This window comes from Streptomyces sp. NPDC050548, assembly GCF_044457385.1.
In the GTDB taxonomy this organism is placed as follows: domain Bacteria; phylum Actinomycetota; class Actinomycetes; order Streptomycetales; family Streptomycetaceae; genus Streptomyces.
Map to the genome: position 1 here is coordinate 115,344 of NZ_JBITGV010000006.1, position 377,529 is coordinate 492,872.

Annotated in this window: 349 protein-coding genes, 6 tRNA genes and 10 pseudogenes (1 of these 365 cut by a window edge); 185 read left to right on the top strand and 180 right to left on the bottom strand. The window is 70.0% G+C overall.

Features of this window, described 5'->3' with window-relative positions; genetic code table 11:
* Positions 1-534, top strand: the 3' portion of a protein-coding gene (locus ACIBJH_RS18455) for a S16 family serine protease (RefSeq protein ID WP_399117891.1). It extends 261 nt beyond the left edge of the window; only the last 534 of its 795 coding nucleotides appear in the window; its start codon lies off the left edge, out of view; it ends in the stop codon at positions 532-534.
* On the opposite strand, the gene ACIBJH_RS18460 is transcribed toward ACIBJH_RS18455, so the two are convergent.
* The 7 genes from ACIBJH_RS18460 to ACIBJH_RS18490 form a co-directional block, all read right to left on the bottom strand.
* Positions 531-716: a hypothetical protein gene (locus ACIBJH_RS18460; protein WP_399117892.1), complete on the bottom strand. Its 186-nt coding sequence runs from the start codon at positions 714-716 to the stop codon at positions 531-533. The genes ACIBJH_RS18455 and ACIBJH_RS18460 overlap by 4 nt on opposite strands.
* An 11-nt stretch (positions 717-727) precedes the next feature.
* Positions 728-1,312: an ArsR/SmtB family transcription factor gene (locus ACIBJH_RS18465; RefSeq protein ID WP_399117893.1), complete on the bottom strand. Its 585-nt coding sequence runs from the start codon at positions 1,310-1,312 to the stop codon at positions 728-730.
* An 81-nt stretch (positions 1,313-1,393) separates the two neighbouring features.
* Entirely contained in the window at positions 1,394-2,356 is a 963-nt protein-coding gene (locus ACIBJH_RS18470; RefSeq protein ID WP_399117894.1) for a glycine betaine ABC transporter substrate-binding protein, read from the bottom strand.
* A complete protein-coding gene (locus ACIBJH_RS18475; protein WP_399117895.1) occupies positions 2,353-3,162 on the bottom strand; it encodes an ABC transporter permease in 810 nt (269 codons plus the stop codon). The genes ACIBJH_RS18470 and ACIBJH_RS18475 overlap by 4 nt, the downstream gene beginning before the upstream one ends.
* Positions 3,159-4,403 (bottom strand): betaine/proline/choline family ABC transporter ATP-binding protein, encoded by a 1,245-nt coding sequence (locus tag ACIBJH_RS18480; protein WP_399117896.1) that lies wholly within the window; start codon positions 4,401-4,403, stop codon positions 3,159-3,161. Before ACIBJH_RS18480 ends, ACIBJH_RS18475 begins: the two co-directional genes overlap by 4 nt.
* The gene (locus ACIBJH_RS18485) at positions 4,396-5,043 is read right to left on the bottom strand and encodes an ABC transporter permease (RefSeq protein WP_399117897.1); all 648 of its coding nucleotides are present in this window, start codon (positions 5,041-5,043) and stop codon (positions 4,396-4,398) included. The genes ACIBJH_RS18480 and ACIBJH_RS18485 overlap by 8 nt, the downstream gene beginning before the upstream one ends.
* Before the next feature lie 12 nt (positions 5,044-5,055).
* Positions 5,056-5,547, bottom strand: coding sequence for an Lrp/AsnC family transcriptional regulator (locus tag ACIBJH_RS18490; RefSeq protein ID WP_399117898.1), 492 nt, complete (start codon positions 5,545-5,547; stop codon positions 5,056-5,058).
* 125 nt (positions 5,548-5,672) lie between these two features.
* On the opposite strand from ACIBJH_RS18490, the gene hppD reads away from it, so the two are divergent.
* Complete coding sequence (gene hppD / locus ACIBJH_RS18495) at positions 5,673-6,818, top strand: 4-hydroxyphenylpyruvate dioxygenase (RefSeq protein ID WP_381253709.1); 1,146 nt, start codon at positions 5,673-5,675, stop codon at positions 6,816-6,818.
* A 32-nt stretch (positions 6,819-6,850) separates the two neighbouring features.
* Positions 6,851-7,717 carry a Teichoic acid biosynthesis protein C (Precursor) gene (locus ACIBJH_RS18500; RefSeq protein WP_399117899.1) on the top strand — a complete coding sequence of 289 codons (867 nt, stop codon included), beginning with the start codon at positions 6,851-6,853 and terminating at the stop codon, positions 7,715-7,717.
* 23 nt (positions 7,718-7,740) lie between these two features.
* On the opposite strand, the gene ACIBJH_RS18505 is transcribed toward ACIBJH_RS18500, so the two are convergent.
* Complete coding sequence (locus ACIBJH_RS18505; protein ID WP_399117900.1) at positions 7,741-9,222, bottom strand: tetratricopeptide repeat protein; 1,482 nt, start codon at positions 9,220-9,222, stop codon at positions 7,741-7,743.
* A gap of 92 nt (positions 9,223-9,314) precedes the next feature.
* On the opposite strand from ACIBJH_RS18505, the gene ACIBJH_RS18510 reads away from it, so the two are divergent.
* Positions 9,315-10,721 carry an FAD-binding oxidoreductase gene (locus ACIBJH_RS18510; RefSeq protein WP_399118197.1) on the top strand — a complete coding sequence of 469 codons (1,407 nt, stop codon included), beginning with the start codon at positions 9,315-9,317 and terminating at the stop codon, positions 10,719-10,721.
* A 19-nt stretch (positions 10,722-10,740) separates the two neighbouring features.
* Here ACIBJH_RS18510 and ACIBJH_RS18515 read toward each other — a convergent pair whose 3' ends face one another.
* A complete protein-coding gene (locus ACIBJH_RS18515) occupies positions 10,741-11,214 on the bottom strand; it encodes an SsgA family sporulation/cell division regulator (protein WP_399117901.1) in 474 nt (157 codons plus the stop codon).
* 265 nt (positions 11,215-11,479) lie between these two features.
* Between ACIBJH_RS18515 and ACIBJH_RS18520 the strand changes: the two genes are divergently transcribed.
* A complete protein-coding gene (locus ACIBJH_RS18520) occupies positions 11,480-13,495 on the top strand; it encodes an RDD family protein (protein ID WP_399117902.1) in 2,016 nt (671 codons plus the stop codon).
* Positions 13,496-13,584: 89 nt separating this feature from the next.
* Positions 13,585-14,223: an RDD family protein gene (locus ACIBJH_RS18525; protein ID WP_399117903.1), complete on the top strand. Its 639-nt coding sequence runs from the start codon at positions 13,585-13,587 to the stop codon at positions 14,221-14,223.
* Positions 14,224-14,346: 123 nt separating this feature from the next.
* On the opposite strand, the gene ACIBJH_RS18530 is transcribed toward ACIBJH_RS18525, so the two are convergent.
* Positions 14,347-14,676 (bottom strand): hypothetical protein, encoded by a 330-nt coding sequence (locus ACIBJH_RS18530; RefSeq protein ID WP_399117904.1) that lies wholly within the window; start codon positions 14,674-14,676, stop codon positions 14,347-14,349.
* 435 nt (positions 14,677-15,111) lie between these two features.
* On the opposite strand from ACIBJH_RS18530, the gene ACIBJH_RS18535 reads away from it, so the two are divergent.
* On the top strand, positions 15,112-17,454 hold the full coding sequence (locus tag ACIBJH_RS18535) for an immune inhibitor A domain-containing protein (RefSeq protein ID WP_399117905.1): 2,343 nt from the start codon (positions 15,112-15,114) through the stop codon (positions 17,452-17,454).
* 147 nt (positions 17,455-17,601) lie between these two features.
* Complete coding sequence (locus ACIBJH_RS18540; protein WP_399117906.1) at positions 17,602-17,949, top strand: hypothetical protein; 348 nt, start codon at positions 17,602-17,604, stop codon at positions 17,947-17,949.
* A 141-nt stretch (positions 17,950-18,090) separates the two neighbouring features.
* Here the strand turns inward: ACIBJH_RS18540 and ACIBJH_RS18545 are convergent, their stop codons facing one another.
* The gene (locus ACIBJH_RS18545) at positions 18,091-18,675 is read right to left on the bottom strand and encodes an isochorismatase family protein (protein WP_019065926.1); all 585 of its coding nucleotides are present in this window, start codon (positions 18,673-18,675) and stop codon (positions 18,091-18,093) included.
* Positions 18,676-18,804: 129 nt separating this feature from the next.
* The gene (locus tag ACIBJH_RS18550; protein ID WP_399117907.1) at positions 18,805-20,151 is read right to left on the bottom strand and encodes a nicotinate phosphoribosyltransferase; all 1,347 of its coding nucleotides are present in this window, start codon (positions 20,149-20,151) and stop codon (positions 18,805-18,807) included.
* 160 nt (positions 20,152-20,311) lie between these two features.
* Here ACIBJH_RS18550 and clpS point away from each other — a divergent pair, with 160 nt between their 5' ends.
* The 8 genes from clpS (at position 20,312) to ACIBJH_RS18590 (ending at position 26,330) form a co-directional block, all read left to right on the top strand.
* A complete protein-coding gene (clpS, locus tag ACIBJH_RS18555; protein WP_043679478.1) occupies positions 20,312-20,629 on the top strand; it encodes an ATP-dependent Clp protease adapter ClpS in 318 nt (105 codons plus the stop codon).
* 12 nt (positions 20,630-20,641) lie between these two features.
* Positions 20,642-21,247, top strand: a complete 606-nt coding sequence (locus ACIBJH_RS18560) for a DUF2017 domain-containing protein (RefSeq protein WP_399117908.1) — start codon at positions 20,642-20,644, stop codon at positions 21,245-21,247.
* Between the two features lie 540 nt (positions 21,248-21,787).
* Entirely contained in the window at positions 21,788-23,212 is a 1,425-nt protein-coding gene (locus ACIBJH_RS18565; RefSeq protein WP_399117909.1) for an amino acid permease, read from the top strand.
* A gap of 76 nt (positions 23,213-23,288) precedes the next feature.
* Complete coding sequence (locus ACIBJH_RS18570) at positions 23,289-23,717, top strand: Mov34/MPN/PAD-1 family protein (protein ID WP_399117910.1); 429 nt, start codon at positions 23,289-23,291, stop codon at positions 23,715-23,717.
* A gap of 47 nt (positions 23,718-23,764) precedes the next feature.
* Entirely contained in the window at positions 23,765-24,808 is a 1,044-nt protein-coding gene (locus ACIBJH_RS18575) for a LacI family DNA-binding transcriptional regulator (RefSeq protein WP_399117911.1), read from the top strand.
* 88 nt (positions 24,809-24,896) lie between these two features.
* Positions 24,897-24,992 (top strand): putative leader peptide, encoded by a 96-nt coding sequence (locus ACIBJH_RS18580; protein ID WP_374192797.1) that lies wholly within the window; start codon positions 24,897-24,899, stop codon positions 24,990-24,992.
* Between the two features lie 102 nt (positions 24,993-25,094).
* Positions 25,095-25,373, top strand: a complete 279-nt coding sequence (locus ACIBJH_RS18585) for a MoaD/ThiS family protein (protein WP_019065920.1) — start codon at positions 25,095-25,097, stop codon at positions 25,371-25,373.
* Between the two features lie 6 nt (positions 25,374-25,379).
* Positions 25,380-26,330: a PLP-dependent cysteine synthase family protein gene (locus tag ACIBJH_RS18590; RefSeq protein WP_399117912.1), complete on the top strand. Its 951-nt coding sequence runs from the start codon at positions 25,380-25,382 to the stop codon at positions 26,328-26,330.
* Positions 26,331-26,930: 600 nt separating this feature from the next.
* On the opposite strand, the gene ACIBJH_RS18595 is transcribed toward ACIBJH_RS18590, so the two are convergent.
* Positions 26,931-27,356, bottom strand: coding sequence for a type II toxin-antitoxin system PemK/MazF family toxin (locus ACIBJH_RS18595; protein ID WP_399117913.1), 426 nt, complete (start codon positions 27,354-27,356; stop codon positions 26,931-26,933).
* Positions 27,357-27,568: 212 nt separating this feature from the next.
* Between ACIBJH_RS18595 and ACIBJH_RS18600 the strand changes: the two genes are divergently transcribed.
* Complete coding sequence (locus ACIBJH_RS18600; protein WP_200715496.1) at positions 27,569-28,321, top strand: MBL fold metallo-hydrolase; 753 nt, start codon at positions 27,569-27,571, stop codon at positions 28,319-28,321.
* A 99-nt stretch (positions 28,322-28,420) separates the two neighbouring features.
* On the opposite strand, the gene ACIBJH_RS18605 is transcribed toward ACIBJH_RS18600, so the two are convergent.
* Positions 28,421-29,119, bottom strand: a complete 699-nt coding sequence (locus ACIBJH_RS18605) for an SDR family NAD(P)-dependent oxidoreductase (RefSeq protein ID WP_399117914.1) — start codon at positions 29,117-29,119, stop codon at positions 28,421-28,423.
* 221 nt (positions 29,120-29,340) lie between these two features.
* Between ACIBJH_RS18605 and ACIBJH_RS18610 the strand changes: the two genes are divergently transcribed.
* Positions 29,341-30,273, top strand: coding sequence for an NADP-dependent oxidoreductase (locus ACIBJH_RS18610; protein ID WP_399117915.1), 933 nt, complete (start codon positions 29,341-29,343; stop codon positions 30,271-30,273).
* A 72-nt stretch (positions 30,274-30,345) separates the two neighbouring features.
* On the opposite strand, the gene ACIBJH_RS18615 is transcribed toward ACIBJH_RS18610, so the two are convergent.
* A complete protein-coding gene (locus ACIBJH_RS18615; RefSeq protein WP_399117916.1) occupies positions 30,346-31,596 on the bottom strand; it encodes a PTS transporter subunit EIIC in 1,251 nt (416 codons plus the stop codon).
* Positions 31,597-31,944: 348 nt separating this feature from the next.
* Here ACIBJH_RS18615 and ACIBJH_RS18620 point away from each other — a divergent pair, with 348 nt between their 5' ends.
* The 3 genes from ACIBJH_RS18620 to ACIBJH_RS18630 are packed head-to-tail and all read left to right on the top strand — an operon-like array spanning position 31,945 to position 35,525.
* Entirely contained in the window at positions 31,945-32,133 is a 189-nt protein-coding gene (locus ACIBJH_RS18620; RefSeq protein ID WP_399117917.1) for a hypothetical protein, read from the top strand.
* 44 nt (positions 32,134-32,177) lie between these two features.
* Complete coding sequence (locus ACIBJH_RS18625) at positions 32,178-34,319, top strand: peptidase domain-containing ABC transporter (RefSeq protein WP_399117918.1); 2,142 nt, start codon at positions 32,178-32,180, stop codon at positions 34,317-34,319.
* A gap of 24 nt (positions 34,320-34,343) precedes the next feature.
* The gene (locus tag ACIBJH_RS18630; RefSeq protein WP_399117919.1) at positions 34,344-35,525 is read left to right on the top strand and encodes a glycosyltransferase; all 1,182 of its coding nucleotides are present in this window, start codon (positions 34,344-34,346) and stop codon (positions 35,523-35,525) included.
* A 2-nt stretch (positions 35,526-35,527) separates the two neighbouring features.
* On the opposite strand, the gene ACIBJH_RS18635 is transcribed toward ACIBJH_RS18630, so the two are convergent.
* On the bottom strand, positions 35,528-36,820 hold the full coding sequence (locus ACIBJH_RS18635) for a PTS transporter subunit EIIC (protein WP_399117920.1): 1,293 nt from the start codon (positions 36,818-36,820) through the stop codon (positions 35,528-35,530).
* 15 nt (positions 36,821-36,835) lie between these two features.
* Between ACIBJH_RS18635 and ACIBJH_RS18640 the strand changes: the two genes are divergently transcribed.
* The 4 genes from ACIBJH_RS18640 to rdgB all read left to right on the top strand — a co-directional run bounded on the left by ACIBJH_RS18640 (position 36,836) and on the right by rdgB (position 39,210).
* Positions 36,836-37,195, top strand: coding sequence for a PTS glucose/sucrose transporter subunit IIB (locus ACIBJH_RS18640; RefSeq protein WP_281176105.1), 360 nt, complete (start codon positions 36,836-36,838; stop codon positions 37,193-37,195).
* Positions 37,196-37,273: 78 nt separating this feature from the next.
* On the top strand, positions 37,274-38,011 hold the full coding sequence (gene rph, locus ACIBJH_RS18645; RefSeq protein ID WP_019065907.1) for a ribonuclease PH: 738 nt from the start codon (positions 37,274-37,276) through the stop codon (positions 38,009-38,011).
* 146 nt (positions 38,012-38,157) lie between these two features.
* Positions 38,158-38,565: a hypothetical protein gene (locus ACIBJH_RS18650; RefSeq protein WP_399117921.1), complete on the top strand. Its 408-nt coding sequence runs from the start codon at positions 38,158-38,160 to the stop codon at positions 38,563-38,565.
* Positions 38,566-38,607: 42 nt separating this feature from the next.
* Entirely contained in the window at positions 38,608-39,210 is a 603-nt protein-coding gene (gene rdgB / locus ACIBJH_RS18655; RefSeq protein WP_399117922.1) for an RdgB/HAM1 family non-canonical purine NTP pyrophosphatase, read from the top strand.
* A 41-nt stretch (positions 39,211-39,251) separates the two neighbouring features.
* On the opposite strand, the gene ACIBJH_RS18660 is transcribed toward rdgB, so the two are convergent.
* Both ACIBJH_RS18660 and ACIBJH_RS18665 read right to left on the bottom strand, forming a co-directional pair.
* Positions 39,252-39,334, bottom strand: a tRNA-Leu gene (locus tag ACIBJH_RS18660).
* A 52-nt stretch (positions 39,335-39,386) separates the two neighbouring features.
* Positions 39,387-40,382 carry an HNH endonuclease gene (locus ACIBJH_RS18665; RefSeq protein WP_399117923.1) on the bottom strand — a complete coding sequence of 332 codons (996 nt, stop codon included), beginning with the start codon at positions 40,380-40,382 and terminating at the stop codon, positions 39,387-39,389.
* A 154-nt stretch (positions 40,383-40,536) separates the two neighbouring features.
* Between ACIBJH_RS18665 and ACIBJH_RS18670 the strand changes: the two genes are divergently transcribed.
* Positions 40,537-41,079 carry a GNAT family N-acetyltransferase gene (locus tag ACIBJH_RS18670; protein ID WP_399117924.1) on the top strand — a complete coding sequence of 181 codons (543 nt, stop codon included), beginning with the start codon at positions 40,537-40,539 and terminating at the stop codon, positions 41,077-41,079.
* On the opposite strand, the gene bcp is transcribed toward ACIBJH_RS18670, so the two are convergent.
* Positions 41,076-41,543 carry a thioredoxin-dependent thiol peroxidase gene (bcp, locus tag ACIBJH_RS18675; protein ID WP_019065902.1) on the bottom strand — a complete coding sequence of 156 codons (468 nt, stop codon included), beginning with the start codon at positions 41,541-41,543 and terminating at the stop codon, positions 41,076-41,078. The two genes, ACIBJH_RS18670 and bcp, sit on opposite strands and share 4 nt — an antisense overlap.
* A gap of 94 nt (positions 41,544-41,637) precedes the next feature.
* Between bcp and ACIBJH_RS18680 the strand changes: the two genes are divergently transcribed.
* Entirely contained in the window at positions 41,638-41,985 is a 348-nt protein-coding gene (locus ACIBJH_RS18680) for a DUF3618 domain-containing protein (protein WP_399117925.1), read from the top strand.
* 80 nt (positions 41,986-42,065) lie between these two features.
* Entirely contained in the window at positions 42,066-42,422 is a 357-nt protein-coding gene (locus tag ACIBJH_RS18685) for a co-chaperone GroES (protein ID WP_026178110.1), read from the top strand.
* 62 nt (positions 42,423-42,484) lie between these two features.
* Here the strand turns inward: ACIBJH_RS18685 and ACIBJH_RS18690 are convergent, their stop codons facing one another.
* Positions 42,485-44,902, bottom strand: coding sequence for a transglycosylase domain-containing protein (locus tag ACIBJH_RS18690; protein ID WP_399117926.1), 2,418 nt, complete (start codon positions 44,900-44,902; stop codon positions 42,485-42,487).
* 242 nt (positions 44,903-45,144) lie between these two features.
* On the opposite strand from ACIBJH_RS18690, the gene ACIBJH_RS18695 reads away from it, so the two are divergent.
* The 4 genes from ACIBJH_RS18695 (at position 45,145) to ACIBJH_RS18710 (ending at position 48,683) form a co-directional block, all read left to right on the top strand.
* Entirely contained in the window at positions 45,145-45,945 is an 801-nt protein-coding gene (locus ACIBJH_RS18695; protein WP_399117927.1) for an ABC transporter permease, read from the top strand.
* Between the two features lie 79 nt (positions 45,946-46,024).
* Complete coding sequence (locus ACIBJH_RS18700; protein ID WP_399118198.1) at positions 46,025-46,789, top strand: ABC transporter permease; 765 nt, start codon at positions 46,025-46,027, stop codon at positions 46,787-46,789.
* 5 nt (positions 46,790-46,794) lie between these two features.
* Positions 46,795-47,769 carry an ATP-binding cassette domain-containing protein gene (locus ACIBJH_RS18705; RefSeq protein WP_399117928.1) on the top strand — a complete coding sequence of 325 codons (975 nt, stop codon included), beginning with the start codon at positions 46,795-46,797 and terminating at the stop codon, positions 47,767-47,769.
* A 53-nt stretch (positions 47,770-47,822) separates the two neighbouring features.
* On the top strand, positions 47,823-48,683 hold the full coding sequence (locus tag ACIBJH_RS18710; protein WP_399117929.1) for a DUF1707 domain-containing protein: 861 nt from the start codon (positions 47,823-47,825) through the stop codon (positions 48,681-48,683).
* Between the two features lie 29 nt (positions 48,684-48,712).
* On the opposite strand, the gene ACIBJH_RS18715 is transcribed toward ACIBJH_RS18710, so the two are convergent.
* A complete protein-coding gene (locus ACIBJH_RS18715; protein WP_399117930.1) occupies positions 48,713-50,062 on the bottom strand; it encodes an SGNH/GDSL hydrolase family protein in 1,350 nt (449 codons plus the stop codon).
* A 105-nt stretch (positions 50,063-50,167) separates the two neighbouring features.
* Between ACIBJH_RS18715 and ACIBJH_RS18720 the strand changes: the two genes are divergently transcribed.
* The 6 genes from ACIBJH_RS18720 to ACIBJH_RS18745 all read left to right on the top strand — a co-directional run bounded on the left by ACIBJH_RS18720 (position 50,168) and on the right by ACIBJH_RS18745 (position 57,291).
* On the top strand, positions 50,168-51,517 hold the full coding sequence (locus tag ACIBJH_RS18720) for a DUF445 domain-containing protein (protein WP_399117931.1): 1,350 nt from the start codon (positions 50,168-50,170) through the stop codon (positions 51,515-51,517).
* Between the two features lie 111 nt (positions 51,518-51,628).
* Positions 51,629-52,051, top strand: coding sequence for a hypothetical protein (locus ACIBJH_RS18725; protein ID WP_399117932.1), 423 nt, complete (start codon positions 51,629-51,631; stop codon positions 52,049-52,051).
* Between the two features lie 357 nt (positions 52,052-52,408).
* A complete protein-coding gene (locus ACIBJH_RS18730; protein ID WP_399117933.1) occupies positions 52,409-53,686 on the top strand; it encodes a DUF3500 domain-containing protein in 1,278 nt (425 codons plus the stop codon).
* Positions 53,683-55,068 (top strand): HupE/UreJ family protein, encoded by a 1,386-nt coding sequence (locus ACIBJH_RS18735; protein ID WP_399117934.1) that lies wholly within the window; start codon positions 53,683-53,685, stop codon positions 55,066-55,068. Before ACIBJH_RS18730 ends, ACIBJH_RS18735 begins: the two co-directional genes overlap by 4 nt.
* Before the next feature lie 93 nt (positions 55,069-55,161).
* Positions 55,162-55,761 (top strand): TetR/AcrR family transcriptional regulator, encoded by a 600-nt coding sequence (locus tag ACIBJH_RS18740; protein ID WP_399117935.1) that lies wholly within the window; start codon positions 55,162-55,164, stop codon positions 55,759-55,761.
* A 72-nt stretch (positions 55,762-55,833) separates the two neighbouring features.
* Positions 55,834-57,291 (top strand): alpha/beta hydrolase domain-containing protein, encoded by a 1,458-nt coding sequence (locus ACIBJH_RS18745; RefSeq protein ID WP_399117936.1) that lies wholly within the window; start codon positions 55,834-55,836, stop codon positions 57,289-57,291.
* Positions 57,292-57,312: 21 nt separating this feature from the next.
* On the opposite strand, the pseudogene ACIBJH_RS18750 reads toward ACIBJH_RS18745, so the two are convergent.
* A pseudogene (locus tag ACIBJH_RS18750) lies at positions 57,313-58,254 on the bottom strand (hydrolase); the annotation flags it as partial.
* A gap of 276 nt (positions 58,255-58,530) precedes the next feature.
* Complete coding sequence (locus ACIBJH_RS18755; protein WP_399117937.1) at positions 58,531-59,379, bottom strand: hypothetical protein; 849 nt, start codon at positions 59,377-59,379, stop codon at positions 58,531-58,533.
* Positions 59,380-59,726: 347 nt separating this feature from the next.
* Here ACIBJH_RS18755 and ACIBJH_RS18760 point away from each other — a divergent pair, with 347 nt between their 5' ends.
* Positions 59,727-60,329: a nitroreductase family protein gene (locus ACIBJH_RS18760; protein WP_399117938.1), complete on the top strand. Its 603-nt coding sequence runs from the start codon at positions 59,727-59,729 to the stop codon at positions 60,327-60,329.
* 20 nt (positions 60,330-60,349) lie between these two features.
* Here the strand turns inward: ACIBJH_RS18760 and ACIBJH_RS18765 are convergent, their stop codons facing one another.
* Positions 60,350-60,565, bottom strand: a complete 216-nt coding sequence (locus ACIBJH_RS18765; RefSeq protein ID WP_399117939.1) for a DUF397 domain-containing protein — start codon at positions 60,563-60,565, stop codon at positions 60,350-60,352.
* The gene (locus ACIBJH_RS18770) at positions 60,566-61,411 is read right to left on the bottom strand and encodes a helix-turn-helix domain-containing protein (RefSeq protein ID WP_399117940.1); all 846 of its coding nucleotides are present in this window, start codon (positions 61,409-61,411) and stop codon (positions 60,566-60,568) included.
* A gap of 216 nt (positions 61,412-61,627) precedes the next feature.
* On the opposite strand from ACIBJH_RS18770, the gene ACIBJH_RS18775 reads away from it, so the two are divergent.
* On the top strand, positions 61,628-62,260 hold the full coding sequence (locus ACIBJH_RS18775) for an ATP-binding protein (protein ID WP_399117941.1): 633 nt from the start codon (positions 61,628-61,630) through the stop codon (positions 62,258-62,260).
* Between the two features lie 11 nt (positions 62,261-62,271).
* On the opposite strand, the gene ACIBJH_RS18780 is transcribed toward ACIBJH_RS18775, so the two are convergent.
* Positions 62,272-63,006: an HNH endonuclease gene (locus ACIBJH_RS18780; RefSeq protein ID WP_399117942.1), complete on the bottom strand. Its 735-nt coding sequence runs from the start codon at positions 63,004-63,006 to the stop codon at positions 62,272-62,274.
* Positions 63,007-63,167: 161 nt separating this feature from the next.
* On the opposite strand from ACIBJH_RS18780, the gene ACIBJH_RS18785 reads away from it, so the two are divergent.
* Positions 63,168-64,400: a DNA cytosine methyltransferase gene (locus ACIBJH_RS18785; RefSeq protein WP_399117943.1), complete on the top strand. Its 1,233-nt coding sequence runs from the start codon at positions 63,168-63,170 to the stop codon at positions 64,398-64,400.
* Here the strand turns inward: ACIBJH_RS18785 and ACIBJH_RS18790 are convergent, their stop codons facing one another.
* From ACIBJH_RS18790 to ACIBJH_RS18815, 6 genes are all read right to left on the bottom strand, one after another.
* Positions 64,401-64,874, bottom strand: a complete 474-nt coding sequence (locus tag ACIBJH_RS18790) for a very short patch repair endonuclease (protein ID WP_399117944.1) — start codon at positions 64,872-64,874, stop codon at positions 64,401-64,403.
* Between the two features lie 21 nt (positions 64,875-64,895).
* Complete coding sequence (locus ACIBJH_RS18795; RefSeq protein ID WP_399117945.1) at positions 64,896-65,870, bottom strand: hypothetical protein; 975 nt, start codon at positions 65,868-65,870, stop codon at positions 64,896-64,898.
* A gap of 50 nt (positions 65,871-65,920) precedes the next feature.
* A complete protein-coding gene (locus tag ACIBJH_RS18800; RefSeq protein WP_399117946.1) occupies positions 65,921-66,889 on the bottom strand; it encodes a NaeI family type II restriction endonuclease in 969 nt (322 codons plus the stop codon).
* Between the two features lie 155 nt (positions 66,890-67,044).
* Positions 67,045-68,061 (bottom strand): SEC-C metal-binding domain-containing protein, encoded by a 1,017-nt coding sequence (locus ACIBJH_RS18805; RefSeq protein WP_399117947.1) that lies wholly within the window; start codon positions 68,059-68,061, stop codon positions 67,045-67,047.
* Positions 68,062-68,226: 165 nt separating this feature from the next.
* The gene (locus ACIBJH_RS18810; RefSeq protein WP_399117948.1) at positions 68,227-69,423 is read right to left on the bottom strand and encodes an MFS transporter; all 1,197 of its coding nucleotides are present in this window, start codon (positions 69,421-69,423) and stop codon (positions 68,227-68,229) included.
* 35 nt (positions 69,424-69,458) lie between these two features.
* Positions 69,459-70,934, bottom strand: coding sequence for a beta-1,6-galactanase (locus ACIBJH_RS18815; RefSeq protein WP_399117949.1), 1,476 nt, complete (start codon positions 70,932-70,934; stop codon positions 69,459-69,461).
* Positions 70,935-71,184: 250 nt separating this feature from the next.
* Here ACIBJH_RS18815 and ACIBJH_RS18820 point away from each other — a divergent pair, with 250 nt between their 5' ends.
* The 3 genes from ACIBJH_RS18820 to ACIBJH_RS18830 all read left to right on the top strand — a co-directional run bounded on the left by ACIBJH_RS18820 (position 71,185) and on the right by ACIBJH_RS18830 (position 73,922).
* Positions 71,185-71,976, top strand: coding sequence for a class E sortase (locus ACIBJH_RS18820; protein ID WP_399117950.1), 792 nt, complete (start codon positions 71,185-71,187; stop codon positions 71,974-71,976).
* Positions 71,977-72,207: 231 nt separating this feature from the next.
* Entirely contained in the window at positions 72,208-72,819 is a 612-nt protein-coding gene (locus tag ACIBJH_RS18825; protein ID WP_399117951.1) for an RNA polymerase sigma factor, read from the top strand.
* Positions 72,816-73,922, top strand: a complete 1,107-nt coding sequence (locus tag ACIBJH_RS18830) for a CU044_5270 family protein (protein WP_399117952.1) — start codon at positions 72,816-72,818, stop codon at positions 73,920-73,922. The genes ACIBJH_RS18825 and ACIBJH_RS18830 overlap by 4 nt, the downstream gene beginning before the upstream one ends.
* A gap of 25 nt (positions 73,923-73,947) precedes the next feature.
* On the opposite strand, the gene ACIBJH_RS18835 is transcribed toward ACIBJH_RS18830, so the two are convergent.
* Positions 73,948-75,357: an MFS transporter gene (locus tag ACIBJH_RS18835; RefSeq protein WP_399117953.1), complete on the bottom strand. Its 1,410-nt coding sequence runs from the start codon at positions 75,355-75,357 to the stop codon at positions 73,948-73,950.
* A 68-nt stretch (positions 75,358-75,425) separates the two neighbouring features.
* On the opposite strand from ACIBJH_RS18835, the gene ACIBJH_RS18840 reads away from it, so the two are divergent.
* Both ACIBJH_RS18840 and ACIBJH_RS18845 read left to right on the top strand, forming a co-directional pair.
* Positions 75,426-75,962 carry a winged helix-turn-helix transcriptional regulator gene (locus ACIBJH_RS18840; RefSeq protein WP_399117954.1) on the top strand — a complete coding sequence of 179 codons (537 nt, stop codon included), beginning with the start codon at positions 75,426-75,428 and terminating at the stop codon, positions 75,960-75,962.
* Between the two features lie 130 nt (positions 75,963-76,092).
* Complete coding sequence (locus ACIBJH_RS18845; protein ID WP_399117955.1) at positions 76,093-76,950, top strand: fumarylacetoacetate hydrolase family protein; 858 nt, start codon at positions 76,093-76,095, stop codon at positions 76,948-76,950.
* Positions 76,951-76,960: 10 nt separating this feature from the next.
* On the opposite strand, the gene ACIBJH_RS18850 is transcribed toward ACIBJH_RS18845, so the two are convergent.
* The 3 genes from ACIBJH_RS18850 to ACIBJH_RS18860 form a co-directional block, all read right to left on the bottom strand.
* The gene (locus ACIBJH_RS18850; protein WP_399117956.1) at positions 76,961-77,827 is read right to left on the bottom strand and encodes an LLM class F420-dependent oxidoreductase; all 867 of its coding nucleotides are present in this window, start codon (positions 77,825-77,827) and stop codon (positions 76,961-76,963) included.
* 70 nt (positions 77,828-77,897) lie between these two features.
* Positions 77,898-78,404 (bottom strand): heme-degrading domain-containing protein, encoded by a 507-nt coding sequence (locus ACIBJH_RS18855; protein WP_399117957.1) that lies wholly within the window; start codon positions 78,402-78,404, stop codon positions 77,898-77,900.
* Positions 78,401-79,486, bottom strand: coding sequence for a Gfo/Idh/MocA family oxidoreductase (locus ACIBJH_RS18860; RefSeq protein ID WP_399117958.1), 1,086 nt, complete (start codon positions 79,484-79,486; stop codon positions 78,401-78,403). Before ACIBJH_RS18860 ends, ACIBJH_RS18855 begins: the two co-directional genes overlap by 4 nt.
* Before the next feature lie 56 nt (positions 79,487-79,542).
* Between ACIBJH_RS18860 and ACIBJH_RS18865 the strand changes: the two genes are divergently transcribed.
* From ACIBJH_RS18865 to ACIBJH_RS18880, 4 genes and pseudogenes are all read left to right on the top strand, one after another.
* Positions 79,543-80,742, top strand: coding sequence for an ROK family protein (locus ACIBJH_RS18865; RefSeq protein ID WP_399117959.1), 1,200 nt, complete (start codon positions 79,543-79,545; stop codon positions 80,740-80,742).
* A 186-nt stretch (positions 80,743-80,928) separates the two neighbouring features.
* Entirely contained in the window at positions 80,929-81,699 is a 771-nt protein-coding gene (locus ACIBJH_RS18870) for a hypothetical protein (protein WP_399117960.1), read from the top strand.
* A gap of 68 nt (positions 81,700-81,767) precedes the next feature.
* Positions 81,768-82,361: pseudogene (locus ACIBJH_RS18875) on the top strand (FAD-dependent oxidoreductase); the annotation flags it as partial.
* A 7-nt stretch (positions 82,362-82,368) separates the two neighbouring features.
* Positions 82,369-83,109, top strand: a complete 741-nt coding sequence (locus tag ACIBJH_RS18880; RefSeq protein WP_399117961.1) for a phosphonatase-like hydrolase — start codon at positions 82,369-82,371, stop codon at positions 83,107-83,109.
* Here ACIBJH_RS18880 and ACIBJH_RS18885 read toward each other — a convergent pair.
* Positions 83,055-83,834 carry an HAD-IIA family hydrolase gene (locus ACIBJH_RS18885; RefSeq protein ID WP_399117962.1) on the bottom strand — a complete coding sequence of 260 codons (780 nt, stop codon included), beginning with the start codon at positions 83,832-83,834 and terminating at the stop codon, positions 83,055-83,057. The genes ACIBJH_RS18880 and ACIBJH_RS18885 overlap by 55 nt on opposite strands.
* A gap of 114 nt (positions 83,835-83,948) precedes the next feature.
* Between ACIBJH_RS18885 and ACIBJH_RS18890 the strand changes: the two genes are divergently transcribed.
* Complete coding sequence (locus tag ACIBJH_RS18890) at positions 83,949-84,494, top strand: hypothetical protein (protein WP_399117963.1); 546 nt, start codon at positions 83,949-83,951, stop codon at positions 84,492-84,494.
* Positions 84,495-84,500: 6 nt separating this feature from the next.
* Positions 84,501-85,184, top strand: a complete 684-nt coding sequence (locus ACIBJH_RS18895; RefSeq protein ID WP_399117964.1) for a class F sortase — start codon at positions 84,501-84,503, stop codon at positions 85,182-85,184.
* Between the two features lie 264 nt (positions 85,185-85,448).
* On the opposite strand, the gene ACIBJH_RS18900 is transcribed toward ACIBJH_RS18895, so the two are convergent.
* Complete coding sequence (locus tag ACIBJH_RS18900; protein WP_399117965.1) at positions 85,449-86,198, bottom strand: ANTAR domain-containing protein; 750 nt, start codon at positions 86,196-86,198, stop codon at positions 85,449-85,451.
* Between the two features lie 154 nt (positions 86,199-86,352).
* Here ACIBJH_RS18900 and ACIBJH_RS18905 point away from each other — a divergent pair, with 154 nt between their 5' ends.
* Positions 86,353-87,381: a glycoside hydrolase family 6 protein gene (locus ACIBJH_RS18905; protein ID WP_399117966.1), complete on the top strand. Its 1,029-nt coding sequence runs from the start codon at positions 86,353-86,355 to the stop codon at positions 87,379-87,381.
* A gap of 57 nt (positions 87,382-87,438) precedes the next feature.
* Here ACIBJH_RS18905 and ACIBJH_RS18910 read toward each other — a convergent pair whose 3' ends face one another.
* From ACIBJH_RS18910 to ACIBJH_RS18925, 4 genes are all read right to left on the bottom strand, one after another.
* A complete protein-coding gene (locus tag ACIBJH_RS18910) occupies positions 87,439-89,373 on the bottom strand; it encodes a galactose oxidase-like domain-containing protein (RefSeq protein ID WP_399117967.1) in 1,935 nt (644 codons plus the stop codon).
* The gene (locus ACIBJH_RS18915; protein ID WP_399117968.1) at positions 89,370-91,274 is read right to left on the bottom strand and encodes a glycosyltransferase family 2 protein; all 1,905 of its coding nucleotides are present in this window, start codon (positions 91,272-91,274) and stop codon (positions 89,370-89,372) included. Before ACIBJH_RS18915 ends, ACIBJH_RS18910 begins: the two co-directional genes overlap by 4 nt.
* A gap of 315 nt (positions 91,275-91,589) precedes the next feature.
* Positions 91,590-92,303 carry a FadR/GntR family transcriptional regulator gene (locus ACIBJH_RS18920; RefSeq protein ID WP_399117969.1) on the bottom strand — a complete coding sequence of 238 codons (714 nt, stop codon included), beginning with the start codon at positions 92,301-92,303 and terminating at the stop codon, positions 91,590-91,592.
* A gap of 87 nt (positions 92,304-92,390) precedes the next feature.
* Positions 92,391-92,464: transfer RNA gene (locus ACIBJH_RS18925), tRNA-Lys, on the bottom strand.
* A gap of 177 nt (positions 92,465-92,641) precedes the next feature.
* Here ACIBJH_RS18925 and ACIBJH_RS18930 point away from each other — a divergent pair.
* The 5 genes from ACIBJH_RS18930 (at position 92,642) to ACIBJH_RS18950 (ending at position 98,156) form a co-directional block, all read left to right on the top strand.
* Complete coding sequence (locus ACIBJH_RS18930) at positions 92,642-94,018, top strand: peptidoglycan-binding protein (protein ID WP_399117970.1); 1,377 nt, start codon at positions 92,642-92,644, stop codon at positions 94,016-94,018.
* Between the two features lie 56 nt (positions 94,019-94,074).
* A complete protein-coding gene (locus ACIBJH_RS18935; protein ID WP_399117971.1) occupies positions 94,075-95,211 on the top strand; it encodes an SPFH domain-containing protein in 1,137 nt (378 codons plus the stop codon).
* 97 nt (positions 95,212-95,308) lie between these two features.
* The gene (locus ACIBJH_RS18940; protein ID WP_201049362.1) at positions 95,309-95,914 is read left to right on the top strand and encodes a lytic polysaccharide monooxygenase; all 606 of its coding nucleotides are present in this window, start codon (positions 95,309-95,311) and stop codon (positions 95,912-95,914) included.
* A gap of 76 nt (positions 95,915-95,990) precedes the next feature.
* Positions 95,991-96,458, top strand: a complete 468-nt coding sequence (locus tag ACIBJH_RS18945; RefSeq protein WP_399117972.1) for a DUF3592 domain-containing protein — start codon at positions 95,991-95,993, stop codon at positions 96,456-96,458.
* Between the two features lie 39 nt (positions 96,459-96,497).
* The gene (locus ACIBJH_RS18950; RefSeq protein ID WP_399117973.1) at positions 96,498-98,156 is read left to right on the top strand and encodes a long-chain-fatty-acid--CoA ligase; all 1,659 of its coding nucleotides are present in this window, start codon (positions 96,498-96,500) and stop codon (positions 98,154-98,156) included.
* Here ACIBJH_RS18950 and ACIBJH_RS18955 read toward each other — a convergent pair.
* The 9 genes from ACIBJH_RS18955 to ACIBJH_RS18995 form a co-directional block, all read right to left on the bottom strand.
* Positions 98,122-98,195: transfer RNA gene (locus ACIBJH_RS18955), tRNA-Lys, on the bottom strand. The genes ACIBJH_RS18950 and ACIBJH_RS18955 overlap by 35 nt on opposite strands.
* 98 nt (positions 98,196-98,293) lie before the next feature.
* Positions 98,294-99,052 (bottom strand): IclR family transcriptional regulator, encoded by a 759-nt coding sequence (locus ACIBJH_RS18960; protein ID WP_399117974.1) that lies wholly within the window; start codon positions 99,050-99,052, stop codon positions 98,294-98,296.
* Positions 99,053-99,272: 220 nt separating this feature from the next.
* Positions 99,273-100,049, bottom strand: a complete 777-nt coding sequence (gene ehuA / locus ACIBJH_RS18965; protein WP_399117975.1) for an ectoine/hydroxyectoine ABC transporter ATP-binding protein EhuA — start codon at positions 100,047-100,049, stop codon at positions 99,273-99,275.
* A 10-nt stretch (positions 100,050-100,059) separates the two neighbouring features.
* Entirely contained in the window at positions 100,060-100,710 is a 651-nt protein-coding gene (gene ehuD, locus ACIBJH_RS18970; RefSeq protein WP_399117976.1) for an ectoine/hydroxyectoine ABC transporter permease subunit EhuD, read from the bottom strand.
* The gene (ehuC, locus tag ACIBJH_RS18975; RefSeq protein ID WP_019065827.1) at positions 100,707-101,426 is read right to left on the bottom strand and encodes an ectoine/hydroxyectoine ABC transporter permease subunit EhuC; all 720 of its coding nucleotides are present in this window, start codon (positions 101,424-101,426) and stop codon (positions 100,707-100,709) included. The genes ehuD and ehuC overlap by 4 nt, the downstream gene beginning before the upstream one ends.
* Positions 101,423-102,340, bottom strand: a complete 918-nt coding sequence (gene ehuB, locus ACIBJH_RS18980) for an ectoine/hydroxyectoine ABC transporter substrate-binding protein EhuB (RefSeq protein ID WP_399117977.1) — start codon at positions 102,338-102,340, stop codon at positions 101,423-101,425. The genes ehuC and ehuB overlap by 4 nt, the downstream gene beginning before the upstream one ends.
* Before the next feature lie 29 nt (positions 102,341-102,369).
* The gene (locus ACIBJH_RS18985) at positions 102,370-103,752 is read right to left on the bottom strand and encodes an amidase (protein WP_399117978.1); all 1,383 of its coding nucleotides are present in this window, start codon (positions 103,750-103,752) and stop codon (positions 102,370-102,372) included.
* A gap of 22 nt (positions 103,753-103,774) precedes the next feature.
* Positions 103,775-104,737, bottom strand: coding sequence for a D-2-hydroxyacid dehydrogenase (locus ACIBJH_RS18990; protein ID WP_399117979.1), 963 nt, complete (start codon positions 104,735-104,737; stop codon positions 103,775-103,777).
* A gap of 130 nt (positions 104,738-104,867) precedes the next feature.
* Positions 104,868-105,287 carry a MarR family transcriptional regulator gene (locus ACIBJH_RS18995; RefSeq protein WP_399117980.1) on the bottom strand — a complete coding sequence of 140 codons (420 nt, stop codon included), beginning with the start codon at positions 105,285-105,287 and terminating at the stop codon, positions 104,868-104,870.
* 71 nt (positions 105,288-105,358) lie between these two features.
* On the opposite strand from ACIBJH_RS18995, the gene ACIBJH_RS19000 reads away from it, so the two are divergent.
* Together ACIBJH_RS19000 and ACIBJH_RS19005 are read left to right on the top strand one after the other, a co-directional pair.
* Positions 105,359-106,819, top strand: a complete 1,461-nt coding sequence (locus tag ACIBJH_RS19000; RefSeq protein ID WP_399117981.1) for a DHA2 family efflux MFS transporter permease subunit — start codon at positions 105,359-105,361, stop codon at positions 106,817-106,819.
* A gap of 42 nt (positions 106,820-106,861) precedes the next feature.
* Positions 106,862-107,983, top strand: coding sequence for an LLM class flavin-dependent oxidoreductase (locus ACIBJH_RS19005; protein WP_399117982.1), 1,122 nt, complete (start codon positions 106,862-106,864; stop codon positions 107,981-107,983).
* Here the strand turns inward: ACIBJH_RS19005 and ACIBJH_RS19010 are convergent.
* Positions 107,971-109,800, bottom strand: coding sequence for a putative bifunctional diguanylate cyclase/phosphodiesterase (locus ACIBJH_RS19010; protein ID WP_399117983.1), 1,830 nt, complete (start codon positions 109,798-109,800; stop codon positions 107,971-107,973). The genes ACIBJH_RS19005 and ACIBJH_RS19010 overlap by 13 nt on opposite strands.
* Positions 109,801-110,175: 375 nt before the next feature.
* Between ACIBJH_RS19010 and ACIBJH_RS19015 the strand changes: the two genes are divergently transcribed.
* Positions 110,176-111,492, top strand: a complete 1,317-nt coding sequence (locus ACIBJH_RS19015) for a M6 family metalloprotease domain-containing protein (RefSeq protein ID WP_399117984.1) — start codon at positions 110,176-110,178, stop codon at positions 111,490-111,492.
* 51 nt (positions 111,493-111,543) lie between these two features.
* Here the strand turns inward: ACIBJH_RS19015 and ACIBJH_RS19020 are convergent.
* The 7 genes from ACIBJH_RS19020 to ACIBJH_RS19050 form a co-directional block, all read right to left on the bottom strand.
* Positions 111,544-111,617: transfer RNA gene (locus tag ACIBJH_RS19020), tRNA-Lys, on the bottom strand.
* Complete coding sequence (locus tag ACIBJH_RS19025) at positions 111,608-112,222, bottom strand: bifunctional DNA primase/polymerase (RefSeq protein WP_399117985.1); 615 nt, start codon at positions 112,220-112,222, stop codon at positions 111,608-111,610. Before ACIBJH_RS19025 ends, ACIBJH_RS19020 begins: the two co-directional genes overlap by 10 nt.
* A gap of 136 nt (positions 112,223-112,358) precedes the next feature.
* The gene (locus tag ACIBJH_RS19030) at positions 112,359-112,730 is read right to left on the bottom strand and encodes a hypothetical protein (protein WP_359607811.1); all 372 of its coding nucleotides are present in this window, start codon (positions 112,728-112,730) and stop codon (positions 112,359-112,361) included.
* Between the two features lie 464 nt (positions 112,731-113,194).
* Positions 113,195-114,535, bottom strand: a complete 1,341-nt coding sequence (locus ACIBJH_RS19035; RefSeq protein ID WP_399117986.1) for an AAA domain-containing protein — start codon at positions 114,533-114,535, stop codon at positions 113,195-113,197.
* Complete coding sequence (locus tag ACIBJH_RS19040) at positions 114,532-116,130, bottom strand: hypothetical protein (protein WP_399117987.1); 1,599 nt, start codon at positions 116,128-116,130, stop codon at positions 114,532-114,534. Before ACIBJH_RS19040 ends, ACIBJH_RS19035 begins: the two co-directional genes overlap by 4 nt.
* The gene (locus ACIBJH_RS19045) at positions 116,121-117,266 is read right to left on the bottom strand and encodes a hypothetical protein (protein WP_399117988.1); all 1,146 of its coding nucleotides are present in this window, start codon (positions 117,264-117,266) and stop codon (positions 116,121-116,123) included. Before ACIBJH_RS19045 ends, ACIBJH_RS19040 begins: the two co-directional genes overlap by 10 nt.
* Positions 117,217-118,194, bottom strand: a complete 978-nt coding sequence (locus ACIBJH_RS19050) for a phosphatase PAP2 family protein (protein WP_399117989.1) — start codon at positions 118,192-118,194, stop codon at positions 117,217-117,219. Before ACIBJH_RS19050 ends, ACIBJH_RS19045 begins: the two co-directional genes overlap by 50 nt.
* Before the next feature lie 207 nt (positions 118,195-118,401).
* Here ACIBJH_RS19050 and ACIBJH_RS19055 point away from each other — a divergent pair, with 207 nt between their 5' ends.
* Complete coding sequence (locus ACIBJH_RS19055; RefSeq protein ID WP_399117990.1) at positions 118,402-118,998, top strand: histidine phosphatase family protein; 597 nt, start codon at positions 118,402-118,404, stop codon at positions 118,996-118,998.
* An 87-nt stretch (positions 118,999-119,085) separates the two neighbouring features.
* Here ACIBJH_RS19055 and ACIBJH_RS19060 read toward each other — a convergent pair whose 3' ends face one another.
* Positions 119,086-120,567 (bottom strand): hypothetical protein, encoded by a 1,482-nt coding sequence (locus tag ACIBJH_RS19060; RefSeq protein WP_399117991.1) that lies wholly within the window; start codon positions 120,565-120,567, stop codon positions 119,086-119,088.
* A gap of 272 nt (positions 120,568-120,839) precedes the next feature.
* Between ACIBJH_RS19060 and ACIBJH_RS19065 the strand changes: the two genes are divergently transcribed.
* Positions 120,840-121,274: a hypothetical protein gene (locus tag ACIBJH_RS19065; RefSeq protein ID WP_399117992.1), complete on the top strand. Its 435-nt coding sequence runs from the start codon at positions 120,840-120,842 to the stop codon at positions 121,272-121,274.
* Between the two features lie 57 nt (positions 121,275-121,331).
* The gene (locus ACIBJH_RS19070) at positions 121,332-122,204 is read left to right on the top strand and encodes a spermidine synthase (protein WP_399117993.1); all 873 of its coding nucleotides are present in this window, start codon (positions 121,332-121,334) and stop codon (positions 122,202-122,204) included.
* Between the two features lie 24 nt (positions 122,205-122,228).
* Here ACIBJH_RS19070 and ACIBJH_RS19075 read toward each other — a convergent pair whose 3' ends face one another.
* A complete protein-coding gene (locus tag ACIBJH_RS19075) occupies positions 122,229-122,777 on the bottom strand; it encodes a hypothetical protein (RefSeq protein ID WP_399117994.1) in 549 nt (182 codons plus the stop codon).
* 111 nt (positions 122,778-122,888) lie between these two features.
* On the opposite strand from ACIBJH_RS19075, the gene ACIBJH_RS19080 reads away from it, so the two are divergent.
* The 8 genes from ACIBJH_RS19080 to ACIBJH_RS19115 all read left to right on the top strand — a co-directional run bounded on the left by ACIBJH_RS19080 (position 122,889) and on the right by ACIBJH_RS19115 (position 133,344).
* Complete coding sequence (locus ACIBJH_RS19080; RefSeq protein ID WP_200712477.1) at positions 122,889-123,593, top strand: response regulator transcription factor; 705 nt, start codon at positions 122,889-122,891, stop codon at positions 123,591-123,593.
* Positions 123,590-124,993: an ATP-binding protein gene (locus ACIBJH_RS19085; RefSeq protein ID WP_399117995.1), complete on the top strand. Its 1,404-nt coding sequence runs from the start codon at positions 123,590-123,592 to the stop codon at positions 124,991-124,993. The genes ACIBJH_RS19080 and ACIBJH_RS19085 overlap by 4 nt, the downstream gene beginning before the upstream one ends.
* Before the next feature lie 107 nt (positions 124,994-125,100).
* A complete protein-coding gene (locus ACIBJH_RS19090) occupies positions 125,101-126,561 on the top strand; it encodes a cellulose binding domain-containing protein (protein ID WP_399117996.1) in 1,461 nt (486 codons plus the stop codon).
* A gap of 265 nt (positions 126,562-126,826) precedes the next feature.
* Complete coding sequence (locus ACIBJH_RS19095) at positions 126,827-128,125, top strand: ABC transporter substrate-binding protein (protein ID WP_399117997.1); 1,299 nt, start codon at positions 126,827-126,829, stop codon at positions 128,123-128,125.
* Positions 128,122-129,102, top strand: coding sequence for a carbohydrate ABC transporter permease (locus ACIBJH_RS19100; protein WP_399117998.1), 981 nt, complete (start codon positions 128,122-128,124; stop codon positions 129,100-129,102). The genes ACIBJH_RS19095 and ACIBJH_RS19100 overlap by 4 nt, the downstream gene beginning before the upstream one ends.
* Positions 129,099-129,992 (top strand): carbohydrate ABC transporter permease, encoded by an 894-nt coding sequence (locus ACIBJH_RS19105; protein WP_399117999.1) that lies wholly within the window; start codon positions 129,099-129,101, stop codon positions 129,990-129,992. Before ACIBJH_RS19100 ends, ACIBJH_RS19105 begins: the two co-directional genes overlap by 4 nt.
* A 41-nt stretch (positions 129,993-130,033) precedes the next feature.
* Complete coding sequence (locus tag ACIBJH_RS19110) at positions 130,034-131,347, top strand: glycoside hydrolase family 36 protein (protein WP_399118000.1); 1,314 nt, start codon at positions 130,034-130,036, stop codon at positions 131,345-131,347.
* Positions 131,347-133,344 carry a beta-galactosidase gene (locus tag ACIBJH_RS19115; RefSeq protein WP_399118001.1) on the top strand — a complete coding sequence of 666 codons (1,998 nt, stop codon included), beginning with the start codon at positions 131,347-131,349 and terminating at the stop codon, positions 133,342-133,344. The genes ACIBJH_RS19110 and ACIBJH_RS19115 overlap by 1 nt, the downstream gene beginning before the upstream one ends.
* Positions 133,345-133,408: 64 nt before the next feature.
* Here ACIBJH_RS19115 and ACIBJH_RS19120 read toward each other — a convergent pair whose 3' ends face one another.
* The gene (locus ACIBJH_RS19120; RefSeq protein WP_399118002.1) at positions 133,409-134,098 is read right to left on the bottom strand and encodes a hypothetical protein; all 690 of its coding nucleotides are present in this window, start codon (positions 134,096-134,098) and stop codon (positions 133,409-133,411) included.
* A 369-nt stretch (positions 134,099-134,467) separates the two neighbouring features.
* Between ACIBJH_RS19120 and ACIBJH_RS19125 the strand changes: the two genes are divergently transcribed.
* The 4 genes from ACIBJH_RS19125 to ACIBJH_RS19140 are packed head-to-tail and all read left to right on the top strand — an operon-like array spanning position 134,468 to position 136,998.
* Positions 134,468-135,898 (top strand): hypothetical protein, encoded by a 1,431-nt coding sequence (locus ACIBJH_RS19125; protein ID WP_399118003.1) that lies wholly within the window; start codon positions 134,468-134,470, stop codon positions 135,896-135,898.
* Positions 135,895-136,155, top strand: coding sequence for a hypothetical protein (locus tag ACIBJH_RS19130; RefSeq protein ID WP_399118004.1), 261 nt, complete (start codon positions 135,895-135,897; stop codon positions 136,153-136,155). Before ACIBJH_RS19125 ends, ACIBJH_RS19130 begins: the two co-directional genes overlap by 4 nt.
* A complete protein-coding gene (locus ACIBJH_RS19135) occupies positions 136,152-136,565 on the top strand; it encodes a hypothetical protein (protein ID WP_399118005.1) in 414 nt (137 codons plus the stop codon). The genes ACIBJH_RS19130 and ACIBJH_RS19135 overlap by 4 nt, the downstream gene beginning before the upstream one ends.
* 43 nt (positions 136,566-136,608) lie before the next feature.
* A complete protein-coding gene (locus ACIBJH_RS19140; protein WP_399118006.1) occupies positions 136,609-136,998 on the top strand; it encodes a hypothetical protein in 390 nt (129 codons plus the stop codon).
* Here ACIBJH_RS19140 and ACIBJH_RS19145 read toward each other — a convergent pair whose 3' ends face one another.
* The 3 genes from ACIBJH_RS19145 to ACIBJH_RS19155 form a co-directional block, all read right to left on the bottom strand.
* Entirely contained in the window at positions 136,999-137,469 is a 471-nt protein-coding gene (locus ACIBJH_RS19145) for a DUF5959 family protein (RefSeq protein WP_399118007.1), read from the bottom strand.
* Positions 137,470-137,535: 66 nt separating this feature from the next.
* Positions 137,536-138,084 carry a transposase gene (locus ACIBJH_RS19150; RefSeq protein WP_399118008.1) on the bottom strand — a complete coding sequence of 183 codons (549 nt, stop codon included), beginning with the start codon at positions 138,082-138,084 and terminating at the stop codon, positions 137,536-137,538.
* Positions 138,081-138,620, bottom strand: a complete 540-nt coding sequence (locus ACIBJH_RS19155; protein ID WP_399118009.1) for a winged helix-turn-helix domain-containing protein — start codon at positions 138,618-138,620, stop codon at positions 138,081-138,083. The genes ACIBJH_RS19150 and ACIBJH_RS19155 overlap by 4 nt, the downstream gene beginning before the upstream one ends.
* A 119-nt stretch (positions 138,621-138,739) precedes the next feature.
* On the opposite strand from ACIBJH_RS19155, the gene ACIBJH_RS19160 reads away from it, so the two are divergent.
* From ACIBJH_RS19160 to ACIBJH_RS19175, 4 genes and pseudogenes are all read left to right on the top strand, one after another.
* Positions 138,740-139,357 (top strand): hypothetical protein, encoded by a 618-nt coding sequence (locus ACIBJH_RS19160; protein WP_399118010.1) that lies wholly within the window; start codon positions 138,740-138,742, stop codon positions 139,355-139,357.
* 21 nt (positions 139,358-139,378) lie between these two features.
* The gene (locus ACIBJH_RS19165; RefSeq protein WP_399118011.1) at positions 139,379-139,696 is read left to right on the top strand and encodes a hypothetical protein; all 318 of its coding nucleotides are present in this window, start codon (positions 139,379-139,381) and stop codon (positions 139,694-139,696) included.
* Positions 139,697-139,717: 21 nt separating this feature from the next.
* Positions 139,718-139,945, top strand: a pseudogene (locus tag ACIBJH_RS19170) (transcriptional regulator); the annotation flags it as partial.
* Between the two features lie 23 nt (positions 139,946-139,968).
* Positions 139,969-140,223, top strand: a complete 255-nt coding sequence (locus tag ACIBJH_RS19175) for a hypothetical protein (protein WP_399118012.1) — start codon at positions 139,969-139,971, stop codon at positions 140,221-140,223.
* Positions 140,224-140,269: 46 nt separating this feature from the next.
* On the opposite strand, the gene hutH is transcribed toward ACIBJH_RS19175, so the two are convergent.
* The 3 genes from hutH to ACIBJH_RS19190 are packed head-to-tail and all read right to left on the bottom strand — an operon-like array spanning position 140,270 to position 142,955.
* A complete protein-coding gene (gene hutH, locus ACIBJH_RS19180) occupies positions 140,270-141,808 on the bottom strand; it encodes a histidine ammonia-lyase (RefSeq protein WP_399118199.1) in 1,539 nt (512 codons plus the stop codon).
* Between the two features lie 50 nt (positions 141,809-141,858).
* The gene (locus ACIBJH_RS19185; RefSeq protein ID WP_399118013.1) at positions 141,859-142,062 is read right to left on the bottom strand and encodes a DUF397 domain-containing protein; all 204 of its coding nucleotides are present in this window, start codon (positions 142,060-142,062) and stop codon (positions 141,859-141,861) included.
* A gap of 11 nt (positions 142,063-142,073) precedes the next feature.
* On the bottom strand, positions 142,074-142,955 hold the full coding sequence (locus ACIBJH_RS19190; protein WP_399118014.1) for a helix-turn-helix domain-containing protein: 882 nt from the start codon (positions 142,953-142,955) through the stop codon (positions 142,074-142,076).
* Positions 142,956-143,187: 232 nt separating this feature from the next.
* Between ACIBJH_RS19190 and ACIBJH_RS19195 the strand changes: the two genes are divergently transcribed.
* Complete coding sequence (locus tag ACIBJH_RS19195; RefSeq protein ID WP_399118015.1) at positions 143,188-143,604, top strand: ATP-binding protein; 417 nt, start codon at positions 143,188-143,190, stop codon at positions 143,602-143,604.
* A 93-nt stretch (positions 143,605-143,697) separates the two neighbouring features.
* On the opposite strand, the gene ACIBJH_RS19200 is transcribed toward ACIBJH_RS19195, so the two are convergent.
* The 4 genes from ACIBJH_RS19200 to ACIBJH_RS19215 all read right to left on the bottom strand — a co-directional run bounded on the left by ACIBJH_RS19200 (position 143,698) and on the right by ACIBJH_RS19215 (position 148,480).
* Positions 143,698-145,125, bottom strand: coding sequence for a GH1 family beta-glucosidase (locus ACIBJH_RS19200; protein ID WP_399118016.1), 1,428 nt, complete (start codon positions 145,123-145,125; stop codon positions 143,698-143,700).
* Between the two features lie 96 nt (positions 145,126-145,221).
* Positions 145,222-146,136: a carbohydrate ABC transporter permease gene (locus ACIBJH_RS19205; protein WP_399118017.1), complete on the bottom strand. Its 915-nt coding sequence runs from the start codon at positions 146,134-146,136 to the stop codon at positions 145,222-145,224.
* A complete protein-coding gene (locus tag ACIBJH_RS19210) occupies positions 146,133-147,161 on the bottom strand; it encodes a carbohydrate ABC transporter permease (protein ID WP_399118018.1) in 1,029 nt (342 codons plus the stop codon). Before ACIBJH_RS19210 ends, ACIBJH_RS19205 begins: the two co-directional genes overlap by 4 nt.
* Positions 147,158-148,480 carry an ABC transporter substrate-binding protein gene (locus ACIBJH_RS19215; protein WP_399118019.1) on the bottom strand — a complete coding sequence of 441 codons (1,323 nt, stop codon included), beginning with the start codon at positions 148,478-148,480 and terminating at the stop codon, positions 147,158-147,160. The genes ACIBJH_RS19210 and ACIBJH_RS19215 overlap by 4 nt, the downstream gene beginning before the upstream one ends.
* A gap of 330 nt (positions 148,481-148,810) precedes the next feature.
* Between ACIBJH_RS19215 and ACIBJH_RS19220 the strand changes: the two genes are divergently transcribed.
* Positions 148,811-149,866, top strand: a complete 1,056-nt coding sequence (locus ACIBJH_RS19220) for a LacI family DNA-binding transcriptional regulator (protein WP_399118020.1) — start codon at positions 148,811-148,813, stop codon at positions 149,864-149,866.
* Between the two features lie 30 nt (positions 149,867-149,896).
* Positions 149,897-150,673 (top strand): serine/threonine protein kinase, encoded by a 777-nt coding sequence (locus ACIBJH_RS19225; protein WP_399118021.1) that lies wholly within the window; start codon positions 149,897-149,899, stop codon positions 150,671-150,673.
* A 252-nt stretch (positions 150,674-150,925) separates the two neighbouring features.
* Here the strand turns inward: ACIBJH_RS19225 and ACIBJH_RS19230 are convergent.
* The 4 genes from ACIBJH_RS19230 to ACIBJH_RS19245 all read right to left on the bottom strand — a co-directional run bounded on the left by ACIBJH_RS19230 (position 150,926) and on the right by ACIBJH_RS19245 (position 153,766).
* Positions 150,926-150,998 (bottom strand) — tRNA-His (locus ACIBJH_RS19230).
* An 81-nt stretch (positions 150,999-151,079) separates the two neighbouring features.
* Positions 151,080-151,682, bottom strand: a complete 603-nt coding sequence (orn, locus tag ACIBJH_RS19235) for an oligoribonuclease (protein WP_262057976.1) — start codon at positions 151,680-151,682, stop codon at positions 151,080-151,082.
* Positions 151,683-151,805: 123 nt separating this feature from the next.
* Positions 151,806-153,068 carry a helix-turn-helix domain-containing protein gene (locus ACIBJH_RS19240; RefSeq protein ID WP_399118022.1) on the bottom strand — a complete coding sequence of 421 codons (1,263 nt, stop codon included), beginning with the start codon at positions 153,066-153,068 and terminating at the stop codon, positions 151,806-151,808.
* A 377-nt stretch (positions 153,069-153,445) separates the two neighbouring features.
* Entirely contained in the window at positions 153,446-153,766 is a 321-nt protein-coding gene (locus ACIBJH_RS19245; protein WP_399118023.1) for a hypothetical protein, read from the bottom strand.
* Positions 153,767-154,079: 313 nt separating this feature from the next.
* Between ACIBJH_RS19245 and ACIBJH_RS19250 the strand changes: the two genes are divergently transcribed.
* Together ACIBJH_RS19250 and ACIBJH_RS19255 are read left to right on the top strand one after the other, a co-directional pair.
* Positions 154,080-154,607 carry a universal stress protein gene (locus ACIBJH_RS19250; RefSeq protein WP_019065779.1) on the top strand — a complete coding sequence of 176 codons (528 nt, stop codon included), beginning with the start codon at positions 154,080-154,082 and terminating at the stop codon, positions 154,605-154,607.
* Between the two features lie 117 nt (positions 154,608-154,724).
* The gene (locus tag ACIBJH_RS19255) at positions 154,725-155,297 is read left to right on the top strand and encodes a GPR1/FUN34/YaaH family transporter (protein ID WP_399118024.1); all 573 of its coding nucleotides are present in this window, start codon (positions 154,725-154,727) and stop codon (positions 155,295-155,297) included.
* A 125-nt stretch (positions 155,298-155,422) separates the two neighbouring features.
* Here ACIBJH_RS19255 and glmS read toward each other — a convergent pair whose 3' ends face one another.
* Both glmS and ACIBJH_RS19265 read right to left on the bottom strand, forming a co-directional pair.
* A complete protein-coding gene (glmS, locus tag ACIBJH_RS19260) occupies positions 155,423-157,240 on the bottom strand; it encodes a glutamine--fructose-6-phosphate transaminase (isomerizing) (protein ID WP_399118025.1) in 1,818 nt (605 codons plus the stop codon).
* A 12-nt stretch (positions 157,241-157,252) separates the two neighbouring features.
* On the bottom strand, positions 157,253-157,510 hold the full coding sequence (locus ACIBJH_RS19265; RefSeq protein WP_019065776.1) for a hypothetical protein: 258 nt from the start codon (positions 157,508-157,510) through the stop codon (positions 157,253-157,255).
* Between the two features lie 165 nt (positions 157,511-157,675).
* Between ACIBJH_RS19265 and ACIBJH_RS19270 the strand changes: the two genes are divergently transcribed.
* On the top strand, positions 157,676-159,256 hold the full coding sequence (locus tag ACIBJH_RS19270) for a purple acid phosphatase family protein (RefSeq protein ID WP_399118026.1): 1,581 nt from the start codon (positions 157,676-157,678) through the stop codon (positions 159,254-159,256).
* A gap of 60 nt (positions 159,257-159,316) precedes the next feature.
* On the opposite strand, the gene ACIBJH_RS19275 is transcribed toward ACIBJH_RS19270, so the two are convergent.
* The gene (locus ACIBJH_RS19275) at positions 159,317-160,198 is read right to left on the bottom strand and encodes a DUF4429 domain-containing protein (RefSeq protein WP_399118027.1); all 882 of its coding nucleotides are present in this window, start codon (positions 160,196-160,198) and stop codon (positions 159,317-159,319) included.
* A gap of 97 nt (positions 160,199-160,295) precedes the next feature.
* On the opposite strand from ACIBJH_RS19275, the pseudogene ACIBJH_RS19280 reads away from it, so the two are divergent.
* Positions 160,296-161,884, top strand: a pseudogene (locus ACIBJH_RS19280) (beta-N-acetylhexosaminidase).
* Between the two features lie 65 nt (positions 161,885-161,949).
* Here ACIBJH_RS19280 and ACIBJH_RS19285 read toward each other — a convergent pair.
* Complete coding sequence (locus tag ACIBJH_RS19285) at positions 161,950-163,728, bottom strand: IucA/IucC family protein (RefSeq protein ID WP_399118028.1); 1,779 nt, start codon at positions 163,726-163,728, stop codon at positions 161,950-161,952.
* Positions 163,725-164,285, bottom strand: coding sequence for a GNAT family N-acetyltransferase (locus tag ACIBJH_RS19290; RefSeq protein ID WP_399118029.1), 561 nt, complete (start codon positions 164,283-164,285; stop codon positions 163,725-163,727). Before ACIBJH_RS19290 ends, ACIBJH_RS19285 begins: the two co-directional genes overlap by 4 nt.
* Positions 164,286-164,353: 68 nt before the next feature.
* Here ACIBJH_RS19290 and ACIBJH_RS19295 point away from each other — a divergent pair.
* Positions 164,354-165,533, top strand: a pseudogene (locus ACIBJH_RS19295) (RNA-guided endonuclease InsQ/TnpB family protein); the annotation flags it as partial.
* A 51-nt stretch (positions 165,534-165,584) separates the two neighbouring features.
* Here ACIBJH_RS19295 and ACIBJH_RS19300 read toward each other — a convergent pair.
* The 4 genes from ACIBJH_RS19300 to ACIBJH_RS19315 all read right to left on the bottom strand — a co-directional run bounded on the left by ACIBJH_RS19300 (position 165,585) and on the right by ACIBJH_RS19315 (position 170,369).
* Entirely contained in the window at positions 165,585-166,868 is a 1,284-nt protein-coding gene (locus ACIBJH_RS19300) for a lysine N(6)-hydroxylase/L-ornithine N(5)-oxygenase family protein (protein WP_399118030.1), read from the bottom strand.
* Positions 166,852-168,294, bottom strand: a complete 1,443-nt coding sequence (gene desA, locus ACIBJH_RS19305; RefSeq protein WP_399118031.1) for a lysine decarboxylase DesA — start codon at positions 168,292-168,294, stop codon at positions 166,852-166,854. The genes ACIBJH_RS19300 and desA overlap by 17 nt, the downstream gene beginning before the upstream one ends.
* Positions 168,295-168,394: 100 nt before the next feature.
* Positions 168,395-169,216: a siderophore-interacting protein gene (locus ACIBJH_RS19310; RefSeq protein ID WP_399118032.1), complete on the bottom strand. Its 822-nt coding sequence runs from the start codon at positions 169,214-169,216 to the stop codon at positions 168,395-168,397.
* A gap of 103 nt (positions 169,217-169,319) precedes the next feature.
* The gene (locus ACIBJH_RS19315) at positions 169,320-170,369 is read right to left on the bottom strand and encodes an ABC transporter substrate-binding protein (RefSeq protein ID WP_399118033.1); all 1,050 of its coding nucleotides are present in this window, start codon (positions 170,367-170,369) and stop codon (positions 169,320-169,322) included.
* A 243-nt stretch (positions 170,370-170,612) separates the two neighbouring features.
* On the opposite strand from ACIBJH_RS19315, the gene ACIBJH_RS19320 reads away from it, so the two are divergent.
* Positions 170,613-171,713 carry a polyprenyl synthetase family protein gene (locus ACIBJH_RS19320; RefSeq protein WP_399118034.1) on the top strand — a complete coding sequence of 367 codons (1,101 nt, stop codon included), beginning with the start codon at positions 170,613-170,615 and terminating at the stop codon, positions 171,711-171,713.
* Positions 171,710-172,345: a biliverdin-producing heme oxygenase gene (locus tag ACIBJH_RS19325; RefSeq protein WP_399118035.1), complete on the top strand. Its 636-nt coding sequence runs from the start codon at positions 171,710-171,712 to the stop codon at positions 172,343-172,345. Before ACIBJH_RS19320 ends, ACIBJH_RS19325 begins: the two co-directional genes overlap by 4 nt.
* Before the next feature lie 6 nt (positions 172,346-172,351).
* On the opposite strand, the gene ACIBJH_RS19330 is transcribed toward ACIBJH_RS19325, so the two are convergent.
* The 4 genes from ACIBJH_RS19330 to ACIBJH_RS19345 are packed head-to-tail and all read right to left on the bottom strand — an operon-like array spanning position 172,352 to position 178,042.
* Positions 172,352-173,512, bottom strand: a complete 1,161-nt coding sequence (locus ACIBJH_RS19330) for an acyl-CoA dehydrogenase family protein (protein WP_399118036.1) — start codon at positions 173,510-173,512, stop codon at positions 172,352-172,354.
* Positions 173,513-173,517: 5 nt separating this feature from the next.
* Positions 173,518-174,456 (bottom strand): hydroxymethylglutaryl-CoA lyase, encoded by a 939-nt coding sequence (locus tag ACIBJH_RS19335; RefSeq protein WP_399118200.1) that lies wholly within the window; start codon positions 174,454-174,456, stop codon positions 173,518-173,520.
* Between the two features lie 8 nt (positions 174,457-174,464).
* Entirely contained in the window at positions 174,465-176,393 is a 1,929-nt protein-coding gene (locus ACIBJH_RS19340; protein ID WP_399118201.1) for a biotin carboxylase N-terminal domain-containing protein, read from the bottom strand.
* Positions 176,394-176,425: 32 nt separating this feature from the next.
* A complete protein-coding gene (locus ACIBJH_RS19345; protein WP_399118037.1) occupies positions 176,426-178,042 on the bottom strand; it encodes a carboxyl transferase domain-containing protein in 1,617 nt (538 codons plus the stop codon).
* A gap of 106 nt (positions 178,043-178,148) precedes the next feature.
* Here ACIBJH_RS19345 and ACIBJH_RS19350 point away from each other — a divergent pair, with 106 nt between their 5' ends.
* From ACIBJH_RS19350 to ACIBJH_RS19370, 5 genes are all read left to right on the top strand, one after another.
* Complete coding sequence (locus ACIBJH_RS19350) at positions 178,149-178,763, top strand: TetR/AcrR family transcriptional regulator (RefSeq protein WP_399118038.1); 615 nt, start codon at positions 178,149-178,151, stop codon at positions 178,761-178,763.
* A 130-nt stretch (positions 178,764-178,893) separates the two neighbouring features.
* Positions 178,894-181,722 (top strand): toll/interleukin-1 receptor domain-containing protein, encoded by a 2,829-nt coding sequence (locus ACIBJH_RS19355; RefSeq protein ID WP_399118039.1) that lies wholly within the window; start codon positions 178,894-178,896, stop codon positions 181,720-181,722.
* A gap of 191 nt (positions 181,723-181,913) precedes the next feature.
* Complete coding sequence (locus ACIBJH_RS19360) at positions 181,914-183,071, top strand: acyl-CoA dehydrogenase family protein (protein ID WP_399118040.1); 1,158 nt, start codon at positions 181,914-181,916, stop codon at positions 183,069-183,071.
* A gap of 36 nt (positions 183,072-183,107) precedes the next feature.
* A complete protein-coding gene (locus tag ACIBJH_RS19365; protein WP_399118041.1) occupies positions 183,108-183,980 on the top strand; it encodes an acyl-CoA thioesterase in 873 nt (290 codons plus the stop codon).
* A 4-nt stretch (positions 183,981-183,984) separates the two neighbouring features.
* Complete coding sequence (locus ACIBJH_RS19370) at positions 183,985-184,974, top strand: cation diffusion facilitator family transporter (protein ID WP_399118042.1); 990 nt, start codon at positions 183,985-183,987, stop codon at positions 184,972-184,974.
* A gap of 39 nt (positions 184,975-185,013) precedes the next feature.
* Here ACIBJH_RS19370 and ACIBJH_RS19375 read toward each other — a convergent pair whose 3' ends face one another.
* A complete protein-coding gene (locus ACIBJH_RS19375; RefSeq protein ID WP_399118043.1) occupies positions 185,014-185,802 on the bottom strand; it encodes a phosphatase in 789 nt (262 codons plus the stop codon).
* 90 nt (positions 185,803-185,892) lie between these two features.
* On the bottom strand, positions 185,893-187,404 hold the full coding sequence (locus tag ACIBJH_RS19380; RefSeq protein ID WP_399118044.1) for a PucR family transcriptional regulator ligand-binding domain-containing protein: 1,512 nt from the start codon (positions 187,402-187,404) through the stop codon (positions 185,893-185,895).
* A gap of 102 nt (positions 187,405-187,506) precedes the next feature.
* Here ACIBJH_RS19380 and ACIBJH_RS19385 point away from each other — a divergent pair, with 102 nt between their 5' ends.
* The 3 genes from ACIBJH_RS19385 to ACIBJH_RS19395 all read left to right on the top strand — a co-directional run bounded on the left by ACIBJH_RS19385 (position 187,507) and on the right by ACIBJH_RS19395 (position 191,684).
* The gene (locus tag ACIBJH_RS19385; protein WP_399118045.1) at positions 187,507-188,970 is read left to right on the top strand and encodes a sodium:solute symporter; all 1,464 of its coding nucleotides are present in this window, start codon (positions 187,507-187,509) and stop codon (positions 188,968-188,970) included.
* A gap of 63 nt (positions 188,971-189,033) precedes the next feature.
* A complete protein-coding gene (speB, locus tag ACIBJH_RS19390) occupies positions 189,034-190,002 on the top strand; it encodes an agmatinase (RefSeq protein WP_399118046.1) in 969 nt (322 codons plus the stop codon).
* Positions 189,999-191,684, top strand: a complete 1,686-nt coding sequence (locus ACIBJH_RS19395) for a thiamine pyrophosphate-binding protein (protein WP_399118047.1) — start codon at positions 189,999-190,001, stop codon at positions 191,682-191,684. The genes speB and ACIBJH_RS19395 overlap by 4 nt, the downstream gene beginning before the upstream one ends.
* A gap of 61 nt (positions 191,685-191,745) precedes the next feature.
* Here ACIBJH_RS19395 and ACIBJH_RS19400 read toward each other — a convergent pair whose 3' ends face one another.
* Complete coding sequence (locus ACIBJH_RS19400; RefSeq protein WP_399118048.1) at positions 191,746-192,528, bottom strand: VOC family protein; 783 nt, start codon at positions 192,526-192,528, stop codon at positions 191,746-191,748.
* 182 nt (positions 192,529-192,710) lie between these two features.
* On the opposite strand from ACIBJH_RS19400, the gene ACIBJH_RS19405 reads away from it, so the two are divergent.
* A complete protein-coding gene (locus tag ACIBJH_RS19405) occupies positions 192,711-193,334 on the top strand; it encodes an O-methyltransferase (RefSeq protein WP_399118049.1) in 624 nt (207 codons plus the stop codon).
* 90 nt (positions 193,335-193,424) lie between these two features.
* Positions 193,425-194,003 (top strand): HXXEE domain-containing protein, encoded by a 579-nt coding sequence (locus ACIBJH_RS19410; protein ID WP_399118050.1) that lies wholly within the window; start codon positions 193,425-193,427, stop codon positions 194,001-194,003.
* Positions 194,004-194,084: 81 nt separating this feature from the next.
* Here ACIBJH_RS19410 and ACIBJH_RS19415 read toward each other — a convergent pair whose 3' ends face one another.
* From ACIBJH_RS19415 to ACIBJH_RS19430, 4 genes and pseudogenes are all read right to left on the bottom strand, one after another.
* On the bottom strand, positions 194,085-194,537 hold the full coding sequence (locus ACIBJH_RS19415) for a type II toxin-antitoxin system VapC family toxin (RefSeq protein ID WP_399118051.1): 453 nt from the start codon (positions 194,535-194,537) through the stop codon (positions 194,085-194,087).
* Complete coding sequence (locus ACIBJH_RS19420; RefSeq protein WP_399118052.1) at positions 194,534-194,833, bottom strand: hypothetical protein; 300 nt, start codon at positions 194,831-194,833, stop codon at positions 194,534-194,536. Before ACIBJH_RS19420 ends, ACIBJH_RS19415 begins: the two co-directional genes overlap by 4 nt.
* A gap of 80 nt (positions 194,834-194,913) precedes the next feature.
* Positions 194,914-195,165: pseudogene (locus tag ACIBJH_RS19425) on the bottom strand (ATP-binding protein); the annotation flags it as partial.
* 12 nt (positions 195,166-195,177) lie between these two features.
* A complete protein-coding gene (locus ACIBJH_RS19430; protein ID WP_399118053.1) occupies positions 195,178-195,351 on the bottom strand; it encodes a hypothetical protein in 174 nt (57 codons plus the stop codon).
* Positions 195,352-195,529: 178 nt separating this feature from the next.
* Between ACIBJH_RS19430 and ACIBJH_RS19435 the strand changes: the two genes are divergently transcribed.
* Positions 195,530-196,315 carry a GntR family transcriptional regulator gene (locus ACIBJH_RS19435; protein WP_399118054.1) on the top strand — a complete coding sequence of 262 codons (786 nt, stop codon included), beginning with the start codon at positions 195,530-195,532 and terminating at the stop codon, positions 196,313-196,315.
* Positions 196,316-196,581: 266 nt separating this feature from the next.
* On the opposite strand, the gene ACIBJH_RS19440 is transcribed toward ACIBJH_RS19435, so the two are convergent.
* Together ACIBJH_RS19440 and ACIBJH_RS19445 are read right to left on the bottom strand one after the other, a co-directional pair.
* Positions 196,582-197,373 carry an endonuclease I family protein gene (locus tag ACIBJH_RS19440; RefSeq protein ID WP_399118055.1) on the bottom strand — a complete coding sequence of 264 codons (792 nt, stop codon included), beginning with the start codon at positions 197,371-197,373 and terminating at the stop codon, positions 196,582-196,584.
* Positions 197,374-197,607: 234 nt separating this feature from the next.
* Positions 197,608-199,893, bottom strand: a complete 2,286-nt coding sequence (locus ACIBJH_RS19445) for an ArnT family glycosyltransferase (RefSeq protein ID WP_399118056.1) — start codon at positions 199,891-199,893, stop codon at positions 197,608-197,610.
* A 145-nt stretch (positions 199,894-200,038) separates the two neighbouring features.
* Here ACIBJH_RS19445 and ACIBJH_RS19450 point away from each other — a divergent pair, with 145 nt between their 5' ends.
* The 5 genes from ACIBJH_RS19450 (at position 200,039) to ACIBJH_RS19470 (ending at position 207,795) form a co-directional block, all read left to right on the top strand.
* A complete protein-coding gene (locus ACIBJH_RS19450; RefSeq protein ID WP_399118057.1) occupies positions 200,039-200,884 on the top strand; it encodes a serine hydrolase in 846 nt (281 codons plus the stop codon).
* 46 nt (positions 200,885-200,930) lie between these two features.
* Positions 200,931-201,965: an esterase-like activity of phytase family protein gene (locus tag ACIBJH_RS19455; RefSeq protein ID WP_399118058.1), complete on the top strand. Its 1,035-nt coding sequence runs from the start codon at positions 200,931-200,933 to the stop codon at positions 201,963-201,965.
* A gap of 94 nt (positions 201,966-202,059) precedes the next feature.
* A complete protein-coding gene (locus ACIBJH_RS19460; RefSeq protein WP_399118059.1) occupies positions 202,060-205,794 on the top strand; it encodes an ABC transporter ATP-binding protein in 3,735 nt (1,244 codons plus the stop codon).
* 96 nt (positions 205,795-205,890) lie between these two features.
* Positions 205,891-206,283 carry a hypothetical protein gene (locus ACIBJH_RS19465; protein WP_399118060.1) on the top strand — a complete coding sequence of 131 codons (393 nt, stop codon included), beginning with the start codon at positions 205,891-205,893 and terminating at the stop codon, positions 206,281-206,283.
* Positions 206,284-206,379: 96 nt separating this feature from the next.
* Positions 206,380-207,795 (top strand): S28 family serine protease, encoded by a 1,416-nt coding sequence (locus ACIBJH_RS19470; RefSeq protein WP_399118061.1) that lies wholly within the window; start codon positions 206,380-206,382, stop codon positions 207,793-207,795.
* 25 nt (positions 207,796-207,820) lie between these two features.
* Here the strand turns inward: ACIBJH_RS19470 and ACIBJH_RS19475 are convergent, their stop codons facing one another.
* Positions 207,821-208,447, bottom strand: a complete 627-nt coding sequence (locus ACIBJH_RS19475) for a hypothetical protein (protein ID WP_399118062.1) — start codon at positions 208,445-208,447, stop codon at positions 207,821-207,823.
* Between the two features lie 112 nt (positions 208,448-208,559).
* Positions 208,560-210,344, bottom strand: coding sequence for a glycoside hydrolase family 3 protein (locus tag ACIBJH_RS19480; protein ID WP_399118063.1), 1,785 nt, complete (start codon positions 210,342-210,344; stop codon positions 208,560-208,562).
* Between the two features lie 381 nt (positions 210,345-210,725).
* On the opposite strand from ACIBJH_RS19480, the gene aroA reads away from it, so the two are divergent.
* The 3 genes from aroA to ACIBJH_RS19495 are packed head-to-tail and all read left to right on the top strand — an operon-like array spanning position 210,726 to position 213,161.
* Positions 210,726-211,967, top strand: coding sequence for a 3-phosphoshikimate 1-carboxyvinyltransferase (gene aroA, locus ACIBJH_RS19485; protein ID WP_399118064.1), 1,242 nt, complete (start codon positions 210,726-210,728; stop codon positions 211,965-211,967).
* A 10-nt stretch (positions 211,968-211,977) separates the two neighbouring features.
* Positions 211,978-212,595, top strand: coding sequence for a GNAT family N-acetyltransferase (locus ACIBJH_RS19490; protein WP_399118065.1), 618 nt, complete (start codon positions 211,978-211,980; stop codon positions 212,593-212,595).
* A complete protein-coding gene (locus ACIBJH_RS19495) occupies positions 212,592-213,161 on the top strand; it encodes an RBBP9/YdeN family alpha/beta hydrolase (protein WP_399118066.1) in 570 nt (189 codons plus the stop codon). Before ACIBJH_RS19490 ends, ACIBJH_RS19495 begins: the two co-directional genes overlap by 4 nt.
* 29 nt (positions 213,162-213,190) lie before the next feature.
* Here the strand turns inward: ACIBJH_RS19495 and ACIBJH_RS19500 are convergent, their stop codons facing one another.
* The 4 genes from ACIBJH_RS19500 to ACIBJH_RS19515 form a co-directional block, all read right to left on the bottom strand.
* Positions 213,191-213,991: a sugar phosphate isomerase/epimerase family protein gene (locus tag ACIBJH_RS19500; protein WP_399118067.1), complete on the bottom strand. Its 801-nt coding sequence runs from the start codon at positions 213,989-213,991 to the stop codon at positions 213,191-213,193.
* Between the two features lie 17 nt (positions 213,992-214,008).
* The gene (locus tag ACIBJH_RS19505; RefSeq protein ID WP_399118068.1) at positions 214,009-214,941 is read right to left on the bottom strand and encodes a GNAT family N-acetyltransferase; all 933 of its coding nucleotides are present in this window, start codon (positions 214,939-214,941) and stop codon (positions 214,009-214,011) included.
* Positions 214,942-215,032: 91 nt separating this feature from the next.
* Positions 215,033-215,848 carry a DUF4253 domain-containing protein gene (locus ACIBJH_RS19510; protein ID WP_399118069.1) on the bottom strand — a complete coding sequence of 272 codons (816 nt, stop codon included), beginning with the start codon at positions 215,846-215,848 and terminating at the stop codon, positions 215,033-215,035.
* A gap of 141 nt (positions 215,849-215,989) precedes the next feature.
* Positions 215,990-217,036: a LacI family DNA-binding transcriptional regulator gene (locus ACIBJH_RS19515; protein WP_262058020.1), complete on the bottom strand. Its 1,047-nt coding sequence runs from the start codon at positions 217,034-217,036 to the stop codon at positions 215,990-215,992.
* A 239-nt stretch (positions 217,037-217,275) separates the two neighbouring features.
* Between ACIBJH_RS19515 and ACIBJH_RS19520 the strand changes: the two genes are divergently transcribed.
* Genes ACIBJH_RS19520 through ACIBJH_RS19530 form a run of 3 tightly spaced genes read left to right on the top strand, consistent with a single transcriptional unit; the run spans position 217,276 to position 220,417 of the window.
* Positions 217,276-218,433 (top strand): Gfo/Idh/MocA family protein, encoded by a 1,158-nt coding sequence (locus ACIBJH_RS19520; protein WP_399118070.1) that lies wholly within the window; start codon positions 217,276-217,278, stop codon positions 218,431-218,433.
* Positions 218,430-219,581 (top strand): dihydrodipicolinate synthase family protein, encoded by a 1,152-nt coding sequence (locus tag ACIBJH_RS19525; protein WP_399118071.1) that lies wholly within the window; start codon positions 218,430-218,432, stop codon positions 219,579-219,581. Before ACIBJH_RS19520 ends, ACIBJH_RS19525 begins: the two co-directional genes overlap by 4 nt.
* 35 nt (positions 219,582-219,616) lie before the next feature.
* Positions 219,617-220,417, top strand: a complete 801-nt coding sequence (locus ACIBJH_RS19530; protein WP_399118202.1) for a sugar phosphate isomerase/epimerase family protein — start codon at positions 219,617-219,619, stop codon at positions 220,415-220,417.
* Here ACIBJH_RS19530 and ACIBJH_RS19535 read toward each other — a convergent pair.
* A complete protein-coding gene (locus tag ACIBJH_RS19535) occupies positions 220,335-220,823 on the bottom strand; it encodes an SRPBCC family protein (RefSeq protein WP_399118072.1) in 489 nt (162 codons plus the stop codon). The two genes, ACIBJH_RS19530 and ACIBJH_RS19535, sit on opposite strands and share 83 nt — an antisense overlap.
* Positions 220,824-220,856: 33 nt before the next feature.
* Positions 220,857-221,867 (bottom strand): aldo/keto reductase, encoded by a 1,011-nt coding sequence (locus tag ACIBJH_RS19540; protein ID WP_399118073.1) that lies wholly within the window; start codon positions 221,865-221,867, stop codon positions 220,857-220,859.
* Between the two features lie 163 nt (positions 221,868-222,030).
* Here ACIBJH_RS19540 and ACIBJH_RS19545 point away from each other — a divergent pair, with 163 nt between their 5' ends.
* Both ACIBJH_RS19545 and ACIBJH_RS19550 read left to right on the top strand, forming a co-directional pair.
* Positions 222,031-222,930: a LysR substrate-binding domain-containing protein gene (locus tag ACIBJH_RS19545; RefSeq protein WP_399118074.1), complete on the top strand. Its 900-nt coding sequence runs from the start codon at positions 222,031-222,033 to the stop codon at positions 222,928-222,930.
* Positions 222,931-223,285: 355 nt separating this feature from the next.
* Positions 223,286-223,642 (top strand): hypothetical protein, encoded by a 357-nt coding sequence (locus tag ACIBJH_RS19550; RefSeq protein WP_093626988.1) that lies wholly within the window; start codon positions 223,286-223,288, stop codon positions 223,640-223,642.
* 108 nt (positions 223,643-223,750) lie between these two features.
* Here ACIBJH_RS19550 and ACIBJH_RS19555 read toward each other — a convergent pair whose 3' ends face one another.
* From ACIBJH_RS19555 to ACIBJH_RS19580, 6 genes are all read right to left on the bottom strand, one after another.
* Positions 223,751-224,128: a DUF937 domain-containing protein gene (locus ACIBJH_RS19555; protein ID WP_399118075.1), complete on the bottom strand. Its 378-nt coding sequence runs from the start codon at positions 224,126-224,128 to the stop codon at positions 223,751-223,753.
* A gap of 252 nt (positions 224,129-224,380) precedes the next feature.
* A complete protein-coding gene (rbsD, locus tag ACIBJH_RS19560) occupies positions 224,381-224,770 on the bottom strand; it encodes a D-ribose pyranase (protein ID WP_362969950.1) in 390 nt (129 codons plus the stop codon).
* Positions 224,767-225,669 (bottom strand): ribokinase, encoded by a 903-nt coding sequence (locus tag ACIBJH_RS19565; protein WP_399118076.1) that lies wholly within the window; start codon positions 225,667-225,669, stop codon positions 224,767-224,769. The genes rbsD and ACIBJH_RS19565 overlap by 4 nt, the downstream gene beginning before the upstream one ends.
* Positions 225,670-225,716: 47 nt before the next feature.
* Complete coding sequence (locus ACIBJH_RS19570; RefSeq protein ID WP_399118077.1) at positions 225,717-227,669, bottom strand: substrate-binding domain-containing protein; 1,953 nt, start codon at positions 227,667-227,669, stop codon at positions 225,717-225,719.
* Complete coding sequence (locus ACIBJH_RS19575; RefSeq protein ID WP_399118078.1) at positions 227,659-229,197, bottom strand: sugar ABC transporter ATP-binding protein; 1,539 nt, start codon at positions 229,195-229,197, stop codon at positions 227,659-227,661. The genes ACIBJH_RS19570 and ACIBJH_RS19575 overlap by 11 nt, the downstream gene beginning before the upstream one ends.
* On the bottom strand, positions 229,194-230,231 hold the full coding sequence (locus tag ACIBJH_RS19580) for a LacI family DNA-binding transcriptional regulator (protein ID WP_399118079.1): 1,038 nt from the start codon (positions 230,229-230,231) through the stop codon (positions 229,194-229,196). The genes ACIBJH_RS19575 and ACIBJH_RS19580 overlap by 4 nt, the downstream gene beginning before the upstream one ends.
* Positions 230,232-230,556: 325 nt before the next feature.
* Between ACIBJH_RS19580 and ACIBJH_RS19585 the strand changes: the two genes are divergently transcribed.
* Complete coding sequence (locus ACIBJH_RS19585) at positions 230,557-231,657, top strand: ABC transporter substrate-binding protein (protein WP_399118080.1); 1,101 nt, start codon at positions 230,557-230,559, stop codon at positions 231,655-231,657.
* A gap of 81 nt (positions 231,658-231,738) precedes the next feature.
* Here the strand turns inward: ACIBJH_RS19585 and ACIBJH_RS19590 are convergent, their stop codons facing one another.
* Positions 231,739-232,158: an ATP-binding protein gene (locus ACIBJH_RS19590; RefSeq protein ID WP_399118081.1), complete on the bottom strand. Its 420-nt coding sequence runs from the start codon at positions 232,156-232,158 to the stop codon at positions 231,739-231,741.
* Between the two features lie 235 nt (positions 232,159-232,393).
* Here ACIBJH_RS19590 and ACIBJH_RS19595 point away from each other — a divergent pair, with 235 nt between their 5' ends.
* From ACIBJH_RS19595 to ACIBJH_RS19605, 3 genes are read left to right on the top strand one after another with little or no spacing between them, the layout of a single operon-like run.
* A complete protein-coding gene (locus tag ACIBJH_RS19595) occupies positions 232,394-233,245 on the top strand; it encodes a helix-turn-helix domain-containing protein (protein ID WP_399118082.1) in 852 nt (283 codons plus the stop codon).
* An 8-nt stretch (positions 233,246-233,253) separates the two neighbouring features.
* Positions 233,254-233,442, top strand: a complete 189-nt coding sequence (locus tag ACIBJH_RS19600) for a DUF397 domain-containing protein (RefSeq protein WP_399118083.1) — start codon at positions 233,254-233,256, stop codon at positions 233,440-233,442.
* 8 nt (positions 233,443-233,450) lie between these two features.
* Positions 233,451-233,645, top strand: a complete 195-nt coding sequence (locus ACIBJH_RS19605; protein WP_399118084.1) for a DUF397 domain-containing protein — start codon at positions 233,451-233,453, stop codon at positions 233,643-233,645.
* A 22-nt stretch (positions 233,646-233,667) separates the two neighbouring features.
* On the opposite strand, the gene ACIBJH_RS19610 is transcribed toward ACIBJH_RS19605, so the two are convergent.
* A complete protein-coding gene (locus tag ACIBJH_RS19610) occupies positions 233,668-234,516 on the bottom strand; it encodes a helix-turn-helix domain-containing protein (RefSeq protein ID WP_399118203.1) in 849 nt (282 codons plus the stop codon).
* 14 nt (positions 234,517-234,530) lie between these two features.
* Positions 234,531-235,045 (bottom strand): annotated as a pseudogene (locus ACIBJH_RS19615) (DUF6879 family protein).
* Positions 235,046-235,387: 342 nt separating this feature from the next.
* On the opposite strand from ACIBJH_RS19615, the gene ACIBJH_RS19620 reads away from it, so the two are divergent.
* From ACIBJH_RS19620 to ACIBJH_RS19635, 4 genes are all read left to right on the top strand, one after another.
* Entirely contained in the window at positions 235,388-236,134 is a 747-nt protein-coding gene (locus tag ACIBJH_RS19620) for an ATP-grasp ribosomal peptide maturase (RefSeq protein WP_399118085.1), read from the top strand.
* Entirely contained in the window at positions 236,118-237,284 is a 1,167-nt protein-coding gene (gene tgmC / locus ACIBJH_RS19625) for an ATP-grasp peptide maturase system methyltransferase (protein WP_399118086.1), read from the top strand. Before ACIBJH_RS19620 ends, tgmC begins: the two co-directional genes overlap by 17 nt.
* 55 nt (positions 237,285-237,339) lie before the next feature.
* Complete coding sequence (locus ACIBJH_RS19630) at positions 237,340-239,634, top strand: ATP-dependent RecD-like DNA helicase (protein WP_399118087.1); 2,295 nt, start codon at positions 237,340-237,342, stop codon at positions 239,632-239,634.
* Between the two features lie 180 nt (positions 239,635-239,814).
* A complete protein-coding gene (locus ACIBJH_RS19635) occupies positions 239,815-241,104 on the top strand; it encodes a citrate synthase (RefSeq protein WP_262058043.1) in 1,290 nt (429 codons plus the stop codon).
* Positions 241,105-241,841: 737 nt separating this feature from the next.
* Here the strand turns inward: ACIBJH_RS19635 and ACIBJH_RS19640 are convergent.
* From ACIBJH_RS19640 to ACIBJH_RS19655, 4 genes are all read right to left on the bottom strand, one after another.
* Positions 241,842-244,106, bottom strand: a complete 2,265-nt coding sequence (locus ACIBJH_RS19640; protein WP_399118088.1) for a heavy metal translocating P-type ATPase — start codon at positions 244,104-244,106, stop codon at positions 241,842-241,844.
* 98 nt (positions 244,107-244,204) lie between these two features.
* The gene (locus ACIBJH_RS19645; RefSeq protein ID WP_019065713.1) at positions 244,205-244,444 is read right to left on the bottom strand and encodes a heavy-metal-associated domain-containing protein; all 240 of its coding nucleotides are present in this window, start codon (positions 244,442-244,444) and stop codon (positions 244,205-244,207) included.
* Between the two features lie 83 nt (positions 244,445-244,527).
* Positions 244,528-245,478, bottom strand: a complete 951-nt coding sequence (locus ACIBJH_RS19650; protein WP_399118089.1) for a PrsW family intramembrane metalloprotease — start codon at positions 245,476-245,478, stop codon at positions 244,528-244,530.
* 183 nt (positions 245,479-245,661) lie between these two features.
* A complete protein-coding gene (locus tag ACIBJH_RS19655; protein WP_399118204.1) occupies positions 245,662-246,333 on the bottom strand; it encodes a TetR family transcriptional regulator in 672 nt (223 codons plus the stop codon).
* On the opposite strand from ACIBJH_RS19655, the pseudogene ACIBJH_RS19660 reads away from it, so the two are divergent.
* Both ACIBJH_RS19660 and ACIBJH_RS19665 read left to right on the top strand, forming a co-directional pair.
* Positions 246,277-248,229 (top strand): annotated as a pseudogene (locus tag ACIBJH_RS19660) (MMPL family transporter); the annotation flags it as partial. The gene ACIBJH_RS19655 and the pseudogene ACIBJH_RS19660 overlap by 57 nt on opposite strands.
* Positions 248,198-249,241 carry a zinc-dependent alcohol dehydrogenase family protein gene (locus tag ACIBJH_RS19665; protein WP_399118090.1) on the top strand — a complete coding sequence of 348 codons (1,044 nt, stop codon included), beginning with the start codon at positions 248,198-248,200 and terminating at the stop codon, positions 249,239-249,241. The pseudogene ACIBJH_RS19660 and the gene ACIBJH_RS19665, both read left to right, overlap by 32 nt.
* Here ACIBJH_RS19665 and ACIBJH_RS19670 read toward each other — a convergent pair.
* Positions 249,222-249,785, bottom strand: coding sequence for a GNAT family N-acetyltransferase (locus tag ACIBJH_RS19670; RefSeq protein ID WP_399118091.1), 564 nt, complete (start codon positions 249,783-249,785; stop codon positions 249,222-249,224). The genes ACIBJH_RS19665 and ACIBJH_RS19670 overlap by 20 nt on opposite strands.
* A 122-nt stretch (positions 249,786-249,907) precedes the next feature.
* Complete coding sequence (locus tag ACIBJH_RS19675) at positions 249,908-250,108, bottom strand: AlpA family transcriptional regulator (RefSeq protein ID WP_200711938.1); 201 nt, start codon at positions 250,106-250,108, stop codon at positions 249,908-249,910.
* Positions 250,109-250,484: 376 nt separating this feature from the next.
* On the opposite strand from ACIBJH_RS19675, the gene iolC reads away from it, so the two are divergent.
* The 10 genes and pseudogenes from iolC (at position 250,485) to ACIBJH_RS19725 (ending at position 265,719) form a co-directional block, all read left to right on the top strand.
* Entirely contained in the window at positions 250,485-251,450 is a 966-nt protein-coding gene (gene iolC, locus ACIBJH_RS19680; protein ID WP_399118205.1) for a 5-dehydro-2-deoxygluconokinase, read from the top strand.
* Positions 251,451-251,662: 212 nt separating this feature from the next.
* Positions 251,663-252,532, top strand: coding sequence for a deoxyribose-phosphate aldolase (locus ACIBJH_RS19685; RefSeq protein ID WP_399118206.1), 870 nt, complete (start codon positions 251,663-251,665; stop codon positions 252,530-252,532).
* A gap of 145 nt (positions 252,533-252,677) precedes the next feature.
* Positions 252,678-252,773, top strand: a pseudogene (locus tag ACIBJH_RS19690) (5-deoxy-glucuronate isomerase); the annotation flags it as partial.
* Between the two features lie 137 nt (positions 252,774-252,910).
* Positions 252,911-254,827: a 3D-(3,5/4)-trihydroxycyclohexane-1,2-dione acylhydrolase (decyclizing) gene (gene iolD / locus ACIBJH_RS19695; protein ID WP_399118092.1), complete on the top strand. Its 1,917-nt coding sequence runs from the start codon at positions 252,911-252,913 to the stop codon at positions 254,825-254,827.
* Positions 254,828-254,841: 14 nt separating this feature from the next.
* Positions 254,842-256,344 carry a CoA-acylating methylmalonate-semialdehyde dehydrogenase gene (mmsA, locus tag ACIBJH_RS19700; protein ID WP_399118093.1) on the top strand — a complete coding sequence of 501 codons (1,503 nt, stop codon included), beginning with the start codon at positions 254,842-254,844 and terminating at the stop codon, positions 256,342-256,344.
* 207 nt (positions 256,345-256,551) lie between these two features.
* Positions 256,552-257,964 carry an APC family permease gene (locus tag ACIBJH_RS19705; RefSeq protein ID WP_399118094.1) on the top strand — a complete coding sequence of 471 codons (1,413 nt, stop codon included), beginning with the start codon at positions 256,552-256,554 and terminating at the stop codon, positions 257,962-257,964.
* A gap of 189 nt (positions 257,965-258,153) precedes the next feature.
* Entirely contained in the window at positions 258,154-261,060 is a 2,907-nt protein-coding gene (locus tag ACIBJH_RS19710; protein WP_399118095.1) for an alpha/beta fold hydrolase, read from the top strand.
* Positions 261,057-261,920, top strand: coding sequence for an ABC transporter permease (locus ACIBJH_RS19715; RefSeq protein WP_399118096.1), 864 nt, complete (start codon positions 261,057-261,059; stop codon positions 261,918-261,920). The genes ACIBJH_RS19710 and ACIBJH_RS19715 overlap by 4 nt, the downstream gene beginning before the upstream one ends.
* 147 nt (positions 261,921-262,067) lie before the next feature.
* A complete protein-coding gene (locus tag ACIBJH_RS19720; protein WP_399118097.1) occupies positions 262,068-263,669 on the top strand; it encodes a von Willebrand factor type A domain-containing protein in 1,602 nt (533 codons plus the stop codon).
* A gap of 118 nt (positions 263,670-263,787) precedes the next feature.
* Complete coding sequence (locus ACIBJH_RS19725; RefSeq protein WP_399118098.1) at positions 263,788-265,719, top strand: AMP-dependent synthetase/ligase; 1,932 nt, start codon at positions 263,788-263,790, stop codon at positions 265,717-265,719.
* Between the two features lie 68 nt (positions 265,720-265,787).
* Here the strand turns inward: ACIBJH_RS19725 and ACIBJH_RS19730 are convergent, their stop codons facing one another.
* A complete protein-coding gene (locus ACIBJH_RS19730) occupies positions 265,788-266,198 on the bottom strand; it encodes a rodlin (protein ID WP_399118099.1) in 411 nt (136 codons plus the stop codon).
* Between the two features lie 223 nt (positions 266,199-266,421).
* A complete protein-coding gene (locus ACIBJH_RS19735) occupies positions 266,422-266,835 on the bottom strand; it encodes a rodlin (RefSeq protein ID WP_200711929.1) in 414 nt (137 codons plus the stop codon).
* A 190-nt stretch (positions 266,836-267,025) separates the two neighbouring features.
* On the opposite strand from ACIBJH_RS19735, the gene ACIBJH_RS19740 reads away from it, so the two are divergent.
* The 3 genes from ACIBJH_RS19740 (at position 267,026) to ACIBJH_RS19750 (ending at position 269,200) form a co-directional block, all read left to right on the top strand.
* A complete protein-coding gene (locus tag ACIBJH_RS19740; RefSeq protein WP_399118100.1) occupies positions 267,026-267,442 on the top strand; it encodes a rodlin in 417 nt (138 codons plus the stop codon).
* Between the two features lie 301 nt (positions 267,443-267,743).
* On the top strand, positions 267,744-267,971 hold the full coding sequence (gene chpD, locus ACIBJH_RS19745) for a chaplin ChpD (RefSeq protein ID WP_026178071.1): 228 nt from the start codon (positions 267,744-267,746) through the stop codon (positions 267,969-267,971).
* A gap of 107 nt (positions 267,972-268,078) precedes the next feature.
* Positions 268,079-269,200, top strand: coding sequence for a chaplin family protein (locus ACIBJH_RS19750; protein ID WP_399118101.1), 1,122 nt, complete (start codon positions 268,079-268,081; stop codon positions 269,198-269,200).
* Positions 269,201-269,254: 54 nt separating this feature from the next.
* Here ACIBJH_RS19750 and ACIBJH_RS19755 read toward each other — a convergent pair whose 3' ends face one another.
* Complete coding sequence (locus ACIBJH_RS19755; protein WP_399118102.1) at positions 269,255-270,511, bottom strand: NAD(P)-binding domain-containing protein; 1,257 nt, start codon at positions 270,509-270,511, stop codon at positions 269,255-269,257.
* Positions 270,511-271,818 carry an ATP-grasp domain-containing protein gene (locus tag ACIBJH_RS19760; RefSeq protein ID WP_399118103.1) on the bottom strand — a complete coding sequence of 436 codons (1,308 nt, stop codon included), beginning with the start codon at positions 271,816-271,818 and terminating at the stop codon, positions 270,511-270,513. The genes ACIBJH_RS19755 and ACIBJH_RS19760 overlap by 1 nt, the downstream gene beginning before the upstream one ends.
* Before the next feature lie 140 nt (positions 271,819-271,958).
* Here ACIBJH_RS19760 and ACIBJH_RS19765 point away from each other — a divergent pair, with 140 nt between their 5' ends.
* Positions 271,959-273,293: a glycoside hydrolase family 26 protein gene (locus ACIBJH_RS19765; RefSeq protein WP_399118104.1), complete on the top strand. Its 1,335-nt coding sequence runs from the start codon at positions 271,959-271,961 to the stop codon at positions 273,291-273,293.
* Positions 273,294-273,315: 22 nt separating this feature from the next.
* Here the strand turns inward: ACIBJH_RS19765 and ACIBJH_RS19770 are convergent, their stop codons facing one another.
* From ACIBJH_RS19770 to ACIBJH_RS19810, 9 genes are read right to left on the bottom strand one after another with little or no spacing between them, the layout of a single operon-like run.
* On the bottom strand, positions 273,316-274,419 hold the full coding sequence (locus tag ACIBJH_RS19770) for a GNAT family N-acetyltransferase (protein ID WP_399118105.1): 1,104 nt from the start codon (positions 274,417-274,419) through the stop codon (positions 273,316-273,318).
* Positions 274,416-275,048 (bottom strand): lipopolysaccharide biosynthesis protein, encoded by a 633-nt coding sequence (locus tag ACIBJH_RS19775; RefSeq protein WP_399118106.1) that lies wholly within the window; start codon positions 275,046-275,048, stop codon positions 274,416-274,418. The genes ACIBJH_RS19770 and ACIBJH_RS19775 overlap by 4 nt, the downstream gene beginning before the upstream one ends.
* Positions 275,045-276,196 (bottom strand): glycosyltransferase, encoded by a 1,152-nt coding sequence (locus ACIBJH_RS19780; protein ID WP_399118107.1) that lies wholly within the window; start codon positions 276,194-276,196, stop codon positions 275,045-275,047. Before ACIBJH_RS19780 ends, ACIBJH_RS19775 begins: the two co-directional genes overlap by 4 nt.
* On the bottom strand, positions 276,193-276,951 hold the full coding sequence (locus ACIBJH_RS19785; RefSeq protein ID WP_399118108.1) for a polysaccharide deacetylase family protein: 759 nt from the start codon (positions 276,949-276,951) through the stop codon (positions 276,193-276,195). The genes ACIBJH_RS19780 and ACIBJH_RS19785 overlap by 4 nt, the downstream gene beginning before the upstream one ends.
* Positions 276,935-278,629 carry a murein biosynthesis integral membrane protein MurJ gene (murJ, locus tag ACIBJH_RS19790; RefSeq protein WP_399118109.1) on the bottom strand — a complete coding sequence of 565 codons (1,695 nt, stop codon included), beginning with the start codon at positions 278,627-278,629 and terminating at the stop codon, positions 276,935-276,937. The genes ACIBJH_RS19785 and murJ overlap by 17 nt, the downstream gene beginning before the upstream one ends.
* Positions 278,626-279,963, bottom strand: coding sequence for an O-antigen ligase family protein (locus tag ACIBJH_RS19795; protein ID WP_399118110.1), 1,338 nt, complete (start codon positions 279,961-279,963; stop codon positions 278,626-278,628). The genes murJ and ACIBJH_RS19795 overlap by 4 nt, the downstream gene beginning before the upstream one ends.
* Before the next feature lie 3 nt (positions 279,964-279,966).
* Positions 279,967-281,388: a sugar transferase gene (locus ACIBJH_RS19800; RefSeq protein ID WP_399118111.1), complete on the bottom strand. Its 1,422-nt coding sequence runs from the start codon at positions 281,386-281,388 to the stop codon at positions 279,967-279,969.
* The gene (locus ACIBJH_RS19805; RefSeq protein WP_399118112.1) at positions 281,385-282,560 is read right to left on the bottom strand and encodes a glycosyltransferase; all 1,176 of its coding nucleotides are present in this window, start codon (positions 282,558-282,560) and stop codon (positions 281,385-281,387) included. Before ACIBJH_RS19805 ends, ACIBJH_RS19800 begins: the two co-directional genes overlap by 4 nt.
* Positions 282,561-282,614: 54 nt before the next feature.
* On the bottom strand, positions 282,615-283,697 hold the full coding sequence (locus ACIBJH_RS19810) for a DUF3344 domain-containing protein (RefSeq protein ID WP_399118113.1): 1,083 nt from the start codon (positions 283,695-283,697) through the stop codon (positions 282,615-282,617).
* A gap of 254 nt (positions 283,698-283,951) precedes the next feature.
* Between ACIBJH_RS19810 and chpG the strand changes: the two genes are divergently transcribed.
* The 7 genes from chpG to ACIBJH_RS19845 all read left to right on the top strand — a co-directional run bounded on the left by chpG (position 283,952) and on the right by ACIBJH_RS19845 (position 288,574).
* Complete coding sequence (gene chpG, locus ACIBJH_RS19815; protein WP_019065678.1) at positions 283,952-284,191, top strand: chaplin ChpG; 240 nt, start codon at positions 283,952-283,954, stop codon at positions 284,189-284,191.
* Positions 284,192-284,463: 272 nt separating this feature from the next.
* Positions 284,464-285,279, top strand: a complete 816-nt coding sequence (locus ACIBJH_RS19820; protein ID WP_399118114.1) for a hypothetical protein — start codon at positions 284,464-284,466, stop codon at positions 285,277-285,279.
* A gap of 215 nt (positions 285,280-285,494) precedes the next feature.
* Complete coding sequence (locus tag ACIBJH_RS19825; RefSeq protein WP_019065677.1) at positions 285,495-285,785, top strand: hypothetical protein; 291 nt, start codon at positions 285,495-285,497, stop codon at positions 285,783-285,785.
* A gap of 126 nt (positions 285,786-285,911) precedes the next feature.
* Positions 285,912-286,409 carry a DUF5949 family protein gene (locus ACIBJH_RS19830; RefSeq protein WP_019065676.1) on the top strand — a complete coding sequence of 166 codons (498 nt, stop codon included), beginning with the start codon at positions 285,912-285,914 and terminating at the stop codon, positions 286,407-286,409.
* 188 nt (positions 286,410-286,597) lie between these two features.
* Positions 286,598-287,116, top strand: coding sequence for a hypothetical protein (locus ACIBJH_RS19835; RefSeq protein ID WP_399118115.1), 519 nt, complete (start codon positions 286,598-286,600; stop codon positions 287,114-287,116).
* Between the two features lie 164 nt (positions 287,117-287,280).
* The gene (locus ACIBJH_RS19840; RefSeq protein WP_399118116.1) at positions 287,281-287,724 is read left to right on the top strand and encodes a tyrosinase family oxidase copper chaperone; all 444 of its coding nucleotides are present in this window, start codon (positions 287,281-287,283) and stop codon (positions 287,722-287,724) included.
* Positions 287,708-288,574 (top strand): tyrosinase family protein, encoded by an 867-nt coding sequence (locus ACIBJH_RS19845; RefSeq protein ID WP_399118117.1) that lies wholly within the window; start codon positions 287,708-287,710, stop codon positions 288,572-288,574. The genes ACIBJH_RS19840 and ACIBJH_RS19845 overlap by 17 nt, the downstream gene beginning before the upstream one ends.
* 80 nt (positions 288,575-288,654) lie before the next feature.
* Here ACIBJH_RS19845 and ACIBJH_RS19850 read toward each other — a convergent pair whose 3' ends face one another.
* Positions 288,655-288,957 carry a chaplin gene (locus tag ACIBJH_RS19850; protein WP_399118118.1) on the bottom strand — a complete coding sequence of 101 codons (303 nt, stop codon included), beginning with the start codon at positions 288,955-288,957 and terminating at the stop codon, positions 288,655-288,657.
* A gap of 195 nt (positions 288,958-289,152) precedes the next feature.
* On the opposite strand from ACIBJH_RS19850, the gene ACIBJH_RS19855 reads away from it, so the two are divergent.
* Positions 289,153-289,692, top strand: coding sequence for a DUF2087 domain-containing protein (locus ACIBJH_RS19855; RefSeq protein ID WP_399118119.1), 540 nt, complete (start codon positions 289,153-289,155; stop codon positions 289,690-289,692).
* 1 nt (position 289,693) lies between these two features.
* On the opposite strand, the gene ACIBJH_RS19860 is transcribed toward ACIBJH_RS19855, so the two are convergent.
* The 4 genes from ACIBJH_RS19860 to ACIBJH_RS19875 all read right to left on the bottom strand — a co-directional run bounded on the left by ACIBJH_RS19860 (position 289,694) and on the right by ACIBJH_RS19875 (position 293,302).
* The gene (locus ACIBJH_RS19860) at positions 289,694-290,653 is read right to left on the bottom strand and encodes a D-2-hydroxyacid dehydrogenase family protein (RefSeq protein WP_399118120.1); all 960 of its coding nucleotides are present in this window, start codon (positions 290,651-290,653) and stop codon (positions 289,694-289,696) included.
* 9 nt (positions 290,654-290,662) lie between these two features.
* Positions 290,663-292,195, bottom strand: coding sequence for an APC family permease (locus tag ACIBJH_RS19865; protein WP_399118121.1), 1,533 nt, complete (start codon positions 292,193-292,195; stop codon positions 290,663-290,665).
* Positions 292,196-292,373: 178 nt separating this feature from the next.
* Positions 292,374-293,183: an SAM-dependent methyltransferase gene (locus ACIBJH_RS19870; protein ID WP_399118122.1), complete on the bottom strand. Its 810-nt coding sequence runs from the start codon at positions 293,181-293,183 to the stop codon at positions 292,374-292,376.
* A 46-nt stretch (positions 293,184-293,229) separates the two neighbouring features.
* A tRNA-Arg gene (locus ACIBJH_RS19875) sits at positions 293,230-293,302 on the bottom strand.
* A 323-nt stretch (positions 293,303-293,625) separates the two neighbouring features.
* On the opposite strand from ACIBJH_RS19875, the gene ACIBJH_RS19880 reads away from it, so the two are divergent.
* From ACIBJH_RS19880 to ACIBJH_RS19910, 7 genes are all read left to right on the top strand, one after another.
* Positions 293,626-295,233, top strand: a complete 1,608-nt coding sequence (locus ACIBJH_RS19880) for a dynamin family protein (protein ID WP_399118123.1) — start codon at positions 293,626-293,628, stop codon at positions 295,231-295,233.
* A gap of 3 nt (positions 295,234-295,236) precedes the next feature.
* Positions 295,237-297,222 carry a GTPase gene (locus ACIBJH_RS19885; RefSeq protein WP_399118124.1) on the top strand — a complete coding sequence of 662 codons (1,986 nt, stop codon included), beginning with the start codon at positions 295,237-295,239 and terminating at the stop codon, positions 297,220-297,222.
* A gap of 203 nt (positions 297,223-297,425) precedes the next feature.
* A complete protein-coding gene (locus ACIBJH_RS19890; RefSeq protein WP_399118125.1) occupies positions 297,426-297,908 on the top strand; it encodes a single-stranded DNA-binding protein in 483 nt (160 codons plus the stop codon).
* Positions 297,909-298,196: 288 nt separating this feature from the next.
* Complete coding sequence (locus ACIBJH_RS19895) at positions 298,197-299,615, top strand: Cys-Gln thioester bond-forming surface protein (protein ID WP_399118126.1); 1,419 nt, start codon at positions 298,197-298,199, stop codon at positions 299,613-299,615.
* A gap of 130 nt (positions 299,616-299,745) precedes the next feature.
* A complete protein-coding gene (ettA, locus tag ACIBJH_RS19900; protein ID WP_399118127.1) occupies positions 299,746-301,410 on the top strand; it encodes an energy-dependent translational throttle protein EttA in 1,665 nt (554 codons plus the stop codon).
* Positions 301,411-301,415: 5 nt separating this feature from the next.
* A complete protein-coding gene (locus tag ACIBJH_RS19905; protein ID WP_399118128.1) occupies positions 301,416-301,829 on the top strand; it encodes an acyl-CoA thioesterase in 414 nt (137 codons plus the stop codon).
* Positions 301,826-302,494: a hypothetical protein gene (locus tag ACIBJH_RS19910; protein WP_399118129.1), complete on the top strand. Its 669-nt coding sequence runs from the start codon at positions 301,826-301,828 to the stop codon at positions 302,492-302,494. The genes ACIBJH_RS19905 and ACIBJH_RS19910 overlap by 4 nt, the downstream gene beginning before the upstream one ends.
* Positions 302,495-302,529: 35 nt before the next feature.
* Here the strand turns inward: ACIBJH_RS19910 and ACIBJH_RS19915 are convergent, their stop codons facing one another.
* Positions 302,530-302,934: a globin gene (locus tag ACIBJH_RS19915; RefSeq protein WP_317888034.1), complete on the bottom strand. Its 405-nt coding sequence runs from the start codon at positions 302,932-302,934 to the stop codon at positions 302,530-302,532.
* Between the two features lie 96 nt (positions 302,935-303,030).
* On the opposite strand from ACIBJH_RS19915, the gene ACIBJH_RS19920 reads away from it, so the two are divergent.
* Complete coding sequence (locus ACIBJH_RS19920; RefSeq protein WP_399118130.1) at positions 303,031-304,650, top strand: recombinase family protein; 1,620 nt, start codon at positions 303,031-303,033, stop codon at positions 304,648-304,650.
* A gap of 50 nt (positions 304,651-304,700) precedes the next feature.
* Here ACIBJH_RS19920 and ACIBJH_RS19925 read toward each other — a convergent pair whose 3' ends face one another.
* The 4 genes from ACIBJH_RS19925 to ACIBJH_RS19940 all read right to left on the bottom strand — a co-directional run bounded on the left by ACIBJH_RS19925 (position 304,701) and on the right by ACIBJH_RS19940 (position 306,248).
* Positions 304,701-305,126 (bottom strand): hypothetical protein, encoded by a 426-nt coding sequence (locus ACIBJH_RS19925; protein ID WP_399118131.1) that lies wholly within the window; start codon positions 305,124-305,126, stop codon positions 304,701-304,703.
* On the bottom strand, positions 305,123-305,494 hold the full coding sequence (locus ACIBJH_RS19930; protein ID WP_399118132.1) for a hypothetical protein: 372 nt from the start codon (positions 305,492-305,494) through the stop codon (positions 305,123-305,125). The genes ACIBJH_RS19925 and ACIBJH_RS19930 overlap by 4 nt, the downstream gene beginning before the upstream one ends.
* Before the next feature lie 329 nt (positions 305,495-305,823).
* Entirely contained in the window at positions 305,824-306,045 is a 222-nt protein-coding gene (locus ACIBJH_RS19935; RefSeq protein WP_399118133.1) for a hypothetical protein, read from the bottom strand.
* Positions 306,042-306,248 (bottom strand): hypothetical protein, encoded by a 207-nt coding sequence (locus ACIBJH_RS19940; RefSeq protein ID WP_399118134.1) that lies wholly within the window; start codon positions 306,246-306,248, stop codon positions 306,042-306,044. The genes ACIBJH_RS19935 and ACIBJH_RS19940 overlap by 4 nt, the downstream gene beginning before the upstream one ends.
* A 171-nt stretch (positions 306,249-306,419) precedes the next feature.
* Between ACIBJH_RS19940 and ACIBJH_RS19945 the strand changes: the two genes are divergently transcribed.
* The 3 genes from ACIBJH_RS19945 (at position 306,420) to ACIBJH_RS19955 (ending at position 308,678) form a co-directional block, all read left to right on the top strand.
* On the top strand, positions 306,420-307,175 hold the full coding sequence (locus tag ACIBJH_RS19945) for a DUF6879 family protein (RefSeq protein WP_399118135.1): 756 nt from the start codon (positions 306,420-306,422) through the stop codon (positions 307,173-307,175).
* A 15-nt stretch (positions 307,176-307,190) separates the two neighbouring features.
* A complete protein-coding gene (locus ACIBJH_RS19950; protein ID WP_399118136.1) occupies positions 307,191-308,039 on the top strand; it encodes a helix-turn-helix domain-containing protein in 849 nt (282 codons plus the stop codon).
* Between the two features lie 414 nt (positions 308,040-308,453).
* On the top strand, positions 308,454-308,678 hold the full coding sequence (locus ACIBJH_RS19955; RefSeq protein ID WP_399118137.1) for a hypothetical protein: 225 nt from the start codon (positions 308,454-308,456) through the stop codon (positions 308,676-308,678).
* Between the two features lie 28 nt (positions 308,679-308,706).
* On the opposite strand, the gene ACIBJH_RS19960 is transcribed toward ACIBJH_RS19955, so the two are convergent.
* From ACIBJH_RS19960 to ACIBJH_RS19970, 3 genes are all read right to left on the bottom strand, one after another.
* The gene (locus tag ACIBJH_RS19960) at positions 308,707-308,913 is read right to left on the bottom strand and encodes a hypothetical protein (protein ID WP_399118138.1); all 207 of its coding nucleotides are present in this window, start codon (positions 308,911-308,913) and stop codon (positions 308,707-308,709) included.
* Entirely contained in the window at positions 308,910-309,257 is a 348-nt protein-coding gene (locus ACIBJH_RS19965) for a hypothetical protein (protein WP_399118139.1), read from the bottom strand. The genes ACIBJH_RS19960 and ACIBJH_RS19965 overlap by 4 nt, the downstream gene beginning before the upstream one ends.
* 174 nt (positions 309,258-309,431) lie before the next feature.
* A complete protein-coding gene (locus ACIBJH_RS19970; RefSeq protein WP_399118140.1) occupies positions 309,432-310,307 on the bottom strand; it encodes a hypothetical protein in 876 nt (291 codons plus the stop codon).
* A gap of 315 nt (positions 310,308-310,622) precedes the next feature.
* Between ACIBJH_RS19970 and ACIBJH_RS19975 the strand changes: the two genes are divergently transcribed.
* The 3 genes from ACIBJH_RS19975 to ACIBJH_RS19985 all read left to right on the top strand — a co-directional run bounded on the left by ACIBJH_RS19975 (position 310,623) and on the right by ACIBJH_RS19985 (position 312,453).
* The gene (locus ACIBJH_RS19975; RefSeq protein WP_399118141.1) at positions 310,623-310,808 is read left to right on the top strand and encodes a hypothetical protein; all 186 of its coding nucleotides are present in this window, start codon (positions 310,623-310,625) and stop codon (positions 310,806-310,808) included.
* A gap of 132 nt (positions 310,809-310,940) precedes the next feature.
* Positions 310,941-311,312: a hypothetical protein gene (locus ACIBJH_RS19980; protein WP_399118142.1), complete on the top strand. Its 372-nt coding sequence runs from the start codon at positions 310,941-310,943 to the stop codon at positions 311,310-311,312.
* A 175-nt stretch (positions 311,313-311,487) separates the two neighbouring features.
* Positions 311,488-312,453, top strand: a complete 966-nt coding sequence (locus ACIBJH_RS19985; RefSeq protein WP_399118143.1) for a methyltransferase domain-containing protein — start codon at positions 311,488-311,490, stop codon at positions 312,451-312,453.
* 6 nt (positions 312,454-312,459) lie between these two features.
* Here the strand turns inward: ACIBJH_RS19985 and ACIBJH_RS19990 are convergent, their stop codons facing one another.
* The 14 genes from ACIBJH_RS19990 to ACIBJH_RS20055 all read right to left on the bottom strand — a co-directional run bounded on the left by ACIBJH_RS19990 (position 312,460) and on the right by ACIBJH_RS20055 (position 331,737).
* The gene (locus ACIBJH_RS19990; protein WP_399118144.1) at positions 312,460-314,433 is read right to left on the bottom strand and encodes an FHA domain-containing protein; all 1,974 of its coding nucleotides are present in this window, start codon (positions 314,431-314,433) and stop codon (positions 312,460-312,462) included.
* A gap of 41 nt (positions 314,434-314,474) precedes the next feature.
* The gene (locus ACIBJH_RS19995; RefSeq protein ID WP_399118145.1) at positions 314,475-315,821 is read right to left on the bottom strand and encodes a VWA domain-containing protein; all 1,347 of its coding nucleotides are present in this window, start codon (positions 315,819-315,821) and stop codon (positions 314,475-314,477) included.
* A gap of 98 nt (positions 315,822-315,919) precedes the next feature.
* Complete coding sequence (locus ACIBJH_RS20000; protein ID WP_399118146.1) at positions 315,920-317,263, bottom strand: PP2C family serine/threonine-protein phosphatase; 1,344 nt, start codon at positions 317,261-317,263, stop codon at positions 315,920-315,922.
* The gene (locus ACIBJH_RS20005) at positions 317,264-319,804 is read right to left on the bottom strand and encodes a tetratricopeptide repeat protein (protein WP_399118147.1); all 2,541 of its coding nucleotides are present in this window, start codon (positions 319,802-319,804) and stop codon (positions 317,264-317,266) included.
* 26 nt (positions 319,805-319,830) lie between these two features.
* Positions 319,831-321,162 (bottom strand): hypothetical protein, encoded by a 1,332-nt coding sequence (locus tag ACIBJH_RS20010; RefSeq protein WP_399118148.1) that lies wholly within the window; start codon positions 321,160-321,162, stop codon positions 319,831-319,833.
* A 69-nt stretch (positions 321,163-321,231) separates the two neighbouring features.
* Positions 321,232-322,290, bottom strand: coding sequence for a glutamate ABC transporter substrate-binding protein (locus tag ACIBJH_RS20015; RefSeq protein WP_399118149.1), 1,059 nt, complete (start codon positions 322,288-322,290; stop codon positions 321,232-321,234).
* A gap of 14 nt (positions 322,291-322,304) precedes the next feature.
* The gene (locus ACIBJH_RS20020; protein WP_399118150.1) at positions 322,305-323,750 is read right to left on the bottom strand and encodes a hypothetical protein; all 1,446 of its coding nucleotides are present in this window, start codon (positions 323,748-323,750) and stop codon (positions 322,305-322,307) included.
* Positions 323,751-323,935: 185 nt separating this feature from the next.
* The gene (locus ACIBJH_RS20025) at positions 323,936-324,907 is read right to left on the bottom strand and encodes an N-acetylglucosamine kinase (RefSeq protein ID WP_399118151.1); all 972 of its coding nucleotides are present in this window, start codon (positions 324,905-324,907) and stop codon (positions 323,936-323,938) included.
* Positions 324,898-326,163 carry a 6-phospho-beta-glucosidase gene (locus ACIBJH_RS20030; protein WP_399118152.1) on the bottom strand — a complete coding sequence of 422 codons (1,266 nt, stop codon included), beginning with the start codon at positions 326,161-326,163 and terminating at the stop codon, positions 324,898-324,900. Before ACIBJH_RS20030 ends, ACIBJH_RS20025 begins: the two co-directional genes overlap by 10 nt.
* A gap of 6 nt (positions 326,164-326,169) precedes the next feature.
* Entirely contained in the window at positions 326,170-327,063 is an 894-nt protein-coding gene (locus ACIBJH_RS20035; protein WP_393042026.1) for a carbohydrate ABC transporter permease, read from the bottom strand.
* A gap of 2 nt (positions 327,064-327,065) precedes the next feature.
* Positions 327,066-328,007: a carbohydrate ABC transporter permease gene (locus tag ACIBJH_RS20040; RefSeq protein ID WP_200715072.1), complete on the bottom strand. Its 942-nt coding sequence runs from the start codon at positions 328,005-328,007 to the stop codon at positions 327,066-327,068.
* Between the two features lie 7 nt (positions 328,008-328,014).
* Complete coding sequence (locus ACIBJH_RS20045) at positions 328,015-329,352, bottom strand: ABC transporter substrate-binding protein (protein WP_399118153.1); 1,338 nt, start codon at positions 329,350-329,352, stop codon at positions 328,015-328,017.
* A 135-nt stretch (positions 329,353-329,487) separates the two neighbouring features.
* A complete protein-coding gene (locus ACIBJH_RS20050) occupies positions 329,488-330,714 on the bottom strand; it encodes an ROK family transcriptional regulator (RefSeq protein WP_399118154.1) in 1,227 nt (408 codons plus the stop codon).
* A 189-nt stretch (positions 330,715-330,903) separates the two neighbouring features.
* Positions 330,904-331,737, bottom strand: coding sequence for a hypothetical protein (locus ACIBJH_RS20055; protein ID WP_399118155.1), 834 nt, complete (start codon positions 331,735-331,737; stop codon positions 330,904-330,906).
* Positions 331,738-332,094: 357 nt separating this feature from the next.
* Between ACIBJH_RS20055 and ACIBJH_RS20060 the strand changes: the two genes are divergently transcribed.
* Entirely contained in the window at positions 332,095-332,670 is a 576-nt protein-coding gene (locus ACIBJH_RS20060) for a hypothetical protein (RefSeq protein WP_399118156.1), read from the top strand.
* Positions 332,667-333,023, top strand: a complete 357-nt coding sequence (locus ACIBJH_RS20065) for a hypothetical protein (protein ID WP_399118157.1) — start codon at positions 332,667-332,669, stop codon at positions 333,021-333,023. The genes ACIBJH_RS20060 and ACIBJH_RS20065 overlap by 4 nt, the downstream gene beginning before the upstream one ends.
* Before the next feature lie 69 nt (positions 333,024-333,092).
* Here the strand turns inward: ACIBJH_RS20065 and ACIBJH_RS20070 are convergent, their stop codons facing one another.
* Complete coding sequence (locus ACIBJH_RS20070) at positions 333,093-333,266, bottom strand: DUF397 domain-containing protein (RefSeq protein ID WP_399118158.1); 174 nt, start codon at positions 333,264-333,266, stop codon at positions 333,093-333,095.
* A gap of 135 nt (positions 333,267-333,401) precedes the next feature.
* On the opposite strand from ACIBJH_RS20070, the gene ACIBJH_RS20075 reads away from it, so the two are divergent.
* Positions 333,402-333,725, top strand: coding sequence for a hypothetical protein (locus ACIBJH_RS20075; protein ID WP_399118159.1), 324 nt, complete (start codon positions 333,402-333,404; stop codon positions 333,723-333,725).
* Positions 333,726-333,749: 24 nt separating this feature from the next.
* Here ACIBJH_RS20075 and ACIBJH_RS20080 read toward each other — a convergent pair whose 3' ends face one another.
* Both ACIBJH_RS20080 and ACIBJH_RS20085 read right to left on the bottom strand, forming a co-directional pair.
* Positions 333,750-334,376 (bottom strand): Uma2 family endonuclease, encoded by a 627-nt coding sequence (locus ACIBJH_RS20080; RefSeq protein ID WP_399118160.1) that lies wholly within the window; start codon positions 334,374-334,376, stop codon positions 333,750-333,752.
* A gap of 194 nt (positions 334,377-334,570) precedes the next feature.
* On the bottom strand, positions 334,571-335,668 hold the full coding sequence (locus ACIBJH_RS20085) for a mechanosensitive ion channel family protein (RefSeq protein ID WP_399118161.1): 1,098 nt from the start codon (positions 335,666-335,668) through the stop codon (positions 334,571-334,573).
* Positions 335,669-335,991: 323 nt separating this feature from the next.
* Here ACIBJH_RS20085 and ACIBJH_RS20090 point away from each other — a divergent pair, with 323 nt between their 5' ends.
* The gene (locus tag ACIBJH_RS20090) at positions 335,992-336,528 is read left to right on the top strand and encodes an HNH endonuclease (RefSeq protein WP_019065631.1); all 537 of its coding nucleotides are present in this window, start codon (positions 335,992-335,994) and stop codon (positions 336,526-336,528) included.
* A 115-nt stretch (positions 336,529-336,643) separates the two neighbouring features.
* Here ACIBJH_RS20090 and ACIBJH_RS20095 read toward each other — a convergent pair whose 3' ends face one another.
* The 3 genes from ACIBJH_RS20095 to ACIBJH_RS20105 are packed head-to-tail and all read right to left on the bottom strand — an operon-like array spanning position 336,644 to position 339,230.
* A complete protein-coding gene (locus ACIBJH_RS20095; protein ID WP_399118162.1) occupies positions 336,644-338,005 on the bottom strand; it encodes an ABC transporter permease in 1,362 nt (453 codons plus the stop codon).
* A complete protein-coding gene (locus tag ACIBJH_RS20100) occupies positions 338,002-338,700 on the bottom strand; it encodes an ABC transporter ATP-binding protein (RefSeq protein ID WP_399118163.1) in 699 nt (232 codons plus the stop codon). The genes ACIBJH_RS20095 and ACIBJH_RS20100 overlap by 4 nt, the downstream gene beginning before the upstream one ends.
* Positions 338,697-339,230 (bottom strand): PadR family transcriptional regulator, encoded by a 534-nt coding sequence (locus ACIBJH_RS20105; protein ID WP_026178060.1) that lies wholly within the window; start codon positions 339,228-339,230, stop codon positions 338,697-338,699. The genes ACIBJH_RS20100 and ACIBJH_RS20105 overlap by 4 nt, the downstream gene beginning before the upstream one ends.
* 195 nt (positions 339,231-339,425) lie before the next feature.
* Here ACIBJH_RS20105 and ACIBJH_RS20110 point away from each other — a divergent pair, with 195 nt between their 5' ends.
* The 3 genes from ACIBJH_RS20110 to ACIBJH_RS20120 all read left to right on the top strand — a co-directional run bounded on the left by ACIBJH_RS20110 (position 339,426) and on the right by ACIBJH_RS20120 (position 342,107).
* Positions 339,426-339,680, top strand: coding sequence for a hypothetical protein (locus ACIBJH_RS20110; RefSeq protein ID WP_399118164.1), 255 nt, complete (start codon positions 339,426-339,428; stop codon positions 339,678-339,680).
* The gene (malQ, locus tag ACIBJH_RS20115; RefSeq protein WP_399118165.1) at positions 339,681-341,777 is read left to right on the top strand and encodes a 4-alpha-glucanotransferase; all 2,097 of its coding nucleotides are present in this window, start codon (positions 339,681-339,683) and stop codon (positions 341,775-341,777) included.
* Positions 341,778-341,843: 66 nt separating this feature from the next.
* Positions 341,844-342,107 (top strand): hypothetical protein, encoded by a 264-nt coding sequence (locus ACIBJH_RS20120; RefSeq protein ID WP_399118166.1) that lies wholly within the window; start codon positions 341,844-341,846, stop codon positions 342,105-342,107.
* Positions 342,108-342,181: 74 nt separating this feature from the next.
* On the opposite strand, the gene ACIBJH_RS20125 is transcribed toward ACIBJH_RS20120, so the two are convergent.
* Positions 342,182-343,387, bottom strand: a complete 1,206-nt coding sequence (locus tag ACIBJH_RS20125; RefSeq protein WP_399118167.1) for an acyl-CoA dehydrogenase family protein — start codon at positions 343,385-343,387, stop codon at positions 342,182-342,184.
* Positions 343,388-343,538: 151 nt separating this feature from the next.
* Between ACIBJH_RS20125 and ACIBJH_RS20130 the strand changes: the two genes are divergently transcribed.
* On the top strand, positions 343,539-344,522 hold the full coding sequence (locus tag ACIBJH_RS20130; RefSeq protein WP_399118168.1) for a helix-turn-helix domain-containing protein: 984 nt from the start codon (positions 343,539-343,541) through the stop codon (positions 344,520-344,522).
* Positions 344,523-344,546: 24 nt separating this feature from the next.
* Here the strand turns inward: ACIBJH_RS20130 and ACIBJH_RS20135 are convergent, their stop codons facing one another.
* Entirely contained in the window at positions 344,547-345,071 is a 525-nt protein-coding gene (locus ACIBJH_RS20135) for a MarR family winged helix-turn-helix transcriptional regulator (RefSeq protein ID WP_399118169.1), read from the bottom strand.
* A 106-nt stretch (positions 345,072-345,177) separates the two neighbouring features.
* Here ACIBJH_RS20135 and ACIBJH_RS20140 point away from each other — a divergent pair, with 106 nt between their 5' ends.
* The 3 genes from ACIBJH_RS20140 to ACIBJH_RS20150 all read left to right on the top strand — a co-directional run bounded on the left by ACIBJH_RS20140 (position 345,178) and on the right by ACIBJH_RS20150 (position 348,243).
* Positions 345,178-346,245 carry an EamA family transporter gene (locus tag ACIBJH_RS20140; protein ID WP_399118170.1) on the top strand — a complete coding sequence of 356 codons (1,068 nt, stop codon included), beginning with the start codon at positions 345,178-345,180 and terminating at the stop codon, positions 346,243-346,245.
* Positions 346,242-347,390, top strand: a complete 1,149-nt coding sequence (locus tag ACIBJH_RS20145) for a sigma-70 family RNA polymerase sigma factor (protein ID WP_399118207.1) — start codon at positions 346,242-346,244, stop codon at positions 347,388-347,390. The genes ACIBJH_RS20140 and ACIBJH_RS20145 overlap by 4 nt, the downstream gene beginning before the upstream one ends.
* Positions 347,391-347,469: 79 nt before the next feature.
* A complete protein-coding gene (locus ACIBJH_RS20150) occupies positions 347,470-348,243 on the top strand; it encodes an SDR family NAD(P)-dependent oxidoreductase (RefSeq protein ID WP_399118171.1) in 774 nt (257 codons plus the stop codon).
* 60 nt (positions 348,244-348,303) lie between these two features.
* Here ACIBJH_RS20150 and pepN (ACIBJH_RS20155) read toward each other — a convergent pair whose 3' ends face one another.
* On the bottom strand, positions 348,304-350,877 hold the full coding sequence (pepN, locus tag ACIBJH_RS20155) for an aminopeptidase N (protein WP_399118172.1): 2,574 nt from the start codon (positions 350,875-350,877) through the stop codon (positions 348,304-348,306).
* Between the two features lie 112 nt (positions 350,878-350,989).
* On the opposite strand from pepN (ACIBJH_RS20155), the gene ACIBJH_RS20160 reads away from it, so the two are divergent.
* The gene (locus ACIBJH_RS20160) at positions 350,990-351,484 is read left to right on the top strand and encodes a DUF1203 domain-containing protein (protein ID WP_399118173.1); all 495 of its coding nucleotides are present in this window, start codon (positions 350,990-350,992) and stop codon (positions 351,482-351,484) included.
* 69 nt (positions 351,485-351,553) lie between these two features.
* On the opposite strand, the gene ACIBJH_RS20165 is transcribed toward ACIBJH_RS20160, so the two are convergent.
* Positions 351,554-352,570 (bottom strand): aspartate-semialdehyde dehydrogenase, encoded by a 1,017-nt coding sequence (locus ACIBJH_RS20165; RefSeq protein ID WP_399118174.1) that lies wholly within the window; start codon positions 352,568-352,570, stop codon positions 351,554-351,556.
* A 188-nt stretch (positions 352,571-352,758) separates the two neighbouring features.
* Here ACIBJH_RS20165 and ACIBJH_RS20170 point away from each other — a divergent pair, with 188 nt between their 5' ends.
* Entirely contained in the window at positions 352,759-353,280 is a 522-nt protein-coding gene (locus tag ACIBJH_RS20170; protein ID WP_399118208.1) for a sigma-70 family RNA polymerase sigma factor, read from the top strand.
* 1 nt (position 353,281) lies between these two features.
* Positions 353,282-354,037 (top strand): hypothetical protein, encoded by a 756-nt coding sequence (locus tag ACIBJH_RS20175; RefSeq protein ID WP_399118175.1) that lies wholly within the window; start codon positions 353,282-353,284, stop codon positions 354,035-354,037.
* Between the two features lie 55 nt (positions 354,038-354,092).
* On the opposite strand, the gene ACIBJH_RS20180 is transcribed toward ACIBJH_RS20175, so the two are convergent.
* Together ACIBJH_RS20180 and ACIBJH_RS20185 are read right to left on the bottom strand one after the other, a co-directional pair.
* The gene (locus tag ACIBJH_RS20180) at positions 354,093-357,395 is read right to left on the bottom strand and encodes a S8 family serine peptidase (RefSeq protein WP_399118176.1); all 3,303 of its coding nucleotides are present in this window, start codon (positions 357,393-357,395) and stop codon (positions 354,093-354,095) included.
* Between the two features lie 129 nt (positions 357,396-357,524).
* The gene (locus ACIBJH_RS20185) at positions 357,525-358,067 is read right to left on the bottom strand and encodes a CGNR zinc finger domain-containing protein (protein WP_399118177.1); all 543 of its coding nucleotides are present in this window, start codon (positions 358,065-358,067) and stop codon (positions 357,525-357,527) included.
* A 106-nt stretch (positions 358,068-358,173) separates the two neighbouring features.
* Here ACIBJH_RS20185 and ACIBJH_RS20190 point away from each other — a divergent pair, with 106 nt between their 5' ends.
* From ACIBJH_RS20190 to ACIBJH_RS20215, 6 genes and pseudogenes are all read left to right on the top strand, one after another.
* Positions 358,174-358,623, top strand: a complete 450-nt coding sequence (locus ACIBJH_RS20190) for a VOC family protein (RefSeq protein ID WP_399118178.1) — start codon at positions 358,174-358,176, stop codon at positions 358,621-358,623.
* A gap of 11 nt (positions 358,624-358,634) precedes the next feature.
* Positions 358,635-359,525, top strand: a complete 891-nt coding sequence (locus tag ACIBJH_RS20195; protein WP_399118179.1) for a pyridoxamine 5'-phosphate oxidase family protein — start codon at positions 358,635-358,637, stop codon at positions 359,523-359,525.
* Between the two features lie 102 nt (positions 359,526-359,627).
* Complete coding sequence (locus ACIBJH_RS20200) at positions 359,628-360,086, top strand: NUDIX hydrolase (protein ID WP_399118180.1); 459 nt, start codon at positions 359,628-359,630, stop codon at positions 360,084-360,086.
* 252 nt (positions 360,087-360,338) lie between these two features.
* A complete protein-coding gene (locus ACIBJH_RS20205; protein WP_399118181.1) occupies positions 360,339-362,114 on the top strand; it encodes a TIGR03767 family metallophosphoesterase in 1,776 nt (591 codons plus the stop codon).
* Positions 362,115-362,214: 100 nt separating this feature from the next.
* Positions 362,215-363,363: a serine hydrolase domain-containing protein gene (locus ACIBJH_RS20210; RefSeq protein WP_399118182.1), complete on the top strand. Its 1,149-nt coding sequence runs from the start codon at positions 362,215-362,217 to the stop codon at positions 363,361-363,363.
* Positions 363,364-363,420: 57 nt separating this feature from the next.
* A pseudogene (locus ACIBJH_RS20215) lies at positions 363,421-364,211 on the top strand (aldo/keto reductase); the annotation flags it as partial.
* A 121-nt stretch (positions 364,212-364,332) separates the two neighbouring features.
* Here ACIBJH_RS20215 and ACIBJH_RS20220 read toward each other — a convergent pair.
* Positions 364,333-364,542, bottom strand: a complete 210-nt coding sequence (locus ACIBJH_RS20220) for a DUF397 domain-containing protein (protein ID WP_399118183.1) — start codon at positions 364,540-364,542, stop codon at positions 364,333-364,335.
* 4 nt (positions 364,543-364,546) lie between these two features.
* Complete coding sequence (locus tag ACIBJH_RS20225) at positions 364,547-365,428, bottom strand: helix-turn-helix domain-containing protein (protein WP_399118184.1); 882 nt, start codon at positions 365,426-365,428, stop codon at positions 364,547-364,549.
* Between the two features lie 201 nt (positions 365,429-365,629).
* Here ACIBJH_RS20225 and ACIBJH_RS20230 point away from each other — a divergent pair, with 201 nt between their 5' ends.
* Positions 365,630-366,025 (top strand): ATP-binding protein, encoded by a 396-nt coding sequence (locus tag ACIBJH_RS20230; protein ID WP_399118185.1) that lies wholly within the window; start codon positions 365,630-365,632, stop codon positions 366,023-366,025.
* A 154-nt stretch (positions 366,026-366,179) separates the two neighbouring features.
* Entirely contained in the window at positions 366,180-367,385 is a 1,206-nt protein-coding gene (locus ACIBJH_RS20235) for a glycosyltransferase (RefSeq protein WP_399118209.1), read from the top strand.
* Between the two features lie 76 nt (positions 367,386-367,461).
* Here ACIBJH_RS20235 and ACIBJH_RS20240 read toward each other — a convergent pair whose 3' ends face one another.
* A complete protein-coding gene (locus tag ACIBJH_RS20240; protein WP_399118186.1) occupies positions 367,462-368,511 on the bottom strand; it encodes a hypothetical protein in 1,050 nt (349 codons plus the stop codon).
* A 238-nt stretch (positions 368,512-368,749) separates the two neighbouring features.
* The gene (gene pepN, locus ACIBJH_RS20245) at positions 368,750-371,347 is read right to left on the bottom strand and encodes an aminopeptidase N (RefSeq protein ID WP_399118187.1); all 2,598 of its coding nucleotides are present in this window, start codon (positions 371,345-371,347) and stop codon (positions 368,750-368,752) included.
* A 150-nt stretch (positions 371,348-371,497) separates the two neighbouring features.
* Here pepN (ACIBJH_RS20245) and ACIBJH_RS20250 point away from each other — a divergent pair, with 150 nt between their 5' ends.
* Positions 371,498-372,148 (top strand): DsbA family protein, encoded by a 651-nt coding sequence (locus ACIBJH_RS20250; RefSeq protein ID WP_200715928.1) that lies wholly within the window; start codon positions 371,498-371,500, stop codon positions 372,146-372,148.
* A gap of 35 nt (positions 372,149-372,183) precedes the next feature.
* On the opposite strand, the gene ACIBJH_RS20255 is transcribed toward ACIBJH_RS20250, so the two are convergent.
* The 3 genes from ACIBJH_RS20255 to ACIBJH_RS20265 all read right to left on the bottom strand — a co-directional run bounded on the left by ACIBJH_RS20255 (position 372,184) and on the right by ACIBJH_RS20265 (position 375,190).
* Positions 372,184-372,417 (bottom strand): hypothetical protein, encoded by a 234-nt coding sequence (locus ACIBJH_RS20255; RefSeq protein WP_399118188.1) that lies wholly within the window; start codon positions 372,415-372,417, stop codon positions 372,184-372,186.
* A 68-nt stretch (positions 372,418-372,485) separates the two neighbouring features.
* The gene (locus ACIBJH_RS20260; protein WP_399118189.1) at positions 372,486-373,907 is read right to left on the bottom strand and encodes an FGGY family carbohydrate kinase; all 1,422 of its coding nucleotides are present in this window, start codon (positions 373,905-373,907) and stop codon (positions 372,486-372,488) included.
* Between the two features lie 239 nt (positions 373,908-374,146).
* Complete coding sequence (locus ACIBJH_RS20265) at positions 374,147-375,190, bottom strand: 2-hydroxyacid dehydrogenase (RefSeq protein WP_399118190.1); 1,044 nt, start codon at positions 375,188-375,190, stop codon at positions 374,147-374,149.
* A gap of 70 nt (positions 375,191-375,260) precedes the next feature.
* On the opposite strand from ACIBJH_RS20265, the gene ACIBJH_RS20270 reads away from it, so the two are divergent.
* Both ACIBJH_RS20270 and ACIBJH_RS20275 read left to right on the top strand, forming a co-directional pair.
* Positions 375,261-376,706 (top strand): FGGY-family carbohydrate kinase, encoded by a 1,446-nt coding sequence (locus ACIBJH_RS20270; RefSeq protein ID WP_399118191.1) that lies wholly within the window; start codon positions 375,261-375,263, stop codon positions 376,704-376,706.
* Entirely contained in the window at positions 376,703-377,311 is a 609-nt protein-coding gene (locus ACIBJH_RS20275; protein WP_399118192.1) for a histidine phosphatase family protein, read from the top strand. Before ACIBJH_RS20270 ends, ACIBJH_RS20275 begins: the two co-directional genes overlap by 4 nt.
* Positions 377,312-377,529: the final 218 nt, after the last annotated feature.

The following is a 377,529-nucleotide window of genomic DNA, read 5'->3' on the forward strand; positions in this document are numbered from 1 at the left end:
ATCGACAGCTGGTTCCGCACCGACCGTGCGGTCATGCCCCGTGACTCGGTCTACCCGAGCGGCAACAGCGTCAAGGAGATCGAGCAGCACAACAGCCAGCAGATGCAGGAGTCGCAGGACGACGCGACCACGGCCGCGCTGAACTACCTGAACCTCAGCGACAAGAAGGTGAAGGTCACGCTCACGCTCGCCGACGTGGGCGGCCCCAGCGCGGGTCTGCTGTTCACCCTGGGGATCATCGACAAGCTGAAGGGCGACGGCAACGGCGGCGACCTCACGGGCGGTCGCACCATCGCCGGTACGGGGACGATCGGCACCGACGGCGCGGTCGGCGCGGTCGGGGGAGTGGCCCTCAAGACCCAGGCCGCGCGCCGCGACGGAGCGACGGTGTTCCTGGTGCCGAAGGCCGAGTGCGCGGACGCCAAGTCCGAACTGCCCAAGGGACTACGGCTGGTTGCGGTGACCACGCTGAAGGGTGCGGTCAGTGCGCTGGAGGCGTTGGAGACGGGGAAGGGTTCCGTGCCGGGCTGTTAGGCGACGGCCGGCTTCGGGTTGTTCGGCGTGGCGGCGAGCCGCAGACCCAGTTCTACGAGGGTCCAGCCGAGGCGGGTGCGGAGTTCCCGCGGGGGCTTGGCGGCGAGGGCGAGGTGGTGGGCGTCGGCCTGGGTGCGGAGGTCGGCGATGTGCTGCTGCGCGAGTTGGGCGTGCGGATGCATGGCTGTGCCTCTCAGCCCGTCTTGATGGGGAACAGGTGGGTGTGGACGCGCACTTGCTCGGATTCGGGGGCGTTCTGGTCGGGGGCGCGGCCCCGGTAGTCGTCGATCAGGGCGTGCATCCTGCCGATGAGTTCGGTGGCCAGCTCGGGTGTGAGCCGTAGCGTCATGTCGCTCATGTCGGAGGAGTGGGACCAGGCCTGGGGCCACTGGCCGCGGGTGCCGAGCCAGGCCGCCAGCTCGCGGCCGTGCCGTGCGGCGGCCTCCTGTATGAACACCTCCGCCAGTCCCCGGACCTCGGAACTCGCGTCCTCGAAGTCCGCGCTGTCGTAGCGGATGCTCTCGTCCACCGCCTGCCACCAGCGTTCCCGGCCCTTGCCGCGCTCGGGAGCGTCCTCGACGAAGCCGTGTTCGGCGAGCTGGCGCAGGTGGTAGCTCGTCGCGCCGCTGGACTCGCCCAGCCGCTCGGCCAGTTGGGACGCGGTCGCCGGACCGTGCCGCCGCAGTGCGTCCAGCAGCTGCATCCTCAGCGGATGGGCCAGACCGCGCAACGAGCGGGCGTCGAGGCGGCGTTGTTTCCGTTCTTCGTGCTCCTGCATGACTACAAAGATAGCCTTGCAAAGAACGCGTTGCAACCTCTTCTTTGCAACTCTGTCTCCGTAAGTCCCCGCCCCCCAGCGCTACTTCACCAACCCCTCCGCCTTCATCCAGTCCAACGCCACCTGATGCGGATCCTCCCCGTCGACATCCACCCTCGCGTTCAACGCCTGCGCCACCGTGTTGTTCAGCTTCTTCGTGACCGGGGCGAGGACCTCCGCGATCGCCGGCCACTTCTTCAGGGCCTTGGTGTTGATCTCGGGCGCCGCGTTGTAGTTGGGGAAGAACTTCTTGTCGTCGGCCATCACCGCGAGGTTCATCGACTTGATGCGGCCGTCGGTGGTGAAGACCTCGCCGTACGTACAACTCCCCTTCTTCACCTGGGTGTAGATGATCCCGGTGTCCATCTGGGTGATGTTCTTCGCCGGGATGCTCATGCCGTACGCCTTCTGCATGCCGGGCAGTCCGTCCGCGCGGTTGGCGAACTCGCTCTCCACGCACACCGTCACCGCGCCCGGGTCCTTCTTCGCCAGCGCGGCCACGTCCGACAGCGTCTTCGTGCCGTACTTCTTGAAGTTGGCCTGGTTCATGGCGAGCGCGTACGTGTTGTTGAGGGCGGAGGGAGGCAGCCAGGTCAGGCCGTTCTTCAGGTCCGCGTCCCGTACCGCCTGCCACTGTTTCATCGGGTCGGTGATCGGCTTGCTGTTGCCGAGATACGTGATCCACGCGGTGCCGGTGTACTCGTACATCCCGTCCGCGTCACCGGACTTGACGGCCTCCCGCGCTCCGATCGAACCCTGGATGCCGGTCCGGTCGAGGACGTCCGCGCCGGCCGCCTCGAAGGCGATGCCCATCATCGCGCCGAGGATCAGCTGCTCGGTGAACTCCTTCGACGTGACGGTGAGATGGGCGCCCTTGAGGGGCTCGCCCTTGCCGACCGTCCCGGGGCTGACGTCGTCGACCATGGGGGAGCCGCTGGTCAGTCCGCAGCCGGAGACGACGACGAGCGCGCCGACCGTCACCAGACCCAGACAGGTGCGTTTCATGTGCCCGCCTCCAATCCCCTTGGCCGCAGCAGCAGTTCGGCCAGGGAGGCCAGCCAGTCCACCAGCAGGGCGAGACTGACCGTGAGGATCGAGCCGAGGACCAGGACGGGCATCCGTTGCGTGGTGATACCGGTGGTGATCAGGACACCCAGGCCGCCGCCTCCGCCGAAGGTCGCCAGGGTCGCCGTGCCGACGTTCAGGACGAGGGCCGTTCGGACGCCGGCCAGGATGAGGGGGACCGCGAGGGGCAGCTCCACCCGTCTCAGGACGCCGAGTTGGGACATGCCGATACCCCGGGCCGCCTCCAGCAAAGTCGGGTCGTTGGCCTTCAGGCCGGCGATGGTGTTGGACAGGACCGGGAGGACGGCGTAGGCGATGATGCCGATCAGGGCCGCCTTCTCGCCGGTGCCCAGCCAGATCACCAGCAGGGCCAACAGGCCGATCGCCGGGGTCGCCTGGCCCATGTTGGCGAAGGTCATCGCGATCGGGGCGGCCTTCCGGAAGGCTCTGCGGGTCAGCAGGATGCCCAGCGGGATCGCGATGATCAGCACGAAGAACGTGGAGATCACGGTGAGTTGGACATGCTGCCAAAGGGCCTTGCTCACCTGCCCGTTGGACAGCGCGTTCTCCGAGATGGCGTCCAGGTGCGCCTGGTCGAACCACAGCCAGGTCGCCAGCAGGACCGCCACCAGGAACGCGGGCAGGATCGTCAGCTTCTGCCAAGTGATGCGGCGTTTCGGGGGAGTCGGGGGCGCCGGGGCCGCCGTCTCCTCCTCTGCTTCTTCCAGTTCGGGAGTGGTGCTCACGCCTTCTCCTCCCCTCCGGCGCCCTCCTGCTCGGCGTGCGTCTGGAGGGCCCGGGCCTCCTCCAGCTCGTGCTGCGCCTCCATCGCCTCCAGCCGGTCGGCCTCCAGGAGTTCGTGCACGGAGTTCATCAGCGTCTCCATGTCGACGACACCGATGTACTCACCGCGCCGCCCGGTGACCGCGACCCGCCCCGCGTTGTCCGTCAGCACGGCCTCCAGCGCGTCCCGGAGCGTCGCGTCCCGCGTCACCGTGTCGCTGACCAGCGTGCCCGCCCGGGCCAGTGAGCCCTTGGCGCGCATCATGTCGCCGCGCCGCAGCCACTTGTAGGGCCGGCCGCGCTTGTCGAGCAGCAGGATCTCGTTGGTGCCGCTGTCCCGGAGCTTGTTGAAGATGGTCTGGAGCGGGTCGTCGACCGTCACCGTCGGATAGTCGGTGATCTCCACGTCCCGTACGCGGGTGAGGTTGAGCCGTTTCAGGGCCGCTCCGGCGCCGACGAACCCGGACACGAAGTCGTCCGCCGGGTTGGTGAGGATCGCCTCCGGGGTGTCGAACTGCGCGATGTGCGAGCGTTCGCGCAGCACCGCGATCCGGTCGCCCAGTTTGATGGCCTCGTCGAAGTCGTGGGTGACGAAGACGATCGTCTTGTGCAGTTCGTGCTGAAGCCTGATCAACTCGTCCTGGAGATGGTCACGGGTGATCGGATCGACCGCGCCGAACGGTTCGTCCATCAGCAGCACCGGCGGATCCGCCGCCAACGCCCTTGCCACGCCCACGCGTTGCTGCTGTCCGCCGGAGAGCTGGCGCGGGTAACGGCCCTGGAACTCACCCGCGTCGAGACCGACCAGGTCGAGCATCTCCTCCACCCGGTCCCTGATCCGGGACTTCGACCAGCCGATCATCCTCGGGACGAGTGCGATGTTCTGGGCGACCGTCATGTGCGGGAAGAGCCCGCTGGACTGGATCGCGTAGCCGACCTTGCGGCGCAGCTTCACCGGGTCGATGTCGGTGACGTCCTCGCCGTTGATGCGGATCCGGCCGCCGGTCGGCTCGATCAGCCGGTTGATCATCTTGAGCGTGGTGGACTTGCCGCAGCCGGAGGGCCCGACGAAGACGACCAGCTCGCCCGCCTTGATCTCCATGTTGACGCTGTCGACCGCGGGCTGCGGGCTACCGGCATACCTCTTGGTCAGGTTCTCCAGCTCGATGGAGGCACCGGACGTGGTCGTGGACGGCTCAGGCACGGATCCCCCTGGGAATGGTCAGCCGTCCCAGCAGGACGTACGCGGCGTCGAACAGCAGCGCCAGGACGATGATCCCGAGCGTGCCCGCGAGCACCTGGTTGAGGGCGTTCTTGCTGCCGAGGGAGGCGAGGCCGCGGAAGATCTCGTTGCCGAGGCCGGGCCCGGAGGCGTAGGCCGCGATGGCCGCGATGCCCATCAGCATCTGGGTGGAGACCCGGATACCGGTGAGGATCGGCGGCCAGGCCAGCGGCAGTTCGACCCGCGCGAGCCGCGTCAGCCGGGACATCCCGATGCCCTTCGCCGCGTCCACCAGGGACGGGTCGACCCCGCGCAGCCCCACGATCGCGTTCCGCACGATCGGCAGCAGGCCGTACAGGGTCAGCGCGATCACCGTGGGCGGGACGCCGAGCCCCACGATCGGAATGAGCAGACCGATCATGGCGAGCGAGGGAATGGTCAGAATGGTCGAGGTGGCGGTGGTGGCCAGATTGCCCGCCCACTCGCTCCTGTACGTCACGACCCCGATCACCACGCCGATCAGCGTGGCCACGACCATGCACTGGAAGACCGCGCTGGCGTGTTGGTAGGCGTCGGTGAGCAGCTGCTGGTGCCGGTTGCCCACGTACTCCCAGAAGCTCACATGCCCACACCCCTACGTCGGCCAGGTCGTCCCTTCCGGGTCCGCCGCCGCCTGTTTCACCAGCGGGATGATCCGCAGTGGAACGGGGTTCTCCATCACGATCGCGGTGGCGGCCCGGACAATGCCATCAAAACCGACAACCCGGTCGATGACCCGCTGGAGATCGGCGTTCGAGCGGGCCACCAGCCGGCACAGCATGTCCCCGCTGCCGGTGGTGGTGTGCAGTTCGAGGACCTCCGGGACGGTCGCCAAGTGCGCCCGCACGTCCGTGCCTTGTCCCTGCCGGATCTCCAGCGTCGCGAACGCCGTGACCGGATAGCCGAGCGCCGCCGGATCGACCTGCGGCCCGAACCCGCGGATGACTCCATTCGACTGAAGCCGGTCCAGCCGCGCCTGCGCCGTCCCCCGGGCGACCCCCAGCCGCCGGGACATCTCCAGCACCCCGATGCGCGGCTCCTCGGCCAGCAGCGCGATGATCCGGCCGTCGAGCTGATCGATCCCCATGCCGGCGCCTCCCACGATGGTCATCATGTACAGAAAGTCCGCCGAAACGGTCGTAACACTGAACAAGCTGCCCAGCAGAAACGCAAACTATTGCGCACCTTGCCGGTGAGGGGGAGCCTGCGCTCATGACCCAGACCACTCACCACACTCCCGACACCGCCCGGCAGGCCGACCCCTTCCCGGTCAAGGGAATGGACGCGGTCGTCTTCGCCGTGGGCAACGCCAAGCAGGCGGCGCACTACTACTCCACGGCCTTCGGCATGACCCTGGCCGCCTACTCCGGACCGGAGAACGGCAGCCGCGAGACCGCCTCGTACGTCCTCACCAACGGCTCCGCCCGCTTCGTCTTCACCTCCGTGATCAAGCCCGCCACCCCCTGGGGCGAGTTCCTCACCCGCCATGTGGCCGAGCACGGCGACGGCGTCGTCGACCTCGCCATCGAGGTCCCGGACGCGCGCGCCGCGCACGCCTACGCCGTCGGGCACGGCGCCCGCTCGCTCGCCGAGCCGTACGAGCTGAAGGACGAGCACGGGACGGTCGTCCTGGCCGCGATCGCGACCTACGGCGAGACCCGCCACACGCTGGTCGAGCGCGTCGACTACGACGGCCCGTACCTCCCCGGCTTCGCCCCCGCCGACCCACTCGTCGAGGCGCCCGCCCACCGTACGTTCCAGGCCATCGACCACTGTGTCGGCAACGTCGAACTGGGCCACATGAACGAGTGGGTCGGCTTCTACAACAAGGTCATGGGCTTCACGAACATGAAGGAGTTCGTGGGCGACGACATCGCGACCGAGTACAGCGCGCTGATGTCGAAGGTCGTGGCCGACGGCACCCTGAAGGTCAAGTTCCCGATCAACGAACCGGCCGTCGCCAAGAAGAAGTCCCAGATCGACGAGTATCTGGAGTTCTACGGCGGCGCGGGCGTCCAGCACATCGCGCTCAACACCAACGACATCGTGCGGACGGTACGGACGATGCGCGCGGCCGGGGTCAAGTTCCTCGACACCCCCGACTCGTACTACGACACCCTCGGCGAGTGGGTCGGCGACACCCGCGTCCCCGTCGAGACCCTGCGCGAGCTGAAGATCCTCGCCGACCGCGACGAGGACGGGTACCTTCTCCAGATCTTCACCAAGCCGGTCCAGGACCGTCCTACGGTGTTCTTCGAACTCATCGAGCGGCACGGCTCGATGGGCTTCGGGAAGGGCAACTTCAAGGCCCTGTTCGAGGCGATCGAGCGGGAGCAGGAAAAGCGGGGCAACCTGTAACTCACGGGTCCCGCGAGGGACTTGGGAGGACCGTGGCCGACGCGCCCATCGACCTGACCGCACCGGCGGTGCGCTGGCTGTGGAACAAGGGCACCCTGCACGAACCCACGGTCCTCCAGTCGTTCGCCCTGGACGAGGTCCACCAGCGCCTGTACGTCCTCCAGTTGAGACAGGGCGGCGCCGAGGCGGGCAACCTCTGCCTCAACCAGCTCGACTACAAAGGCACTTCGCTCGGCCACATGCACCTCCAGGGCTTCGGGCACGGCGTCAGCATGGGCGTGCAGAACACCCCCGAGGGGGACGTCTGGATCTGGACCGAGGCCGCCGCGAAGGCCGGTTCGGGTGGCGCCTACGGCCAGGCCGTCACCCGCTTCCACTTCGCGAACGGCGCGGTCCGTACCGCCGCCGACGTGGCGATCCGCAAGCCGATCGCGAACTCCACGAACAACCAGCCCACGGTCTGCATGTCCTCGAACCGCATCGCCATCCGCTACCGCATCGCCAACAAACCCCGTTACCGCATATGGGACTTGGGCGCCTTCGTGGCCCGCGACTACGCCACACCGCTCGCCGACATCGCCCAGACCGGCGCCCACCCGGACCCGGCGATCCCGTTCCAGGGCTACGCCCTCGACGGCGACCACCTCTACCAACTCGCGGGCACCGCCTACGACTCCACCACCAACCCGCCCGCGAAACACGGCAACACCTACGTCTCCTGCCTCGACATCCGCACCGGCGAACTCCTCCAGCAGTCCCGCACGGAGGCCGGCTACACCCTCACCTACCGCGAACCGGAGGGCCTCGCCGTCCGCACGAAACCCGGCACCCGCCTGTGCGTGGGCTTCGCGTCCGGGGAGGCCGGGGCACGACGCTTCTCCCTCTGCCACAAGCCGTAGGCGAGGCCCCCGACCTCAAGACCTCAACCCGTCTTCTCCTGCGGCTCCTTGTCCTGCGGTTCCTTGTCCGTAGGCAGGGGCTCGGCCGGTGGCTCGCCCAGCGCGGCCAGCGCGGCCTGCGCCTGCGGCACCCGCAGCGGCGAGAAGTACGGGTTGATCTGCAACGCCTCCTGGAGATGCCGGCGCCCGGACGCGGGCTTGTCCAACCCCTGCTCGATCATGCCCCGGTGGAACGCGTACAGCGCGTCCCGCACCCCGCCCCCGTGCACCTTGTCCGTCGCCGTCGACGCGAACTTCAGCGCCTCCGCGTCCTGTCCGGCCCGATGCAGCGCCCACCCCAGCGCGTCCGCCACCGCGATCCCCGGCTGCCTGGCCCACTCGCCCCGCAGCCGCCGTACGGCATCCCGCGCGTCCCCGTGGTCCGATTCGAACACGCCGAGCACCAGCTCGTCGTCGACGCCGCCCGCGGTGTCCCGGGTCACCAGGGTCCGCAGGGTGTCGTACTGCACGCGGGCCGCCTGGGTGAGGCCCAGCGACTCGTACAACTCGCCCAGTTCCAGGGCGTATTGAGGGGTCGGCTGCTTGGCGAGGGCGACCTGGTAGGCGTTCAGGGCCTCCGAGGTGCGGCCCAGTGCCGCCAGTGCCCGGCCCTCACCGGCGAGCGCCTCCCGCTGGTCGGGATCGATCCGTACGGCCGCCTCGAAGTGCCGTAGCGCCACCTCCCGGTCCCCGCGTTCCCAGGCCAGCTCCCCGGCCCGCTGCCACCAGGCCGCCTGTTCGGCGGGCGCGGTCGCCCTGGCCGCCGCGTCGGCGAGCTGGGCGGCGGCGTCCTCGCGCCAGCCCCGGTCGCGGTAGACGTCGGCGGCGCGCGCCATCACGGCGGGTCCGGAGTGCAGTTCCTGGAGCTTTTCGAGGGTCCGCCGGGTCGCCTTGTAGTCGCCGAGGCCGGTGTACGCGTCGATCAGCAGCGGATACGTCGTCCAGCGCTTCGGCGCCAGTTTCACCGCGGCCTCGCCCCAGGTCTTGGCCGCCCGGAAGTCCCGCCGTTCGTTGGCGAGCGCCGCCAGGCCGTCCATCGCCACGGCGCTCGCGTCGTTGCCCTTCGCGCGGACCTTCAGCGAGGTGTGGAGGGCGTCGTCGGCCTTCGGGTAGTACAGGGCGTCTCCGGTCCGCCGTCCCTGCTCCACGTAGGCCACTCCGAGCACCGCCCACGAGCGCGCGTCCCGTGGATTGGCCCGCACCCGGGCCTCGCGGTCGCCGATCAGCGCGGCGAGGTCGGGCAGCGCGGCCGGTACCCCCGCGGTGACCGCGGTCAGCGCCTGCGTCTTGGGGCCCGGAGCGGGCGGCGGCACCCGGCGCGGTTCCTCGGGCAGCAGCCACAGCAGGCCGCCGACCATGGCACACCCGGCGACCGAGGCGATCAGCACCCGCCGCAGAACGGGGGAGCGGCGCTTGCGAGGCTCCGCCACCAGGGACGTACCCGGGCTCCGCTGTTCGTTCTCCATGGCGCTCACTCTGCGTCAGTACGACGACCACACCCTGGCAGCCGAAGCCGCGCGTGGACGGGGTTCACACCGATGGCCGCGAGTGCGACGCTGTGATCATGAGCCGTATCGAAGCGCCTCGCGACCACGACACCGGATCCCTTCTCGACCGCCTGCTGACCGGGCTGCCCGCCGAGGCCGTCCTCACCGACCCGGACGTCACGGTCTCGTACGCCAACGACATGGCGAGCTTCTGCCCGTCCGGCACCCCGGCCGTCGTCGTGCTGCCGCGCACGGTCGAACACGTCCAGCACGTGATGCGCGTCGCCACCGAACTGCGCGTCCCGGTCGTCCCGCAGGGCGCCCGCACCGGCCTGTCGGGCGCGGCGAACGCCTCCGAGGGCTGCATCGTGCTGTCCCTCGTCAAGATGGACCGCATCCTGGAGATCAGCCCGGTCGACCGCATCGCGGTCGTCGAGCCGGGCGTCATCAACGCGACCCTCTCCCGCGCGGTCAACGAACACGGCCTGTACTACCCGCCCGACCCCTCCAGCTGGGAGATGTGCACCATCGGCGGCAACATCGGCACCGCCTCGGGCGGGCTGTGCTGCGTGAAGTACGGGGTGACGGCCGAGTACGTCCTCGGCCTGGACGTCGTCCTCGCCGACGGACGGCTGATGAGCACGGGCCGTCGTACGGCCAAGGGGGTCGCCGGGTACGACCTGACCCGTCTGTTCGTCGGCTCGGAGGGCTCACTCGGGATCGTGGTCAAGGCGGTCCTGGCGCTGAAGCCGCAGCCGCCCCAACAGCTGGTCCTGGCGGCCGAGTTCGGGTCCGCGGCCGCCGCGTGCGACGCCGTGTGCCGGATCATGGAGGGCGGGCACGTGCCGTCCCTCCTCGAACTGATGGACCGTACGACCGTCAAGGCCGTGAACGACCTCGCGCACATGGGACTGCCGGAGAGCACCGAGGCGCTGCTCCTCGCCGCCTTCGACACGCTCGACCCCGCCGCCGACCTGGCCGCCGTAGGAGCCCTCTGCGAGGCCGCCGGAGCCACCCAGGTGGTGCCCGCCGAGGACGCGGCCGAGTCCGAACTCCTGCTCCAGGCGCGGCGGTTGTCGCTCACCGCGCTCGAAGCGGTCAAGGGCACGACGATGATCGACGACGTGTGCGTGCCCCGGTCGCGGCTCGGCGAGATGCTCGAAGGGGTGGAACGGGTCGGTGAGAAGTACCAGTTGACGATCGGCGTCTGCGCGCACGCGGGCGACGGCAACACCCACCCCACCGTCTGCTTCGACGCGCAGGACCCCGACGAGTCCCGGCGGGCCCGCGAGTCCTTCGACGAGATCATGGCCCTCGGCCTGGAGCTCGGCGGCACCATCACCGGCGAACACGGCGTCGGCGTCCTGAAGAAGGAGTGGCTGGCCCGCGAGATCGGGCCGGTGGGCGTGGAGATGCAGCGGGCGGTCAAGGCGACCTTCGACCCGCTGGGGATCCTCAACCCCGGCAAACTCTTCTGACCCCGTTCCTCGCTACGGCTCACTCCCCGTCCCGCGACTCGTCCGACGGCCACGGGTCGCGCAGCCACAGGTCGTCGGCCGGGGTCGGTGCGAGCAGCTCGGCCAGGCCGTCGTCGATGCCGAGCTGCTCCGCCTCAGAGCCCGGGGGCACCACCCGCAGGGTCCGCTCCAGCCACGCCGACACCTGGGCCGCCGGGGCCTCCAGGAGGGCGTCCCCGTCGGGTGAACTCAGCGCCATCAGGACGACGCTGCGCCCCTCCACCTTCGTCGGCCACACCCGCACGTCCCCGTGCCCGCACGGCCGGAACACCCCCTCGACGAGCAGTTCGCGGGCGAACGTCCAGTGCACGGGGTGCTCGGAGGTGATGTGGAAGGAGATGTGGACGGCGTACGGGTCGTCGGTGCGGTAGCTGAGCCGGGCCGGAACGGGAATGCTCCGTTCCGGCGACAGGATCAGCCTCAGCTCCAACTCCCGCTCTACGACTGTGTGCATGACGTGTGTCCTCTCGTGCTCGCGGGTCCCGCGGTGGGCCCGTACGAGTGGAGAGGGCGTGCGGCCGTAAGCATTACGCGACTTCGGGAAACTTTTTTTTGCGCGAGGCTTCGCGAAGGCGTCACGGGGCTTCGGGGCGTGTGGACTCCGTGCACGAGCTTGCCCGGAAAGGGGTGGGTCCGACCGGACGGGCAGTGGCGGTCGCACGGGTCTGATAGATGTGGACACCCCCATTTGACCTCCGAGCAGATACGGGACGACGGACATGAGCGCCCCAACCCCGGCACCCGGTGACGACAGGCCCCGCGAGGGGTACTACCCGGACCCGTCCATTCCTGGATACGTCCGGTACTGGAACGGCGCGGCCTGGGTGCCCGGCACCAGCCGCCCGGCGCCGTCGGACGGGCTGGCGCCCGGCGCGGGCCCGTCCGTCGAGGAGACCGGCCCGCACTTCTTCGACGAGGACCCCGAACCGGCGTCGGCCTGGGGCGCGGACCGCGCCCACCAGAGCGGTTTCGGCGGCGCCCGGGACCACCACGTCTCCTGGGGCACCCCGGACCCGAGGGTCCCCGCCCAACCGGACGAACCGTCCACCCCCGGCACCTTCGTCTTCAACCGCCAGACCCCGGCCCCGGACCTCCCCGACGAGGGCACGACGACTTTCCGCCGCCAGGGCCCGCGCACCCCGCAACAGGGCGGGGCGCCGGGGGCGCAGGGCGGGGGCACGGGGGCCGCGGGCGGCGCGTCGGCGGGGGCAGGGGCTCCGGGCGACTTCGGCGCGCGGGGCTCCGCCGGGACCGGCTCGGGGGCGGGTGGGTTCGGCGCACAGAGGCCGGGCGGCTCCGGATCGGGAGCCGGCGCGGCGGCAGGCGGTTTCGGCCCGCAGGGCTCGGCCGGTTCGGGCGCGGGGGCCTTCGGCGCACCGGGCTCCGCCTCGGCCGGGGACGACGGTGCCCGGGGCTCTGCTGGCTCCGCCGCCGGGGGGTACGGCCCGCAGGGTTCGGCGGGGGCCGGCCCGGGTGCCGGTGGGTTCGGTGCGCAGGGTTCGGGCGGCTCCGGATCGGCAGCTGGTGGGTCCGGCGCACAGGGCTCGGCGGGCTCCGGCCCGCAGGGATCAGGTGGCTCTGATGCGGGCGCCGGAGGCTACAGATCGCAGGGGCCGGCCGGTTCGGCCGGCGGAGGCTACGGGCCCGTCGGGACCGGCTCCGCCGACGGGGACTACGGCGCCCGGGGCTCCGCCGGGACCGGTTCCGGCCCAGGCGGTTTCGGTGCGGCGCCCGCCTCCGATGGGCGGCGACCCGGCGGAAATCCGCCCGCGACCGGTGGGCAGGGGCCCGGCGGCAGTTCGCCCGCCGCGGGCCAGGGACCGGGCGGAAATCCGCCGGTCACCGATCCCTCCGGCCCCGGCTTCGGTGCCGGAAAGGCAGCCGCCGCGCGTGCCGCCGCGGCCCAGGCCGGCCGGGCAGGCACCGGCACGGGAACGCCCGTATCCCAGGCGCAAGAGGGCTGGGCAGACTCCGCTGCGGGGGCGCCCGCGGCCCAGGGCCAGGCTCAAGCCCAGGCCGGCCGGCCAGGCACCGGTACCGAGGCGCCCGCCGCCCCCGGCGTTCCCCAGCAGTCCGGCCCGGTGCAGTCCCAGGCGGGCTCCGGAGGCACGCCCATGGCCTCCGGTGCCGGTGGTGGGCAGCCCTCCTGGGCGCAGCAGGTGCACCGGCTGGCGGGGGACGAGGACGGGCCCGTGGCGCCCTGGAAGCCGCCCGTGGACGACGTGTTCCAGGCGGCGGCCCGGCGGCAGGCGGCGGCCCGCCCCGCGGGGCTCGGCAAGCGGCTGGTGGCCCGGCTCGTCGACACCCTCGTGCTCGGCGCGGTCACCGCGGCCGCGGCCGTACCGCTCGGCACCAAGGCCGTCGACCACATCAACGAGAAGATCGACGCGGCCAAGCTCTCCGGCCGCGCCGAGACGGTCTGGCTGCTGGACGGCACCACGTCCGCCTACCTCGGCATCGTCCTCGCCGTACTCCTCCTCTTCGGCGTCCTCTACGAGGCGCTGCCCACCGCCAAGTGGGGCCGCACCCTCGGCAAGAAGCTCTGCGGTCTTGAGGTGCGCGGCATCGAGAGCCACGAGCCGCCCGGCGTCGGCGGGGCGTTGCGCCGCTGGCTGGTCTACAGCGTCCCGGGTGTGCTCGGCATCGGGATCGTCGGCGTCGTCTGGTGCCTCTTCGACCGGCCCTGGCGCCAGTGCTGGCACGACAAGGCCGCACATACGTTCGTAGCGGGATAGCGCGGTACGGCATCCGGGGTACCAGAATCCGTACCCCGGACGGCCGCTCGCCGGATGCGGAGCCGTGGTGTTCGCGGTCGACTCGGGCCATGAGTACCGAACCGCCTCCGGGCTCCGGCGGGCAGCCGCCGGAAGACGACCCGTTCAGGAAGCAGCCCCCTCCTGGCCAGGGATCGGGCTCACCGTACGACCCGCCGTCGTACGGCGGTCAGCCGCCGCCCTTCGGCAGCGAACCGCCACCCTACGGCGGCGGCTCCTACCCCACCGACCCCCTCGCCGGCATGCCCCCGCTCGCCGACAGCGGCCGGCGCACGCTCGCCCGGATCATCGACATGATCCTCGTCGGCATCGTCGTCTGGCTGCTCACCTGGGCCTTCGGCGTGCACGAGTACAAAATCAACTCCGACCACGTGTCGTACGCCAAGTCGCTCGGACAGTCCCTCACCGCGGCCGTGCTGTACATGGGCTACGACACCGTGATGCTCGCCAAGTCGGGCCAGACGCTGGGCAAGAAGTGGCTGGGCCTGCGGGTGGCCAACCTCGACAACGGGTCGACGCCCTCCGTGCAGACGAACCTGATCCGCGCGGCGGTGCTGTGGATCCCGTTCGCGTTCTGCTGCGCCTGCATCTGGACGGCGATCAGCGGCGGTTGGAGCTTCTTCGACAAGCCGTACAAGCAGGGCCTGCACGACAAGGCGGCCAAGACCGTGGTGGTCAGCACGCGTTGAGGCGGCCGGGTACAACACCCGGGCGTACACAAGCGATCGGCGGGTCCGTCGTCAACGGACCCGCCGATTCGCGTGGTTGAGCCTGTGCTTGAGCTTGTGCCTGCCCTTGGGGCTGTGCTTGTTCTAGGGAGTGCTCCGCTCCCGTACCGGCTCCGCCGACGAGACGGCGGCGGCGGACACGGTCTCCCGCCGCACCGGCACGCGCCTGCGCTGCGGAACGACCGCCGGGGCGGGCGCGGTGGTGGCCGCCGTGCGGGCCGGGGCCGGGGCCGTGGCACGGGGCTTGGGCTGTGGCACCGTCAGGGAGACGAGCAGCCCGAGGGCGAGCGCCGCGAAGGCGACGACCGCGATCCCCAGACCCGAACTCGTCTGTGACAGCAGCAGCATGGCGAGCGTCGAGAAGATCACGGTGAACGAACCGTAGGCGAGCTGTGCGGCGGTCGGACGAGGCATGGCAATCGAGTCCTCGTTAGGCGATGGAGGGGAGCTGTGAAAGGGGGGTGCGACAAGGATGTCGGCCTGGCTTTCCGCCGGGTTCCGGGCGATCCGCCAATCGACTCTATTCGCCTGCATGCCCGAGCGGAACGTGCAGTAAGCATGACCTAACACACAGCTCCGGAGCATGGGGGGCGCACGGAGTCATACCGTCCACCAAGTGGACGGATGCACGCGCCCGTTGAGCGATGCACAAGTTGCCTGTGCGTGTCCGTAAAGCGGACCCCGGCTTCGCATAGTGCACTTGTCCTGCTCAAGTCAAGGTCTGTCTTTTCTCGTAAACCTCTAGTCAAATAACGTCACTTGACTATCACGCGTACACCGCGCGCGGACCTTCCATGACTTCCAGGACCCCCCCTTCCGCGCGGTCGGGTACGCAGGGGAGGACATCAAGTGACCAGCAGACCCTGGACGTTCAGAGCGGCCGCGATCGGTGTCGCCCTCGCGGCGGCCACCGCCACGTTCTCGACGTTCGCCGTGGCGGAGGCCAACACCTCGGCCGAGTCCGCCGCCGTGGACCGGCACGACCCCGCGCCGGTCGCGCAGAAGGAGCACGACCTCGACGGCCCGCTGAGCAAGACGCAGGACGCCCAGCGCCAGGAGGCCCTCAACGAGGTCATAGCCGGCAAGGCGTCCGTCAAGGACCGCAACGGCTCGAAGGTCGTCCAGCTCAAGAGCAAGGGCGGCAAGAGCAAGTACGTCGAACTGAGCCGGGAGAAGACCGACAAGATCTTCACGATCCTGGTCGAGTTCGGCGACCAGGTCGACACCCGCTACGGCGGCACCGTGGGCCCGCTGCACAACCAGATAGCCGCGCCGGACCGCACGAAGGACAACTCCACGGCCTGGCAGGCGGATTACAACCAGGCGCACTTCCAGGACCTGTACTTCGGCACCGGCAAGAACACCGAGTCGCTCAAGAAGTACTACGAGAAGCAGTCCTCGGGCCGCTACTCGGTCGACGGCGAGGTCACCGACTGGGTCAAGGTCCCCTACAACGAGGCCCGTTACGGCTCCAACAAGGCCTCCACCGGCGCCTGGTACGCGGTGCAGGACGGCGTCAACGCCTGGGTCGCCCAGCGCGAGGCCGCCGGCGACACGGCCGCCGAGATCAAGACGGAGCTGGCCCAGTTCGACCAGTGGGACCGCTACGACTACGACGGCGACGGCAACTTCAACGAGCCCGACGGCTACATCGACCACTTCCAGATCGTGCACGCCGGCGAGGACGAGTCCGCCGGCGGCGGCGCGCAGGGCGAGGACGCGATCTGGGCCCACCGCTGGTACGCCTTCGGCACCGACGCCGGCTCCACCGGGCCGGACACCAACAAGCTCGGCGGCACCCAGGTCGGCGACACCGGCGTCTGGGTCGGCGACTACACCATCCAGCCGGAGAACGGCGGACTCGGCGTCTACGCCCACGAGTACGGCCACGACCTCGGCCTGCCCGACGAGTACGACACCGCGGGCGGCGAGAACTCCACCGGCTTCTGGACGCTGATGTCGTCCGGCTCCTGGCTCGGCACGGGCAAGGAGGCCATCGGCGACCTGCCCGGCGACATGAACGCCTGGGACAAGCTCCAACTGGGCTGGCTGGACTACGACGTGGCCAAGGCCGGCGTCAAGTCCAAGCACACGCTGGGCGTCGCGGAGTACAACACCAAGAACGCGCAGGCACTGGTGGTGCAGTTGCCCGAGAAGGCGGTCACCACCGAGGTGGTCACCCCGGCGCAGGGCACCACGCAGTGGTGGAGCGGCAGCGGCAACAGCCTGAGCAACACCCTTTCCCGCACAGTGGACTTGACCGGCAAGTCGTCGGCCGCGCTCACGCTGGACGGCTGGTACGACGCCGAGCAGGACTACGACTACCTCTACACCGAGGTGTCGAAGGACGGCGGCGCGACCTGGACCCCGATCGACGGCACCCTGGCCGACGGCTCCGCCATCCCGCGTGACGGCAGCGGCAACCCCGCCCTCACCGGCACGGCCGCCGCGTACCAGAAGCTGACGTACCCGCTGGACGCCTACGCGGGCCAGAAGATCGACGTGCGCTTCCGCTACCAGACGGACAGCGGCGTGGCCCAGAAGGGCTTCGCGGCCGACGAGATCACGGTGACCGCCGACGGCGCCACCCTCTTCTCCGACAACGCCGAGTCCGCGGACGCGGCCTGGACGGCGAAGGGCTTCTCGCGCATCGGCTCGTCCTTCACGGACGACTACGCGCAGTACTACATCGCCGAGAACCGTCAATACGTGTCGTACGACAAGGTGTTGAAGGTCGGCCCGTACAACTTCGGCTTCTCGACGACCCGTCCGGACTGGGTGGAGCACTACGCCTACCAGAACGGCCTGTTGATCTGGAAGTGGGACACCTCGCAGGCGGACGACAACACCAGTGAGCACGCCGGTGAGGGTCTGATCCTGCCGATCGACTCCCACCCGACGCAGCTGAAGTGGACCGACGGCACGCTGATGCGCAACCGCATCCAGGCCTACGACTCGCCGTTCAGCCTGTACCGCACGGACTCGGTCACGCTGCACAAGGCCGACGTCGCCACCAAGATCAAGTCGCAGCCGGGCGTCCCCGTCTTCGACGACGGCAAGTCGACCTACTACGACACGTCGAACCCGACGGCCGGTGTCAAGATCACTGACACCAACACCCGGATCAAGATCGTCAAGGAGCCGCTGAACGGCTCGACGGTCACGCTCCAGGTCGGCCCCTCGGCGAAGTAGTCGGTAAAACCGCAGGTCAGAAGCGTATCGGCGGCGACCCCCTGGCGGGTCGCCGCCGATACGTGTTTAGGTGCGTCCTGTGCCCGTCTTATTGACACCGACATCTACACCGACATCGACACCGACTCGCACGGGGGTGTGACCGCATTGTCCGCAGGAGGTTTCTGCAAGCTGCCCACAGGCAGCGTGGTGGTGGCGTTGAACCTGCCAAGACCCACCGCCCAGGGCGACGGCTGCGTACGCGTGCTCGTCCACGCCCGCAACCGCGCCCGGGCCCTGACCCGGCTCCGCAACCTCGGCATGCGGGCGGTCTACCTGCGCGGCAACGCGGAACCACCGACCCCGGACGAGATCACCGCGGTCCTGCACCACCCCGACGGCCTGATATGGCGCACGGCCCCTGACAACGCTGTCGCGGTCCCCGGCGCGGAGCTGCCGCACGAGCTGTGGCACCCGATCAGGGCACTGCTGCGGAGGCCTCCGGCGGCTGCGTGAGGGGTTGTGCGTTGGCTGCGGGCCCGGTGGGGGCCGAGCGCGCAGTTCCCCGCGCCCCTAAAAGCGACTGTGCTGGTCCGACGTTTAGGGGCGCGGGGAACTGCGCGACCAGCCCCCACCGGCTTGCAGCCGAAGAACGACTCAGACGACCGGTTTCCCAGTCAACTCAACGCCGGCCGCACGAAGCTCCTCCAACGCCCGGTCGGTGGTCTCCTTCGCCACCCCGGCCGTCAGATCAAGCAACACCTGCGTACGAAACCCCTCCCGCACCGAGTCCAACGCGGTCGCCTTCACGCAGTGGTCGGTAGCGATCCCGACGACATCCACCTCGTCGATCTCCCGCGCCCGCAACCAGTCCCCGAGCCCGACCCCGTTCTCGTCCCGCCCCTCGAACCCGCTGTACGCCGCCGCGTACGCCCCCTTGTCGAAGACGGCGTCGATCGCGCCGGAGGCGACCGCGGGCGCGAAGTTCGGATGGAACCCGACCCCCTCCGTGCCCGCGACGCAGTGCGCGGGCCAGGAGTGGGCGTAGTCGGGGTTGTCGGCGAAGTGGCCGCCGGGTGCGATGTGGTGGTCGCGGGTGGCCACGACATGCCGGTAGCCGGCGGGCGCCTGCCCGATCAGCTCGGTCACGGCGGCGGCCACGTCGGCACCACCGGCCACCGCGAGACTGCCCCCCTCGCAGAAGTCGTTCTGCACGTCAACGACGATCAAGGCGCGGCGCATGGTGGTGTCCTTCGCGGAGAGTGAGATTCGAGCCTAGAGACTTCGGCGCCACCGCGGGAGGGCGCACTCCTGATTTTCGTACTGGTCTTAACTCGCGAGACGTAAGTGGCGGAACTTGAGTGGCGGGTCTTAACTACCCGAGCGCAGTTGGACGTACTCCGTGGGAATGACGGCTTCCCCGCGAGACAGCTGGGTCGCCGACAGGGGCAGGTTGGCCCGCGCCGCCGCATGCCGGTCCCGTACGACGTCCAGCGGTTCGCGGGCCACGACCTCGCCGCCCTTGACCAGCTCGACGAGCAGCTGCCGTTCGGCCAGTTCGGCGGGGACCGGCCCCGTGCCGATCACCTCGGCCTCGGCGATCCCGTCGCCGTCCAGCCGCCGCGCGGCCCACTTGCGCCCGCCGATGGACGTCTTGCCGCCGCTGGACTTCTTCGCGACCGGTACCAGCGGCGCCTTCGGGTCGGCGGACTCGGCGCGGGCGACCAGCTTGTAGACCATGGAGCAGGTCGGGTGCCCGGAGCCGGTCACCAGCTGGGTGCCGACGCCGTACGCGTCCACGGGCGCCGCGGCCAGTGAGGCGATGGCGTACTCGTCGAGGTCGGAGGTCACGATGATCTTCGTGTTGACGGCGCCCAGCTCGTCCAGCTGCTGCCGCACCCGGTGCGCGACGAGCAGCAGGTCGCCGGAGTCGATGCGGACGGCGCCCAGTTCGGGCCCGGCGACCTCGACCGCCGTACGGACCGCCTCGGTGACGTCGTACGTGTCGACGAGCAGGGTGGTGTTGCGGCCGAGCGAGTCCACCTGGGCCTGGAACGCGTCGCGTTCGTTGTCGTGGAGCAGCGTGAAGGCGTGGGCCGAGGTGCCGACCGTCGGGATGCCGTAGCGGAAACCGGCCGCGAGGTCGGACGTGGTGGCGAAACCGCCGACGTAGGCGGCGCGGGAGGCGGCTACGGCGGCTAGTTCGTGGGTGCGGCGGGCGCCCATCTCGATCAGCGGGCGGTCCCCGGCGGCGGAGGCCATGCGGGAGGCGGCTGCGGCGATCGCGGAGTCGTGGTTGAGGATGGAGAGGATCACGGTCTCCAGCAGCACGCACTCGGCGAAGGAGCCCTCGACGCGGATGATCGGCGAGCCGGGGAAGTAGACCTCGCCCTCCGGGTAGCCCCAGACGTCACCGCTGAAGCGGTAGGAGGCGAGCCATTCGAGGGTCTCCTCGTTGACGACGTTCCGCTCGCGCAGGAAGCCGAGGACGTCCGCGTCGAAGCGGAAGTTCTCCACCGCGTCCAGGACGCGTCCGGTGCCCGCGACGACGCCGTAGCGGCGGCCCTCGGGCAGCCTCCGGGTGAAGCACTCGAAGACCGAACGCCGGTCGGCCGTACCCGCTTTGAGGGCGGCCTGCAGCATCGTCAGCTCGTAGTGGTCGGTGAAGAGCGCCGTCGAGGGAACGTCCACCGGCAGCCCAAGGTCCGCTACGTCCACTGAACTCTCCTGGTCGTGATTTTCCGGGTCCCCCGAGGTCCGCCGGGGGTCCGGGGGTTGTCCCCCGGTGTGTGCCGCATGGCAACGGATGGTACTCCCATCTCGTCACTCTGACGATTTATGGGGTCCATTTGTGCGGGCACCCCCTTCTGGTGGCAGCATGGGCGCTGTGACGTCACCCGCACCCCTGGAGATCGAACGCACCGAGTCGGCGGAGGAGGTCTTCGCCGTACCCGAGCCGGACGTCCCCTGGGTCACGATCGTGCACAACGACCCGGTCAACCTCATGAGCTACGTGACGTACGTCTTCCAGACGTACTTCGGCTACTCCAAGGACAAGGCCACCAAACTCATGATGGACGTCCACCACAAGGGCCGCGCGGTCGTCTCCAGCGGCAGCCGCGAGGAGATGGAACGCGACGTGCAGGCCATGCACGGCTACGGTCTGTGGGCCACCCTCCAGCAGGACCGGAAGTAGCGACTCAGCCCGATGCCAGGACACTTCGAACCGCTGCGCGGCGGCGGTGCCGCCGTCGCCCTCGACGACGTCGAGATCTCCATCATCCGGTCACTGGCCGTCCAGCTCCTGGAGCTGATCGGCCCGGGCCCGGGCGAGGACGCCCCCGACGACCCCCTCGCCGAACTCTTCGCCGAGGGCCCGAGCGAACCGCCCTCCGACCCCGTGCTGCGGCGCCTGTTCCCGGACGCGTACACCGACCCGGAGCAGGCCCCCGACTCCCCGCAGGACGCGGAGGAACGGATGGCGCACTCCGCCGAGTTCCGCCGCTTCACCGAGAACGACCTCCGCGCCGGCAAGCGCGAGAACGCCCTCGCGGTGATCCGCACCCTCGACTCGCTCACCCCCGGCGGCGACGGCGGCGCGGTCCTCAAACTGACCGCCGACGAGTCCCGCCAGTGGCTCGGCTCCCTCAACGACCTCCGCCTGGCGATCGGTTCACGCCTCGACATCATCGACGAGGACGACACCGACGACCTCTACCGCCTCCCGGACGAGGACCCCCGCAAACCGATGGTCATGGCGTACCTGTGGCTGGGCGGCCTCCAGGAAACCTTGGTCACGACCCTGCTCCGCTGACCGGCTACAGCGCCCCATAGGGGCGCGGGACGCCATCGATATGCGGCTCCGCCGCGTGGGCGCGACCAGCCACGATGGCGCCGCAGCGACCCGACGACCCCCACCGCCCCTTTCGGCCACCCCGTCCGCGCGCGTCCGCATCCGTTCGCTCAGCGGCCCCGGCGAAGACGATCGCGGCTCGCCGGCGCCCCATAGGGGCGCGAGGGACTGCGCGATCAGCCACCACGCCGCCGCAGCGACCCGACGACCCCCACCCCGCCACTCCCAGCGAAGCGCTCCGTTCGCTCAGCGGACCCTCAAATCCAAATAACGATCACATCACCGCGACGGCCAGGAATGCTGGCCGTCGCTCCTTTTTGTCCGCTTCTTCCTGTGGTGTGTGCCACAAGTGTCCCCGTCGATCACGATTGCGACCGTGATAAATCTTCACGACCGCCCGGCGGACGCCACCCATGTCCCGCCGGGTTCGCCATGCGGCCGACGGATCTCGGCCGGGCAGCTCCAGTCCATGGGGGGATTCGGAGAAAGGCGCACCACAACATGACCTCCGCTCAGGTCGAGACGGACAAGACCCCCGAGGAGGGGTACGAGCGCGGGCTCGGCAGCCGTCAGGTCCAGATGATCGCGATCGGCGGCGCCGTCGGCGTCGGGCTGTTCCTGGGAGCCGGGGCGAACATCGCCAAGGCCGGACCCAGCCTCATCTTCATGTACGCCCTGGCCGGCGTGATCATCTTCTTCATCATGCGGGCCCTGGGTGAACTGCTCCTGTACCGCCCGGTCTCGGGCTCCTTCGCGGAGTACTCCCGCGAGTTCCTCGGCCCGTTCTTCGGCTACTTCACCGCCTGGACGTACTGGCTGATGTGGGTGGTCACCGGCATGGCCGAACTCACGGCCGCCGCCATCTACGTCAACTACTGGTTCCCCGCCGTCTCCCAGTGGGTGACCGCGCTCGCCTTCCTGGTGATCCTCTTCGTGGCCAACCTGATCTCCGTGAAGCTCTTCGGCGAGATCGAGTTCTGGTTCTCGATGGTCAAGGTCACCGCCCTGATCGGCATGATCGTGATCGGCCTCGGCGTGCTCACCTTCGGCTTCAGCAGCGCCGGCGACACCGCGTCCGTCGCCAACCTCTGGCAGTTCGACGGCTTCTTCCCCAAGGGCATCGGCTCCTCCCTGATGACCCTCCAGGGCGTGATGTTCGCCTACCTCGCCGTCGAGCTGGTCGGCGTCACCGCGGGCGAGTCCGAGAACCCGGAGAAGACCCTCCCCAAGGCGATCAACACCCTCCCGTGGCGCATCGCCCTCTTCTACGTCGGCGCCCTCACCGTCATCCTCTGCGTCGTGAAGTGGACCGAATTCGCCCCGGGCGTCAGCCCGTTCGTCGAGGCGTTCGCGAAGATCGGCATCCCGGCGGGCGCGGGCATCGTCAACTTCGTGGTCCTCACCGCCGCCCTGTCCTCCTGCAACTCGGGCATGTACTCCACGGGCCGCATGCTCCGCACCCTGGCCGACAACGGCGAGGCCCCGAAGGTCTTCAGCAAGCTGTCCGCGTCCAAGACCCCGGCGACCGGTATCACGATCTCCGTCGCCTTCATGGGCATCGGCGTGGTCCTCAACTACGTCGTCCCGGAGAAGGCCTTCGGCTACGTCACCTCGGTGGCCACCGCCGCCGGCATCTGGACCTGGCTGATGATCCTGATCAGCCACGTCCTCTACCGCCGCGCGGTCGACGCGGGCCGCCTCCCGGCCTCGCCCTTCCCGGCCCCGGGCGGCGCGAAGTTCTCGTACGTCGCCATCGCGTTCCTGCTCTTCGTCACGGGCCTGATCGCCTACGACCCCGACTCCCGCGTCTGCCTCTACGTCATGGCGGGCTGGACCCTCGCCCTGATCGGCGGCTGGATCGCCCTCAAGGTCCGCAACCCGCAGGTCACCGAGCGCCGCGAGCCGCAGTTCGAGAAGATCGGCTGACCGGACGGTCCCGGCATATGGGCGGCCTCGTACCACCACTCGGTACAAGGTCGCCCTTCTGCTTATCCTGACGACCATGTCGACCCTGACCATCACCCAGGCCCTCTTCGACCAGATCGTCTCCCACGCGCGCGCGGACCACCCCGACGAGGCGTGCGGAGTCGTCGCGGGCCCGGCGGGCACGGACCGCCCCGAGCGGTTCATCCCGATGCTGAACGCGGCCCGCTCGCCCACGTTCTACGAGTTCGACTCGCAGGACCTGCTGAAGCTCTACCGCGAGATGGACGACCGCGACGAGGAGCCGGTGATCATCTACCACTCCCACACCGCGACCGAGGCCTACCCCTCCCGCACCGACCTCTCCTACGCCAACGAGCCCGGCGCCCACTACGTCCTCGTCTCCACCGCCGACACCGACGACGCCGGCCCCTTCCAGTTCCGCTCCTACCGGATCGTGGAGGGCGAGATCACGGAGGAGGACGTCAAGGTCGTCGAGGCGTACTGAGAGGCATACTGACCGCGTACGCAACAGCCCAACTCGCCGTATCGGAGATGGTGTTGACGCAGCGGTCGAACGCGCGGCGCCCCACGCTGGAGGATGTCGCCCGCTGGTCGGGGGTCTCCAAGTCCACGGTGTCGCGGGTGGTCAACGGTGAGCCCAAGGTGAGTCCGGAGGTCGCGGTCCGGGTCCGGGAGGCGATCTCCGCGCTGGGCTACGTGCCCAACCAGGCGGGCCGGCAGCTGGTCACCCGGCGCACCGGCGCCGTCGCGGTCGTCGCCGCCCAGCCCGAGGACCGGCTCTTCCTCGACCCGTTCTTCGACTGTCTGCTGCGCGGCATCCGCTCCGAACTCGCCCGGCACGGCGCCCAGGCCGTCCTGCTGTTCGTCGACGAACCCGACGACTACGCGCGCGTGGCCGACTATCTCGGCGGCGGCCATGTCGACGGCGCGATCCTGTTCTCGCTGCGCCCCGGCGACCGGATGCCCGAGATGGTCGACCGGCTCGCCCTGCCCGCCGTCTTCGGCGGCCGTCCCCTCCTGTGCGACGGCGACCCCGTGCGCGGCCAGGCCTACGTCGACGGTGACAACCGCGGCGGCGCCCGCCAGGCCGTCCGGCACCTGCTGGCGCTGGGCCGCGAGCGCATCGCCACCGTCACCGGCCCCTACGACCAGGAGAACTCCGCCGCGGAACGGCTCGCCGGCTACCGGGACGTCCTCCCGGACACCGCGCCCCACCTGGTCGAACGCGCCGACTACACCCGGCAGGGCGGCGCCGACGCGATGGCCGCGCTGCTGGAGCGCCACCCCGACCTGGACGCCGTCTTCGTCGCCTCCGACCTCATGGCCTCCGGCGCCCTCCAGACCCTGCGCGAACGCGGGCGCCGGGTCCCCGAGGACGTGGCCGTGGTCGGCTTCGACGACCTCGTCTCCATCTCCGAGTCGACCGATCCGCCGCTGACCACCGTCCACCAGGACGTCGCCGAGATGGGCCGGCTGCTGGCCCGGCTGCTGTTCGACCGCACCGAACCGCACCCGGGCGAGGACCTGCCGTCGGCGATCGTGCCCACCCGGCTGGTGGTACGGCAGTCCGCCTGAGCTGCCCCGTCTCACCCCCCGACCGAATTTCGTCCGAAATGTGAGATCACATACCGAAGCCCGGACGGGGAATCGATACGATGAGCCCATGGTTCTTCTCGACGTGAGCGACAAGGCGCCGGGCACGCTGCTCGTGGCGCGGCTGCACGTCGACCTGTGCAGGCTTGACAGCGCCATCTGTTGACCCCGCGCAGTCGCCGTACGGCCATGCGCCGTGGGCGCTCATGCCCGTGCCGCGCGCCCACCGAGACCAGACCCCTTCCGCTTCCGACAGGAGCCCCTTGCCATGGCCATCGAGGTCCGCATCCCCACCATCCTCCGCACCTACACCGGCGGCGAGAAGGCCGTCGAGGGTGCCGGTGAGAACCTCGCCGCGCTCTTCGCCGACCTCGAAACCCGGCACGCGGGCATCCAGGCCCGGATCGTCGACGGCGGCGAACTGCGCCGCTTCGTCAACGTCTATCTGAACGACGAGGACGTCCGCTTCCTCGACGGCATCAACACCAAGCTGACCGACGGCGACAGCGTCACGATCCTGCCGGCCGTGGCCGGCGGCATGGCCTGATCGTCGATGCGTTACGACTCCCCGCTGGCCGCGGTGGGCAACACCCCTCTGGTGCGCCTGCCGCGGCTCTCGCCGTCCACCGACGTCCGCATCTGGGCCAAGCTGGAGGACCGCAACCCGACCGGCTCGGTCAAGGACCGCCCGGCCCTGCACATGATCGAACAGGCGGAGAAGGACGGCCGCCTCACCCCCGGCTGCACCATCCTGGAGCCGACCTCCGGCAACACCGGCATCTCCCTGGCCATGGCGGCGAAGCTCAAGGGCTACCGCATGGTCTGCGTGATGCCCGAGAACACCTCGCAGGAACGCCGTGACCTGCTCGGCATGTGGGGCGCCGAGATCATCCCCAGCCCCGCGGCCGGCGGCTCCAACACCGCCGTACGCGTGGCGAAGGAACTGTCCGCGGAACACCCCGACTGGGTCATGCTCTACCAGTACGGCAACCCGGACAACGCGGGCGCCCACTACGCCACGACGGGCCCGGAGATCCTCACCGACCTCCCCTCCATCACTCACTTCGTCGCGGGCCTGGGCACGACCGGCACCCTCATGGGCGTCGGCCGCTACCTCCGCGAGCACAAGCCGGACGTCAAGATCGTCGCCGCGGAGCCGCGCTACGACGACCTCGTCTACGGCCTCCGCAACCTCGACGAGGGCTTCGTCCCCGAGCTGTACGACGCCTCCGTCCTCACCACCCGCTTCTCGGTCGGCTCCGCCGACGCGGTCACCCGCACCCGCGAACTCCTCCAGCAGGAGGGCATCTTCGCGGGCGTCTCCACCGGCGCGGCCCTGCACGCGGCGATCGGCGTGGGCAAGAAGGCCGTAGCGGCGGGGGAGACGGCAGACATCGCGTTCGTGGTCGCGGACGGCGGCTGGAAGTACCTGTCGACGGGCGTGTACACGGCGGCGACGACGGAGGAAGCGATCAAGACCCTCCAGGGTCAACTCTGGGCCTGATCCGAGCGCCCCGGGCGGTCACTCCCCGGGGCCCCGGGAGATGACCGTCTCGCGGGCCCAGTCGTCCTTGATCCTCGCGTCGTCGACGCGGTCGAGCACCGCGAAGCCGTAGAGCGGACCGCCATCCGCACCTGGCCCGGGTCGTACGGCTCGGTCGCCGGGCGCGTGGCCGGATCCAGCTCCGCATAGCGCTCCCGCGCCCCCCGGAGCACCGCTTCCCCCTTGCCGGTGACGACGGGCAGCTGTCGCGGCACGGCCGGGCCGGCCCGCACCCAGGCCTGGTCGAGCAGCCTTGCCTCCGTCGATTTCACAAGGTGCGAGGAGTTCGGCGCCCGCAGCTCCCACAAGTACTCGCCCTCGCTCCGGCCGGGGGAGAAGGCGGGGTTGCCTACCTGCAACGGTCGCGTCGCGTCCCACAGTTCGCGCTCGAACTCGTCGGCGTCCGAGGGCGGTGCGTCACGGGAGATCCAGCGCCCCTGCCCGGGGGTGCCACCGGTCCGACGACGGCGCCGCGTACCTTGTCGTCGAGCAACCGGTGTCCGACTCCTTGGGCGCCGCCCCAATTGCCATGGATCCAGGGGTCGTTGCGCTCGTCAGTGGCTACCGGGCGAGGTGCCGAACCTGGTCCCACAGGACCGGGTCCGCGACCCCCACCCGCCGCCGGAAATCGGCCACCGGCACGGACCGCAGCTCGGCGGTCTCCAGATAGCTCGCCCGCCCCTGCGCGTCGCCCACCGCGCCCGGGGGCAGTGCGATCACCCCGCCGCGCTCGTCGTGGTACTTGCTGGTGATCTTCGCGACCGTCGCGGTCCGCCCGCGCACCGCGAGCACCAGACACGGCCGGTCCTTCGCCGCCCCCGGCTGATCCTCGTAGGGGACGTTGGCCCACCAGATCTCGGCGGGCCGCGGCCGGTCCCCCCGCACCGACCGGGACGGCCGGCGCCCGCGCCCCCACCCGTCGACCAGCGTGGCGACCAGCGCCAGCAACATCACCGCCGCGAGCGCGAGCCACCAGAACCTGTCCATGGGACGACGTTACCGGCGCGCAATCCCCGCCGCGCGCCCCTCGCACACCCCACACGCCCCGGTTCCAGCCGAACCGGTGACACCACAGGTGAGTTCCCCCACAACAGCCCTTGGCGGAGGAGCGACCGGCCCTTTTGCGCCTTACGCTCGACGGACCGCACGACCCCCGTCCCCCAACTCCAGAAGTTACCGCCAGCGGAGGTTTCTGCTTTATGAAGCTCACCGTCGTCGGCTGCTCGGGGTCGTTCCCGTCCGCGGAATCGGCCTGTTCGAGCTACCTCGTAGAGGCCGACGGCTTCCGGCTGCTCCTCGACATGGGCAACGGCGCCCTTGGCGAGCTGCAGCGCCACTGCGGTCTCTACGACCTCGACGCGATCTTCCTCAGCCATCTGCACGCCGACCACTGCATCGACATGTGCGCGTACTTCGTCGCGCGCTACTACCGCCACGACGGCGGCCGTTGCGACCCCATCCCGGTCTACGGCCCCGAGGGCACCGAGCACCGCCTCACCACGGCCTACGCCGACACCCCCACCGCCTCCTCGATGAGCGAGGTCTTCGACTTCCACACGGTGAAGCCCTCCACGTTCGACGTCGGCCCCTTCACCGTGCACACCGAGCGGGTCCGCCACCCCGTCGAGGCCTACGCCATCCGCGTCGAGCACGGCGGCCGGTCCCTCACCTACTCCGGTGACACGGGCGTCAGCGAGTCCCTGGACGAACTCGCCCGGGACACCGACCTGTTCCTGTGCGAGGCCGCGTTCACCCACGGCAAGGAGAACATCCCCGACCTCCACCTCAACGGCCGCGAGGCGGGCGAGACGGCGACCAGGGCGGGAGCCCGGCGCCTGGTCCTGACCCACATCCCCCCGTGGACCGACCCCCAGGCCAACCTGGCCGACGCCCGCGAGGTCTTCGCCGGCCCGGTGGAACTGGCGGCGCCGAGGGCGTCGTACGACATCTGACCGCGCGTCCGTGAAGGCCCCCGCAGCCCGCCCTTCTCCCGGCTGCCGGGGGCCTTCGGCATTCCGCCCCGCGGCCCGATGCCCGGGCCCTCGTTCCGCTCAGCGCAGCAGGCTGCCGCCGTCCACCGTCAGGACCTGGCCGGTCAGCGCCTCGGCGGCGTCGCCCGCCAGGAAGCCCACGGTCGCGGCGACGTCGTCGGGGACGAGGGGGCGGGGGAGTGCCTGGGTGGCCAGGGCCGCTTCGAAGGCCTCGTCCGGCTGGTAGGCGGTCGCCGGGGTGCGGGTGAGCCCGGGGGCGACGGACGTCACGGCGATCCCGTCCTTGCCGAGCGCGGCGGCCAGGGTGCGCCCGAACGCGGTGAGCGCCCCCTTGCTGGTGATGTAGCCGAGCAGGTCGGGGGTCGGCGGCCGCCACACGGTGTCGGAGGTGATGAGCACGATCCGGCCGAATCCGCGCTCCCGCATCCCGGGTACGAAGGCCTGGGCCAGCAGCAGGACCGACTCGACGTTGACGGCCTGGATCCGCCGCCAGTCGGCGAGGCCGGCGGTCTCCCACTCCAGCGGATCGGCCGCGGCGGCCGAGTGCACGAGCACGTCGACCCGGCCGTACCGCTCCAGGATCTCGGCGGCGGCCCGCCGTACGTCCGCCTCCGAGGCGAGATCGCACACGACGTCACCGGTCCGGTCCAGGACGACGACCCGGTGTCCGAGCCGGGCGAGTTCACGGGCGATCGCACCGCCGATCGCGCCGGCTCCGCCGGTCACCACCGCGACCCGTGCCGTCGGGACATCAGCCATGGTTCTCATCTCCTGCGTCAGAGCGTCGAGGTGTTGAAGGTTACTCATTGCTCGGGCAAGCAAATTGTGCGCCGGTCGACGGCTGCACGGCAAGTCGATGCTGCGGCACGCACGCCTCCGTGAGCCGAACTGCTTGCCTGGGCAACTAAACAAGCCTACTGTTGCTCACGCAAGCAATTACAAGCCTCGTGCGCCTGACCCACACCAGGAAAGAGACTGTGATGAAAGCGATTCAGCAGTACGACTTCGGTGGTCCCGAGGTGCTCACCGTGACCGACATCCCCGAACCCGAGCCGCGCGCCGGACGGGTCCGGGTCCGGGTGACGGGGACCTCCGTGAACCCGGCCGACCTCGCGGCCCGCGCCGGCTGGCTGCGCCAGGTGCTGCCCGACCTGGCACCGCCGTTCATCCTCGGCGCGGACCTCGCGGGCACGGTCGTCGACGGCGACGGGCCGTTCGCCCCCGGCACCCGGGTCGCCGGGCTCGCGCCCTGGTTCGTGAACCAGGAGGGCACCTACGCGGAGGTCGTCTCCATCGACCCCGCCCATCTCGCGGAGATCCCGGACGGCGTCGACGACATCACCGCCGCGGCCGTTCCGATCACCGCCGAGACCGCCTGGCAGTCCCTCGACCTGGGCGGACTCGAAGCCGGGCAGACCGTCCTGGTCACCGGGGCGAGCGGCGCCATCGGGATGTGGGCGGTCCAGCACGCGGCCGGCCGCGGCGCCAAGGTCGTCGCCGTCGCGTCGAACGGTGACGAGAAGTACGTCGAGGGCCTCGGCGCCGACATCGTCCTCGGCCGGGCGGGCGACGCCGGTGAACTCGCCGCCGCGGTACGGAAGTCGGTGCCCGGCGGCGTCGACCTCGTCGTGGACCCCGCCGGTATCGGCGGCGACCTGATCCACGCGGTGCGCGACGGCGGTGTCTTCGTCGTCATCGCGGTCGTGCCCGCCCCCGAGGCGGAGCGCGGTGTCGACGTACGCCGGGTCAGCGCGCAGTCCGACGGCGTGCTGCTCGCCCAGATCCTCGCCGACCTCGCCGACGGGAAGAAGAAGGCCCGCGTCGGCCTGACCCTGCCGCTGACCGAGGCGGCGGAGGCGCACCGGAAGAGCGAGGAGAGGTCGGTGCGCGGGAAGATCGTCCTCACGGTGTGAGTGGGCGGGCGACTTACGACGATGCCCGGCCCGGAGTGGACTCCGGGCCGGGCATCGGGTGTTGGTACGGGCTCACGCCGTGGTGAGGTCCTCGATCTCCTCCTCGGGCTCACGGCCCGGGGTGGGGAGGTTCCACCTGATGATCGCGAAGCGGAAGACCGTGTAGTAGATCGCCGCGAAGACCAGGCCGATCGGGATGATCAGCCAGGGCTTGGTGGCCAGGTTCCAGTTGAGGAAGTAGTCGATCGCACCGGCCGAGAAGCTGAAGCCGTGGTGCACGCCCAGGCCCCAGGTGACCGCCATCGAGAGGGCGGTCAGCACCGCGTGGATGGCGTACAGGACCGGCGCGATGAACATGAACGAGAACTCGATCGGCTCGGTGATGCCGGTGACGAACGAGGTCAGCGCGAGCGACAGCATCATGCCGCCGACGACCTTGCGGCGCTCGGGGCGGGCGCAGTGCGTGATCGCCAGCGCGGCGGCCGGGAGGGCGAACATCATGATCGGGAAGAAGCCCGTCATGAACTGGCCGGCGGTCGGGTCGCCGTGGAAGAAGCGCGGCAGGTCGCCGTGCCAGACGGCACCGGAGGAGTCCTTGTAGGTGCCGATCTCCTGCCAGGCCACGGTGTTGACGAACTGGTGCATGCCCACCGGAAGCAGCGCGCGGTTGATCGCGCCGAAGATGGCCGCGCCGACGGCGCCCAGGCCGGTCATCCACTGGCCGAAGTCGGTGATGACGTTGCCGATGGGCTCCCAGACCAGACCGAAGAAGACGCCTACGGCGGTGCCGATGAAGGCCATCAGGATCGGCACCAGGCGACGGCCGTTGAAGAAGCCGAGCCAGTCGGGGAGCTTGGTGCGGTGGAACCGCTGCCAGGTGACCGCGGCTATCAGACCCATGATGATGCCGCCGAGCACCTTGGGGTCGTTGTAGGTCGCGGCGACGTCGACGCCCTTGGTGACCTTCGCGTCGGTGATCGGGAACGCGGTCAGCACGTTCTTGTAGACGAGGAAGCCGACCAGGGCCGCCAACGCCGTGGAGCCGTCCGACTTCTTGGCGAAGCCGATGGCGATGCCCACGCAGAACAGCAGCGGCAGGTTGCTGAAGACGGCGTCGCCCGCGGTGGCGAACACGGAGGCGACCTTGTCCCAGCCGAGGCCGTCCTTGCCGAACACGTCGGGCTGTCCGAGCCGGAGCAGGATGCCCGCCGCCGGCAGTACGGCGATCGGCAGCTGCAGGCTGCGACCGACCTTCTGCAGGCCCTGGAACAGGCCGGATCCCCACTTTTTCGCGGGAACCGCCGATGCGGTGGCGGTGGTCATAACGTCCTCCATCGGGTGGCGTGGTCTACACCACTCAGTGGTGTAGACCTGTTGTAGCACGATGAAGGCGAGATAAGGAACCCGCGATTTTCGCTACGGAATCGCTACGGGGAGTGCCGGGACGGTGCCGGTGGAGTGCCGGCGGAAGCGGCCCCCGTGATGCGAACGAGCCGCCCGGGGTTCCCATTTCGGTTCGCGAAAGCCATGTGATCTTCATCCTCCCGCGTTCGGTGCACAGGCCCTTGAAAGGCTCCGTGCGCCGATGGTTGTCTAGACCTGTCGCCGGGTGAAACGGCGTCAAACGACCAATAGGGGAGAAGAATTATGAGCCTTGCCAATCTTCGCGAAATGGGTGTTTCCCTCCTCGGGGACGAAGAGGCCGCCCAGGTCGTCGGCGGGACCATGTCCAAGGCGCAGTGCCAGGTCCTCTACAACGAGATCACCACCGGCGCGATCTCCGTGTTCGGCAGCGCCGACGTCTCGAACTACATCGCCCTCTACCGCAGCCAGTGCAAGGGCAAGGGCCCGAAGCTCTAGGACACCGCCTGGACCCCGACCGACCTGCGCGGAGAGACATCGGTATGAAGTGGCAGCGTTACCACGCCCACCAGGAGGGGGAGACCGACTGCGGACCGGCCTGCGTCCGCATCCTCCTCAAGCGGCACGGCATCCTGGTCGACACCGCCACCCTGCGCGAGTCCGTGGGACTCGGCGAATCCGGTGCCTCTCTGCTCAGGCTGCGGGACGTGCTCGCCGGATACGGCGTGGACTCCCTGCTCCTGCGGCCCACGGCCGACGAGGTCCTCGCGGTGCTCGGCAGCGCGGGGCCCTCGATCGCCGTACTGCACGACGAGGGCATCCGGCACTTCGTCGTCGTCCACGAGGTGCGCCCCGACGGGACGTTGCTCATCAGCGACCCCGCCCGCTACCGGCCCGCGCCGCTCATGCTCGACGAACTCCTCGGGCGGTTCGGCGGCCAACTGCTGGTGACGGACGTCCCGTCGGGCCGCGGAGTGGGCCTGCGCCACCTGCTGAACGACGTCCGCTCCCAGAGCCTGCTCTGGAGGATCGCGAGGCAGCACCGCGCGCGACTCCTGGCCGCCGCACTGCTGACCGCCGCCAGCACCTTCCTGCTGATCGCCGCGTCGACCTTCTTCTTCCGGGTCGCCATCGACACCTACCTGCCACGCGGAGACGTCGGCGGCCTCACCGTCGCGGCCGCGACCGCCGTCCTCGTCATCCTCGGCGGCGCACTCCTGCAGTACGTCCGCGGCCGTGTCGTCATCACCCTCGGCAGGTCCCTGCAACGCGACCTCACCCGTGCCTACACCCGCAAACTGATGCGCCTGCCGCTCTCCTTCTACGCCACCCGCCGCACCGGAGACCTGGTCAGCCGCTTCGGAGACGTCCAGGCCATCCAGGCACTGCTGGCCACCCTGACCGTCGGAGCCGCGATCGACCTGTGCATGGTCCTCTTCTCCGGCGCCTACCTGGCCTACGGCGCCCCCCTGCTGTTCCTGTTCCTCCTGCTGTCGGCCGCCGTCGACGTCTCCACCTCCTGGGCGCTCTACCCCGCGGTCCGCGAACAGGCCGAGGAGGCACTGCAACGCGACTCCTCCCTCAAGGCCGAGGCCTACAACCTGCTGCGCGGCCACCTCGACCTCGCCGCGCACGGCAAGCGCGGCTACGCCACCCGGCGCCTCGACCACGCCCTGGACCGGCTGGTCACCACCGAGGTCGGACTGGGCCGGCTCGACAACCTCAGCGGCGCGGTCAAGACCGCCAACCAGGGCGCCTTCGTCATCGGCGTCGCCTGGCTCGGCACCCTCCAGGTCAACGAAGGCTCCCTGGCGATGGGCCAGTTGATGGCCTTCCTCACGGTCTCCGGCTACTTCCTCGGCTCGGCCGAGAACCTCGCGCTCCTCCAGGTGCGGGTCCAGCGCGCCAGTGCCGCGCTCGGCCGCTACCGCGACATCATGTCCCAGCGCGAGGACCCACACGCGGAGCCCGAACACTCCGACGCCTCACACCTCGACACCGAACACCCCGACGCCCAACACCACGACACCACGAGCGAGACCTCCGCCGCGCCCCAACTCCGCGTCGACAGGCTCTCGTTCGGCTACTCCGACACCCGCGCACCCGTCCTCCACGACCTCACCTTCACCCTGCCCGCACAGGGCCGCACCCTGGTGCGCGGCCCCAACGGCGCCGGCAAGAGCACCCTGCTCAAGGTGCTGGCCGGACTCCACCCCGGCTACACCGGCAGCGTCACCGTCGACGGCACCGAAGTGCGGGACCTGGACGAGGCACGACGCGCACGACACGTCCTGTACGTCTCCGAGGAACCACTGCTCGTCGCCGCCACCGTCCGGGAGAACCTGACCCTCGGCGCACCGCACCCGCAGGAGGCCGTCGAACGCGCCTGCCGTATCGCCTGCTTCGACGACGTCGTGAACCAACTCGCCGACGGATACGACGAGTTCCTCAAGGAGGACGGCGGGCGGCTCTCCCGCGGACAGACCCAGCGCCTCGCGGTGGCCCGCGCCGTTCTGCACGCCCCCGGCATCTACCTCTTCGACGAGACCTTCAGCGGAATCGACGAGGACACCTTCCGGCGCGTCTGGAAGAACCTGCGCGACACCCCCGGCACCAAGCTGCTCGTCTCCCACCGGGACGTCCCCGAGGGCGACTTCGACACCACCGTCACCGTCGGCGGCTGACGGCACCGAACGATGCGGAAACCCATGACCACCCTCACTCCCGCCGCGAGCGTCATCACCGCGGTCGTCCTCACCCGCGACGAGGAAGCCGGCATCGCGGCCACCGTCGGCGCCCTCGCCCCCGCCGCGGACCGACTGCTCCTCATCGACGCAGGCTCCACCGACGACACCGTCACCACCGCACGCGCCGCCGCCGCTGCCGCCGCACTTCCGTTCCGCGCGGTGCACCGGCCCTGGCGCGACGACTTCGCCGCCCAGCGCAATCACGCCTTCGCCGAAGTGACCGAGGGATGGCTGCTGTTCGTCGACGCCGACGAACATCTCAGGGCCGGCCACGCGGCACTCCTGCGGCAGGCCGTGCACGAGGCCGACCGGACACCGGCCGCCCGCGACCTCGTCCTCTCCCCGCGCATCGTCGACGCGGAGAACGGCGACAGCTACGACCGCACCCGGCGGATCCTGCGCGCCGACACCCGGCTGCGCTTCCGCGGCCGTATCCACGAACAGCCCTTCCACCCCGACGGCAGCGCCCCCGAGTCCACCGGCCTGGACGCGGAACTCGTCCACCACGGCTACCTCCCGGAGGTCGTCGCCGCCCGCGGCAAACGAGCGCGGGACGGAGCGCTCATCGCCCGCTGCCGCCAGGAGGAACCGGCCAACCCCACCTGGGTCTTCTACGCGGGCCGGGAGATCCTGGCCGCCCGCGTCACCGACCGGGCAGCGGTGACGCGGGCCTACGCCGATCTCCGGGACGCCGTCGCCCGGTACGCCGAGGAGGGGCTCACGGACTACGAGCGACAGCGCGAGCAGGAGGCGTACGGACTGCTCGCCGAACTCGCGCTCAGAACCGGCGACCGCACCCGGATCGACGAGTGCCTGACCCTCCTGCGCCGGGCCGGCCGAACCGGCGAAGCGGCCTACTACGGAACCCTCGTCGAGAGCGGACTCCTCCTGGCCCGCCTCTCCGCCCTGGTCGACGGCCTCGACGAGGCGGCACGCTCGGCCGGACCGGTACGGCCCGGACTGGCCGGCAGCCACGCCGAACTGCGCGCCCTGCTCACCCTCGCGTGCGGACGGTACGACGAGGTCCCCGACGCCTACCGCACCGCGGTGAGCTGCGGGGCGGGAGACCAGGTGCGCGAAGCGTTCGCGGGCCTGCGCGCCCTCCTGGACGACGCCGCCACGGCGGACACCGGGCCTCGCTGACCTCAGGCCTTCGTGACGTCCTCGTGCTCGTCCTCCGGCTCCCGCCCCGGAGTCTTCAGATCGAACTTGGTGATCGCGAACCGGAAGACGACGTAGTACACCGCCGCGAAGCACAGCCCGATCGGAATGATCGCCCACGGTCTCGTCGCCAGATTCCAGTTGATCGCGTAGTCGATCAGCCCCGCCGAGAAGCTGAACCCGTCGTGCACCCCGAGCCCCCAGGTCACCGCCATCGACACACCCGTCAACACCGCGTGGACGGCGTAGAGGAGGGGCGCGATGAACAGGAACGAGTACTCGATGGGCTCGGTGATACCGGTCACGAAGGAGGTGAGCGCGACCGACAGCATCAGCCCGCCCACCTCTTTACGGCGACTCGGCTTCGCGCAGTGTGCGATCGCGAGCGCCGCCGCCGGCAGCGCGAACATCATGATCGGGAAGAAGCCCGAGGTGAACTGCCCCGCGTTCGGGTCACCCGCCAGGAACATGTTGATGTCACCGTGCACCACCGACCCGTCCGGCTTGGTGTAACTCCCGAACTGGAACCAGATGGGCACGTTCAGGAACTGATGCAGCCCCACGACCAGCAGCGCCCGGTTGGCCAGACCGAACACCCCGGAACCCAGCGCACCCCGGGCGCTCAGCCAGTCGCTGAAGTGCTCCAGAGCCGTGCCGATCGGCGGCCAGATCCACAGCGCCACCGCCGCGACCGCGATCGCCACGAACGACATGATGATCGGCACCAGCCGCCGCCCGTTGAAGAAGCCCAGCCAGTCCACCAGCTTCGTACGGTGGTACCGCGCCCAGAAGAACGCCGTCAGCAGCCCCAGCACGATCCCGCCGAACACCCCGGGATTCTGGTACGTGAACGCCGCGACCGAGTTGTCCGCGGCCTGGCACCCGATCCCGGGCACCACGGTCGTCCCGCCCGTGCAGTCCTTGGGGAACTGACGCAACACGTTGTAGTACACGAGGAAACCGACAACCCCGGCCAGCGCCGTCGACCCGTCCGACTTCTTCGCCATCCCGATCGCGACACCCACACAGAACAGCATCGGCAATCCGAGCTGCCCGTCCAGCAGCGCGCCGCCCGCACCCGCCATCACCTTCGAGACATTGGTCCACCCCAGCCCGTCGGCCCCGAACACGTCCGGCTGCCCGAGCCGGTTGAGGATGCCGGCGGCCGGCAGTACGGCGATGGGGAGTTGGAGACTGCGGCCCATCTTCTGCAACCCCTGGAACGCCTTGTTCCAGGAGACGCGCCCGGGACCGGCGGCGGCACTGTCGGCACTCATGGACGCCCCTCGGTAATGTGGTGTAGACCAGTTGGCGACGTGATCGTCACCATCATTCGGCACGCACGACATGACCGCTCGCGAAGCTGGGCCAACTGTGGGTTACTGCGACAAAGCGGTTCGGATCAGGGAGAGAACACCATGGCCACCAAGGCTGAGAAGATCGTTGCCGGGCTGGGCGGCATCGACAACATCGAAGAGGTCGAGGGCTGCATCACCCGCCTGCGCACCGAGGTCAAGGACCCGAGCTTGGTCGACGAAGCCGCCCTCAAGGCCGCCGGCGCCCACGGCGTCGTCAAGATGGGCACCGCCATCCAGGTCGTCATCGGCACCGACGCCGACCCGATCGCGGCGGACATCGAAGACCTGATGTAAGTCCCGCAAGCGCACCTCCGAGGGGCTCTTCCCGATCCGGGAGGGGCCCCTTCCGCGTCTACCACTAGGCTCTTCGCCATGTCTCGAATCGACGGCCGAACCCCCGAACAGCTCCGCCCCGTCACCATCGAACGCGGCTGGAGCAAGCACGCCGAGGGCTCCGTCCTCGTCTCCTTCGGCGACACCAAGGTCTTCTGCACCGCCTCCGTCACCGAAGGCGTCCCCCGCTGGCGCAAGGGCAGCGGCGAGGGCTGGGTCACCGCGGAGTACTCCATGCTGCCCCGCGCCACCAACACCCGCGGCGACCGCGAATCCGTCCGCGGCAAGATCGGCGGACGCACCCACGAGATCAGCCGCCTCATCGGCCGCTCGCTGCGCGCCGTCATCGACTACAAGGCCCTCGGCGAGAACACCATCGTCCTCGACTGCGACGTCCTCCAGGCCGACGGCGGCACCCGTACGGCCGCCATCACCGGCGCGTACGTCGCGCTCGCGGACGCCGTCACCTGGGCCCAGGGCAAGAAGCTGATCAAGGCCGGCCGCCAGCCGCTCACCGGCACGGTCTCGGCGGTCTCGGTCGGCATCGTCGGCGGAGTCCCGCTCCTGGACCTCTGCTACGAGGAGGACGTCCGCGCCGAGACCGACATGAACGTCGTCTGCACCGGCGACGGCCGCTTCGTCGAGGTCCAGGGCACCGCCGAGGCCGAGCCCTTCGCGCGCGACGAACTCAACGCCCTCCTCGACCTCGCGGTCGCCGGCTGCGGCGAGCTGACCGCCGTACAGCGCAAAGCACTTGAGGCCGCGCTGGAGAAGTAAGAGGCTGGGCGGGGCAAGTAAAGGACGTACAAAGCGAGGCGGGCCGCGGGGGCAACCCGGCGGCCCGCCCCCGCGTCCCTACGCATACGGAACGGAAACGGGGAGTGGCCACAGAAGCCCACCCCCCACGGGGAGGAAACCGAACCATGGCCGCCGCAAGCCGACGCAGTCGTCGACGCCGTATCGCCACAGCCGCCACCCTCGCGGTGATCGGCCTGACCGCCGGACTCGCCACCGGCTGCGACGCCGTCGACAAGGCCATCGACTGCGTCCAGACCGCCGACACCATCGCCGACAGCGTCACCGGCCTCCAACAGGCGGTGGAGAACGCGGCCAACGACCCCACCCAGACCGACCAGTCCCTCAACTCCATCGAGAAGGACCTCGACAAGATCGGCGACAAGACCGACAACGCCGACGTCAACAAGGCGGTGGACAGCCTGGAGAAGGCCGTCGACAACGTCCGCACGGCGGTCAAGAACGGCGACAACACGCCGGACATCAGCCCGGTGACGGACGCGGCGGGCGAACTGACGAAGGTCTGCACGTCGTAGACGTCTCATAGGCGGGCGGCGGGGGTTGGGATACTGAACGCCATGACACGCCTGATCCTCGCCACCCGCAACGCCGGGAAAATCACCGAACTCAGGACGATCCTCGCCGACGCGGGACTGCTCCATGAACTGATCGGCGCCGAGTCCTACCCCGACATCCCCGACGTCAAGGAAACAGGCGTCACCTTCGCCGAGAACGCGCTCCTGAAGGCCCACGCCCTGGCCCAGGCAACGGGCCTCCCCGCGGTAGCCGACGACTCCGGCCTCTGCGTGGACGTCCTGAACGGCGCCCCCGGCATCTTCTCCGCCCGCTGGGCCGGCCGCCACGGCGACGACAAGGCCAACCTGAACCTGCTGCTGGCCCAGCTCTCGGACATCGCGGAAGAACACCGGGGCGCCCACTTCGCCTGCGCGGCAGCCCTCGCGCTACCGGACGGCACGGAACGGGTGGTCGAGGGTCGGCTGAGGGGCGTGCTACGCCACACTCCGACCGGCACGAACGGCTTCGGCTACGACCCGATCCTCCAGCCGGACGGGGACACGCGAACCTGCGCGGAACTCACGGCGGAGGAGAAGAACGCGATCTCTCATCGGGGGAAGGCGTTTCGGGGGTTGGTGCCGGTGGTGCGGGAGTTGTTGGGCTGACGTACGGGAGGGGCCGCCCAATAGGACGGCCCCTCTATACGTGCGGCCTGAGGGATTCGAACCCTCACGGGATTTCTCCCATCGCGCCCTAAACGCGAGGCGTCTGCCGTTCCGCCAAGGCCGCCCATATCGGTCATTGCGCTCGACCGGTAGGCCCAGTGTACGGGGAGATCAGGTCACCCGGCGAGGGGTATCGACCCTTTCCGGCGGCACCACGTTTCCGTCAGTGCATGGCAGTTGGGGCACAGGTATCGCAGATTCTCGCGACGGTTGTCGCGCCAGTCCCCGTTGACATGGTCGATCTGCAAAGTGATCGGCTGCCCCAGCCACTCCCCTTTGTTACCACAGGTCTCACATGCGTAGGGTGCTCCGATCTCGCTCAGTGCACGGTGGAGCTGCGTCCTGTTGGCTCGCCCGGCGTGATGGGGGAGCACAACGAGAACGCGGTGGGCGGTGGGTGCAGGCGCGGGACGTTCCGGCCGCCCCCATGCCTTGCGTGTGAAGTGGCTGGTGTCGAGACCGAGTCGAGCCGCCGCCCGCCGGACCCGCCGGTGATTGGTGTCGTTGACGTCCAGATCGAGACCGCGCATCACATCGGCGTAGCTGGTGGAGTGTTGTACGAGCTCACGGAGTCTGCCCTCGGGAATCGGTACGCGTCGGTGCGAGAAGTGTTCCGTGTCGATGTGCCGGGCGCGCAGCATGCGGTGCAGGGTCGCGCGTGAACGGCTGTCGTCAGGTACGCCCAGGGCGCGAGCCACGCCGCGGACACTGGTCGCCGTTTCGGCAGCCGCTTTGAGTTCTTCAGCGGTGAAGGGCAGGTCCAGGTCGGGCCGGTCTATGCCGGGGAAGTGACTGATGTCGATGCCGGCTGAGTGAATGCGGCGACGAATGTGCGACAACGTTCCCGTCGCCGGGGTGGCGCCAAGTTTCAGCGCTACTTCGCGCAGCGACGAGGACGAGGCGGCGGCTTCGGCGATGGCCGAGTCCGGGTATTTGCGCCATGGGCTGCGCTTGGCGAAGTGGCTCGTGTCGATCCCGTGCCCCGCCACCTTCTCCTGCAGCACACGCCGTTGCCCTCCGCTCGCCTTGAGTCCGAGCCGCCGCATCAGGTCAGTCCAGTTGCGGGCCTCGGCGACGACCAGTGCGAGCTGTTCCTTGCCGTACACGCACATCCCCCTCTCCGTTGTCGACCACGCGTTCGCGGTCTCGAACGGAGTAACGAGAGGCTTATCGGACAGTCACGCCTGAAACGTAAAGCGGTTGGTAGACTGTGGGTCGCTGAAGCCTTCCAGGAACGGACCCTTGTCCACCCGGGAGGCTTTTTTCATGACCAGGACCTCATCCACGACAGTGGACATACGACCCGCCACCCCCGCCGACCGCCCCGCCATCGAGCGGCTCTGGCTGATGTTCCGGCACGACCTGTCCGAGTTCGACACCGCGGCGGAGCCCCAACTGCCCAACCCCGACGGCTCGTTCCGCAGCGAGCGGGTGGACGCGGCGTTCGGTGGGGGTGGGGAGGACTGGGCGCCGTATCTCTTCCTCAGGGGGGAGCGGCCCGTCGGGTTCGCGTTCGTGCGGGGGCTCAGTGGGCCCACTCGGGTGCTCAACAGCTTCTTCGTGGTGCGGGGAGTCCGGCGCGGCGGGGTGGGGCTGCGGGCCGTCCGGGAGGTTGTCGCGCGGCACCCGGGCGACTGGGAGATCGCGTTTCAGGACGCCAATCCGGGGGCCGTGGCGTTCTGGCGGCGGGTTGCCGAGGACCTCGCCCCGGGGGAGTGGACCGAGGAGCGCAGGCCGGTGCCGGGGCGGGCCGACCTGCCTCCCGATGTGTGGATCTCGTTCGGGTACGAAGAGGTACTGGAGGTCTAGATGCCCAGGTCCTTGATGATCTTCGCCACGTGGCCCGTCGCGCGGACGTTGTACAGCGCGTGTTCCACCTTGCCGGACTCGTCCACGATGATCGTGGAGCGGATCACGCCCATGTAGGTCTTGCCGTAGTTCTTCTTCTCGCCGAAGGCCGCGTAGGCGTCGAGGACCTGCTTGTCGGGGTCTGCGAGGAGGGTGACCTTGAGGTTCTCCTTCTCGCGGAACTTGGCGAGCTTCTCCGGCTTGTCGGGGGAGATGCCGATGACGTCGTACCCGGCGCCGGCCAGCACTTCCAGGTTGTCCGTGAAGTCGCAGGCCTGCTTGGTGCAGCCGGGCGTCAGGGCGGCCGGGTAGAAGTAGACGATGACCTTGCGGCCCTTGTGGTCGGCGAGGGACACCTCGTTGCCGTCGGCGTCGGGGAGCGTGAAGGCGGGGGCAACGTCCCCGGGCTGGAGTCGTTCACTCATCGCGCTAGCGTAACCGGGGGTGCTGACAGTGCACTCCGCGCGAGAGCTGACAGACTGTCCGGCACAAGTACCAGCAGACTTCGGAGGCCGTACGGTGGCGGACACGTCGAACACGCCGGACACCAGAACCCCGGCGCAGATCGAGGCGGACATCAAGCGTCGCCGCGATGTCCTGGCCGACACGCTCGACGAGATCGGGGTGCGGGTGCACCCGAAGACCATCGTGGGCGACGCGAAGGCGAAGGTCGCGTCCAGCATCGATCACACCCTCGGGAAGGCGTACGTCGGCGTCAACCGGGTCGTGAGTGACGTCAAGGGGCAGTTCGTGGACGACGAGGGCGCGCCGAGGGTGGAGCGGATCGTTCCGGTCGCTCTCGTCGCCGTCGGGGTCGTGGGCCTGCTCGTCCTGGGGTCCCGGCGCGGCAGGGGCCGTAAGGGCTGAGGTGGCAAGGGTCGTAGCGGCTGATTTCGCGGGGCACCCGGCGGCGTACCGACGGGTCGGAGACAGGTAGGTTCGTGGGTGTGAGCGCCAAGAGAGACGAGCAGAGCACCCAGCACGACAAGCTGCCCATCCGGATGCTGCACGACCGTGTGCTCGTGCGGCAGGACAAGAGCGAGGGCGAGCGGCGTTCGGGCGGCGGGATCCTGATTCCGGCGACGGCCGCGGTCGGGCGGCGGCTGGCCTGGGCCGATGTCGTCGCGGTGGGTCAGAACGTACGGACCGTCGAGCCCGGCGACCGGGTCCTCTACGACCCCGAGGACCGCGCCGAGGTCGAGGTGCGCGGGATCGCCTACGTCCTCATGCGCGAGCGCGACCTGCACGCGGTCGCCGCCGACCGGTTCGAGGGGTCCGAGGATTCGACCGGGCTGTATCTGTAGGGACAAGGCCTGAGGGGCTGGTGACCATGGTCACCAGCCCCTCAGGGCTTTGAAGGAGCCGCTCACTCCTTCTTGCGTGCCGTGCTCTGCGGCCCCGCCGTCGTCCCTCCGGTGGTCGTGCCGTCGGTGGTGCCGTCGGTTGTGGTTCCCGTGGTGCCGCCGGTCGTCGTCGTGCCGTCGGTGGTCGTGCCCGTGGTGCCGCTGGTCGTGGTCGTACCGCCGTCCGTGGTGGTTCCCGTCGTGCCGCCGGTTGTCGTGGTGCCGCCGTCGGTAGTGGTCGTGCCTCCGGTGGTGCCGCCGTCGGTCGTTCCGCCGTCGGTGGTGCCGCCCTGGGTCTGGCCCTGGTCGGTCTGGCCGCCGGTGGTGGTCGTGCCGCCGTTGTCCTGGCCGTCGGTCGTGGACGGCTGGGAGGGCTGGATGCTCGGGGGTGCGACCGTCTCGGCGCCGTCCTGGAGCTGGAGGTCGAAGTCGCTCGCCTCGGTGCCCTTCAGAGCCGTCTTGGTGAACTGGGCCCAGATCTCGGCGGGCGCCCCGCCGCCGTTGACGCGGGGGAGGCCCATCGCGCCGTAGAGGGGCTCGTGGGCGGCGGTGGTCGGGTTCTGGCCCATGACGGAGACGACGGTGGCGAGGTCGGGGGTGTAGCCCGCGAACCAGGCCGCCGTGTCCTTCTCGGCCGTGCCGGTCTTGCCGGCGGCCGGGCGGTCGGCGCCCTGTGCGGCGGTGGCGGTGCCGTTGTCGACGACGCTCTCCAGGACGTTGGTCGTGGTGTCGGCGGACTCGCGGCTCACCGCGCGGGTGGTCTTCTGCGCGGGCAGCTTGACCTGGTCGGTGCCGTCCTTGGTGATCTTCGAGATCATCGTGTACGTGTGCCGCTGGCCGTGGTTGGCGAGGGTGGCGTAGGCCTCCGCCATGTCGAGGACGCTCGCGGTGGAGGGGCCGAGCGCGATGGACGGGGTGGCGGTGAGGTCGGGGGTGTCGGCGGGGATGCCGAGGTCGATCGCGGTCTGCTTGATCTTGGCGGGGCCGACGTCCACGGCCATCTGCGCGTACACCGAGTTGACGGACTTGTCGGTGGCGGTACGGACGGTGATGTCGCCGTAGGAGACGCCGTCCTCGTTCTCGGGTGCGTAGGAGCCGCCGCTCCAGCCTTCCACGGGGCGTTTGTCGGTGCCGTCGTAGTAGGTGTTGGGGGTGATGGTCTGGCCGTCCTGGGTCTGCGAGCCGTTCTGGATCGCGGAGGCGAGGACGAACGGCTTGAAGGTGGAGCCGACTTGGAAGTCGCCGCGGGTGGCGCCGTTCGTGTACTGCTTGACGTAGTCGATGCCGCCGTACATCGCGACGATGTTGCCGGTCTTGGGGTCGACCGAAGCGCCGCCCGCGCGCACGTAGTTGTCGACCTTGCGGCTCTTCTTGTCGAGCTTGGACATGAGTTGGTCGTTGACGGCCTTCACGAAGGCGTCCTGCTTGCTCTTCTGGAGCGTGGTGGTGATGCGGTAGCCGCCGGCTTCGAGAGTGTCCGCGTCGATGATCTTGTTGGTGGCGAGGTAGTCCTTGATCGCGGTGACGATGTAACCCCGCTGCCCGGACATGCTCGTTGACGCCGTGGCCTCCTTCGGCATCGGGAACTTCATGCCGGTGCGCGCGGACTGGGTGAGCCAGCCCTTCTTGACCATGCCGTCGAGGACGTAGTTCCAACGGGCCACCGCCGCGGCCTTGTTCTCCGGGTGCGCCACGACGTCGTACTCGCTCGGCGCGTTCAGCAGCGCGGCGAGATAGGCGCCACGGCCGGCGTCGAGGTCGACGGCGTCCTTGCCGTAGTAGGCCTGGGCGGCGGCCTGGATGCCGTAGGCGTTGCGGCCGAAGTAGCTGGTGTTGAGGTAGCCCTCCAGGATCTGGGACTTGGACTCCTCGCGGTCCAGCTTGATCGAGATGAAGAACTCCTTCACCTTTCGGGTGACGGTCTGTTCCTGGCCCAGGTAGTAGTTCTTGACGTACTGCTGGGTGATCGTGGAGCCGGACTGGGTGCCCTTGCCGGTGGCGGTGTTCCACGCGGCGCGGACCATCGCCTTGGGGTCGACGGCGGACTCGGAGAAGAAGTCCCGGTCCTCGGCGGCCAGTACGGCGTGCTGGGCGTTGGCGGAGACCTGGTCGAGTCCGACGTTCTCGCGGTTGACCTCGCCGTCGCGGGCGAGTTGGGTGCCGTCCGCGTAGAGGTACACGTTGGACTGCTTGGTGGCGAGCGCGTTGGCGGGCGGGATCTTGACCAGCGAGTAGCCGAGGTAGAACGCGCCGATCAGCAGCGCCACCAGCACGACGATCCCGCCGAGCGTCATCCGCCAGGTCGGGATGATCCGCCGCCATCCGGTGCGCTTGGGCCGCTTCGGCTTCTTGCCCCCAGGGGCCTCGGGTGCGGCAGCCGCTTCCGGCTCTCTCGGTGCCCAGCCCTGCTCGGGCTGTCGCGGCTGCGGCTGGTCGCTCATGTCGTGCACGGACTCCTGTTTCGCGTCGTACGGTCCCGTACGGCCCCGCATGTTCCCATACGGTCGCGTATGTTCCTGTACGGCCTTGTGCGCTTCTGCGCCCCCAGACGAAGACTCTCGCACCATGCGTTCCGTTCCCGCCCATCGGCACGCACTTGCCCGGAAAATGCGTGGCGTGCGTCACCACCTGCGGACTAGGCTCCTGCGCTTCGGTGTCAAGAGGCGTGGGAGGTTGATTTCCGGTGGGTGCTGGGCGGTTGTACGCGGCCGTCGCGGCGGGGGGTTTCAGGCGGTACGCGACGTATCGGGCGGCGACGCTCGCCGGGGTGTTCACCAACACCGTCTTCGGCGTGGTCCTCGTGTACACATACCTGGCGCTGTGGGACGAGCGCCCGCATCTCGGGGGCTACGACCAGGCGCAGGCGGTGACCTATGTGTGGCTGGGGCAGTGTCTGTACGCGACGCTGGCGATCCAGGGCGGCGGGTTCGAGAAGGACCTGATGGAGCGCATCCGTACGGGTGACATCGCCGTCGACCTGTACCGGCCGGCCGATCTCCAACTGTGGTGGCTGGCAAGCGACTTCGGGCGGGCCATGTTCCAGATGCTGGGGCGCGGGGTGATCCCGTTCGCCGTCGGCGCGCTGTTCTTCAAGATGGCGCTGCCCACGGACGTCGGCTCCTGGGCGGCCCTGCTGGTGGCGCTGCTCCTGGCGGTGCTCGTCAGTTTCGGCATCCGCTATCTGGCCGCGCTGAGTACGTTCTGGCTGCTGGACGGCACCGGCGTCAACCAGGCCATGATGATCCTGGGGATCTTCTGCTCGGGCATGGTGCTCCCGCTGAACGCCTTCCCGGGCGCGCTCGGCGAGGTCGTACGGGCGCTGCCGTGGGCGGCGCAGATCCAGATGCCGGCGGACGTGCTGATGGGGAAGACCGACCCGCTGTCCGCGTACGCCTTCCAGGCGGCCTGGGCGGTGGCGCTGCTCGCGACGGGGCGGCTGTTGCAGTCGGCGGCTACGCGGAGGGTGGTGGTGCAGGGTGGTTGAGACCGTCCGACTGCGGGACGAAACCGGGGAGTTGCCCCGCTGGCGCGAGGGGCTGCGCGCCTACCGGCTGATCGCCGGGATGTGGATCCGGTCGAGCATGACCTACCGCGCCTCCTTCGTCATCACGGTCGTCGGCAACCTGCTGGTGACCGGTCTGGACTTCGCCACGATCCTGCTGATGTTCTCGCGGGTCGACTCGCTGGGCGGCTGGTCGCTGCCCGAAGTCGCCTTCCTGTACGGCCTGTCGGCGACCGCGTTCGGGATCTCCGACCTGGTCCTCGGCTCGATGGACGTGCTCGGCACCCGCATCCGCGACGGCTCCTTCGACACGCTCCTGGTGCGTCCCGCGCCGGTGCTGGCGCAGATCGGCGCGGACCATTTCGCGCTGCGCCGGCTGGGCCGGATCACCCAGGGCAGCCTGGTGCTGGGCTACGCGCTGTTCGCCGTCGACGTCAACTGGACTGTCGGGAAGCTGCTGTTGGTGCCGGTGATGCTGGTCTGCGGGGCGATGATCTTCGGGGCGCTGTTCGTGGCGGGCGCGGCCTTCCAGATCGTGGCGCAGGACGCGGCCGAGGTGCAGAACGCGTTCACGTACGGCGGCAACACCCTGCTGTCGTATCCGCCGGTGGTGTTCGGCAAGGACTTCGTGCGGGGCGTGACCTTCATGCTGCCGCTCGCCTTCGTCAACTGGGTGCCCGCCTCCTATGTGTTGGGGCGGCCGTACCCGCTGGATCTGCCGCCGGGCGCGGAGTTCGCCTCGCCGCTGGTGGCGTTCGTCTGCTGCGCGCTGGCCGGGCTGGCCTGGCGGGCGGGGCTCAAGTCGTACCGAAGCACGGGAAGTTGAGGACTGTGGACGAGCACTTCATTCAACTCGACCGCGTCGAGAAGGTCTTCGACGTGCGCAAGAAGACCGGGTTCATGAAACGGGAGCGGCGCCAGGTGCGGGCCGTCGACTCGATCTCCTTCGCCGTGGCGCGCGGCGAGATGGTCGGCTACATCGGGCCGAACGGCGCCGGGAAGTCGACCACCATCAAGATGCTGACCGGCATCCTCACCCCGTCCGGGGGTCGGCTGCGGGTGGCCGGCATCGACCCCTCCCGTGAGCGCACCCGGCTCGCGCATCGCATCGGCGTGGTGTTCGGCCAGCGGACCACACTCTGGTGGGACCTTCCGCTGATCGACTCGTACAAGCTGATGCACCGCATGTACCGCATCCCGGACGCCCGTTACGCCGAGAACCTCGCCCGCTGCGTCGAACTCCTCGAACTGGGCGCCCTGTTGGACGTCCCCGTGCGGCAGCTCTCGCTCGGCCAGCGGATGCGCGGCGACATCGCGGCGGCCCTGCTGCACGACCCCGAGGTGCTCTACCTCGACGAGCCGACCATCGGCCTCGACGTCATCTCCAAGGCCAAAGTGCGGGAGTTCCTAAGGGAGTTGAACTCCGACCGGGGCACCACGGTCCTGCTCACCACCCATGACCTCCAGGACATCGAGCAGCTGTGCTCGCGCGTGATGGTCATCGACCACGGCCGGCTCATGTACGACGGTCCGCTCACCGGGCTGCACGAGGCGGGGGAGAGCGAGCGGACCCTTGTGGTGGACCTGGAGCGGGAGTTGCCGCCGATCGAGGTGCCGGACGCGCGGACGGTGAAGGTGGAGGGCCCGCGGCAGTGGCTGACGTTCCCGGCCTCTGCGTCGGCGGCCCCGCTGGTGGCGCGGATCGCGGCGGAGTACCCGATGGTGGACCTGTCGGTGCGGGAACCGGACATCGAGGCGGTCATCGCCAAGATGTACGCGGAACAGGCGGAGAAGGCGGTCTCGTAGTCCGTCGTAGTCCCTCGTAGCCCTCCGTCGACCGGTCTCGTAGGCTGCCCTGTATGACCGACGACGCAGTCCCGGAGCTCCGCGCATCCGACGCCGACCGTGAGCGAGTCGCCGAGGTCCTGCGCGACGCCGTCGCCGAGGGCCGGCTCGACATGGAGGAGTTCGAGGAGCGTCTTGAGGCGACGTACAAGGCGCGGACGTACGCCGAACTGACCCCCATCACGGCCGACCTGCCGGCCCCCGGGGTCGCCCCGCCGCCGGTGAACATGGTCAAGGAGCCGGTGGAGAGCGGGAGTTGGGCCTCACGGATCGTCGGCGGCGAAGGGTCCTCGACCGGTGCCGTGGCCATCATGTCCGGATTCCAGCGCAAGGGACGCTGGACGGTCCCCAAGCGCTTCACCACCTTCTCCTTCTGGGGCGGCGGCGAGATCGACCTGCGCGAGGCGAACTTCGCGGACCGCGAGGTCGAGATCAACTGCATCGCGATCATGGGTGGCGCGCAGATCACCGTGCCGCCGGGCATCGAGGTCGTCGTGCGCGGCATCGGCATCATGGGCGCCTTCGACCACAGCCAGGAGGGCGTGCCGGGCGAGCCCGGCGCCCCGCGCGTGATCATCAAGGGCTTCGCCTTCTGGGGCGGGGTCGGTGTGGAACGCAAGCTGCCGCGGGCCGAGCGCCAGCGGCTCAAGGAGGAGCGGCGCCGGCAGAAGCTGGAGGGCGGTTCGTCGACGAAGGAGCTCTACGGCTCCCACCGCGACGCCCTGTCCGGCGGTCTGCACGACGCCCACCGCGAGGCCATGGAGGAGCACCGCGAGGCGATGCGCCGCCGGCACGAGGAACGGCGCGAACGGCACGAGGAGCGCCGCGAGCGGCACCGGGAGCGGCGGGAGCGCAGGCACCGCGACTGGGACTGACGGGGGCTGATGGGGACTGGTCCGCCGGTTCACAACCGGGCGGGGACCGCGCCCTTGAGGCCGGCCAGGTCGATGGTGTCGGCCATCCTGCGGTAGCCCCGGTCGCCGGGGTGGAGATGATCGCCCGAGTCGTACTCGGAGGCGTACCGGCGCGGGTCGTACGGGTCGCGCAGCGCCTTGTCGAAGTCGACGACGGCGTCGTACACCGTGCCGCTCCTGATCTCCGCGTTGACCCGCTGCCGTACGGCGTTCCGGGCCGACGTGTACCGGGGGTAGCCGCCGAAGGGCATCAGGGTCGCGCCGACGACCTTGACGCCGTGGGCGTGGGCCTGGCGGACCAGGGCGCGCAGCCCGGCCAGGATCGCGTCGGAGCCGGCGTCGTGCAGGGTGTCGTTGACGCCGAGGTCGACGATGACGACCTTGACGTTCGGGCGGTCGAGCACATCACGGGCGAAGCGGGTCAGGCCGTCCTGGTTCTCGGCGGGCCGGCCGGCCTCGCCGGCGAGTATCTGGTTGCCGCTGATGCCCTCGTTGACGACGCTGTAGCGCGGCACGTCCTTGCGTCCGTCCGCCACGGCCGCGCTCAGCCGCCGCGAAAGGGCGTCCGGCCAGCGGCGGTTGGCGCTCCGGGTCGAGGTGGACCCGTCGGTTATCGAGTCGCCGAACGCGACGACCGTGCCGGTCGCGTCGCGACTCAGCACGTCCAGCGCGGTCAAGTAGCGCCACACCGGGGTCCGTTGGGTGTACGGCGCGCCGCTCGGGTTCTCGACACGGTCACCGTCGGCCAGGTACGAGGTCTGCCGGGCGTACGGGTGGAAGGTGACCGGGCCGGAACCGGCGGGGGCGTAGGTGGTGACCAACACGTCGGCGCCCTGCGGGACTTGGAGGCGTACGGCGTCGCTCAGGGCCTGCTGCCCGGCCGGGACGGTGACGGAGGTGGCGCCGCCGAAGGTCAGCCGGCGCATGGTGCCGGGGGCCGCGGCGGAGCTGTTGTGGCCGGCCGCGAGGGCGATCGAGGCGTGGGTGAGAGTCAGCGGGGAGCGGCCGTAGAGGTTGGAGAGGGTGATCCGGGCGCTCGTCCCGGCGGCGCTCGTGTGGACGATGTTGCGCACCGAGCGGCCCGCCATGCCCGCCGCCCCGGTGCCGGGCTCGCCGCCCACCGGGGCGGCCGACCAGGCGCCGACCCAGGTGCCGGTCGAGGCGGGGGCGGCGGAGTGGGCCCCGGCGGAGTTCGTCCCGTCGCCGCGGGTTCCGTCACCGGCGGAGACACCGACGTAGATGCCGACGGAAAGGACCACGATCAGGGTGATGATCGCGGACAGCAGGGCACGCTGCTTCGTGGGGGACACCTCCACACCCCTGTCACGACGCTTGGTCACGCGGTGCGGTCTCCTCGGGTGAGTGGCAGGGCCCTGCCATTCTGCACTTTCGGGTGACGTCGGGAACTCCTGTTCTGTCCCGGGAGTCGGTCAGGAAGGGACAATATGCACGGTACCGGCGAACGGGTGGAGCGGATGGAGCGGGTGGAACGTACAGAAGCGGGCACCGAGAGTCACGGTTCCCGCCGCACGATGACCACGTTCAGCGCGGCCGACGAGGAGAAGCAGCGCGGCGTACGCCGGATGAAGCTGACGGCGCTGGCCCTGCTGCTCTTCGTGGCCGTCGTGTACGTCCTGGCCAAGTGGGCGTCGCACTCGGGCGCGGGCCCCTGGGCGGGCTATGTCGCCGCGGCGGCCGAGGCCGGCATGGTCGGCGCGATGGCCGACTGGTTCGCGGTCACCGCCCTCTTCCGCCACCCGCTCGGCCTGCCCATCCCGCACACCGCGATCATCCCCACCAAGAAGGACCAACTGGGCGTCTCCCTGGGCGAGTTCGTCGGCGAGAACTTCCTCTCCGAGGAGGTCGTACGACAGCGGCTGCGCGCCGTCGGCATCGGCAGCAGACTCGGCGCCTGGCTGGCCGTACCGGACCACGCCGACCGGGTGACGGCGGAACTGTCGGCCGCCCTCCGCGGAGCCCTCACGGTGCTCCGGGACTCCGACGTCCAGGCGGTCGTCGGCGAGGCGATCACCCGCCGTGCCGACGCCCAGGAGATCGCGCCCGGCATCGGAAAGATGCTGGAGAAGATCGTCGCCGACGGCGGCCACAAGCGGGCCGTCGACCTGATCGTCACCCGCGCGCACGACTGGCTCGTCCTGCACGACGAGCAGGTCATGGACGCCGTCGAGGGCGGAGCGCCCGGCTGGACCCCGAGATTCGTCGACAAGCGGATCGGCGAGCGCGTCTACAAGGAGCTGCTCCGCTTCGTCACCGAGATGCGCGACATGCCCTCCCACCCGGCCCGCGGCGCCCTGGACCGCTTCCTCGGTGACTTCGCCGCCGACCTCCAGTCCGACACGGACACCCGCGCCCGGGTGGAGCGCCTCAAGGGCGAGGTCCTCGGCCGCGGCGAGGTCCAGGACCTGATCGCCAGCGCCTGGACGTCCGTACGCTCGATGATCGTGTCGGCCGCCGAGGACGAACGCAGTGAGCTACGGCTGCGGGTGCGGGCCTCCCTGCTGTCGCTCGGCGCGCGGATGGCGGTCGAGCCGAAGCTCCAGGCAAAGGTCGACGGCTGGCTGGAGGGCGCGGCGGTGTACGTCGTCACCACCTACCGCAAGGAGATCACCTCCCTGATCACGGACACGGTGGCGAGCTGGGACGCGGAGCACACGACCCGCAAGATCGAGGCGAACATCGGCCGCGACCTGCAGTTCATCCGGATCAACGGCACGGTGGTGGGGTCGTTGGCGGGACTGCTGATCTATACGGTGTCGCGGCTGGTGGGGGTGTAGGAGCCGGAGACCCCTGCCATGGCCGGATCCGAGGTCGCCGAACGCGAGTTCGCCGGATCTGAGTACGCGTACTCTGTTGCGCCGCCGCCGCACCGGGGAACCCTCGTACGTATGACCGAGAAGCTGCTGAGCCCCCTGCGGACGTGCCCCTGGCCGGAACGCTGGCTGACCCGCACCCTCGGCGCCGCCCTCGCGTCGGCGGCGTACTTCGTCTGCGTCGCCTGGACGGGGGCGTCCGTTCCCGGCGTGCTGGTCCTCGCGGTGCTCCTGCTGCTCCTGGCGGGCTACTTCGGCCGCCGCGACGAGCCGGCCTGGCCGGTCCTGCTGGTGGCGGTGCCCCCGGCCGGCCTGATGTACGTCACCCACCCGCGGAGCTACACCAACTGGCCCGACGAGGCCGAATGGCCCCAGCAGTGGGCGTTCGCGGCGCTCGTGATCGGCGCGGGCGTACTGGTGGCATCGTCGGTGGGCCGACGTTTCCGCCCGTGCGACGAGGACTCCACGGAGGGCGTGCTGTCGGCCCACGGCTGCTGAACTGCCGTAGCGGACACGCTGCTTGGTGACAACGGGGCAGGGTCACGCCTGCCGGTCGGCGACCGCGACCCCGGCCCGCTGCCGCCAGTGGGAACGCTCGGGACCTTGGCCATGATGTGCCTCTCCAGTAGCGGAAAACCCTATTCGCGCGGCAGGCATAACCTGTCAAATGCATAAGTGAATTCTCTGAATTCACGCCGCGTTTCTATGAAACCTGAAACTTATTTTATCCACGTGACGATCCATTGAGATTTCGGTAAGAGCGCCGATAATGTTGTCAACAATCGCGCGAACGGCCGGTCGGCGCTCCGCTGACGAGCGGAATCCCTGGAATTTCTGGAATCGAAGGAGTCGTTCGTGAGCAGAGACAGAACCCGTCTGGTACGCACCAGACGGACCTGGCGCGGAATAGCCGGAGCCGTCACGGCAATCGTGCTGGTCGGCGGCGGTTTCGCCGTGGCGAATGCCTCGACGGACACCGGAACCACGAAATCGGCGGCAGGCGTCAAGCGCCCGGTCGACAAGAAGGCCACCGGCACCGCGGCCGTGGTCAGCGCGGCCAACGAGTTCCTGAACACGCTGGACGCCGACCAGCAGGCCGCCACCCTGCTCGACCTCACGCAGGCCAACGCCACCGCGTGGTCGAACCTCCCGTGCGGCTCGACCTGCCGCCCCGGCATCCAGCTCGGTTCCCTGACGGACACTCAACTCGCCGCCGCCATGAAGGTGTTGAAGCTCGCCACCGGCACCGGCAAGAACACCGGGTACGACCAGATCACCCAGATCATCAAGGCCGACGACGTGCTCAACTCGGCCCAGAGCACCAGCTCCGCGGGCCCGGCACCGTCGGACACCGCGTCGAGCACGGCCTCCGCGGACCCGTCCGCGACGGCGGCCCCCACCTCGACGGTCACCGACGCGCCGACCGACGTCCCGACCGGCACCCCGCCCTCCGGCGGCACCGGCGGCGGCGCGTTCGGCTACGGCAGCGGCGTCTACTTCCTCGCCTTCCTCGGCACCCCCTCCGCGACCGGTACCTGGCAACTGCACTTCGGCGGCCACCACTTGGCCCTCAACCTCACCTACAAGAACGGCAAGGTGGCAGGCGCCAGCCCGTTCTTCGTCGGCGTGGAGCCCACCACCTGGACCGACGACGACGGCACCACGTACTCACCGCTCGCGACCATGCGCGACGGCCTCCTCGCCCTCACCGGCAGCCTCAGCACGGAGCAACTGGCCACCGCCAAACTCTCCGCGTCCTTCAGCGACGTACTCCTCGGTCCGGGCCAGGACGGCCAGTTCCCGGAGACGAAGGAGGGCATCAAGGTCAGCACGCTCTCCCCGAAGCAGAAGCAGCTCGTCCTCAAGGCCATCCACCCCTGGATCGCCAACGTGGACGACGCCACCGCGAAGAAGCTCATGAAGACGTACGAGCACGAGCTGAACCAGACCTACGTCGCCTACTCCGGCACCACCGCCCTCGACACCCAGGGCGACTACGTGCGCATCGACGGCCCCGGCGTCTGGGTCGAGTTCGTCTGCCAGAACGGTGTCGTGTACCGGGACCAGATCCACTACCACACCGTGTACCGCGACCACACCCGCGACTACGGCAGCGAGTTCACCTTCTCATGACCCGACCGCGAACTTGGCTGACCACAGCGCTACTTCGCCTGGTGGCCGGGATCGCGATCGCGGTACCGGCGACGCTCCTCCTCGGAGCGTCGCCGGCCGCCGCGCACCCGATGCCGCACTCGGTGGTCCAGCTCGACGTGTACAAGGACTCCGTTACCGCCCAACTGGCCCTGCCGGTGGGCGACTTCGCGACGGCAAGCGGCATCGACCTCACCACCGTCAAGTCGACGGCCCTCCCCGCCAGGTCGACGGCGATCCGGACGTACCTCGCCGCCCACATCCACCCGGCCACCCTCAAGGGCGAGGCATGGCAGGTCACCATCGGCGCCCTGAGCCTCAGCCGCACCGAGCAGACCTCCACCGGCCCCTACCGCGAGCTGGTCGCGAAGGCGGTACTCACCCCGCCCGCCGGCGCCGACGTACGGCACTTCACCTTCGACTACGACGTGATCGTGCACCAAGTAGTCACCCACATAACACTCGTGACCGTACGTCAGGACTGGGCGGCCGGCCGCGTCACCGGCGACGGCGCCACCCAGGTGGGCACGATCCGCCTCGACGTCCGCCACATGAAGGTCCCGCCGCTGACGGTAGACCTGGGCAAGGGCAGCGCGTGGCGAGGCTTCGTGGCCATGCTCCAACTCGGCGCCAACCACATCCTCACCGGCACCGACCACCTCCTGTTCCTGCTCATCCTGCTGCTGCCCGCACCGCTGTTGACGGCAGGCGGACGCTGGAACGGCGGCCTGGCAGGCCCCCGTACGGCACTCACGCGCATAGCCCGCATCACCCTCGCGTTCACCGTCGGCCACTCGGTCGCGCTGGCCGCCTCCGCCCTGACCCGTCTCCAGATCCCCGGCCGACCGGTCGAGGCATTCATTGCGGCGAGCATCCTCGTGGGCGCGGTCCACGCGATCCGCCCGCTGTTCCCCGGCAGGGAAGCCCTCGTGGCGGGCGTCTTCGGCCTCGGCCACGGCATGGCGTTCTCCTTCGTCCTCGCCGAAATGCACCTGTCCACAGCCCAGTTGGCAAGCAGCCTCCTCGCCTTCAACCTGGGCATCGAACTGGTCCAACTCCTCCTGGTCTGCCTGGCGTTGCCGTCGCTGCTGGTACTGGCGCGACTGCGGATACAGCCCACCCTGCGAGTGACCGGCGCGCTGATCACGGCCACGGCGGCCATCGGCTGGCTGGCGGACCGCCTCGGCCTGCCCAACCCGGTGGCGAGGGCGGCGGACAGCGCGGGATCGCATACGACGGGGATGCTGACGGTGCTCGCGGTGGCTGCCGTCGCAGCGGTGACGGCCTTCGGCTGGACGCTGATCGTCCGCCAACGCGAGCGCGGGCTACGGGAGTTGGAGACGGCGACGGAGCCCGCCATATAGACCGCATAGGGAGGAGCGGAGGTTCGGTCCGCTCGAAAAGTTTGCCGTCCCGGCATCTTTTCCCTTCCGGCAAGTCGGAGTACGGTCCGGGGCGTGACGGCGGAGACCGGCCTACGGGAGCGCAAGAAGGCGCGGACGCGCACCGCGTTGGCGAGCGCGGCGATGCGGCTGGCCTTGGAACGCGGGGTGGAGAACGTCACCGCCGACGCGATAGCCGAGGCCGCGGACGTGTCGCCGCGCACCTTCCGCAACTACTTCTCCGGCAAGGAGGAGGCGATCGTCGCCGAACTGGTCGACGGCATGGGCTACATCGCCGACGGACTGCGCAACCGCCCACCCGGCGAACCGCTGTGGGAGTCGCTGCGACACGCGCTGACGTTCTCGGTGTTCCTGCCGCCGGAGCAGTTGGAGCAACTGGCCGTCAAAGTACGGATGGTGATGGCCAGCCGGTCCCTGCTGGGCTCGCAGCTGGCGATCTTCGAACGGCTCGGCGAGCAGCTCACCGAGGTCATCGCCGAGCGCACCGGAACGGACGCGAGCCGCGATCTGTACCCGCGACTGACGGGTGTCGTAGCGGCGAACGCCCTGCGCCTGGCGGTCTTCATGTGGCTGGAGAGCGATGGCGAGTCGGACCTCGCCGAGCTGACGGCCGACGCGCTCGCACGACTGCGGGAGGGACTTCCCGAGCCGTAGAGACATCAACTCAAGGAGGTACCACAGATGAGTACGAGACAACGGCCGCCTGCCCGAAGTCGCCTGCGTTCGATGCTGGTTGTCGCGGCAAACGTCGGTCTGCTCTTAGGACTCTCAGGGATCCTGGCGCCAACTTCCCAGGCCGCGACCGCGGTTGGTGCGGCGACGGTCACCGGCCCGGTCACCGGCGGCAAGGGTGCCGTAGTACTGCAGGGCACGACCTTCGACCTCGCGAGCGTGGGATACACGCAGTCGGAGTTCTTCCTCTCCGGCACGGCCACCTCCTACACGCCGACCGCGCCGCTGGGCTCGGACGGCCGTTGGAGCGTGACGCCCGCGAGCACCGCGCCGTACACAACTAGGTTTGTCATGAACAGGCCATCCAACCCGGCCCGTTTCAACGGGACGGTCGTGGTCGAGTGGCTCAACGTCTCCGCCGGCCTGGACGTGGCCCCGGAGTGGATCTACACCCACAACGAACTGATCCGCGAGGGCTACGCCTGGATCGGCGTCTCCGCCCAGGCCGCCGGCGTGACCGCCACCAAGGCCGCCGACCCGGTCCGCTACGCGCCCCTGTCCCACCCCGGAGACAGCTACTCCTACGACATCTTCTCCCAGGCCGGACAGGCCGTACGGGACTCCGCGGCCACGATCCTCGGCGGCCTCCGCCCGCGCGCGGTGCTGGCCGAGGGCGAGTCCCAGTCGGCGTTCCGCCTCACGACGTACATCGACGCGGTCCAGCCCCTGGCGCACGCGTACGACGGATTCCTCGTCCACAGCAGGGCCGGATTCGCGGCAGCGCTCTCGCAGGCACCCCAGGCCGACGTACCCACTCCCGCGGTCGTCCAGTTCCGCACCGACACGACGGTGCCGGTGCTCACCGTGCAGACGGAGACCGACCTGATGCTCCTGGGCTATCTGACGGCCCGTCAACCGGACACCGCACGCCTGCGGTTCTGGGAGGTCGCCGGCACCGCGCACGCCGACGACTACGTCGCCAACGTCGGCGCCGCGGACACCGGTGACGGAACCGTCAGCGTGCGGGAGTTGGGGACCATGCTCGACCCGCCGACCGGCACCCCCGGCTTCTCCTGCGCCGCCCCGATCAACACCGGCCAGGCGCACTACGTCATGGACGCCGCCCAACACGCCCTGCGCAGCTGGGTCTTGACCGGAATCCCACCGGCCAAGACCTCGCCGCTGCAGGTGGCCACCAGTAGCGACGGCACACCGGCGTTCGTCCTGGACGCCAACGGCAACGCCACGGGCGGAGTCCGAACCCCCGCCGTGGACGCGCCGGTCGCCGCACTGTCGGGCCTGGGCCAGACGGGCTCGGCCCAGTTCTGCTTCCTCTTCGGTACGACAACTCCCCTGACCAGCACGAGACTTGCCGCCCTGTACCCCACGCACGCGGAGTTCGTGAGGCAGTGGGCGACCCGTACGGCGGCTGCGGTGGCGGCCGGAACGATCAGGCCGGCCGACGCGGCGGACCTCGTCGAGGCGGCGGTGAGGTCCGACATCGGGGGGTGAGGGGTGTGGGTTGGCCTACGAGGAGAGCCACTCCGTGGCGTTGAGGGCGAGGGCGGCGTTGGTGGCGCCGGTGTCGTTCCAGCCGTCGTAGAGCGTGTTGCCGGACTGCCCGGTGCCGTCGTCGACCGGCGAACTGTCGCCCCAGAAGGCCACCTTGCCGCTCCCGAAGGTGCTGGTCGCGAAGAAGGCGCCGGTGTTGCCGGAGTAACCGCTGCGGTACAGCAGCCCCTTGGCGGCGGAGTTGTCGGCGGGCTTGATCGTGGCGGTCGTACCGTTGGCGATCAGACTCTTGGTGACGGTGCCGAAGGAGCCGTGCAGCACGGGGTTGGTGCTGTCGCTGATGGCGGCAGGGTAGCCGGAACTGATGTTCAGCGAGTCGATGGAGAACCCGAACGGGTCAGTGGAGTCAACGCTGTTGTTGGTCATCAGGTCGTTGAGGATCTGGACCGCGTCGTACCCGTCGCTGTTCCGGTCGGACCCGGTGTGGTCGGAGATCATGAACAGCCCGCCACCGGCCTTCACGAAGTTCATGATGGCGGTCTTCTCCGCGGTCGTGAACTTGATGTTGGGCTCGGGGAGGACCAGCGTGTCGAAGTTCGAGAGGTCGTTCGCCGACGATCCCCCGTAAGTCAGCGCGCTGGTGGCGGTCTTGAGGCTGTAGTCGCCGGTCTTCTGCAACGCGATGCCCCACGACGACAGTGCCCCCGTCCAGTCCTTGTCGGAGGAGGGAGAGGAGTCCTGGGCGAGCGGATCGGGCTTGCTCGTGGAGATGATCCAGTCGGCGTTGCCGGCCTCCTCGGCATGCCCGTCGTCGAACAGCACGCGGTGCGTGGTGGCCGAGGTGGCCGCGACGGCGGGGGTGACGGCGGCGGCCTGGACGACGGCGCCGGTGGCGAGCAGACCGAGGACGGTGAGAGCGGTGGTGAGCCTACGACGTGACGTGAACTTGCCAAGACTGGGCATCCGGTGAACCTCCGTGAAGTGGGGGGATTCCATGAGTGGGGGGTGGAATGAAGTGGAGTGAACAGGGGGTGCGGGTGCTGCGGATGGCGCTGACTGTGCGGTGAACTGCCGTGAACTGCGGTGAACTGCGGTGAACTGCGGTGAATCTTCGCGCGTAGAACGGTAGTTGAGTGATCACCGATCAACACAAGGGAGGACGGTACACACGGGACCGGGACCGGCGGGAGGGTCTCCCGCCGGTTCACGTAGATCTCTTACTCGGGCGAGTCGAGCCGCTTACCGGACGTCGACGAAGTCGCCGGGCGCGGTCGCCGCGGCGGTGGTGGAGGTACCGGCGAAGACGTACCGGTAGTACCCGTCGACCGTGGCCTTGGTGGTGGTCTTCAGGACACCGGTGCTGTTGGTCTTGATCGTCTTGAGGGTGGTGTAGGTGCTGCTGCCCTTCTTGCGGAACTGCAGCTTCGCGGGCTGGGACACGTACCCCGCGTACTTGCCCGTCGCCCAGTTCGCGCGGGCGAGCTTGCCCGTGACGGTGATGGTCTTCCCCTTCTTGACCGGCTCGGGAGTGGCGTCGGCGGTCAGCGTGGACGCCTTCTTGATCGAGGCGGTGGCGACGTCGTCGTTGTAACTGGCGTTCGCGTACAGATCCCAGGCCCCCAGGAACAACTTCCAGGTCCCGGCCACGCCGTTGTCCTTCATGTCGGTCGCGGGATGGATATTGAAAACGGCCTTGCAGGTGTACGTCCCCTGGGTGGCCGTCTCCGTGCAGTCGGGGTCGTCGTCCGTCCCCAGCCCACCGGTGATCCCGTCCGTGGTCGAACTGTCCGTCCCCTGCCACAGAAAGGCCTCGGTGAGGGCGACGCCGCTCGGGTCCGTGGCGGTATACGTGACGGTGACGGACTTCGTACCGCTGGTACCGAGGACGATGTCCTTGCCGCCGTTGACGACAGCGTGCGAGAACTTGGTGTTGCCCAGGGAGTCTCTGGGCTGAACGGCCGCCGAGGCAAAGGACTTCAGCTCCGCCGAGGCCCCTCTACGCTCGGCCGCTTGAGCGGCAACCGGCAGCGCGAGCGCGGACAGAACGACAGCACCGGAGACAACGCCGGCCGCAACGCGTATACGCATGAAACCCCCACAGGAACCCGAGAGGCCCGCCCAAGTCTCGCCTTGGCCGGGCCAGTTGATCTCGGCATCATATGGACTCAGTTCGGAAATGGTGAAGATCTCTTGTGCAATAAGTGCGTAAGGGGACAGTGGGGATTGGGGAGTTGGTATCGACCTGAGGGGGGCCGGGCTGGGCGGGGTGCGGGGGCGGCACCCGTCTGGTCGTAGCTCGCCCACGACCCGCAGGTAGGCCTGTGTCTGACTGTCGGTCGAGCCGCTGCCTGCCGCAGTGCCCCTGGGTGTGCGGCGCGAGATTGGCAGATCAACAACTCCCGGTGACCGGTTGGTTCGTGACAGGATCTGCCGCCATGGAATTCTCCGAGGTGGTCCGTCGCAGGCGCATGATCCGTCACTACACCAACAAGCCGCTGACCCCGGAGGTGACTGAGCGCATCCTCGCCTCCGCGCTACGAGCCCCCTCGGCCGGCTTCTCCCAGGGCTGGGCGTTCCTCGCCCTGACCGAGCCCGCCGACCGTGCCCGCTTCTGGCCGTTCGTTCCCACCCGGGTTGAGAAGACCCCGACCATGCAGGACGCCCCGCTGGTCGTCGTACCACTGGCCCACAAGGCTGCCTACCTTGAGCGCTACGCCGAACCCGACAAGGGCTGGGAGGACCGTGCCGAGGCACGCTGGCCTGCGCCGTACTGGTACATCGACACGGGCATGGCCTCCCTGCTGATGCTCCTGACCGCGGTCGACGAAGGGCTGGGTGCTTGCTTCTTCGGCATCATGCCGGAGCATCTGCAGCCGTTCCGGGCGGAGTTCGGGGTTCCGGAGGAGTACGACCCGATCGGGGGGATCACGGTGGGGTACCGGGCTGAGGATGTTCCTGAGCAGGGGGCCCGAGTCGCGGAACGGCGGCGAGCCGCTGAGGACGTTATTCACCGGGGGCAGTGGGGGCGGCATGCCTGAGAGTGAATGGCCAGGTCGCTTCAGCGCCCTCCCATCTCTTCCTGCCCCAACTCGCCTATCAGGCAATGCCAGGCGCGGGCTCGGATCGCGAGGACAGGGCCACCAACGTCTTTGGAGTCCCGCACAAGCACCCCAGCCGGGGTGAAGGCTGCCTCTACGCACTCGGTGGCATTGGCGCCGCTGTACGACGACTTGAACCAGACGGGTTCGGACACAGGCTGCGGGCCGACAGACATTCACAGCTCCTTGCGGGCGCGATGGATCATCGTGGAGGAAGCTCCCATGTCCAACGCTTGTGCACGCAGATACTCGAACGCAAGTCTGTATCGGTTCAGTTCCTCGTCCTTCTCCAGGAAGAGGGAGCCCGTATGGAAGTCGACGTAGACCACGTCGAGGGTCAGCTCGGTGCCGCCGATGATGACGAAGCTGCCGAGCGCGGCGCCGTGGGCCCCTTGCGAGAAGGGCAGCACCTGAAGCGTGATGTGAGGCGACTCGTTGGCTTCCAGCAGCCGGTCGAGCTGCTCTCTCATGATCTGCGGCGATCCGACGACGCGGCGGATCACCGACTCATCGAGGATCGCCCAGAGCCGCGGGGGCTTCGGGCGGGTGAGAATCTCCTGCCGTTTCATGCGAATGTCGACCAGCCGCTCGATGTCGGTGGTCTCCAGGGGTACTTCGTTGGCCTTCTGTAGTGCGGTGCTGTAGGCGCGCGTCTGCAAGAGGCCGGGAACATAGACACAGGCGAAGTGATTCTCGTGCACTGCCTCGTCTTCGAGCGTGAGCAGCAGGTTCATGCTCTCCGGGATGGAGTCAGCGAACGAGTTCCACCAGCCCTGCTGCTTGGCGTCCTTCGCGAGCGCGACAACGGCCTTGCGCTCGGCCTCAGTTGCTCCGTACTCGCGGCACAGCGCATCAACGACGAGCCATTTCACGGGTCCTGCTTGGGTCTCATACCTGCTGACCGTCGCCTTGGATACGCCGACGAGTGCACCCGCTTCTTCCAGGGTCATTCCCCTGCGGGCGCGCAACTTGCGCATCATCGCGCCTAGTTGGCGGCGGCGGGTGGTGGTCCGTTCGGACATTCGGCTCCTTCGCCATGTGCCGGTGGTGGGCCCGGAGATCCCCATCAGGCTAGGCAGCAGGGGAGCGGACCCACCATCAGATTCACTCGATGGATTCTCGTGAGAAGTTACACAGTGAGAGTTCTCTGTGTCATGCTCGCTCGCAGACCGCTACGCAGTGCAGCCGTACGGACACGGCGGGAGCAGCACGAGCGTGGCTGGGAGGGAGGAGTAGCCATGCCTGGCTACGAAGTTGGTGAACCCCGACTCCGCTGTGTTCTGCCTTTCGAGGCGGCGCCGGCTGAAGTGCGACTGCTCCGGAGAGCCGCCGTCCGCCAGCTGAGCCGGTGGGGCATGCCTGTCGCTGCTGACGAAGCAGAACTGCTGGTCACTGAGCTGGCAACGAACGTCGTCAAGCATGTCGGCGAAGGCGCATCGGCGACCCTGATCCTTGAGTGGAGGGACGAACGGCTACGACTTGAGGTCCACGACAGGAGCAGTTCGGTGCCCTCGTTGAAGTCGGCGGGCTGCGACGACGAATGCGGCCGTGGCCTGCACCTGCTCGCGGCCCTGGCGATGGACTGGGGCACGGTTCTGACGGCAGCGGGCAAGGCGGTCTGGTGCGAGATCCCGTTCAACTCGGGGCGTTCGTGCCGACGCGTTGAGCGAGCTGTCGAGACACTGGAGGGCTATCGGGCGGGCGGTGAGAGTGCTGCTCTGCAGGGGAAGGGGCAGGGGATTGGCCTTGAGGAGTCGGCGATCGAGCTGATCGCTGACCTGCTTCACTGGTCCGCCGCGTGCGGCCATGATCCGGACGACTTCCTCGACCGTGCCCAGATGCACTACGAAGCAGAACTGGACGCAGCCTAGTGGGCGGCTGCCTAAAGGTTCTTCCGTATCTGCTCGCGAAGGGCAGTCGGCGTGCGCCAGGATTCTCCGGGACGGCTCCTGTGGCACATGCGGTGGCAATTGGCACACAGGCACGCGAGGTCGTCGAGCTTGGTCTCCCGTGTTCCGGAGATGTGGAGGGGAGTGACGTGGTGCACCTCAATGTAGCCCTCGCCCAGCGCTCCGTAGACGCGGCCGAAATCGAAATCGCATGCCTCGCACTGGAGCCGCCGACCGCGACGCAGTGTCTGCTTGAGCTTCAGCGCGCGGAGCTTCGGGTCTCGCTCACGAGCGAGTGCGCGACGGACGAGGAGCCTTCCCTCGATGGCCGTGGCGCCGGACTCGTCGACCTCGTCGGGCTGGGGAGGGATGAGCTGCAGTTCGCCCGAGCCCATGCCGACCTCAATGGCTTCCGCGGCCTGGAGCATCTCAGCTTCGCGGTCACAGAAGGCCTCGACCATGAGCTCGGTGCGCCGTCCGCCACGAGTGGCCTTGCCCGAGTACAGCTTGTGGTTCGTTGCGAAGTCCGAGGTCTTGCGGCTGACGCTGTCAGGCGACCTGAAGCCGGGAAGGGCGAGTGCTTCCGGACTGTGGATGGGCAGCGCGCGGAGGAGTTCCGACAGCTCCTGCACCTCACGATCGTTGGTCCGCAGTTCGCGCCAGCCGTTCTTCACGACGAGCGCACCGGCCAGCACAAGTTCGTCCTCAGTCCAGGGGGGCGTCTGCATGAGCAATATCGTACGAGCGTTCGGCGTGCCGGAGGGTGCGTTCAGCGAACCGCGGGGCGTGTTGCACACTTGGTGCCGTCTCGTTGTCAGTGGGGTCTGTCACCCTCAGTGATGGTGGATCGCAAGATGTGTCTGCCGCTGCACGACTGTAAGGAGGGGACATGACCCGCACGAACGAACCCAAGGGCTCCGTGGAGCAGGCCGACGAGCCCAATGAGCCCGAGTTCACCTCAATCGAGATCTGCGCTGGAGCGGGCGGACAAGCCATCGGGCTGCACCAGGCTGGTTTCGGCCACCTCGCCCTTGTGGAGATCGACCCGCATGCGGCTGCCACGCTGGAGAAGAACGTCGCATCTCACCCGAAGTGGGTCTGGGAGAAGGAGAACTGTGACGTCCTGCCTCCGACGGATGTGAACGACTTCAAGCAGGACAAGCACCTGGCCAAAAGCGCGGAGGTGCTTCATCGCCGCGGACTTGATCTCTTGGCGGGCGGCGTCCCATGCCCTCCGTTCTCGCATGCTGGCAAGCAACTCGGCAAGGACGACGAGCGTGACCTGTTTCCTCGGATGCTGGCCCTCGTCAAGGAGTTGAACCCTCGGGCCGTCATGATCGAGAACGTGCGCGGAATCATGGACCCTAAGTTCGACGACTACCGCGGCTTGATCCAGGCGAAGCTCCAGAGCGGCTGGTATCGGGGTGATGATGGCCAAATGGTCTGGGATGACGGGATGGGCTACACGGTAGGTGAGTGGGACATTCTGGAGGCTAGCGACTTCGGAGTCCCGCAGCTTCGCCCCCGCGCCATCCTGGTTGCCTTCCGCAATGACATCCTGAAGGACGTCAAATACGAGTGGCCTGCCGCAACTCACCAGGATCACGTCAGCGTCGCTGAGGCGCTGGAAGGTTCAATGCGCGCCCGCTACGAGCCGTATTTCACCGGCGCCCAGGCAGAAGTGGCTCGCAAGAAGTTCGACGACTGGCTCGATGCCGCGCAGAAGCGCCACAGGGTGCTTGCAGAGAAGGGCGGCGGCATCGCCCCCACCCTGGTCGGCGGATCCAAGAAGCACGGGGGAGCGGACCTTGGCCCCAGCCGTGCCAAGGCCGCGTGGGGTCAACTCGGGGTCGATGGCTTGGGAGTTGCCAATGATCCCGACACCTGCAGGGAGAAGGGCACCCAAAAGCGTGACCTCTTTGGCGAGAACGGGCCCATGCTCACGGTGCAGCAGGCTGCGATCATCCAGGGCTTCCCGCCTGAGTGGCAGTTCTCCGGTGGCAAGACGGCGCAGTACAGGCAGGTAGGCAATGCCTTCCCGCCTCCCGTGGCCAGGGCGGTTGGCAAATCGATCGCTGACGTCCTGCGAGCTGCCCGTGAGCGCGACGACAAGAAGGCGTGATCACTCCTTCTGCTTTGGCTTCGGAGTTGTTCGAGGGCGGCGCTTCGCGACCTCCGCAGCGATCCGGGCGGCACACTCTGCCGAAGCCTCGTGCTCCCAGAACCGGAGCACCGTCCACCCTGCCTCTTTGAGGTGCTGGTTGGTGTCACGGTCTCGGGCCATGTTCCGGGCGACTTTGTCTGACCAGTAGCCGGGATTCGTCTTCGGGGGAACGTAGTGCTCCGGGCAGCCATGCCAGTAACAGCCGTCGATGAAGACAGCGACCTTCGCCGGACGGAAGACCATGTCTGCCGTCCGACGAAGGTCGGGTAGCGGCCTGGCCGCTACCCGATAGCGAAGCCCTTGGGCGTGGACAAGCCGTCGGATCAGACGCTCAGGTGTGGTGTCCCGGCTGCGAATGGCCTGCATGTTCCGGCGGCGCGCTGCAGACGACGCCCATGAACCGCTTGGTGGCTCCCATGGCTCTCCGGACACTGAACGATTTCCTTATCTCGGCTACAGAATGGTGCCGCTGTTCTTAAGGTCTTTCACCAGGGCATCCAGGCCGTTCAGCCCGAGTGCACGTGCTCTGGACATCCCTTCCTGCTTCAGTGCAGCCAAGTCCGGCCATTGAGCCAGTGGTGAACTTCCAGCCGGGAGTTCGTTAACTGCCATCCAGGATCCGACCCAGTCAGGGCAGACGTGATAGGTGCGATCCTCGATACTCTCTCGCGCTACGCCCGCGGCGCGGGGGAATTCCGCAGTTGCCATGGCATAGGGGACATCGGGTCGGTAACGAGTGAGTGGCACCATCTGGGCGGCCTCTGTGCCGCGGTCGGAACGCCATGTCCACTTCGAGGACAGAGCCGCAACGAGCCGTCCCCCGCTGTCGATGATGAGAATGTCGCTCTTGCGGTCTCCCACGTCCCGGCGCATGTGCAGTCCTCGGATGTGAGTCAGAGGAACCTCATGCCGAACTTGCCAGCCTTCCGGAAGGCTGCACTGGAGGAAGTGGATCAGCAGATCACGGAAGAGGGTGCCTCTTGAGTTCCTGTCCAGTGCAACAGGCCTGTCGACGTTAACGTTTCGCTCAGTTACGGCCTGCATCCAGAGGGCCAGGACGGCGAGTTCGCCGGCGATGCGTCGTCGTTGTCTGTGGCCCGTGGCGGTGTCGGGCACTTTGTCGTCCAGCCGATGCGTGCGTACGGCAGGTGCCCAACGGACGGGTCCATGCGCGGAGCCGCCGTCAGTCAGGAAAGTTCCATCGGAGTCGTAAACGGAAAAGCCGGATTCTGTCAACCAGGCCGGATTCCATCCCAGTTCAAGACGTTCGCAGGCTGCTGCCAGATCCTCGTTCTTCTCTATCTCAATCTGAGCCTGGGAAGCGCAGTTTGACTCGTTCCAGCACAACCCCAAGAATACTGCGCTAAGCGCCGCAGGGTCTCCGAGATACTGTTCGACGAGCGCCTTCTTGGCAGGTTGGAGCGGCATGAACTTCTTTCAGTCTTCGACCGTGATGGGCAGTTCGATGGAATGCCGAGCTATGCAACTGCAGTGTGTGATGGCAAGTCTGGGGCTGTTTCCACTGGATCACCTTGCGTTGCGACAGTCCAGTCCCGGTCGGCCAGAGTTACCCGTGGCTGATCGCGATGATGTTCACGTACCTGGGCTACCCGCACGCTCACGAACTCTCCTTCGCGGGGTGACACGATACCGAGTTGCTCCGCTACGGCGCGGTGACTGTCGTAGTCACCCATGATGAGAATTCCTTCGGGCTGGAGTGCTGAACGAGAACCGCCATTACCCCGGACCCTCTTCATGTAGTCCTTCTGCTGAGCCACGGTGCGCACTACATTGCGTCCTATGCGGCGTTGCTGGGCACGCCGGAAGAGCTCGTTGAGGCGCTGCTGTCCGGACTTTGATGCAAAGACTGCATCGCGGTCTTGTGGACCCATGTGCAGCAAGACATTTTCCGGGAGTTCGGCGTCGCGCCAGAGCCAGAGGATTTTGTTGCGGTGTTCGGCTTTCACGGTGAGCTTGGCGTCGCGGTTGCTGCCTTGGTTCAGCCACTCGCCGCGTACGCGGAAGAAGCCTGCACTCCATCGGCTCGTGTAGTCATCTGCCCAGACGAGCAAGCAGAGATGCCCCATGGCCTCCGGAGGGATCATCCAACCACCGAATCGCTGGGAGTATTTGCAGTCGACCTCGATTCCGGCGATCTGGTAGTCCATGACCTCACCGTCCGCGAACCTGAACTCGCGTTGCAGGTTGATCTCGACCAGTGTCCCGGCGTGAGTCCGCTCGGTTTTGAGGAGGTCCGCCCAGTCGTAGCGCCCAGTGATCTCGCCGTTAAGGAGCTGATCGATAGTGTCCCGTAGGACCGTGGCGAACCGTTCTCCGAATGGATCTTGGGCCGCCAATTCGGCATGAACGACACGGAGTTCAGAATCATGCTTCAGCTCTTCAACTAACGCGAGATTCTTTCCAGCGTTGAAATCGATAGGCAGCAAGAGATCTCCCTTGAAGCGAACTAACTTCAGTATTGGGTATGTTGAGGAAACCCAGTATCTGCGGGGAGCTGGGTTTGAAATGGCGGCTCGTTCACGCGTCAGGCTTTGCCTTCAAGCACATCAGCTCGATGTCGTTCAACGGCAGGCCTGCGTTTTCACTGGCCCTCGCCGTGACACTCCCCATATCCCCGCCCCGACCCACACCAACAAGAAGCCCCCCGCTGCGGCGGCCAAACCACAGCCCGCCCCCGCGACGCCAGCGTCGTCGCATACTGCGGCAGCAAGTCAACGTCCCCCGGCGAAGCCCCCTCCGACGCCGCGAACGCCTCATAAGAAGGCACCGTCCCCGTCACGATCCCGAGGTTCGGCGTGCCGCTCGCCGCCAGCTCCCTCAGCGACGCCTCTATCGTCGCCAGGTGCTCCTCATGGGACGGGTACTCCTCGGCCAGTGAGGCATACGCCCCCACCAGTTCCGCCAACTCGCCCTCCGGCCAGTGCAGTACGGCCACCGGGAACGGGCGGGACAGCGCCTCCCGGAACGCACCCAGTTCCGCTCGTAGCCGCGAGATCTCGGCCTCAAGTTCCGCCGGGTTGTCCGAGCCCAGCGACCACACCCTCTTCGGGTCGTGCAGCTCGTCCAAGGAGACGGACGACGAGTGCAAGGAATCCGCCAGCGTGTCCCACTCGTCGTGGGACGCGCCCAGCATCCGCCGTACCCGGTGGCGGCCGAACAGCAACGGGTGGGTGGAGTACGGGGGTTCAGGGACGTCGGTCAGCAACAACGTCACGCCCTCCGTGAACGTCTCCTGCGCCGCCTCCAGCTCGTCGTGGGACTCCAGGGACTCCGCGACGATCACCCAGGGCGCGGGATCGCGCGGGGACGCTGCCCGGACGCCGTCGATGATCGCCCTGGCCTCGGCCTCGTGGCCGTACTCCCAGAGGTTCGAGGCCTTGAGGGCTCGTACCAGGTGGGGGGTCTCCAGGTCGTCCGGCGACGACAGCAGGCGGTCGTAGAGCGTGGTGGCGGCGGGGCGGTCGCCGGCCAGTTCCAGGTGGGCCGCGGCCTGGAGGAGCAGGGCCTCGGCGTCCTCGGGGTAGCGGGCGGCCGTCCGCTCCAGGCGGGCCGCTTCGGCGGAGTGGTCGACGTTCTCGGCGGGCGTGTCGGGGCGCATGAACGACACGGTACTGCCGATGCCGGCGCAGATGGAGGCAAGGGGAGAGATATCCGCAGGTCGGCCAGTGAGCGAGACGTGGGACAGGTGAGGGACAGGTGTGAGACGGACGTGGGGAGGCCGGGCCACCGGGAACGCCGGGTGGCTCCCGGGCTTCCAGCAGGTTTACGACCGCTGCGCCACCGTGTCCTCTGTCGGCGCCGTGGCCCCTGCTGCCCCTGCCGCCCTCGCCGCCCAAGCCGCCCACCCCATGACCCCCACCCCCACCCCCACAACCCCCGCCCCCACGAACAACGGCCCCGTATACCCCCACCCCGCACTGATCACCAGGCCCCCCAGCCACGCCCCCACCGCGTTCCCCACGTTCGACGCGGAGACGTTCGCGCTGGCGGCCAGGGGTACGCCGCCCGCCGCGTCCGTCACCCGCGTGATCATCCCCGGGACCGTCGCGAACCCGAACACGCCCAACAAGAAGACCAGGATCACCGACGCCGGGCGGCTGCTCGCCAGCAGGCCGAAGGCCGTCAGCGTCGCCGCCAACCCGATCAGCGAGACGATCAGCGTCACGTCCCTGTTGTGGTCCGCGCCCCGGCCGCCCGCGATATTGCCTACGACCAAGCCCGTGCCGTAGACCACCAGGAGCCAGGCGACATCCGTCGTCGAGAATCCCGTGACCTCGGTGAACGTGTACGCGAGGTAGCTGAACGCGCCGAACATGCCGCCGTAGCCGAGGGCTGTGGCCGTCAGGGTCAGCCATACCTGGGTCGAGCGGAAGGATCGGAGTTGGGCCCTCAGGCCGCCTGCCCCTCCGCTCACCCGTCCCGCCCAGCCCGGTACCAGCACCGCGATCGCCGCCAGTGCCACCGCCCCCGTCGCCGTGATCGCCCAGAACGTCGCCCGCCAGCCCCACCGTTCGCCGACGAGGGCGCCGAAGGGGACGCCGAGTACGTTCGCCACCGTCAGGCCGGCGAACATCATCGCGACCGCCCGCGACGCCCGTTCGGGTGGGACCAGGCGGCGGGCGACGAGGGAGCCGATGCCGAAGAACGTGCCGTGGCAGAGGGCGGCCACCACGCGGCCCAGGAGCATGGTCGGGTAGTTCGGGGCGATCGCGCAGAGCAGGTTGCCTGCGACGAACAGGGCCACCAGACCGACCAGGACAGGTTTGCGCGGTAGTCCTGCCGTCGCCGCCGTCACCCCTATCGCGCCCACCGCTACCGTCAGCGCGTAGCCGGAGATCAGCCAACCCGCCGCGGCCGTCGACACGTTCAGACTGCGGCTGACCTGCGGCAGCAGCCCGGCGATCACGAACTCGGTCAGACCGATTCCGAAACCGCCGAGCGCCAGCGCCAGTAGGCCCAACTGCCCACCGCCGTACCGGAGTTCGGGTTGTGCGGTCAGATCACCACCCCGTCGATCTGCAAGGTCTGCACCGCCCCGGCCGCGAACGTCGCGCTCACCGTCTTGCCGCTGAGGTAGGTGTCCGAGTGGGAGGTGTACAAGTCGCCTCCGCCGCCCGTCACCGTGTTCCAGCGGGGGACCAGGCCGCTCGTACCGCCCGCCACCGTCGTGAACTTGGAGAGGTCGAAGGTCAAAGTCGTCGACGACGAGCCTGTGTTCGCCGCCACTATCACCAACCGCTTCGCCGACGCGTCGTAGCCCGCCGCCGCGTAGCTCACGCCCGTGTCCAGGATCGTCATGCCGGGGCGGATGTGGCGGCTGAACTGGGCCATCACGTAGTACTTCGTCTGCACCGCGCCGGCCGTGAGCGTGCTCTGGTCGTACGCGATCATCGCCCAGCCGGACGACGGGTCCATGACCTGCCAGTACGTCCATGCCGTGGGATGCAGCCAGCGGAAGTCGTAGAGCAGGTTGCTCGCCATCGTCAGGCCTGTGGAGTCGCTGTCGCCCGTCTCGGAGTTCCAGAGAGCCTTGCCCGACGTTGTCACCACGTCCGTGTAGAGCAGGTCTCTACGGCCGCCCGAGCCCTGGTAGCCGTGGACGTTGACGCGGTTCACGTACCCCTTCGTCGTCGAGCTGAAGGCGCTCCACGTCGTCCGTGCCAGGTCGTAACTCGTCTCGTCGGACGCCGAGATCTTCGTGCCTGTCAGGCCGCGGCTGTCCAACTCGCTTCTGACATACGGCAGTACGGCCGCCTGGACCGTCGAGTCCATGTGGCAGCCCTCCTGTGTGCCGGTCGCCGTCCACCAGCTCGACGAGGGCTCGTTGAAGGCCTCGACCGTCGCGAAGTTCACTCCCCAGTTGTTCTTCGCGTAGAGGGCGACGGACGCGAGGTGGGAGGCGTGCTGGCGGTAGTTCCAGGTCTGGAGGTTGTTGCCGCCGCCCGAGGCGCCCGACGGGTTGTGGTTCGAACACATCCACCACATGGGGGAGTTGGCGAAGAGCTCGGTGGTCGCCCCTCGTGCCGTCGCCTTCACCAGCATCGCGCGCTGGGTCGCGTCCGCCGTCCACTTCCATGCCGAGGACGTGGGGTCCTCGTTGTTCCAGTCCTGCCAGTAGCCCTCGATCTGCTTGAACGCGGGGATGTTGGCGGAGGCGACCATCGACTCGCCGTTCACCGTGTTCCAGCTGCACGCGCCGAGGTTGTAGCGGGCGATGTTCAGGCCCAGGCCGGGGAGCGAAGTGCCGTTGTACGTCGTCGACTTGGTGGTGAAGAAGATGTCGGCGAAGTCGTCCCGGGCGCCGAAGACGTTCGCCCACCAGGCGAGCGAGGTGCCCCAGCCCTCCCAAGTGCCGTACTTCGTCGCCGGGTTGACCGCGATCGTCGCGTCGGCGCGTGCGGTACCGGTCGCCAGGGCGGTGCCGAGGAGGCCACCGCCCGCCGCGGCCAGCAGGGTTCTGCGTCGGATCATTTCTTCTCCCGATTCGCTCAACCGCCGGTCGTCCTACCGGCGTCGGCCATCCCCCCGGCTCGTGCCACCAGGAAGCATCGGGTGTGGTGCGTGGGGTTGTCGAGGGTTGTGACACCCCTTTCTAAAACCCGTGTACGAAGGATCGAACGGGCGCCTCCGCCGACAGCAGGAGCCCAACAGGAGCCCAACAGGAGTCCAACAGGAGTCATGGGTCTGGTGAGTTGGAGAACCCGCCCTTATCGTGCCGCCCATGCGGGTCCCCGTCGTGCAGCAGCACAGCCGTCGACGCCGTGCGCTGCGCCGACGCGCCCTGTGGACCGGCGGCGAGTTGCTCGTCACCGCCGGGGTCGTCCTGCTCCTTCTCGTCGTCCAGCAGTTGTGGTGGACCAACCGGGAGGCCCGCCGGGGCGCGGAGCATCAAGTGCAGGCGCTGGAACGGCAATGGGCGACGGAGGCAGGTCCGGGGTCGGGGTCGGGGGCGGGGGACGGATCGACGTCGGCCGGCACGGATGCCGCCGACGGCAGTTCTTCGGACCGGACCACCGGCACCACCACCGGATCCGGATCGTCCGCGACCACCCCTCGCCGCTCCCAGGCCTACGCCGTCCTCACCATCCCCCGCCTCCACCTCCGCGTCCCGATCGCCGAAGGCGTCAGCAAGCGGAATGTGCTCAACAAGGGGTACGTCGGCCATTACCCCGGCACCCAACAGCCGGGCCAGGAAGGGAACTTCGCGCTCGCCGGGCATCGCAACACCCACGGCGAACCCTTCCGGTATCTCCCGAGACTGCGGCTCAAGGACACCGTCCAGGTCGAGACCGGCACGGCCGTCTACACCTACACGGTCGACAAGATCCTGCCGCAGACCTCCGCCGCCGACTCCGGCGTCATCCGGCCGATCCCGCGCTCGACCGTCAAGCCGTCCTACGGCTACAGCACGCCCGGCCACTACATCACCCTCACCACCTGCACCCCGGAGTTCACGTCCCGGTACCGCATGGCGGTGTGGGGCACGCTCACGTCCACGCGACCGCGCACGTGACACTGGGGGCCGTGAACCCGATCCCGGTCAGTCGGCAAGTACAGGGTGAACGCCGTCCCTTTCCTCCGACGACACGGACCGTCCATGACCGATTCCGATGCACTGTGCCGTTCCTCTCCAAGCGGTGACCCAAGCAGTGACACACGCAGCGACCCAAGCAGTGGCCCAAGCAGTGACCCAAGAAGCGACCCAAGAAGCGACCCAAGAAGCGACCCCGGACCGGCGGACGCCGTGCTCGTCGCCGCCTCGCTCGACGAACCCGAGCGTTTCGCCGTGCTGTTCGACCGGCACGCGCCCACCATCCACCAGTACGTCGCCCGGCGCCTCGGCCGGGACGCGGCCGACGACGTCACCGCCGAGACCTTTCTGACGGCCTTCCGGATCAGGGCCCGTTACGACAGCGGGCGGGCCGGTGTCCGCCCCTGGCTGCACGGCATCGCGGCCAAGCTGATCAGCCGGCACCGCCGTGAGGAGGTCAGGGCGCTGAAGCTGCTGGCCCGTACCGGTCACGATCCGGTGGCCGAGACCTGGACCGACTCCGCCGACGACCGGGTCACCGCGCAGGCCGCCTCCCGGCCGCTGGCCAAGGCGCTGGCCGCGCTCTCGGAGGGGGACCGGCACGCGCTGCTGCTGTTCGCCTGGGCCGACTTCACCTACCAGGAGATCGCCGAGGCCCTCGACATCCCCGTCGGCACCGTCCGCTCCCGGCTCAACCGGGCCCGCCGGAAACTCCGCGCGACGACGGCGCCGTACAGCCCGTTCGACGGGCCCGGCGAAGCCGCCCGACCGCTCGAAGCCCTCGCACCGCACGCACCGCACGCACCGGAAGGTGATCCCGCATGAACGAGCCCGCCGACGCACGTGCCCTGCGTGTCGACATCCCCCTGCGCGCGGACGTGCCGCTGCCCGACAGCGACCGTCTCGCGCCCCAACGGGCCCTGCTCACCGAGGCGTTCCGGCAGGAGGCGGCCGGCGCCGAACGGCCCGCCCCGGTCTCGCTGCCCCGCCGCAGGTTCGTCCTGATGACCGCCGCGGCGGCCACGGGGCTCGTCGTGACGGGCGGGCTCGTGGCGACCCTCTCCGACGACGACGCCGCGGGTACCGCCCGCGCCACCACCACTACCCCCGCCGGCCGCCGGCTGCTCTCCGCGCAGGCCTCCGCCGACACCCTCGAACTGGCCGCCGCCACCGTGGAGAAGCTCGGCGCGACCGAGCCCGGTCCGAAGCAGTGGGTCTACGAGAAGACCACGTCCTTCGACGAGGGGACGCCCCGGAGCGCGGAGCACTGGACCCGCTGGGACGGCACGGGCGCCGCCCAACTGCCCGGAGTCCCGGGCGTGGGGGACACGTCGGACTTCGACCCGAACAAGGTCCAGGTCCGGTACTTCCCCAACCAGGAGGAGAAGTGGAAGAAGGAGGGCTACGACGACCGGTCCCAGCGCCAGTTCTACCGCTTCCTGGCGACACTCCCGAGCGATCCCGACCGCATGATGGCCGCCATCCGCAAGGAGCACGCGCTCGGTGACATCAAGGGGGAGACCACGGCGCAGCGCGACTGGCGGGAGATCGACGTCCTCTACCGTTCCGTGCTGATCCCGCCGAACGCGCAGGCGGGCCTGTTCCGGGCGCTCGCGAAGATCCCGGGTGCCCGGGTGGAGAAGGGGATCGAGGACCCCATCGGGCGGGCGGCGATCGGGGTGACCGTGACGTACGCCAAGGCCACCGGCTCGGGCTGGCAGGGCAAGCAGGAGCTGTTCTTCGACCCGGAGACGTACGTGTACCTGGGGGAGTCCAGGCACGCCGCGCCGGTCGAGATCCCCGAGTGGGCCAAGGATGCTCAGGGCCCGTACGCCTCGGCCTCGCCCGCGCCCGGCACGGATCCCGACGTGATGATCACGGCCCGGGCCGCGTGGGGCGTCGTGGACAAGCCGGGGGAGCGGCCCTGATGAGCCACGCACCCTCGGCGGGGGCTCACACCCGCTCCCGCAACCCGACCACACTCCCCGCCGCCAGTACCGCGAGTCCCGCCGACACCACCATCGCGATGTCCGCGCCGCGCGCGAGACCGCTGCCCGCCGATGTGGCGATCGCGATCGTCAGCGCGACGCCCGCGCACGAGCCGATGTAGCGGAAGGTCTGCTGGGCGCCGGAGCCCATCGCGGCCCGGGCGGCCGGTACGGATTCCACGGACAGCAGCGGCAGCGCGGCGTTCAGCAGGCCGCTGCCCACCCCGGCGATCACCAGGCCCGGCAGCAACCGGGTCCAGGAACCGGAGTCGAGCGCGCCGAGCATGGTCAGGACGCCGGCCGCGTGGAGCAGGAATCCCAGGGCGAGTTGGTGCCGGGAGGAGACGCGGCCGGCGAGACGGCGGGCCTGGAGGGCGACCGTGAAGGACAGGCCGGACCAGAGGAGGAACAGCCAGGCCGTGTCGATCGCCGACAGCCCCAGCGTCTGTTGCAACAGCGCCGGCAGGAAGCTGAACAGGCCGATCACCGCGAAGCCCGTGAACAGTCCGCCCGCCGAGGAGGCCAGGAAGGGGCGGTGGCGCAGCAGGCTCAGGTCGATCATCGGGGTCGTACCCCGGCGTTCGACGAGGGCGAAGACGCCGACGAGCAGTACGGCCGCCAGCAAGAGCAGGCCCACCGGGGCGCGCAGCCAGCCGTCGCGGCCGAGGGTGAGTGCGGCCACGAGGGCGACCAGGGCCAGGCCGAAGGTGACGGCTCCGGCCAGGTCGGGGCGGCCGCCTCGGGGCGCGCGGGACTCGGAGAGGGTACGGACGCCCAGCGCGGCCACGATCAGGGCGGCGGCGCCGAGGGCGACGTAGGCGAGGCGCCAGTCGGGCAGTGCGCCCGTCACCAGGGGGCCGACCGCTATGCCGCCGCTGACGAACGCGCCCCACACGCCGGTCGCGTGCAGCCGGCCGCGCGGGGTCGGGAAGGCGTGCACGATCAGGCCCAGGCTGCTGGCGAGCAGTGCCGCGCTGGAGGCGCCCTGGGCGATGCGGGTCAGGGTGAACAGCAGGGTCGAGGAGGTGAGTGCGGAGAGCGCGGTGGTGATGCCGAGCGCGAAGGTGCCGGCGAGGAAGATGCGGCGGCGGCCGTAGTCGTCGGCGAGGCTGCCGGCGACCAGGAGCAGCGCGGCGAGGCCGAGCGGGGTGCCGTTCAGCAGCCAGGCCTGGGCGGAGAGCGGGGTGTGCAGGGCGGCGGCGATGTCGGGGAGCGTGACCATCGGCGCGGTGTACGTCATGAGCGCTACGGCGGTGGCCGCGCTGGTCAGGGCGAGGGTGGCGCGGGGGCGGGGCGGGCCGGCCTCGGTGACCTCGGGCTTTTCGGAAACCGGAGCGGAAACCCGGGAGAGGGTTCGTTCACTGAACCTAGTCATGAGGAGTACCGTAGCACTGTGGGTTCGTTCATTGAACCTTGAGTCGGAAAATGGCTAAGGTGGTCGGCATGGCACTGGGCAAGGACTACGCGACGCAGGAGTGCTCGATCGCCCGGGCACTGGAGGTGGTCGGCGAGCGCTGGACGCTGCTCGTCATCCGCGACGCCCTCTACGGCGTCCGGCGCTACAACGACTTCCTCGCCCACCTCGGCATCCCGCGCGCGGTTCTCGCCGCCCGCCTCCAGGCGCTCACCGCCGAGGGCATCCTCGAAAAACGCCGCTATCAGGAGTCGCCCCCGCGCGACGAGTACGTCCCCACGGACCGCGCGCTCGCCCTCTGGCCGACGGTGCGCTCGCTCGGCCGCTGGGGCCGCGAGCAGTTCGACGAACCCCAGCTGCGCTACTTCCGGCACGCCGACTGCGGCACCGAACTCGGCCTGTACGGCGAGTGCCCGCGCTGCGCGGTCATCGTCCCCGTCCCCGACGTCCTCGTGGACCCGGGCCCCGGCCTCGACCCGAACCCGACGGACCACATCAGCCGCGCCCTCCTCAAGCCGCGCCGACTGCTCCAGCCGTTCGAGTCCGACCCGACAGCGGGGCGGTAGGGGGCGGTGTTCACGGTCCAGTCCGTGAACCGGGTATTGCGGACTGGACCTTGAGATCGGAGGATCGACCAGTCATCCGATGGCTGCACCCATCGGTCGACGGTCCGCGCGATCGATGGAGATGGTGAAGATGAAGCTGCTGCGAGTCGGTACTGCGGGGGCGGAGCGGCCCGCGCTGCTCGACGCCGAGGGGGTCCTGCGGGACCTGTCCGGCATCGTCCCGGACATCGACGGACCGCTGCTCGCCGACAGTGCCGCGCTCGGCCGGATCCGGGCGGCGGCCGACGCGGGGGCGCTGCCCGTGCTGGACGCCGACGGGCTGCGGGTCGGGCCGCCGCTGGCGCGGATCGGCAAGGTCGTGTGCATCGGGCTGAACTACCACGACCACGCCCGCGAGACCGGCGCCGAGCCGCCCGCCGAGCCGGTCGTCTTCTTCAAGGCGGCGGACACGGTCGTCGGGCCCTACGACACCGTGCTCGTCCCGCGCAAGTCGGTGAAGACCGACTGGGAGGTCGAACTCGCCGTCGTCATCGGCCGTACCGCCCGCTACCTGGACTCCCACGAGGAGGCGCTCGCGCATGTCGCGGGGTACGCGGTCGCGCACGACGTGTCCGAGCGGGAGTTCCAGATCGAGCGGGGCGGGACCTGGGACAAGGGGAAGAACTGCGAGACGTTCAACCCGTTGGGCCCGTGGCTGGTGACGGCGGACGAGGTGGCGGATCCGCAGGCGCTCTCGCTGAAGTTGTGGGTCAACGGTGAGCTGAAGCAGGACGGGACGACCGCCGAGCAGATCTTCCCGGTCGCCGAAGTGGTGCGGTACGTCAGCCAGTTCATGACCTTGTACCCCGGGGATGTCATCAACACCGGTACGCCGGCGGGGGTCGCGCTGGGGCAGCCGGAGCCGAAGCCGTTCCTGCGGGCCGGGGATGTGGTGGAGCTGGAGATCTCGGGCCTGGGCAGGCAGCGGCAGGAGTTCAAGGACGCCTAGGCGTCCTCACTCACGCCAGTAGAGAAGCCAGCCTGCGCCAGGCCTCACGCGGGAGGGACTCGCGTGAGGCTCCGTCGACCACCTGGAGCGCCACGTGGTCCGCGCCCGCGTCGAGGAAGGCGTCGATCCTGGCCCGGACCGACGCCTCGTCGCCCCACGCGAACACCGCGTCGACCAGGCGGTCGCTGCCGCCGTCCGTGATGTCGTCCTCGGCGAAGCCGTTGCGCAGGAAGTTGCCGGTGTAGTTCGGGAGCGCGAGGTAGGGGGCGAGGGCCTCGCGGGCCAGGGTGCGGGCGCGGGTCGGGTCCGTCTCCAGGACCACCTTCAACTCCGGGGCCAGCAGCGGGGTTTCGCCCAGGATCTCGCGGGAGAGTGCCGTGTGCTCCGGGGTGACCAGGTAGGGGATCGAGCCGGCCGCGTGGTCCCGGGCCAGTTCGATCGTCCTCGGGCCGAGCGCGGCGAGGAGACGGCGGTCGGCGGGTACGCCTGCCGTGTCCAGGGCGTCCAGATAGGTGACCATGGCCGAGTACGGGCGGCGGTACTCGGCCGTGTTCTTGGCGTGGGCCACCCCGAGGCCGAGCAGGAAGCGGCCGGGGTGGGCCGCCTCCAGCTCCGCGAAGCTCGCCGCGCTCTCGGCCGCCGGGTACTGCCAGATGCTCTGGATGCTCGTCCCGAAGACGATCCGTGACGTCGCCTCGATGAGCGGTACGGCGTTGCGGGCGGCGCTGCTGCCGCCCAACCAGACCGCGCCGTAACCGAGTTGCTCCAGCTCGGCCGCGGCCTCCGCCAACTCGCCCTGCCGGGACGGCTCTTCGGAACGCAGCCCCACGCTCCAGATGCCGTACCGGCCGACCGTTTCCTTCAGGGTGCTGCTCATCGGTTTCCGTTCCCTTCGGTGTCGGACGTGTCGGAGAGTCCCAACCGGAGGGAGCCACCGGTTCATTCCGTCACTCGCCCAGGAACTGCTCCAGCGCCGCCACCACGAACCGGTGGTCCTGCAGTTGCGGGAGGCCGCTCACCGTCACCGTGCCGATGACGCCCACGCCCTCGACCCTGATCGGGAACGAGCCGCCGTGGGCCGCGTACTCATCGGGGTCGAGGCGGGAGGAGTCCTCGAAGGTGCTGCCCTTGGCGCGGAAGCGGGTGCCGACCAGGTAGGAGGCGGCGCCGAAGCGCTCGACCACCCTGCGCTTGCGGTCGATCCACGCGTCGTTGTCGGGGGTCGAGCCCGGCAGGGCCGCGTGGAAGAGCTGCTGGCCGGCGCGGCGGATGTCGATGGCGACCGGGGCCTGGCTCTCCTGGGCGAGTTCCACGAGGAGGGAGCCGAGCCGCCAGGCGTCGTCGTGGGTGAAGTGCTGGAACACCAACCGGCGTTCCTGCGCTTCGAGTTCCTCGACCGTCGGGGTGATCTCGGGGGCGATCCGCTGGGTGATCGCGGGCTTGTGCTGGGTCACAGGGTCACCGTCACTCCGTCGCGGGCGCTGCGGCGCGCGGCTTCCAGTACGTCGAGGGCGGCAGCCGCCTCCAGGGCGGTCACCGGGTTGGGGGCGCCGTCGCGGAGGGCGGCGGCGACGGCCGCGTAGTACGCGGGGTAGTCACCGGGGAGGGTGGGTTCGGGGCGGCCACCGCCGGTGAGGGGGGATTCGCCCGAGCCGACACGGCCGTAGAGCGACTCGGGCTCCTGGCCCCAGCCGTCCGTCGCGCCAGGGCGCCTGCCGTCCCGCAGGTCCGCCTCCTGGGGGTCGAGGCCGTACTTGACGTAGCCCGCCTTGGAGCCCAGCACGCGGAAGCGCGGGCCGAGTTGGGCGGTGGTCGCGGAGACGTAGAGGTGTGAGCGGACGCCGTTCGCGTGGGTCAGCGCGATGAACGTGTCGTCGTCCGTCTCCGCGCCCGGCCTGCGGATGTCCGACTCCGCGTACACGGAGGTCACGGGTCCGAAGAGCGTGAGTGCCTGGTCGACGACGTGGCTGCCGAGGTCGTAGAGGAGACCTCCGATCTCTGCCGGGTCGCCGGACTCGCGCCAGCCGCCCTTGGGCTGCGGGCGCCAGCGCTCGAAACGGGACTCGAAGCGCCATACGTCGCCCAGCTCGCCCTCGGCCAGGAGCTTGCGGAGGGTCAGGAAGTCGTTGTCCCAGCGGCGGTTCTGGAAGACGGAGAGGAGGAGGCCGTGCTGCTCGGCGAGGGCTGCGAGTTCGCGGGCCTCGGCTGCCGTGCCGGCGATCGGCTTGTCCACGACGACCGGCAGGCCGGCCTTCAGGGCCGCCGTCGCGAGCGCCACGTGCGTCTTGTTCGGCGACGCGATGACGATGAGGTCCAACTCGGCGGCGCGGTCCAGGAGTTCGTCCGGGGACGCGGCGATGCGGACGTCGGGGAACTCGGCGCGGGCCTGGTCCTGCCGCTCCGGGTTCGAGGTGACGACCGTGTCCAGGGCGAGGCCCTCGGTGGCGGCGATCAGCGGGGCGTGGAAGACGGAGCCCGCGAGGCCGTAGCCGACGAGGCCGACGCGGAGGGGTGTGCGAGTGGTGCGTCCAGTCATGCCCTCCACTTTCGCAACGCTGTTGCCAAAGTGCAAGTGGTGGGGAGAATGGGGGAGTGAACAGTGCGCGGAGCGGGAGTGGAACCGGGTCGACGGGCGGACCGGGTGCGGTGGGTGCGAATCTGCTCGCCGTGCGCAGTCACAACACCGCGCTGGTGCTCGACCTGCTGCGGACCGCCGGTCCGGACGGGATCAGCCGTCTCGAACTCGCCGACAGCACCGGGCTCACCCCCCAGGCCGTCAGCAAGATCACGGCCCGGCTGCGGGAGCCCGGCCTTGTCACGGAGGCCGGGCGCCGGGCCTCCACCGGTGGCAAACCGCGCACGGTGCTGCGCCTGGTCCCGGAGGCCGGCCACGCGGTCGGTGTGCACCTGGACCGGGACGAACTGCGGGTCGTCCTCGTCGATCTCACCGGGACGGTGGTCGGGGAGCGCGGCGCTCCGCTGGATCTGGGGGCGGGTGCCGCGGTGGTCGTGGAGGGGGTGGCCCGGGAGGTCGAGGCGCTGGTGAGGGAGGCGGGGGACGGCGGCCCCGCGCGCCTCGCGTCCGCCCCGCCCGCGCGCCTCGGGCCTGCCGCGCTCGCCGCCCGCGGTCACCTGCTCGGCGTCGGCGTGGCCCTGCCCGGTCCTCTCGATCACCTCCACGGTGTGCTGCATCGCGTCACCGGATTCCCCGAGTGGGACGGGTTTCCGCTGCGGGACGCGCTCGGGGCGCGGCTCGGGGCGCCGGTCGTCGTCGACAAGGACACGAACGCCGCCGCGCTCGGGCTGGCCGTCGCCGGGGAGGGCGGGGCCTTCGCCTATCTGCATCTCGGTACGGGGCTCGGCGCCGGGCTGGTGATCGGCGGGGGTGTGCACCGGGGGGCGCGGACCGGGGCCGGGGAGTTCGGGCACCAGGTCATCCAGCTGGACGGGCCGCCCTGCGACTGCGGGAACCGGGGCTGTATCGAGGTCCTGTGCCTGGCCGCCGTAGCGCGCGGCGATGTGACCGAGGCGGCGCGGGTGCTGGGCGCGGGGGCCGCGAACCTCGTGGGACTGCTCGACATCGACCTCGTGCTGCTGGGCGGCCGTACCGTAGCCGCCGACCCGGAGCCCTTCGTGCGCGGAGTCGCCGCCGTCCTCGATGAGCGCGCCCGGCGCGAGGGCGCGGGCGAGGCCGCCGTACCGGTGCGGGTCGCCTCCGGCGGGGCGCGGGGTGTCGCGGAGGGGGCGGCGCAGCTGCTGCTCGGACCGTTGTTCGGGCGGGCGGACGGGTAGGCCCTCCGGCTGTCCGGCGGGGGAGGTGCTCTGAAAAAGTGTGTCACTTTCCCCGCGAACTGTGACACTTTCTCGGGACAGGGGTCCCGCCGCGCCCGATCGAGGCACAAATCCGCGCCCGTTCGAGGCACACCGACGGCCGCGTCACCCTCCATCGGCCCCCGTCTCCGGCACGCTCATGTGCTTATGCGACTGCCCCTGAGACCGCGCACCCCACTGCGCACACCCCTGTCCCTCTGCCTCGCCGCAGCCGCCCCCCTCCTCGTCACCGCCCCACCGGCCCACGCGGCCGACACCACCCCCGGCTGCGCCGCCACCGGCGCCCGCGCCTTCCCCCTCACCACCCGCATCCACGACGGCCCCGACACCTACGAGGCCGGCGGCGGCTACGGCACCTGGTACCTCGACCTCACCAACACCACCGCCCGCCGCTGCACCGCGATCCACCCGGTCGTCGTCCTCGTCGACCAGCGGCGCGCCCTGAAGCCCGCCCAGCCCAGACTCGACTTCTACGACGGCACCGGCCCGCGCCCGCACCCCGTCCGCTTCGCCCCGACCGACGAGGCCGAACTCGTCGGCGCCTTCGACGACGGCTTCCCGGGCTTCACCGTCGACCCCGGCAAGACCCTCACCGTCAAGGTGCGCCTCGCGCTCACCCCGGACACCGGACCGAACGAGATCACCGCCAACGCGGCCGTCGTACAACGCCATGCCGACGATGGCGACTGGATCGGCCAGTCGAACGACTACCGCTTCGACGTCGAAGCGGCAGCCCCGGGAGTCGGCACACCCACCGCCCCCACTGCGCCCCCCGCCACGACCCCACCCGCCGAGGACCTCTCCTTCACCGACGAACTGGCCCGCACCGGAATCGGCACCGCCCACCTCGTCCTCGCCGCCACCTCCGTCCTCCTCGTCACCACCGGCGCCCTGCTGCTGGCCCGGAGGCGCCGATAAACGCGGAACGCCGTTTCTGCGACCATCTCCGCGTGGACTACCCGAACGACCAGGCCCCCGGCGCCCCCGTGCGCGACGACCACGGCGACGTGCACCCCGCCGACGCGGTGATCCTGTGCACGGGCGCCTGGCTCGGCGGACTCGTCCGCTAACTCGCCGGACCCCAACTCCCCGTCCGCCGCGTCCGGTTGCAGATGATGCAGACCGACCCGCTCGGCGAACCCCTCCCCACCTCGGTCGCCGACGCGGACAGCTTCCGCTACTACCCCGCCTACCGCGGCCCCGCCCTCGACCAACTCAACGACAGGCAACCGCAGTTGCCCACCGCGGCCGCGCACGCCATGCAACTCCTCATGGTGCAGCGCGCGGACGGCGGACTGACCATCGGCGACACCCACGAGTACGAGCACCCCTTCGCCTTCGACACCGTCGAGGACCCCTACGACCACCTCGCCGAGGTCGTCGAGTCACTGCTGGGCCGCCCCCTCCCGAAGATCCGCCGCCGCTGGGCCGGCGTGTACGCCCAGTGCACCGACCCCGCCCGGGTCGTCCACCGCCAACAGGTGCGCGACGGCGTGTGGTTGGTCACCGGCCCCGGCGGACGCGGCATGCCCTGCTCCCCGGCGATCGCCGAGACCACCGCGAACGAACTGAATTGGTGAGCGACCGATGAACCAGCACATCCGCCTCGTCGTCCTGGACATGGCCGGCACCACCGTCGCCGACGACGGCCTCGTCGAGCAGGCCTTCACCGCCGCCGCCCGGCACCTGGGCGCGGAACCCGCCACGATGCTGGACCACGTCCGCGCCACCATGGGCGAGTCCAAGATCTCCGTCTTCCGCCACCTGTTCGGCGACGAAGCGAAGGCCCAACAGGCCAACAGGGCCTTCGAGTCGGCCTACGCCGACCTCGTCCACGACGGCCGGGTCACCTACCTCCCCGGCGCCCGCGAGACCATCGAGACCCTCAAGTCCCAAGGCCGCACAGTGGTGTTGACGACCGGCTTCGCCCGCCCCACCCAGGACGCGATCCTGGCCGCCCTCGGCTGGCAGGACCTCGCGCATCTCATCCTGTGCCCCGCCGACGCCGGGGGCCGGGGACGCCCGTACCCGGACATGGTCCTCACCGCGTTCCTGCGGACGGCCGCCGCGGACGCCGTAGGACAGATGGCGGTGGTCGGCGACACCTCGTACGACATGCTCAGCGGCGTCCGCGCCGGGGCGGGTGTGGTCGCCGGTGTGCTCACGGGGGCACACCGGCGGGACGCGCTGAGCGGCGCGGGCGCGACCCACGTCCTCGGCTCGGTCGCCGAACTGCCCGCGCTGCTCGCGGAGTTGACGCCTCAGCCTCAGCCTCAGACCAGGTCGACGATGTCCGCGATGGAGTCCACGACCCGCGTCGGGCGGTAGGGGTAACGGTCGAGGTCGGCCCTGGTCGTCAGACCGGTCAGCACCAGGAAGGTCGTCATCCCGGCCTCAAGACCGGCCAGCACATCGGTGTCCATCCGGTCGCCGATCATGGCGCTGGTCTCCGAGTGCGCGCCGATGGTGTTCAGCGCGCTGCGCATCATCAGGGGGTTCGGCTTGCCGACGAAGTAAGGCTCCTTGCCGGTGGCCTTGGTGATCAGCGCGGCCACCGAGCCGGTCGCGGGGAGCGCGCCCTCGGGGGAGGGGCCGGTGTTGTCGGGGTTGGTGGCGATGAACCGGGCCCCGTCGTTGATCAGCCGGATCGCCTTGGTCAGCGCCTCGAAGGAGTAGGTCCGGGTCTCGCCCAGGATCACGAAGTCGGGGTCCGAGTCGGTCAGCACATAACCGGCGTCGTGCAGCGCCGTCGTCAGGCCGGCCTCGCCGATGACGTAGGCGGTGCCGCCGGGGTGCTGGTTGTCCAGGAAGGCGGCGGTGGCCAGGGCCGAGGTCCAGATGTTCTCCACCGGCACTTCGAGCCCGATCCGGTTCAGCCGGGCGTGCAGGTCACGCGCGGTGTAGATCGAGTTGTTGGTGAGGACCAGGAACGGACGCCCGGTCTCCCGCAGCTTCTTGATGAACGCGTCGGCGCCCGGAACCGGGACGCCCTCGTGCATCAACACCCCGTCCATGTCGGTGAGCCACGATTCGATGGGCTTGCGCTCTGTCATGGTGACCATGCTATGCACTCCGGATGTCACCTCCCCCATACGGAGCAATCGGGCCCCGCCAGGGATGCGCGACCGGGTGACCAGGAGGAGTCTCCAGTTATCTGGAGGTTCACGATGGGCTCACTGAAGGTCACTCTCTGTGCGGGCGCGGCGGTCCTCGCGGCGCTCACCCCGACGGCGCACGCGGCGGACGGAGGCACGGTCTCGGTGACCCCCGCGTCCCCCGCCCCCGGCGCCGACGTGGCGCTCAAGATCAGCGGCTGCTCCGGTACGACGGGCTCGGCGGCGTCGGACGCGTTCGTCGCCGACGCGAAACTCGTCGGCACGGCCGGCACCCTCGCCGGCGAGACCCGGGTCCGCTCCTCGCTGGAACCGGGCAGCTACGACGTGAAGATCACCTGCGGCAGCGTGACGGTGAAGGGCGCGATCAAGGTCGTAGGAAATGAATCAGGATCCCCCTCCTCCCAGCCCCCCGCCTCACCCGTCGCCCCTGTCCACGCGGGCGGTGGCGGCACCGCGCATCTCGCCGCCGCGGACGCCCGCGCGGCCGGTCCCGGCACCGTGCACGCGGTGGTCGGGCTGCTGCTGGCCGGTGCCGCCGCGACGGCCGTGGCGCTGCGCAGCGTCCGCCGGAGTCGTAGGCCCAGCCGGACGGACTGACCGGCCATGTTCGATCACGACCGGCCCGCCGAGCACGAGCACTCCACCGGCACCGGACGGCTGCTGACCGGCGTGGCCTGGGCCGTGCTGCTGCTCGGGCTGTGGCTGTGGGGCCAGGACCTGACCGACATACGGCAGGGCATATCCGCGCCGACCACCGGCGACGTGGCCGCGGTCGGACGGCCACCCGAGGCCGAACTGCCGCCCGCCGCGAAGCCGTTGGGCAACGCGCTGCCGCAGCGCATCGACATCCCCGACCTCGCCGTACAGGCACCGGTCGTGAACCGCGGCCTCGACGCGCAGGGCGCGATCGACCCACCGCCGTTCGACCAGGCGGGCGTGGTCGGCTGGTACGAGAACGGAGTTCGGCCGGGGGCCGCCGGCACCGCGCTGATGGTCGGGCACGTCGACACCGAGACCCGGCCCGCCGTCTTCTACAAGCTCAGCACGCTGCGCCCGGGCCGCACCATCCGCGTCGTCCGCGACGACGGCAAGGTCGCCGACTTCACCGTCGACGACGTACGCGTGCTGACCCGCGCCCACTTCGACGCCCAACAGGCCTACGGCACAAGGCAGTCGGGCCGCGCCGAGCTGCGCCTCATCACCTGCGGCGGCACCTTCGACCGCGCCGACCGCAGCTACACGGCGAACGTCATCGTGTCCGCGTACCTCACCGGAACCGGTTCCTGAACCGCACCTGGCCCGGCCGACGACCCGCTCCCCCCGAAGCCGCCGACCGGGCTGGTCCTCGACCGCGCGTGCCCGGGCTGCGGGAGTAACCCGGCGAACTGCGCGGGAGGCATGGGAAAACACCGCGGTGGAGGGTATGAACCGGCCGGGGACCGGGGCCGTTGGAGTCGACTGTAGAACGAATGAGCGCCCGGGCCTAGAGGGCGAATGACGCCATGTCCCGACGCGGTAGCTCCCTGTCATATGCACAGGTGATTCAGGGTTCTACGGAGCCCTCAACTCGGCGTCGTCCACGCCCCGTTCGATCACCGACCGCGCGACCCGGTCCAGCGGCAGCCGACGCCGCCGCGCGTACCGGCGCAACTCGACGAACGCCTCGTCGGTGCCGACCTGCCAGCGCTCCGCGAGCATCCCCTTGGCCTGCTCGATCCGCACCCGGCTCGACAGCGCCTCCTGCAACTGCCCGGCCAGAGACCGGTATTGGGCGTGCGCGCGTTGGTTCTGCAGCCCCAGCCCAGCCGCGTCGGCCAGGGCCTGCGCCACCACCAACTCCCAACGGCCGCCGTCCGGGCCGCCGTTGGGCAGCGTCGCCACGAACACATTGAGCGCGCCGAGCAGCGTGTCCCGCCGCCGCACCGGCACCGCGAAGGTCGCCACGATCCCGTGCCGCAGCGCCCGCTCGGTGAACTCCGGCCACCGGGCGGCGGCATGGGCCACCCCGATCGACACCGGAGCCACGGCACGCCCGGAGCCGTAACTCTCCAGACAGGGCCCGCCACCGTGCTGGGCCGCCAGCAGATCGAGCGCCACCGCCTCCCGATGACTGCTCCCGGCCAGCGACACCGCCTCCCCGCCGTCGATCAGCATCACCCCGGCCGTCCACGCGGACAGCAACTCCACGCAGTGGTCGGACAGTCGGCGCAGATAGTCACCGGTCTCGAAGGTCTCGGTCAGCGTGTCGGCCGCCTCCACCAGCGCCGCGGCGAGCCGCCCCTCCCCGTTCATCCGGTGCATGCCGGCCACCTTCCCCCTGTGCCCTAGGGCCGGGCGCCTACCCAACGCAGCCGTGCTGTAACAACCGGCCGACAACATCCCGGGCGTTCTCGTGGGCGGCACGCCACGTATGTCACGATTGAGCCTTGGATCGGTACAGCCAAGGGGGAGTTGGATGTACGGCAGCCAGGGGACCCCGGTCCCCTTCGGCACACGGGCGTCGGCGCTGGTCCTGGGGGCGGCACTGCTCCTCGCGGGCTGTTCCTCGGGGGGCGGGGACAAGAAACCAGACGCGGGAGCGAAGATCACCCAACAGCCCGGCGGCGCCGACCCGATCTGGGTCAACCCCGACACCAACGCGGCCCGGCAGCTCGCCGCCTACACCAAGGCGGGCAAGACCGGCGACGCCGCACAGATCCGGAAGATCGCCGAACAGCCGACCGGGGAGTGGATCGGCCCGGAGAACCCGAAGGCGGAGGCGCAGGGCTTCACCGAGGCCGCCGACAAGGCCGGCCGCACCGCGCTCCTCGTTCTCTACAACATCCCGCACCGCGACTGCGGCCAGTACTCCCAGGGCGGCGCGGGCGACGGCGACGCCTACCGCGCCTGGATCGACGCGGTGGCCCAGGGCATCGCCGACCGCTCCGCCACGGTCATCCTCGAACCCGACGCCCTGCTCCACCTCGTGGACGGCTGCACACCCGCCCAGTTCCAGGACGAGCGCTACGACCTCCTGAACTACGCCATCACCAAACTCAAGTCCCTCAAGCACACAAAGGTCTACCTCGACGCCGGAAACGCAGGCTGGGGCCACCCCGACGAGATCTACCAGCCCCTCCAACGAGCGGGCATCACCAAGGCCGACGGCTTCGCGGTGAACGTCTCCAACTTCTACTCCACGGAAGACTCCATCGCGTACGGCAAACAACTCTCGGCCAAGGTGGACGCCAAACACTTCGTCATCGACACCAGCCGAAACGGCAACGGACCGTATACGGCAGGAGACGAGGACGAGAACTGGTGCAACCCCCCGGGCAGGTCCCTCGGCGAAACCCCGACCACGAAGACGGCCGACCCGTTGGTGGACGCGTACCTCTGGATCAAACGCCCGGGTGAGTCGGACGGCGAGTGCAAGGGCGGCCCCAAGGCAGGCGAATGGTGGCCGACCTACGCCCTGAAACTGGCGCAAGCCTCAACCCCCTAAGGGGCGCGGGGAACTGCGCGCCCAGCCCCCACGCACCCGCACCCAACCGACAACCTTCTACGGCACCTTGACCCACACTGCCTTACTGGGCGTCCCCAGATCGTCATCCACAAACAGCATGTACCACCCCGACTGCACCAGATTCTTGTCCTTGGGCACAGTCACCGTGATCTTGTTCCCGGCCGTCTTGAAGTCCAGCGCAATGGACCGCTGATCCACATCCGTCACATGCGTGGACGCACTCGGCCGAATCAACCGCACCTTCTTGATCGAAGAAGCATGCTGCGAGGTGAACGTCCCCGACGCGCCCCGCGCAATGCTCTCCGGCCCCCCGGAAACATCCGGCCGTGAATCCCGGTACAGATACGGCGGCGTATAGATCTCGATCCGCTGCTCGAAAACCCCCGGCTTCGTGTTCGCCTTGTCCGCGTACAACGAGTTGGACCCGAAGAACATCACCCGCCCGTCCGGCAGCAGGATCGACCCGGAGTGGTAGTTCCGCCCCACCAGTGGATCGGCGACCTTCTCGAACGTGTTCGTGTCGGGGTGGTACAGCCGAGCCTGAAGGATGTTGGAGTCGCTCCGCCCCCGATAGTCCTCCGACCCGCCCGACACCAGCACGGTGTCGTCCGGCAGGATCGACGTCTGCGCGTACCGCGTGCCCTTCTCCAGCGAGGGCCCGTCCACGAACTTCGGATCGGCGTCCTTCAGATCGACCAGCCGCGTCTTGTTGGTCGACAGCTTCGACTCACCGACACCGCCGCCCCCGATCACCATGTACTTCTCGTCCTGCGCGGGAGCGAGCAGCACGGTCGCCGAGGTCTCCATCATGTTCGGATCGCTCAGCCCGGGAATCTTCGTGAACTGATTCGTGCCGACATCCCAAATGCCGGGATCGCGCCCCACGTTGTCCGGCCCGTACCCCGCGTTGGACCCCGAGTAGAACAGCTTCCCGTTCTCCATCAGGAACAGCGCCGGATACGTCGGGAACTGCCGCTTCGTCTTCGTGTACGTCCACGTCTTCGTCGCCGGATCGAAGATCTCGTTCTTCCCCGGCACCAACTGCCCGATGTCGTCGAGCCCGGAGACACTGAGCACCTTGCCGTCCGACAGCGTCGTCAGGGTCGGATACCAGCGTGCCTCGTTCATCGGATCGACCTTGATGTACTTCTCGGCGACCGGATCGAACTCGTACGCGTTCTTGATTCCCTCGAAGTCCCGCTTGTCGAGCCCGAACTTGTTCCCGATGCCGTACGTGTTGCGTTCGTCGGCGCCGGTCAGCCCCTGGATGCGGTAGTTGTCCTGGGTGCCGGTCTCGTACTGCGTGCCCTCCTTGGGTGCCTCGACGACGACCCGGGCGTAACCGGGGTTGTTCCGCAGGAACTTGCCGGTCTTCTTGTCGAACACCTTGATCGCGCGCGGGACGATGACGGAGTCCGTGGAGCGGAAGGACTTGCCGTTCGCCTTGCCGGTGAACCTGGTCCCCTGGGGCAGGGTCATCGGCTTGTCGGGGTTCTCGTTGTAGAGAATCATCACGCCCCCGGCCTTTTTCACATCCCCCTTCAGCTTCTCGTACTTCTGGGTGCCGCCCGCGATCAGCAGGTTGCCGTTGGCGAGTTGGGTGTGCCCGGTGCAGAACAGGTCGGCCGGAGTGGGCACTTTCTTGATGGTGCCCTTGACCGGATCCCAGATCCGGGTGTCGAACTTCTTCGCGTTGAAGTTGTCCTGGTTGTTGCCCGACCCGGCGATGAGCAGCACCTTGCCGGTGCGCAACAGCGCCGCGTGAATGGTGTCCTGCCGGTACTTCTTCGGGAACTGGATGATGTCCCAGTGCCCGTTGTCGGCTTTGTACTCGGGCTTGTTGATGACGTACTGGTGGTATCTCTCGGTGCCGAATCTGTACAGCCAGGGCCCGTTCATCCCGGCCAGGGCGATGACGACCACCGTGCTGATCGCGAGTCGACGGGCACGGCGCCGGCCGGCTTCCTTCATTCCTTACGTCCCCCTGTCGCACCGAGCGCGATCTGCAGGGTCTGCTCGCTGTTGCCCGCCGCCGCCCAACTGGGCTTCTGCTGAGGGACGGTGGGGGTGGGGGCGACGGGAGGCTGCTTCTTCTCCTGGCGCAGCATGTACCGCCAGGCCAGGATCGGCGACGCGGTGATCAGCAGGGCGAACGTGGCCCAGGTGATCATCGCGGGGTGGGAGTGCCCGTTCTCGAACCCGGCCATCAGCGAGCCGCCGAAGATCAGGATGAAGAACCAGTGCACCCGGAACGTCCCGAACAGCGTGTCGGGGCTGGCCGAGTCACCCTTGGGCGTCACGACGAACTTGCTCTTCCTCCGAAGTACGGCGTCGAAGAGCGAGCGGGCGTAGATCGGCGCCGACAGCGCGGACATCACCATGCCGGCGACCCCGCCCGACCCCTCCGGTTCGTGCGGGGAGACGTTGTGCCGCCGGTTCCAGATGTACAGGCCGATCTGCAGCGCGGACGCGTTGCCGTAGAGCATCAGCCACATCGTCGGGTCGATGTTCACACCCGAGGCGCCCAGGCCCAGGAACAGCGCGCAACTCAGCGCCGCCAGTATCCAGTTGAGGGCCGACATCGGGTAGAAGATGATCATCATGGTGTAGTTGAAGAGCTTGCCCGGAGGCATCGAGAAGAAGCCCTTCCAGTACTGCTTCAGGATCGTCTCGTACGTGCCTCGCGACCACCGCAGCTGCTGCGTGAAGAAGTCCGTCCAGGCACTGGGCCCTTCACCGACCGCGAGGACGTCCGGCGTGTAGACCGACTTCCACTTCTTCCCGGTCGCCGGATTCTTGGCCCGATGCATTTCGAATCCCGTTGCCATGTCCTCGGTGATCGAGTCGTACAGCCCGCCGATCTGCTGAAGTGCCTTGATCCGTACGGCGTTCGACGTGCCGACGAACATCGGCGAGCCGTAGCGGTTGCCGGCCCGCTGGATCAGGGCGTGGAAGAGGAACTGCTGCGACTCGGCGGCCTTGGTGACCGGGGTGTCGTAATTGCCGTACACCTGGGGGCCGATGACGAAGCCGACGTCCGGGTCGCGGAAGAAGCCGAGCATCCGCTCCAGGTAGTTGGGCAGCGGGACGTGGTCGGTGTCGACGGAGGCGAAGTAGTCGTACTCGTCGCCGTGCGCCTCCAGCCAGGCGTTGTAGTTGCCGTGCTTGGTCTTCGCGCGGTTGGGTCCCTTGGGCCGGTTCCACTTCTCGACTCCCTTGCGGGAGAAGTGATGCACGCCGAGCCGCCCGCACACCGCCTTGACCTCGGGGTCGTCGCCCTCGTCGAGCAGCCACACGTGCAGCAGCCCCCGGTGGCGCAGCCGTACGGCCGCCTCCAAGGTCTTGGTGACCATCTCCAGGGGCTCCTTGCCGGGCACGAACGTCGTGATGAACGCGACTCTCGTGCCGGTCTGAGGCACCACCGGGATCGGGTCGCGGGCGACCAGCGTGGCGTGCGCGTTGGACAGCACGTTCATGCAGCGGAAGAACTCGATCAGACCGATCGCGACCAGCATCACGATGTCCAGCGCGGGCAGGAAGTCGTAGGCGGGATAGTCGCGTTGGGTCCAGTGCTTGGGCTGCAGCAGCCAGCCCAGCAGGACCAGGGACAGCAACGGCGCCGCGCCCAGCATGAGCGCGGCGCGGACGCGGTGCGTCTCCTGCGACAGCAGCGACCGGTACTGGACCTTGTACGGCCGGTCCGGGGCGGGCTGGGTGAGGGGTCCCGCAAGGCGGCTGTAGTGCTCGTAGTCGTATCTCGGAAGCGTCTTCCTGATCCGGCGGAAGCTGCCGGTCCGGTGTCCCGGGACTCTGAGTTCGGTGGTTTGTGACGGGTCGAAGCCCTGCCGGGCGCCCGTCGGCGTCGACGTCATGAGTCATCCCCCCACACGCGAGAACGCGCGTGTCTGTTTGTCGCGGCCGCCCGTCAGGGTCCCCCTCGACCCGCGACGGGCGTGTCAGTGGTGGCCACAGTCACCACACAGTCCACTCACAAAGACATGCGACTGCGACCGTCCGGTTGCGCGATGCCCCCTCCGACATCTGTTCCCCGGCGGGGCCCCTCCTCCCCGCGAAACCGCGCAACCGGTTCCTTACCCCCTCAACTGCCGTGTACCGACAGCATCTTCAAAACCAGGGTTCTACGGTGTTCATCTTGATCGCAAGACACGAAACGCGGTGTTTACCGGTCATACGCGTTCATTGGGGTGCGTGTGGGGATCGGGTGGAGTCGTTGTGGACAGCCTTGTGCGCACGTTGTCGAAGTGCTCCCTTATGGCTTGCTCGGCGCGCTTCGCGTCCCCGGACCGGACCGCGTCGAGGATCTCCCGGTGCTGGCGGCAGGTGACCTCGGGGTCCTGCGGGCCGGCTGCGAGATCGGCGCGGACGCGGTGGAAGGCGTCCCAGAAGGCCTCCAGGACCTCGCTCAGCAGCGCGTTGTCCAGCCCCCGGTAGAGAGTGGCGTGAAAGGCGCGGTCGGTGGCCGCGAGGCCGACCCCCTCGGCCGCCTCCCGCTCCATCCGCCCTACCAGCGCGTCGAGTTCGACGAGATCCCGCTCCGGCAGCCGCCCCGCGAGCCGGGCGACGAGCCCCGACTCGACCGCCTCCCGCAGTTCGAGCAGCTGGAGCAGGCTGTCCTCGCCCCGGTAGTGCCCGACGACGGTACGGAACGCGAGACCCTCGACCATCGGCGCGAGCGACATCGGGCCGACGTACGTCCCGAACCCGTGCCGGATCTCGACGATCCCCATCGCCTGGAGGGCCTTGAGCGCCTCGCGCACCGAGTTCCGGCTCGCGCCGAGGAACACCATCAGCTCGGGCTCGGTCGGCAGCGGCGCCCCCGAGGGCAGCCGACGGTCGAGGATGAGCTTCTTGATCCGCTCCTGAAGGTCACGGGCTGCCATGGCGAGAGGGTATCCGGCCAAACGGGGTGAGGCCCGTGTTCCGCCCATGCAAAAGGCCCCCCGCAGTGCGGAGGGCCTCGCTGTCTGTGCGCCGCCAGGGACTCGAACCCCGGACCCGCTGATTAAGAGTCAGCTGCTCTAACCAACTGAGCTAGCGGCGCCTGCTGACCTGCACAACTCTACCGGACGCCCGGGGGTGCTCCCGACCACCCCCTCAGCCCCTCGGCGGGCCCTTGTACATCATTCGGACCGTCAACATGCGAGTCCGGAAGACAGTTGAGAAACTGGCGGACGTGCACGAGCGCGGAATTTTCCACCTGGAGTGTGAGGGGCATCGCATGGAGACTCCGGTATTCGAGGAATTCGATCCCGCGAGCGATTGTGATTGCCCGGAATGCGTTCACCGGCGGCGCGCCCTGCCGCATTCCCCGACCGTCCGAACCGGCGGCCGGCCCACCGCCCAACGAGTCCTGGTGGTGGCCGCCGCCGCGTCCGCGACCCTAGCCGCCGGGCACGCCGTACCGGCCCTCGCCGCCCCCCACACCTCGCCCCGCTCCGGCGTCCCCGCAGGTGACACGGGTGACGAGCCCGCCACCCCGCAGGGCACCAAGGCCCCGCTGCACGGCCCGAGCGGAAAACCGGCGAAGCCGGCCGGTGTCCTCAAGGCGCCCGCGACCACCCGCGCGGAGATCATCAACCGGGCCAAGACCTGGATCACGGCCGAGGTGCCGTACAGCATGAACGAATACTGGTCCGACGGTTACCGGCAGGACTGCTCGGGGTTCGTCTCGATGGCCTGGGGGCTGCCGGGGAACGAATGGACCGGCAGCCTCGACCAGTACGGGACGCGTATTTCCAAGGAGGAACTGCAGCCCGGCGACATTCTGCTGTTCCACAATCCGGAGAATCCCGAGAAGGGCTCCCACGTCGTCATCTTCGGCGGCTGGACCGACTACACGCACACCTACTACATCGCCCTGGAGGAGACCCCCTCGCACGCCCGGCGCCAGTCCACGCCGTACGCGTACTGGAGCCACTCCGCCAACTACGTCCCCTACCGCTACAAGGGCCTGACGATGAGCGCGGCGGAGGTCAACCCGAAGCCCGCGGCGCCTTCGAAGCCCGCGGTGCCCCCGGTGACCCCGGCCGGTGCGGTCACGCCGAAGACGGCGTACCCGGGAGCGGCGTTTTTCGGTCCCGGCGCCAACAACAAGTACGTCACCCAGCTCGGCACGATGCTCGTCGCCCGGGGTGCCGGCGCCTACTACACCGCGGGTCCCGGCCCGGTCTGGTCGGACGCGGACCTGCTGGCCACCCACGCGTTCCAGAAGGCCCAGGGCTGGACCGGCGCGGACGCGGACGGCCTGCCGGGACCGCTGACCTGGGAACTGCTGATCACCGGCAAGGGCAGGAACATCGGCGGCGCGGTCGTCGGAGCGGCGGGCCCGCCCGCTGCCCCGGCCGCCTCGCACGGCGTCCCCGGCTACCCCGGCCGGGGCATGTTCCGCCCGGGCGCGACCAACAAGTACGTCACCGAACTCGGAAAGCAGCTGGTCAAGAAGGGCTTCGGCAGGTACTACACGACGGGCCCGGGACCGCGCTGGGGCGAACCGGACCGGCGCAACGTCGAGGCCTTCCAACGCGCCCAGGGCTGGCGCGGCGGCGCGGCGGACGGCTACCCGGGGCCGGAGACCTGGCGCCGCCTTTTCTCGTAAGTCCAAAAGACCCAAGAACTGTCATGGCGTATCTGGCGCGGAGGCTGGAGGCACGCATGAGTACGACGACCACTTCACAGACGCCCGAGAACGAGGAACCCGTGGGACCGCCCGAGGGGCAGACCCGACCCGCGCGGCTCATCCAGAACGAGTCGACCACCGAGATCCCCGTCCACCTGCTGTTCCGCGACGACCCCGACCCGGTGTCGCTGCCGCTCAGACCCGCCGTCGTAGGGCGCAGGCAGGGCACCGGCGAACAGCCGCGCTTCCGCCGTCCCCTCCCGGCCAAGCCGCGCCCGGCCCCGGAGGTCGACCCCGAACTGGTGGAGCGGCCTGCCCGGGTGCTGCCCGGCACGGCGGGTGTGCTCGCCGGTTCCTGCGGGCTCGCCGGCTGTCTCGCCGCCTCGTGGTGGGCGGGCGTCCTGCCCCCGCTCGCGGCCGACGCGCTACGGCTGCCGGTCCACGCCGGTGCCGGGCTCGGTCCCGCGCAGTGGGCCGCGTACGCCGGTGCGGGCGCGCTCGGGCTGTTCGGCTTCGGCGGTCTGGCCCGGGGCCGTACCGGAGGGGCCTGGGTGCTCGGCCTGTTCGGGCGGTACCGGGGGACCGTCCGGCGCACCGGGCTGATGTGGGTCAACCCGCTGCTGCTGCGCCGCCGGGTCGACGTACGGCTGCGGCACTGGCGCAGCGAGCCGATGCCGGCCGCCGACGCGAACGGGGTCGCGCTGCGGGTCGCCGTACTTGTGGTGTGGCGGGTGCGGGACACCGCGCGGGCCACGCTCGGGGTCGAGGACCACGAGACATATCTGCGCGAGTGCGTGGAGGCGGCACTGACCCGGGTGCCGGTGGAGCCGCCGGGCGGTGGCGCGAAGGGCGCGGCCGAGCCGGCCGTCGACGCGCTGACCCGGCTGGTCGCGGCGGACGCGGGGCCGGTCGGGATCGAGGTGTTCTCGGTGCAGCCGCTGCGCGTCGAGTACGCCCCGGAGGTGGCCGCGGCGATGACCCGGCGCCGTATCGCCACGCTGGACGCGCAGCAGCGGGCGACGATGCTCACCTCGGTGGTCGACTCGGTGGAGGACACCGTCACCCGGCTGACCATGCGCGGCCTGGTGGAGCTGGACGACTACGAACGCAAGGCGCTGGTCAAGGACTTGACGGTCGCCTTCTGTTCGGGACGCGGGGAAGCCGCGCCGTGAGTGGTATGGACACGGTCAAGTAAGGGCAATAATCTGGGACTTGGTCTAGACCTGCACGGCTCACGGAACTCCCCACACGTTCTCCAGGAGCGGCAGCATGCGCAAAAAGACCAAGTGGTACGCGGGCGTGCTCGGGCTCACCACGGCCGGGGCCATCGTGCTCTCGTCCGGGGCCGCGAGCAGCCACGGCTACACCGACCTCCCCATCAGCAGGCAGAAGCTCTGTGCCAACGGCACGGTGACGAACTGCGGTGACATCCAGTACGAGCCGCAGAGCGTCGAAGGCCCCAAGGGCTTCCCGGCCGCCGGTCCCGCCGACGGCCAGATCTGCAACGGCGGCATCAGCCGCTTCGCCCAACTCAGCGCGCCGAAGGCCCCGTCCGGCGCCGCCTGGCCGACGACAAAGGTGACGGGTGGTCAGTCGTACACCTTCCGCTGGCAGTTCACGGCCATGCACGCCACCACGGACTTCAAGTACTACGTCACCAAGGCGGGTTGGAACCAGAACCACAACCTGGCCCGCTCGGACCTCAACACCACGCCGTTCCTCACCGTCCCCTACAACGGCCAGCGCCCGCCGGCCACCCTCTCGCACAGCGGCACCCTCCCGTCCGGCCTGACCGGCCACCACGTGATCGTGGCGGTGTGGACGATCGCGGACACGGCAAACGCGTTCTACGCCTGCTCGGACGTCACTTTCTGAGCATTGCTTGAGACAGTCCGGTGTTCCCCGGGGGTAGGTTCCCTCCATCAAGCGGTACCTGACCTCGGGGGACACCATGGAAGCGCTGTTCTACGTCGTGCCTCTGCTCATGATCGCCTTCGCGTTGGCCGGCATGGTCGCCGTGGTCCGCCGTTCGCGGCGGGTCAGCAGCGCCTGGAACAGCGGGCTCACGGCCGAGGGCCGCTGTCTGCGGACGTACACGACGACCAGCGGCGGTGCCGGGGACACCATGGTGTCGACCTCGCTGCACCACGTCTACGAGTTCACGACCCGCGACGGCCGGACCGTCCGCTTCGAGGAGGCGAACGGGCCGGGGACCGTCCTGGAGGGCGACATCGTCACCGTCCACTACGCGGCCGACCACCCGGAGCGGGCCACGGCCCACGCTCCGGCCCGGGGGAAGCTCGCGGCGGAGATGGGCTGCGTGCTGGTGTTCCTCGGTGTGTTCATCGCCTTCTGCATCGGATTCATCGTGGTGACCCACGAGATGGCCAGGGCGGCGGACTTCTTCATGGGTTCATAGACTCCACATCTGACGGTACGTCAACTACCGTGCGCCCTCATGGAGTCCAGGAGGCGTACCGTCGCGGAACTCGTACAGGCACGGTGGGACGACCACCGCCCGGGACTGTGGTGCGAGGAGCGGGTGCTCACCCACCACGAGATGGCGGCCGGCGCCGCGGCCAGGGCGGCGCTCCTCACCGACCTCCTGCCACCCGGCACCGCACCCCATGTCGGAGTGCTGCTCGACAACACCCCCGAATATCCCCTGTGGTTGAGCGCGGCGGCCCTCGCGGGCGCGGCCGTCGCCGGCATCAACCCCACCCGCCGCGGCCCCGAACTGGCCCGCGACATCCTGCACACGGAATGCCGGATCCTGGTCACCGGGCGCGCACACCTTCCGTTGATCGGGAATCTCCAACTCCCCGATGTACAGCTTCTGGTGACGGACACTCAGGCCTACGACGACCTCCTCGCGCCGTACGCGAACACCAAACCGGACGCCTTCTCCCGGGCCACCCCCGACGACCGCGTCCTGCTCTACTTCACCTCCGGTTCCACCGGCGCCCCGAAGGCCGCGATCTGCACCCAGGGCCGCCTGGCCGCCGCCGGAGCCTCGTTGGTCGACAGCTTCGGGGTCCGCCCGGACGACGTGCACTACATCTGCATGCCGATGTTCCACGGCAACGCGGTGATCGCCGACTGGGCACCGGCACTGGCGGCCGGGGCGGGCGTGGCACTGCGCCGCCGCTTCTCGGCGTCCCGGTTCCTGGACGACGTACGGGCGTACGGGGCCACGTACTTCACCTATGTCGGCCGCGCGGTGCAGTACATCCTGGCCACGGAAGAACGCCCCGACGACCGGGACAACCCGCTGCGGATGGGCTTCGGCACCGAGGCCGGTGCGGTGGACGCGGCGGCGTTCGAGCGGCGGTTCGGGGTGCGGCTGGTGGAGGGGTACGGGTCCTCGGAGGGCGGGGCGGCGGTGCAGTGGTCGCCGGGAACACCGTCCGGGGCGGTCGGACGGGCGGCGCCCGGGCTCGCCGTACTCGATCCGCAGACGCGGGCGGAGTGCCCGCCCGCGGTCTTCGACGCGGCCGGGCGGCTGCTCAACGGGGAGGAGGCGATAGGGGAGTTGGTGAACCGCGCGCCCAACCCCTTCGAGGGCTACTGGCGCAACCCGGAGGCCGACGCGGAACGGCGCCGGGAGGGCTGGTACTGGACCGGCGACCTCTTCTACCGGGACACCGACGGCTACCTCTACTTCGCCGGCCGCACCGACGACCGCCTCCGCGTCGACAGCGAGAACCTGGCCGCCGCGATGATCGAGAACATCCTCGCCCGCTACGAGGGCGCCGACGCCGTGGCGGTGTACGCGGTACCGGACCCGGTGACCGGCGACCAGGTCATGGCCACGGTCGCCGGTCACTTCGACCCCCTCGCCTTCGCCGAATTCCTGCTCGCCCAGCCGGACTTGGGGACAAAGATGGCACCCCGCTTCGTACGGGTGGTACGGCGGATGCCGGTCACGGCGACCAACAAGATCCACCGCGCGGGGCTGCGGCGGGAGGGGATCCGGTGCGCCGATCCGGTGTGGTGGCGGCCACCGGGGGAGGGGGCCTATCGACGGCTGACTCCGGAGGATGCCGAAGGGCCCCTCGTCGGAACGAGAGGCCCTTCACCTGTGCGCCGCCAGGGACTCGAACCCCGGACCCGCTGATTAAGAGTCAGCTGCTCTAACCAACTGAGCTAGCGGCGCATGACTCACGCCTTCCGCTGGATCTGAGTCTCGCGGAGGGCGACGAGAAAATACTACCTGGTCCGGAGGGGTGCTCCGGACCAGGTCCGGGTCAGCTGCTAGATCGCGAGGGACAGCAGGACCGGACCCGCTTCGCGGTTCAGGGTGTCCGCCGCCTGGCGGAGGCGGTGGGCGTGTTCGACCGGGAGGGACAGGGCCAGGCAGCCCACCGAGGAGCCGGCCGTGATCGGGACGGCCGCGCAGACCGTGCCCACCGCGTACTCCTGGAGGTCGAGGTGGGGGACGGTCGGCGGCTGGGTCTCCAGGCGGGAGAGGAGCAGCTTGTCGCTGGTGATGGTGCGCGAGGTGAGGCGGGCCATCTTGTGGCGGGAGAGATGGTCGCGGCGGCCGTTGTGGTCGAGCTGGCCCAGGAGGCTCTTGCCGAGTGCGGTGGCGTGCGCGGAGAAGCGGAAGTCGACCCACTCGTTGACCGCCGGGGTGGTGGGTCCGGCCGCGTACTGGGTGATCGTGATCTCGCCGTCGACGTACCGGCTGACGTAGACCGCCGCGCCCAGGGAGTCGCGCAGCCGGTCCAGGGTTCGCTGGATCTGCGCGCGCACCGCATGGTCGCGGCCGGCCGCGGAGCCGAGCCGGCCCAGGGCCTCGCCGGTGACGTACGCGCCGTCGGTGAGCTGCTCGACGTAGCCCTCGCGGCGCAGGGTCCGCAGCAGTATGGTCAGGCGCTCGACGCCGAGGCCGGTGCGGCGGGCCAGTTCGGTGTCGGTGACGCCGGTGGTGTGTCCCGCGACGGTCTCCAGGATGCGCAGTGCGTCCTGTACCGAGTGGTAGGGAGCGGTCGGCTCGTGCATCAGCGCCACGGTGTTTCTCCCTGCGCTCGCTTTTTGGGCCGTGATACCGGACAGCGAATCCTCTCCACGATAGCTGTCAAACGGCCGATGTGGAGCGGCTGTTGGCGAGATTGTGGCCCTGCTCATGCCCTCCCAACTGGGACGCGGGACCATTGGCATATGCCTACGACATGCCACGTGGCGTAGACCTTGGGTGTTCGGTTGTTCACTTGGCGTAGTTGAACAAACGTCAAAGAATCGCGCCGAGAAATTCCCGGGTCCGCCGGTGTTCCGGATCGCCGAAGATCCGCTCCGGCGGGCCCGATTCGATGACCTTGCCCGCGTCGAACATCAGGACCTGGTCCGAGATGTCCCGGGCGAAATTCATCTCGTGGGTCACACAGAGCATGGTGATGTCCGTGGTGCGGGCGATGTCCCGGAGCACGTCGAGCACGCCCGCGACCAGCTCCGGGTCCAGCGCGGAGGTCACCTCGTCGAGCAGCAGCACCTGCGGGCGCATCGCCAGCGCCCGCGCGATCGCGACGCGCTGCTGCTGGCCGCCGGACAGCCGGGTCGGGCGGGCGCCGGCCTTGTCGGCGAGGCCGACCAGGTCCAGCAGCTCCAGTGCGCGCGCTTCCGCTTCGTCCTTGGGCATGCCCAGCACGGTGACCGGTGCCTCGGTGATGTTGCGCAGAACGGTCATGTTCGGGAACAGATTGAACTGCTGGAAGACCATCCCGATCTTCTTGCGGATCTCGCGGACCCGCTTCTCGGGCGCGGGGAAGAGCTGTTCCCCGTCGACGGTGATCGTCCCCTCGTCCGGCTTCGTCAGGGTCATCAGCAGCCGCAGGATCGTCGTCTTGCCCGATCCGGAGGGCCCGATGAGCGTGACGTGCTTGCCGGACTCGACGGAGAAGTCGAGGTCGTCGAGGACGGTGTTGGACCCGAAGCGCTTGGTGACGTGGTCGAGGCGGATCAGCTCGCTGCCGTCGACCGGCGGGTTGGCGTGGGCGTCGGGATCGTTCATGAGGGGCGTGTCAGCGGACAAGGCGTCGCTCCAGGGCTCGGATCAGCAGGGAGGCGGGATAGGAGATGAGGACGAAGGCCACCCCGATCACGGTGATGGGCTCGGTGAACTGGAAGTGCTGCTGGGAGAAGAGCCGGGCCTGTCCCAGCAGTTCCAGCACGGTGATCGCCATCAGGATCGGGGTGTCCTTGAGCATCGCGATCACGTAGTTGCCCAGCGCCGGGACCACGCGGCGGATCGCCTGCGGCAGGATCACGGCCGTCCAGGTCCGCCGCACCGGCAGGTTCAACGCGGTCGCGGCCTCCCACTGGCCGACGGGCACCGCCTCGATGCCGGCGCGGTAGACCTGCATCGTGTACGTCGAGTAGTGCAGTCCGATCGCGAGGACACCGGTGGTCAGCGCGGAGAAGGTCAGCCCCCACTCCGGCAGCACGTAGAAGAGGAAGAACAGCTGCACCAGGAGCGGGGTGTCCCGCACGAACTCGGTGACGATCCCAACGGGCCAGCGCACCCAGCGAGTTGGCGCCCGCATCAGCAGCGCCCACACCAGCCCGAGCCCGAACGAGATCAGCGACCCGAGGAGCAGGGCCTGAAGACTGACGGCCAGACCGTCCCAGAAGTACGGCATGAAGTCGCGTACGGCGTTCCAGTCCCAGTTCATGCGACCCGGCCTCCGACCCCTGTGGTCTGGGCGCGCTTCAGTTCACGCGCGGTCTTCTCGTTGCCGGGCGCCTTGCCGATCCCGGCCTTCAGCCGCTTCTCCAGGCCGCGCATCAGCCGGGTGAGCGTGAAGGCGATCACGAAGTAGATCAGCAGGATGTACGTGTAGATCTCCGCGCTCTGCTGCAGCGCGAGCCGCACCAGGTTGGCGCTGAAGGTGAGATCGCCCATGCCCATGACGGACACCAGGGCGGTGCCCTTGAGCAGTTCGATCAGCAGGTTGCAGAAGGGCGGGATCATCTCCGGCACCGCCTGCGGCAGCAGGATCAGCCGCATCCGCTGCCAGGGCGTGAAGCTCAGCGCGACCCCGCCCTCCTGCTGCGCCGGGTCGACCGCGCCGAGCGCGCCGCGCACGATCTCCGAGCCGTACGCGCCGTAGGTCAGCCCGAGTGCGAGGGTGCCCGCCCACAGCGGGACGAGCTGCCAGCCGAAGGCGACCGGCAGGACGAAGAACACCCAGAAGATCATGACGAGGGCGGAGGTGCCGCGGAACACCTCGGTGTAGAAACCGGCGAGGAAGCGGACGATCCACAGCCGGTGGGTGCGGGCGACGCCGACGACGAACGACACGGCCGTCGCCAACAGCGCGCTGAGGACGAGGAGTTGGACCGTGGTCCAGATCCCCTTGAGGACGAGTTCCCAGAGTCCTGAGGTCATGCGCCGCAGAGCTCCTTCGCGGTGAGGTCCGTCATCTCGGCCCTGGTGAACCCGAAGGGCCGCAGGATGCGGAACAGCTCCCCGCTCTTCTTGAGCCTGTGCAGCTCGACGTTGAAGGCGTCGCGCAGTTTCGTCTCGGTCGGCCGGAACGCGAACGCGCCCCCGTCGATCCGCGGTTTCCCGTCGACGAGCGGTGCGAAGGGCCGCGTCGACTCCGCCTTCGCCGACTTCTCCACGACCGCGCGGGTGGTGAGCGCCGTACCGGCGAAGACGTCGACTCGCCCCGCTTCTACGGCGTTCAGCCCGGCGACCTGGTCCGGCACGATCAGGATGTCGCCCTGCTTGTACCCGGCGTCGACGGCGTGCTGGATCTGCGCGTACCCGGTGCCGGTGGCGAACCTCGCCTTCTTCGCGACGACGTCCTTGTAGTCGTACAGCCCCTTCGGATTGCCCTTGCGGACGACGAAGGAGTCGAGCACCTGGTAGTCCGGGTCGGCGAAGATGACCTGCTCACAGCGTTCCGGGGTCACATACATCCCGGCGGCCACGACGTCGAACTGCTGCGAGTTCAGCCCCGGGATGAGCGAGCCGAACTCGGTGGGCACGGGCTGCACCCTGCCGACGCCGAGCCGCTTGAAGATTGCTTTCGCCAACTGCGGTGCCTCACCGGTCAGTCGGCCGTCCTTGTCGATGTACCCGAACGGGATCTCACCCGCTATGCCCAGCCGTACGACGCCCTGCGCCTTCAGCCGGTCGAGCAGATCGCCGCCGTTGCCGGTCGACGCGGTGGCCACGCGGCTGCAGCCGGCCGCGCCCAGCGCGCCGGCCGCCGCCACCCCGGCGAGCAGTGCCCGACGGGTGTGGCCCGGCGGGTGACCGGGTGTGTGTCTGTCGTTCCCATGTGGTGGAGCCATGGGCGCGCGGCTACCCGATCGCAAACGGGTTATGCGCCCCGGATTCCGAACAGCGCGTGCGCCGCCCGCAGCACCAGGTCGTCCCGGTGCCGGGCCGCCACGATCTGCATCCCGATCGGCAGCCCGTCCCCGTCGCTGCCCACGGGGACGGTGGCGGCGGGCTGCTGGGTCATGTTGAAGGGGTATGTGAACGGGGTCCAGCCGGTCCAGCGGCGGTGCCCGGAGCCCTTCGGGACCTCGACTCCCGCCTCGAACGCGGTGATGGGGAGGGTGGGCGTGACGAGGAGGTCGTAGCGCTCGTGGAACAGGCCCATGCGGCGGCCGAGTTCCGCGCGGACGTCCACTGCCGCCAGGTGGTCCAGCGCGGAGATGCCCGCCCCTGCGGCGCAGATCTCCCGCAGTCCGGGGTCGAGCAACTTCCGTTGCCGCGGGGCGAGTTTCTGGGTCCCGCGGGCCGCCCCGCTGAACCACAGGGTGTGGAAGGCGTCGACCGGGTCCGTGAGGTCGGGGTCGGTCTCCTCGACGTACGCGCCGAGTGCGGCCAGCCGCTCCACGCCCCGCCGTACCGCCGCCGCGACCGCCGGACGCACCGCGACCTGGCCGCCGAGGGAGGGGGAGTACGCGATCCGCAGGCGCTGTATGCCGTGCGCGAGCGCCTCCGTGAAGGATCCCGGCGGGCGGTCCAGGCACGACCAGTCGCGGGCGTCCGGGACGCCGATCACGTCCAGCAGCAGCGCCGCGTCCGCCGCGTCCCTGGTCATCGGGCCGACGTGCGACAGCGTGCCGAACGCGCTCGCCGGATACAGCGGCACCCTGCCGTACGTCGGCTTCAGTCCGAAGATCCCGCAGAAGGACGCGGGGATACGGACGCTGCCGCCGCCGTCCGTGCCCAGTGACAGCGGGCCCGCGCCGAGGGCAACGGCCGCCGCGCTGCCGCCACTTGAACCGCCGGCCGTGCGGGAGGGGTCGTGCGGGTTGCGGGTGACGCCCGACAGCGGGGAGTCCGTCACTCCCTTCCAGCCGAATTCCGGCGTCGTCGTCTTCCCGATGAACACGGCGCCGTGTTCGCGGAGCCGGGCCACCGAGGGCGCGTCCTCGTCCCAACTGCCCTGCTCCGCAACGGTCCTGGAGCCGCGCAGGGTCGGGGCGCCGCGCTGCAGCAGGATGTCCTTCACCGTGACCGGCACCCCGTCCACCAGCCCGGACGGCTCGCCGCGCCGCCAGCGCTCCGCCGACTCGGCCGCCCGCGCCAACGCGCCCTCCGCGTCCAGTCGTACGAACGCGTTCACGGCGGGCTGGATCTCCTCGGCCCGCTCCAGGGTCGCGCGGGTCGCCTCCACGGGGCTGAACTCCCCTCTGCGGTAGCCGTCCAGGAGTTCCACGGCGGTCAGCTCGGTGAGTTCGGTCGTCATCCGGCCCTCCAGAGTGGGGAGTTCAGTGACCCGGTACGTACCCGCGCTTCTTGTCGACCACGTTCCGCAGCGGCTTGCCGGCCGCCCAGCGCTCGTACAACTCCACGAACTGCGCGCCGAGTTCGTCCAGTCGGCCGACGGTGTCGCCGCTCATGTGGGGGGAGACGATCAGCCCCGGAACCTGCCACAACGGGCTGTCGGAGGTGAGGGGTTCGGTCTCGAAGACGTCCAGTGCGGCGCCCGCGATCCAGTGCTTGGTGAGCGCCTCCGCGAGCGCGTCCTCCACGACGAGCTGTCCGCGTCCCACGTTGATGAAACGGGCCGAGGGCTGCATACAGCCGAACCGGCGGGCGTCGAACATGCCCCGCGTCTCGTCGGTGAGCGGGGCCGCCGAGATCACCCAGTCGGCGCGGGCCATCAGGCGGTCGAGTTCGCCGGGGCCGTGGATCCCGGTGCGCGGGGTGCGGCCCACGAGTGCGGTCGTCACGCCAAGTGCCTTGAGAACGCGGACGATCGCCCGCCCGATCGGCCCGGAGCCCACCACGCAGGCCCGGGTCCCGGCCACCCGCTGTGCCTCGCGGTGCCGCCAGGTCCGCGCGCGCTGGAGGTCCAGTGTCCTCGGCAGGTCCTTGGCCATCGCGAGGACGAGGGCGGCGACGTACTCGGCGATCGGATCGTCGAAGATCCCGCGTGCGTTCGTCACCACCGTGTCGGAGTCGGCGAGTTCGGGGCACATCAGATGGTCCACGCCCGCGCTGGCGGTGTGCACCCAGCCCGGTCTCGGGCCCTCACCCGGCCAGGCAGAGCGCACCGCCCGGGAGGTGAAGTCCCACACCAACAGGACGTCGGCGGACGGCAGTTGCTCCGCGAGTGTCGACGCGTCGGCGTGCTGCACCCGCACGCGGCCGGTGAGCTTTCCGAGGCGGGGGAGCGGGTCGGCGTCCAGGACGAGAAGGGTGGGCAGGGCGGCGGGAGTTGCGGTCATGCGGAGCCGTTTCTCGCGGAGGACAACCGGGGCGCGGCTGTCTGACATGCGCGGATCGCCCACGCTCGCACTCGAACCCACCTTCGTCAACACGGACGCCCGTACGGACCGCCGTACGGGACTCGGGTGTTCAGTCGGTCGGCTTCAGCAGCGCGTTCAGCCGTTCAAGGAGGGCCAGCGCCTCGCCGGGGTCGGCGGTGGCGGCGGCGAGCGCCGGGGCGATCGGGGCCTCGCGGACCGCCGCCATGCGCGGGGACGGCTCGGGGCTGGTGTGCAGCAGGGTGCGGCGGCCGTCCGCCGGGTCGGGCTCGGTGACCAGCGCGTCGGCGGAGCGCAGCCGGGCCACGCAGTTGGAGACCTGGCTCTGTACGAGTCCGGTGCGCCGGGCGACCTCGGTGACCGTGGTGCCGGGGTGGTCCCTGATGTCGGCGGCGACGATCAGGACCGTACGCGTACTGGTGGGGTGGTCGCCGATGCCCTCGGCCGGGATGGCGGACTCCGCGATCTTCTGAAGGCGGACGCCCAGCAGGAACAGATCGTCGACGTTCATGACCACAGGTATATCAGAAAGAGATGCATCTCATCTTGATGCATCTAGATCTGATGTATATGTTTCTCGTCATGACACGGATGACACGGACGACAGGCACGACGACGACAGGCACGACGACGACAGGCACGACGACGACAGGCACGCCGAAGCTGCGCGGAAACCCCTGGGCCGTCCTGGCCACGCTCTCCCTCGGGTTCTTCATGACCCTCCTCGACATGACCATCGTCAACATCGCGATCCCCGACGTGATGCGCTCCCTGCACGCGGGCCTCGACCAGGTGATGTGGATGGTCAGCGGCTACACCCTCGTCCTCGCCGCCCTCCTGGTGACCTCGGCCCGGCTCGGTGACATGAAGGGCCAGCGCACCCTGTTCGCCGCCGGAACCGCCCTGTTCACCCTGGCCAGCGCGGCCTGCGGCCTGGCCGCCGGGCCTACGACGCTCATCGCGGCCCGGGTCGTACAAGGGCTCGGCGCGGCCCTGCTCACCCCGCAGACCATGGCGCTGATCGTCGCCACCTTCCCCGCCGCCCGGCGCGGTACCGCCCTCGGGATCTGGGGCTCGGTCGCCGGCGTGGCCACCCTCTCCGGCCCCACTCTCGGCGGCCTGATCGTCAGCACGGTCGGCTGGCGCTGGGTGTTCTTCGTCAACATCCCCGTCGGCCTGCTGGTCCTCGTGCTGACCTTCCGCTGGGTGCCCGACCTGCGCACCGGCCGCGCCCACCGCCTCGACCTCCCCGGCGTCCTGCTCTCCGGCACCGCGCTGACCGGGCTCACCTTCGCCCTGATGGAAGGCGACCGTTACTCCTGGAACCCCGGGATCTGGACCCTCGCCGCCTGCTCCCTGGCCCTCGGCGCCCTCTTCCTCCGTCATCAGGCCCGCCGCCAGGACGCCGAACCCCTCATCCCCTTCGCCCTGTTCACCGACCGCGGCTTCACCGTCATGACCACCTTGATGGGCGCGATCGGCGCCGCCCTGATCGGCGCGGTCCTCCCGCTGAGCCTCTTCCTCCAGCAGCAGCTCGGCCTCAGCGCGATCCACGCCGGCCTCGCCCTGGCCCCGTCCCCACTGGTCTCCCTGCTCGTCTCGCCGTACGCGGGCCGCCTCAGCGACCGGATCGGCGGCCGTCGCGTCCTGCTCGCCGGGCTCCTGTCCTTCGCCACCGGCCTCACCGCGGCCCTCCTCCTGGCGAACCCCGGCGCCCACGCCCTGACCCTCACCTTGCCCCTGATGCTCATGGGCCTCGGCACCGGCTGCATGATCGCCCCGCTGTCGACCGAGGCCATGCGGGGTGTCCCGCCCCACCTGGCCGGAGCGGCCTCGGGCGTCAACAACACGGTCCGGCAACTGGGTTCGGTCCTGGGGGCGGCGGCCACGGCGGCCCTGATGACGGTCGGTTCGTCACCCCTGGCCGGTCTCCATCTGGCGATGGCGCTCCCAGTGGTCCTGCTCGCGGTCGCGGCCGGAGTTCTCCTGGTGCCGCGCAGGGGGCACGCCCCGGGGAATAAAGCGGAGACAGCCTCCTGTTAGTCCGACCAGACACCGCACAGCTCACAACAGGAGGCACCCACCGTGGCGGCAGACGACGAGGTCCGGAGCGCGACCGACGAGATCCGGGGTACGGCGCGGGGCACCGCCCCCGTCCCCCTCTCCGTACTGGACCTGGTGACCGTGGGCGCCGGCCGCACCGCCACCGACGCGCTCCGTACCAGCGTGCGCATCGCGAAGCTCGCCGAGGCCCGCGGCTTCCACCGCTACTGGGTCGCCGAGCACCACTCGATGCCGGGTGTCGCCTCCTCCTCGCCCGCCGTGATCCTGGCCCACCTCGCCGCCCACACGGACCGCATCCGCCTCGGCTCGGGCGGTGTCATGCTCCCGAACCACGCCCCGCTCGTCATCGCGGAACAGTTCGGCACCCTGGAGGCGCTCGCCCCCAACCGCGTCGACCTCGGCCTCGGCCGCGCCCCCGGCACCGACGGCGCCACCGCCGCCGCCCTCCGCCGCACCGAGCGCCTCAACGAGGGCGCCGACGACTTCCCCGAGCAACTCGCCGAACTCACCCGCTTCCTGGACGACGACTTCCCGAGCGGCCACCCCTACGCCCGTATCCACGCGGTCCCCGGCCCGATCCAGGCCACCTCGCCCGGCGGCGTGCAGTCCCCGCACCGCCCCCCGATCTGGCTGCTCGGCTCCTCCGGCTTCAGCGCCCGGCTGGCCGGCATGCTCGGCCTGCCCTTCGCCTTCGCCCACCACTTCTCGGCGCAGAACACGGTCCCGGCCCTCGACCTCTACCGCGAGTCGTTCCGGCCGAGCGCGGTGCTGGACGCGCCGTACGCCCTGATCGGTGTCTCCGCCCTCGCCACCGACGACGAGAAGGAGGCCCGCCGCCAGGTGCTGGCCGCCGCCCTCAACATGGTCCGGCTGCGCACCGGCCGCCCGGGACTCGTGCCCACCCCTGAGGAGGCCGAGGCGTACGAATTCAGCCCCATGGAGCGGGAGTTCATCACCTCCTGGAACGCCAACGTCATCCACGGCACGGTCGACGAGGTCCGCTCCGGCCTCGACGACCTCCAGAAGCGCACGGGCGCCGACGAGTTGATGCTCACGTCCCACGCCCACAACGCCGACCTGCGGCTGCGCTCGTACGAACTGATCGCCGACGCCTACGAGTTGACGGTCGGTCAGGACGCCTGATTACAGGCCTTCGTGCCCAGCAACTCGGAGATACGATCCGGCGCCACCGGGCGGGAGTAGAGCCACCCCTGCCCGGTGTCGCAGCCGATCCTGCGCAGCCGGGACGCCTGTGACAAGGTCTCCACGCACTCGGCGGTCACCGACAGGCCCAGCCGGTGGGCGAGTTGGATCATCGCCTCGACGATGACCTCGTCGGCCGGGTTCGGCGGGACGCCCTCCCCCTCGTACTGGAAGCCCCGCACGAAGGAGCCGTCCAGCTTCAGGACGGAGACGGGCAGTCGGCTCAGGTACGCCAGGTTCGAGTAGCCCGTGCCGAAGTCGTCGATGGCGATGTGCACGCCCATGTCGCTCAGCGCCTGGAGGGCCTGGAGCGGTCGGCCCGCCGAGCCCATCACCGCCGACTCGGTCAGCTCCAACTGCAGCAGATGCGGGGCGAGTCCGGTCTCGGCCAGGACCTCCGCCACATCCGCGACCAGGTCCGAGTCCCACACCTGCCGTACGGCCACATTGACGCTCACGAAGATCGGCGGCTCGTCCGGGTGGTCGAGCTGCCAGCGGCGGGCCTGGCGGCAGGCGGTGACCAGGACCCAGCGGCCGAGCTGCACGATCGAGCCGTCCTCCTCGGCCAGTCCGATGAACCGATTCGGCGTCAGCATGCCGAACTGCGGGTGGTTCCAGCGCACCAACGCCTCGACCCCGCGCAGCCGTCCGTTCTCCATGCCCACCAACGGCTGGTACTCCAGGGTGAATTCACCCCGCTCGATCGCCGGACGGAGGGTGGAGGCCAGCGCCTGGCGGGTCATGCGGTGCGCGTTGCGCTCCGGATCGAACAGCGTCCAGCGGGACTTGCCGTCCGCCTTCGCCCAGTACAGCGTGGTGTCGGCGGCCTGCATCAGACCGGTGGCCGTCGTACCGGCCGCCTGCCGCTCCACCACGCCGATCGACGCCGACAGCGACAGCCGCTGCCCGGACAGGTTGAACGGCGCCTGCAGCGCCTTGAGCACCGACTCGGCGAGATCGGCCAGTTGGTCGGTGCCGGTCGAGTCCTCGACGAGCAGCGCGAACTCGTCCCCGCCCAGCCGGGCCACCAGCGGAGCGGTGGCCCGGGCAAGGCCCGCCTCGTCCGCGCACCGCGTCAGCCGCTCCGCCACGGCGGCCAGCAGCCGGTCGCCGACCCGGTGGCCGAGGGTGTCGTTGACCGCCTTGAAGCCGTCCAGGTCCAGATAGCACAGGCCGATCCGCCCGGTGCCGCCCTGCTCGTACGACTCCGCGTCCAGCGCGGCCGAGAGCCGCTCGAAGAACAGGGTGCGGTTGGGCAGCCGGGTCACCGGGTCGTGCATCTCCAAGTGCCGTAGCCGCGCCTGGAGTTCACGGCGGTCGCTGATGTCGGTGAGTGACAGCAGCACCCCGTGCTCGGCGGCCGGCAGCGGCGCCGCGGTCACCTGCACCCACAGGGAGTGCCCGTCGGGGTGCTTCACCCGGCGGGTGCGGCTCAACTTGGCCTGCCGGCCGCGCAGCACCTCGCGGTAGGCGTGCCAGGTGCGGGCGTCCGACCTCAGATCCACCAGATCGGCCGCGACCAGCCCGGCAAGGGCCGCACCGCCCTTGCCGAGCAGCGCGCCGAACGTGTCGTTGGCGCTCACCACCAGCCCGTCGCGGTCCACGACGGCCATGGCGAGGGGGGACGCGGAGAAGGCGGACCCGAGCCGACCGTCGGCGGGAAGACTCATACGAGGCGATGCCTCGCCCTTACTCTCTGTTACGGCCGGCCGGATGAGGTCTGCCGCGGGTGCCGGCCCTTCGGACGTTCCGCTCACCGCTCGCTCCCGCAGTGCACTCGATCTTCGGATGGGTCTCGTCGGGATGGCCGACCGGGTAGGGGGCCGCCGTGCCGTGTCCGTGCAGGAAAGTGTGCCGATCATAGAGGGTGGCCCCCGGCCCTTCCAGCCACTCTCCAGTGTCCCGGAACAACGGCCCGTTCCGGCAGATCGATTCCGCCCGCACCTGGACGGGTTCGCCAAATGGCCGACCACATGTGACGTTCCGTGAGTGTTTCCGGATGTCGGCCCGGGCGTGTCTCAGCCGTCCCAGGCGTCCCTCTCACTCATCTGGTGCAGATAAACGAGGCATACCCCAACAAACCATCACAGGCTGGGTGTCGGTGTCCCGCGAACCGCTCCCGGAGGTCCAACGTGCCGTGTCAGCTCCCCCTCAAGGGGCTCTCCCGTACGGCGCTCAAGGGGCTCGGCCAGTGGCGGACGCGCCCCCGGCTGCGCAGCACCGCGGCCGTGTTCACCACGATGTCCGCGCTCGCCGCGACCTCCATCATGTCCAGCCAGTCGGTCGCCGAGCCCTTCTCGTCCACCCCCTGTGCCCTCAAGCGCACCGACGCCCACCACTCCGAGGGCCTGGACACCTGGAACGCCGCCTACCCGCGCCCGGTCCGCCCGCTCGACGCGGTGATGATCTTCCTCTCGTTCCCCGACGCGACCCCGCGCACCACCCCCGCCGAACTGGCCGCCGACCACTTCCCGGCCACCACCCGCTTCTACGAACGCGCCTCCTACGGCAGATTCACGCTCCGCCCGCACCCACTGCGGACGTGGATCCGCATGCCGAAGCCGTCGACGTCGTACGCCATACAACGCGACTGGAACCCGGTGAACCGCGCCGCGTACCTCCGCGACGCACTCGCCGCCGCCGACCCCGAGGTCGACTTCTCCCGCTACGACGTCGTCTACTTCGTGGCCGATCCGGACGCGCCCGGGGTGGACTCGGACGCGACGAAGGTCGTCAACCTGGACACCCCGCTGCGGGCCGACGGCACGGACATCCGGCGGGTCGTCACGGTGTTCGAGAAGCACCCGCCGGACCGGCTCGTCCTCGCCCACGAGACGGGCCATGTCTTCGACCTGCCCGACCTCTACCACCGGCCGGTGGACGGCAAGGGCGACTGGGACACGTATGTCGGCGACTGGGATCTGATGGGCAGTCAATTCGGCCTGGCCCCCGACCTGTTCGCCTGGCACAAGTGGAAGCTGGGCTGGCTGGATCCGCGCCAGGTGGTGTGCGTACGAGGGGCCGGGCCGACCCGGCTGACCCTGGAACCGCTCGCCGCCGAGCCGCCGACGGCCGGCAACGCCGGATCGCCCGCGTTCGGACTCGGCCTCGGCGTCAAGCTGGCCGTGGTGCGCACCGGCACCGACAGCGCGCTGGCCTTCGAGGCCCGCAGCCCCGTCGGCAACGACAGCACGGCCTGCAAACAGGGCATCCTCGTCTACCGGGTACGCGACGGCGCGGCCTCCGGAAACGGCCCGATCGAGGTCGTCGACGCCCACCCCCGCACCGAGGCCTGCTGGGAGACCTCGGTCTACCCACCCCTCGCCGACGCCCCGGTCGCCCTCGGCGAGACCTTCACCGTGCCCGGCGACGACGTACGGGTGGCGGTGGAAGGGCGGACGGACTCGGGGGCGTGGACGGTGAGCATCACGCCGGGGGACAGCCCCTGAATGCCGGGTACGTCAAAGGGCCCCTCGCTCTCGCGAGGGGCCCTTCACAGGTGCGCCGCCAGGGACTCGAACCCCGGACCCGCTGATTAAGAGTCAGCTGCTCTAACCAACTGAGCTAGCGGCGCCTGCTGACGTCGTAGACCTTAGCATCCTGATCCCGGGGAGGAAAAATCGATATGCGCACGGTCGCGCGGGCGGCGCGCACGGCCGCCCAGAGCAGGATTTCCGCGCCGGGGAGCCAGGGCCGACGCGTGTCGGGAGCGACCAGCCAGCGAGAGTCGAACGGCGCCGGATCGGCCGCGCCGACCAGCGCCGGGACGGTCACCGCGTCGCCCTTGCCGTGGCACAGCAGCGGCGGGACGGACTCCGTACGGCCACGCTCCGCGGCATCCGTGCCCCACTCCTCCCAGCCCAGCAGCGAGGGCAGCCGCTGAGCCGTCCCGGGGGTGGCGAACAGGAGCATCCGGCCCCGGTACGTCGCGACCGGCCCGGAGCCGGGGCCCTCGTCCCATAAGCGGTCGACCATACGGCGGCCGAAGATCGCCGGAGCGGTCACCACGTCGAAGGCGGAGCCGCAGGGCAGGACGACCGGGGCGTCCGGCCGCTCCCGCCACAGGGCGAGCGTGCTCCGCGGATACGTTCCTGCCGAGGCGAGCCAGGCGGCACCGTCCGGGGTCACGTCCGAGATGTCGAAGCGGTCGGCGAAGGGGTCGTCCGGTGTGCGGCTCATGGCGAACAGATCTACCGGCCGTGAGCGCGCGCTCTCCGAGAGTTGTCCGAAATCGGGACAGGAGGGGGCGGGAGGGAGTATCTTGCCCGCCGGGCATATGCCAAGAGCGCTCTTGCCCGTGCTCTTGCCCCACAGGTCACACCGGGTCGACGGCCCCGCTGTCCCGCCCCTCGGTGCCGCGCAGCAGATCCCGCCCGAACTCGACCATCTTCTTCGCGTAGTCCTCGGTCCACCCGGCCCGCTCGGCGATGTCCGCCGGCGTCAGCCGGTCGAACCGGCGCGGGTCGGCGAGCTGAGCCGCCGCGATCGCCTGGAACTCCACCGCGCGGTCCGTCGCGGCGCGGAACGCGTGCGTCAGCTCCGTCGCCCGCGCCAGCAGCGCGCGGGGATCGTCCATCGACTCCAGGTCGAAGAAGTGCTCCGGATCCTCGGCCGCCTGCGCGGGCTCGAAGAGCAGGGGCGCGGGGCGTAGCCGCGATTCGTTGCGACGCGGCGTGTGCTCCGCCATGTCTTCTCCTCCTCGTACGTCATGGATGACCCGCCTCACGAGCCGGACCACCGTCCATTGTCTCCCGACCGCGCAAGAGGCCCCGGGCATACCACCGAGGCACGGGATCCGGCGCCTGAAAGGGGCTTCCCAGCCGTCAGGGTCTCCACACCACCCGGTGCTCCGCGAGATGCGCCAGCACGGCGTGGTTCGCCTCCCACCCGTCCGGGCTGTGTCCATTGGCCGCCTCCGGCGGCGTGCCGGACTCCGTCCGGCGGGCAGGCGTCCGGGCGCCCGCCGGCCCGGCGCCGGAACGCCGGTTCACGGTCTCCACACCACCCGGTGCTCCGCGAGATGCGCCAGCACGGCGTGGTTCGCCTCCCACCCGTCCGGGCTGTGTCCATTGGCCGCCTCCGGCGGCGTGCCGGACTCCGTCCGGCGGGCAGGCGTCCGGGCGCCCGCCGGCCCGGCGCCGGAACGCCGGTTCACGGTCTCCACACCACCCGGTGCTCCGCGAGATGCGCCAGCACCGCGTGATTCGCCTCCCACCCGTCCGGGAACTTCACCGTGACCCCCAGCTGCACCGGCTCCGTCGACGGGTGGTCGTCCAGGAGTTCGCTCACCCCGGCCCGGCAGACCACGATGCAGGCGTGCCGGTGGCGGGAGGCGAGGACGCACAGGCGGCCCGTCTCCAGGTGGAAGGCGGTGGCGTCGGGGCGGCCGGAGAGGGGATGGAGGACGACCGTGACGTCGAACTCCCGGCCCTGGAGCCGGTTCGCCGTGTCCACGGTGACGTCCGTGACGCCCAGTTCCGTCAGCGCCGCGCGGACCGCCGCCGCCTGGTCCCGGTGCGCGGTGCCGACCGCGATCCGGTCGGCGGTCAGGGGGGTGGGGTCGGGCGCGCGCTCCGACGTGGCCGCGCCGCCCCGGTCCAGCAGCCGTCGTACGACCGTCGCCACCGTGCGCACCGCCTCCGGGTCTGTGCGGGGGGTGTGGCGGGCCGGGAGTTCCAGCAGGCCCCAGCCCGACTGGGCGGCCTCGTCGATCACCCGGTCCGGGCCCGAACCGTCCGACGGGACACCGAAGTTGAGCCGCCGGTCGCCGTGGTCCGTGCCGCTGCGGAAACGGGTGTACGGGTAGAACGCGTTCGAGACCAGGGGTGCCGCCGAGGCCGGGAGGCGCCAGGACACCGGCAGGCGGTGCTGCGGCAGTTCGGGGTTGTGCGCGAGCAGGGTCGTCACCGCCGAGGCCGAGGGGTCGTACGACAGGCCCGCCCACTGCTCCGCGCCGACGATCGCGAACGGGTCCAACTGCCCCGGGTCGCCCACGAACAGCGCCCGCTCGAACAGCCCGGCCACGGCCAGCAACGAGTCCGAGCGCATCTGGTACGCCTCGTCGACGATCGCGTGCCGCCACGGCTCGTCCACCTTGACGTGCGCCCACTTGGCCGCCGTCGAGATGACCACCGGGAGCCCGGCAAGCTCACCCGCCTTCGCCGACTTCCGCACGTTCGGCAGCTCGTCCAGCGCCTTGTCGTACGGGTCCGCGTCACTGCTGTGGAGGCGGCCCACGGGCAGCTCGCCGTTCTGCTCGGCGAGCCGCACGACGAGGTCGTCGACCTGGGCGTTGGTCTGCGCGACCACCATCAACGGGCGCCCCGCGTCGGCCAGTTCGAGCGCCGCGCGGACGACGAGCGTGGACTTTCCGGCGCCGGGCGGGGAATCGACGACCACTCCGCGCGCCGTGCCGTGCAGGGTGTCGCGCAGGATCGCGTCGGTGGCCCGGCCGGCCTCGGCACCGGGGTCGAAAGCCGTGTGCGCGCTCACAGGACGTCCTCCTCGGTCACCGGGTCCGCCGACTCCTGTACGGCGATCTCCTCGCCGGGCGGGCCGCCGTGCGTCCACGGTGTGTCCTCCTGGTCGGGCAGTTTCGCCCCGCCCCGCTGCTCGTGCTCGAAGAGCGTGAAGCAGATCCGGTCGCCCTTCTCCGGCACGGAACCGACGTCCGGCTCCTTGCCCCGGCCCATCTTGTCGACGACCCGGAGGACGACGAGGGCGCCGTCCTCCTCGTGGCCCACGAACTCCGCCGACTGCGGCTTGCCGCCCAGCGACCGGAACACCTTCACCCGCTCTCCGAGATGCGGCCGGTCGTCCGTCCGCACGGTCACCAGCGGGCGCGGACGGGGACTCCTTCCCTCGCTGTACGCCATCACCACATCCGTGACCTCGCCCGCGAAGGCCTCCCCGGCGAGCCGCCGCCCGGCCATCATCAGCGGGTCGTCCAGGGCCTCCTGGGCGTCCAGCCGGGCCTGTTCGCGCTCGCGCGTGGCGAGCTTGTTGGCCGCGGTCACCGCGTCGTCGCGGCGCGGCTGCGGGGGCTCACCGGCGGTGATCCGGTCGCGGTGGCCCGTGAACGACCAGCGGTCGCGCGTCCACCGGTCGACGGTGTGCGCGCCCTCCGGCAACGCCCGCAGCAGGTCAAGCCCGCGCCACACCGCGTCCCAGGTGGGCCGGGTGCGGCTCTCGACGAGGCCCCTGATCTCCCGCTCGGCGGCGGTGAGTTCACCGAGCCGGTCGTCGGCCTCCAGGCCGTCCTCGGCGGCGGCGAGGGCCGTACGCGCGCGGTCGTAGCGCTCGATGGCCGGGGCGAGCAGCTTGTTGTCGAACGCCGGGTCCGTGGCCGGACCGGCCGGCGGGCACACCAACTGGCCCTGCGCGTCCCGCCGCAGCTCCGCTTCGAGCGCGGCCTCGGCACCGGAGACGCCGTCCGGCGGGTCGATCCAGGCGAGCAGCGCGCCCAGGTGCTGGTCCTCCAGGCTGGACTGACCGGTGGCCCAGTGCCGGCCGAGCACCTCGGTGAGCGCGAGCAGCAGCGCGGAGCCGGGCACCCGGGCCCGCTCCCCGTAGTGGGTCAGCCAGCGCCCGAGCAACGGCACGTGCGGGGGCGCGGGATGCGGGGTCTCCGGGTCCTGCTCGGCCGTACGGCGAAAGCGCATCGAGCGCCCGAGCAGCCGGACCAGCTCGATGCCCGGGCGGCTCGGCACGATCAACTGCGGGGCGTCCGCGCACAGTTCGACCTCGACCTTGACCCGCTTGCCGGTCTCCGGATCGGTCTCGTTGCGCTCGGCGGCCTCCACGTCCTCGGCGAACGTGTCGATGTACGGCAGGACCACGTCCGCGAGTTCGGCCAGGAACGTGAACCTGAGGTCACGGTCGCGCGGCTGCGGTACGACGAGGAGCCGCGGCGCGTCCCGGTCCGTGCCGACGAGCGCACCGAGGGGCGCGCCGGCCTCACCGGCGGTGGTGAGCGGCACGAGGACCAGCGGGTGCTCGGAGAGGTGCCGGTGGCGGACGGTCGCGGTGGGCTGGGCCCGGCCGGAACTCACGGCCTCCAGGCGGGCGAGGGTGGTGATCAGCGACATACGGCACCCTCCGGGGCAGGCGCCGACACGCCCGCCAGCGCCTCGGCCCGCAACTCGGCCGCTCTGCGCAGCGCCGCCACCGCCGGGTCGTCCGGGTCGCCGGACTCGCCGTGGGCCGCCGCCAGGACCTCGCCGATCGTGGTCAGGTCGCCCAACTCGGCACGCAGGGAACGCCCCAGAGCGGTGACCGCGCCGGACGCGCGGGAGCGGTCGCGGCAGTGGAAGGCCAGCTCACAGGCGGCCAGGCACTCGGGGGCGTAGGCCGCCGGGACCGACTCGACGGCGGCCGTGAGCTCGGCGGCCGGGCGGTCGGGGGCGAAACAGGTGCCCTCGGGGAGGGTGTCGGCGATGTCCTCGATGCGGGTGAGCCGGGCCAGTTGGCGTCCCGTGACCGCGCGCTGCTTGCGGACGTCGACGGCGGACGCGGTGGGCAGGTTGGAGAAGTCCTTCGGGCAGACGAGCAGCACGCGCGTGTGCACCCGGGGGACCGGAGAGAGGCGGGCGGCGACCTCCTCCAGGGCCAGCACGTACACCGCCGACTGGCGGGCCGCCGCGCCGACCTTCGCCGGGTCCGCCGAACCGTCCAGCATCGGGAAGGACTTGATCTCCACGACCGTCCAACTGCCGTCCGGGTGCACGACCACCGCGTCCGGCTCCAGGAACGCGGGGGAGCCCGCCACGTCCAGGGCGAGCATCGGGTGGTCCAGGAGAGTCCAGGCGGCGGCCTCGGTCGCCTCGCGCAGCGCCAGCGCCGTACGCGCCGCACGCCCCTCGGGGCCGACCGCCGACAGCTCGGGCACATGCGCGCGGGTCGGCGGTTCGGCGCCCGCGTCCAACTTCTCGTGCACCAGCCGCAGCAGCTCCGCGCCGCCGTCCGCCTTCACCCGGGCCTCGAACGCGTTGCCCCGCATGAAGGCGAACTGGGACTGCCCGAAGGCGGACGGCGAGCCGAGCGCGTCGGCCAGCACCGCCTTGTTCACCCCAGCGCCGTCCAGGATGGCCCGCCGCTCGCAGCCCGGGTTCGCGGCCAGGGCCGCCAGGGCGCGCGCGTCCAGCGCCTTGGCCGGGACGTCCGGGCCGCGCAGCTCAGCGAGCCGGTGCCGGAGCGCCGTCCCCCGCGTCCGTGGGAGAGGCACCCGGCTCGGCTCCGGTACCGAGCTGCGACTCGCGCTGCCGTGGAATTCGTTCACCCGGGGAAGTCTGGCATCCACCACTGACAATTGAGGTTTCTGTGCCGAGAGAGGCGCCCGGAGCGGCGTCACGGGAGCTGGCCGCGACGAGTGAGCCGCGCCCCGCGAACCGCGCCCTGATCCGGTCCGCGCCCTTCATGACCTGCGGCGCCAGCAGGAACCCGAGCCCCATCACGACCACACCCGCGACCGCGTCGAGGAGGTAGTGGTTCGCGGTGCCCATGACCACGATCGCCGTCAGCAGCGGATAGGCGACACCGAGGACCTTGGTGAGCCGCGTGCCGCCGTAACGCCACAGCATCACTCCGCACCACAGCGCCCAGCCGCAGTGCAGGCTCGGCATCGCCGCGTACTGGTTGGTCATCCCGCCCAGGCCGCGCGGCGCGCTCGCCTCGCCGCCCCACCAGCCGTACGAGCTGTACTTGGCCATCGTGTCGACGAAGCCGTAGTCCGGGGAGAGGAGCCGGGGCGGGCAGGTCGGGAGCAGGGTGAAGCCGATCAGGCCGATGAACGTGGATGTCATCAGCCAGGTACGGGCCGCCCGGTAGACCTGTGCACGTGACCGGAACAGCCAGATCAGGATCGCGGGCGTGACCAGATAGTGCAGCGACGCGTACCAGAAGTCGGCCGGGATGCCGAGCCAGGCCTCGCGCGTGAAGAGCCGGTTGAGCGGGTGCTCGGCGTTGATGTGCAGGAACTTCTCGATACGCAGGATCGCCAGCCCGTGGTCCACGGCGCTGGCCGTGTCGCCCCTGGCCAGCAGGCGGCCCGCCGAGTACGAGGCGTACACCATGAGGATCAGCGGCAGCTCGGTCCACCAGCGCAGCCGGCTTCGCCGGTCCGCCTCGATGCCTGGTGTCTCGGTCTGCGGCATCCGATCGCCCTCCCCCTTCTCTCCTGGTGCGGTGCCCGGTACTCCGGCTCGCCGGTGTTCGGTCGGGACACTTTACGGCGTATGCGGGCGCCCCGTTTCGGGTGCCCCGGACCTCAAAGACGCAGAGATCGCCCCCCGGGTTGCCCTTCTCCAGGGTGCGCGATGATGGAATGACCCGCCTCTGGTCATCTCCCGGAAAGGTCCCCCATGGCACCGCGCATCCTGCTGGCCCGGCACGGACAGACGGCATGGTCGCTGTCCGGGAAGCACACCGGCAGGACCGACGTCCCGCTCCTCGAAGAGGGCCGACGCGGCGCCAAGGTGCTCGGCGAGCGACTGCACCGTTCCCCGCTGGACGGCCTCCCCGGGGTGGAAGTCCGCACCAGTCCACTGGCACGCGCGCGTGAGACCTGCGAACTCGCCGGCTTCGGCGACCGCGCCACCGAGTGGGACACCCTCATGGAGTGGGACTACGGCGCCTACGAGGGCCTCACCCCGCAGGAGATAGCGGCCCTGCGCCCGGGCTGGCTGATCTGGCGCGACGGCGTCCCTGAAGGGGAGACCATCGCGGAAGTGACCGCCCGCGCGGACGAGGTCGTCTCCTGGGCCCGCGCCGAGGACCGCGACGTCCTGGTCTTCGCCCACGGCCACATCCTCCGCTCGATCGGCGCCCGCTGGCTGGGCCTCCCGATCGACTTCGCGTCCCGGATACGCCTCAACCCGACGTCGTTGTCGGTACTGGGCTGGGCATACGGCGAACCGGCGATAGAGAGCTGGAACGACCTAGGACATCTAGCCGCGTAAGAGCAGGCTTTTAGGGGCGCGGGGCTGTCTCGATTTGCGGCTCCGCCGCGTGGGCGCGCCCAGCCCCCACCGGCCGCAGGTAAAAAACTACGCAGCCGTCCGAGGCAGACTGGAGTGCCTCTCCAAAAACGTAGAAACCCCCGAAGCCCGCCGATGAGGCAACAACACCCGCGCAGTCCCCGCCAACATCGTCTGAATCCGCGACGACTGCACCAGGTCCAACAGATCAAGCACCCGCATCCCCGCGGTCGCCGCCTCGTCGGGCCGCCCCCCGCGCGCGAGATCGTCGGCCAGCTCCGCCGTGTACAGCGCGATGTTCCGCGTGAAGTGCGGATCCTGAAGCTGGGCGGCACGCCGAGCGTGCCGTGAAGCCCGCGGCCAGTCGCCCAGCGTCGACCAGCACTGCGCCTCAAGACCCTCCAGTTCGGCCTCTCCGTAGAAGCTCATCCACTCGGGGTCGGCGTCCGAGTGGCCCCGCTCGTAGAGGGCCTGCGCACGGGCCAGCGCCTGTTCGCAGCCCGTGCGGTCGGCGAGCCCCGCCCAGCCGCCCGCCTCGCGCAACGCGAGCAGGGACATGAGCCGGGCGGAGCCCACCGCGCGGGCGACGCGCTGCGCGGCCTGTGCGGCGCGTACCGCCTCGCGCGGGCGTCCGGCGTCCCGCGCGAGGAACGCCGTATTGCAGAAGGCGTGTGCCTCAAGGCCCGCGTCGCCGGTCATGCGGGCGGTGGCGAGGGCTTCCGCGTAGTGCGAGCGGGCGTCGTCGAAGCGGCCGGAGTCGTGGGCCAGCCAGCCCACCGAGATGGCGAGTTCACCGGCTCCGGAGTGCAGTCGCTCGGCGACGGACTGCCGGGTGGTGCCCGCGTCGAGCAGGGCGTAGGCGGCGCGCAGCGGGGCCGCCGCGCGCCGGTAGAGGCCGTCGGCGCCGTGCCGGTCGTCGAGCAGCCGGATTCTGCGGACGGCCTCTTCCAGGGCGCCCGCCTCGCTCGTACCGGGACGGCGGACGGAACGTTCCGCTGCCACGGCGTCCAGGGTGAGCCCCAGCGGGCCCAGCGTGCCGGCGGCCACCGTGACGGTGCCGCCCCTCATGAATGCGCGACGCAGCACGTCGCTCTCCTCGTGGTTCTCGTGGTTCTCGTGGTTCTCGTGCGTGTCGTACGGGTCCGGTGTGTCATACGGCTCGTACGCCCCCTGCGTCTCATCCGCCCCACCCGTCTCACCCGGGGTGCAGCCCGGGCTCGTGAGGTGTGCGGGGGGCGTGTCCTCGGCGGTTCGCGCCCCGCGTCCGCGCACGGACGAGCGGGGCGCGAAGCCGAGGTCGGCGAGCGTGCGGCCGGGGAACATGTGCAGGAACACCCGTTCGTACGCGTAGTTGGGGCAACGGATCTCACCGGCCTCGACGCGGCCGACGTAGCGCGCGTCGCAGCTGACCCGCTCGCCGATCTCGCGGGCGGATCGGCGTACGGCCGCGGCGAACTCCGCCGGTGAGCGCTGTCCGCGCAGCCGCCGGAAGGCGAGATTGGGTCTCGGTGGTTGGGGGAACTGGGGCAGGGGCACCGTTGACGACGCCATGGCCGGGTCCTCTCGTGCGAACCGTCGAACCATGCCGGATTCAGGGTGACTTGTGTGAGTGACGCCCTGTTTCCAGCGGGCAAGAACGTACCTGCTGTGCACGACCCGCCACGCAGGGTTTGGCTACAAACCGGATATCTCATCCGGGATCTGCCATGAACTGCCATCCTTTGCGGCGGACTTGTGCCGTAGCCGTTGACGCTTCGACGCGTTGAACTCCATGGATCCGGGAGCCACCCGACTCCCGACCCGCTCGTCCAAGGAGGGGTTCCGTGGTGGAGACCGGGATGGAGACCAGTCAGAGCGTCGATCCTCGAATGCCGAGCGCGGAGTGCAGTGCGCCGCCTTTCGCGGACTCCGCCTGCGATCTGGTGACCGTGCCGACGCGGCAGGGACTGGAGGCCGTCGACATCCTGCGGCGCGGCGCCGGCGACGGGGTCGGCCCCGTGCTGCACGACGACGGCGGCGACACCCTCGGCTTCCTGGTCCCGCCGGGCACGGCGGCGGCCTGGGACGTCCCGGGCAGCACCTGCACGGAGACCAACGGCCGGGGCCTGAGCCTCGCCCCCGACCCCGAACCCCCGGTCGAAGGCTCCGACTGGCTGCTGCCCCCCGGCGACGCCGACCTCGCGACCGACCCGGCGGTCCTGCGGGCCGCGCTGGACGAGGCGGCCCGGTTGATCGAGGCGGCGGACGGCTGTCGCTGAGCGACCAGCACTGAAGCCGGACGCGCCGGACCACCCCCGCCCCCCGATAATGGGCCAATGGGAAAGTCCAGGAACACCCGGCGAGGTGGTGCCGGCTCCGCCGAAGCCGTCGTCGAGGCCGTCGACGGCGGGCTCGCCGAGCTGATACCCGACCGGGACCGCGCACGGGCCTGGACCCTGCTGATCGACGGGGCACCGCAGTCCTACGTCGACCTCGACGACCCGGCGTATCTCTCCTTCGAGTACCAGCGTCGCCTCGGCCACGTCATCGACCTCACCGCCCCGGTAGGCAAGCCGATCCAGGCCGTGCACCTCGGCGGCGGCGCCCTCACGCTCGCCCGGTACGTCGCCGCCACCCGCCCCCGATCCACCCAGCAGGTCGTCGAGTTCGACGCGGCCCTCGTCCAACTGGTCCGCCGCGAGCTGCCGTTGGACCCCAACGCGCGGATCAGGGTGCGTTCCGCGGACGCCCGCGCGGGACTCGCGAAACTGCCCGAGGGCTGGGCGGACCTCGTCGTCGCGGACGTCTTCAGCGGGGCCAGGACACCCGCCCACCTCACCTCCACCGAGTTCCTCGACGAGGTGCGCCGCGCGCTACGGCCGGGCGGGATCTACGCCGCCAATCTCGCCGACGGCCCCCCGCTCGCCCATCTCCGCGGTCAAATCGCCACCGTGGCCGCCCGGTTCACGGAACTCGCGCTGATCGCCGACCCGACCGTGCTGCGCGGCAAACGGTTCGGCAACGCCGTCCTCGTCGCCTCCGACCACCCGCTGCCGCTCGCCGAACTCACCCGGCGCGCCGCCTCCGACCCGCACCCCGGCCGGCTCCAACACGGCCGCGAACTCACCGACTTCACGGGCGGCGCCGTACCGGTGACGGACGCCGTGGCGGTCGCCTCACCGGCGCCGCCGCCGTCAGTGTTCCGCTAGCCGGCTCAACTCACCTGAAGAACCTCAGTAGTTCCCCACATCCACCCGCGGCGCCCCGTCGTGCCACGTGCAGATCACCGACACCTTGCCCGTGCCCTTGGTGAACTCCACCCGGAGCCACGAGTCCGTCTTCCACACCTGCATCGACCAGCCCGTACCCGGCGTCGCCGACACGAGCGTCACATAGGCCGGCGCGTAGTCGAGTTCGAGCACGACCCGCCCGCCGTCGGTGTCGTAGCTCTTGACCTGGCCGGAGGTGGAGACGGAGGAGGAGGGGGACGGGCTCGCGGTCGCCGTCTCCGTGGGGGTCGGACTCGGGCTGCGGGTCGGTGTCGGGGTGCTCGACGGGCTCGGGTCCGACTCGGCCCGTACCGTCGGCTCGGCGGGCGGTGTCGCCTCCTGCGCGGTCGCGCCGACGGCCGCGATGGGCAGGGCGCGCGGGGGGTCGTAGGCCGTGCCCGTCATGACCGTGTGGACGCCCCACCAGGTCAGCGTGACCGCCGCGCCGGTGGCGAGCAACCAGGCCAGCACGTGCGTGAATCCGTTGACGAGTCCTCTGGGCATCGCGGCCATACTGCCTCACGCGCCCCACGAGTGTCCCGGCGATGGCCATCGCTTTGTCCACAGGGGGGAGTTGTCCACAGGCCCGGATACGGTTCGCCCGCATGGGCTACGGTGCGGCGCATGGCAAGTGTGCTCGTGGTCGAGGACGACCAGTTCGTACGCTCGGCCCTCATCCGGCATCTGACCGATGCCGCGCACACGGTGCGCAGTGTCGGTACGGCACTTGAGGCGCTGCGCGAGGTCGCCCATTTCCGTTTCGACGTGGTCATCCTGGACCTCGGACTGCCCGACCTGGACGGGTCCGAGGCGCTGAAGATGCTGCGCGGAATCACCGACGTACCGGTGATCATCGCCACCGCCCGGGACGACGAGAGCGAGATCGTCCGGCTGCTCAACGCGGGCGCGGACGACTACCTCACCAAGCCCTTCTCGGTCGACCATCTGTCCGCCCGCATGTCCGCCGTTCTACGACGCTCCCGTGCCACCACCGGTGAGGCGCCCCCGTCCTCGGTCCTCCGCGTCGGCGGACTGACCGTCGACCCGCTGCGCCGCCAGGCCGACCTGGACGGCGTCCGACTCGACCTCACCCGCCGCGAGTTCGACCTCCTCGCCTTCCTGGCCGGCCGGCCAGGTGTGGTCGTCCCGCGCAAGGAACTCCTCGCCGAGGTGTGGCAGCAGTCCTACGGCGACGACCAGACGATCGACGTCCATCTGTCCTGGCTGCGCCGGAAGTTGGGGGAGACGGCGGCCCGGCCGCGCTATCTGCACACCCTGCGGGGTGTCGGCGTGAAGCTGGAGCCACCGGGAGCGGAGTCGCCGCGATGAGGTGGGCACTGGTCAGGGTCTGTCTGGCGATCGCGGCCATGGTCGTCGTCGCCTTCGCGGTGCCGCTCGGCCTGGTCATCAAGGAGATGGCCCGCGACCGCGCCTTCTCGAACGCCGAGCGGGAGGCCGCCGCCGTCGCCCCCGCGCTGTCCATCACCACCGACCGGGACCAGCTGGAGAAGGTCGTCGCCTCGGCGGGCACGGACTCCGGGATGGCGATCCACATACCGGCGGGGGAGGGCAAGGCCGCCCTCGACCTCGGGCGGCAGCGCGCCGCGGAGAAGGACATCGCGACCGTACGGAAGCTGGGCCGCGCCTCCACCACCGAGGTGCCCGGCGGCTCCGTCCTGCTCCAGCCGGTCGCGCTCAGCTCCGGCGAGATATCCGTCGTCGAGGTCTTCGTCCCGGAGTCGGAGGTCAGCAACGGCGTCGGTACGGCCTGGGCGGTGCTCGCCGGGGTCGGCATCGCGCTGATCGTCGGTTCCGTCGCGGTCGCCGACCGGCTGGGCGTACGGATGGTGCAGCCCGCGCAGCGCCTGGTCGAGGGCGCGCACGAACTGGGGGAGGGGAAGCTGGGGGCGCGGGTGCCCGAGGAGGGGCCGACCGAACTGCGGCTGGCGGCGGTCGCGTTCAACTCCATGGCCGACCAGGTCGTACAACTGCTGGCGAACGAAAGGGAATTGGCGGCCGATCTGTCGCACCGTCTGCGCACCCCCCTCACCGTGCTGCGGCTCAACGCGGCCTCGCTCGGGGACGGTCCGGCCGCCGAGCAGACGCGGACCGCCGTCGCGCAGCTGGAGCGGGAGGTCGACACGATCATCCGGACCGCGCGCGAGGCCAAGCCGCAGACCGTGGCGGCCGGGCCCGGCGCCGGGTGCGACGCGGCCGAGGTGGTGCGCGAGCGGATGCGGTTCTGGTCCGCGCTCGCCGAGGACGAGGGCCGCAAGGTGCGGGTGGCCGGGGTGGAGCGGCCGGTGCGGATACCCGTGGCCCGCGCCGACCTGGTCGCCGCCCTCGACGCCCTCCTGGGCAATGTGTTCCGGCACACGCCCGAGGGCACGGCCTTCGCGGTCGACGTGCACAACAGCGAGGACGCGGTGATCATGCTCGTCTCCGACGCGGGCTCCGGCATACGCGACCCCGAGGCGGCGATGGCCCGCGGGCGCGGCTCCGGCAGCGACGGGTCGACCGGGCTCGGCCTGGACATCGTGCGCAGGCTCGCCGAGTCGACCGGCGGAGACGTCCGGATCGGCTCCTCGATGCTCGGCGGCACGGAGGTGCGGATCTGGATCCAGCTGGACGGGCGGGAGCCGGAGCGCAAGGGGCATCGAGGGGCCGTACGACGGCGTCGGCCCGGCAGATTGGTCTCTACCTTTAACCGGTCCCGATCCCTCCCTTAAGCGCGCCCTAAGATCGCCGACCCCCGTCCGGATCAGGCACTTTGCCCGATTCCGGATCGCTAGCGTGCTGCCGCACCCCACCCCCGTACGGCGAAGGCAGGCACGCGATGAGCACCCACCGGCGCAGGATCAGCAAGAGAAACAAGGTGATCGGCGGCGCGGTCGCCGCGGCGGTGGTCGGCGGCGGCGCGATCCTGCTGACCGGCGTGGCCCAGGCGGCGAGTGTCGGCGCGGCCTACACCAGGACCAGCGAGTGGTCGACGGGGTACACCGCGCAGTACGTCGTCACCAACACCACCGGTGCCAGGAAGGCGGACTGGACGCTGGAGTTCGACCTGCCGTCCGGTTCGAAGCTCAGCTCGCTGTGGAACGCAGAGTCGAGTGTCAGCGGGCAGCACGTCACGGTGAAGCCGCCGAAGTGGGACGCGGACGGACTCGCGGCCGGCGAGTCGGTCACGGTCGGCTTCGTGGTCAACGGCACGGGCCAGCCCACGAGTTGCCTCATCGACAACGCCAAGTGCTCGGCCGACGGCACCGCGACCCCCGAGCCGACCGGCCGCCCGACGGGGACCCCCACGCCGACGCCCACACCCACGCCCACCCTCACCACAAAGCCGACGCCCACCCCCACTCCCACGCCGACCCCCTCCCAGAGCAGCGGTACCGGCACCACGGCCGCCGGAGACTTCGCCCCCTACGTCGACACCTCCCTCTACCCGGCCTTCGACCTCCTCGGGAACGTCACCGCGACCGGCGTGAAGAACTACAACCTCGCCTTCGTCCTGGACGGCGGCGGCTGCACCCCGAAGTGGGGCGGGGTGACGGACCTCGCGAGCGACGGCGTGGCCTCCCAGATCGGCGCGCTGCGCGCCAAGGGCGGCGACGTGCGGGTCTCCTTCGGCGGCGCGGCCGGCTCCGAGCTGGCGACGACGTGCGGTTCGGCGAGCGCGCTGGCGAGCGCCTACGGCAAGGTCGTGGACACGTACGGCCTCACCAAGGTCGACTTCGACATCGAGGGCGCCGCGCTGCCCAACACGGCGGCGAACACGATCCGCGCCCAGGCGATAGCGAAGCTCCAGCAGCAGCACCCGAACCTGGACGTCTCCTTCACCCTCCCGGTGATGCCCGAGGGGCTCACCCAGGACGGTGTGAACCTGCTCTCCAACGCCAAGTCCAACGGCGTGAAAATCGGCACGGTCAACATCATGGCGATGGATTACGGACCGGCTTACAGCGGAGATATGGGAACGTACTCAGAGCAAGCGGCTACAGCGACTCAGGCCCAAGTCAAGAGTGTTCTCGGGCTGTCTGAGAGCGCATCTTGGAAAGCGGTTTCTGTCACTCCGATGATCGGTGTGAATGACGTGTCATCGGAGGTCTTCAAGGTCGACGACGCGACCCAGCTCGTCGCTTTCGCCAAGGCGAAGGGGCTCGGCGGCATCTCGATGTGGTCCGCGGCCCGCGACAAGCAGTGCGCCGGCGGGACCAAGCCCACCGCCGACGCGACCTGCAGTTCGATCGCGCAGGCCCCGTCCGCGTTCTCCAAGGCCTTCTCCGCCTTGCAGTAGTCGCCCCATGTGCCCCAGGGGCCCCTCGCGGCTCCCGTGGCCCCAGTCACCCCGCAGCGGACGTATGGCCACTCGGCCGTACGTCCGCTTCTCTTGCTCGTGCGTGTCGATTACGTTTCGACAAATGAAGGCGGCGGGTGTTGACGCATGACCAGACATGGGACTGTTATTACGCCACCGTGTTTGGTCGCGTTGGTTTCTGGTCGGTTACGACGACCTGGGGCGTGGCGCATTCCGGCCGAACCCTGTCCGTCAGGAGCCGTTCATGCCCGACTTCTCCCTCCCCGCCGCGAGCCGCCGTGCCGTCCTGCGCGGCATAGGCGGCGCCGCCGTCCTCGGAGCCGGTATACCCCTGCTGAGCGCCTGTGGCAGCAGCGACAGCTCGTCCGACACCAAGAGCGTCAGCGTCGGATCCAACGACTCGGACGCCGTGCCGAAGAAGGCGTACGCGAGCGTCTACTCGGCCTTCCAGAAGCAGTCGGGCCTCACCGTCAAGGTCAACACGAAGGACCACAACACCTTCCAGGAGCAGATCAACTCCTACCTCCAGGGCACGCCGGACGACGTGTTCAAGTGGTTCGCCGGGTACCGCATGCAGTTCTTCGCGGCCAAGAAGCTCGCCACCCCGATCGACGACGTCTGGGCGAAGATCGGGGACAACTTCCCCGACGCCATGAAGAAGCTCAGCAAGGGCGAGGACGGCAAGTACTACTTCGTGCCGATGACCACGTACCCGTGGGCGATCTTCTACCGCAAGAGCGTCTTCGCGGCGAAGGGCTACACCGTCCCCACCACCTGGGACCAGCTGGTCGCCCTCTGCAAGAAGATGAAGAGCGACGGCCTGGTCCCGATCGCCTTCGGCGACAAGGACGCCTGGCCGGCGATGGGCACCTTCGACCAGATCAACTTCCGCCTCAACGGCTACGACTTCCACAAGGCGCTGATGGCGGGCACCGAGTCGTGGACCGACCCCAAGGTCAAGGCGGTCTTCGACCACTGGGCCGAGCTGCTCCCGTACCACCAGGAGGGCTTCATGGGCCGCACCTGGCAGGACGCGGCCCAGGGCATCGTGTCGAAGAAGTCCGGCATGTACCTGCTGGGCACCTTCGTGGCGCAGCAGTTCACCGTCAAGGCCGACCTCGACGACCTCGACTTCTTCGCCTTCCCGGAGATCAACTCCGCGTACGGCCAGGACACCGTCGAGGCGCCCACCGACGGCCTCATGGTCAGCAAGGCCCCGAAGAACCACGCCGGTGTCGTGAAGCTCCTGGAGTACCTGGGCACCCCGGCCGCCGAGGAGCTCTACCTCAAGACCGACCCGAGCGTGGTCGCCGCCTCCAGCAAGGCCTCCACCGCCGCGTACTCGCCGCTGCAGAAGAAGGCGTTCGACATGATCGGCGCCGCCAAGAGCCTCACCCAGTTCATGGACCGTGACTCCCGTCCGGACTTCACCTCGACGGTGATGCAGCCCGGTCTGCAGAAGTTCCTCCAGAACCCCAAGGGCGTCGACAGTCTGCTGTCCTCGATCGAGCGCCAGAAGAAGACGATCTTCGCCTCCTCATGATCTCCGAGACGACTACGACGAGCCCGGAGGCGGACGCCGTTCCGCCTCCGGGCCCCGCGCCTGCCGACAAGCGGGTCCCGCAGGGCGCCAAGCGCCTGCTGACCCGCCGTGACCGCATCACGCTCGCCTTCATGGCGGGCGTGCCGACGGTCCTGCACGTGGCCCTGGTCTGGGTCACCGCCCTCGCCTCGATCGCCCTGGCCTTCACCAGCTGGGACGGCATCGGCTTCGACTCGATCAAGTGGGTCGGGCTGGACAACTTCAAGCAGTTGTTCACCGACAACCCGCAGTTCTGGCCCGCCCTTGAGCACAACGTCATCTGGTTCGTCGTGCTCATCCTGCTGCCGACGCCCTTCGGCCTGTTCCTGGCCGTGCAGCTGGACAAGAACATCCGCTTCAGCCGCATCTACCAGACCGCGTTCTTCCTGCCGGTCGTCATGTCCCTGGCGGTCACCGGCTTTGTCTGGCAGCTGATCTACAACCCCGACACCGGCCTGATCAACAGCCTCATCGGGGCCAACAAGCCCGGCCACTACATCGACTGGATCGGCGACCCCAAGCTCAACCTGTGGGCCGTCCTGATCGCCGCGTCCTGGCGGCACGCCGGCTACATGATGATCCTGTACCTGGCCGGCCTCAAGGGCGTCGACCCGTCCCTGCGGGAGGCCTCCGCGCTGGACGGCGCGAACGAGTGGCAGACGTTCAAGAACGTCATCTTCCCGACGCTGCGCCCCACCAACACGGTCGTCCTGGTCGTCACCATCATCGAGTCGCTGCGCGCCTTCGACCTGGTCTACGTCTTCAACAAGGGCGCCCAGGGCACCGAGCTGCTGTCGATCCTGATCACCAACAACATCATCGGCGAGTCCAGCCGGATCGGATACGGGTCGGCGATCGCCGTCGTCCTGCTGGTCATCTCCCTCGCGGTCATCATTCCGTACCTGATCGCGACCTTCCGGAAGGAGCGGCGCGCATGACCACCCCCACCGCCGCGCTCGGCGTGAAGCAGCGCACCCCGCTCCGCCCCGCCCGGGTCCTGCTGCACACGTTCCTCGTCGTCACCTCGCTGGCCTGGCTCGCCCCGCTCCTGTGGGCGGTCTACGCGGCCCTGCGCCCGTACTCGGAGACCAGCAACAAGGGCTACGTGTCCTGGCCGGACACGCTGAACTTCGACAACTTCAAGAACGCGTTCCAGCAGTCCGACATGACGCACTACTTCGTCAACACAGTGATCATCGCGGTCCCGGCCGTACTGCTCACGCTGCTGCTGGCGTCGATGGTCGCGTTCTACGTCAGCCGCTTCGACTTCCGGTGGAACATCGCCCTGCTGCTGGTGTTCACGGCCGGCAACCTGCTGCCCCAGCAGGTCATCATCACCCCGCTGTACCGCCTGTACCTGCTGATCGACCTGCCCGGCATCACGATGAGCGGCAAGCTCTACGACTCCGCGCTGGGCCTGGTCCTCATCCACGTGGCGTTCCAGTCCGGCTTCTGCGCCTTCGTGCTCAGCAACTACATGCGGATGCTGCCGACCGAGCTGACCGAGGCGGCCCTGGTGGACGGCGCGTCCGTGTGGCGCCAGTACTGGCAGATCGTGCTGCCGCTGTGCAAGCCGGCGATGGCGGCCCTGGGCACCCTGCTCTCCATCTGGATCTACAACGACTTCTTCTGGGCGATCGTGCTGATCTCGACCGGCGAGAACATGCCGATCACCTCCGCCCTGAACAACCTCTCCGGCCAGTACTTCACCGACCCCAACCTGGTCGCGGCCGGCGCCCTGCTCACCGCGATCCCGACCCTGATCGTGTACTTCGCGCTCCAGCGCCAGTTCGTCAGCGGTCTCACGCTGGGCGCCAACAAGGGCTGATCCCACTTCAGTTCGGCCCTTCCTGTGGAAAGAGAACCACCGTGCACGACCACCCCTTCACCGCGCTCGTCTCCGTCCCCGTGAATCCGCGCACCGCCCGGGTCCACGAGGAGGGCTGGCAGTCCTGGAGCCCGAGCGGCGCCTACCCCCTCGGCGCCAGGCCGTACCGGCCGGCCAACGCCAACTGGGCGACGGTCTGCTACCGCCCAGGCGCCACCGTCCCGGCCGATGTCTTCCAGGGCGAGGGTCTGCTCGCCCTCGACCCCGGCGACGGCTCACCGGCCCGCCTGTGGGCGGCGGTCGACCCCACCGGATCGGTCCCGTCGATCCGGCTGTCGGTACGGGGCGGGGTGGCGGAGATCGCCGCCGACGGCCCGGTGAAGGAGTGGACGGGCACCACCGTCCAGTCCGTGCTGGCGGACTGGGCCGACAGCCTGGCCCTGCCGTCCCCCCGCCCCGCGCCCACGGTCTGGTGCTCCTGGTACGAGTACTTCACCGCCGTCACCGAGGAGGACATCCACGAGAACCTCCGCGCGATGGACACCCTCGACCTCCCGATCGACGTGGTCCAGATCGACGACGGCTACCAGAAGGCCCTGGGCGACTGGCTGACCCTCTCCGGCCGCTTCCGCTCACGGGCCGGCATCGCCGACACGATCCGCGGGCGTGGCCGCAGGGCGGGCATCTGGACGGCCCCCTTCCTGGCCGACCCGGCGAGCGACCTGGCCGCCGAGCACCCCGAGTGGCTGGTGCGCGACCCGGCCGGCGGCTTCGCCCACGCCGGCCGCAACTGGGGCCACGACCTCTGCGTCCTGGACCCCACCCACCCCGGCGCGGCGGCCTACCTGACCGAGGTCTACGCCACCCTCCGCACCGAGGGCTACGACTACTTCAAGGCCGACTTCCTCTACGCCGGCGCCCTGGACGGCGTACGCCACAAGGAAGTCGACGCCATCGAGGCCTACCGGGCCGGGATCGCCCTGATCCGCGAGGCGATCGGCCCGGACGCCTACCTGCTGGGCTGCGGAGCGCCGATCCTCCCCTCCATCGGCCTGTTCGACGCGATGCGGGTCAGCCCCGACACGGCACCGCACCGCCGCCCCGAGGCCGACGACCACTCCCAACCCGGCCAGGACTCCGCCGAGTTCACGGGATTCGCCCGCCAGTGGCAGCACGGCCGCCTCTGGACCAACGACCCCGACTGCCTCCTGGCCCGCCCGGCCGTCGAGACCCGCGAACGCTGGGCGGCCCATGTGGAGGCCACCGGCGGCCTGATGGCGTCGAGCGACCGCCTGCTGTCGCTCGACCAGTGGGGCGTGGCGACAACTCGCCGCCTGCTGACAGGAGTTGCGTGATGACCATTTCCTACGGCGGCGACTACAACCCCGAGCAGTGGCCCGAGGAGGTCTGGGCCGAGGACATGCGCCTGATGCGCGAGGCCGGGGTGACCATGGTCAGCATCGGCATCTTCTCGTGGGCATTGCTGGAACCGGCCGAGGGCGTCTACGACTTCACCCTCCTCGACAAGGTCCTGGACCTGCTCCGACAGAACGGCATCCAGGCCGACTTGGCGACCCCGACGGCGGCACCCCCGGCCTGGTTCTTCCGCGCCCACCCGGAGGCACTGCCGGTGGACCGGGACGGCCGGAGACTGTCGTACGGCAGCCGCCAGACGTTCTGTCCCTCCAGCCCCGCGTACCGTACGGCGGCCCTGCGCATCGCGGGCGAACTGGCGCGCCGCTACGCCGACCACCCGGCGGTCGCGATGTGGCACATCCACAACGAGTACGGCTGCCACAACCCGGCCTGCTACTGCGACGAGAGCGCCGAGGCGTTCCGGGTGTGGCTGCGCGCGAAGTACGGCGACAGCCTGCCGGCGCTCAACGACGCCTGGGGCACGGCCTTCTGGAGCCAGTGGTACTACGACTGGGCGGAGATCCTGCCCCCGCGCGCGACGGGCGCGGTCCCCAACCCCACCCACCAGCTGGACTGGCGCCGCTTCTGCAGCGACGCGCTCCTGTCCCTGTACAAGGCGGAACGGGACGTACTGCGGGAGGCGGCCCCGGCGATCCCCGCCACCACCAACTTCATGGTGATGTTCAACTTCGACGCGCTGGACTACTGGCGCTGGGCCCCGGAGTTGGACGTCGTCTCGAACGACCACTACCTCCGCTCCACGGACCCCGAGTCGGAGATCGACATCGCGATGAGCGGCGACCTGGTCCGCTCGCTGGCGGGCGGCCGTCCCTGGCTGCTGATGGAGCACTCCACGGGCGCGGTGAACTGGCAGCCGGTCAACAGGGCCAAGAACCCCGGTGAGTTGAGACGCAACGCGCTCGCCCATGTCGCACACGGCGCGGACGGCATCGCCTACTTCCAGTGGCGGGCGGCGAAGGCGGGCGCCGAACAGTGGCACTCGGCGATGCTGCCGCACGCGGGCACGGACAGCCGGATCTGGCAGGACGTGGTCCAACTGGGCGCGGACCTACGGGCGTTGGCGGAGGTGCAGGGCAGCACAGGCACGGCGTCGGTCGCGATGGTCTGGGACTGGAACGCCCGCTGGGCCCTGGAACTCCCGTCCCAGCCCAGCGAGGAGGTCCGCTACCTGGACCAAGTCCGCTCCTGGTACGAGCCGTTGTGGCGCGCGGGCATCGCGGTGGACTTCGTCCGCCCCGACGCGGACCTGTCGCCGTACCGCCTGGTCCTGGCCCCCAGCCTGTACCTGGTGAACGACGCCGACGCGGCCAACCTCTCCGACTTCGCGTCGTCCGGCGGCACGCTGGCGGTGGGCTTCCACAGCGGGGCCGTGGACGAGAACTGCCATGTGCGGCTGGGGGGTTACCCCGGGGCGTTCCGGGAGACGCTGGGCGTGCGGACGGACGAGCTGTTCCCACTACTACCCGGGGAGTCGCTCGCGCTGAGCAGCGGCGGCGGTACGGCGTCCCTGTGGTCGGAGCGGGTCGCCCTGGCGGGCGCCGAGGCGGTCACGTCGTATGCGGAAGGCCCGCTGACCGGTATCCCGGCGGTGACGCGGAACGCGTACGGCGAGGGCACGGCCTGGTACGTGGCCACCCGCCCCGACCCGACGACCCTCGCCGGACTCCTGGACCTCATCCGCAGAGAGGCGGGCGTGAAGCCGGTGCGGGTGACGCCGGAGAGCGTGGAGGCGGTGCTGCGGCGCGGGACGGACGCGGACTATCTGTTCCTCATCGACCACGGGAGACAGGGAGCCGAGGTCCCGGTCGCGGCCGACGCGGTCGAACTCCTCACCGGCAAGCCCGTGTCGGGCGGATCGGTGAGCGTGCCGCCGGGCGGGGCGGCGGTGGTACGGGAGCCGCGTCGGGCCGGCTGACCCGGAGGGTGGCGCGGGGGCTCGCAACGGTCGGGTGGCGCGGGGCTGGGAACGGTCGGGTGGCTCAGAACGGCCCCGGCCCGCCGAAGCCCCCGAACCCACCCGGTCCACCAGGCCCGCCACCGAACATCCCACCGTGCGGCCCGTGATGGTGGAAACCGTCGAAGAGCGCGTCCGCGAGCAGCATGCCGCCGACTCCCGCGGCGCCCGCGACGAGGGCGGTCTTCCACCACGGGGTGGTGTACCAACCCCCGGGCATGGAACGGCCGTTGACGACCCCGCCGGGGTAGTAGTACGGCGTGTTCGCACCGGGTCGGGGCGAGGCCGTGTACGTCTGCCCGCCGACCGTGACCTGTCCGCCGGCACCCTGCGCGGGCAATTCGGGTCCCGGGTCGAGCCCCAGGGCGCCACGGGCGGTCCGGACGTGATGCAGGCCTTCGACGGCGGTCTGCGTCACCAGCCCGTACTGCATGGGGGAGTAGGCGACGGCGAGCTGCCCCTCGGCGGCACGGTGTCGCTCGGCCGCGTCGGCGAGGGCCTGCCGGGCGGCGCGGTTGCCACCCGCGTCCAGCGTGGACAGACTCCCGCCGAGCCGCTCCACCCAGCGGGTGGCCTCGGCGCCCGCGTCGGCGTCGTAGACCTGTTGAGCGCTCCCGGTTCCGTACCCCGAACTCCCGCCGCCCGCCTGCCGTTTGCCGTAGGCGACCGCGCCGCCGACGATCAGGGCCAGCAGCACCAACACGATGAAAAACATGACGTCCTCCCGTCCGCGCCGGGATCGGATCACCCCGTACGAGAGTGATCAGACGCCCCCGGGCTGAGAGGCCGCTGCGCGGGATCTGAGGGGTGGCTGTGAGTCGTGGTGGGGCGGGGAGATGTTCCCCTGCTTGCCTGAAGGTGAACGAACCAACCCTTTGCCCGAGTGTGGTTCGTTTATTGCCCTACCTTGAAAGATTCCATGTACATCGATTGAAGTGGCCCTGCCAGTCTTCTCGATCGTCAAGTGTTCGTGATCGGTGTGTCAAAACCACGGGGGTGGGTTGTGGGGGAATCCGGGGGCAGACGTGTGCGGTCGGTGCGCACGGCGTGGCTGGCCGCAGTCGTTCTGTTGATTCAACCGGTCGTGGCGGCTGCGATGCAGCCGGCGGTGGCCGACGTCCAGGCCGCGGGTTCCAGCGCCGCGACGCCACTCTCCGCCGAGGCGGCTGCCTCGCAGAAGGCCGCGGCGGACGGTTCTCCGGTGGAGGTCACCGACGACCGCACGGAGTACGAGACGACGTACGCCAATCCCGACGGCACGACGTTCACCAGGGACCAGTCGACCGTGCCGGTGCGGGCGCGGCAGAGCGACGGGTCGTGGACGGCGCCCGACCCGACCCTCGTGGTACGGGCCGACGGGACGGTCGGTCCGAAGGCGGCCGTGGTGGATCTGGCGTTCTCCGGTGGCGGCGCCGGCTCGGGGCTCGTGGACATCACCAGGGGCGGCAAGTCGCTGCGGCTGGGGTGGCCGGGCACGCTGCCCAAGCCCACGCTGGACGGCGTGAACGCGGTCTACGCCGACGTACTCCCGGGCGTGGACCTGCGCATGACGGCGACGACCGAGGGCTTCCGCGAACTGCTCGTCGTGAAGACCCTCGAAGCCGCCGCCAACGCGGAGCTGAAGAAGATCTCCTTCTCCCTCCGGGCCGACGGGCTGACGGTCGCGCCGACGAGCGGTGGCGGGATGACCGCCGTGGACGAGGACGCGCATCCGGTGTTCACGGCCCCTCCCGCGCTGATGTGGGACTCCCGGGGCGACGGCACCACCGCGGGGACGGCGACCCAGTTGGAGCGGTCGGCCGCGATGACGACGACCGCCACCCCGTCCCCGTCGGCCACCACGGACCCTTCCACCGGCACGAAGGGCGACGGAACGGCGGGACCGGGCGACGGCGACGCGTCGGCGGTGCTGCCCGTGCAGGTCAGTTGGGACGCGCTGGCAGTGGTGCCGGACGCGACTCTGCTGGGCAACACCGACAGCGGCGCGTTCCCCGTCTACATCGACCCCAGCGTCGGCCTGGACCAGACGGCCCACACCTATCTGCGCTCGGACGGTGTCTCCGACTTCAACTGGAGCAACGGCAGCGACAACGAGGGCAAGGGCACGGGGCACTGCTCCTCGTGGAACGGGTACTACTGCGGTCCCGGCTACACCGAGCGGCTGTACTTCCAGTTCTCGCCGAGCGGTCTGGCGGGCAAGAAGGTGCTGTCCGCGACGTTCAGGGCCACCGAGAGCTGGTCGTTCACGTGCGATGCGCGCTGGGTCGATCTGGAGCGCACCAGCAACATCTCGTCGTCCACCACTTGGGCCACTCGCCCCAACAACCTGGGGACGATGGCGACCGCCGACGTCTCGGCGGGCCGGAGCTCGCTGTGCGATCCCTCGCAGCCGCCGGCTCCGATCGAGTTCACCGGTTCGAGCCTCACCACGACGGTGGGGAACTTCGCGGCGGGCAAGTTCTCCCGGCTGACGCTGTTGGTGAAGGCCCGGGACGAGACGGACACCAGCAGTTGACCACAGAAGGCTCGACGAAACTCCTAAAGGGAGGTCCGTTCAAGACCACCTTCTATAAGAGTGCCTCGGACGGTACCTGGTGGACTCCGGACGTGACAGGTCACGGTAAATCGGCGTTCAAGGTCTATCGGGAGACCAGTAAGGGTCTCGAATGGATTTCGGATGCCGATGAATACGGCGACTACATGCCGGACAAGTGGAAGGGCGATACGGGGAAATTTATACCGAACAGCAAATTGCGAGGCGTCAAGGGATGATTGAGACCGCCGACGAGTTCGTACGGCTGCGCAACAGCTCAGATCCACAGGAATGCCGCAGGGCGGCAGTTGAGGAGATGCCTGCGCAGGTATGGATGGAGGTCGTCGATCGATATCCGGAAGAACGGGTGGCAGTTGTCCAGAACAAGACGGTGCCGTTGGCTGTTCTGGAAATGCTGATCGACGACTCTGATGCTCGTGTCCGTTTCATGGTGGCCATGAAGCGGAAACTTTCACCGGACCTTCTTGAGCGCCTGGCTCACGATGTGGACGAATCGATCAGAATGAGGGTTGCGCAGCACAGGAATACGTCGAGGGAGACATTGGAATCCCTTCGGCACGACCCCTGGAGCGAAGTTCGCGTGGCTGTGGACGACCGACTGGGCGGCGCTGGTAGCGATCTCCATTGAGATGAGTCGATCGGCCTGAAGAGCCCCACCGAGTTGTGTTTCGGTGGGGCTCTGCAACGATTTGACGGCAGCGTCAGCGGACGACGGCTGTGGTGGATGGGTCGTCGGGGAGGTTGGCGACCCTGCCGAGTGCGACGTTGAGAGTGTCGACAACCCCGCCCCCCTCTCCGACCCCACCGGGCTCGAAATCGGCTCCAGGACCGGCTGTCAGTACGACCTGTCCGACTGTTCCGAGAAAGTCCAGAAGGATGTGGGGTACGACCGCAGCACCGGCAAGGCCGACCCGTCCAAGGGCACCGCTGCCACCAGCAGTGACGGAAAGACCAGCAGCGGCGGCAACGGCGCAAAGAGCGGTGACTCCACTGGGTGTGGATCCTGGGGATTCCTGGCTACTGAACTTGAATGCGTGATGTCGGCGGCTTGGATCAGGTGATCACCGCATCCGGTTGGGGCTCCACTCGTAGGCTCCCGGGGCCGTCTCGATGACTTCGCGGGGCCAGGCCAGCCGGACCTGTTCCAGGCGCCCGCGGTGCTCAGCGATCCAGTCTCCCTGGGGCCGCGTTCCCAGAGCCGTCGTAAGGCGGTCCGGGTCGCTCACCTGGATCGACAGCCAGCCGTCTTCGTGCATCTGGATGTCGAGGCTCAGGCCGCGGTCTCCGCCGATGCTGGCTGTCTGGCCGGGACGCAGATTGGACAGCTGCTGCTCCCAGGAGTCCAGGTCATGCGGGAAGAGGTAAAGGTCGAGCCGGGCGTCGACGAAACTCGCGGAGGCGAGCACGTCCGCGTGCAGGATGTCGTGGCCGGTCAGCACGCCCGGCTGAAACCGTCCCGTGACGCGCACGATGCAGCCGTCCCCATCCGGATCGGCGAGGTGGATAAGGTCCATCGAAGCGGGCTCCGTCATGAAGTTGCTCGCTTTCGTGCGCTGGTGTGGGCTGCATCGTCTCCTATCGCCGGTCGAGCGACACCGTCAGGACCCGGCCTGAGGATCGAGGGCCCAAGGGGCCAGGCCGGTGCCGGCGAGACAGCCGTCGACCAGGTCCGGGCGGTACTGGATCTGCTTGAGCCTGCGCTTGACGGCCTGGGTGATCTGGCCAAGGTCGGCTGCGGCGAGGTTTCCGATGTCGCGCTTCACCAGCGACCAGATGCCCTCCTGCGGATTCAAGTCCGGTGAGTAACTGGGAAGCTGCAAGACGGTGAGCCAGTCCGCGTGGTCCGCGATGAACTCGCGCAGTGGCTCGACCAGGTGCATGCGCAGGTTGTCCCACACGAGCACGATCGGGCCGCCGAGCTGGATGTGCGCTCTGACCAGCAGGTCGCGCAGGTCGCGCCAGCCGATGCCCTTCGGCTCGCCCTTGCGGCCCCGGTACTCGCGGACCGAGTAGAACATCCTCGACCGCTTCCCCGGCTTGTAGCAGGTCAGCCCGGCCATGGACACCCGGCCCGAGCCCCGGCCACGGACCCGGACCACAGGCGTTGAGCCCTTGCGACCCCAGCTTCTCGCGCGCGGCGGCGTCATCGACTGCCCGGCTTCGTCCTCGAAGACGATCCAGCCGTCACACGCCGCCGCGGTGCTCTTACCCGCGGCCAGGTCTCCCTCTTCCAGACCTCGACCGCCGCCTCGTCGCGCTCGATCGCCCGCCGGGCGGGCTGCTGCCAGGACCAGCCGTGCCGCTTCAGCAACAGCCACGTGCCTTCCACCGTGTAGCTCACATGGAACAGCCGGCCGATCAACGTCTTGATCCGGGCAAGCGTCCACCGCTGGTCGGTCCAGCCGTGGACCAGCGGCCCGCGTTCCAGCTCCCGTTCCAGCCTCGCGATCTGCGCTTCACCGAGTCTCGGCCGCCCCGGCGACCCCTTCGACAGGAGCCCCGCCTCGCCGCGCTCGCGCCACTGGCGGCGCCACCGCTCCACCGACCGCTCGCTGACCCGCAGCACGGCAGCGATCTCCCTGTTCTTCTGCCCGCTCTCGAAGCGTTCCACGGCCTGCAGCCGCACCCGCTCCCTCGCGGCCCTCCCGGCGTCGGTCAACCCGCCGCCCTGCGCGTACCTCACGGTCCAGGGCTACCGGAGCGGGCCGGCCGCTGTCAGGCGAACGGCTCCGACATCACCCAATCAAGTTCAGTAGTGTCTGCTCAGGCGTTGGAGAAACATTCTATGGCCTGGTCAGCAACGTGCCCCACATTGCGGAGTACGCCGGCTGGATCTTCGATTCTGACTGCCGAGGTGGTGGCGGCCCCGGAGAACCCGGCTGCGACTACGGCACCCAGTTCGACAATTGGGTTGCGGGCTACGGGTACGACACTTCCAGCGACGCCTACCAGGTCCCCACCGCTCTTGCGGCAATTTTCGGAACCCGCGAGGGTGGGCTGCCGAAGCCTGGGCCCAGGGGATTCCCGATGGGCTTTGCCAATGTGGGAGAATTCGAAAAATTCGGAGGTCAAATTAACTCAGGGCTTCGGGATGCTGGAATAGAGGGAGCAACTGCAGTCTTCCAAGGGAGTTCAGTAACCGGAAAGAGCTTCAGGACCGGGAAGCCGTTCGGTCCGCACAGTGACTTCGATGTGGCTCTGACCGGAGAAGGGCTCTTGGGGCGAGCAAAAGAAGCCGGTATCCCGCTCAGGTCCGGCGGTACACGCACAGGCCCGCTGAAGGGATCCGATTTGGAGAAGATGGGACTTGGTGGCCTTAGGGGAAGTCTCTCGAAGACAGCCAATCGGGAGGTCAACTTCATGATCTACGGCTCGGTCAAGGATGCAACATCACGTGCTCCGAGTATCATCGTGCGGTAAGAAATATTGAGAGGAAGAGCAGTGGCTGCACGGTTTACTTTGTTCGGAATCAAGGGGCTCAAGGTTCCTGATGTGGCCCAGTTGGTCGCCGAGGCGCTGAGTGTGCAGTTGGCTCGGAGAGAAAGCTCGTACAAGGGGGGAGAATACTTCTTTCACCGTGGCGCAGACGAGGTGGAGATCTCTGTCGAGGAGCATGTGTGCGACGAGGAAGGGTTTCAGGCCGAACCGGAATTCTCTGAGTATGCCGTTCTTGTCTACCTCAATTACAGCCGGCTCGATATGGAAGAGAGGCTGTTGACGGTGAAGGGGCTGGATCTTCTTCGATCCGAGTCAATTTGATGGTTCGCCTGTCCGGCGGGGCTCCACAGGCTCGGCGTGCACTGGGCACTCGGAGATGCCGGTGCCGCCCTGGAAGCCGGGAAGGACCTGCGCCCCGAGCAAATCCCGACCGCCGAGCGCAAAGCCCGGCTGGGCACCGACGTGGCGCGAGCCTGGTGGGCATGGCAACCGCCTGAGCAGACCGCCCAAGCATTGTTTGCCGCGCACCGGGCCAGCCCGGCAGAGGTCCGGGACCGCCCCGAAGTGCAGATATTCGCGACGGGCGGATAACCGTGTCGCGCGAGGGATCCATTGCCTGGATCGAATTGGGCGTGGAAGACGAGTTGAAAAGCGAGTGCGAGTCGGATGAACTCGTCCTGATCGAAGGGCTCATCGGGAGCTGGACCGCTTTCGTCATCGACTATCGGTCGACGGACGTTGTGGACTTCGCCGTGGCGGCCCTGTGTGAGCGTTGGCCTTGTGTGGTGGACGATGACGAAGGATTTATCGGGTGGAGGGCCGACTACCTCGCGCATCGCCCCAATTGAAGCGTGGGCGCAGGCACGCCGCTGGGCCGGACGGAGCTCGACCTCCTCAGCGGTGCAATGCCCCCACCACGCCCTCGACCACTCGCACCGCCTCCCCGCTCCGCACCAGTTCGGCGATGCTCTCGATGTCGGCGTGGAAGACCCGGTCTTCGTCGACTGTCGGGACGCTCTCGCGGATCCTGGCCCGCAGCACCTCCGCCGCCGGTGAGGGCGAGAGCGGCGCGAGCAGGTCCAGGGCCTGGACGGCGCACATCAGCTCGATCGCGATGACGTAGGCGAGTTTGTGGGCCGCGCGGTAGGCCTTGAGGGCCGCCAAGTAGGCGTTGCTGACCGCGTCTTCCTGGTTGGCGGAGGTGGTGATGGTGTCGGCGGAAGCCGGTACTGCCATGCCTCGCAGCTCCATCGTCAGTGCCGCGGCCGTGTACTGGGCGATCATGTAGCCGCTGTTGAGGCCGGGCTTGGGGGCCAGGAAGGCCGGCAGTTCGCTGAAGTTGCTGTTGACCATGCGGTCGGTGCGGCGTTCGGAGACCTTGGCGAGGACTGTCATCGCGTTGACCATGGTGTCGGCCTGGATGCCGACGTAGGTGCTGTCGCAGTTGGCCCCGCTCAGCGCGACCCCGTCCTCGCCCTCGGGGTGGATGACCGGGTTGTCGCCCACGGAGTGCAGTTCCTCGACGATGACCTCCCGGGCCTGTGCGAGCGCCCGCTTCGCGCCGCCGTGGATCTGTGGGACTGCGCGCAGGGAGAGGCTGTCCTGGAGGCGGTGGTCGAGGAACTCGGTGCTGATGGCGCTCGACGCGGTCAGCCGCCGTAGGTTGTCCGCTACGGCGGCCTGCTCGGGGTGCCGTTTGCGGGCCTGCAACCGGGCGTCGTAGGCGCGGACCGTGCCCTTCAGCGCCTGTACCGACAGGCTCGCGGCGATGTCGGCCGTCGTTGCCGCGACGCCTGCGTCATGGGCGGCGAGGACGGCTATCGCGGTGACGGAGTGCGTGCCGTTGGTGAGTGACAGGCCCTCCTTGCAGGCGAGGCGGGTGGGCTGTTCTCCGATGCGGGCCAACGCTTCGGCGCCGGGGAGGAGTTGGCCGTCGTAGGATGCCCGGCCCTCTCCCAGGAGTACGAGGGCCATGTGGGCCTCGGGGGCGAGGTAGCCGACGGAGCCCTCGCCGGGGACGTGGGGGGTTACGCCGGCGTTGAGCATGCGGCGGATCAGTTCAAGGGTTTCGAAGCGGATGCCGGAGTAGCCCTCGCCGAGGCCGATCAGCTCCATCAGGGCGATGGCTCGGACGATCTCGGTGGGCAGGGGTTCGCCGACCGACACGGCGTGTGAGCGGACGATGTTGCGTTGGAGCTGCTCCGCGTCCGCCGGGTCGATGACCTCCGTGACGTTGTCGCCGAAGCCGGTGGTGACGCCGTAGACGAGGCGGTTCTCGGCGAGGAAGCGTTCGACCAGGGCGCGGGATTTGCGCACGCGGTCGACGTAGGTCGCGTCGAACTCGACGCGGACGCCGTGGCGGGCGACCGCGACGAACTGTTCGACGGTGATCGGCTCCCGGCCCAAGGTGACCATCACGACCGTCACGGACATCTCCCCGCGCTTGGCATGCATCCATTCACTTGCCTAGCGAATGAATCATTTTATTTGCGGCTTGGCAAGGGAGGGAGGGACTTCACCGTGTGGAGGAGGGCGGCGAGGGTGTGGGGTGCGAGTGTGGCGATGTGGTGAGGCTCGTCGCTCTCGCGGAGGTGGATGTCGGTGCCGGTCGTCGCTGCCGCCAGCTCCACGCACTCGCCCTCGCCGCCGGTGCTGAACGACGACTTCTGCCAGACGAGGTGGGGCATGGCGGGTCCTCTCAAAGGGCGTACATGACGTGCTGGATCAGGCTCAGCGAGTCGCGTGACTCGTGCGACTCCGGCGCCGATTCCGGGTCGACCGGCGCCAGCGCCAGCTCCGAGAGTCGCTCGAACATCTTGGCGTACTCGTCGAGTTGCTCTCCATCCCGCAGGAAGAGCGAGGTCGTCGGATGCTCCAGGTAGACCGTGTCCAGTTCGGGGGCCCCGCCGCCGAAGAGGACGAAGGAGCGGGTGTGCGCGGAGTAGACGCCGGCTTCGAACGGGTAGACCTGGACGGTCACGTTGGGCAGCCGGGAGACCTCCATCAGCCGCACCAGTTGCCTGCGCATGACCGCCGGGCCGCCCACGCGCGTGTGGAGCGCGGATTCGTGGATGACGGCCCGGTACGTGACGGGGGAGTCGCCGGTCAGCACGCGCTGGCGGGCCAGGCGGAACTCGGCGTACCGGTCGGCGTGTTGAGGGGCCGACTCGGTGGCGGCCAGCACCGCGCGGGCGTAGTCGTCGGTCTGCAGCATGCCCGGGATCACCAGGGGGTTGTGGGTGCGCAGCACTGTAGAGCGGGATTCCAGCTCGGCCAGGTTCCGGGCCGCCGGGCCGATGGTGTCGTTGAACTCGTCCCACCATCCCTTTCCGCTCTCCTGGGCCATGGCCATGATCCCGTCGAACAGGGGGCCGGGCGGGCAGCCGTACTCGCGCAGCAACTTGTAGAGCCGGTTGCGTGACACGTCGATGCGGCCTGCCTCGATGTTGCTGATCCGGGTGCGGTCGGCGTCGAGCAGTTCGCCGGCCCGGTCACCGGACAGCCCGGCGCGGTTGCGCAGCTTGCGGAGCTCCAGGCCGAGTCGCCGCTGACGCTCGCTGGGGTTGTTCCTGGGTGGCATGAGCGACCTCCTCCGGGCAGTGTGCACAGCCGAACTCCCGGTGGTCACAAGGTAGTTCGGTAGTCACTCGCGAGGGTGAAGCGAAAGGGAAACGGTTGCAACTCTTGGAACGGGTTCCCTACCGTCGAAGACAACGGCGCCACCCGGAAGTACCCCCGCCCTCAAGCCACTTGGCAAGGAGGATCCGGACCTGGTCACCGCGTGAGCGCACCCCACGCTGAAGGAGCCCCCGATGGCCGACGACCCCCCACCCCCCACCGACGTCTCCCTCGTCTTCCCGCCCCACCCCGCCTGGGTCCGCACCGCCCGGGAAACGGTCCGCACCCTCCTCGCCACCTCCCACCGCCCCGAACTCACGGACACAGCCCTGCTGCTGACCTCGGAAGCCGTCACCAACGCCATCAACGCCTGCAAGCTGGAGGGCAACCTAACCCCCGTAACCCTCTACGCAGGTTGGTCCAACCCCCACAGCTTCCGCGTCCTCATCCACGACGAGGCCCCGGGCCTCCCCACCTGCCGCACCCCCACCACCACGGATGAGGACGGCCGAGGCATCCAGCTCATCTCCTACGGCGCCGACGCCTGGGGCGTGTGCACGCACGGGCCCGGGCGGGGGAAAGCGACCTGGTTCGAACTGGGCAACCGATGACATGGGCGGGGAACTGCCGGCCTCGACAACCCCGCCGGGGCGCGGCACGTCCCCTAGGCGTGCCGCGCCCCGTCCCCCGGAGTCCCCCGTCGCTCAGGCTTCCCCCACTGTCGGCAGCACGCCGGTCCGCGCCGCCTCCCCGTACCACCGCGCGCTCGACTTCGGCGTCCGCTCCAGCGTCGCGTAGTCCACGTACACCGCCCCGAACCGCTTCTCGTAGCCGTACGCCCACTCGAAGTTGTCCAACAGGGACCAGAGGTAGTAGCCGCGCACGTCCGCGCCGTCCGCGATGGCCCGCCGTACGGCCGACAGGTGGCCGTGCAGGTACGCGATCCGCTCGGGATCGTGGACCCGCCCCTCCGGGTCCGGCTTGTCGTCGTAGGCCGCGCCGTTCTCGGTCACATACAACGGCAGGCCCGGGGCCTCCCTCGTGTACCGCATGATCAGGTCGTAGAGGCCCGTCGGGTCGATCGTCCAGCCCATTTCCGTGCGCTCGCCCGGGGTTTGGAGGAACGCCACGTCGTCCGCGCCCGGCCAGGGGGAGTACGCGCTCGCGCCATGGCCGTCGGCGCGCGGGCCTGTCGAAGCAGAGGCCGCCGCCTCCACCAGCGTCGGCGTGTAGTAGTTCAACCCCAGTGCGTCCAGCGGCTGGTGAATCAGCGTCAGGTCGTTGTCGAGGACGTACGACCAGTCCGTGATCGATCGCGTCGCGTCGAACAGCGACTGGGGATACGAGCCGTGCAGCATCGGGCCGTGGAACACCCCGTTGGCCAGGTCGTCGATCTTGCGGGCCGCCGCCAGGTCCGCAGGGGACTGCGAAGCGGGCCTGACCACCGACGAGTTGAGGCTCACCGCGATCGAGTTGCGGGCCGGGATCGCGGTGCGCAGGGCCGAAGTGGCCAGCCCGTGCGCCAGGTTGAGGTGGTGGGCCGCCTTCAGCGACGCCGCCGGGTCCGTGCGGCCCGGCGCGTGCACCCCCGAGCCGTAGCCCAGGAACGCGCTGCACCACGGCTCGTTGAGCGTGATCCACTGCTCCACCCGGTCGCCCAGCGCCTCGCCCACGATCTGCGCGTACTCGGCGAAGCGGTACGCCGTGTCGCGCTCCGGCCAGCCGCCCGCGTCCTCCAACTCCTGGGGCAGGTCCCAGTGGTAGAGGGTGAGGGCCGGCTTGATGCCGACCGCGAGCAGCTCGTCGACCAGGCGGCGGTAGAAGTCCAGGCCCACCTGGACCGCCGGGCCCCGGCCGGTCGGCTGCACCCGTGACCAGGAGACCGAGAAGCGGTACGCCGTCAGGCCCAGGTCCGCCATCAGCGCCACGTCGTCGCGGTAGCGGTGGTAGTGGTCGACAGCGATGTCACCGTGCTCACCACCGGCCGTACGGCCCGGTGTATGGCTGAAGGTGTCCCAGATCGAGGGTGTACGGCCGTCCTCCCGCACCGCCCCCTCGATCTGGTACGCGGAGGTCGCGGCGCCCCAGAGGAAGGCGGGAGGAAAGGTCACGGGGGTCACGGGCTCAGGCATGGAAGCGCTCCCATAAGGGGTCGTGGAGGCCAACGAGTAGGAAGGGAGGGGGAGGAGAAGGGGCCGAGTCGGCGATGCCCGGCCCCGGATCGGGCGTCAGCCCTTGACCGCGCCCTGCATGATTCCCCCCACGATCTGCTTGCCGAAGAGCAGGAAGGCGATCAGCAGGGGCAGCGTGCCCAGCAGCGCGCCCGCCATGATCACCGACTGGTCGGGGATGTAGCCGGTGCCCAGGGAGTTCAGGGCGACCTGGACGGTGGGGTTCTGCTGGTTGAGGGCGATGATCGGCCAGAGGAAGTCGTTCCAGGCCATCACGAAGGTCAGGAGGCCCAGCACCGCCATGGCCGGGCGGGCGGCCGGGAAGACCACGTGCCAGACCACCCGGAGGCTGCTCGCGCCGTCCACTCTCGCCGCCTCGATCAACTCCGTCGGCAGCGCCTGCACCAGGTACTGGCGCATGAAGAACGTACCGAAGGCGCTGACCAGCGTCGGCAGGATCACCGTCTGGAGGTGGTTCGACCAGTGCAGGTCCGCCATCCACAAGTACAGCGGTACGACGGCCAGTTGGGGCGGGATCATCATCGTGCCGATGGTCAGCAGGAGCAGGGTGCTGGAGAACCTGAACTTCAGCTTGGCGAAGGCGAAACCCGCCAAGGTGGAGAACAGCACCGTGCCGATGGTGATCGTGCCCGCGACGACCGTGGAGTTGAACATCGCGGTGCCCATGCCGGCCTGGTCCCAGGCCGTCTGGAGGTTCTTGAACAGGTTCCCGCCGAACCACAGCGGCGGTGGCGTCTGGGCGAGCCGCGTGTTGTTGCGCGAGGCGGCGATCGCCGTCCACACCAGCGGGGCCAGCGAGATCAGCGCGAAGACCACCAGGACGACGTAGGTCATCGGGCCCGCGTGCATCTGCTTGCCCGCGCCCATCACCCGGCGGCGCGGGGCGTGTTGCGTCCGTACGGGCAGGCCGGGTATGGCGTCCTGAGGGGGTGTCAGTTCGCTTGTGGTCATTGGGACTTCCTCAGCCGTCGGGTGAACAGCAGGTTGATCGCGGCGACGATCAGCAGGATCAGGAACATCGACCAGGCGATCGCGGACGCCTTGCCGAGGTTGCCGATGATCCAGCCCTGGTCGTACATGTACAGACCGAGCGTCTGGTACTGGTGCTCGGAGCCGCCCTTCGAACCGCTGACCCCGCCGAACAGCAGCGGCTCGCCGAAGAGTTGGGTCGCGCCGATGGTGGAGACGACCACCGTGAAGAGGATGGTGGGGCGCAGCTGCGGGACCGTCACGTGGCGGAACTGCTGCCAGCGGTTGGCGCCGTCGATCGCCGCCGACTCGTAGAGGTCGGCGGGTATCGCCTGCATCGCCGCGAGGTAGATCAGCGCGTTGTAGCCCGTCCAGCGCCAGATCACGATCGACGACACCGCGAACTGCGAACCCCAGGTCGACTCACGCCAGTTGACGGGATCGACCCCGACGAAGTGCAGCAGCCAGTTGACCATGCCGCCGTCCCACGAATACAGCAGCGTGAAGACGAGGGTCGCCGCGGCCACCGAGGTGGCGTACGGCGTGAGCATCACGACCCGCCACACGGTCGAGCCGCGCAGCCGGTAGTTGAGCAGATGCGCGATCCCGATCGCCATCAACAGCTGCGGCACGGTGGAGATCAGACCGATGGTGAACGTGTTCTTCAGAGCGTTCCAGAAGAAGTCCGAGGACAGCAGGTTCCGGTAATTGTCCAGCCCCGCCCACGACTTGTGGTCCAGCGACGACAACTGCACGTTGTGCAGCGAGTACCAGCCCGTGTAGAGGAGCGGGATGAGGCCGAAGGCGCCGAAGATGATGAAGAACGGGGAGATGAACGCGTACGGCGACGCCTTCATGTCCCAGCGGTACAGCCGGCTCCGCCACGAACTCGGGCCGGGAGCCGGCGTACCGCGACCGCCGGCGCCGCGGGCCGCGCCCGGCTGGTCGCCGGGCGCGGCGCCGGAGCCCGGCGCGGTGTGTGCGAGGGCCTGCTTGGAGCTGCTCACTGCCCGAGCACGTCCTTGATCTCCTTGGTGGCGGCGCTCCATCCCTGGGCCGGGGTCTTGCCCTTCTGCTCCACCTGGAGGATGCCGATGTCAGTGATCGCGGTACCGATCGGCTGGTCCTTGATGCCGAAGGTCTGCACCGGGATCGTCTTCGCCGAGTCGGAGAAGATCTGGGTGATCGGCGCGTTCGAGAAGTACGTCGTCGTGGCGGCGGCCGGCTTCAGGTTCGGGTACGCCGCCGGGGTGGACGGGAAGCTGGCCTGCTTGGCGAAGACCTTCTCCTGCTGCTCCGGCGCGGTCAGCCACTTCGCCAGTGCCACGGCGTCGGCCTGGTGCTTGCTCGCCGTCGGAACGCCGAGGAAGGAACCGCCCCAGTTGGCCGCGGTCGGCGCCGCCGCCACGTCCCAGTTGCCGCTGCCGGAGGTGCCGGCCTTCTCCTGGATGTAGCCCATCATCCAGGCGGGGCAGGCCACCGTCGCGAAGCTCGCGTTGGCGAAGCCCTGGTCCCAGGTCGGGTCGAACTGCTTCAGCTTCGCCGACATGTTGCTGGTCGCCACCGCCATCGCCGCGTTCCAGGCCGCCTTCACACCGGTCGACTTGTCCCAGATGACGTTGCCGTCCTTGTCGTAGTACCGCTGGCTCTCGCCGCCGATGGCCGCGTTGTAGACGGAGGACGCGGAGTCCACGAACTTGGTGCCCTTGGGCGCCTTCTTCATGTAGTCCTTGCCGACGTCGACGTACTTCGTCCAGTCGCCCTTCCACAGGGCGGCGAGCTGGGTGCGGTCGGTGGGCAGACCGGCCTTCTTGAAGAGGTCCTTGCGGTAGCAGATCGCCATCGGGCCGGTGTCGGTGCCGAGGCCTATCTGCTTGCCGTCCTTGGTGGTGGCCTGGGCGTTCTTCCAGGGCAGCCACTGGGACTTGTCGACGTCCTTGCCGAGGTCGACGAACTTGTCGGCCTGCGTCTGGACGGCCTCGGTGATGTTGCCGACCTCGATGGCCTGGATGTCGTCGGTGCCCGCGCCGGCCTGGAGCCGGGTGAGGACCTTGGGCCAGTACACGTCGGTACGGGTGGTGACGTCCTCCTTGATGGTGATGTTCGGGTGGAGCTTCATGTACGCGTCGTACAGACCGGCCTGCTTGTAGCCGAAGACGCCGAAGGTACCGACGGTCAGCGTGGTCTTGCCCTTCGAAGTGCCGCCGCTCGAATTCGACGAGGTGTCGTTCGAGTCGCTGGAGCAGCCGGCCAGCACCCCTGTGGTCAGTGCGGCGACGGCCGCGAGGGCCATCAGCCGATGGGACCGTCGGGTACTCGTGCGCATTGCGTCCTCCTGTTGCCTGACGTGCCGACCCCCCGGCCAACTGCATTGTTGGGCCCGTTAGTTCACGCTGCGGCTCGGGCGGGGAACGTGCGGGATGTGTATGTGTCAGGTACCGTGGGAGCGCTCCCACCGGTGATGTGTTGAAGAGTCGTCGGTTCGCGCGGGGGTGTCAAGGGACCGGACGCGGAGAGATGCGTTCAGTTATTCGTCTGTTAGCTAACCGAGCGGGAGGCGGGGATTCGGCCGGAGGCGGGCCCTCGCACGCCCCTCTTCCCTGATCAGGACTGTTACATTCCAGGCCAACGGGTGGGTCTACAGGAGGCGGAGCCAATGGCAAGCCACGGAGCGCGGGGCCGGAGCGGCGGCCGGCCGACCTTGGAGGAGGTCGCGGCGCGCGCCGGAGTGGGCCGCGGCACGGTCTCCCGGGTGATCAACGGTTCGCCAAGAGTCAGCGACACGACCCGCGCGGCGGTGGAAGCGGCGGTCGCCGAACTCGGCTACGTCCCCAACACGGCCGCCCGCGCCCTCGCCGCGAACCGCACCGACGCCATCGCCCTCGTCGTCCCCGAGCCCGAGACCCGCTTCTTCGCGGAACCGTACTTCTCGGACATGCTGAAGGGCGTCGGCTCCGAACTCTCGGAAACCGAGATGCAGTTGCTGCTCATCTTCGCGGGCAGCGACCGCGAACGGCAGCGCCTCGCCCAGTACTTGGCCGCACACCGCGTGGACGGCGTCCTGCTCGTCTCCGTCCACGCGGACGACCCGCTACCGGACTTGCTGGCGCAACTGGAAATCCCGGCGGTGATCAGCGGCCCGAGGTCGGCGGCGGAGACGTTGACGTCCGTCGACTCGGACAACTACGGCGGCGCCCGCTCGGCGGTGGAACACCTGTTGGTTCGCGGCCGCACCCGCATCGCGCACATCACCGGCCGCCTCGACGTCTACGGCGCTCAGCGCCGCGTCGACGGCTACCGCGAGGCGCTGCTCGACGCGGGCCACGAGGTGGACGAACACCTCATCCAGCCGGGCGACTTCACGGAGGAGGGCGGCCGCCGGGCGATGAAGGAACTGCTCGCCCGCCGCCCCGACGTCGACGCGGTCTTCGCCGGCTCGGACGTCATGGCGGCCGGCGCCCGCCAGGTCCTCCGGGAGGAGGGCCGCCGTATCCCCGACGACGTGGCCCTCGTCGGCTACGACGACTCCGCCATCGCCCGCCACATGGACCCGCCCCTCACCAGCGTCCGCCAGCCCATCGAGGAGATGGGCCGCGCGATGATCGACCTGCTCCTGGCCGAGATCGCGGACCGGCGTCCGGCCACGTCCCGGGAACTTGAACGCCGACAGGCGGTACTGGCAACGGAGTTGGTGACGCGAGCGTCTTCATGAGGGAGCGGTCGCTCGGCCAAGCTGTTGCCCGTGACTTCCCACCCCCTCCTGTCCGTCGCCGAAGTCCCCGCCGTCGAGCCGTACCTCCGCACGGTGGGCGAGGTGTTCCGCGTCTTCCGCGAGCAGGACTCGGGATGCGTCTCGTGCGGCGTCCAACTCCCGGACGGCGAGCGCTGGTTCGTGAAAGAGGCGACAACTGCCGCCGCCCAGACCTCACTTGACCGAGCCTGGGCCTTCCACCAGGCGGTACGGCACCCGGCGATCGTCCCGCAGCCGCACCGGATCGCCGTGGCGGACAGTGGCCGTACGGCGGCCGTCATGCCCTGGCGCCACGGCGAGTCCCTGTACGGCCCCGCCCGCGCCCGTTTCCACGCGCTGCCCCTCGCCTCCGTCCTGCGCGCGGTCGACCGGGTCCTGGACGCCCACCTCGCGGTCGAGGCCGCGGGCATGGTGGCGGTCGACCTCTACGACGGCGCGTTCCTGTACGACTTCGGCGGCGACCTGCTCCACCTCATCGACCTCGACGAGTACCGCCCCGGCCCCTTCGTCCTCGACGCGGACCGCCTCCCGGGCTCGGCCCGCTTCATGGCCCCCGAGGAGTGGTACCGGGGCTCCGTCATCGACATCCGTACGACGGTCTACGCCCTCGGCCGCAGCGCCCGTCTCCTCCTCGATGGCGGCGAGCGCCGGGCCTGGCGCGGTACGGCGGGTCAACTCGCCGTACTGGAAAGGGCGACCCGCACCGATCCCGCCGAACGGTTCGCGGGCGTACGGGAGTTCATGGAGGCGTGGCGCGCTGCCGTCTGAGAACCCCGTTGCACCGGGCGGCGAATGGAGGGGCGGGGGAGGACAGGACCGTGGCCATTTCCCTCGCGTGTGCCCGGCTCAGGGGGACGAGATCCGGCCGGGCGGTGGTGACGACTGCGGCGACTTGGGCGCGGTGGACGCGGTGTGACTGCCTTGTGACAACCGGTGGCGGGTGGTTCCCGCCGTGTTCCCGCGAGGCGGAAACGGATCAAGGGCCGACCCGTTCCTACGGGTCGGCCCTTGATCTTCGAGGGTGAGTGACGGGACTTGAACCCGCGACTTCCTGGACCACAACCAGGTGCTCTACCAGCTGAGCTACACCCACCATGCCCGGTCGTTCACTCTGCGAGTTTCCGACCGGCCGAGAAAAAGTGTACAGGGTCCGAAGGGGTGCTCGCGCCCGCCTTTATCGCGCGGGCTGGACGTGCTTCGCGGCGATCGTGCGGGCGGTGTCGGAGTCGGGGCCGGGCTGCGGGACGAAGATCGCCTCGCGGTAGTAGCGCAGCTCCGCGATGGACTCGCGGATGTCGGCGAGGGCGCGGTGGTTGCCCTTCTTCTCGGGGCTGTTGAAGTACGCCCGCGGGTACCAGCGGCGGGCCAGCTCCTTCACCGAGGAGACGTCCACGATGCGGTAGTGGAGGTACTCCTCCAGGGTCGGCATGTCACGGAGGAGGAAACCGCGGTCGGTGCCGACCGAGTTGCCGCACAGCGGGGCCTTGCCCGGCTCCTTGACGTGCTCCCGGATGTACGCGAGGACCAGCTCCTCCGCGTCGGCCAGCGTCGTACCGCCGGCCAGCTCGTCGAGCAGGCCGGACGCGGTGTGCATCTGGCGTACTACGTCCGGCATCGTCTCCAGCGCCTGGTCCGGCGGGCGGATGACGATGTCCACCCCTTCACCGAGCACGTTCAGCTCGGAGTCGGTGACGAGGGCGGCCACCTCGATGAGAGCGTCATCCGACAGCGAGAGGCCGGTCATCTCGCAGTCGATCCACACCATGCGATCGTTCATGTGTCTAACCTTAAGGTGCGCGTTGCTCGGCTGAGCCAACCGTGCGGTGACCTTGTGGTGCGGGGGGCGCGCGAAAGCCCCCGGAGATCTCCTGACGGAGACCCCCGAGGGCGTGCTCTGGTGCTACGTCGCGCTGCGCTGGCCGGGCAGGCTCGCCGCCGTACGACTCGTGGCGTACGCCTCACGGCCGTTCTCCGCCGCCGTAGCGGAGGAGGCCGCCGCGGACAGCGCGCTCGCCGCCGTACGACGGGTCTGCATCGGGACCGGGCCCTCCGGGTGGAGCGAGGGCGGCAGGCCCGCCGGGCCCAGGGACGACGGACCGCCGGGCTGGCCCGGGGCGCCGTCGCCGTCCAGCTGCTTGTCGCCCTGGGGCCTGCGGGCGCGGTACGCGGCCCGGTAGGCGGCGGGCGACGAGCCCAGCTGGCGGCGGAAATGACCGCGCAGCGCCACCGGTGAGCGGAAGCCGCAGCGGCCCGCGACCTCGTCCACCGAGTAGTCCGACGTCTCCAGCAGGCGCTGCGCCTGGAGCACCCGCTGCGTGATCAGCCACTGCAGGGGAGCGCTCCCGGTGAGCGAGCGGAAGCGGCGGTCGAACGTACGCCTGCTCATGTACGCGCGTGCCGCCAGCGTCTCCACGTCGAACTGTTCGTGGAGGTGCTCCAGCGCCCAGGCGACGACCTCCGCGAGCGGGTCGGCGCCGATCTCCTCTGGTAAAGACCGATCGAGGTAGCGCTCCTGACCGCCGCTTCGGCGCGGGGGGACCACCAGGCGCCGGGCGAGCGCGCCGGCCGCCTCGTTGCCGTGGTCCGTCCGCACGATGTGGAGACAGAGGTCGATTCCGGCCGCCGTACCGGCGGACGTCAGTACGTCTCCGTCGTCGACGAAGAGTTCCCGTGGATCCACGTGCACCGACGGATAGCGCTTGGCCAGCGTCGGCGCGTACATCCAGTGGGTGGTCGCGGGACGGCCGTCCAGCAGGCCCGCCGCAGCCAGCACGAACGCGCCGGTGCACAGGCCGACTATGCGGGCCCCTTCTTCGTGCGCCCGGCGCAGTGCGTCGAGCGCCTCCTCCGGCGGCGGCGCGGTGATCGACCGCCAGGCAGGCACGACGACGGTGCCCGCCCGCGAGATCGCCTCCAGACCGTGCGGTGTGGTGAGTTCCAGCCCGCCGGTGGTGCGCAGCGGGCCGTCCTCTCCACCGCACACAAGAAGGCGGTAGCGCGGAACTCCGGCGTCCTGCCGGTCGATTCCGAACACCGACAGCGGTATGGAGCTCTCGAAGATGGGGCCGCCGCTGAACAGCAGCACCGCGACGATCTCCTTGCGGCGTCGCCCGGAAAGCTTCCGGGCCGCGGCTTCCGGCGCGGCAGTGGAGTCGTGGCTCATACTGCTAAGCCCCCCTCGGTGGTCGCGGCTCCTCGGTTGTGTCGCTCCTGCACGTTTCCCCTCGGTCCTGCACGAGTCCCCCGCCGTAAGACGTCAAGATCGAATCTACTGTGTCCAGTGGTGCCGGGGTGACCAGTTCGGCAACCGGCACATTGTCGACATGGCAACTTGGCGTGAAGCATTCGATCACGAAGCGTTGCACTCGTGGGCCGTGCAGGGAAGTGCGCCTCCCCGTAGTGGCCAATCCCCGTAGGGTGCGCAGGGCCTCCCAGACCCTTTCGGTGCAGGTGGAACGAGGGTTGGGGGGTGGTTCGGACAACAGATGCACGGTGGCCGGAAGTTGGCTGAAAAGCGTCGGGCGCGTGCGCGGAAACCGGTCAGTCGACCGGTGCGCTTCCTCCGGCGTGCCGACCGCCCCGGTGCGCCCCCGCCGCCGCCCGGTGGCGATGGCCGCGGTGCGGGGACTCCTCCTCGTCCAGCAGCCGGGCCGCGCCCCGCTCGGAGCGGCGCAGCAGCACCCGGCAGGCGGCGGTGACGGCCGCGAGACCGAGGGCCGTGCCGGCGGCGCCGGCGAGCGAGGTGCCGTACCAGAGGAGGACCAGGGGGACGAGGACACAGCTGAAGACCGCCCAGCGGACCACATCGGTGGCGGTGTCCGGGCCGGGGTGTGCCTCGGAGGTCGTACGGTGTCCGGACATGGCGTGCTCCCTGGGGCGGCGGTTCGCCGGGTTCAACGCTTGTTCGATGCGTCGGTCACTGTAGGGCAGCCCATGGGTGGACGCGGGGATAAGTGAATCCTGTGCAAACCGCCTGTACGGGGCAGCAACCATTGCGTTACGGGCGCCCCCTCGTGCATGCTCCGGGGAACTCCGCCGGAGCGTGTGCGGGATATGGGCTAAGGAGGACTGGCGCCGTACCCTTGGGGGTATGGGGTTGGGAAGATGATTCCCGGACACAGCTCCGCCGCACACTGTTGTCCCCTCCCAAGAGGATCAAAAAGCCGAGACATCCATGGCCGGTCACGAATCTTTCGAACCCGCGGACCGCAAGCGGCCCGTCGCCGATCCCACGGCGGCCGAGCCCCTGGCGGCGGAACAGCCACGTCATTCCTGCGATCCCGCCTTCAAGCACGGCGTCGTCGTCGGTTTCGACGGCTCCACGTCCAGTGAGCGTGCCCTCGCCTACGCCATCGGCATGGCCCATCGTTCGGGCTCCGGCCTGGTCATCGTGCATGTCGCCAACCGGCTGCCCACCACGGTGTGGGCGGGCTGCGAGCCACCGGTCTTCGTCGATGTGCCGGACCACCGCACCGAGGTGCTGGGGCTTGAGCTGGCGTGTGCCGAGTACCTCGCCGAAGTGCCCTGGATCCTCGTCGAGCGCGGTGGCGACATCTGCCACGAACTCGAAGAGGTGGGGCGGGAGTACGAGGCGGACGCGATCGTCGTGGGCTCGACCCACGGCATCGTCGGACGCATCTTCGGCTCCGTCGCGGGGCGGCTCGCGAAGCGGGCGCAGCGGCCCGTCGTCGTCATCCCCTAGCTCCGTAGCGCGGCTGGATTCCTTCTGAATTCGCTGTTGTGCAGAGGTGTTTGTGTCCTTGTGAAGGGCATATATCGGTCACACCGCACAACCGCACATGCATGAAGGGAGCCCGCCGTGGACAATGACGTCTCCGCGGGAAGCACGGGAAGCACCACCTCGGTCGTCGGCCGACTCGCCCTGGGAATCACCCTGTTGGCCTTCGGGCTCGGGTACACGGATGTCATCAACGGAGTGTCGGCGGCTGACGCCGTGTCACTCGCTCACTACGTAGGCGGAGTTGCGCTCTTCGTCGCCGGGCTGTTCGCGTTCCGCGACGGGGACTCGGCGAACGGTACGGCGTTCTCGGCGTTCGGCGCGCTCTGGTTCACCTGGGCTGTCAGCGCGGGCAACTCCGTGTCGGACAACGCGGCGGGGTTGTTCCTGGTTCTGTTCGCTCTCGTCGCGCTGTCGGTGACCCTCGCGGGTGGGGATCAACTCACTCAGGGCACCTATGGGTTGTTCTTCGTCTCCCTTGTGCTGCTTGCCATCGCGCAGTTCGCCGGTAACGACGGGCTGGGCAAGGTCGGGGGGTGGTTCGGTGTCGCTGCGGGGGCTGTTGCCTGGTACTCGGCGACTGCTGCGTTGGCTCACTGGCCGACCGTGCTTCCGCGGCGGGCTGCTGGTCGGGGCGTGACGGCCACCAGTTGACCGGCAGTTGGGAAGGCCCCCCACGTGTATGAGGCACACGTGGGGGGCCTTTCGGTTTCGTTGGCCTCTGCCGGCCGGTGGGGGCTGGTCGCGCAGTTCCCCGCGCCCCTAAAAGCAAAAAACCTCTACTCGACCGTGACCGACTTGGCGAGGTTCCTCGGCTTGTCGATGTCCCGCCCGAGCGCCAACGCCGTGTGATACGCGAGGAGTTGGAGCGGAATGCCCATCAGGATGGGGTCCAGCTCGTCCTCGTTCTTCGGGACCAGGATCGTCTGGTCGGCCTTTTCCTGGTGCTGGTGGGCCACCGCCAGGATGCGGCCGCTGCGGGCCTTGATCTCCTCCAGGGCGGCGCGGTTCTTCTCCAGGAGGTCGTCGTCGGGGACGATCGCCACCGTGGGGAGGGCGGGCTCGATCAGGGCGAGGGGGCCGTGCTTCAACTCCGAGGCGGGGTAGGCCTCGGCGTGGATGTACGAGACCTCCTTGAGCTTGAGGGAGGCCTCGCGGGCCACCGGGTAGCCGCGGACTCGGCCGATGAAGAGCATCGAGCGCGCGTCGGCGTACTCGGCGGCCAGCTTCTTGATCTCGTCCTCGCGGTCGAGGATCTCGGAGATCTGGGCCGGCAGCTTGCGCAGGCCCTCGATGATGCGCTTGCCGTCGCGGACCGAGAGGTCGCGGGTGCGGCCGAGGTGGAGCGCCAACAGGGCGAACGCCACTGTGGTGTTGGTGAAGCACTTGGTCGAGACGACACAGACCTCGGGGCCCGCGTGGACGTACATGCCGCCGTCCGCCTCGCGGGCGATCGCCGAGCCGACGACGTTCACCACGCCCAGGACGCGGGCGCCCTTGCGCTTCAACTCCTGGACCGCGGCGAGGACGTCGTAGGTCTCGCCGGACTGGGAGACCGCGATGTAGAGGGTGTCGGGGTCCACGACCGCGTTGCGGTAGCGGAATTCGGAGGCCGGCTCGGCGTCCGCGGGGATGCGGGCCAGCTCCTCGATCATCTGGGCGCCGATCATGCCCGCGTGGTACGAGGTGCCGCAGCCGAGGATCTTGACGCGGCGGATCTGCCGGGCCTCGCGGGCGTCCAGGTTCAGGCCGCCGAGGTGCACGGTGGAGAAGCGGTCGTCGATGCGGCCGCGCAGCACGCGGTCCACGGCGTCGGCCTGCTCGAAGATCTCCTTGTGCATGTAGGTGTCGTGGCCGCCCATGTCGTAGGAGGCGGCCTCCCACTCGACGGTGGTCGGCTCGGACGTGGTGCGGGTGCCCTCGGTGGTGTATGTCCGGAAGTCGTCGGCCTTGAGGGTCGCCATCTCGCCGTCGTCGAGTGTCACTATCTGGCGCGTGTGGGTTACCAGTGCGGCGATGTCCGAGGCTACGAACATCTCCTTCTCGCCGATCCCGAGGACCACCGGGGAGCCGTTTCGAGCCACCACGATGCGGTCGGGGAAGTCGGCGTGCAGGACGGCGATGCCGTACGTCCCCTCGATCACCCGGAGCGCCTGGCGGACCTTCTCCTCCAGGGTGTCCGCCTGGGAGCGGGCGATGAGGTGGGTGAGGACCTCGGTGTCGGTCTCGGAGAGGAACTCGACGCCGTCCGCTTCGAGCTTCTTCCGGAGGTCCGAGGCGTTGTCGATGATGCCGTTGTGGACGACGGCGACCTTGCTGTCGGCCGACAGGTGCGGGTGGGCGTTCACGTCGGACGGGGCGCCGTGCGTGGCCCAGCGGGTGTGGGCGATGCCGGTGGTGCCCTTGAAGCGCGCCGGGACCTTGGCCTCCAGGTCACGGACCCGGCCCTTGGCCTTGACCACCTTCAGGCCGGCCGTCTTGGGGGCCGTGATGGCGATGCCCGCCGAGTCGTAGCCGCGGTACTCCAGCCGCTGCAGCCCCTCCAGCAGCAGCGGAGCAACGTCACGCTTGCCGATGTATCCGACGATTCCGCACATATATAGGTATTCCTAGCCGTAGACGATGCGGCGCAGCTGCCTGAGCGTGAGCTCCGGCGGTGCGACCGCCCGGTATTTCAGGTCCGCCTCGATCCGGTCGAAGATCGTCGCGTTGACCAGGCCCTGGGCCTGGAGCTCGCGGTGGCGGCGACGGACGTAGTCCTCGGTCGTCTCGTCGAAGTACGCGAGCACGTCCTGGATCACCCGCAGCGCCTCGCCCCGGTTGAGGGTCGTGGAGCGCGTCAGATGATCAACGAGTTCGTCGTGCACCCGGTTGATCCTGAGGTACCGAGGGAAGGTTTGCAAGAATCCTGCCCGATATCGGGCAGCGGCCTGTTGAATGTCTTATGGAACTCTGTTCGCAAGCTGTCCATCCTGTGTCTTGTGTTACGTCGCTCATATGGACGAGTTTCAGACGCCATGGACATTCCTCGTATGGGAGTACCCGAAGAGCTTGCCGAGCGCATGAGCATGGCTGAGCAGCACGAGTACCTACGCTCGAAATTCTCCCGGCGCACCATGATCAGAGGCGGCGCCGTGACCCTCGGCGCCGTCGCCGGTGGCGTGTTCGTCCCGGGCACGGTCGCCCAGGCGGCCGTCCCCAGCCAGGCCTCCGCGACCTATGCCGCCACCTCTTCCAGCGAGTCGATCGACGGGGCCCTCGTCTCCCCGTTCGGCCGCCACCTCGCGTTCGGCAACGACCCGAGCACCGAGGTCACGGTCTCCTGGCAGGTCCCGACCAACGTCAAGAAGCCGTTCGTCCGGATCGGCGCGCACCCCTGGGACCTCTCCCGCAAGATCGAGGCCGAGGTGCGCACGCTCTACACCCCGGCGGGCGTCGGCGCGAGCGGCGACCACACCCAGTACTACCTGCACGCCAAGCTGACCCACCTGCGCCCGGGCAAGACGTACTACTACGGCGTCGGCCACGCGGGCTTCGACCCGGCCGAGGCCCACCTGCTCGGCACGCTGGGCACCTTCACCACCGCCCCCGACCACAAGAAGCCGTTCACCTTCACGGCCTTCGGCGACGAGGGCGTCGGCTACCACGGCCTCGCCAACGACAGCCTGCTGCTGGCCCAGAACCCGGCCTTCCACCTGCACGCCGGCGACATCGCGTACGCCGACCCGGCGGGCGCGGGCAAGACCGCCGACACCGGCTTCGACTCGCGCGTCTGGGACCAGTTCCTCGCGCAGACCGAGGCGGTCGCCAAGTCCGTGCCGTGGATGCCCGCCTACGGCAACCACGACATGGAGGCCTGGTACTCGCCCAACGGCTACGGCGGCGAGGACGCCCGCTGGAACCTCCCGGACAACGGCCCCGACAAGACGAACCTCCCGGGCGTCTACTCCTTCGTCTACGGCAACACGGCGGTCATCTCGCTGGACGCCAACGACGTGTCCTTCGAGATCCCGGCCAACCTCGGCATCTCCGGCGGCACCCAGACCACGTGGCTGGAGGGGCAGCTCAAGAAGTTCCGCGCGTCCAAGGACATCGACTTCGTGGTGATCTTCTTCCACCACTGCGCGTACTGCACCTCCACCGCGCACTCCTCGGAGGGGGGAGTGCGGGGCGAGTGGGTGCCGCTGTTCGAGAAGTACACGGTGGACCTGGTCATCAACGGCCACAACCACCAGTACGAGCGCACCGACGTCATCAAGAAGAACGCCGTCGTCAAGAAGCTGCCGATCGGCGGCACGGCGTACCCGGAGACCGAGGGTGTCGTCTACGTGACGGCGGGCGCGGCCGGCCGCAGCCTGTACGCGTTCTCCGCCCCGGACTCCTACGAGGGTCACGTCGCCGATGTCGACTCCGTCGCCGCCTTCGTCAACACGAAGGACGGCAAGGTCAACGAGACGGTCGCCTGGTCGCGCGTGCGCTACCTCAACTACTCGTTCCTGCGCGTGGACGTCCAGCCCGCCCACAAGGGCCGTACGGCCACCCTGACGGTCCGCGGCATCGCCGAGACCGGCGCCGAGATCGACCGCTTCACGGTCGCCCGCAAGGCCAAGTAAGCCCCGACACAACCGAGTTACGCCCAGAAGGCGGGGCGCAATTCAGTAAGCAGGCGGTCCTCACATCCGTTTGAGGACCGCCTGTTTGGCCATCGAGAACTCCTCGTCCGTGAGCACCCCGTCCCTGTGCAGCTCGCCGAGTTCGCGCAGCCGCCGCAGCAGCGCGTCATGGCTGTCCTCCGCCGCGGCCGTCAACTCCCGTGCGGGCTCGGGCCGTTCGGGTCGTACGCCCGTCTCGGTGGCGCCCGGGTGCGGGAGGCGGGCCTGGACGGCCGCGGCGATCAGGGCCATCAGCGGGTCCTTCTTGAAGCCCCACAACTCCACTGAGTTGGGGTCGTACTTGGGCGGCGCCTTGGTCGGCGCGTGGCGTACCGCGAAGCGGATGTAGCCGTTCTCCAGACCGGCCGACGGCCGCCACTCCACGCCGACGAGGTCCGTGACGGCGAGGGTGCGGGCACCGGCCGCGGACTTGGCGTCCTCGGTCTTCCAGTTCCACTCCAGCCGTACGTGCTCGCCGTCGAAGCTCGCGGTGCCGTCCCCGGCGGAGACGGAGAGCGGCACGGCCGGACCCGGCAGCAGGTACGCGGCGACCGGGTCGGCCGGGACCCCGTCGAGCAGCAGGGCGTTGCGCACCTCGTCCACGAAGTACTCGGCGACGCCGTACCGGTCCGATTCGACGGCCAGTTGATAGGGGTCGTCGCCCTCGGCGAGCCGGCCGCCGGTGGCGTGCAGCAGCGGGTCGGCGCCGTCGCGCAGCCGCAGTCTCAGCCGCCCCGACTTGCGGCCCTGCTCGAACGAGACGCCCGCCAACGCGCCCAGGGGAACGACGAGTTCGCCCAGCGTCCGGCGGAACAGGCCGACGTTCTTGTCCCGTCCGGGAGTCAGCCGCAGGGCGTCGCCGTCGAAGATCCAGGTGCCGTCCTTCTGGATGATTTCCGCCATGGGAGGGATTGTTCCACCGGTCTGGCGACAGAATGGTCTGTACCTGTCCGGCTTCCGGCTTCCGGCTTCAAGGAAGGCACCGCTTGTGAGACACCTTGTGAGACAGCGCCACAGAACGACCCGCCTCCTCGGTTCGCTGCTGCTCGTCGCCGCCGCGAGCGTGTCCGTCGTCGGCGCCGCACCCTCCACCCCGCCCGCCGCCGTCACCCCGCTGGGCCGGGTGGTCCCGGCGCCCGCGTCCGTCACCCCCGGCGGACAGCCGTACCGGATCACGAGCACCACCCGTATCCGCGTCGGCGAATCACGCGAGTCACGCCGGATCGGCGAGTACCTCGCGGGCATCCTGCGCCCCTCCACCGGCTACCGGCTGCCGGTCACCTCACGGGGCAAGGGCGGAATCCAACTCCGGCTGTCCAAGGGCACGTTCGGCGCCGAGGGCTACCGGCTCGTCAGCGGGACCTCCGGTGTCACCATCACCGCCAGCAGGCCCGCCGGGCTCTTCCACGGTGTCCAGACCCTGCGCCAACTCCTCCCGCCGCCGTCGAGAAGAACTCCGTGCAGCGCGGACCCTGGGGGATCGCGGGCGGCACCATCGAGGACTCCCCGCGCTACGCCTACCGCGGCGCCATGCTCGACGTCTCCCGGCATTTCTTCACCGTCGACCAAGTCAAGCGCTACATCGACGAGTTGGCGCTCTACAAGATCAACGAACTGCATCTGCACCTCAGCGACGACCAGGGCTGGCGCATCGCGATCAACTCCTGGCCCCGCCTGGCGACTTACGGCGGCTCGACCGAGGTCGGCGGTGGCGCGGGCGGCTACTACACGAAGGCCGACTACAAGGAGATCGTGCGGTATGCGGCCTCCCGCTATCTGGAGGTCGTCCCGGAGATCGACATGCCGGGCCACACCAACGCGGCCCTCGCCTCCTACGCCGACCTGAACTGCGACGGCGTGGCACCCCCGCTCTACACGGGCACGGACGTCGGCTTCAGCTCGCTGTGCGTGGGCAAGGACGTCACCTACAGCTTCGTGGACGACGTCGTCCGTGAGCTGGCCGCGCTCACTCCGGGCCGCTATCTCCACATCGGCGGCGACGAGGCGCAGTCCACCAGCCACGAGGACTACGTCAAGTTCATGGACCGGGTGCAGCCGATCGTCACCAAGTACGGCAAGACGGTGATCGCCTGGCACCAGATCACCGGCGCGCACCCCGTGAAGGGCGCCCTCGCCCAGTACTGGGGTCTCGACGACACCGACGCCGCCGAGAAGGCCCAGGTCGCCGAAGCCGCGAAGAACGGCACCGGACTGATCCTCTCGCCCGCCGACCGGGTCTACCTCGACATGAAGTACACGGAGGACACCCCGCTCGGCCAGGACTGGGCGGGCCTGGTCGAGGTCAAGCGCTCCTACGACTGGGACCCGGGCAACTACCTTGCCGGAGTGCCGAGTTCGGCGATCAGGGGCGTCGAGGCACCGCTGTGGACGGAGACCATCGTGACCGGTGCGAACATCGACTACATGGCCTTCCCCCGGCTGCCGGGCGTGGCCGAGCTGGGCTGGTCGCCGGCCTCGACGCACGACTGGGACACCTACAAGGTGCGGCTCGCGGCACAGGCCCCGCGCTGGGACGCGCTCGGGATCGACTACTACCGGTCGCCCCAAGTTCCTTGGCCCGCGAGCTAGTTGCTTCTGTGATTCGGCGGGCACCCCGGGGGACCGTACCCCGGGGTGCCCGCCTGCTTGTGGGGTCAGAACCCGGCGATGGGGTTCTTCAGGGTGCCGACGAGCTGGAGCGCGCCGGACGGGTCCGCCAGGTCCACCATCTGCTCGTTGTTGCGCAGCTGGAGCCGGTTGAGGCAGGACAGGGAGAACTCCGGGGCGAACATGTCGTACTGCCGGAACTTGTCGGCGAGTTCGGGTGCCGAGTCCTGGTACTCGCGGGTGACCTCCGCGACCGTACGCCAGAAGTCGTCCTCCTCCAGGGCGCCCTCGGCGGCCAGGTTGGAGGCGAGGAAGCGGAAGAAGCAGTCGAAGACGTCGGTGAAGATCGACAGCAGCTTCTTGTCCTCGGGGACCTCGACCCGCAGCCGCTCCACGGTCGGCGGCAGCACCGCGTCCGGGTCCATGACGGCGATCTCCTCGGCGATGTCCTTGTAGATCGCGCGCTGGACGACACCGTCCTTCAGGACGAGGATCACGTTCTCGCCGTGCGGCATGAACACCAGGTCGTAGGCGTAGAAGCTGTGCAGCAGCGGGGTGAAGTACGCCCGCAGATAGCGCCGCAGCCACTCCACCGGGGTCAGCCCCGAGCGCTCGATCAGCGCGCCGGCGAAGGACGCGCCTTCGTGGTCCAGGTGCACCAGCGAGGCCATCGTCGCCAGGGACTCGCCGTCCTGGAGCGAGGAGACGGGGCTCTCGCGCCACAGGGCGGCGAGCATCTTGCGGTACGGCGAGTAGCGGTCGGTCGCCGCCTCGTACTCCAGGTGCCGGTACCCCACGGCCGCCCGCTCACGGATGATCGACAGGCCGGTGGACTTCAACACCGGGTCGTTGTCGATGAGTTGGGCGAGCCAGTCGTTGATCGCCGGGGTCGCCTCCATGTAGGCGGCCGAAAGTCCGCGCATGAAGCCCATGTTGATGACGGACAGGGCCGTCTTCACGTAGTGCTTCTCGGGGGCGGACCTGTTGAAGAAGGTCCGGATGGACTGCTGGGCCAGGTACTCGTCGTCGCCCTCGCCGAGACAGACGAGGTGGCCGCGGGCGACCTCGGCGGCGAACGTGACGGTGAGCTTGTTCCACCACTGCCAGGGGTGGACGGGGATGAGGAGGTAGTCGTCGGGGGCCAGGCCCCGGTCGGTCAGGGTGGCGCGGAAGTGGTCCAGCGTGGCGCTGCCCAACTCGCCCTTGACGAACGACTCGTACTCGATACCCACGCCCGCCGTGAACGCCGCCCGTGAGCGGTGCGCGGCCAGCCAGACCAGGCGCACCGGGCTCGCGGTCTCGGGGGCGTACGAGAGGTACTCGTGGACGCCGAAGCCGAGCCGCCCGTTGTTGGCGACGAAGCAGGGGTGACCCTCGGTCATCCCCGTCTCGATGGCCTGGAAGCCGCTCGTCACCAGCTCGGCGACCGGGAGCTGCGGCTTGGTGAGCTTGTAGCAGGTGCCGGAGAGGGTGGAGGAGATCTCCTCCAGGTAGACCGGCAGGATCGCCTCGCTCAGCCCGAGCGACTTCTGCAGTTCGATGAAGAACTCCAGGGCAGCGAGAGGGAGTTCGGTGCCGTCACGGTGCCGGGTGATGGAGTCGGCGTCGATCTGCCAGTGGTCGAGGGCGCGGCGGACGGCGGTGAACCGGTAGCGGGTCAGGCCGTCGTCGCTGCGGACGACGTACAAGTCGCGGTCCTGCGCAGCCGGTTCGGGAGTGATCAGCCGCTCGTGCGCGAACTCGGCGAGAGCCTTGCGGATCAGCTGGCGGTTGGCCTTCTCCCAGCGCTCGGGGGAGAGATGGGCCACGGCGTCGGCGAGAGTCATGCGGTCACCGCCGCGGCGGCCGTCGCGGTCAGGAACTGTTCCCGTGTGCAGAAGCTCAACAAGGCTTTCTTCTCCGGCTTTTGGATCTCACGCTCGGGCACGAACCCGACCGCCTCGTTCAGGGCGTGCACGGCGGTGTTGGACACGTCCGGTTCCACGACGACCCGTGCGACCGCCGGGTCCTCGAAGAGCCGGGCCATCACGGAGGTGATCACCGCACGGGTGAAGCCGTGGACGGGCGCCTCGGTGGCCGGCGTCAGGAAGTGCATGCCGACATCACCGGGCAACGGCTCGTACAGGCCGACCAGTTCGCGATACCGAGGGTCGTAGTACTCCATCAGGAAGACGGGCACCCCGTCCTGGAGCCCGAGCAGAGCCTGCTGGTGCTCGTCGGCCGCGATCTCCATGTACGCGCGCTCGACATCCTCCAGTCTCGCGTCCTGCATCATCCAGAACGCGGCCTTCGGATGGGTGACCCACCGGTGCAGCAACTCGGCGTCCCGCAGCGGGTCCAGGGGGCGGAAGGTGAAGGTGCCGACCTGTGAGACGGCGCTCATCGAGAACTCCTTGTACTTTTTCATGAAAACGGTGCCAAGTCGACAAGAGGACGGCTGGCGTCTGAGGAATGGAGACTCGGCGCGTGAAGCGGGCATTCAAATACCGCTTCTGTCCGACGGCGGAGCAGGCTGACGAGCTGCTCCGGACGTTCGGATGCGTGCGCAAGGTCTACAACATGGCATTGGACGTTCGCAGCCGTGCTTGGATGGAGGAGAGGCGAAGAGTTTCCTATGCGGCAACGTCTTCGATGTTGACGGAGTGGAAGAAGGAAGAAGACTTGGCCTTCCTCGCGGAAGTGTCTTCCGTGCCGCTCCAACAGTCGCTGCGGCACTTTCAGGCGGCGTTCACGAACTTCTTCAGCAAGCGCGCACAATACCCGCGATTCAAATCGAGGAAGAAGTCTCGGGCGGCCGCTGAATACACTCGATCGGCGTTCAAGTGGCGTGATGGTCGTCTGACTCTTGCCAAGATGGATGCCCCGCTTGATATCCGTTGGTCGCGCCGCCTGCCGGACGGCGCGGAGCCGAGCACTGTGACGGTGTCGCGCGACTCGGCCGGGCGCTGGTTCGTGTCCATCCTGGTGGAGGATGCAGGGGTGCGAGCCCTTCCCGCCGAGAACGGTGCGGTGGGGGTCGATGTTGGAATCAGTAGCCTGCTTGCTCTTTCCACGGGTGAGAAGGTGGCCAACCCGACATTCCATAGAAGTGACACGGCTCGTCCGGCTGCTGCCCAGAGGGAGCTCGCCCGTAAGGAGAAAGGGTCCAAGAACCAGGCGAAGGCTCGTGAGAGCGTGGCAAGGATTCATGTGAGGATCGCTGATCGGCGACGTCATTTCCTGCATAAACTGTCCACTCGACTTGTCCGGGAAAGCCAACTGGCCGTGATCGAGGACATGCCTGTCCACAGCCTCATGAGAAATCGCACGCTGGCACGCGCCATCGCCGATGCCTCGTGGGCCGAACTGCGGTCGATGTTGGACTACAAGTGTGCCTGGTACGGGCGTGAACTCGTCGTGATCGACCGCTTCTTCCCATCGAGCAAGACTTGTGGAGTGTGCGGCCTGATCCGGGAGGTTCTGCCGCTCGGCCTCCGGGAATGGACGTGCGAAGGATGCGGCACGTGCCATGACCGAGACCACAATGCCGCTGAGAACATTCTGGCCGCCGGGCTGGCGGTGTCGGCCTGTGGAGCCGGTGTAAGACCTCAACGGAGTTCCTCCGGGCGGGCAGTCGGCGACGAAGCAGGAAAAACCATGGCGCAAGCTGTGGGAGCCCCCGCCCGGTAGGGCGGGGGAGATGTCAAACGGCGAACTCCTGGAACGCGATGGCCTGTTCGACCGGGTAGTACTCGGTGCCGAGCAGCTCACGGATGATGTACGAGTTGCGGTACGCGCCCATGCCCAGGTCGGGGGACGTGATGCTGTGTGTGTGGACGCCGGCGTTCTGGAGGAAGACGCCCCGGCCCGTGGTGTCGATCGAGTAGTTGCGCGCGATGTCGAAGTTGCCCTGCGAGTCGTAACGCAGCCGCTCGTGCACGGGCTTGAGGAACTCCGGTTCGGCGTACTTGTAGCCGGTGGCGAGGATCAGGCCCTGCGAGCGCAGGGTGTAGTCCTTCTGCTGTTCCTCCTGGCGTAGCGCCAGTTCGTAGACGCCGTCGCGGTAAGTGGCGTCGTTGAGGGAGGAGTTGGTGAGCAGCCGGGTGGGAACGGGCCCGCCGACCTTCTTCTGGTACAGCAGGTCGAAGATGTCGTTGACGAGGTCGCCGTCGATGCCCTTGAAGAGGCCCTTCTGCTCGGCCGTGAGGCGGTAGCGGGTCTGCTCGGGCAGGGCGTGGAAGTAGTCGATGTACTCCGGGGAGGTCATCTCCAGCGTGAGTTTCGTGTACTCCAGCGGGAAGAAGCGGGGCGAGCGCGTGACCCAGTTCAACTCGTAGCCGTGAACGTTGATTTCGCTGAGCAGGTCGTAGTAGATCTCGGCGGCGGACTGCCCGCTGCCGACCAGCGTGATCGACTCCTTGGCCTGCAGCGCTGCTTTGTGCTGCACATAGCGGGAGTTGTGGATGAAGTCGCCGCCCAGTCCGGCGACGGCCTCCGGGAGGTGGGGCGGGGTGCCGGTGCCCAGGACCAGGTGCCGGGCGCGATAGACGGCGCCGGCTTCGGTCCGGACGACGTAGACCTCGGCCTCGTCCTCGTACTCGACCTCGGTCACCGTCGTGCTGAAGCGCACGTTGGTGAGCCTGTTGGCCGCCCAGCGGCAGTAGTCGTCGTACTCGACCCGTAGCGGGTAGAAGTTCTCGCGGATGTAGAAGGGGTACAGACGCCCCTTCTCCTTCAGGTAGTTGAGGAAGGAGTACGGCGAGGTCGGGTCGGCGAGGGTGACCAGGTCCGACATGAACGGGGTCTGGAGGTGGGCGCCGTCGAGGAACATGCCGGCGTGCCACTCGAAGTCGGGCTTCGAGTCCAGGAAGATCCCGTCGAGTTCGGCGATGGGCTCGGTGAGGCAGGCGAGGCCGAGGTTGAAGGGTCCGAGCCCGATGCCCACGAAGTCGTAGGTCTTGGTGGCGGTTTCAGGAAGCGCGGTCAAGGGACTCTCCCAGGTACTGCTCGGCGTGGCCGGCGATCAGGTCGAGGACGGCGGCGATGTCGTCGGCCGTCGTCTCGGGGTTGAGCAGGGTGAACTTCAGGTAGTGGCGGCCCGCGACCTTGGTGCCGGCGACCACCGCGTCACCGGAGGCGAACAGGGCCTTGCGGGCGTAGAGGTTGGCGCGGTCGATCTCGGCCGGGTCGGTGACGGCGGCCGGGATGTAGCGGTAGACGAGGGTGGAGAGCGTGGGCTCCACGACCACGTCGAAGCGCGGGTCGGCGGCCAGCAGCCGCCACCCTTCCTCGGCCAGGTCGCAGACCTCGTCGAAGAGTTGGCCGATGCCGTCGGCGCCCATCACGCGCAGCGTCATCCACAGCTTGAGCGCGTCGAAACGGCGGGTGGTCTGCAGGGACTTGTCGACCTGGTTGGGGATGCGCTCCTGCACCATGCGGCGCGGGTTGAGGTAGTCCGCGTGGTAGGTCGCGTGACGCAGGGTGTCGGCGTCGCGGACCAGCAGGGCGGACGAACTCACCGGCTGGAAGAAGGACTTGTGGTAGTCCACGGTGACCGAGTCGGCGCGCTCGATGCCGTCGATGCGGCTCCGGTGCTTGAGAGAGGCGAGCAGCCCGCAGCCGTAGGCCGCGTCGACGTGCATCCACACCCCGAACTGCTCGCACAGGGCGGCGATCTCGGGCAGCGGGTCGATGGAGCCGAAGTCGGTGGTGCCGGCGGTGGCGACGACGGCCATGGGCACGAGCCCGGCGTTCTTGCAGCGCTCCAACTCCCGGGCGAGCGCGACCGTCTGCATCCGCTTGTCGGCGCCGACGGGTATCGAGACAACCGAGTCCTGCCCGAGTCCCAGCAGTTTCGCGGACTTCTTCACGCTGAAGTGGCTGACCTCGGAGGCGAAGATCCGCAGTTTGGCGAGTGTGTCGGTCTTCGCCTCCTCACGGGCCAGCAGCAGGGCCTGGAGGTTGGACTGGCTGCCGCCGGAGGTGAACACCCCGTCCGCGTGCGGTCCGAGGCCGATGCGCTCGTTCGTCCAGTCGATCAGCTTGCGCTCGATGAGGGTGCCGCCGGCCGACTGGTCCCAGGTGTCCAGGGAGGAGTTGACGGCGGAGAGCACCGCCTCGCCGAGCACCGCGGGGATGACGACGGGGCAGTTGAGGTGGGCGAGGTAGCGGGGGTGGTGGAAGTAGACCGCGTCACGCAGGTAGACCTCGTCCAGCTCGTCGAGCACCGCGGCGGTGTCGTGGAGCGGACGGTCGAGGTCGATCCGGTCGATGAGGGGGGAGAGGGCGTCGACCGTGACGCCGGTGAACGGCCGTTCCGTGGTGGCGAGTTTGGCCGCCACCCGCTCCACGCCTTGCGTCACGGAGCGGCGGTAGTGCTCCGCAGTCGTGTCATTGAGCAGGTGCGAGCGCATGTGGGGGTCCTCCGGTGGGGACGGGATTGAACTTAGGTAAGGCTAACCTAACTTAGATCTTTCGAGGCCCACCCCTCCCGTGACCGGTGTCACTCGTGACTCACCCGGCTTCGCGCAACTGCTCCTCGCTGAGCCCCTGCCGCCAGTACCCCACGAAGGTCACCCGCCGCCGGTCGACCCCGCGCTCACCCACGAAGTGCCGCCGCAGCGCCTTCACTTGACCGGACTCGCCCGCGATCCACACGTACGGCCGCTCAGCGGTCGGGAGTTGGGCCGCGCGCAGGGCGCCGAGGGCCATGGGGGACCCCTCGGCGCCCTTGTCATCGCGCACCAGCCAGGTGACTTCGGCATCGGCCGCGGTCACCAAGTCCTGTACGTCACCGGCATGTTGGACCTCCAGCCACACCCGCGCGCGTATGCCCGCGGGCAAGGCTTCGAGGATGGCGGACACGGCGGGGACGGCGGTCTCGTCGCCCCAGACGACCACGAGATCGGCGCCCTCCGGCGGCCGGAACCGAATCGCCCGATTGTCCGCGACGGCCGGCCCGAGCAACACGACCCGGTCCCCGGCGGAGGCGCGGGAGGCCCACCGGGAGGCGGGTCCGGCGGGTTCGTGCAGCACGAAGTCGATGTCGATCTCGTCGGGTTCACGGCGGAGCGCACGCAGCGTGTACGACCGCATCACCGCCCGTACGTCGTCCGGGAGTTCACGCCACGCCTCCCACCACCCGTCACCGAGTTCGTAGGGCACGGCAGGCTCAAGCTGGCCGGGGTGGGGCAGGAACAGCGACAGAGACTGATCACACCCGTCGGAGAAGAAATACGCCAGGTCGTCCCCGGCAAAGGCGACACGGACAAGAGACGGCCCGAGCCGCTCCGTCCGCACGACATGGAGAGAGAAGAAGCGGAACGGGACGGTCATGGGGTTCCTTTGAAAGAAACGTGAGGCCTAAAGGGGCGCGGGGAACTGCGCGACCAGTCCCCACCGGCCCGCAGCTCCCCGCAAAAGCGCAGCCACCCCAAACTCAACTGACCTTCTTCGCACTCTCGATCGCCTTGGCGAGACTCTCCACCATCGGCACACACTTGTCGTACGACAGAATCGGCTCGGGCGACCGCGAGATGACCTGCCCCGCCTTTACCGCGGGCAGCGCCTTCCACGTGGCCTCAGTGATGTCCGCGGGCTGAATCGTCGCGGACCGGTCGTCCATCATGATGATGTCGGCCGGGTACTTGTCCGCGTTCTCCCAGCTGAGGTTCTCGTACCAGCCGCCGCTCGCCTTGAGCGCGGCAGCGGACGGCTCGACGAAGTTCACGCCGAGCGCCTTGTAGTACTCCAGGTCGACGGAGAGGTTGGACCCGGAGACGTAGAAGACCGTGTCCGCCGCCGAACCGGCCAGCACCTTGATCTCGGGGCGCGCCTTGGCCGCCTTGCGCAGTCGCTCCGAGGCCTCCTCGAAGCTCTTCTTCGCCTCGGTGACCTTCCGGGCCGTCATGTCGGCGCCCAGTGACTCGGCCAGTTCCCACATGCGCTGGAGCGGCGTGGTGAGTTGGCGGTCGAACATGGAGACGGCGGCGCTCGGCGCCAGCTTGGCGATCTTGTCCTTGGACTCCTCGGGGACGTACCAGAGGGTCCCGGCGGCGTCGAACGTGGTGGTGAGGAGGACGTCGGGGGCGAGGGCCGCGTACTTCTCGATGTTGAACTGGCCCCAGGTGTTGCCGAGGATCGTGACCTTGCTGATGTCCATGTCGCCGGCCTGGACGTCGGGCTTGCCGTTCTTCAGTTTGGTCGGTCCGAAGACGCCCTTGACGGAGATGCCGTAGTCGTGGAGCGCGGCCCCGACGCCGACGAACGCGACGATGTTCGCGGGGATCTTGTCGAGCTTCACCGTGGTGCCGCGGTCGTCCTTGAAGGACCAGGGGCCGGGCTTCTTCGCGGCCGTCGTCTCCCTGACCGAGCCACCGCTTTTCGCGTCGTCGTCACCGCAGGCCGCGAGCACGGCGCCGAGGCCGAGGGCGCCGCCCGCGGCGAGGATGCCGCGGCGGGAGAGGTGGGTGGCACGGGCGTTGGACATGTGTGGCTGCTTTCGAACAGGGCGGAGTGCCCGCCGGACAATTCGAAGGTAGGTTAGCCTAACCTCACTCTTTGTCCAGGGGGCGGGGTGGCCGCCACTCGGGCCTGTGTCTGTCCTGTGCGGGGTATATGAGTCGATGTCCTATGCGATTTGGCTTTCAACCGCCTTGTCTTGTCCGGCCGTTGTGATCACGCTCCTCCGTAGAGACCTGCGCACTGTTGTTCGGTCGTCTTCGGAGGTGGAGTGGCTACCACGATGGGCGTGACGGGTGTGGAAGCGGTGGTGCGGAGTGACGCGGCACTGCTGGAGGACGACCTGGCCGAGTTCCTCGGCTCGCTGACCGCGCCGGTGGTCTCCGTGTACGACGCGGCCCTGCGCCGTGCCCTGTACGACCCGGTCGCCGACGCCGTCGGATCGAAGGTGGGCCAGCAGGCGTTGCCGCCCACCCCCGGGGCACCCGGCGGCAGGGCTCCGCTGCGGCCCTCGATGGTGTACTGGGCGTACCGGAACTACCGGGGATTCACCGAAGAGGCGGCGAGGGCTTCCGACTTCGCGGTGATCCGCCGCACGGCAGTTGCCGTAAGGATTCTGCTGAAGGCCGCCGTCGCCCTCGACGACATCCAGGACGGCAGCGACGTCCGCTACGGCGAACCCGCACTGCACACCACCCACGGCGTGCCCCTCGCCCTCAACACCGGCGCCTGGCTGATCATGTCCGCGCTGCGCCACACGGCCGACCCGGCCGTCGTGGACAGCCTGGTGCGCTCGGTCGGCGACGGCTTCACCGGGCAGGCCGTCGACATGTCCTCGCGTACGGCTCTCACCCGCGCGGAGCTGCTGGCCGCGCCGCGCGCCGTCCGGGTCGGCTTCTGGGAGGAGACGGCCGCCCTCAAGACCGGCACCCTGTTCCGGATGCCGCTCGACGCGGCGCTCGCGGGACTGCGGGTGGTCGAGGACGACCGACTGGCCCTGGACGGCGCGATGCGCCAACTCGGCCTCGCCAGCCAGCTGTTCAACGACCTGACCGACTTCGTACCGGAACTCGGCGGCGCCAACACCCACGAGGACTTCGACGGCCTCGGCAACCGGGTTCTCCTGGAACTCCTCGACGACGTACCGCCCGAGGCGGAATTCAAACGGTACGTTCTCGGTCATCCCAAGCTGGAGCGGACGCTGCTCGCGCTCGCCGAGGAGGCCGTGGCCCTGAAGCGCGCCGCGAAGGACACCGTCCATGGGGTGTGCCGCTCCGAGCGCAGTGCCGCCTACTTCGACGTGACGATCGACCGCAAGGGCCACCTCATCGACCGTCTGCTCGCGACGGTCCGGCAGCGGAGCGGCGTATGACGGACACGGTGAGCCGACGCCTGCGGGACGGCACCCGCTCCTGGCACGAGGCCCTGGAGAGCACCGGATTCGCCACGGCGATGCTCGCCGGAACCCTCCCGCTCGACCGCTACGTCGGCCAACTCGCCGCCTATCGGGTGGTGTTGAAGGCACTGGAAGCCGAACTGGCCCGTGCCGTCTGCCCGTCGGTCGGCTCGGTGTGGTCGCCGGACCTGGTCAAACTCCCGCTCGTCGAACGCGACCTGCGCCATTTCGCGGCCCTGGGCACCGCCCCCCGCCCCTGCCCGGCCGCCGAGGAGTTCGCGGTCGAGGTACGGCACACCGCCGCCACCGAACCCACCGAACTCCTCGGCTTCCTCTACGTGCTGGAGGGCTCCACCCTCGGCGCCTTCTTCCTGCTCCGGTACGTCACCGAGGCCTACCGGCTCACGGACGGGAACGGCACCTCGTACTACGGCAGCGGAGACCGCGCCCGCTGGGCGGCCTTCGCCGAGCGCCTCGACCGCGCGCTCGACGAACCCGCCGTACAGGAAAGGGTGTTGGCCGCGGCCGAGCGGGCCTACCGGCATGTCGCCCTGATATCCGCGGAGTTGTCGGTGGGCCTGGGCAGCCAGGCCCCCGAACCGGTCTGAAGGCTCTCAGCCCGCGAGGCCCAACTCGCGGGCGATCAGCATCCGTTGGACCTCGCTGGTGCCCTCGCCGATCTCCAGGATCTTGGAGTCGCGCCACATCCGGGCCACCGGGTACTCGTTCATGAAGCCGTAGCCGCCGTGCACCTGGGTGGCGTCGCGGGCGTTGTCGACGGCGATCGTGGAGGAGTACAGCTTGGCGAGGGCCGCCTCCTTCTTGAAGGGCTCGCCGGCGACCAGACGGGAGGCCGCGTCGCGCCAGGCGAGGCGCGCGGTGTGGGCCTTCATCTCCATGTCGGCGATCTTGAACTGGATGGCCTGGTTGGCGCCGATCGGCCGCCCGAACGCGTGCCGTTCCTTGGCGTACTTCACCGACTCGTCCACGCAGCCCTGTGCGAGGCCGGTGGCGAGGGCCGCGATGGCGATCCGGCCCTCGTCCAGGATGCGCAGGAACTGGGCGTAGCCGCGGCCTTGTTCGCCGAGAAGGTTCGCGGCCGGGACACGGACGTCCGCGAAGGACAGCTCACGGGTGTCCGAGGCGTTCCAGCCGACCTTCGAGTACGGCGCCGCGACCGTGAAGCCCGGCGTCCCGGACGGCACGATGATCGCCGAGATCAGCGGCTTGCCGTCGGGCTTGCGGCCGGTCACCGCGGTGACCGTCACCAGACCCGTGATGTCCGTACCGGAGTTGGTGATGAAGCACTTCGAGCCGTTGATCACCCATTCGTCGGTGTCCGGGTCCAGGCGCGCCGTCGTCCGCGTCGCGCCCGCGTCGGAGCCGCCGTCCGGCTCGGTCAGCCCGAAGGCGCCGAGGATCTCGCCGGAGCAGAGCCGGGGCAGCCACTCGGCCTTCTGGGCGTCGGTGCCGAAGAGATGGATCGGCATCGCGCCGAGCGAGACGCCGGCCTCCAGGGTGATCGCCACCGACGAGTCGACCCGGGCCAGCTCCTCCAGGACCAGGCCCAGCGCCAGATAGTCGCCGCCCATCCCGCCGTGCTCCTCGGGGAAGGGCAGCCCGAACAGACCCATGCGGCCCATCTCGCGGACGATCTCGTACGGGAACTCGTGCCGCTCGTAGAAGTCGCCGATCTTCGGCGCCACCACGTCGTGCGCGAACTCCTCGACCGTACGGCGGAGTTCTTCCAGCTCGGGGGAGAGACGGTGGTCCATGGCGGTCACTGCTCCTTGTGGGGCTGTGTCGTTTTACCGAGTGCGCGGACGGTGCGGGACGGGCTGGGTCGGCCCAGTTGTTCGGCCATCCACACGCTGGTGGCGGTGAGACGGGCGAGGTCGACTCCGGAGTCGATGCCGAGGCCCTGGAGCATCCACACCAGGTCCTCGGTCGCGAGGTTGCCGGTGGCGGACTTGGCGAACGGGCAGCCGCCGAGGCCGCCCGCGGAGGCGTCCACGGTGGTGACGCCGTGCTGGAGGGCGGCCAGGGTGTTGGCGAGGGCCTGGCCGTAGGTGTCGTGGAAGTGCACGCCCAACAGGTCCGTGGGGACGTGCTGTTCGTTGAGCGCGGAGAGAAGTTCCAGGACGTGCCCGGGAGTTGCCACGCCGATCGTGTCGCCGAGGCTCAGCTCGTCGCAGCCCATGTCGACCAACGCCCGGCAGACACGCACCACTTGGGCGATGGGGACCTCGCCCTCCCATGGGTCGCCGAAGCACATGGAGAGATAGCCGCGCACATGGGCGCCCTCCTCCTTGGCGCGGGCCACGACCGGGGCGAACACGGCCAGCGACTCGTCCACCGTGCGGTTGAGGTTGGCCTTGGCGAAGGACTCGGTGGCGCTGGCGAAGACGGCGACCCGGTTCGCGTCCAGGGCGAGGGCCCGGTCGAGTCCGCGGCCGTTCGGCACGAGGACGGGGAGGTGCACCCCCGGCAGATCCCGCACGAGCGGGAACAGCTGCTCGGCGTCGGCCAGTTGGGGCACCCACTTGGGGTGGACGAAGCTCGTGGCCTCGATGGTGGTCAGGCCCGCGTCGGCGAGCCGCCGGATGAACTCGGCCTTGACCTCGGTCGGCACGGTCGACTTCTCGTTCTGGAGTCCGTCGCGGGCCCCCACCTCGTGGATGCGCACCCGGGCGGGCAGATCGGGGGCCGGTACGACCATCGGGAGTGTCACTGGTCCTCCTGCGCAGGTGTGACGACCGTGGGTGTGACGACCGCCAGTACTTGGTCCATGGCGACCGTCGAGCCGGGGGTCACGTCGAGTTCGGCGACGGTGCCGGCGTGCGGCGCGGAGACGACGTGCTCCATCTTCATCGCCTCGACCACCAACAGGCTCTGCCCGGCGGTCACTTGATCTCCTACGGCGACCTTCACCACGGTCACCGTCCCCGGCATCGGCGCGGTCAGTGAACCGGCACCGGACCGGTCGGCCCCACTGAGCGAGGCGGCCACCGGATCGTGGTCCCGCACCTGCCAGGCGTCCCCGTCCCGGCCCAGCCAGTCACCGGCCCGCCGGAAGGTGTGCCGCACCCCGTCGAGGGTGACCGCGACCTGGTCCGCCGTGACGGTGTGGCTGCCGCGCGGGACGTACTCCACGGGCTCGGTCACCTTCAGCTGGAAACCGACCGGCTTCGGAGTGCCGCCCAGCCGCCAGCCGCTCGGCACCGAGAACGGATCGGTCCAGCCTCCGCCCGCCGGCCGCAGCGCATCCAGCCGTACGGCGGCTGCCGCCTCGTAGACCTCCTCGGGTACCGCGTCCGGGATCAGGGAGTCCGCCTCGCGCTCGACCAGCCCGGTGTCCAACTCGCCCGCCACGACCGCCGGGTGGGCCAGCAGCCGTCGTAGGAAACCGGCGTTCGTCGGCACGCCCAGGGTGACCGTGTCCGCGAGGGCGGCCCGGAGTTTCCTGAGCGCGGTCGCGCGGTCGGGGCCGTAGGCGATGACCTTGGAGAGCATCGGGTCGTAGAGGCTGCCGACCTCGGTGCCCTCGGAGAGGCCGGAGTCGGTGCGGATGCCGTCGCCGGAGGGTTCGTGCAGTTTCAGGACGATGCCGCCGGAGGGGAGGAACCCGCGCGCGGGGTCTTCGGCGCAGATACGGGCCTCGATCGCGTGCCCGGTGAGGGTGATGTCCTCCTGCGCGAAGGGCAGCCGCTCGCCCGCCGCCACCCGCAGCTGCCACTCCACGAGGTCGAGTCCGGTCACCAACTCCGTTACCGGGTGCTCCACTTGGAGGCGGGTGTTCATCTCCATGAAGTAGTACGACGACGGGTCGTTCCCGGGGACGATGAACTCCACCGTGCCCGCGCCCGCGTACCCGCACGAGCGGGCCGCCTGGACCGCGGCCTCGCCCATCGCCGCGCGCGTGGCCTCGTCCAGGAGCACGCTCGGGGCCTCCTCGACGACCTTCTGGTGCCGGCGCTGCAGGGAGCACTCGCGCTCGCCGAGGTGGACGACGTTGCCGTGGCCGTCGGCCAGGACCTGGATCTCGATGTGCCGGGGGCGGTCCACCCAGCGCTCGACCAGGAGGGTGTCGTCGCCGAAGGAGGCGCGGGCCTCACGGCGGGCGGCGGCGATCTCGTCGTCCAGGAGGGTGAGGTCGCGGACCAGGCGCATGCCCTTGCCACCACCGCCGGCCGAGGGCTTGAGGAGGACAGGGGCGCCCAACTTGTGGGCCGCTTCGGCGAGTTCGGGGTCGCGGCCGCCGGGCACGACCGGGACACCGGCAGCCTCGACCGTCTCCTTGGCGCGGATCTTGTCGCCCATGAGGGCGATCGCGTTCGCAGGCGGGCCGATGAAGACCAGCCCGGCGTCGGCGCACGCGCGCGCGAAGGCCGCGTTCTCGGCGAGGAAGCCGTAGCCCGGGTGGACGGCCTGCGCGCCGGTGCGGGCCGCGGCCTCCAGGAGCCGTTCCACGGAGAGATAGCTTTCCGCCGCCGGTGCGGGGCCGATCCGTACCGCCGTGTCCGCCTCCCGGACGTGCCGGGCGTCCGCGTCGGCGTCGGAGAAGACGGCGACCGAGCGCACACCGAGTGAGCGCAGGGTGCGGATCACACGGACCGCGATCTCGCCCCGGTTGGCCACCAGGACCGTCTCGAACATGTCGAATGTGTCGACCATCTCGGGCACCCTCATCACATCCGGAAGACGCCGAACTGGGGGTCTCCCAGGGGCGCGTTGGCACAGGCGGTCAGGGCGAGGCCGAGGACCTGACGGGTCTCCAGGGGGTCGATGACCCCGTCGTCCCAGAGGCGGGCGGTCGCGTAGTAGGCGTTGCCCTGGCGCTCGTACTGCTGCCGGATCGGGTTCTTGAAGGTCTCTTCGTCCTCGGCGGGCCAGGACTCCCCGCGCGACTCCAACTGGTCGCGTTTCACGGTCGCGAGGACCGACGCGGCCTGCTCGCCGCCCATGACGGAGATCTTGGCGCCGGGCCACATCCAGAGGAAGCGGGGGGAGTACGCCCGGCCGCACATCGAGTAGTTGCCCGCGCCGTAGGAGCCGCCGACCACGACCGTCAGCTTGGGCACGCGCGCGCAGGCGACGGCGGTGACCATCTTGGCGCCGTGCTTGGCGATGCCGCCCGCCTCGTAGTCCTTGCCGACCATGAACCCCGAGATGTTCTGGAGGAAGACCAGGGGGATGCCGCGCTGGTCGCACAGTTCGATGAAGTGGGCGCCCTTCTGGGCGGATTCGGAGAACAGGATGCCGTTGTTGGCGACAAGCCCCACCAGGTGGCCGTGGATCCGGGCGAAGCCGGTGACCAGGGTCTGCCCGAACTCGGCCTTGAACTCCGAGAAACGGGAGCCGTCGACCACGCGCGCGATGATCTCCCGTACGTCGTAGGGGGTACGGGAGTCGACCGGGACGGCGCCGTAGATCCCGTAGGGGTCGACCTTCGGCTCCACCGCCTCCGTGACCTCCCAGGGGAGTGGCCCGCGCGCGGGGAGTGTGGCGGCGATGTTCCGGACGATCCGCAGCGCGTGCGCGTCGTCCTCCGCGAGGTGGTCGGTGACACCCGACACGCGCGCGTGCACGTCGCCGCCGCCCAGCTCCTCGGCGGTGACGATCTCGCCGGTGGCGGCCTTCACCAGGGGAGGCCCGCCCAGGAAAATGGTCCCCTGATTCCGGACGATGACGGCTTCGTCGCTCATCGCCGGGACGTAGGCGCCCCCGGCGGTGCACGACCCCAGCACGGCGGCGATCTGCGGAATCCCCGCCCCCGACATCCGGGCCTGGTTGTAGAAGATCCGCCCGAAGTGCTCGCGGTCCGGGAACACCTCGTCCTGCATGGGCAGGAACGCGCCCCCGGAGTCGACGAGATAGATACAGGGGAGCCGGTTTTCGAGGGCGATCTCCTGGGCGCGCAGATGCTTCTTCACGGTCATCGGGTAGTAGGTCCCGCCCTTGACCGTGGCGTCGTTGGCGACGATCACGCACTCGCGCCCGCTGACCCGCCCGATCCCGGCGATGACGCCGGCGGCCGGGGCTGCCCCGTCGTACATCCCGTCGGCCGCGAGGGGAGCGAGCTCCAGGAAGGGCGAGCCCGGGTCGAGCAGGGTGTCCACACGGTCGCGGGGGAGCAGCTTGCCGCGCGCGGTGTGCCGGTCCCGGGCCCGCTCACCGCCGCCGAGCCGGGCCGCGGCCAGCTTCTGCCGCAGCTCCTCGCCCAGCGTGCGGTGCGCCGCCTCGTTGGCCCGCCACGCCTCCGACGCGGGGTCCGCCGCGCTCGTCAGCTCCGGTGCCTCTTCCATTCTGTGGGTCCCCTCGCACAGCGATCGGCCGCTCTCGGCTGTTAATGAGCGTTAACCATTTCCTTCAGGTTAACGACCGCTAACCTCCCTGTCTAGAATTGCTTTCATGACCACGAGAACCGACGCCCCCACCCGCCGCGAGCAGATCCTCAAGGAGGCCGCGCGGCTCTTCGCCGAGCGGGGATTCCACGGCGTCGGGGTCGACGAGATAGGCGCCGCGGTCGGCATCAGCGGCCCCGGCCTCTACCGTCACTTCCCGGGCAAGGACGCGATGCTCGCGGAGCTGCTGGTCGGCATCAGCGGCCAGCTGCTGACAGGCGCGAAGCGTCGGCTGGCGGAGGCGGAGGGCGTGACCTCCGCGGAGGTCCTGCTCGACTCCCTCATCGAGGGCCACATCGACTTCGCCCTCGACGACCGGCCGCTCATCACGCTGCACGACCGCGAGCTGGACCGGCTCCGGGACAGCGACCGCAAGCTGGTGCGGCAGCTCCAGCGGCAGTACGTCGAGCTGTGGGTGGAGGTGGTCCGGATGGTGTATCCGGGCGTGGCCGAGCCCATGGCGAGGTCGGCCGTGCACTCGGTGTTCGGGCTGCTGAACTCGACCCCGCACCTGGGGCGGCCGGGGGCCTTGCCGGGACGGGCGGCCACGGCGGAGCTGTTGCACCGGATGGCTCGGGGTGCGTTCGGAGCCGCTGCCGTCGCCGTCGCCGTCGCCGACTGAGCGTCCGCCTGCCGGTCCGGTTCTTTGGCGCAAACCCACCTCCTCGGATCCGGATACGTCATGAACTCCCTGTGCCACCCTGCGAGTTGCAGATGATCCACATCAGACGGGGATACCGGGGGACACGGCCGTGCAACGCGATGCCTTCATCTCGTACAGCCACAGAAGGGACGTACCGCTGGCGGAAGCCCTGGAGAAGGGGCTGCAGGACATCCTTCGCACGCCGTGGCTGCGCCGTTCGCGGGTGAAGGTCTTCCGGGACACCACCAGCCTCAGTGCCGGCCATGATCTCGACGGCTCCATCAAGGCCGCGCTGGCCGACTGCCGCTACTTCATCTATCTGGCCTCTCCCGAGGCCGCCAAGTCGCGGTGGGTGCGCGAGGAGATCAAGTACTGGCGCCAGAACCACGGCATGGAGCAGTTCCTGATCGCGCTCGGTGAGGGCAGCGTCGTCTGGGACCCGGCAGCGGGCGACTTCGACTGGGCGTGCACCGACGCCCTGCCACCCGAACTGCGAGGCGCCTTCGCCGCCGAACCCCTCTGGGTCGACCTCACGAGGTTCCGCGACAGTGCCGAACGCTCCATGAAGCCCGGTTCCGAGTTCCGGGACCGGGTCGCCGGCCTCGCCGCGCCGCTGCACGGCATGGCGAAGGACGCCCTGGACAGCACCGATCTGCACATCCAGCGCAAGGCGGTCCGCATCCTCCGGCTGTTCGTGCTCGGCCTCCTGCTGTTGTCGCTGCTCGCCGGCGGAGCCGGTCTCTTCGCCTGGCAGCAACGCGGAGAGGCCCTCGACCGCGCCCGGACCTCCGCCTCGCAGGCACTGGCGGCCCGGGCCCTCGACACCGCCTCCAAGGACCCGCGCAAGGCCGCCCAGTTCGCGCTCTACGCCCAGGCGGTCAAGCCCACGGGCGAGTCGGCGCAGGCGCTGGCCGAGGCGGTCGCGGCCAACGGCAGCGTGGCCCGGCATCTGCTGGCCGGCACCGAAGCGGTGGCCGACTTCCACGGCGTGGGAAAGGTCAACGCGATCAACGTGGCGATCAGCCGTGACGGGAGCAGGCTGGCGTACTACTCGGACTTCGACCCAGCCGGCGTGCACAGCAGGAGTCAGGTCATCCACCTGTACGACATCGCCGCGGGCCGGGAGCTGTCCCGCCTCGACGGGGCGGCCTGGCCGCTGAACGGTGGCGGTATGGAGTTCAGCGCGGACGGGCGGACCCTGGCGGTCGAGGCGCCGTACAACCAGATCGGCCTCTGGGACGTGGCGCGCGGGAAGCTGATCCGGACCATCATCGCCAGTGACGGCGAGCAACTGGCCGAGGCGGTCAAGGGCCTTCAGGCCTTCGCCTTCTCCGGGGACGGGCGGCGCCTCGCCGCCACGTTCTACTCGCCCGGCGAGCCGGAGCCCGGATTTCACGTCGCCGTCTGGGACACCGGGACCGGGCGCCTGCTGACCAAGGAGACCGCGGTCCCGGGGAGCCTCGCCCTCGGTTTCGACGACGCGAACCGGCTCCTCGCGCTCGACCGACGGGCCGGCCGGATCCGCGGCCTCGCCGAGGACTCCAGGTCCTGGAGCGCCTGGCGGACCATCCCCGGCTTCCCCCGCCAGGAGAAGCCGTACGCGACCCTCTCGGACGACGGGACGAGAGCGTACGTCGGGGGCCAGGTCTGGGATCTGGCCGCGGGGCGGCGCCTGGCCCGGGCGGACGGCGAGGGCAACGGAATGGTCCGCATGCCCGACGACGCGGACGGTGCCGTGTACGCCGCGGAGGACCGGAGCGTGGCCGTGTACGACTCGGCGCTGGGCAACCGACGTGTTCTCGGCTCCTTCACCTGGCCGGTGACAAGTGTCGCGGTCTCCGGAGACGGTCGGTGGGTGGCCGCCGGTTCCGGGGACGGAGCCGTCTCCCTGCTGTCCACCACCAGCTACCAGGCGGGTGTCCCGCTGCCGAACAAGCAGCACCTCAAACCCGCCGACCTGGCCTCCGACAACCGCACCGCCTTCCGTGCCGACAGCTCGGGCACCGACATATGGGCTGTCACCGACCAGGGGGTCCGGAAGGTGGGCCGCATACCGTCGCGCGTGGCCCGACTGCAGTCGGGTGTCAACAACCTGGTCGCCTCGACCGACGGCAGCCGGGTCGTCGTGGCCCAGCGGGGCGTGCTCTCGCTCTGGGACCCGCGCAGCGGCAGCCGGGTGGGGCGTACCAGGCAGGACGGGTTCGTGCCGGTGGCTTTCCTGGCGGACGGCGTCCATGTGGTGGGGGTGAGCGCGAACGAAGTGCAGGTCCTGGACACGCGGTCCTGGAAGGTTCTGCGATCCCTGCTCGTCGCGGACGACGAGCTGCCCCTCACAGCGGTCTCCGTCAGCGCCGACCGGACCACTGCGGCCGTGGTGAACGGCGACGAACTCAGAGTGTGGAAGTGGGACCGGAACAAAGGAGTCCGCCAGGTGCGCGAGGTGCCCATCGTGTCCGCGCCGACCATGCTGGTGGAGGAGGTCTCGGTCAGCGCGGACGGAGAACGGGTCGGGCTCTTCGACGGTGACCGGATCGTCTCCGTGCTCGACGTGTCCACCGGGAAGTTCGTGCGGGGCACGTCGGCGGCGACGTTCGACACGGTGCCGGTCTTCAGCGGCGACAACACCCTGCTCGTCCAGGCCGGCACGTCGGGCGGCGAACCGACGCTCCAGTTCTGGGACGCCGCCACGACCGAGTCCCGTGGCGCCTGGACCCTCCCGAGCGGGGGGACCGGCCAGAACGCCACGCCCGCCCGTCTGCTTCCCGGCGGCGACGGCTCGGTCGTCGCTTTCGGCGCGGACGGCGGCCTCGTGCGCCAGACTGTCGGCGTGGCCGAGTGGCGGAAGGCACTGTGCGCCCTCACACCGCAGGAACTGCCTCAGGAGGAGTACGACCGCTATCTGGGAGGTCTGGACGTGAAGGCGCCCTGTTCCAGGTGATTGCCGTTCGGGACGGTCTCGCGTGACGAGGGTTACGGGATTCGGTCTGGACGGCTGTTCGTACTCGCCGGTACGGTTGATCTGAGCAAGCGCTTAGCCGCTGGGACCGCCACCATCGATCGAGTAGCCCCCACGGCGAGCAACCACATCCGCGAGAGCGGCGCCGGTTCAGGCGCAGAGAGGGGCCGGCGGTGCGCCGTACGGTGTTTGACGAGGACCACGAGGCGTTCCGGGAGACCCTCCGGGCCTTCATCGAGGCCGAGGTCGTCCCGGTCTACGACGAGTGGTTCGCCGCCGGCCAGGCGCCGCGCGAGTTCTACTACAAGCTCGCCGAGCTCGGCGTCTTCGGCATCCGCGTGGACGAGGAGTACGGCGGCGCGGGCATCGACTCGTACAAGTTCGAGGCCGTCCTCTACGAGGAGACCGCCCGCGCGGGTGTCTCCTTCGGCGGCTCCGGTGTGCACGTGCTGCTCGGCCTGCCCTACATCAAGCTGCTCGCCAACGACGAGCAGAAGAAGAAGTACCTCCCCAAGTTCGTCTCCGGCGAGGAGATGTGGGCCATCGCGATGACGGAGCCGGGCACCGGTTCCGACCTCGCGGGCATGAAGACCACCGCCAAGCTCTCCGAGGACGGCACGCACTACGTCCTCAACGGCGCCAAGACCTTCATCACCGGCGGCGTGCACGCCGACCGCATGATCGTCTGCGCCCGTACCTCTCCGTCCACCAAGGAGGACCGCCGCCACGGCATCTCCCTCTTCGTGGTGGACACCAAGGCCGAGGGCTACTCGGTCGGCCGCAAGCTCGACAAGCTCGGCCTGAAGACCTCCGACACCGCCGAGCTGGCGTTCGTCGACGTCAAGGTGCCCGTCGAGGACCTCCTCGGCGAGGAGAACAAGGGCTTCTACTACCTCGGCCACAACCTCGCCTCCGAGCGCTGGGGCATCGCCTTCGGCGCCTACGCGCAGGCGAAGGCCGCCGTCCGCTTCGCGAAGCAGTACGTGCAGGACCGGGTCGTCTTCGGTCAGCCCGTCGCCGCGTTCCAGAACACCAAGTTCGAACTGGCCGCCTGCCAGGCCGAGGTGGACGCCGCCGAGGCCGTCGTGGACCGCGCGACCGAGGCCCTGGACGCCGGCGAGCTGACCCCCGCCGAGGCGGCCAGCGCCAAGCTGTTCACCACCGAGGTCGCGCACCGCGTGATCGACCGCTGCCTCCAGCTGCACGGCGGCTACGGCTTCATGAACGAGTACCCGATCGCCCGCCTGTACGCGGACAACCGCGTCAACCGCATCTACGGCGGCACCAGCGAGATCATGAAGACGATCATCGCCAAGGACATGGGCCTGTAAGGTCCCGGCAATTACCGCCCGGTACAACTGGACGCCATGAACCAGGCACTACAGGATCTCCTCGATCTGCTCGACCTTGAGCAGATCGAGGAGAACATCTTCCGCGGCCAGTCCCGCTCCGCCGTCGTCCCTCGCGTCTTCGGGGGCCAGGTGGCGGCGCAGGCACTGGTCGCCGCCGGGCGCACGGTCCCCGCGGACCGCCACGCCCACTCCCTGCACGCGTACTTCCTGCGCATGGGGGACCCGGGCGCGCCCATCGTCTACAACGTCGAGCGCATGCGCGACGGCCGTTCCTTCACCACCCGCCGCGCGGTCGCCGTCCAGCACGGCCGGCCGATCTTCGCGCTGTCGGCGTCCTTCCAGACGTACGAGGAAGGCCTCGACCACCAGACCCCCATGCCGCCCGCGCCCGACCCGGAGACGGTCCCCACCGGCCGCGAGCGGCTGCTCGGCTACGACCACCTCGACCAGAGGATCGTTGAACGATTCCTGGAGGCGCGTCAGGCGATCGACCTCCGGTACGTCGACGACCCGCCGTACGGCAGGTTCGGCGAGCCGCGCGAACCGCACTCCCAGGTGTGGTTCCGCACCGACGGCAAGCTCGCGGACGACCCGCTCCTCCACGTGGTCCTCGCGACCTACGTCTCCGACATGACCCTCCTCGACTCGATCCTCCTCGCGCACGGCCGCGGCGGCTGGGCCGTGGGAGACGTCGTAGGAGCCTCGCTCGACCACGCGATGTGGTTCCACCGGCCGTTCCGCGCGGACGAGTGGCTGCTCTACGACCAGGAGTCGCCGTCGGCGTACGGCGGACGCGGTCTCGGGCAGGCCCGGATCTACACGCAGGACGGTCAACTGGCCGTCTCCGTCATTCAGGAGGGCGTGGTCCGGGTTCCTCGGGAAGACTGAGGGCATGACAGAAACCGAGGAGACGGCGGCGACAGAGGAGAGCGAGGGCGGCGGCGAGTCCACCCTCACGGTGATCGTCGCGGCCGTCGCCAACCTGGGGATCGCGCTCGCCAAGGCGGTCGCCGGCGTCATCAGCGGCTCCAGCGCGATGCTCTCCGAGGCGGCCCACTCGGTCGCCGACACGGTCACCGAACTCCTCCTCCTCACCGCCCTCAAGCGCAGCGAGAAACCCGCCGACGAGGAACACCCCCTCGGCTACGGCCCCGAGCGCTACATCTGGGCGATGCTCGCCGCCGTCGCCACCTTCGTCGGCGGCGCCGTCTTCTCGATCTACGACGGCGTCCACACCCTGGTCGCCGGCGAGGAGTTGGGCGATCCGCTCGTCTCCTACATCGTGCTCGGCGTCGCCTTCCTCCTGGAGGGCTACTCCCTGCGGACGGGCGTACGCCAGGCGCGCGGCGAGGCCGCCCGCTTCGACGCCTCCTTCAAGCGCTACCTCCGCTACACCCCCGACACCGCGGTGAAGGCCGTGGTACTGGAGGACTCCGCCGCCCTGGTCGGCCTGGTCCTCGCGGCCGGCGGCCTGCTCGGCGGACAACTCACCGGCTCCGGCGTCTGGGACGGCCTCGCGTCCCTCTGCATCGGCCTGCTACTGCTCTACGTCGCCTGGGTGCTCGGCCGCTCCAACGCCGAACTCCTCATCGGCCGCCCGCTGCCCAAGCCGATGCGGGACCGTATCCGCGAGGAGCTGCTCGGGGTCGAACACATCGAAGCCGTACTGGAGTTGACGACCCTCGTGCAGGGTCCGCGCGAGGCGCTGGTCGCCGCGAAGATCGACTTCCGGGACCGGTCGAGCGCCGCGCAGATCGAGTGGGCCTGCGAACAGGCCGAACAGCGGCTCCGGGAGGCGTTCCCGGCGGTGAGCAGGGTGTATCTGGACCCGACGCCGGGGTATGCGCAACGGCGGGCGGAGGGGCTCAACCCCTGGCCATGACAAGGGAGTTGAGCTGCGACGAGCCGGACGGCCGGGCGGTCAGGAAAGTCCCGCCTCCGCCAGCAGATACGCCGTCATCGGGTCGTAGTACCTGGGGCTGACCACGTGGTCGTCGAGCGGGACGGCCACCTGGAGGGCGCCCTCGGACTCGGCGAGGAAGAGTGCCGGGTCGTTGCAGTCCGCGTAGCCGACGGAGTCGACGCCGTGGCGGCCCGCGTACCCCGCCCAGCCGTGGTCGGCGACGACCAGGTCGGGCAGCGGGCGGCCCTCGCGCTCCAGGGCGGTCAGGATCGCCTTCATCGGCTCGCCGGAGTGGGTGTGCCACAGCGTGGCGCCGTGCTCCAGGACGGCCACGTCCGCGAACTGCATGACGTACCCCTCCTCCGTCTGCAGCCCCTCCGGGATCACCACGATCTCGCAGCCCGCCGTGCGCAGGGCGGCGGCCGTCGAGTGGTGCACTTCGAGCAGACCGCCCGGGTGACCGGTGGCGAACAGCACCCGCTGCCCGCCGTCGGCCGCCTTGCGCAGCCGCGCGGCGAGGCGGTCGAGCGCCTCGACCGTCAGCTCCGGGTCGATGGTGTCCTGGCCGTAGCGGTACTCGGGATCGTCGTTCACCCCCACCCGCTCCGCCATCACCGCGAGCACGTCCTGCTCGTCGGACCAGCGGTCGCCGAACTCCAGGCCGAACCAGTAGTGGCGGTCGCCGTTGGCCAGCTTGCGGTAGTGGGAGAGGTTGTTCTCGCGGGGAGTGGCGACGTCGCCCGCGATACGGGTCTTCACAAGGTGATCGACGAGCTCGGCGCGGCTGGGGGTCCCGGGTATCGGCATGGCCCCATTGTGGAGCAGCGGACTGTGCCGCTGCCCGGTGTCCCGGACGCTGGGATGTGGATCACTCGCGGGTGACTCGCGGGTGACCGCTCACAGGTGACGCAGGCCGAACCACAGTTCCATCCGTACGTCCGGATCGTCCAGGTCCGCGTCCAGCAGCGCCGCGCACCGGGCGATCCGCTGCCGCACGGTGTTGCGGTGCACGGCCAGCGCGACCGCCGTACGGTCCCAACTCCCGTGCAGCGAGAGCCAGGTGCGCAGTGTCTCGGTGAGCGCGGGGCTCGCGGCGAGCGGGGCGAGAAGGGTGCGGGCGTGCGCCTCGGCTTCCTCGTGGGGGACCAGTCCGGCGAGACCGGGGCGGCCGGCGGCGCCGTGCCGGACCAGCGGGGCACGGGTCGCTCGCGCCCGGGCCAGGGCACGTGCCGCCTGGGTGTCGGCGGCCGGCCAGTCCTCCGGAGCCACGGGTGCACTGACACCGAGGGTCCAGCCGGGTTGCGGGGCGGGTTCGCGATCGGCGGGGACCAGTACCCGTACGACTTCCGGCGTCAGGTCGATCAGCGCCGACCCGAGGGCGGCGCCCAGCGCGGACGCGGCGACCGGGTCGGACACAGGGCTGTCGGGCGCCGCGTGCACGACGACCCACCGGTCCCCGCCGAGCAGCGACGCGACGTCCTGCGGCGGGGCGCCCAGCAGCAGTCGTACGAGCGCCGACGAACGGTCCGCTCCCGTACGGCTCTGGTGTTCGCCGGTGAGGAGGGAGAGCAGTACGGCGGCCACGGAGGCGATGGTGTGGTCGCCGGGGTCGCGGTGCGGGGCGGCGACCCCCAGGACGAAACCCTGACCGGTACCCAGGGCGTAGGCCGCGAGATGGGCGCCGGGGACGGTGTCGGTGGCGGAGGTGGGGGGTGTGGCGGAAACCGCCGTTCCGGTGGGCCGTACCACCCGGGCCAGTCCCGCCAGAGCGCCCGCGCCCGCCGCCTCCCGCCCCGCCGCCGCGATCTCCGTGCCGTCGGGCCCGTACAGCACGGCCCGTCCGCTCACGCGCTGCGCGAGTTGTCGTAGCACCGAAGGGACCGGGTCGGGGCGGGAGGCCGCTGCCGCCAGGCTCTGCTGGGCCTCGGTGACGCGGCGGAGTTCGGCGAGGCGGGCCTGGGCCATCAGCTGCCAGACCGCGCGGGCCACGCGGGAGAAGGGGGTGGGCGGCGGGACCTCCAGGAGCGGCAGGTCGTAGTGGTCGCAGGCCGCGACCAGGGCCCTCGGCACGGTGTCGTGGACGGGCGCCACGCCGAAGCCGAGGGCCACTCCGCCCGCCTCGACGATCCGGGAGACGTAGTCGGCGAAGTACGTGCCCGAGCCGGCCGCCTCCGGGATGTGGACGCCCGCAGTGAGCAGCAGCTCGCCGCCCAGCAGATACGGATACGGGTCCGGCATCTCCGAGGTGTGCGCCCAGTGGATGACGATGTCGGGGTCGGTGGGTCCGGCGATCTGCCGCAGACCCAGGTCCTCGCGGGCCAGGAGGGCGGAGAGGGGTACCGGAGGGGTAGGGGGCGTAGGGGGTGCAGGGGGAATCGTGAGGTCCGGCATGGTGGACGTTTCCTCCATCACCTCGTGCTGGAATGGATGAAACGTACACTTCGCAGCCGCTTCCCGGCCACCTACTGTCGACCCGGACCAGGCAGCGACCGCGCGAAGGAGGCCCCCGTAATGGCCGTCGACTACACCGTCATCGTCGTCTACCTGGCCGGCATGCTGGCCATGGGCTGGTGGGGCATGCGCCGCGCCAGGTCCAAGAGCGACTTCCTGGTCGCGGGCCGTCGGCTGGGTCCGGTCATGTACTCCGGCACCATGGCCGCGATCGTCCTCGGCGGCGCGTCCACCATCGGCGGGGTGGGCCTCGGCTACCAGTACGGGTTGTCAGGGGCGTGGATGGTCTTCACCATCGGCCTCGGCCTGCTCGCCCTCTCGGTCTTCTTCTCCGCCCGCATCGCCCGCCTGAAGGTGTACACCGTCTCCGAGATGCTCGATCTCAGGTACGGGGGCCGCGCGGGCGTGATCTCCGGCGTGGTCATGTGGGCCTACACCCTGATGCTCGCGGTCACCTCGACCATCGCCTACGCCACGATCTTCGACGTCCTCTTCGACATGAACCGCACGGTCGCGATCGTCCTCGGCGGCTCGATCGTCGTCGCGTACTCGACGCTCGGCGGCATGTGGTCGATCACGCTGACGGACATGGTCCAGTTCGTGGTGAAGACGATCGGCGTACTGCTCCTGCTCCTGCCGATCGCGGTCGTCAAGGCGGGCGGCTTCAGCGAGATGAAGGCGAAGCTGCCCACCGGCTACTTCGACCCGCTGGGCATCGGCGGCGAGACGATCTTCACGTACGTCCTGATCTACACGTTCGGCATGCTCATCGGCCAGGACATCTGGCAGCGCGTGTTCACGGCCGGCAGCGACAGGACCGCCAAGTGGGGCGGCACGGTCGCCGGCACCTACTGCCTCGTCTACGCCCTCGCCGGCGCTGTCATCGGCACGGCGGCGAAGGTCCTGTACCCGAACCTCGGCAGCGCGGACGACGCCTTCGCGACCATCGTCAAGGACGAACTCCCGGTCGGGGTAAGGGGATTGGTGCTCGCCGCCGCCCTGGCCGCCGTGATGTCGACCTCCTCCGGCGCGCTGATCGCCTGCGCCACGGTCGCCAACAACGACATCTGGTCGAAGCTCCGGGGAGCCGTGCGGCGCGACGCCGTGGAACATGACGAGGTGCGGGGCAACCGTGCCTTCATCCTCGTCATGGGCGTCGCGGTGATCGTCACGGCGATCGCGCTGAACAACGTCGTCGAGGCGCTGACGGTGGCGTACAACCTCCTCGTCGGCGGCCTCCTCGTCCCGATCCTCGGCGGCCTGCTGTGGAAGCGCGGCACCGCGCAGGGCGCGCTCGCCTCCGTCGCCGTCGGCGGCCTCGCGGTCGTCGGCCTGATGGCGGCTTACGGCATCCTCGCCAACGAGCCTGTCTACTACGGCCTGTTGCTGTCCCTGGCCGCCTATGTCACGGTCTCGCTCGCCACCCCGGCGACCGACGCGGCGGTGCTGGCCGCGTGGCGGGAGCGGCTCGCCGGGCGCGGCGCCCCCGAACTCGTGTCCGAACCGGTCACCGCCCACCAGTAAAGTCGTAGGCAGACGCACAAAGAAGCCCATACGCGACGAAGCGTAGGAAAGAAGGCAGTCCCCATGACCAGCAACGAGACGCCCCGCGGCCCCGTCGACTCCTCGCGCACCCCGCGCTACGCCGGGCCCGCGACCTACGCGCGGCTGCCGCGCCTGGACGAGGTCGGCAGCGCGGATGTCGCCGTGGTCGGGGTGCCGTTCGACGCCGGTGTCTCCTACCGGCCGGGCGCGCGCTTCGGCGGCAACGCGATCCGCGAGGCGTCCCGGCTGCTGCGGCCGTACAACCCGGCGCAGGACGCGTCCCCGTTCGCCCTCGCGCAGGTCGCGGACGCCGGTGACATCGCGGCGAACCCGTTCAACATCAACGAGGCCGTCGAGACGATCGAGGCCGCGGCGGACCAACTCCTGGACACCGGCGCGCGGTTGATGACCCTGGGCGGCGACCACACCATCGCGCTGCCGCTGTTGCGCTCGGTCGCGAAGAAGCACGGCCCGGTGGCCCTGCTGCACTTCGACGCCCATCTCGACACCTGGGACACGTACTTCGGCGCCGAGTACACGCACGGGACGCCGTTCCGCAGGGCAGTTGAGGAGGGCATCCTCGACACCGAGGCGCTCTCGCACGTCGGCATCCGCGGTCCGCTCTACGGCAAGCAGGACCTCAAGGACGACGAGAAGATGGGCTTCGGCATCGTCACGTCCGCCGACGTCTACCGCCGGGGCGCCGACGAGGTCGCCGACCAGCTCCGCCAGCGCATCGGAGACCGCCCCCTCTACATCTCCATCGACATCGACTGCCTCGACCCGGCCCACGCGCCCGGCACCGGCACACCCGAGGCCGGCGGCCTGACCTCGCGCGAGCTGCTGGAGATCCTGCGCGGCCTGTCATCCTGCAACCTGGTGTCGGCGGACGTCGTCGAGGTGGCCCCGGCGTACGACCACGCCGAGATCACGTCGGTGGCCGCGTCCCACACCGCGTACGACCTGATCACCATCATGTCCCGTCAGATTGCCGAGGCCCGTTCGAAGTGACCCACGACCACGACCTGGAACTCCGCCCCACGGCCGCGCAGATCACCGCCGCGCTGAACCCGCCCCCCGGGCGCAACGGCGGCGACCTGGTCGTGGAGACCCTGGCCGGGCTCGGCGCGACGACCGTCTTCGGCCTGCCCGGACAGCACGCGCTCGGCATGTTCGACGCGCTGCGCCGCTCCGACCTGCGGTACATCGGCCTGCGGGTGGAGAACAACGCCGGGTTCGCGGCGGACGCGTACGGCCGCATCACGGGCGAGGCGGCGCCGCTGCTGCTCTCGACGGGCCCGGGCGCGCTCACATCACTGGCGGCGCTCCAGGAGGCGCGGGCGGCCTCGGCCCCGGTCCTGGCGATCAGCAGCCAGATCCCGACGGCGGGCCTGGGCGGCGGCAGGCACGGCTATCTGCACGAACTCCCGGACCAGTCCGCCTCGTTCAGGGGCGTGGTGAAGTCGGTCCACACGGTCCGCGCCCAGTCGCAGATCCCGTCCGCGATCGCGGAGGCGTGGAAGTCGGCGCTCACGGCCCCGCACGGCCCGGTGTGGGTGGAGATCCCGCAGGACGTGCTGCTGTCTCCGACCCTGCTCCCCGTGGTGACGGCGGTGGACGCGACCCCGGAGGACTTGCTCCCGCGCCCCGAACTGACCGCCGTAGCAGCCGACTTGCTGTCACGTGCGGCGCGTCCCGCGATCATCGCGGGCGGGGGAGTCGTACGGGCGGACGCGTCGAAGAAGCTGCGGCAGCTGGCGGAGAAGCTTCAGGCGCCGGTGGTCACGACGCCCGGCGGCAAGGGCGCGTTCCCGTGGGCGCATCCGCTGTCGCTCCAGTCCTGGCTGGAGGACCGCCACACGACGGACTTCCTGGAGGACGCGGACGTCCTGCTGGTGGTGGGCTCGGGCCTGGGTGAACTGTCCTCGAACTACCACACGTTCAGGCCGCGTGGCCGGGTGATCCAGATCGAGGCGGACCTCGGCAAACTGGAGTCCAACCACCCGGCGTTGGGCATCCACGCGGACGCGTGGCATGCGGTGCAGGCGCTGTTGGAGACGGTGACGGAGCGGACGGACGCGACGGCGGAGGGGCGGGTGACCGAACTGCTCGGCCGCGTCCGGGAACGTATCGCAGCTCAGGAACTGACCCTGGAACAGGGCGTGTTGGAGTCGGTGCGCAGGGCGCTCCCCGCCAACTCCCCCTCCTTCTGGGACATGACGATCCTCGCCTACTGGGCCTGGTCGGCGTTCGACGCGAAGGGCCCCAACCACCTCCACTCCGCCCAGGGCGCGGGCGGCCTCGGCTACGGCTTCCCGGCGGCACTCGGCGCGGCGGCGGCGGACCCGACGCGGCCGGTGCTGGCGGTGTCGGGGGACGGCGGAGCGCTGTACTCCGTCGCGGAGTTGGCGACGGCGCGACAGTACGACCTGAACGTCACATGGCTCATCGTCGACGACGGCGGCTACGGGATTCTGCGGGAGTACATGACGGACGCCTTCGGCGAGGCGACGGCTACGGAACTGACCCGGCCGGACTATGTGGCGCTGGCGGAGTCGTTCGGGGTGCCGGGGGTGCGGACCTCGCCTGAGGCACTGGAGTCGGACCTGGCGAAGGCGTTGGGGGAACCGGGGCCCTCCGTGGTCGTACTCCCGGCTGTGTTGCGGATGTTCGCGGCTACGCATCTGGGGTGACGGGTGGAGGGGCGGCCGGCGGCTGTCTCCGCCGGCTTTCCCCACAGTGCCCTGAGCGGGCTCACATCCGCGGATCCGGCTTCAGCAGGGCGAACGCCGCGCCGAAGGGGTCCGCCAGCCAGGCGATGCGGCCGACCTCCGGTACGTCCGCCGCCGGCATCAGTACGGAACCGCCGTTGGAGCGCGCCGAGTTGATCGTGGCGTCGACGTCCGTCGAGTGGAAGTACGGTACCCAGCGCGGCTGTTCACCCTCACCGGCGTTGAGCGGCGCGACCCCGCCGAAGGAGGCGTCCTGCTGGTCGCCGGCGCTCGTGCTCAGCACCCGGTACGTCATGCCGGGAGCCTGCATGTCCTGGCTGCGCCAGCCGAACAGGCCCTGGTAGAAGGCGATGTCCGCCTCCGGGTCGGTGGCGTGCAGTTCCACCCAGAGCAGGGTGTTCGGGGCCGAGGTGAGCTCCAGGCCCGCCGTCCTGCCGGGCTGCCAGAGCGCGAACTGCGCGCCCTGCGGGTCGGTGCCCTGCGCCAGCATGCCCTCACCCATGACGTCCATGGGCTCCATCCGCACGGTGCCGCCGCCGGCCGTGACGGCCTGGACGGTGGCCGCGATGTCGTCGGTCTTGAAGTGGACCATCCAGGCGGAGCGCGCCCCTTCCTCGGTGAGCGGTCCGAGTGCGGCGACGGTCTTGCCGTCCACCTGGAAGAAGCCGTATCCGCCCGTCTCGGGCCCGGCGGAGACGAACTGCCAGCCGAACACGGCGCCGTAGAACGCGGCGGCCGCGTCGGTGTCGGGGCTGCCGAGGTCGAGCCAGTTGGGGGATCCGGTGATGAAGTCGGTGCCGAGCATGGGGTCCTCCTTGAGTGCGGGTCGGGAGCCACGATGCCGTCCCGGTCGCAGCCGGTCGCGTACGAGCACCGACAGGACTCCGGTTTCCACCGAACGGGCGAACGCTTCAGGGATTTACGGAGCCCGGCTTTCCCGATCCGCACAGGATTGCGTAGGCGGCACGGCCCTTGCATCATCTCTGGATGGACGACACACCGAGCGTGTTCCCAACTGCCCTGCCCGTGTTGCGAGTTGCGGCGCGAGGGGCGGGCTTCACCAGGTCGTGCGAGGAGCGGACCGGCAGCTTGCTGGCTGTACTCGCCGCTGCCCGGCCCGGGGGCCGCATCCTCGAACTCGGCACGGGTGTGGGTGAAGGCACGGCCTGGCTCCTGAGTGGGATGGACCAAGCCTCTCGTCTGGTCACGGTCGAACTCGATGCCACGGTCCAGGCGGTCGCCCGCGAGCAGTTGGGGTCCGACGCGAGGGTGACCTTCGTGACCGGAGACGGCGGCGAATGGCTGGACGACTATGCCGGGGAGCCCTTCGACCTGGTGTTCGCGGACACATGGCCCGGAAAATTCACCCATCTTGAACGAGCCCTGGAACTCGTGGCCCCCGGAGGGATGTACCTGATCGACGACCTGTCGCCGCAGCCGGGATGGCCAGAGTCCCACGAGACTTCCGTGCGGCGCCTGTTGGCCGAGTTGGAAGGCCGTCACGATTTCCGATCCGTCCGACTGGGATGGGCAAGCGGCCTTGTCATGGCGGTACGGGCTGCGTCGGAGCAGACGGTGTCTTCTGGCGGTACGCCTACGGCGGACGGCTGAGGCTCTTGGGCACGGCTGACCTGAGAAGAACGCCTGACTGCCTACAGCGGCTTCGCCGACCGCCGACCTCGCCTGACAGACTTCCCGGTCATGGGCGGACGTGAGGCGGGCAAAGGCAAAGGCAGAGGCGAAGACGGCCGGGCGGTCGAAGGCGGTGTGACCTTCGGGCTGTTGGCGGCCTGGGCGCTGCACGACCTGGAGGAAGTGGCCACGATGCCGGGCTGGGCCCGAGGACAGGTGCCCGGGCTGAGGCAGCGATATCCGCGGGTGCCGGAACGGGTGTGGCGGCGGCTGGAGTCCACGGACGGACGGGAGTTCGCTACGGCCGTCGCCGTGATGGGCGGGGTGATCGCGCTCGCCGCCGCCGACGGGCACCGTACGGGCGGACGTTCCGGCTTCTACCAGGCGGCCCTCAACGGATTCGGGTTGCACGCCCTGACACACATGGCCCAGTCCGCCGCCGTCCGTGGCTACACACCCGGGGTGGTCACCTCGCCGCTGGTCGTCATTCCCTTCACGCTGTGGGCCCGGGGCCGGCTGCGGCGGGTCGGGGTGCTGCGTCCTACGCGACCGCCTGACGTTGCACGGGCCGCGGCGCTCGCAGCCGCGGCCACCGTCGGGACCCATGTGGTGGCGCTCCAACTGTTGCGACGGTTGAACTCCCCCTGAGACAGGGGGAGTTCAACGTGGTAGACGTCGGTGGCGAAACTCCCTGTGTACTGCGGACGTTCGCGTAAGCCGGAGAGCGCGCTATCCGACTGCTGGGAGAACGTGCAGCGGAGCCTCGGCCCCGGTCCTGGGTGCGATGACATCTCGGTGGTGATGGTCGAGGGCGAGAACAACCGGCTGCGGCAACGCCCAAGCCAGAACGGCGTTGACGGCGTCCGTCATGCCAATGGCGTCATTATCCGCGTACGTACGCATCAGACGCTCGGCCTCGCTCAGGAGCGGCCAGCCCACCATGGCAAGCGTGAGCCGATCTGTGCTCGCCCAGGCGCGCATGCTGGCCAGAGCATCCGCTGCCGCCTTGCCACTGATCTTCGTCGTCAGGTGGTAGTCCAGCTCGGCCAGGACCATGGGTGACACCACGAGTCGGTCGACCAGGGAGAGAGCTTGTACGGAGGACTCATGATGAGCGTCTTTCCGGTTGTAGACCGCGAGGAGGACCGATGTGTCCGCGACGCCGAACAGATGCCGTTTCAACGGCCACCTTCCTCGAACAGGTCCTCGGTGGATCGAGTGGCCAAGTCGGAAGGTCCGTCGAACATGGCCCGTGCCAGGACGGCCATTGCTTCCGAGTCCTCCCCCAAAGGAGAGGAGAAGGACAGCGGGACGCCCCGTGCGATGTGGTCCAACGCCACTTCCTCCGGCGTACGTCCCTCCAGGAGCGCGAGCGTGCGCAGCACTTCGGCCTGGTCGCCGGTGTAAGTGAGCGTGACCGTGACGGCGTCGTCCGGCGTGGCCGGTCGGTCCGGCGGGGGAACGGAGGCGTCGGCCACGGGGATCTCCTCATATGCGGCGTTGAGTGCGGTGTGCGGCGATCTCGACGCTATCGGCCGTACCGCTGTGTTGCTCACGTTCATCGTGGCAGTGACAGCTCCGCCCATGTCGCCTTTCCGATGCCGTGCAGGCGGGGACAGCATCCCCAGCGCTCCGCCAAGGACCTTACGAGGGTGAGCCCCCGGCCCCCTTCGTCTTCGAGGGCAGCTTCTCGGGGCTGAGGCCGGTGATCGCTCGCGTCGGCGACCTCCACGCGCAGCCGCCCGTCGTACGTGGCGAAGCGCACGCAGATTTCGCGGCCGGGCGGAGTCGGTGCGTGCCGGATGGAGTTGGTGACGAGTTCCTAGAGCGACAGCTCGGCGGTGTCGGCGACTTCGCCGGCGATCTTCCAGTCCGTGAGCTGCAGGCGAAGGAGCGCGCGTGCGTGCCCCGCACTGCGCGGGTTGCGCGGGAGTTGCCACTGGGCCTCCCGCATGTCGGGGGTTGCGGGCTGTGCGGTCGAGGTGTGGGCTGACATGAGGACCTCCACGGCAGGTAGCAGCAGACAGGTTCACATCTCTAGAGATGTGAACCTGGCCAGTGAAGCGGTTTGCGTACGGGTGCGTCAATAGATCTCTAGAGATGTGTGAAATTGCTCGTCCCGGATCGGCGGTCGGCTGTGAGGGTGTGGCGGCTGATGCCTAAGATGTCTAGAGATGACCGGAGGGGAGGCCTGGATGAGCGGCGGGGACACGGGGCGTCAGCCGAAGTACCAGCGCATCGCGGCGCAACTGCGAGCGGCAGTCGAGGCCGGCGAGTACGGGCCCGGTGAGCGGCTTCCCGGCGAGAACGACCTCATGGCCGAGCACGGTGTGGCGCGGATGACTGCCCGGCAGGCGCTGGGTGTTCTGCAGACGGAGGGCATCGCGGAAGCACGCAAGGGGGCCGGGGTGTTCCTCCGGGACTTCAAGCCGATCCGGCGGCGCGGGCTCGAACGCCTCGCGCACGCGCAGTGGGGCGAGGGGCGTTCCATCTGGACGACCGACGCCGGTGACCGTGAACTCGTCGTCGACTCGGTCGAGGTGACTGAGGAGGAGGCCCCGGCCGCGATTGCGGGAGTGCTGAGCATGGGCGACGGCGGGGAGGTACGGGTTTGCGTGCGCCGTCGCCGGTACGTCCTCGACGGCAGGCCGGTACTGCTGTCCACCTCATATCTTCCGGCCGAACTGGTCGCCGGTACGCGGATCGCGCAGCCCGACACCGGCCCCGGCGGCATGTACGCCAGGCTTGAGGAACTCGGCCGTAAGCCTGTTCGCTTCCGCGAGGAAATCCGCTCCCGCATGCCCAGCGCCCAGGAGGTCGACCGCCTCGCCCTGTCGTCCGGTGTGCCGGTGGTGCTCGTCGTGCGCACCGCGTTCGACGCGGAGGGGCGGGTGGTCGAGGTGAACGACATGGTGCTGGACGCGGCGTCGTACATCTTGGAGTACGACTTCGAGGGGTGAGTGACGCTCAGGCGGTGCGTGGAGCTCAAGGCCCGTGGCAGTTCCGGGACAGCGCTCCTGCACTCGGGGATCCGTCACAATGTCCTCATGGACGTCAACAACTTGCGCATCCCGGACCGGTTTGAGCGACTTCGTGACCTTGGGGACGAGGCGCTGACCTCCATCATCATTCCGGTCGAGCCGATGCTAGCTAGTTAGCCGAGACCCGAAACAACGATCGGGCTCCCCGCAGATCGCGAGGAGCCCGACCCGTCACGCAGGCAGCCCTACCAGATCGCCTCCACCCACTCCGGGTGGTCGATGAACGGGTTCCGGTTGTGCTGGTACGTGTTGTAGATGACGTTGTTGCGGTTCTCCTCGAAGGCGCTCGGCGGGTCCGCCTCGTTCCAGGCCTTGAGGACGGAGAGCTTGCCCATGTAGGGGTTGCTGCCGTTGCCGACCTTCTCGTTGGGCTCCAGGTCGGCGAAGCCGTCGTCGCCCTCGTAGCGGACGGCCATGTAGAGGATCATGCGGGCCACGTCGCCCCGGTCCGCCGCGCGCGGCGCGAAGGAGTCGGAGTCGACGGTGCTGCCGCCGCCGTTGGTGACCGCGCTGCCGCCGTTGTCGAAGTCCAGGTTGCCGCGGATGCTGTTGACCTGGACGTCGGCGGGACGCAGGTGGTGCAGGTCCGTGCCGGGGCCGACCACCTCGCCGAAGTCGCCGTGGGACTTGGCCCAGGTGTGCTCGCGGTTCCAGTCGCCGACGTCGCCGCCGTTGAGGGACTTGGCGCGGGAGACGCCGCTGTACAGCAGGATCACGTTGCTGCTGTTGTTCGGGTCCTGGTCGGTGGCCTTCAGCGCGTCCCAGACCGCCGCGTACGAGATCTTCGTGACGCCGGTGCTGATGATCGTGTGCAGCGAGGACTTCAGGGTCGTACCCGTCTTGCCGACCGCGTTCTTGTAGTACGTCGAGTCGTACGCCGTGGTCGTGGCGGAGGCCGGAGTCGCCGTCAGGGTCGGGGCCGCGAGGCCCACCAGGACCGCGGCGGTGGTCAGCGCCACCGATTTCCAGCGGTGCATGCGAGTCACCAACAACATAAAGAGTGTCCCATCTACGCGGGTTGAATGGGGCGGCAAACGGGAGCGTGACATGCACATGCGGTCCTGTAAATAAACGAGACGTGTCCATCTGGTGTCCGGAAGCGACAATTTGCCTCGTGTCTACGCGAGTTGACTGCGCGGAGACGCACGGGAACGGCCCCCGACCGGTGGGTCGGGGGCCGTTCGGCGTTGTCTACGTCAGTCGCGTCAGTGTTACTTCACGTCCGACGGGTCCAGCCGGTACAGCGTCGACGTGTTCGTCGTCGACGTCGTGGAGGACGAGGAACTCGACTCCGTCGTCGCGCTCTTGTCGTACGCGCTCTCCTTCACCGCCGTCGCGTTCTTCTGCACCCACGCCGTGATCTCGGTGTTGAGCGTGCTGTTGCCGCCCATCCCGCCGCCACCGAGCTGGATGTAGTGCAACTCGCCCTTCTTCACCAGCTCCTTGAGCTTGGCGAGGGTCATCGCCTTGTCGGAGCCGGTGAAGCCCCACATGGAGATGACGGGCTTGTGGGTGCTGAGGATCAGCTGGCCCGCGCTCTGTGAATTGGACACCGCGAGCAGCCACTTGGCGCCGTCCTGGTGCTTCTCCAGGTAGGAGACGAGCGCGCTGGACGTCGTACCGCCCATGCCGCCGCCCCCGCCGAAGCCGCCGCGCGTACCGCCGGTGCCACCCGGAGCCGTACCGGTGCCGCCGCCGGGCAACTCCCCGGTCGTGCCGCCCTGTTGGCCACCGGTCGCGCCACCCGCCGTACCGCCGGTCGGCGCCCCGCTAGGTGCTCCGCCGCCCTGCGGCACCTCGCCCGTGCCGCCGCCACCCGGCGTCATCCCGCCGGGAGCCGTGCCGCCGCCGGGCAGTTCGCCGGTCGCCTGGCCGCCGCCCTGCTGGGTGCCGCCGCCGGGACCGCCCTGGCCGCCGCCGAAGCCGCCGCGGTTGCCGCCCCCGCCGGGACCGCCGCCCATGCCGCCGCCCGTGGACGGACCGGCCGTCGGGTTGGTGCCGCCCATGCCGCCGCCGGAGCCGCTGGACGCGGCCGGGGTCACGGCGTACGCCGTCGGACCGGCGAGCGCTGCGACGATCGCCGCGGCGATGGAGGCGGTGAGCAGTCGGCCGCGGTTGCCCGAGCGGAAGACGAACAGGCCCACGATCGCCAGGACCATCAGCACGCCCACCGCCGGCCACAGCCAGGTGTTCCAGCCGGAGGCGCGGCGCAGGACGACGATCGCCCAGATTCCGGTGACCGCGAGGCCGGCCGGGAGGACCCAGGACCAGCGCGCGTCGCCGCTGCGGAAGGCACGCCACAGCATCACGCCGCCGCCACCGCACAGGGCCGCGATGCCCGGGGCGAGCGCGGTCGTGTAGTACGGGTGCATCGTGCCCTGGGCCATGCTGAAGGTGACGTAGTGGAGCAGGGTCCAGCCGCCCCACATGATCAGCGCGGCGCGGGTCGCGTCGGTGCGCGGGGCGCGGCCGACCAGGACCAGGCCCGCGATCAGGGCGATCGCGGAGAAGGGGAGCAGCCAGGAGATCTGGCCGCCGAGGATGTCGTTGAACATACGGCCGATGCCCGCGGAGCCGGCGAACGTACCGCCGCCTCCGCCACCGCCCGCGCCTCCGCCGCCGTTGCCCTCGCCGCCGAAGACGCGGCCGAAGCCGTCGTAGCCCATGATCAGGTCCCAGGCCGTGCCGTCCGTCGAGCCGCCGATGTAGGGGCGGTCCGAGGCGGGGACGAGGGAGACGGCGGTGGCCCACCAGAAGCTGGAGACGGCCAACGCGACCGTGGCGACGGCGAGTTGGACGAGCTTCTTCTTCCAGCCGAGCTTCGACGCGAAGAGGTACACGGCGAAGACGGCGGGCAGGGCGATGTAGCCCTGGAGGAGCTTGGTGTTGAACGCGAAGCCGAAGCAGACCGCGGAGCCGACCAGCGGCAGCAGTCGCTCGGTGCGCACGGCGCGCAGGCCGAGGGCCGCGCCCGCCACCATCAGCAGGACGAGGAGGGTGTCGGGGTTGTTGTCGCGGTTGATGGCGACCGTGATCGGGGTGAGCGCGAGGACCAGCGCCGCGACGGTCGCGGCCACGTGGCCGAAGTACCGCTTCACGGAGGAGTGCAGGATCCAGATCGTGCCGAGCGCGGCGGCGACCTCCGGCAGCATCATCTGCCAGGTGCCGAAGCCGAAGATCCGGCACGACAGGCCCATCACCATCAGGGAGAAGGGCGGCTTGTCGACCGTGATGAAGTTGCCCGCGTCCAGCGAGCCGAAGAACCAGGCCTTCCAGCTCTGCGTGCCGCTGTAGATGGCGCTGCTGTAGAAGCTGTTGAGGCTGGAGCCGGTCAGGTTCCAGGAGTACAGCACGGCGGCGAGGACCATGATCGCGACCAGCGCGGGCAGCGACCAGCGGGGCGCCTTCTCGGGCGGTGCCGTCTCGGGTGGGGCCGGCGGCGGCCAGTCGGCGGACGCGGGTTCGGTGTGGGGGTGTGGATCGGTGGCAGATGTCACCCGGCCATCGTGCGAAGGCAGGGTGGGTGCGTGCTGTGCCGGACCTAGTGCTCGGCTGTGAATTCGCAAAGGCCCGGGTAACGGGTCGTACAACCGTTCCCCAACCCGTACAACCTTTCATGCCTTCCTGTGAGTCGAGTCATGCATGACTCAATGGATATCCCGCCGAGCCAGAGTGCTGGCGGCCGGTGCGGGCGCCGGGGTGCTCATACCCGTGCTGGCCGCCGCAACGCCCGCTGCCGCGGCCACCCCGACGGTCAGCTGTACGTCCGCCAGGGCCGGCCTCGCCGACAAGCTGAAGAAGGACATCACCGCCGCGCTCGCGACCCGTAAGGGAACCGTCGCCGTCGGCCTCTACGACCGCACCACCAAGACCACCTGCACCCTGCGGGCGAGCACCGCCTACGACTCGGCCAGCACCGTCAAGGTGACCGTTCTCGCCACGCTGCTGTGGGACGCGAAGAAGCACAACCGGCTGCTGACGTCCCGCGAGACGACCCTCGCCAAGGCCATGATCACCAAGTCGGACAACGACGCGACCTCCGCCCTGTGGAGGCAGTTGGGCCTGACGAAGATCAAGGGCTTCCTCGCCGCCGCCGGCATGACGCAGACCAAGCCGGGCGCGAACAACTACTGGGGTCTGACCCAGGAGACCGTGACCGACGAGCAGAAGCTGCTCAAGCTGGTCACCGCCAAGAACACCGTGCTGAGCGACAACTCCCGTGCGTACATCCTGAAGTTGATGAACCAGGTGATCTCCAGCCAGCGCTGGGGCACACCGTACGGAGCCCCCTCGACCGTCACCGTGCACGTCAAGAACGGCTGGCTGCAGCGCTCCACGCACGGTTGGCGCGTCCACAGCCTGGGCACCTTCAACGGTGGCGGCCACGACTACATGATGTCCGTGCTCACCCAGGACAACAGCACGATGAGCTACGGCATCACCACGATCCAGGGCGTCGCAAAGGCGATTCACAAGGACCTGGCTTAACCGACGGGTCTCCCGCCCGTCACCCACCCGTCCTACGGTGGCGCCCATGCGCCTGAGAACCGTACTCGCGACCGCGACCGCCGGCCTGGCGGCGGCCACCTGCCTCACCGCCGCCGGGCCCGCGAGCGCCGTCAGCAACTCCCTTACCAGCAACGCCTGTTCGTCGTCCGTCTCGATCGACCGCTTCTCCGACGCGCTCGACAAGACGACGTACGACGGCACCTTCGTCGGCAACTTCTCCGCGCTCGCGGTGGACAAGGACGGCTCGCTCGCCGCGCTGGAGGACCGTTCCTCCCTGTTCGACCTGGACGCGAAGACTCTCCAGCCGGAGCGGGTCGTCCCGCTCGCCGACGAGAACGGCGCCGCCCTCGACTCCGAGGGCCTGGTCGTCGACCGGGACGGCACCCGCCTCATCACCTCCGAGACCGAGCCGTCCATCCGCCGCTACTCCGTCGACGGCAGGATCCTGGACCGCCTCCCGGTCCCGTCCTCGCTGCTGGTCGCCCCCGCGGGCCGGGCCGTCTCCAACCAGACCTTCGAGGGCCTGACCCTGCTGCCCGGCGGCCGTACGCTCCTCGCGTCGATGGAGTACCCGATCGCCGGTGACACCTCCGGCGCCGTCCGCTTCCAGACCTGGACCCGGACCAAGGGCGACCACTTCAAGCTCGCCGCGCAGTACGCGTACAAGACCGACGCGGCCTTCCTCGGCGTCCCCGAGGTGCAGGCCCTCCCCGACGGCCGCCTCCTCGTCCTGGAGCGCGGTTTCACCAGCGGCGTCGGCAACACCGTCCGCCTCTACCTGGCCGACCCGCGCCACGCGACGGACACGAGCAAGATCGATGCGCTCACCGGCCAGCCCGGCGTCCGCCTCATCAAGAAGACCCTCCTCGCGGACATCGCCGACTGCCCGTCGCTGGGCGCGACGGCGAAGCAGCCCCAGCCGAACCCCCTCCTCGACAACATCGAGGGCATGGTGATCACGGGGAAGGAGAAGGGCAGCTACAAGGTCCTGCTGGTGAGCGACGACAACCAGAACGCGGTACAGACGACACGGTTCTATTACCTCCGGGTGCGCGTCTGACCCACCGGCCCTCCGCCCGGTTATTGCGGAGGGATGAAATCCGCTCCATTCCGCGTTGGTGCCTTCCGTAGATCGGCGAACGGAAGGCACCCGCGTGGCAGCGAAGCAGGGGGAACCGCAGGGCTGGGCCAGAAGGCTCGCCGGGTACGCCTGGCGATACCCCAAGGACGTAGTACTCGCCCTCGGCGCCTCCCTCGCGGGTATGGCGGTCACGGCCGTCGTCCCGCTGGTCACCAAGGTGATCATCGACGACGTGATCGACGGCCACACCCGCTCCATGGCCCCCTGGGCCGCCGCCCTGATCGTCGCCGCCCTCCTCGTCTACGTCTCCACCTACGTCCGGCGCTACTACGGCGGCCGCCTCGCCCTGGACGTCCAGCACGACCTCCGTACCGAGATGTACGGGACGATCACCCGCCTCGACGGCCGCCGCCAGGACGAGCTGTCCACCGGTCAGGTCGTCGGCCGTGCCACCAGCGACCTCCAGCTGATCCAGGGCCTGCTCTTCATGCTCCCGATGACCATCGGGAACGTCCTGCTCTTCCTGATCTCCCTCGCGATCATGGCCTGGCTGTCGCTGCCCCTGACCCTGGTCGCCCTGGCCGTCGCCCCCGCGCTCGGCTTCATCGCCCGCCGCAGCCGCAGCAAGCTGCACCCCTCCACCTGGTACGCGCAGGCCCAGGCCGCCGCCGTCGCGGGAGTCGTCGACGGCGCCGTCAGCGGCGTACGCGTGGTGAAGGGCTTCGGGCAGGAGGACCAGGAGACCGGGAAGCTGCGCGAGGTCGGGCGTCGGCTGTACGCGGGCCGCCTGCGCACCATCCGGCAGAACGCCAAGTACACCCCCGCCCTCCAGGCCGTCCCCGCCCTCGGCCAGGTCGCGATGCTCGCCCTCGGCGGCTGGCTCGCGGTGCGCGGGCACATCACGCTCGGCACGTTCGTCGCGTTCTCCACCTATCTCGCCCAGCTCGTCGGCCCGGTCCGGATGCTCGCCATGGTCCTCACGGTCGGCCAGCAGGCCCGCGCCGGCACCGAGCGCGTCCTGGAACTCATCGACACCGAGCCCTCGATGACCGACGGCACCAAGGAACTCCCCGCCGACGCCCCGGCGACCGTCGAGTTCGACGACGTCTCCTTCGGCTACGACGACGACCGCCCGGTGCTGAACGGCCTCAGCTTCGAGATCCACCCCGGGGAGACCCTCGCGGTCGTCGGCTCCTCAGGCTCCGGCAAGTCCACGGTCTCGCTCCTGCTGCCCCGCTTCTACGACGTCACCCACGGCGCCGTCCTCATCGGCGGTCACGACGTCCGCGAACTCACCCTCGACTCCCTCCGGGCCGCGATCGGCCTGGTCCCCGAGGACTCCTTCCTCTTCTCCGACACGGTCCGCAACAACATCGCCTACGGCCGCCCCGACGCGACCGAGGAGGAGATCCTCACCGCCTCCCGGGCCGCACAGGCCGACCGGTTCATCGCGGAACTCCCCGAGGGCTACGACACGACGGTCGGCGAGCAGGGCCTCACCCTCTCCGGCGGCCAGCGCCAGCGCGTCGCCCTCGCCCGCGCGATCCTCACCGACCCGCGACTGCTGGTCCTCGACGACGCGACCTCGGCGGTGGACGCCCGCGTCGAGCACGAGATCCACGAGGCCCTGAAACAGGTCATGGAGGGCCGGACGACACTGCTGATCGCGCACCGCCGCTCCACCCTCAACCTCGCCGACCGCATCGCCGTCCTCGACGGGGGCAGGCTCGCCGACATCGGCACGCACGAGGAGTTGCAGGAGCGCTCACCGCTCTACCGCCGCCTCCTCACCGACCCCGACGAACTCGGCGGCGTCTCGCCCGGCCACGCCCTGCCCGCCGCGGAACCGGCCGAAGACACCTCCGTACGCGCGGAGTTGGACGCCGAGTTCGACGCGGAGCGCGGGCTCACGCCCCGGCTGTGGACCGGTGACCGCGAGCCCAAGGACACCGCGCTGTCCGGGATGCCCGCGACGCCCGAACTCCTCGCGCAGGTCGACGCGTTGCCGCCGGCGACCGACACCCCCGACATCGACGAGGCGCGCGCGGTGCGTGCCGAGGACTCCTACGGGCTGCGCCGGCTGCTGCGCGGTTTCGGCGCCCCGCTGCTGATCAGCCTCGGCCTCGTCGCCGTGGACGCGGGCATGAGCCTGCTGCTGCCGGTCATGATCCGGCACGGCATCGACCAGGGCGTGACCAAGATGGCGATCGGCGCGATCTGGTCCGCCTCGCTGCTGGCGCTCGTCGCGGTGGCCGTGCAGTGGGTGGCACAGCGCGGCGAGACGAGGATGACCGGACGCACGGGGGAGCGGGTCCTCTACACCCTCCGCCTCAAGATCTTCGCGCAGCTCCAACGCCTCGGACTCGACTACTACGAGCGGGAGTTGACCGGCCGGATCATGACGAGGATGACGACGGACGTCGACGCCCTCTCGACCTTCCTGCAGACGGGCCTGGTCACGGCCTTCGTCTCGGTCGTCACGTTCTTCGGCATCATGGTCGCCCTGCTGGTGATCGACGTTCAGCTCGCGCTGGTCGTCTTCGCGACCCTCCCGCCCCTCGTCGTCGCCACCTTCTTCTTCCGCCGGGCGAGCGTGAAGGCGTACGAACTCGCCCGTGAGCGCGTGTCGTTGGTCAACGCGGACCTTCAGGAGTCGGTGTCGGGGCTGCGGATCGTGCAGGCGTTCCGGCGCGAGCGGGACGGCGGCCGGCGGTTCGCCGAGCGCAGCGCCAGCTACCGCTCGGCCCGCACCCGGGGCCAGTGGCTGATCTCGGTCTACTTCCCCTTCGTGCAGTTCCTGTCGTCGGTGGCGGCGGCGTCGGTACTGATCGCGGGCGCGGGACGGGTGGACGAGGCGACGCTCACGACCGGCGCCCTGGTCGCGTACCTCCTCTACATCGACCTGTTCTTCGCCCCGGTCCAGCAGCTCTCGCAGGTCTTCGACGGCTACCAGCAGGCCACGGTCTCGCTGGGCCGCATCCAGGAACTCCTCCAGGAACCGACCTCCACCCGGGCCGCCGACGAACCCCTCGAAGTCCTCTCCCTGCGCGGCGACATCGCCTTCGAGGACGTGCACTTCGCCTACGGAGACGACGAAGAGGCCCTGGGGGGCGTCGAGTTGAGGATCCCGGCGGGCCAGACGGTCGCGTTCGTCGGCGAGACGGGCGCGGGCAAGTCGACGCTCGTGAAGCTGGTGGCCCGCTTCTACGACCCGACGGGCGGCCGGGTGACGGTCGACGGCACGGACCTCCGCGCGCTGGACATCACGTCGTACCGCCACCACCTGGGGGTCGTCCCCCAGGAGGCGTACCTCTTCCAGGGCACCGTCCGCGACGCCATCGCCTACGGCCGCCCCGACGCCACCGACGCCGAGGTGGAGGCGGCGGCCCGCGCGGTCGGCGCGCACGAGATGATCGCCACGCTGGAGGGCGGCTACCTCCACGAGGTCGCCGAGCGCGGCCGCAACCTCTCGGCGGGCCAGCGCCAGCTGATCGCCCTGGCCCGCGCGGAGCTGGTCGACCCCGACATCCTCCTCCTGGACGAGGCGACAGCGGCCCTCGACCTGGCCACAGAAGCCCAGGTCAACCAGGCCACCGACCGCCTCGCCGGCCGCCGCACGACTCTCGTCGTAGCCCACCGCCTGACGACCGCGGCCCGCGCGGACCGGGTCGTGGTGATGGATCACGGGAGGGTCGTGGAGGACGGAACGCACGACGAACTGCTCGCGCTCGACGGGTATTACGCCGAGCTGTGGCGGACCTTCGTCGGTGCGCCCGAGACGGAGGAGCCGGTCGGGACGGTTTGCTGAGGGGCGGTCGGTGGGGCCCGCCGAGGGACGCGCAACCGTTCGACATACGTCTTGCGTCCGTACATCAGTACGCTGTTCGGCTGCTGTGCGGGAGGGATGACTGTGGACATGGGTGCGCTACGACGGCGGGTGGCGCTCGGCATGGCCGTGTTCACCGTGTCCGGACTGCTCGCGCTCGCGGCCCCAGGCAGCGCCCAGGCGGCCTCGGTCTGCCCGGGGCGGGAGGTGGCGACGCTGTCCTTCTCCACCGGCAGCGTCCATGTCTTCCGCCGGGGCGACTACATCTGCGCGTACACCGCCCCCAAGACCCCCGGCGCCAAGCGCACGATGTCGGTCAGCGTCCAGGCCCGCGGCAACCGCCCGGTCGTGGACAAGGGGAGTTACATCCGCCGGGCCGGACCGGTCACCGTGCATGTCGGCCACCGCTGCGTACGGATCAAGGGCGTGGTCGCCGGCGGCTCGGTCGGTTCGGGCTGGATGCTGTGCTGAACCGCCGGCCCGTGCCCTGAGTGAACAACCCCCTCTGGTGTGACGGTAGTTGCTCGGATAGCTTCCGGTTCACAACTGCCTCACAGGGGAGACCGCATGCGCAAGGCGCTCAGATGGCTGCTGGCGCTCACCGTGCTCATAGGCACACTGAGCACGGCCGGGGTGGCCACCGCCGCCCAGGCGGGCCAAGTCACTGACATCAAGGACCAGTTGCTGGCGATACCCGGCATGAGCCTGGTCCAGGAGAAGCCGTACACCGGCTACCGCTACTTCGTCCTGAACTACACCCAGCCGATCGACCACCGGCACCCCTCCAAGGGCACGTTCCAGCAGCGGATCACCGTGCTGCACAAGGACGTCTCGCGCCCGACGGTCTTCTACACCAGCGGTTACAACGTCTCCACGACCCCCAGTCGCAGCGAACCGACCCGCATCGCGGACGCCAACCAAGTCTCCCTGGAATACCGCTACTTCACGCCGTCCCGGCCCGAGCCCGCCGACTGGTCCAAGCTCGACATCTGGCAGGCGGCCAGCGACCAGCACCGCGTCTTCAAGGCCCTCAAGTCGGTCTACACCAAGAACTGGATCGCCACCGGCGGCTCGAAGGGCGGCATGACCGCTACGTACTTCGCGCGCTTCTACCCCCGCGACATGGACGGCGTCGTCGCCTACGTCGCCCCCAACGACGTGGTGAACAACGAGGATTCGGCCTACGACCGCTTCTTCACCAAGGTCGGCACCAAGGAGTGCCGCGACCGCCTGGACGCCGTACAGCGCGAGGCGCTGGTGCGCCGGGAGCCGCTGGAGAAGAAATACGAGGCGTACGCGGCCGAGAACGGGTTCACCTTCACCACCGTCGGCAGCCTGGACAAGGCCTACGAGGCCGTCGTCCTCGACTACGTCTGGGGCTTCTGGCAGTACAGCCTGCTCTCCGACTGCGCCACCATCCCGGCGAACGCGGCGACCGCCACCGACGACGAGATCTGGACCTCGGTCGACACGATCTCCGGCTTCTCCTTCTACGCCGACCAGGGCCTGTCCCCGTACACCCCGTACTACTACCAGGCGGGCACCCAACTCGGCGCGCCCACCGTCCAGTTCCCGTACATCGAGAAGAAGTACATCCGCTACGGCTACCAGCCGCCCCGCAACTTCGTCCCGCGCTCCATCCCGATGAAGTTCCAGCCGGGCGCGATGCGCGACGTGGACAGCTGGGTCCGCCACCACGCCGACCACATGCTCTTCGTCTACGGCCAGAACGACCCGTGGGGCGCCGAGCGGTTCGCCGTCGGCAAGGGCGCGAAGGACTCGTACGTCTTCACCGCGCCCGGCCTCAACCACGGCGCGAACGTCGCCGCGCTGACCGCCGACCAGAAGGCGCTGGCCACCGCCCGCATCCTGGCCTGGGCGGGTGTCCCCGCCGCGACGACGGCACAGGCGAAGCCGCTGGCGCCGTACGACGCGCGGCTGGACCGGCAGGGCGTCGAGCGCGAGCCGACGCTGCGCCCGTAACACCCTTGCTGCGCCCGGCCGTTGACTACACCGGTCGGGCGCAGCCCACCGGTCGGCTGCCGCCGAGCTGGACGTAGAGGGCGGTCGAGGCCGGGCAACTCGCGCGCTTGAGCACGGCCTTGACCACCTTGTACTGCGGTTTCTTCCGCCCCGAGCCGTCGCACGCGGTCTCCCGGACCTGGCCGCTGCCGGAGCCGTAGACGCAGTCGCCGACGATCGTGCGGGGGCCGCCTCCGCCGCCCGGGTCGCCGGGGTGCGGGGGTTCGAGGTTGCGCATACAGGCGTAGCCCTTCGGTACGGCGCTGTCGCGGCCCGTGCCCGAGGTGCCCTGGGCGCTGATGTGCAGCACGAAGTCGGTGGTCGCCGGGCAGACGGGACCGCTGCTCACATCGCCGTCGTAGCGGGCGATGACCCGGGCGGCGGCCCGTTCACTGGTGCACGGCACCTCGGTGAAACTCGTCGTACCGAAGGAGCTGCACTCGTCGACGGCGAGGAACACCGCGCCGTAGCCGGCGGGTTGGGTGGTTGAGGATGTGGAGGCCTTGGAGCCGAGGCGGCCGTCACCGGCGTCGGAGCCGTTCGCGGAGGAGCAGCCGGCCAGCAGGGCGGCGAGCAGCGCGCACACCGCCCCGGCGCTCCATCTCTCACCCATCGTTCCCCCCGGACTGCCCCCGCCCAGCGTGACGCGCGGCGGCGGGCGCACGCCAGCGGTGCGGGGGGCTTTGGGCCAGTTGGCGGGGGCGGGACGGCTGGGCACCGTACCTCTAGTACGACAGTCCGTGACCGACCGGATACAGCACCTGCGCCGGGTCGTCCGCACGCCGCACGGCCACCGGGAGCTTCCCGCGCGGGGCCACCCGGCCCGCGATCACCCGTGCCGCCGCCCGCAGTTCGACGTCGGTCCAGGAGTAGGACGCCAAGTAGGCGGGGACGGCGGGCAGTTGGGCAACATCGTAGGGGTTGCGGACGGCGACGGCCACGACCGGTGTCCCGGTGGAGACCAGTTGCTCGACCAGGGTCTTCTGCGGGTCCGTCGCGGTGACGTTGTAGGTCGCCACCACGACCGCGTCCGCCGCCCGCGCCGCCGCCACGGCCTTGGCGACGGTCTCGGGGGAGGGGGTGGTGCCGGTGGAGAGAACGGTCGCGGTGAAGCCCAACTCCCGTAGGACCGCGGCCAGTACGCCGGTGGGGGGTCCCGTAGTACCGGAGGGGGAGGCCGGGTCGGCGCCGACGACCAGGACGTTCCCGTGCGTACGGCGGGACAGCGGGAGCAGCCCGGCCCTGTTGGCGAGGAGGGTGGTGGTGCGCTCGGCGATGCGGTCGGCGGTGGCGAGATGCTCGGCGCTGCCGACCACGAGGTCCACGCCCGCCCGGCTGACGTACGGCTCCTCGAAGAGTCCGAGCCGGGCCTTCAGCCGGAGCACCCGCAGCACCGACTCGTCGATCCGCGCCTCGGTCAACTCCCCATTTCCTACTGCCTTGATGACGGCGTTCCAGGCGGTGTCCAGGGAGGGCGGGTCGAGGAGCTGGTCGACCCCGGCCTTCAGCGCGAGCACCGGTACGCGTTCGTCGCCGTACTTCTGGCGGACGCCCGCCATGCCCAGGGAGTCGGTGACCACGACGCCGTCGTAGCCGAGTTCACCGCGCAGCACGCCGGTGACGATCGGGTGGGAGAGGGTGGCCGGGTCTCCGGAGTCGTCGAGGGCCGGGACCTTGAGGTGCGCGGTCATGATCGCGTCGATCCCGGCCCTGACGGCGGCCCGGAAGGGGACGGCGTCCAGCTTTCCCCACAGTTCGCGGCTGTGGGTGATGACGGGGAACCCGGTGTGGCTGTCGACGGCGGTGTCCCCGTGCCCGGGGAAGTGCTTGGCGGTCGCCGCGACCCGGCTGTCCTGGTACCCCGTGACCTCGGCGGCGACCAGGCCCGCCACCGCGTCCGGGTCGGCGCCGAAGGACCGTACGCCGATGATCGGGTTGGCCGGGTTCACGTTCACGTCGGCGTCGGGGGAGTAGTCCTGGTTGACGCCCATCGCGCGCAGTTCGGCGCCGGAGATCCGGCCGACCGTGCGGGCGTCGGTGCGGGAGCCGCCGGCGCCGAGCGCCATCGCGCCCGGGAGGAGGGTGGCGGGCCTGCCGATCCGGCAGACGACGCCGTGTTCTTGATCGGTGGCGATCAGCACGGGCAGCCCGCGCGGCTGGGCCAGCGACGCCTTCTGGATGCCGTTGGAGAGGTCGGCGATCTGGTGCGGGTCGCGGGTGTTGTGCGCCCAGCTGAAGTAGATGATCCCGCCGACCCGGTACTTCGCGATCAGCTCGGCGGCCGTGCGCACCCCCAACTCGCTCAGGTTGGCGTCGACGTCGGCCTGGTCGGGGGCGGTGGCGGAGTGGCCGTGGACCCGCATCACGAAGAGCTGGCCGACCTTCTCCGCCAGGGGCATGCGGGAGATCAGCGAACGGAGTGCCGTGTCGTCGGCGTGGGCGGGGGTGCCGACCGCGAGGGACGCGGTGACGCCCATGGTCGCGGCGAGGACGGTACGTCTGGAGGGCATGTGCGCTCCTTCCGGATTCCGGGGAGTTTCCGCCGGTCAGGGGAGTGCACAGTAACCAGGGGAGGGGCCGCCATCGGCGCAGTTGGAGGGGGGCGCGCCGATGACGGCTTGCTGCCGGCCGCGGTACGGAGGAGAGGGTTGGTCAGCGTTCGCAGCCAGCAGCGAGGCCGACGCCGTACCGCGGAGACTCATCCGGCAGCATGCCGGTTGGACGGTGGGAAGCGGGCCCGGGTTCCCGTCCGCGGGCCGATTCCCGGAAGTTGGTGAACCCGTGCACAACGGGACGGATGCGGTCACGCACAGGTACGCGCGGGGGAACGGCGGTCGTCCATCCCGTGGACGTCCCGGCGCGGCGGGCGGCCGTCGCCCGATCATGAGGGCATGACCGTAGTCGACATCCCCGGTTCCAAGTCCGTCACCGCCCGCGCGCTCTTCCTGGCCGCCGCGGCCGACGGCGTCACCACCCTCCGGCGTCCGCTCCGCTCGGACGACACCGAGGGCTTCGCGGAGGGACTGACCCGGCTCGGCTACCGGGTGGGCAAGACCCCGGACGCGTGGCAGATCGACGGACGCCCGCAGGGACCGGCGGTCGCCGAAGCCGACGTGTACTGCCGGGACGGCGCGACCACGGCCCGCTTCCTGCCCACCCTCGCGGCGGCCGGACACGGCAGCTTCCGCTTCGACGCGTCCCCGCAGATGCGCCGCCGGCCGCTGGGGCCCTTGAGCAAGGCTCTGCGCGACCTGGGCGTGGACCTGCGCCACGAGGAGGCCGACGGTCATCACCCGCTCCGCATCGAGGCGTCCGGTGTCGAGGGCGGCGAGGTGGTGCTCGACGCCGGCCAGTCCTCGCAGTACCTCACCGCCCTGCTCCTGCTCGGCCCGCTGACCAGGAAGGGCCTGCGGATCAGGGTCACGGACCTGGTCTCCGCGCCGTACGTCGAGATCACCGTCGCGATGATGCGGGCGTTCGGGGTGGAGGTACGCAGGGAGGACACGGTCCACGTCGTCCCGCCGGGCGGCTACACCGCGACCACCTACGACATCGAGCCGGACGCCTCCACCGCGAGCTACTTCTTCGCGGCGGCGGCCGTGACCGGCGGCGAGGTCACCGTCCCCGGGCTCGGCACCGGCGCGCTCCAGGGCGACCTGGGCTTCGTCGACGTACTGCGCCGCATGGGCGCGGAGGTGACGACCGACGCGCACGGCACCCGGGTGCGCGGCACCGGCGAACTGCGCGGCCTCACGGTCAACATGCGGGACATCTCCGACACCATGCCGACGCTGGCCGCGATCGCCCCCTTCGCCTCAGGACCGGTTCGCATCGAGGACGTCGGCAACACCCGGGTGAAGGAGTGCGACCGGCTGGAGGCCTGCGCGGAGAACCTCCGGCGGTTGGGCGTGGAGGTCGTGACGGGGGACGACTGGATCGAGATCCGCCCGGGTTCGGAGGCTCCCGCCGGCGCGGAGATCAAGTCCTACGGCGACCATCGCATCGTCATGTCCTTCGCGGTGACCGGGCTGCGGGTGCCGGGTATTTCGTTCGACGACCCGGGGTGCGTACGCAAGACTTTCCCCGGTTTCCACGAGGCGTTCGGGGCGCTGCGGGGACAGTTGCCGGTATGAGGGGAGCGGTGTGGGGTTCGAGCTGAAGGCTCCGGTCCTGACGGGTGAGCTGGTGCGGCTGGAGCCGCTCGATCACCGGCACGCGGCCGAGCTGGCGGTGGCGGCGGAGGAGGACCGGGGGTCGTACGCGTTCACCTGGGTGCCTCGGGCCGACCAGGTCGGCGCGTACATCGACGCCCAGCTGGCCCGCGCGGCGACGGGCATGCTCGCGCCGTACGCCCAGATCTCGACGGCGACCGGGCGGGCGGTGGGCGCCACGGCCTACTGGGAACCCCGTTCCTGGCTGACGGACGATCAACTCGACGCCATCGAGGTCGGGTTCACCTGGCTGGCGGGTTCGGCGCAGGGCACCGGCATCAACGCCGAGGCCAAACTCCTGCTGTTCCGGCACGCCTTCGAGGAGTGGCACGTCTCCCGGGTCGACCTCAAGACCGACGCCCGCAACGACCGCTCCCGCGCCGCGATCCAGCGTGTGGGCGCCCGCTTCGAGGGCGTCCTTCGCAACTGGTCCCGCTCCTGGGCACCGGGTGAGGACGGGCGGCTGCGGGACTCCGCGATCTACTCGATCACGGCGGAGGAGTGGGCGGAGTGCCGGAAGGCGTTGGAGGAGCGGGTGGCCAGGTCATGAGCGCGTATCTCATCCTGCACGGCTGGCAGAACCGCCGCCCCGAGGGCCACTGGCAGCACTGGCTCGCCGACCGGCTCCGCGCGCTCGGCCACGAGGTGACGTACCCCCAGCTGCCCGATCCCGACGACCCCGACCTGGAGGTGTGGCTCGGGGAGCTGCGCCGCCACCTCGACGGCCTGGACGGACCACGGGTCGTCCTCGCGCACAGCGCCTCCGCCCTGCTGTGGCTGCACGCCGTCGACCGCGGGGTGGTCCGGGACGGTGACGTGGACCGGGTGCTGCTGGTGGCACCGCCGTCCGCCTCCGTCGTCGTACGGCATCCGGAGATCGCCGAATTCGCGCCGCCCACCGGCGAGTTGACGCTCCCCGCAGCCACCCTGCTGGTCGCCGGCGACGACGACCCGTACTGCCCGGAAGGCGCCCGCACGGTCTTCGGCGATCCGCTCGGCGTCCCCACCGAGATCATCCCGGGCGCGGGTCACCTCGACCTGGACGCGGGGTACGGCTCCTGGCCGGCGGTACTGGAGTGGTGCCTGGACGGGACGGCGCGGCTCACCGCTCGATGAACTTGGAACTCGCGCGTCGGGCCTACGCTCTACGCCGAGTCGTTGAGCAGCCGTGCCAGATGATGCTGACCGGCGGCCAGCAGCCCAGGCAGCGGGGCGGCGGTCTCGTACCAGCGCTTCTCGTACTCCCAGCACAGCCAGCCGTCCCAGTCGTGCCGGGTCAGGAGTTCCACGCACTCGGCGAGCGGCAGGACGCCCGCGCCGAGCGGCAGCGGGGTGGTGTCGTCGGCCGACGCGATGTCCTTGACCTGCACGTATCCGAGATACGGGCCCAGTGCGGCCAGCGTCTCCGCCGGCTGCTCGCCGCCCAGCCAGGTGTGCATGACGTCCCACAGCGCGCCCACCTGCCGGTGCCCGACCGGGCCGAGCACGCGGAGCGCGTCCGCCCCGGTGCGGTGGGAGTCATGGGTCTCCAGCAGGATCCGTACGCCGAGGTCGGCGCCCCACTCCGCCGCCGTGCCCAGGCGGCGGGTGGCGGTCGCGTCGGCTTCCTCGGGAGGCTGCTCACTGCTGCCGCCGGGAAACACCCGTACGAACGGAGCTCCCAAGTCCCGTGCCAGTTCCAGGAGTTCGCGGATCTCCGTGAGTACGGCGTCGTCGTCGCCCGGCGCGGCCACGCGTGCGTACCCGGCGAGGCCCAGGACTTCGACCCCGGCCGCCTTGAACTCGGCGACCGCGTCGGCCCGTTGGGCGGCGTCGATACCGGGGTGCACGGGCTCCTCCGGGTGGGCGCGCAACTCCACGCCGTGGTAGCCGTGGGTGACGGCGAGGTGCAGCACGTCGGCCACGGGGAGCCCTGGGACACCGAGGGTGGAGAAGGCGAGCTTCATGGTCACGACCCTACTCGTCACTCTCCGGTTCCGTGCAGGTCGAGACGCCAGTCCTGGCCGACGAGGTCCTGGCCGAAGGAGCGGTGGGGTTTCTCGGCGACGAGGACGAAACCGTGCCGCTGGTAGATACGGCGGGCGGCGTCGAGGATGTCGTTGGTCCACAGCACGAGGTCGCGGTAGCCGACACCGCGCGCGAACTCGACCACCGCGGAGACCAGTTGGTCGCCGATCCGAAGCCCTCGGGCGTCCGGCTCGACGAGCAGCAGCCGCAGCCGCGCGGTCCCCGGGGCGTCGTCCCGCACACACATCACACACCCCACCGGCCGCCCGGCCAGCTCCGCGATCCACACCCGCTCCAGATGTGGGTCGTGATCCTCGGCGAAGTCGGCGACGATCCGCGCCACGAGCCCTTCGTAGTCGGCGTTGAAGTCGTACTCGGTGGCATACAGCGCCGCGTTGCGCTGCACTATCCACCCCAGGTCACCGGGCCCGGGCTCCCGCAGCACGACGTCCTCGGGCCGGGTGGGCGGGGGGTCCGACAGGAGGGTGCGTACGGTGTGCAGCGCCTCGGAGAGCCGGGGCCGGTCGGTGGCCGGCACGGTCGCGAGCAGCGCCCCGACGGATTCGTCCGCCCGCTCGGCCAGCAGGTCGGCGGTCTCCCGCCCGCTCCCGGTGAGCGTGATCCGCCGCCGCCGCGGATCCCGCTGCGAGGGCGCCCGCTCGATCAGCCCGTCCTGCTCGAACCGGTTCAGGATCCGGCTCAAGTACCCGGCGTCCAGGGACAGTTCGGAACGGAGGTCGGCCGCGTCCGTGTGCGGGGAGTGCGCGAGCTCGTACAGGACGCGGGACTCGGTGAGGGTGAAGGGGGCGTAGAGGTGGCGGCTGTAGTCGAGGGCGCCGATGACGTTCGTGTAGAAGCGGTTGAAGGCACGGATGTCCTGGACGGTCATGATCGATCCCCGGTGCTCGCTCAGGGTAGTTGACTCAGTCAGAGGTATTGCGGTTCCGACCGTAGTCCTCCGGGGTGGGCAAGGCAACGGGCTAGTCCCACCAGAGGCGCCACAGATACCGCCCCGGGAGGTCGTTCGCGTACTTCGGGAACGGGGTCGGCGGATCGTCCACGATGTTGTCGGCGGTCGTCAGCACATGCTCCAGGGCGAGCCGTTCCGCCTGTGCGAGGTCCTGGGGCGGCCGGGCGACCGACACCGTCAGGGCGCCCCCGAACCCGGACAGGACCCGTGCCCCGAACCGCTCCTCCCAGCTCCGCAACAGCGCGCACAGCAACGGAAGGGGACCCCCGGCCGACCACCCGACGATCGCCGGCACGTCGGCGCCGCGGCGGGCGGGCACCAGGGCCAGCTGGCAGGTGCGCACGAAGGGCTCGGTGCGGAGCAGCTGGTCCACGGCCCACCCCGCGGTCGCCGCGGGACTCAGTCCGGTACGGGTCGCCGGTTCGGCCGGCGCGAGCCCGGGCCAGGACTCGAAGGGCGGCCCCGGATCGTGCGGCCAGGGTGCGACGTACTCCCGGACCTCCTCCGGCACGCTCGCCGCCCACTCCTCGTCCGACACCGGATTCGACCAGCTCGGCAGCCGTCGGCGCCGGTACTCGTCGAAGTCCGCCGAGAGCACGGCGTCGAGCCGCATCGCGTCGATCTCGCTCACGTCCTCGGGCCGGTAAGGGTCGTCCCGCCAGCAGATGAACGGATACAGCCCGTCGGCCTCGGCCCGCTCCAGCAGCCGCGGCCACAACTCCGCAATGTCGTGGGGCAGTTCGTCGGCGAACCAGACCTCCACCTCCCCCCGGGTCTCGAAGCGACCGGAGGACAGGGACAGTTCGTCGGGCAGTGGGAAGACCATGGCGGGACGATAAGGGGAGGCACTGACAACGAGGCCGACCGTAGTGGTGGGGTGGGGGGAGGGGTCCTGGAAAAGTGTGACACTCTGCGAGGAAGTGACACACTTTTTGGAAGCAGGTCCCCTCCGGTGACCCCGGCCGCGCTACTTCCGCGGCACCCCCGAAGACCCCCGCACCATCAACTCCCCGCGAACCGTGGCGATCCCGCCCGGCGGCGGCTCCTCCCGCCCCATCGCGATCCGCCCGGCCCGCGCGCCCGCCTCCGACAGCGGCAACCGCACCGTCGTAAGAGAGGGCACCGCGTCCACGCTGAACGGCAGATCGTCGAAGCCGGCGACCGAGACGTCGTCCGGGATGCGGCGGCCGGATTCGCGCAGGGCCGCGCACGCGCCCACCGCGACGGAGTCGTTCGCCGCGACCACGGCCGTCAACGACGGGTCGCGGCGCAGGAGTTCGAGGGTTGCCTCGTAGCCGGAGCGGCGGTCGTAGCGGCCGTGCACGGTCCAGCGGGGGTCCTCCGCGATCCCGTGCGCGGCCAGCGCCTCCCGGTGGCCCTCCAGCCGGTGCCGAGTGGTCGTGCGTTCCTCAGGGCCCGCGATGTAGCCCAGCCGACGATGCCCGAGGCCGATGAGGTGCTCGGTCAGTTCACGGCCGCCCCCGCGGTTGTCGAAGGTCAGCGCGAACGCCCCGGTGTCCGGTGCCGGCGGGCGCCCGCACAGCACCACCCGCGTCCCGGCCTCCCCGAGCTTCCGCAGCTTCGCCGCGACGGCGGCCGCGTGCGGCGCGTTCTCCATCGCGCCACCGGTCAGTACGACGGCCGCCGCCCGCTGCCGCTGCAGCAGGGTCAGGTACGTCAGCTCGCGCTCCGGAGAGCCCCCTGTGTTGCACACCACAGCCAGCCGCTCCCCGCCCGCACGTCCGCCGGGTCCCCCGATCTCCGCCTGGATCGCGCTCGCCATGATCCCGAAGAAGGGGTCGGCGATGTCGTTGACCAGGATGCCGACGAGGTCGGAGGTGGCCGCCGCGAGCGCGCTCGCGGGACCGTTGAGGACGTAGTCCAGCTCGTCGACCGCCCGCAGCACCCGCTCGCGGGTGGTCGCCGCGACCGGGTAGTTGCCGTTCAGTACGCGCGACACCGTCGCGGGGGAGACCTGGGCGCGGGCCGCCACGTCCGCCAGGGTCACCGTCATGTCGTTCGTCCTCCGGTCGCGCATCTTGTCGTACGCCGTTGTGCATAGGCTGCTCAAAGGAAGCCCCCGTCCGAGCAGACGATAAGGCCATACACCCCCGCCGTTCGCCCCCTCGAACAACTCGACCCCATCACGGTCTTGTACAGACCTGTGTGCAAAGGCTAGCTTCTGCATATATAGAAAGCGCTTGCTGCGTTCTTGGAACGTACGTGGAAACGTACGAGGCCGAAGGGAAACACGTGACACGCAAGACGGTGCGTATCGCCATGAACGGCGTGACCGGGCGAATGGGCTACCGACAGCACCTCGTCCGCTCGATCCTCGCACTGCGAGAGCAGGGTGGTCTAGACCTCGGCGACGGAACCGTGCTGTGGCCGGAACCGACCCTCGTCGGCCGCCGCGAGCACGCGCTGAAGGCGCTTGCCGAGCAGCACGGGCTCGACCCGGCGAACGTCTCCACGGACGTCGACGCGGTCCTCGCCGACCCGACCGTCGAGATCTACTTCGACGCCCAGGTCACCTCGGCCCGCGAGGAGGCGCTCAAGAAGGCGATCGCCGCGGGCAAGCACATCTACACCGAGAAGCCGACGGCCACCGACTTCGAGGGCGCCCTCGAACTGGCCCGCCTCGCCGACGCCGCCGGCATCAAGCACGGCGTCGTCCAGGACAAGCTGTTCCTCCCGGGCCTGCTCAAGCTCAAGCGCCTCATCGACGGCGGCTTCTTCGGCCGGATCCTCTCCATCCGGGGCGAGTTCGGCTACTGGGTCTTCGAGGGCGACTGGCAGGCGGCCCAGCGCCCCTCGTGGAACTACCGCGCCGAGGACGGCGGCGGCATCGTCGTCGACATGTTCCCGCACTGGGAGTACGTCCTCCACGAGCTGTTCGGCCGCGTCAAGTCCGTCCAGGCCATCGCCACCACCCACATCCCGCAGCGCTGGGACGAGAACGGCAAGCCCTACGACGCCACCGCCGACGACGCCGCCTACGGCATCTTCGAACTCGACAGCGGAGCCATCGCCCAGATCAACTCCTCCTGGGCCGTCCGCGTCAACCGCGACGAACTCGTCGAGTTCCAGGTCGACGGCACGGAAGGCTCGGCGGTCGCCGGACTGCGCAACTGCCGTGCCCAGCACCGCAGTTCCACCCCCAAGCCGGTCTGGAACCCCGACATCCCCGCCACCGAGGTCTTCCGCGACCAGTGGCAGGAGGTCCCCGACAACGCCGACTTCGACAACGGCTTCAAGGCGCAGTGGGAACTGTTCCTCCGCCACGTCTACGCCGACGCCCCCTACCACTGGGACCTGCTGGCCGGTGCCCGTGGCGTCCAGCTCGCCGAGCTGGGCCTGAAGTCCTCCGCCGAGGGCCGCCGCCTCGACGTCCCGGAGATCTCGCTGTGACCATCCAACTCCCGGACGCGTCAGGGGCCTTGGCGGCGTACGAGCCCCGCTCCGAACCCCTCGCCGTCACCTCCGGCACCCCCTTCACCTCTCGTACGGTGTTCTCGGCGGCGCACGTCGTCGCGGACCCCTTCGCCGACACCAGCCCCGACTCGCCCGCCGCCGTCGACTGGGACGCCACCCTCGCCTTCCGCCGCCACCTCTGGTCCCACGGCCTCGGTGTCGCCGAGGCGATGGACACCGCCCAGCGCGGCATGGGCCTGGACTGGGCGGGCGCGGCCGAGCTGATCCGCCGAAGTGCCGCAGAGGCCAAGGCAGTTGGCGGCCGGATCGCCTGCGGGGTCGGCACCGACCAGATCACCGGCGGCACCCTGGCCGACGTACAGGCCGCGTACGAGGAGCAGTTGGCCCTCGTCGAGGAGTCGGGCGCGCAGGCCATCCTGATGGCGTCCCGCGCGCTCGCCGCGGTCGCCAAGGGCCCCGAGGACTACCTGGAGGTCTACGGCCATCTGCTGCGCCAGGCCACCGAGCCCGTCGTCCTGCACTGGCTGGGCCCGATGTTCGACCCGGCGCTTGAGGGCTACTGGGGCTCGTCCGACCTGGACGCGGCCACCGACACGTTCCTCGACGTCATCGCGGCCCACCCGGACAAGGTGGACGGCATCAAGGTGTCGCTCCTGGAGGCTCAGCGGGAGATCGACATCCGGCGCCGACTGCCGCAGGGCGTCCGCTGCTACACCGGCGACGACTTCAACTACCCCGAGCTGATCGCGGGCGACGACCAGGGCTTCAGCCACGCCCTGCTCGGCATCTTCGACCCGCTCGGCCCGCTGGCGGCGGAGGCGGTCCGCGTCCTGGACACCGGGAACACGGCCGGGTTCCGTGAACTCCTCGACCCCACCGTCGAGTTGTCCCGCCACCTCTTCCAGACCCCGACCCGCTTCTACAAGACGGGCGTGGTGTTCCTGGCCTGGCTCGCGGGCCACCAGTCGCACTTCACGATGGTCGGCGGCCTCCAGTCGGCCCGCTCCCTCCCGCACTTCGCCCGCGCCTACCGACTCGCCGACGGCCTGGGCCTGTTCCCGGACCCGAAGCTCGCGGAGGAACGGATGAAGAACCTGCTCGCCCTGTACGGAGTGACCCAGTGAGCAATCCGGAGCTGTCCCGCTTCTCCGTCAACCAGATGACGGTGAAGCAGCTGAGCATGCCCGAACTGGTCGACGCCTGCCTGGAGTTGGGCGTCCCCGGCGTCGGCCTCTGGCGCGAGCCGGTCCAGTCGTACGGCCTGGACGCCACCGCGAAGCTGGTCCGGGACGCGGGCCTCGCGGTGACAACGTTGTGCAGGGGCGGCTTCTTCACGGCCCTCGACCCGGCGGAACGCGCCCGCGCCCTGGACGACAACCGCAGGGCCGTCGACGAGGCGGCCACGCTCGGCACGGACACTCTCGTCCTGGTGTCGGGCGGTCTGCCCGCCGGCTCGAAGGACCTGCACGGCGCGCGGGAGCGGATCGCCGACGCGCTGGGGGAGTTGGGGCCCTACGCCGAGGAGCGGGGCGTACGGCTGGCCATCGAGCCGCTGCACCCCATGTTCGCCTCCGACCGCTGCGTGGTCTCGACGCTCACCCAGGCCCTCGACCTCGCCGAGCGCTTCCCCGCGCAACAGGTCGGCGTCACGGTCGACACGTACCACATCTGGTGGGACGACCAGGCCCCGGCGCAGATCGCCAGGGCCGGCGCGGGCGGCCGTATCCACACCTTCCAACTCGCCGACTGGACCACCCCGTTGCCCGAGGGCGTCCTCAACGGCCGCGGACAGATCGGCGACGGCGCGATCGACATGCGGGAGTGGCTGTCGTACGTCGAGGCCGCCGGGTACACCGGGTCCATCGAGGTCGAGCTGTTCAACGACGGCCTGTGGGCGCGGGACGGACGGGAGGTGCTGGCGGAGACGGCCGCGAGGTTCGTGGAACACGTGATCCGCTGAGCGTCCGGTTCAGTGCGGCGAGGCCGTCCGCGTAGATGCCGTGGAACAGGGCGATGGCCTCGTCGTCACTGATGCCGTCCGGTGTGAAGGCGCCGGACCACTCCACGCGGGCCGCGTCCTGCCCGGGTGTCTCGTGCACCGTGAGGGTGGAGAGGTAGCCGGTGACGGGGAAGGGGGCCTGGAGGATCGAGTAGCTGTAGGTGCGGGCCTTGTTGTCGAAGGCTTCGAGGCGCTCGACGATCACGCCGCCGTCCTCGTTCCTGAGGCTGCGGACGCGTCCGCCGTCGCTGAGTTCGCTGGCGGGGATGTAGGGAAGCCAGTCGGGCAGCGAGTCGAAGCCGCCGATGAGCTGCCAGACGCGGTCGGGTGAGGCGGGTATGTCGAGGGACGCGGTGGTCGTGGCCACGGGATCCTCCTGGTGGGCGTGGGGGCGGAAGGGTCAGAGGGTCGGTACGGGAGCGTCCTGCGCTATCAGCCGCTCCGCGCGCAGATCCGTCCAGAACGCGGCCGGGATCGGCTCGTCGAGAGCGGCCAGGTCCTCGGCGATGCGGCTGGGCCTGGTGGCGCCGGGGATCACGGCCGCCGTCGCCGGATGGGCGAGGGAGAACTGCAGCGCGGCGGACTTGATGCCCACCCCGTGCCGCTGGGTGAGCGCCTTGATCCGCTCCACCTTGTCGATGATGTGCGCGGGCGCCTGCTGGTACTCGAAGTGCGTTCCTCCGGCGAGGATGCCCGAGCTGTAGGGGCCGCCGACCACGATGTCGACGTCCTGCGCGGCGGCGGCGGGCAGCAGGCGCTGCAGGGCGCGGTCGTGGTCGAGGAGGGTGTAGCGGCCGGCGAGGAGGAAGGCGTCGGGCTTCGGCTCGTCCAGGTCGAGGGTCAGCTCCAGGGGCTCCACGCGGTTGACGCCAAGGCCCCAGGCCTTGATGACGCCCTCCTCGCGCAGCCTCTGCAGGACACGGAACGCGCCGGTGCGGGCGGTCTCGTAGGCGGCCAGCCACTCGTCGCCGTAGAAGTCCTGGGCGACGTCGTGCACCCACACGATGTCGAGGCGGTCCGTCCGCAGGCGCTTGAGGCTGTCCTCGATGGAGCGGAGGGTGGCGTCGGCGGTGTAGTCGTTGACCATCTTGTTCGGGCGGCCGTGTTCGAAGAGGCCGCCCTTCTCGCCGAGGTCGCGTGCGGCCGGGTCCTCGATCTCGTCGAGGATGACGCGGCCGACCTTCGTGCTGAGGACGAACTCGTCGCGGGGGTGCTGCGCCAGTACGTCACCGAGCCGGATCTCGGAGAGGCCGGCGCCGTAGAAGGGCGCGGTGTCGAAGTAGCGGATGCCCTGGTCCCAGGCGGCTTCGACGGTGGCCGCGGCCTCCTCGTCGGGGATGGCGCGGAACATGTTGCCGAGCGGTGCGGTGCCGAAACCGAGGGTGCCGGGCAGGAGGGGCTTGATGCTCACGGGGGGGGGATCCTTGCGATGGTGATGAGTACCGAGAGACGGCGATTACGGAGGATTGGTCCTTGAACGCACGATCCGTCGGCCTTGCGTGTTCGAGGTTAGGATCCCTGGGTGAGACTGTCCAAGACTTGCTTGGACATACTTGAGTCCTCTGAGGTCCTACATGCTTGACCTGCGCCAACTCCGCTACTTCGTCGCCGTCGCCGAGACCGAACACGTCGGCCGTGCCGCCGAGCAGCTGCACATCTCCCAGTCGCCGCTCAGCCGGCAGATCGCCCAGCTGGAGAAGAACCTGGGCCTGACCCTTTTCGAGCGCAGCCAGCAGCGCATCCGGCTGACCTCCGACGGCCGTGTCTTCCTGACCGAGGCGCATGCCCTGCTGCGCCACGCGGACCGGCTGGAGAACCTCGGCCGGCGGCTCGGCCGCGGCGAGGAGGGCGGTCTGTGCATCGGCTACGTGGCCGACGCCATGCACACGGGCGTCCTGCCCACCGCCCTGCGCACCCTGCGCGATCAACGCCCGGGCATTCATGTCGCGCTGTACGACCAGGAGTCGGCCGAGCAGTTCGAGGGACTGCGCCAGCGCAGCCTCGACATCGCGCTCGTGCGCACGCCGCCGCCCGAGGACGACCCGGACCTGGACGCGGCCCCCTTGCTGCGGGATCCGTTGCTGCTCGCGCTGCCCGCGGAGCATCCCCTCGCGGGGCAGGCGGAGTTGACCCCCGAGGCCCTCGACGGGCAGCCGTGGATCGCGGTGGGCGACTCCCAGGACCCGGCCTGGCGCGACACGTTCGTCGCGTCGTGCGTGGCCTCCGGCTTCACCCCGGACATCCGTCTCGACGCGGCCGATCCGCTCACCGCGCTGGGCCTGGTCGCCTCCGGTCTCGGCCTCGCACTCGTCCAGAAGAGCATGATGCGCGGCACGACCGACGGCGTCGCGGTACGCGAACTGCCCTGGCTCGGAGCGTCCGTCCAGCTGTGGGCGTCCTGGCACCGGATCGATCTACGGCCCGTGGTCGCCGCGTTCCGCGAAACGGTCCTCGCGGGCCGGGACGCCGTCTGAGCGCGGTTGAGCGGCGCCGTCCGCCGACGCCCGACCGGCCGGCTCGGCCGCCGATTCGTCCTGCGGGCAGTTTCATGTCCGGCGCCGGAATGTGAGAGTCGCCTTCACACAGGTCTCTTTAATAAATGCAGATCACGGCGTGTGCAATGGCCGCAATTCCTGTGATTGAGCTGTCGATTCGCCTTTTTCGGAGCCTTCCGGAACCGTATCTCCCCAGGTCGTGTCTATAGGATCGTGCTCGCCGCGGGGCCGGGAGAAATCCCGGAAACGCGGTTGGCCGGGCTTTCTCCCGCATGAGAGAAGTCTGAGAGCCGCATAAGAGAAGTAATTCTCGGAATCGAACAAGGAGTTATCTGTGAACGTGCGTATCGCCGCCGTCTCCCTGGCTTCCGCCGCGCTCGTCGCCGTCGGCGCCACCGCCGCCGTCGCCGCGCCCGCCCCGGCGCCGAGCATCACGCTCAAGGCCAACCACACCACCGTGAAGCTCGGCGACGTGGTGACCTTCACCGGCAAGTCCGCCGGTCTGAAGGAGGGCTCCAAGGTGACGCTCCAGGTCAAGTCGGGCCCGACCTGGAAGTCCCTGCCCGTGACCGCCAAGGTCAACCACGGCGCCTACAAGCTGACCGACAAGTTCCAGAAGAAGGGCGTCTCGGTCCTGCGCGTCAAGGACGGCGCCACCGTCTCCAAGGCGGTCTCGGTCACCGTCCGCTGACGCCGGCCGCCCCGCGCTGAAACACCCCTGAGGTACCCCTGAGCCCTGCCCCACCCCGTTCGATCCGGGGTGGGGCAGGAGGTCAGGAGTATGCCGTACCCGACCGCCCTACTTCTTCGCCGCCCGCTTCGTCAGCACCGCCAGCACCACCGGGACCAGCATCTCGACGACCCGGGCCACGGTCGCCGGCGGCAGCCCCGTCTTCTTGGCCACCGCGTTCGCCACCGGCTTGGCCGCCTTGGCCAGCACCCCGGCCATCAGCCCGCCGGTCGCGAAACCGCCCAGCGTGGCCACACCCTGAAGGGGAGCCTCCTGGGGCGTCTCGACGGTCGCCGCCTCGCCGGACAGCGCCGAGACCGTCGTACCGACGACCTCCCTGGCGCCCGCCTCGTCCGTCCCGAGCAGGCCAGCGATCTCCTGGACCTTGTCGTCGCCCAGCTCGTCGAGGACCTCGCCCTGGAAGGCCGTAGCAGAGTCTTCGCTCATGCCTGAAACGCTACGTCCGCCCCGATTGGTCGGCACCCGGAGACCGGCCGGCGGCCGTTTTGAAAAATTCTCAAGACGGCGTACAACCCTCCCCGCAGTCCGCGGGTCCTACTTGGCATCAGGACTCTTGGAGGGGGATCTGGGGGGATCTTGAGGGGTCCTGATGTTGGAGGGGAATAGCCGAGGGGGCTTGGTCGACGGACCGGGCCCCCTCGAATGTGTCCGGGTGTGTCCGGGCCCGGCCCCCTGGTCTCAGAAGAACACCCCGCACCGCAGCAGCACATTCGCGTACGGCCGCGCCTCGCCCGTCCTTACGACCAGCCGCGCGCCCGCCGACAGCTCCTTGAGCTTCTCGTGGGAGACGAGGTCCAGGTCGGGGAAGCGGGCGTCGAGGAGGGCGGTGGCGGCCCGGTTGGCGCCGCGGATCTCGCGCGCCGCCGTCGCGCCCTCCACCACCAGCTCGGCCAGCAGCCCGTCCAGCACCTCCGCGAAGGACGGCACCCCGGCCCGGAACGCCAGGTCCACCACCCGGGGCCCGGCCGGGATCGGCATCCCGGCGTCGCACACCAGCACCCCGTCCCCGTGCCCCAACTCGGCCAGCGCACCGGAGAGATGACGGTTGAGAATCCCTGCCTTCTTCACAGCGCGGCGACCTCGTCCGCCGTCGGGAAGGACTCCTGCGCGCCCTTCCTGGTGACGGCCACCGCCCCGACCCGCGCCGCGTACGCCGCCGCCTCCGCCAGACCGGAGCCCGTGCCCAGCTTCCAGGCCAGCGCCGCGGTGAAGGCATCGCCCGCGCCCGTCGTGTCCACGGCGTCCACCTTCACGGACGGCACCCGGGTGACCCCCTCCCGCGAGGCCACCAGCGCGCCCTCCGCGCCCAGCGTCACGACCACCGAACGCGGCCCCTTCGCCAGCAGGATCCGCGCCCAGTCCTCGGGCCGCTCGCTCACACACGCGTCCCCGAGGATCACCTTCGCCTCGTGCTCGTTGACGATCAACGGGTCGCAGGCGGCCAGGACTTCGGACGGCAGCGGCCGGGGCGGCGACGGGTTCAGCACGAACCGGCTGTCGGGCGCCAGACTCCGTACGACCTCCGCGACCGTCTCCAGCGGGATCTCCAGCTGTACGGAGACCACGCGGGAGGCGTGGAAGAGGCAGGCGGCGGCCTGGATGTCGACCGGGAACAGCTTTCCGTTGGCTCCCGGCGACACCACGATGCTGTTGTCGCCGGACGGGTCGACCGTGATCAGCGCGACCCCGGTCGGCGCCCCGCCCACCAGCACGCCCACCGTGTCGACCCCCGCCGCCCGCTGCGAGTCCAGCAGCAGCCTGCCGTACGCGTCGTCGCCGACCCGGGCCAGCAGGACCGTACTGGCACCGAGCCGGGCGGCGGCGACCGCCTGGTTGGCACCCTTGCCGCCGGGGTGGACGGCCAGGTCGGAACCGAGGACCGTCTCGCCGGCGCCCGGCCGCCGCTCGACGTCGATCACGAGGTCGGCGTTGGCCGATCCGACGACCAGAAGGTCGTAGTCGTACATGAAGTGACTCCCCACAGTGATGACTTGGTGTGGTGACCGGTCCGCTGTCAGCCGGTGAAACCGGCCACGTTCTCCTTGGTGACCACCTTCACGGGCACCTTCACCGTCGTCTCCACCTTCTTGCCCTGAGCCGCGCGCAGCGCGTTGTCCACGGCGATTTTGCCCAACTGGCTCGGCTGCTGCGCCACGGACGCGTACAGCGTCCCCTGCTTCACCGCGGTCAGCCCGTCGGGCGTGCCATCGAAGCCTACGACCGAGACCGACCTGCCCGCCTTGGAACCGAGCGCCTTGATGGCGCCGAGGGCCATCTCGTCGTTGGCCGCGATGACGCCCTGGACGTCGGGGTGCGCCTGGAGCAGGTTCGACATCACGTCGAGGCCCTTGGTGCGGTCGAAGTCGGCGGGCTGCTGGGCGAGGACCGTGATGCCGGGGTAGGCCTTCAGCCCCTTGGCGAAGCCCTCGGCCCGCTCACGCGCCGCCGAAGTACCCGCCTGGCCCTGGAGGATGACGATCTTCCCGGTGCCGCCCAGCTTCTCGGCGATCGTCTTGGCGGCGAGTTCACCACCGGCGATGTTGTCGGAGGCGACGAGGGTGTCCACGGCGGCCTTGTTGACACCGCGGTCGACCGCGATCACCGGGATCTTCGCCTTGTCGGCGGCCTTCACAGAGTTGCTCGCGGCATCCGAGTCCACCGGGTTGACGATGATCGCGCCGTAGTTGGAACTGGTGAAGTTCTGCAGCTGGTTGGCCTGCTGGGAGGCGTCGTTCTGCGCGTCGGTGACCGTCAGGTCCAGGCCCAGCTTCTTCGCCTCGGCCTGCGCACCGGACCGGATCTGCACGAAGAACGGGTTGTTGAGCGTGGAGAGGGAGAGGCCGAGCTTGGGCTTGGACGTCGTGGAAGAGTCGTTGTGCAGGAAGGAGGTGGCGCCGACGATCGCGATGGTGACGACGGCCGCGAGGGCGTACGTGGTCGCCTGCTTGCCCTTTCCGCCACCACCAACACCGGCTCCAGTGACGGGAGTTGCGCCCGCCTTGCGCCGCACGGTGTCCAGCAGGACGGCCAGCGCGATGACGACACCGATGACGACCTGCTGCCAGAACGCCGACACCGAAAGGAGGTTGAGGCCGTTGCGCAGCACCGCGAGGATCAGCGCGCCGATGAGCGTGCCGGACGCCTTGCCGGTGCCGCCCGCGAGGGAGGCGCCGCCGATGACGACAGCGGCGATCGCGTCCAGCTCATAACCGTCGGCGGCCTGCGGCTGCGCGGAGGAGAGCCGGGAGGCGAGGACGATGCCCGCGGCGGCGGCAAACACGCCGGACAGGGCGTAGATCGCGAGCTTCTGCTTGGAGACCCGCAACCCCGAGAGCCGCGCGGCCTCTTCGTTGCCGCCGATCGCGTACATGGACCGCCCGATGTACGTCCGCCCGAGCACGAACGCGGCGATCAGCCCCATCACGATCATCACCAGGACCGGCACCGGCAGCCAGCCGCCGAGCGTGTCACCGAGGTGCGAGACCGAGTCGGGGAAGGCGATCGGGGAGCCCTGCGAGATCACCAGCGACAGCCCGCGCGCCACCGACAGCATCGCCAACGTCGCGATGAACGGCGGGAGTTTGCCGTAGGCGATGAGGAAACCGTTGACGAGACCGGCCGCGATGCCGGTGGCGATCGCGAGGATCACGGCGAGGAAGACCGGGACGCCGTGCTGCGTGGCGCTCCACGCGAGCACGGTGGCGGACAGGGCGGCCACCGAACCCACCGACAGGTCGATGCCCGCCGAGACGATCACGAAGGTGACACCGAAGGCGAGGATGGCGGTGACGGCCGCCTGGACACCGACGTTGAGGAGGTTGTCGGTGGTGAGGAAGTCGCCGGAGAGCGCCGACATGGCGATGACGAGGACGATCAGCGCGGTCAACGCGCCGTTGTCCAGGAGCAGTCGGCGGATACCCGAGGCGCCACCCGCGCCCGGCGTGCTCTTGAGCGTTTCAGTGGCCACGGTGGCCCTCCACAGCGGTAGTTGCTTGGGTCGGTGTGCTGGGTGTGCTGACGGCGAGGGCCATCACGGAGTCCTGCGTCGCTTCGGCGGCCGTCAACTCGCCCGCGATACGGCCCTGCGCCATGACCAGCACCCGGTCGCTCATGCCGAGGACCTCGGGCAGATCGCTGGAGATCATGAGCACGGCGGCACCGGCGGCCGTGAGTTCATTGATGAGTTGATAGATCTCGACCTTGGCGCCGACGTCGATCCCGCGCGTCGGCTCGTCGAGGATCAGCACCTTGGTGTCGGCGAGCAGCCACTTGCCGATGACGACCTTCTGCTGGTTGCCGCCGGACAACGTCCGTACCTGCTGGCCGAGTCCGGCCATCCGCACGCCCAGCTGCTCGGCGATCCGCGCGGCGGCGACCCGCTGCCCCTTGAGGTCGACGAGCCCGCCGTGGGTGGCGGCCCGCATGGTGACCAGCCCGAGGTTCTCCTCCACGGACTGGTCGAGGACGAGCCCCTGCCCCTTGCGGTCCTCGGGCACGAGCCCGATCCCCGCGGTCATCGCCGCGTTGACGTCGTGCCCGCGCAACGCGGAGCCGCCGACCTTCACGGCCCCGTGGTCGTACGGGTCGGCCCCGAAGACAGCCCGTACGACCTCCGTACGACCCGCCCCGACCAGCCCGGCGATACCGACGACCTCACCGGCCCGCACCTCGAAGCTGATGTCGTGGAAGACCCCGTCCCGGGTCAGCCCCTCGACGGCGAGCAACGCGGCCCCGGTGTCGGTCCGTTCGCGCGGATACTGCTGCTCGATGGACCGCCCGACCATGAGCCGCACGAGCTCGTCCTCGGGGGTGGAGGCGGGCACCTGCCCGACGGACTTCCCGTCCCGGATGACGGTGACGCGGTCGCCGAGGGCGGCGATCTCTTCGAGGTGATGGGTGATGAAGACGACCCCGACCCCGTCGGCACGCAGTTGACGCACGATGGAGAACAGTTTCTCGACCTCTTCGGAGGTCAGCACGGCGGTCGGCTCATCCATGATCAGCACCCGCGCGTCGAGACTCAGCGCCTTGGCGATCTCGACCATCTGGAGCCGCGCGATACCGAGTTCACGCACACGGGCGCGCGGCGACACCCGCACACCCACCCGCTCCAGCAGAATGGCGGCGTCGGCCTCCATCCGCTTCCGGTCGATCATCCCGAGCCGGCGCGGCTGCCGCCCCAGGAAGATGTTCTCGGCGACCGTCAGATCGGGAACGAGGTTGAACTCCTGGTAGATGGTGGCGATCCCGAGCCGCGCGGAGTCCTGCGCACTGTGGATGCGCACCTCCTCGCCACCGGCCAGGATGCGGCCGCCGTCGGGACGGTAGGCACCGGAGAGCATCTTGATGAGGGTGCTCTTGCCGGCGCCGTTCTCGCCGAGCAGCACATGGACCTCGCCCCGGCGCAGATCGAAGTCGACGCCGTCCAGCGCGACGACACCGGGGAAGGTCTTGCGGATGCCCTCGATGCGCAGCAACTCGTCCTGGTTGCTCACGACTTGCTCCTTCGAAAAGGGGATGACGAGGTTCCCGGCTCACCGGTTTCGCCGCAGGAGCGGCGCACGACGAGCCGGGCGGGAAGGGTGACGGACTGCGGTGCCCGCCCCTCGATCTGATCGACGAGCGCGCGCACGGCGGCCCGCCCCAACTCGCCCGTGGGCTGGGCGATCGCGGTGATCGGCGGATCGGTGTGCACGAACCACCGGATGTCGTCGAACGCGGCCAGCGCGAGGTCCTCGGGAACCCGCAGCCCACGCGCCCGTACGGCGTCCAGGGCCCCGAGCGCCATCAGGTTGTCGGTGGCGAAGACGACCTCGGGCGGCTCGGGCAGATCGAGGAAGCCCTCGGTGACCCGCCGCCCGCTCTCGGCCTGGAAGTCGCCCTGACCGATGTAGGCGTCCGGGAGGGGAATCCCGTACTCGGCGAGCGCGTCCCGGAAGGCCGCGACGCGCTCACTGCCGGTCGTGGTGGCGGCGGGTCCCGCGATGATGGCGAGCCTGCGATGCCCCAGCCCGTGCAGATGCGCGACGAGATCCCGGATCGCGGCCCGCCCGTCGGCCCGCACGACCGGCACGTCCACGCCCGGGATCCACCGGTCCACGAACACCATCGGCGTGCCCGCACGCGCGGCGTCCAGCATCGCGGCGGAGCCGCCGTCGGTGGGGGAGAGCAGAAGACCGTCGATACGGCGGTCCAGCAGCGTCCGCACGTGGTGGTCCTGCAACTCGGGCCGCTCGTCGGCGTTCCCGATGATCACGCTGTACCCCAGCGCGCGGGCCTCCTCCTCGACGGAGCGGGCCAGCTCGGTGAAGTAAGGGTTCAGCACGTCGCTGATGACCAGCCCGAGGGTGCGGGTCTGATCGGTGCGCAGCGACCGGGCGACGGCGTTCGGACGGTAGTCCAGCGCCTCTACGGCGGCCAGCACGCGGGTGCGTGCGTCGGCACTGACCGACGGATGGTCGTTCAGCACCCGCGACACCGTGGCCACGGAGACCCCGGCCTCGGCGGCGACGTCCTTGATGCTCGCCATCGCCGTTCCACCTCCTCGTGGAATCGATTACACGGAGGATTGGAATCGATTACACGGAGGATTGGAATCGATTACACGGAGGATTGGAATCGATTACATGGGAGTTAACAAGGGGGTGTGACCGGATTGTGATGTGGGGGGTGGGGGTGCGGGCGGCCCGGAACGGTAACGCCACTTGATCACTGGACGTCGAATCAGCCCCGTTGTCCGGGGCGACCCGCTCTCCTAACCTGGCGGGCAGACCCGGGCGTGAGATGCCCGATCCCTCCTTGGCACGGGCGCGTCTGTTCCGCGTATCGCGGAGTCACTCTCGACAGGAGTCGGCATGGCGCTCGGAAATCTCTCGCGACGATCCTTCGTTCTGCTGGCCTCCGCCTCGGCGGGCGCCCTGATCCCGGGCTCGCAGGCATGGGCCTCCGGCCCTTCCGTCGACCCGGCCGCACTCGCCGGTTCGCCCCCGCCCCCGCCCCTGGTCCGTGTCCGCTCCGCGTCGAGATCGCTGCCGATTCTGGCGGCCGTCGCCAACCAGTACTTCGTCGAGGAGAACCTCGACGTCGACTACGCCCAGTTCGTGTCGTCCCGCCCCACCTTCATCCAGGTCGACCAGCGCGAGATCGAATTCATCGTCTCGGCGACGGACAACGCCATCAACTACCAGTTGAACCCGGGCAATCCGGCCGGGCGGATCCTGGACAACGTCATCGTCGCGGCGCACGACCTCGGCCTGGGTCTGGCGCTCGTGGGGGCGGCCGGGTACCCGACGGCGGAGGGCCTGCGGAATCAGCGGGTGGGGGTCGACGTCCCGCACTCCGGATTCGGACTGCCCGCCGAGAAGATCATGCTCAACGCCGGCCTGGCCGCCGGAACGGACTACACGCTGGTCTCGGCCGGTAGCACACCGGCACGTTTTCAGGGACTGCTCGACGGGCTGTGGGAAGCGGCCATCATCAACGCTGAAGGCGTGGTACGCGCTCGGGAAACCGGCCTGCCGGTCATCGGGGTCGTGGCGGACACCGTCCAGCCGTACCAGGGAGGAATGCTCGCGTCGAGTCGCGGCTGGCTCAAGGACAATCCCGGCACGGCCGTCCGTTTCCTCCGCGCCTTCATTCGTGGCATGACGTGGGTGTTCGACCGACGTCACCGTGACGCGGCCATTCAGTTACTGGTGGACGACGAGACCTCGCCCGAACTCGCCGCGAAGATCTACGACCTCAACGTCGCCGCCGACGGCCTCTCCAGACGTGCCGCCCTGAGCCCGGCGGGCTTCCGCAACGTGCTGGAACTGCGTGCCGAGTTCAACGGCTTCGAGCTACCGCAGGACCTCGACCTGCTCGCCTCGCCGCAGGGCGGGTTGTACGACCTCGGCTATTACCGCGAGGCGGCGCGGAGTTGCGGATACCGGTCGGCCTCGGGTGCGCTTCTGTAGGTAAGGGTGGGTCGGTGTGAACGTCTAATCCACCCCCTCGAACTGGCCCGCCCTGCGCGGCAGTCCCGGCAGAACAGCGCCTCAAGCCGCGGCAAGCTCGCACCACACGAGCTTCCCCAGGTTGCCGTTCCGGGACAGCGGCTGCCAGCCCCACTGGTCGGCGCAGGCGCGGACCAGTGCGAGGCCGCGCCCGTCCTCTGCTTGGCCGAGTTCCTCCAACGGCCTTGGTGGGGGCGGCGGTTCGGGGTCGGCGTCCCAGGCCCCGAGCCGCAGCACCCCCGCGGTCCAGCCCACGCGCAGCGCGGCGGGCCCTTTCGTGTGCTGTACGGCGTTGGCGACCAGCTCCGTCGCGAGCAGCTCGGCGGTGTCCGCCAGGCGGATCAGGCCGTGCAGGGTGAGGATCAGCCGGAGGGTGCGGCGGCTGACGGTGACGGCACGCGGATCGTTCGGGACGTAGAGGCAGTACTCCCAGGGGCTGGGTGGGATTGGGCTTTCGGGCATGCATCAACTCCGGTTCGGTGGTGGGGAGTTCGGAGGACTGCGGGGTGTCGCGGGCGGTGGCAGTGCCACAGCCGCCGTGGCAGGACGGAGTGGTGCGCTTCCGGTGTCCCGGTATTTCCGCAGTGTGTGCGTCGCATCACCGACGGTAGACTTAACCATTAAGACTTCGCAAGCCGATCGCGTAGCCTGGCCCTCGAACGAGTCGCGCCTCCAGGCGTGTTGAGGGGAGCGGTCAATGGCACTGAGGGGTGAGCCGACGGCGCGTCAGATGCGGCTGGCGGTCGAGTTGCGCAGGCTCCGCGACTCGGCTGGCCTCTCAGCCCGTGAGGCGGCGACGCTGCTTGGCGTGAGCCCTCCGCAGATCAGTCAGATCGAGGCGGGCCTTGCGGGCGTGAGCGAAAAGCGGCTGCGCCGCCTTGCCGTCCACTATGCGTGCACCGACGAGGAGTTGATCTCGGCGCTGGTGGCCATGGCGACGGACCGGACCCGTGGCTGGTGGGAGGAGTACCGAGGACTGCTGCCAACGCCGTTCCGCGACCTGGCCGAACTGGAACAGCACGCGGTGTCCCTGCGGGAGATCCAGTTCCTCTACATCCCGGGCCTGCTCCAGACGGAGGCCTACGCTCGCGCCCTCTACGCCTACAGGGTCCCTGAACTCCCTCACGAGGAGCTGGAGTTGCGGGTCAGGCATCGGATGCAGCGCAAGGGGGTCATCGAGGGATCCGATCCCACTCCGTACGAGGCAGTGATCCACGAGGCCGCGCTGCGTATCCGGGTCGGCGACCGGCTGGCCTCACGAGCCCAGCTCGCCCACCTCGTCGAATCCTCCGAGGCGAATCACGTCACCGTGCGTGTGATCCCCTTCGACCTCGACGGATTCGGCGGATCATGGACGGCCATGATGCTGGCAGGCGGAGCTGTGGCCAGGCTGGACACGGTCGTACGCGATGGGCCCCATGGAGCGGCGTTCATCGATTCCGAGGCCCAACTAGGCGTCTTCCGAACGCTCTTTCGTAAAGTGGAAACCGTGTCACTTGATCCCGAACGGTCACGTGATCTCATCCACAGGCTGGCCAAAGAGCTGTGAGGCACCCCATGGACCCCATCGACAACTGGCGCAAGTCGTCCTACTCCGGCGCGGGAGACGGAGACTCCTGCGTAGAGATCGCCAACCGCCCCACCTGCATAGCCATACGCGACTCCAAGACCCCGGCCCGAGCAGCACTCACCTTCCCGGCCCCCGCCTTCACTGCTTTCATCGACGGGCTGGTCAAAGAGCTGTGAGGCGCCCCATGGACACCCGCGACAACTGGCGGAAGTCGTCGTACTCCGGCGCCGGGGACGGCAACTCCTGCGTAGAGATCGCCAACCGCCCCACCCGCATAGCCATACGCGACTCCAAGACCCCGGCCCGCGCCACCCTCACCTTCCCGGCCCCTGCCTTCACCGCCTTCGTCGAAGCGCTGAAGCGGCAACCTCACCCCTGACCTCCCGGGACCGCCCTCCGACTCAGTCCAAGGACGACAACGCACCCGCTATCAGGGAACGCGCTGCCGCTCCCCTCACGGCCCCCTGCGAAAGCCGTTCAAAGGCTCGGGCGTACAGCTCGACCTGGCTCGGCTGCGTGAGCGCGGAAGCGGCGTCCAGCGAGTCCGCGTGCACCCTGCTGTCGTCGAAGATCGTGAACGTGGGCATGGGCCACACAGTCCGTTGCGCCGAAAACGGGACGATGCCCACAGCGACGTTCTGGAGATCCATGACCCCGAGCAGATGGCCGAGCTGCGCCGCCATGGTCTCGACACTGCACAGCCGGTACCGCAACACCGACTCCTCCAGCACGAACGAGAACCGCCGGGAGCCGTTGCTCAGCACGGCGTTGCGCCTCATACGGGCCGCCACCGCATCACTCACGTCGTCCGGGGTCCCCCGAAAGCCCGCGATGGACGACAGAAGAGCAGTTGCGTATCCCGGTGTCTGGAGGAACCCGGGGACGACGTCGGACACGTAGACGCGGAACATCCTGGTCTGTTGGTACAGATCGACCACGGACTCCTGCAGGAGACGGAGACCGCTGCGCTGGAGTCGCCTCCACTGCACATGGGCGTCGGCGGACTGCCTGTTCGCCGCGATCAGATCGGGCGCCTGACCTTCAGCGGCGCAGGCTCGGCACCACGCTGTGATGTCCGCGTCGGAGGGAGGGGTCCTGGCGTTCTCGATCCGGGACGACTTCGACTCCGACCAACCGCATCTCACAGCCAGTTCCCGGCCGCTGATCCCGGCATCCTTCCGAATATCACGCAGACGGCCGGCGAGGCCTTCGCGTGCCTTCTGGACGTTGGAAGAGGGATGCGGGGGCATGGAACTGGCCTTCGTCAGATCTTGAACAGGTGGTGCGGTATCGCGCGCTCCCAGACCGTCTCGAAAGCGGTCGAGCACAGTTTCACGGCCTCCGGGTCCGCCGTGAACTCATCCTCGACCACCGCCCCGTCGCCGGAGAAGTGGTGCACCCGGAGCAGCGCGCCATCAAACAGCCAGAAGTCGTTTCCGGGAAGGGGGATGTCCGTGGCCCGTCGTCGCGGCAGCCACCGAACCTCCTCACCCGCCATGACGTTGGCCTGAGTGACGTAGTGCTCCCAGCGGATGTACTCCGACACGGGTTCGGAGACCACCCGTGCCCGGCGGATCGTTATGCCACGGGCCGCCGCGTCCGTGATCGATTGGTGGAAGGGATGCCACCAGGCCTCACGATCCGCCCAGTTGATCCGCTCACCCCGCTTCCACGCCTCGAACCGGTCCGTCGAAGCGTAGGCGTCGCGTAGCTCCAGGTGGACGGCGGACCGCTCGCACCGGCCGAGCAGCTCGCGAAGCCGGGCACGCTCGACGGCATCGCACGCCTCCCTGATCATCGGGATCATCCGAGCTGGAATCCTGACGATGGCCTCACTGCTCGGCACCCCGCCGTTCGCGGGGCTGCTTGTCTCGCACTCCGCCTGAGTCTCGCTGCTCGGCTTCCACCCCTGCAACAAGATCTCCTGCGCTTCCGCGTCCGCCCACACCGTGGGGCAGTGGTCCAGGTCGGTGTCGGGGTCGATTCCAACGAACTCTACGGCCATGGTCGGCCCCTGGGTCCGAGTGGTTGCTGCAACTTGCACCAGCTTCGTTGAACTGCGGAGACAGCGTCAATAGCGCTATCGGCCATGCCAATTGATGTGCAAGTCGGTGCAAGTTTGTGGAGTGTCACGCCCACGACTTCCTGGCCTTCGAGCACCTGGCAGCCGACGATGCCCGTTACGCCGCCGCACAGGTCCGCTACGGGCTCGGCGGCATCCTCTACGCCCTCGATGGTCCACTCTGGGTGAACCATCCCCTCCGTGACACCGCCGCCGACTACAAGCCCGCCCAACTCGCGGTGGCGCGGCGACTCGGGCTGACCGTCCCCGCCACTCTGGTCACCAACGACCCTGACAAGGCACGCCAGTTCACCGCCGCCCACGGTCCGGTCGTCGCCAAGACGCTGCGCTGGACGCCGTACGAACGCGACGGTGTCCCGATGACCTCGTGGGCCGAGCCGGTGGTCACCGACGAGATCGACGACTCCCTCCGCGCCGCTCCACACCTGTTCCAGGCCCGTGTCGAGAAGGTCACCGACCTGCGGGTGTTGATCGTCGGCCGCCGTGTCTTCGCCGTCCGGATCGACTCCGGGCTGTTGGACTGGCGTACGGACTACGACGCCCATTCGTACGCCGTTGTCGACCTCCCCGAGCGCCTGGTGAACGCGCTCCACGGAGTCCTGGACCACTTCGGTCTCGCCTCCGGGTCCTTCGACCTCGCGGTGGACGGTGACGGCGAATTCCACTGGTTGGAACTGAACCCGAACGGCCAGTGGGGCTGGCTGGAGGAGAGGACCGGCCTGGAGATGTCCGCAGCGATCGCAGATCTGCTGATCCGAGGAGAACTTGATGGACACCGCCCCTGAGCGCCGTGCGCTCGCCGACCGGCTGACAGCGTCCGGTGTGCTGCGGCCGGATTCGCCATGGCGGCCGGCCGTTGAAGCCGTACCGCGCGAACTCTTCCTGAATCCAGGGGTGTTCCTGCCGGTCGACGGCGGACTCTGGCAACCGGTGACCGCGCTCGGCACGCCCCCGGAGGAGTGGTCCCGGATCGCCTGTCGCGACGAGTCGCCGGCCACGCAGCTCGACGGCCACCTCACCGCCGACCAGACGACCGGTCCCGTGACCGGCGTCCCCACGTCGTCCTCCACCACCCCCACCACCGTCATCGGGATGCTCGAACAACTCGACGTCGCCGACGACGATTCCGTTCTCGAAATCGGCACCGGTACCGGATACTCCGGCGCCCTCATGTGCCACCGCCTCGGCGAGGACAACGTGACCACGGTCGAGGTCGACCCCCAGGTCGCCACCCGCGCGGATGCGGCTCTGGAAGTGGCCGGGCACTCCACGTGGACGGTCACCGGTGACGGACTGCTCGGCCATCCGGCCCGAGCGCCCTATGACCGTGTCATCGCCACCTGCGCGGTACGGCGCATTCCGTACACCTGGGTACGCCAGACCAGGCCCGGCGGGATCATCCTCGCCACGGTCGGCTCCTGGCCGTACGGCACGGGCCTCGCCAAGGTCGCAGTGAACGACGACGGTTCGGCAGAGGGACAGATCATCGGCCGCTCCTCCTTCATGCACGCCCGTGCACAGGCACTGCCCCCGTTGGCCGGTGACTTGTCGGCTCGCACCGCCTACGCGGACACCGAGCGCCCTGCCAGGATCCCTCCTGTGCTGCTGGCGGAGTGGATGCCCGCCTTCCTGACCCAACTCGCCGTTCCTGGCGGACAATTCGTACGTGCGACGGTCCGTGACGGCACCGAGAATCTCTATCTCTTCGACGCCGAGCGGGAGTCGTTCGCCGCGTTCACCGAGGACACCGAAGGCTGGACGGTCCGCCAGGGCGGCCCCATGGCTCTGTGGGACGCGGTCGAGGAGACTCTGACCGCCTGGCAGGACGCAGGGAGCCCCGACATCGCAAGCGTCGGCCTCCACATCACCAAGAACGCGCACACCTACTGGATCGGCGACCAACAAGCCCTCCGGTGGGAGCACCGGCTCACCTGATCCACCGCCCCCGGTGCCCCAACCCGCTGTCACACCCTCCCGGTACCGTCGACCCATGTCCAACCAGTCGGCCCAGTCGGCAAATCCGGGGAACCCCACAGGCGAGCGCCACCTCGCCGTCCTCGAAGGCGTCCTGGAGCGAATCACCTACGCCAACGAGGAGAACGGCTACACGGTCGCCCGTGTCGACACCGGCCGCGGCGGCGGCGATCTCCTCACCGTCGTAGGCGCGCTCCTCGGCGCCCAGGCCGGCGAATCCCTCCGTATGGAGGGCCGTTGGGGCTCGCACCCGCAGTACGGCAAGCAGTTCACCGTGGAGAACTACACGACGGTCCTCCCGGCCACCATCCAGGGCATCCGCCGCTACCTCGGATCGGGGCTGGTCAAGGGCATCGGTCCCGTCTTCGCGGACCGCATCACCCAGCACTTCGGCATGGACACCCTCCAGATCATCGAGGAGGAGCCGAAGCGGCTCATCGAGGTCCCGGGGCTCGGCCCCAAGCGGACGAAGAAGATCGCCGAGGCATGGGAGGAACAGAAGGCGATCAAGGAGGTCATGCTCTTCCTCCAGACCGTCGAGGTGTCCACGTCGATCGCGGTGCGCATCTACAAGAAGTACGGCGACGCGTCGATCTCCGTCGTCAAGAACCAGCCGTACCGCCTCGCCTCCGACGTCTGGGGCATCGGCTTCCTCACCGCCGACAAGATCGCCCAGTCCGTCGGGATTCCCCATGACAGCCCGGAGCGCGTCAAGGCGGGGCTGCAGTACGCCCTCTCCCAGGCCACCGACCAGGGCAACTGCTATCTCCCCGAGGAGCGGCTCATCGCCGACGCGGTGAAGCTGTTGCAAGTCGACACCGGCCTCGTCATCGAGTGCCTCGCCGAACTCGCCCTCCTGGACGAGGAGTCGGGCGACCCGGGCGTCGTACGCGAAAAAGTCCCCGGGCCCGACGGCGACTCGGAACCCGTCACCGCCGTCTACCTCGTCCCCTTCCACCGCGCCGAACTCTCCCTCGCCGCCCAGCTCCGCCGCCTCCTGCACACGCAGGCCGACCGCATGCCCGGCTTCCACGACGTGGCCTGGGACAAGGCGCTGGGCTGGCTGAAGGGGCGTACGGGCGTGGAGTTGGCGCCCGAGCAGGAGGCCGCCGTCCGGCTCGCGCTCACCAAGAAGGTCGCCGTTCTCACCGGTGGGCCGGGCTGTGGCAAGTCCTTCACCGTGCGCTCGATCGTCGAACTCGCCCGCGCCAAGAAGGCCAAGGTCGTCCTCGCCGCCCCAACCGGCCGTGCTGCCAAGCGACTTGCCGAACTCACCGGCGCCGATGCCTCGACCGTTCACCGTCTCCTCGAACTCAAACCCGGGGGCGATGCCGCCTACGACAAGGACCGCCCCCTGGACGCCGATCTCGTGGTCGTCGACGAGGCCTCCATGCTCGACCTCCTCCTCGCCAACAAGCTCGTCAAAGCCGTACCCCCGGGCGCCCATCTCCTCTTCGTCGGCGATGTCGACCAGCTCCCCAGCGTCGGCGCCGGCGAGGTGCTGCGCGACCTGCTGGCCGAGGGCGGTCCGATCCCCGCCGTGCGCCTCACGCGTGTGTTCCGGCAGGCCCAGCAGTCCGGCGTCATCACCAACGCGCACCGGATCAACTCCGGCCAACACCCCGTCACCGACGGCATGAAGGACTTCTTCCTCTTCGTCGAGGACGACACGGAGGAGGTCGGCCGGCTCACCGTGGACGTGGTGGCGCGCCGGATTCCGGCCAGGTTCGGGCTCGACCCGCGCCGGGACGTGCAGGTGCTCGCGCCCATGCACCGGGGACCGGCCGGCGCGGGCAACCTCAACGGACTGCTGCAGCAGGCGATCACGCCCGGCCGGCCCGACCTCGCGGAGAAGCGGTTCGGCGGGCGGGTCTTCCGGGTCGGCGACAAGGTCACCCAGATCCGCAACAACTACGAGAAGGGCGCCAACGGCGTCTTCAACGGCACGGTCGGCGTCGTCACCTCACTCGACCCGGTGGACCAGCGCCTCACCGTGCTGACGGACGAGGACGAGGAGGTTCCGTACGAATTCGATGAACTGGACGAGCTGGCGCACGCGTATGCGGTGACAATTCACCGTTCGCAGGGCAGTGAATATCCGGCCGTCGTGATCCCGGTCACCACGAGCGCGTGGACGATGCTTCAGCGGAACCTGCTGTATACGGCCGTGACCCGGGCGAAACAGCTGGTCGTGCTGGTCGGCTCGCGCAAGGCGATCGGACAGGCCGTGCGTACGGTGTCGGCGGGGCGGCGCTGCACGGCACTGGACTTCCGACTGACCGTAAAAAATGATCGATCAAATGAGTCGTGAAGGTCACACAGCACTTCCTGACAGCGGGGTGGAGGGGGCAGGATGAACAGGTTGACGGCACTCAGTGCCGCCGATAGGCCCAATGGTCGACCCCGAGTGCACTCTCCTGCGCCAAATGGGGGATGGTAGAGACAGTCAGGGCAACCTCGAAGAAGAGGCACAACGTCGGTGAGGGATGACGTGAGCGACAACTCTGTAGTACTGCGGTTCGGCGACGGCGAGTACACCTACCCGGTGATCGACAGCACCGTCGGCGACAAGGGCTTCGACATCGGGAAGCTCCGTGCTCAGACCGGTCTGGTGACGCTGGACAGCGGTTATGGGAACACCGCCGCCTATAAATCCGCCATCACCTACCTCGACGGTGAGCAGGGCATCCTCCGGTACCGCGGCTACCCGATCGAGCAACTGGCCGAGCGCTCCACGTTCGTGGAGGTCGCCTACCTGCTGATCAACGGCGAGCTGCCGACCGTCGACGAGCTCACCGTGTTCAAGAACGACATCACGCAGCACACCCTGCTGCACGAGGACGTCAAGAACTTCTACAAGGGCTTCCCGCGCGACGCCCACCCGATGGCGATGCTGTCGTCGGTCGTCTCGGCGCTGTCCACCTTCTACCAGGACAGCCACAACCCGTTCGACGAGAAGCAGCGCAACCTCTCCACGATCCGGCTGCTCGCCAAGCTTCCGACGATCGCGGCGTACGCGTACAAGAAGTCGATCGGCCACCCGTTCGTCTACCCGCGCAACGACCTCGGCTACGTCGAGAACTTCCTGCGCATGACCTTCTCGGTCCCCGCCCAGGAGTACGACCTCGACCCGGTCGTCGTCTCCGCGCTCGACAAGCTGCTGATCCTGCACGCGGACCACGAGCAGAACTGTTCGACCTCCACGGTCCGCCTCGTCGGCTCCTCGCAGGCCAACATGTTCGCCTCGATCTCGGCCGGCATCAACGCGCTGTGGGGCCCGCTGCACGGCGGCGCCAACCAGTCGGTCCTGGAGATGCTGGAGGGCATCCAGGCCAACGGCGGCGATGTCGACTCCTTCATCCGCAAGGTGAAGAACAAGGAGGACGGCGTCCGCCTGATGGGCTTCGGCCACCGGGTGTACAAGTCCTTCGACCCGCGCGCGAAGATCATCAAGGCCGCCGCGCACGACGTCCTCTCGGCCCTCGGCAAGTCCGACGAGCTGCTGGACATCGCGCTCAAGCTCGAAGGGCACGCGCTGTCCGACGACTACTTCGTCTCGCGCAACCTCTACCCGAACGTCGACTTCTACACCGGCCTGATCTACCGGGCCATGGGCTTCCCGGCCGAGATGTTCACGGTCCTGTTCGCCCTGGGCCGCCTCCCGGGCTGGATCGCCCAGTGGCACGAGATGATCAAGGAGCCCGGTTCGCGTATCGGGCGCCCGCGTCAGATCTACACGGGGGTTGTCGAGCGGGACTTCGTGCCGGTCGAGGGTCGCTAGACGCTCCGCTGGGCCCGCCGGTTTTTGTCTGCGGGCCCGGTGGGGGCTGGTCGCGCCCGCGCGGCGGAGCCGCACATGTCACAGCCCCGCGCCCCTAAAAGCCAAAACCGGCGGTGCTGCAGTAGGCGCCCCGGAGGCGAACCGAGCCTCAAAAAAAGATGGAAGAAGGCGCCCTGCCGACGGTCCCCCCACGGGCCGGCGTACAGGGCGCCTTCCCATGTCCCGGTGCGGATTCCCCCCACGGGATCCGGCCGGGCGCCTGTGAGAACCAGCGCCTGAATCGCTGTCGTGCCGAAGCTCGGTGAAACTGAGCCTCGTTGAACTGAGCAGAACGAGCAAAACTCCTCGTACTACTGGGTGGAGCCAGTGATGTGTGCGATCTGCCGGGACACCGCACGACGGGAGGGCCGCTCAAAGCTCCCCGGTGTACGTGTCCCGGCAACGCATCTCTGAGGAAGTCCCCCAAGACATCCTCAGATGCCAGTTCGCGCCCCCCAAGACGCTTGCTGACATCGTCAACTTAGACCTTCGAACCCCTTCGATGGTTACGTTCACATCACTGTGATCTGCGTCTCTTGCATATGTCCGTTAGATGCGCAAGAGCCCCGATGTCGCGGTCGGGGCACCAGCGTAAGGATGATGCACGAGCCTTGTGAAGAGCTTATGTGAGGCCGTCGTCGGTCTCTAGAGGGACTCTTACTTCAACTCCCGGTAACTCCCGGTAACTTTGCGGAACTTCAGCGAAATGTCCGGAGTCGCAGGCTGTTGGTGACCACGAACACCGAGGAGAAGGCCATCGCGGCCCCCGCGATCATGGGGTTCAGCATGCCCGCGGCGGCCAGCGGAAGCGCCGCGACATTGTATCCAAAAGCCCATACGAGATTGCCCTTGATGGTGCCGAGCGTCCTCCGCGACAGCCGGATCGCGTCCGCGGCCACCCGCAAGTCCCCGCGCACCAGCGTCAGATCGCTCGCCTCGATCGCCGCGTCCGTCCCGGTGCCCATCGCGAGCCCCAGGTCGGCGGTGGCGAGCGCGGCCGCGTCGTTCACGCCGTCGCCGACCATGGCGACGGTCCGCCCCTCGCCCTGCAGCCGTCGTACGACGTCGACCTTGTCCTCGGGCAGTACCTCGGCGATCACCTGGTCGATGCCGACCGCCGCCGCCACCGCTTCCGCCACCGCGCGGTTGTCGCCGGTCAGCAGCACGGGGGTGAGCCCGAGCGCCCGCAACTCCCGTACGGCCTCGGCGCTGGTCTCCTTGACCGCGTCGGCGACCGCGACGACCCCGCGCGCTTCTCCGTCCCAGCCGACCACCACGGCCGTACGACCGCGGCTCTCGGCCTCGGAGGCGGCTCGGGTCAACTCCTCGGGGAGAGTGTCGTAGAGGCGCCCCACGGCCACCTCGCGGCCCTCCACGCGCCCGCGCACGCCACGACCCGGCACGTTCTCGAAGTGCTCGGTGGGCGGAAGCGCGCCGACCCGCTCCTCCGCGCCCGCCGCCACCGCCCGCGCCACGGGGTGCTCGGAGGCGTGCTCCAGGGCGCCCGCGAGCCGCAGCAGCTCCTGCTCGTCGGTGCCTTCGGCGACGTGGACCTCCTGGAGGGTCATGCGGCCGGTGGTGATCGTGCCGGTCTTGTCGAGGACGACGGTGTCGACGCGGCGGGTGGACTCCAGGACCTCGGGGCCCTTGATCAGGATGCCCAGTTGGGCGCCGCGGCCGGTGCCGACCATGAGGGCGGTCGGGGTGGCCAGGCCCAGCGCGCACGGGCAGGCGATGATCAGCACGGCGACGGCCGCGGTGAACGCGGCGGCCGTGTCGCCGGTGACCGCGAGCCACGTCCCGAACGTGCCGAGCGCGATCAGCAGCACCACCGGCACGAAGATCCCGGAGATCCGGTCGGCGAGCCGCTGCACCTCGGCCTTGCCGTTCTGCGCGTCCTCCACCAGCCGTGCCATGCGGGCGAGTTGGGTGTCCGAACCGACCCGGCTCGCCGCTACGACCAGTCGCCCGCCGGCGTTGACCGTCGCGCCGGTGACCGTGTCACCCGGTGCCACGTCCACCGGTACCGACTCGCCGGTCAGCATCGACGCGTCGACCGCGGAGACGCCCTCGACGACGGTGCCGTCGGTCGCGATCTTCTCCCCGGGCCGTACGACGAAACGGTCCCCGACCTTCAACTCGCCGACCGGGAGCCGTACTTCACGGCCGTCCCGCAGAACTGCCACCTCTTTGGCGCCCAGTTCGAACAGCGCGCGCAGGGCCGCGCCCGCCCGCCTCTTGGAGCGGGCCTCCAGATAGCGGCCCAGCAGGATCAACGCGACGACTCCGGCGGCCACTTCGAGGTAGATCGTCGAGGCGCCGTCCGTGCGCGAGACGGTGAGGCGGAACTCGTCGTGCATGCCGGCCATGCCCGCGTCGCCCCAGAACAGCGCCCACAGTGACCAGCCGAACGCGGCCAGCGTGCCGACCGAGACCAGGGTGTCCATGGTGGCGGCGCCGTGCCGGGCGTTGGTGAACGCGGCCTTGTGGAACGGGAGTCCGCCCCAGACGACGACCGGCGCGGCGAGGGTGAGCGCGAGCCACTGCCAGTTGTCGAACTGGAGGGCCGGGATCATGGAGAGCAGTACGACGGGCAGTGCGAGGAGGGCCGAGACGGTCAACCGCTCGCGCAGCGAGGCGAGTTCGGGATCGAGGTCGTCTTCGTCTTCGGAGGACTGTGTCTCCGGCTGCGGTGGTGCGGGTTCCTCGGCGGTGTACCCGGTCTTCACCACGGTCGCGATGAGGTCGGCGACCTGGATGCCCGCCGGGTAGCTGACTTTCGCCTTCTCCGTCGCGTAGTTGACGGTGGCGCTGACGCCGTCCATGCGGTTGAGCTTCTTCTCGACGCGGGCCGCGCAGGAGGCGCAGGTCATCCCGCCGATGAGCAGTTCGACCTCGGCCGCTTCGGGGGCCGGGGCTATGGGTGTGTCTGCGGTGGTGCCGATCCTGGTGGTGCTGGTCATGTCCGGACTCCAGACATCGGACCGGACCGCGCGGAGCCAGTATCAGCTGGTCGGCACGGCCCGGTCGGAGACAACGGAAGTGTCGTGCTGGTGCTGATTCAGGCCTGGCCGACGAGCTCGAAGCCGGCCTCGTCGACGGCCGCGCGGACGGCCTCGGCGTCGAGCGGGGCGGTGGACACGACGGTGACCTCTCCGGTCGACGCGACGGCCTTCACCGAGCTGACGCCGGGCAGCTCGGAGATCTCGCCGGAGACGGAGCCCTCGCAGTGTCCGCAGCTCATCCCGCTCACCTTGTAGACGGTGGTGACGGAACCCTGGGTGTCGGTCTGGGCGCTCATGTCGTTCTCCTCGTGGAGGCGTGTGGAGGCAGCTGGGGTCGGAGTGGCCCACGGTGGCTTGCTCTGGTCTCCAGGCTATACCCCTAGGGGGTATTTCTCCAAGAGGGGTCGCGGCGGGCCAGCGAGCGCACCCAGCCGATGCCGAGCAGTGCCACGAGCGCCATTCCGCCCACCGAGAACATCGTGAAGAGGTGCTCCTGCTGGTCGGTCGGCCGGGGGATGTACCCCTGGGCGAACAGGTGCCGGTCCAGGCCCGCGCCCGACAGCCGGGCCACCAGCCAGATCGCGATGCCGTGCGTGGAGTCCCACAGGGCGTGCAGCACCGAGACGCCGAGATACGTTCCGACGACGGAACCGGTGAAGCGGAAGCGGCCGTTCAGTTGTCGGTAGGAGAGCAGGGCCGCACCCGCGACCGCCGTCCACAGGCCGTGCCCGAAGGGGGCGAGGATCCCGCGCAGGATCTCGGTCTCCAGGAGCGCCCGCAGATCGATGCCCTTGGTGGAGACGGCCGCGTTGAAGGCGTACCCGGCGCTCTCCAGGGCCGCGAATCCGAAGCCGACCGTCGCGCCGAGCACAAGACCCGCGCGGATCCCGTGCAGCCGCGGCTGCCGGCGCAGCACGAACATCAGTGCCCCGAGCTTCGCGGCCTCCTCGATCAGCCCGACGCCGACGAACATCCCCAAGGAGGGATGCAGCAGGTAGTACTCCATCACCGAGGCGCCCAGCACCCCGAGCGTGCCGCCGGTCAGGAAGCAGCCCAGGATCACGCTGACGCCCAGGTCGCGCCCGTGCCGCTCGTACGCCCACAGGACGAAGGTCACCGGCACCAGGAAGCTGCCGAGCAGGATCAGCGTCGGCAGCAGGGTGGTGTTCCGCGTCGCGTACGTGACCAGGGCGGTCAGCGCCCACAGCGCCAGCCCGCCGCCCAGGCAGTGCTTCCACAGGCCGGTGCGGATCTGGGGGTACGTCGGCGGCGGCTGCTGCGGCCCGGGGATACGGGCCCGGGGCGCGCCGGGCGGCGGAGAGTAGGTCACGGCAAATCCCCTCGTACTCCTACAGGGCAGATTTACCGGCACTTTATGGTAGATACGCCCTATTTCGCAGTCCGGGACGCTCGTCCTGCTCACGGCGGGTGCCGTGTGGTGGGTGCGGCGATGGTGTCGGTACTGGTGTTTCCGATGGTCGCGCTGCGGCTGAGGGTTGGGCGGAGGGAGCCGTCAGGGGGTCCGGGTCGTGGTGAGGTCCGTGGTGGTCCGGTCCCGGTACTCGGTGAGCAGCGGTTCCAGGTAGCGGATCAGGACGTTCTTCAACTCCCGTACGTACGCGTCGCGTTCGCCGCCCTCGTGGGAGAGGACCAGTTCCAGGCCGGCCTTGTAGAGGCCCAGGCACATGCGCGCGGTACGGGTGACGTCGGCGCCGGGGGCGCCGGGCAGGAACGCCGCGATGAGTGCCTCGACCTGGCCGAGCAGGTGCGCGTGCAGCGCGTCGTGCTCCTGGGTGAGCCGGCCGGGGATGTCCGGGCCGTGCGTCAGGGCGAAGAACACCGGGTGCTGGCAGCTGAAGGCGGTGAAACGGTCGACGACGGTGCCGATCGCCTCCTCCAGCGGGGTCGCCGGGTCGACCGCGGCGAGCGCCTCGCCGGTGGTCTCCCGCATCTCGTGGATGAGCCGGTCGCCCAGCTCGATCGCGATCGCTTCCTTGTTCGGGAAGAACTGGTAGAGCGTGCCCGGTGAGACGCCGGCCTCGCGGGCGATGGCGTTGGTGCTGGAGGCCGTGTAGCCCGTCGTGCAGAAGACATTGGCGGCGGCCTCCAGCAGCTGGGCGATGCGGCGCTCACCGCGGGCCTGGCGGCGGGGGCCGGCCTTCTCCTGGTCCACGGCACGAGTTATCCCCCGAAGGACGGACACGAGGCACTGATCGCCGCCCACCTCACGGGCGACGAGAAGACGACGACCGACACCCTGGACCGCATCGCGCCCGCCCTCCGCGGCACTCACGGCCCGGTGAAGGTCGAGGTCGGCGGCATCGTCGCCGTACGCCACGAGATGCAGACGACCATCAAGGAGGACCTCGCCCGCGCCGAGATGATCGCCCTGCCGGTGACCCTCCTCCTGCTGGTGATGGTCTTCGGCTCCGCGATCGCGGCCCTGCTCCCGCTCGGCATCGGCATCGTCGCGATCCTCGGGACGAACGCGGTGCTGCGCGGCCTCACGGAGTTCACCGACGTCTCGGTCTTCGCGCTGAACCTCACCACGGCCCTGGGCCTCGGACTGGCCATCGACTACGCCCTGTTCATCGTCCGCCGCTTCCGCGAGGAACTGTCCACCGGCGCCGAGCCCTTGCCCGCCATCGCCACCACCCTGCGCACCGCCGGCCGCACCGTGCTCTTCTCCGCCCTGACGGTCGCGGTCTCCCTGGCCGCGATGCTCGTCTTCCCGATGTACTTCCTGCGCTCCTTCGCCTACGCGGGCATCGCCGTGGTCCTCCTGGCCGCGGCAGCCGCCCTGATCCTCCTCCCCGCGGCCCTGCTCCTGCTCGGTCACCGGGTCAACTCCCTAGATCTACGGCGCCTGTTCCGCCGAGGCCGCCCGGCGAGGGCCTCAGGGGAAGAAGGCACGGCCTGGGCCCGTACCGCCGGCCTGGTGATGCGCAGGGCTCCCTTCTTCGCCCTCGCCACCACAGCCGTCCTCGTCCTGCTCGGACTGCCCTTCCTGGGCGTCAAGTTCGGCACCGCCGACGACCGTCAACTGCCCTCGGGCGCCGAGTCCCACGTCGTGCAGCAGCACATCCGCGACGGCTTCCCGGGCAACCCCGGCGGCACCCTCGAAGTACTCGCCGAGGGACGGGCGACACCGGCGCAGTACACCGCGTACAAGTCCAGGATCGCCCAACTGCCCGAGGTGGTACGGGTGGACGGCCCCGTGGTGCAGGGCGACTCCGCGTACTTCACGGTGCTCCCCAAGGGCGAGGCCGTCGACACCACGGCCCAGCGCCTGGTCGGCGCCCTGCGCGCCGCGGACGCCCCCTTCACCACCAAGGTGACCGGCACGGCGGCCGTCCTGGTCGACTCCAAGCACGCGATAGCGAGCCGCCTGCCCTGGGCGGCCGGCCTCATCGCCGTGGTCACCCTGCTCCTGGTCTGCCTCCTGACCGGCAGCGTGGTGATCCCCCTCCAGGCGGTACTGCTCAACGCGCTCAGCCTCACCGCGATGTTCGGCGCGGTCGTCTGGGTCTTCCAGGACGGCCACCTCTCCGGCCTCCTCGGCTTCACCAGCACCGGCTCCATAGAGACGACCCTGCCGGTCCTGATGTTCTGCGTGGCCTTCGGACTCTCCATGGACTACGGCGTGTTCCTGCTCTCCCGCATCAAGGAGGAGTACGACCGCACAGGCGACCACAACGAGGCGGTCCGCCACGGACTCCAGCGCACAGGTGGCCTGATCACAGCGGCAGCGGTGATCCTGGCGGTGGTGATGGTCGCGATCGGCACGTCCCGAGTGACGAACACGAAGATGCTCGGGCTCGGCATCGCCCTGGCGGTCCTGATGGACGCGATGATCGTCCGGAGTCTGCTGGTCCCGGCGGTGATGAAGCTGACAGGGAGGGCGACTTGGTGGGCACCGGGTTGGTTGCGTCGCTTCCACGAGCGGTTCGGTCTGAGCGAGGCTGAGGAGAAGCGCCCCTTCAGGGGTGCGGGGAACTGCGCGACCAGCCACGACGGCCCCGCAGACGAAAACGGCGATGGGAGCCTGAATGAAAGCGGTGGTGTTCGAGCAATACGGTGACCCCGCCGAGGTACGAGACGTCCCCGACCCCCACGCCGCACCCCACGGAGTGACCGTCCGGGTAGAGGCCACCGGCCTGTGCCGAAGCGACTGGCACGGCTGGCAGGGCCACGACCCCGACATCACACTCCCGCACGTACCGGGCCACGAACTCGCCGGTGTCATCGAGTCGGTGGGCGCCAGGGTGACCAACTGGCACCCAGGCGACCAAGTCACCGTCCCGTTCGTGTGCGCCTGCGGAACCTGCGAGGCATGCGCGGCCGGCGACCAGCAGGTCTGTGCCCGCCAGACCCAGCCCGGCTTCACGCACTGGGGCTCCTTCGCCCAGTACGTGGCGCTGGACCACGCCGACGTGAACCTGGTCGCGATTCCCGACGGAATGTCCTTCGCGACAGCGGCCTCGCTGGGCTGCCGGTTCGCGACGGCGTTCCGCGCGGTGGTGCAGCGGGGCCGGGTCGCCGCGGGGGAGTGGGTCGCGGTGCACGGCTGCGGCGGGGTCGGCCTGTCGGCGGTGATGATCGCGGCGGCCTCGGGCGCCCGTGTCGTCGCCGTGGACATCTCGCCCCAAGCCCTGGACCTGGCAAGGAAGTTCGGGGCGGCGGAGTGCGTGGACGGCGCGAGCACCCCGGACACGGCGGCGGCGATCCGCGAGCTGACGGGCGGCGGCGCCCACCTCTCCCTGGACGCCCTGGGTTCACCGGCGACCTGCGCCGCCTCGGTGAACGGCCTGCGCCGCCGGGGCCGCCACATCCAGGTGGGCCTGCTGCCGTCCTCCTCCGGTACGACCCCGGTCCCGATGGCCCGCGCGATCGGCCTGGAACTCGAACTCCTCGGCAGCCACGGCATGGCGGCCCACACCTACCCGCCCATGCTGGAACTGGTCCGCTCGGGAGTACTCCGCCCCGACCTCCTGACCACGTCCACGATCACCCTGGAGGAGACCCCGGCCGCCCTCGCGGCGATGGGCACGGCTCCCGGAGCGGGGGTGACGGTCATCGAGCCGTGGCGGTGAGGGCGGCCCACTCGTGGTCGAGGATCGCCATGAGCACGTCGTCGGCCCACTCCCCGTCCCGCAACCGGGCCTCGCGCCGCACACCTTCGACCACGAACCCGACCTTCTCGTACACCCGCCGGGCCCGGTGGTTGTGGCCGTAGACCTCCAACTGGATCCGGTGCAGGCCGAGTTGCTCGAAGGCGTAGCCGACGATCAGGCGGGTCGCCTCCGTGCCGATGCCCCGGCCGCGGCCCCGGGGGCCGATGAGGGTGCGGAAGGTGCAGCTGCGGGCGGTGGTATCCCACTCGTGGAGGACGACCTCGCCGAGGAGTTCACCGGTGGCGGGGTCGGTGACGGCGAGGTCGAGGCGGTCGGGCTGGTCGGCCCGGGTCGCGTACCAGGAGCGCAGCCGCTCCGGCGTCAGTTCGGTCGACGGCTCGAAGGTGAAGCGCACGACCTCCGGGTCCTGGACCAACTGCCAGATGCCGTCGGCGTCGGACTCGGTGAACGGGCGGAGGACGGTCTTCTCACCGGTGAGGACGGGCTTGACGGAGAGGTTCATCCGGGGATCCTCGGCGGTGGTCGCCAGTGCGGGCAACCGAATTGGCCGCTCGCGGACGCGACGAGGGCGACCGACGCGGCACCGGACGGACACCCGGCACCGCGTTGCCCCGCCGGCTCTGGTCAGTCCTCCCTGCGCCCCCGGTTGCCCGGCCGGGCGGCCACCCAGGCCCGGACCGTGTCGGCGTACCAGTAGGGCTTGCCGCTCTCCACGTGGTCGGGCGGGGGCAGCAGGCCGTGCTTGCGGTAGGAGCGGACGGTGTCGGGCTGGACGCGGATGTGGGCCGCGATTTCCTTGTACGACCAGAGCCGTCGGTCGGTCATCAGTGCACCTCCCTGCGCGCGCCGCGGCGGCGGCCGGGGGCGGCCGTCGGGGGAGCCGTGCGCTGCGCTGGCGATCACAAAGCCTGTGCCCGGTCAACGACACAGAGTGAGGGACGGGAAGCGCCTGTGGACCGGGTGTGACGCAAGGCCCGCGTACACGCGACATGTGTGACATGAAGGGGGCGTTTGTGACGCAAGTGACGCAAAGGCGCGCGCGAGGGCGAGGGCGCGGCGCGTTGACACCTGGCCACAAGGGACCCGCACCCGACAAACAGCCGGTCTTACCCCGTCTCGTCCGAATGTCTGGACAAAACATTGACAGGGCTCGGGCCACGGGACTAGAAACCGTGGAGAGCCGAAATGAATGGGGAAGTCGATGGCGTACGACCTGATCACCATGGGGCGGCTAGGGGTGGACCTCTATCCGCTGCAGACGGGCGTGCCGCTGCCCCAGGTGACGACCTTCGGGAAGTTCCTCGGCGGCTCGGCGGCGAACGTCGCCGTCGCCGCCGCCCGGCTGGGCCGCGAGGTCGCCCTGGTCTCGCGCACCGGCGACGACCCCTTCGGCACCTACCTGCACGAGGCCCTGCGCGACTTCGGCGTCGACGACCGCTGGGTCACCCCGGTCGCCGCGTACCCGACCCCGGTCACCTTCTGCGAGATCTTCCCGCCGGACGACTTCCCGCTGTACTTCTACCGGCAGCCCAAGGCCCCGGACCTGGAGATCGACGCCCACGAGCTCGACCTGGACGCGATCCATGAGGCCCGGATCTTCTGGATCACCGGCACGGGCCTGAGCGAGGAGCCCAGCCGTACGGCGACGCTCGCGGCGCTCGCGCACCGCGCCAAGTCCGGTACGACGGTCTTCGACCTCGACTGGCGGCCGGCGTTTTGGAAGGACGCAGCCTGGACGGACCCGAGCGCGGCCCGCCCGTTCTACGAGGAGGCCCTGCGCCACACCACCGTCGCGGTCGGCAACCTCGACGAGGTGGAGGTCGCCACCGGAGTGCGCGAGCCGCACGCCGCAGCCCGCGCGCTGCTGGACGCCGGTGTCGAACTCGCGGTCGTCAAGCAGGGCCCGAAGGGCGTCCTGGCCGTGCACCGCGACGGTACGACCGCCGAGGTGCCCCCGCTGCCCGTGAACGTGCTCAACGGACTCGGCGCCGGTGACGCCTTCGGCGGCTCGCTCTGCCATGGTCTGCTGGCCGGCTGGGACCTGGAGAAGATCATGCGGCACGCCAACGCGGCCGGGGCGATCGTCGCCTCGCGCCTGGAGTGCTCGTCCGCGATGCCTACGGCTGCCGAGGTCGAGGGCGCGATCGCGGCCGGAGCGGTGCTGTGAGGGCCGGCCGCGTGGCGGGCGCCGAGCACGAGCGCGAGGGCGGGGACGGCAGCGGTGACGGAAACAGGGGCGGGGACGGCGTGACGCACGCGCATCTGGACCACGAGGGCGGCGACGGTCTCACCGGCCACGAAGGCGGCCCCGGCAACTCCGGTCCGGCCGGCAACTCCGGACCCTCCAGTCACGACAGTGGCCCCGGCCCCCGCGTCGACATCTCCGAACTCGTCCGCGTCCGCGCTCGCCACCCCGAGGCGATAGCCGAGGCCGCCGCGCGCCGCGTCCGCCGCCCGCTCCTCAATGACGCGGGCCGGCTGATGATCGTCGCCGCCGACCACCCCGCCCGCGGCGCGCTCGGCGTCGGCGACCGCAAGCTCGCCATGGCCAACCGCGCCGAACTCCTCGAACGCCTCTGCCTCGCGCTGTCCCGGCCCGGTGTCGACGGCGTTCTCGCGACCGCCGACATCCTGGACGACCTGCTCCTCCTCGGCGCTCTCGACGGCAAGGTCGTCATGGGCTCGATGAACCGCGGCGGCCTCCAGGGCGCCCGCTTCGAACTCGACGACCGGTTCACCGGCCACCGCGCCGAGGACATCGAGCGGCTCCGCTTCGACGCGGGCAAGCTGCTGCTGCGCATCGACTACGACGACCCGGGCTCCCTCACCACCCTGGAGTCCACCGCCCGCGCCATCGACGACATGGCCGCGCGCCGACTCCCGCTGTTCGTCGAGCCGTTCATCAGCCGCCGCACCGACGAGGGCAAGCTGAAGAACGATCTCTCCGCCGAGGCCGTCATCAAGTCCATCGCCATCTCCTCGGGCCTGGGCGGCACTTCGGCCTACACCTGGCTCAAGCTCCCGGTCACCGAGAACCCGGACGACATGGCCCAGGTCATGGAGACCTCCACCCTCCCCGCCGTCCTTCTCGGCGGCGAGGTCGGCGACGACCAGGACGGCGCCTACGAGAAGTGGCGCGGCGCCCTCCAACTCCCCACCGTGCGGGGCCTGGTGGTCGGCCGTTCGCTGCTCTATCCGCCGGACGGAGATGTGGCCGCCGCCGTCGACACCGCCGTCGGGCTGCTGTGAGGGCCGGCTGATGACGGCCGCCGGTGACGGGCAGTGGATCGTGCTTCCGATCAGCGGTGGATGTACCGTGCGAATTGCGGACCAAAAGGCCCAACTCGCGGACCGAAAGGTCCAACTCCCGGGCGGGGAAAGCATGTTCGCCCGGGCCCAGAACGCCTCCGGCGCGGGAGGCCGCTTCGCCCTGGCAGGAGCGAAGTGCGAGCGACGACTCCCCGCTCGCTACGGCCCCGCGCCGGAGGTCTCCAACACGACCGATCACCCTGCGTGTCGGAGCATGCGCACTGAGGTTCCCGGCCCCGGGCATCGAGTCGGACGGGGTCGCGGAGCCGTACCGGAGTGGCGGATCAGCTTGCACCCGGACCACACGGAGGAACACCGATGACCTCAACGACGAGGCTCACGGTCGCACAGGCGCTCGTACGCTTCCTGTCCGCCCAGTACACCGAACGCGACGGCGTACGGCGGCGGTTGATCAGTGCGACCTGGGGCATCTTCGGCCACGGCAACGTGGCCGGGCTCGGCCAGGCGCTCATCGAGTACGCCACCGTGCCCACGGGGGAGACATCCCCCGCGTCACCGGTCATGCCGTACCACCAGGGCCGTAACGAACAGTCCATGGTGCACGCGGCGGTCGGCTACGCGCGGCAGTCGAACCGGCTGTCGGCGCACGCCGTCACGACCTCCATCGGTCCCGGCGCCACCAACCTCGTCACCGGCGCCGCGCTCGCCACGATCAACCACCTCCCGGTCCTGCTCCTCCCCGGCGACACCTTCGCCACCCGCCCCGCCGACCCGGTGCTCCAGCAGCTCGAAGTCCCGTACGCGGGCGATGTGTCGGTCAACGACTGTCTGCGCCCGGTGTCCAAGTACTTCGACCGGATCACCCGCCCGGAAGCGCTGATCCCGGCCGCACTGAACGCCATGCGTGTCCTCGCCGACCCCGTCGAGACCGGGGCCGTAACTCTCGCGCTCCCGCAGGACGTTCAGGCCGAGGCGTACGACTGGCCGGAGGAGTTCTTCGCCGAACGCACCTGGTACGTACGGCGACCGGCCGCCGATCCGGCCGAACTCGCCGAAGCGGTAAGGGCAGTTCGCGAAGCTCGGAGGCCGCTCGTCATCGCGGGCGGCGGAGTCCACCACAGCCGCGCCGAGGCCGCCCTCGCCGAGTTCGCGGCGGCCACCGGCATCCCGGTCGCCTCCACCCAGGCAGGCAAGGGCTCCCTGAACCACGACCACCCGCAGGACGTCGGCGGCATCGGTCACACCGGCACCGCGACCGCCGACGAACTCGCGCGCCTGGCCGACCTGGTGATCGGCGTCGGCACCCGCTACACCGACTTCACCACCGCCTCCCACACCCTCTTCGAACGCCCCGGCGTCCGCTTCCTCAACCTCAACATCGCCTCGTACGACGGCCATAAGCTCGCCGGACAACCCCTGATCGCCGACGCCCGCGGCGGACTGACCGCGCTGGCAAAGAAGTTGGGCCGCCACGGTCACCGGGTCGACGCGTCGTACATCGCCGAGTACCGCGAGGACAAGGAGCGTTGGGAACAGCGCGTCGACGCCTGCTACGAGGCCGACGAGCCCGACGTACGCCCCACCCAGCCCCAAGTCCTGGGCGCACTGGACGAGATCGTCGACGGCTCGGACATTCTCATCAACGCGGCGGGCTCGCTCCCCGGCGACCTCCACAAGCTGTGGCGGACGCGGTCGAACGACCAGTACCACCTGGAGTACGGCTACTCCTGCATGGGCTACGAGATCCCGGCCGCGATCGGTGTGAAGCTGGCCGCGCCGGACCGGCCGGTGTGGGCGCTGGTCGGCGACGGCACCTATCTGATGATGCCGACGGAGATCGTGACCGCCGTGCAGGAAGGCATCGCGATCAAGGTGGTGCTGATACAGAACCACGGGTACGCGTCCATAGGCGGCCTGTCGGAGTCGGTCGGCGCCGAGCGGTTCGGCACCGCGTACCGCCACCGGGCCGACGACGGCACCTACACCGGCGCCCCGCTGCCCGTCGACCTCGCCGCCAACGCGGCCAGCCTCGGCATGCGCGTGCTGCGCGCGAAGACCGTCCGTGACCTGCGTACGGCGCTCGCCGAGGCGCGGGCCGCGGACACTCCCACTTGTGTCTACGTGGAGACCGAAACCGCAGACACTGTGTCGGGCGCGCCTCCGGCGCAGGCCTGGTGGGATGTTCCTGTGGCCGAGACCGCGGCCCGATCGTCCGCGGTCAAGGCGCGTGAGCTGTACGAACGGCACGTCACCACCCGACGCCGCCATCTGTGAAGGAGCAACTGGGCATGACGAAGATCGTCAACCACTGGATCGGCGGCAAGACCGTCGAAGGCGCGTCGGGGAACTACGGGCCGGTCACCGACCCGGCGACCGGCGCGGTCACCACGAAGGTCGCGTTCGCGTCGGTCGAGGAGGTCGACGCGGCCGTCGCCGCCGCCAAGGACGCCTACGCGACCTGGGGCACCTCCTCGCTCGCCAAGCGGACCACGATCCTCTTCAGGTTCCGGGCGCTCCTTGAGGCCAACCGGGACGCCATCGCCGAGCTGATCACCGCCGAGCACGGCAAGGTGCACAGCGACGCGCTGGGCGAGGTCGCGCGCGGCCTGGAGATCGTCGACCTGGCGTGCGGGATCACCGTGCAGCTGAAGGGCGAACTGTCGACCGAGGTCGCGTCGCGCGTCGACGTGGCGTCGATCCGTCAGCCGCTGGGCGTCGTGGCCGGCATCACGCCGTTCAACTTCCCCGCCATGGTGCCGATGTGGATGTTCCCGATCGCCATCGCGACCGGCAACACCTTCGTCCTCAAGCCGTCCGAGAAGGACCCGTCGGCGTCCCTGAAGATCGCCGAACTCCTCGCCGAGGCGGGCCTCCCGGACGGCGTCTTCAACGTCGTGCACGGCGACAAGGTGGCCGTGGACCGTCTCCTTGAGCACCCGGACGTCAAGGCGGTCTCCTTCGTCGGCTCGACCCCCATCGCCCGCTACATCCACACCACGGCCTCCGCGAACCACAAGCGCGTCCAGGCCCTGGGCGGCGCCAAGAACCACATGCTGGTCCTCCCCGACGCCGACCTCGACGCGGCGGCCGACGCGGCCGTCTCCGCCGCCTACGGCTCGGCGGGCGAGCGCTGCATGGCCATCTCGGCCGTCGTCGCGGTCGGCTCCATCGGCGACGAGCTGGTCGAGAAGATCCGCGAGCGCGCCGAGAAGATCAAGATCGGCCCCGGCAACGACCCGACGTCCGAGATGGGCCCGCTCATCACCGCCGTGCACCGCGACAAGGTCGCGTCCTACGTGACGGGCGCGGCGGCGGAAGGCGCCGAGGTGGTCCTCGACGGCACCGGCTACACGGTCGAGGGCTTCGAGGACGGCCACTGGATCGGCATCTCCCTCCTCGACAAGGTGCCGACCACCGCGAAGGCCTACACGGACGAGATCTTCGGCCCGGTCCTCTGCGTCCTGCGCGTGGACACCTACGACGAGGGCGTGGCGCTGATCAACAGCTCCCCCTTCGGCAACGGCACCGCGATCTTCACCCGGGACGGCGGCGCCGCCCGCCGCTTCCAGCTGGAGATCGAGGCCGGCATGGTCGGCGTCAACGTCCCGATCCCGGTCCCGGTGGGCTACCACTCGTTCGGTGGCTGGAAGGACTCCCTCTTCGGGGACCACCACATCTACGGCAACGACGGTACGCACTTCTACACCCGAGGCAAGGTCGTCACCACCCGCTGGCCCGACCCGGCCGACGCCCCGACCGGCGTCGACCTCGGGTTCCCGCGCAACCACTGAGCCGTCTTCAGCAGCACCGAATGGGGCCGTCCGCATCGCGGACGGCCCTATTTTTTCGCTACGACGACTGCGGTAACCGTAGGAACCCGAACCGGGGCCGACACTGCCCGCGGACGCCGAATACGTCACTCTCGACGGACTGGATCAACGAATTCCGTAGGTGAACACCCATTGACGTGATGGTTTCCGTCAATGTTCCATCAGCGCGTGACCGACACCCTCCCCACCGCCGAAGCTGCCGAAGCCGCCGTCTCCGAGGCGCCGTCGGACAGCTCCCGAAGCCCCCGGCAGCTCAAGCGCTCCATCGGCATGGTCGGTGGCACGCTCCTCACGCTCTCCTGCGTGACACCGGCCTCGACGCTCTTCGTGGTCGTCCCCGACCTGTTCGGCTCGCTCGGCACCGCGACCGCCCTCACGATCGCGATCGGCTCGGTCCTCTGCATCGCCGTCGCGTTCTGCTACTCGGAGCTGGGCACCCTCATCCCCAGCGCGGGCGGCGAGTACGCGATGGTGTCGACGCTGGCGGGCCGCCTGGCGGGCTGGCTGGTCTTCGTCCTCTCGCTCCTGGTCGTGATGATCGTCCCGCCGGTGATAGCGATGGGCACGGCGGACTACCTGACCCCGATCGTCCACCTGAACCCGTCGATGACCGGCGCGGGCGTGATGCTGCTGGCCACGCTGGCGGGCCTGCTGGACCTGAGGGCCAACGCGTGGATCACGGGCATCTTCCTGGTGCTGGAGGTCATAGCGGCCGGAGTCGTGGCCCTCCTCGGCTTCACGCACAGCCACCGGGGCCTGGGCAGCCTGACCTCGATGCAGGTCGCCGGCACGGGCAGCCACACGGACACCGTGACGGCGATGCTGGTGGTCTCCGGCCTGGCGATCGCCCTCTTCGTCACCCAGGGCTTCTCCACGGCGGTCTACCTCTCCGAGGAACTGGAGAACCCCCGCCGCAACGTGGCCCGCACGGTCCTCGCCACCCTCGCGATCTCCACGGTGATCATCCTGGTCCCGGTGGTCGCCATCACGATGGGCGCGTCCGACCTCTCGACCCTCACCGGCGGCGACATCAGCAGCATGGTCACGGCCTGGTCCAACTCGGCGGTCGGCACCTTCGTCAGCCTCTGCGTGGCCCTCGCGATCATCAACGCGGGCATCGTCATGGTCATCCAGAACTCCCGAGTCCTCTTCGCCTCCGCCCGCGACAAGGCCTGGCCCACCCCGGTCAACACGGTCTTCGCCAAACTCGGCCGCTTCGGCTCCCCCTGGGTCGCCACCCTCGCCGTGGGCATCCCCGGAGCAGTCCTCTGCTTCGTCAACCTGGACACCCTTTACGGCGTGACGGGCGTGTCGGTGACGGGCATGTACCTGCTGGTAGCGGTAGCCGCACTCCTGTCCCGCCGCGGCTCACACCGCCACACACACGCGTGGCGCATGCCCCTCTGGCCCGCGATGCCGATCCTCCTGATCGCGGTCCTGGCGTACATCCTCACGCAGCAGGAGACGAGCTACTTGCTGTGGACAGGGGGCATAGTCGCCGCGGCCACCCTCTACTGGGCGCTCTATTTGCGCCCGCGCCGCGAAACCCGCTGGCTTGTGTCGATCCCTGAGGAGGACTAAGGCCCCGAAGGGGCCGAGTCCTCCTCAGGGGCGCGGGGAACTGCGCGACCAGCCCCCACGCACGTGCACCCGGCAAACGACATAAGCCTCCCGAGCTAGTAGCCGTACACCAGCCGCGGTACACCCCTCACCCCCGGTTCACCCCAGGGTCGCCCCCAACTGTCAGAGACGCCCCGTACCGTTGACGACATGGATCTTCGCCCGCAGCTACGACTACGACGCCCACGGCAGTGGCTCGCCGCCACAGCCGCCGTAGCCGTGCTCGCCGCCGCCGGCACCTGGACGGCCGTGGCCTCCGACAAACCGCCGGAGGTACACCGCTCCGACCGCGTCATGGCCGTGGACGGAGTGCGCCTCGACACCTCGTACTTCACAACCGGCGGAGCCGCCCGCCGCCCCGCCGTCCTCCTGGCCCACGGCTTCGGCGGCAGCAAGGACGACGTACGGAAGCAGGCCGAGGGTCTGGCCAGAGACGGCTACGCGGTACTGACCTGGTCCGCCCGCGGCTTCGGCAAGTCGACCGGCAAGATCGGGCTCAACGCCCCGGACGGCGAGGTCAAGGACGTCTCCAAGCTGATCGACTGGCTGGCGAAGCGGCCGGACGTCCAGCTCGACAAGCCCGGCGACCCGCGCGTGGGCGTGGCGGGCGGTTCCTACGGCGGAGCGATCTCCCTGCTCGCCGCCGGGTACGACGCCCGCGTGGACGCCATCGCCCCGGCGATCACGTACTGGAACCTCGCGGACGCCCTGTTCCCGAACGGCGTCTTCAAGAAGCTCTGGGCGAGCATCTTCATCAACTCCGGTGGCGGCTGCGCCAATTTCGAGCCCCAGTTGTGCGCGATGTACGACCGGGTCGCCGAGTCGGGCAAGCCGGACGCGGCAGCGCGCGCACTCCTCCAGGAGCGCTCCCCGTCCGCCGTCGCCACGCACATCAACGTGCCGACCCTCCTGCTCCAGGGCCAGACCGACTCCCTGTTCCCGCTCGGCCAGGCCGACGCCGCCGCGAAGGCGATCCGCGCCAACGGCGCCCCCGTGGACGTCGACTGGATCGCGGGCGGCCACGACGGCGGCGACATGGAGACCAGCCGCGTCCAGGCCCGCGTGACCTCGTGGTTCGACCGGTATCTGAAGGACGACAAGAACACCGACACCGGCCCGGCCTTCCGCGTCACCCGCACCGGAGGCGTCGACTCCACGGACGGCGCCGCCCAACTGCGCGGCGCGAGCGGCAGCGCCTACCCCGGCCTGGAGAACGACCCGCGCGCGATCGCCCTTACCGGCCGCCGCGAGCAGTCCTTCACCAGCCCGGCCGGCGCCAGCCCGCCCGCGATCTCCGCCCTGCCCGGCCTCGGCGGCGCGGGCGGCCTGTCCCAGCTGTCCTCCCTGGGCGTCGGCATCTCCCTCGACTTCCCCGGCCAGTACGCCGCGTTCGACTCCAAGCCCCTCACCCAGGGCCTCCGCATCACCGGCTCGCCCACGGTCACCGTCCACGTCAAGTCGACGAGCGACGACGCCGTCCTCTTCGGCAAGGTCTACGACGTCGGCCCGGGCGGCACCCAACAGGTGCTCCCCTCCCAGCTGGTGACCCCCCTCAGGGTCGAGGGCGCCAAGGCGGGCAAGGACGTCACGATCACCCTCCCGGCCATCGACTACGACGTCCAGAGCGGCCACCACCTGCGCCTGGTCCTCGCCTCGACGGACCTCGCGTACTCCTCCCCGACCGCCCCGGCGACGTACACCGTCACTCTGAAGAGCGACCTCAAGGTGCCGACGGCCCCCGGCGTCACGACCGCGGCGGCGACATTGCCGTCCTGGGTGTGGTGGCTGCCGCTGACCGGCGCGGCGCTCGCACTGGCGCTACTGCTGACCGGGCGCAGGCGTACCACGTCCACACCCCCCGACCCCGAACTGGCCGAAGTCCCGCTCCAGATCACCGACTTGAGCAAGCGGTACGCGAAGTCGGCGGACCGGTACGCGGTACGGGACCTGTCCTTCCGTGTGGAGAAGGGCCAGGTGCTCGGCCTGCTGGGCCCGAACGGCGCGGGCAAGACGACCACCCTGCGCATGCTGATGGGCCTGATCAAACCGGACGCCGGCGAGATCAGGGTCTTCGGCCACGCGATCCGCCCGGGCGCCCCGGTGCTGTCCAGGGTCGGCGCCTTCGTCGAGGGCGCGGGCTTCCTCCCGCACCTCTCCGGCCGCGAGAACCTGGAGCTGTACTGGCAGGCGACCGGACGGCCCCCGCAGGACGCCCACCTGGAGGAGGCCCTGGAGATCGCGGGCCTCGGCGACGCGCTCGCCCGCGCGGTGCGCACCTACTCCCAGGGCATGCGCCAGCGCCTCGCCATCGCCCAGGCCATGCTGGGCCTCCCCGATCTCCTCATCCTCGACGAACCGACCAACGGCCTCGACCCGCCGCAGATCCGCGAGATGCGCGAGGTGATGATCCGCTACGCGGAGGCGGGCCGCACGGTCATCGTCTCCAGCCACCTCCTCGCGGAGGTCGAGCAGTCCTGCACCCACCTCGTGGTCATGGACCGCGGCCGACTCGTCCAGGCGGGCCCGGTCGCGGAGATCATCGGCTCCGGCGACACCCTGCTCGTCGGCCTGGCCGCCGACATCCCCGACCCGCTGGTGGAGAAGATCGCGGCCCTTCCGGACGTGGAGTCGGTGGCACGGGCGGAGGGCGGCCTGCTGCTGCGGCTGGCCTCCGACGACGGTCCGCCCTCCGGTGGCCAACCGGCCCCCGCCGACCAACTGGCCCCCGGCGACCGCCTGGTGTCCGCCGCCTCCCCGGCGGGCGGCGCCGTGGCAGAGGGGCCCGGCGCGGCGCGCGAGGCGCAGGGCGCCACCGCTGCCGAGGCGTCCGGCGTCGCACTCGACGCGCCGGTGCCCCCGTCCCTCGCGGAGGACCCGGCGACCCCGGCGACCCCGTCCACCGCACCGAGCCCCTCCTCGGCGCACCCCACCCACGGCTCGCCCACCGCGGCCAGACTCCTCGTGGAACTCGTACGACTCGAAGTCCCCGTCTCCTCCGTCGGCCCCCACCGCCGCCTGGAAGACGCCTTCCTCACCCTGATCGGAGGTTCCGCATGAGCACGCTCGCCGAGCCCGTAGAGGTGGCCTCCGGCTACCGCGCGGGCCGCACACTGCCCCTCCGGGTAGAGCTGGTACGGCAGTTGAAGCGGCGCCGCACCCTGGTCATGGGCGGCATCCTCGCCGCGCTGCCCTTCATCCTGGTGGCCGCCTTCGCGATCGGCGGCACCCCGGGCGAGCGCAACGGTCAGGTGACCCTGATGGACACGGCCACCTCGTCCGGCGCCAACTTCGCCGCGGTGAACCTGTTCGTGTCGGCGGGCTTCCTCCTGGTCGTCCCGGTCGCCCTGTTCTGCGGGGACACCGTCGCCTCGGAGGCCAGCTGGTCGTCCCTGCGCTATCTGCTGGCGGCACCCGTGCCCCGGGCCCGCCTGCTGTGGTCGAAGCTGGTCGTCGGCCTGAGCCTCAGCCTGGGCGCGATGATCCTGCTCCCGCTCGTCGCGCTGGCCGTCGGCACCGCCGCCTACGGCTGGGGACCGCTGGAGCTGCCCACCGGCGGCGCGATCGGCTCGGGCACGGCCGCCCAACGCCTGCTCGTGGTCGTGGCGTACATCTTCGTGTCCCAACTGGTCACCGCCGGGCTCGCGTTCTGGCTCTCGACGAAGACCGACGCACCCCTGGGCGCGGTCGGCGGCGCGGTCGGCCTGACCATCGTCGGCAACGTCCTGGACGCCGTCACCGCCCTCGGCCACTGGCGCGACTTCCTGCCCGCGCACTGGCAGTTCGCCTGGGCGGACGCCGTACAGCCCCATCCGGAGTGGTCCGGCATGATCCAGGGCACGGCGGTCTCCGTTACGTACGCCATCGTGCTGTTCGCCCTGGCCTTCCGGGGTTTCGCCCGCAAGGACATCGTTTCCTAGGTCACCGGAGGATCACCCACCGGTCTCGACGGGCCATGATCGCGACCCCTTCGAGACGCTTCCGCAACTCCCCGTAGCGCACGTTCCCGTCCCCTCCGCCGTCACAGTCGCAGAAGCCGACGTCAACGGACCGAGGGGGCACGGGAGATGGGAACCAACCAGACCGACCGAACACGACCGGCGCAGGAGTACGCCCGCCACCGCACCCGGCGACCTCGACGCCTGCACGCCACCCTGCTCGCCCTCACCGCCGCGGGCGGCCTGCTGCTCACCGGCTGCAGCGCGGGCGGCGGCAGCAACACCAGCAGCGCGGACGGGGCGAACCGGACCGGCTTCCCGGCCCCGGCCCCCGCCACCACCTCCGGCGGCGACAACAGCGGCGAACAGGACGGCGAGCAGACAAGCACCCCCGCCGACAAGATCGCCCCGTCCCCCGACTACCTCTCCACCTTCGCCCTCGACGTCGACACCGCCTCCTACGGCTACGCCCGCCGCGTCCTCGCCGACGGACAGCTGCCCGACCCGTCGACGATCCGCCCCGAGGAGTTCGTCAACAGCTTCCGGCAGGACTACGAACGCCCCGACGGCAACGGCTTCACGGTCACCGTCGACGGCGCCCGCACCGACAGCGCCAACTGGTCCCTGGTCCGCGTCGGCCTCGCCACCCGCACCGCCGACGACAACGCCGAACGCCCGCCCGCCGCCCTCACGTTCGTCATCGACGTCTCCGGCTCCATGGCCGAGACGGGCCGCCTCGACCTCGCCAAGAAGTCCCTCGACGAGATGACCGACCGGCTGCGCGACGACGACTCGGTCGCACTCGTCACCTTCAGCGACGAGGCCGAGACCGTCCTCCCGATGACCCGCCTCGACGGCCACCGCGGCAAAGTCCACCACGCCATCGACGAGTTGGAGACACAGTCCTCCACCAACCTCGGCGCCGGCGTCGAGACCGGCTACGCCACCGCCACCGAGGGCCTGCGTGAGGGCGCCACCAACCGGGTCGTCCTCGTCTCCGACGGCCTCGCCAACACCGGTGACACCAAGGCCGATTCGATCCTGGAACGCATCTCGAACGAACGCCGCGACCACGGCATCACCCTCTTCGGTGTCGGAGTCGGCAGCGACTACGGCGACGCCCTGATGGAGAAACTCGCCGACAAGGGCGACGGCCACACCGCCTACGTCTCGGACGACGCCGACGCCCGCAAGGTCTTCGTCGACCAACTCCCGCAGAACATCGACCTCACCGCCCGCGACGCCAAGGCCCAGGTCGCCTTCGACCCCGAGACGGTCGCGCAGTTCCGCCTCATCGGCTACGAGGACCGCAAGGTCGCCGACGACGACTTCCGCGACGACAACGTCGACGGGGGCGAGATCGGCCCCGGCCACACCGTGACCGCCCTCTACGCCGTCCGCACCAGGCCCGGCGCCGACGGCCACCTCGCCACGGCCAGTGTCCGCTGGCTCGACCCCGACACCCGCGCCCCGCACGAGGAGTCGGGCCAACTGGAGACCGACGCCCTGCACGACTCCCTGGCCGACGCCTCCCCCCGCTTCCAAGTCACCGCCGTGGCCGCCTACTTCGCCGACTCCCTCCGCACACAGGGAGACGACGCCGGCTCCCTGCCCGGCAACCCCGGACTCGACGAACTCGCCGACCGCGCCCACGCGTTGGCGAAGCGGACGGAGGACAAGGACGTACAGCAACTCGCCGAGGCGATCGACGAGGCGGCCCGGATGAACTGAACCCGACCGAACCCGGATCCAACCCGGACTCAACCCCACCGACCCCATTGACCTTCCCCTACTTGTGAGTAAGTTGACGCCCCAGTCACCGTCCCACCGCCGACCGGGAGCAGCCGACATGGGCGTACGCAAGGACCTGAAGCGGGCGCGGCAACGCACCGACCTGGCGGCCCGCACCCGGGTCGAACTCACCAGGGACGAGCGGGGCGTCGTACAAGAGGCGAGCACCCTGCCGCTCGCGCCGCGCCCGACGACCGGCAGTACCGCCGACCTCCCGTTCACCAACGCGGCGGAGGCCCCCGACACCGTGGTCCTCCGCCGCGAACAGAACGGCACCTGGCACTCCGTGACCGCTGCCGCCTTCGCCCGTGAAGTCACCGCCACCGCAAAGGGGTTGATGGCCGCCGGCCTCGAACCGGGCGGCCGGGTCGCGGTGATGTCCCGCACCCGCTACGAGTGGACCGTCCTCGACTTCGCGATCTGGGCGGCCGGCGGCCGGACCGTGCCGATCTACGCGACCTCGTCCGCCGAGCAAGTGGACTGGATCGTCAGGGACTCGGGCACCCGCTTCGTCGTCACGGAGACCTCCGAGAACACCGACACGGTCATGACGGGCACCGCCCGCCACCCCCAACACCCGCGCATCTGGCAGCTGGACGCGGGAGCCATGGCCGAACTCGCCACCCTGGGCCAGGACATCACCGACGAGGAGGTCACCAAGCGCCGTACTGCGCTCACCCCCGACACGGTCGCGACGATCTGCTACACCTCCGGCACCACCGGCCGCCCCAAGGGCTGTGTCCTCACCCATGCCAACCTGCACGCCGAGGCCGCCAACACGGTCGAGCTGCTGCACCCGCTCTTCACCGAGGTCACCGGCCAGGTCGCCTCGACGCTCCTCTTCCTCCCGCTCGCGCACATCATGGGCCGCACCCTGCAGATCGCCTGTCTGATGGCCCGCATCGAGATCGGCCACTGCCCGAGCATCAAGTCCGACGAACTCCGCCCGGCGCTACGGGAGTTCAGGCCCACGTTCCTGGTCGGAGTGCCGTACCTCTTCGAGAAGATCCACGACACCGGCCGCGCGACGGCCGAACGGATGGGCCGCGCCGCCTCCTTCGACCGCGCCGACCGCGTCGCGGTCCGCTTCGGCAAGGCGTACCTCGACAAGTTCCTCGGCACCGGAAAGGGTCCGAGCCCCGCCCTGTACGCCGCGTGGGCCCTCTACGACCTGCTGGTCTTCCGCCGTATCCGCAGCGAACTCGGCGGCCGGATGCGGTACGCCATCAGCGGCGGCTCCCCGCTCGACCGCGACCTCAACCTCTTCTTCGCCGCGGCCGGAATCATCGTCTACGAGGGCTACGGCCTCACCGAGACCACGGCCGCCGCCACCATCGTCCCGCCCCTGCGGCCCCGCCCCGGCACCGTCGGCCTCCCGGTGCCCGGCACCACGATCCGCATCGCCGACGACGGCGAGGTGCTCATCAAGGGCGGGGTGGTCTTCGGCGCGTACTGGAACAACCCGGCGGCCACCGACGCCGTACTGCGGGACGAGTGGTTCGCGACCGGGGACCTCGGCGCGCTCGACGAGGACGGCTATCTCACCATCACCGGCCGCAAGAAGGACATCCTCGTCACCAACGGCGGCAAGAACGTCTCGCCGGCCGTCCTGGAGGACCGGCTGCGCAGCCGCGCCCCGGTCGGCCAGTGCCTGGTCGTCGGCGACAACCGCCCCTTCGTCGCCGCCCTGATCACCCTCGACCCCGAGGCCATCACCCACTGGCTCGCGGTCCACAAGCTCCCGGCGGACACCCCGCTCGCCGACGTCGTACGGGACCCGCGCCTGCGTGCCGACGTCCAGAAGGCCGTGGACTACGCCAATCAGGCCGTCTCCCGCGCCGAGTCCATCCGCGCCTTCGCCCTGGTCGAGGGCGAGTTCACCGAGGACAACGGCCTGCTCACCCCGTCCCTGAAACTCAAACGGCATGTGGTGACGGCGGCCTACGCGGACGACATCGAAGCGCTCTACGCGAAGCCGAAGCAGGCGTAGAAGCCGTAGAAACAAGAGAAGCGGGCCGCCGAGGTGCTCGGCGGCCCGCTCTCGTGGTGCTGGTGGGGTCAGCTGCCCACGGCGCCGTTGCCCGACAGGACCGGGATGTTGTCCAGGATGTGCGACAGCGGCTCGTCGCCCTTGGCCTGGGTGGAGTTCTCGGTGCACTGCTGGTTCTGCGGGGCCGAGAGGATCGGCACGTCCTGCAGAACGGTGACCGGCACGACACCGACGATCGAGGCCAGGTTCGCCTTGACCGGCAGGCCGACACAGGGCTTGTTCAGGGTGCCCTGGACGAGGGAGAGCTGGGGGCTCATGTCGCCCTTGGTCTCCTGGTTGCCGTACTTCTGCACGGCACCGTTGCCGTTGGTGGTGGTGACACCGTCGTCGTTGCCGATGGCCATCGCCGGGGTGGCGATGGCGGCGGTGGCACCGGCGAGGGAGGCGGCAACAGCCGCGGTCGCCCACAGCTTCTTCATGTTCAAACCCTTTCGGAGGACGGACCCCGTTGCGGAGCCGCGCGATGATCAACTGGGTGATGGCTGGTTTGGTTGCGGCCTTTGCCCTGAATGGAGCAATAAGTCGGCTGGAGTGACAAGTCGGCTCGCGGATGGGCGAGGGCATGTCTCCGTGGACGGTCCGCGCGGAGGGCAAGCCGACGGGCCGCCGAGAATTCGGCGGCCCGTGGTGTGCGTCCGGGGATCAGCTGCCCGCGGAGCCGTTGCCCGACAGGACCGGGATGTTGTCCAGGATGTGCGACAGGGGCTCGTCGCCCTTCGCCTGGGTCGAGTTCTCGGTGCACTGCTGGTTCTGCGGCGCGGAGAGGATCGGCACGTCCTGGGCGACGGTGACCGGCACGAGGCCGACCAGCGAGGCCAGGTTCGCCTTGGCCGGCAGGCCGATGCAGGGCTTGTTCAGCGAGCCCTGGATGAGCGCCATCTGCGGGCTCATGTTGCCGTACGTGGCCTGGTTGCCGTAGACCTGCTCGGCGCCGTTGCCGTTCGTCGTGGTGACGCCGTTGTCGTTACCGATCGCCATCGCCGGGGCGGCGACGGCAGCCGAGGCTCCGACGACGGAAGCGGCGACAGCCGCAGCAGCCATAACCTTCTTGATCACTTCATGATCCCTTCTGGAGTAACCCCGTCCACCGGAGCGACCTGAACAACTGGCACCGGGCCGCATGGTTGCTCCGATTCACTCCAATGGCCCAGATGAATCCAACCGGGTGAAGTCACGCAACCAATCCGGCTCGCCTCTGTTGATGGGGGAGCAGGAATTGTGTCTCTGCCAGGAAAGGACCGCAGAAATGCTCAAGAAGGCAATGGCTGCGACGGCTGTCGCGGCTTCCGTCGTCGGCGTATCGGCGACGGCCGCCCCGCAGGCGCTGGCCATCGGCAACGACAACGGCGTCACCACGGTCAACGGGAACGGTGCCGAGCAGGTCTACGGCAACGCCAAGACCGTCGGCGACATGAGCCCCCAGCTCGGGCTCGCCCAGGGCGACCTGAACAAGCTCTGTGTCGGCCTGCCCGCCAAGGTCAACGCGGCCTCGATCGTGGGCGTCCTTGTCCCGGTCACCGTCCTCCAGGACGTGCCGATCCTGTCCGCGCCGCAGAACCAGCAGTGCACCGAGAACTCGACCCAGGCGAAGGGTGACGAGCCGCTGTCGCACATCGCGGACAACATCCCGGTCCTGTCGGGCAACGGCGCCATCGGTAGCTGATCGTCCGTCAATGCAACGGCCAGGGCGGCCCGTCGGAATCTTTCCGTACGGGTCGCCCTGGCCGTTTTCCAAAAATGTCCGCCCTCTGGCTTCCCTTGAAGAGAAGCGTTTCTGCGTTCGTGCGGCCATCTCGTCAATTCAGTGCCGACGATCGAGTGAATTGTCAGGTGACACGCGTTCTTGAGTTTCTTCCTGTGTCTATCCCTCGTTTCACAGGCTGCAGGTCATGGTGCGAGCCGCCCAAGCTGTGCTCGCTCGGTTTCGGCCGTCATAGGGCATGACCGCAGAGAAGGGAACGTTCATGAAGAAGAGCGCTGCTGTTGTCGCTGGTGCGATCATGGCTCTCGGTATGGCCGCCCCGGCCTTCGCCGACGCCGGTGCCGAGGGTGCCGCCATCGGTTCGCCGGGTGTCCTCTCGGGCAACGTGGTCCAGGTTCCCGTGCACATCCCCGTCAACGTGTGCGGCAACTCGATCGACGTGATCGGCCTGCTGAACCCGGCGTTCGGCAACACCTGCGTCAACGACTGACGACGCAACGCACCAGCCGCTCCGGCTGTGTCACGGCCGGCCTTGGACACTTTCCTGTTCCAAGGCCGGCTTTTTTTCCCACTTCTTCAAGCAGGAAGACAACGAGATTGCGACAGACCCTGGGTAAGGGAATGGTCGCGGCTGCCGCCGCGACAAGCATTCTGTCCCTGTGCGGCAGCCCCGCCGTGGCCGAGACGTACACGGCCGGCGCTGCCAAGGATTCGCCGGGCGTCCTGTCCGGCAACAGCCTCTCGGTCCCGGTCGACGCGCCGGTCAACGCCTGCGGCAACTCCGTCGACGGCGTGTCCGGGCTCAACCCGACCTTCGGCAACTCCTGCGCCGGCGGCAAGGATTCGCACCGGCACGGCGAGCACACCGGACACCACCGGTGGGCCGAGCAGGCCTACGACGACTCCGACGACTCGGGCTACGGCTCCGGGGACGACTCGGGGTACGGCTACGGCGATGACGCGGGGTACGGCTACGGGGGCCACTCCGGCCATGGCTACGGCGATCACTCGGGGTACGGCTCGGGCGATCACTCGGGTTATGGCTCCGGTGACCACGGAGGTTACGGCGCTGGTGACCACGGGGGCTACGGCTCCGGCGACTCGGGCCACGGCAAGCCGGAGGACTGCGAGGAGACCCCGCCGCCTCCGCACGGCGGGGATCACCACACTCCGCCTCCCACGGGTGGGGATCACCACACTCCGCCTCCCACGGGTGGGGATCACCACACGCCTCCGCCCACGGGTGGGGATCACCACACGCCTCCGCCCACCGGTGGCGACCACCACACGCCTCCGCCCACCGGTGGCGACCACCACACGCCTCCGCCCACCGGTGGCGACCACCACACCCCGCCTCCCACAGGCGGTGACCACCACACCCCGCCGCCCACCGGTGGGAACCACACCCCTCCGCCCACGGGCGGGAACCACACCCCGCCCCCGAGCGGTGGGAACCACACCCCTCCGCCCACGGGCGGAAATCACACCCCGCCCCCGACTGGCGGGAACCACACCCCTCCGCCCACCGGTGGCAACCACACGCCGCCTCCCACGGGTGGCGACCACACCCCGCCTCCGCACGGTGGGAGTCACACCCCGCCGCCCGTTCTGGCGCACACCGGCAGCGAGGCCATGTTGGCCGCTTCCGGTGTCAGTGCCGCTTTGATCGCGGGTGGCACGATCCTCTACCGACGAGGCCGGGCCGCGTCCCGTAGGTAAGGCGCACGGGGTGCCGGACGTCATCGCCCGGCACACCCGCGCCGCACTACGCGGTCACCGTCGTACGAAATCCAGTGCGCCCCGTCGCCCCGGCGCGGGGATCGTCCCGCCGCGCGGCTCCGAGCGCAGTCGGCGTTGGACTCCCCGGACCAGCGCGCCCGCCGTGAACGTGGCGCCGTGCACGAAGCGCATCGCCGGGCCGAAGCCCGAGGCCGTCAGCAAGCCCGCCATGAAGAGGCCGGGGTGTGAGGACTCGAAGTCCCGGCCGACCTCGGGGGAACCGTCGCCCACCGTGGCCAGCGATCCCCTCAACTCGCCGGAGAGCAGCCCGAGTCGGCCGGTCGTGGCCTTGAACCCCGTTGCCGCGATGACGTGTTCGGTCTCCAGGGAGCGTGTTCCGCCCGCTCCGCTCACCGTTTCGAGGCGCACCCCGCCCGGTACCACGTCGGCCGCCGCGACCTCATGGCCGAGCAGCACCTCCACCGCGGGTTCGAACCGGTCCCGCACCCACCAAGCGCCCGCCGGGCCAAGGGCGTTGGCCGCGATCCCGGCCCGGGTCGACTCGGGGAGACGGCGGAAGAGGTCGGGGCGTTCGGAGTAGAACCAGTTGCGCCAGCCGGGGCCCAGGCCGCTGTGCGGGGAGCGGGCCTCCTGCCACCACGGGCGCTCCCAGGCCGGCGGTACGTCGTTCCAGAACAGTTCGTCGGCCCGTGCCAACACCCTTACCCGGGTGCCCTGTTCGGCGAGCAGCGCGGCCGTCTCCAGCGCCGCCTGGCCGCCGCCGATCACCGTGACGTCCTTGCCGCGGAAGTCGTCCAGCGCGCTGTGGTGGCTGCTGTGCGAGACGAGGGAACGGCTCAACCCCCGTAGCGCGGACGGGATTTCGACGAACGGCATGACGCCGACCGCGAGGGCGACGGTCCGGGCGTGCAGCACTGTGCCGTCGTCGGTCACCGCCTCGAAGCCGCCGGGTACCGGTGCGATCCGCTCCACCGTCCGCTCGTCCACCTCGGGCACGGCGTTGCGGGCGAACCACAGGCCGTACGAGGCGAACATCTCGACCGGGATCGGTTCGCCGTGCCGGGACTCCACGCCCTGGGTCGCGCAGTACGCGTCGAGCGGCCAACGGCCTTCCGGGTCGGACAGGTTGGAGGCCCAGGGCTCCGACTTGAGGAACATGCCCCGGGGCATGTGGTCGCGCCAGGACGCCATGGGCCGGCCGAAGACGCGCAGATTCAGCCCGGCGGCCGCGGCGTGGGACGCGATGGACAGGCCGTACGGGCCCGCGCCCACCACCAGCAGGTCGTACATCAGCAACTGCTCGCTTTCTCGTCGTCGGTCAACTCGGTCAACTTGGTCAACTCGGCTTGTTCGGCGGGCTCGTCGAGCGGGCTCGTGCCCCACTGCCGCACCACTCGCGTCGCCGCGTGCGTCGGCACCGGCCCGCCGCCCAGCCGCTCGCGCAGTTTGCGCAGCACATGTCCGGCCCACAGGCCCCACATCGCCCGGCCCGGTGCCCGGTCGTCCGGGGCGTACCAGGCCAGTTCGCGTCCGGCGGGGGCCGGGCGCAGCGCGCTGAGCGGCGCGTAGTTCTCCACCACGAACGAGCGTCCGGGCCGGGGTGCCCCGTCCGGCAGCGGACGGTGGGTCAGGTCCAGGTGCTGCGCGCGGACGACGTCGAGGCCCGCGCTGTCGGTGAAGAGCCGGAACTGCGCGCCGGGCCGCGGGTTGAAGTCGAGCAGGTGGTAGCTGCCCGTCGTGCCGCAGCGGCGGAAGTCCAGGTCGAAGATGCCGCGGTAGCCGAGTTCGGCGGTGAGGCGTTCGGCGAGCGACTGCACCTGGGAGTTGGGCGTCCAGCGGCCCACCGCCGTCAGGCCCGCTCCGCGCGGCCAGGCCCGCTGCTTGCGGCCGGGGCCGCCGCCGCGTACGGCGCCGGTGCGGTCGACGTAGCCGTGGAAGAACCAGTCGCGGTCGGGCCCGGACGGCAGGAACGCCTGCAGCAGCAGCCGGCTGCCCGCTTCCTCGGCGCGCAGATACAACTCGCGCGCCTCCTGCGCGCTGTGCACGACCACCGTGCTGCGCAGCCCGGTCCCGCACGGCACCAGCCACGGCCGGCTCCACTTCGCGACCACCGGCAGCCCCAGTTGCCAGGCCGCGCTCGCGGCCTGTGCCGGGCTCTCCGGGATCAGCGTCACCGGGTGCGGGATGTCGGCGCTCGCGCACACGGCGGCCAGTTCGGCCTTGTCGGCGACCCGTTCGGCCAGCGCGCCGGGCTGCTGCGGCAGCAGGTAGGAGGGCGCGAGTTCGTCGCGCAGCCGGCCGACGGCGACGGCGCTCGCGTCGTCCATCGGGATCAGTACGGCGGGACGCGCGATCCGCGCGGCGACCCGGCGCAGCGTGACGGCGATCTCGGCCAGGGACGCGCCGGGCGCCGGCGGGGGGTGCATCTGGCAGACAAAGCGGGAGCTGCGTACGGGACTTCCGGCGGAATCGGCGACCACATGCACCTCCACTCCCGCTCTGCCGAGCGAACGCACGGCGCCCAGCGTTCCGTGGTGAAAGGGATTCCGGTCGATCCGCAACAGAACTGCGGGGACACGGATGTCGAGCAGCGACACGGACTGTTTCCTTCGGTTCGGTTCACCCACGCGGGCGACAGGGACACTCAAAAGCCGTAACGGCGGTGGCGTAATTCATATTCGTATGACTGAGTGTCAAAAAGAGAAACGAGAACACGAGAGTGGAGAGAGGAGCAGGCATGGCCCCACAGCAAAGACGGTCCCGGACCGCCCGGCTGGCCTTCGTCGCGGCCACGGTCGCCGCGTCGGCGGCTTTCGCGTCGGGTCCCGGGTTCGCGGCGGGAGTGGGGGCGACGCGGGCCACCGATCCGCCTGCTCCCGTGACCACCACGCCCACGACCACCGTGCCCGCCACGCCCACGACCACCGCACCCGCGGTCACCGCACCCACGACCCCGGCCGTCGTCGAACCGGTGAAGACCCCCGAGCCGAAGGTGACCCCGGCCTTCGGTGCCTTCCTCGACTCCGGTGCCCGCGGTGTGGCCCGGATGGCCGCGCTGAGCAGCTGGCTGGGCGGTGCCGAACTGCGCGTCGGCCACACCTACCTGCCCGGCAACCACTGGAGCGACATCGAAGGCGCCCCCGGCCTCCTCGACGTGTGGGCGGACTGGCGCACCGAGAAGACCGACCGGATGCTGGTCCTCAACGTGCCCATGCAGGAGCACAACGAGGACGGTGTCTCCGACTGGCAGGTCCGGCGGCTGCTCCAGCTGGGCGCGGCCGGTCAGTTCGATCAGCACTTCAAGGCCCTGGCCGAACGGCTGGTCGACCTGAAGGTGCCGGACACGGTGATCGTGCTCGGCTGGGAGATGAACGGCACCACGTACACCTCTCGCTGCGGGCCGGACCCGGAGGCCTGGAAGAAGTACTGGAAAAGGATCGTCACCACGATGCGCTCGGTGCCGGGCCAGAAATTCCGGTTCGACTTCACTCCGAGCCGCGGCCGGGACGCCGTTCCCTGGACGCAGTGCTATCCGGGGGACGACACGGTCGACATCGTCGGAATGGATTCGTACGACCAGCCTTCCGGGCTGACGTTCGACGAGCAGGTGAAAGAGCCCTACGGACTCCAGGAACACGTGGACTTCGCCAAATCCCACGGCAAGCCCATTTCCTATCCTGAATGGGGACTCTTCCGCAATGGCGACAACGCGGAGTACATGAAGCACATGCTCGCCTGGATGGACGAGCACAAGCCGCTGTACAACACGGTCACCGACTACTGCCCGCACGGTGTGTGGCAGTGCTCCCAGAACCCGAAGTCGTCCAAGGTCTACCGCTCGGTCCTGTTCGGCCGCACGGAGGAGCCGACCCCGACCCCGACCACACCCACGACTCCGACGACTCCTACGACACCCACGACCCCGGTCACCCCGGAGCCGCCCGAGCCGACCACACCCACCCCACCGACTCACCCGGCCAACTGCTCGCCCGTGGAACTCGGCGACTGGGTCGAGTACTGGCTCGGCGGGAAGCTGTGCGTGAGGTTCGACTGGTGGCAGCGCGACCGCTGAACCAGAGGTGGCGGCGGGCCGCTCAGGGTCCGTCGCCACCGCGCTCCCTCCACTTCCGCAGTAACGCCTTGCCCCGCCGGCGCGCGGCCACATCGCAGACGACCGCCGCCATCAGCGGGGCAGTGCGCTTGCGGGCCAGCAACAGCCGCTGGTTGACGACCGGTTCGGGCCGCCAGTGGTGCTTGTACGGTTCGTTGCCCCGCAGCAGACTGAGCGTGCCGGGCCCGTCGGTCCCGGTGTGCTCGGCGCACGCGTCGAGCAGCATCACCGCCACATCCGCCTTCCGCTCCCGCAACCGCGGATGCGCGCCGTACAGATACCCGCCCGCGAGCCGGCGCGACAGCAGCGTGAGGTCTACGGCGACCACGTCCTCGTCGAGCCGGAACTCGGTGACGACGGCGTCCCCGGAGCGGACCATCGGCCCGACCGAGCGGACCAGGTGTTCGCAGAACCGGGTCTGCAGATGCTCGGACGTCACCTTCCGCCCCTGCCACTGGAGTTGATGCAGCTCCAGCAGCCGCCGCAGCGCGGAGTCCACCCCGTCCGGCTGTACGACGGTGCGCTCGACGCCCAATGCCGTCAGCTTGCGGAGTTTGGCACGGACGCGCTGGGCCTTGGAGGAGGGGAGACGGGCGACCAGTTCGTCCATCGGTACGGCGGGCAGCTCCAGGCAGAGCGAGTCGTGGACGCGGCGGCGCGGGCCGCGCCAGTGGTCGTAGACGCGCTCGACCGCGCCGCCGGGCCGCACCTCGCGGAAGTCGATCAGCGCGGTGCGGGCGGCCGATGCGAGGCCCTCCGTCAGCGCGGCTACCGCCGGGTCGCCGTGGTCGTCGTCCAGCAGGACGTCGCCGTAGTCGGAGATCGCGCCGCCGAGCGGGACCAGCGAGGGGACCGGGCGGCGGACGAGCATCAGCGGTGCGGCGGCGACGAGTTCGCGGCCCTCGCGGACAACGAGCAGGCGCAGTCGGCCCGTTCGGCCGTACGACAGCCACCAGGAGTGCAGCCAGGCGTGCGACTGGAAGGGGGTCGCCGCGCCGCACTTCCCGTACAACCGGCCCCAGGCCGGAGCCAGTTCGGCGAAGGCCTGGGCGTCGGTGACGAGTTCGGTCGAGTACACCGGTGTCACAGGACGTCGGCCGCGGTGGCCGGGCTGGGCACGGAGGCCGGGCGGCCCGTCTCGTCGGTGGTCCGGCGCGGCCGGACCAGGAGCAGCAGGCCGCCGAGGAGGCCGCCCGCGCTCGCGCCGACCAGACCGGTCACCGCGGGCGAGGCCGAGGAGGGTCCGGCCGGCTTGATGGCGCGGGCGAAGGTCTGGAGTTCGACGTGGGTGGAGGCCTTGGCGTCGTTCGCGTGCGCGGTCAGCGAGCGGGACACCGCGTTGGCCATGTCGGCGGCGAGGTCCGCGCGAGAGGAGGTGGCCGTGACGGCGACCATCGGCGCGTCCGGCGAGGTCGCCGTCTGCACGCTCGACTGGAGCGTCTTCACCGGCACCCCTGCCCACACCTGCGCGTCCCCGAGCACCGCGAGCTGGGTGGCGACCCGGCCGTAGGCCTGCGCGAAGCCGAGCGCGGTCGAGGAGTCGGCCTTGTCGGTCGGTACGGCGATGACGTAGCTGGTGGCCGTGTACGTCGGCGGCTTGGCGAGGCCGTAACCGGCGCCCAGGAGTCCGCCGGTCACGGCGCCGGCCGCGAGGAGGGACCAGGCCGGGAGGGTCTTCGCGCGGGCGAGCGGGCGGTGCTGTCGGATCTCGGTCATGAGGAACTGGCTCCCTGGGGTGCGGGGGACGGCGACGAGGTGGAGACCGCCGCGTACACGTCCATGAGTTGGGCGGCGCTGCGGGTGATGCAGTAGTGGTGGGCGGCGTCCGGCGCGGTGCGCGGGCGCGGGCCGCGGGCGCGGGCCGTCGCCAGCGCGCGGGCGAAGACCTCCGGTCCGCCCTGGACGCGGTGTGCGTCGGCGGCGGACTGCGGCGGGAGGTCCTCGACGGCGGGGCAGGAGGCGTAGAGCACGGGCAGCCCGGCCGCCAGACCTTCTACGACGGCCAGGCCGAAGGCCTCCTCGGGGGACGGTGAGGCCAGCAGGTCCATCGCCGAGGTGAGGGAGGGCAGGTCGGGGCCCGGGGTGCCGTCCGGGACGTAGGGGCGTTCGCCGGTGAACAGCACCCGGTCGGCCACTCCGCAGTCGTGGGCGGTGCGGCGCAGGAGGTTCTCCTCGGGGCCGCCGCCGACCAGCAACAGCCAGTAGTCGGAGGGGAGTTGGGTCAGGGTGCGGATCAGGACGTCGAAGCGTTTGCCGGCTGCCAGTCGGCCGATGCCGCCGACGACGTACGCGTCCTCGGGCAGGCCGAGGCGCTGGCGGGTGCGCAGCCGCTGGACCGGGTCGAAGCGGAAGCGGGGCAGTTCGATGCCGTTGGGGACGACCTCGATGCGCGGGCCCGGAACACCCCACTGCTTGAGGCGTTCGGCGACCGTGGGGGAGACGGCGACCGTGGAGCGGCCCAGGCGTTCGCTCGCGAGATACAGGGCGCGGACCCCGGAGTTGAGGCTGCGGCCCTCCATCTGCGAGTCGCCCAGGGAGTGTTCGGTGGCGACGACCGCCTTCACACCCGCGATCCGGGCGGCGAGCCGGCCGTAGACACAGGCGCGGTAGAGGTGGGTGTGGACGAGGTCGTAGCCGCCGCCGCGGATGATGTTGACCAGGCGGGGGAGGGCGGGCAGGTCGCGGTTGCCGGTCATGCCGAGGTGGTGGACGCGCACCCCGTCGGCGGTGAGACCGTCGGCGACCGCGCCCGGGTTGGTGAGCGTGACGACATCGCAGTCGACCGGCAAGTGGCGTAGGAGCAGCCGGAGTTGCTGCTCGGCGCCGCCGATGCCGAGCCCGGTGATGATGTGCAGGGCCTTCATGCGGGACCCTCCACCGGACGGCGGCGCAGGCCGTGCAGCCGGTACTTGAGGAAGAGGCGGACGGCGGTGTCGTTCTGGCCGATGTGCACGCGGGGGAAGGCGTGCGGGCCGCTCAGGTCGCCGGGGTCGATCGCGCAGGCGTAGGTGTAACCGGCTTCCTGTACGGCGGCCACGGCGCGGGCGTCGATCGTGCCGTACGGGTAGCAGAAGCCGTCGACGGTCGTGCCCGTCAACTCGGCGAGTACGGAACGGCTTTCGGCGACCTCGGCCTTCAGGGTGGCGTCGTCCGCCTTGGTCAGGTCGACGTGGGTCAGGCCGTGCGAGCCGATCTCCACGCCCTCGGCGGCGGCCCGGCGGATCCCGTCCGCGGTGAGCAGCGGCTTGCGCGGGCCCAGCGGGTCCCAGGCGTTGTCGCCGCCGAGCCTGCCCGGCAGTACGAAGAGGGTGGCGCCGCAGTCCCAACGGGCCAGCGCGGGAAGGGCGTTGTCGACGAAGTCGGCGTAGCCGTCGTCGAAGGTCAGCCCGACCAGACCGTGGCCCTCGCCCCGGGCGCGGGCGGCGAGCAGCTCGGCCATGGACACACCGCGCAGCCCGCGTCGGCTCAGCCAGCGCAGCTGCCGGTCCAGGCGGTCGGGGGTGACCGTGACGCGGTAGGGGTCGTCGGAGCAGTCGCCCACCGAGTGGTACATCGCCACCCACGGGACCGGGCCCGTGACGCGACTGCCGGTGGTCGGGGAATCAGCGGGAGCGGCCATGCGGGAGCCTTCGTGTGACGGAGCGGACGGATTCCAGTGCTGGTGCGAAGCCCTGGGCGCCGAGGGCCCAGCCGAGCAGGGCGAAGACGACGGCGACGGTCGCGCAGCCGACGGCGAGACCGAGCAGCGGTGCGGGCATCGCGCGGGCCGCGAACGCCCCGGTGACTGTCGCGACCGCCGCCGCGCGCACCGGCCGGCTCAGCTCGATCAGGACCTGCCGGGTGCGGATCGGGACACTGTGCGGGCCGCTGCCGCACAGCAGGAGCACGGCGGTGACGGTGATGCCGGTGGCGTTGGCGATCGCGATGCCGATGACGCCCCAGGGGGCGACCGTCCAGGCGCCGATCCAGGAGGTCACGACGATGCCGGCGGCCATCGCGCCGACCGGGAACCAGGTGGGGCGGCCCGCCGAGAAGTAGGAGCGGACCAGGACGCCGACCAGGGTCTGGCCGAGCAGCCCGAGCGCGTACACCCGCATCACGCCGGCCGTGGCGGCGGTGTCGTGGGCGGTGAACGCGCCCCGCTGGAAGAGGAGTTCGATGATCTGCGGAGCGCAGGCGATCACCGTGGCGGCGCCGAGCAGGACAAGGCAGGCGGCGAGAGCGAGGTCCCGCTCGACGCGGTTGCGGGCCTTTTCCGTGTCGCCCTCGGCGAGCGCCCGCGCGACCACCGGGAAGGTCACCGTGCACAGCATCAGCGACAGCACCATCGGCATCTGGGCGACCTTCTGCGCGTAGTTCAGATGCGAGATGGCGCCGGCCGGGAGATGGGAGGCGAGGAAGCGCTCGATGAGGACCTGGGACTGGCGGCAGAGCGCGAAGAGCAGCACCGTCGCCATCAACGCGAAGTTCATCGGGCGGGGGGTCTCGGTGCTGTCGTCTGCGACGGCGTCCGGGGTCGTCGGCTGGTGGCTCCTCAACTGGCGTACCAGTGCGGGCAGTTGGGTCAGCACCATCAGGCAGCCGCCCGCGGCCACGCCGAGCGCCGCGGACCGTACGCCCCAGTGGGCGCCGAAGGCGTACATCCCGGCGATGATGCCGATGTTGTACGCCACGTAGATCGCAGCCGGGGCGACGAAACGGCGGTGGGCGCGGAGCGCCGCGCTGCAGTAGCCGGCCAGGCCGAAGCTCAGGACGCAGGTGGCGGTGATGCGGGTGCAGCTGATGGCGAGCGCGGGGTGGGGGAGCCCGGGGGCGAGGGCTTCGACCAGGTAGGGGGCTGCTGCGACGAGCAGTGCCGACACCGCGATGAACGCCAGTGTGAGGCGGGGGAGGGTGGCTTTCACCAGGGTGCGGACCGGGTCGCCGGGGGCGCCTTGCGCTCTGCGGGCCAACGCCATGCTGAACGCCGGGATCAGGGCGAACGCGAGGCCGTCCTCGATGAGGAGGGTGGCGGCGAACTCAGGGATGGTCCAGGCGACGAGGAAGGCGTCGGTCTCGCTGCCGGCGCCGAAGAGGCGGGCGAGGGACTGGTCTCTGGCGAGGCCTAGGAGGGAGCCGGTGACGGAGAGCGCGGCTGTGATCAGGGCGGCTTTGGCTAGGAAGCGGCGGGATTCGGGGGGTGGGATTGGGGTGGTTTCGGTCGGTGGTTGACTGTTGCGCCGTTGGGGCTGGTCGCGCAGTTCCCCGCGCCCCTGAGGTGGGCTGCTGCTGGCCTGTGTTGGAGGCGTCACCGTCATGCGGTCACGGCCTCTGCCTTGGTCACGTGTGTCGGAGTCGGCGCACAAAGCTGCTGCGGGTTCGCCCCCACCAGCGACCACCACGCCGCCACCCCGAACACCACCGCCGTCAGGACCGTCGACGGGCCGCCGATGTCCGCGTACATGAAGTCGATCAGCTGCCAGATCAGGAGGCCGGAGGAGACCAACGCGCAGTCCAGGCCCGGGAGTTCGGTGCGGTGGGTGCGGTAGAGGCCGCGGAGGGCGCAGACCAGGAGGGCCAGCCAGCTGCCGGCCAGGGTGAGGAGGCCGATCAGGCCCTGTTCGCTGAGGACCAGGAGGTACATGTTGTGGGGGGAGAGCAGGGGCTGCTTGAGGTACCCGGCGCCCGCGCCGTCCGTGTCGCTGCCCGAGGACAGGGCCAACGAGGCGTTGCCGTCGCGGTGTTCGGGGAAGCCCTTCAACCCGACGCCGGTCAGCGGGTGTTCGCGCCACATCGCGGTCGCCGCCGCCCACATGGTGTAGCGGTCGGTCACCGACTGGTCGGGGGCGTCGGTGACTTGGGTGATGCTGCTGATCCGCTCCTGGAGCATCGCCGAGCCGACCCCGAAGCCGCCGACCAGCACCACGCCCGCCGCCGTCACGGCCGCGGCCACCTTCAGCGCGCGCCGCAGTCCGGCCAGCGTCAGTTGCAGCGCGCAGGTCGCGGCGGTCGCGATCCACGCGCCGCGGCTGAAGGACAGGGCCAGCGGCAACAACAGGGCGAACGCGCAACCCACGGCAACTGCCCGCTGCCTCACCTCCTTTCGGCCCAGGCCCAGTGCCAGGGCCACCGCGCAGATCAGGCCGAAGGACACGACCGTCGCCATGCCCATCACGTCGGTCGGTCCGAAGGTGCCCACCGCGCGGATGTCCTCGCCCTGGTAGGAGGCGCCGGTCGCGGTGACGTACTGCTTGACGCCGATCGCCCCCTGCCACAGGGCGAGTGAGACGAACGACCAGGCCAGCAGGCGGAAGTCGCGCCGGTCGCGGATCAGGAGGACGACCGCTGCCGGGACGAGGACGAAGATCTGGAGGTAGCGGCCCAGGCCGCTCAGGCCCGCGCCCGGCGAGGACGCGCCCATCGCCGCGATCGACAGGCCCAGGACCGGAAGTCCCATGACCACCACGGCAGTTGGGGTCAGGCGGCGCCTGCGCTCCCGGAGCAGCCGGATTCCGCAGTACAGCACCACCAGCCCGGAGACCGCGTCGGCGGGGCCCGCGCCGCCCGCGCCCGGGGCGAGCGGCAGGCCGAGTAGGGCGATCACGGCGATGACCGGCAGGACCGGGGCGAACGTGCGCAGGCGGTGGTTCACGGCTCAGCTCCCCGTCGGACGTACGAGCGAGGTCGCGGTGCGGGCGAGGATGCAGATGTCCTGCCACAGCGACCAGTTGTCGATGTACGCGTTGTCGAACCGGCAGCGGTCCTCGATCGAGGTGTCGCCGCGCAGCCCGTGGATCTGGGCGAGACCGGTGATGCCGGTCTGCATCCGGTGGCGGGCCGCGTAGCCGGGGTAGGTCTGGCTGAACTGCGCGACGAAGTAAGGGCGTTCGGGGCGCGGGCCGACCAGGCTCATGTCGCCGCGGAAGACGTTCCAGAGCTGGAGCAGCTCGTCCAGCGAGGTCTGGCGCAGGAAGCGGCAGAAGCGGCTCATCTGGAGTTCGCCCGCGACACTCCAGCGGGTCGCCGCCTCGTGCTCGTCGACCGGGCGGTGGGTGCGGAACTTGAGGAGGGTGAAGGGGCGGCCGTCCTTGCCGATGCGTTCCTGGCGGAAGACGACGCCGCGTCCGTCGGTGAGGCGGAGGACCGTGGCGCACAGCAGGAGGAGGGGGCTGACCAGGAGGAGCAGGGTCCCGGAGACCAGGACGTCCAGTGCCCGCTTGCCGAGGCTGCCGCGTCTGCGGGAGCCCAACTCCAGCCGCCGGCAGGCGAATCCGGCGAGCTGGTCGCGCATCTCGTACGACGGGGAGTCGGCGTCGACCTCCCAGACCGTGCAGCCCGACTCCGCCAACGCCCGCAGCAGCGGCCCGCGTTCGGACCGTACGGAGGGATGCACGGTGAGGACGGCGCGCACGCCGTTCTGGATGAGGGCGCGTTCGACCTCCTCGCCGGTGGTCAGTACGGGCAGGCCCTCCGTGCCGTCCGGGTGGTCGGCGACGATGCCGATCGGCTCGATCCCGCACCCCGGGTGTCGCAGCACCGCTGCCGCGACGCGTTGCGCGGTCGTCGCGGGGCCGATGACCAGGGCGGCGCGGGGGTGGTTCAGGAGGGTCTTGCGGCGGCGGTGGTGGACCGCGCCGCGGGTCACGCAGGCCGTCGCCGTCTGGAGGGCGAAGCCCAGCAGCAGGGTGCGTGCGGACAGGGCGCGGTCGGGGGCGTAGGCCGCGGTGAGGGTGCCGAGCGCGAGCCAGGCGACGGCGATCCGGCCGCAGACGGCGGGCAGTTCGTCGAGGACGCGCGGTACGGCCCGGGGGAGGTGCGGGCGCAGCAGTATCGAACCGGCGACCAGCAGCGCGACCAGCAGCGGCCGGCGCTGCCCGCCGGTCAGCGCGAGGGCGCCGAGCAGGGCGGCGGCGAGGTCCGCGCCGAGCAGCGGCAGCGGTGAGGCCGGGCGCGCGGGCGGGCGGCGGACCGGGAACCGAAAACCGCCGTCGGTGCGCCGGGGGATGACCGAGACGTTCGAGGATCCGTGGTCCCGTGGCTGTCCGCCGGGGGAGGGGACGGTGCTTTCCGCAGTCACGAGTGGATGGACTCCCTGCACTCGGTGGGCACGACGGGTTTGCCGCCGAGCAGGTCGCGATAGACCCCCGCGACCGCTTCGGCGGAGTGCCGCACGTCGTGCGTGGACTGGACGTACCGGCGTCCCTGGTGGCCGAGGGACTCACGCAGCAGCGGGTCGAGCAGCAGTTCGGCGACGGCCCCGGAGAGCACGGCCGGGTTGTCGGCCGGGACCAGGCAGCGCGGGGCGAGCCCCGGGGGCAGGCTCTCGCGGGCGCCGGCCACGTCGGTGACGACGACGGGGCGCCCGCAGGCCATCGCCTCCAGCGGGGCCAGCGCCATGCCTTCCCAGCGCGAGGGCAGCACCACCAGGTCGGCGGCCTGGTACCAGGGCACGGCATCGGCGACGGCACCCGCGAACAGCACGGATTCCGGGGCGAGTTGGCGCAGCGCGTCCCGGTCGGGTCCGTCGCCGACGAGCACGAGCCGCGCCTTCGGCACCCGTCGGAGCACCGCGTCCCACGCGCTCAGCAGGACGCCCTGGCCCTTCTGCCGGCACAGCCGCCCCACGCACACCACCAGCGGCGCCGCCGGATCGACCCCGGCGAGCTGCTCGATCCCGGCTCGTACGGTGTCCACGGGGGCCGGGTGGAAACGCTCGGTGTCGATGCCGTTGGGGATCACGCTCCAGCGGCCCCGGACCCCGGCCCGCAGCCCGGTCGTGCGCTCCGCCTCGCTCACGCACACCGTCCGGGTGGACCACCGGGCGCCCCAGCGCTCCCAGCCGACGGCGAGCGCGGCGGTGACCCCGCCGACCGCCTCGAACGACCAGGCGTGCGGCTGGAACACGGTCGGGATCCGCCCCCGCACGGCAAGGCGTCCTGCCAGCCCGGCCTTCGCGCTGTGCGCGTGCACCAGATCGGGCCGCACCTCCGCGACCAGTCGGGCGAGCCGCCGTACCTCCGAGACGAGCGCGGGACCGGGCGACCGCGTGGCCTGCCACCGTCGTACGTCGGCGCCGAGCGCCCTGATGCCGTCCGCGAGGGAGCCGCCGTCGGGGCAGGCGACCGTGACGTGCAGGCCGGAGGCGAGCTGGGCCCGCGTCAGATCCGTGACGACCCGGGCGACCCCGGCGTCCACGGGCTGGGCGAGGTGCAGGACCCGTGGTCGAGGGTCGGTTGCTGGCTGGTGCATTGCGCGGTTTCCTCGCTCACGGGTGGCGCTCGGGACTGCGGGCGGGAACGCGCCTCACTGCTGGGCGTCGACGGCGACGAAGAGCGCCCCGAACCACGCCGCGTCCCGCTGGGAAACGAGCCGGAAGGTCAGCTGGTCACCGCCCGGCCGCAGCGCCTTGCCGAGATCGAACACATCGGAGTCGTAGCCGAGCGTGTTCGCATACGCGGGCGCACGCTCCGAAGGCGCCGCCCCCGGCTCGCTGATCGTGGAATTCAGCACGTCGTCACGGGGATTGGCACCGTCACCGAGCGGGATGGCGTTCGTACGACCGGTCGAGAGAGTGAGCGAATCCCCGGTCCGGCCGCGATCCCCGTTGTACGCCACCACGCCCGCGCGTCCCCCAGCGTGCGCGGGCGTGCGCAGCGCGCGCAGCCGGATCTCCGCGCCGGTGCGGGAGTTCAACGCGTCGAACCCGTCCCACAGCTCCAGCCGGCGCAACGGCTCCTTCGCCTTCTCGTACGCCACGACGAGCGTCCAGCCGCCCCAGGCGCCGGCCGCCGACTTCCCCATCGCCGTGTTGACCTGGGCCACCGTGTAGAGGCCCGAACCACTCTCCCGGACCAGCTTCGTGACGTCCGCCGAGGCCTGGAACGCGTCCGCGCCGCCCGCCACCCGGTGTCCGACGACCGTGTCCGCGAGCACTTCCTTGTAGTCGCCGCCGGGCTCCGTGATCAGCACCCGCCCGTTGTCCCTGGGCGGCTTCTGCTCGCCCACGCGGAGGTTGCCGCCCCAGTACAGGCGGGCGTACGTGGCCTTGGCGCCCTCGGGCAACCGGACCTCCGCGCGGGAGGAGTTGTAGGTGTTCGGGTCGCGGTCGACGTCCACGTAGAACATGTCGAAGTCGCCGTTGACCGCGGCCTGGCCCTCGCGTACGGAGGCGCAGGAGGCCGAGTCCGTACGGCAGCTGATGGAGGTGTTGGCCGCGCGGACGAAGCCGCCGTGCTGGAGGGCCTGGTAGCGCTGGGCCGGGGGGATGCGTTCCGTCTCGGCGGCGGGCGGGGCGGAGGCGCCGGAGGCGGCCGGGGCCCAGATCGAGGCGAGGGCGAGGACGACCGTCGACGCCCGGCGCAGCAGCGGACCCTGGGAATTGCGCATGACCGGCGGTGCCCTTTCGGGAAGTACGGCCCCTATATGCGATTTGCTGGCTATAGGGGTACTTCGGGAGGTGCGCAACTCTAGTGGCTATCCGGATTAATCAGGCGAAACGTGACAAGTGTGTCGGAATGGTGAAGTTCGGCCCTGTGGCACATCACCCCATTGGCGGCACAACCCCCGTGGGCGCCGCGCGTTGACACAGCGCCGGGCATCCCCGCCCGGGTGTTTGTTTCAACCCCAAGGAGCACCTCTCCATGTCGCGTATCGCGAAGGGCCTGGTCCTGACCTCCGTTGCCGCCGCCGCCATGGCGGGCACCGCCGGCATCGCCGCCGCCGACAGCGACGCGCACGGCGCCGCCGCCCACTCCCCGGGCGTGCTGTCGGGCAACGTCGTCCAGGTTCCGGTTCACATCCCGGTCAACGTCTGCGGCAACACCGTCAACGTCATCGGTCTGCTGAACCCCGCGTTCGGCAACACCTGCGTCAACGACTGACGTCCGCGCGCATCCCTTCGGCCGGCCGTTTCCTCGTGGTCCTTCCACGGGGGGACGGCCGGTTGGCGTTGGGGCGGTGGTGTAGGCCGTTGCCCCGAATGGGCGGTAGCGGCACCGGTCCGGCTGTCCGGTCTTGACATGGCCCTCACCAGGCACGACGTCGTCCGTACGGCCGACAGGCGGTCACCCGGCGCGATCGACCGGTTGCAGATGGTGGTGAGCGCTTTCACGGTGGGCTCAAGATCTCAAAGCACCACCGAAAGGAACACCCCATGCGTGGTCTGCCCGCACGGCGCATCGCGTCCTCCGTACTCTGTGCCACCGTCCTGATCGGAATCGCCGGCCCCGCCGCCGTCGCCGCCGACAACGACTCGGCGCGGAAGCACGCCCACGCCGCGCCGGGCGTGCCGGTCCCTGGAGCCGACGGGCTGCTCGCCCAGGTCAAGGGCCTCGGCGATGTCGGCAGCGTGCTCACCCCGGTCACCGACCTGCTCAACCAGGTGCTCAAGGCCGACAACGGCCAGCTCTCGGCCGATCAGGCGCAGAAGCTCGTCGACACCGTCAACGAGGCCGTCGCCAAGATCACCGCGGCGGCTCCGGCGGCCCCGGCCGTGCCCGCGGCTCCGGCCGTTCCGGCGGCACCCGCTGTCCCGGCCGTACCGGCGACGCCCGCGCTGCCGGCCACTCCGGCCCTCCCTGCCACTCCCGCCCTGCCCGCGACTCCCGCCCTTCCCGCGCTGCCGAAGAGCGGTGACGACTCCAAGGGCAAGAAGGCGCCCGCCGACCTGGCCGGGGACGCCCTCGCGTCCCTGCAGAAAGCGGTCGCCACCCTGCTCGCCGCCGTCACGTCCGGCGATGTCGGCGCGGTCGTCCCGGCGGTCACCGGTGTGGTGACGGGCCTGGTCAACGTGGTCGCGGCCACGCTGCTGGGCGGCGGACTGCCCGCGCCGAGCCTGGCCGGTCTGCCGGCGCTGCCCGCGCTGCCGTCCACGTCCGCCCTGCCGTCCACGTCCTCGCTCCCGGCGGTACCCGCGGTACCGGCGGCCGTTCCGGCGTTGCCTGCGGTGCCCGCGGTTCCGGGAGTGTGACGCGAGCAGTCGTAGAAAGGCCGTTGGGTCGATCCTTTCCGGGACCGGCCCAACGGCCTTTTCATATGAGGATGGGAAACGCCGATGAGACACACACCGCATTCGGGTGGGGGCGCAGAAAGTTTCTGCGCACGGGTTTCCGGCCCGGCCGGAACTCGTTACACACGGCGACAGAATTCCCTCTGGTGACATGAGTTGCCGAAGAAAGGAACACGATGAAGTCCCTGAAGGCTGCCGCTGTCGTTGCCGGGTCCGTCGCCCTCGCCGGTGCCGCCGCGCCCGCGTTCGCCTACAGCCCCGCCGACGTGACGCCCACCAGCCTCACCGGCGCCGTCAACACCCTCACCAGTGGCCGGATCCAGCCCGTCGACGTGATGCCGCTGCAGCACCAGTCGGACGCGCTCGACACCGAGAACAAGCAGTCCCCGCTCAGCACCGTCAAGGGTGCGGCCGGCGCGCTGAACCAGCACAACCCGCTGCTCGGCGGTCTGCCCCTGCAGGGCTGAGTCCGCCGCTGGTGTTCGAGGGGCGTCGTGAGGCGTCCCTCGTTCGTGTGGCGGGTCGACCGTGCCATCGGCCGGACGGGTGAGAACGCGTCCGGTGGCCTTCCGGCCCGTCGATAAGGTCGCGCGGTGACCTCAACCTCAAGCGAAACGCGCCCCTTCCGCGTCGCCGACCTCGGCACCCTCGTCGTCCTGGCGTGGAGCGGCGAGGCCCCCGACGGGGACATGCCCTACCTCCTCGCCTACACCCTGGGCGACGCCGCGGACGGCCCCGAGGCCGCCAGTGCCGCGGTGGAACGACTGCTGACCGACAACGGACTCCCGGTCGGCGGCGACGTCGTCGACGGAGCCACCCGGCCCAGCCTGCCGATCACCATGCTCGTCGAGTCCGGGCAGGCCGTCCTCAACATGCCGCAGCTCAACGCCCAGTGCGTGCCGCCGCCCGAGTGGCTCGCGGCGGTCGGTGAACGCGGCTTCGCCTACCTGGTGTTCACCACCCGCCCCTGGCCCGAGGCCGAGCCGGGCAAGCCCGTCACCCCCGAGGCGCTGGCCGAGTTCGCGGGCGCCGAGGAGACCCTGACCGCCGCCGCGCACGTGGTCCTGCCCGCCCGCAGCCTGCGCGGCTGACGACCGGACAGCGGGCGGGAACGCCGGTTCCGGCCCGCTGACGGGAAGTCGGTTCCGGCCCGCTGATGGGAATTCGGGAAAAGCTGACTACTGCGGCACTCGGGGGAATCTTGAACTGGTCCTCTTCCCGGGATCGTTACCCGGTCAGCACACAGAGCCTCCGAATTCCGAAAGGGACCGTACCCACGATGAAGTCGACCACCCGAGGAACCATCGCCGCCGTCATCACGGCCGTGGCGGCCGCGACCGGCGCCGCCGCCGCGACCCCCGCCGCCGCGCTCGGCACGGTCCCGGTGCCCGTGCCGCTGGAGGGTGCGGAGAGCGCCCTCGGCATGGCGCTGCCCAAGCTGGGCGGCGAGATCCCGGTGCCGATGCCGGGCACCCCCGAGGGCCCGCGGTACGTCGAGGGCCGGCTCATCCCGGAGCACGCGCTGCCCCAACTCCCCGTCCACGGCGGCCTGCCCGGCATCGGCCTGCGCGCCCCGCTGCCGCACGTCCTCGGCGACGGCTTCGACCACGTCGGCATCAGCACCCCCGCATCCGACCTGCGCACGCTGGCCCCGGGCCTCGCCCTGGACGCCCCGCTGACCCCGCCCAACCCCGACAACTTCGGCCTCCCCGATCTGAAGGCGCCCCAGGCGGGCGTCCTGGCCCCGGTCCTGCAGACCGTGCCGGGCGCGGACCTGGTCACGGGGGCGGGCCTGTAGGCCGTAGCGCGGGAGCGAATACGGCCGTACGGCTGGAGTGGACATGGGCCCGGGTGGTGCGACCCGGGCCCTTCCGCATGTCATGGGTGCTTTCGGACGGTGACCGGGCGGGGGGTCGGACGGTTAGCCCCTCGAACGGTCGGAACGGACGAGGGAGTTGGGCCATGAGCGTGAGCGTCGGTGGAGTATCCGTGGGCCGGGAGTCGGCCAGACCCGGGTCGGTGCGCAGGACGCGGCGGGAGGCGCTGCGCGGGGCGTTCGGTGCCGTGCTCGCGGTGGCGCTGGTGCCGGTCGTCGCGGCCTCCCGGCCCACCCGCTCCGGCGAGGATCCCGGGGACACCGCCTTCGACGAGACGTACCGGGGCCGTCGTATCCGGGGTGTGCTGAAAGGCAGTTGGGAAGTGACCGTCGACGGGCGGCCGCTGCATCTGATGCGGCGCGCGGACGGCACCTGGCTGAGCATGGTCGACCACTACCGCTCGTATCCCACCGCGCTGGAGGCGACCCGCGCGGCCGTCGACGAACTGAGCCCCGGCCGCGAACTGCGGGAGGCGGACGGGCCGATGGAGCAGATGCACATGGGGGGAGACCATGGCGTACACGCGTAAGGACGTCAGCACACTCACCGCCGGCGAGAAGCGGCGGTTCGTGGCGGCGATGCTGGAGATCAAACGGCGGGGCGAGTACGACGAGTTCGTGCGCACGCACATCGAGTTCTTCGTGCCCGACGGGGAGTACGGGCTGCGCTCCGCGCACATGGCGCCCTCCTTCCTGCCCTGGCACCGGCAGTTCCTGCTGGACCTGGAGGGGGCGCTGCGCCGGGTCGACTCCTCGGTGACGGTGCCGTACTGGGACTGGACGCGGGACCGCTCCGCGAGTGCCCTGCCGTGGACGAAGGACCTGCTCGGCGGCACCGGGCGGCGCTCCGACCATCAGGTGACGACCGGGCCGTTCGCCTACGCGGCGGGCAAGTGGAAGATCACGGAGAACATCACCGACGAGCCGTACCTCACCCGGGACCTGGGCCGCGCCGGTGCCCCGATCACGCTGCCGACGAAGAGCGACCTGGACGGGGCGCTCGCCGACCCCGTCTACGACACCGCGCCCTGGGACTCGACCTCCCGCACCGGATTCCGCAACAGGCTCGAAGGGTGGGGCACCGGGTCCGGCAGCGCGTCGTGGCGCAATCACAACCGGGTCCACAAGTGGGTCGGGGGCGTGATGCTCGGCGGCGCGTCCGTCAACGACCCCGTCTTCTGGCTGCACCACGCCTTCATCGACCTCCAGTGGACGCGGTGGCAGAACAAGCACCGCGGCGCCCGCTACCTCCCGGCGAGGCCGCCGGGGCCGGGTGACGACCAGGAGGGGCGGATCGTGGCACGGCAGCAGCGGATGCCGCCGTGGGACGTGACGCCGGAGCAGCTGGAGGACGTCAGCAGGATCTATCGCTACGGCTGACCGGTCGCGGACACGGGAAGAGCCCCGGCGCCTGAGGTGCCGGGGCTCTTCACGTACGTCCGTCCGCGTGTGCGGTCGAATCAGTGGCCGTAGCCGTTGTCGCCGTAGCCGCCCGGGCCGGGGTGGCCGCCCTTGCCGTGGTCGCTCACGTTGGCGCAGGTGTTGCCGAAGGCCGGGTTCAGCAGGCCGATCACGCTGACGGTGTTGCCGCAGACGTTGACCGGGATGTGGACCGGCACCTGCACGACGTTGCCCGACAGGACGCCGGGCGAACCGACGGCCGCACCCTGCGCGCCCGCGTCCGCCATGGCCAGGCCGGCGCCACTGAGCGCCACGGCGCCCGTGCCGAGAGCGACCACGGCCGCCTTCGCGATGCGAGACATCACGTTCTCCTTTGGTTCGGTGAGTGCGGCGGCAGGACGCGCCGCCGCACTTCGGGTTCAACGCGGCGGTCCATGCCTGGTAACGGCGACAGCGCGGGGATCACCTTTTTGAACAGGACTTCGAGCGCCGGGAGAGGACGTTCGACGGCCGGAAATTCGGTGCCCTCGGCGGTCGGTGTCCACTAGCCTCCCGGCATGGCAACCGACCAACTGTTCCGTCTGTTCGCCGAGCAGAACCGGGTACGTGCCTTCGCCGCGGTGGCTCTGGGCGCGGAGACCTCCGAGGAGGTCGCCCAGGTGGCCGGCCTCACCCCGAAGGGGACGGCCCTCGCGCTGCTCAAGCTGCGCGAGCAGGGCGTGGTGAAGACCATGGACGACGGCGAACTCCGCGTCGACTACGACCTGTTCAGGAACCTCGCGCGCGAGGGCGAGGAGCCCGCCGACCCGGGCCCGTCCACCGGCGACGAGCACACCGACATGATCCTGCGGACCTTCGTCCAGGGCGGCCGGCTGATCCGCCTGCCCGCCCAGTGGACCCGCAAGCAGGTGGTGCTCCAGCACATCGCCGAGCAGACCTTCACCCCCGGCGTCGAGTACCCCGAGCGGATCGTCGACGAGAAGCTGCGCGCCTGGTGCGACGAGGGCGAGATCGACCATGTGACGCTCCGCCGCTACCTGGTGGACCTGCACCATCTGCGGCGGGGCAACGGCATCTACCGGCGCATCGAGGCGTGATCTACGGCAGCTGCCGTACGGGCGAACCCGCCAGGTAGGCCCGGATGTTCTCGACGGCCTGGCCGTAGTACGTCGTGTAGTTGGCCTGCGACACATAGCCGAGGTGCGGTGTCGCGAGCAGGCGCGGTGCCGTGCGCATCGGGTGGTCGGCGGGGAGCGGCTCGATGTCGAAGACGTCGATTCCGGCGCCGGCGATACGGCCCTCGTGCAGCGCGGCGAGCAGGGCGTCCTGGTCGACGATCGCCGCGCGGGAGGTGTTGATGAGATACGCGGTCGGCTTGAGGAGGGCGAGTTCGGCGGGGCCGAGGAGTCCGCGGGTGCGGTCGCCGAGGGCCAGATGGACCGAGACGAAGTCGCTGTCGGCGAGCAACTCCTCCTTGGACGCGGCCAGTTGTACGCCGAACTCGGCCGCGCGTTCCTTGGTGAGGTGCTCGCTCCACGCGGTGACGCGCATGCCGAAGGCGAGCCCGATCGTGGCCACCCGGCTGCCGATCTTTCCGAGGCCGAGCAGTCCGAGGGTGCGGCCGTGCAGGTCGGCGCCGACGGTCCGCTGCCAAGGGCCGCCCGCACGAAGGGAGTTGCTCTCCTCGACGATGCCCCGGGCCAGGCCGAGCAGCAGGGCCCAGGTCAGTTCGACCGGCGGGGTCGAGGAGCTGGCCGTACCGCACACGGTGACGCCGTGCGCCTCGGCGGCGGCGTAGTCGATGACCGTGTTGCGCATGCCGGAGGCGATCAGCAGCTTCAGCCGGGGGAGGCGGGCCAGCAGCGAGGCGGGGAAGGGGACGCGTTCGCGCAGGGTGACCACGATGTCGGCGGTGGCGAGGGCGGCGGCCAACTCGCCCTCGTCGTCGAGGTGTTCACGCAGACTGACGACCTCCACCGCGTCCTCGACGGGCGACCAGTCGGCGAGTCCGGTCGCCGCATTCTGATAGTCGTCGAGGACAACACAGCGCAAGGTCACGGAGGAACGCTACTCCTTGGCCAGGGAGTTCGCCGTGCGGGTCGGCTTGCCCAGGGCCCAGAACAGGACGCCGAGGAGGATGAACCCGACGAGCGGTACGCCCTCCGTGAGGAGGTACTTCACACGCTCGGCGTGGGTCCAGCCGTCCGGGAGGTATTCGCCGCTGAACCAGTGGTCACCGGCTCCCGGGGCGATCAGCTGCACACTCGCGAACACGATGAGCAGGGTGAGTACCACGCTGATCAGGATGGGGGCGGGTGCCTTGTAGGGGCGGGGGACGTCCGGGGCCTTGTAGCGGAGTACCGCGAGGGCCGGGAAGATGCCCAGGTAGCTGATGAGCGTGGTGGAGATGGCGAGGCCGAGGACGGCGCCGAAGAGCTTGGCCGCGCTGCCGTTGGTCAGCTGGTGGGCCAGGACCAGGACGAGGGTGGAGACCAGTCCGCTGAGGATGTTGACCCGGACCGGTGTGCCGAACCGGCTGGAGATGACGCCGAGGAAGCGGGGCGCGGCGCCGTCGTAGCCGGAGACGGCGAGGGCGCGGTCGGAGCCCATGACCCAGGTGACGCCGGAGGACAGCACGGTGAGGATGAACAGGACCGCGGCGACATCCCCGAGGACCGTGCCCGCGCCGCTGCTGGTGATGGTGCCGTCGGCGGCCACGGTGCCGCCGTAGACGGTGAAGACCTGGCGGATCGCGTCGAGGAAGCCGCCGAGGCCGGTGATGGCCTTGACCGGGAGGACGAGCAGGATGCCGAGGATGGGCAGCGCGTAGAGGAGCACGGACAGGGCGGCGCTGCGGAAGATCGCGAACGGCACGTCCTTCTGCGCGTCGGTCATCTCGTCGCCCGCCGTGTTGGGCAGCTCGAAACCGACGTAGTTGAACATCAGGACGGGCACGAGGAGTACGAAGCCGGAGTACGTCGGGGAGAAGTCGCCGGCGCCGAAGCCGTGCAGGCCGTGCTTGATGCCGTAGAGGGCGACCGTGAGCGTGAAGAAGCCGAGAAGGGCGAAGCGGCTCCAGGCGCCGATGGTGGGGATCCACTTGCCGACGTCGAAGGAGAGGATCGCGGCGAGGACGCCCACCCAGATGAAGACGAGGGTGAAGACGTAGAAGGCCGGGGTGCTCAGGTCCTTGCCGTCGTTGAAGAAGGTCGTGAACGCGGTGACGGCGGAGACCGCGAGGGTGCCGCCCAGCCACACCGGGTTGGTGATCCAGTACAGGAAGTTGTTGACGGCGCCCGCGAGGCGGCCGAAGGCCCGGCTGGTCCAGATGTAGGGGCCGCCCTCTTCGGGGAACGCGGCACCCAGCTCGGCGATCAGCAGCGCCGAGGGCACGAAGAAGACCACGGCCAGCACGATGAGCCAGGTGAACGCCTCGGCGCCGGAGGAGGCGACCGTGCCGATCGTGTCCACGCCGACGATCGTGCAGAGAAGGAAGAAGAGGATGTCGAAACGGCCGAAGTGCTTGCGCAGCTTCTGCCGCTCCGTCTGGGCTGCGGCCGGCGCGTCGGCCGGCTCGAAGGCTGTCTGACCAGCGGCCACCGGGAGCTCCTGCGGGGACGAGGGGCGGGATTCGGCCAATGATCGGCGCCCATGGGGAACCCCACAAGCGTTCGGGACCAAGTCTTGACCATTACGTATCCATCGGGACGTAACGGAAACCGGGGGGAAACACGGGGGCGATCGAGCCACTGGGGCGGTGGGGTGCCCGCGGTGACGCTCATGGCTTGCGGGCCATGCCGCCCCATATCAAGGGTTTGGGGAGATCGGGCGTCGGGACGGGTGTGTCGGGACGCCAGTCGTCCAGCGGGACGAGGCCCGGTTGCTGGAGGTCGAAGTCGGTGAAGAAGCGCCGGAGTTGACCGGCCGTGCGGAGCTGGCCGCGCCCGGTTTCTCCCTGGTAGAGGCGGAACAGCGTGGTCGCGCCGGCCGGATCGGCGTCGGACACAAGGGAGTTGAGGGCGAGGGCGCTGCCCGGTGCCAGGCGGTCGCGGAGGGCGGCGAACTGGGCTGCGGTGGCGGGTGTTTCGGGCAGGAAGTGGACGACGCCGGAGACGATGACGCCGAGCGGGGCGGTGAGGTCGATCAGGGCGTGCAGGTCGGGGTGGTCGAGGACGGAGGCCATGTCCTGGACGTCACCCAGGAGCAGCACGGACCGTCCGGGCTCCAGCAGGGGCCTGCCGTGGACGAGGACGGTGGGGTCGTTGTCGACGTAGACGACTCTGGTGTCGGGGTGGTGGCGGGCGGCGACCTCGTGCACGTTGTCCTGGGTGGGCAGGCCGGCGCCCAGGTCGAGGAACTGGGTGATGCCCTCGGCGGTCATGGCGGCCACGACCCGCACCAGCCAGCGGCGCATGGCGCGGGCCAGCAGGGGCGCCTGCGGGTTGGCGGCGATGATGCGCCGTGCGGCCGCGCGGTCGGCGGGGTAGTGGGTGTGGCCGCCGAGGAAGTAGTCGTAGATCCGGGCCACATTGGGCACGTCGGGCTCGACACCGGGCGGGGCCTGCGGGGCGGTCTGCTCGTCGGCCACGAGGAGTCACCTTGTCTGACCTGCAGAAACGCGGAGTGTGGCTGGGCGCCCCCGGCAGGACTCGAACCTGCGGCCAAGCGCTTAGAAGGCGCCTGCTCTATCCACTGAGCTACGGGGGCCGGGTGTGGTGGCCTCAGTCGTGGTGTGCCCGGGTGTGGGCCGGTCCGTGACGTTGCCGGGGACAAGGATAGGGCTCCCGGGTCCTTGTCCCTGTTGCTTCCCCTCCGTGGCTCGATGTGGAGGTTCGGTGAAGCGGTCCTGATAATCGCAGGCAGGTACGAATCGTGCATCGCTTTTGGTGCCCCGCGCCACGGGTGTTGTGCACTCGTTATGCCTGGACTGTGCCCTTGCCCCAGTCATCCCTTCCGTCCGTTGTGTTCCGTCGGCGCGCAGGCATGCTCATATGCTTCAGAATTCCCCCAAAATTGGGCATTCTTCACATGTGGTGACCTTGGACGTACGGCCTCAGCTGCTCGACGCACTCTCCGCCCTGCGCGACCGTGTCGCCGCCGCACGCTTCCCGCTGCCCCTTGCGGGGGCTCCACGCGCGCGTGCCAACCGCGACGAACTGCTCGCCCAGCTCGACGACTATCTGGTGCCCCGCCTGAAAGAGCCCGAAGCGCCCCTGCTGGCCGTGGTCGGCGGTTCCACCGGCGCGGGCAAGTCGACGCTCGTCAACTCCCTTGTGGGGCGCCGGGTCAGCGAGGCCGGCGTGCTGCGGCCGACGACCCGCACACCGGTGCTGGTCTGCCATCCGGAGGACCATCACTGGTTCAGCGGGATGCGCGTGCTGCCCGACCTCACGCGCGTGTGGGTGCCCCATCAGGACCCGGGGGACGAGTTGCTCCTCCCCGGTGAGGACGGTACGCGCGTGCTGCGGGTCGAGACCGCCGACTCCCTCCCGCGCGGAATCGCCCTCCTGGACGCGCCCGACATCGACTCCCTGGTCGCCGACAACCGGATGCTGGCCGCCGAACTGATCTGCGCCGCCGACATCTGGGTGATGGTCACCACGGCCGCCCGCTACGCCGATGCCGTGCCCTGGCATCTGCTGCGCAGCGCCAAGGAGCACAACGCGACCCTGGTGACCGTCCTAGACCGGGTGCCCCACCAGGTGGTGTCCGAGGTGTCCCGGCAGTACGGCGCCCTGCTGGCCAAGGCCGGGCTCGGCGACGTACCGCGCTTCACGGTGCCCGAACTCCCCGAGTCCGCCTGGGGCGGCGGGCTGCTCCCGGCCAGCGCCGTGGCGACACTGCGGAGCTGGCTCGTGCAGCAGGCCCAGGACCCCGGGGCCCGGCACCAGTCCATGGCACGCACGGCCTACGGCGTCCTCGACTCGCTGAAGTCACGGATGCCCGAGCTGGCCGGTGCCGCCGCCGCCCAGTACGCCGCCGCGCTGCGGCTCACGGCCGCCGTCGACGGGGCGTACGACAGCGAGCACGCGCGCGTGCGGGGCCGTTTGCAGGGCGGGGCCGTGCTCGCCGGGGACGCGTTGAAGCGCTGGCGCGCCTTCCCGCTCGACTGCTCCGCCGGTGAACTGCTCGACGCGCTCGCCGAAAGCCTCGCCGCACTGCTGCTGTGCGCCGTCACGGCCGCCGACGAGCGCGTCGACGACGCCTGGCGCCGCGAACCGGCCGCGGGCGCACCGGAACTCACCGACCGCGATCCCTCCCTGGAGAGCGCCGAGCACCGCATCGGGATGGCCGTACGGCGGTGGCGGCGCGAGCTGGAGGAGTACGCCGAGGAGGAGGTCGCCGACCTCGACCGGAGCATCGCGCCCGACCCCGAGGTGGTCGCCGCCCTCGTCGCCACCGCCCTGCTGGGCGGCCGTAGGGCGAGGTCCGCGGGGGAGGGGCTCGCCGAGCGGATCGGCGCCCACGGGGCGCTGCGGCTGCGCGACCGGGCCGGACGGCTGCTCAACGACCACCTGGACCGGGTCGTGCACACCGAGCGCGAACGCCGGCTCGCCCCGCTCGACGCCCTCGATGTGCACCCCGAACCCCAGGCCGAACTCATCGCCGCGCTGTCCGTACTGCAGAAGGAGAGGTGACCGGTGACTGCCGTCACTGACCAGGACCACACGGACGAGATGGGCCACGCCGATCATGTCGGCCATGCCGATCACGCAGACAACGGCCGCGACGCGGACGCCAAGGACGAGCGCCCTGAAAACCGCCCTCCCGTAGAGGCCGCACAGGAAATCGGCGACCAGGAGGACACCGACGGCCACGCGCGCGTGCGGGCCGACACCTCCGGCCGTAAGGAATCCAAGGCGGCCGTGGACCCGGCGAACCCCACGGACCCCGAGGAGGCGACCGGCTCCTGGGACGACGGGCTCATCGCGCGGCGGGTCAACGAGACCACCGCCGCCCAGCAGGCCGCCGCCGTGGAGATCAGGGCCTCCCGGGGGCAGCAGACGGCGCACCCCGCCCAGGTCCCGGCCCCCTTGGCGTACGACGGGCCGCTACGGTCCCGTCTCGACGCGCTGCGCGAACTGGTGGGGCTCTCCAGGACCCGGCTCGACAGCGGGACTCTCGCGGAGGCCGGGCGGGTCCTCGACGAGGCCGCCGCGCGGCGCAGGCTCTCCGGGCAGCACACCGTGGTCGCCATCGCGGGCGCCACCGGCAGCGGCAAGTCGCAGCTCTTCAACGCGCTCGCCGGAGTGGCCATCTCGGAGACAGGCGTACGACGGCCCACCACCGCCGCGCCCATCGCGTGCAGCTGGAGCGACGGCGCGGCCACCCTCATCGACCGGCTCGGCATCCCGGGACGGCTGCGCAGGCGCCCCCTGCAGAGCGCCGAGATGGAGGCCCAGCTGCGCGGGCTCGTCCTGGTGGACCTGCCCGACCACGACTCGGCGGCCGTCGCGCACCGCGAGCAGGTCGACCGGGTGCTGGCGCTCGTCGACGCGGTCATCTGGGTAGTCGATCCGGAGAAGTACGCCGACGCGATCCTCCATGAGCGCTATCTGCGGCCGATGGCGGGCCACGCGGAGGTCATGTTCGTCGTCCTCAACCAGATCGACCGGCTCCCCGGGGAGGCCGCCGATCAGGTCCTCGACGATCTTCGGCGACTGCTCGACGAGGACGGGATCGCCCTGGGGGAGTACGGCGAACCCGGCGCGACCGTGCTGTCCCTGTCCGCGCTCACCGGCGACGGCATCCCCGAACTGCGCGAGGTTTTGGGCCAGTTCGTGGCGGATCGTGGAGCGGCCGCACGGCGAATTTCAGCCGATGTCGACGCGGCGGCCTGGCGGCTGCGGCCCGTGTACGCGACGGGGCGGCGCACCGGGCTCAGCGAGGAGGCGCGGGACGAGTTCGCCGCGCGGCTCGCGGACTCGGTGGGCGCCACCGCGGCGGGCGAGGCGGCCGAACGCGCCTGGCTGCGCAACGCCAACCGGGCCTGCGGCACGCCCTGGCTGCGACTGTGGCGTTGGTACAACGACCGGCGCGAACCGACCACAGGACGGCTGCCCGTCCGCGCCCAGGCGGACGAGGAGGCCACGGCACGCCAGCGCGTCGAACAGGCGGTCCGTACGGTCGCCGACCGGGCCTCGGGCGGGCTGCCGGCGCCGTGGGCGCAGGCGGTGCGGGAGGCGGCCGTACGCGGGGCGCAGGGGCTGCCCGAGGCGCTGGACGAGCTGGCGGCGCGGGCCGGGCTGCCCGTGGGGCGCCCGCCGCGGCCGGGGTGGTGGCCCGCGGCCGTACTGGCGCAGGCGTCCATGACGATCCTCCAAGTCGTCGGCGGGCTCTGGCTGTTGGGCCAGATCATCGGGTTCATGGCGCCGAACCTGGGGGTGCCGGTGCTGCTGATGGTGGCCGGCATCATCGGCGGCCCGCTCGTCGAGTGGAGCTGCCGTATGGCGGCCCGCGGACCCGCCCGGCGCTACGGCCTCGACGCCGAACGGCGGTTGCGGGAGGCCGCGGCGGGCTGCGGCCGGGCACGGGTGCTCGATCCGCTGGCCGCCGAGCTGCTGCGGTACCGGGAGGTGCGGGAGCAGTACGCGCGGGTCACGGGGGCGGGAGTCGGGACGGGGTGATCGGGACGGGGTGATCGGGACGGGGTGAACCTCGGTCCGCACGTCGTTCCCTCGTACGGGTGATGAGGTTTTCCACAGGTCGGCGGTGGTGCACAGCGCTCAGCGGGCCCGGCTCGGCGGAGGCAGTCTGACTGCAGCCGTACGGGACGGGCCCGTACGCGTTTCCGCCCGGCCTGCGCGGCCGGGTGAGGGAGGGATGCGCGATGAACGAGACCATGGTCTGCGCGGTGGGCAATGTGGCGACACCGCCGGTGTACCGGGAGCTGGCGGCCGGACCGTCGGCACGGTTCCGGCTGGCGGTGACCTCGCGCTACTGGGACCGCGAGAAGAGCGCGTGGACGGACGGCCACACCAACTTCTTCACGGTGTGGGCCAACCGGCAGCTGGCCACGAACGTGGCGGCATCGCTGACGGTCGGTGACCCGGTCGTCGTCCAGGGCCGGTTGAAGGTCCGCGAGGAGGCGCGCGAGGGGCAGCCGAACCGTTCCTCGGCGGACCTCGACGCCGTGGCGATCGGCCACGACCTGGCGCGCGGCACCTCGGCCTTCCGACGGGCCAACAGGCCGGACACGGCGGCTTCTCCGCCCCGGCCCGAGCCCGACTGGGAGACCCCGGCGGGGGATTCCGCCGACGTCCCCGGGCAACAGGAGCGGCAGCGACAGGGCGAGCCCGTCGCGGTGACGTGATGTCAGTGAATGCCCCGAGCTGATCGAACTACGGCTTATCCGCGGCTTATCGATGAATGCGTTCCGAATGACTCGGTGGATTTGTCGATAAGCCCCGCTCGCGGGTGATCTTGGCGATAACGATTCCGATTCGGAACGGTTATCGGATCACCCGACTGGAGAACGTGGTGCGCCCGCCTCCTTAGGATGCCGGACATAGCTCGGGCACAGCTCTCGGCGCTACAGATTCTGCTGGTGGGACCACGCCACGCCCCCCACGCCCATGGGTCCTGCTCGAAGGGGAATTCCGTGTCTTCTGCGTTGTCTGTCTTCTCCGCGCTGTCACCACGTGGCCGGGGCGCCGTGCGCTTCGTCGCCGCTGCCTGGGCGTGCGGACTCGTCGCCGCCGGAGTGCTGGCCGGCGCGGGCCCGGCCTTCGCCGACGAGACACCGCAGACCCAGGGCGGGGCGACGGCCACGATAGGCGGGCTCAAGACATACGGCGACGCCGTGATCCACGACGCCGGCGGCAGCGAAGTACAGGTCTCCGCGGGCCTGTTCGAGATGTCCGTGGACGGCGGCGGCACCCTGCAGACGTACTGCGTCGATCTCCAGAACCCCACCCAGCGCGACGCCAAGTACCACGAGACCGCGTGGAGCGGCACATCGCTGGGCACCAACAAGAGCGCGGGCAAGATCCGTTGGATCCTGCAGCACTCCTACCCGCAGGTGAACGACCTCGCGGCGCTCTCCGCGAAGGCCGGCACCAAGGGCCTGACCGAGAGCGACGCGGCGGCCGGCACCCAGGTGGCCATCTGGCGCTACTCGGACGGCGCCGACGTCGACGCGGTCGACCCGCAGGCCGAGAAGCTCGCGGACTATCTGCAGAAGAGCGCGCGTGACGTCGCGGAGCCGCAGGCCTCGCTGACCCTCGACCCGCCCGCGGTCTCCGGTCACCCCGGCGAGCGGCTCGGCCCGGTGACGGTGCACACCAACGCGAACGGCGTGACGCTGACACCGCCCTCGGACGCCGTCACGACCGGGGTGCGCATCGTCGACAAGGACGGCAAGGCCGTCACGTCCGCGGCGGACGGCAGCCAGGTCTTCTTCGACGTCCCCGAGGACGCGGCGGACGGATCGGCCCAGCTGACCGTGCAGGCCTCCACCACCGTGCCCGTCGGCCGGGCCTTCACCTCCGAGAACAGGAGCCAGACGCAGATCCTCGCCGGTTCCAGCGAGTCGACCGTCTCCGCCGCCGCCGACGCGGACTGGGCGAAGACGGGGGCGATACCGGCACTGTCGGCACGGAAGAACTGTGCCGCGGGCGGCGTGGACATCACGGCGGCCAACGAGGGCGACGAGACGTTCACCTTCACGCTCATGGGCGTCGAGCACGGCATCGACGCCGGGGACTCCCAGACGGTGACGATCCCGTTCCAGGAGGACCAGGCGTACGACTTCACGATCACGGCGCCGCACGGCTACGCGAAGCGGTTCGCCGGGGTCCTCGACTGCCGGACGCAGAGCGACGCGGGCGGCGCCGTGACGCAGACGCTCAGCGAGCCCAGCCCCGCCACGGTGGGCGGCACCTCCGTCGACACCAACCTCGCCGAGACGGGCGGCTCCGCCATCACCCCGATGATCACGGTCGTCGCCCTCGGCCTGGTCGGCATCGGCGCCACGGCCCTGATCCTGCTGCGGGACCGCAAGCCCGGACAGCAGGGCTGAGCGGTACAGCACACGGCCGAGCCCCAGCTCACAGCCCCCTCGTCCATACGCGTTTCCCCCGAGGGCCAGGGGTCAGGCAAGATGGACTACATCTGCCCACTCCAGATTTCAAGCTGCCGGACGGTTTCTCTTGGCTGAGTACATCTACACCATGCGCAAGACGCGCAAGGCGCACGGCGACAAGGTCATCCTTGACGATGTGACGCTGAGCTTCCTGCCCGGCGCGAAGATCGGTGTGGTCGGACCTAACGGTGCCGGTAAGTCCACCGTTCTCAAGATCATGGCGGGCCTTGAGCAGCCCTCCAACGGCGACGCCTTCCTGTCGCCCGGCTACAGCGTCGGCATGCTGCTGCAGGAGCCCCCGCTCGACGAGTCGAAGACGGTCCTGGAGAACGTGCAGGACGGCGCCGCCGAGATCATGGGCAAGCTCAAGCGCTTCAACGAGGTCGCCGAGCTGATGGCGACCGACTACTCCGACGCCCTGCTCGACGAGATGGGCAAGCTCCAGGAGGACCTGGACCACGCCAACGCGTGGGACCTGGACACCCAGCTGGAGCAGGCCATGGACGCCCTGGGCTGCCCGCCCGGCGACTGGCCCGTCACCAACCTCTCCGGTGGTGAGCGCCGCCGCGTCGCGCTCTGCAAGCTGCTCCTCGAAGCGCCCGACCTGCTGCTCCTCGACGAGCCCACCAACCACCTGGACGCCGAGTCCGTCCAGTGGCTGGAGCAGCACCTCGCGAAGTACCCCGGCACCGTCGTCGCCGTCACCCACGACCGGTACTTCCTGGACAACGTCGCCGAGTGGATCCTCGAACTCGACCGCGGCCGCGCCCACCCCTACGAGGGCAACTACTCCACCTACCTCGACAAGAAGGCCTCCCGCCTCAAGGTCGAGGGCCAGAAGGACGCCAAGCGCGCCAAGCGCCTGAAGGAGGAGCTGGACTGGGTGCGGTCCAACGCCAAGGGGCGTCAGGCCAAGTCCAAGGCGCGTCTGTCCCGCTACGAGGAGATGGCCGCCGAGGCGGACAAGATGCGGAAGCTGGACTTCGAGGAGATCCAGATCCCGCCGGGCCCGCGTCTGGGCTCGATCGTCGTCGAGGTCAGCAACCTCTCCAAGGCCTTCGGCGACAAGGTCCTCATCGACGACCTCTCCTTCACGCTCCCGCGCAACGGCATCGTGGGCGTCATCGGCCCGAACGGCGCCGGCAAGACGACCCTCTTCAAGATGATCCAGGGCCTGGAGACCCCGGACTCCGGCTCCATCAAGGTCGGCGAGACCGTCAAGATCTCCTACGTCGACCAGAGCCGCGAGAACATCGACCCCAAGAAGTCGCTGTGGGCCGTCGTCTCGGACGAGCTGGACTACATCAACGTCGGCCAGGTCGAGATGCCCTCCCGCGCCTACGTCTCCGCGTTCGGCTTCAAGGGCCCCGACCAGCAGAAGCCGGCCGGCGTCCTCTCCGGCGGTGAGCGCAACCGCCTCAACCTCGCGCTCACCCTCAAGCAGGGCGGCAACCTGCTGCTCCTCGACGAGCCGACGAACGACCTCGACGTCGAGACCCTGGGCTCGCTGGAGAACGCGCTGCTGGAGTTCCCGGGTGCGGCCGTGGTCGTCTCCCACGACCGGTGGTTCCTGGACCGGGTGGCCACCCACATCCTCGCCTACGAGGGTGACTCCAAGTGGTTCTGGTTCGAGGGCAACTTCGAGTCCTACGAGAAGAACAAGGTCGAGCGGCTCGGCCCGGACGCCGCGCGTCCGCACCGCGCCACCTACAAGAAGCTGACCCGGGGCTGATCTTCTTGCGCCACATCTACCGCTGCCCGCTGCGCTGGGCGGACATGGACGCGTACGGCCACGTAAACAACGTGGTCTTCCTCCGCTACCTGGAGGAAGCCCGTATCGACTTCCTGTTCCGCCCGGACAAGGACTTCAAGCAGGGCTCGGTCGTGGCGCGCCACGAGATCGACTACAAACGCCAGCTCGTCCACCGGCACGCGCCCGTGGACATCGAGCTGTGGGTCACCGAGATCAGGGCGGCGTCCTTCACCATCGCCTACGAGGTGAAGGACGGCGACCAGGTCTACGTCCGGGCCGCCACGGTCATAGTGCCGTTCGACTTCGAGGCACAACGACCGCGCCGGATCACCTCCGAGGAACGGGAGTTCCTGGAGGAATACCGGGACGACGACGAGGAGGAGGCCGTCGCGGCATGACGGTCCTCCATCTCGCCGACGAAGGGGAGACGGCGGACCTCGCGGCCTTCCTCTCCCGGCTGCTCCACTACGACCGCGGCGCCGCCGTCCGCCTCCAGGCGGCCGGCACGGCCCTCGCCGTCTTCGGGCGTCCGCCGTCCTTCGAGGTGCTCGCCATCCGCGCGGTGCGCCTCGCCAAGCCGTACGAGAACGAACTCGACGACACGCTCGACGTGACCGTCTCCGCCGGTGAACTCCTGGAATCCCTCGACGAGTCGGCGGCCACGGCCCGGGTACCGGCCGCGGTGACCGGCCCACCCTGGGCCGGCGTGCTGCCGCCGCGCGGCGGCTGGGCTCCCGAGTCCGGGCTGCCGGAACCACAGGCGCTGCGCGGGATGATCGCCGCCGGGGTCGCCGAATTCCGGTCCCGTACGCAGGAGTTGGCGCCGGAGGGCCGTACCCGCACCGAACTCGACCGCATAGGGCGGGAGATCTGGTCCCGGACGGTCGGGGACACCTCGCTGCCGGTGCGCGCTGTGCACGCCGCCCAGTCGCTCGGATTCCTGCGCCCCGGCGGGGAGCCGGGCCTCTTCTCGTCCGGCGCGTGGCTGCGGCTGCGCACGCCGTACGGCTCGATCGCCGTACGCAGGGCGGGAGTCGGCGCACTCGGCGTCAGCGTGCGCTGAGCGCGCCGTTCAACTCCGCACAAGGCAAAGACTGTTCAGCCTTCTGTGTTCACCATCGAAGCCGCCGCGTACGTCAGGTAGTTCCACAGCGTGTGCTCGTGTTCCTCGGACAGGCCGAGTTCGTCGACGGCGACCCGCATGTGCTTCAGCCAGGCGTCGTGCGCGGCCCGGTCGACCTGGAACGGGGCGTGGCGCATGCGCAGCCGCGGGTGGCCGCGGTTGTCGCTGTACGTCGTGGGACCGCCCCAGTACTGGATCAGGAAGAGAGTCAGGCGCTCCTCGGCGGGGCCCAGGTCCTCCTCCGGATACATGGGCTTCAGCAGCGGGTCCTCGGCGACACCCTCGTAGAAACGGTGAACGAGCCGACGGAAGGTCTCCTCCCCGCCGACCTGCTCGTAGAAGGTCTGCTCCTGAAGCGTGCCGCGCCGAATCTCTTTCACGCCCCCATGGTCTCAGACGCCGTGGCGGAGGTTAAGGACGGACCGTAGGTACCAGAATTGGGGGTGTAAGTGGACGCAAGGGGGCGAGGAGGGGCAATGGCTACTGTAACCGCACACATAGCCGTCGAGGTGGCGACCCGGACCGCGCGGGAGTACCTGCGCGTCAGCAAGGGCAAGGGGCGGACGGCCCGCAGCATCACCGACCAGCACAGCGGCAACCTCGCCTCCGAGCTGGAGTACGGCCCCTGGACGTGGGGCGAGCCGTACAAGGACACCGGCAGCGCCAGCAAGTACGCCGCCAAGGCGCGCGACGACTTCGACAAGCTGATGGACGACCTCGCGACCGGCGCTTTCGGTAAGCCCGGTGACGTCCTGGTCTTGTGGGAGATCAGCCGTCTCGCCCGCGAGATGGGGGTTGGAAACCGGATCATCAAGCTGTGCGAGGCAGGCGGCTACCTGATCCACGTGACGAGCGACGAGCGTCAGCCGTACGACCCCCGGAACTACAACGACTACGACCTCCTGAACCGAGGCATCCTCGACGCGGAGAAGGAGGCCCGGCGCCTGTCCGCCCGGACGCAGCGAGGTGTGAACTCCGCCGCAGGGGAGGGTCGTCCGCACGGCAAGATCCCGTTCGGCTACGCCCGGGAGTACGAAGTGATGGACGGCCGTCCCCGCTGCGTCCGTCAGTACCCGGGCGCGGGTGACGGGAAGCTCATCGCCGAACTGTTCGTCCGTGCGGCCGGAGTACGGGACAACCGGCTGGGTGATGAGTCTGTGGCGCTGCTCTACAGCAACTCCGTCGGGGACGACGCGCTCCCTGAGGCCGTCTATGCCATCGCGCAGGAATGGGCGCAGCGAGGCCTCGTCAACGCGTCCGGCAAGCCCTTCCACGACGGCAACCTGCGGGAGATGCTGACCCGGCCCGCCTACGCGGGGCTGAGGAAGCACAAGGACACGCTGATCCCGGTGCAGTGGGAGGGGTACGAGCCGATCGTGTCCCGCGAGGTGTTCGGCCGGGTCCAGCGGCTGTTCGCCGACCCGTCCCGGCGTACCTACCTCGACACGGGCGTGCAGCACGTCCTGACCACCACGCTGCGCTGCAACCCCTGCGACGGTCCGATCACGGTCCGCTGCCGCAAGGCCGGGGTGCCCGGCTACGAGTGCGCCGAGAAGGGCTGCGTCCGCGTCGACAAGGCGGAGGTGGACCGCATCCTCATCGGCAACCTGGCGGCCGTCGATCCGGGGACCGGCGAGGCGAAGCCCGAGCTGGGTGTCATCCTCGCGTATCTGTCCGCGCCCCACCGGGTCGCCCGGCTCCGTGAGCGCCCGGCCGGGGGCCCGGAGGAGCAGGCGACGCGCACCGGACTGACGGGGCTCCGGACCGAGTTGGAGGAGCTGGAGGCAGCACCCCAGCCGAAGACAGCCCGCGCCCGTATCCAGCGCACCGCCGACATGGAGGAACTGGAGCAGGACATCGCAGTTCTGGAGGCCAAGCTGACCAAGCTCACCACGCCCGCCCCGCTCGCGGAGTTTCTCCCGGCCGACCCCGAGGCGGATCTGATTGCCTGGTGGCAGGCGGCTGACGTCCATCGCCAGCGTGCCGTAGCGGCGCTGCTGCTGGTCCCGGATGCCCTCGGACAGGTGCGCATCACGCCATCGCAGGGATGGAGGGACCCTGTGCCGGACCGGCTGAAGTGGGTCGCCGCTGCCTGATCCACCGAACGTGACGGAGCCCCCGCCGAACGGTGGGGGCTCCGTGCTGTCTACCGCGTGAGCTGCGCCAGAAAGCCGTCCACGAACTTCTCCACCTCGGCCCGGTTCTTCACTTCCTGCACGTTCAGCCGGTCTACCATCTTGACGCCGGAGTGCAGGAACAGACGGGTGCGGCTGTGGTCGTAACCGGCGTGGCCCTTGTGTTGAGGGCCGTCGATCTCGATCACTCCGGCGTACCCGCGATAGGTGATCAGCAAGTCGGGCTCGAAGGTCCAGCCCCGCACCCGCATGCCCCCGAGCGGCATGATCCCGATCGTCTCGGTGTCGGGCAGGGCGGCCTGGCGCTCCCGCAACACGCGGTACACGTTCAGCTCCCACTCGTTGGTGAAGCGGAGCTGGTCCTCGACCGGGTGGCCGGGTTCGAGCTGCTGCCTCCGGCCCTGGTTGCTCGGCTTGGGGCCGTCGGCGGTCTTCACCTGCCTGCGCCAGTCCGGGCCGAGGCGAGGGATCGACGGCCGGGCGACAAGCTGTCAACAGACTTGCCCGAGCCCCACAGCACGTCGCGTATCACCTCGGCGATGCTGTCCAACTCGGGGTCGGTGTACGTCGGATACAGGCCCGGCTCCACCACGAGCACGATCCGGTAACCCTCCTCGTTGTACTCGGTGTTCCAGAGCCGAACCTCCGCCGACGACACATCGGCGATCATCCGGGCGACGTCGGTCTTCCCGAGGTGATACGCGAGCACAGCGCTCGTGCCGAGCAGCCACTCACTCACCAGGGGAGCGTTCTGCGGAGCGTCGAGGGCCATGGACATGTCGGGCGACGCCAGCTCATCACTCATGCATGAGATTGTGACAGTCGCTGCTGACAACGGAGGGGCCCCGGATCGCGCGGGGCCTCGTCAACTTGGTCAGCCGGCAATGAGGTTGAGGGCTACGCCGCGCGCAACGGAGCCCTGCCGGTGATGACGCCCGACCGGGCTCCGTGCTGTTGGGGACTACTCGGGCCTGTGGCAGGTGCATCCGCAACGCCGTTGGAGTAGCAGGCCGCCGCCGTGGGGCAGGGGGATGTCCTGGGTCTGCCTGCACTGGTCGTGCAGGTCCTCATAGCCGGGTTGCTGGGCGACCGCGCACTCTGCGGACATGGCCGACGTGTCCACAGCAGGCGTACTCACGCTGTCTCACCTCGGCTGCGGGCGTTCGCCAGGGCCACGCCTGCCGACAGCCCCTCCGCCGCCGTAGCGGGCCTCAGGGGGCCGCGTGCATCCCACTCCAACCCGCCGCCGACCGGCCTCAGTTGCCAGTACGGCCCCTCGTTCCCCATCACTCGGCCGACCTTGCGAGTGGCTTCGTCGTACACCAGCTCGCCGGGCTCCGGCGCGTACGTGTTCATGCGCACCCCCGCTGGATCACGTCGGCCAGCCGGAGGGCGACGTCTGCCCGCACCCGGCCGAGGTTGATCAGGTTCAGAGAGGGCGACGCTGCGTCCGCCCCCAAAGACGGCAGTACGATCCCCGCCGACGTCAGTGCTTCCCGCAGAGTCTCGACCGCCGCTGTGGCATCCGAGGTGCCCGGCTCTTGCTGTGCTGTGACCATGAACTCAGCGTTCTGGTGGGCCAGTTGAGAGGGCTAGCGCCTATACCCGATTATTCTCGGGTAGGGGTTATCTATAGCCGTTTATATCCACGAGGGCCCGGCGGATCCGTACCGTCCACTCCCGAGCACGGTGATCATGAAGGAGTCAGTACCCGGCGAAAGGAACTGATCATGGCGCGACGGCTGCGCTTCAACGGCACGGGCAGCGGCGTGAATGGCTGCCCGGCCGTGCACGAAGACCTCGACACCGGCGAAGTGATCATTCACGGACCGGCGCTCACCGACCCTGACGACATCGCCCGCCTGCGGCACCTCGGTGACGGCGAGGTGCCCATCATCGTCCCGCGCGAACTGCTCGTGGACTTCGGCCCCAAGGAGGTCGTACGCGTGCCGGACATCATCGGCCTGGACGAGTTCGACCGGCTGTTCACCCAGTTCCAGCACACGGCGTGGAGGCTGGAGACCCGGCGCCGGTACGCCTCAGACGAAGTCACCGACACCTACACGCAGTTCCTCCGGGGCGAGTCCGTCGACTGGGAGGGCAGGGACCCCGAGTGGTGTGCCGAGCGCCGCGAACAGACCGCCCTCGGCAAGCGGTTCGAGCGCGTCCGCGTCGTCGACAATCCGCCGACCCCGGGGCAGCTCTACCTGCTCGACAACGCCCGGCGGAACAGCTCCGTCGGTGAGGACATCCGGCAGATCTGGCGGCCCGAGGCCGAGCGCCTCCAGCTTCCCGACGAGGACTTCTGGCTCTTCGATTCCCGGCTGGTGGCCCGGCTCAACTTCGACGACGCCGACGACCTCGTCAGTGTGGAGCTGATCACGGAACCCGTGGAGGTCAACCGCTATTGCCAGGCGCGCGACGCCGCCACGCACTACGCCGTGCCGTACGAGGAGTTCGCGGCGAGGCTCGCCGCCAGCGAGTAGCAGGGAGCGGAACCGGTGACCACCGACTACCAGCAGGCGCGCGAAGCGCTCGGGGTCCGGCTGCGTGAGCTGAGGCTCACCGCGCCGGACGGTCGGCTCACCGGTTCCGCGCTCGCCCGGCGCCTCGGTTGGCCACAGCCCAAGGTCTCCAAGCTGGAGAACGGCCGCCAGACCGCCACCCCCGACGACCTCCGAGCCTGGGCCGGTGGGACCGGCCAGCCGGACGCGTACGACGAACTCCTCGCCCGGCTGAGGGGGTTCGAGTCCCACATCCGCTCATGGCGGCGGCAGCTCGCCTCGGGGCACAAGCCCGTGCAGGACACCCACCTGGCCGCCCACGGTGACGCCTCGGTGTTCCGAGGCTGGGAGTCATCCATCATCTTCGGGATCCTCCAGACCCCCGACTACGCCCGGTCGATCTTCACCCGGTACGCCGAACTCCAGCAGTCGCCCCGGGACACGGAGGAAGCCGTCCGCTCCCGTATCAAGCGGCAGGAGGCGCTGTACGACCCTGCGAAGCGCTTCCACCTCCTTCTGTGGGAGGCCGCGCTCCGGGCGCTCGTCTGTCCGCCGTCGATACTGGCCGCACAGCTCGACCGGCTGTCAGGCGCCGTCGGTCTGGACACGGTGGAGCTGGGCATCGTCCCGCTCAGTGCCTCGCTCAAGATCCCGCCCGCCACAGCCTTCTGGGTCTACGACGACAGCCGCGTGATCGTCGAGACGTGGCACTCGGAACTCTGGGTGGAGGACGAGACCAGCGTCAGCACCTACCTCCGTACCTGGAACACGCTGCGGGAGTCGGCCGTCTACGGGGCCGACGCGCACCGGCTCATCAGCGACGCGCGCCGGGCGCTCAGCGTGTGAGCGCCCTTGACGCGTCAGGGCTGCGCGGCCAGAGAACATACCCAGGCCAGAACGGTCGTCAGGTACCTGGTCAACGTGCTGATCGGCACCTGACGGCCATCCTGATCAGACCTTGACGATGATCGCCGTCAGACTCTGACGGCTCGGCCTGTAGCTGTCCCGCTCTCTTGCCATCGGAGCACCGGAGGCGGGTCCTCTGATCCCGCTCGGGCCGGACACGGGGACATCAGGCAGGACAGCCGACAGGGACATGTCCCGCCTGGTGTCACGGCCCTTGTCCTTGTCCCTGTCGGCTGTCCCTGTGTCCCTGCTCTGTCCCGGCGGCCTGTCCCCGTGTCCCGGGACAACTGCTCCCGTGTCCTCGTGTTGTCCCCGGCTGGGGACAACACGAGGACACGGCTACGCTGCCGTGTCATGAAGTCCCACATCGTGGAGATCGAACGATGGCCCGCCCCGCAGCCGCAACGGGACAACACCGTGTGCAGCACGCACGGCAAGAAGTGGTGTGACGGGCCGCTCGTGGCGGACGTGTACGTAAGGGACGAGGGCAGCTCGCGCGTCCACTGGACGGTGTGCCAGCACTGGCTGGACAACGAACCGGGCGTGGCGGAGTTCGAGGCGGGGCACGGACCGATTTAGTTAAAGGCCGGCAAGTGGTCCACCCAGCTCAGGCGGGCCAGTACCGGCCGTCGTCGTCCTGCCGGACCATCGACCGGTTGTGGACCTCGGTCAGGCCGTCGGTGATGAGCATCCGCATCTGGACGCGGTCGGCCGCCGCCATGAGCTCGGGGCGCGTAAGGCCCGGGTGGTCGGCGACGAAGGCCCGCAGCCTCCTGCGCTGCCCGGGGTTGATCAGTGAGGGGGAAGTGTTCAACTGAGGCCCGCCCGGACCAAGCTGTCCGCGATCTGCTCCCGCACGTCCTCCAGCAGCTCGGGCATCAGCTCGCCGAGGCGACGCGGATCGGTGGGCAGCATCCACTGCCGGACGATCCGCATCGCCTCGACGTACGCGGCGGCCTGCCGCTCCATCCGGACCAGCTCGGAGAAGTGAGCGTCCATCACGGACGGCTTCACGGGGGCCAGCGTGATGCCGGTCTGCTGCTCGATCACTCGCACGACGGCCGCCGACGCCTCGGCCGAGGCTCGCTGGATGTCGGCCAGCGCCTCCCGCCCGGCCTCGGCTATCCGTACGCGTTCTCGGTCCAGTTCACCGGACATGGTCAACTCCTCCTGGATGGGCGAGGGTTGGAGAGGCCGAGCCGTAGGAGAACCCGGCTCCGCTCGGCGGGCGGCAGGGCGGCGAAGTGCGCCAGGCACGGCCGCAAGCTGCGGCCCTCGCCCGTGCAGGCGCACGCCCCGGACTTCATGACGGCCGCCGGTAGAACCCGGGCTTCAGGGCCGCCTGACGGTCGCTCTCCGCGTGCGCGGCGCACTGGTGGTGGGCGTCGCAGTCGCAGCCCGGGGGCACCGTGCTGACGCGCTTCCAGCCCGGAACCGGCGTGTGGCTGAAGGTGGCCCGGCTCCGGGCCTGAGCTGCCGCCTGACGGCGTATCGAGGGGTCGACATGGCCTGAGTCGCGCTCTGGAGCCGCTGAGCGGCCGTACGGGCTGCGTCCTGTGCGGCCCGGAACTCCCTCCGGGTGCGGTCCTGTTCGGCCGACCGCCGGGCGCGCTCCTCGGTGATCCTCAGCCGGGTCACCTCCTGCCGCCGGGATTCACCCTCGGCCCGCCAGCACTGCACGTCGGCTGCGCACGGCTCCCCGAGCAGCACCCGGTACGGCGGAGCGTCGGTCGGCCGGAGTCCGCCGTGCACCCGGGCACTCGTGTCGGCGAAGCAGAACCTGCACGACCCGGCAAACGCCTTCGGGTCCGTGGCGGCGACCTCCACGGCGGCTCGGCCGAACACGGCTGCCGCGTCCGGGGTGAGGGTACGCAGGGCCTCCCGGCCCGAGGCCGGGGCGACCTGTCCGGCGGCCGGGTAGTACCCGCCAGTGGCCCAGCGTTCTGTGCGGCCGTCGGCGAGGACGACCTCACGTGTGAGGGCCTCCTCGGGCCAGAGCTGTGCCCGTACCTGCCGGGCGAACGCCATCGTGTCCGGGTGGCGGCCGAGGGCTTCAGTGCGTCGCTCGGTCATGACGCGGTCGACGTCGGCCGAGGCGACGAGCGCCGGGCCGGTGCGGGCCCGGTTGTGCAGCCGACCGGCCGACATCATCTTGCGGACGGCAGGCTCGGAAACGCCCAGTCGCCGGGCCGCCGCAGCGGCATTCATTTCGTCTTCCATTCGATCCGCCTGATTCGGCCGGTGGGAAAGGTTTCGTAACTCGATTATGCTGGGTATCGGGCCTGCCGCCTAATTCCGACCGGCACCGGATCAGGGGGCAGGCCCCTATTTCGTTAAATGGCCGGTTCGAATAAATAGGAACCTACAGAATCCGGGTGGCGGGGCTGGGTGAGGGTTTAGCGGCTTAGAAAAGCGGCTATTATTGAATCGGCCCCGGATATCGGGGAGGGGAGCGGTCGCCGAGGAACCCGGCCGCGCAACCGTGAGGGGCACGGAGAGATCACCCGTGAAGGGGCAGATCCCGTGCCGAGGAAGTACACCATCTCGCCCGAGGCAGCGCATGAGCGCGCCCGTAAGGCGCGCGCCGCTCAGCTTTCCGTCAAGCACTACGTGCAGAAGATCGTGGAGCGCGCGCCGGAACTCACCGACGCCGATTACGCGAAGCTTCGCACTATCGGCCTGCGTCTCGACGGGGGCGCGACGGAATGAGCACAAACGACAACGGGACTCCCTGAGGCACTGCGGGTACGCCGGGTTCTGGCTCAGCACCGGGCGGACGTACTCCACACCAAGTCAGCCAAGGCAGCCCTCCTCGATGCCGAGGGTGAATTCAAGGCGTTCATGCTGATGCAGGCTCAACTGGAGATGTTCGGCTCGCCCGCGATCCGGGCCCTGGACACTCTCTCCCTGGCGGCGTTCAACCACTGGAACCGTGCCCTCTCGGAGTGGCGCGAGCTGCACGCCCGTGCCACGGCTCACCACAGCAACGCGGACATGTGGGCTGCGGCCGACGAGAAGTGGGCGGAGGTCGAGGACTTCGCGAAGACCGTTGACCTAGCAGACCGGCAGCTTGCCGACGCGGTGCGGGATGAGGCCGCATTCAAGACCAGGAGCCGGACCCCGTGGTGGTCGCGGGTGAAGACCCAGTTGTTGCGTTCCGGTGCCTGGCGCCGGTCGGTCGAGGGCGGCACCGTCCGGCCACCCTCCGCCTGACTACGCTCCGGAACTGGCCGACGAGCCGCCCCCGGCACCCGTCCTGAGCTGGGCTTTCACCAGCTACAGAAAGTTGTTACAAACGATCCGTGCATTACCGAGGACTTCGGACTTAGGACCTTGACCGAGGAGCGGACCGCTCGCCTCCCCGGCCGTACCGCAGGACAGTGGACGTATGGGTGCGCACGCTCTCGGGAGGGAACTGGACGCCGTGGCCGGCCCCGCGCGGGCGGAGCTGGTGCGGCGGATCGGGCTGAGCGGGGCGTGGGACGCGGACCCGGGGTGGCGGGCGGTGTTCGAGGCGGTGCCGCGGCATCTCTTCGTGCCCTACTACTACGTCGGCGTCGCCGGCGGCTACGAGCGGCTGTGGGGCGGCAGCCCCGACCCGCGCGTCCGGGAGCGCTGGCTGCGCGGGGTGTACGCCGACGTCCCGCTGGCCACCCGGCTGCGGGACGGGGAGCTGGTGTCGTCCAGCAGCCAGCCCTCGCTGATGGCCAGGATGCTCGTCGAGCTGGAGGTGACGGACGGCAGCCGGGTGCTGGAGATCGGCGCGGGCACCGGCTACAACGCGGCGCTGCTCGCCCATCGGCTCGGCGACGGCCTGGTGACCACCGTCGACCTGGAACCGGAGATCACCGAGTCCGCGCGCACCCACCTCGCCGAGGCCGGGTACCGCCCGAGAGTCGTCACCGGCGACGGCGCCCGCGGAGTCCCCGAACACGCCCCCTACGACCGGATCATCGCGACCTGCGCCCTGCCCTCGGTGCCGCCCGCCTGGCTCGCCCAGTGCCGTCCAGGCGCCCGCGTCCTGGCCCCGCTCGCCACCGGACTGATCGCGCTCACCGTGCGGGACGCCGAGCACGCCGAGGGCACCTTCCTCGACACCGCCGCGTACTTCGTGCCCCTGCGCGGCACCGGGCCCGCCCCGGGGGACGGGATCCCGCACCGGTCCGGCGACCACGAACTCTTCCGCTTCCTGCTCACCCTCACCCACGGCACCCTCGACCCGCAGGACGCCCGCGAGCTGTGGGAGCGCGAAGGGAGACCGGGACGCGAGCGCTACGGCGTCACGGTCGCCGACGGCCGGGTGCGGGCGTGGCTGGACGATCCGGAGGGGCCGTACAGCTGGCCCCTCCAGTGACGTCCGTCATCCCCTGCGGACCGTGATCGTCGTCCACGCGCCGACGTGCACCCGGTCCCCGTCCTGCAACGGCACCGGGACGAAGGGCTGGATGGGCTCCTCGCCGCCGTTGACCGTCGTACCGTTCGTCGAGTTCTGGTCGACGACCGCCCAGCTGCCGTCGGGCTGCTGGACCAGTACCGCGTGCTGGTGCGAGACGCCCGGGTCCTCCGGCGGCACCGACAGGTCGATGTCGGGGGACTCGCCGGTGGAGTGCCGACGGCGGCCGATGGTGATCTGGTTGCCGGTGAGCTGGCGCTGCTGCTCGGGGGAGTACGCGGGCAGGTTGAGACCCGCGGCCTCCGGACCCGAGCGCTGCATCATCGCCATGAAGTACTCGCGGTCCGGGCCGATCGTCGCCAGCCAGGTCGTCGGCTGCTGGTACGCCGGGCGGGGTGGGGGCGGGGCCTGGGTGGAACCGGGCTGCGGGTAGCCGTAGCCGCCACCGCCCTGTCCGGGACCACCGGGACCGGCCGGGGAGCCGGGGGTCGGCGGGGAGATCACCCAGTCGTCGTCACCGCCGCCGAAGGACGGGCCGCCCTGCTGCGGACGGCTCGTCTCCTGCGGGAACCCGGGCGGGGCCGACGGGGCGGACTGCTGGAACGCCTGCGGGGCGCCGCTCGTCTGACCCGGGCCCGCGGGGGGCGTGGGTCCTGGCGGCGGCGGGACCGGCCGCGAGGGGTCGGGGCCGAAGTTGGAGGGGCCCTGCGGGTTCGAGGGCTCGTTGCCGAACGGTCGCGGGGGACCGGAGGGGTCGCCGCCGAAGCCCTGTGCGCCGCCGGGGCCGCCGGGACCACCGGGACCACCGCCCTGCCGCTCGCCGCCGAAGGCACCGGGGCGGCCACCGCCGAAGTCGCCCTGGCCGGGGCGCTCGTTGCCGAACTGGCCGCCGGGGCCCGGGGGTTGCTCATTGCCGAACGGCCGCCGACCGGACGCCTCGTTGCCGAAGGGCGGAGGCGGGGGCGGGCCGGAGGGGTCGTTGCCGAACGGTCGCGGCGGGCCGGCCGGGTCGTTGCCGCCGAAGGGCGCGGGACCGCCGCCCTGCCGCTCGCCGCCGAAGCCGGACGCACCGCCGGGGCCACCGCCCTGACGCTCACCGCCGAAACCTGAAGTCCCGCCCGGGCCGCCCTGCCGCTCGCCACCGAAGCCCGACGCGCCACCGGGACCGCCGCCCTGGCGCTCACCGCCGAAGCCCGACGGACCGCCGGGGCCCCCCGACCGCTCGTTGCCGAAACCTTGCGAGCCGCCGGGGCCGCCGGGCCCACCTTGCCGCTCATTGCCGAAGCCCTGCGAACCCTGGCCACCGGGGCCACCAGCCCCACCGGGACCGCCCTGCCGTTCGCCGCCGAAGCCCTGCGCGCCGCCGGGGGCGCCAGGACCGCCCTGCTGCCGCTCCCCACCGAAGGCACCGGGACCGTTCGGACCCCCAGGACCGCCGGGTCCCCCTTGGCCTCCAGGACCGCCGGCGCCTCCGGGCCCTCCGGGTCCACCCGCACCTCCCGGCCTCGCCGACCGGTTCGTCGGTTCGTTGCCGAACGGGGGTATCGGCTCGGCCGGGCGGTTCATCTGTGAGGGGCGCGAGCCCTGGTACTCGTAGGAGTCACCGCCGTACGTCGGACCGGGCGGCGGCTGCTGGAAGCGGGCCGCCGGGCTCGGGCCGGGGTTCGACGGGCGCGGGGCCGCCGGGGTGTACGAGGTGGCCGTGTTGGTGAGGAAGTTCCACCGGCACTCCTCGCAGAACGGCGCACCGCCCTCACGGGGCGTACGGCACTGCGGGCAGAGCTCCGCCTCGGAGTTCGGGCGCGCGGGCGGCGGGAAGCCGTAGCCGCCGCCGGGGGGAGGCGGGGGAGGGGGCGGGGGTACGGCACCGGCCATGCGGTGACCGCAGACCTCGCACCAGTCGTCGGAACCCGACTGGTGTCCGTTCGGGCAGGTCGGCATGTCGGCTCGTCCCCCTTTCTCGCAGGGTTGTTCTGGCTAGGTCACTTTTTTACACGAACAGTCTTTGTGGACCGTGTTTCGAGGGTCATCTCGTCGGCCTCCGCGACCTTCGCCTTCAGTCGCACAGTACCCGCCGCGGCATCGACCACGTCCACCACCTTCGCAAGCAGTTTCGCAGTATCCGCGTTTCCGGAGACGCTGGCGAGCTGAACGGCCCGTCCCAGTTTGGCCGTTGCTCCATCGACATCACCCGATTTGCGAAGATCGAGACCTTGTTGGATGACTTGCGCCAGTTCGGCCTGGCCGGTGTAGTGCGCGACCTGGGGGTTGATGGACGTGGACGCCACCATGTCGTCGGTCCACACGGCCTTCACCAGGCCCTGGGCGCCCAGGTTCTGAGTGGTTCCGTCGGGCTGCGGGACGACCAGCGAGACCCGGGCGGCGAGCATCTCCTGGCCGATGCCTGCCTCGGGGACCTCGACGCACACGTGGTAGTCACGGGACTCGTCTCCCCAGGACCCGGTGGGGTAGTCCCCGGCGCGTGGGCCCGCCTCGGTGCGGCGGTCGGTCAACTCCTCGACCCGGGGCGCGACTTGCTTGACGAACTTGATGGCCGTGCCCACCGGCGTCCACAGCCGCAGCGCGACGTCCGCGACCTCCTTGCCCATCGCCGTCTCCATCATCTTCGTGAAATCGGCGGCGAGGTTGGCCGGGTCGGCGACGATGTCGGCCGTCCCGAGCAGCGCGGAGGCGATCCCTGTGACTTCTTTCACTTCCCAGTCGGTGCCGACACCGCGGGCGTCAGCGGTGAAGCGTCCGGCACAGGCGTCGAGGGCGGCCTTCAGGTCCTCCGGCGACTCGTGCTCGTTGCGGCCGTCGGTGAGGACGATGCCGTGGCGTATGGAGACGTCGGCCGAGGACAGGAGCCGGTCGGCGAGGCGCAGCCAGGTGCCGATCGCGGTGCCGCCGCCCGCGCTCAGCTTGCGCAGCGCCTGCTTGGCCTGGTCGCGGGTGGTGGCGTCGGCGACCGCGAGCCGCCCGTTGCCCGGATAGACCTCCTTGGCGATGTGCGTGCCGCCGATCACCGCGAAGTGCACCCCGTCGCGCAGGGTGTCGATCGCGGCGGCGGTGGCGTCCCGGGCGTTGCGCATCTTGGTCGGCGGGTAGTCCATCGACCCCGAGCAGTCGACCATGATCGCCACGGCCGCGTCCGGGCCCTGCCCCGGCGAGTACAGATGGGGTGCCGCGACCGCGCTCCCCACGGTGCCGCCGCCGGTCGAGGTCACGGTGACGATCGCGTTGACCTCCCGGCCGCCCTCGGGCAGGTACTCGTTCTGGTACACGTCCACCGAGAACTGCGGCACGTTCGACTTCGAGAAATTGGCCATACCTACTCTGATCCCCCTCAACTACCCCACCTGAATGGGGCGATGACTATGAGCGGACCGGTCCCCTCCGGTCCGAGACCGTCCCCGTTTGCGCGGCCTCAGCCGATTACTGCCCCTTGCGGCGGGGCCGGGAACGGCACGACGGCCACTGTTACGTTGTCGTGGCCCCCGCCGTCCAGCGCGTGACCGACCAGGACCTGGGCGCTGTGCAGCGGGCGGACCATGGCATCGGGAGGCACGACCTCGGCCATCTCCTCGGCCGACTCCGCGTAGTTCCACAGGCCGTCCGTGCACACCACCACTACACCCGGCCGGTCCGGTTTGAAGGAAGCCGTGTGCGGCTCCAGTTCGTACGCGTCCGCGCCGAGCCAGCCGGTGATCGCGTGGGCGCGCTCGTCGGCGTAGGCCTCCGCCTCGCTCATCAGACCCGCGGCGACCATCTGCGCCGCCCACGAGTCGTCCTCCGTGAGCCGGGCCGGCGGTGAACTGCGGTCCACCGGGATCCAGTAGGCGCGACTGTCGCCGACCCAGCCGACCACGAGCAGCGCCGGGGTGACGACGGAGGCGACCAGGGTGCAGGCCGGCGCGTTCTGGTGCGGGGCGTGCTCGCGGGCCGTCGCGGGCTCCTCCGCAAGGGAGTTGACCGCGTGCGAGGCCGCGATGATCGCCTCGTGCATCGCCTGCTGCGGATGCGTGCCCTGCGGCAGCGCGGCCAGCAGCGACTCACCCGCCTTCTGCGACGCGGCCAGCGAGGCCGCGTCGGGCCGGGTCGCCGAGGACACCCCGTCGCACACGACCGCCACGAGCGCGGGCGCCCCGTCCGGCAGCGCGCACTGTCCTACGGCGAAGGCGTCCTCGTTGCGGTGGTGGCGCAGCCCGCGGTCGCTGACCGCCGCGAGCGGGCCCGACTCCTGTTCCATGTGGTCGCGTTCGCGGGGCTGGGCGTGCCCGCAGTTCTCGCAGTAGCCGTCCGGGTCGACCCGGCCCGACCGGCAGGCCACGCACACCTTGGTGCCCTCGGCCGGGGTCCCCAGATCGGCGGCGACCCGTGGGTCCGGCGCCTGCAGCGGGTACTCGTCGGGCTCCGGCGGCCGGTCGAACCGTACGCCCGTGGCCGGGGAGACCGGTGAACCGGTCGGCGGCAGCGGGGAGTCGGTCGGCAGCGGGGTGCCGCCCGAGTCGGTGCCGGCCAGGTCGGTGGGCAGATGGACCGTCGGCGCGCTCTCGGGACCCTCCGGCTGGGGGACCACGGGCCAGTTCACGTCCGTGGCCTCCTCGGGAAGGAGCGATCCCGCGCCGTTCATGGTCAGCGTCGGGTGGTCGTCCGGCGGCGCGGGCACGGCCGAGAGGTCGTACCCGCAGGCGCCGCAGAAGCGGTCACCCGATTCGAGCGGCTCCTCGCAGCTCGGGCAGGCGGACAGCTGGGGCATCTGGGACATCAACTACACCCACGTCCGGGGGCGGTAACGGTTGGCACGTTCCACCAGGTCGATCCTCTCCTCGCCGCCCCGCGCCAGCCGGGCCAGCGTGCGGTACGAACGCTCCAGGCCGAAGCGGAGTCCCCGCTCGTCCAGCTCGTTGCCGAGCAGTTCCGGCCGCGTCGGCGGCACGGAACCCTGGCCTCCGGAGAGTATCCAGTCGAGGGCGCAGCCGAGGACCTCGGCCGACAACTGCTCGCGCCGCACCGCGTCCAGACCGTATCCCTCCAGCGCCTCCACCTGTCCGGCGGACGCGGTCAGATCGTCCAGGAACGGCGTGTCGCCCGCCGTCGCGGTCCGCCGCCGCAGCCGCGCCCGTACGGCGGCCACGCGCGCGGCCGTGTAGTGGATCGAGGCCTCCGACACCGACTCCAGCGTCCGTACGGAGCCCGCGCGGTCGCCGGTCGCGAGCTGGACGCGGGCCAGGCCGAAGGCCGCGCTCACATAGCTCGGGTCGGTCGACCACACCAGGTGGTAGTACTCGGCCGCGTTGTCCAGCTGCCCCAGCACCTCGGCGCAGAGGCCGAGCGCCAGCTTCGGCGCGGGCTCGCCCGGGAAGGCGTCGTAGATCGCGTCGAAGGAGAGCGCGGCGGCCTCGAAGTCGCGGGTCGCGAGAGCGGCCACGCCCCGGTACCAGACCACCCGCCAGTCGTCGGGCCGCTCGTCCTCCAGCTTGGCCAGGGCGTCCAGCGCGGTGTACGAGTCGCCGTTCTCCAGCCAGGCCCTGATCTGCCGCAGCCGGGTCTCCACGGACGGCGAGGGCGCGGACGCGAGGGCGCCGAGGAGTTCGGTCGCCGCGGTCGTCATCAGCCCGGCCAGGAAGCCCGCGTTGGGGTCGGTCGGGTCGACGTGCGGCACGGGCAGGGCGAGGGCCACGGCGGGGGAGTCGACCTGCTTGACGAGGTCCGGGGCGGCACCCGCCGAGCCATTGACCGACCCAGTGGCCGCCCCGTTGGCGGCGGGCAGCGCGGCGTCGACGCGGGTGCCCGCCTTCTTCCGGGGCCGCACCACCCGCGCCCCCAGCAGCGACACGTCCCCGTCCAGCTTCGGGAACAACTCCGTGTCCGTGACCTTGAGTTCGGGGCCGAACAGGGTGGACAGGGACGGGCGGGCGCGGCCGGTCTGCAGCGAGACGACCTCCCGCAGCACGCCCGTCAGCTGCTCGGCCATCTCCTGCGCGGAGGCGAACCGGCGGGCCGGGTCCGGGTCGGTGGCGCGCACCAGGAGCCGGTAGAACGACTCGTAGCGGCGGAACACCTCGATGTTGTCCGGGTCGGGCAGCGAGTCCACGAAGACGTTCGTGTAGCCCTGGAAGTCGAAGGTGAGGACGGCCAGGGTCCGGCCGACGGTGTAGATGTCGGACGCCACCGACGGGCCGACCTCCGCCACCTCCGGCGCCTGGTAGCCGACCGTGCCGTAGATGGCCGACTCCTCGTCGTCCATTCTGCGCACCGCGCCCATGTCGATCAGCTTGAGCTGGTCCTCGGTCTGGATCGCGTTGTCGACCTTGAAGTCGCAGTACAGCAGGTTGCGGCTGTGCAGATGGCCGAGCGCCTCAAGGGCCTCGATGCCGTACGCGCACGCCTGCTCCACCGGCAGTGGATCGCGCTTCCCGGTCGCCGTACGGCGGTCGTTGGCGATCTCCTTGAGGGACTTGCCGCCGACGTACTCCATGACGATGTACCCGTCCAGCGAACCCGTCCGCTGGTCCAGGTGCTCCACGAAGTTGTAGATCCGCACGATGTTGGAGTGCTCGATCTCGGCGAGGAAGCGCCGCTCGGAGATCGCGGCGGCCATCGCGTCCTCGTCGCCGGTGTCGAGGAGACCCTTGAGCACCACCCAGCGGTCGGAGACCGCGCGGTCCACGGCGAGGTAGACCCAGCCCAGGCCGCCGTGCGCCAGACAGCCCACGACCTCGTACTGGCCGTGCACGACGTCACCGCCGGCCAGCTTGGGCGTGAACGAGTACGGGTTGCCGCACTTGGTGCAGAACCCCTCCGTCCGCCCCGGGCTGTCACCGCGCGAACGCCCCACCGGCGCACCGCAGTCCGAGCGCGAGCAGAACCGCTTGCGCTCGGGCACCTCCGGGTTCTCCAGCACCATCGCGCGCGGGTCGGGCCGCGGCACGTCCGGCACCTGCACCAGGCCGACCCCGAGCCGGCCGCGTGTCGAGGACGCCGACGACGAACCGGAGCTGCGCACCGACACCGAGCGGCCCGACGACTGCCCCGACACCGAGCGCGAGAGCCGGCCCGACACCGAGCGCCGCGACTTCGACGACTGCGACGACGTACGCGAACTGCGGCTGCTGACACGGGAACTGCTGCCCGAACCCCGCGAGCCCCCCTTGCCGCCGGTCATCCCGGTGGGCGGTGAACCGAGCGATCCGTTGGCCGCCACCACCGGCGCGAGACCGCAGGTGTCGCAGTACAGCTCGCCGCCGCCCATGTCCTCGTACGACCCCTCGCAGCCGGGCCGCTGACACTTCCGCTGTGCCTCACTCATGACCGACCCTGCTTCTCCCTCGTCACTCACGCGCCCGGCCCCCTCTGGTCCTCGGGACCACCCTGCGGCGGGGGCCGGGGAGTGCTCAACTGCTCGGCGGCGGCGTGCTGGTAGCGCAGCACCGCCTGTTCCGCGACGCGCAGGTCGCAGGGCGCGCTCCACAGCATGCGGCGCGCCGCGTCGTACCGCTCGATGAGGAACGGGTCCTCCGCGAGGCCGTGCCGGGCGACCTTCGCCTTGTACGCGTCGAGCCGGCCGCGCAGCTCCGCACGGACCGCCAGCGGCTGGGTGACCGCCGTCAACGACTCGCGGGCGCGCAGCAGTTCGTCCTCGGCCTTCTGCTCCAGGGACTCCAGGAGCGGCGACAGGCGGTGCCACTGGGCGTGTCTGCGGTACTCGGCGGCCGTCGACAGCTGCTCCTGCAGCACGGTGGGCGGTCCACTGACGACCGGCACCTCCGTGGCCGCGATCTTCGCGAGGACCTCACCGCGCGCGGTGCGCGCCTCGGCGAGCGTGCGGTCCGCGCGCGAGAGCACGTCCCGCAGCTTCACCAGCCGCGCCTCGGCGTCCTGCCGGACGGTCAGTACGGCGTCGATCTCCCGCCGTACCTCCTCCAGGGCGCGCGCCTCCCGGTCGTAGACCGTGGTGTCGGGCCGGCCGCCGCCAGGGGCCGAACTGCCCTGCGCGCGGATCCAGAAGGCCAGCGGGTCGGAGATGACCCGCTCGCGCAGCTCGGTCAGGGTGGTGGTGATGCGCTCCAGGTCGTCGCCCGCCGGGTGCTCGCCCGGGCGGACGCCGACCGAGTGGGCCAGCTGGCGGGTGCGCTGCAACTCCGCGGCCAGTAAATCGATCCGGGCGGGCAGCGCGGACCACACCGCGTCGGACGTGACGACCATGTCGAGAGAGGTCGCGTACAGGTCGTTCATCTCGTCGACCAGCGCGCTCAGCGAGAACTGATGGCTGAGCTTGCTCGAACTGCCCGTCAGCGTCGGCGCGTTGGCGGTCGCCGTGGTGGATCCGGCGACCGTCACGGACTCGCCGCGCAGCAGCTCGGTCAGCTCGACCAGGTCCTCACGGTTGGACCAGCGGCGCCGGGAACGGATGCTCTGGGCGGCGTGGAACGCGTCCGTGTACGCGTCGAAGTACGCCCACAGCAGCGTGATCGACGCCTCGGTGGTCGCCCAGCGCTCCTTGGTCGTGCCGGTCAGCTCGGCGCCTTCGAGGAGTCTGCGGCCCGCGTGGTCCTGCAGGGCGAGGAGCGAGGTCTCGATGGCCTCGTGCTCCGCGCCGAGCCGCGCCAGCGCACGGTCCACCTCGTCCCGGTCCATTACCGGCCCGGGGGGTCCCGTGACGCCCATCGATCACCTCTCGCTGCGTTGTGTTCCGTCGGTGGTCCGTGTCCGTGCCGTTCGGTTGTTGACGGTCCGTCACTTGTACTTCGGTACGGGCGGGTTGGCCGACTTCGAGCCCCCGCGCAGCGTGGGCAGCAGCCATTTGTCGTACGACGCCCGCCAGCCGTCGGGGCTGGTGCGGTAGGTCTCCAGTATTCGGTTGACCCGCTGTACCAGATCGGTGGCCTGCAGGTTCATCGCCACGCCGTAGTACTCGGTGGTGAAGGGGCTGCCCTTCAGCTCCACCGTCGGGTCCTGCGCGGCCTGGCTGGCGGCGAGCGCGCCGTCGGTCACCACCGCGTCGGCCTCGCCGAGTTGGAGCTTCACCAGACAGTCCAGCTGGTTGGGGACGGGGTCCATGATCTTTACGCTGGCGGGGATCTTGTGGCCCTTGTCGTCGTTCAGATGGTCGTTCGCCGTGGAGGTCTTCGCCGAGCAGACCCGCTTGTTCGCGAGGGTGTCGTTGTAGCCCGTGATCGACGACACCTTCGGGGCGAGGACCTGCTGGCCGGTGACGAAGTACGGGGCGGAGAAGGCGACCAGCCCGGCGCGTTTACAGGTGATCGTCATGGTGCGGACGACCATGTCGACGCGGTTCTTCTGGACCGCCAGGATGCGCTCGTTGGTCGGGATGGCCAGGAACTGGATCCGGTCGTCGTTGTAGGCGCTGCCGAAGATGTTCTTGGCGATGGCCGTGACGAGGTCGATGTCGAAACCCGCCAGGTCGCCCTTGGCGCTGTTCGGGTCGCGGTAGCCCCAGCGGTAGCTGTTCTGGTCGACGCCCACCTTCAGGAAGCCGCGGGCCTTGATGGCGTCGATCGTCTTGCCCCCGGCGTCCGACGGGGGCGGACTCTGGTCCTGGATGGTGCTGTCGTCGCACTTGGCGGCCTTGGTCTGGATGCCCTGGGCCGTGCGCTGTCCGCCGACGTCGGCGCTGGTCTCGCCGCGCGACTGGGTGAGCGGCAGCAGCAGGACGAACGCGACCGCGAGGACGCAGACGGCCGCCATCGCACCCACCCCGCCCCAGCCCTTCAGGCTGATCCGCAGGCGCCGTACAGCCCTCAGGCGGCGAAGAAAGTCACTGCGTGCTCGCATGGTCACGCCCCCTTTCACCGGTACTCCGACAGCCTGCGCCCGACGCCCAGTACGGCGCCGGCCGCACCGAGCACGGCGAGCACCGCGGCGCCGACGGTGAGGCCGGTCATGGCGTCCAGGCCGTCACCCGCGGACCGCTGGAACTCCTTGGTCTCGTGGGTCAGCGCCGTCTGCAGCGAGGCGTCCACGGCCTGGAAGCACTCGGCCGTCGCATCGTCCGTGCCGATGACACCGTCGCGCGCCTTCTGGTAGTTGCCCTCGTTGTTGTACGCGCTGACCTGCTTGTGGCGGGAGATCCACTCCGTCATGGACTTGTTGGCGACCGTGACGGGCGCGCGGCCCGCGGAGTCGTCGGCGAGCGAGTCGGCCAGTTTCAGGCCCTTGCCCAGCGCGGCGATCTCCTGGTCGTAGCCCCAGTCGTAGGCATCCCTGACCGTGTCGTCCGGGAGGGTCCTCGTCTCCGCACCACGGCTGACCAGCGTCAGGTTCTCGTCGCTGCGGGCCTTCAGGGAGGCGATGCGGGCGTCGTGCAGCACGTTGAGCGACTTGACCCCGTGGTCGTACGAGTCGTTGAGGCCCGCGCGGGCGACGGTGTGGCCGACGACCACCCAGAGCAGGACGACCGCGGTGGTGGCGGAGGCGGCGACCAGGCCGTGGTTCAGCACCCGGTTGGTGCGCTGGTAGTTGCGCCGCTGGGCCCAGGCCAGTCCGCCGAGCGCGACGAGCCCGAGGGCGATCGCGAACCACGGGTACGGCGTCGCGTTCCCGTAGTCGGTGCTCAGCCGGGCGTTCTCGCTCTGGTAGAGCTTCTGGGCCGTCGGCAGCATCTTGTTCTGCATGGTGTCGTTCGCGGCGCGCAGATAGGCGCCGCCCACCGGGAAGCCCTGCCGGTTGTTGGCGCGGGCCGATTCGACCAGGCCCTTGTACTGCGGCAGGAGTTCGTTGAGATCCGTGATGTAGGCCGCGGACGACGTGCCCGGGTCGGTGTTGGCGGCGGCCGTGACGAGCTTCGAGGCGGCCCTCTTGATGTCCTTCTCGTACTGGTCGCGGGTGTCCTGCGTCTCCTGCAGACCCGCCAGATACCCGGTGGCCGCCATCGTGTTGGCGTCCGCGAGCGAGCGGTAGATGTCCGCCGCGTCCGAACTGAGCGGCTGGCTGTGGTGCAGCACGTCGTCGGCCGCCGAGGCGCGGCTGTCGGTCTGCCAGGCGGTGACCGCGCCGAACGCGACCACCAGCAGGGCCAGCAGCGCGCCGATGGCCCGCAGCCGCCCCGGCTCGGTGGTGGCGGCCGCGCGCAACTGGTCGACGCCCTCGGCGAGGGCCGTACGGCGCGCGGGTGCCGCGTCCGGCGCACGCCGGGGCGTGGGCGCCCCCGGCCGGCCCGACTGCGGCGGCAACGCCGGCATCGTGGGCACGCCTGCGCCCGGTGGCGCCGTACTGCTCTTCGGCGGTTGTGTCACCGCTGACCTCCCCCAGGGTCATCCCGTCGCCGCAAGTATCGCCGCCAGGACTGACATTCCGCACGGGCCTTCACTGGATCTTGATCGGATCGCAGCGTGATGACCGGATTTCCGGCACCACACAACGCCCCCCACCGCCCCCTTGTCCATGAATACGCCGTGGGAATCTGTTCGGTTCCCGGGTGTCAGTGCTCGTAGAACCCCCGCGCCCGTACATGCGCCTCGGCAGGCACGCCCACGTGGTCCAGCCCCAGCAGCACCGAGCCGAGGACCGGCCGCGCGGTGACCACCGTCGCCACCGCCTTGGGTGCCCGGGCGGCCAGCAACTCCCTTATACAGTCGTCCAGTTGGGGATGCCGGGCGGCGAGGACGCTGCCGCCGAGCAGCACCGGCGCCTCCTCGTCGAGCAGGTCGAGGTGGGTCAGCGCGACCGTCGCCATCGCCACCACCTCCTCCGCCATCCGGTCCACGATCGAACGGGCCACCGGGTCGCCGTCCACCGCGGTCGCGAACAGCACCGGCGTCAACTCGTGCCGGCGGTGGTGCGCGACGTGTTCGAAATGCAGGGCCTCGATGAGGGCGTACATGGAGTCCAGGCCGAAGTACGCCGGGAGCGTACGCGCCAGGGCCGTGGGGCCGCCGCGGCCGTCCTCGGCGCGGGCCGCGTGCCACAGGGCCTCCTCCGCCAGGCCCCAACCGCCGCCCCAGTCACCGGAGATACGGCCCAGCGCCGGGAAACGGGCGGTACGGCCGTCGGGCCGCATGCCGACGCAGTTGATGCCCGCCCCGCACACGACGGCGACCCCGCGCGGCTCGGGGATGCCCGCCCGCAGCACCGCGAACGTGTCGTTGCGCACCTGCACACTCGTGCCCCACCCGCGCGCGCCCAGCGCGGCGGCCAACTGCTCCTCCTCCACGGGGAAGTCGGCGTTGGCGAGACAGGCCGACACATGCTCGACCGCGCTCACCCCCGCGTCCGCGAAGGCCCGGGCGACGGCTTCCGCCACGTTGTCCACCGCCGTCTCGATGCCCACGACCGGGGGCCGGAACCCACCGCCGCGGGCCGTGGCGAGGATCTCCCCGTCGGCCGCCACGACCGCGACGTCGGTCTTGCTGTTGCCCGCGTCGATGGCGAGGACACTTGCGGTCAGGCCCACGCGAGGTGCTCCCGGTTGTGCGCGATCAGCTGGTCGGTCAGGGCCTCGGCGTACTCGTACTGGCCGATCAGGGGATGCGAGAGCAGCGCCCGGAACACCCGGTCCCGGCCACCGCGCAGCGCGGCCTCCAGGGCGAGGTCCTCGTACGCGGTCACGTTGGCCATCAACCCCGCGTACAGCGGGTCGACTTCGGCCACGGCGAGCGGCGTCGCGCCCTTCGCGCCGACGGCCGCCTGCACCTCGATGACGGCGTCGTCCGGCAGGAACGGCAGCGTCCCCCTGTTGTACGTGTTCACCACCTGGTAGGGACTCCCGCCCCCGCCGAGCAGCGAGGCGGCCAGGTCCACGGCGGCCTCGGAGTAGTAGGCGCCACCGCGCTTGGCGAGCAGCGCGGGCTTCTCGTCGAGCGCCGGATCGGCGTACATCTTCAGCAACTCGTGTTCCATCTCGGCCACTTGGGAGGCCCGCGACGGCTTCGTACGGAGTTCCCGTACGACCTCGTCGTGCGCGTAGAAGTACCGCAGGTAGTACGACGGGACGACGCCGAGCCGGTCGAGCAGCACCCGGGGCAGGCTCAGGTCGGCGGCGATGTCGTCGCCGAACTCGCCGAGCAGCTTGGGCAGGACGTTCTCGCCCTCGGGGCCGCCGAGCCGCACACCGGTCTCCCAGGTGAGGTGGTTGAGGCCCACATGGTCGAGGTGCACATCGTTCGGGGTGACCCCGAGCAGCCCGGCGAACTTCCGCTGGAAGCCGATCGCCACATTGCACAGCCCGACCGCCTTGTGGCCGGCCTGGAGCAGGGCGCGGGTCACGATCCCCACCGGGTTGGTGAAGTCGATGATCCAGGCGTCCGGGTTGGTACGGCGGACCCGTTCCGCGATGTCGAGCACCACCGGCACGGTCCGCAGCGCCTTGGCGAGGCCGCCCGCACCGGTCGTTTCCTGGCCGACGCAGCCGCACTCCAGCGGCCAGGTCTCGTCCTGCTCGCGGGCGGCCTGGCCGCCGACGCGGAGCTGGAGCAGCACCGCGTCGGCGCCCTCGACGCCGGCGTCCAGGTCGAACGTCGTCACGATCTTTCCGGGGTGCCCCTGCTTGGCGAAGATGCGGCGGGCCAACCCGCCCACCAGCTCAAGGCGTTCGGGCGCCGGGTCGACGAGGACCAGTTCCTCGACGGGCAGGGTGTCCCTCAACCGGGCGAAACCGTCGATGAGTTCGGGTGTGTAGGTCGAGCCTCCGCCGACCACGGTGAGTTTCATACGTGGTTAACCCTTCACTCCGGTGAGCGTGACACCCTCGACGAACGCCTTCTGCGCGAAGAAGAACACGAGGATCACGGGGGCCATGACCAGCACGGTCGCGGCCATGGTGAGATTCCAGTCGGTGTGGTGCGCGCCCTTGAACGACTCCAGGCCGTAACTCAGCGTCCAGGCACCAGGATTCTCCGACGCGTAGATCTGCGGGCCGAAGTAGTCGTTCCAGGCGTAGAAGAACTGGAACAGCGCTACGGCCGCGATCCCCGGCTTGGCCATCGGCAGCACGACCCGCAGCAGCGTCTTGAACTCGCCGCAGCCGTCGACCTTCGCCGCGTCCAGGTACTCGTTCGGGATCGTCATCAGGAACTGGCGGAGCAGGAAGATCGAGAACGCGTCCCCGAACGCCATCGGGATGATCAGCGGCCACAGCGTGCCCGACAGGTCCAACTGCTTGGCCCAGAACAGGTACATGGGGATGATCACGACCTGCGGCGGCAGCATCATCATCGAGATGACCAGCATCAGGGACAGATTCCGGCCCCGGAAGCGGAACTTGGCGAGCGCGTACGCCACCGGGATCGACGACACGACGGTCAGGACGGTGCCGAGACCGGCGTAGATCAGCGTGTTCTTCCACCAGGTGAGGAAGCCCGGGGTGTCGAAGACCTTCTTGTAGTTGCCCCACTCCCAGGTGTGCGGGATCAGGTCCCGGCTGAGGGCCTGGCTGTCGCTCATCAGCGAGGTCAGGAACACGAACACGAAGGGGAGCGTGAAGAAGAGCGCGGCGGCGACACCGAGCGAGTGGACCGCGATCCACTCCATGAGCGCCTTGCGGCGGGCCGTGCGCTCGGCGGGGGTCACCGGTGCCCTCAACTCCACGGGCTTGTCCAGTACTTGGGCCATGGTCAGTCACCTGCCAGGTTGAGTCCGCCACGGCGCCGCATCAGGAACGCGGTGAACACCATCGACAGGGCGAACAGGACGAGTGCCACCACGCAGGCAGAGCCGTAGTCGAAGCGCTGGAAGCCGAGGTTGTAGACGAGCTGGGGAAGGGTGAGCGTGGACTTCTCCGGGTAGCCGGGCTCGAACTGCGTGCCCGCGCCCTGGATCACGCCGGACGCGACCTTCCCGGCGATGAGCGGCTGTGTGTAGTACTGCATGGTCTGGATCACGCCGGTGACCACGGCGAACATCACGATGGGCGAGATGTTCGGCAGCGTGACGAACCGGAACCGCTGCCAGGCCGAGGCGCCGTCCAACTCGGCAGCCTCGTACTGCTCTTTGGGTACGTCGAGCAGCGCGGCCATGAAGATGACCATGAGGTCGCCGATGCCCCAGAGGGCGAGCAGGGTGAGCGCCGGCTTGGACCAGGTGGGGTCGTTGAACCAGCCCGGGGCCGGGATGCCGACTTTCTCCAGGATCGAATTGACCGGCCCGGTACCGGGGTTGAGGAGGAACGCGAACGCCATCGTCGCGGCGACCGGCGGGGCGAGGTACGGCAGGTAGAAGAGTGTGCGGAAGACGCCCGTCGCCGTCTTGATCTTGGTGATCAACAGGCCGACGCCGAGCCCGAACACGACCCGGAGCGAGACCATCACCACGACCAGCCACAGGGTGTTGCGCATCGCGGGCCAGAAGTACGGATAGTTCTTGAAGACGTACGTCCAGTTCTTCGTCCCCACCCACGTCGGCGGCTTGAAGCCGTCGTAGTGCATGAACGAGAAGTAGACCGTCGAGATCAGCGGATACGCGAAGAAGACCGCGAAGCCGATCAGCCAGGGCGACATGAAGGCGAGAGTGCGAAGCGCCGACCGGCGGCGCTTCGACGCCAGGGTAATGGTGCTCATCCCGTTGCTACTTCGCCTGCGCGATGTCCGTGTCGATCTGCTTGGCCGTGCTCTTCAGGGCCGAGTCGAGATCCTTCACCTTGCCGCTCTCGTAGTCGTATCCGAGATTCTGGATCGTCGTCAGATACACACCGCCGTTGATGGAGGCGGGACTTGTCGTCGAGTACTGGTTCGACGCGATGTCCAGGAACGTCTTGAAGCGCGGGTCGTACTTCAGGTTCGGGGACTTGAGGGCGGCGAGGGTGGAGGGCACGTTGTGGATGGCGTTGGAGAAGCCGACCACCGCGTCCGTGTCCGTGGTGATGTACTTGACGAACTCCCAAGCGGCGTTCTGCTTCTTGCTGTTGGCGGCGATCCCGGTGATCGTGCCGGTGATGTAGCCCTTGCCGTACTGGGCGACCTGGTCGTCCGGGACGGGCAGCGGGGCAACTCCGATGTCCAGCTTGGGATTTGCCGCCAGCGCCATCCCGAGCCGCCACTCGCCGTCGAGCTGCATCGCGACCTGGCCGGTGTGGAAGGGGTGCTTGTCGCCCCACTCGTCGCCGAGGGTGGAGCGGTAGCTCTCCAGCTTCTTGAAGCCGCCGAGTTCGTCCACGAGCTTCTTCTGCAGGGTGAATCCGGCCTTGAACGCGGGGTCCGTGGCGAGCGCCGACTTTCCGCTCTTGTCGAAGTACGTCGGCGAGAACTGCGCGAAGATGTGCTCGGTCGTGGTCTCCCAGCCGTGGTAGTCCGGCATGAACCCGAGCTGCGAGTACGTGTCACCCTTGCTGATCGTCAACTTCTTGGCGTCGGACTCGAATTCGGACCACGTCTTGGGCGGGCTGGTGATGCCGGCCTTCTTGAACTCCGTCTTGTTGTAGTAGAGCCCGTACGCGTCGCCCAGCAGGGGAGCGGTGCAGCGGTTCCCGTCGAACTGGGTGTACTCGTTCATCGCCTTGGGGAACGTCGTCTCCGGGTCGATGCCGTCCTTCTTGAAGAAGGGGTTGAGATCGACGAGGGCGCCCGAGGAACAGAACTTGCCCACGTTGTTCGTGGTGAAGGACGAGATCACGTCCGGGGACTTGCCGCCGCCGGTGCGCAGCGCCTGGTTGATCTTGTCGTCCGTCATGTTGCCGACGACATTCACATGGATGTTGGGGTGCGCCTTCTCGAACCCGGCGACCAGCGACTTCACGGCGCTCAGCTCGGAGGCCGCGCTCCAGGCGTGCCAGAAGTTGATGGTGACGTCCTTCGACGCGTCGTCGGAGGCACCGGACGAGGACTGGCCGGTACAGGCGGTGGCGAGCAGGGCGATGGAGGCGGAGGCGGCGAGCGCGACAGCCGCTTTCCGGGACGTTACGGACATCTTCCGGGAAGTTCCGGGCATGACGAGGTCTCCCAAGGGCGGGCGGGGCGGGGCGAGTTGGGTGCGGGAAGCCGAGGGGGGTGGGTCGAGGAAGGGCCGAAGTCGGTCTAGGGGAACCGGAGTCGGCCGGTGGGTTCAGCGCGAGGTGTCGAAGACCTCGTCGCGGGTCGTTGCCAGCGCGCTCTCCAACGCGCCGCGCAGCACGGGCTGTTCATGGACGTCGCCGACGACGAGCCGGGGCCGGGACGCCGCCAGCTCCTCCAACTCGGCCTGGACGAGGGCACGCAGGGGCTCGCCGCCCGCGGTCAGCGATCCACCGCTGAGGACGACGAGTTCGGGGTCGAGCACGGAGACGAGCGAGGCGAGACCGGTCGCGAGGTGGGTCGCGTAGATCTCCAGGAGCCGCCGCCGGGGTCCGGTGGTGTGGTCGGCGGCGGTGGCGACGAGGGCGGCGGCGACCTCGGCGTAGGGACCCGTCGGAATCTCGGTGATGCCGAGTTCGCGGGCGAGTTGGGGCAGGGCCTGCGAGCCCGCCAGTGCCTGGTAACCACCGCTGTTGGCCTTGGTCACCTGGCGGACCAGGGGTGCGCCCGGCACCGGCAGGAAGCCGACCTCGCCCGCGCCGCCGGTCCAGCCGCGGTGCAGCCGGCCGCCGAGGACCAGGGCGGCGCCGAGACCGCCCTCGTTCCACAGCAGCACGAAGTCGCCGTGCCCGCGGGCCGCGCCGAGCCGCTGCTCGGCTATGGCGACGAGGTTGACGTCGTTCTCGTACTCCACCGGCATCGGCAGCGCGGCGGCGAGTTCGTCGAGGAGGGCGGGGGAGTGCCAGCCCGGCAGGTGCGAGGCGTACCGCAGCCGGCCGGTGTTGGGGTCGAAGGCGCCGGGGGTCCCGATGACGAGGCGGTGGATGTCGCCCCGCGCGAGCCCGGCGGCTTTCACCGCACCGTCGAGGGCGTCCGTCACCTGCTGTACGACGGGCTGCGCGGGCCGCCGGCCGGGGGTGGCCAGCTCGAACTCGCCCACTCTCCGGCCGGTGACATCGGCGACGGCGGCGCGGATGCGCTCCGGTGTGACATCGAGCCCGGCGGCGTACGCGGCGCCCGGATTGACCACGTACAGCTGGGCGTTGGGACCGGGCCGCCCCTCACTCGTCCCCGTGGCGAGCACGAGTCCCGCCGCTTCCAGCCGGGCGAGCAGCTGGGAGGCGGTCGGCTTGGAGAGTCCGGTGAGCTTGCCGATCCGGGTGCGGGAGAGCGGGCCGTGCTCCAGGAGGAGGTCCAGGGCGGCGCGGTCGTTCATGGCGCGCAGGACGCGGGGGGTGCCCGGGGTTCCCGTGCCGGGGGTACCGGAGGTTCCTGCCATGTCGACGCCACCTGCCTCTCGAACTCTCGAACCACCCAGCGTGTCATGTGATCACTGTTAGGAAAGTTTCCTATTGGGTGGGAGGAACGTAAGCCCGGGACGAAGGGGGCGTCAATAGACACCGCCCCCGAGGCAACAGACTCGTTACCTGCGGGGGCGGTGGGAGAGGAGCTGGTGTTACTTCTTGTCCTACTGAACGTCGATGTAGTCACCGGCGGCGGTGGCCGCGCCGGTGGTGGCGGTACCGGCGAAGACGTAACGGAAGTAACCGTCCTTGGCCGCCTTCACGGTCGTCTTCAGCGCGCCACCGGTGGTGGAGGTGACGGTCTTCACGGTGGTGTAGGTGCTCGAACCCTTCGCCCGGAACTGCAACTTGGCGGGCTGCGACACGTAACCGGTGTAGACGCCGTTCTCCCAGTCGGCGCGGGTCAGCTTGCCGGTGACCGTGATGGTCTTCCCCTTCTTCACCGGCTCGGGCGAGGCGTTGGCGGTGAGCTTGGCGGCCCGCTGGATCTTGACCTTGCCCTTGCCGCCCCAGGCCGCGAAGTCGGTCGACGAGCTGATCTTGTCGTCGGAGTCGTCCGCGTCGATGTCTATGTGGCCGTAGAAACCGCCGACGTTCCAGGTGGTCGCGTCGGCGGCCTCGTAGAGGCTCTCCTCCGGGTCGATCGTGATCGTGTCGGAGCAGGACTCGGTGACGGTGGTGTCCGTCGTCGCCGTCGTCGTGCAGGTCGGCGCGAGGGTGCTCTCGATGTCGTTGTCCATGTCGGCGAGCCGGCCGCGGTAGAGCATGATCCCCGCGAACGTCGTCTTGCTGTCGATGACGACGTCCGCCGGCCGCGTCAGCGTGTACGTCACGGGCACCTTCACCGAGGCGGTGGTGCCGACGACGATCGCCTTCCCCTTGTTGACCGTCACACCCGAGAAGACCAGATCCGGCGTCGCGGCCTGCGCGAGCGGCGCGGCCAGACCGGTCAGGGCCAGGGCACCGGTCAGGGCGGCGCCGATGGCGAGTTTTCTCATTCTTGTCCCCACATTCGAAACGAACCCCTGGGCGTTGCGCTCCAGAACAAGGGCCCGTCGTGGGGCGACTTTAGGCATGAGGGGCCTGCGAGGGAAATGAGATCAACCTGTGAAGGTGATCGCATCACGGCTTCGTCACGATGGGGAAAGAGGCAGGTGGGGGCGGGGGTTGGGGATTCAGTCGATCTGCCGCAATTGCGGGGCTTGTTGGACGCTTTTCGGCCGCTACGACTCCGCTGTCGAGGCCGATTCGTAATGTCACCGCCGGCCGCTGCCAGCCGCCTCACAGAATCCTGACTTTTGATCAACGGCGTTTGCGGAACGTGGGGAACGGTGAGCGGGGAGCGGGGAGCGGGCGTGAAGGTCTGGGCAGGGTGCTGGCGGGAGGCGGCGGGCGTGCTCGCCGTACCTACGGTGATCCAGGTCGGCCTCCGGCTCTGGGACCAGGGCGGCGCCGCCTGGGGCACGGCGGCCGAAAGCCTGGCGCTCTGGGCCGCCGCCGGCGTCGTATGGGCCACCGCGGCATGGCTGTCCCTACGACACCGGGCGCGCACGTCCGGCATCACCCTCACCCCGGACGCCCTCACCGGCCGCCAGACCCGCCAACTCCGGGTGCTACGGCCCTCGGTGGGCTGGGCCGACCGGATGCGCACGGAACTCAAGGAATCGGACCGCGCCTCCGTAGCGGCGGAGAAGGGCCGCGAGGAGATCTGGTTCCACTGGCGGCCGGGCCTGCGCAGGCACACGGTCTGGGGCTCGATCATCTTCGACGAACCCTCGGGCACGGTGCGGTTGGACCTTAGGGAGGGTGCGGTCTACACGGGGGTCTCGGGGGTGCGGCGGGGGGCGTCCTTTGTCGCGCTGTGTCAGATGGCCGGGAGGTTGGGGCTGGTGGGAGCCGAGGGGCAGTGCGGGACCGGGGACCGGGCGTGACATTCGTCGAGGACGTCCTGAGCGGGCGGGCATCGCTTGATGACGTCGATGCCTATCGGGACGAGTGGGACGAGGCCGAGGGCGACGGCGTGGAGTACCACGACTTCCTCGGGCTGCTCTGGCCCGAGTACGCGATGTACGTGGAGGACGACGGGGTCTTGGCGTACGTCATCGAGGCGCGGCGGCGGGGTGGCCAGGATCTGCGGACGTATCTCGCGGCGCGCAGGGATGAGAGTCCGACGCTCGCCGGGCTGTGGGGTCTCGCCGAGCGGTATGGCGAGCAATGGCGGGACTTCGGAGTCGGGCGGCGCATGGGGGCGCTCCGTGCTGGGGGGTGGGGTACGGAAGTGTGACACTCGGTGCTGAAGTGTCACACTTCTGCGGGGAGGGTCTGTTGGGGCGGGTGCGTGGCAAAGGGCCTGTCAGTGCAGCGTCGCGGTGAACTTCGCCCAGGTGGTGGGGTTCAGGTGGAGGTGCGGGCCGTCCGGGGTCTTGGAGTCGCGGACGGCTATCGTGCCGGGGATGTTGCGGGCGACTTCGAGGCACTCGTGGTCGAGTGTGCTGTAGCTGGCCTTCATGAATACGAACTCGGGCATGCTCACATTTCCTTGCGGAGGCTGTCGATGAGGGTGAGAGTGTCGCGCGGTGCCAGGCTGAGCCGGGCTGTGCGGTCGAACAGCACGCTGTAGGTGCCACATCGGTCCTGGTGATGGGGATGGGCGGGGGAGCAAGTGAGCGAGCAGTCCTGGTACGGCGTCCGGTGTGTGTTCCGGGATTGCGAACTCGGCGTCTACGAAGAGCGGGTGACCCTGTGGCGGGCCGCGTCGTTCGACGAGGCGATCGAGCGCGGGGAGTCGGAGGCGCGCGAGTACTGCGCTGACCTCGGCAGCGTCGAGTACACCGACTTCGCCGAGGCGTACTGGATGTACGACGAGCCGGGGGAAGGTGCCGAGGTCTTCTCCCTCGTGCGGGAGAGCGAGCTGCCGGTCGGCGAGTACGTGGAGCGGTTCTTCGATACGGGAGCTGAGCGGAGGGGGCGGGGCGACGCCGGGTGACGGGCCTGCCCGCAGCTCTTGGGCTCAGTTGTCGAGGAAGGGTGCCGTGTCCAGCGTGGGGTACGGGGCCGGGAGGACGAGGGGATTTCCCAGGCCGACCTTGGACTCGGCGTCGTAGTACGCCTCTTTGGGATCGTCGCCGGGGAAGACGGGGGCGGTGTAGCAGTGGGCCGTCTTCGTGTTGCGGTTGATCAGGACGTAGATCGGCACTCCGGCGGCGGCGTAGGTACGGAGTTTCGGGCCGGTGTCCGTCTCGTGGTTGGTGGAGGTGACCTCACCGACCAGGGCGATCATGTCGATGGGGTACCAGCCCCTGTGGGCCTTCAGATACGAGTCGTCGAGCTCGCTCGGCCTGCGGCGACGGACGTAGAAATCCGGGATGAGCAGGGCCATCGTGGTGCCGTCCTTGTGGGCTGCGCGGTAACCGTTGCCCATGCCCACGAGGCGGTGTCCGGCTACGCGGAACTGGAAGAACAGTTCCCCCGCGCCGTCGTTGTGGTTGTCGTTCGGTGCCGGCGGCACGATGGCCATCCCCTCGACGTACTCGGGTCGAATCGGCGTCGTCGACGCCTCCTCGATCGCGATCAGCAGATCGATGGGGTCCTGCTGCGTCTGCGTCATGACCGGCTCCATGATGGGTTCGGCGCTCATCGATGCTTCTCCCTCGTCACGCTGCTGCCAGGCTACGCCCGTGCTGGGTGCCCCGGCAGAACCATGGGCCGTCCGGTGGGCCTATGACCTGGGATTCCGCCCCCGTTCACTCGAACGAGTGTGCTGAACCGTTCCGCCCGCGCCCCTCGTCGTACGCCCCGCACGCGCCCTCGTACGCCCCCTGCCCCGTACGCCTACCGCGTCCCCGACCCCCGCTGCGAAGAAATAGGCGAAGTAGCCGCCACCTGCGGCGAGTCCGAGTTCGCGTACACCGAAGGCGCTGCCACCGACTCCGTCGGGTCCGCCGCGTCGTCCACCGGGTCCGCCGTCGCCCCGCCCACGATGCGGATGTTCGCCTCGTCGAAGGCGCGCTTGATGCGCCAGCGCAGCTCGCGTTCCACGCCGACCGACTTGCCCGGCATCGTCTTCGCCGAGACGCGGACGACCATCGAGTCGATGAGGACACTGTCGAGGCCGAGGACCTGGATCGGGCCCCAGAGCAGCTCGTTCCAGGGCTCTTCCTTGCTCATGCGTTCCGAGACCGCGTCCAGGGTGGCCTTCACTCGGTCCAGGTTCTCCGACGCGCGGACCGTGACGTCCACGCCCGCCGTGGCCCAGCCCTGGGAGAGGTTGCCGATGCGCTTGACCTCGCCGTTGCGGACGTACCAGATCTCGCCGTTGTCGCCGCGGAGTTTCGTCACGCGCAGGCCCACCTCTATGACCTCGCCGGAGGCGACCCCCGCGTCGATCTGGTCGCCGACGCCGTACTGGTCCTCCAAGATCATGAAGACGCCGGAGAGGAAGTCCGTGACCAGGTTGCGGGCGCCGAAACCGATCGCCACGCCCGCGACACCGGCGGAGGCGAGCAAAGGCGCGAGGTTGATCTCGAACGTGCCCAGGATCATCAGCGCGGCCGTGCCCAGGATCACGAACGACGCCACCGAGCGGAGGACCGAGCCGATCGCCTGGGAGCGCTGGCGGCGGCGCTCCGCGTTCACCAGGAGGCCGCCAAGGGCCGTGCCGTCCACCGATTCGACCGTGCGGTTCATCCGGTCTATCAGCTTGGTGATCGCCCGCCGCACCGTCATTCTCAGCACCGCCGCGATCACCAGGATCAGCAGCACCCGCAGCCCGATCGCCAGCCAGGTGGACCAGTTCTGCTCGACCCAACTCGCTGCGTTGGTCGCGCTCTCCTGGGCGTCCTGGAGCGAGGGCACGGTCACCGCGGTCTCCGAGGGGCTCGGGGACGGCGACGGCGAGGCGGCGGCCAGTAGGACGGCGGACAAGGACACGGCAGGTACCTCCAGGTGCTGCGTCTGCCTCCGGCACGGTCCGACAGGGGAAAGGTCACGAATGGGTCACCGAAAGGACAGACCCACCACACTATCGGGGCAACGCGTGAGGTTCGTTGCCGTCTCGGGGGGAGAGAACGTGCCTGGCCGGGAAAGAACAGGTGGGACGAACCCACGGCCGTCCCGGGGACGGATCACATGTGGTCGAAAACACTCCCAGCCCGTTACCGGGACATGGTGGCGCTTCCACCAGGCATGAGGGGAGACTGACTACAGATCGTCCCGGCGCGAGCCACGCGCCGCCGACGCACAAGGAGGCATCCGTGCCGCATGTCCTGGTCCTCAACGCGTCGTACGAGCCACTCGGCGTCGTACCGCTCCGCCGCGCGCTCGTCCTCGTCCTGGAGAACAAGGCTGTCTCCCTGGAGGAATCCGGCGCCTATATGCACAGCGCAACCGTCACAGTCCCCGCACCCAGCGTGGTCCGGCTCAAGCGATTCGTGCGGGTTCCCTATCGGGGGCCCGTTCCTCTTACCCGGCGGGCGCTCTTCGCGCGCGACGGGGGCCGGTGCATGTACTGCGGTGGCGTCGCAACCAGCGTCGACCATGTCATTCCGCGCAGCCGCGGGGGCAAGCACGCCTGGGACAACGTGGTGGCGTCCTGCCGCCGCTGCAACCACACGAAGGCCGACCGGCACCTCTTCGAGATCGGCTGGCGGCTGCGCCACAAACCCGCCCCACCCACCGGCCTGGCCTGGCGCATCATCGGGACCGGGCATAGGGACCCGCGCTGGCTGCCGTACCTGCAGCCATACGGCGCGGAGGATGCGATGGCCCGGATCGACGGCATCTCCGCCTGACGATCCGGGCTTTTGTGTACCCCGCTGTAACCGGCTGTACCCCGCAACACCCGGTTCCGTAAGACGGTACGGAACGGTCCGCCCCGGGAGTCCCCTGTGCCCCCGGGGCGGACCGTCATGCGTAGCGCAGTTCGCCGGGTCGCACCGAGCGGCGCAGCAGCGGCAGTGACGTGGCCGCCGCCAGCAGGCAGCACGCGTAGACGCCGAGGGGGACCAGCAGCGCGTCGTACGGCACCGGGACGGCCGTGTGCTCCGAGACGGCGGCGCCGTACCAGACGCCGATCGTCGTGCCGCCGAGGCCCGCCAGCGTGAGCGCGGGTGCCAGCGGTACGGCGGTCTCCAGCAGGGTCGCCCGCGCGAGCACCGAGTACGGCACTCCGGCCGCCACCTGGGCGGCGAGTCCCCGGCGCCGGGTGGCGACGGACTCGGCGGTGCCGACGGCGAGCGCGGTCAGGACCAGGGCGAGCGCGAAGAGGAGCGCGAGGCCCATCAGGTTCAGGCCGTTCTCGTAGAACCCGATGCCCGCCGCGTACCGGTCCGCCCGGGCGTGGAGGACCGAGAGCAGCACCTGCCGTATCCCCATGAAGCCCGAGCCGACGACCGTCACCAGCAGGACCGCGGCATGTGTACGGGCCGCCGCCCACGGATCGTCGCGCAGCCGCTCCGCCGCGATCAGCATCGCCGGGCGCCGGGCACGGGCGGCCAGGCCCTCACCGAGCTGCCGGGCCGAGGCGCCGGTCAGCCACACCGCCACGGCCCCGATCAGCAGGCATACGCCGACGATCGTGAGCGGGGTGAGGGCGAACTCGAAGGGCACGTCGTGGAAGGGGGTGGTCAGGATGTACACCACCGTCAGCGCCAGTACCGCCGTCGCCACCCGGAACAGCCGCCCCGGACCCTCGGCCGGCCGCAGCCGCCGGATCCGCCCCAGGGGAGAGGACACCACCCGGCGCAGCATCAGCGCGCTCACCGTCGCGCCCAGCACCGGCACTCCTACGGTCACCACGGCGATGCCCGCCCAGGCCGACGGGACGGGGTCGTGCCACAGCCGCAGCAGGGCCGGTACGGCGAACGCCGTGGCCACCGTCGAGCCCGCCAGACAGGCCAGTCCGGACTCCAGGGCCGCGATCCGCCGGGTCTGGCCGGGAGTGGCCCCGGCGAGCCGCAGCGCGGCCAGTCGGCGGTCGCGGTGCACCGCGCCGACGCGGGCGCACTGGCCCAGGAAGCCGAGCACCGGGATGAACAGCAGCAGGAGTGCGGCGACCACGCCGATCCGGGTACCGGGCTCGTCGAGCAGTCCGCCGCCCTCGGACACGGTGTGGTGCCCCTTCAGCGGCAGCAGCACGGCGACGACCTGCCCGAGGCCGGCCGCCAGTGCCGCCCCGACGGCGGTCAGCAGGACCCGCCACCACTCCCGGCGGTCGGACCCCCGGGTGAGCAGCCAGGCCAGCCGCAGATCGGCGAGCAGCGCCTTCACGCCGCCACCCCCGACCGCGCCACGGTTCCGTCCGCCAGCCGGACCTCACGGTCCGCGTAGGCCGCGACCTGCGCGTCATGGGTGATCAGCAGCACCGCCGTACCCGCGTCGCGGGCCGCACCGGCCAGGGCCGTCATCACCTGCTCGCTCGCCAGGGAGTCCAGCGCGCCGGTCGGTTCGTCCGCGAAGACGATCCTCGGGCCGGTCACCAGGGCCCGGGCGAGCGCGACCCGCTGGGCCTGGCCGCCGCTGAGTTCGCCCGGCCGCAGCTCCGCCTGCCCGCGCACCCCGAACCGCTCCAGCCACTCGCCGGCCCGTTCCCGCGCCTCGGTGCGGGTGGCGCCGGCCAGCAGCAGGGGCAGCGCCACGTTGTCGACGGCGGTCAGCTCGGGTATCAGCTGCCCGAACTGGAAGACCACCCCGAACTCGGTGCGCCGCAGCTCGCTCAGCCGCTTCTCGGGCAGCTCGTCCAGCCGTTCCCCCGCGTACGTCACCGTCCCTTCGTCGGGGTGGACGATCCCGGCCAGGCAGTGCAGCAGTGTGGACTTGCCGCTGCCGCTGGTCCCCGTGACGGCGAGGATCTCGCCGGCCGCCAGGTCGAGCGAGGCGCCGTCCAGCGCCCGGGTCCTGCCGTGCGTCTTGGCGAGGTCCCGGGCCGCGAGCAGCACCGCCGCCGTACCCCCGATGTCGCTCATGCTGTGTCGACCTCCGCGGTCAGAGTGGTCAGGCGGGCCGCCGTCGTCGCCATCCAACGGAGGTCCGCGTCAAGGTGGTTGAGGGCGTAGTCCGCCGAGAGCACGGTCGCCAGGTCGGCGCCCTTGGCGGTCTTGAGCGCCGTGAGTTCGCGCATCCGCTCCATGTGGGCGGCGCGTTGGGCCCGGAGATACGCCTCCGGGTCGCCGCCGGACAGGATCGAGACGACGACCTTGGCGAAGATCTCGTTCGTCACGAAGGGCGCGGGCGGCGCGATTTCCCCTGCCCAGTGGGCGAGTTCACGCGCACCCTCGGCGGTCGAGCGGTACGCGGTCCGCTCCGGGCCGCCGTCCGAGCCGGTGCCGTCGACCTCCGCGAGACCGTCCCGGACCAGGCGTTGCAGGGTCGTGTAGACCTGCCCGTAGGCCAGCGGGCGGGCCTGCGGGAAGCGTTCGTCGTGGCGTCGCTTCAGGTCGTAGCCGTGGCTCGGTCCTTGGGCGAGCAGGCCCAGCAGGATGTGGCGGGTGCTCATGCGGGTCAGTATGCACTGGATACATGTACTCAGTGAATAGTGATCAGCGGGAAAAGTACGGGGTGTGCGGTACGGGGGTGGCCGCCGTGCCGCCCGTACCCCAACCTGGAGGTCTGCCGTCGCGCCCACTGGGTAGGGCTGCGGTAACCAGCCCGTCGCCCGATCCGACGATCCGATCCCGACAAGGAGGCCACCGTGGCCGCATCGGCATCACTCCCGCTCCCGGCCCGCTCCAAACGCACCGCGGAGCCCTCCGCGGACCTCGAACCCGGCCTCGAATCCGGCCTGTTCCACGTCGACTCCGAGGGCGCCTGGGCCGAGACCCCGCTCACCAGCGAACCCCCGCTGACCGACGCCGAACCCCTCACCAGCGAGCCCCCGCTCGCCGACACGGCCCCGCTCACCAGCGAGTCCGCCGTGTTCGCCGACCCGGACTCGACGAGGCCCTAGATGACAGCACCCCGGCCGGACGAAGCCCTCGGCGAGGAGTTGTCGCTCCTCGCCGAACTGCACGGCGTGGCCACCGCCTACCGCCCCTCCCCGGACCGCGCGGTCCCGGCCTCGCCCGGCGCCGTCGTCGCCGTACTGGCCGCCCTCGGCGTCGACGCGAGCACCCCGGAGGCCGTCCGCGCCGCGCTCGCCGCCCGCCGACAGGAGTCGGCCGAACGGCTGTTGCCGCCCACCGTCGTGGGCCGGCACGGCAGCACCCCCGCCGCGCTCGACGCACTGCCCGAGGGCACCCGGCTGCACATCGAGACCGAACAGGGCGAGTCCCGGGCGGGTGTTGATCAACTCCCGCCAGGCGTCCACCACTTGACCGCCACCGCCCCGGACGGCCGCAGCGCCGAGGCCCATCTCGTCATCGCCCCGGACCGGTTGCCGACGCCCGCCGGACGGTCGTACGGGCTGATGGTGCAGGTCTACTCGCTCCTCTCCCGGCACTCCTGGGGCATGGGCGACCTCGGTGACCTGAGCGAGCTGACCGCCTGGGCGGGGCGGGCGCTCGGCGCCGGGTTCGTGCAGGTCAACCCCTTGCACGCGGCCGTACCCGGCGCCCCCACCGACCCCTCGCCCTACCGCCCGTCCTCGCGCCGCTTCCCCGACCCGGTGTATCTGCGCGTCGAGGACGTCCCCGAGTTCGCCTACGTCGAGGAGCGCGAGGAAGTGCGCGGACTCCTCGAACGAGCCGAGCGGCTGCGCGAATCCGTCCTGGAAAAGGGCGCGTTGATCGACCGCGACGCCGTGTGGGAGCTCAAGCGGGAGGCGCTGGAACTCGTCCGGCAGGTCCCCCTCGGACCCGGACGACGGGCCGCCTACGTCGACTTCCTCGCCCGCGAGGGCGAGGCGCTGGAGGACCACGCCACCTGGTCCGCCCTCGCCGAGGTGCACGGCTCGGACTGGCACCGCTGGCCCGCCGGGCTGCGCGACCCCCGCTCACCCGAAACCGCCCGCGCCCGCGCCGAGTTGATGGACCGCGTGGACTTCCACTCCCGCCTCGCCTGGCTCACCGACTCCCAACTCACCGCCGCCCAGCGGGCCGCACGCGAAGCGGGCATGCCGCTCGGCGTCGTGCACGACCTCGCCGTGGGCGTGCATCCCGACGGCGCCGACGCCTGGGCACAGCAGGACCACTTCGCAGCCGGCATGTCGGTCGGCGCGCCCCCCGACGCCTTCAACTCCCTCGGTCAGGACTGGGGGTTGCCCCCGTGGCGCCCGGACCGCCTCGCCGAGTCGGGCTACGCCCCCTACCGCCGCCTGCTCCGCGCCCTCTTCCGCTACGCGGGCGCCCTGCGCATCGACCACGTCATGGGCCTGTTCCGCCTGTGGTGGGTCCCCCAGGGCGGACCGCCCACCGAGGGCACCTACGTCCGCTACGACGCCGAGGCCATGCTCGCGATCCTCGCGCTGGAGGCCTCGCGCGCCGGGTCGGTGGTGATCGGCGAGGACCTGGGGACCGTAGAGCCAGGTGTGCGCGAGGAGTTGCAGGAGCGCGGGGTGCTCGGCACGTCGGTGCTGTGGTTCGAACGGGACTGGGACGGCGACGGCCGCCCCCTCGCGCCCGAGAAGTGGCGCGCCGACTGCCTGGCCACCGCCACCACCCACGACCTGCCGCCCACCGCGGCCCGCCTCACCGGCGAACACGTCGAACTCCGGGACCGGCTGGGCCTGTTGACCCGCCCGGTGGAGGAGGAGCGGATCGAGTCCGCCACCGATGTGGGGGAGTGGCTGGCCCTGCTGGCCCGGCTCGGCCTCTACGAACCCGCGACGGGTGGCGGGCGGCCCGGGTCCGAGGAGGAGGCGGAGATCCACGCCGTCCACCGCTTCCTGCTCCGCACCCCCGCCCGCATGATCGGCGTCTGGCTCCCCGACACGATCGGCGACCGCCGCCCGCAGAACCTCCCCGGCACGTGGGACCAGTACCCGAACTGGCGCCTCCCGATCGCCGACGCGGAGGGCCGCCCCGTGACCCTGGAGGAACTCGCCGCGTCGCCGAGGCTGCACGCGCTGGTGGATGTGCTGCGGGTGGGGTTGGACGGGGGTCCGTGACGCCCGTTCGCCCCATACGGCACCCCCGGGCGCGCGGCTCGTTCGGGCGTTCGCTACTTTTGCGGTGTGGACAAGAAGAACGCCCTGCGCGCCGGCGCCCTGGCTGCCGGTACGACGCTGATGATGCTGCTCATGACGTCCCCCGCGCTCGCGCTCACCCGCGACGACGGTGACGACCCGGGCTCCGGCCTGAGTGTCGCCGAGACGCTGGGGCTCTATGTCCTGATCCCGCTCGCGCTGTTCGCGATCATCGCGGGCCTCGTCATGGTGCTGGACAAGTCCAAGGACCGTGCGCCGAAGGCCAAGTCCGCCTCCGGCACGAAGGCCTGACCTCACCTTTTCCGAAGGGCGCCCGCCTCACCCACAGCGGTGAGGCGGGCGCCCTCGGCGTGTTCTCCCGCCGGTCAGATGATGAACGTGGGCTGTTCGGCGATGCCGAGCAGGCTGCGGCCGTAGATCTCCCGGCCGAGGTCGGGGTTGACGACGCCGTGGCGTGAGGCGGTGCCCAGGTCGCGCCAGATCCGCTGGAGCGGGTTGGCCAGGGCGAAGGCGCTCGCGCCGGACACGGAGACCAGGCGGTCCACCGCCTCGCGGCTGCGCGTCGCGGCGACCGCGGTGTCCATGCGGATCCTGGCGCGCTCGTCGATCGTGAGCTGCCGGGCCTCGGCGGCGGCGCGGTCGAGGTCGTCGGCGGCCCGGTAGGCGTGCAGCTGGGCGGTGTCGACGAGGGAGGCGGCGTCGGCGACGGCGAGCTGGACGCTCGGCGAGTCGGCGAGGCGCTCGTAGACCGTCAGGGACATGGGCTTGCGGGCCGCCGTCGCGAGGGTGAGGTCCAGGGCGGCCCGGGCCATGCCGAGCATGGGCGCGACCACGGTGAGGGCGAGCATGGAGGCGACCGCCACGGCGTTGCGGGGCTCGCCCTCGTGGCGGCCGGCGTACGCGCCGGCCAGGACGGCGCCCATGTTCAGCGTCCGGTGGGCCGGCACGGTCACCTGGTCGGCGACGACGGTGTTGCTGCCGGTGCCGGCCATGCCCGCCACGTGCCAGGTGTCCTCGACCGTGACGTCCTCGACCGGGACCAGGGCGATCGACGGCGGCTGGTCGGCGGCGCTCGGCGCGATCGCCAGGGCCACCCAGCTCGCGTGATGGATGCCCGAGGCCCAGCCCCACCGGCCCGACACGACGAGATCGCCGCCCTCGGTGGTGACCGCGGAGCCCGCCGGGGTGAGCGACGCGGCGACCGCGGCGTCGGGGTCCTGGCCCCAGACCTCGGCACGGGCCCGGTCGTCCATCAGCGAGGCGACGAGACCGCCTCCGGTGTAGATGTTCGCGATCCAGCCGGCGGAGGCGTCGCCCCGGGCCAGTTCGGCCGTCACCTCCATGGTGGTCCGCACCCCGGCTCCGAAGCCGCCGAGGGCGCGCGGGGTGGCGAGGCGGAGCATCCCCGCCTCGCGCAGGGCACGGGCCGCGTCGTCCGACACACGGCGCAACCGCTCGCCCTCCTCGGCCTGCCCGGCGAGGATGGGTACGAGTTTCGCGGCGGCCTCCGTCAGCTCGGCGCGGACACCGGCCTCATCGGCCGGCGAGGGGGCGGACGGGGACAGGTTCACGGCGGGGCTCCACTCTGGTGCGGGAATCGACGGCGGGCACGATGCCGTGGGTGGCCGCGGTGGCCGAAAGCGGGTCATCGTGTCCGCAGCAGACTAGAAAGCGGGAGCGAGGCGCCGGAAGGAACATCGGTGCCACGACGGGGGGACACACGTGACAGGGACGCAGACAGCCGACGCGGCGGAGTGGCGGCAGCGGGCGTCCATAGATGTGCCGCTGCGCCATCCCCACCGCCAGGACCTGCTGTACGAGCAGTGGCAACGCGGACTCGGTCACCTCGCCCACGTACGGCAGCTGCGGCTGCCCGCGGACCGTACCCGCGGTGTCCACCGCACCCGGGTGGAACGCCGGCTGGTCGGCGAGGTCGCCGTCAGCAGGCAGTTCAGCGACCCCATCGAGGGCGTCTCGGGCAGCGGGGAGGCCGACGGCCGGGCCGACCTCGTCGCCGTCCATGTCATCAGGAGCGGAAGCCTGCGCATCGAGGACACCGGCCGGCGGGCCGACCTGGGCCCCGGCACCCTCTGCATCCGTGACCTGCACACCTACTGGCAGTTCGCCTACACCGCACCGACCGACTGCAGGGTGCTCGTGCTGCCCAGGGCCGGCCTGCTCGACCATCTGTACGGGACCCGGCTGCCGGCCCTGACCGTCGCTCCCGCCACGGCCCCGGAGTCCCGGCTGTTCCTCGCCCATCTCGACGCCGCCTGGTCTCTCGCGGACCAGCTCGGCCCGGAGGCCACGCACGCGGCCGGCGAGGCGTTGGTCATGCTGCTGACCGGGCTCATCCGGACCCACGCACCCGTCGCCGTCCCACCCCGGTCGCTACGGGCCGCGGCCGTCGCCCACGCCGACAGCAGGCTGAGGGACCCGGACCTGAGCCCGGCCGCCATCGCCCGGGCACTGAACGTCTCCGTCCGCACCCTCCACCGGGCCTTCGCGGACGGCGAGTCCGTCATGGCCCATGTCCGCCGCCGCCGTCTCGAAGGCGCCCACCGCGAACTCGGCCTTCCGGGCGGCCCGTTCACCGTCGCCGACATCGCGGCACGCTGGCAGTTCGCCGACCCCAGCCACTTCCGCCGCGCCTACCGCGGCGCGTACGGGCGGTCGCCCCGGCGGCCGGGCAAGCGCAGCACCTGACGCGGCGGGCTCCTCGAAGCGAGGTCACTCCCGCGCGGCGGCCGCCGTCCCGTTCAGCAACTCCCTTAGTAGATCGGCCAGTTGCCCGGCCCGTTCCGCGTCGAGGGCGGCGGACAGGGCCTTCTGCTGGGCTGCCAGTCCCGCTCCCACCGCCTCGTCGATCAGCGTCAACCCCTTCTCCGTCAGGGTCACTTGGAGCCCGCGCCGGTCGTGCGGGTCGGGGGAGCGGCGGAGCAGGCCGGCGCGTTCGAGTTTGTCGAGGCGGCCGGTCATGCCGCCCGTGGTGAGCATCAGCGTCGCCGACAGCTGGCGCGGCGAGAGGGTGTACGGCTCACCGGCCCGGCGCAGGGTCGCGAGGACGTCGAACTCGCCGCGTGAGATGCCGTACGGCGTGTACGCCTTCTCCATGCTGTCGCCCATGGCCCGGGAGAGCCGGAAGATCCGCCCGAAGACCTCCATCGCGGCGGTGTCGAGGTCGGGCCGCACCACCGCCCACTGCTCGACGATCGCGTCGACGGGGTCCTTGCGCTGCTCCGGGCGTGCACTCATGCGTCGAGTATCGGCCGGTGGACGGGTCGCCCGCAAGAAAGCGACTTGACGGAAAGTTGCTTGCGGCTAAGCTAATTAGCGGCAAGTTACTTACGAAGGAGATGGCATGAACCGCTCCACCACCATCGTCCTCACCGCCCTCGCCCCCATCTCCTGGGGCACCACCTACGCCGTCACCACCCAGTTCCTCCCGCCCGACCGCCCCCTCTTCACCGGCCTGATGCGCGCCCTCCCCGCCGGTCTCGTGCTCCTCGCGCTGGCCCGGGTGCTGCCGCGCGGGGCCTGGTGGTGGAAGGCGACCGTGCTCGGCGCGCTGAACATCGGCGCCTTCTTCCCGCTGCTGTTCCTGTCCGCGTACCGGCTCCCGGGCGGGATGGCGTCGGTCGTCGGCTCGATCGGGCCGCTGTTCGTGGTCGGCCTCTCGGCAGTCCTGCTGGGGCAGCGGCCCACGGCCCGCAGCGTGCTCACCGGCGCGGTCGCGGCCTTCGGCGTCAGCCTCGTCGTACTGAAGGCGGCCGGTGCGCTCGACCCGGTCGGTGTGCTCGCGGCCCTCGCGTCCACGGCCTCGATGTCCACCGGCACCGTGCTGACCAAGCGGTGGGGCCGCCCCGACGGCGTCGGCCCGCTCGCCCTCACCGGCTGGCAGCTCACCGCCGGCGGACTGCTCATAGCCCCCGTCGCCTTCCTGGCCGAGGGGGCGCCGCCCGCGCTCGACGGCCGGGCGATCGGCGGCTATCTCTACCTCGCGCTGGCGAACACGGCGGTCGCGTACTGGCTCTGGTTCCGCGGCATCGGCCGGCTCTCCGCCACCCAGGTCACCCTGCTCGGCCCGCTGTCCCCGCTGACCGCGGCCGTCGTCGGCTGGGCGGCGCTCGGACAGGCGCTCACGCCCGTGCAGGTGGCGGGGATGGCGCTGGCGTTCGGGGCGACGGTGGCCGGGCAGCTCGGGGCGCGTACCCCTGCCGTTTCCGTCCGGGGGGTAGCGTCACGCGGGAACGCCGTGACGCAACGCCGGAGGCGCCCGTGGCCGTTGAATCCTGCCCCAGTTGTGGCAAGCCGCTCACCGCACGGACGGGCCGTACCGGCCGGCGTTCCGTCTACTGCTCCGCCGCCTGCCGGCAGAAGGCCTACCGGGAGCGACGGGGGAGCGCCGAGGTCGGTGTCGAGGGGCTGATCAAGGAGATCGGCCGGCAGGTGGAGGAGCTGGTGCCGCAGCCGCCCTCCGTCTTCTACTCCGGGGTGACGGAACTGTCGTCGTCCGTCGCGCGGCTGCGGCGGGTGGCCCGCACGGCGCGCGACACCGCTCAGGAATCCGTCACCCGTACGGCCGTTACGGAAGTCCCGCTCGACGAAGGCGACTTCGCCGCGCTCGTCGAGTCCCACCGCCGTGAGATCCAGGTCCACTGCTACCGCATGACCGGGTCGTACGACGACGCCGAGGACCTGGTGCAGGAGACGTTCCTGCGGGCCTGGCGGGCCCGGGACACCTTTCAGGGGCGGGCCGGTGCCCGCACCTGGCTGTATCGCATCGCCACCAACGCCTGCCTGGACTTCCAGCGCCGTACGGCCCGCCGCCCCAAGCGCTACGAGCCGTTGCCCGGCATGAACCACGGCGGCGGCGAGCCACCCGCCCGGATCACCTGGCTCCAGCCCTACCCCGACGACGAGTTGCCCTCCGCCGAGGAGCAGCCGGAGGCCGCCGCCGTCTCCCGCGAGACCCTCGAACTGGTCTTCCTGGCCGCCGTCCAGCATCTCCCGCCGCGCCAGCGCGCGGTGCTGGTGCTGCGGGACGTCCTCGGGCTGACCGCCGTCGAGACCGGCGAGGCCCTCGACATGACCGTGGCCTCGGTCAACAGCGCGCTGCAACGCGCCCGCCCCACCCTGCGCGACCGGCTCCCCGGCCGGCGTGCGGACTGGACGGCCGAGGGACCCACCGAGCACCAACGCGCCCTGGTCAAGCGGTACATGGCCGCCGCCGAACGCCTCGACCTGTCCGAGGTCGCCGCCCTGCTCAGCGAGGACGTCACCCTCACCATGCCGCCGAACCCGTTCTGGTTCACCGGCCGCGACGCGCTCGTGGAGTTCCTGAGTGTCAGTCTCGACGCCGACTCGCCCATGTTCCTGGGGCATTGGCGACATTTTCCCGCCCGCGCCAACGGGCAGCTCGCGGCGGGTGGCTACGTCCGACGGCCCGGAACGACCGTCTACCGCGCGCAAGTTCTCGACGTGCTCCGCTTCGGCGCCGACGACCGGATCGTGGAGATCACCTCCTTCGAACCGCACCTGTTCCCGGCCTTCGGACTGCCGCTGCGGCTGTGACCGATGAGTGGTGGGCTCCGTGTGCGTCTGTATGGCCGACACGAACGACACCTACATCTCGGCCCACTAGGAGTTCACCATGCTGCTCACCGACAAGATCGCGGTCGTCTACGGCGCCGGTGGCTCGATCGGCGGCGCGGTCGCCCGTGCCTTCGCCGCCGAGGGCGCCCGCGTCCACCTCGTGGGACGCACCCGGGAGACGCTGGAGGCCGTGGCCGCCGACATCAAGGACATCGGTCTCAGGGACGCCGAGGTGGCCGTCGTCGACGCGCTCGACGAGGCGGCCGTGGAGGAACACCTCGCCCGTGTCGGGGACTTGGACGTGTCCTTCAACCTCGTCTCGCGCGGCGACGTGCAGGGAATGCCGATCACCGACATGCCCGTCGACGACTTCCTGCGGCCGGTCATCAACGGCACCCGCGCCAACTTCATCACCGCCCGCGCCGCCGCCCGCCGGATGGCCGAGCGCGGCAGCGGGGTCGTCCTCACCCTCAACAGCGGTTCCGCGCACGGCAGTCCGATGATGGGCGGCACCGGTCCGGCCGACGCGGCGACCGACAGCCTGGTGCGCAACCTGGCGATGGAGCTGGGCCCCCGCGGGGTGCGTGCCGTCGGACTGTGGGCCGCGGGCATCCCCGAGACACTCACGATCGAGAAGCTCGGCAAGGTCAACCCCGACCTCAACGAGGCGGCGATCCAGGGGATTCTGGACCACCTGTCCAGCCTGCGCATGACCCGCCGCAACCCCACTCTCGCCGAGATCACCGCGACCGCCGTGTTCCTCGCCTCGGACCACGCGGCGAGCATCACCGGCACGTTCGTGAATGTCACGGGCGGGATGTTCCCGGGCTGAGGGACGGCGAAGGGCGCCCGGCGGATCGCCGGGCGCCCCTCACGGCCGTAGAAGAAGTGACTACGAAGCGGCCGCGTCCGCGGCCTGGGCCTTCAGTGCGCGCTCCACACCGGACCGGGACTCCGAGACCAGGCGGCGCAGGGCCGCGTTGGGTTCGGCGGTGGTCAGCCAGGTGTCCGTGCGGTCCAGGGTGTCCTGGGAGACCTGGATCGACGGGTAGAGGCCGATCGCGATCTGCTGGGCGATCTCGTGCGAACGGGCGTCCCAGATCTCCTTGACCGCCGCGAAGTACTTCTCCGTGTACGGCGCCAGGAGTTCGCGCTGGTCGGTCTGGACGAAGCCCGAGATCACCGCTTCCTGAAGGGCGTTGGGAAGCTTGTCGGACTCGACGACCTGCGCCCAGGCCTCCGCCTTCGCCTCCTCGGTCGGGCGGGCGGCACGGGCGGTCGCCGCGTGGCGCTCACCGGCGGCCGTCTTGTCCCGCTCGTACTCGCCGGCGATCTCCGCCTCGTCGAACCGGCCGACGGCCGCGAGGCGTTCGACGAACGCCCAGCGCAGCTCGGTGTCGACGGCCAGGCCCTCGATCGTCTGCGTGCCCTCCAACAGGGCGTCCAGCAGGTCCAGTTGCTCCGGAGTGCGGGCCGTGGACGCGAACGCGCGGGCCCACGCCAGCTGGTGGTCGCCGCCCGCCTCCGCGGAGCGCAGATGCGCCAGCGTGGCGTCCGTCCAGCGGGTGAGCAGCGCCTCGCGGGAGGCCGGGTCGGCGTACAGCTCGATGGCCAGCTTCACCTGCCGGTGCAGCGACTGCACGACACCGATGTCCGACTCCTTGCCGACGCCCGACAGGACGAGGGAGAGGTAGTCGCGGGTGGCGAGTTCGGCGTCGCGGGTCATGTCCCAGGCCGAGGCCCAGCACAGGGCGCGCGGGAGGGAGGACTCGAAGTCGCCCAGGTGCTCGGTGACGAAGGCCAGCGACTGCTCGTCGAGGCGGACCTTCGCGTACGACAGGTCGTCGTCGTTGAGCAGCACCACGTCCGGGCGGCGCTTGCCGACGAGCTGCGGTACGGCGGTCAACTCGCCGTCCACATCCAGCTCGACGCGCTCGTCGCGCACCAACTTGCCGGTGTCCTCGTCGAGTTCGTACAGGCCGACCGCGATGCGGTGCGGGCGCAGGGTCGGCTCGCCCTTGGCGCCCTCGGGGAGCGCCGGGGCCTGCTGCCGGATCGCGAAGGCGGTGATGACACCGTCGGCGTCGGTCTCGATCTCCGGACGCAGGATGTTGATGCCGGCCGTCTCCAGCCACAGCTTCGACCAGGCCTTCAGATCACGCCCGGAGGTCTCCTCCAGCGCGCCGAGGAGGTCGGAGAGCCGGGTGTTGCCGAACGCGTGCCGCTTGAAGTACGCCTGCACGCCCGCGAAGAACTCGTCCATGCCGACATACGCGACGAGCTGCTTCAGGACGCTCGCGCCCTTGGCGTACGTGATGCCGTCGAAGTTGACGAGCACGTCGTCGAGGTCGTTGATCTCGGCCATGATCGGGTGGGTGGAGGGCAGTTGGTCCTGCCGGTAGGCCCACGTCTTCATGGAGTTGGCGAAGGTCGTCCACGAGTGCGGCCAGCGCGACTGCGGGGCGTACGCCTGGCAGGCGGCCTCGGCGTAGGTGGCGAACGACTCGTTCAGCCACAGGTCGTTCCACCACTCCATGGTGACCAGGTCGCCGAACCACATGTGGGCCAGCTCGTGCAGGATCGTGGAGGCCCGCACCTCGTACGCGGCGTCCGTGACCTTCGACCGGAACACGTACTGGTCGCGGATGGTCACCGCGCCCGCGTTCTCCATCGCGCCCGCGTTGAACTCCGGGACGAACAGCTGGTCGTACTTCTTGAACGGGTACTGGTAGGCGAACTTCTCCTGGAACCACTCGAAGCCCTGCCGTGTCACCTCGAAGATGGCGTCGGAGTCGAGGTATTCGGCGAGCGAGGGCCGGCAGTAGATGCCGAGCGGGACGGACTGCCCGTCCTTCTCGTACACGCTGTGGACGGAGTGGTACGGCCCGACGATGAGCGCGGTGATGTACGTCGAGATACGGGGCGTCGGCTCGAACACCCAGGTGTCGTCCCGGGGTTCGGGCGTCGGGGAGTTGGAGACGACGGTCCAGCCCGTCGGCGCCTTCACGGTGAACTGGAAGGTGGCCTTCAGATCCGGCTGCTCGAAGCTCGCGAACACGCGGCGCGCGTCCGGGACCTCGAACTGGGTGTAGAGGTAGGCCTGTTGGTCGACCGGGTCGACGAACCGGTGCAGTCCCTCACCGGTGTTGGTGTAAGCGCAGTCCGCGACGACCCGCAGGACGTTGGGCCCTTCCAACAGCCCGGCCAGCGCGATCCGCGAGTCCTTGAAGACCTCGTCGGGGTCGAGGGGGTCGCCGTTCAGCGTCACCTCGTGGACGGCCGGGGCGATCAGGTCGATGAAGGACTCGGCGCCACCCTCCGTCACATCGAAGCGCACCGTCGTCGCGGACCTGTAGGTCCCGCCCTCCTGCGCGCCGGAGAGGTCGAGATCGATCTCGTACGAGTCAACGGTGAGCAGCGTTGCCCGCTGCTGCGCCTCTTCGCGAGTCAGGTTTGTGCCAGGCACGCGGTCATCTCCTCGTTATGTGTGGGTTGCGCCATCCTTCCACGGGACCTGACCCGAACGCGATGTCCGTATCCCGCCGGTCAGCGGGGCGGACGAGCGCGAGCCTGGAGTCATGACGACGTACACGGCACGACCCATCGACCCCACGGTTCTGAAGGAGCTGCGCTCTGCTGACGATGCGGGGCGCGGAATGGTTCCCGCACTCGATGAGGAGGGCGGCGCTCCGCTCCGCTGCTGCCTGCGCCGCAGCGAGCCGGGGGAGCGGATCGCCCTGGTCTCCTACGCCCCGTTGCGGCGCTGGGCTGCGGAAACGGGGGCCCGGCCCGGGGCGTACGACGAGCAGGGTCCGGTGTTCGTCCACGCGGAGGAGTGCGGGGGGCCTGCGGCCGGCTCCGGGCACCCCTTCGCGGACGCCCACCGGGTGCTGCGCCGCTACTCCGCCGAGGGCCACATCCTCGGGGGCGAACTGGTCGACACCCTCGACGACGACGCCTTCCGCAGGGCCTTCGACGACCCGTCCGTGGTCCTCGTCCACGTCCGGGCCGTCGAGTACGGGTGCTTCTACTACGAGGTACAGCGACCCGAAATCAGCCCCTCCGGCGTTTGAGGAGCGGGGTCTGGGGCGGAGCCCCAGAGGGACGGGACGGGTAGGGGCGGCGGGGGCGAGGAAAACCGGTCAGCTCTGGAGTTCCGCCGCCACCAGCTCCGCGATCTGTACCGCGTTCAGCGCGGCGCCCTTGCGGAGGTTGTCGTTGGAGACGAACAGGGCGAGGCCGTTCTCGACCGTCTCGTCCGCGCGGATGCGGCCGACGTAGGACGGGTCCTGGCCGGCGGCCTGGAGGGGGGTCGGGATGTCGGAGAGGGCCACGCCCGGGGCGCCGCCGAGGAGTTCCGTCGCGCGCTCCACCGAGATCGGCCGGGCGAAACGGGCGTTGACCTGGAGGGAGTGGCCCGAGAAGACCGGGACCCGGACACACGTGCCGGAGACCTTCAGCTCCGGGATCTCCAGGATCTTGCGGGACTCGTTGCGGAGCTTCTGCTCCTCGTCGGTCTCGTTCAGGCCGTCGTCGACGATCGAGCCCGCGAGCGGCAGCACGTTGAAGGCGATGGGCCGCTTGTAGACCTGCGGCTCGGGGAAGTCGACCGCGCTGCCGTCGTGCGTGAGCTTGTCCGCGTCGGCGACGACCTTCAGCGCCTGGCCGTGCAGTTCGGCCACACCGGCCACACCGGAGCCGGACACCGCCTGGTATGTGGCGACGACAAGCGCCTCAAGCCCCGCCTCCGCGTGCAGCGGCTTCAGGACCGGCATCGCGGCCATCGTCGTGCAGTTCGGGTTGGCGATGATGCCCTTGGGGCGGTCGACGATCGCGTGCGGGTTGACCTCCGAGACGACCAGCGGGACCTGCGGGTCCTTGCGCCAGGCCGAGGAGTTGTCGATGACGACCGCGCCCTGCGAGGCGACCTTCTCGGCCAGCGCCTTGGAGGTCGCGCCGCCCGCCGAGAACAGCACGATGTCGAGGCCGGAGTAGTCGGCGGTGGCCGCGTCCTCCACCGTCACACCGTCGAGGACCGTCCCCGCCGAACGGGCCGAGGCGAACAGACGCAGCTCGGTCGTCGGGAAGTTCCGCTCGACGAGGATCCTGCGCATGACCGTGCCGACCTGACCGGTGGCTCCGACGATTCCGACCCTCACAGCGACTCCTTCACCTGTTCCTGTACATCTGCGGCGTTTCCATCATGCGGCCGACCCGGGTCAACCTGTCCAATTCTTTGCCCCGCATGCCCGAGGAATGGGACACGGCCCTTGCCGGTGTGACCTACGTCTCCGAACGTTTCCGTGCGCTGCGGCGTCGTAGAGGAAACGCGGGAAGGGGGTGGCTTGTGCTGCGCAGAACGGCCCGCCGGGTCCGGGAGGGTGACGATCCTCTGGACGCGGCCCAGGAGCGGCGGGTGCGGGCGGTGCTCGCCCTCGGCGGGGTGCCGCAGGCGGATCTGCCGGACGGGGTCCAGCAGGTACGGCTGCGGTTGCTGGAGCGGGCGGCGAAGGGCGACGAGGCACCGCGTGACGTCTCGGCGTGGGCGGCGGTCGTCGCCTCGAACTTCGCCATGGACTGGCACCGGGCCAAGCGCCGCCAGGAGCGGGTGGGGGAGCGGCTGGCCTCCCTGCGCCAGCTGGAGCACCCCTCCGGCGAGGACACGAGTGTCCTGTCCATGGCGGTGGCGCAGGGCCTGGACGAGCTGCCCGACCAGCAGCGCCAGGTCCTCGTCCTCCGCTTCTTCGCCGACCTGCCGGTGCGTTCCATAGCGCACGAGCTGGGCATCCCGGAGGGCACGGTCAAAAGCAGGCTGCACACGGCGGTCCGCGCGCTGCGCGACCGGCTGCACGAGGACGAGGTGGTGTGACGTGGCCACGCAGAACGAGGAATACGACGGCGTGGACGCGCTGATGGCCGCGATCACGGGCGAGCCGGTGCCGGAGCCGGCCCGCGCGGACGCCGCCTATATGGCCGAGCACCGGGCCGCGACGGCCGATGTGGCGCTGCTGCGGGAGCAGTTGGGGATCATCGGGGAGGCGCTCTCCGTACCCCCGCCGCGACCGGAACCCGAACGCGTGAGCACGCTGCGCCGTCCCGCCCGGCGACGCCGTCCCGCGCTGCGCGTCCTCGCCTACGGCACGCTCGCGCTGGCGGTGGTGGCGGGGATGATCACCGGGCTCTCCTGGCTGGTCGCGCACAGCGGCAGCGTGAACTCGGCGTCGAGCAGCAACGCGGACTCGAAGGCGGCGGGCGGCGCCGACGAGGGCTCCAAGGCCCCGGGCCCGCTGTCCGACCCGGAGCTGTACGTGGCCTGCTCCAGCCTCCTGGTCGAGGGGACCGTGACGGGCGTGCAGCCGAGTTCCGACCCGCGCAAACGGATCACGGTCGCCGTCACCCGTTCCTACCGGCCCGCGAGCGGCCCGGCCGACGTCACGGTCGTGCTGCCCGCCGGGGCCAGTCCGGCGCCGCGCCAGGGACAGCATGTGCTGGTCGGAGTCCCGAAGGGCGCGCACACGGCGACCCTCTGGGTGGTCGGCGAGGACGCGGTCGCCGCGGACCGTGCCGCGATCGTCGGGGCACTCACCGGCGCCGGCACGGGCTCGGGCGCCTGCCCGACCGGCTGACAGCGAGAAGGGCGGGCGCCCGCACGGACGCCCGCCCCGTCTGTCGTACGTCGTGCTACGACGTGACCTTCTCGATCTTCACGCTGCCCAGGCCCGCGACCGTGCCGCGCGCGTTGACCAGCTGGACCTGGCCGAAGAACTCGCGTCCCTCAGGAGCGGGGGCCAGGGCCGTGACGCTGCCGGAGACGGTCGCCGAGGCGCCCGTGGCGAGCTTCACCGGCGTCGAACCGTCGACGGAGACCGTGCCGAGCGCCGGGGAGAAGAAGACGTCCCGGTAGTCGTACGCGGTCGAGCCGGACGGCACCGAGTAGCCCGCGACCTCGACGGTGTAGGTCCCGGCGGGCGGGTTGGCGATCGAGACCGCCTCCTCCGAGTCGCCGTCGGCGGACTGGCCGACGACCGTACCGGCGGAGTTGTACACGGTCAGGTCCAGGTCCGCCGCCGTGTCCGAGACGTTGCCGATGACGACGTCCAGGGAGGTGGCGCCGGCGGGCACGTCGACCGTGGTGGTCTGGGTGGCGCCCTCGGTGATGGTGGGCCGCGCGGTCAGCGAGGAACCGAGCGGGCCGCCCTTCAACGTGCCGTCCAGGGCCGCGTAGTTGTTGGTCACCTTCCACGAGGCGGTGGCCGGGACGCCGACCTTGGCCTCGGGCACGGTCACGGTCTCCGGGTCGAAGGCCGCGCCGAGGACGGTGGCGTCCAGCTTGTACGGGTTGTCGAGCAGCGGCGAGGTGCGGCGCGCCTCGACCTCGATCTCCCAGACACCGGCCTGCGGGTCGGCGTACGAGCGCACGTCGGGCTTGCAGCCGTTGCCGTCGAGGTAGTTGTTGTAGCAGTACGGGGTGCCGGTGTCCTCGACCGGAACGCCGTACGGGTGGATCGAGATGAACCGCGTCTGGCTCTTGTCCTTCAGCCCGCCGATCGCGACCTCAAGGGCCTTCGCGCCCTCGGGGACGGTCAGGAAGTACGACTGCGTGCTGTTGCGCTGCACCGAACTCGACTTGGAGAAGGTGTAGTTGACCGGGGTGGAGACCACGACCGTCGTCAGGATCTGCTTGTCGACGCCCTCGGTCTTCGGGTCGTCGACCTCAAGGATCGCGCTCTTGATGCCCGAACTCCTGGGCGCCGCCTGCACCTTGACGGTGACCGGCTGGTTCAGCGGGAGCTTGACCTCGTCCGAGCCGACGATCCGGAAGGTGCCACCGGCGTTGTTCGCGAAGCTCAGTTCGTGCCGAACGGCCTTGTCGCTGCCCGTGGTTCGGGTGATGACGACGTCGTACGTCTTCTTCGCGCCGGCCTTGAGGCCGCCCTCGCGGTCGTAGAGACCGGTGCCGAAGCCCGGGGTCTTCAGCGCGAAGTCGATCGCGGTGTCGACGGGAGCCTTCACCGTGTACTCGTGGGCGGTGGCGTCGTCCCTGATGGACTGCCACGCGTCCACGATGTCGATGAGGCCCGCGCCCTCCTCGTAGGCCTGAACGCCCTTGATGTGGTGGGCCGTCGAGGTCAGCGCGGTGCGCAGCGTCGCCGGGGTGAGGGTGATGTGCTTCTGCTTGGCGGCGCTCAGCAGCAGCGCCGAGGCGCCCGCGGCCTGCGGGGAGGCCATCGAGGTGCCCTGGAGCATCGAGTAGCCGGCCGGCAGGGTGTAGCCCGCCTCGGCGACCGGGGCGCCCGGCAGCCAGGTCTGGGTGGAGTTGATCGAGGCGCCGGGCGCGACGAGCGTCGGCGTGAAGCCGCCGTCCTCACGCGGGCCGCGCGAGGAGAACGGCAGCAGCTGGTACTTCTTCTCCACCTGCGAGCCGTAGTTGGCGGCCCAGGTCTCCTTGGAGATGGCCGCGCCGACCGAGATCACCTTGTCGGCCAGGCCGGGGTCGCCGATCGTGTTGGCGCCCGGACCGGAGTTGCCGGCCGAGATCACGAGCTGCACGCCGTAGGTGTCGATGAGCCGCGTGTACAGCTCGGCGCGCGCGTTGTTGCCGTCGTTCAGGGCGGGCAGGCCGCCGATCGACATGTTGACGATGTCGACACCGCGGTTGGCGACGAGGTCGATCATGCCCTCGGTGAGCGCCACGTTGGTGCAGCCGCCGGTCCAGGTGCAGGCGCGCGAGGAGACGATCTTCGCGCCCGGGGCCGCGCCGTTCATCTTGCCGCCGAACAGGCCGTTGGCCGCGGTGATACCGGCGACGTGGGTGCCGTGCTCGGACTCGATGACGCCGATGTTGACGTAGTCGGCCTTCGCGCCGGACGCGTTGTAGACGACGTCCTTGCGGATCTCGACGACGAACGGGACGCGCTCGACGACGTCGGTCGCCGGGTTGTCCGTCCCGAAGTAGCCGATCTGGTAGCCGTCCTTGTACGGCTTCATCGGCGTGTCGTCGGTGAAGTCGAGGTTGTCGTTCAGGTCGACGCGGACGGTGCCGGCGGCGGGGTCGTAGAGCACGCCCCAGACGTCGGTGGTGTCGCCGTCCCGGTTCAGGTCGCCCTTCTCGTCACCGCCGGTGGTGGCGGACTCGGCGAAGTAGCTGAACTTGTAGTCGCCCGCGGGCGCCTTGAAGTTCTCGGTGCCCTGACTGGCCGTGGTGATCGAGAACGCCGGGCCGGAGACGGCCGTGGTCATCCGCCGCCAGGTGGCGTCGCCGTCGTTGACCGGGTCGGTCGAGGTGACCCAGTCCACGATCTTGCGCTCGCCGGTGGTGGTCTTCTGCAGCGCAGGGTGACCGAGGTCGACACCGGAGTCCAGGATGCCGATGGTGATGCCGCGGCCGTCCGCCTTCGGGTTCTTCTTCACGAAGTCGACGGCGCCCGTCTCGAAGGACGGGTTGTACGGGTTCTCGGCGGGGGTGGTCTTGCTCGGCCCCGAGTAAGTGGCCTTCGTCGTCGCCTTGTTGGCGCTCTTGGCACTGGTCGCGGTGTCCGCGCTGGGCGTCGGGTCGTCGAGCGCGATCTCCTGGCGCAGGTCGATGCCGTGCACCGAGGACAGCTTCGCGGCGGCGGCGATCGCCGCGTCGGCCTTGCCGGTCGGGACGGTGGCGCGGACGTAGCCGAGTTTGTCGTAGGTGCGGCCCACGGTGCCGCCCTTGACCGCGTCCAGCTGGTCGGCGACCTGCTCGGTCTGGCCCGGAGCGGTCGCGATCATCAGCGTGACGTTCTTGTCGCCGTCGGCCTTGGCCGCGGCGAGCAGATCGGCGTCGTCCGAACCGAGCTTGGCGGCCGCGGACTTGACGGTCCCGTCCGTGGGCGCGGTGGTGGACGGCGCGTCGGCGGAGAAGGCCATGGGTATCGGCCCGGCCGCGGAGAGCGCGGCGACGAGACCGGCGGCCACGGATATTCGGGCCACACGTCTCTTGGGGTTGAGGGTCATCGGCATCCCTTGTAGGTGAAGAATCCAGTGCCGGACGAGCGCACAGCTTTACCCAAGGAACAGTTGTTTGGGAAGTGTTGACCGAATCGATATGGATGTATGGGGAAAACCCCCTGTCCGGCAGGGGGTTCAGGACTCCTTCACGCGCGTGTAGTGGCGGGACGCCTTCGCGCGGTTGCCGCAGGCCGCCATCGAGCACCAGCGCCGGGTGCCGTTCCGCGACGTGTCGTAGAAGTGCAGGACGCACGCCTCGTGGGCGCAGCGGCGGATGCGGTCGGGGGCGGCGGCGAGCAACTCCAGGTAGTTGCGGGCGGCGAGCCAGCCGGGGCCCCACCGCGGGTCGTCGAACTCGGGGATCTCGCCGGGGCCTTCGGCGGTGAGCGTGGCCCGGATCCGCCCCTGGTCGAGCACGAGGTCGAGGTTCTCCGCGCCTTGTGCGAGCGAGCCGTCCACCACCACGTGGAGCGCGTCGCGCGCGATCTTGGTGTGCGCCAGGGTGATCGGGTTCGCCTCGAACCGCTCGCCGAGCCCGGCCGAGCCGAGCCATACGGCGAGCCCGCGGGGGCCGGAGAGCAGATCCTGCACGACCCCGTCCTTCATCCACCGCGTGTTGAGCAGATCGAGGGCGAGCGGTTCGCCGATGAGCGGGCGGGGGTCGGGGGTCGTGGTCACGGAGGTGTCCCTTCTGATCTAACCGGTCAAGAGTACGTGACCGGTTGACCCTGTCGATTCTAACCCTTAATGTCGCTCACAACGGTTAGACCAGAGGAGAGCTTCCATGACCCTGCACGCCGGCCACATCGGCCTGAACGTCACCGACCTCGACCGCTCGCTCGCCTTCTACCGGGACGTCCTCGGCTTCGCCGTCCTCGCCGAGGGCAAGGAGGACGACGACCGCCGGTACGCGTTCCTCGGCGACGGCGGCGACCGCCCCGTCCTCACCCTCTGGCAGCAGGCGCAGGGGCCGTACGGCGGCGACCGCGCGGGCCTCCACCACCTCGCCTTCACGGCCGACTCCATCGAGCAGGTCGAGCGGTACGAGGCGGAACTCAAGGCCTACGGCGCCGACTTCGCGTACGAAGGCGTGGTCGCCCACCGCGAGGGCGCGGCCTCCGGCGGCATCTTCTTCCACGACCCGGACGGCACCCGCCTGGAGATCTCCGTGCCGACCGGCGCCGAACACGCCCCCGCCCCGCACACCGAAGCCCCGACCTGCGGCTTCTTCTAACCATGGCCGCCATGCGGACGTACCACGCGGGATCCCGTGCCGTGCAGGACCGGGCGGGTGTGCGCGACATCGCCGACCACGTCGGCCAGATCATCGGCCAGGGCATCAAACCCATCGCCGCCGCCTTCCTGGAACTCCAGCCCCTCCTGATCCTGGGCGCCGCCGACCCGACGACGACCCGGGTCTGGGCCTCCCCGCTCACCGGCCCACCCGGTTTCGTACGGGCGACGGGCCCCCACCAGATCTCGGTCACCGGCGGCCCGCGCCCCGCCGACCCCCTCGCCCCGGCCCTCACCGCCGCACAGGACCTGCCGGTCGGCACGATCGCCCTCGACCCCCGCACCCGCCGCCGTATGCGAGTCGACGGCCAACTCCGCGCCACGGCAAGGGGGTTCACGATCGAGGCGGAGCGGGTGTTCTCCAACTGCCCCAAATACATCCAGCGGAGAGAGTCCTACGAGACACTCGCGGACCGAGTACCGGCGCCCGCCCGGCACGGCAGCGAACTCACCCCCGCCCAGGCCGAGTTCATCGCGGCGGCCGACACCTTCTTCCTCGCCACCGTCCACGACCACGGCGCCGACGCCAGCCACCGGGGCGGCAACCCCGGCTTCGTACAAGCAGTTTCACCCCACGAACTGACCTGGCCGGACTACGCCGGCAACGCCATGTTCCTGAGCCTCGGCAACATCCTGGCCGACCCACGCGCGGGCCTCCTCTTCCTGGACTGGACGACGGGCACCACACTCCAACTCACCGGTGAGGCAAGGACGGAGTTCGGGGAGGACGGGGAGCGGAGGGTGCGTTTCATCCTCGACGAGGCCATAGAGACCGCCGCCGCACTCCCACTGCGCTGGTCGGCCCCCGAATACTCCCCTGCCAACCCAACCCCGGAGCGCTGAGCGCACCGTCAGGGGCGCGGGGAACTGCGCGACCAGCCCCAACGGCGCGTAAGCCGAAAATCCACATGCGCCACCCCCACCGAAGCGCCTAGCTTCACCAACGTGCGCAAGAAACTGAGGGTCGCCGCCTACGCCGTCTGCGTCCGCGACGGCCAACTCCTGCTCGCCCGTTCCCCCGCCGAGGGCGGCGGATACGAGTGGGTCCTCCCCGGCGGCGGCATGGACCACGGCGAGCACCCCAACGACACGGTCGTACGCGAGCTGGAGGAGGAGACCGGCTACCACATCGAGGTCACCGAATTCCTCGGCATGGACTCCCTCCACCACGTCATCCCGTGGAGCTACCGCCGCAAGGTGGACCAACACGGCCTCCGCCTCGTCTACGAGGGCCGGATCGTCGGCGGCGAGCTGCGCAACGAGATCGGCGGCTCCACCGACATGGCCGCCTGGCACCCGCTGGACGACGTGTCGGGCCTGCGCCGCGTCCCGTTGATCGACATCGCGCTGCGGCTGTGGCGCGAGCGGCCGGACGTAGGACGGGTCGAACGGGTCCCGGAATAGCTTCAGTACCCCGGCAGATGAACGCGGAGTAGCCGCCTCCCGGCGGCTCGACGAGCGTTCACGAACGCACAGGGGGCGCCAAGATCCACGTACGGTGATCGGCGCTACGCGTTGCCGTCTCGTTTACGCGCAGGTCATCCCCGATGCCAAGCATCCAGTACGAGCGGGAAGTTCGCGACCGCGACCGAAAACCGGTCGACGCGAACACCCGCGACCACTGCCGACGCAGTTCGTACTCGGGGAGATCGCGCCATGTCGCGCACACGCTCTGTCGCCAGCTCCGTGCTGGGGGTCAACCGCCGTACCGTCCTCGCCGCCACCGCGGCCGTGTCCGTCTCCGCGGGCGTGGGCTACGCCCTGCGGCCCACCGACAGCCAGGCCGCCACGACCGACGCCGCCAACGCCTCCAATGCCGCCGCCGAGGCGCCCGTGGCGCACTCCCGCGTGGCACCGGCCGCACCCCTGGCCCCGTACACCAAGGGCACCACCCTCGCCACGGTCGCCGCCCCGCGCACCCACTCCGGCTACCGCCGCCTCGGCGACGGCGCCGGCTGGAAGCGCGTCGTGCGCGCCGACCTCGCCGCCGCCAAGTCCGGGCGCGCGGGCCGCCGTACGGCACTCGCGTCGTTCGTGCAGTTCACCGACCTGCACCTGATGGACAGCCAGCACCCGCTGCGCCTGGAGTACCTGCGCTCCACCGACAAGCACGCCTGGCGCCCGCACGAGGCGCTGACCGTGCAGGGCGGGATCTCGCTCGTCGAGCGGGTCAACGCGCTGCGCGGCGCCCCGGTGACCGGCTCCCCGCTGCACTTCGTGATGACCACCGGCGACAACACGGACAACAACGCCAAGTCCGAGCTGGAATGGTTCATGAAGATCATGAGCGGCGGCCGGTTCACCCCCAACACCGGTGACCCGCGCCACTACGAGGGCGTCCAGAACAGCGGCCTCAAGCTGTACTGGCAGCCCGACTCCACCGTGCGCGACGGCGACAAGCAGCTCGGCTTCCCGCACCTCAAGGGCTTCCTGGCCGCCGCGATCCGCGAGGTCCGCAGCCCCGGCCTCAACCTGCCCTGGTACTCGACGGTCGGCAACCACGACGCGCTCCCGCTCGGCTGCTTCGGCTCGCACGCCGACCCGTATCTCACCGAACTCGCCATCGGCGGCAAGAAGTTGATGACCGCGACGGCGGCCGAGGCGAAGAAGCTCCAGAACTCCATCCGGGACGCCAAGGACCCCAAGGGCAGCGGCTACCGCGACTTCCTCAAGGCGCACGCCCGCTCCGCGCGCTCGATCACGCCGGACGAGAAGCGCGCCCCGTACACCTCCGCCGAGTACCTCAAGGCCCACCTCGACCCGGCCTACCAGGGCCTCGGCCCGGTCGGCCACGGCTACTCCTCCGCGAACGTCGACGCGGGCACGCAGTACTACGCGTTCCGGATCGCCGACGACGTGATCGGCATCAGCCTCGACACCACGGACGCGGGCGGCCACTACGAAGGGTCCATCGGGGCAACGCAGTTGAGGTGGCTGGACAAGACACTCCGCGACAACAAGGACTCGTACGCGGTGATCTTCAGCCACCACACCAGCAAGACGATGGACAACACCCGCCCCGACCCGGCACACCCCACCGAGCGCCGCTACGAGGGCAACGCGGTCGTCTCCCTCCTCGGCAGCCACGCGAACGTGCTGGCCTGGGTCAACGGCCACATCCACCGCAACGTCATCACCCCGCACGCGGCGCCCGACGGCCGCAGCTTCTGGGAGATCTCCACCGCCTCGCACGTCGACTACCCCCAACTCGCCCGCGTCATCGAGCTGGTGGACAACAAGGACGGCACGCTGTCCCTCTTCACCACGCTCATCGAGTCCGCGGCCCCGCCCCGCACCGACTTCTCCGACCTCACCCAGACCGGCCTCGCGGCCCTCTACCGCGAACTGTCGTACAACGCACCGGGATCCAGCACGGTCCTGGGCGGCGACGCGAAGGACCGCAACACCGAGCTGATCCTCAAGAAGGGCTGAAACTCACTCAACTGGAGCACGCCGGAGCAACCTTCGTATCGGAAGGCCGTGTCCATCCCCCCGACCGAGCCTTCGACAGGGCTCAACGAAGGGGGAAGACATGGCAGTTCGTACGGCACTCATGGCCGCGACGGCGGTGGCGCTGTCGGTCGCACTGGCGGGACCCGCGCTGGCGGCGGAGCCCGCCGGGAAGGCCGGGCAGGACCACACGGCGACGAGGGAGGCGCTCCGCGCGGCCGTGCAGGACGGCGTCCCCGGCGTCACGGCCACCGTGCGGGACGGCGGCACCACCTGGTCGACGACGGCGGGAGTCGGCAACCTCCGTACCGGGGCCCCGCGTTCGGCCGACGACCGCTACCGGATCGGCAGCATCACCAAGGCCTTCGTGTCGACGGTGCTGCTCCAACTGGAGGCGGAGGGCCGCCTGTCGCTCGACGACACGGTGGAGAAATGGCTGCCGGGCGTGGTCCAGGGCAACGGCAACGACGGCGGCAAGATCACCGTCCGCCAGCTCCTGAACCACACCAGCGGCATCTACAACTACACGGAGGACGACGGCTTCGGCCGCGCGTACTTCACCAAGGACGGCTTCTTCCAGCACCGTTACGACACGAAGACCCCGGCCGACCTGGTGGCGATCGCCATGGCCCACAAGCCGGACTTCGCGCCGGGCACGTCGTGGCACTACTCCAACACGAACTACGTGCTCGCCGGCATGGTCGTCCAGAAGGTCACAGGCCGCTCGTACGCGACGGAGATCCGCGACCGCATCATCAACCCCCTTCACCTGAAGGCGACTTCACTCCCCGGCACGAAGGTGACGGTGCCGAGCCCGAGCAGCCACGCTTACAGCAAGCTGGCGGAGGAGACGACGGGCCCGACGTACGACGTCACGAAGCTGAACCCGTCCATCGCCTCCTCGGCGGGCGAGATGATCTCCGACTCCGCCGACCTGGACCGCTTCTACAGCGCTCTGCTGCGCGGAAAGCTCCTCCCGCCGAAGCAGTTGAAGGAGATGCAGACGACGGTGCCGGCGGGCGACAGCCCGACCACGCGCTACGGCCTCGGTATCGCCGACATATCGCTGCCCTGCGGTGTCCATCTCTGGGGCCACGACGGCGGCATCCACGGCTCGTCGTCGGTGGTGGCGGCGACGCCGGACGGCCGCCACTCACTGGCGTTCAACTTCAACGGGGACTGGTCGGGGGACGCGGGGGCGGTGGTGGTGGCGGAGTTCTGCGGTGAGTAGGGGGTCGCTTGCATAAGTGGAACAGCGTTCCGTATGGTGTTCCGGAACGCTGTTCCGAAGGCACACCTCCCGATGGGCGACAACCCCAACGAGCGCGGAAATTCAAGGCGTTGGCTGGTGCGCGCACTGGAGAACTCCCTACGCCGCTTGGGCACCGACCACGTCGACCTGTTCCAGATCCACCGCCCCGACCCGAACACGGACGTCGAGGAAACCCTCTCCGCTCTCACCGACCTGGTGCGCGCGGGCAAGGTACGGGCGGTCGGCACGTCCTCCTTCCCCGCGTCGGACATCGTCGAGGCGCAGTGGGCGGCGGAGCGCCGCGGCCTGACCCGCTTCCGCACGGAACAGCCGACGTACTCGATCCTCGACCGGGGCATCGAACGCGAGGTCCTCCCCGTCTGCGAGCGCTACGGCATGGGCACGCTGGTCTACAGCCCGCTGGCAGGCGGCCTCCTGACGGGCCGCTATCGCAAGGACAGCCGGCCGGACACCCACCGCTCGGCCTTCGGCTTCAAGCACCTCACGGACGAGCACCGCCTGGACAGGTCGAACAACTCATCGCCCTCGCCGAGAAGGCGGGATTGCCGCTGACCCACCTGGCCATGGCCTTCGCGATCGCCCACCCCGGTGTCACCTCGGCGATCATCGGCCCCCGCACGATGGTCCACCTGGACGACCTGCTGGCCGGCGCGGAGACGACCCTGTCCGACGAACTCCTCGACCAGATCGACGAGTTGGTCCCACCCGGCACGGACGTCGGCACGCTCGACATGGCATACGCTCCGCCGGCCGTCCAGCGAACGGCACTGCGCAGGCGGGCACTTGGGGAGCGTACGGCGGCCTGACCTGCCGTCAGTGGCGTGAGCCGTGCCGACCGCCGAACGTGCCCCAGTGGACGCTTCGCTGACCATTGATCTGGACGGTGATGCGTCGGCCTTCGTCTTCACCGCCCATGGCGGGCGTTCGTCAGTCGCGTGAGTCCGGCTCGCGGAGGTGGGAGACGAAGAGGGCCCATGCTGTCGCGGGGAGGAGCAGGGCGGGGCCGGTGGGGTTGTTCTTCGAGTCGCGGACCGCTATTCCGGTGGGCGTGAGGCGGGCGGCTTCGATGCAGTTCTGGCCCGGGTCGCTGTAGGAGGACTTGAACCAGGCGGATTCCGGAGCGATCTCGGGGTTCATGGGCCTACAGCTCTCGTTCTAGTCGGTGCAGGAAGTCGGGGGTGTCCTCAGGCGGTAGCGCTGATGCTGTCATGGCGTCGAACCGCCGAAGGAACCGGTCCACTTCACGAGGCTTGTCCGAAGTGGAGACGGATCCCCAGGCGCTGTCGGTCTGGACGCGCGGGGGCAGCTCGTTGCCGAAGTCGAGGATCGCGAAGTCATTGGTCGAACGGTAGCTCCTGCGGAACGGCAGAACCTGAATGGTGATGTGGTCCCAGTCCGACAACTCCTCGATCCGGCCGTACTGTTCGCGCATCACTTCGGCGCCCCCGACCGGATATCGCAGTGCCGCTTCGCCCAGGATGACGTGCAGTTTGACGGGGTGTTCGCGGCTGAGTACCTCCTGCCGCCGCATCCGGAGTTCCACGCTGTTGCGGATGAACTCCGAGGTGTACTCCTCAATCGGCTTGTGCAGCTCGTGCGTCGCCCGCGCGTAGGCCTCGGTCTGGAGCAGGCCGTAGACGACGGTCGGGTGGTAGGCCTTCATGGAGCGGGCTTCCGGCTCCAGTCCGACGAACCCGGGTAGCCCCGCCGGCAGCAGCCCCCGGTACTGCGTCAGCCAATCCTGTTGATTGGAATCCCGGTTGAGGCCGATCAGTGACTCGACGACCTCCTCGTCGGTCACGCCGTACTTGGCGAGCAGTTTGCGTAGGTCGCCGACGTTCCGGAAGTTGAGGGAGCCGGTCTCGATGCGTTGCAGGGACGCTTCCGAGATGCGCAGTCCCTGGACCGCCTGTTTGCGGGTGAGTCCCGTCCCGTGGTCGCCCGCGTCGCAGTTCTCGCGTAACTGCCGCAGCTGAAGCCCCAGTTCGAGCCGCTGTGCCGTGCGCCCGCGCTTTGCCGCCATGTGTGTCACCTTCGTGCCGTAGTGCCTGTCACCTGTCGTTCTGCGCCGAGTCTGGCATTGCATGCTGCGTCCACGCAGGTGCTTGTGCAGATCTGGGCATAGTCCACTTTCAGCACCACTGAATATTCAGAGCGTTTTCGATTGCCGCTCGATGAGTAATCCCGTCACCGTGGTTGGGCACCCCCTCCCGAAAGGACCCCCATGCCCACCCCCGACTGGTCCATGAGCTACCCCATGACCCCGCGCAGCGTCCGTCTCGCCCGCCTCCACACTCGCCGTCGCCTCACCCTCTGGAACTGGCCCGGTGACATCGACGACGCCGTCCTCGTCACCTCCGAGCTGGTCGCCAACGCGGTACGGCACGGGCGGCTCCCGGGGCACGAGGTCTGGCTTCGGGTCGCCGTAGACGAAGAAAAGGACTCCCTGCTGACGATCGACGTGTCGGACCCGGTGCTGGAGTTCCCTGTGGTGAAGCAGGCGCCCGGTGGGGAAAGCGGGCGCGGACTTTGCGTCGTTTCCGGGGTGTCCGCGTCCCTCGACTGGTTTCTGCGCGGCGACGTCGGCAAGACCGTCCGCGCCCGCCTCGCCACCAATTGACCCCGGGATAACCAACCGGACTCGGATACGAGACGCCCAGTTCATTCAAGCGAAATGTCCGTGCCGCCTCATAACGGCTAACCCGCTGTTCACGGGGATGGCTCGATTCATACGCAAGGCGGGTGGTCGTGTGCGCGCTAGACACGAACTGCACGTGCTGTCGGTCTACGAGGGCTTCTTCTCCGGAGGAGCCCGAATCGTCCACAGCGACGTCGTTCTGGGACTGGTGGAGGGCGGCCAGCATCATTCGGTGCTGAGCATCCACGGCGAAGTCCATCGGGAAGCGACCCGGCAGGCCATGGAGAACGATGCCTGCTATCAGCAGCTGACCGCGGCCGGGGTCGGCGTCTCCACCCTCGGGCGTAGTCTCGGCGGTGGTGAGGGGCAGGTCAGTACCGGCTTCACCGGGCCCGAGCTGGCCGACGCGGCCCGCGCCCTCGCCGACGCCGACGTCGTGCTGTCGCTCAAGGAGCAGCCGCTCTCCCTGCTCAACCAGGGAGGCCTGCCCCGCCGCCCCGTCGTCGTGTGCCTGCACCGTTCGGACCCCGAACACCAGGGCGCCGCCCTCGACGAACTGAAGACCGCCATCGCCGACGGCAAGGTCGTCGCCGCCGTCTGCTGCGCGGAGTCCACCCGCGACGCCTACCAGGCCGCCGGCATCCCGCCCGAGGTCCTCCACGTCATCCCCAATGGCGTGGATCTGTTCCGCTTCCGGCCCGACCCCGCCCGGCGGCTCGCCCTCCGTGCCTCCCTCGGAATTCCGGATGCCGCACCCGTCGTAGTCTTCGCCGCCCGCTACGCCACGATGAAGAACATCCCGCTCTTCCTCCGCGCCGCCCACGAGTGGCTACGACGCGAACCCGCCGGCCACGTCCTCATGTGCGGCACGGGCATGACGGACGACCAGCGCGCCCTCTCCGCCGACATCGACGCCGCCTTCGGGGAGGACCGGGAGCAACTCACCGACCGGCTCCATCTCCTGGGCGTACGGCGGGACATGGAGACCGTCTACGCCGGGTCCGATGTCGTCGCGCTGACCTCGTCGTTCGGCGAGGCCGCGCCGCTCTGCCTCATCGAGGGCATGATGTGCGGGGCCGTACCCGTCGCCACCGACATCGGCGACAGCGCGTCCATCGTCGCCGGGCACGGCATCATCACGCCCCCCGACCCGGACGCCATCGCGTCGGCCTGGACCGAGGCGGTCCTCGGCCGCGCCGAGTTCGCCAAGGCCCACGCCCGCAGCCGCGAACGCTTCAGCCGTACGCGCATGATCGCCTCCTACGCCGCCCTCATCGACGGCCTCCACACCAGTCACACGACCAGCAACGCGAGCCCGCCGCCCCTCCCCGAACCCCTGTAGACGGAACATACGAGGAGGGACCACCGACCCCCCGGTGGCCCCTCCTCTCCCCTCCTGATGCTGCCCCGGTCCGTCACTACCGGGGCAGCACCACGACATACGCGGCCGGATCGCGGTCCGCCGCCGCCATCAGTGCCGTACGGACCACCGCCGCCTGCTGCTCAAGACCGTCACGCAGCTTCCTGGGGGTGATGTGGACGACCGTGATGCCGAGCCGTTCCAGGTGCTCGCGCTTGCGGGCGTACTCCGACCACAGCGCGTCGTCGTCCTGCCGATGGCCTTGGCGCGGTGCGCGGGTGTCCAGTTCCACGGCGACCGCCTGCTCCGGCCAGTACGCGTCCAGGCCGCCCAGGTGCGGGCCGCCCGGCAGCCGCAGGTCCACGTTCCACACCGGGTCGGGAAGGCCGTACTCGCTCACCATCCGGTAGAGGCGGTCCTCGGCGATCGCGCGGCCCTCGGCCAGCAGCGAGTCCACAGCGTCCACCACATGCGGGCGGCTCAGCAGCTTCGCGTCGTTCAACTCCCGTACCACCGCGGCCGGTTCGCAGTGTCCGCCGCGTACCGCCTCGGTGAGCAGCCGGCGCACCGCGTTCGCGTCCGACAGTCCGGCCACCGCGTCCGCGACGGCCCGCGGCACCGGGGCGACCGGGACGCCCTTCACCTGCCGCGCGGCGGGCAGCGCCGGGGTGCGGAGGATGCGGGCACAGCCCGTGGAGCGCAGTCGGCGCATCCGGGGGACCAGGACGTCGATGTGGTCGAGGGAGGCGAGCTGCCCGGCCGAGGTGAAGCCGTACAGGGCGAGGGCGGCGAGGCCGGTGACCATCGTCTCCGCGTACGTCGGCCGGTGCGGTTCCTCCGCGCCGGGCTGGACCGGGACACCGGCCGTCCGCTCCCGCGCCGCGTAGGTCAGCACCGCGTGCAGCCGCTCCTCGCCGGTGGGCGGACCGGAGTGCAGCAGGACGACGCCGGGGAGGAACTGCTGCCAGGGGCCGCCGGGCCGGCACTGCTCGTTCACCTCGGCGGCCGGGATGCCGTGGGCGCGGAGCTGAGCCGTCGTCAGAACCCGGCGGTGCACCTCGGAGAGGTGGCTGAGGGGGCGGGGGGAGAGGGGGGTGTTGTGGTTCATGCAACGGGGTTTCCCGCGCCGGATCCGCTCCCTAACCGCTGTTACACGCCCGTCGACAAATCCGGACGATGCGGTACTAAAGGACAGGCGTTCGGATGCCGAGTAGGCACCGAAAACCCCTGGTCCAGATGGGGTGGACCAGGGGTTACGGCTGCGATTACCTGTATTCAGTAACGGTCACGGAGAGGCCAATCACAGGCCAACGATCAGCCCGTCAGCCCGTCAGCCCGTCAGCCCGTCAGCCCTGATCGCCCCGGCCCCCGTTGTCCGCCTCCTGCGCCCGCAGCGCCCGCGCCAGATCGTCCCGCGACTCCAGCACCAGTCGCCGTAGCGCGGGCGCCGCCCCCTCGTGCGCGGCCAGCCACGCGTCCGTCGCGGCCAGCGTCGCCCGCCCGGCCTCGGCGGTCGGGAACGCCGGGAACAGGCCCCGCACCACATCCATGGCGATCTGGATCGACCGCTCCGCCCACACCCGCTCGATCGCCGCGAAGTACTTCTCGGTGTACGGCGCCAGCAGCTCCCGCTGCGACGGCTGCGCGAAGCCCGCGATCGTCGCCTCGACGAACGCGTTGGACAGCGCGTCCGACTCCACGACCTGCGCCCACGCCTGCGCCTTGACCGCCGCCGAGGGGCGGGCGGCGAGACAGCGGACCTGGTGCCGCTTGCCGGACGCGGTGTCGTCGCGGGCCAGCTCGGCGGCCACCACGGACTCGTCGGCGACGCCGTGCGCGGTCAGCGGCTCCAGGAACGCCCAGCGCAGCTCCTGGTCCACCACCAGCCCGTCGACCTTCTCCGTACCGTCCAACAGGCCCCGCAGCAACGCCAGTTCCTCCGGCGTCGACGCCACCGACGCGTAGAAACGCGCCCAGGCCAGCTGGTGCTCGCTGCCCGGCTCGGCCCCGCGCAGATCCCGTAGCGCGGTGTGCGCCAGGATCTTCGCGCCGGCCTCGCGCCACCATGGCGGCGAGTAGTTGACCAGCGCCGAGTTCGCCCACGCGTGCAGCATCTGCAGCACACCGATGTCGGTCTCCCGGCGCCCGAACCGCGTCACCAGGTCGATGAAGTCGGGCGCGATCAGCAACGCGTCCCGCGTCATGTTCCACAGCGCCGACCAGCACAGGGCACGCGCCATCGGGTCGGTGAGCGCGCCGAGGTGCTCGCGCAGGGTGTCGAGCGAGGTCGCGTCGAAACGGGTCTTGGCGTACGTGAGGTCCTCGTCGTTGACGAGCACCAGCTCCGGCGCGTCCGCACCGGCCAGTTCCACTACGACCGTCCGCGGGCCGTCGACGTCCACCTCGGCGCGCTCGTACCGGACCAGGCGCTCGTTCTCCGTCCGGTAGAGGCCGACGACCACCCGGTGCGGGCGCAGCGAAGGGTGCGACTCGGCCGCCTCCTGAAGCACCGTCAGCTCCGCGATCCGGCCGCCCTCCACGTCCAACACCACTCGCGGAGTGAGGGAGTTGACCCCGGCCGTCTGCAGCCACGCCCGCGACCAGGACGTCATGTCCCGGCCGCTCGTCTCCTCAAGGACCGACAACAGGTCACCCAGGCGCGTGTTGCCGTACGCGTTCCGCTTGAAGTAGCGGCGCGCGCCCTCCAGGAACGCGTCCTGGCCGACGTACGCCACCAACTGCTTCAGTACGGAAGCCCCCTTGGCGTACGTGATGCCGTCGAAGTTGAGCTTCGCGTCCTGGAGGTCGCGGATGTCGGCGGTGATCGGGTGCGTGGAGGGGAGCTGGTCCGCGCGGTACGCCCACGCCTTGCGGCGGTTGGCGAAGCTGATCCAGGCGTCGGAGAAGCGGGTCGCGCCGACGCTCGCGAACACCCCCATGAAGTCCGCGAAGGACTCCTTCAGCCACAGGTCGTCCCACCACTCCATGGTGACCAGGTCGCCGAACCACATGTGCGCCATCTCGTGCAGGATCGTGTTCGCCCGCCCCGCGTACGACGCCTGCGTCACCTTCCCCCGGAAGATGTACTCCTCGCGGAAGGTGACGAGCCCCGGGTTCTCCATCGCGCCGAGGTTGTACTCCGGCACGAACGCCTGGTCGTACTTCCCGAACGGGTACGGGTAGTCGAAGTGGTCGTGGAAGAAGTCCAGCCCCTGCTTCGTCACCAGGAACACGTCGTCCGAGTCGAAGTACGGCGCCAGACCCTTGCGGCACATCGCGCCGAGCGGGATCTCCAGCGTCGTACCGTCGTCGAAGGTGCGGGAGTAGGAGTCCGTGACGTAGTGGTACGGGCCCGCGAGGAACGCCGTGATGTACGTCGAGATCGGCTTCGTCTCCGCGAACTTCCATACCCCGTCGGTCAGTTCACCGACACCGTTGCTCCACACCGTCCAGCCCTCGGGCGCCCGCACCTCGAAGCGGAACGGCGCCTTGAGGTCCGGCTGCTCGAAGTTGGCGAAGACCCGGCGCGAGTCGGCCGGCTCGTACTGGGTGTAGAGATAGATCTCGCCGTCCTCGGGGTCGACGAAGCGGTGCATGCCCTCGCCGGTACGGGAGTACGCGCACTGCGCGTCGACGATCAGCTCGTTCTCCGCGGCCAGGTCCTCCAGCTGGATGCGCGAGCCGTCGAAGACCGCGCCCGGGTCGAGATCCCTGCCGTTGAGCGACACGGCCGTCACGCCCGGCGCGATCAGGTCCGCGAAGCTCGCCGCGCCCGGCTCGGCACAGCGGAACCGGATCGTGGTCACGGACCGGAACGTACGGGGGCCCTCGCCTGCGTCGTCCCCCACGGCGGAGCGCAGATCGAGGGACACGTCGTACCCGTCGACGGACAGCAGTGCGGCCCGCTCCCGGGCCTCGTCACGGGACAGATTCTCACCGGGCACGGGGGCACTCCCTCGGATGGTGTTCGATCAACGGTCTTCGCTGTGTGGTCAGGGCCGATCCTGCCATGCGCCCCTGACCGAGGGCACTCGGGAATGAGGCTGCGAGGGGCGGTGTTGCCGTGAGGAAACGGCCGTATTCCGAGGAGCGTCATGTCTGAGACCGCCAAGACCCCCGTGGACTTCTGGTTCGACCCGCTGTGCCCCTGGGCCTGGATGACGTCCCGGTGGGTGCTCGAAGTCGAGAAGGTCCGTGACATCGAGGTCCGCTGGCACATCATGAGCCTGGCGGTGCTCAACGAGCCCAAGCTCGACGAGCTGCCCGAGGAGTACCGCGAGCTGCTCGCCACCAAGGCCTGGAAGCCGATCCGCGTGGTCACCGCCGTCTGGCAGAAGCACGGCGCGGACGCCCTCGGCCCCTTCTACACCGCGCTCGGCACCCGCATCCACAACAACGGCGAGGGCCCGACCGTCGAGGCCATCGCCGGCGCGCTCGCGGACGTCGGCCTGCCCGCCGACCTGATCGACTACGCCGACCAGGAGGACTTCGAGTTCGACGCCGAACTGCGCGCCTCCCACAAGGAGGGCATCGACAAGGTCGGCCAGGACGTCGGCACCCCCGTCATCGCCGTCCCCGGCCCCGACGGCGAGCAGATCGCCTTCTTCGGCCCGGTCGTCACCCCCGCCCCCAAGGGCGAGGAGGCCGCACGGCTGTGGGACGGGACCGTCGCGGTGGCCTCCGTCCCCGGCTTCTACGAGATCAAGCGCTCGCGCACCAAGGGGCCGGACTTCAGCAACCTGTAAGCACAGCACTTCGGCAACTCTGAGTACAGCGGCGCTCACTCCGGGGCGGCGGCCTTCTCCTCACGGAACTTCTCGGGGAGATCGCCGCCGCCCCGCGCGTTGTACGCCGGCTGGTACCGCACACAGCCCTTGACCGCGCAGCGCCACAGATCCCCCACGTAGTGCCGGGGCCCCTTCACCTCACGGACGGCCGCCTTCTCGGCGTCGGCCATCTTCTGGAAGTCCTGCCACCCGCGACAGTTCGGGCACCACCGTCGAAGTACCGTCATGAACTCCTCCTCGCCACACGGGGCCAGGCCGGTAGTACACCGCGAATCGCGGGCGCCCGCCCCCGAAATCACCGGCTCCGCCCGCGCGCCGTCATCAGCCGCGCGAGATGGTCCTCGTATCCCTTCGTGTAGGAGGCCGCCCGCCTCGGGTCCGGTTCGATCACCTCGGTCGGCCGCGTCCAGGCCGTCGTGTCCAGCGGGACCCCGTAACGTTCGGCCGCCGCGAGCACCGCGCCCCGCGCTCCCACCTCGCCCTCGACCACCCGCAACGGCCGGCCCAGGACGTCGGCGAGGAGCCGCATCCAGGCGGGGCTGCGGGTACCGCCGCCACACACCGCGAGGGAACCCGTCAGTCCCGCCGCCTCCAGACAGTGCCGGGCCGCGTACCCGATGCCCTCGCAGGTCGCCCGGATCAGATCGGCGGGCGTCGACTCCAGGGAGACACCGGTCAGTTCGGCGCGGAGGCGGGGCTCGACGAAGGGGGCGCGCTCACCGGACGGCGCGAAGTACGGCAGCACCCGCACGCCGTTCGCGCCGGGCGGGGTCGCGGTCAGGAGTGCGTCCACCTCGTCGTGCCGGACGCCGGTCGTCGACAGCACCCAGTCCAGCGCCGCCGTACCGACCATCGCCGGCATCGCGCGCAGCCAGTGCCCCGGGCGGTCGAGGGAGATGTACAGGCCGGCCGGTTCGCCGGAGAGGTCGAGGTCGGTGGTCGCGACCAGGCTGGCGAGGCACGTGCCGACGATGAGGAGTCCGTCCCCGGGTTCCGTCACGCCCGCGCCGAGCGCACAGGCGGGGAGGTCGTAGGGGCCGTTCGCGATGCGGGTACCCGCGGGCAGTCCCTCGCCGCGGGTGAGCGCCGTCGCGATCGGGTCGCTGACCGGGGCCAGCAGGCGCCGGCGACGGGTCAGGCCGAGGAGTTCTACGACACCGTTGTCGTAGGTGCGTGTTTTTGGGTTGAGGAACGGCATCGATGCGTCTGAGACGTCGGTTCCTGCAAGGACTCCCGTGAGTCGTTGGAAGACCATGTCCTTGCAGAACAGGGCGTGTGCCGCCGCGTCCAGTGGTTTCGGCTCGTGCGCCTCGAACCAGGCCAGCACCGGGCCGGGGCACCCCGGGAACATCGCGCTGCCGGTGCGCCGGAACACCGTCTCGAAGGTGCCGTCCGCGAGCCACTGGTCGAGGAGTTCGTGTGCTCGGCCGTCCATCCAGGAGACGGCGGGGCGGACCGGGCGGCCGGCTGCGTCGACCAGCCAGACGCCGTCGCCTTGGCCGGTCAGGCCGGCCAGGGTGATGGGGTCGGTTGTGGATGCGGTGAGTTCGTCCAGTACGGCGACCACGGCGGCGTAGACCTCGTCCATGTCCTGCTCGACGAACCCGCCGTGCATCGACAACTCCACCGGGCGGGAGGCTACGGCGAGTTGACGGCCGGTGCTGTCGAAGGCGGCTGCCTTCACGGTGGAGGTGCCGACATCGATTCCGACATACATAGGTGACCCCCTGCTGAGTAGTGATGCTCAAGTCGGGCTGTGTTGAGAAGGCACCGTTCGCACCTTCTTTGGTTCGGTCGCCTTCGGGGGGCTGGGTGCCGGTGTCGAGAGGCCCACCGTGCTCGGCGCTGCGCGCCTCCGCGCTCCCCCAGAGGGGGGACCCCCAGCCTCTCGACACCGGCGCGCCCCTACGGCTCCCTCTCGGCCGGCGCGCGGGGACAGCGCAAGTGGGTGGGCCCTCAACGGAGTTGGTGGGAAAGAGGCTCGCCTCGCGCCCAGCGGCCCACTTCCTCCGCCGCTATTCGCGCCGCCTTCTCGGCCACGGCGCGGGAGGCGCCGCCCAGGTGAGGGGTGAGGACCAGTCTGTCGGTGAGGCCGAACAGGCGTGATGCGGTGGGTAGTGGCTCGTGGGCGTAGGTGTCGAGGGCCGCCGCCGACACCTGGCCGCTCTCCAGGGCGTCGCACAGCGCCTCCTCGTCCAGGAGGGGGCCCCGCGCGACGTTGACCACCACCGCGCCGGGGCGTAGTAGCGCCAGTTCGCGGGCGCCGATCAGGCCGCGGGTCTCGGGGGTCAGGCGGGCGTGCAGGGTGATGACCTGGGAGCGGCGCAGGAGTTCGTCCAGCGTCGCGACGCGCAGTCCGTGGATCTCGCCGTGCACATAAGGGTCGTACACCATCACGCGGGCGCCGAAGGCGCAGAGGACGCGGGCCACCCGGCTGCCGACCGCGCCGTAGCCGACGAGTCCGACCGGCAGATCCTCCAGCTCCAGCCCGCTGTGCTCGTAGGTGTAGTAGGCGGCCCCGGCCTCCCAACTGCCTTGTCCGGCAAGGAGTTCGTGTGCCTGTGGGATGCGGCGGAGCGTGGCCAGCATCGTCCCCACGGTGAACTCGGCGGTGGCGGCGGCGTTGCGCCCGGGGGCGAAGCACACCCGTACGCCGTGGGTCTTGGCCGCGTCGAGGTTGACGTTGACGGGTCCGCCCCGGCACACCACTACCAACTGGAGATCGGGGCAGGCGGCCGCGAGGACGCGCTCGGTGACCGGGCCCATCTGGGTGACCAGGACTTGGGCCTGACTGCTCCGCAGGGCTTCGATCATCTCGTCCTCGGCGTCGCTCGCCTCCTCGACCTCGGCTACCTGCCCGAACGGTTCCAGGGGCCAGCCGAGTGTCAACTCGCCGGCGGTGAAAGGGTGTTCGCGCAGTTCCTCGGCGATCGCGGAAGTGATCAGCGACGGCAGGACGAAATGGTCACCGGCGGCGACGACACGCAGGGTCTCGGTCATCGTGGGGCTCCCTCCCTCTTTGCCACGATGAACGGGGAATGCCGAACGCGTAACCCCTGTGGAGGTCCGGATGATGTTCGAGGGTGACGGCGGGGCGTGGCTGGGCATCGACCTGGGGACGCAGAGCGTCCGCGCGCTGCTGGTCACCGGCGACGGGCGGGTCCTCGGCGCCGGCACCGCCCCACTGACCGGCCGCCGGGACGGGGTGCGGCACGAGCAGGACCCGGGGGAGTGGTGGGAGGCGGTGTGCGTCGCGTCCCGGGCCGCCTTGACGGGACAACGGCCCCCGCGGCTACGGCTCGGTGGGCTCGCGGTGTGCGGCACCTCGGGGACTGTTCTGCTGACGGACGGCGAGGGGTGTCCGCTGACGCCGGGGGTGATGTACGACGACGGGCGCGCGGTCGCGGAGGCGGCGCGGGTGGGCATGCAGCCGAGCTGGGCGCTGCCGAAGGCGCTGTGGTTGATGGAGGCGTACGGGAGGGGGCGGGTGACCCATCAACCCGACGTCATCACCGCCCGGTTGACGGGTGGACGGGGGACGGTGGTCCCGACCGACTCCAGTCACGCTCTCAAGACGGGCTACGACGCGGAGGAGGAGGCTTGGCCGTCCCGACTGGCGTATTTGGGTGATGTGTTGCCGGAGGTGGTCCGTCCCGGTGTTCGGCTGGGGGAGGTGTGCGGGGCCGCCGCCGAAGCGACGGGCATTCCCGTCGGTACGCCGGTCATCGCCGGGATGACGGACGGCTGTGCGGCCCAGATCGCCTCGGGGGCGTTGTACGAGGGCTCCTGGAACTCGGTGCTCGGCACCACGCTGGTCCTCAAGGGGGCGTCCGCCAGGCCGGTCCGGGACAGCGCCGGGGTGGTCTACAACCACCGTGCGCCGGACGGGAGTTGGCTTCCGGGCGGGGCGTCGAGTGTGGGGGCGGGCGCGTTGCCGACGGGGCTGGACCCGGTGGAGATGGACAGACTGGCGGCCGCATACGAACCGTCGGGCGCCCTCACCTACCCCCTCACCTCGCCCGGCGAGCGGTTCCCCTTTCTCGCCCCGGACGCCACCGCCTTCACGCTCGGTACCTCGGCTTCGGAGGCGGACGGCTGGGCGGGGGTGCTTCAGGGGGTGGCGTTCACCGAGCGCCTGTGCCTCGACTACCTGCACCAGTTGGGCGCTCCGATAGACGGGCCGCTCACCTTCACGGGCGGCGCGGCCCGCAGCGCGTACTGGAACCAGCTGCGCACCGACATCCTCGGCCGCCCGGCCCGAGTGCCGGAACAGATCGAACCGGCCCTGGGGATGGCGGTGTTGGCGGTCCATGGAACGACGGGGACTCCGCTCGCGGAGGCAGCCGAGCGCATGGTCCGCATCCGCACGGTCCTGACACCCGATCCCGCCCGCACGGAGCGTTTCATCGAGCCGTACGCCCGTCTCGTGGCCGAACTGGAGTCACGGGGCTGGCTGCCCGCACCGGTCGCGGCACACGCCCGCGACCGTCTGAACCTGGAGACCGACGCCTCATGACCACCACCCTCCTCCTGGCCCGCCACGGCCAGACCGTCTGGCACGCCGAGAACCGCTACGCCGGCATCAGCGACGTCGCCCTCACGGACACGGGCGTCACCCAGGCGGAAGCCCTCGGCCGCTGGGCCGCCGCCCACCCGGTCGACGCGATCTGGACGTCCCCACTGTCCCGAGCCGTACTCACAGCGGCCCCCGCCGCCCACGCCCTGAACCTCGTCCCACACACCGAACCCGCCCTGCGCGAATGCGACTTCGGGGTCGTGGAGGGCCGCACGCTGTCGGAGTTCGCGGCGGAGAACCCGGGAGCGGCGGAGGCCTTCCGGTCCGACCCGGTCGCATATCCCTTCCCGGAGTCGGAGGACCCGACGGCAGCGGCAGCGCGCGGAGCTGCCGCTCTGCAGCGCATCGCCGCCGCGCACTCCGGCGGGCGCGTTCTGGTCGTTGCGCACAACACGCTGCTGCGTCTGGTTCTGTGCCGATTGCTGTCGATTCCGCTCGGTGAATACCGACGCGTTTTTCCCATGCTGCGGAATGCGGCTGTGTCCGAAATTCGCATGATGCAGGGGGAGAGTGCTCTGTTGTCGTTCAACGTGCCTTGTGTGTAAGGGGCATATTCTGCTCGCTTGTTGACCGTTCGAGGGGTACTTGATGGCGAGTGCTTGATTTTCCCTTTACTGAAACGAGGTCAACTCGCGGCTTGATTCAGACAGTTCACTTCTGTTGGCAAATGAGCGTTTTCCAACCTCGTGGCGCTGACCGCGAGTTGGACACTCCTGCGGAACGACGAAGCTCCTGGTAGACGGGTTCTCGACCAAGATCACCC

Excerpts from the sequence above, each read along its gene's own strand:
- ACIBJH_RS18615 (WP_399117916.1), bottom strand. The coding sequence starts at position 31,596 with ATGACCACCGCCACCGCATCGGCGGTTCCCGCGAAAAAGTGGGGATCC.
- ACIBJH_RS20160 (WP_399118173.1), top strand. The coding sequence starts at position 350,990 with ATGACGACGTACACGGCACGACCCATCGACCCCACGGTTCTGAAGGAG.
- ACIBJH_RS19090 (WP_399117996.1), top strand. The coding sequence starts at position 125,101 with ATGAGCACCCACCGGCGCAGGATCAGCAAGAGAAACAAGGTGATCGGC.
- ACIBJH_RS19515 (WP_262058020.1), bottom strand. The coding sequence starts at position 217,036 with ATGACGGTGACCCTGGCGGACGTGGCGGCCCGCGCCCAGGTCTCCCCC.
- ACIBJH_RS19080 (WP_200712477.1), top strand. The coding sequence starts at position 122,889 with ATGGCAAGTGTGCTCGTGGTCGAGGACGACCAGTTCGTACGCTCGGCC.
- ACIBJH_RS20070 (WP_399118158.1), bottom strand. The coding sequence starts at position 333,266 with ATGCCCGAGTTCGTATTCATGAAGGCCAGCTACAGCACACTCGACCAC.
- ACIBJH_RS18755 (WP_399117937.1), bottom strand. The coding sequence starts at position 59,379 with ATGCGTATACGCGTTGCGGCCGGCGTTGTCTCCGGTGCTGTCGTTCTG.
- ACIBJH_RS20195 (WP_399118179.1), top strand. The coding sequence starts at position 358,635 with ATGCGGACGTACCACGCGGGATCCCGTGCCGTGCAGGACCGGGCGGGT.
- iolC (WP_399118205.1), top strand. The coding sequence starts at position 250,485 with ATGGCGTACGACCTGATCACCATGGGGCGGCTAGGGGTGGACCTCTAT.
- ACIBJH_RS19400 (WP_399118048.1), bottom strand. The coding sequence starts at position 192,528 with ATGCTCGGCACCGACTTCATCACCGGATCCCCCAACTGGCTCGACCTC.
- ACIBJH_RS19910 (WP_399118129.1), top strand. The coding sequence starts at position 301,826 with ATGACGGTCCTCCATCTCGCCGACGAAGGGGAGACGGCGGACCTCGCG.
- ACIBJH_RS20240 (WP_399118186.1), bottom strand. The coding sequence starts at position 368,511 with ATGAACCACAACACCCCCCTCTCCCCCCGCCCCCTCAGCCACCTCTCC.
- ACIBJH_RS18580 (WP_374192797.1), top strand. The coding sequence starts at position 24,897 with ATGGTTCTTCTCGACGTGAGCGACAAGGCGCCGGGCACGCTGCTCGTG.
- ACIBJH_RS18985 (WP_399117978.1), bottom strand. The coding sequence starts at position 103,752 with ATGACGACCGAACTCACCGAGCTGACCGCCGTGGAACTCCTGGACGGC.
- ACIBJH_RS18720 (WP_399117931.1), top strand. The coding sequence starts at position 50,168 with ATGCACGGTACCGGCGAACGGGTGGAGCGGATGGAGCGGGTGGAACGT.
- ACIBJH_RS19510 (WP_399118069.1), bottom strand. The coding sequence starts at position 215,848 with ATGGTCTTCCCACTGCCCGACGAACTGTCCCTGTCCTCCGGTCGCTTC.
- ACIBJH_RS18850 (WP_399117956.1), bottom strand. The coding sequence starts at position 77,827 with ATGAGCAGCACCCTGAAGGAAACGGTCGGCCGGTACGGCATCTGGAGC.
- ACIBJH_RS19380 (WP_399118044.1), bottom strand. The coding sequence starts at position 187,404 with ATGGAGGAAACGTCCACCATGCCGGACCTCACGATTCCCCCTGCACCC.
- ACIBJH_RS19850 (WP_399118118.1), bottom strand. The coding sequence starts at position 288,957 with ATGTCTCGCATCGCGAAGGCGGCCGTGGTCGCTCTCGGCACGGGCGCC.
- ACIBJH_RS19135 (WP_399118005.1), top strand. The coding sequence starts at position 136,152 with ATGATTGAGACCGCCGACGAGTTCGTACGGCTGCGCAACAGCTCAGAT.
- ACIBJH_RS18560 (WP_399117908.1), top strand. The coding sequence starts at position 20,642 with ATGCCAGGACACTTCGAACCGCTGCGCGGCGGCGGTGCCGCCGTCGCC.
- ehuD (WP_399117976.1), bottom strand. The coding sequence starts at position 100,710 with ATGAACTGGGACTGGAACGCCGTACGCGACTTCATGCCGTACTTCTGG.
- glmS (WP_399118025.1), bottom strand. The coding sequence starts at position 157,240 with ATGTGCGGAATCGTCGGATACATCGGCAAGCGTGACGTTGCTCCGCTG.
- ACIBJH_RS18935 (WP_399117971.1), top strand. The coding sequence starts at position 94,075 with ATGAGTACGACGACCACTTCACAGACGCCCGAGAACGAGGAACCCGTG.
- ACIBJH_RS19970 (WP_399118140.1), bottom strand. The coding sequence starts at position 310,307 with ATGAATGCCGCTGCGGCGGCCCGGCGACTGGGCGTTTCCGAGCCTGCC.
- ACIBJH_RS19980 (WP_399118142.1), top strand. The coding sequence starts at position 310,941 with ATGCTGATGCAGGCTCAACTGGAGATGTTCGGCTCGCCCGCGATCCGG.
- ACIBJH_RS19755 (WP_399118102.1), bottom strand. The coding sequence starts at position 270,511 with ATGTACGACCTGCTGGTGGTGGGCGCGGGCCCGTACGGCCTGTCCATC.
- ACIBJH_RS19985 (WP_399118143.1), top strand. The coding sequence starts at position 311,488 with ATGGGTGCGCACGCTCTCGGGAGGGAACTGGACGCCGTGGCCGGCCCC.
- ACIBJH_RS19050 (WP_399117989.1), bottom strand. The coding sequence starts at position 118,194 with ATGCCGCAGACCGAGACACCAGGCATCGAGGCGGACCGGCGAAGCCGG.
- ACIBJH_RS18950 (WP_399117973.1), top strand. The coding sequence starts at position 96,498 with ATGGAGTCCAGGAGGCGTACCGTCGCGGAACTCGTACAGGCACGGTGG.
- ACIBJH_RS19285 (WP_399118028.1), bottom strand. The coding sequence starts at position 163,728 with ATGACTCTCGCCGACGCCGTGGCCCATCTCTCCCCCGAGCGCTGGGAG.
- ACIBJH_RS18830 (WP_399117952.1), top strand. The coding sequence starts at position 72,816 with ATGAACGAGCCCGCCGACGCACGTGCCCTGCGTGTCGACATCCCCCTG.
- ACIBJH_RS18845 (WP_399117955.1), top strand. The coding sequence starts at position 76,093 with ATGAAGCTGCTGCGAGTCGGTACTGCGGGGGCGGAGCGGCCCGCGCTG.
- ACIBJH_RS19835 (WP_399118115.1), top strand. The coding sequence starts at position 286,598 with ATGAAGTCGACCACCCGAGGAACCATCGCCGCCGTCATCACGGCCGTG.
- ACIBJH_RS19345 (WP_399118037.1), bottom strand. The coding sequence starts at position 178,042 with ATGGAAGAGGCACCGGAGCTGACGAGCGCGGCGGACCCCGCGTCGGAG.
- ACIBJH_RS19840 (WP_399118116.1), top strand. The coding sequence starts at position 287,281 with ATGAGCGTGAGCGTCGGTGGAGTATCCGTGGGCCGGGAGTCGGCCAGA.
- ACIBJH_RS19505 (WP_399118068.1), bottom strand. The coding sequence starts at position 214,941 with ATGACCGTCCAGGACATCCGTGCCTTCAACCGCTTCTACACGAACGTC.
- ACIBJH_RS18575 (WP_399117911.1), top strand. The coding sequence starts at position 23,765 with ATGGTGTTGACGCAGCGGTCGAACGCGCGGCGCCCCACGCTGGAGGAT.
- ACIBJH_RS18600 (WP_200715496.1), top strand. The coding sequence starts at position 27,569 with ATGAAGCTCACCGTCGTCGGCTGCTCGGGGTCGTTCCCGTCCGCGGAA.
- ACIBJH_RS19215 (WP_399118019.1), bottom strand. The coding sequence starts at position 148,480 with ATGCGCACGAGTACCCGACGGTCCCATCGGCTGATGGCCCTCGCGGCC.
- ACIBJH_RS19070 (WP_399117993.1), top strand. The coding sequence starts at position 121,332 with ATGGGAAAGTCCAGGAACACCCGGCGAGGTGGTGCCGGCTCCGCCGAA.
- ACIBJH_RS18770 (WP_399117940.1), bottom strand. The coding sequence starts at position 61,411 with ATGTCCGAACGGACCACCACCCGCCGCCGCCAACTAGGCGCGATGATG.
- ACIBJH_RS19990 (WP_399118144.1), bottom strand. The coding sequence starts at position 314,433 with ATGCCGACCTGCCCGAACGGACACCAGTCGGGTTCCGACGACTGGTGC.
- ACIBJH_RS18520 (WP_399117902.1), top strand. The coding sequence starts at position 11,480 with ATGAGCGCCCCAACCCCGGCACCCGGTGACGACAGGCCCCGCGAGGGG.
- ACIBJH_RS18650 (WP_399117921.1), top strand. The coding sequence starts at position 38,158 with ATGGCCGCCGCAAGCCGACGCAGTCGTCGACGCCGTATCGCCACAGCC.
- ACIBJH_RS19500 (WP_399118067.1), bottom strand. The coding sequence starts at position 213,991 with ATGAAGCTCGCCTTCTCCACCCTCGGTGTCCCAGGGCTCCCCGTGGCC.
- ACIBJH_RS19085 (WP_399117995.1), top strand. The coding sequence starts at position 123,590 with ATGAGGTGGGCACTGGTCAGGGTCTGTCTGGCGATCGCGGCCATGGTC.
- ACIBJH_RS18820 (WP_399117950.1), top strand. The coding sequence starts at position 71,185 with ATGCGGGTCCCCGTCGTGCAGCAGCACAGCCGTCGACGCCGTGCGCTG.
- ACIBJH_RS18765 (WP_399117939.1), bottom strand. The coding sequence starts at position 60,565 with ATGTCTGTCGGCCCGCAGCCTGTGTCCGAACCCGTCTGGTTCAAGTCG.
- ACIBJH_RS20105 (WP_026178060.1), bottom strand. The coding sequence starts at position 339,230 with ATGAGCACCCGCCACATCCTGCTGGGCCTGCTCGCCCAAGGACCGAGC.
- ACIBJH_RS19440 (WP_399118055.1), bottom strand. The coding sequence starts at position 197,373 with ATGCACCGCTGGAAATCGGTGGCGCTGACCACCGCCGCGGTCCTGGTG.
- ACIBJH_RS19590 (WP_399118081.1), bottom strand. The coding sequence starts at position 232,158 with ATGCCCGAAAGCCCAATCCCACCCAGCCCCTGGGAGTACTGCCTCTAC.
- ACIBJH_RS20190 (WP_399118178.1), top strand. The coding sequence starts at position 358,174 with ATGACCCTGCACGCCGGCCACATCGGCCTGAACGTCACCGACCTCGAC.
- ACIBJH_RS19240 (WP_399118022.1), bottom strand. The coding sequence starts at position 153,068 with ATGAGCCACGACTCCACTGCCGCGCCGGAAGCCGCGGCCCGGAAGCTT.
- ACIBJH_RS20260 (WP_399118189.1), bottom strand. The coding sequence starts at position 373,907 with ATGTATGTCGGAATCGATGTCGGCACCTCCACCGTGAAGGCAGCCGCC.
- aroA (WP_399118064.1), top strand. The coding sequence starts at position 210,726 with ATGACCGTAGTCGACATCCCCGGTTCCAAGTCCGTCACCGCCCGCGCG.
- ACIBJH_RS20035 (WP_393042026.1), bottom strand. The coding sequence starts at position 327,063 with ATGGCCCAAGTACTGGACAAGCCCGTGGAGTTGAGGGCACCGGTGACC.
- ACIBJH_RS19330 (WP_399118036.1), bottom strand. The coding sequence starts at position 173,512 with ATGGACCACCGTCTCTCCCCCGAGCTGGAAGAACTCCGCCGTACGGTC.
- ACIBJH_RS18525 (WP_399117903.1), top strand. The coding sequence starts at position 13,585 with ATGAGTACCGAACCGCCTCCGGGCTCCGGCGGGCAGCCGCCGGAAGAC.
- ACIBJH_RS19465 (WP_399118060.1), top strand. The coding sequence starts at position 205,891 with ATGACTGTGGACATGGGTGCGCTACGACGGCGGGTGGCGCTCGGCATG.
- ACIBJH_RS19730 (WP_399118099.1), bottom strand. The coding sequence starts at position 266,198 with ATGAAGAAGCTGTGGGCGACCGCGGCTGTTGCCGCCTCCCTCGCCGGT.
- ACIBJH_RS19270 (WP_399118026.1), top strand. The coding sequence starts at position 157,676 with ATGGGAGTACCCGAAGAGCTTGCCGAGCGCATGAGCATGGCTGAGCAG.
- ACIBJH_RS19670 (WP_399118091.1), bottom strand. The coding sequence starts at position 249,785 with ATGAACCTCTCCGTCAAGCCCGTCCTCACCGGTGAGAAGACCGTCCTC.
- ACIBJH_RS19995 (WP_399118145.1), bottom strand. The coding sequence starts at position 315,821 with ATGGCCAATTTCTCGAAGTCGAACGTGCCGCAGTTCTCGGTGGACGTG.
- chpG (WP_019065678.1), top strand. The coding sequence starts at position 283,952 with ATGTCGCGTATCGCGAAGGGCCTGGTCCTGACCTCCGTTGCCGCCGCC.
- hutH (WP_399118199.1), bottom strand. The coding sequence starts at position 141,808 with ATGTCCGTGACGGTCGTGATGGTCACCTTGGGCCGGGAGCCGATCACC.
- ACIBJH_RS18585 (WP_019065920.1), top strand. The coding sequence starts at position 25,095 with ATGGCCATCGAGGTCCGCATCCCCACCATCCTCCGCACCTACACCGGC.
- ehuA (WP_399117975.1), bottom strand. The coding sequence starts at position 100,049 with ATGAACGATCCCGACGCCCACGCCAACCCGCCGGTCGACGGCAGCGAG.
- ACIBJH_RS19935 (WP_399118133.1), bottom strand. The coding sequence starts at position 306,045 with ATGAACACGTACGCGCCGGAGCCCGGCGAGCTGGTGTACGACGAAGCC.
- ACIBJH_RS20180 (WP_399118176.1), bottom strand. The coding sequence starts at position 357,395 with ATGACCCTCAACCCCAAGAGACGTGTGGCCCGAATATCCGTGGCCGCC.
- ACIBJH_RS19890 (WP_399118125.1), top strand. The coding sequence starts at position 297,426 with ATGAACGAGACCATGGTCTGCGCGGTGGGCAATGTGGCGACACCGCCG.
- ACIBJH_RS20275 (WP_399118192.1), top strand. The coding sequence starts at position 376,703 with ATGACCACCACCCTCCTCCTGGCCCGCCACGGCCAGACCGTCTGGCAC.
- ACIBJH_RS19545 (WP_399118074.1), top strand. The coding sequence starts at position 222,031 with ATGCTTGACCTGCGCCAACTCCGCTACTTCGTCGCCGTCGCCGAGACC.
- ACIBJH_RS19555 (WP_399118075.1), bottom strand. The coding sequence starts at position 224,128 with ATGAGCGAAGACTCTGCTACGGCCTTCCAGGGCGAGGTCCTCGACGAG.
- ACIBJH_RS18605 (WP_399117914.1), bottom strand. The coding sequence starts at position 29,119 with ATGGCTGATGTCCCGACGGCACGGGTCGCGGTGGTGACCGGCGGAGCC.
- ACIBJH_RS20030 (WP_399118152.1), bottom strand. The coding sequence starts at position 326,163 with ATGAAACTCACCGTGGTCGGCGGAGGCTCGACCTACACACCCGAACTC.
- ACIBJH_RS18635 (WP_399117920.1), bottom strand. The coding sequence starts at position 36,820 with ATGAGTGCCGACAGTGCCGCCGCCGGTCCCGGGCGCGTCTCCTGGAAC.
- ACIBJH_RS20210 (WP_399118182.1), top strand. The coding sequence starts at position 362,215 with ATGGCAGTTCGTACGGCACTCATGGCCGCGACGGCGGTGGCGCTGTCG.
- ACIBJH_RS18665 (WP_399117923.1), bottom strand. The coding sequence starts at position 40,382 with ATGTGCGTGTACGGCAAGGAACAGCTCGCACTGGTCGTCGCCGAGGCC.
- ACIBJH_RS19120 (WP_399118002.1), bottom strand. The coding sequence starts at position 134,098 with ATGTTTTTCATCGTGTTGGTGCTGCTGGCCCTGATCGTCGGCGGCGCG.
- ACIBJH_RS19930 (WP_399118132.1), bottom strand. The coding sequence starts at position 305,494 with ATGAGTGATGAGCTGGCGTCGCCCGACATGTCCATGGCCCTCGACGCT.
- ACIBJH_RS19250 (WP_019065779.1), top strand. The coding sequence starts at position 154,080 with ATGGCCGGTCACGAATCTTTCGAACCCGCGGACCGCAAGCGGCCCGTC.
- ACIBJH_RS19455 (WP_399118058.1), top strand. The coding sequence starts at position 200,931 with ATGCGCCTGAGAACCGTACTCGCGACCGCGACCGCCGGCCTGGCGGCG.
- ACIBJH_RS19845 (WP_399118117.1), top strand. The coding sequence starts at position 287,708 with ATGGCGTACACGCGTAAGGACGTCAGCACACTCACCGCCGGCGAGAAG.
- ACIBJH_RS19470 (WP_399118061.1), top strand. The coding sequence starts at position 206,380 with ATGCGCAAGGCGCTCAGATGGCTGCTGGCGCTCACCGTGCTCATAGGC.
- ACIBJH_RS20265 (WP_399118190.1), bottom strand. The coding sequence starts at position 375,190 with ATGACCGAGACCCTGCGTGTCGTCGCCGCCGGTGACCATTTCGTCCTG.
- ACIBJH_RS19530 (WP_399118202.1), top strand. The coding sequence starts at position 219,617 with ATGACGGTGAAGCAGCTGAGCATGCCCGAACTGGTCGACGCCTGCCTG.
- ACIBJH_RS18620 (WP_399117917.1), top strand. The coding sequence starts at position 31,945 with ATGGGTGTTTCCCTCCTCGGGGACGAAGAGGCCGCCCAGGTCGTCGGC.
- desA (WP_399118031.1), bottom strand. The coding sequence starts at position 168,294 with ATGCGCTCGCACCTGCTCAATGACACGACTGCGGAGCACTACCGCCGC.
- ACIBJH_RS18890 (WP_399117963.1), top strand. The coding sequence starts at position 83,949 with ATGGGCTCACTGAAGGTCACTCTCTGTGCGGGCGCGGCGGTCCTCGCG.
- bcp (WP_019065902.1), bottom strand. The coding sequence starts at position 41,543 with ATGAGTGAACGACTCCAGCCCGGGGACGTTGCCCCCGCCTTCACGCTC.
- ehuC (WP_019065827.1), bottom strand. The coding sequence starts at position 101,426 with ATGACCTCAGGACTCTGGGAACTCGTCCTCAAGGGGATCTGGACCACG.
- ACIBJH_RS19940 (WP_399118134.1), bottom strand. The coding sequence starts at position 306,248 with ATGGTCACAGCACAGCAAGAGCCGGGCACCTCGGATGCCACAGCGGCG.
- ACIBJH_RS19365 (WP_399118041.1), top strand. The coding sequence starts at position 183,108 with ATGAACCAGGCACTACAGGATCTCCTCGATCTGCTCGACCTTGAGCAG.
- ACIBJH_RS19145 (WP_399118007.1), bottom strand. The coding sequence starts at position 137,469 with ATGACGGAGCCCGCTTCGATGGACCTTATCCACCTCGCCGATCCGGAT.
- ACIBJH_RS19945 (WP_399118135.1), top strand. The coding sequence starts at position 306,420 with ATGGCGCGACGGCTGCGCTTCAACGGCACGGGCAGCGGCGTGAATGGC.
- ACIBJH_RS19055 (WP_399117990.1), top strand. The coding sequence starts at position 118,402 with ATGGCACCGCGCATCCTGCTGGCCCGGCACGGACAGACGGCATGGTCG.
- ACIBJH_RS20140 (WP_399118170.1), top strand. The coding sequence starts at position 345,178 with ATGAACCGCTCCACCACCATCGTCCTCACCGCCCTCGCCCCCATCTCC.
- orn (WP_262057976.1), bottom strand. The coding sequence starts at position 151,682 with ATGAACGATCGCATGGTGTGGATCGACTGCGAGATGACCGGCCTCTCG.
- ACIBJH_RS18470 (WP_399117894.1), bottom strand. The coding sequence starts at position 2,356 with ATGAAACGCACCTGTCTGGGTCTGGTGACGGTCGGCGCGCTCGTCGTC.
- ACIBJH_RS18895 (WP_399117964.1), top strand. The coding sequence starts at position 84,501 with ATGTTCGATCACGACCGGCCCGCCGAGCACGAGCACTCCACCGGCACC.
- ACIBJH_RS20040 (WP_200715072.1), bottom strand. The coding sequence starts at position 328,007 with ATGAGCACCATTACCCTGGCGTCGAAGCGCCGCCGGTCGGCGCTTCGC.
- ACIBJH_RS19495 (WP_399118066.1), top strand. The coding sequence starts at position 212,592 with ATGAGCGCGTATCTCATCCTGCACGGCTGGCAGAACCGCCGCCCCGAG.
- ACIBJH_RS19335 (WP_399118200.1), bottom strand. The coding sequence starts at position 174,456 with ATGGTCGTACCGGCCCCCGATCTGCCCGCCCGGGTGCGCATCCACGAG.
- ACIBJH_RS18610 (WP_399117915.1), top strand. The coding sequence starts at position 29,341 with ATGAAAGCGATTCAGCAGTACGACTTCGGTGGTCCCGAGGTGCTCACC.
- ACIBJH_RS19340 (WP_399118201.1), bottom strand. The coding sequence starts at position 176,393 with ATGTTCGAGACGGTCCTGGTGGCCAACCGGGGCGAGATCGCGGTCCGT.
- ACIBJH_RS18915 (WP_399117968.1), bottom strand. The coding sequence starts at position 91,274 with ATGACGTCGACGCCGACGGGCGCCCGGCAGGGCTTCGACCCGTCACAA.
- ACIBJH_RS19325 (WP_399118035.1), top strand. The coding sequence starts at position 171,710 with ATGACGGACACGGTGAGCCGACGCCTGCGGGACGGCACCCGCTCCTGG.
- ACIBJH_RS18490 (WP_399117898.1), bottom strand. The coding sequence starts at position 5,547 with ATGGGGATCGATCAGCTCGACGGCCGGATCATCGCGCTGCTGGCCGAG.
- ACIBJH_RS19640 (WP_399118088.1), bottom strand. The coding sequence starts at position 244,106 with ATGACCAGCACCACCAGGATCGGCACCACCGCAGACACACCCATAGCC.
- ACIBJH_RS20050 (WP_399118154.1), bottom strand. The coding sequence starts at position 330,714 with ATGGCAGGAACCTCCGGTACCCCCGGCACGGGAACCCCGGGCACCCCC.
- ACIBJH_RS19630 (WP_399118087.1), top strand. The coding sequence starts at position 237,340 with ATGTCCAACCAGTCGGCCCAGTCGGCAAATCCGGGGAACCCCACAGGC.
- ACIBJH_RS18910 (WP_399117967.1), bottom strand. The coding sequence starts at position 89,373 with ATGAAGGAAGCCGGCCGGCGCCGTGCCCGTCGACTCGCGATCAGCACG.
- chpD (WP_026178071.1), top strand. The coding sequence starts at position 267,744 with ATGAAGAAGAGCGCTGCTGTTGTCGCTGGTGCGATCATGGCTCTCGGT.
- ACIBJH_RS19450 (WP_399118057.1), top strand. The coding sequence starts at position 200,039 with ATGACTCAATGGATATCCCGCCGAGCCAGAGTGCTGGCGGCCGGTGCG.
- ACIBJH_RS20150 (WP_399118171.1), top strand. The coding sequence starts at position 347,470 with ATGCTGCTCACCGACAAGATCGCGGTCGTCTACGGCGCCGGTGGCTCG.
- ACIBJH_RS19220 (WP_399118020.1), top strand. The coding sequence starts at position 148,811 with ATGGCAAGCCACGGAGCGCGGGGCCGGAGCGGCGGCCGGCCGACCTTG.
- ACIBJH_RS19030 (WP_359607811.1), bottom strand. The coding sequence starts at position 112,730 with ATGGCGGAGCACACGCCGCGTCGCAACGAATCGCGGCTACGCCCCGCG.
- ACIBJH_RS19185 (WP_399118013.1), bottom strand. The coding sequence starts at position 142,062 with ATGCCCCACCTCGTCTGGCAGAAGTCGTCGTTCAGCACCGGCGGCGAG.
- ACIBJH_RS18670 (WP_399117924.1), top strand. The coding sequence starts at position 40,537 with ATGACCAGGACCTCATCCACGACAGTGGACATACGACCCGCCACCCCC.
- ACIBJH_RS19200 (WP_399118016.1), bottom strand. The coding sequence starts at position 145,125 with ATGCCTGAGCCCGTGACCCCCGTGACCTTTCCTCCCGCCTTCCTCTGG.
- ACIBJH_RS19775 (WP_399118106.1), bottom strand. The coding sequence starts at position 275,048 with ATGACCGAGATCCGACAGCACCGCCCGCTCGCCCGCGCGAAGACCCTC.
- ACIBJH_RS19565 (WP_399118076.1), bottom strand. The coding sequence starts at position 225,669 with ATGTACGACTACGACCTTCTGGTCGTCGGATCGGCCAACGCCGACCTC.
- ACIBJH_RS19315 (WP_399118033.1), bottom strand. The coding sequence starts at position 170,369 with ATGTCCAACGCCCGTGCCACCCACCTCTCCCGCCGCGGCATCCTCGCC.
- ACIBJH_RS19025 (WP_399117985.1), bottom strand. The coding sequence starts at position 112,222 with ATGAGCCGCACACCGGACGACCCCTTCGCCGACCGCTTCGACATCTCG.
- ACIBJH_RS18885 (WP_399117962.1), bottom strand. The coding sequence starts at position 83,834 with ATGACAGAGCGCAAGCCCATCGAATCGTGGCTCACCGACATGGACGGG.
- ACIBJH_RS19190 (WP_399118014.1), bottom strand. The coding sequence starts at position 142,955 with ATGCCACCCAGGAACAACCCCAGCGAGCGTCAGCGGCGACTCGGCCTG.
- ACIBJH_RS18990 (WP_399117979.1), bottom strand. The coding sequence starts at position 104,737 with ATGACCGCAACTCCCGCCGCCCTGCCCACCCTTCTCGTCCTGGACGCC.
- ACIBJH_RS19600 (WP_399118083.1), top strand. The coding sequence starts at position 233,254 with ATGGACCCCATCGACAACTGGCGCAAGTCGTCCTACTCCGGCGCGGGA.
- ACIBJH_RS19205 (WP_399118017.1), bottom strand. The coding sequence starts at position 146,136 with ATGACCACAAGCGAACTGACACCCCCTCAGGACGCCATACCCGGCCTG.
- ACIBJH_RS18775 (WP_399117941.1), top strand. The coding sequence starts at position 61,628 with ATGCCTGGCTACGAAGTTGGTGAACCCCGACTCCGCTGTGTTCTGCCT.
- rdgB (WP_399117922.1), top strand. The coding sequence starts at position 38,608 with ATGACACGCCTGATCCTCGCCACCCGCAACGCCGGGAAAATCACCGAA.
- ACIBJH_RS18930 (WP_399117970.1), top strand. The coding sequence starts at position 92,642 with ATGGAGACTCCGGTATTCGAGGAATTCGATCCCGCGAGCGATTGTGAT.
- ACIBJH_RS18590 (WP_399117912.1), top strand. The coding sequence starts at position 25,380 with ATGCGTTACGACTCCCCGCTGGCCGCGGTGGGCAACACCCCTCTGGTG.
- ACIBJH_RS19920 (WP_399118130.1), top strand. The coding sequence starts at position 303,031 with ATGGCTACTGTAACCGCACACATAGCCGTCGAGGTGGCGACCCGGACC.
- ACIBJH_RS19715 (WP_399118096.1), top strand. The coding sequence starts at position 261,057 with ATGAGCACGCTCGCCGAGCCCGTAGAGGTGGCCTCCGGCTACCGCGCG.
- ACIBJH_RS19780 (WP_399118107.1), bottom strand. The coding sequence starts at position 276,196 with ATGAAGGCCCTGCACATCATCACCGGGCTCGGCATCGGCGGCGCCGAG.
- ACIBJH_RS19000 (WP_399117981.1), top strand. The coding sequence starts at position 105,359 with ATGACACGGATGACACGGACGACAGGCACGACGACGACAGGCACGACG.
- ACIBJH_RS18565 (WP_399117909.1), top strand. The coding sequence starts at position 21,788 with ATGACCTCCGCTCAGGTCGAGACGGACAAGACCCCCGAGGAGGGGTAC.
- ACIBJH_RS19350 (WP_399118038.1), top strand. The coding sequence starts at position 178,149 with ATGACCACGAGAACCGACGCCCCCACCCGCCGCGAGCAGATCCTCAAG.
- ACIBJH_RS20135 (WP_399118169.1), bottom strand. The coding sequence starts at position 345,071 with ATGAGTGCACGCCCGGAGCAGCGCAAGGACCCCGTCGACGCGATCGTC.
- ACIBJH_RS19740 (WP_399118100.1), top strand. The coding sequence starts at position 267,026 with ATGCTCAAGAAGGCAATGGCTGCGACGGCTGTCGCGGCTTCCGTCGTC.
- ACIBJH_RS18940 (WP_201049362.1), top strand. The coding sequence starts at position 95,309 with ATGCGCAAAAAGACCAAGTGGTACGCGGGCGTGCTCGGGCTCACCACG.
- ACIBJH_RS20005 (WP_399118147.1), bottom strand. The coding sequence starts at position 319,804 with ATGAGTGAGGCACAGCGGAAGTGTCAGCGGCCCGGCTGCGAGGGGTCG.
- ACIBJH_RS19150 (WP_399118008.1), bottom strand. The coding sequence starts at position 138,084 with ATGACGCCGCCGCGCGCGAGAAGCTGGGGTCGCAAGGGCTCAACGCCT.
- ACIBJH_RS19195 (WP_399118015.1), top strand. The coding sequence starts at position 143,188 with ATGGCCGACGACCCCCCACCCCCCACCGACGTCTCCCTCGTCTTCCCG.
- ACIBJH_RS20205 (WP_399118181.1), top strand. The coding sequence starts at position 360,339 with ATGTCGCGCACACGCTCTGTCGCCAGCTCCGTGCTGGGGGTCAACCGC.
- ACIBJH_RS19310 (WP_399118032.1), bottom strand. The coding sequence starts at position 169,216 with ATGACCGTCCCGTTCCGCTTCTTCTCTCTCCATGTCGTGCGGACGGAG.
- ACIBJH_RS19720 (WP_399118097.1), top strand. The coding sequence starts at position 262,068 with ATGGGAACCAACCAGACCGACCGAACACGACCGGCGCAGGAGTACGCC.
- ACIBJH_RS19605 (WP_399118084.1), top strand. The coding sequence starts at position 233,451 with ATGGACACCCGCGACAACTGGCGGAAGTCGTCGTACTCCGGCGCCGGG.
- ACIBJH_RS20255 (WP_399118188.1), bottom strand. The coding sequence starts at position 372,417 with ATGACGGTACTTCGACGGTGGTGCCCGAACTGTCGCGGGTGGCAGGAC.
- ACIBJH_RS19245 (WP_399118023.1), bottom strand. The coding sequence starts at position 153,766 with ATGTCCGGACACCGTACGACCTCCGAGGCACACCCCGGCCCGGACACC.
- ACIBJH_RS18780 (WP_399117942.1), bottom strand. The coding sequence starts at position 63,006 with ATGCAGACGCCCCCCTGGACTGAGGACGAACTTGTGCTGGCCGGTGCG.
- ACIBJH_RS19810 (WP_399118113.1), bottom strand. The coding sequence starts at position 283,697 with ATGCGCAATTCCCAGGGTCCGCTGCTGCGCCGGGCGTCGACGGTCGTC.
- ACIBJH_RS19765 (WP_399118104.1), top strand. The coding sequence starts at position 271,959 with ATGGCCCCACAGCAAAGACGGTCCCGGACCGCCCGGCTGGCCTTCGTC.
- ACIBJH_RS19290 (WP_399118029.1), bottom strand. The coding sequence starts at position 164,285 with ATGAGCGCCGTCTCACAGGTCGGCACCTTCACCTTCCGCCCCCTGGAC.
- ACIBJH_RS18735 (WP_399117934.1), top strand. The coding sequence starts at position 53,683 with ATGACCCGACCGCGAACTTGGCTGACCACAGCGCTACTTCGCCTGGTG.
- ACIBJH_RS18870 (WP_399117960.1), top strand. The coding sequence starts at position 80,929 with ATGCGACTGCCCCTGAGACCGCGCACCCCACTGCGCACACCCCTGTCC.
- ACIBJH_RS20080 (WP_399118160.1), bottom strand. The coding sequence starts at position 334,376 with ATGAGCGCCGAACCCATCATGGAGCCGGTCATGACGCAGACGCAGCAG.
- ACIBJH_RS19100 (WP_399117998.1), top strand. The coding sequence starts at position 128,122 with ATGATCTCCGAGACGACTACGACGAGCCCGGAGGCGGACGCCGTTCCG.
- ACIBJH_RS19370 (WP_399118042.1), top strand. The coding sequence starts at position 183,985 with ATGACAGAAACCGAGGAGACGGCGGCGACAGAGGAGAGCGAGGGCGGC.
- ACIBJH_RS18690 (WP_399117926.1), bottom strand. The coding sequence starts at position 44,902 with ATGAGCGACCAGCCGCAGCCGCGACAGCCCGAGCAGGGCTGGGCACCG.
- ACIBJH_RS18835 (WP_399117953.1), bottom strand. The coding sequence starts at position 75,357 with ATGACTAGGTTCAGTGAACGAACCCTCTCCCGGGTTTCCGCTCCGGTT.
- ACIBJH_RS20220 (WP_399118183.1), bottom strand. The coding sequence starts at position 364,542 with ATGAACCCCGAGATCGCTCCGGAATCCGCCTGGTTCAAGTCCTCCTAC.
- ACIBJH_RS20015 (WP_399118149.1), bottom strand. The coding sequence starts at position 322,290 with ATGCGAGCACGCAGTGACTTTCTTCGCCGCCTGAGGGCTGTACGGCGC.
- ACIBJH_RS19580 (WP_399118079.1), bottom strand. The coding sequence starts at position 230,231 with ATGGCGAGCATCAAGGACGTCGCCGCCGAGGCCGGGGTCTCCGTGGCC.
- ACIBJH_RS20270 (WP_399118191.1), top strand. The coding sequence starts at position 375,261 with ATGATGTTCGAGGGTGACGGCGGGGCGTGGCTGGGCATCGACCTGGGG.
- mmsA (WP_399118093.1), top strand. The coding sequence starts at position 254,842 with ATGACGAAGATCGTCAACCACTGGATCGGCGGCAAGACCGTCGAAGGC.
- ACIBJH_RS19955 (WP_399118137.1), top strand. The coding sequence starts at position 308,454 with ATGAAGTCCCACATCGTGGAGATCGAACGATGGCCCGCCCCGCAGCCG.
- ACIBJH_RS20055 (WP_399118155.1), bottom strand. The coding sequence starts at position 331,737 with ATGAGAAAACTCGCCATCGGCGCCGCCCTGACCGGTGCCCTGGCCCTG.
- ACIBJH_RS19060 (WP_399117991.1), bottom strand. The coding sequence starts at position 120,567 with ATGGCGTCGTCAACGGTGCCCCTGCCCCAGTTCCCCCAACCACCGAGA.
- ACIBJH_RS19855 (WP_399118119.1), top strand. The coding sequence starts at position 289,153 with ATGGCAACCGACCAACTGTTCCGTCTGTTCGCCGAGCAGAACCGGGTA.
- iolD (WP_399118092.1), top strand. The coding sequence starts at position 252,911 with ATGACCTCAACGACGAGGCTCACGGTCGCACAGGCGCTCGTACGCTTC.
- ACIBJH_RS19805 (WP_399118112.1), bottom strand. The coding sequence starts at position 282,560 with ATGCACCAGCCAGCAACCGACCCTCGACCACGGGTCCTGCACCTCGCC.
- ACIBJH_RS19480 (WP_399118063.1), bottom strand. The coding sequence starts at position 210,344 with ATGCCCTCCAGACGTACCGTCCTCGCCGCGACCATGGGCGTCACCGCG.
- ACIBJH_RS20100 (WP_399118163.1), bottom strand. The coding sequence starts at position 338,700 with ATGAGCGACATCGGGGGTACGGCGGCGGTGCTGCTCGCGGCCCGGGAC.
- ACIBJH_RS19825 (WP_019065677.1), top strand. The coding sequence starts at position 285,495 with ATGAAGTCCCTGAAGGCTGCCGCTGTCGTTGCCGGGTCCGTCGCCCTC.
- ACIBJH_RS19785 (WP_399118108.1), bottom strand. The coding sequence starts at position 276,951 with ATGGCCGCTCCCGCTGATTCCCCGACCACCGGCAGTCGCGTCACGGGC.
- ACIBJH_RS18815 (WP_399117949.1), bottom strand. The coding sequence starts at position 70,934 with ATGATCCGACGCAGAACCCTGCTGGCCGCGGCGGGCGGTGGCCTCCTC.
- clpS (WP_043679478.1), top strand. The coding sequence starts at position 20,312 with ATGGGCGCTGTGACGTCACCCGCACCCCTGGAGATCGAACGCACCGAG.
- ACIBJH_RS19585 (WP_399118080.1), top strand. The coding sequence starts at position 230,557 with ATGGCGCTCGGAAATCTCTCGCGACGATCCTTCGTTCTGCTGGCCTCC.
- rph (WP_019065907.1), top strand. The coding sequence starts at position 37,274 with ATGTCTCGAATCGACGGCCGAACCCCCGAACAGCTCCGCCCCGTCACC.
- ACIBJH_RS18995 (WP_399117980.1), bottom strand. The coding sequence starts at position 105,287 with ATGAACGTCGACGATCTGTTCCTGCTGGGCGTCCGCCTTCAGAAGATC.
- ACIBJH_RS19430 (WP_399118053.1), bottom strand. The coding sequence starts at position 195,351 with ATGTCAGCCCACACCTCGACCGCACAGCCCGCAACCCCCGACATGCGG.
- ACIBJH_RS18905 (WP_399117966.1), top strand. The coding sequence starts at position 86,353 with ATGTACGGCAGCCAGGGGACCCCGGTCCCCTTCGGCACACGGGCGTCG.
- ACIBJH_RS18795 (WP_399117945.1), bottom strand. The coding sequence starts at position 65,870 with ATGCCGCTCCAACCTGCCAAGAAGGCGCTCGTCGAACAGTATCTCGGA.
- ACIBJH_RS20250 (WP_200715928.1), top strand. The coding sequence starts at position 371,498 with ATGTCTGAGACCGCCAAGACCCCCGTGGACTTCTGGTTCGACCCGCTG.
- ACIBJH_RS19675 (WP_200711938.1), bottom strand. The coding sequence starts at position 250,108 with ATGACCGACCGACGGCTCTGGTCGTACAAGGAAATCGCGGCCCACATC.
- ACIBJH_RS18860 (WP_399117958.1), bottom strand. The coding sequence starts at position 79,486 with ATGACTGGACGCACCACTCGCACACCCCTCCGCGTCGGCCTCGTCGGC.
- ACIBJH_RS19610 (WP_399118203.1), bottom strand. The coding sequence starts at position 234,516 with ATGCCCCCGCATCCCTCTTCCAACGTCCAGAAGGCACGCGAAGGCCTC.
- ACIBJH_RS18630 (WP_399117919.1), top strand. The coding sequence starts at position 34,344 with ATGACCACCCTCACTCCCGCCGCGAGCGTCATCACCGCGGTCGTCCTC.
- ACIBJH_RS18785 (WP_399117943.1), top strand. The coding sequence starts at position 63,168 with ATGACCCGCACGAACGAACCCAAGGGCTCCGTGGAGCAGGCCGACGAG.
- ACIBJH_RS18945 (WP_399117972.1), top strand. The coding sequence starts at position 95,991 with ATGGAAGCGCTGTTCTACGTCGTGCCTCTGCTCATGATCGCCTTCGCG.
- ACIBJH_RS18595 (WP_399117913.1), bottom strand. The coding sequence starts at position 27,356 with ATGGACAGGTTCTGGTGGCTCGCGCTCGCGGCGGTGATGTTGCTGGCG.
- ACIBJH_RS20045 (WP_399118153.1), bottom strand. The coding sequence starts at position 329,352 with ATGTCCGTAACGTCCCGGAAAGCGGCTGTCGCGCTCGCCGCCTCCGCC.
- hppD (WP_381253709.1), top strand. The coding sequence starts at position 5,673 with ATGACCCAGACCACTCACCACACTCCCGACACCGCCCGGCAGGCCGAC.
- ACIBJH_RS18465 (WP_399117893.1), bottom strand. The coding sequence starts at position 1,312 with ATGCAGGAGCACGAAGAACGGAAACAACGCCGCCTCGACGCCCGCTCG.
- speB (WP_399118046.1), top strand. The coding sequence starts at position 189,034 with ATGACCAGCAACGAGACGCCCCGCGGCCCCGTCGACTCCTCGCGCACC.
- ACIBJH_RS18920 (WP_399117969.1), bottom strand. The coding sequence starts at position 92,303 with ATGGCAGCCCGTGACCTTCAGGAGCGGATCAAGAAGCTCATCCTCGAC.
- ACIBJH_RS18640 (WP_281176105.1), top strand. The coding sequence starts at position 36,836 with ATGTGGTGTAGACCAGTTGGCGACGTGATCGTCACCATCATTCGGCAC.
- ACIBJH_RS18725 (WP_399117932.1), top strand. The coding sequence starts at position 51,629 with ATGACCGAGAAGCTGCTGAGCCCCCTGCGGACGTGCCCCTGGCCGGAA.
- murJ (WP_399118109.1), bottom strand. The coding sequence starts at position 278,629 with ATGACGGTGACGCCTCCAACACAGGCCAGCAGCAGCCCACCTCAGGGG.
- ACIBJH_RS19475 (WP_399118062.1), bottom strand. The coding sequence starts at position 208,447 with ATGGGTGAGAGATGGAGCGCCGGGGCGGTGTGCGCGCTGCTCGCCGCC.
- ACIBJH_RS18760 (WP_399117938.1), top strand. The coding sequence starts at position 59,727 with ATGGAATTCTCCGAGGTGGTCCGTCGCAGGCGCATGATCCGTCACTAC.
- ACIBJH_RS19275 (WP_399118027.1), bottom strand. The coding sequence starts at position 160,198 with ATGGCGGAAATCATCCAGAAGGACGGCACCTGGATCTTCGACGGCGAC.
- ACIBJH_RS18625 (WP_399117918.1), top strand. The coding sequence starts at position 32,178 with ATGAAGTGGCAGCGTTACCACGCCCACCAGGAGGGGGAGACCGACTGC.
- ACIBJH_RS19595 (WP_399118082.1), top strand. The coding sequence starts at position 232,394 with ATGGCACTGAGGGGTGAGCCGACGGCGCGTCAGATGCGGCTGGCGGTC.
- ehuB (WP_399117977.1), bottom strand. The coding sequence starts at position 102,340 with ATGGCTCCACCACATGGGAACGACAGACACACACCCGGTCACCCGCCG.
- ACIBJH_RS18545 (WP_019065926.1), bottom strand. The coding sequence starts at position 18,675 with ATGCGCCGCGCCTTGATCGTCGTTGACGTGCAGAACGACTTCTGCGAG.
- ACIBJH_RS19820 (WP_399118114.1), top strand. The coding sequence starts at position 284,464 with ATGCGTGGTCTGCCCGCACGGCGCATCGCGTCCTCCGTACTCTGTGCC.
- ACIBJH_RS19725 (WP_399118098.1), top strand. The coding sequence starts at position 263,788 with ATGGGCGTACGCAAGGACCTGAAGCGGGCGCGGCAACGCACCGACCTG.
- ACIBJH_RS19075 (WP_399117994.1), bottom strand. The coding sequence starts at position 122,777 with ATGGCCGCGATGCCCAGAGGACTCGTCAACGGATTCACGCACGTGCTG.
- ACIBJH_RS20230 (WP_399118185.1), top strand. The coding sequence starts at position 365,630 with ATGCCCACCCCCGACTGGTCCATGAGCTACCCCATGACCCCGCGCAGC.
- ACIBJH_RS18710 (WP_399117929.1), top strand. The coding sequence starts at position 47,823 with ATGACCGACGACGCAGTCCCGGAGCTCCGCGCATCCGACGCCGACCGT.
- ACIBJH_RS18700 (WP_399118198.1), top strand. The coding sequence starts at position 46,025 with ATGTGGATCCGGTCGAGCATGACCTACCGCGCCTCCTTCGTCATCACG.
- ACIBJH_RS19965 (WP_399118139.1), bottom strand. The coding sequence starts at position 309,257 with ATGTCCGGTGAACTGGACCGAGAACGCGTACGGATAGCCGAGGCCGGG.
- tgmC (WP_399118086.1), top strand. The coding sequence starts at position 236,118 with ATGGACACCGCCCCTGAGCGCCGTGCGCTCGCCGACCGGCTGACAGCG.
- ACIBJH_RS18515 (WP_399117901.1), bottom strand. The coding sequence starts at position 11,214 with ATGCACACAGTCGTAGAGCGGGAGTTGGAGCTGAGGCTGATCCTGTCG.
- ACIBJH_RS18460 (WP_399117892.1), bottom strand. The coding sequence starts at position 716 with ATGCATCCGCACGCCCAACTCGCGCAGCAGCACATCGCCGACCTCCGC.
- ACIBJH_RS19710 (WP_399118095.1), top strand. The coding sequence starts at position 258,154 with ATGGATCTTCGCCCGCAGCTACGACTACGACGCCCACGGCAGTGGCTC.
- ACIBJH_RS18880 (WP_399117961.1), top strand. The coding sequence starts at position 82,369 with ATGAACCAGCACATCCGCCTCGTCGTCCTGGACATGGCCGGCACCACC.
- ACIBJH_RS19105 (WP_399117999.1), top strand. The coding sequence starts at position 129,099 with ATGACCACCCCCACCGCCGCGCTCGGCGTGAAGCAGCGCACCCCGCTC.
- ACIBJH_RS18505 (WP_399117900.1), bottom strand. The coding sequence starts at position 9,222 with ATGGAGAACGAACAGCGGAGCCCGGGTACGTCCCTGGTGGCGGAGCCT.
- ACIBJH_RS18530 (WP_399117904.1), bottom strand. The coding sequence starts at position 14,676 with ATGCCTCGTCCGACCGCCGCACAGCTCGCCTACGGTTCGTTCACCGTG.
- ACIBJH_RS19040 (WP_399117987.1), bottom strand. The coding sequence starts at position 116,130 with ATGTCGCTGATCACCACCCTCGCCCGCCTGGAGGCCGTGAGTTCCGGC.
- ACIBJH_RS20010 (WP_399118148.1), bottom strand. The coding sequence starts at position 321,162 with ATGGGCGTCACGGGACCCCCCGGGCCGGTAATGGACCGGGACGAGGTG.
- ACIBJH_RS20225 (WP_399118184.1), bottom strand. The coding sequence starts at position 365,428 with ATGGCGGCAAAGCGCGGGCGCACGGCACAGCGGCTCGAACTGGGGCTT.
- ACIBJH_RS19375 (WP_399118043.1), bottom strand. The coding sequence starts at position 185,802 with ATGCCGATACCCGGGACCCCCAGCCGCGCCGAGCTCGTCGATCACCTT.
- ACIBJH_RS19385 (WP_399118045.1), top strand. The coding sequence starts at position 187,507 with ATGGCCGTCGACTACACCGTCATCGTCGTCTACCTGGCCGGCATGCTG.
- ACIBJH_RS19410 (WP_399118050.1), top strand. The coding sequence starts at position 193,425 with ATGGGCGGACGTGAGGCGGGCAAAGGCAAAGGCAGAGGCGAAGACGGC.
- ACIBJH_RS19645 (WP_019065713.1), bottom strand. The coding sequence starts at position 244,444 with ATGAGCGCCCAGACCGACACCCAGGGTTCCGTCACCACCGTCTACAAG.
- ACIBJH_RS18745 (WP_399117936.1), top strand. The coding sequence starts at position 55,834 with ATGCTGGTTGTCGCGGCAAACGTCGGTCTGCTCTTAGGACTCTCAGGG.
- ACIBJH_RS18840 (WP_399117954.1), top strand. The coding sequence starts at position 75,426 with ATGGCACTGGGCAAGGACTACGCGACGCAGGAGTGCTCGATCGCCCGG.
- ACIBJH_RS18805 (WP_399117947.1), bottom strand. The coding sequence starts at position 68,061 with ATGCGCCCCGACACGCCCGCCGAGAACGTCGACCACTCCGCCGAAGCG.
- malQ (WP_399118165.1), top strand. The coding sequence starts at position 339,681 with ATGACAGCACCCCGGCCGGACGAAGCCCTCGGCGAGGAGTTGTCGCTC.
- ACIBJH_RS19115 (WP_399118001.1), top strand. The coding sequence starts at position 131,347 with ATGACCATTTCCTACGGCGGCGACTACAACCCCGAGCAGTGGCCCGAG.
- ACIBJH_RS19435 (WP_399118054.1), top strand. The coding sequence starts at position 195,530 with ATGACCGGAGGGGAGGCCTGGATGAGCGGCGGGGACACGGGGCGTCAG.
- ACIBJH_RS19665 (WP_399118090.1), top strand. The coding sequence starts at position 248,198 with ATGAAAGCGGTGGTGTTCGAGCAATACGGTGACCCCGCCGAGGTACGA.
- ACIBJH_RS19405 (WP_399118049.1), top strand. The coding sequence starts at position 192,711 with ATGGACGACACACCGAGCGTGTTCCCAACTGCCCTGCCCGTGTTGCGA.
- ACIBJH_RS18570 (WP_399117910.1), top strand. The coding sequence starts at position 23,289 with ATGTCGACCCTGACCATCACCCAGGCCCTCTTCGACCAGATCGTCTCC.
- ACIBJH_RS18900 (WP_399117965.1), bottom strand. The coding sequence starts at position 86,198 with ATGCACCGGATGAACGGGGAGGGGCGGCTCGCCGCGGCGCTGGTGGAG.
- ACIBJH_RS19095 (WP_399117997.1), top strand. The coding sequence starts at position 126,827 with ATGCCCGACTTCTCCCTCCCCGCCGCGAGCCGCCGTGCCGTCCTGCGC.